Annotated in this window: 386 protein-coding genes and 4 pseudogenes (2 of these 390 only partly in view); 206 read left to right on the top strand and 184 right to left on the bottom strand. The window is 61.7% G+C overall.

Translation table 11 applies throughout. The features are described from left to right. Positions 1-65, top strand: the 3' portion of a protein-coding gene (locus QMK47_RS15450; RefSeq protein ID WP_320388655.1) for an aromatic ring-hydroxylating dioxygenase subunit alpha. The gene continues 1,021 nt to the left of window position 1, outside the view; only the last 65 of its 1,086 coding nucleotides appear in the window; its start codon lies off the left edge, out of view; the stop codon is at positions 63-65. After that, positions 62-1,012, top strand: a complete 951-nt coding sequence (locus QMK47_RS15455) for a PDR/VanB family oxidoreductase (RefSeq protein WP_320388656.1) — start codon at positions 62-64, stop codon at positions 1,010-1,012. Before QMK47_RS15450 ends, QMK47_RS15455 begins: the two co-directional genes overlap by 4 nt. Before the next feature lie 415 nt (positions 1,013-1,427). Here the strand turns inward: QMK47_RS15455 and QMK47_RS15460 are convergent, their stop codons facing one another. Both QMK47_RS15460 and QMK47_RS15465 read right to left on the bottom strand, forming a co-directional pair. Next, positions 1,428-2,141 carry a GntR family transcriptional regulator gene (locus tag QMK47_RS15460; protein ID WP_003202123.1) on the bottom strand — a complete coding sequence of 238 codons (714 nt, stop codon included), beginning with the start codon at positions 2,139-2,141 and terminating at the stop codon, positions 1,428-1,430. Between the two features lie 100 nt (positions 2,142-2,241). Beyond that, complete coding sequence (locus QMK47_RS15465; RefSeq protein WP_253475026.1) at positions 2,242-3,273, bottom strand: Ldh family oxidoreductase; 1,032 nt, start codon at positions 3,271-3,273, stop codon at positions 2,242-2,244. A 234-nt stretch (positions 3,274-3,507) separates the two neighbouring features. Here QMK47_RS15465 and QMK47_RS15470 point away from each other — a divergent pair, with 234 nt between their 5' ends. Together QMK47_RS15470 and QMK47_RS15475 are read left to right on the top strand one after the other, a co-directional pair. Further along, on the top strand, positions 3,508-8,340 hold the full coding sequence (locus tag QMK47_RS15470; protein ID WP_320388658.1) for a dermonecrotic toxin domain-containing protein: 4,833 nt from the start codon (positions 3,508-3,510) through the stop codon (positions 8,338-8,340). Between the two features lie 160 nt (positions 8,341-8,500). Continuing rightward, complete coding sequence (locus QMK47_RS15475; protein WP_320388660.1) at positions 8,501-9,502, top strand: FecR family protein; 1,002 nt, start codon at positions 8,501-8,503, stop codon at positions 9,500-9,502. Positions 9,503-9,845: 343 nt separating this feature from the next. Here QMK47_RS15475 and QMK47_RS15480 read toward each other — a convergent pair whose 3' ends face one another. Beyond that, positions 9,846-12,194: an acylase gene (locus tag QMK47_RS15480; protein WP_320388662.1), complete on the bottom strand. Its 2,349-nt coding sequence runs from the start codon at positions 12,192-12,194 to the stop codon at positions 9,846-9,848. Between the two features lie 295 nt (positions 12,195-12,489). On the opposite strand from QMK47_RS15480, the gene QMK47_RS15485 reads away from it, so the two are divergent. Then, positions 12,490-12,870, top strand: coding sequence for a fe2+ zn2+ uptake regulation protein (locus QMK47_RS15485; protein WP_253475038.1), 381 nt, complete (start codon positions 12,490-12,492; stop codon positions 12,868-12,870). Positions 12,871-12,879: 9 nt separating this feature from the next. On the opposite strand, the gene QMK47_RS15490 is transcribed toward QMK47_RS15485, so the two are convergent. Then, complete coding sequence (locus QMK47_RS15490; protein ID WP_003202135.1) at positions 12,880-13,068, bottom strand: hypothetical protein; 189 nt, start codon at positions 13,066-13,068, stop codon at positions 12,880-12,882. Positions 13,069-13,226: 158 nt separating this feature from the next. Here QMK47_RS15490 and QMK47_RS15495 point away from each other — a divergent pair. The 16 genes and pseudogenes from QMK47_RS15495 to QMK47_RS15570 all read left to right on the top strand — a co-directional run. After that, positions 13,227-13,430: pseudogene (locus QMK47_RS15495) on the top strand (methyl-accepting chemotaxis protein); the annotation flags it as partial. A gap of 608 nt (positions 13,431-14,038) precedes the next feature. Then, on the top strand, positions 14,039-14,485 hold the full coding sequence (locus tag QMK47_RS15500) for a DUF411 domain-containing protein (RefSeq protein ID WP_320388664.1): 447 nt from the start codon (positions 14,039-14,041) through the stop codon (positions 14,483-14,485). Then, complete coding sequence (locus tag QMK47_RS15505; protein ID WP_057450667.1) at positions 14,485-14,919, top strand: YqaA family protein; 435 nt, start codon at positions 14,485-14,487, stop codon at positions 14,917-14,919. Before QMK47_RS15500 ends, QMK47_RS15505 begins: the two co-directional genes overlap by 1 nt. An 85-nt stretch (positions 14,920-15,004) precedes the next feature. Then, positions 15,005-16,036 (top strand): alpha/beta fold hydrolase, encoded by a 1,032-nt coding sequence (locus tag QMK47_RS15510; RefSeq protein ID WP_258688121.1) that lies wholly within the window; start codon positions 15,005-15,007, stop codon positions 16,034-16,036. An 11-nt stretch (positions 16,037-16,047) separates the two neighbouring features. After that, entirely contained in the window at positions 16,048-17,010 is a 963-nt protein-coding gene (locus QMK47_RS15515) for a D-2-hydroxyacid dehydrogenase family protein (protein WP_320388666.1), read from the top strand. A 634-nt stretch (positions 17,011-17,644) separates the two neighbouring features. Beyond that, positions 17,645-19,216, top strand: a complete 1,572-nt coding sequence (gene glgA, locus QMK47_RS15520; RefSeq protein WP_214510334.1) for a glycogen synthase GlgA — start codon at positions 17,645-17,647, stop codon at positions 19,214-19,216. A gap of 7 nt (positions 19,217-19,223) precedes the next feature. After that, positions 19,224-21,026: a malto-oligosyltrehalose trehalohydrolase gene (treZ, locus tag QMK47_RS15525; RefSeq protein ID WP_320388668.1), complete on the top strand. Its 1,803-nt coding sequence runs from the start codon at positions 19,224-19,226 to the stop codon at positions 21,024-21,026. Then, positions 21,023-23,101, top strand: a complete 2,079-nt coding sequence (gene malQ, locus QMK47_RS15530; protein ID WP_223473300.1) for a 4-alpha-glucanotransferase — start codon at positions 21,023-21,025, stop codon at positions 23,099-23,101. Before treZ ends, malQ begins: the two co-directional genes overlap by 4 nt. Then, positions 23,098-25,884: a malto-oligosyltrehalose synthase gene (locus tag QMK47_RS15535; RefSeq protein ID WP_320388670.1), complete on the top strand. Its 2,787-nt coding sequence runs from the start codon at positions 23,098-23,100 to the stop codon at positions 25,882-25,884. Before malQ ends, QMK47_RS15535 begins: the two co-directional genes overlap by 4 nt. Positions 25,885-25,904: 20 nt before the next feature. Next, complete coding sequence (locus QMK47_RS15540; protein ID WP_320388672.1) at positions 25,905-26,249, top strand: DUF2934 domain-containing protein; 345 nt, start codon at positions 25,905-25,907, stop codon at positions 26,247-26,249. A 243-nt stretch (positions 26,250-26,492) separates the two neighbouring features. Further along, on the top strand, positions 26,493-28,652 hold the full coding sequence (gene glgX / locus QMK47_RS15545; protein WP_253475059.1) for a glycogen debranching protein GlgX: 2,160 nt from the start codon (positions 26,493-26,495) through the stop codon (positions 28,650-28,652). Positions 28,653-28,902: 250 nt separating this feature from the next. Continuing rightward, on the top strand, positions 28,903-29,667 hold the full coding sequence (locus QMK47_RS15550) for a PIG-L deacetylase family protein (protein ID WP_258688136.1): 765 nt from the start codon (positions 28,903-28,905) through the stop codon (positions 29,665-29,667). Positions 29,668-29,867: 200 nt separating this feature from the next. After that, complete coding sequence (locus QMK47_RS15555) at positions 29,868-30,668, top strand: endonuclease/exonuclease/phosphatase family protein (protein WP_253475065.1); 801 nt, start codon at positions 29,868-29,870, stop codon at positions 30,666-30,668. Positions 30,669-30,848: 180 nt separating this feature from the next. After that, a complete protein-coding gene (locus QMK47_RS15560; RefSeq protein ID WP_320388673.1) occupies positions 30,849-33,272 on the top strand; it encodes an autotransporter outer membrane beta-barrel domain-containing protein in 2,424 nt (807 codons plus the stop codon). Positions 33,273-33,566: 294 nt separating this feature from the next. Then, positions 33,567-34,484 carry an autotransporter outer membrane beta-barrel domain-containing protein gene (locus tag QMK47_RS15565; RefSeq protein ID WP_320388675.1) on the top strand — a complete coding sequence of 306 codons (918 nt, stop codon included), beginning with the start codon at positions 33,567-33,569 and terminating at the stop codon, positions 34,482-34,484. Between the two features lie 258 nt (positions 34,485-34,742). Next, on the top strand, positions 34,743-36,368 hold the full coding sequence (locus tag QMK47_RS15570; RefSeq protein ID WP_320388677.1) for an NADP-dependent glyceraldehyde-3-phosphate dehydrogenase: 1,626 nt from the start codon (positions 34,743-34,745) through the stop codon (positions 36,366-36,368). Positions 36,369-36,387: 19 nt separating this feature from the next. Here QMK47_RS15570 and QMK47_RS15575 read toward each other — a convergent pair whose 3' ends face one another. Next, on the bottom strand, positions 36,388-37,281 hold the full coding sequence (locus QMK47_RS15575) for a DMT family transporter (protein WP_320388679.1): 894 nt from the start codon (positions 37,279-37,281) through the stop codon (positions 36,388-36,390). Between the two features lie 133 nt (positions 37,282-37,414). Here QMK47_RS15575 and QMK47_RS15580 point away from each other — a divergent pair, with 133 nt between their 5' ends. Further along, positions 37,415-37,852 (top strand): Lrp/AsnC family transcriptional regulator, encoded by a 438-nt coding sequence (locus tag QMK47_RS15580; protein ID WP_018601377.1) that lies wholly within the window; start codon positions 37,415-37,417, stop codon positions 37,850-37,852. 160 nt (positions 37,853-38,012) lie between these two features. On the opposite strand, the gene QMK47_RS15585 is transcribed toward QMK47_RS15580, so the two are convergent. After that, positions 38,013-39,362, bottom strand: coding sequence for a hypothetical protein (locus QMK47_RS15585; protein WP_253475080.1), 1,350 nt, complete (start codon positions 39,360-39,362; stop codon positions 38,013-38,015). Positions 39,363-39,673: 311 nt separating this feature from the next. Further along, positions 39,674-42,160 (bottom strand): UvrD-helicase domain-containing protein, encoded by a 2,487-nt coding sequence (locus QMK47_RS15590; RefSeq protein WP_320388680.1) that lies wholly within the window; start codon positions 42,158-42,160, stop codon positions 39,674-39,676. A gap of 237 nt (positions 42,161-42,397) precedes the next feature. On the opposite strand from QMK47_RS15590, the gene QMK47_RS15595 reads away from it, so the two are divergent. Beyond that, positions 42,398-43,093 (top strand): pirin family protein, encoded by a 696-nt coding sequence (locus tag QMK47_RS15595; protein ID WP_320388681.1) that lies wholly within the window; start codon positions 42,398-42,400, stop codon positions 43,091-43,093. Between the two features lie 89 nt (positions 43,094-43,182). Here QMK47_RS15595 and pgm read toward each other — a convergent pair whose 3' ends face one another. The 4 genes from pgm to QMK47_RS15615 form a co-directional block, all read right to left on the bottom strand. Beyond that, entirely contained in the window at positions 43,183-44,829 is a 1,647-nt protein-coding gene (gene pgm, locus QMK47_RS15600) for a phosphoglucomutase (alpha-D-glucose-1,6-bisphosphate-dependent) (protein ID WP_258688146.1), read from the bottom strand. Between the two features lie 91 nt (positions 44,830-44,920). Beyond that, a complete protein-coding gene (locus QMK47_RS15605) occupies positions 44,921-46,318 on the bottom strand; it encodes a PLP-dependent aminotransferase family protein (RefSeq protein ID WP_320388683.1) in 1,398 nt (465 codons plus the stop codon). A gap of 96 nt (positions 46,319-46,414) precedes the next feature. Further along, positions 46,415-47,905 (bottom strand): hypothetical protein, encoded by a 1,491-nt coding sequence (locus QMK47_RS15610; protein WP_320388685.1) that lies wholly within the window; start codon positions 47,903-47,905, stop codon positions 46,415-46,417. A gap of 678 nt (positions 47,906-48,583) precedes the next feature. Continuing rightward, positions 48,584-49,609 carry a zinc-dependent alcohol dehydrogenase family protein gene (locus tag QMK47_RS15615; protein ID WP_003202189.1) on the bottom strand — a complete coding sequence of 342 codons (1,026 nt, stop codon included), beginning with the start codon at positions 49,607-49,609 and terminating at the stop codon, positions 48,584-48,586. A gap of 257 nt (positions 49,610-49,866) precedes the next feature. On the opposite strand from QMK47_RS15615, the gene QMK47_RS15620 reads away from it, so the two are divergent. The 3 genes and pseudogenes from QMK47_RS15620 to QMK47_RS15630 form a co-directional block, all read left to right on the top strand. Then, positions 49,867-50,781 (top strand): LysR family transcriptional regulator, encoded by a 915-nt coding sequence (locus QMK47_RS15620; protein ID WP_014338228.1) that lies wholly within the window; start codon positions 49,867-49,869, stop codon positions 50,779-50,781. An 89-nt stretch (positions 50,782-50,870) separates the two neighbouring features. Then, positions 50,871-51,028: pseudogene (locus QMK47_RS15625) on the top strand (NAD-dependent phenylacetaldehyde dehydrogenase); the annotation flags it as partial. A 30-nt stretch (positions 51,029-51,058) separates the two neighbouring features. Continuing rightward, a pseudogene (locus QMK47_RS15630) lies at positions 51,059-51,367 on the top strand (MerR family transcriptional regulator); the annotation flags it as partial. Between the two features lie 13 nt (positions 51,368-51,380). On the opposite strand, the gene QMK47_RS15635 reads toward QMK47_RS15630, so the two are convergent. Further along, a complete protein-coding gene (locus QMK47_RS15635; RefSeq protein ID WP_320388686.1) occupies positions 51,381-52,424 on the bottom strand; it encodes an NAD-dependent epimerase/dehydratase family protein in 1,044 nt (347 codons plus the stop codon). Positions 52,425-52,542: 118 nt separating this feature from the next. Between QMK47_RS15635 and QMK47_RS15640 the strand changes: the two are divergent. Beyond that, a pseudogene (locus tag QMK47_RS15640) lies at positions 52,543-52,728 on the top strand (GTP-binding protein); the annotation flags it as partial. 90 nt (positions 52,729-52,818) lie between these two features. On the opposite strand, the gene QMK47_RS15645 reads toward QMK47_RS15640, so the two are convergent. The 7 genes from QMK47_RS15645 to QMK47_RS15675 form a co-directional block, all read right to left on the bottom strand. After that, positions 52,819-53,523 (bottom strand): phosphoribosyltransferase, encoded by a 705-nt coding sequence (locus QMK47_RS15645; protein ID WP_253475095.1) that lies wholly within the window; start codon positions 53,521-53,523, stop codon positions 52,819-52,821. A gap of 56 nt (positions 53,524-53,579) precedes the next feature. After that, entirely contained in the window at positions 53,580-54,470 is an 891-nt protein-coding gene (locus QMK47_RS15650; protein WP_253475098.1) for a universal stress protein, read from the bottom strand. Between the two features lie 178 nt (positions 54,471-54,648). Then, on the bottom strand, positions 54,649-55,371 hold the full coding sequence (locus QMK47_RS15655; protein ID WP_253475101.1) for a haloacid dehalogenase type II: 723 nt from the start codon (positions 55,369-55,371) through the stop codon (positions 54,649-54,651). Between the two features lie 71 nt (positions 55,372-55,442). Next, positions 55,443-56,705 carry a DUF1173 family protein gene (locus QMK47_RS15660; protein WP_253475104.1) on the bottom strand — a complete coding sequence of 421 codons (1,263 nt, stop codon included), beginning with the start codon at positions 56,703-56,705 and terminating at the stop codon, positions 55,443-55,445. A gap of 149 nt (positions 56,706-56,854) precedes the next feature. Continuing rightward, positions 56,855-58,303, bottom strand: a complete 1,449-nt coding sequence (locus tag QMK47_RS15665; protein WP_258688152.1) for an APC family permease — start codon at positions 58,301-58,303, stop codon at positions 56,855-56,857. Between the two features lie 206 nt (positions 58,304-58,509). Beyond that, positions 58,510-59,250, bottom strand: coding sequence for an IclR family transcriptional regulator (locus tag QMK47_RS15670; protein ID WP_214510289.1), 741 nt, complete (start codon positions 59,248-59,250; stop codon positions 58,510-58,512). Between the two features lie 58 nt (positions 59,251-59,308). Then, a complete protein-coding gene (locus QMK47_RS15675; protein ID WP_258688156.1) occupies positions 59,309-60,277 on the bottom strand; it encodes a helix-turn-helix domain-containing protein in 969 nt (322 codons plus the stop codon). A 214-nt stretch (positions 60,278-60,491) separates the two neighbouring features. On the opposite strand from QMK47_RS15675, the gene QMK47_RS15680 reads away from it, so the two are divergent. The 3 genes from QMK47_RS15680 to QMK47_RS15690 all read left to right on the top strand — a co-directional run bounded on the left by QMK47_RS15680 (position 60,492) and on the right by QMK47_RS15690 (position 64,026). Further along, positions 60,492-61,865 carry an aspartate aminotransferase family protein gene (locus QMK47_RS15680; RefSeq protein ID WP_258688158.1) on the top strand — a complete coding sequence of 458 codons (1,374 nt, stop codon included), beginning with the start codon at positions 60,492-60,494 and terminating at the stop codon, positions 61,863-61,865. A 44-nt stretch (positions 61,866-61,909) separates the two neighbouring features. Then, entirely contained in the window at positions 61,910-63,364 is a 1,455-nt protein-coding gene (locus tag QMK47_RS15685) for an aldehyde dehydrogenase family protein (protein WP_320388687.1), read from the top strand. Positions 63,365-63,462: 98 nt separating this feature from the next. After that, the gene (locus QMK47_RS15690) at positions 63,463-64,026 is read left to right on the top strand and encodes a cytochrome b (RefSeq protein ID WP_223473256.1); all 564 of its coding nucleotides are present in this window, start codon (positions 63,463-63,465) and stop codon (positions 64,024-64,026) included. A gap of 92 nt (positions 64,027-64,118) precedes the next feature. Here the strand turns inward: QMK47_RS15690 and QMK47_RS15695 are convergent, their stop codons facing one another. From QMK47_RS15695 to QMK47_RS15745, 11 genes are all read right to left on the bottom strand, one after another. After that, the gene (locus QMK47_RS15695) at positions 64,119-64,526 is read right to left on the bottom strand and encodes a hypothetical protein (protein WP_320388688.1); all 408 of its coding nucleotides are present in this window, start codon (positions 64,524-64,526) and stop codon (positions 64,119-64,121) included. Further along, positions 64,523-65,509, bottom strand: coding sequence for an MDR family oxidoreductase (locus QMK47_RS15700; protein ID WP_253475124.1), 987 nt, complete (start codon positions 65,507-65,509; stop codon positions 64,523-64,525). Before QMK47_RS15700 ends, QMK47_RS15695 begins: the two co-directional genes overlap by 4 nt. A gap of 83 nt (positions 65,510-65,592) precedes the next feature. Continuing rightward, positions 65,593-66,426, bottom strand: a complete 834-nt coding sequence (locus QMK47_RS15705) for an oxidoreductase (protein ID WP_320390534.1) — start codon at positions 66,424-66,426, stop codon at positions 65,593-65,595. Between the two features lie 296 nt (positions 66,427-66,722). Then, on the bottom strand, positions 66,723-69,983 hold the full coding sequence (locus tag QMK47_RS15710; RefSeq protein WP_320388689.1) for a M10 family metallopeptidase C-terminal domain-containing protein: 3,261 nt from the start codon (positions 69,981-69,983) through the stop codon (positions 66,723-66,725). Positions 69,984-70,074: 91 nt separating this feature from the next. After that, positions 70,075-71,415 (bottom strand): TolC family protein, encoded by a 1,341-nt coding sequence (locus QMK47_RS15715; protein WP_320388691.1) that lies wholly within the window; start codon positions 71,413-71,415, stop codon positions 70,075-70,077. Position 71,416: 1 nt separating this feature from the next. Continuing rightward, the gene (locus QMK47_RS15720) at positions 71,417-72,739 is read right to left on the bottom strand and encodes an HlyD family type I secretion periplasmic adaptor subunit (protein ID WP_413817731.1); all 1,323 of its coding nucleotides are present in this window, start codon (positions 72,737-72,739) and stop codon (positions 71,417-71,419) included. A gap of 7 nt (positions 72,740-72,746) precedes the next feature. Next, positions 72,747-74,462, bottom strand: a complete 1,716-nt coding sequence (locus tag QMK47_RS15725) for a type I secretion system permease/ATPase (protein ID WP_253475129.1) — start codon at positions 74,460-74,462, stop codon at positions 72,747-72,749. Between the two features lie 632 nt (positions 74,463-75,094). Next, positions 75,095-75,235 (bottom strand): hypothetical protein, encoded by a 141-nt coding sequence (locus QMK47_RS15730; RefSeq protein ID WP_320390559.1) that lies wholly within the window; start codon positions 75,233-75,235, stop codon positions 75,095-75,097. Positions 75,236-75,401: 166 nt separating this feature from the next. Next, the gene (gene fabF, locus QMK47_RS15735; RefSeq protein WP_253475132.1) at positions 75,402-76,688 is read right to left on the bottom strand and encodes a beta-ketoacyl-ACP synthase II; all 1,287 of its coding nucleotides are present in this window, start codon (positions 76,686-76,688) and stop codon (positions 75,402-75,404) included. Between the two features lie 53 nt (positions 76,689-76,741). Continuing rightward, a complete protein-coding gene (locus QMK47_RS15740) occupies positions 76,742-79,822 on the bottom strand; it encodes an efflux RND transporter permease subunit (RefSeq protein ID WP_320388693.1) in 3,081 nt (1,026 codons plus the stop codon). Then, positions 79,819-80,928, bottom strand: a complete 1,110-nt coding sequence (locus QMK47_RS15745) for an efflux RND transporter periplasmic adaptor subunit (RefSeq protein WP_320388694.1) — start codon at positions 80,926-80,928, stop codon at positions 79,819-79,821. The genes QMK47_RS15740 and QMK47_RS15745 overlap by 4 nt, the downstream gene beginning before the upstream one ends. Positions 80,929-81,142: 214 nt before the next feature. Here QMK47_RS15745 and QMK47_RS15750 point away from each other — a divergent pair, with 214 nt between their 5' ends. Then, complete coding sequence (locus QMK47_RS15750; RefSeq protein ID WP_253475141.1) at positions 81,143-82,603, top strand: efflux transporter outer membrane subunit; 1,461 nt, start codon at positions 81,143-81,145, stop codon at positions 82,601-82,603. 63 nt (positions 82,604-82,666) lie between these two features. After that, positions 82,667-83,452 (top strand): SDR family oxidoreductase, encoded by a 786-nt coding sequence (locus QMK47_RS15755; protein WP_320388696.1) that lies wholly within the window; start codon positions 82,667-82,669, stop codon positions 83,450-83,452. A 67-nt stretch (positions 83,453-83,519) separates the two neighbouring features. Here QMK47_RS15755 and QMK47_RS15760 read toward each other — a convergent pair whose 3' ends face one another. From QMK47_RS15760 to QMK47_RS15775, 4 genes are all read right to left on the bottom strand, one after another. Beyond that, entirely contained in the window at positions 83,520-84,791 is a 1,272-nt protein-coding gene (locus tag QMK47_RS15760) for an OmpP1/FadL family transporter (RefSeq protein ID WP_320388698.1), read from the bottom strand. Between the two features lie 51 nt (positions 84,792-84,842). Then, positions 84,843-85,622, bottom strand: coding sequence for a thioesterase family protein (locus tag QMK47_RS15765; RefSeq protein ID WP_320388700.1), 780 nt, complete (start codon positions 85,620-85,622; stop codon positions 84,843-84,845). 170 nt (positions 85,623-85,792) lie between these two features. Continuing rightward, entirely contained in the window at positions 85,793-86,413 is a 621-nt protein-coding gene (locus QMK47_RS15770) for a TetR/AcrR family transcriptional regulator (RefSeq protein ID WP_003202289.1), read from the bottom strand. A 197-nt stretch (positions 86,414-86,610) separates the two neighbouring features. Beyond that, positions 86,611-87,489, bottom strand: a complete 879-nt coding sequence (locus QMK47_RS15775; protein WP_053180084.1) for an NAD(P)H-binding protein — start codon at positions 87,487-87,489, stop codon at positions 86,611-86,613. 118 nt (positions 87,490-87,607) lie between these two features. Here QMK47_RS15775 and QMK47_RS15780 point away from each other — a divergent pair, with 118 nt between their 5' ends. After that, positions 87,608-88,546: an AraC family transcriptional regulator gene (locus QMK47_RS15780; RefSeq protein WP_253475153.1), complete on the top strand. Its 939-nt coding sequence runs from the start codon at positions 87,608-87,610 to the stop codon at positions 88,544-88,546. A gap of 37 nt (positions 88,547-88,583) precedes the next feature. Here QMK47_RS15780 and QMK47_RS15785 read toward each other — a convergent pair whose 3' ends face one another. Continuing rightward, positions 88,584-89,009, bottom strand: a complete 426-nt coding sequence (locus QMK47_RS15785; protein ID WP_018601473.1) for a VOC family protein — start codon at positions 89,007-89,009, stop codon at positions 88,584-88,586. Positions 89,010-89,110: 101 nt separating this feature from the next. On the opposite strand from QMK47_RS15785, the gene QMK47_RS15790 reads away from it, so the two are divergent. After that, positions 89,111-89,998 (top strand): LysR substrate-binding domain-containing protein, encoded by an 888-nt coding sequence (locus tag QMK47_RS15790; protein WP_253475158.1) that lies wholly within the window; start codon positions 89,111-89,113, stop codon positions 89,996-89,998. A 34-nt stretch (positions 89,999-90,032) separates the two neighbouring features. On the opposite strand, the gene QMK47_RS15795 is transcribed toward QMK47_RS15790, so the two are convergent. Next, positions 90,033-91,970: a GGDEF domain-containing protein gene (locus QMK47_RS15795; RefSeq protein ID WP_258688190.1), complete on the bottom strand. Its 1,938-nt coding sequence runs from the start codon at positions 91,968-91,970 to the stop codon at positions 90,033-90,035. A gap of 447 nt (positions 91,971-92,417) precedes the next feature. Between QMK47_RS15795 and QMK47_RS15800 the strand changes: the two genes are divergently transcribed. From QMK47_RS15800 to QMK47_RS15830, 7 genes are all read left to right on the top strand, one after another. Further along, positions 92,418-93,182 (top strand): ABC transporter substrate-binding protein, encoded by a 765-nt coding sequence (locus QMK47_RS15800; protein ID WP_320388702.1) that lies wholly within the window; start codon positions 92,418-92,420, stop codon positions 93,180-93,182. Positions 93,183-93,663: 481 nt separating this feature from the next. Beyond that, positions 93,664-94,917 (top strand): multidrug efflux RND transporter periplasmic adaptor subunit MexE, encoded by a 1,254-nt coding sequence (gene mexE, locus QMK47_RS15805; protein ID WP_092142931.1) that lies wholly within the window; start codon positions 93,664-93,666, stop codon positions 94,915-94,917. Positions 94,918-94,932: 15 nt separating this feature from the next. After that, on the top strand, positions 94,933-98,112 hold the full coding sequence (locus tag QMK47_RS15810; RefSeq protein ID WP_320388703.1) for an efflux RND transporter permease subunit: 3,180 nt from the start codon (positions 94,933-94,935) through the stop codon (positions 98,110-98,112). Continuing rightward, complete coding sequence (locus tag QMK47_RS15815) at positions 98,109-99,530, top strand: efflux transporter outer membrane subunit (protein WP_003202299.1); 1,422 nt, start codon at positions 98,109-98,111, stop codon at positions 99,528-99,530. Before QMK47_RS15810 ends, QMK47_RS15815 begins: the two co-directional genes overlap by 4 nt. A 326-nt stretch (positions 99,531-99,856) precedes the next feature. Beyond that, complete coding sequence (locus QMK47_RS15820; RefSeq protein ID WP_214510263.1) at positions 99,857-100,915, top strand: tetratricopeptide repeat protein; 1,059 nt, start codon at positions 99,857-99,859, stop codon at positions 100,913-100,915. 246 nt (positions 100,916-101,161) lie between these two features. After that, positions 101,162-102,664 carry an ATPase domain-containing protein gene (locus tag QMK47_RS15825; RefSeq protein ID WP_024618349.1) on the top strand — a complete coding sequence of 501 codons (1,503 nt, stop codon included), beginning with the start codon at positions 101,162-101,164 and terminating at the stop codon, positions 102,662-102,664. Beyond that, positions 102,661-104,334: a response regulator gene (locus QMK47_RS15830; protein WP_258688195.1), complete on the top strand. Its 1,674-nt coding sequence runs from the start codon at positions 102,661-102,663 to the stop codon at positions 104,332-104,334. Before QMK47_RS15825 ends, QMK47_RS15830 begins: the two co-directional genes overlap by 4 nt. 165 nt (positions 104,335-104,499) lie before the next feature. On the opposite strand, the gene QMK47_RS15835 is transcribed toward QMK47_RS15830, so the two are convergent. The 5 genes from QMK47_RS15835 to QMK47_RS15855 are packed head-to-tail and all read right to left on the bottom strand — an operon-like array spanning position 104,500 to position 111,037. Then, the gene (locus tag QMK47_RS15835) at positions 104,500-104,877 is read right to left on the bottom strand and encodes a response regulator (RefSeq protein WP_014338183.1); all 378 of its coding nucleotides are present in this window, start codon (positions 104,875-104,877) and stop codon (positions 104,500-104,502) included. Continuing rightward, entirely contained in the window at positions 104,870-106,150 is a 1,281-nt protein-coding gene (locus QMK47_RS15840) for a hybrid sensor histidine kinase/response regulator (protein ID WP_320388704.1), read from the bottom strand. Before QMK47_RS15840 ends, QMK47_RS15835 begins: the two co-directional genes overlap by 8 nt. A gap of 5 nt (positions 106,151-106,155) precedes the next feature. Then, complete coding sequence (locus QMK47_RS15845) at positions 106,156-106,743, bottom strand: chemotaxis protein CheB (protein ID WP_253475176.1); 588 nt, start codon at positions 106,741-106,743, stop codon at positions 106,156-106,158. Continuing rightward, on the bottom strand, positions 106,740-107,555 hold the full coding sequence (locus QMK47_RS15850; RefSeq protein WP_253475179.1) for a CheR family methyltransferase: 816 nt from the start codon (positions 107,553-107,555) through the stop codon (positions 106,740-106,742). The genes QMK47_RS15845 and QMK47_RS15850 overlap by 4 nt, the downstream gene beginning before the upstream one ends. Next, positions 107,555-111,037 carry a response regulator gene (locus QMK47_RS15855; RefSeq protein WP_320388705.1) on the bottom strand — a complete coding sequence of 1,161 codons (3,483 nt, stop codon included), beginning with the start codon at positions 111,035-111,037 and terminating at the stop codon, positions 107,555-107,557. The genes QMK47_RS15850 and QMK47_RS15855 overlap by 1 nt, the downstream gene beginning before the upstream one ends. A gap of 258 nt (positions 111,038-111,295) precedes the next feature. Between QMK47_RS15855 and QMK47_RS15860 the strand changes: the two genes are divergently transcribed. The 10 genes from QMK47_RS15860 (at position 111,296) to QMK47_RS15905 (ending at position 122,889) form a co-directional block, all read left to right on the top strand. Further along, entirely contained in the window at positions 111,296-111,667 is a 372-nt protein-coding gene (locus QMK47_RS15860; protein WP_320388707.1) for a response regulator, read from the top strand. Between the two features lie 76 nt (positions 111,668-111,743). Next, a complete protein-coding gene (locus tag QMK47_RS15865; RefSeq protein ID WP_258688202.1) occupies positions 111,744-113,036 on the top strand; it encodes a glycosyltransferase in 1,293 nt (430 codons plus the stop codon). 70 nt (positions 113,037-113,106) lie between these two features. Further along, positions 113,107-114,012, top strand: a complete 906-nt coding sequence (locus QMK47_RS15870) for an AraC family transcriptional regulator (protein WP_253475190.1) — start codon at positions 113,107-113,109, stop codon at positions 114,010-114,012. A gap of 192 nt (positions 114,013-114,204) precedes the next feature. Continuing rightward, positions 114,205-115,515, top strand: a complete 1,311-nt coding sequence (locus QMK47_RS15875; RefSeq protein ID WP_253475193.1) for an ABC transporter substrate-binding protein — start codon at positions 114,205-114,207, stop codon at positions 115,513-115,515. A gap of 163 nt (positions 115,516-115,678) precedes the next feature. Beyond that, on the top strand, positions 115,679-116,611 hold the full coding sequence (locus tag QMK47_RS15880) for a sugar ABC transporter permease (RefSeq protein ID WP_320388709.1): 933 nt from the start codon (positions 115,679-115,681) through the stop codon (positions 116,609-116,611). Between the two features lie 10 nt (positions 116,612-116,621). Further along, positions 116,622-117,452 (top strand): carbohydrate ABC transporter permease, encoded by an 831-nt coding sequence (locus tag QMK47_RS15885; RefSeq protein ID WP_214510254.1) that lies wholly within the window; start codon positions 116,622-116,624, stop codon positions 117,450-117,452. Between the two features lie 138 nt (positions 117,453-117,590). Further along, on the top strand, positions 117,591-118,694 hold the full coding sequence (locus QMK47_RS15890) for an ABC transporter ATP-binding protein (RefSeq protein ID WP_258688206.1): 1,104 nt from the start codon (positions 117,591-117,593) through the stop codon (positions 118,692-118,694). 15 nt (positions 118,695-118,709) lie between these two features. Continuing rightward, entirely contained in the window at positions 118,710-120,191 is a 1,482-nt protein-coding gene (locus QMK47_RS15895; RefSeq protein WP_258688207.1) for a mannitol dehydrogenase family protein, read from the top strand. 259 nt (positions 120,192-120,450) lie between these two features. Then, complete coding sequence (gene xylB / locus QMK47_RS15900) at positions 120,451-121,938, top strand: xylulokinase (RefSeq protein WP_253475204.1); 1,488 nt, start codon at positions 120,451-120,453, stop codon at positions 121,936-121,938. A gap of 12 nt (positions 121,939-121,950) precedes the next feature. Continuing rightward, a complete protein-coding gene (locus QMK47_RS15905; RefSeq protein ID WP_253475207.1) occupies positions 121,951-122,889 on the top strand; it encodes a carbohydrate kinase family protein in 939 nt (312 codons plus the stop codon). A 98-nt stretch (positions 122,890-122,987) separates the two neighbouring features. Here the strand turns inward: QMK47_RS15905 and QMK47_RS15910 are convergent, their stop codons facing one another. From QMK47_RS15910 to QMK47_RS15925, 4 genes are all read right to left on the bottom strand, one after another. After that, complete coding sequence (locus QMK47_RS15910) at positions 122,988-123,269, bottom strand: DUF1652 domain-containing protein (protein WP_072346769.1); 282 nt, start codon at positions 123,267-123,269, stop codon at positions 122,988-122,990. A gap of 389 nt (positions 123,270-123,658) precedes the next feature. Beyond that, complete coding sequence (gene ilvA / locus QMK47_RS15915) at positions 123,659-124,666, bottom strand: threonine ammonia-lyase, biosynthetic (RefSeq protein WP_320388711.1); 1,008 nt, start codon at positions 124,664-124,666, stop codon at positions 123,659-123,661. 326 nt (positions 124,667-124,992) lie between these two features. Beyond that, complete coding sequence (locus tag QMK47_RS15920) at positions 124,993-126,141, bottom strand: PQQ-dependent sugar dehydrogenase (RefSeq protein WP_253475216.1); 1,149 nt, start codon at positions 126,139-126,141, stop codon at positions 124,993-124,995. A gap of 47 nt (positions 126,142-126,188) precedes the next feature. Continuing rightward, positions 126,189-126,530: a hypothetical protein gene (locus tag QMK47_RS15925; protein WP_258688214.1), complete on the bottom strand. Its 342-nt coding sequence runs from the start codon at positions 126,528-126,530 to the stop codon at positions 126,189-126,191. Between the two features lie 261 nt (positions 126,531-126,791). Between QMK47_RS15925 and QMK47_RS15930 the strand changes: the two genes are divergently transcribed. After that, complete coding sequence (locus tag QMK47_RS15930; protein WP_253475222.1) at positions 126,792-127,682, top strand: Ku protein; 891 nt, start codon at positions 126,792-126,794, stop codon at positions 127,680-127,682. 32 nt (positions 127,683-127,714) lie between these two features. Beyond that, complete coding sequence (gene ligD, locus QMK47_RS15935) at positions 127,715-129,682, top strand: DNA ligase D (RefSeq protein ID WP_320388713.1); 1,968 nt, start codon at positions 127,715-127,717, stop codon at positions 129,680-129,682. Between the two features lie 158 nt (positions 129,683-129,840). Here the strand turns inward: ligD and lpxO are convergent, their stop codons facing one another. Beyond that, the gene (gene lpxO / locus QMK47_RS15940; RefSeq protein WP_253475243.1) at positions 129,841-130,740 is read right to left on the bottom strand and encodes a lipid A hydroxylase LpxO; all 900 of its coding nucleotides are present in this window, start codon (positions 130,738-130,740) and stop codon (positions 129,841-129,843) included. A gap of 403 nt (positions 130,741-131,143) precedes the next feature. Between lpxO and QMK47_RS15945 the strand changes: the two genes are divergently transcribed. The 3 genes from QMK47_RS15945 (at position 131,144) to QMK47_RS15955 (ending at position 135,222) form a co-directional block, all read left to right on the top strand. Beyond that, positions 131,144-132,733, top strand: a complete 1,590-nt coding sequence (locus tag QMK47_RS15945; protein WP_003181279.1) for an ABC-F family ATPase — start codon at positions 131,144-131,146, stop codon at positions 132,731-132,733. Positions 132,734-133,458: 725 nt separating this feature from the next. Beyond that, positions 133,459-134,652, top strand: a complete 1,194-nt coding sequence (locus QMK47_RS15950; protein ID WP_253475246.1) for an MFS transporter — start codon at positions 133,459-133,461, stop codon at positions 134,650-134,652. 288 nt (positions 134,653-134,940) lie between these two features. Next, positions 134,941-135,222, top strand: coding sequence for a hypothetical protein (locus tag QMK47_RS15955; RefSeq protein WP_320388715.1), 282 nt, complete (start codon positions 134,941-134,943; stop codon positions 135,220-135,222). A 402-nt stretch (positions 135,223-135,624) separates the two neighbouring features. On the opposite strand, the gene QMK47_RS15960 is transcribed toward QMK47_RS15955, so the two are convergent. Both QMK47_RS15960 and QMK47_RS15965 read right to left on the bottom strand, forming a co-directional pair. Beyond that, positions 135,625-136,662 (bottom strand): alpha/beta hydrolase family protein, encoded by a 1,038-nt coding sequence (locus QMK47_RS15960; RefSeq protein ID WP_253478558.1) that lies wholly within the window; start codon positions 136,660-136,662, stop codon positions 135,625-135,627. A gap of 185 nt (positions 136,663-136,847) precedes the next feature. After that, positions 136,848-137,456, bottom strand: coding sequence for an FMN-dependent NADH-azoreductase (locus tag QMK47_RS15965; RefSeq protein ID WP_214510242.1), 609 nt, complete (start codon positions 137,454-137,456; stop codon positions 136,848-136,850). Between the two features lie 129 nt (positions 137,457-137,585). On the opposite strand from QMK47_RS15965, the gene QMK47_RS15970 reads away from it, so the two are divergent. Together QMK47_RS15970 and QMK47_RS15975 are read left to right on the top strand one after the other, a co-directional pair. Further along, the gene (locus QMK47_RS15970; RefSeq protein ID WP_253475249.1) at positions 137,586-138,494 is read left to right on the top strand and encodes a LysR substrate-binding domain-containing protein; all 909 of its coding nucleotides are present in this window, start codon (positions 137,586-137,588) and stop codon (positions 138,492-138,494) included. Beyond that, positions 138,491-138,841 carry an MmcQ/YjbR family DNA-binding protein gene (locus tag QMK47_RS15975; protein WP_013693486.1) on the top strand — a complete coding sequence of 117 codons (351 nt, stop codon included), beginning with the start codon at positions 138,491-138,493 and terminating at the stop codon, positions 138,839-138,841. The genes QMK47_RS15970 and QMK47_RS15975 overlap by 4 nt, the downstream gene beginning before the upstream one ends. Before the next feature lie 4 nt (positions 138,842-138,845). Here the strand turns inward: QMK47_RS15975 and QMK47_RS15980 are convergent, their stop codons facing one another. Both QMK47_RS15980 and QMK47_RS15985 read right to left on the bottom strand, forming a co-directional pair. After that, entirely contained in the window at positions 138,846-139,265 is a 420-nt protein-coding gene (locus QMK47_RS15980) for a DUF1294 domain-containing protein (RefSeq protein ID WP_253475252.1), read from the bottom strand. After that, positions 139,262-140,092: an undecaprenyl-diphosphate phosphatase gene (locus QMK47_RS15985; protein WP_214510239.1), complete on the bottom strand. Its 831-nt coding sequence runs from the start codon at positions 140,090-140,092 to the stop codon at positions 139,262-139,264. Before QMK47_RS15985 ends, QMK47_RS15980 begins: the two co-directional genes overlap by 4 nt. 273 nt (positions 140,093-140,365) lie before the next feature. On the opposite strand from QMK47_RS15985, the gene QMK47_RS15990 reads away from it, so the two are divergent. The 9 genes from QMK47_RS15990 to QMK47_RS16030 all read left to right on the top strand — a co-directional run bounded on the left by QMK47_RS15990 (position 140,366) and on the right by QMK47_RS16030 (position 148,715). Next, positions 140,366-142,000: a methyl-accepting chemotaxis protein gene (locus QMK47_RS15990; RefSeq protein ID WP_253475255.1), complete on the top strand. Its 1,635-nt coding sequence runs from the start codon at positions 140,366-140,368 to the stop codon at positions 141,998-142,000. A gap of 264 nt (positions 142,001-142,264) precedes the next feature. Next, entirely contained in the window at positions 142,265-142,828 is a 564-nt protein-coding gene (gene pnuC / locus QMK47_RS15995) for a nicotinamide riboside transporter PnuC (RefSeq protein ID WP_214510237.1), read from the top strand. Continuing rightward, the gene (locus QMK47_RS16000) at positions 142,825-143,349 is read left to right on the top strand and encodes an AAA family ATPase (RefSeq protein WP_253478561.1); all 525 of its coding nucleotides are present in this window, start codon (positions 142,825-142,827) and stop codon (positions 143,347-143,349) included. The genes pnuC and QMK47_RS16000 overlap by 4 nt, the downstream gene beginning before the upstream one ends. 322 nt (positions 143,350-143,671) lie before the next feature. Continuing rightward, positions 143,672-144,118: a hypothetical protein gene (locus tag QMK47_RS16005; protein ID WP_253475258.1), complete on the top strand. Its 447-nt coding sequence runs from the start codon at positions 143,672-143,674 to the stop codon at positions 144,116-144,118. A 1-nt stretch (position 144,119) separates the two neighbouring features. Beyond that, on the top strand, positions 144,120-144,698 hold the full coding sequence (locus QMK47_RS16010; protein ID WP_253475261.1) for an adhesin: 579 nt from the start codon (positions 144,120-144,122) through the stop codon (positions 144,696-144,698). Between the two features lie 59 nt (positions 144,699-144,757). Further along, positions 144,758-145,750, top strand: coding sequence for a heme utilization protein (locus tag QMK47_RS16015; protein ID WP_214510234.1), 993 nt, complete (start codon positions 144,758-144,760; stop codon positions 145,748-145,750). 138 nt (positions 145,751-145,888) lie between these two features. Further along, a complete protein-coding gene (locus tag QMK47_RS16020) occupies positions 145,889-146,569 on the top strand; it encodes a C39 family peptidase (protein WP_253475263.1) in 681 nt (226 codons plus the stop codon). Between the two features lie 59 nt (positions 146,570-146,628). Then, positions 146,629-147,375: a hypothetical protein gene (locus QMK47_RS16025; protein WP_320388717.1), complete on the top strand. Its 747-nt coding sequence runs from the start codon at positions 146,629-146,631 to the stop codon at positions 147,373-147,375. Positions 147,376-147,431: 56 nt separating this feature from the next. Then, positions 147,432-148,715: a hypothetical protein gene (locus tag QMK47_RS16030; protein ID WP_320388719.1), complete on the top strand. Its 1,284-nt coding sequence runs from the start codon at positions 147,432-147,434 to the stop codon at positions 148,713-148,715. 164 nt (positions 148,716-148,879) lie between these two features. Here QMK47_RS16030 and QMK47_RS16035 read toward each other — a convergent pair whose 3' ends face one another. After that, positions 148,880-150,205 carry a sigma-54 dependent transcriptional regulator gene (locus QMK47_RS16035; protein WP_214510230.1) on the bottom strand — a complete coding sequence of 442 codons (1,326 nt, stop codon included), beginning with the start codon at positions 150,203-150,205 and terminating at the stop codon, positions 148,880-148,882. Positions 150,206-150,546: 341 nt separating this feature from the next. Between QMK47_RS16035 and QMK47_RS16040 the strand changes: the two genes are divergently transcribed. The 3 genes from QMK47_RS16040 to nhaB all read left to right on the top strand — a co-directional run bounded on the left by QMK47_RS16040 (position 150,547) and on the right by nhaB (position 153,883). Continuing rightward, the gene (locus QMK47_RS16040) at positions 150,547-150,813 is read left to right on the top strand and encodes a hypothetical protein (RefSeq protein WP_214510229.1); all 267 of its coding nucleotides are present in this window, start codon (positions 150,547-150,549) and stop codon (positions 150,811-150,813) included. A gap of 183 nt (positions 150,814-150,996) precedes the next feature. Further along, complete coding sequence (locus QMK47_RS16045; protein ID WP_253475269.1) at positions 150,997-152,286, top strand: hypothetical protein; 1,290 nt, start codon at positions 150,997-150,999, stop codon at positions 152,284-152,286. A 94-nt stretch (positions 152,287-152,380) separates the two neighbouring features. Continuing rightward, positions 152,381-153,883 carry a sodium/proton antiporter NhaB gene (gene nhaB / locus QMK47_RS16050; RefSeq protein ID WP_253475289.1) on the top strand — a complete coding sequence of 501 codons (1,503 nt, stop codon included), beginning with the start codon at positions 152,381-152,383 and terminating at the stop codon, positions 153,881-153,883. Positions 153,884-154,078: 195 nt separating this feature from the next. Here the strand turns inward: nhaB and QMK47_RS16055 are convergent, their stop codons facing one another. The 3 genes from QMK47_RS16055 to gnd are packed head-to-tail and all read right to left on the bottom strand — an operon-like array spanning position 154,079 to position 157,418. After that, the gene (locus QMK47_RS16055; RefSeq protein WP_253475292.1) at positions 154,079-154,900 is read right to left on the bottom strand and encodes an HAD family hydrolase; all 822 of its coding nucleotides are present in this window, start codon (positions 154,898-154,900) and stop codon (positions 154,079-154,081) included. After that, positions 154,897-156,417, bottom strand: a complete 1,521-nt coding sequence (gene zwf, locus QMK47_RS16060; RefSeq protein WP_320388721.1) for a glucose-6-phosphate dehydrogenase — start codon at positions 156,415-156,417, stop codon at positions 154,897-154,899. Before zwf ends, QMK47_RS16055 begins: the two co-directional genes overlap by 4 nt. Next, positions 156,414-157,418: a phosphogluconate dehydrogenase (NAD(+)-dependent, decarboxylating) gene (gene gnd, locus QMK47_RS16065; RefSeq protein WP_258691246.1), complete on the bottom strand. Its 1,005-nt coding sequence runs from the start codon at positions 157,416-157,418 to the stop codon at positions 156,414-156,416. Before gnd ends, zwf begins: the two co-directional genes overlap by 4 nt. Before the next feature lie 250 nt (positions 157,419-157,668). Between gnd and QMK47_RS16070 the strand changes: the two genes are divergently transcribed. Together QMK47_RS16070 and QMK47_RS16075 are read left to right on the top strand one after the other, a co-directional pair. Then, positions 157,669-157,842, top strand: a complete 174-nt coding sequence (locus QMK47_RS16070; RefSeq protein ID WP_018601582.1) for a DUF6026 family protein — start codon at positions 157,669-157,671, stop codon at positions 157,840-157,842. Positions 157,843-158,209: 367 nt separating this feature from the next. Further along, a complete protein-coding gene (locus tag QMK47_RS16075) occupies positions 158,210-159,949 on the top strand; it encodes a phosphoethanolamine transferase CptA (RefSeq protein ID WP_253475298.1) in 1,740 nt (579 codons plus the stop codon). Positions 159,950-159,973: 24 nt separating this feature from the next. Here the strand turns inward: QMK47_RS16075 and QMK47_RS16080 are convergent, their stop codons facing one another. The 4 genes from QMK47_RS16080 to QMK47_RS16095 all read right to left on the bottom strand — a co-directional run bounded on the left by QMK47_RS16080 (position 159,974) and on the right by QMK47_RS16095 (position 162,998). Then, a complete protein-coding gene (locus QMK47_RS16080) occupies positions 159,974-160,468 on the bottom strand; it encodes a GNAT family N-acetyltransferase (RefSeq protein ID WP_253475301.1) in 495 nt (164 codons plus the stop codon). A gap of 57 nt (positions 160,469-160,525) precedes the next feature. Continuing rightward, a complete protein-coding gene (zapE, locus tag QMK47_RS16085; protein WP_253475304.1) occupies positions 160,526-161,647 on the bottom strand; it encodes a cell division protein ZapE in 1,122 nt (373 codons plus the stop codon). Between the two features lie 241 nt (positions 161,648-161,888). Beyond that, on the bottom strand, positions 161,889-162,230 hold the full coding sequence (locus tag QMK47_RS16090) for a nuclear transport factor 2 family protein (RefSeq protein WP_072348557.1): 342 nt from the start codon (positions 162,228-162,230) through the stop codon (positions 161,889-161,891). A gap of 51 nt (positions 162,231-162,281) precedes the next feature. Then, the gene (locus tag QMK47_RS16095; RefSeq protein ID WP_003202404.1) at positions 162,282-162,998 is read right to left on the bottom strand and encodes a helix-turn-helix transcriptional regulator; all 717 of its coding nucleotides are present in this window, start codon (positions 162,996-162,998) and stop codon (positions 162,282-162,284) included. A 315-nt stretch (positions 162,999-163,313) separates the two neighbouring features. On the opposite strand from QMK47_RS16095, the gene QMK47_RS16100 reads away from it, so the two are divergent. After that, a complete protein-coding gene (locus QMK47_RS16100) occupies positions 163,314-163,784 on the top strand; it encodes an LEA type 2 family protein (RefSeq protein WP_320388722.1) in 471 nt (156 codons plus the stop codon). On the opposite strand, the gene QMK47_RS16105 is transcribed toward QMK47_RS16100, so the two are convergent. Further along, on the bottom strand, positions 163,785-164,708 hold the full coding sequence (locus QMK47_RS16105) for a carbon-nitrogen hydrolase family protein (protein WP_258688229.1): 924 nt from the start codon (positions 164,706-164,708) through the stop codon (positions 163,785-163,787). 86 nt (positions 164,709-164,794) lie between these two features. Between QMK47_RS16105 and QMK47_RS16110 the strand changes: the two genes are divergently transcribed. Continuing rightward, positions 164,795-165,703 (top strand): LysR family transcriptional regulator, encoded by a 909-nt coding sequence (locus QMK47_RS16110; RefSeq protein WP_320388723.1) that lies wholly within the window; start codon positions 164,795-164,797, stop codon positions 165,701-165,703. Positions 165,704-165,706: 3 nt separating this feature from the next. Here QMK47_RS16110 and QMK47_RS16115 read toward each other — a convergent pair whose 3' ends face one another. Continuing rightward, complete coding sequence (locus tag QMK47_RS16115; RefSeq protein ID WP_003181187.1) at positions 165,707-165,961, bottom strand: hypothetical protein; 255 nt, start codon at positions 165,959-165,961, stop codon at positions 165,707-165,709. Positions 165,962-166,121: 160 nt separating this feature from the next. On the opposite strand from QMK47_RS16115, the gene QMK47_RS16120 reads away from it, so the two are divergent. Further along, positions 166,122-166,439, top strand: coding sequence for a DUF883 family protein (locus tag QMK47_RS16120; RefSeq protein WP_253475316.1), 318 nt, complete (start codon positions 166,122-166,124; stop codon positions 166,437-166,439). 182 nt (positions 166,440-166,621) lie between these two features. On the opposite strand, the gene QMK47_RS16125 is transcribed toward QMK47_RS16120, so the two are convergent. The 3 genes from QMK47_RS16125 to QMK47_RS16135 form a co-directional block, all read right to left on the bottom strand. Then, positions 166,622-168,499 carry a feruloyl-CoA synthase gene (locus QMK47_RS16125; RefSeq protein ID WP_320388724.1) on the bottom strand — a complete coding sequence of 626 codons (1,878 nt, stop codon included), beginning with the start codon at positions 168,497-168,499 and terminating at the stop codon, positions 166,622-166,624. Positions 168,500-168,640: 141 nt separating this feature from the next. Further along, positions 168,641-170,089 (bottom strand): aldehyde dehydrogenase, encoded by a 1,449-nt coding sequence (locus tag QMK47_RS16130; RefSeq protein WP_320388725.1) that lies wholly within the window; start codon positions 170,087-170,089, stop codon positions 168,641-168,643. A gap of 108 nt (positions 170,090-170,197) precedes the next feature. Beyond that, on the bottom strand, positions 170,198-171,028 hold the full coding sequence (locus QMK47_RS16135; RefSeq protein WP_018601605.1) for a p-hydroxycinnamoyl CoA hydratase/lyase: 831 nt from the start codon (positions 171,026-171,028) through the stop codon (positions 170,198-170,200). Between the two features lie 213 nt (positions 171,029-171,241). Here QMK47_RS16135 and QMK47_RS16140 point away from each other — a divergent pair, with 213 nt between their 5' ends. Then, complete coding sequence (locus QMK47_RS16140) at positions 171,242-171,727, top strand: MarR family winged helix-turn-helix transcriptional regulator (RefSeq protein WP_077506472.1); 486 nt, start codon at positions 171,242-171,244, stop codon at positions 171,725-171,727. 231 nt (positions 171,728-171,958) lie between these two features. Here the strand turns inward: QMK47_RS16140 and QMK47_RS16145 are convergent, their stop codons facing one another. Next, on the bottom strand, positions 171,959-173,266 hold the full coding sequence (locus QMK47_RS16145) for an OprD family porin (protein ID WP_258688236.1): 1,308 nt from the start codon (positions 173,264-173,266) through the stop codon (positions 171,959-171,961). Between the two features lie 313 nt (positions 173,267-173,579). Here QMK47_RS16145 and mhpT point away from each other — a divergent pair, with 313 nt between their 5' ends. Next, positions 173,580-174,803, top strand: a complete 1,224-nt coding sequence (gene mhpT / locus QMK47_RS16150) for a 3-(3-hydroxy-phenyl)propionate transporter MhpT (RefSeq protein WP_253475328.1) — start codon at positions 173,580-173,582, stop codon at positions 174,801-174,803. 450 nt (positions 174,804-175,253) lie between these two features. Here the strand turns inward: mhpT and QMK47_RS16155 are convergent, their stop codons facing one another. The 14 genes from QMK47_RS16155 to QMK47_RS16220 form a co-directional block, all read right to left on the bottom strand. Next, complete coding sequence (locus QMK47_RS16155; RefSeq protein ID WP_253470111.1) at positions 175,254-176,090, bottom strand: IS3 family transposase; 837 nt, start codon at positions 176,088-176,090, stop codon at positions 175,254-175,256. Continuing rightward, positions 176,087-176,392: a transposase gene (locus QMK47_RS16160; RefSeq protein WP_038858942.1), complete on the bottom strand. Its 306-nt coding sequence runs from the start codon at positions 176,390-176,392 to the stop codon at positions 176,087-176,089. Before QMK47_RS16160 ends, QMK47_RS16155 begins: the two co-directional genes overlap by 4 nt. A 379-nt stretch (positions 176,393-176,771) precedes the next feature. Then, the gene (locus tag QMK47_RS16165; protein WP_320388727.1) at positions 176,772-178,391 is read right to left on the bottom strand and encodes a methyl-accepting chemotaxis protein; all 1,620 of its coding nucleotides are present in this window, start codon (positions 178,389-178,391) and stop codon (positions 176,772-176,774) included. 111 nt (positions 178,392-178,502) lie between these two features. Then, positions 178,503-179,198: an anaerobic ribonucleoside-triphosphate reductase activating protein gene (locus QMK47_RS16170; RefSeq protein ID WP_250886109.1), complete on the bottom strand. Its 696-nt coding sequence runs from the start codon at positions 179,196-179,198 to the stop codon at positions 178,503-178,505. Then, entirely contained in the window at positions 179,195-179,356 is a 162-nt protein-coding gene (gene nrdD, locus QMK47_RS16175) for an anaerobic ribonucleoside-triphosphate reductase (protein ID WP_003202433.1), read from the bottom strand. Before nrdD ends, QMK47_RS16170 begins: the two co-directional genes overlap by 4 nt. A gap of 31 nt (positions 179,357-179,387) precedes the next feature. Then, positions 179,388-181,403, bottom strand: a complete 2,016-nt coding sequence (locus tag QMK47_RS16180; RefSeq protein ID WP_253475350.1) for a ribonucleoside triphosphate reductase — start codon at positions 181,401-181,403, stop codon at positions 179,388-179,390. A gap of 424 nt (positions 181,404-181,827) precedes the next feature. Further along, positions 181,828-182,820, bottom strand: coding sequence for a GTP 3',8-cyclase MoaA (gene moaA / locus QMK47_RS16185; protein WP_320388728.1), 993 nt, complete (start codon positions 182,818-182,820; stop codon positions 181,828-181,830). Positions 182,821-182,845: 25 nt separating this feature from the next. Further along, positions 182,846-183,814 (bottom strand): peptidylprolyl isomerase, encoded by a 969-nt coding sequence (locus QMK47_RS16190; protein ID WP_320388730.1) that lies wholly within the window; start codon positions 183,812-183,814, stop codon positions 182,846-182,848. A 10-nt stretch (positions 183,815-183,824) separates the two neighbouring features. Beyond that, positions 183,825-184,505 carry a respiratory nitrate reductase subunit gamma gene (gene narI / locus QMK47_RS16195; protein WP_063320860.1) on the bottom strand — a complete coding sequence of 227 codons (681 nt, stop codon included), beginning with the start codon at positions 184,503-184,505 and terminating at the stop codon, positions 183,825-183,827. After that, positions 184,498-185,253, bottom strand: a complete 756-nt coding sequence (gene narJ, locus QMK47_RS16200) for a nitrate reductase molybdenum cofactor assembly chaperone (protein WP_214510208.1) — start codon at positions 185,251-185,253, stop codon at positions 184,498-184,500. Before narJ ends, narI begins: the two co-directional genes overlap by 8 nt. Before the next feature lie 2 nt (positions 185,254-185,255). After that, positions 185,256-186,794: a nitrate reductase subunit beta gene (narH, locus tag QMK47_RS16205; RefSeq protein ID WP_018613428.1), complete on the bottom strand. Its 1,539-nt coding sequence runs from the start codon at positions 186,792-186,794 to the stop codon at positions 185,256-185,258. Position 186,795: 1 nt separating this feature from the next. Then, entirely contained in the window at positions 186,796-190,569 is a 3,774-nt protein-coding gene (locus tag QMK47_RS16210; RefSeq protein ID WP_175360675.1) for a nitrate reductase subunit alpha, read from the bottom strand. A 65-nt stretch (positions 190,570-190,634) separates the two neighbouring features. Next, positions 190,635-192,032, bottom strand: a complete 1,398-nt coding sequence (locus QMK47_RS16215) for a NarK family nitrate/nitrite MFS transporter (RefSeq protein ID WP_214510206.1) — start codon at positions 192,030-192,032, stop codon at positions 190,635-190,637. Continuing rightward, the gene (locus tag QMK47_RS16220; protein WP_408980867.1) at positions 192,010-193,311 is read right to left on the bottom strand and encodes a nitrate/nitrite transporter; all 1,302 of its coding nucleotides are present in this window, start codon (positions 193,309-193,311) and stop codon (positions 192,010-192,012) included. Before QMK47_RS16220 ends, QMK47_RS16215 begins: the two co-directional genes overlap by 23 nt. Positions 193,312-193,619: 308 nt before the next feature. Here QMK47_RS16220 and QMK47_RS16225 point away from each other — a divergent pair, with 308 nt between their 5' ends. The 3 genes from QMK47_RS16225 (at position 193,620) to QMK47_RS16235 (ending at position 196,997) form a co-directional block, all read left to right on the top strand. After that, positions 193,620-195,419, top strand: coding sequence for a HAMP domain-containing protein (locus QMK47_RS16225; protein ID WP_258688249.1), 1,800 nt, complete (start codon positions 193,620-193,622; stop codon positions 195,417-195,419). Continuing rightward, a complete protein-coding gene (narL, locus tag QMK47_RS16230) occupies positions 195,416-196,063 on the top strand; it encodes a two-component system response regulator NarL (protein ID WP_024616161.1) in 648 nt (215 codons plus the stop codon). Before QMK47_RS16225 ends, narL begins: the two co-directional genes overlap by 4 nt. 256 nt (positions 196,064-196,319) lie before the next feature. After that, positions 196,320-196,997 carry a Crp/Fnr family transcriptional regulator gene (locus tag QMK47_RS16235; protein ID WP_320388731.1) on the top strand — a complete coding sequence of 226 codons (678 nt, stop codon included), beginning with the start codon at positions 196,320-196,322 and terminating at the stop codon, positions 196,995-196,997. 687 nt (positions 196,998-197,684) lie between these two features. Here the strand turns inward: QMK47_RS16235 and QMK47_RS16245 are convergent. The 9 genes from QMK47_RS16245 to norR form a co-directional block, all read right to left on the bottom strand. Beyond that, the gene (locus tag QMK47_RS16245; RefSeq protein ID WP_253478735.1) at positions 197,685-197,870 is read right to left on the bottom strand and encodes a nucleoid-structuring protein H-NS; all 186 of its coding nucleotides are present in this window, start codon (positions 197,868-197,870) and stop codon (positions 197,685-197,687) included. 112 nt (positions 197,871-197,982) lie between these two features. Next, positions 197,983-198,348: a putative zinc-binding protein gene (locus QMK47_RS16250; protein WP_301300460.1), complete on the bottom strand. Its 366-nt coding sequence runs from the start codon at positions 198,346-198,348 to the stop codon at positions 197,983-197,985. Beyond that, positions 198,348-198,818 carry a ubiquinone anaerobic biosynthesis accessory factor UbiT gene (gene ubiT / locus QMK47_RS16255; RefSeq protein WP_003202468.1) on the bottom strand — a complete coding sequence of 157 codons (471 nt, stop codon included), beginning with the start codon at positions 198,816-198,818 and terminating at the stop codon, positions 198,348-198,350. The genes QMK47_RS16250 and ubiT overlap by 1 nt, the downstream gene beginning before the upstream one ends. Next, positions 198,812-199,702, bottom strand: a complete 891-nt coding sequence (locus tag QMK47_RS16260; protein WP_003202470.1) for a U32 family peptidase — start codon at positions 199,700-199,702, stop codon at positions 198,812-198,814. The genes ubiT and QMK47_RS16260 overlap by 7 nt, the downstream gene beginning before the upstream one ends. An 11-nt stretch (positions 199,703-199,713) precedes the next feature. Continuing rightward, positions 199,714-200,709, bottom strand: a complete 996-nt coding sequence (ubiU, locus tag QMK47_RS16265; RefSeq protein WP_253475376.1) for a ubiquinone anaerobic biosynthesis protein UbiU — start codon at positions 200,707-200,709, stop codon at positions 199,714-199,716. Positions 200,710-200,790: 81 nt separating this feature from the next. Next, the gene (glp, locus tag QMK47_RS16270) at positions 200,791-202,026 is read right to left on the bottom strand and encodes a gephyrin-like molybdotransferase Glp (protein WP_320388733.1); all 1,236 of its coding nucleotides are present in this window, start codon (positions 202,024-202,026) and stop codon (positions 200,791-200,793) included. Next, the gene (gene moaB / locus QMK47_RS16275; RefSeq protein ID WP_014339169.1) at positions 202,023-202,577 is read right to left on the bottom strand and encodes a molybdenum cofactor biosynthesis protein B; all 555 of its coding nucleotides are present in this window, start codon (positions 202,575-202,577) and stop codon (positions 202,023-202,025) included. The genes glp and moaB overlap by 4 nt, the downstream gene beginning before the upstream one ends. 243 nt (positions 202,578-202,820) lie before the next feature. Continuing rightward, a complete protein-coding gene (pdxH, locus tag QMK47_RS16280) occupies positions 202,821-203,468 on the bottom strand; it encodes a pyridoxamine 5'-phosphate oxidase (RefSeq protein ID WP_253475382.1) in 648 nt (215 codons plus the stop codon). A gap of 206 nt (positions 203,469-203,674) precedes the next feature. After that, on the bottom strand, positions 203,675-205,207 hold the full coding sequence (gene norR / locus QMK47_RS16285) for a nitric oxide reductase transcriptional regulator NorR (protein WP_253475385.1): 1,533 nt from the start codon (positions 205,205-205,207) through the stop codon (positions 203,675-203,677). Between the two features lie 159 nt (positions 205,208-205,366). Between norR and ytfE the strand changes: the two genes are divergently transcribed. Continuing rightward, entirely contained in the window at positions 205,367-206,041 is a 675-nt protein-coding gene (ytfE, locus tag QMK47_RS16290; protein WP_258688256.1) for an iron-sulfur cluster repair protein YtfE, read from the top strand. 165 nt (positions 206,042-206,206) lie between these two features. On the opposite strand, the gene QMK47_RS16295 is transcribed toward ytfE, so the two are convergent. Both QMK47_RS16295 and QMK47_RS16300 read right to left on the bottom strand, forming a co-directional pair. Continuing rightward, positions 206,207-206,644: a hypothetical protein gene (locus QMK47_RS16295; protein ID WP_253475388.1), complete on the bottom strand. Its 438-nt coding sequence runs from the start codon at positions 206,642-206,644 to the stop codon at positions 206,207-206,209. Positions 206,645-206,669: 25 nt separating this feature from the next. After that, positions 206,670-207,860 carry an NnrS family protein gene (locus tag QMK47_RS16300; protein ID WP_320388735.1) on the bottom strand — a complete coding sequence of 397 codons (1,191 nt, stop codon included), beginning with the start codon at positions 207,858-207,860 and terminating at the stop codon, positions 206,670-206,672. A 565-nt stretch (positions 207,861-208,425) separates the two neighbouring features. On the opposite strand from QMK47_RS16300, the gene QMK47_RS16305 reads away from it, so the two are divergent. Both QMK47_RS16305 and QMK47_RS16310 read left to right on the top strand, forming a co-directional pair. Next, positions 208,426-209,109 carry a Crp/Fnr family transcriptional regulator gene (locus tag QMK47_RS16305; protein WP_003202487.1) on the top strand — a complete coding sequence of 228 codons (684 nt, stop codon included), beginning with the start codon at positions 208,426-208,428 and terminating at the stop codon, positions 209,107-209,109. Beyond that, a complete protein-coding gene (locus QMK47_RS16310) occupies positions 209,106-209,306 on the top strand; it encodes a protein DnrP (RefSeq protein ID WP_214510192.1) in 201 nt (66 codons plus the stop codon). The genes QMK47_RS16305 and QMK47_RS16310 overlap by 4 nt, the downstream gene beginning before the upstream one ends. A 4-nt stretch (positions 209,307-209,310) precedes the next feature. Here QMK47_RS16310 and QMK47_RS16315 read toward each other — a convergent pair whose 3' ends face one another. The 6 genes from QMK47_RS16315 to QMK47_RS16340 all read right to left on the bottom strand — a co-directional run bounded on the left by QMK47_RS16315 (position 209,311) and on the right by QMK47_RS16340 (position 215,077). Further along, positions 209,311-211,149: a nitric oxide reductase activation protein NorD gene (locus tag QMK47_RS16315; protein WP_253475393.1), complete on the bottom strand. Its 1,839-nt coding sequence runs from the start codon at positions 211,147-211,149 to the stop codon at positions 209,311-209,313. Positions 211,150-211,327: 178 nt separating this feature from the next. Further along, a complete protein-coding gene (locus QMK47_RS16320) occupies positions 211,328-212,755 on the bottom strand; it encodes a cbb3-type cytochrome c oxidase subunit I (protein ID WP_214510190.1) in 1,428 nt (475 codons plus the stop codon). Between the two features lie 3 nt (positions 212,756-212,758). After that, positions 212,759-213,199, bottom strand: a complete 441-nt coding sequence (locus QMK47_RS16325) for a c-type cytochrome (protein WP_003202495.1) — start codon at positions 213,197-213,199, stop codon at positions 212,759-212,761. A gap of 317 nt (positions 213,200-213,516) precedes the next feature. Continuing rightward, the gene (locus tag QMK47_RS16330) at positions 213,517-213,762 is read right to left on the bottom strand and encodes a cytochrome C oxidase subunit IV family protein (RefSeq protein WP_320388737.1); all 246 of its coding nucleotides are present in this window, start codon (positions 213,760-213,762) and stop codon (positions 213,517-213,519) included. 12 nt (positions 213,763-213,774) lie between these two features. Next, the gene (locus QMK47_RS16335; protein ID WP_253475399.1) at positions 213,775-214,359 is read right to left on the bottom strand and encodes a cytochrome c oxidase subunit 3 family protein; all 585 of its coding nucleotides are present in this window, start codon (positions 214,357-214,359) and stop codon (positions 213,775-213,777) included. Beyond that, positions 214,343-215,077: a CbbQ/NirQ/NorQ/GpvN family protein gene (locus QMK47_RS16340; protein ID WP_371856181.1), complete on the bottom strand. Its 735-nt coding sequence runs from the start codon at positions 215,075-215,077 to the stop codon at positions 214,343-214,345. Before QMK47_RS16340 ends, QMK47_RS16335 begins: the two co-directional genes overlap by 17 nt. 267 nt (positions 215,078-215,344) lie before the next feature. Here QMK47_RS16340 and QMK47_RS16345 point away from each other — a divergent pair, with 267 nt between their 5' ends. The 11 genes from QMK47_RS16345 (at position 215,345) to QMK47_RS16395 (ending at position 224,636) form a co-directional block, all read left to right on the top strand. Continuing rightward, positions 215,345-217,024, top strand: coding sequence for a cytochrome D1 domain-containing protein (locus QMK47_RS16345; protein ID WP_253475406.1), 1,680 nt, complete (start codon positions 215,345-215,347; stop codon positions 217,022-217,024). Positions 217,025-217,048: 24 nt separating this feature from the next. Next, complete coding sequence (locus tag QMK47_RS16350) at positions 217,049-217,357, top strand: c-type cytochrome (protein ID WP_063320835.1); 309 nt, start codon at positions 217,049-217,051, stop codon at positions 217,355-217,357. 196 nt (positions 217,358-217,553) lie between these two features. Further along, entirely contained in the window at positions 217,554-217,883 is a 330-nt protein-coding gene (locus QMK47_RS16355; RefSeq protein WP_024616180.1) for a c-type cytochrome, read from the top strand. Further along, a complete protein-coding gene (locus QMK47_RS16360; protein ID WP_320388738.1) occupies positions 217,880-219,058 on the top strand; it encodes a cytochrome D1 domain-containing protein in 1,179 nt (392 codons plus the stop codon). Before QMK47_RS16355 ends, QMK47_RS16360 begins: the two co-directional genes overlap by 4 nt. Positions 219,059-219,060: 2 nt before the next feature. Beyond that, complete coding sequence (locus QMK47_RS16365) at positions 219,061-219,519, top strand: Lrp/AsnC family transcriptional regulator (RefSeq protein WP_003202511.1); 459 nt, start codon at positions 219,061-219,063, stop codon at positions 219,517-219,519. After that, positions 219,516-220,028, top strand: a complete 513-nt coding sequence (locus tag QMK47_RS16370; protein WP_003202513.1) for an Lrp/AsnC family transcriptional regulator — start codon at positions 219,516-219,518, stop codon at positions 220,026-220,028. The genes QMK47_RS16365 and QMK47_RS16370 overlap by 4 nt, the downstream gene beginning before the upstream one ends. Further along, complete coding sequence (locus QMK47_RS16375; RefSeq protein ID WP_214510184.1) at positions 220,021-220,464, top strand: Lrp/AsnC family transcriptional regulator; 444 nt, start codon at positions 220,021-220,023, stop codon at positions 220,462-220,464. The genes QMK47_RS16370 and QMK47_RS16375 overlap by 8 nt, the downstream gene beginning before the upstream one ends. Beyond that, positions 220,439-221,008 carry an Lrp/AsnC family transcriptional regulator gene (locus QMK47_RS16380; protein ID WP_320388739.1) on the top strand — a complete coding sequence of 190 codons (570 nt, stop codon included), beginning with the start codon at positions 220,439-220,441 and terminating at the stop codon, positions 221,006-221,008. Before QMK47_RS16375 ends, QMK47_RS16380 begins: the two co-directional genes overlap by 26 nt. A 73-nt stretch (positions 221,009-221,081) precedes the next feature. After that, the gene (nirJ, locus tag QMK47_RS16385; RefSeq protein WP_320388741.1) at positions 221,082-222,260 is read left to right on the top strand and encodes a heme d1 biosynthesis radical SAM protein NirJ; all 1,179 of its coding nucleotides are present in this window, start codon (positions 221,082-221,084) and stop codon (positions 222,258-222,260) included. Positions 222,261-222,300: 40 nt separating this feature from the next. Continuing rightward, complete coding sequence (gene cobA / locus QMK47_RS16390) at positions 222,301-223,143, top strand: uroporphyrinogen-III C-methyltransferase (RefSeq protein WP_253475422.1); 843 nt, start codon at positions 222,301-222,303, stop codon at positions 223,141-223,143. Then, positions 223,140-224,636 (top strand): cytochrome D1 domain-containing protein, encoded by a 1,497-nt coding sequence (locus QMK47_RS16395; RefSeq protein ID WP_320388743.1) that lies wholly within the window; start codon positions 223,140-223,142, stop codon positions 224,634-224,636. Before cobA ends, QMK47_RS16395 begins: the two co-directional genes overlap by 4 nt. 324 nt (positions 224,637-224,960) lie before the next feature. On the opposite strand, the gene QMK47_RS16400 is transcribed toward QMK47_RS16395, so the two are convergent. The 3 genes from QMK47_RS16400 to QMK47_RS16410 form a co-directional block, all read right to left on the bottom strand. Further along, positions 224,961-226,145 carry a porin gene (locus tag QMK47_RS16400; RefSeq protein WP_258688270.1) on the bottom strand — a complete coding sequence of 395 codons (1,185 nt, stop codon included), beginning with the start codon at positions 226,143-226,145 and terminating at the stop codon, positions 224,961-224,963. 368 nt (positions 226,146-226,513) lie between these two features. Further along, positions 226,514-227,788, bottom strand: coding sequence for a glucarate dehydratase family protein (locus tag QMK47_RS16405; RefSeq protein WP_320388744.1), 1,275 nt, complete (start codon positions 227,786-227,788; stop codon positions 226,514-226,516). After that, positions 227,785-229,182, bottom strand: a complete 1,398-nt coding sequence (locus QMK47_RS16410; protein WP_320388746.1) for an MFS transporter — start codon at positions 229,180-229,182, stop codon at positions 227,785-227,787. The genes QMK47_RS16405 and QMK47_RS16410 overlap by 4 nt, the downstream gene beginning before the upstream one ends. A 108-nt stretch (positions 229,183-229,290) precedes the next feature. Here QMK47_RS16410 and QMK47_RS16415 point away from each other — a divergent pair, with 108 nt between their 5' ends. After that, positions 229,291-230,187, top strand: coding sequence for a LysR substrate-binding domain-containing protein (locus QMK47_RS16415; protein WP_057452151.1), 897 nt, complete (start codon positions 229,291-229,293; stop codon positions 230,185-230,187). Between the two features lie 119 nt (positions 230,188-230,306). Here the strand turns inward: QMK47_RS16415 and QMK47_RS16420 are convergent, their stop codons facing one another. From QMK47_RS16420 to QMK47_RS16430, 3 genes are all read right to left on the bottom strand, one after another. Then, positions 230,307-230,669, bottom strand: coding sequence for a DUF6124 family protein (locus QMK47_RS16420; protein WP_258688272.1), 363 nt, complete (start codon positions 230,667-230,669; stop codon positions 230,307-230,309). Positions 230,670-231,307: 638 nt separating this feature from the next. Beyond that, positions 231,308-231,703, bottom strand: a complete 396-nt coding sequence (locus tag QMK47_RS16425) for a hypothetical protein (protein WP_320390535.1) — start codon at positions 231,701-231,703, stop codon at positions 231,308-231,310. An 83-nt stretch (positions 231,704-231,786) separates the two neighbouring features. Next, on the bottom strand, positions 231,787-232,689 hold the full coding sequence (locus QMK47_RS16430) for an ADP-ribosylglycohydrolase family protein (RefSeq protein ID WP_253475442.1): 903 nt from the start codon (positions 232,687-232,689) through the stop codon (positions 231,787-231,789). A 219-nt stretch (positions 232,690-232,908) separates the two neighbouring features. On the opposite strand from QMK47_RS16430, the gene QMK47_RS16435 reads away from it, so the two are divergent. After that, the gene (locus tag QMK47_RS16435) at positions 232,909-233,343 is read left to right on the top strand and encodes a nuclear transport factor 2 family protein (protein ID WP_053119603.1); all 435 of its coding nucleotides are present in this window, start codon (positions 232,909-232,911) and stop codon (positions 233,341-233,343) included. Between the two features lie 228 nt (positions 233,344-233,571). Here the strand turns inward: QMK47_RS16435 and QMK47_RS16440 are convergent, their stop codons facing one another. After that, complete coding sequence (locus QMK47_RS16440; RefSeq protein WP_320388748.1) at positions 233,572-234,495, bottom strand: LysR family transcriptional regulator; 924 nt, start codon at positions 234,493-234,495, stop codon at positions 233,572-233,574. 129 nt (positions 234,496-234,624) lie between these two features. On the opposite strand from QMK47_RS16440, the gene QMK47_RS16445 reads away from it, so the two are divergent. Together QMK47_RS16445 and QMK47_RS16450 are read left to right on the top strand one after the other, a co-directional pair. Beyond that, positions 234,625-234,831: a tautomerase family protein gene (locus tag QMK47_RS16445; protein ID WP_003202537.1), complete on the top strand. Its 207-nt coding sequence runs from the start codon at positions 234,625-234,627 to the stop codon at positions 234,829-234,831. Between the two features lie 398 nt (positions 234,832-235,229). Beyond that, positions 235,230-235,964 (top strand): SDR family NAD(P)-dependent oxidoreductase, encoded by a 735-nt coding sequence (locus tag QMK47_RS16450; protein WP_320388750.1) that lies wholly within the window; start codon positions 235,230-235,232, stop codon positions 235,962-235,964. Positions 235,965-236,017: 53 nt separating this feature from the next. Here QMK47_RS16450 and QMK47_RS16455 read toward each other — a convergent pair whose 3' ends face one another. Continuing rightward, the gene (locus QMK47_RS16455) at positions 236,018-238,162 is read right to left on the bottom strand and encodes a TonB-dependent siderophore receptor (RefSeq protein WP_320388752.1); all 2,145 of its coding nucleotides are present in this window, start codon (positions 238,160-238,162) and stop codon (positions 236,018-236,020) included. A 257-nt stretch (positions 238,163-238,419) separates the two neighbouring features. Beyond that, complete coding sequence (locus QMK47_RS16460; protein ID WP_320388754.1) at positions 238,420-239,811, bottom strand: PLP-dependent aminotransferase family protein; 1,392 nt, start codon at positions 239,809-239,811, stop codon at positions 238,420-238,422. 137 nt (positions 239,812-239,948) lie between these two features. On the opposite strand from QMK47_RS16460, the gene QMK47_RS16465 reads away from it, so the two are divergent. The 15 genes from QMK47_RS16465 to QMK47_RS16535 all read left to right on the top strand — a co-directional run bounded on the left by QMK47_RS16465 (position 239,949) and on the right by QMK47_RS16535 (position 254,922). Further along, positions 239,949-241,115, top strand: a complete 1,167-nt coding sequence (locus QMK47_RS16465) for an MFS transporter (protein ID WP_258688280.1) — start codon at positions 239,949-239,951, stop codon at positions 241,113-241,115. Positions 241,116-241,323: 208 nt separating this feature from the next. Next, positions 241,324-241,995, top strand: coding sequence for a GntR family transcriptional regulator (locus QMK47_RS16470; RefSeq protein WP_230148840.1), 672 nt, complete (start codon positions 241,324-241,326; stop codon positions 241,993-241,995). Positions 241,996-242,107: 112 nt separating this feature from the next. Further along, positions 242,108-243,040, top strand: a complete 933-nt coding sequence (locus tag QMK47_RS16475; RefSeq protein WP_320388756.1) for a 4-hydroxyproline epimerase — start codon at positions 242,108-242,110, stop codon at positions 243,038-243,040. Beyond that, a complete protein-coding gene (locus QMK47_RS16480) occupies positions 243,037-244,152 on the top strand; it encodes an FAD-binding oxidoreductase (protein WP_320388758.1) in 1,116 nt (371 codons plus the stop codon). Before QMK47_RS16475 ends, QMK47_RS16480 begins: the two co-directional genes overlap by 4 nt. Positions 244,153-244,379: 227 nt before the next feature. Further along, positions 244,380-244,616, top strand: a complete 237-nt coding sequence (locus QMK47_RS16485) for a 2Fe-2S iron-sulfur cluster-binding protein (protein ID WP_003202550.1) — start codon at positions 244,380-244,382, stop codon at positions 244,614-244,616. Then, positions 244,613-245,872 carry an FAD/NAD(P)-binding oxidoreductase gene (locus tag QMK47_RS16490; protein ID WP_320388760.1) on the top strand — a complete coding sequence of 420 codons (1,260 nt, stop codon included), beginning with the start codon at positions 244,613-244,615 and terminating at the stop codon, positions 245,870-245,872. Before QMK47_RS16485 ends, QMK47_RS16490 begins: the two co-directional genes overlap by 4 nt. A gap of 409 nt (positions 245,873-246,281) precedes the next feature. Continuing rightward, positions 246,282-247,031: an AraC family transcriptional regulator gene (locus QMK47_RS16495; RefSeq protein WP_320388761.1), complete on the top strand. Its 750-nt coding sequence runs from the start codon at positions 246,282-246,284 to the stop codon at positions 247,029-247,031. A gap of 234 nt (positions 247,032-247,265) precedes the next feature. Beyond that, positions 247,266-248,084 carry a transporter substrate-binding domain-containing protein gene (locus tag QMK47_RS16500; RefSeq protein WP_258688287.1) on the top strand — a complete coding sequence of 273 codons (819 nt, stop codon included), beginning with the start codon at positions 247,266-247,268 and terminating at the stop codon, positions 248,082-248,084. 10 nt (positions 248,085-248,094) lie between these two features. Continuing rightward, the gene (locus QMK47_RS16505; RefSeq protein ID WP_320388763.1) at positions 248,095-249,873 is read left to right on the top strand and encodes an aconitase family protein; all 1,779 of its coding nucleotides are present in this window, start codon (positions 248,095-248,097) and stop codon (positions 249,871-249,873) included. Further along, the gene (locus tag QMK47_RS16510) at positions 249,866-250,531 is read left to right on the top strand and encodes an amino acid ABC transporter permease (RefSeq protein ID WP_013693525.1); all 666 of its coding nucleotides are present in this window, start codon (positions 249,866-249,868) and stop codon (positions 250,529-250,531) included. The genes QMK47_RS16505 and QMK47_RS16510 overlap by 8 nt, the downstream gene beginning before the upstream one ends. A 12-nt stretch (positions 250,532-250,543) precedes the next feature. Continuing rightward, entirely contained in the window at positions 250,544-251,194 is a 651-nt protein-coding gene (locus tag QMK47_RS16515; RefSeq protein ID WP_320388764.1) for an amino acid ABC transporter permease, read from the top strand. Continuing rightward, a complete protein-coding gene (locus tag QMK47_RS16520) occupies positions 251,187-251,909 on the top strand; it encodes an amino acid ABC transporter ATP-binding protein (protein ID WP_253475488.1) in 723 nt (240 codons plus the stop codon). The genes QMK47_RS16515 and QMK47_RS16520 overlap by 8 nt, the downstream gene beginning before the upstream one ends. Before the next feature lie 120 nt (positions 251,910-252,029). Continuing rightward, positions 252,030-253,058, top strand: coding sequence for a trans-3-hydroxy-L-proline dehydratase (locus QMK47_RS16525; RefSeq protein ID WP_320388766.1), 1,029 nt, complete (start codon positions 252,030-252,032; stop codon positions 253,056-253,058). Positions 253,059-253,230: 172 nt separating this feature from the next. Next, on the top strand, positions 253,231-254,148 hold the full coding sequence (locus QMK47_RS16530; protein WP_253475494.1) for a dihydrodipicolinate synthase family protein: 918 nt from the start codon (positions 253,231-253,233) through the stop codon (positions 254,146-254,148). A gap of 219 nt (positions 254,149-254,367) precedes the next feature. Then, the gene (locus QMK47_RS16535) at positions 254,368-254,922 is read left to right on the top strand and encodes a DinB family protein (protein ID WP_320388768.1); all 555 of its coding nucleotides are present in this window, start codon (positions 254,368-254,370) and stop codon (positions 254,920-254,922) included. A gap of 73 nt (positions 254,923-254,995) precedes the next feature. Here QMK47_RS16535 and QMK47_RS16540 read toward each other — a convergent pair whose 3' ends face one another. From QMK47_RS16540 to QMK47_RS16560, 5 genes are all read right to left on the bottom strand, one after another. After that, positions 254,996-256,060 carry a 2,3-butanediol dehydrogenase gene (locus QMK47_RS16540; RefSeq protein WP_253478567.1) on the bottom strand — a complete coding sequence of 355 codons (1,065 nt, stop codon included), beginning with the start codon at positions 256,058-256,060 and terminating at the stop codon, positions 254,996-254,998. Between the two features lie 83 nt (positions 256,061-256,143). Continuing rightward, positions 256,144-257,256: an acetoin dehydrogenase dihydrolipoyllysine-residue acetyltransferase subunit gene (locus tag QMK47_RS16545; RefSeq protein ID WP_320388770.1), complete on the bottom strand. Its 1,113-nt coding sequence runs from the start codon at positions 257,254-257,256 to the stop codon at positions 256,144-256,146. Then, on the bottom strand, positions 257,256-258,272 hold the full coding sequence (locus QMK47_RS16550; RefSeq protein WP_014339122.1) for an alpha-ketoacid dehydrogenase subunit beta: 1,017 nt from the start codon (positions 258,270-258,272) through the stop codon (positions 257,256-257,258). The genes QMK47_RS16545 and QMK47_RS16550 overlap by 1 nt, the downstream gene beginning before the upstream one ends. A gap of 36 nt (positions 258,273-258,308) precedes the next feature. Then, a complete protein-coding gene (locus QMK47_RS16555; protein ID WP_003202577.1) occupies positions 258,309-259,286 on the bottom strand; it encodes a thiamine pyrophosphate-dependent dehydrogenase E1 component subunit alpha in 978 nt (325 codons plus the stop codon). 2 nt (positions 259,287-259,288) lie between these two features. Then, positions 259,289-260,362 carry an ATP-NAD kinase family protein gene (locus QMK47_RS16560; RefSeq protein ID WP_320388772.1) on the bottom strand — a complete coding sequence of 358 codons (1,074 nt, stop codon included), beginning with the start codon at positions 260,360-260,362 and terminating at the stop codon, positions 259,289-259,291. A 342-nt stretch (positions 260,363-260,704) separates the two neighbouring features. Between QMK47_RS16560 and QMK47_RS16565 the strand changes: the two genes are divergently transcribed. Next, positions 260,705-262,570 (top strand): sigma-54-dependent Fis family transcriptional regulator, encoded by a 1,866-nt coding sequence (locus QMK47_RS16565; RefSeq protein WP_320388774.1) that lies wholly within the window; start codon positions 260,705-260,707, stop codon positions 262,568-262,570. Positions 262,571-262,574: 4 nt separating this feature from the next. On the opposite strand, the gene QMK47_RS16570 is transcribed toward QMK47_RS16565, so the two are convergent. The 3 genes from QMK47_RS16570 to QMK47_RS16580 all read right to left on the bottom strand — a co-directional run bounded on the left by QMK47_RS16570 (position 262,575) and on the right by QMK47_RS16580 (position 265,006). After that, positions 262,575-262,904 (bottom strand): hypothetical protein, encoded by a 330-nt coding sequence (locus QMK47_RS16570; protein ID WP_253475509.1) that lies wholly within the window; start codon positions 262,902-262,904, stop codon positions 262,575-262,577. A gap of 382 nt (positions 262,905-263,286) precedes the next feature. Beyond that, positions 263,287-264,507, bottom strand: coding sequence for a cytochrome c biogenesis protein DipZ (locus tag QMK47_RS16575; protein WP_320388775.1), 1,221 nt, complete (start codon positions 264,505-264,507; stop codon positions 263,287-263,289). 235 nt (positions 264,508-264,742) lie between these two features. After that, positions 264,743-265,006, bottom strand: coding sequence for a DUF2790 domain-containing protein (locus QMK47_RS16580; protein ID WP_258688301.1), 264 nt, complete (start codon positions 265,004-265,006; stop codon positions 264,743-264,745). Between the two features lie 223 nt (positions 265,007-265,229). Between QMK47_RS16580 and QMK47_RS16585 the strand changes: the two genes are divergently transcribed. The 6 genes from QMK47_RS16585 (at position 265,230) to QMK47_RS16610 (ending at position 272,378) form a co-directional block, all read left to right on the top strand. After that, positions 265,230-265,970, top strand: a complete 741-nt coding sequence (locus QMK47_RS16585; protein ID WP_003202589.1) for a response regulator — start codon at positions 265,230-265,232, stop codon at positions 265,968-265,970. Next, the gene (locus tag QMK47_RS16590) at positions 265,967-267,277 is read left to right on the top strand and encodes an ATP-binding protein (RefSeq protein ID WP_320388776.1); all 1,311 of its coding nucleotides are present in this window, start codon (positions 265,967-265,969) and stop codon (positions 267,275-267,277) included. The genes QMK47_RS16585 and QMK47_RS16590 overlap by 4 nt, the downstream gene beginning before the upstream one ends. 234 nt (positions 267,278-267,511) lie before the next feature. Further along, positions 267,512-267,652: a hypothetical protein gene (locus tag QMK47_RS16595; protein WP_320390561.1), complete on the top strand. Its 141-nt coding sequence runs from the start codon at positions 267,512-267,514 to the stop codon at positions 267,650-267,652. A 398-nt stretch (positions 267,653-268,050) separates the two neighbouring features. Then, positions 268,051-268,692: a ferric reductase-like transmembrane domain-containing protein gene (locus QMK47_RS16600; protein WP_320388777.1), complete on the top strand. Its 642-nt coding sequence runs from the start codon at positions 268,051-268,053 to the stop codon at positions 268,690-268,692. A 318-nt stretch (positions 268,693-269,010) separates the two neighbouring features. Further along, the gene (locus tag QMK47_RS16605) at positions 269,011-269,691 is read left to right on the top strand and encodes a DUF2238 domain-containing protein (protein WP_320388779.1); all 681 of its coding nucleotides are present in this window, start codon (positions 269,011-269,013) and stop codon (positions 269,689-269,691) included. 113 nt (positions 269,692-269,804) lie between these two features. Continuing rightward, positions 269,805-272,378 carry an EAL domain-containing protein gene (locus QMK47_RS16610; protein WP_253475527.1) on the top strand — a complete coding sequence of 858 codons (2,574 nt, stop codon included), beginning with the start codon at positions 269,805-269,807 and terminating at the stop codon, positions 272,376-272,378. Between the two features lie 143 nt (positions 272,379-272,521). Here the strand turns inward: QMK47_RS16610 and QMK47_RS16615 are convergent, their stop codons facing one another. Next, entirely contained in the window at positions 272,522-272,962 is a 441-nt protein-coding gene (locus QMK47_RS16615) for a carboxymuconolactone decarboxylase family protein (RefSeq protein ID WP_253475529.1), read from the bottom strand. 194 nt (positions 272,963-273,156) lie between these two features. On the opposite strand from QMK47_RS16615, the gene QMK47_RS16620 reads away from it, so the two are divergent. The 3 genes from QMK47_RS16620 (at position 273,157) to QMK47_RS16630 (ending at position 275,656) form a co-directional block, all read left to right on the top strand. Then, the gene (locus QMK47_RS16620; protein ID WP_258688312.1) at positions 273,157-274,590 is read left to right on the top strand and encodes a PLP-dependent aminotransferase family protein; all 1,434 of its coding nucleotides are present in this window, start codon (positions 273,157-273,159) and stop codon (positions 274,588-274,590) included. A 121-nt stretch (positions 274,591-274,711) separates the two neighbouring features. Beyond that, positions 274,712-274,993, top strand: coding sequence for an antibiotic biosynthesis monooxygenase family protein (locus QMK47_RS16625; RefSeq protein ID WP_053179386.1), 282 nt, complete (start codon positions 274,712-274,714; stop codon positions 274,991-274,993). A 258-nt stretch (positions 274,994-275,251) separates the two neighbouring features. Then, positions 275,252-275,656: a cupin domain-containing protein gene (locus QMK47_RS16630; RefSeq protein WP_053179384.1), complete on the top strand. Its 405-nt coding sequence runs from the start codon at positions 275,252-275,254 to the stop codon at positions 275,654-275,656. Positions 275,657-275,731: 75 nt separating this feature from the next. Here the strand turns inward: QMK47_RS16630 and QMK47_RS16635 are convergent, their stop codons facing one another. The 3 genes from QMK47_RS16635 to QMK47_RS16645 form a co-directional block, all read right to left on the bottom strand. Continuing rightward, on the bottom strand, positions 275,732-276,568 hold the full coding sequence (locus tag QMK47_RS16635) for an IS3 family transposase (protein WP_253470111.1): 837 nt from the start codon (positions 276,566-276,568) through the stop codon (positions 275,732-275,734). Then, positions 276,565-276,870, bottom strand: coding sequence for a transposase (locus tag QMK47_RS16640; protein WP_038858942.1), 306 nt, complete (start codon positions 276,868-276,870; stop codon positions 276,565-276,567). Before QMK47_RS16640 ends, QMK47_RS16635 begins: the two co-directional genes overlap by 4 nt. Before the next feature lie 214 nt (positions 276,871-277,084). Continuing rightward, positions 277,085-281,953 carry an NAD-glutamate dehydrogenase gene (locus QMK47_RS16645; protein WP_253475538.1) on the bottom strand — a complete coding sequence of 1,623 codons (4,869 nt, stop codon included), beginning with the start codon at positions 281,951-281,953 and terminating at the stop codon, positions 277,085-277,087. A gap of 442 nt (positions 281,954-282,395) precedes the next feature. On the opposite strand from QMK47_RS16645, the gene QMK47_RS16650 reads away from it, so the two are divergent. Further along, a complete protein-coding gene (locus tag QMK47_RS16650) occupies positions 282,396-282,749 on the top strand; it encodes a hypothetical protein (RefSeq protein ID WP_320388781.1) in 354 nt (117 codons plus the stop codon). A 260-nt stretch (positions 282,750-283,009) separates the two neighbouring features. On the opposite strand, the gene QMK47_RS16655 is transcribed toward QMK47_RS16650, so the two are convergent. Next, positions 283,010-285,163 carry a WG repeat-containing protein gene (locus QMK47_RS16655; protein WP_320388783.1) on the bottom strand — a complete coding sequence of 718 codons (2,154 nt, stop codon included), beginning with the start codon at positions 285,161-285,163 and terminating at the stop codon, positions 283,010-283,012. A gap of 254 nt (positions 285,164-285,417) precedes the next feature. Between QMK47_RS16655 and QMK47_RS16660 the strand changes: the two genes are divergently transcribed. The 6 genes from QMK47_RS16660 (at position 285,418) to QMK47_RS16685 (ending at position 292,785) form a co-directional block, all read left to right on the top strand. Then, the gene (locus tag QMK47_RS16660; protein ID WP_320388785.1) at positions 285,418-286,443 is read left to right on the top strand and encodes a LacI family DNA-binding transcriptional regulator; all 1,026 of its coding nucleotides are present in this window, start codon (positions 285,418-285,420) and stop codon (positions 286,441-286,443) included. 152 nt (positions 286,444-286,595) lie between these two features. Then, the gene (locus tag QMK47_RS16665) at positions 286,596-287,378 is read left to right on the top strand and encodes a sugar phosphate isomerase/epimerase family protein (RefSeq protein ID WP_253475548.1); all 783 of its coding nucleotides are present in this window, start codon (positions 286,596-286,598) and stop codon (positions 287,376-287,378) included. After that, entirely contained in the window at positions 287,371-288,381 is a 1,011-nt protein-coding gene (locus tag QMK47_RS16670) for a sugar kinase (protein WP_320388786.1), read from the top strand. The genes QMK47_RS16665 and QMK47_RS16670 overlap by 8 nt, the downstream gene beginning before the upstream one ends. A 56-nt stretch (positions 288,382-288,437) precedes the next feature. Continuing rightward, positions 288,438-289,736, top strand: a complete 1,299-nt coding sequence (locus QMK47_RS16675) for an MFS transporter (RefSeq protein ID WP_258688319.1) — start codon at positions 288,438-288,440, stop codon at positions 289,734-289,736. Between the two features lie 15 nt (positions 289,737-289,751). Continuing rightward, positions 289,752-290,729 carry a D-glycerate dehydrogenase gene (locus tag QMK47_RS16680; protein ID WP_320388788.1) on the top strand — a complete coding sequence of 326 codons (978 nt, stop codon included), beginning with the start codon at positions 289,752-289,754 and terminating at the stop codon, positions 290,727-290,729. A gap of 340 nt (positions 290,730-291,069) precedes the next feature. Beyond that, positions 291,070-292,785, top strand: coding sequence for an ATP-binding cassette domain-containing protein (locus QMK47_RS16685; RefSeq protein WP_320388789.1), 1,716 nt, complete (start codon positions 291,070-291,072; stop codon positions 292,783-292,785). 296 nt (positions 292,786-293,081) lie between these two features. On the opposite strand, the gene QMK47_RS16690 is transcribed toward QMK47_RS16685, so the two are convergent. Then, entirely contained in the window at positions 293,082-293,450 is a 369-nt protein-coding gene (locus QMK47_RS16690) for a DUF6124 family protein (RefSeq protein WP_079305541.1), read from the bottom strand. Positions 293,451-294,034: 584 nt separating this feature from the next. Between QMK47_RS16690 and QMK47_RS16695 the strand changes: the two genes are divergently transcribed. From QMK47_RS16695 to QMK47_RS16735, 9 genes are all read left to right on the top strand, one after another. Further along, positions 294,035-294,994 (top strand): AAA family ATPase, encoded by a 960-nt coding sequence (locus tag QMK47_RS16695; RefSeq protein ID WP_003202654.1) that lies wholly within the window; start codon positions 294,035-294,037, stop codon positions 294,992-294,994. 9 nt (positions 294,995-295,003) lie between these two features. Next, entirely contained in the window at positions 295,004-295,948 is a 945-nt protein-coding gene (locus tag QMK47_RS16700; protein WP_258688325.1) for a DUF58 domain-containing protein, read from the top strand. Beyond that, positions 295,945-296,439: a DUF4381 domain-containing protein gene (locus QMK47_RS16705; protein ID WP_320388790.1), complete on the top strand. Its 495-nt coding sequence runs from the start codon at positions 295,945-295,947 to the stop codon at positions 296,437-296,439. Before QMK47_RS16700 ends, QMK47_RS16705 begins: the two co-directional genes overlap by 4 nt. Beyond that, positions 296,432-297,511: a vWA domain-containing protein gene (locus tag QMK47_RS16710; protein WP_258688328.1), complete on the top strand. Its 1,080-nt coding sequence runs from the start codon at positions 296,432-296,434 to the stop codon at positions 297,509-297,511. The genes QMK47_RS16705 and QMK47_RS16710 overlap by 8 nt, the downstream gene beginning before the upstream one ends. Further along, a complete protein-coding gene (locus QMK47_RS16715) occupies positions 297,508-299,244 on the top strand; it encodes a VWA domain-containing protein (RefSeq protein ID WP_320388791.1) in 1,737 nt (578 codons plus the stop codon). Before QMK47_RS16710 ends, QMK47_RS16715 begins: the two co-directional genes overlap by 4 nt. Further along, positions 299,241-300,878, top strand: a complete 1,638-nt coding sequence (locus tag QMK47_RS16720) for a BatD family protein (RefSeq protein ID WP_258688335.1) — start codon at positions 299,241-299,243, stop codon at positions 300,876-300,878. The genes QMK47_RS16715 and QMK47_RS16720 overlap by 4 nt, the downstream gene beginning before the upstream one ends. A gap of 287 nt (positions 300,879-301,165) precedes the next feature. After that, entirely contained in the window at positions 301,166-302,410 is a 1,245-nt protein-coding gene (locus QMK47_RS16725; RefSeq protein WP_320388792.1) for an exonuclease SbcCD subunit D C-terminal domain-containing protein, read from the top strand. After that, positions 302,407-306,048 (top strand): AAA family ATPase, encoded by a 3,642-nt coding sequence (locus QMK47_RS16730; RefSeq protein WP_320388794.1) that lies wholly within the window; start codon positions 302,407-302,409, stop codon positions 306,046-306,048. Before QMK47_RS16725 ends, QMK47_RS16730 begins: the two co-directional genes overlap by 4 nt. Further along, positions 306,045-306,647: a glutathione S-transferase gene (locus QMK47_RS16735; protein WP_320388795.1), complete on the top strand. Its 603-nt coding sequence runs from the start codon at positions 306,045-306,047 to the stop codon at positions 306,645-306,647. Before QMK47_RS16730 ends, QMK47_RS16735 begins: the two co-directional genes overlap by 4 nt. A 174-nt stretch (positions 306,648-306,821) precedes the next feature. Here QMK47_RS16735 and QMK47_RS16740 read toward each other — a convergent pair whose 3' ends face one another. The 7 genes from QMK47_RS16740 to QMK47_RS16770 form a co-directional block, all read right to left on the bottom strand. Beyond that, positions 306,822-306,947 (bottom strand): hypothetical protein, encoded by a 126-nt coding sequence (locus QMK47_RS16740; RefSeq protein WP_003180680.1) that lies wholly within the window; start codon positions 306,945-306,947, stop codon positions 306,822-306,824. 174 nt (positions 306,948-307,121) lie between these two features. Further along, positions 307,122-307,301 carry a hypothetical protein gene (locus tag QMK47_RS16745; protein ID WP_018611529.1) on the bottom strand — a complete coding sequence of 60 codons (180 nt, stop codon included), beginning with the start codon at positions 307,299-307,301 and terminating at the stop codon, positions 307,122-307,124. A gap of 156 nt (positions 307,302-307,457) precedes the next feature. Beyond that, the gene (locus tag QMK47_RS16750; protein ID WP_320388797.1) at positions 307,458-308,633 is read right to left on the bottom strand and encodes a lactonase family protein; all 1,176 of its coding nucleotides are present in this window, start codon (positions 308,631-308,633) and stop codon (positions 307,458-307,460) included. After that, on the bottom strand, positions 308,620-308,916 hold the full coding sequence (locus tag QMK47_RS16755; RefSeq protein WP_214512724.1) for a DUF5629 family protein: 297 nt from the start codon (positions 308,914-308,916) through the stop codon (positions 308,620-308,622). Before QMK47_RS16755 ends, QMK47_RS16750 begins: the two co-directional genes overlap by 14 nt. Before the next feature lie 238 nt (positions 308,917-309,154). Further along, positions 309,155-310,735 carry an aldehyde dehydrogenase (NADP(+)) gene (locus tag QMK47_RS16760; protein ID WP_320388799.1) on the bottom strand — a complete coding sequence of 527 codons (1,581 nt, stop codon included), beginning with the start codon at positions 310,733-310,735 and terminating at the stop codon, positions 309,155-309,157. Positions 310,736-310,747: 12 nt separating this feature from the next. Further along, positions 310,748-311,740 carry an AraD1 family protein gene (gene araD1 / locus QMK47_RS16765; protein ID WP_258688344.1) on the bottom strand — a complete coding sequence of 331 codons (993 nt, stop codon included), beginning with the start codon at positions 311,738-311,740 and terminating at the stop codon, positions 310,748-310,750. A gap of 150 nt (positions 311,741-311,890) precedes the next feature. Beyond that, positions 311,891-313,213, bottom strand: a complete 1,323-nt coding sequence (locus tag QMK47_RS16770) for an MFS transporter (protein ID WP_320388801.1) — start codon at positions 313,211-313,213, stop codon at positions 311,891-311,893. 193 nt (positions 313,214-313,406) lie between these two features. Between QMK47_RS16770 and QMK47_RS16775 the strand changes: the two genes are divergently transcribed. The 3 genes from QMK47_RS16775 to QMK47_RS16785 all read left to right on the top strand — a co-directional run bounded on the left by QMK47_RS16775 (position 313,407) and on the right by QMK47_RS16785 (position 321,010). After that, positions 313,407-315,143, top strand: a complete 1,737-nt coding sequence (locus tag QMK47_RS16775; RefSeq protein ID WP_024619882.1) for an IlvD/Edd family dehydratase — start codon at positions 313,407-313,409, stop codon at positions 315,141-315,143. Between the two features lie 239 nt (positions 315,144-315,382). Beyond that, on the top strand, positions 315,383-316,102 hold the full coding sequence (locus QMK47_RS16780; protein WP_003202686.1) for a FadR/GntR family transcriptional regulator: 720 nt from the start codon (positions 315,383-315,385) through the stop codon (positions 316,100-316,102). A 237-nt stretch (positions 316,103-316,339) separates the two neighbouring features. Beyond that, entirely contained in the window at positions 316,340-321,010 is a 4,671-nt protein-coding gene (locus tag QMK47_RS16785) for a dermonecrotic toxin domain-containing protein (protein WP_320388802.1), read from the top strand. A gap of 307 nt (positions 321,011-321,317) precedes the next feature. Here QMK47_RS16785 and QMK47_RS16790 read toward each other — a convergent pair whose 3' ends face one another. The 8 genes from QMK47_RS16790 to QMK47_RS16825 form a co-directional block, all read right to left on the bottom strand. After that, on the bottom strand, positions 321,318-323,693 hold the full coding sequence (locus tag QMK47_RS16790) for an efflux RND transporter permease subunit (RefSeq protein WP_214512729.1): 2,376 nt from the start codon (positions 323,691-323,693) through the stop codon (positions 321,318-321,320). Between the two features lie 43 nt (positions 323,694-323,736). Continuing rightward, positions 323,737-324,789 carry a WD40/YVTN/BNR-like repeat-containing protein gene (locus QMK47_RS16795; RefSeq protein WP_258688357.1) on the bottom strand — a complete coding sequence of 351 codons (1,053 nt, stop codon included), beginning with the start codon at positions 324,787-324,789 and terminating at the stop codon, positions 323,737-323,739. Between the two features lie 370 nt (positions 324,790-325,159). Further along, complete coding sequence (gene pepN / locus QMK47_RS16800) at positions 325,160-327,817, bottom strand: aminopeptidase N (protein WP_214512731.1); 2,658 nt, start codon at positions 327,815-327,817, stop codon at positions 325,160-325,162. A gap of 13 nt (positions 327,818-327,830) precedes the next feature. Next, positions 327,831-328,661, bottom strand: a complete 831-nt coding sequence (locus QMK47_RS16805; protein WP_320388804.1) for a DUF2797 domain-containing protein — start codon at positions 328,659-328,661, stop codon at positions 327,831-327,833. Then, complete coding sequence (locus QMK47_RS16810) at positions 328,658-328,918, bottom strand: YeaC family protein (protein WP_212800142.1); 261 nt, start codon at positions 328,916-328,918, stop codon at positions 328,658-328,660. Before QMK47_RS16810 ends, QMK47_RS16805 begins: the two co-directional genes overlap by 4 nt. Positions 328,919-328,963: 45 nt before the next feature. Further along, positions 328,964-329,836, bottom strand: a complete 873-nt coding sequence (locus QMK47_RS16815) for a rhomboid family intramembrane serine protease (RefSeq protein ID WP_320388806.1) — start codon at positions 329,834-329,836, stop codon at positions 328,964-328,966. Then, the gene (locus QMK47_RS16820) at positions 329,833-330,807 is read right to left on the bottom strand and encodes a metallophosphoesterase (RefSeq protein ID WP_172436021.1); all 975 of its coding nucleotides are present in this window, start codon (positions 330,805-330,807) and stop codon (positions 329,833-329,835) included. Before QMK47_RS16820 ends, QMK47_RS16815 begins: the two co-directional genes overlap by 4 nt. Further along, positions 330,804-331,694, bottom strand: a complete 891-nt coding sequence (locus tag QMK47_RS16825; protein WP_003202709.1) for an NAD(+) kinase — start codon at positions 331,692-331,694, stop codon at positions 330,804-330,806. Before QMK47_RS16825 ends, QMK47_RS16820 begins: the two co-directional genes overlap by 4 nt. A gap of 105 nt (positions 331,695-331,799) precedes the next feature. Between QMK47_RS16825 and QMK47_RS16830 the strand changes: the two genes are divergently transcribed. Next, positions 331,800-332,765 (top strand): DUF1853 family protein, encoded by a 966-nt coding sequence (locus tag QMK47_RS16830; RefSeq protein ID WP_253475621.1) that lies wholly within the window; start codon positions 331,800-331,802, stop codon positions 332,763-332,765. A gap of 104 nt (positions 332,766-332,869) precedes the next feature. Here QMK47_RS16830 and QMK47_RS16835 read toward each other — a convergent pair whose 3' ends face one another. The 3 genes from QMK47_RS16835 to QMK47_RS16845 all read right to left on the bottom strand — a co-directional run bounded on the left by QMK47_RS16835 (position 332,870) and on the right by QMK47_RS16845 (position 335,319). Continuing rightward, positions 332,870-334,153 carry an arsenic transporter gene (locus tag QMK47_RS16835; RefSeq protein ID WP_214512735.1) on the bottom strand — a complete coding sequence of 428 codons (1,284 nt, stop codon included), beginning with the start codon at positions 334,151-334,153 and terminating at the stop codon, positions 332,870-332,872. Positions 334,154-334,190: 37 nt separating this feature from the next. After that, positions 334,191-334,541: a metalloregulator ArsR/SmtB family transcription factor gene (locus tag QMK47_RS16840; protein WP_214512736.1), complete on the bottom strand. Its 351-nt coding sequence runs from the start codon at positions 334,539-334,541 to the stop codon at positions 334,191-334,193. 220 nt (positions 334,542-334,761) lie between these two features. Next, complete coding sequence (locus QMK47_RS16845; RefSeq protein WP_320388807.1) at positions 334,762-335,319, bottom strand: NAD(P)H-dependent oxidoreductase; 558 nt, start codon at positions 335,317-335,319, stop codon at positions 334,762-334,764. Positions 335,320-335,504: 185 nt separating this feature from the next. On the opposite strand from QMK47_RS16845, the gene QMK47_RS16850 reads away from it, so the two are divergent. Further along, a complete protein-coding gene (locus QMK47_RS16850; RefSeq protein WP_063320740.1) occupies positions 335,505-335,768 on the top strand; it encodes a hypothetical protein in 264 nt (87 codons plus the stop codon). 86 nt (positions 335,769-335,854) lie between these two features. Further along, complete coding sequence (locus tag QMK47_RS16855; RefSeq protein WP_253475630.1) at positions 335,855-336,748, top strand: LysR substrate-binding domain-containing protein; 894 nt, start codon at positions 335,855-335,857, stop codon at positions 336,746-336,748. On the opposite strand, the gene QMK47_RS16860 is transcribed toward QMK47_RS16855, so the two are convergent. The 4 genes from QMK47_RS16860 to QMK47_RS16875 all read right to left on the bottom strand — a co-directional run bounded on the left by QMK47_RS16860 (position 336,714) and on the right by QMK47_RS16875 (position 339,908). Further along, complete coding sequence (locus tag QMK47_RS16860) at positions 336,714-337,328, bottom strand: GNAT family N-acetyltransferase (RefSeq protein WP_092145943.1); 615 nt, start codon at positions 337,326-337,328, stop codon at positions 336,714-336,716. The two genes, QMK47_RS16855 and QMK47_RS16860, sit on opposite strands and share 35 nt — an antisense overlap. A 277-nt stretch (positions 337,329-337,605) precedes the next feature. Then, positions 337,606-338,367 carry a DNA polymerase III subunit epsilon gene (gene dnaQ / locus QMK47_RS16865; RefSeq protein WP_253475633.1) on the bottom strand — a complete coding sequence of 254 codons (762 nt, stop codon included), beginning with the start codon at positions 338,365-338,367 and terminating at the stop codon, positions 337,606-337,608. Between the two features lie 241 nt (positions 338,368-338,608). Beyond that, a complete protein-coding gene (rnhA, locus tag QMK47_RS16870) occupies positions 338,609-339,061 on the bottom strand; it encodes a ribonuclease HI (protein WP_003180633.1) in 453 nt (150 codons plus the stop codon). 88 nt (positions 339,062-339,149) lie between these two features. Next, complete coding sequence (locus QMK47_RS16875) at positions 339,150-339,908, bottom strand: class I SAM-dependent methyltransferase (RefSeq protein WP_214512740.1); 759 nt, start codon at positions 339,906-339,908, stop codon at positions 339,150-339,152. A gap of 65 nt (positions 339,909-339,973) precedes the next feature. Here QMK47_RS16875 and gloB point away from each other — a divergent pair, with 65 nt between their 5' ends. From gloB to fabI, 8 genes are all read left to right on the top strand, one after another. After that, entirely contained in the window at positions 339,974-340,741 is a 768-nt protein-coding gene (gloB, locus tag QMK47_RS16880) for a hydroxyacylglutathione hydrolase (protein ID WP_320388808.1), read from the top strand. A 99-nt stretch (positions 340,742-340,840) separates the two neighbouring features. Next, on the top strand, positions 340,841-342,292 hold the full coding sequence (locus QMK47_RS16885) for a transglycosylase SLT domain-containing protein (protein WP_214512742.1): 1,452 nt from the start codon (positions 340,841-340,843) through the stop codon (positions 342,290-342,292). A gap of 238 nt (positions 342,293-342,530) precedes the next feature. Beyond that, complete coding sequence (locus tag QMK47_RS16890) at positions 342,531-344,363, top strand: extracellular solute-binding protein (RefSeq protein ID WP_408980812.1); 1,833 nt, start codon at positions 342,531-342,533, stop codon at positions 344,361-344,363. Beyond that, a complete protein-coding gene (locus QMK47_RS16895) occupies positions 344,360-346,213 on the top strand; it encodes an extracellular solute-binding protein (RefSeq protein WP_253475636.1) in 1,854 nt (617 codons plus the stop codon). Before QMK47_RS16890 ends, QMK47_RS16895 begins: the two co-directional genes overlap by 4 nt. 4 nt (positions 346,214-346,217) lie before the next feature. Continuing rightward, positions 346,218-347,291, top strand: coding sequence for a microcin C ABC transporter permease YejB (locus tag QMK47_RS16900; RefSeq protein WP_092198160.1), 1,074 nt, complete (start codon positions 346,218-346,220; stop codon positions 347,289-347,291). 1 nt (position 347,292) lies between these two features. Next, positions 347,293-348,312 carry an ABC transporter permease gene (locus tag QMK47_RS16905; protein WP_046062782.1) on the top strand — a complete coding sequence of 340 codons (1,020 nt, stop codon included), beginning with the start codon at positions 347,293-347,295 and terminating at the stop codon, positions 348,310-348,312. A gap of 1 nt (position 348,313) precedes the next feature. After that, positions 348,314-349,924, top strand: coding sequence for an ABC transporter ATP-binding protein (locus QMK47_RS16910; RefSeq protein WP_320388809.1), 1,611 nt, complete (start codon positions 348,314-348,316; stop codon positions 349,922-349,924). Between the two features lie 19 nt (positions 349,925-349,943). Continuing rightward, positions 349,944-350,738, top strand: coding sequence for an enoyl-ACP reductase FabI (gene fabI / locus QMK47_RS16915; RefSeq protein WP_003202751.1), 795 nt, complete (start codon positions 349,944-349,946; stop codon positions 350,736-350,738). A gap of 325 nt (positions 350,739-351,063) precedes the next feature. On the opposite strand, the gene QMK47_RS16920 is transcribed toward fabI, so the two are convergent. Next, the gene (locus QMK47_RS16920; RefSeq protein ID WP_253475642.1) at positions 351,064-352,026 is read right to left on the bottom strand and encodes a sensor domain-containing diguanylate cyclase; all 963 of its coding nucleotides are present in this window, start codon (positions 352,024-352,026) and stop codon (positions 351,064-351,066) included. A gap of 138 nt (positions 352,027-352,164) precedes the next feature. Here QMK47_RS16920 and QMK47_RS16925 point away from each other — a divergent pair, with 138 nt between their 5' ends. Further along, the gene (locus tag QMK47_RS16925) at positions 352,165-352,989 is read left to right on the top strand and encodes a helix-turn-helix transcriptional regulator (protein WP_214512747.1); all 825 of its coding nucleotides are present in this window, start codon (positions 352,165-352,167) and stop codon (positions 352,987-352,989) included. An 85-nt stretch (positions 352,990-353,074) separates the two neighbouring features. Here the strand turns inward: QMK47_RS16925 and QMK47_RS16930 are convergent, their stop codons facing one another. Further along, complete coding sequence (locus QMK47_RS16930) at positions 353,075-353,662, bottom strand: LysE family translocator (protein WP_253475645.1); 588 nt, start codon at positions 353,660-353,662, stop codon at positions 353,075-353,077. A gap of 142 nt (positions 353,663-353,804) precedes the next feature. On the opposite strand from QMK47_RS16930, the gene QMK47_RS16935 reads away from it, so the two are divergent. Beyond that, on the top strand, positions 353,805-355,259 hold the full coding sequence (locus tag QMK47_RS16935) for a TrkH family potassium uptake protein (RefSeq protein ID WP_253475648.1): 1,455 nt from the start codon (positions 353,805-353,807) through the stop codon (positions 355,257-355,259). Between the two features lie 77 nt (positions 355,260-355,336). Here QMK47_RS16935 and QMK47_RS16940 read toward each other — a convergent pair whose 3' ends face one another. Next, a complete protein-coding gene (locus QMK47_RS16940) occupies positions 355,337-355,837 on the bottom strand; it encodes a hypothetical protein (protein WP_253475651.1) in 501 nt (166 codons plus the stop codon). 145 nt (positions 355,838-355,982) lie between these two features. On the opposite strand from QMK47_RS16940, the gene QMK47_RS16945 reads away from it, so the two are divergent. From QMK47_RS16945 to QMK47_RS16955, 3 genes are all read left to right on the top strand, one after another. Then, the gene (locus QMK47_RS16945) at positions 355,983-357,065 is read left to right on the top strand and encodes a trifunctional transcriptional activator/DNA repair protein Ada/methylated-DNA--[protein]-cysteine S-methyltransferase (protein WP_320388811.1); all 1,083 of its coding nucleotides are present in this window, start codon (positions 355,983-355,985) and stop codon (positions 357,063-357,065) included. 23 nt (positions 357,066-357,088) lie between these two features. After that, entirely contained in the window at positions 357,089-357,706 is a 618-nt protein-coding gene (locus tag QMK47_RS16950; RefSeq protein ID WP_214512750.1) for a DNA-3-methyladenine glycosylase family protein, read from the top strand. A gap of 175 nt (positions 357,707-357,881) precedes the next feature. Next, positions 357,882-358,370 carry a GFA family protein gene (locus tag QMK47_RS16955; RefSeq protein ID WP_253475661.1) on the top strand — a complete coding sequence of 163 codons (489 nt, stop codon included), beginning with the start codon at positions 357,882-357,884 and terminating at the stop codon, positions 358,368-358,370. 149 nt (positions 358,371-358,519) lie between these two features. Here QMK47_RS16955 and QMK47_RS16960 read toward each other — a convergent pair whose 3' ends face one another. Beyond that, the gene (locus tag QMK47_RS16960) at positions 358,520-359,125 is read right to left on the bottom strand and encodes a tRNA-(ms[2]io[6]A)-hydroxylase (RefSeq protein WP_320388813.1); all 606 of its coding nucleotides are present in this window, start codon (positions 359,123-359,125) and stop codon (positions 358,520-358,522) included. Between the two features lie 178 nt (positions 359,126-359,303). Between QMK47_RS16960 and QMK47_RS16965 the strand changes: the two genes are divergently transcribed. Beyond that, entirely contained in the window at positions 359,304-360,167 is an 864-nt protein-coding gene (locus tag QMK47_RS16965; protein ID WP_320388814.1) for a universal stress protein, read from the top strand. A 107-nt stretch (positions 360,168-360,274) separates the two neighbouring features. Here QMK47_RS16965 and QMK47_RS16970 read toward each other — a convergent pair whose 3' ends face one another. After that, positions 360,275-360,745: a DUF1289 domain-containing protein gene (locus tag QMK47_RS16970; RefSeq protein WP_214512754.1), complete on the bottom strand. Its 471-nt coding sequence runs from the start codon at positions 360,743-360,745 to the stop codon at positions 360,275-360,277. Positions 360,746-361,153: 408 nt separating this feature from the next. On the opposite strand from QMK47_RS16970, the gene acnB reads away from it, so the two are divergent. Next, positions 361,154-363,763, top strand: coding sequence for a bifunctional aconitate hydratase 2/2-methylisocitrate dehydratase (gene acnB, locus QMK47_RS16975; RefSeq protein WP_253478577.1), 2,610 nt, complete (start codon positions 361,154-361,156; stop codon positions 363,761-363,763). A gap of 628 nt (positions 363,764-364,391) precedes the next feature. Here acnB and QMK47_RS16980 read toward each other — a convergent pair. Together QMK47_RS16980 and QMK47_RS16985 are read right to left on the bottom strand one after the other, a co-directional pair. Next, positions 364,392-364,535 (bottom strand): hypothetical protein, encoded by a 144-nt coding sequence (locus QMK47_RS16980; protein ID WP_258691284.1) that lies wholly within the window; start codon positions 364,533-364,535, stop codon positions 364,392-364,394. Positions 364,536-364,710: 175 nt separating this feature from the next. Then, a complete protein-coding gene (locus QMK47_RS16985) occupies positions 364,711-365,991 on the bottom strand; it encodes a serine/threonine transporter (RefSeq protein WP_253475670.1) in 1,281 nt (426 codons plus the stop codon). An 896-nt stretch (positions 365,992-366,887) separates the two neighbouring features. Here QMK47_RS16985 and QMK47_RS16990 point away from each other — a divergent pair. Then, positions 366,888-367,841, top strand: a complete 954-nt coding sequence (locus QMK47_RS16990) for a 2-hydroxyacid dehydrogenase (RefSeq protein WP_253475673.1) — start codon at positions 366,888-366,890, stop codon at positions 367,839-367,841. Here the strand turns inward: QMK47_RS16990 and tssA are convergent. The 5 genes from tssA to QMK47_RS17015 all read right to left on the bottom strand — a co-directional run bounded on the left by tssA (position 367,838) and on the right by QMK47_RS17015 (position 375,363). Then, complete coding sequence (gene tssA / locus QMK47_RS16995) at positions 367,838-368,920, bottom strand: type VI secretion system protein TssA (protein WP_253475676.1); 1,083 nt, start codon at positions 368,918-368,920, stop codon at positions 367,838-367,840. The two genes, QMK47_RS16990 and tssA, sit on opposite strands and share 4 nt — an antisense overlap. Further along, positions 368,917-372,741 (bottom strand): type VI secretion system protein, encoded by a 3,825-nt coding sequence (locus QMK47_RS17000; protein ID WP_320388815.1) that lies wholly within the window; start codon positions 372,739-372,741, stop codon positions 368,917-368,919. Before QMK47_RS17000 ends, tssA begins: the two co-directional genes overlap by 4 nt. After that, on the bottom strand, positions 372,738-373,499 hold the full coding sequence (locus tag QMK47_RS17005; RefSeq protein WP_212800111.1) for a DotU family type IV/VI secretion system protein: 762 nt from the start codon (positions 373,497-373,499) through the stop codon (positions 372,738-372,740). The genes QMK47_RS17000 and QMK47_RS17005 overlap by 4 nt, the downstream gene beginning before the upstream one ends. Positions 373,500-373,517: 18 nt before the next feature. Continuing rightward, complete coding sequence (gene tssK / locus QMK47_RS17010; RefSeq protein WP_258688447.1) at positions 373,518-374,849, bottom strand: type VI secretion system baseplate subunit TssK; 1,332 nt, start codon at positions 374,847-374,849, stop codon at positions 373,518-373,520. A 64-nt stretch (positions 374,850-374,913) separates the two neighbouring features. Next, on the bottom strand, positions 374,914-375,363 hold the full coding sequence (locus tag QMK47_RS17015) for a hypothetical protein (protein ID WP_018605733.1): 450 nt from the start codon (positions 375,361-375,363) through the stop codon (positions 374,914-374,916). A gap of 224 nt (positions 375,364-375,587) precedes the next feature. On the opposite strand from QMK47_RS17015, the gene tssB reads away from it, so the two are divergent. From tssB to QMK47_RS17065, 10 genes are all read left to right on the top strand, one after another. Continuing rightward, complete coding sequence (tssB, locus tag QMK47_RS17020; RefSeq protein ID WP_018605731.1) at positions 375,588-376,148, top strand: type VI secretion system contractile sheath small subunit; 561 nt, start codon at positions 375,588-375,590, stop codon at positions 376,146-376,148. A 29-nt stretch (positions 376,149-376,177) separates the two neighbouring features. After that, positions 376,178-377,659: a type VI secretion system contractile sheath large subunit gene (gene tssC, locus QMK47_RS17025; protein ID WP_014337906.1), complete on the top strand. Its 1,482-nt coding sequence runs from the start codon at positions 376,178-376,180 to the stop codon at positions 377,657-377,659. 244 nt (positions 377,660-377,903) lie between these two features. Then, positions 377,904-378,401, top strand: a complete 498-nt coding sequence (locus tag QMK47_RS17030) for an Hcp family type VI secretion system effector (RefSeq protein ID WP_109756006.1) — start codon at positions 377,904-377,906, stop codon at positions 378,399-378,401. A 13-nt stretch (positions 378,402-378,414) separates the two neighbouring features. Further along, positions 378,415-378,858, top strand: a complete 444-nt coding sequence (gene tssE, locus QMK47_RS17035; protein WP_214512690.1) for a type VI secretion system baseplate subunit TssE — start codon at positions 378,415-378,417, stop codon at positions 378,856-378,858. Next, positions 378,842-380,632, top strand: a complete 1,791-nt coding sequence (tssF, locus tag QMK47_RS17040) for a type VI secretion system baseplate subunit TssF (protein WP_253475686.1) — start codon at positions 378,842-378,844, stop codon at positions 380,630-380,632. The genes tssE and tssF overlap by 17 nt, the downstream gene beginning before the upstream one ends. Next, positions 380,596-381,621 carry a type VI secretion system baseplate subunit TssG gene (tssG, locus tag QMK47_RS17045; protein ID WP_253475690.1) on the top strand — a complete coding sequence of 342 codons (1,026 nt, stop codon included), beginning with the start codon at positions 380,596-380,598 and terminating at the stop codon, positions 381,619-381,621. The genes tssF and tssG overlap by 37 nt, the downstream gene beginning before the upstream one ends. 1 nt (position 381,622) lies before the next feature. Continuing rightward, positions 381,623-384,166, top strand: coding sequence for a type VI secretion system ATPase TssH (tssH, locus tag QMK47_RS17050; protein WP_258688465.1), 2,544 nt, complete (start codon positions 381,623-381,625; stop codon positions 384,164-384,166). A 75-nt stretch (positions 384,167-384,241) separates the two neighbouring features. After that, positions 384,242-384,808: a hypothetical protein gene (locus tag QMK47_RS17055; RefSeq protein WP_253475697.1), complete on the top strand. Its 567-nt coding sequence runs from the start codon at positions 384,242-384,244 to the stop codon at positions 384,806-384,808. An 11-nt stretch (positions 384,809-384,819) separates the two neighbouring features. After that, the gene (gene tssI, locus QMK47_RS17060) at positions 384,820-386,829 is read left to right on the top strand and encodes a type VI secretion system tip protein VgrG (protein WP_320388816.1); all 2,010 of its coding nucleotides are present in this window, start codon (positions 384,820-384,822) and stop codon (positions 386,827-386,829) included. Positions 386,830-386,841: 12 nt separating this feature from the next. Then, positions 386,842-387,384 carry a toxin-antitoxin system YwqK family antitoxin gene (locus QMK47_RS17065; RefSeq protein ID WP_024617951.1) on the top strand — a complete coding sequence of 181 codons (543 nt, stop codon included), beginning with the start codon at positions 386,842-386,844 and terminating at the stop codon, positions 387,382-387,384. Between the two features lie 543 nt (positions 387,385-387,927). Here the strand turns inward: QMK47_RS17065 and QMK47_RS17070 are convergent. Then, positions 387,928-388,323, bottom strand: a complete 396-nt coding sequence (locus QMK47_RS17070) for a DUF4280 domain-containing protein (protein ID WP_003202818.1) — start codon at positions 388,321-388,323, stop codon at positions 387,928-387,930. 198 nt (positions 388,324-388,521) lie between these two features. Between QMK47_RS17070 and QMK47_RS17075 the strand changes: the two genes are divergently transcribed. The 3 genes from QMK47_RS17075 (at position 388,522) to QMK47_RS17085 (ending at position 391,718) form a co-directional block, all read left to right on the top strand. Beyond that, a complete protein-coding gene (locus QMK47_RS17075; RefSeq protein ID WP_320388817.1) occupies positions 388,522-389,589 on the top strand; it encodes a phosphotransferase family protein in 1,068 nt (355 codons plus the stop codon). 24 nt (positions 389,590-389,613) lie between these two features. Further along, positions 389,614-390,381: an SDR family oxidoreductase gene (locus QMK47_RS17080; RefSeq protein ID WP_003180553.1), complete on the top strand. Its 768-nt coding sequence runs from the start codon at positions 389,614-389,616 to the stop codon at positions 390,379-390,381. A gap of 221 nt (positions 390,382-390,602) precedes the next feature. Then, on the top strand, positions 390,603-391,718 hold the full coding sequence (locus QMK47_RS17085) for a Gfo/Idh/MocA family oxidoreductase (protein ID WP_320388819.1): 1,116 nt from the start codon (positions 390,603-390,605) through the stop codon (positions 391,716-391,718). 974 nt (positions 391,719-392,692) lie between these two features. On the opposite strand, the gene QMK47_RS17090 is transcribed toward QMK47_RS17085, so the two are convergent. Continuing rightward, on the bottom strand, positions 392,693-394,135 hold the full coding sequence (locus QMK47_RS17090) for an FAD/NAD(P)-binding protein (RefSeq protein ID WP_320388820.1): 1,443 nt from the start codon (positions 394,133-394,135) through the stop codon (positions 392,693-392,695). A 15-nt stretch (positions 394,136-394,150) separates the two neighbouring features. Beyond that, positions 394,151-394,714: a helix-turn-helix domain-containing protein gene (locus tag QMK47_RS17095; protein ID WP_253475714.1), complete on the bottom strand. Its 564-nt coding sequence runs from the start codon at positions 394,712-394,714 to the stop codon at positions 394,151-394,153. On the opposite strand from QMK47_RS17095, the gene QMK47_RS17100 reads away from it, so the two are divergent. From QMK47_RS17100 to QMK47_RS17130, 7 genes are all read left to right on the top strand, one after another. Further along, entirely contained in the window at positions 394,709-395,731 is a 1,023-nt protein-coding gene (locus QMK47_RS17100) for a DMT family transporter (protein ID WP_320388821.1), read from the top strand. The two genes, QMK47_RS17095 and QMK47_RS17100, sit on opposite strands and share 6 nt — an antisense overlap. Positions 395,732-396,012: 281 nt before the next feature. Continuing rightward, positions 396,013-398,937 carry a monovalent cation/H+ antiporter subunit A gene (locus QMK47_RS17105; RefSeq protein ID WP_320388823.1) on the top strand — a complete coding sequence of 975 codons (2,925 nt, stop codon included), beginning with the start codon at positions 396,013-396,015 and terminating at the stop codon, positions 398,935-398,937. After that, positions 398,937-399,281 (top strand): Na+/H+ antiporter subunit C, encoded by a 345-nt coding sequence (locus QMK47_RS17110; RefSeq protein ID WP_003202835.1) that lies wholly within the window; start codon positions 398,937-398,939, stop codon positions 399,279-399,281. The genes QMK47_RS17105 and QMK47_RS17110 overlap by 1 nt, the downstream gene beginning before the upstream one ends. Continuing rightward, positions 399,278-400,963, top strand: coding sequence for a monovalent cation/H+ antiporter subunit D (locus QMK47_RS17115; protein ID WP_320388825.1), 1,686 nt, complete (start codon positions 399,278-399,280; stop codon positions 400,961-400,963). The genes QMK47_RS17110 and QMK47_RS17115 overlap by 4 nt, the downstream gene beginning before the upstream one ends. After that, positions 400,960-401,448, top strand: coding sequence for a Na+/H+ antiporter subunit E (locus QMK47_RS17120; protein ID WP_063320694.1), 489 nt, complete (start codon positions 400,960-400,962; stop codon positions 401,446-401,448). The genes QMK47_RS17115 and QMK47_RS17120 overlap by 4 nt, the downstream gene beginning before the upstream one ends. Continuing rightward, positions 401,445-401,723 (top strand): K+/H+ antiporter subunit F, encoded by a 279-nt coding sequence (locus tag QMK47_RS17125; RefSeq protein ID WP_253475726.1) that lies wholly within the window; start codon positions 401,445-401,447, stop codon positions 401,721-401,723. The genes QMK47_RS17120 and QMK47_RS17125 overlap by 4 nt, the downstream gene beginning before the upstream one ends. Continuing rightward, positions 401,720-402,073 carry a Na+/H+ antiporter subunit G gene (locus QMK47_RS17130; protein ID WP_003202843.1) on the top strand — a complete coding sequence of 118 codons (354 nt, stop codon included), beginning with the start codon at positions 401,720-401,722 and terminating at the stop codon, positions 402,071-402,073. The genes QMK47_RS17125 and QMK47_RS17130 overlap by 4 nt, the downstream gene beginning before the upstream one ends. Before the next feature lie 253 nt (positions 402,074-402,326). On the opposite strand, the gene QMK47_RS17135 is transcribed toward QMK47_RS17130, so the two are convergent. The 3 genes from QMK47_RS17135 to QMK47_RS17145 all read right to left on the bottom strand — a co-directional run bounded on the left by QMK47_RS17135 (position 402,327) and on the right by QMK47_RS17145 (position 404,550). After that, positions 402,327-402,764: a DUF3995 domain-containing protein gene (locus tag QMK47_RS17135; RefSeq protein WP_253475729.1), complete on the bottom strand. Its 438-nt coding sequence runs from the start codon at positions 402,762-402,764 to the stop codon at positions 402,327-402,329. 138 nt (positions 402,765-402,902) lie between these two features. Further along, positions 402,903-403,913, bottom strand: a complete 1,011-nt coding sequence (locus tag QMK47_RS17140) for an ABC transporter substrate-binding protein (RefSeq protein WP_320388827.1) — start codon at positions 403,911-403,913, stop codon at positions 402,903-402,905. 187 nt (positions 403,914-404,100) lie between these two features. Further along, positions 404,101-404,550, bottom strand: a complete 450-nt coding sequence (locus tag QMK47_RS17145; protein ID WP_003202850.1) for a hypothetical protein — start codon at positions 404,548-404,550, stop codon at positions 404,101-404,103. A gap of 427 nt (positions 404,551-404,977) precedes the next feature. Here QMK47_RS17145 and QMK47_RS17150 point away from each other — a divergent pair, with 427 nt between their 5' ends. The 3 genes from QMK47_RS17150 to QMK47_RS17160 all read left to right on the top strand — a co-directional run bounded on the left by QMK47_RS17150 (position 404,978) and on the right by QMK47_RS17160 (position 405,900). Next, on the top strand, positions 404,978-405,214 hold the full coding sequence (locus QMK47_RS17150; protein ID WP_320388828.1) for a hypothetical protein: 237 nt from the start codon (positions 404,978-404,980) through the stop codon (positions 405,212-405,214). A 131-nt stretch (positions 405,215-405,345) separates the two neighbouring features. After that, positions 405,346-405,576: a hypothetical protein gene (locus QMK47_RS17155; RefSeq protein ID WP_024619514.1), complete on the top strand. Its 231-nt coding sequence runs from the start codon at positions 405,346-405,348 to the stop codon at positions 405,574-405,576. Between the two features lie 87 nt (positions 405,577-405,663). Continuing rightward, positions 405,664-405,900 carry a DUF2789 domain-containing protein gene (locus QMK47_RS17160; protein ID WP_258688488.1) on the top strand — a complete coding sequence of 79 codons (237 nt, stop codon included), beginning with the start codon at positions 405,664-405,666 and terminating at the stop codon, positions 405,898-405,900. Positions 405,901-406,044: 144 nt separating this feature from the next. Here QMK47_RS17160 and QMK47_RS17165 read toward each other — a convergent pair whose 3' ends face one another. The 14 genes from QMK47_RS17165 to QMK47_RS17230 all read right to left on the bottom strand — a co-directional run bounded on the left by QMK47_RS17165 (position 406,045) and on the right by QMK47_RS17230 (position 423,182). Beyond that, positions 406,045-407,712, bottom strand: a complete 1,668-nt coding sequence (locus QMK47_RS17165) for a methyl-accepting chemotaxis protein (RefSeq protein ID WP_408980813.1) — start codon at positions 407,710-407,712, stop codon at positions 406,045-406,047. Between the two features lie 115 nt (positions 407,713-407,827). Next, the gene (locus tag QMK47_RS17170) at positions 407,828-408,232 is read right to left on the bottom strand and encodes a TraR/DksA family transcriptional regulator (RefSeq protein ID WP_003180518.1); all 405 of its coding nucleotides are present in this window, start codon (positions 408,230-408,232) and stop codon (positions 407,828-407,830) included. Positions 408,233-408,559: 327 nt separating this feature from the next. Next, positions 408,560-409,582 (bottom strand): ABC transporter permease, encoded by a 1,023-nt coding sequence (locus QMK47_RS17175; protein ID WP_003202861.1) that lies wholly within the window; start codon positions 409,580-409,582, stop codon positions 408,560-408,562. A gap of 34 nt (positions 409,583-409,616) precedes the next feature. Further along, positions 409,617-411,170 (bottom strand): sugar ABC transporter ATP-binding protein, encoded by a 1,554-nt coding sequence (locus QMK47_RS17180; RefSeq protein WP_253475738.1) that lies wholly within the window; start codon positions 411,168-411,170, stop codon positions 409,617-409,619. A gap of 77 nt (positions 411,171-411,247) precedes the next feature. Next, positions 411,248-412,174 (bottom strand): sugar ABC transporter substrate-binding protein, encoded by a 927-nt coding sequence (locus QMK47_RS17185; RefSeq protein WP_214512667.1) that lies wholly within the window; start codon positions 412,172-412,174, stop codon positions 411,248-411,250. A gap of 51 nt (positions 412,175-412,225) precedes the next feature. Continuing rightward, the gene (locus tag QMK47_RS17190) at positions 412,226-412,378 is read right to left on the bottom strand and encodes a hypothetical protein (protein WP_200899357.1); all 153 of its coding nucleotides are present in this window, start codon (positions 412,376-412,378) and stop codon (positions 412,226-412,228) included. 142 nt (positions 412,379-412,520) lie between these two features. Beyond that, a complete protein-coding gene (locus QMK47_RS17195; RefSeq protein WP_320388830.1) occupies positions 412,521-413,573 on the bottom strand; it encodes a Gfo/Idh/MocA family oxidoreductase in 1,053 nt (350 codons plus the stop codon). Positions 413,574-413,869: 296 nt separating this feature from the next. Then, positions 413,870-414,880, bottom strand: a complete 1,011-nt coding sequence (locus tag QMK47_RS17200; RefSeq protein WP_320388832.1) for a Gfo/Idh/MocA family oxidoreductase — start codon at positions 414,878-414,880, stop codon at positions 413,870-413,872. Between the two features lie 31 nt (positions 414,881-414,911). Next, on the bottom strand, positions 414,912-416,843 hold the full coding sequence (gene iolD / locus QMK47_RS17205) for a 3D-(3,5/4)-trihydroxycyclohexane-1,2-dione acylhydrolase (decyclizing) (protein WP_320388834.1): 1,932 nt from the start codon (positions 416,841-416,843) through the stop codon (positions 414,912-414,914). 150 nt (positions 416,844-416,993) lie between these two features. Continuing rightward, positions 416,994-417,815: a TIM barrel protein gene (locus QMK47_RS17210; protein WP_320388836.1), complete on the bottom strand. Its 822-nt coding sequence runs from the start codon at positions 417,813-417,815 to the stop codon at positions 416,994-416,996. A 35-nt stretch (positions 417,816-417,850) separates the two neighbouring features. Further along, entirely contained in the window at positions 417,851-419,353 is a 1,503-nt protein-coding gene (locus QMK47_RS17215) for a CoA-acylating methylmalonate-semialdehyde dehydrogenase (RefSeq protein WP_013693593.1), read from the bottom strand. 30 nt (positions 419,354-419,383) lie between these two features. Continuing rightward, complete coding sequence (gene iolB, locus QMK47_RS17220; protein WP_253475751.1) at positions 419,384-420,193, bottom strand: 5-deoxy-glucuronate isomerase; 810 nt, start codon at positions 420,191-420,193, stop codon at positions 419,384-419,386. Beyond that, positions 420,190-421,083: a myo-inosose-2 dehydratase gene (iolE, locus tag QMK47_RS17225; protein ID WP_320388838.1), complete on the bottom strand. Its 894-nt coding sequence runs from the start codon at positions 421,081-421,083 to the stop codon at positions 420,190-420,192. The genes iolB and iolE overlap by 4 nt, the downstream gene beginning before the upstream one ends. Before the next feature lie 161 nt (positions 421,084-421,244). Further along, positions 421,245-423,182, bottom strand: a complete 1,938-nt coding sequence (locus QMK47_RS17230; RefSeq protein ID WP_320388840.1) for a bifunctional 5-dehydro-2-deoxygluconokinase/5-dehydro-2-deoxyphosphogluconate aldolase — start codon at positions 423,180-423,182, stop codon at positions 421,245-421,247. A 313-nt stretch (positions 423,183-423,495) separates the two neighbouring features. On the opposite strand from QMK47_RS17230, the gene QMK47_RS17235 reads away from it, so the two are divergent. After that, complete coding sequence (locus QMK47_RS17235) at positions 423,496-424,419, top strand: MurR/RpiR family transcriptional regulator (RefSeq protein WP_014337867.1); 924 nt, start codon at positions 423,496-423,498, stop codon at positions 424,417-424,419. Between the two features lie 30 nt (positions 424,420-424,449). Then, complete coding sequence (locus QMK47_RS17240; protein WP_320388841.1) at positions 424,450-425,061, top strand: glutathione S-transferase; 612 nt, start codon at positions 424,450-424,452, stop codon at positions 425,059-425,061. 191 nt (positions 425,062-425,252) lie between these two features. Here the strand turns inward: QMK47_RS17240 and hcnC are convergent, their stop codons facing one another. The 3 genes from hcnC to hcnA are packed head-to-tail and all read right to left on the bottom strand — an operon-like array spanning position 425,253 to position 428,237. Then, positions 425,253-426,512 carry a cyanide-forming glycine dehydrogenase subunit HcnC gene (hcnC, locus tag QMK47_RS17245; protein WP_258688505.1) on the bottom strand — a complete coding sequence of 420 codons (1,260 nt, stop codon included), beginning with the start codon at positions 426,510-426,512 and terminating at the stop codon, positions 425,253-425,255. Further along, positions 426,505-427,914: a cyanide-forming glycine dehydrogenase subunit HcnB gene (gene hcnB / locus QMK47_RS17250; protein ID WP_320388842.1), complete on the bottom strand. Its 1,410-nt coding sequence runs from the start codon at positions 427,912-427,914 to the stop codon at positions 426,505-426,507. The genes hcnC and hcnB overlap by 8 nt, the downstream gene beginning before the upstream one ends. Next, entirely contained in the window at positions 427,911-428,237 is a 327-nt protein-coding gene (hcnA, locus tag QMK47_RS17255; RefSeq protein ID WP_413817732.1) for a cyanide-forming glycine dehydrogenase subunit HcnA, read from the bottom strand. Before hcnA ends, hcnB begins: the two co-directional genes overlap by 4 nt. 276 nt (positions 428,238-428,513) lie before the next feature. Here hcnA and QMK47_RS17260 point away from each other — a divergent pair, with 276 nt between their 5' ends. Together QMK47_RS17260 and QMK47_RS17265 are read left to right on the top strand one after the other, a co-directional pair. Continuing rightward, entirely contained in the window at positions 428,514-429,197 is a 684-nt protein-coding gene (locus tag QMK47_RS17260) for a response regulator transcription factor (RefSeq protein WP_003202897.1), read from the top strand. Beyond that, positions 429,175-430,560: a sensor histidine kinase gene (locus QMK47_RS17265; RefSeq protein ID WP_214512658.1), complete on the top strand. Its 1,386-nt coding sequence runs from the start codon at positions 429,175-429,177 to the stop codon at positions 430,558-430,560. Before QMK47_RS17260 ends, QMK47_RS17265 begins: the two co-directional genes overlap by 23 nt. Positions 430,561-430,782: 222 nt before the next feature. On the opposite strand, the gene QMK47_RS17270 is transcribed toward QMK47_RS17265, so the two are convergent. Continuing rightward, entirely contained in the window at positions 430,783-431,031 is a 249-nt protein-coding gene (locus QMK47_RS17270) for a DUF1652 domain-containing protein (RefSeq protein ID WP_253475772.1), read from the bottom strand. A gap of 239 nt (positions 431,032-431,270) precedes the next feature. Continuing rightward, positions 431,271-432,755 carry a helix-turn-helix transcriptional regulator gene (locus tag QMK47_RS17275; RefSeq protein WP_214512656.1) on the bottom strand — a complete coding sequence of 495 codons (1,485 nt, stop codon included), beginning with the start codon at positions 432,753-432,755 and terminating at the stop codon, positions 431,271-431,273. Positions 432,756-433,028: 273 nt separating this feature from the next. Between QMK47_RS17275 and QMK47_RS17280 the strand changes: the two genes are divergently transcribed. Next, the gene (locus tag QMK47_RS17280; RefSeq protein ID WP_253475775.1) at positions 433,029-433,487 is read left to right on the top strand and encodes an REP-associated tyrosine transposase; all 459 of its coding nucleotides are present in this window, start codon (positions 433,029-433,031) and stop codon (positions 433,485-433,487) included. A gap of 182 nt (positions 433,488-433,669) precedes the next feature. Here the strand turns inward: QMK47_RS17280 and QMK47_RS17285 are convergent, their stop codons facing one another. Together QMK47_RS17285 and QMK47_RS17290 are read right to left on the bottom strand one after the other, a co-directional pair. Beyond that, the gene (locus tag QMK47_RS17285; RefSeq protein WP_320388843.1) at positions 433,670-434,953 is read right to left on the bottom strand and encodes a Zn-dependent hydrolase; all 1,284 of its coding nucleotides are present in this window, start codon (positions 434,951-434,953) and stop codon (positions 433,670-433,672) included. Positions 434,954-435,104: 151 nt separating this feature from the next. Continuing rightward, on the bottom strand, positions 435,105-436,583 hold the full coding sequence (locus tag QMK47_RS17290; protein WP_258688518.1) for an NCS1 family nucleobase:cation symporter-1: 1,479 nt from the start codon (positions 436,581-436,583) through the stop codon (positions 435,105-435,107). A gap of 613 nt (positions 436,584-437,196) precedes the next feature. On the opposite strand from QMK47_RS17290, the gene hydA reads away from it, so the two are divergent. The 4 genes from hydA (at position 437,197) to QMK47_RS17310 (ending at position 442,693) form a co-directional block, all read left to right on the top strand. Further along, the gene (gene hydA, locus QMK47_RS17295; RefSeq protein ID WP_320388845.1) at positions 437,197-438,636 is read left to right on the top strand and encodes a dihydropyrimidinase; all 1,440 of its coding nucleotides are present in this window, start codon (positions 437,197-437,199) and stop codon (positions 438,634-438,636) included. Positions 438,637-438,806: 170 nt separating this feature from the next. Beyond that, a complete protein-coding gene (locus tag QMK47_RS17300; RefSeq protein ID WP_320388846.1) occupies positions 438,807-440,174 on the top strand; it encodes an NAD(P)-dependent oxidoreductase in 1,368 nt (455 codons plus the stop codon). Beyond that, entirely contained in the window at positions 440,175-441,449 is a 1,275-nt protein-coding gene (gene preA / locus QMK47_RS17305) for an NAD-dependent dihydropyrimidine dehydrogenase subunit PreA (protein WP_214512652.1), read from the top strand. It abuts the gene before it with no gap. 221 nt (positions 441,450-441,670) lie between these two features. Continuing rightward, a complete protein-coding gene (locus QMK47_RS17310) occupies positions 441,671-442,693 on the top strand; it encodes an RHS repeat-associated core domain-containing protein (protein ID WP_320388848.1) in 1,023 nt (340 codons plus the stop codon). 49 nt (positions 442,694-442,742) lie between these two features. On the opposite strand, the gene QMK47_RS17315 is transcribed toward QMK47_RS17310, so the two are convergent. Together QMK47_RS17315 and QMK47_RS17320 are read right to left on the bottom strand one after the other, a co-directional pair. Next, positions 442,743-443,363: a TetR/AcrR family transcriptional regulator gene (locus QMK47_RS17315; RefSeq protein WP_003202912.1), complete on the bottom strand. Its 621-nt coding sequence runs from the start codon at positions 443,361-443,363 to the stop codon at positions 442,743-442,745. Positions 443,364-443,626: 263 nt separating this feature from the next. After that, complete coding sequence (locus QMK47_RS17320; RefSeq protein ID WP_320388849.1) at positions 443,627-443,971, bottom strand: DUF6124 family protein; 345 nt, start codon at positions 443,969-443,971, stop codon at positions 443,627-443,629. 906 nt (positions 443,972-444,877) lie between these two features. Between QMK47_RS17320 and QMK47_RS17325 the strand changes: the two genes are divergently transcribed. The 7 genes from QMK47_RS17325 (at position 444,878) to QMK47_RS17355 (ending at position 452,016) form a co-directional block, all read left to right on the top strand. Continuing rightward, the gene (locus tag QMK47_RS17325) at positions 444,878-446,065 is read left to right on the top strand and encodes an OprD family porin (protein WP_408980868.1); all 1,188 of its coding nucleotides are present in this window, start codon (positions 444,878-444,880) and stop codon (positions 446,063-446,065) included. A gap of 172 nt (positions 446,066-446,237) precedes the next feature. Next, entirely contained in the window at positions 446,238-447,059 is an 822-nt protein-coding gene (locus QMK47_RS17330; RefSeq protein ID WP_320388851.1) for an NAD(P)-dependent oxidoreductase, read from the top strand. Between the two features lie 42 nt (positions 447,060-447,101). Continuing rightward, a complete protein-coding gene (locus QMK47_RS17335) occupies positions 447,102-448,007 on the top strand; it encodes an SMP-30/gluconolactonase/LRE family protein (RefSeq protein WP_320388853.1) in 906 nt (301 codons plus the stop codon). 59 nt (positions 448,008-448,066) lie between these two features. Next, positions 448,067-449,035 (top strand): TRAP transporter substrate-binding protein, encoded by a 969-nt coding sequence (locus tag QMK47_RS17340; protein ID WP_214512647.1) that lies wholly within the window; start codon positions 448,067-448,069, stop codon positions 449,033-449,035. A 75-nt stretch (positions 449,036-449,110) separates the two neighbouring features. Beyond that, positions 449,111-449,638: a TRAP transporter small permease gene (locus tag QMK47_RS17345; RefSeq protein WP_320388855.1), complete on the top strand. Its 528-nt coding sequence runs from the start codon at positions 449,111-449,113 to the stop codon at positions 449,636-449,638. Beyond that, positions 449,638-450,918, top strand: coding sequence for a TRAP transporter large permease (locus QMK47_RS17350; RefSeq protein ID WP_018605859.1), 1,281 nt, complete (start codon positions 449,638-449,640; stop codon positions 450,916-450,918). Before QMK47_RS17345 ends, QMK47_RS17350 begins: the two co-directional genes overlap by 1 nt. Positions 450,919-451,146: 228 nt before the next feature. Next, a complete protein-coding gene (locus QMK47_RS17355) occupies positions 451,147-452,016 on the top strand; it encodes an aldose 1-epimerase (protein WP_253475841.1) in 870 nt (289 codons plus the stop codon). A 226-nt stretch (positions 452,017-452,242) separates the two neighbouring features. Here QMK47_RS17355 and bkdR read toward each other — a convergent pair whose 3' ends face one another. Next, entirely contained in the window at positions 452,243-452,731 is a 489-nt protein-coding gene (gene bkdR, locus QMK47_RS17360) for a Bkd operon transcriptional regulator BkdR (RefSeq protein WP_003202929.1), read from the bottom strand. A 192-nt stretch (positions 452,732-452,923) separates the two neighbouring features. On the opposite strand from bkdR, the gene QMK47_RS17365 reads away from it, so the two are divergent. From QMK47_RS17365 to QMK47_RS17385, 5 genes are all read left to right on the top strand, one after another. Next, complete coding sequence (locus QMK47_RS17365) at positions 452,924-454,159, top strand: 3-methyl-2-oxobutanoate dehydrogenase (2-methylpropanoyl-transferring) subunit alpha (RefSeq protein ID WP_212800058.1); 1,236 nt, start codon at positions 452,924-452,926, stop codon at positions 454,157-454,159. A 1-nt stretch (position 454,160) separates the two neighbouring features. Then, a complete protein-coding gene (locus tag QMK47_RS17370) occupies positions 454,161-455,219 on the top strand; it encodes an alpha-ketoacid dehydrogenase subunit beta (RefSeq protein WP_024619271.1) in 1,059 nt (352 codons plus the stop codon). Beyond that, on the top strand, positions 455,220-456,485 hold the full coding sequence (locus QMK47_RS17375; protein ID WP_258688534.1) for a dihydrolipoamide acetyltransferase family protein: 1,266 nt from the start codon (positions 455,220-455,222) through the stop codon (positions 456,483-456,485). Between the two features lie 18 nt (positions 456,486-456,503). Then, positions 456,504-457,886: a dihydrolipoyl dehydrogenase gene (lpdA, locus tag QMK47_RS17380; protein WP_320388857.1), complete on the top strand. Its 1,383-nt coding sequence runs from the start codon at positions 456,504-456,506 to the stop codon at positions 457,884-457,886. A 223-nt stretch (positions 457,887-458,109) separates the two neighbouring features. Beyond that, a complete protein-coding gene (locus QMK47_RS17385) occupies positions 458,110-459,129 on the top strand; it encodes a branched-chain amino acid aminotransferase (protein WP_014337840.1) in 1,020 nt (339 codons plus the stop codon). Between the two features lie 155 nt (positions 459,130-459,284). On the opposite strand, the gene QMK47_RS17390 is transcribed toward QMK47_RS17385, so the two are convergent. Further along, a complete protein-coding gene (locus tag QMK47_RS17390; RefSeq protein ID WP_253475847.1) occupies positions 459,285-460,214 on the bottom strand; it encodes a DMT family transporter in 930 nt (309 codons plus the stop codon). Between the two features lie 109 nt (positions 460,215-460,323). Here QMK47_RS17390 and QMK47_RS17395 point away from each other — a divergent pair, with 109 nt between their 5' ends. Further along, a complete protein-coding gene (locus tag QMK47_RS17395) occupies positions 460,324-461,115 on the top strand; it encodes an AraC family transcriptional regulator (protein WP_253475849.1) in 792 nt (263 codons plus the stop codon). A gap of 79 nt (positions 461,116-461,194) precedes the next feature. Here the strand turns inward: QMK47_RS17395 and QMK47_RS17400 are convergent, their stop codons facing one another. Beyond that, positions 461,195-461,373, bottom strand: the 3' portion of a protein-coding gene (locus QMK47_RS17400; RefSeq protein ID WP_320388858.1) for a metalloregulator ArsR/SmtB family transcription factor. The gene runs 577 nt beyond the window's last position; 179 of the gene's 756 nt are visible here — the last part of the coding sequence; the start codon falls outside the window, past its right edge; its stop codon occupies positions 461,195-461,197.

Consider the following 461,373-nt stretch of genomic DNA (forward strand, 5'->3'; position numbering starts at 1 on the left):
GGGAAGCACAGGCCGGGCTGATCGCCAGCAGCCATCAACCGCAACAGGTGGAGCAACGGTCATGATCGAAGTCCAGGTCGCGGCGCGACACAACGAAGCCCTCGATATCTGCAGCTACGAATTGATGCGTGTCGATGGTCAGCTGTTGCCGGCCTTCACCGCCGGCGCCCATATCGATGTGCACTTGCCTGGCGGGCTGATTCGCCAGTACTCGCTGTGCAACCATCCCGAGGAGCGGCACCGCTACCTCATCGGCGTGCTCAAGGATCCGGCGTCCCGCGGTGGTTCGAGCAGCCTGCATGAGCTGATCCAGCCAGGTATGCGCTTGCACATCAGCGAACCGCGCAACCTGTTCGCTCTCGCCCCGCAAGCCCGGCGCAGCCTGCTGTTTGCCGGAGGCATCGGCATTACGCCGATCCTGTGCATGGCCGAGCACCTGGCCCAGAGCGGCGCGGCGTTCGAGCTGCATTACTGCGCTCGCGCCCGAGACCGTGCAGCCTTTGTCGAGCGCCTGCGCCAGTCTCCTTATGCCGACCGGGTCTTCCTGCATTTCGATGAAGAACCTGAAACCCTGCTGGACGCCGCCAGGGTGCTGGCCGCGCCCAGTGACGACGGGCACCTCTACGTCTGCGGCCCTGGCGGGTTCATGCAACACATTCTCGACACCGCCAAGAGCCAGGGCTGGCAGGAAGCCTGCCTGCACCGCGAATACTTTGCCGCCGCCCCTACCGACACCCGTGCCGATGGCAGTTTTTCGGTCAAGCTGGCCCGCAGCGGCCAAGTGTTCGACGTGCCAGCGGACTGCAGTGTGGTGCAGGCGCTGGAGCGCCATGGCATCGAGATTCCGATCTCCTGCGAACAAGGTGTCTGCGGCACCTGCCTGACCCGTGTGCTGGAAGGTGTGCCTGAGCATCGGGACATGTTTCTGACCGAGGCTGAACAGGCCTGCAACGACCAGTTCACGCCGTGTTGTTCCAGGTCCAAGACACCGATCCTGGTACTCGACCTCTAACACAGGACATTGTGGGAGCGAGCCTGCTCGCGATGGCGTCAGCTCTGCAGTATTGATGGTGACTGACCCACCGCTTTCGCGAGCAAGCTCGCTCCCACAGGGGATTGGTGGTGAATAGAATTCCTATAATCGCCGGAAGACATTGTGGGAGCTAGCTTGCTCGCGATGGCGTCAGCTCAGCAGTATTGATGGTGACTGACCCACTGCTATCGCGAGCAAGCTCGCTCCCACAGGGGGATTGGTGGTGAATAGAATTCCTATAATTTCCGGAAGACATTGTGGGAGCGAGCCTGCTCGCGATGGCGTCAGCTCAGCAGCATTGATGGTGACTGAGACACCGCTATCGCGAGCAAGCTCGCTCCCACAGGGGATTGGTGGTGAATGACAATCCAGCTGTTATCTGCAACCGGGCGGGTTACTCCGAACGCAGAATCACCGTCATCCGCTCGTCAGCCAGCGTCGAGCCGAACACTTCGGCGTAGCGCAGGGTCGCGTTGGCATGCTCGCGCATGATTGCCTCGGCACGGCCGCTCTGGCGGTTGATCAGGGCGTCGAACACCGAATGGTGTTGCATATGGGCATAGTTGAAGCGGCGAAATTCGCCGGCCATGTTCTGGCGATCCACCGCCAGGGCGGTGACTGAGGCGAATGGCAGATGATCGTTGCGGGCCAGGGCATCGGCAATCGCCGGGTTGTGGCTGCCTTCGACGATCACTTGGTGAAAACGCATGTTGAGGTCGTGATAGACCTCCAGGTCGTCCTCGGTCACATAGCCCTTGGCGAACAGTTCATCGCCCTGCACCAGGCATTGCTCGAGTATCGCGCGGGCCTCTTCAGACAAACCGTGCTCGGCCGTCTGCCGTGCCGCCAGGCCTTCCAGCACGCCACGCACCTCCACCGCCCCGGCGATCTGCTCGGCACTGACCGAGCGCACCTGGAAACCTCGTCCGCCGAAGCGCACCAGCAACCCTTCCTGCTCCAGGGTGCGGAACGCCATGCGCACCGGCATGCGCGAAACGCCGAACAGCTCGGCCGTGGGGATTTCCATCAAGCGCTCGCCAGCGGCCAACTCGCCCGAGGCGATCATCTTGCGCAGCGCAACCAGCACCGTTTGGCCGGGCTTACTCATCCAGGCGATTCCACAGAAAAGAAGCCGTCATAGTAGAAGGCTTGGCGCAGCGTGTCACGGCAAGGCAGTGGCAGTCCGGCTGGCCGCCACTGCGGGTTGTTCAAATCCCCGCCAACTCGCGCAACTGCGCCAAGGTCTGTTCGTCCAAGCTAATCCCATGCTCATTGGATTTGCTGCGTTCACGATGGCGACGGTCTCCCGGCAAGCGCCGCAATCCGACGCCATGCATCTGCCTGACCAGTTCCTGGCTGCGCTCGGCAAAGTTTTGCCCGGTGGTCTTGCTCGGGTCGATCACGATCAACAACTGACCGGTCCACGGGGTCTTGGCACCCGGATGGTTGTGCCAGTCGAACTCGAAGGAAAAATTGCCGCCAGTCAGGGCTGCCGCCAGCAACTCGACCATCATCGACAGCGCCGAGCCCTTATGCCCGCCAAACGGCAAGAGCGCTCCACCTTCGAGAATCGCCTTGGGGTCGCGGGTCGGCTGGCCGAGGCTGTCCACGCCCATTCCTGGAGGCAACAACTCGCCCTTGCGTGCAGCAATCTGTACGTCGCCGTGGGCAATGGCGCTGGTGGCGAGGTCGAAGACAATCGGCTCACCGTCAGCCCGTGGTGCGGCGAAGGCAATGGGGTTGGTGCCGAACAACGGGCGGTCCGCGCCATGAGGCACCACACACGTCATGCTGTTGACCACACTCAACGCCACCAGGCCTTCATAGGCAAACGGCTCGACATCCGGCCAGAGGGCGGCAAAGTGATGGGAGTTGCGAATGGCCAGGATGGCGATACCGGCACTGCGGGCCTTCGCCACCAGCAATGGACGCGCTGCGGCCAGGGCGGGCTGGGCAAACCCGTTGCCGGCGTCCACCGCGACAAACCCTGAAGCGACGTCCTCGACCACTGGCACGGCCTTGCCGTCGACCCAACCGCTGTCGAGTGTCGAGACATAACCGGGAATGCGAAACACCCCGTGGCTGTGGGCGCCGTCACGCTCGGCCCCGGCGCAGTTTTCAGCCAGGCACCGAGCGACTTCGGTCGACGTGCCATGACGCAGGAAAATTTTCTCCAGCAAGCTCACCAGAGCATCGAAAGACAAGGTGCAAGAAGCGGCATGATCGGATGGCGCAGACATCTGAAGCTCCAGAATGATTGTTGGAGGTAGCAACAGCGTAAAGGGACCCGCCGGGTGATTAAACACCGTTTCAGGCGCGCACTGTCAATCCTTGTCCACGGCATCTGCCCGGCCTGGCAGGTCGAACACCAGCATGCGGTAACTATGTACCACCTTTGCTCATTTATCGTTGCCTAGTCTGGTGGCTTCCTCCACGTTCGCGCCGCTTTGAGGCGCCCTGATCGAGAAGCAACGATGCTCACTGAAACCACGCCACTTTTATTTCCCGAGGTATTGCACGCCCATCGCCTGGACGAATTAACCGCCACCCATGGCCTGACGCAGACAGACCTCGACTGGTTGCAGCACATCGCCCTGCCCGGCCACACACAGCGCGCAGCGCAGACACCCCCGATGTTCGCCGAAACCATTCTGTTGCAAGCCGATGAAAAACCGCCCATTGCACTGGCCGGCTGCTTTGTCCTCAGCACCTCGTCTAACAGCAGCGAAACCAGCACCCACCCGGTGTTCCTCTACACGCCAAGGGGTGGCATCGAAAAATTCGACGACCTGGCATCCGTCGAAGAAAAGATTGACCGGATGCGCCGGGACACTGCGCAACGCGACGACCTGTTTCGTCTCTTGTCGATTTCCCAACGCAGCGAACTGAACAGCACCACCGACATCAGGCAGACCCGGCAACTCATAGAGGAGGATGTTTTCAAGAACCAGCTCGAATCCATCGAGCACGCCCAGAGCCTCAATGCCTTGGCCATGGTGAAGGAACTGATCAAATTGCCCTCGTTAAGATCGATGCTTGACCAGGTATTGAACGAGGCGCTGCCGGACCTGGACCATCGACAGATCCGCGTGGCGTTCACCAAGGAGATTCACCCGCAAGATCCAAAGGCAATCCCGGTGACGGAAAGCATCCCACTGAGCGATGCAGTCCTGGACTACTTCCATCACCAGGGGTGGCGTGCCGGGCATGACATCGATCTGACTCATCCGGGTACGCCCGCATCGTCCTACAGTCCGCAGCAATGGGAAAACATCATAAAAGACATTGCCACAACACTGATTCCAACGCTGATCAGCTGCATCGATGCCTTCTGGGAGGGAAGAGCCGCCTCTTTCTATATGTCACGACGCAAACTTCTATCTCGCGTCATTCACGATGGGTTATGGGCGTCCATCCTGATCGAACGGGAGAAAGGACAACTGACGGATGAGCAGAGTCGTGAGCTGCTTCGGTTATTCCGTCCCTCTCGCCGAGACGAAACGCTGCTGTTCATCGAAACGATTCGACTCTGGGAATATGAACCGAACTACGTGGAGCTTTCCGGCTCCATGATGATCAGCGCCAAGGGGCATTATCTTTATACGCCCCTCGACGGCGTTCAAAAGATAACCAACTATTCGGGCTTCAAGGACAGGTTGTACGGTCAATCCGCAAGCACTGTAGAAAAAGAGAAAATCTATAGCCTCTTGAGCCTGGAAGAGCGTAACCGCTTCCAGCGCTTCGATGAGCCGCAGCTTTCGGGCAAGTCACTGGACTTACCGGTCGCCGAAACCCTGGCAAGCGCGATAATTGAAAAGCAGAAGAATAACTTCCATTACGCATTGGAGATGTCTCGCCAGGCCGATGTCGACATCCACTCGCTCATCGACAAGGCGCTGGATATACGCGCTTTCATCAGCAAGCGACTGTTGGCGCAGCCAACCGCCGGACATTGGGGAACGCGTCCCGCGTTCCATGGGGACCTGCGCCCATCCAATTTCATGGCTGATCAACTGGAAAAAAGGGGCAAGAGCTATACCGATGTGGAAGAGGCTTTCGACAGTCTCTTTCGTCAGTTACCAACGTCCCCCAACGTTTCGCTGCACAACGGGCTCAGGCCGCTACTGGCTGAGCTGACCAGTGTTTTTTCTTTGGGTATCCGCGCCGAGGCCGAACTCAGGGAGCTTGGTTCGAGTCTGCCGTCGATTGCAAATAATCTGATCAGAACAGTTTTCGTCTACGACCCAGACTACCCGGACCGCGCGCAACGCAAAACGGTCAGGGGCTTTCGGCCGGATGTCTATTCGTTGACGCTCGCCTGTGGCGATGAAGGCCGAACGGTCCTGCTGCCACTCGCCAATTGTTTTTTATTAACCGAGCGTGGGGGGCTAGATACTCCCCACTCAGGCATGGCGATCCTTTGGACACCTGCCGATGGCTTGCGGGCTTTTCCTTCCGTAGAGGTGACCACCCGGCAATTGAATCAAGATCTGCTCGACTCCCAAAGACGCTTTGCATTGCTTGAAAATTTACCGGTCACTCAACGCCTGCCCCATAGGCGCTACCAACTCCAGGCCTATGAATTGATCGACGACAACGTACTGATCAATCGGATGAGTTCGTTTATCAAATACTTTGAGGCCGAGTATGGCTATCTGAGCACATTAAAAACCGGTGATTGGCAACTGACCGGATCGGCATTGGTCAACAGTCTTCAGGCGCTCCTGAACAAAGGCGCCCCCACCAATCTGAAACGCGCTACCGCTATCGCTCAGGCAAATGAACGCCAACAGAAACTACCTGCCTGGCTTGGCACTGCGTCCCTTGAAGAAAAACGCCTGCACGTAGAAGTGCTTGAGCAATATAAAAACAGCGTGTCCGATGGCAAGGATTACCTGGACGGTATCGAGCCCCTGCGCACCTATGTGCATAAAACACTGCAAACGCTATTGGACGCGCGCTTTCCTCAGAAAAACCTGAACCCCGAAACGATCCAGATCACGCCCAACCTCGCGATCGTGGGACCGGCCAGCTCGCTGACCGATTTTGCGTTGAATCACATCGAGGTGACCGAAAAGGGTTTCAAGGTTTCGTCAACATCCACGCAGCCGTTGCCCGATGGTTTGAGCGAGACCGCCGTACGGCAAATGTTGTCGTCGCTGGATATCCCTACCACCTATAAAAACCATGTAACCCAAGCACTTTCCAACAGTATTGTGGATGTCCAGCCGAGAAAGCGGCGCTTTCGGCAACAGTTGCCATGGCAATTGTTGCAGTACGCTCACGCACGGTATCTCCAGCAACACCTTTCCCCTCCGGCATTCGATCTGTTCCGGCAAGTCATGGACATGCCGGACGCCATCGCTCGTCAAGCGGTCGAGGGCGTCAGCGCATTCTTCCGCCCTTTGGAGCTGATCAAAACCGAAGGCGGTGCTGCGATCAAAGCATTGGGGCTTTACCTGTTCAGTTCGGCTACCGATGCAACCAGCCCTCACGTCCTGTATTCGCCCTACCATGACGGCGAGCTGTTACAGGAGTTCAAGGATGAAGCGAGCATCGTCGCGGCATTCAATACGCCCGGCGCACTCCAGGATTTGTTGATTCGCCGGCTTCCCCAGGACCAACAAGCCACGTTCAAAAATCTCTTCGCAGCCACGCGCGGAAAACAATCGGAAATGACCCTCGGCTTCAGCCCCATCAATACAAATATTCTGCATACGCTGTATGACGACAACACAGCGTTGCTGGCAGATATGTTGACCGCGCAAAACCAGGACCATCGTCAGTCCGATTGGGCAACGGTGCTGCATCTGTTCAGCTCCGGGGTCAGGATGTTGGGAAGACAGTTACCGGCCAAACTGACTTTCCTGGAAACGCTCTGGGAGAGTTATCAGGACTTCAAGGGCTCGGCCGAAGCCTTGCAACAACATGACTGGAAAACAGGCCTGCACAATTTTATCGCAGGCGCCGCGGAGATGGTCTTGCTTGGCTTCTTGAACCGCGAGGATACATTCGGTCTTCTCGACCCTATCGGACCGGTTTCTGGAAGCGCTACACCCGCGACAAACTGGAAGGACATCGCGTGCACGGCTCCGATGCGCACCGACCTCCAGGTCTTCGAAGCCTCGGACGTCAGCCTCTCGAATCTTCAACTGAACCTGAGCGACGGGATCTATAAGGTCGCGGCGAATGGCAAGTCTTTTATCCCACTCGCTGGCAAGGTCTATCAAGTGGCAAAAGCCGGCCAGACCTGGCGAATCATTCACGAACACGGTGAAGGGCCTTTATTGAAAAAGTCCCCGGACGGCCGGACATGGGAAATCGACCCGCAACGCCAAACCATTCGATTCGGCAAGGCCGGGTCGAAGATGGCCATCACCTATAGCGACTTCAAGGCCAAAGGTTCGTTGAACATTGAGGCACGGGGCATGGCCGAGATACACAGGAAATATCCGTACCGGGCAAATGCGATCGTGCAGGCACTGGAGACCGCGAGGTTCTACTCATCCAACGCCCTTCACAACTTCGAGCAATTCAAGCGACAACCACTTGCGGGCTCTCGGCTGGATCATTTCCTGAGATCATTTTTTGGGGTCAACAGCGTCGACGCTCGTCTTATCAGCAAAATTGAGGCGGCGATTTCGCCGATATGCCAAGCATTGGCCAACCCCTCCTGGGCACAACAGAATGCGGACCGCATCATTGTCGGCAGCCTTAAACAGCTGGGAGATAGAGCCACAGCCTTTGTGCTCGAACCAGCAGCCGTCGGGAGAATTTATATCACCCAGTTTTTCTTCGACATGGGATTGGATTGGTATAGATCCGTTGTACCGGAATCCTTCAATGTCGACGCTCATGCCCAGGGAGCGACGTTCATCCATGAAGTCTCCCATCAGCTTTTCAATACAGTCGATATCATCTACCTGGATGCGGCACTGCCGTTCCTGGACTTGATTTCAACAGCCACTCATCTAGGAAGGGAGAAGTATGAAACGCAAAAAGGACTGCAACAGGATGGGCTTTCGTTGAGCACCCCGAAATCGAAATTATTTACGCAATGGGATGATAAAGACAATACGCACAAAAGCATGGAGCATGTATTTGGATACAGGGAGACGGCTCGGGAGGTCCTGAAAATAACCGGTGCCAAAAACATGAACGAAGCGCGTGACGCGTTCCTCGATCCGCTTTTGCCGGACAAGCGCATCGACGTCATACTTCGCAACGCAGACTCGCTCACACTCTTGATTTGTGAATTGGGACGCCAACTCGACCCCACTCCATCACAGCAAATTACCCTGCCGTAAAGGGTTTGGGTGGTTGATCTTTTTTTCACGCAATGTATGCGACGGTAGGCGACAACGAGTGCTTGAGTAAAAAAACAGGCTCATTGATGCGTAAACGCCATGACGGTTGTTCTCGGCAGCTCATGCCGAAGGTTAGAATGCGGCAAACCAGGAAGAGTCAATGACCGAACATCCCCTCTCGGAAGCCGAATACGACGCCATTACCGATGCCGCTGCCCATTGGTGCATGCGCTTGCATGCCGCCGATTGCACCGATGCCGAACGGCAGGCGTTCAAGCGATGGCACGATGCCGAACCCCTGCATGCTTTCGAATACGAAGCCATGCTGGAGATCTGGGCTGTTGCCGATCATCTGCCGCGTGTCGAGGCAACGCCGACTGCTCGAGTACGCCGCACCCGGTCGCGCTGGAGCCGGTTGGCGGTCGCCGCTGCGGTGTTAGTAGTGGGCATGCCCCTGGCCGCTTACACCGGCTGGAACCTGGGCTGGGTTGCCAATTCCTACCAGCGCTTCGAAGCGGGCGCCAGCGTACGTCATGTCACCCTGGGTGACGGCAGCCAGGTCGAACTCAACCTTGGCAGTGAGCTGGTATTTGCCAACTACAAAAACGAACGCCGGGTGACGCTGAAAAAGGGTGAGGCGTTTTTTGACGTCAGTCATGACAAACAGCACCCGTTTGTCGTTCGGGCCGGCCAAGGCCAGGTGCGTGTGACCGGAACACGCTTCAACGTATGGATGTACCAGGACCAGGTACGGATCACGCTACTGGAGGGCTCGGTGAGGGTAACCAGCAACCAGGCTCTCACCCGTGACGGCCTGCCGCTTTCCCCGGGCATGCAAGCCAGCTACAAGGCGGGCGACCAACAACCACAAGTTCGTGATACAGACGCCAATGACAGTTCGCTGGCGTGGCGCAACGGCAAGCTGGTGCTGGATAACCTTGCCCTGAGCGATGCACTGCCGCTGATCAACCGCTACCTTGACCGCCCCGTCATGCTGGCCGACAACAGCACCGGTGGCCTGCGTATCGGTGGTGTCTACAACATCAGCGAAGTACAGAACCTGGTGCCTTCACTGCCCAAAGTCCTGCCGGTCTACCTGACCCAGAACAAGGATGGCAACCCGGTCCTCAACTCCGTCGGGCAACGGCCGGCCACTAACTGAAAGCTTTTCTCTGTGGGAACAAAGCTTGCTCGCGATAGAAGTGGGTCAGCCTGCCTCGATGTTGAATGTAAAGCCGTCATCGCGAGCAAGCTTTGCTCCCACAGCTTGAATCGGTGCCAGCCCGCGATTTCCCGGCCAACAAAAAATCCCCTGTGGGAGCGAGCTTGCTCGCGATAGCGCCAGGTCAGCTTGCCTCGATGTTGAATGTGCCGCCGTCATCGCGAGCAGGCTCGCTCCCACAAATAAGATCGGTGCCAGCCTGCGGTTTCCCGGCCAACACAAATCCCCTGTGGGAGCGAGCTTGCTCGCGAAAGCGCCGGGTCAGCCGACTGCTCACCAGCAGCTATTGCGTCGCCACCCTGCCCGTCTCATCACGCTCGCGGATAATCAACGCCTGATAGTGCGGATCGGCTTTGATCTGCTGTTCGGTGAATGGCAGCACACTCCACTGCTTCTGCGAAAAGGCCTGGGTCTGGTCCGCCGAATAGGGCGATGCCGGGTCGCTGGAGAGGGAGAATGCCAGCAACCCCTGGGCCTGCGGACCTTTGCCGTCAAACGTCACCACTTGCAGATAACTGGTCCCGCTGACCACCTCCCGTTTGCCGTTCGCCCCGGGCACACTCTGGATCGCGTTGTAGATGCCCAGCTCCCCGGGACCGCCGTGAATCGGTGTCTGTCGGCCGCCGCTGCTGGCCACCTGGAGGTCTTGCCATTGGCTGTCCTTCGACAAGCCGGCGACCTTCACCGTCTCCACCGAAGCCAGCATGGCATCGCGCACGGCCTTGAGCACGGCTGGCCGCTCGATCGCCAGGCCACGCGGTGTGTGTTGCGGGTCTTTGGGGTCGAACGCGACGCGCCATGAATCAGGCACCGCCTGCAACCGGTCCATGATGTGCTGGAAATGCACGAACCCCAGTCCGCTCTTCAGGCCGGCCTTGCGATCCCAGGCCTTGAGGCTGGCACACGCCTCGACCAATGCCGAAGCGTCAGCCCCCAGGTCACCGGCGCACACGCCGAGCAGGTCCGGCATCACCTGGTCAGCCAGGTAAACCTGATCGTCCATGACCATGCGCTGCAAATCCTCAACCTTCACCGGCCCGCTCTTGGCCAATTGGCCGATCCGGTCCAGCGCAAAACGCGACCGCAGTCCCAGGGGCTGGCCTTGCTGGCTGATCAACGGGGAGTAACCGGACAGCGGCTGCGCAGGGTTGACCATCCAGGCCGAATCGTTGGAGTTCTGCACATAATCGCGGCGCAGCAACTGCGGAAGCCTGTCGGCGGCATAGGTGCCTTTTTGCACGGCTTTGGAATCGATGCCCCAGGCACACTCGCTGCGAGAGCCGTCCAGCACGATCAGTCGCAACCCGGCCCGAGGATCGCTGCACCGGGCCAGCTTCTCGGCGTTGACGTTCGGCACCACCGACACGTTCATGTAAAGGCTTTGCCCCTGGTCGTCCACCGCCAGGGTATTGACCCAGGGAATACCCTGGATCTTATGGACGGCGTCCTGCAGATCCTTGAGCGTGACCGCCTTGTTCATGGCGTACCACTGCGCCAGCACACGATCGTTTTCCAGGTTCGCGTCCCGCAGGCTGTAGGCGAACCGGTTATCCCAGTCCAGCCGGCCAGGCCATTGCACAATCGGGCCGAACTGCGAGCCATAGACCACTCGGGAAATCGTCTGCACCTGGCCGTCAGGTTGCTTGACGTCCACCGCAACCGTCTGCTGGTTCATCGGCACAGACTTGCCGTCGAGCAGATAGCGGGTCGGGTCCTTGGGGTCGAGTTGCAGGCGGTACAGGGTGAAATGCTTCGAGCTGTCGACGGTGTGGGTCCAGGCCAGGTGCTGGCTGAAACCGATGTTGATCATCGGCAGGCCTGGCAGCGCCGCGCCCATGACGTCCAGCTTGCCGGGAATGGTCAGGTGCATCTGGTAGAAACGCATGCCGCCCAGCCACGGAAAATGTGGGTTCGCCAGCAACATCCCGCGGCCGTTGAACGAGCGCTCGCTGCCGATGGCCAGTGCATTGCTGCCACGCTCCAGGGCAAAACGCTGCTGCCGGGTTGCGGCGGCCGCGAAACCGGTGACCGGGGTGCCCCCAAGCGCGGTCGCCTGGGGCGGTTGCGCGCCGGCCAGGGCCTCGGCGAACTGGCCGACGCCGCCTTCCACCAACAACCGACGGGTCAACTTGACCAGGTCCAGCGCCGTGATCGGCCGCGCCCACTCACTGGCGCATTGTTCGGGCAGGCCTTTGGCCTTGCGCTCGACCAGCGCACGGTTGTAACCCGCCACGTAGCCTTCGACCAGTTGTTGCACTTGAGGCGTCTGGGCCTGCCAGAAACCGGAAACTGCTTGCGGCGTGTTGAGCCAGCTGAAGAACAGATCGCTGACGCGGTTCTCCCGCTGCTCGACCGTGACCTGCTCCGGCCCAAAATAGCGCGAGCGTTGGGCGTTCACCGTGACAATCTCGTTTGCCAACAGGCACAGGTTGTCCTGGGCATAGGCATAGCCGATGCCATAACCCAGCCCGCGTTCATCCTGGGCCCGGATATGCGGTACGCCAAAACGGGTTCGACGGATTTCGGCACTGGCCTGCTGCCCATCGTCTTGCGCATTGACCACGGGGCTGAGCCCGAGGGCGATCCCCAGAAAAGCGCCTGCGAGGCCAATCCTCGATAACTGCCCGGACATTCTCACATTCACTCCTGATAAAACTTCAGAAACCAGGACGGCTACCGGTGCGACAGAAGACAAACACTCGACCCGCCTGGGAAATCACATGCCGCTTGCTGAACCGGAATGTGCCTACCTTGAAAACGAACCGGATGAAAAAAAATTAATGGCTGGCGGCCTTTTGAATGTGGGGGTTTGACGCAGCAAAGGCATTTTTTTCACATCATGGTCCTCATGATTGTGCGTCCTCGTTCGTCCTATTACAGGAGAGTATCCGTGACCTTTTCTGATCAGGCTGGTAAGGAGTTTTTGCATGCGTAACGCGCAACTGCCCATGGAGGGCAAGCCAAGGGCGACCGGCGTCTCGCTGAGCGCCCCCCACCGTGTATTCGACAGGCCGGCGGAGCGAGGCGGCAATGACCACATCAGGCGCTTGCTCAAGAGCTTCGGGCTCAGGACCAGCCTGATTCGCCTCAAAGTCATCGACGCGCTGCTCAAGGCCGCCCAGGAAAACCGCCCCTTGGGCGTGCGCGGGGTGCACAGCCAGTTGTTGGGGCTAGACATTCCATTGTCCTTTCTCAGCGTGCGCGAGGTGTTGAAGCGCTTGTGCAGCGAGGGCGTCGTTACTCTCAACCCGGATAAAAGCTACTGCCTGCACCCCCGTGCGATGGCCGTGCTTGAGGCCGAGGATTGAAGCCGGCGCTCAGGACTTGACCTTGCGCCGCATGACGCCGTTGATCACCACCACGATGACCGCCACGGCGATGGCGATGTATTGAAACAGCTGCTCGCTGATCATGCCCTTGCCTTGCATCCACGACAGCCCAAGCATGATTGCCAGGACGACGAGGACGATCAGAATCGAGTATTTCAAACGTTGTGAATGAGTCATTACCAATTTCCTGAATGTATCCGTTCTGTATCCGAAGGCTCGCCAAGCCCATACCCTATTGCGGGAATGGCGGGCTGCCAACGGGGTCCCATGGTACAGCCGAAGAAGCGTATTCGCGCAACCGCGGCGGTTAATCATGAGGAATTATGTATGTTTCGTCGTATCAGCCTATCAACAGCCTGAGCACCCAGATCGCCACCGCCGCCGAGCAACAGAGCGCGGTGACCGAGGAAATCAATCGCAGCATGGTGCAAATCCGTCACATGGTGGAGGAGCTGGTGGACGGCGACCTGGCCAGTGAGGCCAATACCCGGCAATTGCTGGAAGCGAATGCGATCATGGGGCGGTTCAAGGTGCGCTAGGGCGTCCCCATTCTCCTGTGGGAGCGAGCTTGCTCGCGATAGCGGCCTGACAGTTGGCCCGGGGGGTTGTTGACTGGGTACATATCCATTTCTGCGGTAACGGCGGCTTATGGTTCCGCTCTTACAGCGGCTCACTTTTGAGAAGCGCAAAAGTAAGCAAAACGCTTTTGCCCCACCACTTGGTGCCTCGCTTAGGCTCGGCATGCCCTCACTCCGGCATTGCTCCGTGGGCCGCCGCGAAGGGCCATCCATGGCCCAGCGCGGCTAACCCGGCATCCATGCCGGGTTGCCCACTCCACAATGCCTGCGTTCGGCCATCGTGGTTAACGGGGCGCCCCAGATCAAAAACAAAAGCGAGGCGGCCTGACAGCCGGCCTGGTTCTCCCGGTCGTACTCAGATCCCATTGTGGGAGCGAGCTTGCTCGCGATGGCGGGGTCAGCCTCGATGGATGTCGAATGGGCTGATGCCTTCGCGAGCAAGCTCGCCCACAAGACTTTATTCGCCCTTGCAACCTGACAATTCTGTAATCCCCGCCTCAGCCCCCCGTCAGCTCGCGCTCGCTACTCTGTTATCCTCCCTCCAAACCGTTCGACACGAGACCACCCCCATGGCCCATCCTCTGCACCTGCTCACCTTGAGCGCCCTGTTCATGACCACCCTGGCCCAGGCCGCCGAACCGGTCACCATCGATGTACACCGCGATGCCAATTGCGGCTGTTGCAAAAAGTGGATCTCGCATCTGCAAGCAAACGGCTTCAAGGTCAACGACCATGTCGAGGCCGACATGAGTTCGGTCAAGCAGCGCCTGGGCGTGGCGCCGAACCTGCGTTCCTGCCACACCGCCGAGATCAACGGCAAATTCGTCGAAGGCCATGTCCCGGCCGACCAGGTGCTGGCGCTGAGCAAGCGCGATGACTTGCTCGGTGTCGCCGCACCGGGCATGCCCATGGGCTCGCCTGGCATGGAAATGGATGGCATGAGCGATGCCTACCAAGTGATCGGCCTGAAGAAAGACGGGACCCAAACCGTAGTGGCGGATTACCCGGCCCACTGATGGGCGAAGCCTATATCGGCTTGTTCCTGGCGGCTTTCGGCGCGGCAACCTTGTTGCCGTTGCAATCGGAGGCGGTGTTGGTCGGCTTGTTGCTCAGCGAGCGCCATCTGGTCTGGCTGTTGCTGGCGGTTGCCACGCTCGGCAATGTCCTGGGCTCGCTGGTGAACTGGTGGCTGGGCACGCGGCTGGAGCATTTCAAGGATCGACGCTGGTTTCCGGTCAGCCCGGCCCACCTGGACAAGGCTCGCGTGCATTACCAACGCTTCGGTCACTGGTCACTGCTGCTCAGCTGGCTACCGATCATCGGTGATCCGTTGACCCTGGTGGCCGGGGTGATGGGCGAGCCGTGGCGGCGTTTCCTGCTGCTCGTGAGCCTTGCGAAGGGTTTGCGCTATGGCGTCCTGGCCCTGGCGACACTGGGCTGGATGGACTGAACGTTCGGGCTGTTCGGTTGCCTGTGGTTAATGTCGCCATAATCGGGTCGCGCCAGGATCGGCGGCGGCCACAAGGAGATTGACCATGCCCCGCACCACTGCGCGCTGGTTGCCCAGCCTGTGCCTCACCGCCGCCCTGCCCCTGTTCGCCCAGGCCGCCAACCCGCCCGAAGGCCCGGCCTACGGAGCGCTGTTGGAGGGCTTCGAATACCCCTACACCCTCAAGCACTTCGCCTTCCCGTCCCAGGGCCAGTCGTTGCAGATGGGCTATATGGACGTGCCGGCCCAAGGCAAGGTCAATGGCCGCACAGTGGTGCTGATGCACGGCAAGAATTTCTGCGCCGCCACCTGGGGCGATTCGATCAAGGTGCTCAGCGAAGCCGGATACCGGGTCATCGCGGCGGACCAAGTCGGTTTCTGCACATCAAGTAAACCCGAGCATTACCAGTACAGCTTCCAGCAACTGGCGAGCAACACCCAGGCCTTGCTCAAGGCCCTGGGCGTACAGAAGGCCGTCGTCCTTGGCCATTCCACCGGCGGTATGCTCGCCACCCGCTACGCCTTGCAGTTTCCCGACGAAGTCGAACGCCTGGCGATGGTCAACCCCATCGGCCTGGAAGACTGGAAAGCCTTGGGCGTACCCTATCGCACCGTGGACCAATGGTACGCGCGTGAGCTGAAAGTCACCGCCGAGGGGATTCGCAACTACGAGCGCACGACCTATTACGCAGGCCGCTGGAAACCTGAGTTCGAGCGCTGGGTAGACATGCTCGCCGGCCTGAACAAGGGCCCGGGTCATACGCAAGTAGCGTGGAACTCGGCGCTGATCTACGACATGATCTTCACCCAGCCGGTCTATTACGAGTTCAAGGACCTGACAGTACCCACCCTGCTGCTGATCGGCACCTCGGACACCACCGCCATCGGCAGCGACATCGCGCCGCCGGCGGTCAAGGCCAAGCTCGGCCACTACGAGGTATTGGGCAAGCAGGTCGCCCGGCTGATTCCCCGCTCGACCCTGGTGGAGTTCCCCAATCTGGGGCATGCCCCGCAGATGGAAGAGCCGGATCGGTTCCACAAGGCCCTGTTGGGCTGGCTGGACAAACCCATTCCCTGACGAGGTGTTCCATGGCGGTGCAAATAGCAGTCATAGACGATTGGCAAGATGTGGCACGTGGCGTGGTGGACTGGTCGGTGCTGGACAGCGTCGGCCAGGTGACGTTTCTCCATGACTATCCCGCTGACCGCGACACCCTCGCCGAGCGCTTGCAGCGCTTCGAAGTGATCTGCGTGATGCGTGAACGCACGGTGTTCGACGAAGGCCTGCTGCGCCGCCTGCCCAATCTCAAGCTGTTGCTCACTGGCGGCATGCGCAACGCCGCCCTGGACCTGAAGGCTGCCGCCGAGCTGGGTATCCAGGTGTGCGGCACCGACAGCTACAAGCACGCCACGCCCGAACTGACCTGGGCACTGATCATGGCCCTGACCCGCAACCTGGTGCAGGAAGCCAACGCCCTGCGCGCCGGCCTGTGGCAGCAAGGCTTGGGCGGCGACCTGCACGGCAAGACGCTGGCGATCCTCGGCCTGGGCAGCATCGGTACGCGGGTGGCGCAGTTCGGCCAGGTGTTTGGCATGCGGGTCATCGCCTGGAGCCAGAACCTCAGCGCCGAGCGCGCCGCCGAAGTGGGCGTGACCTACGTAAGCAAGCAGGCATTGTTCGAGCAGGCCGATATTCTTTCGATCCACCTGGTGCTCGGCGAACGCACCCGCGGCCTGGTGGATGCCCAGGCCCTGGCCTGGATGAAACCCGAGGCGCTGCTGGTCAACACCTCCCGCGGGCCGATCGTCGATGAACCCGCCCTGATCGACGCGCTCCAGCACCAGCGCCTGGCCGGCGCCGCCCTGGACGTATTCGCCCAGGAGCCCTTGCCCGCCGCCCATCCGTTCCGAACCCTGAATAACGTACTGGCCACACCGCATGTGGGCTACGTCAGCCGCCAGAATTACCAGCGGTTCTATTCCCTGATGATCGAAGACCTGCTGGCCTGGTCGGCGGGCCAGCCGATCCGGTTGCTGACGCCAGCAGGCTAAATCTAGAGCATCAACACACCACCCTTGTGGGAGCGAGCTTGCTCGCGATAGTGGCGGAGTCAGTTGCACGGTTTGTGACTGGCACACCGCTATCGCGAGCAAGCTCGCTCCCACAGGAGACATTGTGTTTTATTGGCCATTAAAACGCCTCTATGCCACCCGCCCTCCAATGGTGCATCGCGCCATTCCATCGCGCACGCCGATGAAACAACGCCGCTCCCCTTACACCCTTCTGGTTTCAGAAAACTGCACTTCGTCGGTGCGTATCCCCCTTCGTCATGTAAGAGATTGCCGACAAAAACCGTGATTGTCGGACAATGCGACGAACCGAGCCGCACCGCTCTACGTTCTGACCTAGACTGCCTAACCGGGGGGAAAACCAACCGGTCATCCAGACGAAAAAAAGTCGAAACTTTTCGCAACGGCGACAGGTCAGGTTAGAGGTAGGGCAACCGCGACTGGTGCAGTCCTTGCACTAGTCATTGCAACAGCTCCTTCAGCTGATTCGCTTCGCCGCATTGGGTAGCCGTTCGCTTTCCTTGCGTTGCGCTTGTGCGCCTGGCCGCAGGATTTGGCCAATGAAACAACAGCTCTGGCGCTTGCCGGAAACAGATCGAGAAAATGGGAGATATTTATGATCAGTGCTGCCTTGGAACCACAACAAGTCCGTTCGCAACTACCGCCCGCGGCTGAATCGCCAACGGCACCGGTGCTGGCCACCGGCGGCAAGGCACTGCTCCCCGTCGTTCGACAGAATCCCAACCGCAAGAAAGTATTGTTCGTCACTTCGGAAATTGCCGACCTGGTAAAGACCGGCGGCCTGGGCGATGTCTCCTCCGCACTGCCCCGGGCCATGGCCGGGCTGCATGATGTCCGGGTGCTGATCCCCGGTTATCCGCAAGTGATGAACAGCGGCAATCCGATCCACATCATCGGCGAACTGGGCGGCCACGCAGCACTGCCGCCCTGCAAGATCGGACGCATGGACATGGCCGACGGCCTGGTGATCTACGTCCTGATCTGCCCTGAGCTTTTTGCCCGCGAAGGCTCCCCCTACGGTGCCAACAACGGTCGCGACTGGCCCGACAACCACATTCGCTTCGCCCGCCTGGGCCTGGCCGCAGCCGACATTGCCGCCAACCTCGCGCAGATCCACTGGTGCCCGGACCTGGTCCACGCCCACGACTGGCCAGCCGGGCTGGCGCCGGCCTATATGCACTGGCGCGGGCAACGCACCCCGACCCTGTTTACCATTCACAACCTGGCCTACCAGGGCGTCGTCAGCCTGGCGTCCTGCCCGGAGCTGGGCATCCCCGAACACGCCCTGCAACAGGAAGGCATGGAGTTCTACGGCAAACTGTCGTTCCTCAAGGCCGGGATGGCCTACTCCAGCCATATCACCACCGTCAGCGCCACCTACGCCCAGGAGATCACCACCCCGGCGTTTGGCTGCGGGCTCGACGGCTTCCTAGCGGCCAAGACCCAACAAGGCTTGCTCAGCGGCATCCCCAACGGTATCGATGAAAGCTGGGATTCGGCCACCGACACCCACCTGTTCCGTCAGTTCGCCATGGGCGACTGGGACGGCAAGGCGGTCAACGCGTCCCATGTGCGCGAACTCTTTGGCCTCGACGACTCCACTGGCCCGCTGTTCGCCGTGGTTTCGCGCCTGGTCTACCAGAAAGGCCTGGACCTGACCGAAGCGGTCGCCGAGTTCATCGTCGAGTCCGGCGGCCAGATCGCCATCATTGGCCGTGGGGAACCGGAGGAAGAACAGGCCATGCGTGAACTGGCACTGCGCTTCCCCGGACGCATCGGCGTGCGTATCGGCTTCAACGAAACCGACGCGCGGCGGATGTTCGCCGGCAGCGACTTCCTGCTGATGCCTTCGCGCTACGAGCCCTGCGGCTTGAGCCAGATGTACGCCCAGCGCTTCGGCTCGCTGCCGGTGGCGCGCAATACCGGAGGGTTGGCGGACACCATCGAAGATGGCATCACCGGTTTCCTGTTCGATGAGTCCACCGTGGAAAGCTACAAACAGGCCTTGAGCCGCGCCTTCAAGGTCTTCGAGTTCCCCGACCTGCTCAACGCCATGCGCTGCCGGGCCATGTCGGCGCCGTTCAACTGGTGCCAGGCCGTGGAACCCTACGCCGAACTCTACGAACAGCTGGTGGCTAAGTCACTGGGAAAATCGGCCAGACAATGAGGTAACAATGACGTCAAGGACGCCTGAGACATGGACCCACGGGGCGGTCATGCTGGATGACGAGCACACCCGCTTCGCCCTCTGGGCCCCGGATGCATTTTTTGTCAGTGTCGAGCTCGACACTGGAGATTCAATACCGCTACTGCCCCAAGCCGACGGCTGGTTCATGATCCAGACCCGTTGCCCCGCCGGCACCCGCTACCGCTACAACATCGATGGCGAGCTGGAGGTGCCGGACCCGGCCTCGCGCGCCCAGGCCGGCGACATCGACCGCCACAGCGTGGTGGTCGACCCGCATGCCTACTCATGGCGACACACCCAATGGTCCGGCCGCCCCTGGCACGAAGCCGTAATCTACGAGTTGCACGTCGGCGCCCTGGGTGGTTTCGACGGCGTCGAACAGCATCTGGCACGCCTGGCCGGGCTGGGCATCACCGCCATCGAGCTGATGCCACTGGCGCAGTTCCCCGGTGATCGCAACTGGGGCTACGACGGCGTCCTGCCCTACGCCCCCCAGGCCTCCTACGGCACGCCCGAACAGCTCAAGCATCTGATCGACAGCGCCCACGGCCATGGGCTGTCCGTCATCCTGGATGTGGTCTACAACCACTTCGGCCCCGACGGCAACTACCTGCACCGTTATGCCAAGGGCTTCTTCCGTGAGGACAAGCACACGCCCTGGGGCGCGGCGATTGATTTCCGCCGCCGCGAAGTGCGGGATTTCTTCATCGACAACGCGCTCATGTGGCTGCTGGAGTACCGTTTCGACGGCCTGCGCCTGGACGCGGTACACGCCATTGAAGACCCGGACTTTCTCCAGGAGCTGGCGACCCGGGTGCGCGAGCAGGTGGACCCGATCCGGCATGTCTGGCTGACCGTGGAAAACGAACACAACCAGGCCCACCTGCTGGAGCATGTCTACGACGCCCAGTGGAACGACGACGGGCACAATGCCCTGCACGTGCTGCTGACCGGTGAGACCGACGCCTACTACGCCGACTATGCCGAGCAGCCAACCGAACAACTGGCACGTTGCCTGAGCCAGGGCTTCGTCTTCCAGGGCCATCTCAATCGCCATGGCGAAGCCCGGGGCGAGCCCAGCAGTCACCTGCCGCCGAGCGCGTTCGTGCTGTTCCTGCAGAACCATGACCAGATCGGCAACCGAGCCTTGGGCGAACGCCTGCATCAGCTCGCCGCCCCCCAGGCCCTGCAGGCGGCGACTGTCTTGTTGCTGTTATCACCGATGATCCCGCTGCTGTTCATGGGCGATGAGGTGGCGGCCGAACAACCGTTCCTGTTCTTTACCAGCCACCACGGCGAGCTGGCAGAGCTGGTGCGCGAAGGCCGACGCAACGAATTCAAGGCCTTCAGTGCCTTTGCCGATCCGCAGCAGCGCGAACGAATTCCCGACCCCAACGCCGCCAGCACCTTCGAGGCTTCACGCCCAAGCCTGGAGTCGCGAGGCCCGGAGCAGCAGGCCAACGAGGCGCTGTATCGGCAACTGCTGAAAATCCGCCGTGAAGAGATCGTCCCGCGCCTGCCCGGTGCCCAGGCCCTGGGCACCGATGTGCTGGGCCATGGCGCCATCAGCGCACGCTGGCGGTTGGGCGATGGCAGCGTGTTGCGCATCGACTTCAACCTGAGCGATCAGCCCGTCGAACACGATGCCCCGGAAGAGGCACGCATTCTTTTCGAACATCCGCAGCAGGTCATGGGTCTGTTGCAACAGGGCGCCCTTGCGCCCTACAGCGCGCTGGTCAGTCTGACGCAGGCGACAACCTTGCCCAACATCACTGGAGAGCGCCTATGAGCGATGCGCAACTGGAAATCCTCGCCAGCCGAGCGGGCCTGGCGGTGGATTGGATCGACGCCAATGGCCGGGCCCAGAAAGTCTCGCCGGCGGTCTTGCGTTCGGTCCTCACCGGCCTGGGCCATCCGGCCGGCAGCGCCCAGGAAATCGACGCCAGCCTGCTGCAATTGCAGGAAGCTCAACAGAACCATCAATTGCCACCGCTGATCACCGCCGACGTCGGGGTCAGCCTGGACTTGAGCCGCTACTTCGAGGCCGGAACGCCCTGCGAAATCAAACTCGAAGATGGCGCGACACTGAACCTGAACCTTGATGCCGATGCCAAGCTGCCGGGGATGGTCCCGGTGGGTTATCAGCACATCAGCATCCAGGACCAGCATTTCACCCTGGCCGTCGCGCCGGCCCGTTGCTACAGCGTGGCCGATGCGGTGGACGACCCGACGCCACGGGCCTGGGGCCTGAGCGCGCAACTGTATGCCCTGCGCCGCCCCGGTGACGGTGGCTTCGGTGACACCCAGGCCTTGGAGGAGCTGGCGCGGGTGGCCGGCGAGCGCGGCGCAGAGGCCGTTGCCATCAGCCCGATGCACGCGATGTTCAGCAGCGACACCGGGCGCTACAGCCCCTACTCACCGTCGAGCCGACTGTTCTTCAACAGCCTGTACGCCGCGCCGGGCACCATCCTCGGTGAACGCGCGCTGCGCACCGCCATCGACGCCACCGGCTTGACCAATCAGTTGCGCACCCTGGAAGAGCAGCCGCTGATCGACTGGCCGGTCGCCGCCCAGGCCAAGCAGAAAATCCTCCGCGCCCTGTACGACGGCTTCAGCCAGGGTGAGCATCCACTGCATGAGGACTTCAGCAGTTTCCGTCACACCAGCGGCGAAGCCCTGGAAAACCATTGCCGCTTCGAGGCCTTGCAGGCCGAACGCGCCGCCCGGGGTGAAAGCCTCGACTGGCGCCACTGGCCGGAAGAATGGCGCGATCCGCGCAGCCCCGCCCTGGCCCATTTCGCCGAGGAAAATGCCGATGAGATCGGCTTCTACGCTTTTTGCCAATGGCTGATTGCCCGCTGCCTGGAGCGCGCCCAGAGCGCAGCCCGATCCAGCGGCATGGGCATCGGCCTGATCGCCGACCTGGCGGTGGGTGCCGATGGCGGTGGCAGCCAGGCCTGGAGCCGGCAGGACGAACTGCTCGCCTCCCTGACCGTGGGCGCCCCGCCGGACATTCTCAACCGCTCCGGCCAAGGCTGGGGCATCTCGGCATTTTCCCCCGAAGGCCTGGTGCGCAACGGCTTTCGCGCCTTCATTGAAATGCTGCGGGCCAACTTCGCCCACGCCGGCGGCTTGCGCATCGATCATGTCATGGGCTTGCAACGGCTCTGGGTGATCCCTAACGACGCGCCCCCTTGCGATGGCGCCTACCTGTATTACCCGGTAGACGACCTGCTGCGCCTATTGGCGCTGGAATCCCATCGTCATCAGGCGATCGTGCTCGGCGAAGACCTCGGTACCGTGCCCGACGGCCTGCGGGACAAACTCATTGCCCGCTCGATCCTGGGCATGCGCGTGCTGTTGTTCGAACAGGACAACACCCACTTCAAGCCCATTCTCGACTGGCCGGACAATGCCCTGGCCACCACCAGCACCCATGATTTGCCAACGCTCAATGGCTGGTGGCACGGTCACGACATCGACTGGAACGCCCGGCTGGACCTGATCGATTCCCACACCGAAATGGACTGGCGCAAACACCGCGAGCGCGAACGCGAAGGCCTGCGTCACGTGCTGAACCAGGACCCGCAGAACTTTCGCGAAGAACACCGCGAGACCGACCAGGTGCTCGATGCCAGCGTGCGCTTCCTCGGTCACACCCGCGCGCCGCTGGTGTTGTTGCCGCTCGAAGACGCCCTGGGCATCGAGGAACAGGCCAACCTGCCGGGCACCATCGACACCCACCCCAATTGGCGCCGCCGCCTGGCCGGGCAAAGCCAGGCGTTACTGGATCACCCGGACGCTGCCCGGCGTCTGGAAATACTCGCCTGTGCCAGACTTCAGGCGAACGAGCGTGACCGATGAAACAGACGTTGATCCAACCCCTGCGGGCAACATTGCGCTTGCAGTTTCATAAAGGCTTCACCCTGGACGACGCCATCCCCCAGGTGCCGTACTTCGCTTCGCTGGGCATCAGCCACCTGTATGCCTCGCCGCTGCTCAAGGCCCGCGCCGGGTCCATGCACGGCTACGACGTCGTTGACCCTACCCTGGTCAACCCTGAACTGGGTGGCGAAGCTGCGCTCAAGCGCCTGGTCGCGACCTTGCGCGAGCATCGGATGGGCTTGATCCTCGACATCGTGTCCAATCACATGGCCGTCGGCGGCAACGACAACCCCTGGTGGCTGGACTTGCTGGAATGGGGCCGCCTGAGCCCCTACGGCGAGTTCTTCGACATCCAGTGGCACTCCCCCGACCCACTGATGGAAGGCCAATTGTTGCTGCCGTTCCTCGGCAGTGACTACGGCGTGGCGTTGCAGGAAGGCACCTTGCAACTGCACTTCGATGCCAGCCAAGGCAGCTTCTACGTCGAGCACTATGAGCACCGTTTCCCGATTTGTCCGATGCACTACGGCGAACTGCTCAAACCCACCGAAACCTTGCCCACCGAGCAAACCGAATCGCTCAAGGCCCTGGCCGAGCGCTTCACCACGCTGAATTACCAGACCGATGCCCACACCCTCGCCCGCCCGTTGCAAAAAGAGTTGCAGGAGCTGGCGGCTCAAGCAGGCATCCTCGCCGCCATCGAGGACAACCTGGGCGGCTACGACTCTACCGCCCCCGAAGGCTTCGAGCGCCTGCACCAACTGCTCGAGCGCCAGAGCTACCGGCTCGCCAGCTGGCGCACGGCGGCGGACGACATCAATTGGCGGCGCTTTTTCGATGTCAACGAACTGGGTGGGCTGCGGGTCGAGCGTCCGGCGGTCTTCGAGGCGACCCATGCCAAGATTTTCCAATTGATCGGCGAAGGCCTGGTGGACGGCCTGCGCATCGATCACATCGACGGCCTTGCCGACCCTCGCGGTTACTGCCGCAAATTGCGCAGACGGGTCGATTCGCTGTCGCCGACCCGACACCTGCCGATTTTCGTCGAGAAGATCCTTGGCGATGGCGAGACCTTGCGGCGGGACTGGAACATCGACGGCAGCACCGGTTACGAATTCATGAACCAGGTCTCGCTGCTCCAGCATGACCCGGCCGGCGCCGCCCCCCTCGCCGAATTCTGGAGCCGGCATAGCGAGCGGCCAGCGCACTTCATCGAAGAAGCCCGCCTGGCGCGCCAGCAGATCCTCAATGGCTCCCTGGCCGGAGACTTCGAAAGCGTCGCCCAGGCCCTGCTGCAAGTGGCCCGGGACGATGTGATGACCCGCGACCTGACCCTCGGCGCAATTCGACGAGCCTTGCAGGAACTGATCGTGCATTTCCCGGTGTATCGCACCTACATCACGCCTCTGGGGCGCTCGGCCGAAGACGAGGTGTTCTTCAACCAGGCCCTGGAAGGCGCCCGGCAAACCCTCAGCGAAGCCGACTGGCCGGTGCTCGATTGCCTGGCCGGCTGGCTCGGTGGGATGCCCTGGCGGCACCGTCCGCGCGGCAGCCAGCGTAAACGCCTGCGCCACGCCTGCGTGCGTTTCCAGCAACTGACCTCGCCGGCCGCCGCCAAAGCCGTGGAGGACACCGCGCTCTATCGCTCGGCGGTGCTGTTGTCACGCAATGACGTGGGCTATGACACCGAGCGCTTCAGCGCCCCGCCTCAGGTGTTCCACCACGCCGGCCTCGAGCGGCTCGAACATTTTCCCGACAACCTGATCACCACCGCCACCCACGACCACAAGCGCGGCGAAGACACCCGCGCCAGGCTGGCGGTGCTCAGCGAACGCGCCGATTGGTACAGCGCCTGCGTGGAGCAATGGCGCATTCTTTCGCCTTCGCTGCACAGTGACCCGGCGGCGCCCTCGGCCGGTGATGAACTGATTCTGTACCAGGCCTTGCTCGGCAGCTGGCCGCTGGACCTCGACCTCCAGGACCACAAGGCCCTGGCCGCATACAACGAGCGCCTGTGGCAATGGCAACGCAAGGCCCTACGGGAAGCCAAGCTGCAAAGCAGTTGGGCGGCGGTCAACGACGCTTATGAACAAGCCACCCAGATGTTCCTCGAACGGTTACTGCTGGGCGATGAGGGGTTGCCCTTGCGCAGCGCCATCGCCGAGGCGGTCCAGGCCATCGCCCCGGCGGGCGCCCTCAACAGTCTGGCGCAAACTTTGCTGCGCATGACCGTACCCGGCGTACCGGACCTGTACCAAGGCAACGAGTTCTGGGATTTCAGCCTGGTGGACCCGGATAACCGTCGCCCGGTGGATTTCCAGGCACGCCGCGAGGCGTTAGGGGCCGACAGCACGCCAGCCGCGTTGATACGCGATTGGCGTGACGGCCGAGTCAAACAGGCATTGATCGCCAGGACACTGGCCGTGCGAGCCGAGTATCCGCTGCTATGGCGCCAGGGTCGCTACCAGCCGCTGGAAGTGCTCGGCGAACAAGCCGAGCGAGTATTGGCCTTCATGCGTGAAGACTCGCAACAACGGGCGATCATTGTTGTACCTGTCCATGCGGCGCCGTTGCTGGAAAACAGTGCCGTGCCGCTGGTGGCTGCGTCGGATTGGGGCGATACCCGTGTGTCGTTACCGTTCGCCGCCGGGGATGAAAAACTGAAGGGACTTTTTTCAAGCGCAGCAGTCACACCCCAAGGGGAGCTGCTGATCAGCACCGCGCTGGGGAATTTCCCGGTCAATGTCTTTATCCAACCTTGAGTTGAATCAGGAGCACTGCGATGAGTACCGACGATAAACGCATTCGCGAATTCGCCTATCAGATCTGGGAGTCCGAGGGTAAGCCCGCCGGGCAGGAGAAACGCCACTGGGAGATGGCGCGCAAACTGGCCGAAGCCGAAGCGCTGGCGCCGAGCAAACCACCCAAGGCGGCGAGCAAATCAGCGGCCAGCAAAACCGATGGCGCCAAGCCTGCTGCCACCAAGAGCACCACGGCCAAGACCGCCGCAAAGAGCACGACCCCCAAGGCCAAACCGGCGGCCAAACCTTCTGCAGCGGTAGTGCCACCGGCCAACAAAGCAGCCGACAAGAAGCCCCGGGCACCGCGCAAGCCGCCGGCGGCTTGATTCATCCTATCGGTCTCCTCGTCAGGTGGGAGCAACGCCTGCTCGCGAAACAGGCGCCTCGATTTCTGCAGGCGCGCATCGCTTCATCGCGGGCAAGCCTTGCTCCCCTAGAGAAGCAACTTTGTCCCACATAGCGGGGCGGTGCGACGTTTCGCTAAATCCCCTCGCCACAAGTGAAGGGTGGAGCCACCCACCCCAAGTGAACCGTATCGCTGAATCTGTCTGTCTTTTGCAGGAGCAACTATGACCCGTCCAAAAAAAAACACGCCGCCGCCCGTGATCGAGGCTTCGCGGATTCGTGAAGGGCTGCCTTTTCCACTGGGTGCAACCTGGGATGGCCTCGGGGTCAATTTCGCGCTGTTTTCAGCCAATGCCACCAAGGTCGAACTGTGCATTTTCGACGATGCCGGCGAAGTCGAACTCGAACGCATCGAGCTGCCGGAGTACACCGACGAGATTTACCACGGTTATCTGCCGGATGCCCACCCGGGCATGATCTATGGCTACCGGGTCTACGGCCCATACGACCCGGCGAACGGCCACCGTTTCAACCCGAACAAGCTGCTGATCGACCCGTATGCCAAGCAATTGGTCGGCCAATTGAAGTGGTCCGAAGCCCTCTTCGGCTACACCATCGGCCATCCCGATGGCGACCTCAGTTTCGATGAGCGCGACAGCGCCCCGTTCGTCCCCAAGTGCAAAGTCATCGACCCTGCACACACCTGGGGCCACGACCATCGCGTCAGCGTCCCCTGGGACAAGACCATCCTGTATGAGACCCACGTGCGCGGCCTCACCATGCGTCACCCTTCGGTGCCCGAGAACCTGCGCGGTACGTTCGCCGGGCTGATGGTCGATGATGTGCTGGAGCATATCCGCAAGCTGGGTGTCTCTTCGGTGGAACTGCTGCCCATCCATGCCTTCGTCAATGACCAGCACCTGCTGCACAAAGGCATGACCAACTACTGGGGTTACAACAGCATCGCCTTCTTTGCCCCGGACCCACGCTACCTGGCCAGCGGCAAGATCGCCGAGTTCAAGGAAATGGTTGCCCACCTGCACGAGGCCAACCTGGAAGTCATCCTCGACGTGGTCTACAACCACACCGCCGAAGGCAACGAACAGGGCCCCACCCTGTCCATGCGCGGCATCGATAACGCTTCGTACTACCGGCTGATGCCCGACGACAAACGCTACTACATCAACGATTCCGGCACCGGTAATACCCTGGACCTGAGCCATCCTTGCGTTCTGCAAATGGTCACCGACTCCCTGCGCTATTGGGCCACGGAGATGCACGTCGATGGCTTCCGCTTCGACCTGGCGACCATTCTGGGCCGTTACCATGACGGCTTCGACGAGCGCCACAGCTTCCTCGTGGCCTGCCGCCAGGACCCGGTGCTGCGCCAGGTGAAAATGATCGCCGAGCCTTGGGACTGCGGCCCCGGGGGCTACCAGGTGGGACGCTTCCCGCCGGGCTGGGTCGAGTGGAACGACAAGTTCCGCGACACGGTGCGGGCCTTCTGGAAGGGCGACGACGGCCAGCTAGCCGATTTCGCCAGTCGAATGACGGCCTCGGGCGAGATGTTCAACCAGCGTGGCCGGCGTCCGTACGCCTCGGTGAACTTCGTCACCGCACATGACGGTTTCACCTTGCATGACCTGGTGTCGTACAACGACAAGCACAACGAGGCCAACGACGAGAACAACCAGGACGGCAGCAATAACAACCTGTCCTGGAACCATGGCGTCGAAGGGCCGACGGACGATCCAGAGATCAACGCGCTGCGTCATCGGCAGATGCGCAACTTCTTCGCCACCCTGCTACTGGCCCAAGGCACGCCGATGATCGTCGCCGGCGACGAATTTGCCCGTACCCAGCACGGCAATAACAACGCCTATTGCCAGGACAGCGAGATCGGCTGGGTCAATTGGAACCTGAGCGAGGATGGCGCGACGCTGCTCAAGTTCGTCAAGCGCCTGATCAAGTTGCGCCTGACCTATCCGATCCTGCGACGCGGACGGTTCCTGGTGGGTAACTACAACGAGGACATCGGCGTCAAGGACGTGACCTGGCTGGCCCCGGACGGCAGCGAAATGACCATTGAGCAATGGCAGGACAGCCATGGTCGCTGCCTCGGCATGCTGATGGACGGCCGCGCCCAGGAGACCGGCATTCGACGCAAAGCCGGCGATGCGACGCTGCTGCTGGTGGTCAACGCCCACCATGACATCGTCAACTTCCGCTTGCCGGAAGTCCCAGAGGGCAGTTTCTGGACCTGCATGGTCGACACCAACCAGCCGACCGTTCGTGGACAAGAGCGCTTCGATTTCGATTCCGAATACTCCGTCACCGGGCGCTCGCTGCTGCTGTTTGAGCTGCAACGCGAAGAAGAGGAATGAAGTACCGGTTGTAAACAGCCAGAGAAACCGCAAGGACGCGGTTTTTCGATGCGTACAGCCCAGTTTGAAGAAAAAAATGCAGTTCAGACACACATCTCGCAAGACGAATCGGCCGCCATGGTCAATACTTCACATGCGGTAGTCTCCAGGATTCGGAGCGCTGTGAATCGCAGCCATACCCACGCGGGCGTCATCGGACAGTAGGCCCGGTAGATGGCTGAAAGATTGAATACACACAAGGATGTCTCTCATGAAACCCGCCTCTCGCTTGCCCGGCCGGCAGCATCCGCAAATCTGGAACAGTGCTGCGCAACTGGCCGATATCCCGATTATCAGTACCCAGACGCTCATTCCCGCCGGCGCCCGCGCGGTCGTCCTCTCCCCGCATCCGGGCGATGAGATCGGCGCCTGTGGCGGATTGCTGCAGTTGCTGAACAACCTGGATCAACCCATGTTGCTGATCTCGGTCTCCGATGGAGCCCTGATCCATCCCGGTTCACCGTTGTGGACCGATGAGCGCCTGCGTACACACCGCCCTCACCCGCAGGAAAGCGTGGACGCCCTGCATCGTCTGGGCATAGCAGCCCATGGCCTGCAATGGGTGCGCGGCGGCTTCCCGGAAAAGGCCCTGGCCGAACACGAGGCCGAGCTCACCGAATTTATTGCACGTCACCTGCGCCCCGGTGACGTGGTGTTCAGCACCTGGCGCCAGGATGGCGACAGCGACCACGAGACCGTCGGGCGCGCCGGGGCCTTGGCCGCCGACAGGATCGGGGTGACATTCAACGAACTGCCGGTGTGGGCCTGGCACTGGCCGGTCCGCGAGCAAAACAAGATCCCCTGGCACCGGGCCCGCAAACTGCGCCTGGATGTCTGGACTACCGCCCGCAAGCGTCACGCCATGTACGCGTACGTCAGCCAACTCAACGGCGAACCGGCGAGCGGCATCGCCCCGCTGGTACCCCGGGTGATCCTGGATCGGATGGGTATGCCGTATGAGATTGTCTTCATCTGAACACGAGCCTGTGATGGCGCTGGTTCAGATACACCGCTTTCGCGAGCAAGCTCGCTCCCACAGGAGTTGTTGCATACCCCGCAAATCCAATGTGGGAGCGAGCTTGCTCGCGATAGCGATCGACAAGGACATGAAAAATCCGGAACTGCCGACGCCTTGGGTCAGTCGCATGAACAGGTGCGTCTGATTCAGGAGGGAACGTGACTCAAGATCCCGATTGGCGGGCCGTCGAACCAAGGCCATCGGAGCTGCCTGCGGCGGTTCATCGGTTGCGGATCCTGACGGTCAATACCCACAAGGGTTTCACCGCCCTCAACCGTCGCTTCATCCTGCCTGAATTGCGCGAAGCGGTGCGCAGTACCGGTGCCGACCTGGTGTTCCTGCAAGAGGTGCTGGGCGAACATGACCGACACGCATCACGCTACGACAACTGGCCCCGGACATCCCAGTACGAATTCCTCGCCGACAGCATGTGGAGCGACTTCGCCTATGGCCGCAATGCGGTCTACCCCGATGGCCACCATGGCAACGCCCTGCTCTCCAAATACCCGATCCGCCAGTTCCGCAATCTCGACGTGTCCATCACCGGCCCGGAGCGGCGCGGGTTGTTGCACTGTGTACTGGATGTGCCCGGGCACGCCGCTGTCCACGGGATCTGCGTGCACTTGAGTCTTCTGGAAAGCCATCGCCAATTACAGCTCAAACTGCTCTGCCAGCTGCTCGATTCACTGCCCGAGGACGAGCCGGTGATCATCGCCGGCGACTTCAACGACTGGCAGCTGCGTGGCAACCTCGCCCTCGCCCGCCGTGGCTATCTGCATGAAGCCTTCGAGCACCACCACGGTCGCCCCGCCAGGACCTATCCGGCCCGCTTCCCGCTGTTACGCCTGGACCGCATTTACCTGCGCAACGCCAGCAGCCACGCCCCGCAAATCCTGGGCAACAAACCCTGGACGCACCTGAGCGATCACCTGCCGCTTTCGGTGGAAGTGCATTTGTAGGGTAGGCCTCTGCAGCGCATTCTACGCGCGGACCTGTAAGTTCTGACAGTAGCGACGCTGGTTTTTCATTGCTAGGGTGCCATCCCATACAGCGAGCGTTGCCAGGCCCTGTGTGCCATCTGTTGTGCAACCGATGCTGAAACCGGTGTCCACGGGGATGCCGATGCAGAGGGATAGCACATGATTCGGCACGATAAAGGATTCAATCGGCTGTTCAACGCTGTGTGGATATCAGCCCCCTTCCTGTTACCCGTCCCGGCCGCCATGGCCGCTTGCACGCTGACGCCAACCGCAGGCGATGACGCTTATGTCTGCGACAGCGGCACCAGCCCCGGGCTGACGGACCTTTCGGGTAACAACAGCCTGACAATGCCCGCCAACGGCAGTGGCGTCATTAGCGGCGACGTCACATTCGGTACCGGCGTCGACCGCATCGTGATCAATGCCAACGGCGTGATTGACGGTGATGTCCAGCAAGGCTCCGGCGTGGACGCCTTCATCATGAATGGCGGCAGGATCCTGTCCCTGGCACAAGGTGACGGTCTCGATACGTTCCTGATGACCGGCGGCACCATCGTCGACGCGTTCGAAGACGGCGACGTTGCGAAGATGACCGGGGGCACTATCGGCCGGGTCGACATGAAACTCGATGACAACGTTTTCGATATGTCCGGTGGAAATATCATCGGCAACCTGGTGACCGGTTTCGGCCAGGACACCATCATCCTCTCCGCAGGCCGCATCGGCGGCAATGTCAGCGTCAGCGGCGGCAATGACAGCATTACCGTCAGCGGTGGCGAAATCATCGGCGAGGTCCGGGTCAGTGCCGGCGATGACCAGTTGCAGTGGAGCGGCGGCCTCATTCATTCGGCCATTTTGATGGGCGACGGCAACGACACGGCGCTGTTGAGCAACCTCGATGAAAGCCTGCTCGCCACCACGCCCAGCCTGAACGGAGGGTTGGGCCAGGACGTCCTGACCTTTGCAGGCAGCACCTCCAGCACTGGTGCCCGTTACCTCAATTGGGAAGCAATCAACCTCACTCGAGGCTCGCAACTGGACCTTGACGACACGCTGACCTTGGGTGACAGCGCCACCGGCACCGGGACGCTCAACATCGAAAGCGGCAGCACGTTGACGGCGACCCAAGGCGTCATCGCCCCTTTTACTGCCGGTCAGTTGGCGACACTCAACGACGCCGGCACGATAGACCTTACCCAGGGCAACACCCGCACCAACGACACCCTCACTGTCCAGGGCAACTACGTCGGTAACAACGGCCAGTTGCACCTGCAAACGGTACTCGGCGCCGACGACTCCCCCAGCGACAAGCTGGTGGTCAATGGCGGGACGCTTACCGGCAACACCGCCATCTTGGTCACGAACCTGGGCGGCACGGGCGCACAGACGGCTCAGGATGGCATCGAAGTGGTCCAGGCCCAAGGGGGCGCGGTCAGTGATAGCGGCGCCTTTTCGCTGGCACAATCGGTCTCCGCCGGGGCATTTGATTATCGCTTGTTCAAGGGCGGCGTAACCGGCAATAAAGACAACTGGTACCTGCGCTCCACCGTGGTCGCCGGACCGGTTCCAGCCCCCGTGCCAACGCTGCCGCCCTTGCCAACGGCGGTGCCCGGCGCGGCGCCTATCCCGTTGTATCGCCCGGAAGTGCCGACCTGGTCGGTATTGCCCCCGGCAGCGGCACAACTGACCCTGATGGCCCTGGGCACGTTCCATGACCGCCAGGGCGACCAGCGCCTGCTCACCGAAAACGGCGCGTTCGGCGCGGGCTGGGGCCGGGTCTATGGCAAGGACCTGGATCAAACCTGGGCCGGCACGGTGACGCCGCGGTTCGATGGATCGATCAAGGGTTTCCAGGTGGGCAATGACCTGTACAGCTCGCCGCTGGCCAATGGGCAGACCCAGCGCATCGGTTTCTTCGTCGGCCATACCGAATTGAACGGCAACGTCGATGGCTTCAACCTGGGTTTCAAAGGCCGACGCGCCGGCAAGATAGAACTCGACGGCGACAGCTACGGACTCTACTGGACGCTCACCGATCCCACTGGTGGCTACGTCGACGCCGTGGTGATGGGCACGCGACTGGACGGCGACAACCGCTCCGAGCGTGGGCTGAAAATCGACAATCGCGGGCACGCCCTGACCCTGTCGGCGGAAGCCGGTTACCCCTTCGCCGTGGCCACCGACTGGGTCCTGGAACCCCAGGTGCAGATCATCCACCAGAAAGTCTCCCTGGACACGCAAGACGACGGGGTCTCCAGGGTCGAGTTCGACTCCGACGGTGCCTGGACCGGCCGTCTCGGCGCCCGCCTGAAGGGCCGCTACCAGGTCAGCGGCATGCCCGTGGAACCGTACCTGCGCGCCAACCTCTGGCACACGTTTTCCGGCACCGATACGGTGACGTTCGACGACACTGAACGGGTCGAGACCCAACAGCGCGCGTCCACCGGCGACCTGGGCGTGGGTGTCATCGTGAGCCTGGCGCCCGCAGTCAGCATGTACGCCGCAGCGGACTACAGCAGCAATCTCGACAGCCATCAGCAACGCAGTGTGGCGGGTAATCTTGGCGTGCGGTTCAGCTGGTAGACAGGTTCCGCGACGATGATTTGACGCCTAAATATGCGTCTAAATAACCAATTGAAATCAGTGTTTTATTGACACTGATTTCATCTTGCCATTCATCGTTCATTTTCTTGACGCACTGCCATCGGTCTTCTTGACTACACCGTACTACCCCCGGAAATACAGTCAGGGGCAGGCCTCTGGAACCCGCCAAGACGGGCCGCCAGAGGCTTGCCTCAATCCATTCGGTCGCCCCTCATTCGGGGTAGGAGAGACGCCAAAAAGCGAGAAACGCATGCGATTGCAAGGCAGGCCCCCATGAAAACGTCCCTCCGGCCACAAGAGATCTCCAGCGCTACCTTCCACACCCTCTCCACTTCGTTGCTACTGCTCTCATCCATGGAGGTACAGGCCTGGCCTGCCGAGGAGGCAGCGCAGCCCTGGTATGGCGCAGCGCAGTCCAGCAACCGCAATACCGCAGCCATCGGCAGCGACCCCGTTTCCGGCAAGAGCCCTGCCCTGTTCACATTGCGAAACGACAGCGGCCATACCCAGCGCATGGGCCTGATCAGTGGACAAAACCAGATCATTTCTACGGGCAGCGGCCTGCTGGTGACGCCTGCGATGGCCGAACCGGGCAAAGATGCCCTGAACCTGAAAGGCTCGAGCCTCGGCGCCTATTGGAGCCTGACCGGCCCAGCTGGCTGGCACGTGGACCTGAGCGCCAGCGGCGGCCGGGTCAATGGCTACAGCCGCACCGAACAAGGCCAGCGCCAGGCCACCGAAGGCAATGCGGTGACGCTGTCGGTCGAAGGCGGCTTTGCGATTGGCATCGGGACCCACTGGGTCGTCGAACCCCAGGCCCAGCTGATCAACCAACGCATCACCCTCGATACACCGAATGCCGAGAGCGGCACCGGCAATGAACTGAGCAGCTGGAGCGGCCGCGTCGGGGCACGACTCAAAGGCAATTACCGAGTCAACAGTCTCGGCATGGAGCCCTATGTGCGAACCAACCTGTGGCACACCGTCCAGAACGCCGATACGTTGTCCCTGGATAAGGTCGACAAGATCAGCAGCAGCCGAAAATCCTCCACCGTCGAAGTCGGCCTGGGCCTGGTGGCCCGGGTTACACCGGCAGTAAGCCTGTATGTCAGCGCCGATTACAGCAGTGACATCGACGACAACGACCTAAACGGGATCATTACCAGCATGGGGGTGCGGATGCGCTGGTGAGTTATCGATATCCAATCGCCGATTGACCTGTAGGAGCTGTCGAGCGAAGCGAGGCTGCGATCTTTTGATCTTCGCTTGAGATTCAAGCGCCTGGGAAAAGATCGCAGCCTCGCTTCGCTCGACAGCTCCTACAACGTAGCCCGGCGCGAGCAATCTGCCGCCACTTAAAAAACACCTCCATTAAGGCGTATAACGCTAAAAGCGATTCATACCTGCAAGCCGTCTGCCCCTGGCTCATTTCATTGATGGAGTAACGACATGACCACCGCCCCCTTCCTCGCCAACCTTTTCCCCAGCGCCGCCGACATCCCGCAGGCCTACCGCCTCGAAGGCCGGATCGAACAGCGCGAATACCTGGTCGACGGCGTCCTGGAAACCTGGCAAGGGCCACTGGCCGTCGTCCGCAGCCCCGTTTACCTGGCGGGTGAGCTGGGCGATGAACAAGTGATTCTCGGCAGCACGCCGCTGCTGGATGCCGAGACCGCCCTCACCGCCCTGGACGCTGCCGTGCGGGCTTACGATCGCGGCCAGGGCCAGTGGCCCACGATGCGCGTCGCCGAGCGCATCCGCCATGTGGAAACCTTCCTGGCACGCATGCGCGAGCAACGCGAGGCCGTGGTCAAGTTGCTGATGTGGGAAATCGGCAAGAACCTCAAGGATTCCCAGAAGGAGTTCGACCGCACCTGCGACTACATCGTCGACACCATCAACGCCCTCAAGGAACTGGACCGCCGCTCCAGCCGCTTCGAGCTGGAACAGGACACCCTCGGGCAGATCCGCCGCGTGCCCCTGGGCGTGGCCTTGTGCATGGGCCCCTACAACTACCCGCTGAACGAAACCTTCACCACGCTGATCCCGGCCTTGATCATGGGCAACACCGTGGTGTTCAAGCCGGCCAAGCTCGGCGTCCTGCTGGTGCGGCCGTTGCTCGAAGCCTTCCGCGACAGCTTCCCGGCGGGCGTGATCAACGTAATCTACGGCAGCGGCCGCGAAACTGTCAGCGCGCTGATGGCCAGCGGCAAGATCGACATCTTCGCCTTTATCGGCACCAACAAAGCGGCCAGTGACCTGAAGAAGCTCCACCCGCGGCCACACCGCTTGCGTGCCGCCCTGGGGCTGGATGCGAAGAACCCCGGGCTGGTGCTGCCGGACGTCGACCTGGACAATGCGGTCAACGAGGCGCTGACCGGCTCGCTGTCATTCAACGGCCAGCGCTGCACGGCGCTGAAAATCCTGTTTGTCCATGAGGATGTGGCGCCGGCGTTCATCGAGAAGTTCAATGCCAGGCTCGCCACCCTGAAACCCGGCATGCCCTGGGAAGACGGTGTGGCGCTGACGCCGTTGCCCGAAGCGAGCAAGGTCGATTACTTGCATTCGCTGGTCGCCGATGCACTCGCCAAGGGTGCAGAAGTGAAGAATGCCCATGGCGGCGAATCGCGCAGCTCGTTTTTCTACCCTGCGGTGCTGTACCCGGTAAACACGGCAATGCGGGTCTACCATGAGGAACAGTTCGGTCCGGTCGTGCCCATCGTGCCGTACCGCGACCTCAATACCGTAATCGATTACGTACTGGAGTCCGACTTCGGCCAGCAACTCAGCATTTTCGGCACCAACCCGGCACAAGTCGGCAAACTGGTGGACACCTTCGCCAACCAGGTCGGACGCATCAACATCAACGCCCAGTGCCAACGTGGCCCGGACACGTTCCCGTTCAATGGCCGGAAGAATTCGGCCGAGGGCACCTTGTCGGTCCACGATGCGCTGCGCACCTTTTCCATTCGCACGCTGGTGGCGACCAAGTTCCAGGACAGCAACAAGGCGTTGATCAGCGACATTATCCGTGAGCGGGATTCCAACTTCCTGACCACGGACTACATCTTCTGATCCACGCCCGAACGTTGGACTACGACAGGGCTGGGCGCCGCGACTTGATGCCCCAGCCCTGTTGCATGCCGGCAGCCGCCAGCAGGATCGCCGCCACGCCCAACCATTGCAGCGGCTCCAGGCGATGGCCAAAGGCGAACCAGTCGACGAAGATCGCCGCGATCGGGTAGATGAACGACAGCGCACCGGTCAATGCAGTCGGCAAGCGTTGTATGGCGCCGTACAGCAACACGTACATCACGCCGGTGTGCACCATGCCCAGGGTCAGCAGGCTGGCCCAGGCTTCGGTTTGCTGCGGCAACGCCGAGAAGTTCGCCCAGGGCGCCAGCAGCAACACGCCAGTGCTGACCTGGATCAGCGCGATCAGATGAGGCGGCGTGCCGGTCAGGCGCTTGATGATCAACGCCGCGATGGCGTACAGCAACGCAGCCTCCAGCGCCAAGGCAATGCCCAGCAAATAGTCGCCGCCGCTCTGCCCTTGCTCACCATGGGCACTGACGATGGCCAGCATTCCGAGAAACGACACCGCTAGCCAGAACAGTTTCTGCGCGGTGATTTTTTCCCCCAGGAACAACGCCGCCAGCCCCACCAACATGAACGGCTGGACGTTGTACACCGCCGTGCCGATGGCAATCGAGGCGCGGGAATAAGAGGCAAACAACAGTACCCAGTTGCCGACGATCGCCACACCGCTGAGTACCGCCAGCAGGAACGTGGTACGGGTGAGAATGCCGGGGCGCAAAAAGCCGAAACCGGCGCAGATCAGCAGCAAGGTCGCGGCACCGAACACGCAGCGCCAGAACACCACATCCAGCACCGGCAGGCCGGAAACCAGCACGAACCAACCAATGGTTCCGGAGATCAGCATGGCGGCAGTCATTTCCAGCGAACCGCGGCGTAAGGTCTTGTCCATCTTCAGGCTCCTTCAGCAAGTGAGCACAGTATGCCGAGCGGACCGGGGTCTTCTCCATGGCTTGAAAAAGGCTAAACTGCGATTCGACCTTTTTTATCAAGGCAACTTCACACATTCGCCTAATGGAGTTGATATGACTGACGATATTGATCAGATCCTCATCAGTGCCCTGATGGAGGATTCCCGACGCTCCCTCAAGGCCCTGGCAAACCTCAGTGGCTTGTCCTCCCCCAGTGTCGCCGAGCGCCTTCGCCGGCTCGAGGAGCGTGGCGTGCTCAGGGGCTACACCGTCGAGGTGGACCCCAAGTGCTTTGGCTATCAACTCCAGGCCATCGTGCGTATCCGCCCGCTGCCGGGGCAGTTGCAGGAAGTGGAGCGGCAGATCCAGGCCATCGCGCAATTCACCGAATGCGACAAGGTGACCGGCGACGACTGCTTCATCGCCCGCCTGCACGTGCGCTCGATGGAACAGCTGGATACCTTGCTGGACAAACTCAATGTCCATGCCGAGACCAATACAGCCATCGTCAAGAAGACGCCCGTCAAGCGACGGTTGCCGCCGATGGCTTAGGCGTCTGCCTGGTTCGAGCGAACGCATTGCCCTGTGGGAGCGAGCTTGCTCGCGATGGCGGCGGGTCAGTCACCGCGAGGCTGGATGTGTCGGCCTCTTCGCGAGCAAGCTCGCTCCCACAGGAGGTCCGGCCTCGGCGCTTGTCCGAGGCCGGGGTACGCTACTTGACGTCTTCCAGTTCAGGGCTGCGCTGTACTTTGAACACCTCTTGTTCAGGCGCATTGCTCGCCTTCATCAGGTTAAGGGGCTGGACTTTGACGCAAGCATTCTTGCCGTCGGCATAGATTCCGCTGAGGTTGCATTTCCATTCATAGAAGTTCGCCAGGGCGCCGGACAATTGCAGGCTGTAGTCCGTGCTCCGGGTGCCCGGCGAAAACGGCTGTCCAGCCGGGATGTTCTGGAACCACTTCATCCATTCCTCGCCTCCCACCGGTGGCGGGTTGGCTTGGAAGGTCGGATTCATCGGCGCCAGTTGCTGGTATTCAGCGGTCATATGGCAACTCAGGCAGGAGGCCTGGGGGTTGTCCACGGGGCCGTTGAGGCGGCCGTTCCAGCCCAGGTGGGTCGGTGGCAGCTCCTTGGCGTTGGCATTGATCGCGGTCTGTTTCAGCGCCGGGTTGATCTTGGTTTCAGTCGGCGTCGGGTTGGTGAACGCGTTACCGTTCTCCTTCGGATCGTTCCCCCACATGATTCCCACTGGCACCAGGTTGTCCCAACCCGATTTACCGGTCATCGCACCGTTGTACTGAAAGGTGCCGAACAACCAGCCGGTGTCTTTGACGCGCGTGTCCCGGACGGCGATGTCCATCTGAATCAACGCGACTTTGGTGATGGCTCGCTTGGTTGAGTAGAAGTCCTTGGCGGTGTAGGCACTCCAAAGTACCGGATTGACGAGCGAGGGCACCGTATTGATATCGATGTCTGCGAACAACGCCTTGCACACCACCGTGCCATTGGGAAACCCCTTTGGTTGCGAGGTGTAGCTCGGGTCAGGGTTCTGTGGGTCCTTCCAAACCTGGCCGATGGTGTACGCCCCTATATCGTTATAGATGCCGACCGCATAGGTCTGGCCATTCCCGGTTTGGGTACTCGCCAACTGCTTGGGCTGGATCGGCGCCTCTTTGGTCAACCCGTGAATAGCTTCACGACCGTTGGGGCCATAGTGCTGCCAAGGCATGTGATACCACTGGCGAACCTTGTTTTTCTGCACGTTCCAGCCGACTTCCGTATTGCCCTCCAGGCAGTAGTTCTTCACCTCGTTCATATAAGTGCGCCAGCTTTCAAAATCATTGCTGAAATTGGCGGGCAACTGCTTGAAAAACGACGGCATCGAAGACGGGCCCGGCGCCACGGTGGGGTAGTCCTGACTGAGCCGGAAAAATGGGGAGGGATACGAACTCTTGGGAGGCGCGAAGCCGTAATCAGGGAACGTCCCGGCCTGGGCGCCGGCCATGGACAACGCGCCTGTCAGGGCCAGTAGTGCAGCGATCTTTCCTTGGGGATGGTTCATCGATATCTCCTTATAGGGAGACGCCTGCCGTCCCAGCGAAGGGTCGAGCGATGCGCAGGGCCTCCTTCTGTTATCAGGCGGTGGCACGATGCCAGACCTGCTCACGGTCCACGCTCAGCGATGTGACGCACCTCCTTGGCGCCCGCCAAGTGGGCACGGTCAGGCCTGGCTCTGGCAGCCGGGTGGGAACGTTATCGAGGGAGTGTGGCGAAGATTTCGCGCGGCGATCGACCGATCAACCGCATGCCGACCTTGGCAATGCAATCCCTTGCCTTAGGTGTAGATCATTTATCCAAAGGTGCCATCATGTTTCAGGCTTTTTGCCGGCCATTGGCCACACTCCGGCGATGATCAGCAAAAAAGGGCTTGTCCCCGGCAATACGATCCGAGGCCTTGGGCCCATTGGCCGCCTGGCCGTCCTGGCCATCGACGTACCAGTAACAGTGCTGCACCGCACGCGTGATACCCACATACGCCAGGCGCAGGATTTCGTCCTTTTGCGCCGAGTCGTAAGGTTCGGCATCACCATCCTGGCTTAGCCCGGCCATTCGATAGACCTGGTTCTTGTAGGGTGAACTGCTCAGGTGCTGGCAGTCGCCCAGCAGGAACACAGCATCGGCCTGGAGCCCCTTGGCACTGTGATAAGTCATTTGCCTGAGCCGCCGTGCCTCGTACGGCAAGCTAGAATCAACATTAACTGTTGAATGAATATACTTTTCTATCAATAACTTATCGCTGCTTTTTCGATACAACATCAAGATCGAATCGCCCTTGCGATAGTGCTCATCCAGTCGCCGCGCCAGCCCTTCGTCGTCTCGATCCAACACATTGACCGGGCTCAGCGAGCGAGACACGCCACTGGCCTTGGCCTTTTTACCTGGGATAGCCGCAGCGGCGCGAACAATATGCTCGGCCGCATCGATGATGTGTTGGTGGCTGCGGTAGTTGTCAGTGAGCATGACCCGGGTCGTCGTCGGCGACGGGAATTGCTTGTTGAATGCCATGAAATAGCTCGGTGAACTGCCGCGCCAGCCATAGATCGATTGCCAGTCGTCCCCAACACATAACAATGAAGAGCGCTGGGCCCCGCGCCCCACGTGCATCGCGGGACCACGGCTGCGTATTTCCCGAAGACTGGCGCGCAGCCAGGAGACGATCTGCGGTGACACGTCCTGGAATTCGTCGACCATCAGGTGCGAAAGCGGCCTGAGCAACGCATCCCCCAGCAACTTGAAATTTTCCGGCGAGTGCTCGCTGAACAGCGCAAACATGCGGTTGTAGGTCATGACCGGCGGCGATTGGTCGAGCAGATGGTCTTCGAATGCCCGCCAGTAGCGACTCAGCGCCTCGAAGAAATACCGATCGGGGTCATCCTGGGCAAAGGACATCCGACCCACGGCATCCGGGACGTCCAGGCCCAGGTTCTCGATAAAGCCTGCCGCCGCAACAAAACAGTCCAGCAAAGGCGCTGAGCCCAGCTCGCCCTTGACCTTGTAGTCAAACCCAGGCCCGGCGCTGGCATCGCCGGCCATTGACGCTAATACACGCTTGGATGCCTCATAACTTTCCAGCCATATCAGTGGCTTACGACAGAAAGCTTGAAACAGGGTTCGCTTTACCGCCCATTCCGCACGGATACTCAACTTGGCGCCCGGACGACTGAGCCGGGCATCTTCCCGTGGATCGAACCCCAGTATCACCCAGGCATCCAGGGAAGGCGCGTAGCCATGGCAGTGGAACGTCGAACCATTGATTTCGAACGTTTGTCGTTTCGGCTCGATACCCTTGATCGGCCAGGCACCGGCGCGAAACCAAAGGTCTTCGATGGCATCGCACAATTCTTCGTCGCGCTGGGCTGCCAGCTCGGTCACGGCGACGCGCTTCTGCACATCCGGGTGATCGCGCTCCAGCTCCTTGAGCTGCAGCGCGTGGCGGGACAACGGCAGGATCAGCTCACGGAAACGCCCGTCACGCTGGTAAAGGTTGTAATAGCAGGCGTTGAGTTGCTGGCGCTGGGCGTCGTTGATGCGCAAATCAAAGGGATTGCCCTGGGCATCATCGTCACCCGCTTCGGCGCGATGGCTCAGGGTCTCGAACGCGTGGAGCCGTTCGAACCCCGGCAGGCTGCGGACCATGGGCAAGATGCGCGAATGGAATGTCCGCACCAGGTCACGGGCTTCCTTGAGGCTGACGGTACGCCCCCACAGGGCAAACACTTCGATCAGTTTCTGGATGAAGTCCTTGCGCGACTCCCGGGTAAACGTCACCACGGTCATCGAGTCCAGTTCGAAACCCAGGTAATGGGACAACAGCACAATGCGCAACACCAGGGTGGTGGACTTGCCCGCCCCGGCCCCGGCGACCACCGAGGTCGAGGGCGTGTCGCTGAAAATCATCTTCCATTGCGCGGCGCTCGGTTGTGCATGCGCCGGTAGCAATCGGGCAACATCTGCCTTGATGCGTTTCTTCAACTCGGCGGTCAGCGGCAGGCGCCAGTCATCGAACAGCAAATCATCGACCTGCGGCGCCGGATGCTCCGTGCTGCGCGAATCACGGATCAACAGGACCTGACGACCCTCCTCAAGCCCTTCGGCCCGGCCTTCCTTGTAGCCATAGTCAAAACCGGCGGTATGACCGCTGCGGAAACCGTCGGCCTGGCCATGCAACCAGGAGGCACGATGTTGGGCGCGCAGGCGTGTCAGGCCATGGCCGAAGAACCGGGCGGCCAGGCGCTTGAACAGCGGCATCTGGGCCAGGGATAGAAGCTCGGGGGGAAGATCGGGAGTGTGTTGCGCCACGCTGGGGACTCCGGTGTTCATGAACCATGACGGCTATGGTGTCTGTATTTGCCGCCAGGTTCCACCCAAAAGCTTTTAAGTCCTGGGTTTAGGCGATGAAGTGAAAGTTGGCTCGCGGTTTTATATCTAAATAGACGATAGCTTTGACGCGTTTTTTACGCTTTTTATCGATGTTTTCATTGGCGAAAATAGCCCATCAACCATCGCTTTCGCTGCTCAGCGGAAAAGGACACGAACATGCTCGAACTCAGGCCCTTCGCCACCTTGGGCGCCGCCAACCACGGCTGGTTGGATGCCCACCACCATTTTTCGTTCGCCGGGTATTACGACCCACAGCGCATGAACTGGGGTAACTTGCGGGTCTGGAACGACGATGTCATCGCCCCTGGCAGCGGTTTTCCCCAACACCCGCACCGGGACATGGAAATCATCACCTATGTGCGCGAAGGCGCGATCAGCCATCAGGACAACCTGGGTAACAAGGGCCGCACTGAGGCCGGTGATGTACAGGTCATGAGCGCCGGCACCGGGATTGCCCATAGCGAATACAACCTGGAATCGACGGCCACCCGCATCTTCCAGATATGGATCATCCCCAACGAAGAAGGCCTGGCACCGTCATGGGGCGCCAAGCCGTTTCCCAAGGACTCGCGCGAAGGCTTCGTGACGTTGGCCAGCGGCAAGGCCGGCGATGACCAAAGCCTGCGCATTCGCGCCGACGCACGTCTGGTAGCGGCCAATCTCAAGGCGGGTGAAAGTGCGGAGTATCGACTGGACGCCGCACGTCGAGCGTATCTTGTGCCGGCCACAGGATTGATAGAAATCAATGGGTTGCGCGCACAAGCTCGAGACGGTGTTGCAATTGAAGATGAAGGGATATTGCGGGTAACCGCCATTGAAGACAGCGAAATCGTGCTCGTCGACCTGGCCTGAACCCTGCGACGCTAGCAGCACTGTGGCTCTTGTGGCTAGGGAGCTTGCTCCCTAGCCACAAGTTCACATCACTTGCACTTGCACTTGCATCACTTGCTGGTGATAGCCCCATCCACCAACGTTTGCGCCTCAGCCACCAATTGCTTGAGGTGCGCGTCGCCAATGAAGCTTTCGGCGTAGATCTTGTAGATATCCTCGGTCCCGGACGGGCGTGCCGCAAACCAGCCGTTTTCGGTCATGACCTTCAGGCCGCCAATGGCCTGGTCATTGCCCGGCGCATGACTGAGGATGTTCTGGATCTTCTCCCCGGCCAGTTCGGTGGAGGCCACTTGATCGGGCGACAGCTTGCTCAACAGCGCCTTCTGTTGCGGGCTGGCCTTGGCATCGACGCGTACCGAGAACGGTTCGCCCAGCTCGTCAGTCAACGCGCGGTAGGCCTGGCTCGGGTCGCGACCGGTGCGCGCCGTCATTTCAGCTGCCAACAGCGCCGGGATCAAGCCGTCCTTGTCGGTACTCCAGACGCCGCCGTCCTTGCGCAGGAACGAAGCACCGGCACTTTCTTCACCACCAAAGCCCAGGGAACCATCGAACAGGCCGTCGGCAAACCACTTGAAGCCCACCGGCACTTCATAAAGACGGCGACCCAGGCGCTTGGCCACACGATCGATCAGGCCACTGCTGACCACAGTCTTGCCAACGGCGGCATCGGCGCGCCATTGCGGGCGATTCTGGAACAGATAGTCGATGGAGACCGCCAGGTAGTTGTTCGGCGCCAACAGGCCACCGGACGGCGTCACGATGCCATGGCGGTCATGGTCCGGGTCGCAGGCAAAGGCCACGTCGAAACGCTCCTTCAGGCCAATCAACCCTTGCATCGCATGACTGGAGGACGGGTCCATGCGGATCTGCCCGTCCCAGTCGACGGTCATGAAACGGAAGGTGGAATCCACGTGGGTGTTCACCACTTCCAGGTCCAGGCGGTAATGCTCGGCAATGGCCGGCCAGTAGCGCACGCCTGCGCCGCCCAACGGATCGACGCCCAAATGCAGCCCAGCGGCGCGGATGGCATCGAAATCGATGACATTGACCAGGTCCGCCACGTAGGTGTTGACGTAGTCGTGACGGTGGGTGGTGTCGGCCTTCAGGGCTTGCTCGTAGCTGACGCGCTTGACGCCGGCGAGCTGGTTGGCCAGCAGTTCGTTGGCCTTGGCTTCGATCCATTTGGTGATGTGGGTATCGGCCGGGCCACCGTTGGTAGGGTTGTACTTGTAGCCGCCACTTTGCGGTGGGTTGTGGGACGGCGTGATGACGATACCGTCCGCCAGGCCCGAGGTGCGGCCACGGTTGTAGCAGAGAATGGCGTGGGAAATCGCCGGTGTCGGGGTGTATTCATCGCCCTCGGCGATCATCACGGTAACACCGTTGGCCGCGAATACTTCCAGCGCGCTGGCACCCGCCGGGGTCGACAGCGCGTGGGTGTCGATACCGACGAACAGTGGCCCGTTGATGCCCTGGGCTTCGCGATACAGGCAGATCGCCTGGCTGATGGCCAACACGTGCCACTCGTTGAAGCCCAGGTCGAAGGAGCTGCCACGGTGCCCGGAGGTGCCAAAGGCCACGCGCTGGGTCGCAACCGAGGCATCGGGTCGGCCGGTGTAGTAGGCCGTCACCAGTCGCGGGATATCGATCAACAACTCTGCCGGTGCCGGCTTGCCCGCAAATGGACTGACTGTCATGCAAAACCTCTGAGTGGAGTGGCTCGGTAAATGGAGTGCAGTTTACTGACAGTTCGACCATGGCGCGATGGGTTCGATCCATTGTCGCCGATTACGCTTGTTCGAGCCTCAAGGCGTCGGCCAGCGCGCAGAGCGCAGCGTCCATGTCCTGCGGCCCGTTCAGGGCATGGGTCAGGCGCATATGTTGTGCGTACAGACCCTGGAGACTGAACAACTCCCCCGGCGCGATGACGATTCGCTGGGCAAGCAGCCGATGGAAAACCCGTCGCAAGTCGACCCGTCGCGTCGACTGCATCCAGATCGTTGCGCCACCCTGGGGTTCTGCCCATTGCAGGCTGTCTCCCAGCCGTTCGCGCAGCAATTGTGTGGTCGAAACCGCACTTTCGCGCAGCAGGCGCCGCAACACCAGCAAATGCTGGTCAATCCGACCGTTGCTGTACAGCCGGGCAATGGCTTTCTGGCGAATCGGCGACAAGCGAAACGCACGCAACAGGAAATGTCGTTGCAGGTGCAGGGTCAACTGGCGCGACAGCACGTAACCATACGGCGCCTCTGGACCGATGGTTTTCTCGAACGTCGAATAGACGATCAGCCGGTCCGGATCGAGCAAGTCTCGAAAAGGCGTCATCCTTGCCTCGAACGCCAGCTCTGTATGGCTATCGTTCTCCAGCACCCAAGTCCCGTGCCGTTCCAGCAGATGCGCGATGGCCCGCCGGTTCTCTTCAGGAACCAACGTCCCCCTCGGCATGTTCAAGACCGACGACAGCACCACCAGGCTTACCGTTTCGTTCACCAGCAGTTGTTCCAGTTGCTCGACATTGAGCTCGCCGCCGGCCAACAGTGGCAGCTCGATGACGTTGACCTCCGCCGCCTGCAGCAGGCGCAACACCGCCCAGTCGCAGGGCGATTCGATCACCACGGTGCCCCCCCTGAGTGCCAGCACCGCGATAAGAATTTCCAGGACGCCCCGCAGGTCGGCGCCAATGTAGACGTCATCGGCATTCCAGCAACGGGCCGGCGAAGACGTGTAGCGGGCAGCCAGTGCGGTGCGAAGCTCCAGCTCGCCCCAGGGTTGCGAGGGAGTCTGCGAGGAGCGTGGGTACTGGCGCAGCAGTTCGCGCTCGAGCAGCAACAGCGGGCTGTCCAACGGCTGCATCGAGGCCGGTTCGTCCGCACTGAGCACCTGCATGCCGGGTCGTCGGGCATTGACGTACAGGGTCTCGAGTAAATCGTCACCGCCGTCCAGGGTGGCCATGCTGGGCACGGGCAGCGCGTAGTAACCGGACTTGGCGATCGAATAGACCCGCCCTTCCTTTTCCAGCAACGAATACGCGTACTGAATGGTCGATATCGACACGTTCAGACGCTCGGCCAGTTGCCGCAGCGACGGCAGGCGAACCCGCGCATCAACCTCCAGCTCGTTGATCAGCGTGGTCAGGTAGCGATAAACCGCCTGATAGGCGAAGTCTGTCTCCCGGCAATTTTTCATCGGCTCAGGCCAGGACAGCGGGTCGCAGCCGACCCAGTCGCAGCGCCGGGTACAAGGACTGGGGACGAGGTAGATGAGTCCGTCAAACCTCGTTCCTCAATGCCTTGCCGAGCGTTCGTGCAGCCCGTCTGCAGATGAACCGGCTTCTGCAGCGTCAACACCATCGGTGGCCTGCTGCGGATTGGCGCCCGTGGCGATTTCCGGTTGTTCCGGTAGTGAGACACTCGCCCGGTACAGCTTGCCAAGGATGTCGATGGGCAGGCCGCTGACATCGACCATCCACTGCGCAACCTGATCGACGACGGTCGCGCCCTGCATGGCCTTGTGCAGGTCCGGCATCGCCACCAGCATGCCGGGGTGGCAGCAACGCAGGAAATGCTCAAGGCCCGTGCCCTGCCCCACGAAGGGCGCGAATAGCATGCACACCAGTTGCGTTTCGTTGAGCCCCAGGATCTTTTGCGCTTCAAGGGCGGCGTAGGCGCGACGCTCGGGAATCGACGACGGTGAGCCGAACAGCGCCCGAGCCTGTTCGCAGGCGTGTTCCGGCAGTTGCTTGCGGTGCATGATCATGATCGCCCGCTGCGCGTAGTCCCCGTAGCCGGTTTCATAGCTGCGCCCGTGCAGGTAGCAGGCCTGCAGGCCGTGCAAATGAGCCGACAGCAGCGGGCTGATGTATTCGTTTTCGGGCGCCGATGGCACAAGCCCCTCGGTCTGCACCCGCAGGAACTCGTTGAAGAGCGGCCAGTTGGTTCCCTCCGAACGATCGACGATCAGGTCGTCGATGCCGACGTGGCCCACTCGCCGGCAGGCCTCGAAGTGACCCTCGGGCTTCCAGGCTTCGAGGCGCTCCGGCCCATAGAAATGCCGGTAGACATCACCGCCCAGGGTATCGAGGTGGGTAAAGAGGTTGTCGAAACCCCAGGCGTGCTCGGTCAGCAGGCCGATCTTGCGAGTCGCGCGGCGCAGGCCCGATATGAATTGTTTTTGCTGACGCGGTGTATCGCTGCTGACCAACGAGTCCACGCCTGACTCCCAGCGAGCCATGTGCCGATAGAACTCGGCCATCGCCAGGTAGCCGTCATCCCCAATCTCCAAGGGGCTGTCGACCGTACGAAGGTGTCCCAGGACCAGCAGGTCCGTGCGATTGGCTTCGTGCCCCGCCATCGACAGCGGCTGCCGGTGATTGAACGGCAACACCTCGCGGTTATCGGCCATCAGCAATTCGACCCGGGGATCATCGTAGACAAACAGCGCGCTGTAGCAGCGGTGGATGTTTTCCAGCGTCGCCTGGGTGGTTTCGCTCAGGCGTGGCGTGGCGACACGCAAGGTGAAGGTCACCGGATGCCGCCCCGCGATGCTCAGCTGTGCGGCCCGCAAGGCGGTTAGCACATAAAAACTTTCCCTGCTCCCGTTCTGGACCGTCAACACGCGATAATCGCCAATCCGCTCGATGCCTCCGGCGGCGACAATTAAACGCTGGATCAAAAGCTGCAACGCGGTACGTTCTGCCCGGGAATAAAAACCTGACAGTCGTTGCAGTATCTGTTGATACACGTGAGTCATTGCCTGCTCATGAATTGCACTCATAGCCATTTACCTGGAAATTCAACTATCGGCGTCGCACCCGCACCAACGTGACTGCGCGACGTGTTGGTCTAGATGGTTGTTCTAGCACTCAAAGAGTATTAGCAATACGCTCGAGCATTGCTTGCTGTAATTATTTGATACATATACTGAGAGTAGGCTCGCGCCCCACCGCACCTCCGCCGAAACCCGCGAAAACAGGGGGCCTAACCGACCGATCGGCACGTCCTAGGAGAATTCCGACAACGTCCCACAGACAATGAGTACGAAAAATAAAGAACTTGCCGAACTTTAATTGGCCCTCTACCCCGCCCTGTTTTCCCCAGGGTCGATAGATAGCTCCGCACCCATTAACGTTTATTGCCCCTTGAATGCATCTTGAAGGATGAAGACCTTCGAAAAAGTTATACCGCACCACGATTTCTTCCTTGATATTGAAATCAGCGTTCAATTATCAAGACTTAAACAATGATTAGAAGATACAGATTGAGAGCAAAAACCAGTTCAGATGTTGGCCGGCAGACCGTTTCAGTCTTGAGCGAACCGGGACAGGCCATTGAAGGCGCGAAAGGCGAGGTGCGAACGCAGCACCGCCAGGCAGGAGGTGCCGTAAGAAAGGATGGGGTGTCAGGACGAAGGCAGCGCAAGAGCCCGGGCGATGACTCTTGCGCAAGACAGGGTTCAGGCCGGGTCGACGACCTGAAGGGCAACGCGCTCACGGCAAGGGCATTCGCCCATGTAACGGTGAGCCTCGACAAACTCGGAGAACGGGAAGACCCGAGTCTTGAGTGGCAACAGCACACGGTCGGCGGTCAGTTGATTGATATCGCGCAGTGCTCGTTGCAAGGCCACCTGGTCCTGGAGAATGCCCAGTTCCGGTTTGCCGGTAAAATTGCCGATGCAGTGTACAAAGAACTGAATGTTCTTCTGGAACGCCGCGCAGGCTGGGAACGGCGTCTGGTTGCCGCCCTGCAAGCCATACAGCACCAGGCTGCCACGCGGCGCCAGCACGTCACCCAGCAGCGACATCTGCGGCCCGCCGAGGCCGTCGAAGACCACGTCGACGCCACGGTTGTCGGTGAGCTTGTTGATTTGCATCAGCAAGTCCTGCTCTTCGGTGACGATGACCTTCTCGGCGCCCAGCGACAACAGGTACTCGCGCTCGTCAGCCGTCTTGGTGGCCGCGATCACCCGCACACCCAGGGCCTTGCCCAGTTGTACAAAGGAAGGACCGGCGCAATGACTGGCATCGGTGACCAGGGCGAATTGCCCCGGCTTGACCCGCGCCAGGTCCATGTAGGCGAAATAGGCGATCAGCAGCGGCGTGTAATGCACGGCGGCTTCGATCGGGCTGAGCACGTCGGGATAACGGGTCAGTGCGGTGCGTGGCAGCACGATGACTTCACCGTACACCGGATAATCGTTCGGGCTCTCGGCCGGGAAACTGGCGACCTTGTCGCCCACGGCCAAGTCATCGACGCCGTCGCCGACGGCCGTTACCACGCCGGCCATTTCATGGCCCAGGCCCGAAGGCAGGCGCGCCTGGGACGAGGCCAGGTTCTGGCGCCACAAGGTGTCGTACCAACTGATGCCGATCGCTTCGACGCGGACCTGCACTTCTCCTGGCGCAGGAAGAGCCGCCGCATGCTCTTCGCATTTGAGCACCTCGGCACCACCAAACTTGTGAAAACGGATCGTGCGGGACATCGCAAACCTCGTCAAAGTAACCTCTAATGCCATGAACTCTATCCGGGCTTTGTACCCAAGACCATCAGTGGCTATTAATAGTCGACATGCCTGTCATTGATTCCGCAGTAAGAAAAACCAACCAATCCTGTGGGACTTAACCTAAGAAAACTCAATTAGCCGGTGCAGAGTACCAGCCTTTCCCCGTAAGATTCATGCCGGCCATTGTTCCCATATGGCCGCTCACGTCAAGCTTGCCGAATCTGCCAGGACCCCAGATGAATCGTAATGACCTGCGGCGTGTCGATCTGAACCTGTTGATCGTGTTCGAAACATTGATGCATGAACGCAGTGTGACTCGCGCGGCCGAGAAACTGTTCCTAGGCCAACCGGCCATCAGCGCCGCGCTGTCGCGCCTGCGCAGCCTGTTCGATGACCCGTTGTTCGTACGTACCGGCCGCAGCATGGAGCCTTCGGCCCGTGCGGTCGAAATCTTCGCCCTGCTCTCCCCGGCCCTGGATTCGATTTCCACGGCGGTCAGCCGCGCGGCGGAATTCGACCCGGCCACCAGCACCTCGGTGTTTCGCATTGGCCTGTCGGACGACGCCGAATTCGCCCTGCTGCCAATGCTGCTCAAGCGCCTTCGGGCCGAAGCGCCCGGCATCGTGCTGGTGGTGCGCCGGGTCAACTACATTCTGATGCCTGGTTTGCTGGCGTCCGGTGAAATCTCCATCGGTGTCAGCTACACCGACGACCTGCCGGCCAACGCCAAGCGCAAGGTCTTGCGGCGCAGCATGCCCAAAGTATTACGGGCTGACACCGCCCCAGGACGACTGACCCTGGACGAATTCTGCGCTCGCCCCCATGCCCTGGTGTCTTTCGCGGGTGACTTGAGCGGCTTCATCGATGAAGAGCTGGCGAAACTCGACCGCAAGCGCCACGTGGTGCTGGCCGTGCCGCAATTCAACGGCCTGAGCACCCTGCTGTCGGGCACCGACATCATCGCCACCGTGCCCGACTACACCGCCGACGCGCTGACCGCCGCCGGCGGCGTACGCGCCGAAGACCCGCCCATACCGGTGCGCAGCTTCGAACTGCACATGGCCTGGCGCGGCTCCCAGGACAATGACCCTGGGGAACGCTGGTTGCGGTCGCGGATTCAGATGTTTTTTGGCGACCCTGAGAGTCTTTAGGCGTCGTCGGGCAAGCGATTCAGTTGATCATTTTTGCCTTCCCACAAACCATGGAGCTCCATTCACTTCCAGTGGATTGCTCCACTGGGGGCAAAGCCCAGCGCATGGTGCCCGCCATCGAAGCCAGCACGATGCTGGACCCAGCGGTGCCTTTTGGCGGCAAAAATCCTCGTGGATAGGCCGGCGGTTCGGCAGCGCACTCATTGATGATTACTTCGAGCTGAAGTCGTTGATGATTGGCTACTGAGCCCAACCTCGACATTTAAGGAATCGACAGATGTTCATTGGACGACTCGCCGAACTGACCGGCTGCACTCCAAAAGCCATTCGACTGTACGAGCAAATGGGCCTGATCAACGAGCCGGAGCGTGAGGGGCGGTATCGTCTCTACAATGCTCATCACTTGGAAATCGTCCACCTGATCCGCAAAGCGCAGACTGCCGGGTTCAAGCTGGCCGAGATGCACCCGCTGATTGCCGCAAAAAACAAACTGAAGTCATTTCCCCTGGCGTTGGCCAACCAGGCCGTCGACGACAAGCGCCGCCAGGTCCAGGACAGGATCGCTGAACTGCAGGCGCTTGATCTTCACTTGATTGAACTCAAAAGCGAGATGAACTCAATGTTTGCGCCTCGCCCTGTGGAGGGTTTTCATAAGGTTGATGCGCTTGTCTGTACAGATAAGCAAACGCTTGCCTCAAAGCCACTTCAGGCGGCCGAGGGTTGAAACCCAATTCATGTTTCGCCTTGGTGATGTTGTATTCCTGCGCCACGTTGTGAAACAGGCGCACCTGGCTCAACAGTAGCTGGGCGGGCTTGCCGACTAATTGCGCCCAGCGCTCCTGGAGCCAGGCCACGCCCAGCAATAACCAGCGTGCCGCTGAGACAGGCTGGCGATAGCCGGGAGCTTGGGTGTTGGCGGCCTCGATCAAATCGCTGAGTGGCGACGAATGCTCATTGGCCAGGATATAGCGCTGCCCCGGCCGGCCCTTTTCGGCAGCGAGTATCATCCCGTGTGCCACATCGCGAACATCCACGAAGTTGAAGCGAAAACCCGGATCAAACGGCATCCGCCGCTGCCGAACCGATTGAAGAAATCCCATGGTATCGGTGAGGTGGCCAGCATTGGGGCCAACCATCGCCGAAGGCAATACCGACACCATGCTCAACCCCAGCGCCTCCGCGCACTGCCAAGCCACCTGCTCGGAGAGAATTTTCGATTTGTAGTAGGCGTTTTCGCTCTCCGTATTCCAGTGCGCCTCATCCAGCGCCGTACCATCATGGCCGACGGCGGCCACCGAACTGACGTAGACCACACGCTGCACACCCGCCCGTGAAGCTGCCTCCAGCACACGTCGCGTACCCTGGATATTCGGCTCGACAATCTCGGCCTGCGGGTTGCGAGCCCAGTGTTTGAACACGGCAGCCACTTGAAACAGCACCTGCACCCCCTCCAGCGCCTTGTCCAAGGCCGCACGGTCCAGCAACTCGGCATACACCAACTCGCAGTCCAGCCCGGCAAAGGGTGTGTGGTTACATATGTCACGAACCCCGGCTCGAACCCGATAGCCCTGACCGAGCAGCGCTCGCACCAAGGTATTGCCCAGATGGCCGTTGGCACCTGTCACCAGACATAAACCTTTCACAGGAACTCCTTGTTGGCAGCGCGCCAGAGTGGGCGCTGGAAAAAAGCATACGAGGTGTCCCATGGGGCAGAGTCAAGTACCCGTTTTAGATTTCAGCATCTAGACCTATTTATAGTGCGGGCGCCTGTTGCGCAGCAAAGGTAACCTCTGGCTCGCCAGCCGACACTTGGAAACCGGCCTGCTGGCACAAAGTGGCAGGCCGTTCCAATGGGACGATGTCGGGCGCTGGTGGAATTTCATCGAACAGTCGCAATGGCCGCGGGATGAATACAGGTTGCATGGCATCATGGCCAAGTGGGACAGCCAATTGGACGAGCGCCTGACGAGACGTCAATGCGGTTCAGATTAAGCCTGCAAGCCGACCGACCACCGCCACCTCCGCGCGTACTGAGGTTCAAGCGTCGGGACGCTCCGCCCTGCAACCACTCGCCGCTTCCCGCTGCCAGGCCTGGCACATGAGTTCAATGACTTCTGCGTCCGAAGTCTGGGCAAAATTCAAATACCAATAACCGATCGACATCATCCACTCGGGAATGAGCGGGCAAATCAATTCATTTACTTCGCTGCGCAACGCCTCGACCGTTTCCAGCGGAGCAACCGGCACCGCGACAACGATGCGCGCCGGGGACTGCGCGCGTACCGCATGGACCGCTGCCATCATGGAGGAACCGGTTGCCATACCGTCGTCAACCAGAATCACGACCTGGTCCTTGAGTTGCAACGGCGGGCGGTTTCCCCGATACACCTGTTCGCGTCGCGACAACTCCTGCGTTTCCCGAGCGACCACGGCCTCGAAACCGTCGCGATCGATCGGGTGCACCCGCAGCGCGTCGTCATTGAGGATTTGTATACCACCGCTGGCGATGGCGCCCATGGCAAACTCCGGGTGCCCCGGGATGCCGAGTTTGCGCACCAACATCAGGTCCAGGCGAACCTTCAGGGCCGCAGCGATTTCATAAGCCACCGGGACGCCACCACGGGGCAAGGCAAGGATGACAGCGTCAGGCCGGTTGGCGTATCTGAGCAAGGGCTCCACCAGTCGCCGACCGGCCTCGGCGCGGTTCGGCAAAGTGGTTTGCAATGAGGGGCTCTGGATCATGGGAACCTCCTGAGACAATCATGCCTGTCGCTTCGTCATGGGCGATTCTGGTCGCGTTAGATGGCCAGGACGCTGCAAGGCACCTGATACAGGGTATGTTCGGTCGTGCTACCCAAAAGCTTTTCCAGGCCATGGGACTGGACCCTGCCCATCACAATCACATCCATATGCTGCTCATCGGCGAACGCATTCAGCACCGCGACAGGGTGTCCTTCAATGAAATGACGTCGGTCAGCGGCCACGCCATGTCGGTCGGCGAGGTCGAAAAAGGATGTTGCATGTTCTTTGCGCAACTGCGCGCCCAGGTCCGAGAGTGTTAGCCCGCCGCCGCCCATATCGCCCATGTACACCATCGAAATGTCGCAGGCGTACAGCAGGTGCAGCTCGGCATCACATTGGATGGCGAGTCCGCGTGCCTGCTGGATGATCCGCTCATTGAGCTCGTTGTCCTGCGCCAGGGTATTGGAAGCGTCGACCGCTGCCACGACCTTGCGCGGCAAGGGAAGATCACCTTCACCCATCAGGTACACCGGAACCGAGCAGTGGCGCAGCAAACGCCAGTCCAGTGGAGTGAAAAAAGCCCGTTTGAACGCGGACTCATGCTGCACCTGCTTGATCAACAGGTCGGGTTGCATTTCGACGACGTGATCGAGGATGTCTTGCGGCATGTCATCGGCCCAGGCCACCTCCGTCGTCACCTCGATGCCTCTTTCACGCAGGTGATTTGCCTGGTCTTTGAGCCAATCATGATGGTCTTGCAGGTAGGCTTCGCGCGCCTGTTCCCGGTCGCCTTCTTCAAGCAGCGACAACAGTTTCCAGGAAGGGATCAAGGCCGCGATGTGCAAGCGCGCACCGCTGGCCTTGGCCAGGGCCGCGGCATGCTCCAGGGTTTGGGACTGGCGCAGGGCCGGGTTGATGATCAGCAATAACCGTTGATACTGGCTCATGATCGGACTCCATGGAACTTGCACGTTTCTCACGGCCTGCCACGGCGGGCCACTGTCGTGTTTGCCGCTGCAACGGGCACCTTCGTTGTAGGTTCACCATCCTCCGTCAGGGCAACCGTGACGTTGATATATATCAAGTACCATCGTCAGCCAGGCATTCAACGGCTCATGCGCTTGATCAGGTAGACATCACCTGAAGCTTGCGATCAAGGTCGATGAAACCATCGGCCTGCCAGTCCCAATCCTGGGCTTGGGCTGCATCGGGGGCAGGTGCTCCACCGTACTCCATGGGTCGGTCGATATAGGCCGTCATCAGGCCGCACTCCCTGGCGGCCGCAAGATCGCTGTGGTGACAGGCCACCAGGCAGAGTTCAGCGGGTTTGATGTCCAGAGCCCTGGCCGTGGACAGGTACGCCGCAGGGTCCGGTTTGTAGGTTTGCGCGAACTCCGCCCCCAGCAGCGCGTCCCACTGCAAACCGTTGTAGCGGTTCATGGCGATCATCAAGGCCACATTGGCATTGGACAAGGTCACCACCGCAAAGCGTCGACGCAACAGGGCCAGGCCCTCGGCCACATCAGGCCAAGGGTCCAGGCGACGCCAGGCATGGGCAAGCGTGTGCAATGCCTCGGGGGCAACCTGCTCGACTTCCAGGCCGTAAGTCGTCAACAACTGGACCAGCGTCTCGTAGTGCAACGTGTCCAGCACGACGAAGCCTCCATGCCCCTTGATGCACTCGCGCAGCGCTGGCGCATACAACCGGCGCCATTGCATTGCAAATTCTGCGGGGCTGACAGCGGGCAGGTAGGTCGATACGAATGGACTCGCCTCACGTGCGATGCCTGAATGCCAGTCAACCACGGTACCGAACACATCGAATGCCAACGCTCGTGGAAGCGTCATCGCAAGACTCCTCTGCTATTTACGACCCCTGGCGCGCCGGGCTGCGGTGCAAGACTTCCCCGCCGTAGCGACTACCTCGTCGCAGGCGGCAGAGCAGGACTGGTTGCCACGTCGCTGTTCTGATAAGCATCCCAAAACCACCACCCCAAGCGCTGTGAATACTTAGTCTGATAGTGGAGAACTTTGTCGGCCTTGCGTTGCAAATACTCCGGCGTGTTCATCCCAAACACTTCCATCGGAAACTCCTCATCCAGATCATTCAGCCAGAAGTCAGGGATCGTTTTGTCATCGCCATCGAAACGCAGCGGCTTTGAGAATTTACGCTTTTGCTCACGGAGCATCGCCTCGACCTTGCCCTCCAAACCGGAGTCCAGGGGAATCAACATGTCGCTCACGTGCATCAAGGCAACCTCGAGAACATCGCTATAACGATCGTTTTTTTGTCGAAGCTCCAAAAATGCGATGGCAATGATCTTGGCACCCTTTTTCCACGCACCAATCTCCCGGCCAAAGCTTTTTTGTGCATCCGGCCAAGTACGCCCGTTGAGGTACATCATGGGCATGCCTTTACTGTTCATCAGCGAAAGGGTTTGCATCTGATCTACGGGCTCACCCTCGATGTAAGGCATAAGTACACCGACGGTGACCAGCCTGTACTTGAGTCGACCTGCCTTTTTCACAATTGCAAAGTTTCGAGCTCCACACTTGGGCCCCTCTTGTGCTGGACACAAAAGAACGTTGTCCAGCGTCATTCGATGGGTCTTGATGTGTTCCGCCGTTTGCTTGAGCTTCCATTGAAGAATCGAGTCATCCCGCTTGCCTTCCATGTTGGGGTGCCAGGTATTTAGATCACTGCGCGTCCACAGCAGATCCAGCAATCCCCGGAGCTTCATTGCACGCTGTGTTCGCCCCGGTTTTCGGGGATTGAGTGGGAGGTCGACTTTGACTTTGACTTCGGCGTCATCGTTCTTCTTCCTGAGCTGGATCGCTTGAGAGAGACGAACAGTGACGTCATCCTCATCCCCCTCCACCACCACGCCCTCAACGTAGGATTGCAATCCCGTCCGATACTCGGCTTCGCTGAAAAAGCGACAATCCAAGGCATGCTCAGGGCCTGTGTTCGCATACCTAGCGAGAACGTACCGCTTCAGAACCTTGAGGTGTCGGATATTGAGGTGCTTTGAGCCGTTGCCTTTACATAAACACTTGGCCTGCTGGCCATGGGCACTTTTCAGCAACAGTTGCCATTGATCGGCACTCTCGGCAAGCGTCTGGTATGTTTTCGTGCACGGGTGTTTCGCACCCGGCACTTCCACGCTGTAAATCTCTGACATGTCGTCCCTTTCTTGTCGGCGTCGGATCCGCTGTGACGGTGAATAGTGAGGCAAAGCTTACGGAGTTGGCGAGAAGAAGCACAGCCAGCCCCATAAATCCTCGGTTTCGTTCACTCATGTCCAGCCGACCCGCTCTCCAGCACAGGCTCCTAAAGCTTATGACTCCCCAGCACCAAATACCGCTGCGGCGCTACTTTGCGCAGTCGTGCCGCGAGGAACACGCCAGCCAGCAGGGCTGCGGGAATGATGGCGCAGAGGCCGTATGACAAGGCCTTGCTCGCGCCCGTCAGCACATCGAAATGCACCACCGCGATAAACAGCACCGCCAATAGCGCAAGGCAAGAGAACCCCGGGAAAATCCGCCCACGCCAGATCCCCAGCTTGAGCTCGGGGTGGCGCTGGGCAAAGGCCCATACCGCCGCGGATGTGAGCGCCATCAGCAAAATCACGCAAAGCGTCGCCAGGTTGGACAGCCAGGCGAACAGTTGCAGGATCGGATCGGCATCCATCGCGGCGAAAATCAATACGACCACGGCGGAGATCAAGCTCTGCAACGCCGAGCCCATGTGCGGGCTCTGATGGACGCGATGGGTGGTCCCCAACCGGCTGGGCAGCAAGCCGTCACGCCCGATGGCGTAGAAATAACGGGCTGCGGCATTGTGGAACGCCAACAGCCCGGCGTAGATGCTGACCATGAACAGCACGCGGATGACTTGGGTCAGGTGCGGGCCGACAAAGTGATCGGACATGCCATAGATAAACGTCGTGGGGTCCTGCAAGGCCTGAAGCGTGGAGACGATTTTGTCCGCCCCTACGCCAATCACCATCGACCAGACCGACAGCGCGTAGAAACCACCGATCAGCAAGACCGAACAGTAGGTGGCAATCGGGATCGTACGTTGCGGGTTCTTGGCCTCTTCGCCGTAGATCGTGGTGGCCTCGAAGCCGATGAACGCGGCGAAACAGAACAGCAGGCCGATCGACGGGGTGCCGCTGAACACGTGGCGGCTCGCAAACGCGTCGAGATTGATGCCACTGTCGCCGCCGGTCCTGAGAATGGCGAAGTCCAGCAGCAGGATCGCCAGGTATTCGGCGATCACAATGACCGACAACACCCGCGCCGACAGATCGATCTTGCGATAGCCGAGAATCGCAACGCTGGCCATCGCCATCAGCGAATACGACCACCAAGGCCACACCAGGCCGAACACGCTTTCCATCGTGCCGCTGACCACCCCACCGAACATGCCATACAGGCCGACCTGGAGGATGTTGTAGGCAAACATCGCCAGCACCCCCGCCGCCCCACCGGCCAGGCCACCCAGGCCGCGCGAGGTGAACGCATAGAAACCGCCGGCGTTGGTGACGTGCCGGGACATGGTTGTGTAGCCGACCGAGAACGCCAGTAACACCAGCAGAGCCAGGATCAGCAACGCCGGCGTGCCGGCACCGTTGCCCAGCATGATGCCGATGGGGAAGCCACCGGCGATGACACTCAAGGGGCTCGCCGCCGAAACCACGAAGAAGATGATGAAGCCGACACCCAGGGCCCCACGCTTGAGCTCCGTGGAGCTGTTGACCGGGAGAGGTACACTCATGTTTTCTTGACCTTATTGTATGAGGCAGGCGTTGTAGGATCGATGCAGTCAACCGCTCACCGTCACCGGATAGCGTTATTGTTCTTGTCGCACGCTGGATTCGATCCTATGCCTCTCCCTGAACCTCCCACTATCCCAAATCGGTAACCAGAGACCTGTGCTCGGAAAAAACCGGACGGGTCATCATCCATCCCCACCCTACCCCCTCATTGCAAGGCGATACGTGCCGTCAGTTCCGATGCCGCGCCGGTAACCAGGTCGCACAGGTAGCCCGGTTGAAACGCCCGGAACCGTTCACTGCGCCCGACCAGGGTCATGCTCCCAAGGACGCGCTGTTTTTCGTCGAAGATCGGCGCCGCAACGCCACTGCGTCCCGGGTACAACTCGCTTTCGCTGATACAGTAGCCCTGCTTGCGGATAGCGAGCAGGCTCTTGGTGAACGGCTTCCACGCCAACCCCAGGTGCAACAATCCGGACGGGATCGCGTGAGCGTCATAGATGCGTCGGATCTGGCGCGGCAGCAGATACGCCAACACGACCCGCGAGGTCGCGCTGTGGAAAAGATCGATCGGCCGCCCCCTGTCGCCACCGACCGGGCCGACATCGGAACCCCGCTGGATAAGCACGTTGACCACTGAATCGCCATGCCACTCACTGACCAGCGCATCCAGGCCGGTATCGTCGACCAGTCTGTCGACCAGGTCCCGGCTGCACGCCAGCAACGGATCGTAGTTCGCCATCTGATGTTCCAGCGTGACGATTCGAGGGCCGAGTGCGTAGCCGCGTGGCAACCGCTTCAAGAAGCCCGCGTCGCCGAGTTCGCGCAGATAACGATAGGCGGTGGCAGGCGTGTAGCCGAGCTCCTGGCAAATGATGCCCACGTCGATGACCGGCTGCTCAGGGCGAAACAAGTCGAAGACCCGGAGCAGGCGGCGAAGGCTATTCATCGTTTCTACATCCTTGTGAAGTCAAGCCAGCCCGTTGCGCAATGCAGCAGGCAGATATTCAAGCAAGCGCGCAACCGCTGATGGCAGCGCGCGCGGTTTGAGACGGCAGTTCGGCGAACAGTTCCTGGTATTGCGCGGCAAAATGGCTGAGGTGATAGAACCCCCATTGGGCGGCGGCATCGCCGATCGAAAGACGCGACGCCTGGGTGGTCATCAAGGTCCGGCGTACACCGTTGAGCCGCACGGAGCGCAAGTAATTGAGCGGGGTCGTCTCGGCAACCGAGCGGAAGCTGTTCTGCACGGTACGTCGACTCACCTGGAGTCGCTGGCACAACTCGTCGACGCTGGGCACGTTGTTCAGCTCCGCAGTCGCCAGGCGATGGCATTTCTCGACAATGAAGCTGCGCGTGGAGCTTGGCGAACGCTGCTGCTTGTCGCAGGCCGGGTCGGTCATGAGTTGCAGCAACTCGTCGAGCATGGCCTGTTCCAATTCCAGTTCCCGGTCTTGCGCGTTGTCGAGCTCTGCGTTCGAGAGCGCCTGGGAGAATGCCGCCAGCATCCGACGTCGAGCGTCAGCGTAGCGTTGCGTGGGGAGCCTGATTACGGGTTGGCGTAGTAGCTGGCTGATTTCCTTGGCCGACGCGGTTTGCGCCAGCGCCTGTTCGAACAATTCACGTTCGAAGGTAATGGCCAGCAGTTCCATGCCCATTGGCATGTGGAACATGAACTCTTCGCCGCCATGAAGAAAGAACAGGCTGCTCTCGTCCACCTCCCGACCCTGCATCCGAATCGACCCCGGGACGGTGATCGGCACGGCAAAGCACATCTTGCCTCGGGGGGCCACGCCATGCTGCACCACGCGTTGGTTGATCTGCTCGCGGAATACGTGGCAACGCCCTGTCGACAACTGGATCAGCGAACTCTCAGCCGAACCGGCGGTTAACTGGTTGTAGTCCTGGTTCCACTCCTGGACGGTGGCGGCGTGGACATGGATGTCACGAAAATGGCTGATGTTCAGATTTTTCATGGTGATGCAGCCTCGGCCAATATTCTTGTTTTTAGAATGCCTCGTTGCGCGATATTCTCACAATAAGAGAATTATGCAAATTCTCTTTTGGTCATGTCAGTGCTCTGCTGCTGACGCTCGAGGCGGCCCGCCCAATGTGCCGATTCGGGCTACCGGCCAGGAATGAGCCACGAGGATGATCGGGACACTGAAACCGACATCCTGAGAGACCGTCATGAGTGAAGCCAAACTAGAATCCCTCCATTTCGCCGATGCCCCGCGGATTACCACCGCCATTCCTGGCCCAAGGACCACCGAGGCCCTGGCGCTGTCGGCGCGTACCGAGTCGATGGCTCGCGGCGGCGGACGCATGCCCGTGGCCATGGACCGGGCCTTCGGCGCGACCTTCAAGGACGCCGATGGCAACACCTACATCGACCTGTCCGCTGGCGTGGGCGTCAGCAGCGTAGGCCGCTGCCATCCGAAGGTGGTGCAGGCCATTCGCGAACAGTCCGAAGTGCTGATGCATGCCTTGGAAGTCAACAGCACCCGGCGCACCGAACTGGCCGCCAAGCTCTCCGAGATCGCGCCCGACGGCTTGCGCGGTGACTGCATCACCTTCTTCACGCAAAGCGGCAGCGATGCGCTGGAGGCGGCGATCAAGTTCGCCAAACGCGTCACCGGGCGGCACCAGATCATCGCCTTCCACGGCGGCTACCACGGCGTGTGGAACGCCTCCGGTGCGCTGACCACAGGCACGGCCTACCGCAAGGGCTACGGCGCCCAGATGGGCGGGGTCATTCATGCGCCCTACCCTTATGCCTACCGTTTCCCCTTCGACACCACGCACAAAAGCGCCGAGCAGATTGCCGGCGACTACGTGGATTACCTGCTGAACACCCCCTACACCGCCGCCGATGACGTGGCCGCCGTGATTGTGGAACCAGTGCAGGGCGAAGGCGGCTATGTACCTCCCTCACCCGAGTTCCTGCAGCTGTTGCGCAAGGCCTGCGACCGCAGCGGCGCGCTGCTGATCGTCGATGAAGTGCAGTCCGGCGCCGGGCGTACCGGCAAGATGTGGGCGGTCGAGCACTCAGGCGTGAAGCCCGACATGCTCACCTTCGGCAAGGGCATCGGCAGCGACTTGCCAATGGCGGGCCTGATCATGCGTTCGGACCTGGCAGCCGCGATTCCCGACGGATCGATGCCCAACACCTTCGCCGCCAACTCGTTGTCCGCGGCCGTGGCGCTGACCAACATCAGCATCCTTCAGGACCCGGAGCTCGATCTGCTCAACCGCGCTCATACGCTGGGGCTGGAAGCGCAGGAACGTATCCGTGGCTTCGACAGCCCATTGGTCGGTGAAGTCCGCGGTCGCGGCCTGATGATCGGGATCGAGCTGGTCGAAGACCCGGTCACCAAGGCGCCACTGGCACCGGAGAAGATCGGCCAACTCATGGGCTACCTGTTGAACCACGGGGTACTGATGATTCCCTGCGGTCGCTACAGCAACGTGATGCGCGTCATGCCCTCGCTGACGATCTCGCGTGCGCTGTTCTTCAAGGCACTGGACATCTTTGGCGACGCCCTGGCCTCCCTCAAGGGATGAGGTGTGCATACCCCGACTACCCCACATCACTTGAGGGACTGCAAATGACTCAACACTTGAACCACTTCATCGAAGGCGCTTCCTTCGAGGCCTCTGACGGGCGTCGCATGACACTCGTCGACCCCGTGACAGAACAGATCTACGGCAGCTCCGCGCGCGGCACGACCGAGGACGTGGACCGCGCCGTAGCGGCGGCACTCAGCCAACTTGAGGGTGGCGCCTGGAGCCAGCTCGACGGCGCCCAGCGTGGCCGGCTGTTGTCGACGCTGGCGGACCTGGTGGAGCGCGACACCGACGTGCTGGCTGACCTGGACGCCAATGCCATCGGTCGCTCACCGATCGAGCCGCGCCGGCTGGACGTACCCAACGCCATCGCCAACCTGCGCGCCGCCGCTGGCTGGGCCAACCAGCTGGAGGGCCGCACCATTCCCACCGGCGGCTACTTCGGCACCAAGACCCTCTCGTACACGATCCGCGAGCCGGTGGGCGTGGTCGGCGCCATCGTTCCCTGGAACTCGCCGCTGATGATCACGGTCTGGAAGCTCGCCGCTTTGCTGGCGGCCGGCTGTACCGTGGTCATCAAGCCTTCGGAAGAAACGCCACAGTCGGCCCTGCACCTGGCAGCGCTGGCTCAGGAAGCGGGCTTTCCGGACGGCGTGATCAACGTGGTCACCGGCTATGGCAACGAGGTGGGACGCGCCCTGTGCGAGCACCCGCACGTCGCCAAGATCAGCTTCACCGGCAGCCCCGAGGCCGGACGCGAAATCCAGCGCACCGCTGGCGTACTTTTCAAGCACGTGGCACTGGAGCTGGGCGGCAAGAGCCCACAGATTGTCTTCGACGACGCCTCGTTCGAGGACGCGCTGTTCGGCTGCTCGCTCGGCCTGTTCGCCAACCAGGGACAGATCTGCGCGGCCGGCTCGCGCATCCTGGTCCAACGCAACATCGCTGAGCGCTTCGCCGCAGCGCTTGCCGATGCCGCGCGAGCCGTCAAGGTCGGCGACCCTCGCCAACCCGACGTACAGATGGGACCGGTGGCCAAGAAGGCGCAATTGGATCGCGTCAACCGTTACATCCAACTGGGCATCGACCAAGGTGCCACCCTGTTGGCCGGCGGTGTATCGAGCCCTGAACAGGGCTGGTTTGTCCGGCCGACGATCTTCGCCAATGCCAGCAATGACATGGCGATCGCCCGGGACGAGATCTTCGGCCCCGTCGGCACGGTGATCACGTTCGACAGCGAGGACGAGGCGATCGCGTTGGCCAACGATTCCAACTATGGCCTGGCGGCCACGGTCTGGACAAGCGACCTGGTGCGAGCGCACCGCGTCGCCGCAGCAGTCAAGGCCGGTGCCGTAGGCATCAACTGCTGGAGCCCGCTGGACGCCAACCTGCCCTGGGGCGGCGTCAAGTCCAGTGGCGTTGGCCGTGAAGGCGGATTTAGCGGCGCGCTGGCCTATACCGAGGAGAAAGTCATCACCGTACTGCTACCCAACTGAGAACAAAAAACCGCACTGACCGGACCACCCCTGTGTCATAGAGGGTGGCCGTTCAAACGTGCATTTTCGATACCTTGATGATCGATGGAGAGACCGCGATGAATCCGGAAAATCAAACAATAATTGATCGGTATCCGACGTCCCTGCGTATGTTGCACTGGGTGCGCGCCGTGCTCATCGCCGGCCTCCTCTGGGCAGGCTGGCACATGACCGGGCTCGATGACGAAGTGGCGAGCAAATATGAGCTCTATTACCCGTGGCACAAATCCTTCGGGGTGTTGGCGTTCCTGCTGGCCCTGATTCAGCTCACTTTGCGCGTGCGCACCCCCAGGCTGCCGCAACCGCCGGAGACGCTGGCGCGCTACGAAAGAGTTTGCTCATGGCTTGCGCACCGCACCTTGTATGCACTGCTGGTGATCGTGCCACTGATGGGCTATTCGATGTCGAGCACCTACACGATGAGTGACGGGGTGTTCTTTTTTGGGGTGAACCTTCCCGAGCTGCTGAGCAAGAATGACGACTGGTTCGTTGTCTTCCAATGGCTGCATAAAGTGCTCGCCTACACCCTGCTCGGCCTGATCGTGGTGCATATTGCCGGCGCCCTCAAACACCGGCTCTTCGACCGGGACCCTCGAAGCGACGTCCTGCGCCGCATGCTGTAACGCTGACTTGACGAGGCATTGGCGCAAGGTACCAATGCCTTGCGGCGCTAAATGAACGTGATGAAAGAATTATCGGAGCGGTCCTCCGATGTTCACCGCTGAGCCTTGACCTTACCTTCAGCACCTACGACAAACAAGAAAGCCAGCGCCAGGGCAACTTCGACCAGCACCGCCGGCAAGATGCCCGACTCGACATTGCCCATGGCCCATTCGACCAGCCCCAGCAGCGCCAGCAGCGAGCACGTGGTGACAAAGCCCGCCACCACGGCGGTTCGTCCTGGCGACGGCGGTGCGTTGCCGGCCAACAACAACGCAACCCCAATGCCCGCGTAGAGCGGTGCCGCGCGCCGACCTACCAACCCCGTGACACCGCCATCGAAAACCACACCCCAGTTGGCCAGCAACGCGGCCGGCGCGAACAACCAGATGGCGGCCAAAACGAAAAACAACAGTGCCGAAAAGGTCGCCAGGTAGCGAAAAGCGCGGGAAGCGTTGTTCATGCGTTCACGTCCACGACAGTACGCCCGCGCACCTTGCCTTCCAGTACCCGAGCGGCAACGGCCGGCACCTCTGCCAAGCCAATCATCTGGGTGGTGCGGGTCAGCTTGCTCAAATCAAGGTCCTGGGCGAGCCGCGACCATGCTTGCAGGCGCACCGCTTGCGGAGCATTGACCGAATCGATACCGGCCAGGGTCACGTTGCGCAGAATGAAAGGCAGCACCGAGCCAGGCAGATCCGCGCCTTGGGCCAGGCCGAAGGCAGCGACAACGCCGCGATATTGGGTGTGTGCCAAGGCATTGGCCAGGGTGTGGCTGCCCACCGAATCAATGACGCCAGCCCAGCGTTCCTTGGCGATCGGTGCGCCCGGCTGCGACAAGGTGTTGCGGTCGATGACCTGCGTCGCCCCAAGGTCGCGCAGGTAGTCGCCTTCCTCTTGCCGTCCGGTCGAGGCGATCACTCGATAACCCAGGCCCGACAGCAGTGCGATAGCCACCGAGCCGGCGCCGCCGCTGGCACCAGTGACCAGGATATCGCCTCGATCAGGGGTCAGCCCGCCATGCTCCAATGCCAGGACGCTGAGCATCGCCGTGTAGCCTGCGGTGCCGATGGCCATGGCTGCCTGGGTCGAGAATACTTCCGGGATTTTTACCAGCCAGTCACCGCTCACCCGCGCCTTCTGCGCAAAGCCACCGTGGTGGGTCTGGCTCAGCCCCCAGCCGTTGACCAGCACCCGGTCGCCGGCGTCGAACCCCGGGTGGCTGGACGTCTCGACGATACCGGCGAAGTCGATGCCCGGAATCAGCGGAAACTGGCGAATGACCGGGGAGCGTCCGCTGAGGGCCATGGCATCCTTGTAGTTCACGGTCGAGAACTCGATCGCGACGGTAACGTCACCGGGCATCAGGTCCTCGTCCTTGAAGTCGATCAGATGGGTCGAGATCGCTTCGCCGGTTTTGGTCGTGAGCAGCGCCTTGAATGTCATGGTTTTAGTCCTGTTCGTACAAACGGATCGTCATCGCTGCCCTGTTGATGCAACAGATACGACAGCGGGTATGCCAGGCTGAGTCAGTGTGCCTGAGAAGGCCGCTTGGTTTCGAGCTGCAGCGCCCTGCGGATGCCCGTGTCCAGCAAGCGCGCCGGGGCAAAACTGCGTATGAACTGCAACTGGCCGGCCGCTTTGCCAGCGGTATAGCGCAACTTCGGACGCTCGGCACGCGCGACCTGGAGTACCACATCAGCCACCACGTCGGGGCCGTCGGCGGTCGCCATGGCCTGGTTCACCACTTTCGTCACTTTTATCCGAATGTCTTCATATACGTCGAGCTTGGCATCGGGTTGGAGGTTGTTGCTCTCGAATTGAGTCTTGGTGTAGCCGGGCTCGACGACGGTGACCCTGATGCCGTGGGTACGCAATTCGTGATCCAGCGCTTGCGAATAACCTTCCACCGCATGCTTGCTGGCTGAATAGAGGGCCGCGTAAGGAACAGGCACGACGCCGAGGATTGAGCCGATGTTGATGATGCGGCCAGCACCCTGGCGGCGCATGTGCGGCACCACCGCGCGCGTCGTGCGTACGATGCCAAGGAAGTTGGTATCGAAAAGAGCCTTGGCCTGCTCGACGGAACTCTCCTCCGCCGCTGCCGGCGCGATGCCGAATCCGGCATTGTTGACCAGCAGATCAATCCGCCCCTCCAACGCCAGCAACTCCTGGATGGCCGCTTCGACGCTGGCATCGTCAGTGACATCGAGCACCAACAGTGGAAAGCCCTGCTGTCCCGCCTGCCCGCCTCGTCGGCTGGTGCCGTAGACGCTGTAGCCTGCGGCCACGAGCTTGTGTGCAATGGCTTCCCCGATACCGGATGAAGCGCCGGTCACTAACGCTACGCGTTTGTTGATCATCATGAATGTCCTTCCGGTTATCGACGTTATCCGGTCAGAGATCGCAACTGTGGTCCTGGATCATCGACTGGCAACCTTATGATGATGATCATAATCGTAACGGTCAATGTTTTTGATGCTGATCGACATCAATAATGTCGACAGCAGGGTTGCTCCAGCACTTGAATGGATCAGTGCGCATGAAATCAACGAATTAATAAGGAGTTGACGAACTCGGGGCGAGGCCGCTTGTTCGCGCTTGAACGGAAACAGGTCCGGGCCCTGGATTGTTCCCCATAGGGCCCGAAACCGTTATATCAAGCGATCAGATCATTGGCAGTGAGGGTATTGACACCCACCAGCTGGATTTCAAAATCCGCCCCCAGGTCACCGTTGACGTTGCCGTACAGCACCTGATCGACGAAACGCAGTTGTCCTGCAGCCGTGAAGTCATTCGAATCGATGAAGCTGAACGAGTCGGTAAACGCAGTCAGGAGATTTGCATCCAGCTTCGACAGGTCCAGCTTGTCGCCCTGCAGGCTGTTGAAGTCGGAAATGGTGTCACTGGCAGAACCTAGGCCCAGCTCGGCCAGCGTGTTGAAAACAAAGCGGTCGCTTCCATCTCCGCCGGTGAGGCTATCGGTGCCCTGGCCGCCACTCAGAATGTCATTGCCCGCCCCGCCATCCAACACGTTACGCCCGGCGTTGCCGATCAGCACGTTGTCCAAGTCGTTACCGATCCCTATGAAGGCAGTGCCCGTCAGCGTGAGATTCTCCAGATTGGCCCCCAGGATCCAGCCAACCGAGGAACGCACGGTATCGATTTCACTGCCCAGGACGGTGGTTTCGCTGATGACATCACTGAGGTTATCGACCACGTAGGTGTCGTTGCCGGTACCGCCAATGAGGGTATCGATACCGCTGCCGCCGTCCAGTGTGTCGTTGCCTGCCCCACCACTCAGCACGTTGTTGCCGGTGTTGCCGATCAGCACGTTGTTCAGGGCGTTGCCGTTGCCATTGAGGTTGGCGCTGCCGATCAGCGTGAGGTTCTCCAGGTTGGCACCCAGATTCCAATTCAGTGAGGAGCGCACGGTATCGATTTCACCGGCCAGGGTACTGGTTTCGCTGATGACATCATTGAGGTTGTCGACCACGTAGGTGTCGTTGCCAGTGCCGCCACTCAAGGTATCGGCACCCGCGCCACCATCAAGGATATCGTTGCCCGCCCCGCCCAGAAGGTTGTTCACGGAGGCGTTGCCCGTCAGGCTGTTATTCAGCTCGTTGCCGCCCACCGTGAACGCCCCGGTGCCGCTCAGGACGACGTTTTCCACGTTGCGAAGATTGCTGAGGCCAAGGTTGACGACATTGCTGGACGAAGTCGCGACGTAAGTGACGATCAGGCCGTCATTGCCCTGATTGACTGTCTCTTGTACCAGGGCCAATTCATCAACCCGATCGAGCACATAGGTGTCATTCCCCGCGCCACCGATCAGTGTGTCCCGCCCGGCTCCACCGTTCAGCACGTTGTTGCCGGCGTTGCCGGTCAGCACATTGTTCAGGGCATTACCGGTGCCATTGAGGTGAGCGGAACCGGCCAGGATGAGATTTTCCAGGTTGGCGCCCAGGGCCCAGTTCACCGAAGAACGCACGGTGTCGATTTCGCTGGCCAGGATGGTGGTTTCGCTGACGATATCCTTGAGGTTGTCGACCATATAAGTATCGTTGCCGGTACCACCAACCAGGGTATCGATACCGCTACCGCCATCCAGTATGTCGCTGCCAGCTCCACCACTCAGCACATTGTTGCCGGCGTTGCCGATCAGCACGTTGCCCAAGGCGTTGCCAGTACCGTTGAGCAAGGCGGACCCGGTCAGGATGAGGGTTTCCAGATTCGCGCCCAAGGTCCAGGTCACCGAGGAGCGTACGGTATCGATTTCACCGCCCAGGGTGCTGGTTTCGCTGATGACATCACTGAGGTTGTCGACCACATAAGTGTCGTTGCCAGTACCGCCAACCAAGGTGTCGATACCGCTGCTGCCGTCCAGTGTGTCGTTGCCTGCTCCACCATTCAGTACGTTGTTGCCGGTGTTGCCAATCAGCACGTTGTTCAGGGCGTTGCCGCTGCCATTGAGGTGGACGCTGCCGGTCAGCGTAAGGTTCTCCAGATTGGCACCCAGGCTCCAATTCAGGGAGGCGCGCACCGTATCGATTTCGCCGGCCAGGGTACTGGTTTCGCTGACAATATCCTTGAGGTTGTCGACCACGTAGGTATCGTTGCCAATTCCGCCAGTCAAGGTATCGGCACCCGCACCACCATCAAGGGTATCGTTGCCTGCCCCACCCAGAAGGTTGTTCACGGAGGCGTTGCCCGTCAGGCTGTTATTCAGCTCGTTGCCGCCCACCGTGAACGCCCCGGTGCCGCTCAGGACGACGTTTTCCACGTTGCGAAGATTGCTGAGGCCAAGGTTGACGACATTGCTGGACGAACTCGCGACGTAAGTGACGATCAGGCCGTCATTGCCCTGATTGACTGTCTCTTGTACCAGGGCCAATTCATCAACCCGATCGAGCACATAGGTGTCATTCCCCGCGCCACCGATCATCGTATCCTTGCCGGCACGACCGTTCAGAAGGTTGGCCAATGCATTGCCGATCAATGTGTCGTCATTGGCCGAGCCGACCGCGTTTTCAATTTTGGCCCCGTAGGCGATCGCCAATCCTTCATTGAAGGCCGTCTGGGTGTCGAGTTTCAGAAACGTTTGGCCGATCTTGCTGAACTGGCCTTCATTCAGGTTGATGCGCACCGCTGCCAGCTGATTGCTTGCGTCGATCGTGTCATTGCCGCCTGCGTCCCAGATCGTCTCGAAAACCGATTGGCCGACAGCCCAACTGTAGGTGTTATTACCTGTCTGCCACTGGGTGTTTGCGCCATAGAGACTCTGGATGGCGGCAATATCCAACAACATGGGCGTGGTTGGCTCATAGGAGTAAGCGGTGTTGTAACTCATGATCGTGTAACGGACGTCGTCGAACTGGGCGGAAAGCACCGTGGCGTTCGACGAGCTTGGGGAAAATGGATGTTTCAGGCCCAGGGCGTGACCGATCTCATGCATGAACACCAGGTAGTCGTAGGTGCCCTTGGCGGGAGCCGGGTCGTTCGTGACTGGCCCCAGCCAGACATCACCGGCGCTGGGGGTATTGCCAGGAAAATAGCCCCAGGCAGCGGTGTCGTCGTCCATGTACAGGTAACCGCCGAATCGCAAGTCACCGACGTTGCTGGCCGTCTCGCTCACCTGTTGGAATTTGATGTTGGCAACCGAACTCCATGTGCCTAGCGCACTGACGATGCCATTCTTCTGCGCCGACGAGAGGACGTAACCGGCTTCATATTCATTTTCGCCGCTGTAGTCGCTGGCGAAATACGAACTCATGGTCATGAAGCTGTACGTCAGGGACGTGGTGAACGCTCCCGTGTTCGTATTTCCAGCCCAATAAGTGCCGTAAAGCAAGCTGTTGACCTGTGTGTTGCCGGTCAGCTTTGCGTACGAAATGGATGAGTAACCTAATGGACTGGGCATGTATGCTTCCTGTGGGCTAGCTGCGGACCTTCCAGAATGCGGCCGCTACATAGTGGGTATTTTGCATGAGAAACAAGGGCTTTGACATCACTTAGCCACTATTTTTTGAACCGGAATCCGACGACGATGGCGCAACCAGCCATTCATTAGCCTGGCGAATATCCCCATCTCCCAATCTTCCGCTCCAGCGATGCAGCACCAGCAAGCTGGTCACGAACTTGTATTGGGACTGATAGAAATCACGCCGTGCACGAAACTCGTCCTTGATACTGTCCAGCACATCGACTGCATTCTTGACGCCATAGCCGAAGGCTTTCTCCGTGGCGACCCGAGACTTTTCAGCCGATTCCAGCGCACGCCGTGTTGCCTTGATCCGGCTGAGTTCGGCCGTCATGCCGAGATAAGCGGTGCGGGTTTCCTTGATGACCTGGCGACGCAAGGCTTCCAGCTCCTGCTGGGCGGCTTCCTTGTCGCTTTCGGAGCTCGATACACGTGCGCGGGTGGAGCCCCCGCTGTAGAGCGGCATCTGCAAGTCCAGGGACGCGACGAGGTTGTCCGAGCGAGGCGTCACGGCGCCTTCATAGCCAATATCGCTGCGTTGCGCCGTCAAGTTCAGGCCCAGCCGAGGAAGATGCCCGGCCTTGTTTTCATCGATAGCCGCCTCGGCGGCGCGGACGCTGTGCTCGCGGGCGTGCAGCGCCGGGTTGCTGTCGAGTGCCGTCTGCACCCAGTAGTCCTGCGCTTGCGCCGGCAGGCTGAAGGCTGGATTGTCGCCGATGCGCTTGAACCGCTCGCTGACATCGCGCCCCACCAGTTCGGAAATCGCTTCACGACTGACCAGGACTTTGTTGCTGGCTTCGATTTCGTCAGCCTTGAGCGCATCCACTCGCGCCTCAAGGTCGAGTGCGTCGGTCACCATCGCCATCTGCCGCGCGTACAAGGCCTTGACTCGCTTGAGGTTACGTTCGGTCGCCTCCAGCTCGCTGCGCACCAGCGACAAGTCGTCCTCGGCCGCAAGAACAGCGAAGTAACGCTCGGACAGATCAATGCTGGCCTGCACCTGGGTATCGGTCGACTCGTAGCCACTCTGCCGGGTCAACTCGATGTACTTCTGGTAACTGCGCCAGACCTGCGGATCGTAGATCACCTGATTGAGCACCACGGCCATGCGCTTGCCGTTGTACTGGATACGGTTCAGGTCGTCGTCGCGCCGGCCGCGGTTGACACTGCCGCTGGCGTTGAGCTGTGGCAATAATTGACCAAAGGCCGCGCGCTCCTTGCCCTCGCCGCTTCGAACCAGGGCTTGTGCCCGCAGGACGCGCGGATCAGCACCCTGCGCTTCCTGATGCAATTGCCACAGGTCGACATAAGTATCGTCAGCGAGCGCTCCCAGTGACATGAAGGCCAGGCACATCGCAATCAGGAACCTCATCTCAGTCCTCGATCAACGAACGGGCGAACACATTGCTCGCCGGCTGTATCAAGTATTGCAACAGCGTTCGCGCGCCCGTGTTGACCAGCACTTCGACCGGCATTCCCGGCACCAGGGTCAGGTTGCCCAGCGTCTGACGCCCTTTGTCCGTCAGTGCCACGCGTGCCAGGTAATAAGCCGTGCCGGTGTCCTTGTTGATCAGGCGGTCGGCGGAAATCTGCACCAACCGTCCTTCGATGACGGGCGTGGTGCTGCTCTTGAACGCGCTGAAGCGAATGTCCGCCAGCTTGCCCAAGGCGATGCGGTCGATGTCCATCGGCGACACCTGCGCCTCGATGATCAGCTCTTCGTTGGCCGGAACGATGTCCAGCAGCGCAGTGCCTGGGCTGACCACGGCGCCGAGGGTATGGACCGTCATGCCCATGACCATTCCGGACTCGGGCGCGAGGATATCGGTACGTTGATCGCGGTCCTGCAGGGTGGCCAGTCGCTCGCGCAGTTCGTACACCTTGGTCCGTGCATCGCCCAACAGGCCGGCGACTTCGCTGGCGAAGGTCTTTTTCAACTGCAGTATCTTCAATCTCGCCTCGTCGATATGGACATGCGCTTGCGCAATCTCGGACTGGCTTTCAGCTATTTCGGTTTGCAGGCGAGAGAGGCTGCGCTCCTGCTCGCGCAGTCGCTGTTTGTCCACATAGCCTTCGGCAAGCAGTGCCCGCAAATCGACTATTTCTTCTTGATAGGAAGCCGCCAGCGCCTGCTTGCTGGCGATGATGGCCTTGAATCCGCGAATCTGTTCTTCGATTTGTCCGATGGTCTTCTCTTGCAAGCCGATTTCGCCCAGCAACGAGGTCCGTCGGGTCTGGAAGATCCGGGCTTCACTGTCGCGGGCCTCTTGCACTCGTGGGTCCGCGGGATCCAGGGCCGGCACCGCCAGAGGCTCGGGCAGTGCGTCACGCTCAGCCTCCAACCGGGCCTGCAATTGAAGCGCGGCAATCAACTGGCTGCGCGTCGTTTCCATTTCCGAACGGGCCTGGGTGTTGTCGAGCACCAGCAACACATCGCCGGTCTTGACCAGGTCACCGTCATGCACACGCAGTTCGCGCACGATGCCGCCCTCAAGGTGCTGCACCGTCTTGCGGTAGCTTTTGACCGTGACCACGCCGGGCGCGAGTGCCGAGCTGTCGAGCGGGGCCAACGCAGCCCAGCCACCGAACAGGCCAAAGGTGACCAGCAGCATGAGGTAGCCGACGCGTCTTACCGGCGTGTCATCGACAAGCAACGCGGTGGATGAGTGTTGACTGTTTTGCATGAAATCTCTCATCCGCTTCCTACAGTTGAATCGAGGCAGCCTGGCGGGCTGCGGGTGTTGCGTCGCGCAAACGGGCCAGGACCTGATCCCGCGGCCCGAACAGACTGAGTTCGCCATGATTGAGAACCAGCAATTTATCCACCTGCGCCAACACCCCGGGTCGATGGGTAATGACAAACACCGTGGCCCTGCTCTGCTTGAGCTTTTGCAGCGCCTCGGCGAGCATTTTTTCGCCGGCCTCATCCAGGTTGGAGTTTGGTTCATCGAGCACCACCAGGCGCGGCTCACCATACAAGGCGCGCGCCAGGCCGATACGTTGCCGCTGGCCGCCGGACAATCCACCACCATTGGCGCCGATCAAAGTGTCGTAGCCATCGGGCAGTTGCAGCACCAGCTCATGCACACCCGCCATGCGCGCGGCGGCGACCACGGCAGGTGCGTTCACCGGGCCGAAGCGGGAGATGTTCTGGCTGATCGTGCCTTCGAACAACTCGATGTCCTGGGGCAGATAACCGATGTACTGGCCCAACTCCTCCCGACGCCATTGGCTGATGTCCGCGCCGTCCAGGCGTACGGTGCCGGCCAGGCTAGGCCAGACGCCCAGCAGTGCCCTGGCCAGGGTCGACTTTCCAGCGCCGCTGGGACCAATGATGCCCACTACTTCGCCCGCGGCCACCTGAAAGCCCACGCCGCGAATAATCGGCTTACGAGCGTCCGGGGATCCGGCCGAAAGGCCCTCGACGCGAATCGCCCCTTCAGGTGCCGGTAGCGACATGCGCTCAGGTTCGGCGGCAATCTTGAGCAGCAATTCGTGCAGCCGGGCATATTGCGAACGGGCCCCCAGAAAGCCTTTCCACACGCCGATCAGCTGATCGATGGGCGCCAGCGCGCGCCCTAGCAAAATCGAGCCGGCAATCATCAGTCCGGACGAAATCTCGTGATTGATCGTCAGATAGGCGCCCAGGCCCAGCACCAGCGACTGCACGATCTGCCGGAACGTCCTGGACACCGAGGTCATGGTCGCGGCGCGGTCGCTGGCCAGGCTTTGCAGGGCGAGAATCTTATGGGTCCGCCCGCTCCAGTGCTGGCGCAGGCTGGCAAGCATGCCCATGGACTGCACCACTTCGGCATTGCGCAAGCTCTTGTTGGTGAAGGCGGTGGCGGCCATCTGTTCGCGGTTGGCAACTTGCAGCGGTGAGTGGGTAAGCTTTTCGTTGGCAAAGGCCAGCGCGCCCAGCAACACGGCACTCACGACCCCCATCCAGCCGTACCAGGAATGAAACATGAACATGACAGCCAGGTAGATCGGGATCCACGGCGCGTCAAAAAACGCAAACAGGCCGTTGCCGGTCAGGAACTGGCGCAAACCGTTCAGGTCGTTCAAAGGCTGGGCCGTGGCATTCATGCCGCTGGTATTGAGCGCCTGCTTGAAACTGGCGTCGAACAGACGCTGGCTCAGCAGCGTGTCCAGGCGAGTGCTTATCCGTACCATGATTCGCGAACGGACCCACTCCAAACCACCCATTGTGATCATCAACAGCAACATGATCAGCGTCAGCATCAACAGCGTCGACAGGCTCGCGCTTCCTACCGCGCGGTCATACACCTGCAGCATGTAGAACGAAGGAACCAGCATCAGCAAGTTGACGAAAAAACTGAAAAAACCAACGGACAGAAAACTACCTTTGCAGACGGCAAGGGCGCCTTCCAGCTCGGTCCTGTTGTGGGCTGACATGGTTCATTACCTGAGGTCCGATTCTGATCAAACCTGAAAAATCACAAGGGCACAGGTGCGTGAGCGCCTGGAATATCTTTCGACGGACACCACTGGAGCACCCGCGCAATCGGTTCTACCGCGCTGTATCGGCACGTTCGAGCGGTTCTTAAGGAACATTGGTGTAACGGGTATGGGCCATGCAATTACGTCGACGTTGGGTTGGGGAAGCCTGGTAGCGACTTGGCTTTTCCAGGCGGGCTGGTGAGTATATCCATTTCTGCGGTGTGGGCTGCAGCGGCTTACTTTTGAGATGCCGGAATGCCGGCCCAGGCACAAGCAAAAGCGAGGCGACCTTATAACCCGCCTGTTTTTTGATGATCGCGTTTCCCCTGTGGGAGGGGGCTTGCTCGCGAAAGCGGTGGTTCAGTTTGCAGTGATGTTGGATGTGCCGACGTCATCGCGAGCAAGCTCGCTCCCACAGTTTTTTGTGTCGTACTCAGACAGTGTGAACACCCGAAACCCCATGTGGGAGCGAGCTTGCTCGCGAAAGCGGTGGTTCAGTTTGCAGTGATGTTGGATGTGATGGCGTCATCGCGAGCAAGCTCGCTCCCACAGGAGAAACGCGGTCCCACCAAGAACCAGGTCGGCTATCAGGCCGCCTCGCTTTTGTTTTTGATCTCGGGCGCCCCGTTAACCACGCTGGCCGAACGCAGGCATTGCGCAGTGGGCACCTCGGCATGGATGCCGAGGTAGCCGCGCTGGGCCATGGATGGCCCTTCGCGGCGGCCCACGGAGCAATGCCTTCGTTCAGGCATGCCGAGCCTAAGCGAGGCACCGAGTGGTGGGGCAAAAGCGTTTTTGCTTACTTTTGGCGCTCTTCCAAAAGTGAGCCGCCGTAAGAGCGGAACCCTAAGCAGCCGTTACCGCAGCAACGGATATACACACGCCCCCTAAACCTCAGGCCCCCCAACGTCGAAACAACACGCTGGCATTAACCCCACCAAACCCAAACCCATTGGAAAGCGCATACGTAATCGGCATCTGCCTGGCCTCCAAGCCAACCAGGTCAAGCCCCGCAGCGGCCTCGTCAGGATGAACCAGGTTCAGGGTAGGCGGAACGATCTGGTCCCGAAGCGCCAACACCGTAAAAATAGCCTCAATGCCCCCGGCCGCGCCCAGCAGGTGCCCAGTAGCGGATTTGGTAGAGGTAATCGCAACACCGGAGCCCGTGCCGAACACCGAGCGAACGGCGGCCAGTTCCCCGCTATCGCCAACCTGGGTAGACGTCGCGTGGGCATTGATATGTTGCACGTCCGAGGGGCTGACAGCAGCCTGGCGCAGCGCCTGTTCCATCGCACGCCGAGCGCCGTTGCCGTCTTCCGGGCCCGCCGTCAGGTGGTAGGCATCGGCGCTGGTGCCATAACCCACCAGTTCCGCCAGGGGCTTGGCCCCGCGTGCCAGGGCATGTTCCAGCGATTCGATCACCAGCACGCCGGCGCCCTCGGCCATGACAAAGCCGTCGCGATCACGGTCGAAGGGACGCGAGGCCTCCTGCGGGCGCTCGGCAAATCCCGTGGACAGCGCGCGAGCCGCCGCGAAGCAGCCCAGGGTGACACGATCGATTGCCGCTTCGGTACCGCCGCACAAGGCGATATCCGCCTCACCGCTCCTGATCAGCCTGGCCGCATCGCCAATCGCCTGCACCCCAGCCGCGCAGGCCGTTACCGGCGCGCCAAGCGGCCCCTTGAAACCATGGCGGATGGAAACGTGCCCCGCCGCCATGTTGGCGAGAAAGGCCGGCGCCGTGAACGGTGACAAGCGACGTGGGCCGCGGGCGTCGGTGGTACGCACGGCATCGGCAATCGCGCCAAAGCCACCCACGCCCGACGAGATGATAGTGGCGGTCCGCTCCTGGTCAGCCGCTTCGGTCGGATGCCAGTTGGCCTGGGCCAGGGCTTCGTCGGCGGCTACCAGAGCGAACTCGATGAAGCGATCCATCTTCTTGCGATCCTTGACCGGGATGATGCGCTCCGGGTCGTAACCGGCGATGGCGTCCTCCTCCAACGATGGCACCTGGCCACCCACCGCCACGCCAGTTCCCTCGGTAATATCGCCAGACAGGATGCGAATGCCGGAGCGCCCGGCCAGCAGGCGCTGCCAGACTTCTTCGACACCACAACCCAACGGGCCCACAATGCCCACGCCGGTGACGACGATGCGTTTTTGACCTTGGGAAGTCATCATTGAAACCTCTTCATATCTCAGTCGATGTTCACTAAAAAGCACAAGTGCGCTGCTTAAGCCTGCACAGCTGTCTGAGCGTGCGCTGAAGGGTCAGGACGGATCCTGAACCAGATGGAATACATCGCCGGCAGGAACACCAGCGTCATGATGGTGCCAACGAACGTGCCGCCGATCAGCGTGTAGGCCAGCGTCCCCCAGAACACCGAATGCGTCAGCGGAATGAAGGCCAGAATCGCCGCCAGCGCCGTCAGCAGTACCGGGCGGGCCCGTTGAACCGTGGCTTCGATGACCGCGTGGAACGGGTCCAGCCCTTCCTGTTTGTTGTGATGGATCTGCCCGATCAGGATCAGTGTGTTGCGCATCAGGATGCCCGAGAGTGCGATCAGGCCGACCAAGGCGTTGATCCCGAACGGCTGCTGGAAAATCAGCAGGGTCGGCACCACCCCAATCAGGCCCAGCGGTGCGGTGAGGAACACCATGATCATTGCCGAGATCGAACGCACCTGCGCGATGATGATCAGCAGCGTCAGGGCCACCATGATCGGCACCAGCGGCACGATCGCCTTGCCGGCCTTGCCCGACTCCTCGATGGCGCCCGCCTGCTCGATCCGGTAGCCGCTCGGCAGCGTCTCGATGACCGGCTGCAGTGCCTTCATGATCGCGCTCGAAACGTCCGGTGGCTGCAAGCCTTCGGCAATGTCGCCGCGCACGGTAATGGTCGGGGTGCGATCACGACGACGAAGAATCGGATCCTCCATGCGCACATCCACTTCACCCACCTGGGACAACGGAATGCGCTGGCCCGCCGCGCCCACCAGGGTGAACCCTTCGATCCTGGCCGGATCGAGGCGAATGTCACCGGCAGCACGACCGACCACCTGCACCGAACGGATGCCCTCGCGAACCGCCGTGATCGGCACCCCCGCGAGCAGGAACTGCAATTGCTGCGCGACGGCATTTGACGTCAGGCCGACCGCCTGCAAACGATCCTGGTCCAGGGTGAAATGCAACGTCGGCGCCAGTGGTCCCCAGTCGGTATTGACGGTTCGCATCAGCGGGCTCGCCTGCATGACATCCTGGACCCGGCCCGCGATCTCGCGCAATTTCGACGGATCAGGCCCCATCACCCGGTAGGCAACCGGAAATGGCGAGTACGGACCGAACACCAGTTGCGTCACCCGGATCCGCGCTTCTGGGGCGAGCCCCTCGGCAGCCGCCTCACGGAGACGGAACTTGAGGATCTCGCGCGCTTCCTGGCTGTCGGTCAATACCACGATCTTGGCAAACGAAGGATCGGGCAGTTCCGGTGCCATCGCCAAATAGAAGCGTGGCGCGCCTTGGCCGATGTAGGCCGTGACGATTTTTGCCTCATCCTGTTTTTGCAACCAGGCCTCGACCTTGGCGGTGGCGGCGCTGGTCTGCTCGATAGAGGTTCCATAGGGCATCTGCACTTCGACCATCACCTCGGGACGATCTGAGGTCGGGAAGAACTGTTTCTTCACCAGCCCCATGCCGAGAATCGCCACGACAAATGTCGCGATCACGGTGCCGGCCACCCACCATTTGCGCGCGATGACGCGGGTCAGGACCTGGCGAAAACGATTGTAGTGGCGGGTGTTGTAGATGGCTGCGTGACCGCCCTCGACCGGCTTGATGTCCGGCAACAGCTTCACCCCCAAGTAAGGGGTGAAGGCCACCGCCACCACCCAGGAAGCGATCAGGGCAATGCCGACGATCCAGAACATGTTGCTGGTGTACTCACCGGCGGTCGACTGGGCGAAGCCGTTAGGCATGAATCCGATGGCTGTCACCAGCGTGCCGGACAGCATCGGCGCGGCCGTATGGCTCCAGGCATACGCGGAGGCCTTGATCCGGTCATAGCCCTCCTCCATCTTCACCACCATCATCTCGATAGCGATGATGGCGTCGTCCACCAACAGCCCAAGTGCCAGGATCAACGAGCCCAGGGTGATCCGGTCGAAGTTCTTTCCGGTGGCCGCCATCACCACAAACACTATCGCCAGTGTCAACGGTACGGCGGCTGCGACCACAACGCCTACACGCCAGCCCATGCTGAGAAAGCAAACGAGCATTACGACCAGCAGCGCGACAAAAAACTTGACCATGAACTCGCCGACGGCCGAGTCAATGTTCACGGCTTGATCGGTGACCTTGGTCAACGTCATGCCCAGCGGCATGCCTTCATTGATCCTGGCCGTCTCCGCGTCCAGGGCCTTGCCCAGGTCCAGGCCGTTCCAGCCCTCGCGCATCACGACGCCCAGCAACAGCGCTTCTTCGCCGTGATTGCGCACCAGGAAGGTGGCCGGATCTTCATAGCCACGCTCAACGGTCGCGACGTCCGAGAGCTTGAGCGTGCGACCTTGAATCGCCAGGGGCGTGTCACGGATTTTTGCCAATTTATCGAAGGCACCGTCTACCCGGAGCAAGACCTGTGGCCCGTTGGTTTCGATGGAACCGGCGGGCGTGAGTACGTTCTGGCTGTTCAGCGCGGCGAAAATGTCCTGGGGCGAAACGCCCAAAGTGGCCAGCCGGTCATGGGAGAAGGAGACAAAGATGCGTTCGGCCTGCTCGCCGATGATGTTGACCTTTTTCACACCCGCCACGTGCAACAGGCGTTGGCGCAACGCTTCAGCATCGCGCACCAGCAACCGTTGTGGCTCGCCTTTGGCTTTCAGGGCGAAAAGCGCGAACGTCACATCGGAAAACTCATCATTGATCATCGGCCCAATCACGCCCGCTGGCAACTTGAGTGCTTCGTCCTGGAGCTTTTTGCGCGCCTGGTAGAACTCCTCCTGCACTTGCGAAGGTGGCGTGCGATCGACCAGCGACACCATGGTGAAAGCCAGGCCAGGACGGGTGTAGGTTTCCGTGCGGTCGTACCACTTCAGCTCTTGCAGGCGCTTTTCAAGCGGTTCGGCGACCTGGTCCTGCATCTCCTGGGCGGTCGCGCCTGGCCATGCCGTGATGACGGTCAATTGCTTGACCGTAAACGGTGGGTCCTCGGCACGTCCCAGTTGGAAGAACGCCAAGGTGCCTGCGACGGCAATCAGAAAGATCAGGAACACGGTAATGGAGCGCTCGCGAACAGCGAGTGCCGACAGGTTGAGGCTCATGGACGGCCCCCGGCAACCTTCACGTCACCCGGTTGAGCCAGCCGCACTTGCTCACCTTCACGCAACAGGTGGGCGCCGAGCCCGACAATACGCTCGCCCACATTGAGCTTGCCGGCGACTCGCGCAGCGTCATCGCTCAAACTCAGGATTTGCACAGGTCGCCAGGTGACTTTCGCCGGTTCCCCGTCTATCACCCACACGCCGGTGCCGGTGCCCGGGTCAAAAACGGCAGCGATCGGCACTTGCAGCGCCTGCCGTTGCGCGCTGTCTTCGGCGATGCGAAGGGTGACGGTCGAACCCAGCGGCGCAGTGGCCAGTGCACCCTTCAGCACATACCGAGCCTCGAAGGTACGCGTCACGCGGTCAGCCGAATCCGAAAGCAGCCTCAGCTTCGCGGTGACCGCCCCCGTGGTGACGCCATAAAGCGTCGCCTGTGCGGTGGAGCCTGCGGCAGGCCGCAAGGTCTCGGGCAATTGCACAACGGCTTCACGCTGCCCTGCCCGCGCCAGTCGAACCACGGTTTGCCCGGGGCTGACGACTTGCCCAGGCTCGGCGAGCGTGTCCATCACCACGCCGTCGGCATCGGCGAGCAACATGGCATAACCAGACGCGTTCTGGGCAACGTCAGCCTGCGCTTGTGCGGCACTCAGTTGTGCCTTGGCAGTATCGGCAGCGGCTTTTATCTGGTCGTAGCCCGAGGCGGAAATAGCGCCTGCGGCGACCAGGTCGCGATAGCGTGCCTCGTCATCGGCGGTCTGCTTGGCCCGGGCCCGAGCGGCAGCGACTGCCTCTTGTTGGGCTCGCGCCTGCAGCCCCAGGTCGATGGGGTCGAGGCGCATCAACGGCTGCCCCCGTTTGACGACCTGTCCGCTATCGACCAGGCGCTCAAGCACCTTGCCCGCTACCCGAAAGCCCAGATCGCTCTGGACCCGAGCCGCCACGACGCCGGTAAAAGATCGCGAGAGATCAGACGAACCCTGGACTTCAGAGACCCGCACCAAGGGCGCAAGCGTGCGTGGATCTTTAGCGGTGGATGAGTCGCCACACGCCGTCAGGACGAGAGGCAACAAGCAAACGGCAAAGGTGACAGGTCGAAGCCGGAGCATAGGTTCCCTTTTGGTTTGGGCAGATAGGACAGGAGCCTCATTCTCAATCTAGTGACCATTACTGTCAATCGTCACAAGCCATCACATTGCATTGGTTGCAGCAATGCTTGCCGATTAACAGATCATATTGCCGCTGCGTCCTATGAGTGTTCATTGACAGATTGTGACCACAATATAATATGGTCACAAACCATCCATGGCTCCAGGAGTCTCAATGTCGCCCCTCCACCCCGCCGCTTTGCTGGTGAGCTTCAGCTTGATGACAGGTTGCACGGTCGGTCCGGACTACCAGCGTCCGGACGCTGCGCTGGCGCATCGTTACCTGGGCCAGGCGTCTGTCGAGCAGAGGTCCGCAGCGACATCGGCCAGCCTCGTCACGTGGTGGGAAGGCTTTGCTGACCCAGTGCTCAGCGACCTGATTGCCCAGGCACTTGAGCAGAACCTGGACCTGGCGCAGGCTTCGGCCCGTGTCACCCAGGCACGGGCAGGCCTGGGTGCTGCAAATGCCGCGTTATTGCCCTCTGGAAACATCAGCGGCCAGGCCGCCCGCTCATACCAATCCGTGGAAACACCCCTTGGCCAAGTGCTGAACTCGACGCCCGGATACGACCGGTACGGGAACGCTTACGAACTTAACGTGGGGGCCAGCTGGGAAATCGACCTCTTTGGCGGCCTGCGCCGTGGACGCGAGGCCGCATTGGCCCAATACCAAGCTAGCGAGGCAGGCGTCGCGGCGACACGACTGGTCGTTGCCGCGCAGACCGCCGATCTCTACATCACTGCCCGCGGGTTGCAGGCGCGGCTGGACATCGCCAATCGACAAGTCAAGACGCAGCAGGATCTGTTGGAGAAAGCCCAACTGCTCTACAGCAAGGGCCTTGCGGCCAGCTATCAGGTTCATCAGGTCGAGGGCGCCCTGTCACAGGTCCAGGCGACGGTGCCCGTGCTGCAGACCGGCCTGGACGCTGCCATGAATGCGTTGGATGTCATGCTTGGCACGTCGCCCGGCACCCATCGCACGCAACTGGCGAACGGACGAAGCATCCCTCTGGCGCCACAGATAACGACCATGGGCACCCCCGCTGACCTGCTGCGCCGCCGACCAGACCTGATCGTGGCCGAGCGCCGTCTTGCCGCCTCCAATGCGCGTATTGGCGAAGCCGTCGCTGAGTACTACCCGAAATTCTCCCTCAGTGCGTTGCTGGGCAGTGCCACAGCGGTTTCCGCGGGCAACCTGTTCACCGGCGACGCCAGCCAGGCGGTTGGCGCTCTGGGCCTGCGCTGGAGACTCTTCGACTTTGGCCGCATCAATGCGCAAATCGATCAGGCCAAGGGCCAGGAAGCCGAAGCACTGGCGGCTTACCGCCAGTCCGCATTGCGCGCCACCGAGGACGTCGAGAACGCCTTCTCCGCGCTGGTGAATCGAGAATCCCAGGCGAGCACCCTCACCCAGGGCGAAACCTCGCTGACGCAGGCCCGCCAATCGTCATTCATTGCCTATCAGAAAGGCACAGCCAGCCTGATCGATGTCCTGAATGCCGATGCGACGCTGCTGCAAGTCTCCGATGCACGGGCGCAAGCACGCACAGAATCGGCACGGGCGGCGGTGGCCGCATTCAGGGCGCTCGGTGGTGGCTGGCAGCCTCCTGAGGCCCAGCCGGTGGCGACTCGCTGAGTTGACCAAATCACCCAACGCTTGCAGCCCTTCTCCTTCAGCTCACAACCAGAGACCAACGACATGAAACCGAACGAACGCTCCTGGGTGCTCATCACTGGCGCCTCAAGCGGATTTGGCGAAGAGTTTGCCCGGCAATACGCAGCACAAGGGAAATCGCTCGTCCTGGTAGCGCGCAGGCTGGATAAGCTCGAAGCGTTATCCGCTCAGTTGCGCGAACGCTTCGCCATTGATGTGATCGTCGAGCAAGTAGACCTGTCGTCGATCCCCGCGGTCATCGAACTGCATAAGCGTCTGAGCGAGCGAAAAATAGTGGTCGATGTGCTCATCAACAATGCGGGACATGGACTGCAAGGGCCTTTTCTGGATCAGCCTCTGGATCGTTCCCTGGCCATGATTGATCTGGATATCGCCAGCCTGACGGCCCTGACTCACGTCTTCGCGGCAGACATGCGAGTCCGCAAGCGTGGACACATCCTGATGGTCGCCAGCCTGCTGTCTTTTCAAGGCGTGAAGAATTTTGCCGTTTACTCTGCCGCTAAAGCTTACGTGCTGCGCTTCTCTGATGCGTTGCATCGTGAACTCAAAAGCGACGGCGTCATCGTGACGGCACTTTGTCCAGGGATGTCGGATACAGGGTTTGCGCAAAGCGCCAGGCAAACGATTACGCCAGCCTTGAAAATGGTCATGATGCAGCCACAACCCGTGGTCCGCGCAGGCATTCGAGCACTGCAAGCCGGACGATTGAGTGTCGTGCCGGGCTTTGGCAACAAGGCAATGACCGTCCTGACCTGGGCCACGCCGCGTCGGTTTCACCAAGGTCTCATGGCACGCATCATGGGAGCCTGAAAGGATGGCGAAGCGCTCTGAAAGCCGGGAGTCAGCCTATACTCCCGGCCGGTAAAGCGGCACTCGATCAGAAGCGATAGCTAACGGAAGTACCCAGGCCGCTCGCACTGTTCCTGTACTTGGAGCTGTAGGCACCTCGGGCTGGCGAGGTTTCGTTGACCCGTACGCTCTCCTCCCACAGATAGGAATAAGCGACGTCGATCGTGACGTTGTCCACTGGCGTCCAGCCGGCGCCGAAACTGACGATTTTTCGGTCGCCAGTAGGAATCCGTGGCCCACGGTTGGTGTTGTTGGCGGGCGACTGGTCGACCGAGAAGCCTGCGCGTAACACCCACTGGCTGTTCAACTGATACGCCGTGCCAATGGCGTGAGCCCACGTGTCGTGCCAGTTCTGCTCTTCGGTAATGGTGCCCAGCGCACCGCTCAATAAAGGTGGCAAGCCCGTATTCTCGATGGTCAGCTCCTTGAAGCGACTCCAGCGTGTCCAGGTGCTGCCCGCGTACAGGGTCCAGTCGTTGTCGAGCTGGTGCGTCACCGAGAAGTCCACGGACTCCGGGGTGTCCACATCCAGTGAAGCATCATAGCTGCGCCCGCTAAGCCCTATCACACTGAAGATGCCGTTACTGACCTTGGTCTTGGCGTCCAGGTGGTAGCTGACCTTGGAATGGTAGGTCAAGCCCACACGGGTTCGATCCGTCGCCTGCACCAGCACTCCGGCATTGAAACCAAGGGCCGTATCGTCGCCGTTGCTTTTGAGTTTTCCATCATTGCGACCCGGACTCAGTGGGTTGGGCACTGTGCCGGTTATCTCGCCACTGATACGGTTGACCGTCGGACCGAACCCGATCGAAACCCTGTCATTGAAGGCATAGCTGATGGTGGGCTGGAACGTGAGCGTCGTGACCTCGCTTTTGTTGCCGTAATAGCGCCCGGCAAAGTCGCTGCCGTAATCGGTAATCAGGCCGAACGGCACATAGAAACCCACGCCGAACGCCCAATGTTCATCGATGGGCTTGACGTAGTAACCCATGGGTACGGTGGTCGTGGGCACGACGTCGCCGTCCTCCTGGCCGCCAAAGGTACTGCGGGTCTGGCTGATGTCATTCTTCGCGAAGAGCGTCGCCGCCCCCAGGCTCACCTGCTCTGATTTCAGACGAGACATGCCCGCGGGGTTGCCGAAGACGGTGCTCGCGTCCTCGGCCGAGGACGAGCGACCGGCAAACCCCGATCCCATCCCGCTGATGCTCTGTTCATTGAGGGCAAAACCGCTTGCAAGCGCATGAGAAGTGGCGAACGCAACGACGAGGCCCACGGGGGCCTTGAGTATTATTTTTTTCATTATTGGGACTCTGGATTGGAACTCTGGGGGCTGCAGCCTGGGTTGTTTGGACTAGGTAAAAATCGCCACCGTCTGGCGCGCCCAAAGCACGCGGCGGCCGCTTTCGTCCCATATTTCCATGTCCTGTAGCGAGTACCCTTCCAGTGCCTGCTGGCTGAAAGAGCTGACAAGAAACCATTCGCCGACAGCGGCTGGCTGCGGCAGGTCAATCATCCAGGACGCGGAGCTGATAGCGGCGGGTTCGGTGAAACAGGTCATGGCGGCCGGCGGCAAGCTGTCAGCCAGTGCAATCAGGGCAACGGCCGGGTCCACGCCCTGGGCATCCAGATGGCGTACCCACATCAATAATTCGGGACTTTCAGCACCGGACACCGGCAGCGAACCGCCCGCAGGACGCATCTCGAAGTTATAGGCGCAAGCCGGAGCAATCTTGCTGTCCAGCGCCAGGGTGGCGTAGTGGGACGGTCCCGCCACAAACGGCCGGCCCCAGGAGTCGTGCGCAATCCTGCTCGCCCGGGGCTGGGCGAACAGCAGGATCGTGCGCAACGCCAGGTCATCACCCGACAGACAGTCGACTGATACCGAGGTGACTGATCGCCCTTGGCGCAACACGCTTACATCGAACGTCTGGGCCTGTGTCACCGGGGCGATGAACGACACCTGGGCGGACTTGAACGCAGGGAAGTCCGCCGGACGTTCCCGCAAGACCGCCTGCAACGACAACGCCGCTGAAAGCCCGCCAAAGATGGTACGACCTTGCTGCCAGTTGGGCGGAGAAACAAAGGGGGCGTCTGGATCGAATTGCTGCAGCAGTTTGGCAAAGCTCGTCATACCGACGCCCCAGGCTAAGAGCAGATGCGTCATATTTATTCATGTGACCATTTGTGTCAATAGTCACGAACTGGATAAATAAAGGCGACCATCAGCCGCTGGAGCAAGAGGTGAATCGGATGGGTAAAGGCGTCGCCTGCGATGGCCTGGGTGCAATCTTCAGCCACAGCTCAAGGCATGAGGCTGCGCAAGATCAGGTTGCAGGTGAGCGTTGGGGCAACCTCGACGTAATCGAGGCTGTACTGCAGCAGCAAGGGATTGACGAAAGGCCGCAGCGCCAGATGGATCGCGTCTACGGTTTCGTCCAGTGGCGTCTTGCGTTCGAACTCGCCCAGTTCCCGTCCCTCGCGCACGATTTGCAACACGAAACTCTTGATCCGAGCGTTATAGACTTGCGAACTGGGCCATTGCTCCGACGCGGAAAACGCCGCAATGTCATAGAGCTTGCGATCATTGAAAAACAGATTTACGCCTGTGGTGATCAGGGCCTTGACCAGGCGGCGAAAACGCTCCGTCGCTGAAAGCCCGTCTTCGCTGATGGCCTGCTCCACCGCCGCGACGATTTCTGCCAGGCACTGGCTACAGATGGCCTCGCCAATCGCCTGCTTGGAGTCGAAGAACTTGTAGATGTAGGCCTTGGAGAACCCGATGGCCTTGGCCAGGTCGGACACCGTGGTCTTGCCATAGCCGTATTGACTGAAATGCTCGTTGGCCGCCGCGACAATCTGGTTTCGAATGTCGTGATCGGCGGGGCCGCGAGTGCTGGGCGAAGGTATTGAGGGCTGGTTCATGGGAGCAGCTTACGCATCCTGAGGAGGGTTGACAATCCGTGACCAAATTGTAATTTAGTCATAAACCGCTCAAGACTCATGAATGGCATTCGCATGTATTTGCCTATTTTCCCATCTAGCCTCTGGCCAGACCGATACCTATCGCTGAGAGCCTTATTTCGATATTGGAGAGGATGCAACGACAGAGGCCGAAACATTCAACGCAGTACCGCAGGCTTGAGCACCTCCTCGCACCACTGACGGAAATGAGTCGGCGTGGTCGATTGAGGCGTTCGCAATTGAGCCTTATCGAGTCCATTGTTCTTCGCGACCATCATATCCAGCACACCCTGCGCCATTGCGGGCGACATGCCAGCCCCCAGCAAGCCATCCTTGAAATCGTTGTAGGCCACTTGCTGGAAACGCACAGGTTTGCCCAGCACCTCGGAAATGATTTGCGCCATGTCATTGAACGACACGTCCTCAGGACCCAGTACGGGCACGTCGTCGTAACCGGTCCAGTCTCGGTCCATCAACAGCTTGGCAGCAACGGCGGCGATGTCGCGAGTGGCGCAGGTGGGCAGTTTCAGATCCCCTGACACTGGCGAGTAAAACACCCCCGCGTCTCTGATGGAGTCAACATGGCGCAGGATGTTGTCCATGAACGTCGGCATCGCCAGTGCACGATAATTTACCCCTGTGCTGGCGATGAGATCATCCATCGCCAGAGAGGCTGACACCAGGCCGGCATTACCTGCAACCCCGCGCCCCAGGCCGGAGACACCGACAACATGTCCGACAGCATGGCGCTTGATCGCGCGACAAGCCGCCTGGCTGAAGTCCAGGTAAGCCGCCTCGACACTGAGCGCACGAGGATCAGGGGGAACCAGCCAGAACACCGAGTCGGCGCCTCGAAAAGCACGATCGACAACCTCGTCATCGCTGTGAGAACCCGCAACGACTTCGACGCGCTCCAGGGTATGCGCGGGCAGCCGCGAAGGATCGCGGGCTATCACACGAACCGACGCACGTTCAGCGAGAAGCCGTTCAAGCACCTGGCTACCAATATTACTGGTTGGGGCGGTGACAACTATCATGATGCACTCCATTCGACAGGCCGTATCAACAGGCCTGAGTGCGCACACAGTAGTCGCGTGGATCGATACGATCTATGCTCCAGCGTCCCAAGTTTCTTTGCCATCGTCCGGAATGCCCATGGATCCGCTTTCAGACCTCCTCTCGCTCTTCAGGCCACACAGTTACTCCTCCGCGGGGTTGGACGCTGGCGGAGAATGGGCAATTCAGTTCAGCACCTTTGACGCCAACAAATTCAATGCCGTTATTTCCGGCCGGTGCTGGCTGGTCATGGACGGCATTCCCGAGCCTATAAGGCTGGAGACCGGCGATTGCTTCCTGATACCCGCAGGGGGACGACGGTTTCGCCTGGCTAGCGATCTCGCCTTGCCCACCGTCGATGCCAGCAACCTCTTTCCTGCGACTCGTGCCGACGGCATCGTGACCTACAACGGCGGTGGCGATTGTTTTCTTGCCGGCAGTCGTTTTACGTTAGCCGCCGAACATGCCCAGTTCCTCATGGGCCAGCTCCCGCCTATCGTGCACATTCGCAACAGCTCGGCGCAGGCCGATCTGCGCTGGTCACTGGAGCGGATGCGATACGAATTGCGCGAAAACCAACCGGGAGGTTCATTACTCGTCAAGCACCTGGCGCACATCATGCTGATTCAGGCCCTGCGAGCGCACCTCGCGCAAGGAGCAACAGAGCATGTCGGTTGGTTTTACGCCTTGGCCGATAGAACCATCGGGACCGCGATCGAAGCCATGCATAGTCAACCCTCCCATCGCTGGACGTTGCAGGCATTAGCCAAGCGCGCCGGACTATCGCGGTCCAGCTTTGCTCTCAGGTTCAAGGCGAAGGTCGGCACCTCACCCATGGAATACCTGGGACGTTGGCGAATGCTGCTGGCGGCGGACAAGTTGTTGAATGCCAACGACTCGATATCATCCATCGCCTTGTCACTCGGTTATGAGTCGGACAGCGCGTTCAGCACCGCTTTCAAACGCATCATGGGGTGTTCGCCCCGGCTCTACGCGGCACGAATGGCAAACCCCGCGCAGAATCAGCTGCTCCCTTGACATCAAAAGGCACAACACCATCGTGCCTTTGTTTTGATCATTTCGCGAAAAGCTGGCTCATATCCTTGAACGCCTTGAATTCCAGCGCATTACCGCAAGGATCGAACAGAAACATCGTGGCCTGCTCCCCCACCTGCCCTTTGAAACGTATGTAAGGCTCGATCACAAACTCGGTGCCAAAGGATTTCAGCCGCTCGGCCAGCGCCTCCCACTCCTGCCAACCCAGAATGATGCCGAAGTGAGGCACCGGCACGTCGTGCCCATCTACCGGGTTGCTGTGGACACTCTCTTGGGAAGCGGTCTTCGGCTGTTCATGAATAACCAACTGATGACCGTAGAAGTTGAAGTCGACCCAGTGGGCGCTGGAGCGGCCCTCTTGCAACCCAAACACCTCGCCATAAAAGGCCCGAGCGCCTGGAAGATCATAAACTGGGATTGCGAGATGGAAGGGAGAAAGGCTCATCATGGCTCCTGTTGCTTTTGTAAGGACCGGGCCATCGTAAGGCCGGGATAAAAACAAGAAAAACAATATATTTCTCTCAGTAACACAATTAATATTTGTGAATGATCAAAGAACTCAAGACCCTTATCGCCGTAGCACGGGAAGGTACTTTCGCTGCCGCAGGCAATAAAATCGGCCTCACCCAGGCGGCGGTCAGCGCGCAGATCCAGCGTCTGGAGGCCGAGCTTGGCTTCGAGATTTTCGACCGCAAGGGACGCTCGGCTCATCTCAATCGGATGGGCCATCAAATACTCTTGCAAGCCCAGGAATTGTTGCGCCTTTACGACAATCTTGGCGCGAGCCCTGCCGGGCTTGCCCCCAGCGTCCTGGTGAACATTGGCGCTATCGCTTCGGTGCAGCGCTCCTTCCTGCCAGACGCGCTCGCCAGGTTTCACCAGCAATGTCCGCAGTGCCGCACGCGGGTCCTTCCCGGCGTGTCGATGGAGTTGATCAACCTGGTGGATGCCGGCGAAATCGACATGGCCGCCATCATCCGCCCGCCTTTCTCGCTGCAAAGCGATCTGCGCTGGATGACGCTGGCGCTGGAGCCGTATCGACTGATCGTTCCGAGCGCGCTCCCCGGAGACGACTGGGCCGAACTGCTTGGCAGCCAACCCTTCATTCGTTATGACCGGGCGTCATTCGGCGGCCGGCAGGTGGACCGTTTCCTGCGCAAGATGCATTTCGCCTTGCATGAAGTCAGCGAGCTGGATGAACTGGAGGCCATCATCAAGCTGGTTGGAAACGGCGTCGGTGTGGCCCTGGTGCCGCAAACCGCGACCCACCGCAAATGGCCTGAGGGTGTACGTGCCCTCGACCTCGCGGAGCACACCTTCCACCGTGATGTCGGGCTCGTCCATCGAACTCGACCAAGCCTTGCCGAACCGGCGGAGATACTGGTGCAACTGATAGCGGCGCAAGCCCAGGCCGACGTTGGGCTCATCCCATAGTCCTGTCCGCAAAAGAACGCGTGGCGCACTTCCTTCAAACAATCTTCCTCACGAAGCTATCGGCCAATACCACCTGATTGCGGCCCCGCTCCTTGGCACTGTAAAGGGCTTGATCGGCCTGCTTGAGCAGTTCGTCTGCCGTCCCCTCCTTGATGAACGCCATCACTGCCAGGCCAATACTCACGGTCACCATGCCGAACGGTGACATTTCGTGGGGCAGTGCCAGGTCTTGCGTCGCTTGGCAAATGGCCTGGGCATGCTCCAAGGCCTTGTCGATCCCCGTGCTGGTGCTGGTGATGAGCACAAATTCCTCGCCGCCGTAACGCGCCAGCCGATCACCCGCCCGCTGGGCATGGGTCTTCAGTGCCTGGGCGACCCTGCGCAAGCAGTCGTCACCCGCCTGATGCCCGTAGTGGTCGTTATATTTCTTGAAATAGTCGACGTCGATCAGCATCAGTGACAGCACGGTGCCTGCACGCAAGCTGCGCCGCCATTCACTGTGCAGCACTTCATCGAAATAGCGACGATTGGCAATACCGGTCAAGCCGTCGGTGTTGCTCAGCTCATACAATTGTCGATTGGCTTTTTCGAGTTCGGCGGTGCGGCCCTGCACCTTGAGTTCCAGATGTTCATGGGCGTCCTGGACCCGCTCGACCATTTTGGCAAAGGCGCGGGCCAACTCACCGATTTCGTCAGAGGAGTGGGTTGGCAACTGCTGGGCACGCAGGCGCTCCTTGCTTATCCCAAGGAGTCGCGCCGCCTGGATCAAGCGGAACAGCGGCGCCGCCACCTGTTTTTGCAGAATGGAACGCAAGATGAAGATTTCCACCAACAGGGTCAGCAGCCCAAGAATAACCACGATCGCCAGGTTATCCAGCACCGCCGGGGTCATCAGCTTGCGCGGGTAATGGACAGCCAGCGCCCAAGGCGTATCGGCAATGAGGCCTATCGCGACGATGTCGTCTTGGGTCTGGACGATCCGCGCCTGGCCAGGCGCCAGCGCGGGAACGGCTTCGAGCAACGGGTAGTATTGAGCCATCTTGAGCGACTGGATGGATGCCTTGCCCTCGCTGCTCTTGACCTGTTCCATGACGCCCGGATGGTAGATCAGCGTGCCTTCATCATTGGCGATGAACAGTGTGCTATACGCACCGTGCATGGCGGGTTTGGCGGTACGTTTCATCAGCTCATCAAGCAGCACATCGACACACGCCAGGATACGGTGCTTGCCGGACCCATCGGCCACATCGGGCGTGGCGATGGTCGTCATCCAGGCATTGTTGGAGAAATCCCAATACATGCGGGTAAACAGTGTGTCGTTGCCGGGCGTGCCGAATCCGCGCTCATAGAACTCATAGGTTTCCAGCTTGAGGGCTTCGGGCCCCGAGTAGGTGAATACCTTGGCGATGTCGGCGTCCTGATAGATGGGGAAGCCTTTTTCGGGCACCACACCGTAGAAATTGAATAGACGGCCCTTGGTGCTGGAACCGTACTTGTGGGACAGGATGTAGGACAGGGCAAAACGCGCCTTGGTGTCGTCGTTGGGCGCGATGTCAGGCGCGTAGGTCGCAGACATCTCGGCAAAGCGGCGCCCGTCGGCCAACGGCTGGCCTTCGAACAGCTGAGGGCGCTGCGTATAGGAGCCGTCTTCGTGACGGTAGAATATCTGCTGGAAGTCGTTCACCAGCCTGGCTTGCATGCCAGGGCGAGACAGGATTTCCTTGAACTCATTGAGAAAGTTCTGTTGCAGATCCTTGATTTCACGAAACGGCAAGGCTTCGCGCTGCAAGGACTGCTCGGTAGACAACAGCAACTGCCCGGTCACCTCTCTTTCGATCGAGGTCGAGTTGACATAATAGGAAATCGCCCCCGCGCTCAACGACACCAAGCCAATGCGGAATATGGCAAGACGCAGTGCGCGCGTGGTGAGCGAGTTCTTACGGGATACGACCTCAGGGGATTCTTGCACCATCTATCAACTTCCTTTACTGACCCCGCACCGAAACCTGCGATCCCCCTTTTATGCATAGGGCGATGACGCTTGATCGGTAAAACTGGGTTACTGCCGAGGGCCAGAGATTTACCCCCTCTCAATATGTAACGGACCCGTTGCTCCGTTACTTGAGCGGTTTGTCGATAAATAAAGTGGGTGGACATTCCAATCATCCGCATGGGTGCTAACGGCCTTTGAATTAACCGCCTTGATCCGGTATCGACTCAAGGTTTTTATCGACGGGATGATCTATACCTTCAGAGACACGCGGTCAGGCCAATGCAACAGACTGACGTGTCCAGATAAACGACTGCGGCGAACCCGCGCGGGATGCGCCGCATCACATAAAATCGGCCAGCAGCACGCTGCTCCCGGCGCCGCCTCGTAGAATGACGCCCCCACTTTTCCATGCCTGAAGTATCGATCATGAGCCCGAGCAAACGCGTCTTGAATGCACCCACCAGAGCGCTATCCAGGCTTTGTCTGCTGTTACCGCTGTTGGTTGTCAGCAACGCACGCGGTGAACCCTTGGAGATAGAACTGCATATCCTCGACGCACCGCCGCTGACATTCGTCGACGACCCCAGGGGCCACGGAATCGTCGGCGATGTCGCCGTGGCAGCCATGACCAAGGCCGGGTACGCCGTGAAAATCCATGTGCTCCCCTGGGCCAGGGCACAAAAGCACGTCAGTGAAGAACACGACCACTTGATCACACCCCTCTCGCGCATCCCCACCCGCGAGGATCGCTTCACCTGGATCGCCTCGATCATGCCCATGGAGCGCGCTTTTTTCAGCCTTGAGCGGCGCGTGAGCAGCTTCGCCCAAGCGAAGGAAACCTACCGCAAGATCGGCGTCGGCCTGGGCAGCGCACAGGAAGATATCCTGCGCACCGAAGGGTTCAGCGATGAACAGATCTATCCGCTGGCCATTGGCGACAACCCCGCCCAAATGCTGTTGATGGGGCGTATCGATGCCTGGTTCAACGGCGTGCCGGAGAGTCTGTACATCTGGCCGAAGGTGTCCAAGCGCAAACTGCTCATGAGCAAGGTCGGCAGCAGCGCTGACCTTTACCTGGCCTGCTCGAAGCAATGCTCGCCAAAAATGGTCGAGGATTTGCGCGAAGCGGTTGAAGCGCTTCGCGCGGATGGGACAGTCAAGCGGGTCCATGATGTTTATTTGCCGGACTAGGCTTGAGCCAGGTCACCCGGCGACCATCAATAAATTTGATATAAAAGGAAACAAAGCCCGTACTTGAGCAATCCACCCACTCAAGACTTGCCGAAGCCAATGTGGGAGCGAGCTTGCTCGCGATAGCGGTATGACCGCCAATGAAGATGTTGAATGTGAGCCTGCTATCGCGAGCAAGCTCGCTCCCACAGGTTTTCTGCTGATCATTCCAGCCAACGCACCACCCCTGTGGCGAGGGAGCTTGCTCCCGCTGGGCTGCGTAGCGGCCCCTCTTTGTGAGCGCTTCGCGCTCAAGCGGGAGCAAGCTCCCTCGCCACGGCTTCCCTTGCTTTGTCCAAAGTGCCCCGCACTCCCGGACTAGAGGCCTTATCGATGGCTTATATCATTCTGAGTGATAGTTACCTTTGCTTCATTCGATTCGTTCCTCTGCCTTGCGCCACGCATCATCCGCCCATTCTCAATACATTGGCGGATGCTATCCATGGAACATTCACTTTCAAAACTGCGTTTTCCCCTCGCGCTGCTGGCGGTGCTGGTGATGAGCGCCTGCGGCAAGACTCCCGACACGGCAGCGTCCATGCCGCCGGCCAAAGTCAGTGTGGCCAAGGTATTGGAGCAACCTGTCAACGAATGGGATGAGTTCACCGGGCGCCTTGAAGCGCCGGAAACCGTCGAGATCCGCCCACGGGTTTCCGGGCAGATCGACGAAGTGGCCTTCACCGAAGGTGCGCTGGTCAAGAAAGGCGACCTGTTGTTCCAGATCGACCCACGCCCCTTCCAGGCTGAAGTACGTCGTCTCGAAGCCCAACTGGCCCAAGCCCGCGCTACCGCCACCCGCAGCGAGAACGAAGCCCAGCGTGGCGAACGCCTGCGCTTGAGCAATGCCATTTCCGCCGAGCTGGCCGACTCGCGCACCAGCGCCGCCCAGGAAGCCCGCGCTGCCGCTGCGGCCATCCAGGCACAATTGGACCTGGCCAAGCTGAACCTGAGCTTCACCCGGGTGACCTCGCCCATCAGCGGTCGCGTCAGCCGGGCGGCCATCACCGCCGGCAACCTGGTGACCGCCGACGTCACCCCGCTCACCAGCGTGGTCTCCACGGACAAGGTCTACGCCTACTTCGATGCCGACGAACGTGTCTTCCTCAAGTACACCCAACTTGCCCGCCAGGGCCAGCGCGGCCAGGCCACTCCGGTCTACATGGGCCTGTCCAACGAAGACGGCAACCCGCACCAGGGCCAGATGAACTTCGTTGACAACCAGGTCAACCCGCAGACCGGCACCATTCGTGGTCGCGCCGTGTTCGACAACAAGGACGGCGCCTACACCCCAGGCCTCTATGCCCGTCTGAAGCTGGTGGGCAGCGGCACTTACGCCGCCGTGCTGATCAACGACGAAGCCGTCGGCACCGACCTGGGCAAGAAATTCGTGCTGGTGATGGACGCCGAGAACAAGCCGGCCTATCGCGCCGTCGAACTGGGTCCGAAGATCGAAGGCCTGCGCATCGTGCGCAGCGGCCTGAGCAAGAACGACACCATCATCGTCAAAGGGCTGCAACGAGCTCGTCCAGGTGCACCGGTCACGCCTGAAACCGTGCCGATGGCCAGCGATGAAACCATCGCCGCCCTGGCACAACAACGTAAAGCGCTCGAAGCCAGCAACCTGCCCCAAGTCGCGCCATCCAAGGACGCGTCAGGGGCGGCAGGCAAATTGGCCGCTGCCACCCCACGCGGTTAAGGGACTGAATCCAAGATGAAATTTTCCCAGTTCTTCATTTCGCGGCCGATCTTCGCAGCAGTGCTTTCGCTGCTGATCCTGATCGCCGGCGCCATCTCGCTGTTCCAATTGCCGATCAGCGAATACCCGGAAGTCGTGCCGCCGACCGTGGTCGTGCGCGCCAACTTCCCGGGCGCCAACCCCAAGGTCATCGGCGAGACCGTGGCCGCGCCCCTGGAGCAAGCCATCACCGGCGTCGAGAACATGCTGTACATGTCCTCGCAATCCACCGCTGACGGCAAGATCACCCTGACCATCACCTTTGCCCTGGGCACCGACCTGGACAACGCCCAGGTGCAGGTGCAGAACCGCGTCACCCGGACCGAGCCCAAACTGCCGGAAGAAGTGACCCGGATCGGCATCACGGTGGACAAGGCATCGCCCGACCTGACCATGGTCGTGCACTTGACCTCGCCGGACAAACGCTACGACATGCTCTACCTGTCCAACTACGCCCTGCTCAACATCAAGGATGAGCTGGCGCGCCTGGGCGGCGTGGGTGATGTGCAGCTGTTCGGCATGGGTGACTACTCCCTGCGAGTCTGGCTGGATCCGAACAAGACCGCTTCGCGCAACCTGACCGCCACCGACGTGGTCACCGCGATCCGTGAACAGAACCGCCAGGTGGCTGCCGGCGCCCTGGGTGCACCGCCAGCGCCCAGTGCCCAGGCTTTTCAGCTCTCGATCAACACCCAGGGTCGCCTGGTGAATGAGGAAGAGTTCGAGAACATCATCATTCGTTCCGGCGCCAACGGCGAGATCACTCGCCTGAAAGACATCGCCCGGGTCGAACTGGGTTCCAGCCAATACGCCCTGCGTTCGCTACTGGACAACCAGCCGGCGGTGGCGATTCCGATCTTCCAGCGTCCGGGCTCCAACGCCATCCAGATCTCCAACGACGTCCGCGAGAAGATGGAAGAGCTGAAGAAGGGCTTCCCGGCCGGGATGGACTACAGCATCGTCTATGACCCGACGATCTTCGTCCGTGGCTCCATCGAGGCAGTGGTACATACCCTGTTCGAAGCACTGATTCTCGTGGTGCTGGTGGTGATCCTGTTCCTGCAGACCTGGCGCGCCTCGATCATTCCGTTGGTGGCGGTGCCGGTTTCGCTGATCGGTACATTCGCGGTAATGCACCTGTTTGGCTTCTCGTTGAATGCCCTCTCGCTGTTCGGCCTGGTACTGGCGATCGGTATCGTGGTGGACGACGCGATCGTGGTGGTGGAGAACGTCGAGCGAAACATCGAACTGGGGCTCACCCCGGTGGAGGCGACCAAGCGCGCCATGGGCGAAGTGACTGGCCCGATCATCGCAACCGCCCTGGTGCTGTGCGCGGTGTTCGTTCCGGCAGCGTTCATCAGTGGCTTGACCGGGCAGTTCTATAAGCAGTTCGCCCTGACCATTGCCATCTCCACGGTGATTTCGGCAGTCAATTCCCTGACCCTGTCGCCGGCCCTGGCTGCCGTATTGCTCAAGGGTCATGACGCGCCCAAGGACCGTTTCTCCAAGTTCCTCGACAAGCTCTTCGGCGGCTGGCTGTTCCGTCCGTTCAACCGCTTCTTCGAGCGCGCCAGCCACGGTTACGTGGGCACCGTCGCCCGAGTGATTCGTAGCAGCGGCATCGCCCTGGTGCTCTATGCGGGCCTGATGGTGTTGACCTTCTTCGGTTTCTCCACCACCCCGACCGGTTTCGTGCCCGGCCAGGACAAGCAATACCTGGTGGCCTTCGCCCAATTGCCGGACGCCGCGAGCCTGGACCGTACCGAAGACGTGATCAAGCGCATGTCGGACCTGGCCCTCAAGCAACCGGGCGTTGAAAGCGCCGTGGCCTTCCCAGGCCTGTCGATCAACGGTTTCACCAACAGCCCGAACGCCGGCATCGTGTTCGTGACCCTCAAGCCTTTCGACGAGCGCAAGGACCCGAGCATGTCGGCCGGTGCCATCGCCGGCGCCTTGAACGGCCAGTTCGCCGGGATCCAGGAAGCCTACATGGCGATCTTCCCGCCGCCGCCGGTACAGGGCCTGGGTACGATCGGTGGTTTCCGCCTGCAAATCGAAGACCGGGGCAACCTGGGCTACGACGAGCTGTACAAAGAAACCATGAACATCATCACCAAGAGCCATAGCGTGCCGGAACTGGCCGGGTTGTTCACCAGCTACACCGTGAACGTGCCCCAGGTCGATGCCGCCATCGACCGTGAAAAAGCCAAGACCCACGGCGTGGCCGTCAGCGACATCTTCGACACCCTGCAGATCTACCTGGGTTCGTTGTATGCCAACGACTTCAACCGCTTCGGCCGTACCTACCAGGTCAACGTCCAGGCCGAGCAGCAGTTCCGTCTCGAGTCAGACCAGATCGGCCAGCTCAAGGTGCGCAACAACCGTGGCGAGATGATCCCGCTGGCGACCTTCATCAAGGTCAGCGATACCTCGGGGCCAGACCGCGTGATGCACTACAACGGCTTCATCACCGCTGAAATCAACGGTGCCGCCGCCCCGGGCTACAGCTCCGGCCAGGCTGAAAAAGCCATCGAGAAACTGCTCAAGGACGAACTGCCCAACGGCATGACGTACGAGTGGACCGACCTGACGTACCAGCAGATCCTCTCGGGCAACACCGCGCTGTTCGTGTTCCCGCTCTGCGTACTGCTGGCGTTCCTGGTGCTCGCGGCACAGTACGAAAGCTGGAGCCTGCCATTGGCGGTGATCCTGATCGTACCGATGACCCTGCTGTCGGCCATTACCGGGGTGATTCTCTCCGGTGGCGACAACAACATCTTTACCCAGATCGGCTTGATCGTACTGGTGGGGCTTGCCTGCAAGAACGCGATCCTGATCGTCGAGTTCGCCAAGGATAAACAGCTCGAAGGCATGAAGCCGCTGGCGGCGGTCCTCGAAGCGTGCCGCCTGCGTCTGCGGCCGATCCTGATGACCTCCTTCGCCTTCATCATGGGTGTGGTGCCCCTGGTGTTCTCCAGCGGTGCTGGTGCGGAAATGCGCCATGCCATGGGTGTGGCGGTGTTCTCCGGGATGCTCGGCGTGACCTTCTTCGGCCTGCTGCTCACCCCTGTGTTCTATGTACTGATCCGCAACTTCGTCGAGCGCAGCGAGGCCCGCAAGGCGGCCCGGGCTTTGAAACTGGAGGCGCAACAATGAGTTTGAAAGCGTTTGTGCCGAGCTTGCTGGTATTGGCCTTGAGTGCCTGCGCCGTGGGCCCGGACTACAAGGCCCCGCAAACGGAGGCGGCGAATATCACCACCGCCACCGACGGCGCCGCCGGCCAGAAGAATTTCGACCGTGCCCGGTTCGAAGGCATCTGGTGGCAGCAGTTCGACGACCCGACCCTTAACGCGTTGGTGACCCGCTCCCTGGAAGGCAACCGCGAGTTGCGCGTAGCCTTCGCCCGTCTGCGGGCCGCCCGGGCGATTCGCGATGACGCCAGCAATGACGCCATGCCGACCATCACCAGCCGTGCCAGCAGCAACCTGGGCAAAGGCCAGATCCCGGGGCAAACCACCGACCGGGTCAATACCGAGCGTTACGACCTGGGCCTGGACATGGCCTGGGAGCTGGACTTGTTCGGACGCATCCAGCGCAACCTGGAAGCCACCGATGCCAATCAGCAGGCGATCGAAGCCGATCTCTATCAGTTGCAGGTGACCATGATCGCCGAACTGGTGGACGCCTACGGTCAATTGCGCGGTGCGCAACTGCGGGAAAAGATCGCCCTGGCGAACCTGAAGAACCAGCAGGATTCGCGCAAGATCACCGAAAGCCTGCGTGATGCCGGCGTCGGCGATCAGCTCGATGTGGTGCGGGCCGATGCCCGCTTGGCCTCGGTGGAAGCCAGCGTGCCGCAGCTGCAGGCCGAACAGGTGCGCCAACGCAATCGCATCGCCACATTGCTGGGCGAGCGTCCGGACAAGCTCAGCGTGGACCTGAGCCCGAAACAGTTGCCAGCCATCGCCAAGGCCCTGCCCATCGGCGACCCGGGTGAACTGCTGCAACGGCGCCCGGACATTCTCAGTGCCGAACGCCAACTGGCCGCTGCCACGGCGCGCATCGGCGTGGCCAAGGCCGACCTGTTCCCACGGGTCAGCCTGAGCGGTTTCCTCGGTTTCACCGCCGGACGTGGCTCGCAGATCGGCTCCTCGGCGGCCAACGCCTGGGCGTTGGGCCCGAGCATTACCTGGGCCGCTTTCGACCTGGGCAGCGTGCGGGCTCGCTTGCGCGGTGCCGACGCCGAGGCGGATGGCGCCCTGGCGACCTACGAGCAGCAAGTACTGCTGGCCCTGGAAGAATCGGAGAACGCCTTCAGTGATTACGGCAAGCGCCAACAACGGTTGATCTCGCTGATCCGCCAGAGTGAATCGAGCCGCGCCGCCGCCGACCTCGCCGAGATTCGCTACCGCGAAGGCACTGTGGATTTCCTCGTGCTGCTCGACGCCCAGCGCGAACGCCTGGCCGCCGAAGACACCCAGGCCCAGGCCGAAGTGGACCTGTACCGCGGCATCGTCGCGATCTACAAGGCCCTGGGCGGCGGCTGGAAACCGGAGACCGTTGCCAGCAACTGATCGCCTTCTCGACCGAGCTCCTTTGGTTGGCCGCAACCAGCCAAATTTTTGCCCCGCGTCTCATTTGGACGCGGGGCTTTTTTTCGGCTGGCGCTAACCTCCACCTCCTCCTGTAGGAGCGCCTGTGGGAGCAAAGCTTGCTCGCGATAGCGGCGGGTCAGTTACGTTGATGCTAAATGAGCCGCCCTCATCGCGGGCAAGCCTTGCTCCCACATTGACTCGGGCAAGCTTACCCTGGGCGCATGAGATGCTTCACAGGGTTTGACTCAAGCCCCCACCTGACCGAAGCTTGCGACATTTCACGCTTCTGGTAATGGATTCCCTGCATGCCCTCGCCTCGCCGCCGCTATCTGCTCCTCAGCCTCTGTGTCCTGTTGGTGATTGGTCTTGTCGCGGTATGGCTGCGCAGCACCACGCCGCAGATCCCCGAAGCGATCAAGCGAGGCTACAGTGAAGCCTTGGGAAGCGCCCGCAACGGGCAGCCAGGAGCGGCGCGGATGCTTTACCAGCAATTGGGGCGTCCGGACCTTTCGCCCAAGCGCCGCGTGTGGCTGCACGCCGAACTGCCCAACTACCCCAGCCCCCAAGCCCTGAAGCTGGCGGATGCGGACCTGCACAGCGAATCGCCGGACGTGCGTCGGGCCGCCATCGGCAGCGTTGTCGGGCTGGTACCGACAGGCCAGCGCAGCCTGTTGCTCGGCCCGCTCCTGGACGATGACGACCAGAACGTCCGGTTCGCCGCCGTGAACGCGCTGCTGGGTTTGTCGCCGGATGATCTCGGCCTGTATTTCGGGGCGATGCAGTTAGCCATCGACACCTGGGAACAGGTGCTCGAGGACGGTCCGAAAACCGCTGAGACCCACTACCAGCTCGCCCGACTGCACCTGCACAACGCCGAACTGAAGAAAGCCCAACTGGCCCTTGAACAGGCCTTGCGCCTGCAACCGGACAACCTGCCAGCGCTGGTCATGCAGATCGAGGTGCTGGACAAACAGGGCCAAAGCGAAGCCGCACGATTATTGCTCGCCCGACAGTTGCAAACCCAGCCAGCGTCGGCTTATCTGCAACATGCGCTGGGCATGTGGCTGCTGCAACACGGCCAGAACGAGTATGCGGTGCTCGGCTTGGCAAAAGCGGTGGAACTGGAGCCCGAGAACCGCCATTACCGCTATGACCTGGCGACCACCCTGCATGCCGAGCAGGAAGTGGAAGCGGCGCAGAAACAGCTGCAGGAAATCGTCCAGCGCTACCCCGCCGACCGCAAGGCTCGGGTGCTGCTGATCAACTATTGGAAGGAGACCGGCCAGTTGCAGAATGTTCAAATCCTGCTGGCGCAACTTGAACAGTTGAACCCCGACGACCCGGCGCTGCAACAGGGTCTGTAGGAGCTGCCGAAGGCTCGGGCCGCGTTCGGACGATCTTTTGATCTTAATCTTTCACTTGCGACTCAATTGTCCGGGACAAGATCGCAGCCTCGCTTCGCTCGACAGCTCCTACAAAGTTGTGCAATACACCGCGTTTTATCGACGTAAGCGGAACCGCCATCACCGCCAAAGGTCAAGTGTTCAGGCAGTTGAATTCAGGCGTTACCCCGCCTGCTGCCCACTTCCCTAGTCATGAGAGGGCTATTTTTGTCTACATCTAACGAGTTGATCAGTGCAAAAGCCGCCACCGGCATCGAAGGACTGGACGATGTCCTTTCCGGTGGTTTGTCCCGCGGCCATGTGTTCCTGCTTGAGGGGGAACCGGGGACTGGTAAGACCACGGTCGCGCTGCATTTTCTGTTGGCCGGCGCCAAGGCTGGCGAGCGCTCGTTGTACATCACGCTATCGGAAACCGAGCGTGAACTGCGTCAGGGCGCAACCTCCCACGGGTGGACGCTGGACGACAACATTCATATTTTCGAACTGACCCCGCCCGAAAGCCTGCTCAATGCCGAGCACCAGCAGAGCCTGCTGTACTCCTCGGACCTGGAGCTGGGCGAGGCGACCCGGCAGATCTTCGAAGTGGTCGAACGGGTCAAGCCGACCCGGGTGGTGCTCGACAGCCTGTCGGAGATTCGCCTGCTGGCGCAAAGCTCCTTGCGCTATCGTCGCCAGATCCTCGCGATCAAGCACTACTTCGTGCGTTACGACGCCACGGTCCTGTTGCTCGACGACCTGACCACCGAGTCCCTCGACAAGACGGTCCACAGTGTCGCCCACGGGGTGATTCGCCTGGAAGAACTGACCCCCAACTATGGCGCCGAACGGCGGCGTATCCGGGTGGTCAAGTATCGCGGGCAGAAATACCGCGGCGGTTACCATGACTTCACCATCATGGGCGACGGCGTACACGTCTTCCCACGCCTGGTGGCCGCCGAACACCGAGGCCAATACCTGCGCCAGCAACTCTCCAGCGGCATCGGCGAACTGGACGCGCTGCTGGGTGGCGGTATCGAGACCGGCTCCAGTACGTTGATCCTGGGCCCGGCGGGGACCGGCAAGTCGCTGATCTCGCTGATTTTTGCTGCAGCCGCCGTACATCGTGGCGAGAAGGCCGCGCTGTTCATCTTCGATGAAGAACTGGGCTTGCTGTTCGAACGCATGAAAAACATCGGCATCGACCTGCAGGCCCTGCAAGAGACCGGCAACCTGCTGATCGAACAAGTGGACGCCGCCGAGCTGTCCCCTGGCGAGTTCTCCCACCGCGTGCGCCGTTGTGTCGATGAGGGCGATATCAAGACCGTAGTCATCGACAGCATCAATGGCTATCAGGCGGCCATGCCGGAAGAGAACGCCCTGGTCCTGCACATGCATGAATTGTTGCTCTACCTCAACCGCAAGGGCGCGGCGACCTTCATGACTGTTGCACAGCACGGTCTGGTCGGCGACATGCAGGCGCCCGTGGACATTACTTACCTGGCTGACACGGTGATTCTTTTGCGTTATTTCGAAGCACTGGGCAAGGTGCGCCGGGCGATTTCCATCATCAAGAAACGCACCGGCAGCCATGAGTCGACCATCCGCGAATATCGCATCAGCGGCTTGGGCATGACCATCGGCGAGCCGCTCGAGGCGTTCCAAGGCGTCCTGCGAGGGGTGCCCACTTACATGGGCGAGAGCAACCCGCTGCTCGGGGATGAACACCGGTGACGCTGGCCGAGCCCCTGTCCGAGCGGGCGCTGATCCTCGCGCCGCTGGGACGGGACAGCCAGATCGCCTTGATGATCCTCAATGAAGCCGGTTTCGCCGGCCTCATTTGCCGTCATCTGGGCCATTTGTGCGAAGAATTGGAAAAAGGCGCCGGCCTGCTGGTGATTTCCTCGGAAGCCCTGGTGGGGCCCGATCTGGAAGCGCTGTTCCTGCACATCGAACAGCAGCCGGCCTGGTCTGACCTGCCCATTGTCTTGCTGACCCATCACGGCGGCCCGGAACAGAACCCGGCGGCGCGTATCGGTACGCAACTGGGCAACGTGACCTTCCTCGAGCGCCCTTTCCACCCAGTGACCCTGATCAGCCTGGTGACCACCGCCCTGCGCGGCCGTCGAAGGCAGTACGAAGCCCGCGACCGCCTGATCGACCTGAGCAACAGCGAACTGCGCCTGCAAACCACCCTTGAAACCCTCGAGCAGCAGGTGGAAGAACGCACCGCCCAGTTGCGCCATAACGAAGAAGCCCTGCGCCAGTCGCAGAAAATGGAAGCGGTCGGCCAACTCACCGGCGGTATCGCCCATGACTTCAACAATATGCTCACCGGGATCATCGGCAGCCTCGAACTGCTGCGTCGGCGCCTGGCCCGGGGCCGCACCGAGGACCTGGACAGCCTCATCGACCTGGGCGTGACCTCGGCCAACCGCGCCGCCGGCCTGACCCATCGCCTGCTGGCTTTTTCCCGTCGGCAATCACTGGACTCCAAGGCCGTCCAGATGAATACGCTGGTGCTGTCCATGGGCGAGTTGCTGCAACGCAGCCTCAACGAAAGCATCCGCCTGGACATGCAACTGGACGAGCAGCTCTGGGTCGCCGAAGCCGACCCCAACCAACTGGAGAGCGCCCTGCTCAACCTGGTCCTCAACGCCCGGGATGCCATGCCCAATGGCGGGAACCTGGTGGTAAAGACCTGCAACCAGCACCTGGACGCCGATTTTACCGACGCCTACACCAACCTGGCACCCGGCGACTATGTGGTGCTGAGCGTGCAGGACAGCGGTTGCGGCATGCCCGAAGCGATCATCGGTCGTGCGTTCGATCCGTTCTTCACCACCAAGCCAATCGGCCAGGGCACGGGGCTGGGCCTGTCGATGATCTATGGGTTCAGCAAGCAATCGCGCGGGCATGTGACCATCGACAGCGAAGTCGACAAAGGCACCACTGTGAACCTTTACCTGCCGCGCTTTCGCGGTGAGCAAATACACGAGCCCCAGGTCACCACCCCACACGCACCGTATGCGCAGGACGGTGAGACCGTGCTGATCGTCGAGGACGATCCAGCGGTGCGAGTGCTGGTGAGCGCGGTGTTGAGCGAACTGGGCTATGCCTTCGTGGAAGCGGCCGACGCCAACGGCGCAGTCCCAATCCTCCAGTCAGGCCAACGCATCGACCTGCTGATCAGCGACGTGGGCCTGCCCGGCATGAATGGCCGGCAACTGGCGGAAATCGGCCGGCAGATCCGTCCGGATTTGCGGGTATTGTTCATCACCGGCTACGCGGAACATGCAGCGGTACGCGGCGGTTTCCTGGACCCGGGGATGCAGATGATCACCAAGCCGTTCACGTTTGATTTGTTGACGGCCAAGGTGCGGGAGATGATCACGGTTCCTTGATTCAGTGAGAAGGTCCTTAACTCTGTGGGAAGATCCTTGATTCTGTGGGAGCAAAGCTTGCTCGCGATGAAGTCACCTCGGTTTCAGAAAGACCGAGCAGCCCTCATCGCGGGCAAGCCTTGCTCCCACAAAAGCCTTGCCCAATCCAAACAATACTTTTGAAACCTACGACAACATCGACTGCATGATGCTCTGCAGCTCATCCAGGTCGAACGGCTTGTCCAGGATCGGCGCCTTGCGGGTAATGGGGCTGTCAGTGTCGCGCACTTCCTGCGCGTAGCCACTGATGAAAATGACCTTCAGCTCTGGACGCAACTTGACCGCAGGCTCGGCGATCTGCACGCCGGAGATACCACCCGGCAGGCGGAAATCGGTAATCATCATGTCCAGATGAGGCTTGCTCGCCAGGATCTCGAACGCCTGGGCACCGTTTTCGGCCTGTAGCACCCGGTATCCCTCGCCCGACAGGTAGGCCGACAACACCATCAGGATCGATGGGTCATCCTCGACGATCAATACAACATCTTGCGCATCTTCACTCATGAGAAGCCTTTGTTCGATCAATAGCTGCTGATACGACCTTGGGGTCTCGCAGAGGTTGCGTCTGTTCGGCGGTTTTGTCCAAGACAGTTTTCTGCAAAGGCAGGCAAACACGAAACAAGGCCCCTTCATTGAGGCGACTGTTGACCGTGATTGTTCCGCCATGGGCCGCGACAATCTGCTCGGAAATGAACAGCCCCAGCCCGAGGCCAGCAGCGGCCGCCTTGGACGATACGCGCTCGAATTGCTGGAAGATACGTTTCTGGTTTTCCTCGCTGATACCGATGCCATGATCCTGGACCTCGATACAGGCGTGGTCGGGCGTCTTGTAGACGCGCACCTCGATCGGGCCCTTGCCACCGTAGCGCAACGCATTGGTCAACAAGTTCGAGATCACCTGCTCGATACGAAACTCATCCCAAAGCCCTTCCACCGAGGGTTCGGCCAGGCAGGTCAACGAGCATTCGGCGACGGCGATCTGCGGCTGGAAATTGCGCAGCAGGTTTTCCACCAATGCTGTCAGGTTGAAACGGGTTGGACGGATCGACAGTTTGCCGGTGCGAATCCGCGAGACATCCAGCATGTCCTCGATCAGCCGGATCAGGCTCTTGATCTGCCGCTCGTCGCGCTCGACCATCGCCCGCACCTTGCCCAGGCTGAAGGCTGCGGCGTTGTCCCGGGCCAGGTGCATCTTGCGCAGTTGTGTTTCGAGAATGAGGCCATTGAGGGGCGTGCGCACCTCGTGGGCGACGATGGACATGAAATCGTCACGCATGCGCACAGCCTGCTCCAGCTCGCCACGGGTGGCCTCCAGTTGCTGCAACAGAACCTCCTGCTCGCGGCGACTCTGCTCAAGGGCTACGACCTGCTCCTTCATGGCCTTTCGCTGACGGTACAACTCGACGAACACATTGACCTTGCTTTTGACCGCCTGGGTGTCCAGCGGCTTGTGCAGGAAGTCCACCGCACCGTTTTCATAACCGGTGAAGGCATAATTGCGTTCACGACCTGCGGCACTGACGAAAATGATCGGGATGCTGCGGGTCTTCTCCGTGCCGCGCATCAGCTCGGCCAGTTGGAAACCGTTCATCTCCGGCATCTGCACATCGATGATGGCCAGGGCAAAGTCGTGTTGCAGCAGCAGGGACAAAGCTTCGTCCGCCGACAGGGCCTTGAAGACCTCGCGGTCGCCCCCCTTGATCAACGCTTCCAGGGCCAACAGATTCTCAGGCAGATCATCGACGATCAGCAGTTTGGCTTGAATATCTCTTGGCATGTGGTTCATTCCAGCCCGGCCAGCAATTGGCCGATGCCTTGCAAAGTAAGGATATGGTCGGGCTCGTGCAGGGCCAGCGCCGCTTCGGGCATGGTCGAGACCTGGGCTTCATCGGGGTCCTGGACCACCGTGATCCCGCCCAGCGCCCTGACCTTCGCCAAGCCACAGGCGCCATCGTTGTTGGCGCCGGTCAGCACCACGGCCAGCAATTTCTGGCCATAGACATCGGCGGCCGATTCAAACAACACATCGATGGACGGCCGCGAATGATGCACCGGTTCCTCCAGGCTCAACGACAGGCTACGGTCAGCCTCGACCGACAAGTGATAGCCAGGCGTGGCGACATACAAGGTTCCCGGCACGATGTCTTGCTTGTCCCGGGCTTCCTCCACCGGCACCGCCAGACGATGTCCGAAGACACGGGCCAGCTGGCTTTCGCGCTCGTCCGGCAAATGCAATACCACCAGGATGGGCACGCCAAAGCCTTTGCGCAGGTGTCCGAAGACCCTGAGCAACGCTTCGACGCCACCGGCCGATGCACCGACGACAATGGCCTCGATGGGCGGGTTGGATCTGTCCTTCGTCTGGTTCATAACTTGCGATAGATCCGTTCCTGTTTGACCAACGGCTCGAATCGATGGCCGTAAGCCGAGAAATCCAACGTCTCCTTACTGCCCAATACCAGGAAACCACGGTGACAAAGGGACTCATGAAACAATCCAAACGCCCGATCCTGTAGTTTTTTATTGAAATATATCAATACATTACGACAGGAAATTAACTGAGTTTCTGAAAAGACACTGTCGGTCGCCAGGCTGTGATCGGCAAAGGTCACGTTCTCGCACAGGGTTTTGTCGAACATCGCATAATCGTAGGCGGCGGTATAGTAATCGGCAAACGAGCGCCGGCCTCCGGCGGCCTGGTAGTTCTGGGTATAGGTGCGCACGTTCTCCAGGGAAAAAATCCCCTGCTTGGCTTTTTCCAACGAGCGCGGGTTGATATCGGTGGCATAGATGAGCGTGCGGTCCAGCAGGCCTTCTTCGCGCAGCAGGATTGCCATGGAGTAGACCTCCTCCCCTGTGCTGCAACCGGCGATCCAGATCTTGATCGACGGATACGTCCTGAGCAGCGGCACGATTTCCTCGCGAATGGCCAGGAAATGCGAGGGATCGCGAAACATCTCGCTGACCGGGATTGTCAGCAGTTGCAGCAACTGCATGAACGCCCCCGGGTCATGCAGCACACGCTCTTGCAAGGCCGAAATGGTCTTGCACTCGAACTGGCTCAGCGCATGGTGGACCCGGCGCTTGATGGATGCACCGGAATAATCGCGAAAATCGTAGCTGTACTTGAGGTAGATCGCTTCGATCAACAAACGAAGTTCAATGTCAGTGTCACGTTCCACTAAATTCTTTCCATATTCGGCAACCACACGCGAATCAGCGAGAACAGACGATCCAGATCGATCGGTTTGGCCAGGTAGTCGTTGGAACCCGCCGCCAGGCAGCGTTCCTGATCATCCTTCATGGCCTTGGCCGTCACGGCAATAATGGGCAGCTTGCGCCAGCGCGGGTCCTTGCGGATCAGCGCGGTGGCTTCGAAACCGTCCATCTCCGGCATCATTACATCCATCAGCACCAGGTCGATGTCGTCGAATTCGTTCAGGCGATCGATCGCCTCGAAGCCGTTACGGCCAATGACAACGATCGCCCCCTTCGCCTCCAGGGCGCTGGTCAGGGCAAAGATGTTGCGCACATCGTCGTCCACCAGCAGCACCTTGCGGCCTTCAAACACCTTGTCGCGGCTGCGGGCGGTCTTGAGCATCCGCTGCCGTTCATGGGACAACCGGGATTCGACTTTGTGCAGAAAGAGTGTCACCTCGTCCAGCAGGCGCTCTGGCGAACGGGCGCCCTTGATGATGATCGAGCGCGAATACTTGCGCAGTTCGGCCTCTTCGTCGCGTGTCAGGTTGCGCCCGGTGTAGACGATCACCGGCGGGAAGGAACAGATGTCTTCGCTGGACATGCGCTTGAGCAGGTCGTTGCCGAGCATGTCCGGTAACTTGAGGTCGATGATCATGCAGTCGTAGACGTTGGTCCGCAGCAGGTCCAGGGCTTGCTGGGCCAGGCCAACGGCGGTGATCTCGATGTCATCGTCGCCGATCAGCCGGGTAATGCTGTCACGCTGCAGGTCATCGTCTTCCACCAGCAGCACCCGCTTGACCTTCTGGGTCAGCTTGGCCTCCAGGCGGGCGAACACATCCTTGAGTTCTTCGCGGGTGGTCGGCTTGACGGCATAGCCGATGGCGCCCATTTGCATGGCGGCTTCGACGCGGTCTTCGACGGAAATCACGTGCACCGGGATGTGCCGGGTGTCGGCCTGCTCCTTGAGCCGCTGCAACACCGTCAGCCCGGAATGGTCCGGCAGGCGCATGTCCAGCAGGATCGCGTCGGGGGCCAGTTGCGAAGCCAGGTCGAAGCCTTCATCGGCACCGTGGGCCACCAGGCACTGGTACCCGAGTTCATGGGCCAGGTCGAACAGGATCCGGGCGAACTTGGGCTCGTCCTCAATCACCAGGATGCACCGGGTGCCGAACGGCGCCTTGTCGCGGTCGTCGGCAAATCGGGCAATCGGTGTATCCACTTCAGCGATCAGCGGTGCCGGTGCGGCTTTGGGCGCAGCCGGCGCTGGCGCGGTGGCCGTGGGGGTGAATGTCATCGGTTCTATCGGCGAGTCCCCGGGCTCGACATAACGCTCAGGCATTACCAGCGTAAACACGCTGCCCTGCCCCGGCTCGCTGGAAACGCAGATCGAGCCGCCCAGCAACGTGGCCAGGTCCCGGGAAATCGACAAGCCCAGGCCGGTGCCACCGTAACGACGATTGGTCGTGCCATCGGCCTGGCGGAATGCTTCGAAGATGCTTTGCTGCTGATCGGCGGCGATGCCGATCCCGGAGTCGCGCACCATGAACGCGATGCCCGAGCCCGGCTGCCCGGCCACAGACAGGCATACAGAGCCCTGTTCGGTGAACTTCACGGCATTGGACAGCAGGTTCTTGATTACCTGCTCCAGGCGCTGGCGGTCGGTGTAGAGCATCGCCGGCGCATCGGGCAGCACCTGGACCTCGAAATCCAGGCCCTTGTCGGCCGCCAACGGCTCGAACATGTCCCGCAGGCCTTCCACCAGACGCTGCACGCTGGTGTTTTCCGGGCGCACTTCCAGCTTTCCGGCCTCGACCTTGGAGATGTCGAGAATATCGTTGATCAGGTTCAACAGGTCGTTGCCAGCGGAGTAGATCGACTCGGCAAACTTGACCTGTTCCTCGCTGAGGTTCTGCTGCGGGTTTTCCGCCAGCAGCTTGGACAGGATCAGCGAGCTGTTGAGCGGCGTACGCAGCTCGTGGGACATGTTGGCCAGGAACTCGGATTTGTACTTGCTCGAACGCTGCAGCTCTTCGGCGCGCTCCTGCAACTGGATCTGGGCCAGGTTCAGTTCGCTGTTCTTCTGGTCCATGGCGTCGCGCTGATCGGCCAATTGCTCGTTGGTCTGCTCCAGTTCCTGCTGCTGGGCTTCCAGGTGGGCCTGGGATTCCTTGAGAATGCGCGACTGCTCTTCCAATTCTTCATTGGCGGTCTTGAGCTCTTCCTGCTGCACTTGCAGTTCTTCGTTCAACTGCTGGGTTTCGGCCAGCACTTCCTGCAAGCGCTGGCGATAACGCGCGGCCTCGATGGAGGTGCCGATATTGCCGGAAATCAGCTCCAGCAGCTCAATGTCGCGCTCGGTCAATGGCCGCAGGAAGCCCAACTCGATGATACCGTTGATCCGGTCATCGTCACTGGTGGGCGCCACCAGCACGCTGTTGGGCAACCCTTGCCCCAAGCCGGAGCTGACTTTCAGGTAATCGTCCGGTACGTCATCCAACCGGATGAGACGCCCCTGTCGGACGGCTTGGCCAGCGATACCCTCACCGTCGACGATCACTTGCTGCTGCGCGTCATCCTCCCGGGACAAGCCATAGCTGGCGACGCGCTTGAGCACGCCATTTTCTTCCCGCACATAGAGCGCAGCGACCGCCACACCCAGGTACTTTGCACAGAACTGCAAGATGTTGCGGCCCAACAGGTTCAGGGACAACTGCCCCAGGACCTGCTCGGCCAACTGCGTCTGGCCATTGCGCAGCCAAGCCTGCTTCTCCAGGTGCAAGGCGCTGCGTTGCTGGACCTTCAGGCTGGCGCCGTAGCTCTCGGACAAGCTCAACAGATCCCGGCGGCCGACGTAGGCCAGCAACCCGCTGACTGCGGCGACGAACAGCAGGTACAGGCCAATGCTCCAGACGGTGGTGGTGCGCACGTCCTGGCTACGCGCCGCACGCAGTTGCTGCTCGGTATCGACGATTTCCTCGAAGGTTTGGCGGATCTCGTCCGTCAAGCGCTTGCCGCGCCCGGACCTCACCGCACTCCGGTAATCCCCGCTGCTGCGTTGCAGGTCGATCATGCCCTGGGCGTACGTGGACCATTCCGTCTGGAGCGCTTGTATCTTGTGCAGCCGGTCGGTCTGGACGGGGTTGTCGGCTGTCAATTCCAGCAGTGTATCCAACGCGACGGCGATTCGCGGCTTGGCCACTTCATAGGGCTCGAGAAAGTGCTCGTCACCGTTCAACAGGTAGCCACGCATGCCGGTTTCCAGGTCCACGCTCAGCTTGAGCGCCTCATTGGCATTATTGATCACCCGGTCGGTATGCCCGACCCACTGGATCACCGACAGCAGGTACGTGACAAGGATGATAAAAAACACCGCGCTGAGGGCGCCCATGCCCAGCGGCAGGCTGATATTGCGGCTCAGGAGCTTGCGAAAACTTTGCTCGTCGACCGAAGACGAAGGAGTCATGGAAAGGGCCTTGGTGGACAGTTGAAAACCATGGAGTTTGCCCGAAAAACGGCGCTTGGATCCACATTATCTGACGAGTCAAAGGCGCAACTCCCGCGACGATCTACCTTGTAGCAAGGAAGCGACTATCCTTGTCAGCTCTTGTACTATAGATCCTTTCTTGTACAACCTTGGGAACTTGTGCCGCCTCGGAGCTTACTCATGAAAGAGGCTTTTTTTCGAGTCTCCCTCCCGCTCCCTTCTTCGAGAATGTCTACTATGTCCACCCCTCCTCCTGCCACCCAGTCCACTATCCTGGTCGTCGAAGACGATGACATTGTGCGGATGTTGATCGTCGACGTGCTGGAGGAGCTGGAATACCTAGTGCTGGAGGCGGACGGTTGTGAACAGGCGCTGGCGTTTTTGCGCAACGACGCGCAGCCCATCGCACTGATGATGACCGACGTCGGCCTGCCTGTCATGGACGGGCGCGAATTGGCGAAACAGGCCCGAGCCGTGCGGCCACAGCTGCCTGTACTGTTTGCCAGTGGTTACGCCGAAAGTATCGATGTGCCAGAAGGCATGTCGGTGATCGGCAAGCCTTTCTCCATCGATCAGCTGCGAGACAAGGTCAAACGTATTCTTTCTTGAGCCGGATCGTATTCTTGGTCACTATCGGCGCCCCGCGCGCCGACAGCGCCTGATCCGCCTCGAGGAACCCCTGCTCATGCATCACCCCACCGCCACCAAGGTCCTGGTTATCGGCTATGTCTGGCCCGAGCCGCGCTCATCGGCTGCCAGCGGGCATGTCATGCAGATCCTCGACACCTTCCTCGGGCAAGGCTGGGATATCACCTTCAGCAGTCCGGCGGGCCCCGGCGAACAGCGCGCCGACCTGGTCGCGCTGGGTATCCGCGAAGTGCCGATCGAACTCAATAGCAGCAGCTTCGACGCCTTCATCAGCGAGCTGGCGCCGGACATCGTGCTGTTCGACCAATTCATGATGGAAGAACAGTTCGGCTGGCGGGTCGAGAAGCACTGCCCCGGCGCCCTGCGGGTGCTGGAGACGTCAGACTTGCAGAGCCTGCGCCACGCCCGGCACCAGCGCTTGAAGGACCGCCTGAAGCACGATGAGGCTGGCGAGGATTTCAGCGACCTCTTCGCCCCGGCCCTGGGCGAGGAGTTCCAGCGGATGGCCGACACCGACCTGGCCAAACGGGAAATCGCTGCACTGTACCGCTGTGACCTCAACCTGATGGTGTCCGAGGTTGAAATCGAACTGTTGGTGGAACATTTCAAGTTGCCCCGCAACCTGTTGCACTGGTGCCCGTTGATGCTGGACCTGCCCGGCGAACCGTCGGCGCCGTTCGAGGACCGGGCGCATTTCCTGAGCATCGGCAACTTTCGCCACGCACCGAACTGGGACGCCGTGCTCTGGATGAAAAACGCCATCTGGCCACTGATCCGCCAACAATTACCCGGCGCGCAGCTGCACCTGTACGGTGCCTACACCCCGCCCAAGGCCGCCGCGTTGCATAACCCGGCCCAGGGTTTTCACATCATGAACTGGGCGGAGGACGCCTTGCAGGTGATGTCGGCGGCACGTATCTGCCTGGCGCCGCTGCGTTTCGGCGCCGGCATCAAGGGCAAGCTGATCGATGCCATGCTCTGCGGCACACCCAACGTCACCACGCCAGTGGGAGCCGAAGCCATGCACGGCGACATGCCCTGGCCCGGCGCGATTGCCCAGAGCGCCGAAGGCATCGCCGACGCGGCAGTGCAGTTGTATCGCGACCAGGCGCGCTGGACCCAGGCCCAGGATGCTGGCCTCGCCCTGCTGGCGAGCCGCTACCGGCAACAGGTGCACGGCCCGGCGCTGATCGACAGCATCAACGCTTGCCGGGCGGACCTGGCGCAACGACGCCGGGACAACTTCACCGGCAGCATGCTGCGTCACCACCAGCACAAAAGCACCCAATACATGTCCCAGTGGATCGAAGAAAAAAACCGCAACGGTTAGACGTCAGAGTGGCAGCCGCCTGGCGAAGGGGGCATTATCCAACGGCGATAACAATAAAAGCGCCAGGCCCATGACCCGAACAGCCAGAATCACCGACCCCTCCTACGAGTTGATGGACGACCATAACGGGTTGTCCATCATCTACCGTCAGCACGGTTTTCCCTGCCCGCTGGTGCGCTGGCATTTCCACAAGGAATACGAGCTGCACTTGATCGTCGCCAGTTCCGGCAAAGTGTTCATCGGCGACTACATCGGCAACTTCTATCCCCAGTCGCTGTTCCTCACCGGCCCCAACCTGCCCCATAACTGGATCAGCCAGGTGGCCGAGGACGAAGTGGTGCACAAGCGCGACATGCTGGTGAACTTCACCGACGAGTTGTTCGAAAGCGGCCACCAGGTATTCGCCGAACTCAAGACGGTCGCACCGCTGCTCGAGCGTGCCCAATACGGCATCGAGTTCCGCTGCAAGCGCACTATCCGCCAGGCCATGACACTGATGCAGCGCATCGCCGATTCCCAAGGTATGAGCCGCCTGGGGCATTTTTTCATCCTGATGGAGCTGCTGGCCGCCACGGATGACTACCAACTGCTTTCCGGCGCGACCTCTGCGCAAGCGGCGGACGAACACAGTGTCGATCGTACCAACCGCGCGGTGGACTACATCTTTGCCCACTACGCCCGGGAACTGTCCCTGGAAGAAGTGGCCGAGCACCTGGGCATGAAACCCACCTATTTCAGCCGGGTGTTCAAACAGGCCACCGGTCGCTGCTTCATCGAATTCGTCAATCGCCTGCGCATCAGCAAATCCTGCGAGTTGCTGGCCGACGGTGATAAACCGGTGACGGACGTGTGCTTTGAATCGGGTTTCAACAACATTTCCAATTTCAACCGGCGTTTCCAGCAACTCAAGGGCATGACCCCATCCCACTACCGGCGGCTGGCGGTGCAGCGGTTGACCGAGCAGAACCTGGGCTGACCCCCTCCCCACAAATGATTCCCCCCTCAAGAATTTTCTGCAGTGCAAAAAAGTATCAGCACAAGTGCGACGGATGATTTGTCACGCCGTCCATTGAGGGCTGTAATCAGCGCACATTCTTCCCTTCATCCGGAAGACACAAAAACAATAACTGTCCTTCTGCAGCCTTCGGGCGCGGAAAAGGAGTGCGCGATGAAACCTTCGGTAAAAGCTCTGCTTGTCTCCACCTGCATGACCCTCAGCAGCGTCAGCTTTGGCGCCCAGACCCTCACTATTGCCACGGTCAACAACAGCGACATGATCCGCATGCAAAAGCTCTCGAAAACCTTCGAGGCCGAGCACCCGGACATCAAGCTCAACTGGGTGGTGCTCGAAGAAAACGTCCTGCGCCAGCGCCTGACCACCGACATCGCCACCCAGGGCGGACAGTTCGACGTGCTGACCATTGGCATGTACGAAGCTGCACTCTGGGGCGCCAAGGGCTGGCTGGAGCCAATGAAGGACCTGCCGGCCTCCTACGACCTGGACGACGTTTTCCCTTCCGTGCGCGATGGCTTGTCGGTCAAAGGCTCGCTGTACGCCCTGCCGTTCTATGCCGAAAGCTCGATCACCTATTACCGCACGGACCTGTTCAAGAACGCCGGGCTGACCATGCCCGAACACCCGACCTGGACCCAGATCGGTGAGTTCGCCGAAAAACTCACCGACAAATCCAAGGAACAATATGGCCTGTGCCTGCGGGGCAAGGCGGGTTGGGGCGAAAACATGGCGCTCATCACCACCCTGGCCAACGGTTATGGCGCGCGCTGGTTCGATGAGAAGTGGCAGCCGCAATTCAATGGGCCAGAGTGGAAAGACGCACTCAATTTCTATGTCGACAACATGAAGAAATCCGGCCCGCCGGGTGCCTCCAGCAACGGCTTCAACGAAAACCTGGCGCTGTTCAACAGCGGCAAATGCGCGATCTGGGTGGATGCCAGCGTCGCCGGTTCGTTCGTCACCGACAAGACCCAGAGCAAGGTGGCCGATCACGTTGGATTCACCTTCGCCCCCCACGAAAAAACCGACAAGGGCACTTCGTGGATGTACTCCTGGTCCCTGGCCATCCCGACCAGCTCCAAAGCCAAGGACGCGGCCACGGTCTTTACCACCTGGGCGACGTCCAAGGAATACAGCCAATTGGTCGCCAAGACCGACGGCATTGCCAACGTACCGCCAGGCACCCGCACCTCGACCTACAGCGACGAGTACATGAAGGCCGCGCCGTTTGCCAAGGTGACCCTGGAGTCGTTGAAAGTCGCCGACCCGAAAGCGCCAACCCTCAAGCCTGTGCCCTATATCGGCATCCAGTTGGTGACCATTCCCGAGTTCCAGGCCATTGGCACCCAGGTGGGCAAGTTCTTTTCCGGCGCGCTGACCGGCCAGCAGACCGTGGACCAGGCGTTGACCGCCGCGCAGTCCACCACCGAACGCGAGATGAAACGCGCTGGGTATCCCAAGTAGAGACCTGTAGACATTCATTTGTGGCGAGGGAGCTTGCTCCCGCTGGCGGGCGAAGCCCGCCCTGGCGATCAGAAGGATTGCCTATCGGCATGGGCCCGCTGCGCGGTCCAGCGGGAGCAAGCTCCCTCGCCACAGGGAATGCGTCGCATAAGAGTAAGCACTCATGAATAGCTCAACAACAACTGCCAAAGCCTCCATCGAGATTGCCCCGCCGGCACGCAAGATCCGCCTGGCGAACCCCGGTTGGTTCCTGGTCAGTCCTTCAGTGGCCTTGTTGCTGCTGTGGATGATCTTGCCGCTGGGCATGACCGTCTACTTCTCGCTGATCCGCTACAACCTGCTCTACCCCGGCGAAAACGAATTCGTCGGGCTGGAGAACTTCACCTACTTCCTGACCGACTCGGGTTTCATGCCCGGTGCCACCAACACCTTGTTGCTGGTGGGCAGCGTACTGCTGATCAGTATCGTGCTGGGGGTATTGATCAGCGCGCTGCTGGAGGCCAGTGAGTTTTTTGGTCGCGGCATCGTCCGTGTGCTGCTGATCTCGCCGTTCTTCATCATGCCCACCGTCGGCGCGCTGATCTGGAAGAACCTGATCTTCCACCCGGTCTCGGGCATCCTTGCCTCGGTGTGGAAACTGTTCGGCGCCCAGCCAGTGGACTGGCTCGCCCACTATCCGCTGCTGTCGATCATCATCATCGTGAGTTGGCAATGGCTGCCCTTCGCGATCCTGATCCTGATGACCGCCATGCAGTCGCTGGACCAGGAACAGAAAGAAGCCGCGCGCCTGGACGGTGCCGGCCCGATCGCGATTTTCTGGCACCTGACCTTGCCGCACCTGGCCCGCCCGATTGCCGTGGTGCTGATGATCGAGACGATCTTCCTGCTGTCGGTGTTCGCCGAGATCTTTACCACCACCAACGGTGGCCCCGGCTACGCCTCCACCAACCTTGCCTACCTGATCTACAACCAGGCACTGGTGCAGTTCGACGTCGGCATGGCTTCGGCCGGTGGCCTGATTGCCGTGGTCATTGCCAACATCGCCGCCATCATCCTGGTCCGGATGATCGGCAAAAACCTCACCGACAAGCACTGAGGCCGTCGCCATGACTCTTCAACAATCCCGTCGCCTGCAAAGCCTGCTGCTGGGCACGCTGGCCTGGGCCATCGCGATCCTGATCTTCTTCCCGATCTTCTGGATGGTGCTGACCAGCTTCAAGACCGAAATCGATGCGTTCGCCACGCCGCCGCAGTTCATCTTCGCGCCCACGCTGGAGAACTACCTGCACATCAATGAGCGCAGCAACTACTTCAGCTTTGCCTGGAATTCGGTGGTGATTTCCTTCAGCGCCACCGCCCTGTGCCTGCTGATTGCGGTGCCGGCGGCCTACTCCATGGCGTTCTATGAAACCCAGCGCACCAAAGGCACGTTGCTGTGGATGCTCTCCACCAAGATGCTGCCGCCAGTGGGCGTGCTGATGCCGATCTATCTGCTGGCCAAGCAATTTGGCCTGCTGGACACGCGTCTCGCGTTGATCGTCATCTACACGTTGATCAACCTGCCCATCGTGGTCTGGATGATTTACACCTACTTCAAGGACATTCCCCGCGACATCCTCGAGGCTGCACGCCTCGATGGTGCCACGCTGTGGCAGGAAATGGTCCGCGTGCTGCTGCCGATTGCCAAGGGCGGCCTGGCCTCCACTGTGCTGCTGTCACTGATCCTGTGCTGGAACGAGGCCTTCTGGTCGCTGAACCTCACCTCCTCCAAAGCCGCGCCACTGACGGCGTTGATTGCCTCCTATTCCAGCCCGGAAGGTTTGTTCTGGGCCAAATTGTCGGCCGTCTCGACCCTGGCCTGCGCGCCGATCCTGATTTTCGGCTGGATCAGCCAGAAACAGCTGGTGCGCGGTTTGTCCTTCGGCGCGGTGAAATGAACCGTCAAAAGATCGCAGGCTTCGCCAGCTCCTACACACAGCTCACAGCCCTCGCGATCCCTGTAGGAGCTGTCGAGTGCAACGAGGCTGCGATCTTTCCCAGCCAACTGAATAAATGACAAGTGGAGGCCCATCATCATGGCCAACCTGAAAATCAAGAATTTGCAAAAGGGTTTCGAAGGCTTCTCCATCATCAAGGGCATCGACCTTGAGGTGAACGACCGCGAGTTCGTGGTCTTCGTCGGCCCGTCGGGCTGTGGCAAGTCCACGCTGCTGCGGCTGATCGCCGGCCTTGAAGAAGTCAGCGACGGCACCATCGAACTGGATGGCCGGGACATTACCGAAGTCAGCCCGGCCAAGCGCGACCTGGCAATGGTGTTCCAGACCTACGCCTTGTACCCGCACATGAGCGTGCGCAAGAACATGTCCTTCGCCCTGGACCTGGCCGGCGTACCCAAAACCGAGGTCGAGAAGAAGGTCAACGAAGCGGCACGCATCCTTGAACTGGGGCCGATGCTCGAGCGCAAGCCCAAGCAACTGTCTGGCGGCCAGCGCCAGCGTGTAGCGATTGGCCGGGCCATCGTGCGTAACCCGAAAATCTTCCTGTTCGACGAGCCGCTGTCCAACCTCGACGCCGCCCTGCGAGTGCAGATGCGCCTGGAACTGGCACGCCTGCACAAAGAGTTGCAGGCGACCATGATCTACGTGACTCACGACCAGGTCGAAGCCATGACCCTGGCCGACAAGGTGGTGGTGCTCAATGGCGGACGCATCGAACAGGTCGGCTCACCGCTGGAGCTGTACCACCAGCCGGCCAACCTGTTTGTCGCCGGGTTCCTCGGCACGCCGAAAATGGGCTTTCTCAAAGGCAAGGTCACCGGCCTGGACAGCCAGGGCTGTGAAGTGCTGCTGGACGCCGGCACGCGTATCAGCCTGCCCTTGAGCGGTGCCAACCTGAGCGTCGGCGGCGCGGTGACCCTGGGGATTCGCCCGGAACACCTGAACCTGGCGCAACCGGGTGATTGCACGCTGCAAGTCACCGCCGACGTCAGCGAACGGCTGGGCAGCGACACCTTCTGTCACGTCGTCACGGCCTCCGGCGAAGCCTTGACCATGCGCGTTCGGGGCGACCTGGCGAGCCGTTTCGGCGAGCAACTGAGCCTGCACCTGGACGCTGAACACTGCCACTTATTCGATGCCGAGGGCGTTGCGGTGACCCGCGCGCTGCGCGCCGCCGCCTGATTGCCGAGACCTGCGATGAAACTCAACCGACAAAACCTGCACAACCTCAAGCCTGACGTCGCCCTGCCCGCCTACCCTTTGGGTGACATCCGCCAGGGCATCGCCCACATCGGCGTTGGCGGTTTCCACCGGGCTCACCAGGCCTACTACACCGATGCGCTGATGAATACCGGCGCCGACCTGGACTGGGCCATCTGCGGCGTGGGCCTGCGGGCCGAGGATCGCCGTGCCCGGGATGACCTGGCCGGCCAGGACTACCTGTTCACCCTGTACGAACTGGGTGACACCGATGACACCGAAGTCCGGGTGATCGGCGCGATCAATGACATGCTGCTGGCTGAAGATGGCGCCCAGGCGCTGATCGACAAACTGGCCGATCCGCAGATCCGCATCGTCTCGCTGACCATCACCGAAGGCGGCTATTGCATCGACGACAGCAATGGCGAGTTCATGGCCCACCTGCCGCAGATCCAGCACGACCTGGCCCATCCCGAGGAGCCGAAAACCGTCTTCGGCTTCCTCTGCGCCGCCCTGGCCAAGCGCCGCGCGGCCGGCACCCCGGCGTTCACCCTGATGTCCTGCGATAACCTGCCCCACAACGGCGCCGTGACCCGCAAGGCGTTGCTGGCTTTCGCCGCGCTGCGCGACGCGGAGCTGGGGCAGTGGATCGAGCGCAATGTCAGTTTCCCCAATGCCATGGTTGATCGCATCACGCCCATGACCAGCGTGGCCCATCGCTTGCAACTGCATGACGAACATGGCATCGACGACGCTTGGCCGGTGGTCTGCGAACCGTTCGTGCAATGGGTCCTGGAAGACAAGTTCGTCAACGGTCGCCCGGCCTGGGAAAAGGTCGGCGTGCAGTTCACCGATGACGTCACACCTTATGAAGAGATGAAAATCAAGCTGCTCAACGGCAGCCACCTGGCGTTGACCTACCTGGGCTTTCTCAAGGGTTATCGCTTCGTTCACGAAACCATGAACGACCCGCTGTTCGTGCGTTACATGCGCGCCTACATGGACCTCGACGTGACGCCGCAACTGGCGCCGGTGCCGGGCATCGACCTGACCGACTACAAGAACACCCTGGTGGCGCGTTTTTCCAACCAGGCGATTGCCGACCAGTTGGAACGGGTCTGTTCGGACGGCTCGTCGAAGTTTCCAAAATTCACTGTGCCGACCATTAACCGCTTGATCGCCGACGGTGGCGAAACCCGTCGCGCGGCGCTGGTGGTGGCCGCCTGGGCCGTGTACCTGAAGGGCGTGGACGAGAATGGCGTGACGTATTCAATCCCGGACCCACGGGCAGCGTTTTGCCAGGCACTGGTGGCTGACGATGCGCTGGTGACCCAGCGGGTGCTGGAGGTGGAAGAAATCTTTGGCACCGCCATTCCCCGCTCGCCGGAGTTCGTGGCAGCATTCCAATGGTGCTGCAACAGCTTGCGCGAGCACGGGGTAACGCGAACGCTTGAGCGGATACTGGCTGACTTGAACTAAGCTCGACGCGATCTGCTCTTGTGGCGAGGGAGCTTGCTCCGGCTGGGTTGCGTCCGTAGGAACTGTGTAGGAGCTGTCGAGTGCAACGAGGCTGCGATCTTTCCCCTGACACTTGAATCTCAAGCGAAAGATCAAAAGATCGCAGGCTTCGCCAGCTCCTACAGAGCCCAGCGGGAGCAAGCTCCCTCGCCACGGGCTGTGTGTTTTCTGACCGAGCGGCTATTACCTGCTGCTATTGATCTGACGACCAAGGATTTCCATGGCAAACCAACAACTGTTCCTGGGCATCGACTGCGGCACCCAAGGCACCAAGGCGCTGATCCTGGACGCGACCAGTGGCCAGGTCCTGGGCCAGGGTGCCGCAGCGCACGCCATGATCAGCGGCCCCAACGGTCGCCGTGAACAAGACACCCAGCAATGGCTCGATGCATTCACCCAGGCGACTCACCAAGCCTTGGCAGACGCTGGGGTCGATGGCCAGGCGATCCTCGGCATCGGCGTCTCCGGCCAGCAACACGGCCTGGTGTTGCTCGATGACCAAGGCCAGGTGCTGCGCCCGGCCAAACTGTGGTGCGACACCGAAACAACGCCGGAAAACGATCGGCTCCTGGCGCACCTGGGCGGTGAAGACGGCAGCCTCGAACGCCTCGGTGTGGTGATCGCGCCGGGCTACACGGTTTCCAAACTGCTCTGGACGCGGGAGCGGCATCCCCAGGTTTTCGAACGCATCGCCAGCGTCCTGCTGCCCCACGACTTCCTCAACTACTGGCTCACCGGCCGCCATTGCAGCGAATACGGCGACGCCTCGGGAACCGGCTATTTCAACGTACGCACCCGCCAATGGGACGTGCAACTGTTACAACACATTGACCCCAGCGCACGCTTGCAAGCGGCGCTGCCAGAACTGATCGAGGCCCATCAGCCGGTCGGACGCATCCTGCCGGCCATTGCTGCGCACCTGGGCATCAACCCCGAGGCGCTGGTGGCAAGTGGTGGCGGCGACAATATGATGGGCGCCATCGGCACCGGGAACATCCAGCCCGGTGTGATCACCATGAGCCTCGGGTCCTCCGGTACGGTCTACGCCTATGCCGCCGAACCTGCGGTCAGTCCGCAGCCGTCCGTGGCGACGTTCTGCTCCTCCAGCGGTGGCTGGCTGCCGCTGATCTGCACCATGAACCTGACCAACGCCACCGGGGCGATTCGCGAATTACTGGCGTTGGACATCGACACGTTCAACGCCCTGGTGGTCCAGGCTCCGATTGGCGCCGAGGGCGTGTGCATGCTGCCGTTCCTCAACGGCGAGCGTGTTCCCGCCCTGCCCCATGCCACCGGCAGCCTGCTGGGCCTGACCACCACCAACCTGACCAGGGCCAACCTGTGTCGCGCCGTGGTCGAAGGCACGACCTTCGGTTTGCGCTATGGCCTGGACTTGCTACGAGCCAACGGACTCCAGGCCCAGAGCATTCGCCTGATCGGCGGTGGTTCGAAGAGCGCGGAGTGGCGGCAGATCGTCGCCGACACCATGGACACCACGGTCATTTGCACCGAACAGAGCGAAGCCGCTGCCTTGGGCGCGGCGATTCAGGCAGCATGGTGTCACTCGGGGTCACAGACGGATTTGGCCGAGCTGTGCGAGCGCTGCGTCAAGCTCGACCCGACCAGCGAAACCCGGCCAATCGCCGCGCATGTCGCGGCGTCGCAACATGCTTATGAACGTTATCGACAACACGTCGCAACCCTTTGAGAGCGGGAAACTATGTATTTGGTGTGTGGTGAAGCGCTGTTTGATTTTTTCAGTGAGACCGAGGCGGATGGCCCGGCCTCACAAGTGAAGTACAAGGCCATTGCCGGTGGTTCACCGTTCAACGTGGCCGTGGGGCTGCGTCGCCTGGGTGTTGAGTCGGCGCTGTTTACCGGGTTGTCCACCGACTACTTGGGCCGACGCTTGCAGCAGGTGCTGCTCAATGAAGGTGTCAGCGCCCAATACCTGGTGGACTTCGACGCACCGACCACCCTGGCGATGGTTGCCGTAGGCGCCAATGGTTCGCCCCACTACAGTTTTCGCGGCGAAGGCTGTGCGGACCGACAACTGAGCCTGGCACATCTACCGGACCTGGGCCCCGAGGTGCGCGGCTTGCATTTCGGCTCGTTCTCGCTGGTGGTCCAGCCCATCGCCGACACGCTCCTGGCCCTGATGCAACGCGAAAGCGGCCGCCGCCTGATCAGCCTCGACCCGAATGTGCGACTCAACCCGCAGCCGGATATCGAGCTGTGGCGCTCACGGATTGCGACGCTGGTGCAATATGCCGACCTGATCAAGGTCAGTGACGAAGACCTGGACCTGCTCTACCCCGCAAAGGCGCCCGAAGCGATCATTGAAGGTTGGCTGGGGAACCGCTGCCAATTGGTCTTCCTGACCCGTGGCGGCCAGGGCGCTACGGTCTTCAGTCGCCAATATGGCTCATGGTCACTCCCGTCCTGTCCGGTGAAGATCGCCGACACCGTGGGTGCAGGCGACACCTTCCAGGCCGCGCTGATTGCGTGGTTGACTGAACAACAATTGGATTCGGTCGAGGGGTTGCATACCCTGACCCGGGAACAGATCAGCGCAATGCTTGAATTCGCCATTCGCGCCGCCGCCCTGACTTGTGGCAAAACCGGGCCAGACCTGCCATACAGGCAACAATTGAACTGAATGGCGCATCGCTGCTAAAAAATCGCAGCTAAAAAACTGGACGCCGGGTTCGGACATGACCGGACCCGAGCGTCAGCCTTACAAGGACAAGGCCGTTATCAGCGGCCAGTCATCCGCTGGTGTTGCTGATGAAAGTGATTGCCAGCGGCAGGGTTGTGGTCGAGCTCGGTACGCAGCTCGGCGATCAGGTCGTTGATGGCCCGGCAACCGGTGAGCTTATTGGCATCGATGTCGGTTTTGACCAACGCCACGCGATCGGTTGCGTGATCGTCGTAAATCTTGACCGTCATCTTGAGCTCAGGTGACAAGGTGCACTGCGAGCGCTTGGGCAACAAGCTGCTTTCAATGATGTTTCGCATTTCGAGGGCAGATAGAAACATGGCGACTCTCTCCTGTTGAGGCGGCCAACTTATGTTCACGCCGGCGGTATTTTCGTCCGTTTTCTTCCCTGCGGACTGGGACTACGAATACCGTGCCGTTCGTTCGTTCGTTCTTTTTAGCGTTTTCAGTCAACGAGTTCGCCGGGCGAACTCTGGAATCATCCCGCAAGAAGTATGCCTGCATTGAAGACCTTGCCGATTGATCTGAATCAAGCGCTTAGCTTCGTCCCGCGCCGCAGAGCTCGTGCAAAATGCAAGGAAACGCTACTTTTTCCATGCAAACTGCAATCGCTTTTATCCTGTTCGCAACCTAGAGTAGCCCCTAATACGAAGACGCAAGTGGGCATCCGTCGCCTGCTTCAAAAAAAGTGTGACGTAGCGTAAAAAACTCAAAACGCGCCCACCGCCGCACGCTCGGCCACGTGGCGCAAACTGTCGAAATTGATATTGGCACCGGAATCGATCGCCACCAGCGTCTGGCCTCGCGCGCCCGTGTCTGCCACGTACTGCTTGATGCCTGCCACCGCCAGTGCGCCCGACGGTTCGGTGATGGAGCGGGTATCGTCATAGATGTCCTTGATCGCGGCGCACAGTTGATCGTTGCTCACGGTCATCACCTCATCGACACAGAAACGGCAGATATCGAGGCCATGGGCGCCGATCCGCGCCACGGCCACGCCATCGGCGAAGGTTCCCACCTCTGGCAAGGTTACTCGCTCACCGGCGGCCAGCGCCGCCTGGAGACAGGCCGAGTGCTGCGACTCGACGCCGATGATGCGTACCTCCGGACGCAGGTACTTGACGTAGGCCGCGATCCCGGCGATCAGCCCACCGCCACCGACCGGGACAAAAATCGCATCCAGCTGGCCGGGGTGCTGGCGCAGGATTTCCATGGCGACGGTGCCCTGCCCGGCGATCACGTCCGGGTCATCGAAAGGCGAGACGAACTCCCGTCCGGTCTGCTCGGCCAGGTCCAGCGCGTGCGCCAGGGCAAACGGAAAGCTTTCCCCGTGCAGAATCGCTTCGGCGCCTCGGTTACGCACGCCCAGCACCTTCAATTGCACAGTGGTCACAGGCATGACGATGCTGGCCGAAATCCCCAATTCCCGTGCCGCCAGCGCAACACCCTGGGCATGATTGCCGGCAGACGCGGTGATGACGCCACGGGCACGCTGCTCCGGGGTCAGTTGCACGAGTTTGTTGTAGGCACCGCGGATCTTGAAGGAAAAGGTCGGTTGCAGGTCTTCGCGCTTGAGCAGGATCCGGTTACCCAAGGCCTCGGACAATGCGGGAGCCGCTTGCAGCGGCGTACGCACGGCCAGCTCATAGACCGGCGCGGCGAGAATCTTCTTAACATAGTGCTCGAGCAGGGCTTGCTCGGTACGGGTAACGGTCATGGCGATCTCCTGGTTCGGGCGGAGCCCAGGAGACAGAAAGAAAAAACCCGCCTCCAGGGCGGGTTGGGTGCAGCCGTCAGCTAACCCGCCAAATAAGGAATGGCGGTAATAATGCTTGGCTGGCTGCGCAGTACGGTTGAGTTCATGCCTGGAAATTAGCGGTGTGTTGGCGGCAAGTCAATTGCAAGTTGTAGGAGCTGGCGAAGCCTGCGATCTTTTGATCTTTCGCTTGAGATTCAATTTCTGGGGAAAGATCGCAGCCTCGTTGCACTCGACAGCTCCTACACAGCTCCTACATTCCTACATGGCACCTACATGGCGTTGCGTCATTTGAGTCCGACTTTATACAACGCCCCGTCATCCTCATCCGTCAGCACATACAGGTAACCGTCCGGCCCCTGGCGAACATCCCGGACTCGCGCCTTGAGCTCACCCAGCAAACGCTCCTCGTGGACGACCTTGTCTCCCTGCAATTGCAGGCGGATCAGTTCCCCGGGCACCAGCGCCCCGATGAACACGTTGCGCTGCCAGGCCTTGAAACGATCATGGTCGTAGAACGCCATGCCGCTGAGCCCCGGTGACACCTGCCAGACGTGGTGTGGGCCAACGGTACCCTCGACAGTCTTGCCCTGGGCTTCGGGAATCGGAGCGCCGGAGTAGTTGATGCCATGGGTCGCCAATGGCCAGCCGTAGTTCTTGCCGCGCTCGATGATGTTCATCTCATCACCGCCCTTGGGCCCGTGTTCGTTCTCCCACAACGTGCCATTCCAAGGGTTGAGGGCCGCCCCCTGGGGGTTGCGCATGCCATAGGACCATATCTCGGGACGGACGTTTTTCTGGCCGACGAAGGGGTTGTCGTCGGGCACTTTGCCGTCGGGGTAGATGCGCACGACCTTGCCTTGCAGCTTGTCCAGGTCCTGGGCGGTGGGCCGCTCGTTGTTTTCCCCCAAGGTAATGAACAGATAACCGTCGCGGTCGAAGACCAGGCGCGAGCCAAAGTGGTTGCCCGTGGACAACTTGGGCTGCTGACGGAAGATCACGTCGAAATTCTTCAGGCTCTTGAGGTCTTCGGACAATTGCCCGCGCCCCACGGCGGTGCCGGCCTTGCCGTCTGCGCCCGCCTCGGCATAAGACAGGTAGACGGTGCGGTCCTGCTTGAAGTCGGGCGACAGCACCACGTCCAGCAGACCGCCCTGGCCCTTGGCCCACACTTGTGGCACGCCACTCAAGGGTGTGGACAATTGACCGTCGGGGCTGACCACGCGCAGGTTGCCCGGTCGCTCCGTCACCAGCATGCCCTGCTGGCCAGGCAAGAATGCGACAGACCAAGGGTGCTCCAGCCCCTTGACCAGGGTGATCACCTCCAGGGTGCCCTCCTCGCTCTTGAATGATTGGGTCGGCGCGGCAGCAGCCAGCGTGGCAAAGGTCAGGACAGCGCTGGCGCAACAGGCGGCCAGGAGTGTTTTACGCAACATGCACAATTCCTTCTGTGGTGTGAAAAGAGAGCGACGGTCTCCAGAACCTAGCGGCTGCCATTTTGGCCGTTCCTGGGCGGCGTAGGAGACTCGATGGTGGGGCGCGGCGAACCCGATGGCTGGCCGGACCGGGGATAACCATTGCCGATGCCGCCGTTTTCCAGGGTCGGTGGGCGCGGTACCGGCACCGTCGGGTTGTCATGAATCGTCGGCACGTTGGGCCGGGTGCCCTGCATGCTGTTGGGATTGGCCCGCCGTGTCGGGCTGTTATAGGGATTGTTGTTGCCCGGCAGATTCTGGGCCAGGACCACGGGGCCTGTGCCCGGCGTGGCGGCTTGGGCGGCGGCGGTCAGCAATAGCGTCATGATGGCAACTATCAGCCTGTTCATTCGGACACCTCTTGAGTTCAGGCATATCGAAAGCACGCTACGCCGCAGGTTCGCCCTTGTTAAGCGAAATATCCCGGTGAAGATGTAACCAAGAGTCTCCGCCCCTTGTGGGAGCGAACTTGCTCGCGATAGCGGTGGGTCAGCTTGCATCAATAGCGCCTGTACCGTCGCCATCGCGAGCAAGCTCGCTCCCACAATGGAAACTTTTCCCAAGGCGCAAAGGTCACCAGAAAGACATCCACCGGCAAGGACAACACCACCATGGCACGGGCAATCTGGAAAGGCGCAATCAGTTTCGGACTGGTCCACATTCCTGTCGCGCTGGTGTCGGCCACCTCGTCCCAGGGCGTGGATTTTGACTGGCTGGACAAACGCAGCATGGACCCGGTGGGCTACAAACGGGTCAACAAGGCCACGGGCAAGGAAGTGACCAAGGACGACATCGTCAAGGGCGTCCAGTACCAGAAAGGCCAGTACGTACTGCTCAGCGAGGAAGAAATCCGTTCCGCCCACCCCAAGTCCACCCAGACCATCGATATCTTTGCCTTTGTCGACAGCGAGAAGATCCCCTTGCAGAACATCGACACGCCCTACTTTCTCGCCCCCGACAAACGCGGTGGCAAAGTCTATGCCCTGCTGCGCGAAACCCTGGTCAAGACCCACAAGGTCGCCCTGGCCCATGTCGTGCTGCATACCCGCCAGCACCTGGCGGCGCTCATGCCCCTGGAATCGGCGCTGGTACTGGTGATGCTGCGCTGGCCCGCGGAGGTGCGCGACCTTGACGTGCTGGAGCTGGGCGACGAGGTGACGAACCCAACCCTGGCCAAGGGCGAGCTGGAAATGGCCAAGCGTCTCGTGGAAGACATGAGCGCCGACTGGGAACCGCAAGAGTACCGGGACAGTTTCGAAGACAAAATCATGGAACTGGTAGAGAAAAAGGCCAATGAAGGCCGCCTCGAAGCGGTGGAGACCGACCCGGGCGAAGAACAACGCAAGACCGCCGATGTCATCGACCTTACCGAGTTGCTCAAGCGCAGCCTGGGCAGCAAGGGCAAGGTCAGCGACAAATCCGCCAGGAAGGCCCCTGCAAAACCCGCGAAAGCCGGCAAATCCGCTCCTGCCAAAAAAGCCACCAAGGCCTCCCGGGGGTAAACCCTGGCGTGCGCAATACAAGGGAATCTGTCATGGCCAATGCCGAGAGTGAATCTGCTCGTTTGCCCAACGCCAAGTCGGACGCCACCACAGCCCGAAAGGCGCCTCAAAACCGCCTGCCCGAGCGCCTGTCGCCGCAATTGGCCACGCCGGTGGAAGAACCGCCCACCGGCGAATGGCGCTATGAAGTCCAATTCCACGGATATCGGCTGCTGACCCGCATCGAACATGGCGAAGTCCGCTTGTTCAATCGCAATCACCAGGACTGGACCGAGCGGCTGAAGCTGCATGCCGACGCCCTGGCCGGGTTGAACCTGGGGGACAGTTGGCTCGACGGCGAACTGGTCCTGCTCGATGAGACCGGCCACTCCGATTTCGCGGCCCTGCGCCAGGCCTTCGACATCGGCCGCACCGTCGACATGGTGTATTTCCTGTTCGATGCGCCGTTCCTCAATGGTGTCGACCTGCGCCAGGCGCCGGTGGAGGAACGCCGTGCGGCCCTGAAAAACGCCCTTGGCAACAACGCCAGCAAGCGCCTGCGCTTTTCCGAGTCGTTTTCGGCCAGCCAGCACGACATGTTCGAAAGCGCTATCGCGCTCTCACTGGACAGCGTGGTCGGCAAGCGCCTGGGCAGCCCATATATGTCCCAGCGAAGCGCCGATTGGGTAAAACTCAAGTGCCGGTTGCGCCAAGCCTTCGTCATCGTCGGGTTCACCCGCCCCCAAGGCAGGCGCAGCGGTTTCGGCGCGCTGTTGCTGGCGGTCAACGGGCCGTCGGGGCTGGTGTACGCCGGTCGGGTCGGCACGGGATTCAGCCAGACGCAAATCAAACAATTACATGCGCAACTGTGTGCGCAGCAGCGCGAGACTTCGCCACTGGCGTTACCACTCAACGGTGTCCAGGGACGCGGCGTGCAATGGGTCGAGCCTGACCTGACCTGCGAGATCGAGTTCACTGAATGGACCCGCGCCAACCAGATGCGCCAGGCTATTTTCCTGGACTTGTCGAGCACTATGCCGGCCAACAAGGTGGTTCGCGAGCAACCCCTGCCGATAAAGCCCACGACACCAGAACCCAAGCGTCGCAGCAAAGCCCGCGCGGCCAAAGTCGACGGTGTGACGATCACCCACCCCGATCGGGTCATCGACAGTGTCAGCGGTGTGCAAAAGGCCGAGCTGGCGCAGTATTACCTGGACATCGCCCCGTGGATCCTGCCGCACCTCAAGCAGCGGCCGGTCGCGCTGCTGCGGGCACCGGACGGTATCGGCGAAGAGCAGTTCTTCCAAAAACACGCCGATCGCCTGGACATTCCCCATATCAAACAGCTGGATCCGCGACTGGACCCGGGCCATGCAGCGCTGATGGAGATCAGTGACATCCACGCCCTGGTCAGCGCGGCGCAGATGGGCACGGTGGAACTGCACACCTGGACCGCGACCCACGACCGGATCGAGACACCCGACCTGTTTGTCCTGGACCTGGATCCGGACCCGTCGCTGCCCTGGCGCGCCATGATCGAGGCGACCCACATGACCTTGGCGGTGCTCGACGCGTTGGGTTTGCAGGCTTTTCTCAAGACCAGCGGCGGCAAAGGCATGCACGTGATCGTGCCATTGGCGAGAAGTGAAGGCTGGGACACCACCAAGGCGTTCGCCAAGGCCATCTCGCAGTTCCTGACCCGACAAATGCCAGAGCGCATCACGGCCACCATGGGACCGAAGAACCGCGTCGGGAAAATATTCGTCGACTACCTGCGCAACGCCCGCGGCGCCAGCACGGTGGCCGCCTACTCAGTGCGCGCCAGGCCAGGCCTGCCGGTCTCGGTGCCAATCGCCCGGGCCGAATTGCAGACCCTGCGCAACGCCCAGCAATGGGACATCCATACCGCCCTGGAACGGGCCAAGGGCTTGGGCGCCGATCCTTGGGAAGGCTACAACCACCGTCAGCGGATCACCGCCAGGATGTGGGAACAGCTGGATGCGCAAAAGCCCACCGACTGAATGTAGGAGCGTAGGAGCGTAGGAGCGTAGGAGCTGTCGAGTGCAACGAGGCTGCGATCTTTCCACAACCCATTGAGTCCAGAGCGAAAGATCAAAAGATCAAAAGATCAAAAGATCAAAAGATCAAAAGATCAAAAGATCGCAGGCTTCGCCAGCTCCTACATCCAGATAAAGATCACCAGCAGGCCGCCAAAGAACGCCCATTTCTGCAGGTAATACAGCGCACGGTTACGTTTTTTCAGGGCCTTGCCCTGCAACCGTATCTTGTAGAGCCTGGAGAACGCCCGGTTCAAGGCGCCCGTCCTGTCGCCCGCGTCGTTGGGCGCACCGGCCGCTGCCATCACGGTGCGGCTGAACCAGCGGTTGAACGCGCTAGCCCAGCGAAACTTCATCGGCCGCTCCACGTCGCAGAACAGGATGATGCGATTATGGTCGGTGGTGTTCTGGGCGTAATGAATGAACGTTTCGTCGAATATCACTGCCTCGCCATCGCGCCAATGATAGGGCTCGCCATCGACATTGATGTAGCAACCAGCATCGTTGGGCGTTTCCAGGCCCAGGTGATACCGATAGGACCCGGCATATGGGTCGCGGTGCCGGACCAGCTTCGAGCCCGGCGGCAACTCGGCGAACATCGCCGCCTTGATCGAGCCGATGCTCTGTACCAGTTCGGTGGTGCGGGGGCACAGCTTCATGGCCGAAGGATGGCTGTCGCCGTACCACTTCAGGTAGAAACGCTTCCAACCGGTCTTGAAGAACGAGTTGAAGCCCACATCGTCATATTGATCGGAACGCTTGATCTGCCCTGCGTGCAGCAGGTTCTGGCCTTCGGCCCGGATCTCTTGCCAGTGGGCCTGCAACGGGCTCAGGTCCGGAAACTGCGCCGGGCTCAGGAACGGTCTGTTGGGCAGTTTCGAGCACAGGTAAAGCAGGCAATTGATCGGCGCGAGAAACGACGAATGATCGCTCAGCTGACGTCCGAACTTATGCCGCACGCGACCGCGCAGGTGAACGTAGCCAATGGAAAAGATGTAGAGCGCGACAATAATGAGTTTCACGAAAAACCGTCACAATTCTGGGGTGAACTGGATTGTTTACCCGGGCCAGCCAAGCGGCAAGGGAGATGGCATAGGGTGAGATGGCATTCTAGCCACAGTTTGTAACCGAAAGTTATCCTCCAACTGTGAAAAACTGTCTTGCCCGGGCAATACCCTATCGTTTATGCGGCCAGACCAGTACAATCGCCGCCACTATTACGCGCCCCCTTTGGCCGATATCGCAAACGCGGCTTCGGTGCACGTCTACCGGGCCAGGCGCTCCGTATGCTGCTGTCCTCTTATGCCGGATGGACCCTTGCGCTTGCGACCGCGACGCCTTTGCGCGGTCGGGACGTGCGCAAACAGGTACTGAACAGGTACTGCCGCACCCTTAGCTACTCTGAATGTTCCGCAGGATAAACCTTTGATCTCTACAGCTAACATCACGATGCAGTTCGGCGCCAAGCCACTGTTCGAAAACGTCTCTGTCAAATTCGGCGCGGGTAACCGCTACGGTCTGATTGGCGCCAACGGTTGCGGCAAGTCGACCTTCATGAAAATCCTCGGCGGCGACCTCGAGCCTTCCGGCGGCCAGGTCATGCTCGAGCCGAACGTGCGCCTGGGCAAACTGCGCCAGGACCAGTTCGCCTACGAAGAATTCACCGTGATCGACACCGTGATCATGGGTCACGAAGAGCTGTGGAAGGTCAAGGCCGAGCGCGATCGCATCTATTCGCTGCCGGAAATGACCGAAGAAGACGGCATGGCCGTGGCCGAGCTGGAAACCGAATTTGCCGAGATGGACGGCTACACCGCCGAATCCCGTGCCGGTGAACTGCTGTTGGGCCTGGGGATTGGCATCGAACAGCATTTCGGCCCGATGAGCGAAGTGTCGCCAGGCTGGAAGCTGCGTGTGTTGCTGGCCCAGGCACTGTTCTCCGACCCGGAAGTGCTGCTGCTCGACGAACCGACCAACCACCTGGATATCAACACCATCCGCTGGCTGGAAAACGTGCTGACCCAGCGTTCGAGCCTGATGATCATCATCTCCCACGACCGTCACTTCCTGAACAGCGTCTGCACCCACATGGCGGACCTGGACTATGGCGAGCTGCGCCTGTTCCCGGGCAACTACGACGAGTACATGACCGTGGCGACCCAGTCCCGCGAGCAACTGCTGTCGGACAACGCCAAGAAGAAAGCACAGATTTCCGAACTGCAATCGTTCGTCAGCCGTTTCTCGGCCAACGCCTCGAAAGCCAAGCAGGCCACCTCTCGCGCCAAGCAGATCGACAAGATCCAACTGGCCGAGGTCAAGCCATCGAGCCGCGTCAGCCCGTTCATTCGCTTCGAGCAGACCAAGAAACTGCACCGCCAGGCGGTCATTGTCGAGCGCATGGCCAAAGGGTTTGACGGCAAACCGCTGTTCAAGGACTTCAGCTTCACCGTCGAAGCCGGTGAACGCGTGGCGATCATTGGCCCGAACGGTATCGGCAAGACCACCTTGCTGCGCACCCTGGTCAATGAACTGGAACCCGATGCCGGTACCGTGAAATGGACCGACGCCGCGGAACTGGGCTACTACGCCCAGGACCATGCCCACGACTTCGAAGACGACGTCAACCTGTTCGACTGGATGGGTCAGTGGACCCAGGGCGGCGAACAACTGGTTCGTGGCACCTTGGGCCGCATGCTGTTCTCCAACGACGAGATCCTCAAGTCGGTCAAGGTCATTTCCGGTGGTGAGCAAGGCCGCATGCTGTTCGGCAAGCTGATCCTGCAAAAACCCAACGTGCTGGTGATGGACGAACCGACCAACCACTTGGACATGGAATCGATCGAAGCGTTGAACCTGGCGCTGGAAAACTACCCGGGCACGCTGATCTTCGTCAGCCATGACCGTGAGTTCGTTTCCTCCCTGGCCACCCGCATCATCGAGCTCAGCGCCGACGGCGTGGTCGACTTCAGCGGCACCTATGACGACTACCTGCGTAGCCAGGGTGTGGTGTTCTAAGGACAGCCCTTGGCTGTTCGCTGCAAAAGCAAAGCCCTGTCCACTGTGACAGGGCTTTTTGTATTCCAAGGGTAAAGACCTGTGGGAGCGAGCTTGCTCGCGATGGCGGCCTGACAGCCGACCAGGATTTTGTTGGCGGGGTACATATCCATTGCTGCGGTAACGGCGGCTTATTGTTCCGCTCTTACAGCGGGTCACTTTCGAAAAGCCCGGAAGCCGGCCCAGTCGAAAGTAACCAAAGCGCTCATGCCCCACCACTCGGCACCTCGCCCAGGCTCGGTGTGCCCTCACTCCGGCATTGCTCCGTGGGCCCGCCGCGAAGGGCCATCCATGGCCCAGCGCGGCTAACCCGGCATCCATGCCGGGGTGCCCACTCCACAATGCCTGCGTTCGGCCAGCGTGGTTAATGGGGCGCCGAGATCAACGTCCACCGCGAGGCGGCCTAACAGCCGACCTGGCTCTTGCAGTCGTACACCCATCAGCTCTGTTTGAGCTAGACCTGTGGGAGCAAAGCTTGCTCGCGAGACGGCCTTACAGCCGACCTGTTTCTCCCTGGTGAACCCAATCCCTTGTGGGAGCGAGCTTGCTCGCGAAGGGGCCGGTGCATACAACCTCAATTGAAACTGCACATCCGGGTCCCCAAGCACATTTAGTTAGCCTGCTTTCTTTTATCCCCTCCTCGCGCCATGATGAGGCTCTCTTACCGCTGCCCGCGAACGAGCCCTATGCCCACGCCCTCACCTGCCTCCAGCTCCCTGTCGATCACCCTGCAGATCGTCTCCATCGTTTTCTACACCTTCATCGCCTTTCTTTGCATCGGCCTGCCGATTGCCGTGTTGCCCGGGTATGTCCACGAACAGCTGGGCTTCAGCGCGGTGGTGGCCGGGTTGACCATCGGTTCACAGTACCTGGCGACCCTGCTCAGCCGCCCCATGGCCGGGCGGCTATCGGACAGCGTTGGCACCAAGCGGGCAATCGTCTACGGGCTGTCGGGAATTGTGCTCAGCGGCGTGCTGACGCTGCTCTCGACCTTGCTGCAAAGCTTCCCCCTGCCCAGCCTGTTGATCCTGATTGTTGGGCGCTTGCTGCTTGGCGTGGCCCAAGGGCTGATTGGCGTGGGCACCATCAGTTGGTGCATGGGCCAGGTGGGTGTGGAGCACACCGCCCGCTCGATTTCCTGGAACGGCATCGCCTCGTACGGAGCCATCGCCATCGGTGCCCCGCTGGGCGTGGTCATGGTCGATGAACTGGGGTTCGCCAGCCTGGGCCTCGCTTTGTCGCTGCTGGCCGGGGCGGCGCTGTTGATCATTCGCAACAAGCCGTCGGTGCCGGTCATTCGTGGCGAGCGCTTGCCTTTCTGGGCGGTGTTTGGGCGCATTGCGCCGTTCGGGGCGGGCCTGAGCCTGGCGTCGATCGGCTACGGCACGCTTACCACGTTTATCACGCTGTTCTATATCAGTCGCGGCTGGACCGGGGCGGCCTGGTGCCTGACAGTTTTCGGTGTCTGCTTCATCCTGGCGCGGTTGCTGTTCATTTCCAGCATCGCCCGTTTCGGCGGCTTCAACTCGGCCATTGCCTGCATGAGCATCGAAACCCTCGGGCTGGTATTGCTATGGCTGGCGCCGTCCACCGCGTTCGCCCTGGTCGGTGCCGGGCTGGCCGGTTTCGGGCTATCGTTGGTATACCCGGCGCTGGGGGTGGAGGCCATCAAGCAAGTGCCTAACACCAGCCGGGGGGCCGGCTTGAGCGCCTATGCGGTGTTCTTTGACCTGGCGCTGGCGATTGCCGGTCCGTTGATGGGGGCAGTGGCGTTGAACCTGGGCTATTCGTCGATCTTCTTCTGTGCTGCCTTGTTGTCCCTTACCGGGCTGGGTCTGACTCTGCTGCTGCGTCGCCGAGCCGTAAGCGCACCTTATTGATCGTAATACTGTTCACTGCCGTTTTTTTGTTTTGATTAGGCTCGGTATTTACTTGCTCTGGTGTGTATATCCGTTGCTGCGGTAACGGCTGCTTAGGGTTCCGCTCTTACAGCGGGTCACTTTTGGAAAAGCGCCAAAAGTAACCAAAAGCGCTTTGCCCCACCACTCGGCACCTCGCTTAGGCTCGGTGTGCCCTCACTCCGGCATTGCTCCGTGGGCCCGCCGCGAAGGGCCATCCATGGCCCTGCGCGGCTACCTCGGCATCCATGCCGAGGTGCCCACTACGCAATGCCTGCGTTCGGCCAGCGTGGTTTAACGGGGCGTCCAGATCAAGATCCAAAGCAAAGCAAAGCAAAGCAAAGCAAAGCAAAGCAAAGCAAAGCAAAGCAAAGCAAAGCAAAGCAAGAGCGCGACACGTCCAGCATCTATGTAGCTGAGCCACCGCCTTCGCGAGCAAGCTCGCTCCCACATTGGATCTTCATCAGATACAAAATCCATGTGCACCGCAAAACCTGTGGGAGCGAGCTTGCTCACGATGAGGCCGGTACATCCAACATCGCCGCAAACTGATACTTCGCCTTCGCGAGCAGGCTCGCTCCCACAGGAGAAACGCGGTCTCCATCAAGAGTCAGGTCGGCTGTTAGGCCGCCTCGCGGTTGACGTTGATCTCGGCGCCCCGTTAACCACGCTGGCTGAACGAAGGTATTGCGCAGTGGGCAACCCGGCATGGATGCCGGGTTAGCCGCGCTGGGCCATGGATGGCCCTTCGCGGCGGCCCACGGAGCAATGCCTTCGTTCAGGCATGCCGAGCCTAGGCGAGGCACCAAGTGGTGGGGCAGGAGCGTTTTGCTTACTTTTGACTGGGCCGGCTCCCGGGCTTTTCAAAAGTGAGCCGCTGTAAGAGCGGAACCATAAGCCGCCATTACCGCAGAAACGGATATACACACCATCCTTACGTAAAACCATGCCTCTCTATTGATCAGCCGTCCTCATCCCCGCCCGGGTCGGCTTGCCCAAAGCCTCGCCGAAGAAGCGGCTGGCCTCGGAGATCATGGTGCGGTGGATGTCCTTGCGGTCGACACCGTCAGCATCCGTGCAAAGCGCCGGCATCGCGGCGATCTGCTCGTCGGTGCACGGTGCCAGGAAAACAAAATGCCCCGCACCGGCCAGGGTCTTGAAGTCCGGTGCAGTGGGCAGCTTGCGGGCCAGCGCGGCGGCATTCTTGTCAAAGGCCACGAGTTTGTCGCCATCGCCGCTGTACAGCAGCACCGGCACATGGACATCAGCCAGGGTATGGCGGCCAAACTTCAGGCTCAACGGCGCCATCAACAACAATGCCCGGACCCTGGGGTCGGCCACCGGTTGCAGATCATCGCGGTCAGCAATCAGTTCGCCCTGGGTATTGCAGGCGTCACGGTCGTCCGGCCGCTCCACGCAGTAGCGGCGCAGACGATTGAGGTCCGGCGTCGCACCGGACAGGATCAGCGCGGTTTCGCCGCCGGCCGAATAGCCGATCACCCCGACCTGCCCGGCGTTGACGAACGGCGAGAGCATCGGGTCATTGAGCGTGGCGGTGATGGCTTCGGAAATCTGGATCGGCCGCCCGTACAGGTTGCTCAGGGTGCCAAGCCGGCTGTGATCCTGGGCGTTGTCGCCGGGATGAATCACCGCCACCACGACAAACCCCTTGCGCGCCAGGGAGGTGGCCAGGTCATGCAGGGCCAGCGGCGTACCGGTATTGCCATGGGACAGCATCAACAGCGGAAAGCGGCCGATGGCAATCTGGGCGTCTGGCGCGGCATCGATCTGGTAGCCACCCAGCAGGCTGGACTGTTCCCGGTCTGTGGACGGATAAAAGGCGATGGCGTGCATCGGCTGCTCATCCAGAGGATCGAGAAAACTCAGCTCATGGAAACCGGCGCTCCAATGCGGATGTGGCCCCGGTGCGGCCTGCACTGAACCGAGACTGGCAAACAAGCAAAGCAGCAGCGCTGCACCAAAACGCATCATCGAATCATCCACCTTCACCAGCGCACGGGAAGGCCCCGTCGCTCGCAGTCTTGGCCGTGCATAACCTGCGCCAGAAATCCAGGCGCCGAACGCAGTAAAACCCTGCATCCCGGCCATCCAATGACGACGAGAATACAGGGTTTTACGAAGGTTGCCCCAATAGCTTTGGTGCCTTTATGCGGGTTTTACGCGGCGGCGAACTGCTGGCCGATTTGCAACGCGGCTTCGCTCATGGCTTTGGTGCGCATGTCGTCACCGTAGGCCAGGCCTTCGGCACGGACAACTTCGATATCGGTGATGCCGAGGAAACCGAACACCAGCTTGAGATAGTCCTCGTGACCCACGCCGCTCGGTTGGCCGGCATGCAAACCACCCGAGGTGGAAACGATCACCAGTTTCTTGCCACCACACAGGCCTTCAGGACCGGCTTCGGTGTAGCGGAACGTCTGGCCGGCCACGGCAATGCGGTCGATCCAGGCCTTGAGCTGGGTCGGAATGCTGAAGTTGTACATCGGCGCGGCGATGACCACCGCATCAGCCGCCAGGAACTCAGCCATTGCCGACGCGCTGAGATCGGCTTCGTGCTTGAGGGCTGCGTCGCGCAATTCGGCGCTGGTGCCGGCGGCAACCAGCGTCTGGGCGGAAAAATGGCTGATGGCGTCAGCGGCCAGGTCGCGGTAAGTCACCGTGATGCCTGGCTCCGCGGCTTTCCAGGCTTCAACCACTTCACGGCTCAATTGGCGGGAAGCGGAGTTGTCGCCCAGGATGCTCGAATCGATGTGCAGCAGTTTCATGTCAGTGCTCTCCAAGTGAGGACCGCAACCGGGCGATCAATTGGCGACAATCCTATCGATGAAACCAATGATCGATAAGTCAGCACAAATGCGATAGTTTGTCCCACTGATAGGACAATCGAGCTCAACATGCAAGACCTCAATGACTTGTACTACTTCGCCAAAGTCGTCGAAGCCGGCGGTTTCGCGGCGGCCGGACGGTTGCTGGGCATTCCCAAGTCCCGATTGTCGCGGCGTATCGCCGAGCTGGAAGAACGCCTCGGCGCCCGGTTGCTCCAGCGCACCACCCGCCAATTGAAATTGACCGCGGTCGGCGAACGTTATCTGCGCCATTGCCAGGCCATGTTGCTGGAGGCCGAGATGGCCGACGAAGCGGTGGCGAGCATGTCCAGCGAACCCCGCGGCCGATTGCGGGTGTCGAGCCCGGTGGGCCTGGCCCACCAGTTCCTGCCGGTGATAATCGAAACCTTCCTGGTGAAATACCCTTTGGTGCAACTGGACATGACCCTGCTCAACCGGCGGGTGGACTTGATCGGCGAAGGTATCGACGTGGCGTTGCGCGTGCGCGATCTGGGGGACGAGGATCCCTTGCTGATGACCCGGCGCCTGCGCCAGGCGCGGCTGATGATGGTTGCCAGCCCGGCCTTGGTCGAAGGACGGCGGATCGAAACCCCGGATGATCTCAAACAGTTGCCGGTGCTGGGGGCATTGGAAGCCGATCGCCAGGTCCACCTGCGCCTGGTCAGCGCCGATGGGCAGCGTGTGGAACTGAGCCTGGAAGCCCGCCTGGGCATCGACGACTTCATTGTGCGCCGGGCCTGCACGCTCGCCGGCCTGGGCTTCACTTTATTGCCAAGCATGTATTGCGAGCAGGAATTGCAGGACGGCACACTGGTGGAACTCTTGCCTGGATGGTCATCGCCCGATGGCTGGCTCCAGGCGGTCTACCCGCATCGGCGCGGCATGCTGCCAGCGGTGCGTGCATGGATCGATCATTTGGTGGAAGCCTTCGAGGGCTGTGGAGATAGAACGATATGAGGTTGAGCGAAGAGGATGTCGCGCAGTTTTGCCTGGGCCTGCCCGGCGCCAGGGAGGACTACAAATGGGGCGGCGTACGCGTGTTTTCCATTGCCGGGAACAAGATGTTCGCCCTGCAGGGCCTGCGAGGCGACTCGCTGGCGTTCAAGGTCGACAAGGATCTGTTCCTGGGCCATTGCGACCGGCCAGGCATTCATCCCGCGCCTTACCTGGCGCGGGCCCAGTGGGTCATCATGCAAGTGCCCTACCCGCTGGGGGCCGAAGAGCTGCGTGGCCTGCTGCAACGCTCACACCAATTGGTGGTCAGCAAATTGCCCAAGCGCACGCAGGTGGGCTTGTTGCTCTAGCCATTCAGAACAGATAGCTGCCCAGGAACAACTGGTCGATCCAGAACACCTGGTGCAGCAGCACGATGAACCAGAACACGATCTGAAACGACACTTTGCGGGTCTTGTGGCGAAACAGCTGCTGGGCCAGCAAGGCTCCGGGCCAACCGCCGGCCAGCTCCACCGCATGCAGCACGTTCTCCGGGGTGCGCCAGGTGTCGGCGCGTGCCTTGCGCTTGTCGCTCCAGTACAGCAGGAACGCCACCACACTGACGACGCCATAAGCCACCATCGGCACCCACGACACCGCCCGCAGCCCGAACAGCAGCGAACCGAACAACGGCAAGGCACAGAGCAGCGCAAACACCATCAGTTTGAGTCGCAGGTGCTGCACGGTGCCTTCAGCATTGCGCCCGGCACGTTTGCGGCTGCCTGATTCGTTCATGGCTTGGCAGCGGTCCAGTCCACCCAGCCGAACTGCCAGGTTGCCAGGATCAACAGGCCGAAGGCGATTCGATACCAGGCGAACACGGCGTAGCTGTGGCTGGCGATGAATCGCAGCAGGCCCTTGACCGCAATCATGGCGAAAATGAACGCCGTGACGAAACCAATGGCGAACACCGGGAAATCCGCCGGGACGAACAATTCACGGTATTTGTAGCCCGAGTAGACTGCCGCGCCGACCATGGTCGGCATCGCCAGGAAGAACGAAAACTCGGTAGCGGTTTTACGCGACAGCCCGAACAGCAGGCCACCAATGATGGTCGCACCGGAACGGGAGGTGCCTGGGATCATCGCAATGCATTGAGCCAGGCCGACCTTCAGCGCGTCTTTCCAGGAGATCTCGTCCACTGTTTCAGCGTGCACCTGGTGCTGGCGCTTCTCGGCCCAGAGCATCACCAGACCGCCCACCACCAACGCGGTGGCCACCGTGATCGGGTTGAACAGGTAGTGGTGGATCCAGTCGGCAAACAGCACACCCAAGACCACAGCGGGCAGGAAGGCGATCAGCAGGTTGGCGGTAAAGCGGCGGGCGCTGGGTTGCGTCGGCAGGCCCAGCACCACGTCGAAGATCTTGCGCCGGAACTCCCAGACCACCGCCAGGATCGCGCCAAGCTGGATGATAATGTTGAACGCCATCGCGCGCTCGCCACCGAACTCAAGCAAGTCGGCGACAATGATCTGGTGCCCGGTGCTGGAAATCGGCAGAAATTCCGTCAAGCCTTCCACTACGCCAAGAATCAATGCCGAAAAGGCAGTCCACAAATCCATTCATCCCCCAAAAAAGACGCTGTTCGTGCAGGTCTTATCAATATTCAAGTGTCATGCAGGTGTCCCCGCAGCGGGTGCACGATAACCGCGACCTTTCAAAAAAAACCAATGAAAAATGAGAACCGGCTCAGGTTTTACGCTGTGGGGCCGAAATCCTATCAGACAAGCCCTGATAACGCTGCCGCGTTGTGACTCAGGTCAATTACCGATAGCGACCGGGCGCTACAGTGCCGGTCGTCGATACGACAAGAATAAAAACCGGAGTGACAGCGTATGAATAGCTTGCGCAGTGTGTCGATCAGCCGACGCTTGTGGCTCATCCTGGTCGTGGCCATCGTGATGTTGTTCACGCTCGGCGCCTTGATGCTTAATCAGATCCACAACGACCTCTACCAAGCCAAGGTGCAGAAAACCCAGCACGTGGTGCAGACCGCCAGCGGCGTGCTGACTTACTACCAAGGCCTGGAAGCTGCCGGCACCCTGACCCGTGACGCCGCGCAAAAGCAGGCCCTCAGCGCCGTGCGTGGCCTGCGCTATAACCAGAGTGACTATTTCTGGATCAATGACCTGACGCCGGTCATGATCATGCACCCGACCAACCCGAAACTTGAAGGCCAGAACCTCTCGGCCATCCGTGACCCGAACGGCTATGCGCTGTTCAACGAGATGGTTGCCATCGCCAAGTCCAAGGGCGCCGGCATGATCAACTACCTCTGGCCGAAACCGGGCGCCGAGGCCCCGGTGGGCAAGACCTCCTACGTCCAACTGTTCGAACCCTGGGGCTGGATCATCGGCTCAGGCGTGTACGTGGATGACGTCCAGGCCGAGTTCCAATCCCAGGTGATCAAGGCCTCGGTGGTCGGCCTGGTCATCACCCTGCTCATGGGCCTGCTGTTGACCCTGATCGTGCGCAGCATCGTCGGCCCGTTGCAGGAAACGGTCAACGCCATGGCCAACATCGCCAGCGGCGAGAGTGACCTGACCCGCACCCTCGACACCCACGGCCAGGACGAAGTGACCCAATTGGCGCGGCATTTCAACGCCTTTACCGCCAAGTTGCGGCACGTGGTGACCCAACTGCAAGCTTCGGCCAGCGCACTGGGGCAATCCTCCAGTGAATTGGGCAACGACGCCACCCAGGCCCAGGAACGCAGCCAGCAGCAGTCGCAACAAATGGAGCTGGTGGCGACCGCGATCAATGAAGTGACCTATGGCGTGCAGGACGTGGCCAAGAACGCCGAGCACGCGGCCAGTGAGATGCGCGACGCCGAATCCCAGGCCCAGCAAGGCCAGGTCAACATCGACGGCAGCTTGCAGCAGATCGACCGCCTGTCCCAGACCATCGACCAGGCGGTGGAAGTGATCCGCACCCTGGCGAGTGAAAGCACCCAGATTGGCAGCGTGCTGGAGGTGATTCGCTCCATTGCCGAGCAGACCAACCTGCTGGCCCTCAACGCCGCGATCGAAGCCGCCCGCGCCGGCGAACAAGGCCGGGGCTTTGCGGTGGTCGCCGATGAAGTGCGGCTGCTGGCCCAGCGTACCCAGAAGTCCACCGCAGAGATCCAGGCGATGATCGAGCGCCTGCAAACCCATTCCGAAGCCGCCGTGAAAGTCATCAGCGACAGCAGCCGTGCTTCGCAACTGACCATCGAACAGGCCGGCCTGGCCGGTGCCAGCCTCAACGCCATCGGCCAGGCCCTGCGCAATCTCAACAGCCTGAACGCCTCCATCGCCAGTGCGACGTTGCAACAGGCCCATGTGGTGGAAGACATCAACCAGAACGTCACCCAGGCCGCTGGCCTGTCCCACAGCACCGCCATGGCCGCCGAACAGTCCAGCCAGGCAAGCACCCGCCTCAAGGCGTTGAGTGAACAGTTGAACGGGTTGCTCACGCAGTTCCGGGTCTAAAGACCGGTAAATCACCCTGTGGGAGCGAGCTTGCTCGCGATGGCGGTCGCACAATCAGCATTGATGCAAGCTGACCCACCGCTATCGCGAGCAAGCTCGCTCCCACAGTGGTTCTGTGTTGGTCTCTGGATTGGTGTCCACCGCAATCCCTTGTGGGAGCGAGCCTGCTCGCGATAGCGGTAGCCCGTTCAACAATGGTATTGGAGCTCTCCACGCCATAGCGTTTACAATCGCCGCCCTCTTCTATTTCCCCAAGGAACCGCCATGTCCGGGCTTGAACTGTTTGCCGCAGCCCTCGGCGTGATCGCTGTCTGGTTGACCGTCAAGCAGAACCCCTGGTGCTGGCCGATCGGCCTGGTCATGGTGTTGCTGTACAGCTGGATTTTCTTCGAGGTGAAGTTGTACTCGGACATGCTGCTGCAGGTTGTCTACGCGGTGCTGCAACTCTACGGCTGGTGGCAATGGACCCGTGCCGGGCACAATCATGATGGACGCCAGGTCAGCAGTCTCGGTGGATCGTCGGTGCTGTTCGGCCTGGCTATCGGTGCGGCAGGCAGCCTGCTGTTGGGCGCCGCCATGGCCCACTGGACCGATGCCGCCCAGCCCTGGCTCGATGCCGCGCTCACCGGTTTCAGTCTCGTGGCCCAGTGGTGGATGGCGCAAAAACGCGTGCAATGCTGGCCGCTGTGGATTGCCCTGGACGTGATCTTCGTGGGCCTGTTCATCTACAAGGACTTGCACCTGACTGCCGCGCTCTATGCCCTGTTCACCCTGCTGGCCGTGCAAGGCTGGCGGGAATGGCGCGCCGACCCGGCCCTGCGCGCATGAAGGTGGTGGTGCTGACCGGCCCGGAATCCAGCGGCAAGAGTTGGCTGGCGGCGCAATTGCAGGAACACTTTGGTGGCGTGCGGGTGGATGAATACGTGCGCCATTTCATGGAGCAGACCCAACGCGATACCTGTCTGGCCGACATCACCGACATCGCCTCCGGCCAACTGGCCTGGGAAGATGAAGCGCGTGCCCACCGTCCGGCGCTGTTGATCCTCGACACGCACCTGCTGAGCAACATCCTCTGGAGCCAGACCCTGTTTGGCGACTGCCCGGGCTGGCTCGAGCCGGCCCTGCTGGCCCGCCATTATGACCTGCACCTGCTGCTGAGCCCCGAGCAGGTCGAATGGACCGGCGACGGCTTGCGTTGCCAACCCGGGCTGGCAGAACGGCTGGCATTTTTTGAGGCGATCGAGGCCTGGCTGAGCGAACATCAGCGACCGTTCCAGGTCATTGAGGGCGATTGGGCGCAACGCCAACAGCAAGTGTTCGCCGCCGTTACCCAGCTGCTTCACGCTTGATCGCAGGGTGATCTGTTCCATTCTTGAAACAACGCAGTCGCTCCAAACCCGGATCCAACGCCGCTTCACCAAATTGCCATCAAGACTGTCAAGCTTCTGAAACACCCGCCCAAAAGCCTGGATCCAGAGCCCTGGGACAGTAGGTGACCGGTTGGTCACCATGCACCTTGTCTCAGCGCTGAAACAACCCGTCCACCCAGCATGCCCTCAAAAAACACAACTCATTGAATTAAAAGGTATTTCAAAACTCGGCACGACACCTGCTCTGCCCCACTTCGCAACGCTGGACCAAGGCCAGCCCACCGAAGAAGGAATCGATGCCGTGGGGACTTTCGAGAGAAGTTTGACCTGTCTGCTGTTGATCAGCTGCGCCGCCAGCGCAACGCTCAGTCTGCCAGCACAGGCCGAGGGCAACGGCGTCATTGTGCTCAACCGTGACGTGCAGCCCATCGCAATTGGTCGCAACGGAGGCAAAGACCCCTACCCGACCACCGTCAATGCCAACCCCTCCGAACGCATCAACCAGGCAACCGCCAGCACCGAACTGAGCGATGGCGAATTCGCCAGCGTGGCCAGCGGCTCGTCGATCCGCAACACCGTCAACCCGAATACCGGCGTGCAAGGCCTGAACGTCGTGACCAACCCCAACGGCATGCCGGGCATGGGCGCCGGTCACGGTGGCGGCAGCGGCGGCGCGATCTCCGGCACCATCAACCGCTCGCTCAGTTCCGGCCTGGCCCCGCTGGGTCGGCTGGCGGGAGGCCAGTGAGATGAATCCAGCCCTCGTTCTCCTCGCCCTGTTAAGCCCTTGCCTGGCGCTCGCCGATCCGGCTGTGGCGGTGGTCAGTAGCGCCAACCTGCAGGATTCCGGCAGCCATTACACCGGCAACTTCAACGTCAACCAGGCCGCTGGCGACCAGATCCAGCAAACCAACACCCGGGCCATCGCCATTGGCAGCCACGCCCAGGCCAGCACCCGCGTGCAGCAACGCGTCGACACGCCGGCCGACCCTTCCATGAACGCCACCGCCCGTATCGGCGGTCACTCCTTCACCAACGGCAACGGTGTGCTGGGCGTCAACCAGTCCGCCGGGGCCAACAACCAGATGGCCAATGTCATGCGGGTGGGCATCAGTGCCCATCCGCAGAGCATTGATGACAGCGCCCTGTCTCAACAGAACGTGGCGTTGCTACCGAACTCAGGAGCAACTGGCGCCCCAACCGGCAGTCGCCAGGTCGTTACCAGCGACCAGGCCTTCACCGGCAGCCGAGGGGTAATCCAGGTGAACCAGAGCGCAGGGGTGGGAAACCGTATGGCGAACACCCTGAGCATCCGGGTTGCTGATTGACCCGGAGGCTACATAAGAAAGTACTGACACTTAACCAACGACACGCAAGGAGAAACACCATGAAACCTACAATGGCAATCAAACCATTGGTTTTCGCTCTCGCCGCGGTCATGACAATGGCTGCACAGGCTGGAGGAAACGACAACAATAATGGCCATGGCAATGGTCACGGTCACGGCAATGGCCATCAGCAAGGGCCGACGCTGGATCAATTGCTCTCCATCAGTGCCGGCGCTGGGGCTACGGTGCTGGATGAGCAGAACAGCGACGGCAACGTGGTGACCAACCAGGCCACCAGAAACACCGCTGAAGCCACTGACTCGCTCAATGGCAGCAACGGCAACATGGGCGCCAACATTGCCGGCGGCGACGGCAACCAGCAAGACAACGCCGCCGCCCTGGCCACCGCCGACGAAAGCTTCATCTTCGGCTCGGCTGTCGCCGCCTCCAGCGCCACGCAGGTCAATAACAACAACTACGTCAAGAACAACTCGACGCAAAACAACGCCTCGCTCACCAACGCAGGCAACAATGGCTCCGGCAACATCGGCATCAACGTGACCGCCGGGAACTTCAACCAACAGAAAAACAACCTGGCCATCGCCGTATCCGGGGGCCGTGTCGCACAGGCCTCTGCCGCGGCTGACCAGTCCTCCACCGGGCTTGTGGTCGACAACAAAGGCGTGCGGACCTACAAGACCGACACCCTCACCAGCACCTACAGCGCCTCCGGCACGTTCAAGGCCAAAGGTACCGGTACCGCCGAAGACAACGATCACGGCGGCTGGGACAACAAAGGCGGCGGCTATGGCGGCGGTCACGATGACGACAAGTTCAAGTTCTCCGCCGTGGGGACCTTCGAGCTGGCCGGCAGCAACACCCAGCAGGTGCTGACCCGCGACGGTTGGAAAAACCCTGTGATCAACAACGCCACCATGACCAACTCCATGAACGGCTTCTCCGGTAACGGCGGCGCCAACGTGTCGGCAGGCGTGGGCAACCAGCAGAGCAACTCGCTGTCCATCGCTGCCGGCTGCAAGGCTTGCATGTAAAAAAGTACCACTGTGGGAGCGAGCTTGCTCGCGATGGCATTGGATCAGTGACCTTTGTGTTGCCTGACACGCGGCTATCGCGAGCAAGCTCGCTCCCACAGGGGGCTTTTTCCTGGATGCCCACTAGGCGTATTGATCATGCGTGTCACTGCCGTTTCCCTGCTGCTCTGCCTGGCCTGCGTGGCCGAAGCAGCGCAGATGCCGGTCGCCGCCCTGCCTGGCGGCATGCTGGTCTACAAACCGGTGCAAAGCGTACGCGAACGCAAATTCAGCGACATTGTCGAGCAGAAAACCGATTTCAGTTGCGGCGCCGCCGCGCTGGCCACGGTGCTGCGCCAGGCTTATTGGCTGGATGTCGATGAAGAGCACGTCATCAAAGGCATGTTGGTCAATGCCGACCAGAATCTGGTTCGCACCCAAGGGTTTTCCATGCTGGACATGAAACGCTACGTGGAAGCCATCGGCATGCGTGCCCGAGGCTACCGGATACCGCCAGAGAAACTCGAAGCGGTGACGATCCCGGTGGTGGTCCTGATGGAGATACGCGGCTACAAGCACTTCGTGGTCTTGCAGCGGGCCGACAAGCAATGGGTCTACATCGGCGACCCGGTGCTGGGCCACAAGCGCTACGCCCATGATGAGTTCGTCAAAGGCTGGAACGGCATCGTCTTTGCGATCGTCGGCCCAGGCTATGACAAGACCAATGCGCTACGCAGCCCTCCGCAACCCCTGACAGCCCGTAACAAGCTAGACGGTTTCAACCCGGTCAGGGATGCGGAACTGATGGATTTCGGCTTCATCCAGAGCGACTTTTTTTAATCGCCGACCAACTGCCAACAATAAGTACAAAAAGGAGCAGGACGCTCCGGGAGCAGCACATGAAAACCTCACACTGGCTGTCGCTGGCCTGCCTGCTCGCGACTGCCTCGGGCTATGCCCATGCCGGCTTCAAACCCATCGAAGTCAAGGACCAGGAGCTTGCCGAGCTGCGCGGTCGTTATGTCATGCCCGGCCGAGTCATCAGTTTCGGCATCGTCATGAGCAGTACCTGGCGCAACGCCAGCGGCGACTTGATCGGCGCCTCCAGCGCCATGCAGATCCAGGCCGCCACCGTCAAACCCGAGTTCTATGTCTCCACCATCAAGCAGGCCGGCAACGGCAGCCCCCCCGAACAGGGCAGCGGCAACATTACCGGTGGCGCAGGCCTTGGCACGGGCCAGGGGGTGACCCAGAGCGTACGCGCCGCCGGCGACGGCAACACGGCCTACAACAACGTCAACATCAACGTAAAAGAGAGCAACCAGGCACCGGCGCTCGCGCCTTCCCAAGGCCAGTTGCTGACCAAGGGCCAGACCATCAGCGGCAGCAACGCCGCCGGCAGTGTCGCGGTCACCGCCACCGGCAGCGGCGTGCAAATGGCGATCCAGGCCAGCCACAACCAGGGCAGCACCCTGCAACAAGTGGCTCAAGGCGGTTTGCTGCAAAACACCCGCCTGCTGGGCAACAGCAACCTGGTCAACAACATGACGCAGCTCAATGTGGTGCTGAACAATAACGGCCCCAGCGCCGGGGCATTGGACTGCAACCTGACTCAGTTACGTGGTCTTCGAAACCTCGGATATTGATCTACATTGATCAACGTTGATCGCCGATCAATGGGCAAATAAGGACGGCATATTTCATGTATCGATCCGTATCGTTGCGCGCTGTGATGTGTTTAAGCACGTTGTTCCCGGCGGCCGTGTTGCACGCGGCCCCGGATGCGGACATCGAGGCCCTGAAACAGGAACTTCTTGAGCTCAAGCAACGATACGAGGTCCAGCAAAGGGCCCTGGCGGTGCTTGAACAGCGGGTTCGCCAGGTGGAGGATCAACCCGCCGCGCCACCGCCCAAGCGCCTGGCCAAATCCCCGGCCGACATGAAAGGCAACCAGACCGTGGCCGGCGGTACTGCGACAACGGCTGGCGGCAGCGGCTACGGGCAATCCCTGGCCGATGATTCCCAACCGGCCCAGAGCGTCTCCAACCTCTATGACGAGGCCAGCGGCTTCTTCGGCGGCGGCAAATTCAGTTTCGAGACCGGCGTGACCTATTCGCGCTACGACACGCGGCAACTGATCCTCAATGGTTTCCTGGCCCTGGATTCGATTTTCCTGGGCAACATCAACCTCGACCGGATCAAGGCCGACACCTGGACGCTGGACCTCACCGGCCGCTATAACTTCGACAACCGCTGGCAGTTCGACCTCAACGTCCCAGTGGTCTACCGCGAGTCCACCTATCAGTCAGGCGGCGCAAACAACGGCGCAGCCGGCGTCACCAGCGAAGAAACCGTGACCCGCGACCCCACCATCGGCGACGTCAACTTCGGCATCGCCTACAAGTTCATGGATGAGTCGATCGACTCCCCGGACGCGGTGGTCACCCTGCGAGTCAAGGCCCCCACCGGCAAGGACCCGTTCGGTATCAAGCTGCGCCAATCCCAGGCCAACACCAACCTGTTCGTGCCTGACGACCTGCCCACCGGCAACGGCGTATGGTCGATCACGCCCGGGCTTTCGCTGGTCAAGACCTTCGACCCGGCGGTGCTGTTCGGCACCCTCTCCTACACCCATAACTTCGAAGAATCGTTCGATGACATCAGTTCCACAGTCAACCAGAAGGTGCCGGGCAAGGTGCAGATCGGCGACAGCTTCCAACTCGGCGCGGGCATCGCCTTTGCCTTGAACGAGAAGATGAGCATGTCGTTCTCGGTCTCTGACCTGATCCAAAAGAAAAGCAAGCTCAAACAGGACGGCGGCGACTGGGAATCGGTGGTCTCCAGCGACGCCAACGCCGGCTATTTCAACATCGGCATGACCGTCGCCGCGTCCGACAACCTGACCATCGTGCCCAACCTGTCCATCGGGCTGACCGACGATGCGCCGGATTTCACCTTTAGCCTGAAATTCCCGTACTACTTCTGACCCCCCTTGGGATATGTGATGGACACATATCCCAAGGGCACTGCACAACCCCTGTGGGAGCGAGCTTGCTCGCGATAAGGCCCTTTCAGTCAGCATTGATACTGAATGAAAGACCGCCATCGCGAGCAAGCTCGCTCCCACAAAGGTGTTTGTGCAGGCTTGAGTCAGCGGATCTGATGCTTGTGCAGCAGGCGATAGAACGTCGGCCGGGACACGCCCAGCACCCTGGCAGCCACGCTCAGGTTGTCGCTGTGACGGTTGAGTACATCGCTCAGGGCCTGGCGTTCGGCGCGGGTCTTGTAGTCCTCCAGCGTACCCATCGGTGCCGCGACGCCCTGGTGGCTGGCCAGGCCGAGGTCCCGGGCTTCGATTTGTCGCCCTTCGGCCAACACCAGACCGCGACGGACGCGGTTGGCCAGTTCCCGCACATTGCCGGGCCAGTCATGCATACCCATCGCCACCAATGCATCGTCGCTGAAGCTGCGGGGACGGCGACCGGTTTCCTGGCTGTAGAAATGGGAAAAGTGGCTGGCCAGCATCGCCAGGTCACCATGGCGTTCACGCAAGGGCGCCATCGCCACTTGCAGCACGTTCAGGCGGTAGTAGAGATCCTCGCGAAAACGCTTTTGCTCGATGGCCGCCTCAAGGTCCACATGGGTGGCCGCCAAGACCCGCACATCGACCGCGATCGGCTGGCTGCCACCGACCCGCTCAATGTGTTTTTCCTGCAGGAACCGCAGCAGGTTGGCCTGTAGCTCCAACGGCAGGTCGCCGATTTCATCGAGAAACAACGTGCCACCGTGGGCCGCCTCGATCCGCCCGATCTTGCGTTGGTGAGCCCCGGTGAACGCGCCCTTCTCATGCCCGAACAACTCGGACTGGATCAGGTGCTCCGGGATCGCGCCGCAGTTGATGGCGATGAACGGCTTGTTGCGCCGGTGAGACTGACAATGCAGGGTGCGCGCCACCAGTTCCTTGCCGGTACCGCTCTCCCCCCGAATCAACACCGGCGACTCGGCGGGCGCCAACTTGCTCAACAATTTGCGCAGTTCGCGAATCGGCCTGCTGTCGCCCAGCAGTTCATGTTCGGGCTGATCGATGTGGATCGAACCCTGCCCCCGCAGGCGCGCCATGCCAAACGCCCGGCCGAGTGTCACCTGGACCCTGGACACGTCGAAGGGCAAGGTATGGAAATCGAAAAACCATTCGCAGACAAAATCACCGACGTTTTGCAGGCGCAACACTTCCTGGTTGAGCACGGCGATCCATTCGGTGCCGCTACGGCTGATCAACTCCTTGACCGCTTCCGGGCGCTCCAGATGAAAAGGCTGCAAGCGCAAAAGGCCGACGTCACACGTCCGATCGCTGGCGTGTTCGAGGGAGCAACTGTCCACATCCCAGCCAATGGTGCGCAGACCTGGCAACAGGCGATGACAGTCATCGCAGGGATCAACCACGAGCAGACGACGTGACGTACTGGCTTCGATCATGACTGATCCTTGGCGTCAAAATAAGGAAATATGATTAGAAACAGTCGTTTGGCAGACCTGCATGTAACAGTAGCAAGAAGTTGACGCACCCTTGTATCAATTGATTATCGAGATCGCTCCAAACTGGTTATAAGCAGGCGTTTCGTTAGTTATCTCAGGCCTGTTTGTTTCAGGGTGCTTTCAAACAAAAGCCCAAAAGCCTGGTCTGAAAGAAAATCGAAATTTATTTAAATAATGTGTGACCCGCCTGCGGGTTCGGGACATCAGTACAAGTAACCAGCCGCACGGTACGCCCAACCGACGGCACATCATTTGTTTGGGCACACTTAAGAGAAAACGCCATGAACGCCCCGCTCCGTATCAACGAAGCTCTTTTGATTGCCGACCGCGCATTCCGTCCTTTCCAATGCGTGGCCTGGGCTCCACAAGACGGTAACGGTGAACTTAGCCTGACCGTCATCGACCGCACCAACGCACATATTGGCCGCACTCAAATTCCAAGCAGCGCCTATACCGACCCGGTCCAACTGGCCGATCTGTTGAAACAGGCCCGGGCCGAACTGAGCCAGGAAGGCTACACATTGCAATCCTGGTCGATGCCTGAATAACCACCGATAAAGCCTGCTATCGATTGCAGGCTTGGCTCTGGGTTGTAAAGCCATCGTTATGGCACGAATCGCCGCCTTATCCGTAGAACATGACAGTTGTGCATTGTCACGTTCAGGGATTGAATGTTGCCCTCATGCAGTCGTCGCCCTTCCGGGCCGCTCGACACGCAAGGAGAGGCAGGCATGCTCGATCAGTTCGCGTTTGTGTCCCCCAGGGCCATGGCCCACGCCGGGCAACTTGACCCAGGCTTTGCCACCAACGGCAAAGCCTGGGTTCATTTCGAAGGCAGTACCTCGAGCCTGACCACCGGGCTGACCCTCGATCACGCCGGACAAATCCTGGTAGCAGCCAGGATCGAGACGGCCCACGGCAGTCGGTTCGGGCTGGCGCGACTCAACCACGACGGTGAGATCGACCCGGACTTCGGCACCCGCGGCTACGTGATCGGCGCGTTTGAACACGGTTTCGAAGCGACGGCGGGCAAGGTGATCGTGTTGCCCGATGGGCATATCCTGCTGTCCGGCCTGCACTACGAAAGCAACGACCACACCCTTCCCGCCCTGGCGCTGTTCGACCAGCAAGGCCGCGCCGTTGAAAGCTTCGGCAATGCCGGCCGGCACGTCATCAGGCTTTGCGGCAATCTCTCCCAAGGCCTGCGCGACCCCTGGCTACCGCCCGGCGTGCCGGGACTTGAGGCTTGCGACATGCAAGTGCAGGCCGATGGCCGGATCCTTGTGCTCGCCAACCACCACTATCAATTGTCCGATCATGTCGGCGTACTGATCCGGCTCTTGCCCGACGGGGCATTGGATACCTCGTTCAACGGTCGTGGTTTCGTGATGGTCCGGCGCTTGTTGAAAAATACCTGGCTCGGCTGCCTGCAGCTCCAGGCTGACGGCCATATTGTCGTCGGCGGCGCCATCGACTTGCCCCAGCATGGCTTGATTGCCCGTTATGACAGCAGCGGCAAACTCGATGACAGCTTCGGCGAAAACGGCTTCCTGTCCATCCTGGCCCAGGGGCACAGTGTGATGGTCAGCCAAATCGTTCAGGATGCGAGCGGTGATCTGCAGGTGTTCGGCAGCAGCCGTGATCCGATGCATAGCCTGTCCCTGAAAGTGCGCCCCGACGGCAAGCCGGACCGTCATTGCAACCAGGGTCAGTGCCAACTCATGGCGATCGGGCGCAATGCCAGTCAGTGGACCGCCGCCCAGCTTCAAGCGGACGGAAAACTGGTGACCGCCGGTGCCACGATCGGCGGTATCGAGGCCGATTTCGTACTTGCCCGACATCTGCCAGATGCCAGCCTCGACCCGGATTTCGGCCAGGGCAAAGGTTGGGTTCGTACTCGACTCGGCTACAGCCTGGACACCGCCACCACCCTGGCCATGCAGGCAGATGGAAGAATTCTGGTGGGCGGTTATTCGCTCCAGGGGCATTATCGAGCGGTGGTTGCGCGGTATTGGGCCTGAGTCGGATTTCGCGGGTGAACGGTATTTATTCTTACGCTTGATATTCCTCATTTCTTACGGCAAGTTGCGCGCTTCTAATTAAAAGGAGCAGCCGATGTCCGGTTCAATGGCTCAGGCTTTCGCGCACAATTTTCTGGGGCATTCCCCACGCTGGTACAAGGCGTGCATCATCACGTTCCTGATCCTCAATGCCGTAGTGCTATGGACCCTCGGCCCGGTCGTTGCCGGCTGGATGCTGGTGGTGGAGTTCATCTTCACCCTCGCCATGGCCCTTAAATGCTACCCGCTGATGCCTGGCGGCCTGTTGCTGGTCGAAGCCCTGGTGCTGGGCATGACCACGCCCAAGGCGCTGTACGATGAGCTGCTGCACAACTTCCCGGTCATCCTGCTGCTGATGTTCATGGTGGCCGGGATCTACTTCATGAAGGACCTGCTGCTGTTCCTGTTTTCGCGCCTGCTCCTGGGCGTGCGCTCCAAGGCGCTGCTGGCCTTGATGTTCTGCTTTCTCTCGGCGTTCCTGTCGGCCTTCCTCGATGCCTTGACCGTCACCGCGGTGATCATCAGCGCCGCGGTGGGCTTCTATGCGGTGTATCACCGTGTGGCGTCGGGCAACGATCCGCGCCAGGACAGCAACGTCGATGAAGACCACGATCTGCCGTCGAGTCATCATGAAGATCTCAATCAGTTTCGGGCGTTTCTACGCAGCCTACTCATGCATGGCGCCGTAGGCACCGCGCTGGGCGGCGTCTGCACCCTGGTAGGCGAACCGCAGAACCTGCTGATCGGCCATGAAATGGACTGGCATTTTGTCGATTTTTTCCTGAAAGTCGCGCCGGTGTCGCTGCCGGTGCTGGCGGCCGGGCTGGTGACCTGCGTAGCCCTGGAAAAGCTGCGCTGGTTCGGTTACGGCACGCTGCTACCGGACAACGTACGTGCCGTGCTGGCCGACTACGCCGAGCAGGACAATCGTGAACGCACCTCACGCCAACGCGCCGCCCTGATCGTCCAGGGTATTGCCGCGCTGATCCTGATCGTGGGCCTGGCCCTGCACATTGCCGAAGTCGGCCTGATCGGCCTGATGGTCATCGTATTGATTACCGCCTTCACCGGCATCACCGACGAGCACAGGCTTGGCAATGCGTTCAAGGACGCCATGCCGTTCACGTCGCTGTTGGTGGTGTTCTTTGCGGTGGTGGCGGTCATTCACGACCAGCAGTTGTTTACGCCGCTGATCCAGTGGGTGCTGGGCCTGCCCGCCGACCGGCAGCCCGGCATGCTGTTCATTGCCAATGGCCTGCTCTCGGCCATCAGCGACAACGTGTTCGTGGCAACCATCTACATTACCGAGGTGAAGCAGGCCTTCGTCTCCGGCCACATGAGCCGCGAACAGTTCGAGACCCTGGCGGTGGCCATCAACACCGGCACCAACCTGCCGAGCGTCGCCACACCCAACGGCCAGGCTGCATTCCTGTTCCTGCTGACCTCGGCGATCGCCCCGCTGATTCGCCTGTCCTATGGCCGGATGGTCTGGATGGCACTTCCCTACACCGTGGTGATGGGTGGCTTGGGCTGGTATGCGGTGACTTACTGGTTGTAGAAATATTGCTGAGCTGAAGGAAAACCTGTGGCGGGGGAGCTTGCTGCCGCTGGGGTGTAGGAGCTGGCGAAGCCTGCGATCTTTTGATCTTTCGCTTGAGACTCAAGTAGCAGGGGAAAGATCGCAGCCTCGCTTCGCTCGTCAGCTCCTACAGGCCCAGCGGGAGCAAGCTCCCTCGCCACAAAGGGCCAAAGCTTATCGCGGCAAGATGTAGCGTTCGATCGCCAGCGCTGCGCCGTCGTCGATAACGGTGGCGGTCACGACATCCGCTTGACGCCGGATCGCCTCCTCCGCCTGCCCCATGGCAATCGACAATCCCGCGCGGTGGAACATCGCCGGGTCGTTGCCACCGTCGCCCATGGCCGCTGTCTGCTCCAGCGGCACATCGAGGAAGGCCGCCAGGGTCGACAGCGCTTCTCCTTTGTTCGCCTTCATGGCCGTCACATCCAGGTAGATCGGTTGCGAGCGCGACACCTGGGCCTGGCCCTTGAGCAGCGGATGCAGCCGCGCCTCCAGCTCCACCAGCAGGTCGGTGTTGGCGCTGGTGGCGACGATCTTGTCAATCCGCTCCAGGTACGGCTCGAAACTCTCGACTTCTACCGGTGGGTAACCCAGGCCACGCGTCTCCACCGGCACCATCGGACCGTTGGCGTCGCGCACCAGCCAGTCGCCATCGGCAAATACCCAGACTTCGATGCCGGGCTGATCGGCGTACAGGGCCAGTGTGGCCAGCGCCGCCTCGGGTGGCAGGTAGTGGACGGCAAGAAAGCTGCCATCGGGATGAACCAGCGTGCCGCCATTGAACGCCGCCGTGGGCAGGTCGACACCCAGGGCCTCGATCTGCTGCAGCATGGCCCGCGGCGGTCGCCCGGTGGCGAGGCTGAACAGCACACCGGCTTCGCGCAATGAGCGAACCGCCTCGACGGTGCGCTGGTTGAGACTGTGATCAGGCAGCAGCAATGTGCCGTCCATGTCGCTGAGCAGGAAACGGATGGGGGGCTTCACCAGATCATTCATCCGAGGCCATGCCAGACGCGACTGTCGCGGGTAAGCAATTCATCGGCGGCCGCCGGGCCATCTTCACCGGCCTTGTAGGGCTGGAATGCCGCGTCCTGCTGCCAGGCATCGAGGAATGGCTGCACGGCGCGCCAGCCGTTTTCGATGTTGTCAGCGCGCTGGAACAGCGTCTGGTCACCGGTCAGGCAATCGTAGATCAGGGTTTCGTAACCCGTGGATGGCTGCATTTCGAAGAAATCCTTGTAGGCAAATCCCAATTCGATATTGGCCATGTCGAGTGCCGGCCCCGGCCGCTTGGCCAGCAGGTCGAACCACATGCCTTCATTGGGCTGGATCTGGATTCTCAGGTACGTAGGTTGCAGTTCGTCGACTTCGGTGTCGCGAAACTGCGCGTAAGGCGCGGGCTTGAAGCAGATGACGATCTCCGTGTCCCGCACGCTCATGCGCTTGCCGGTACGCAGGTAGAACGGCACGCCAACCCACCGCCAGTTGTCGATCATGACCTTGAGGGCGACGTAGGTCTCGGTGCTGCTGTCGGGCGCCACGTTGGCCTCCTGGCGATAACCGTTTACCGCCTTGCCGCCGACTTCACCGGCAGTGTACTGGCCGCGGACCGAGTTGGCCCGGGCCTGCTCCACCGACCAGGGCCGGATCGCCCCGACGACCTTGGCCTTTTCCCCACGCACGGCGTCAGCACCAAACGCCGCTGGCGGCTCCATGGCCACCATCGCCAGCAGTTGGAAAAGATGATTGGGCACCATGTCCCGCAGGGCGCCGGTGTGTTCATAAAAACTGCCGCGGGTTTCCACACCGACCGTTTCGGCGGCGGTGATTTGTACGTGGTCGATGTAGTGGTTGTTCCAAAATGCCTCGAACAGGCTGTTGGAGAAACGGCTGACCAGAATGTTCTGCACCGTTTCCTTGCCCAGGTAATGGTCGATGCGATAGATCTGTTTCTCGCTCATGACCTTGAGCAGGCAGGCGTTCAGCGCTTCGGCGGTATACAGGTCGGAGCCGAACGGCTTTTCGATCACCACCCGCCGGAAGGCGCCCTCCTGCTCCTGAAGCAGCCCGGCCGCACCGAGGCGGCTGACCACTTCACTGAAAAAGCGCGGCGCGGTCGCCAGGTAGAAAACCGCGTTGCCGGTGCCGCTGGCGGCGATTTTCGCCGCCAGCGCCTGGTAGGTGCTCTCATCGAGGAAATCACCCTGGACGTAGCTGATGCCCTTGGCCAGCTTGGCCCACAGCACGGGATCGAGCGCCCGGTCGGCGTCGCCGCCCTTGCTCGCCGCTTCGTTACGGATGAAGTCCTCGAGTTTCTTGGCAAAATCCACATCGCTGATGGCGTTGTGGTCAACCCCGATGATGCGCAGCCCATCGCCCAGCAGACCGTCGCGACTGAGGTGGTAAAGCGCCGGCATCAGCAGACGCTTGACCAGATCGCCATGGGCGCCGAACAGAAACAACGTGGTCGGCGGCGCGGGTTCTGCCTTGGATTTGCTGCCGATCGAGGTCATTTTTTCGGCGTCTCCACGTGACCGCCAAAGCCGAAGCGCATGGCCGAGAGCATTTTGTCACCGTACGTGCTTTGCTGGCGCGAGCGGAAACGGGCAAACAACGAACTGGACAGGACCGGAACCGGCACCGCTTGCTCGATGGCGGCCTCGATGGTCCAGCGCCCTTCACCGCTGTCGGCGACTTCGCCGGAAAAACCGTCCAGTTTCGGATCGCTGGCCAGCGCGTCGGCGGTCAAGTCCAGCAACCAGGACGACACCACGCTGCCGCGACGCCAGACTTCGGCGATATCGGCGACGTTCAGGTCGAAACGCTGCTCAGCCGGCAGGCTTTCGCTGGATTTGGTCTTGAGGATGTCAAAACCCTCGGCGAAGGCCTGCATCATTCCGTATTCGATGCCGTTGTGGATCATCTTCACGAAATGCCCCGAACCGGCCGGGCCCGCGTGGATGTAGCCACGTTCGGCGCGGTCATCGTCGGATTTGCGATCACGGGTGCGCGGGATGTCGCCCATGCCCGGCGCCAGGCTGTCGAACAGCGGGTCCAGGCGCTTCACCACGTCGGCATCGCCGCCAATCATCATGCAGTAACCGCGTTCCAGGCCCCAAACACCGCCGGAGGTGCCAACGTCGATGTAGCTCAGGCCCTTTTCCGACAGGGCCTGGGCGCGACGGATGTCGTCCTTGTAGTACGTGTTACCGCCGTCAATGATCACATCGCCCGGCTCCAATAGTTCGCTGAGGACGTTGATGGTGTCTTCGGTGGGTGCGCCGGCCGGCAGCATGACCCAGACCGCCCGTGGCTTTTCCAGGCCGGCGACCAGTGCCGAGAGGTCCGCGACGCCCATCGCGCCTTCCTGGTGCAGGTTTTCGACAAAAGCGGCATTGCGGTCATAGACGACGGTGGTGTGCCCATTGAGCATCAGGCGCCGCGCAATATTGCCGCCCATGCGGCCCAGTCCAATGATCCCGAGTTGCATGTGCTGATGCTCCCTACTACAAATAAAGGTAAGTCAAAGATTTAGCTCGTAAGACACGTGGAGGTTAGTCCAGAGCATTGCTGCATAGTTTCCGGGTAATTCGAGCGATCACAAGGGATAACGCTCAAGATCCGGCCGAAGCCACAGCGACCATGAAAAATAAAAAAGTTCCAATCACAAGCAAAAGAAATCAGAATCGGCGCCGATAGTAGAGGTGTCGACCAAATACTGGCGACATCTCTATAGTTGATGTACGCCATTTGCGAGGTGAGCAATGGGCCCTGTCGTTACCGCACGTCCTCCCCAAACCCTTTATGTGACCATTCGTCGCGATGAATTGCGCCTACTCAAGGAAGAACGCGATCTACTGCTTGATGAAGTGATGCAGCTGCGCATGCAGTTGCAACACGCACAACTGCCCCACCAGAGCCAGTCCCTGGCTCGGTAACCGCCCCAGAAGCACAGCGCCAGGAAGTGACACTGGCCAAACCGGTGTCATTTCCATGCGAGTCCGCCATGTGTGTTTGTGGCGAGGAGATTTGTCCCCGCTGGGCTGTGGGAGCAAAGCTTGCTCGCGAAACAGGCACCCCGGTCCCTGAAAGACTGCATCGCCTGCATCGCGGGCAAGCCTTGCTCCCACAAATAAATCCCTTACCCAAGGTGCGCTCGCACCCCGGTCACCGATTTATATCCGAAAAACTCACAAACTTTTCACAACCGGCTCGCAATACTCCCCGCCTTTAGGGTTGCTCGGCGTATGCCTGCGGTCACCAATCCGGTGCCGACAGCTTCGTCGACAAAGGCTGGAGCGCTTGATGAGTTTGTTCAAACGCAGCAAAACGACTGCGAAAGGTTTCGACTGGGCCGGGCTTGGCTGGCTGTTTCTGTTCTTCTGGTACTTCTCTGGCATCACCCAACTGCTCATTCTGTTGAGCGACACCTCCGGCTTCACCGGCTTTCGCCAAGCGTTCGTGATGAGCGCGGTGTGGCTGGCGCCCCTGCTGCTCTTCCCCGCCCGCACGCGCGTGCTCGCCGCCTTGATCGGCGTGGTGCTGTGGGCCTGCTCCATGGCTAGCCTGGGCTACTTCTTCATTTACCAGCAAGAATTTTCCCAGAGCGTCATCTTCATCATGTTCGAATCGAACGTGTCTGAAGCCGGCGAGTACCTGACACAGTATTTTGCCTGGTGGATGGTAGCGGCGTTCCTGGCCCACACCGCCGTCGGCTATTGGCTCTGGACCCGCCTGCGCCCGGTGTACCTGCCCCGGGGCCGGGCCATGGTCGCAGCAGTCGCCATTGTCCTGGCCGTGGTCGGTTATCCGCTGATCAAGCAGACCCAGCGTACCGGCAGCTTTGCCGGTGGCCTGGAGAAATTCGAAGATCGCATCGAGCCAGCCGTGCCATGGCAAATGCTCGTGGCCTATCGTCGCTACGGTGAACAGCTGGAGAACATGCAAGGCATGCTCCACAGCGCCAGCAAGATTCCACCCCTGAGCAACCTCAAGGATGCCACGGCAGAGCAGCCGGCCACCCTGGTGCTGGTGATCGGCGAATCCACCAACCGCCAGCGCATGAGCCTCTACGGTTACCCGCGGGAAACCACGCCTGAGCTGGACAAGCTCAAGGGCCAGCTGTCGGTGTTCGACAACGTCGTCACCCCGCGCCCCTACACCATCGAAGCCCTGCAGCAGGTGCTGACGTTCGCCGACGAGGAGAGTCCGGACCTGTACCTGAGCACGCCGTCGCTGGTGAGCATGATGAAACAGGCCGGCTACAAGACCTTCTGGATCACCAACCAGCAGACCATGACCAAGCGCAACACCATGCTCACGACCTTTTCCCAACAGGCCGACGAGCAGGTGTACCTGAACAACAACCGCAACCAGAATGCCGCGCAGTACGATGGTGATGTGATCGAGCCGTTCAACAAAGCCCTGGCCGACAGCGCCCCGCGCAAGCTGATCGTGGTGCATCTGCTCGGCACCCACATGAGCTACCAGTACCGGTATCCGCCGACCTTCAACAAGTTCACCGACCGCCAAGGCGTACCGGCGGGCCTGCGTGACGATCAGGTCCCGACCTACAACAGCTACGATAACGCGGTGCTGTACAACGACTTCGTCGTGTCCAGCCTGATCAAGGACTACGCCAAGACCGACCCCAACGGCTTCCTGCTGTACCTGTCGGACCACGGTGAAGACGTGTTCGACTCGCCAGGCCACGGCACACTGGGCCGTAACGAAGGCAAGCCGACCGCGCCGATGTACACCATCCCCTTCATGGCCTGGGCCTCGCCCAAGTGGCGCGAAAGCCATGACTGGAACTTTGCCGGCGACCTCTCGCGCCCCTACAGCAGCTCGCACCTGATTCACACCTGGGCAGACTTGGCAGGCTTGAGTTTTGATGAGCTGGACCACAGCAAGAGCCTGGTCAGCGCGGACTTCAAGGCGCGCCCGCTGTTGATTGGCGACCCCTATCAAACCCCACGCAAGGCCCTGATCGACTTCAGCCTGATGCAGCCCAAGGCACCGGCGGCCGCAGTCGTGCAGAAATAACCGAAACCCATCAGAAGCCCGCTTTTACAGGGGCTTGATCCAGAACTCCATAGGCCCGTGGGCCGGGTCGAACATGCCGGCGGCAAAGCCGAACTTGGCATAGCTGGCCTGGGCCACGGCATTGCCCTCGAGCACTTCCAGGGTAATCTTGCAGCAACCACGCTGGCGGGCGATGTCCTCGACCTTCTGCAGCATCCTCTGGCTCAGCCCGAGCCCACGAAAATCCTTCATCACCGCCACGTCGTGGATGTTCACCAGTGGCCGGCAGGCAAAGGTCGAAAAACCTTCGAAACAATTGACCAGCCCCGCCGGTTCGCCGTTGACGAAAGCCAGCACGCTGAAGGCATGGGGGCGCTTGGCCAGTTCCTCGGGCAGATGCAGCAGCACCTCTGCCGGCAATGGATGTCCTCCGCCCATCGGGTCCTGCGCATAGCCATTGAGCACATGACAGATCGCTTCGGCGTGAACCGGGTTGGTGTAGCTGGCTTGCAGTACAAGGATGCCCTTGGCTTCTTCCATGACCTTCCATCTCATTTCGTTAGTGCCGCTGGCTCGAAGCCGTCGGCGGGATACAGGTCAGGCTCGCTGACCAAAACGTTGCATTTGCATTTCCTGGAGGCGGCTGAGGGTACGGCGAAACGGGAATTGCAGATAGCCCTCGGTATACAACTCATCCATCGGCACCTGGGCCGAAAGGCACAACGGCACCTTGCGGTCATAACATTCGTCGACCAGGGCGATGAAGCGCCGTACGCCATCGTCATGGATCGACAACTGCGGCAATTCGCGATCACCGGCCTCGACCCGTTCGACACCGTCTTCGGTGCCACGGGCAATGCGCCCTTCGCGTTGTTCGGCGCTCAGGCACGGTACATCACTGAGCAGGATGACGCTGAAGCGGTCGCACAGCGCCATGAAATCCAACGCCGAGAACGGTTGCTCGCACAGATCGGAGTAACGGCTCCAGAGCACGCTGTCGCTGGCCTGGACCGGTTCAAGCAGGCGATGACCGACCTCGATCGGCGCACTGCTCGACGCTTGCCCGGTGGTCAACTGGTTGAAGACGTCACCCAGCGGATCCGGTTGCCCGGGATCGCGCAGCCAATAACGCTGCTGTAATTGGCCTGGGTGCTGGCGATGGTCTTGCCAGCCGTTCACCGGCACGACCTGCATATATCGATTGATCGCGGTGATGGTCGGCAGGAAACGCTCACGGTTGTGGCCGTTGGCATAGAGCTCCTCCGGCGGCAGGTTGGAGGTGCAGACCATTACCAAGCCCAGCTCGAACATCACCTGGAACAGGCGCCCGAGGATGATTGCATCGCCAATGTCGTTGACAAACAGTTCGTCGAAACACAGCACCCGAACTTCAGCGCTCAACTCCCGGGCCAGGGCCTGCAAAGGATCTGGCGTGCCTGTGAGCTGGAACGAACGCTGATGCACCCACGCCATGAAATGGTGGAAGTGTTGTCGACGGGCCGGCACCTTGAGGCTTTCATAAAAGCGGTCCATCAGCCAGGTCTTGCCACGTCCCACCGGACCCCAGAGATAGACGCCCTTGATCGACTTGCGACCTTCGTGCAACGCCTTGTGGCATTGCTCCAGTGTCATGATGGCCAGTTCCTGGGCCTCGTCCTGGACGAAGCCGTGGTGCTCGATGGCATGCTGCCAGGCACTCAAGGGGGAGTCGAAAGTCATACGGCCCGGGTCCGGAAAACGAAGGTGGGGAGTATGCCATGACAGGCGACTGCAGGAACTCTGCGTAGAACTGTTGCGTGGGGTTTATCTGTGGGAGCAAGTTTTTGTGGAAGCATGCCCTGTGGGAGCAAGGCTTGCCCGCGATGAACGATAACGCGGTTTGGCTGTTGGACCGCGGCGCGACTATCGCGGGCAAGCCTTGCTCCCACAGACCTTGCTCCCACAGACCTGGGTGCAGAACTTAGATTGAGATATCCAACCGGCTGATCTTGCCCTGCTCATCGAGCCGGAAGGTGTAGCGCAACTCCAGCGGGCTGCCGGGGAATGTCCCGGAGATCAGGTTTTGCACCAGCACCTTGCCAGTACGTTGCTGCACATTGAGGACTTCCACACGTGGCTGGAAGCGTCGGGCAGTGTCTTCCATCCATTGGGCGATGGCCTGGGTGCCAACACGGTGCTGGCCTTCATCGAACACGTTGGCATCCTCGGCGAAGAAACGCGTCACCGCCGAACTGTCACGGGCATTGGCGGCCGCAATGTAGCCGGCGATGGCCGGGGCCAGGGAAGAGACGGGATTGGACATGGTACGGCTCCTTGTTTTATCGATCTGGCACCATGCTAGAACAGCGTTGTGTCAGTTTTTGTCAGGAGTGAACCGCCCGGTTTCGTCCAGCTTCATCAGCGCAAACCAGTCGCGCAGCAAGTCGCTGCGTCGGCCCGGATAGCGCTCGCCCTGCTCGGTGGCAGAGGCAATCCGGTCGGTGCGAAAAGTCCGATAGGCGCCACGCAATTCGCACCAGGCCACCACCACCCGCGCCTCATTGAAAAAGCCCAGGGCCAGCGGCCAGATCAAGCGTTGGCTCGGGGTCTTGTTCACGTCGGCGTAATCGATGTGCAGCTTGGCCTGGGCGCGAATGGCCTGGCGGTACACGTTCAGTTCCACCGTGTTCTGCGGATAGCCATAGCCCGGTGGGCCGGGCAGTACCGTGGGGTTGCGCAAGGCGTCTCGCACATCGGGGGCCAGCACTGCAGCGACCTTCGCCAGGGCGTCGGCGGCTGCCTTGCCCAACACCTCGTCGGCGCGCTGATCGACGTAGCGCAAGCCCAGCACAATGGCCTCGATTTCATCGGCGGTAAACATCAGTGGCGGCAGGAACAGGCCGCTGCGCAAGACATAACCGATGCCCGCTTCGCCCTGGATCGGCGCACCAAGGGCGGTGAGTTCAGCGATGTCGCGGTACAAGGTGCGCTCGGAAACGTTCAGTTCGCCCGCCAATGTCGCAGCGGTGACCGGGCAACGCTTGCCCCGCAAGACTTGCAGCAAAGTGAGCAACCGAGAGGTACGCGACACGATGGACTATCCAGAAGAAAAAAGTTGACGCAGATTAGCAGAGGCTGGTGTCAGAAACTGTCAGGAGCCCTCCATCCACGTCGCATGAATCCATGCGGCATGAGCTTTTGTGGCGAGGGAGCTTGCTCCCGCTGGGCCGGTCCGACGCTTCGGGCGCAGCGGCCCCTAGCTTTTGCGGTTGCTGCGCAACCGAGCGGGAGCAAGCTCCCTCGCCACAAAGGCGCCCTCGTCAAAGGTTCGTTGGTTGCCGTGGGGCCCCTGTGGGGTATCGTGCTCAATCACCGCCGGTTTTTTTCATTCTTTGAGAGCTTGTCCATGCGCAGAATCCTCGGCTTGTCCCTTTTCCTGATCCTCCTCAGCCTGAGCGCCTGCGCCCTCTTCCCCCACCGTGATCCGCTGAACATCAACGTGGTCGGCATCGAACCCTTGCCCAACCAGGGCCTGGAGGTGCGTTTCGCCGTGAAACTGCGCGTGCAGAACCCCAACGAAACCGCCATCGACTACAACGGCGTGGCGCTGGACCTGGAGGTCAACGACCGTACGCTGGCAACGGGGGTCAGTGACCAGAGCGGTTCGATCCCGCGCTTTTCCGAGGCGATCCTCAGTGTCCCGGTGAGCATTTCGGCGTTTTCGGTGTTACGCCAGACCTTGGGCCTGAGCCAGACCCAAAGCCTGGACAACCTGCCCTATGTGCTCAAGGGCAAGCTCGCCGGCGGCGTATTCGGCACCCTACGCTTCGTCGACCGCGGAACCCTCGACCTGCCGGGCTCCGCCGCCAACTGGTGATCAGGCGGTGAAACGCACACCGGGCTTGACGCGCTCGTCCACCACCAACTCGAACACATCCGGCCTGGCGTAATGCCCCACCACGTCATAGTCGTAGCGCGCCCGCACCAGCTCATCGGTGTCGATTTCGGCAGTCAGTAGCCCAGCGCGGTCCTTCAGCGGCCCGGCGAGTACATCGCCCATGGGCCCGACAATCACGCTGCCTCCGGCAATCAGCGGCCGCTCGGCCGGCCAGTGCGCGACCTCGATACCCAGGGCCTGCGGCGAGGCCTGGACCTGGCAGGCACTGACCACAAAACAGCGACCTTCGTGGGCGATATGGCGCATGGTCACCTGCCACATCTCCCGCTCATCCACCGTTGGCGCACACCAGACGTCCACCCCTTTGGCGTACATCGCGGTGCGCAGCAGCGGCATCATGTTTTCCCAGCACACCGCCGCGCCGACCCGGCCGACCTGGCTGTCGATCACGGGCAAGGTCGACCCATCGCCCTTGCCCCAGATCAGCCGCTCGGTGCCGGTGGGCATCAACTTGCGGTGCCGGGCCACCAGGCCCGCCTCGGGTTCGAAATACAGCGCGGTGCAGTACAGGGTGCTGCAGACACGCTCGATGACGCCCAGCACCAGACTCGCCCCCGTACGCGCCGACAGCCCGGCCAGCGCTTCGGTTTCAACGCCGGGCACGTCAATGGCATTGGCAAAATAGCGGGCAAACGCCTCGCGCCCCTCCGGCAACCGGTAACCCAGTTGAGTCCCAAACGTTTCGCCCTTGGGATAGCCACCCAGCAGCGCTTCAGGCATCACCACCAGGCGCGCGCCAGCCTCGCGAATGGCCTCTTCGTAGGAAAGGATCTGTGCCAGGGTCTCGCCCTTGCCGCCAGGCAACGAACCGATCTGCAGGGCAGCCACAATGGATTTGGGCATGGTTTTTCAACTCCTTGATCATCAGGTGTTGCTGATTCTCAAGCAGCGGTCGATCATGAATAAAGCCCAGAATGCTGCTAAATGATATGAGCCTTATGAATATCGCCGACATCGACCTCAATCTGCTCAAGACCTTCGAAGCCTTGCATGACGAATCCAGCGCCAGCCGCGCCGCCGTGCGCCTGGGCGTGACCCAGTCGGCCATCAGCGCAGCGCTGCGCAGGCTTCGCGGTTTGTATGACGATCAATTATTCGTGCGCACGGGCCGGGGCCTCGCGCCAACGTTGCGGGCCAATCAACTGAAGCCGGTGATCAGTGAAGCACTGGATAAATGTCGCCAGAGCCTGGCGATGGTCGACCCGGATGCCAGCCATTACGAAGGCCGCTCGGTCATCGTCGGCCTGTCGGACGATTTCGAGATTGCCCATGGGCGACGCTTGATTGAAGAAGTGGCCCACCGCGCGCCGGGCCTGCGCTTGATTTTCCGCCAGACCCACAGCCAGATCGTCGGCCGAGCCCTGATGGAGCGCGACCTTGACCTGGCGATCACAGCGGGCGGGTTCGCCCAGCGGTTGCTCAGCCGCCAGGTGTTGGGCGAAGGCGATTACGCCTGCCTCCTGGACCCGGCGAGCCTGGCGCAAGGCCAACATTCCCTCAGCCTGGAGGCGTTCGTGGCCCGTGAACATCTGCTGGTGTCTTCAGGTGGTTTCATCGGCATCACCGACGAAGGGCTGGCCGGGCTTGGCCTGAGTCGACGAGTCTGTGCCTCGACCACCCACTTTGCCGCGTTGCCGTTCCTGCTCAAGGGCAGTCAGGCCGTGGCGACCATCCCGGCCCATGCCGCCCGGGCCATCGCCGACCTCAGCGGCCTGACCTTGCTGCCCTGCCCCCTGGCCTTGCCCCGCTACCCCATCGAACTGGGATGGCGAACCCACACGCAAATGGACCCAGTGGTGATCAAGGTTCGCGAGGGCATTACGGCAACATTCGCCTGAGGCTTACTTGTTGGCAGCCATCAGTCGATTGACTTCACTGCGCACCATGTTGGCGTACTCCGGCGGCGACATGCCGTCCAGTTCGGCACGCACCCACTCGGCCCACTTGCCCTTGCGTTTGGAGCGCTCGCCGAACAAGCGGGCAGCATCGCCCTTGGCTTTGCCCAGGTTGTTTTGCCACAGTTCAAAAAGTCGGGATTTTTCGTCTTCCAGCGCGGCGCGCTCGGCCAGGGGCTTGTCAGCCAGATTGAAGCTCATGGGAATTACCTGTTGCGTAAATAGGCGCCATCTTACACCTTGCAGGGAAACGTCTTAACCACGATTTGTGATGGGCTGCGCCGACAAGGCCAAACGTTGCAACTTTTGCACAAGCGCAGCACTCCATTGATCAATGCCATCATCAACAAGGAGCACTTCAATGGCCCGTAAAAGCACCGTGCAAGCGAATGGAGAGCAAATCAAGGATCAAGCCTTCAGCGAACTGAAGGCGTTGATCGAAGAATCGGAGAAGCTGCTCAAAAGCAGTGCCTCGCTGGTGGGTGAAGACGCTGACGACCTGCGCGGCCAGATCTCCCAGAAACTGCAACAAGCGCTTGATTCGGTCGCCAGCGCACGGGAGCGCACCCGCCCCATGGTCGACGCCACTGAGGTCTATATTGGCGGCCACCCCTGGCAGACCGTGGCGATTTCCGCCGGTTTCGGGCTGGTGGTGGGCTTGTTGTTGGGACGGCGTTAAGGAACAGCCTCCAGCCCCCAAGAGATTGTGTAAGTGGTTAAAACTGTGGGAGCGAGCTTGCTCACGATAGCGGTGGGTCAGGCAACATCAACGCTGCTGAACCACCGCCATCGCGAGCAAGCTCGCTCCCACAGGCGTTTTTGGATGAGCCTGCCATTTATGAACATCCACAAGGTCTTGCTTTAAGCCACTGCTCCCGCCCGCAGGATCGACGCATCCTCCCCGCGATACAGCGCCTCGACCTTCCCCGCCCGCCACTGCAACACCGCCCGTTGGTTGATCGAGCCCTTGTCAGTGATTTCACCGCGGTCGATGGAGGCTGGCTCATCGAGCAAGGCGATCCACTCCACGCGACTGGCGTTGCCGCTGGCTTCGCGGTTCAGGCGTTGCAGCCAGTCGGCGAACCATTGGCGCACCGCAGGGCTGGCAAGAACCCGGGCGTCACTGGCGTCCGCGCCCAGGCCTGACAAGCGCCGGCATTCAGCAAGCCGTGGGAACACCAGCGCCCCCAGGCACTCGCGATCCGGCGCGGTAATCACCAAGTCCTGGACGTAGGGCGTGCCCTCCAGCACCGCCCGGTTGCGCAACGGCCCGACGCTGACGAAGACACCGGAAGACAATTTGAAATCCTCGGCGATCCGCCCATCGAACATCAGCCCCAGTTGCGGATGGCTGGCATCGGCCAGCTTGATCGCATCCCCCGAACAGTAGAAACCGTCCTCGTCGAATACCTCGGCCGTTTGCTGCGGCGAACGCCAGTAGCCGGGCATGATGTGCGGCCCGCGAAAACGCCCTTCGAACTTGCCGTCCACCGGCACCAGGCGCACCTCGCAGCCAGGCGCTGGAAGGCCGATGTAGCCGGCCATGGACAACGGCCCGGTGGTAAAGGTGCAGGACGGCGCCGCCTCGGTCATGCCCAGGCCCGCCATCATGCGGATACGTTCGCCGCAATGCTGTTCGGCGACCTTGTCGAGTCGGTCCCAGGTGCTTTGGGACAAGCCCGCCGCCGCAAAGAAGAACAGACTGATGCGCTTGAAGAAACGCTCGCGCAACTCACCGTCCCGCTCCAGGGCGCTGACCAGTTCCTCCCAGCCCTTGGGCACGGTCAGGTAGGCGGTCGGTGAAATATCCTTGAGGTTGCGCAGGGTTTCGGCGAAGCCCTGGGCGGTGGGTTTGCCGTCGTCCAGGTAGAACGTGCCGCCGTTGTACAGCACGATGCCAACGTTGTGGCTGCCACCGAACGTGTGGTTCCACGGCAACCAGTCCACCAGCACCGGCGGCACCTCGCCGAACACCGGAAAGGTCTGCAGCAGCATCTGCTGATTGGCACAAAGCATACGCTGGGTGGTGATCACCGCTTTGGGCAGCTTGGTGGAGCCTGAGGTAAACAGGAACTTGGCAATGCTGTCCGGGCCGGTGGCAGCGAACGCCTGCTCGGCCTCGACACCGCCGGGTTGGGCCAGCAGGCTGGCGAAGCTTGTCCTGGGCCGGCCTGCCATCTCGCCACGCACCGTGATCAAGGGCACGTCCGCCGGCAATACGGCAGTGATTGCCCGCTCGAACGGTGCGGCTTCACTGACAAACACCAGCCCCGGCTGCAACAGATCGCAGACATGGCGCAGCTTGGCGAAATCCTGGGACAGCAATGAATAGGCCGGCGAAACCGGGCAATAGGGAATACCGGCGTACATCGCGCCGAGGGCCATTTGCAGGTGCTCGATGTCGTTGCCCGAGAGCAGCGCCAAGGGTTTCTCCGCCGACAAACCGTAACCGAGCAGGCTTTGGGCGATGGCCCGGACACTGTCGAGCATTTGCGCATAACTGACTCGACGCCAGTCACCGCCGGCTTCACGGGCCGCGATAAACGTCTGCTCTGGGCGCACCTTGGCCCAGTGCACCAGGCGCTCGAGCAATCGCGCCGGCAGCGGGGCCAGGGGCTCCAGGGAGCGCATGTGCAAGACGCCACGCTCTTCCCGGACTTCGACGGCAGGATGACCAATCGACACCTGGCGATACCGCCCGGCCTCGGGTCGGGAGGACGATCTGGACTCGGAACTCACGTACATTTCCTCCACCAAGGCACACTCGGGTCGCGATGCGAGCGGAGCGTGGCAGCACTAGGCTGCGGCCTTGTCATTGTTATTCTGGCCTGCATCCGGGCGATGGCCTTCAAGGCTCGATCGCCCACGATGCGACGGGTTTCAGATCGGGTAATGCCGGGGACCGTTCTGCAAGGTCACCCAACGCAGCTGGGTGAAATGCTCGATGGACGCCTTGCCGCCAAAGCTGCCGTAACCGCTGGACTTGACCCCGCCGAAGGGCATCTGCGCCTCATCATGCACGGTCGGCCCGTTGATGTGGCAAATGCCCGACTCGACCCGCTGGGCCAAGGCTAGAGCACGACTCGTGTCGCGACTGAAGATGGCAGCCGACAGGCCGAACTCGGAATCGTTGGCCAGGCGCAGCAGCTCTTCATCGCCGTCACCGCGCAGCAACACGGCCACCGGCCCGAAGGACTCTTCGCGGTACAGGCGCATCTGCGCAGTGACGCCGTCGAGCAAAGTCGGCTGCAGGATGCTGCCTTCCAACTGCCCACCCGTGACCAGCGTTGCACCTTTGGCCAGGGCATCGTCGATCAGCCCCTTGATGCGTTGGCCGGCACTGACGTCGACCAACGAGCCCAACACCGAATCAGCGGCCGTCGGATCACCGGCGCGCAGGGTGGCGATCTTCGCGGTCAAGCGGGCGACGAACTCATCCGCCACGCTGGCATCGACGATCAGTCGCTCGGTGGACATGCAGATCTGGCCCTGGTTGAAGTAGGCTCCGAAGGCCGCTGCTTGCACCGCAGCGTCCAGGTCGGCGTCGTCCAGCACCAGCAGCGGCGCCTTGCCACCCAGTTCCAGCAACGCGGGCTTGAGGTGGCGCGCCGACAGTTCGCCGACGATGCGCCCGACGTGGGTCGAACCGGTGAAATTGACCCGGCGCACCGCCGGGTTGGCAATCAATCGTTCGACAATGGCCGGCGCATCCGCGGGGGCGTTACAGATCACGTTGACCACACCGTCACCCAACCCTGCGTCCTGCAACACCTGGCCGATCAGCCGGTGCACCGCCGGGCTTATTTCAGAAGCCTTGAGCACTACGGTGTTACCGCAAGCCAGGGGCATGGCGATGGCGCGGGTGGCGAGAATCACCGGAGCGTTCCAGGGGGCGATGCCCAGCACCACGCCGCAAGGCTGACGCAGGGCCATGGCGAAACTGCCAGGCACGTCCGAAGGAATGATTTCGCCATTGATCTGGGTGGTCATGGAAGCGGCTTCGCGCAGCATGTTCGCCGCCAGGTGCACGTTGAAACCGTACCAATTGGCCATGGCACCGGTCTCGCCGGCAGCAGCGACGAATTCACTGCTGCGGGCCTGTAACTGCTCGGCCGCACGCAACAGCCGCGTCCGGCGTTCGTTAGGCGCCAACGCGGCCCAGGCGGGAAACGCCGCTTGGGCAGCAGCCACGGCGGCGTCGGCATCTTCCAGGGCGGCGGCGGCCACGCGAGACACCACCTCACCGGTCACCGGGTTGCAGCGTTCGAAGGTCCGGCCGTCACGGGCCGGGCACGACTGGCCGCCAATCAACAGGGGCACGTCCAGCATGGTGATTCCTCTTTATTGTCTTTATCGGGAATACATCGCAGCGGTGTAACAGTAGCGCCAGGGCGACGCAGCGAACAGCGGGATGCGGCCCGCCATTCGCCGGTCGATTCAGCGCTTGTAGGTTTGCAAGCCCGGTTTGATGCTCTTGTCGTCCAGGAACTGCTTCATGCCCTGCTCGCGGCCACCTTCGGTGTCGAGCAGGCGCGACTGGTCGAGCTTGGCGTACAGGTAATCCTCGTTCTGCTCCCAGGTCAGTTCGCGGCAGCGCTTGAAACCATGCTTGGCGGCCCGCAGCACCACCGGGTTCTTTTCCAGCAGGTTGCGCGCCAGCTCCACAGTCACTTCACGCAGTTGCGCCAGGGGTACGCTTTCGTTGACCAGGCCCATCTCGGCGGCTTTCTGCCCGCCGAAGGTCTTGCCGGTCATGATGTAGTACAGCGATTGGCGATGGCCCACGGTATCGGCCATGGCCTTGCTGACCAGGTTACCCGGCGGGATGCCCCAGTTGATTTCCGAGAGCCCGAAGGTGGCTTCATCGGCGCAGATCGCCAGGTCACACGCCACCAGCGGGCTGAAACCGCCACCAAAGCACCAGCCGTTGACCATGGCGATGGTTGGCTTGGCGTACATGCGCAGCAGCTTCCATTGCCATTGCGACGCTTCACGACGGATTTTTTCCTGGAGGATTTCCGGCCCGGCATCCACTTCGCGGAAATATTCCTTGAGGTCCATGCCAGCGGTCCAGGCATCACCGGCCCCGGTCAGCACCAATACGCCAGCGGCCGGATCCTGCTCCAGCGTCTCGAGCACGTCGATCATCTCGCGGTTGAGGGTCGGGCTCATGGCGTTGCGTTTTTCCGGGCGATTGAGGATGACCCAGGCGATGCCCTCCTCGATTTCGACCTTGACCGTTTTCCAGCGACCTTCGTAATTGCTCATGATGCGTGCTCTCTTGTTCTTGGCTGAAGATGATCAAAAACTAAACCGGAAAAATAGTTATGTCAATTAACTATTAATCGATTTATCTGTATTTTTCCGGGCCTGGATCGAAGGTTACAAATCTCGAATATGCGCGAGCCCATAGCCAGGGCGCCGCAACCCCGGCAAACTGGATAGCCTTGTTAACCACTCCCCTTGAGGAAGCTCACTTCGATGGCCAAGTCTTCCAAGCTTGCCGAACCCGCCGAGCCCCTGGCTGCCGGTACCGACGCGCAAGCGCCGTTGGACTCCGCGCTGGACGACCTGATCGGTTACGCCCTGCGTCGCGCCCAGTTGAAACTGTTCCAGAACCTGATTGGCCGGCTCGCCGTCCACGATCTGCGCCCTGCCCAGTTCTCGGCCCTGACAATCATCGACCAGAATCCCGGCCTGATGCAGGCCGACCTGGCCAAGGCCCTGACAATCGAGCCACCGCAAGTGGTGCCGCTGCTGAACAAGTTGGAAAGCCGCGCCCTGGCCGTGCGCGTGCGCTGCAAGCCGGATAAACGCTCCTACGGGATTTTCCTGAGCAAGACTGGCGAAACGTTGCTCAAGGAGCTCAAGCAAATCGCCGCGCAGAGCGACCTCGACTCCACGGCGACCCTTTCAGGGGCTGAGCGTGAGGAGTTGCTGCGGTTGTTGAAGAAGGTTTACCAGTAAAAGAACACCGCTCCCCTGTGGCGAGAGAGCTTGCTCCCGCTGGGTTGCGTCCGTAGGAGCTGTGTAGGAGCTGTCGAGTGAAACGAGGCTGCGATCTTTCCCCAGACACTTGAATCTCAAGCGAAAGATCAAAAGATCAAAAGATCAAAAGATCGCAGGCTTCGCCAGCTCCTACAGAGCCCAGCGGGAGCAATCTCTGGCCACAAAAGCACTGCATCACTCGTCAAGGCATCACCAGATCGGCACGCTGTACGTCACCAGGAACCGGGTCTGGTTCTCGTCGCGAAACGCCGCCGTCCCCGGGAAGTTGTTGCGATAGATCGATTTGCGCGCCAGCAGCCCGACGTTTTTCAGCGGGCCGCCCTGGATCACGTATCCCAGCTCCATCTGGAACTCACGCTCCTTGCGATCCTCGGCATTGAGGGCCGCCAGTTCGATGTGATCGCCACGCACATAACGCAGCCGACTCCGCAGGCCCGGCACGCCCACGGCGGCAAAGTCGTAGTCATGGATCGCTTGCCAGGTGCGTTCCTTGGCATTGAGGAAATCCGAGCTCATGGTCATTTCGCTCAAGCCCATCAGCTCGGTGCCGGACACATAAGGCGTGGCCGTATCGCCACTGGCATGCATGTAGCCCAGGCTCACGCGATGGCCACCCAGGCGATAGCCGACCAGCGCCGAGACATTGCGGTTATCCACTTTGCCAGCCTTGGCCGCGCCGTCTTCGTCGCTGAAAAAACTGCGCAGGTCGGTGGTCAGGACGCCGTCGCCCAAGGGCAGGTTGTGCAACAACGCCAGGGTGTTCTGTTGATACAAATCCGCCACTTCAGCGTGATAAGCCCGCAGGCTCAGGTCTTTGTTGACCTGGTAGTCGCCGCCCACATACGCCATATGGGAAGAAGTCGCCGCACCGTTGAAACGACGGTTGGGCGAGGCGATGCTCATCGGTTGGTAGTCGGTGGAGTCGCGCCGGGCGATGCGATCGATATAACCGGTGTTCAACGTCAAGCCGTCGATGTCCTTGGAACTGAGGGTCGTCCCGCGAAAGGTCTGCGGCAGCAGCCGCGATGGGCTGGCAAAGGCAAACGGCAGGAAGATCGACACATCGCCGGTCTTCACCGTGGTTTGCGCGAAACGCAGCTTGCCGGTCACGCCCAGGCGCGAATACTCATCCGCCGCGCGCTTGTCGCTGCTCGACACCGGCAACAGTTCGGTGCCGCTTCGGTCAGGCGACGAGTCGAGCTTGATGCCCAGCAATCCCCTCACGTCGAGGCCGAACCCGACCGTGCCTGGGGTAAACCCCGACTCGACGTTCATGAACACGCCTTGAGCCCACTCCCTGGCCGCGGTCTTGGCGCCGTCGTCCTTGTAGTCGCGGTCCATGTAGTAATTGCGCAGGGTCAGGGTACCGTGGCTGTCGTCGAAGAAGCCCTCCGCCCGCAAGGCGGGAGCCCCCAGGCTCAGCCCGAGACAGGCCAGCAGATGAACGAGCGATGAAACAGGGCGCGCCGTCAGGGCGGCCCGGGCAAGGTTTGGCATGTTCGATATCCACTTATTGTTGTTGTTTTGTTCGGCCCAGCCTTGGTGATGGGGGCCGTGGGAACCAAGAATGGAAACCGCACGGGTGCTTCGTCAATCAACACTGACCGATAATCGAACATTAATATCATTAACTAATTTACCGCCCGGCTTGAAAATCCGCACCAAGCCGCTGATTTTTATAATGATCTGGCCAGCTTACGACTCCTCCTTGGCAGCCTTCATTTTTTAGTTAGCTTTGTTAATCTTAAATGCAGCTGCCGGTTATCCTCCGAGCCGGTGTTCCCTCACAAAAACAATAAGAGGATTTGCCATGAACCAGCCGGCGCGTCGTGCGACGCTGACCATCGCCTTGTGTTTCATCGTCGCGTTGATCGAGGGTTTCGACCTGCAGTCAGCCGGTACCGCAGCCGCAGGGCTGCGACAGACATTTGCCCTCGACCCGAAAATGATGGGTTGGGTATTCAGCGCCGGGATCATCGGGCTGTTGCCAGGTGCGTTCTTCGGCGGCTGGATCGCTGATCGCATCGGTCGCAAGAAAATCCTCGTCACCGCTGTCTTGCTGTTCGGCGTGTTTTCCCTCAGCACCGCTTATGTCGAACACTTCTCCAGCCTCTTGCTCGTACGTTTCATGACCGGCCTGGGCTTGGGCGCCGCCCTGCCCAACCTCATTGCCCTGTGCGCCGAAGCCGTGGGCGAGCAGCGCCGGGGCACGGCCATCAGCGTGATGTATGCCGGCGTGCCGTTGGGTGGTGCGTTGGCGGCAGTGGTCGCCATGTTGTTTGGCGAGCACTGGCAGATGACGTTTTTCATCGGTGGATTGGCGCCCTTGCTGGTGGTCCCGCTGATGCTCCTGTGGCTCCCCGAATCCAGCGCCTTTCGCCAGGCGCAGGATGGCGGCTCATCGCGTGGCTCAACCGCTCAGGCGCTGTTCGGTGAAGGTCGCGGCGGTACCACTTTGGCGTTGTGGCTGAGTTATTTCTTCACCCTGACGGTGATGTACATGTTGCTCAACTGGCTGCCGTCGTTGCTGCTGGAACAGGGCTTCAGCAAACCCCAGGCCGGCCTGGTGCAGATGCTGTTCAACATCGGCGGAGCGCTTGGCTCGTTGCTCGGAGGCCTGTTGCTGGACCGTTGCAATGGCATCAAGGTGGTGCTGTTCGTCTATGCCGGGCTGCTGAGCGCCCTGGCCGGGGTCGGGTTGTCGGTCGGTATCGTGCCGATGGCCATTGCCGGGTTCGCCGCTGGGTTGTTTGTCATGGCTGCGCAATTGGTCCTCTATGCCTTGGCGCCGCCCTCCTACCCTACCGCCGTACGTGCGACGGGAGTGGGTGCAGCGGTGGCCATCGGACGCCTGGGGTCGGTGGCCGGGCCTCTGGCTGCCGGACAGATCCTGGCAGCTGGGGGTGGGACCACAGCCGTATTGCTGGCGACTTCGCCTGGGTTGGTGGTCGCGACTTTGGCAGTTCTCAGTGTGATTCGTCGTTCGGTCGGGCCGCGGTTGGGTGCTCCTGAGCCGGTCGCTGGGAACTCCTGACTTGGTGTGTATATCCGTTATTTGGGTAACGGCGGCTTAGGGTTCCGCCCTTACGGCGGCTCACTTTTGGAAGAGCGCCAAAAGTAAGCAAAAACGCTTTGCCCCACCACTCGGCACCTCGCCTAGGCTCGGTGTGCCCTCACTCCGGCATTGCTCCGTGGGCCGCCGCGAAGGGCCATCCATGGCCCAGCGCGGCTAACCCGGCATCCATGCCGGGTTGCCCACTGCGCAATGCCTGCGTTCGGCCATCGTGGTTAACGGGGCGCCGAGATCAACGTCCACCGCGAGGCGGCCTGACAGCCGACCTGGCTCTTGGTAGGACCGCGTTTCCCCTGTGGGAGCGAGCTTGCTCGCGATGACGCCAGCACAGCCAACATCACCACCAACTGCCCCTCCGCAATCGCGAGCAGGCTGAACTGGTCAAGTAAATCCGGACACCAGTTACGGTGTTTATGCTGCTTTTTGCTCCATGGCTATTGGCGATAGGTAGTCGTTGTAGCTGTGGAGCCTGGTGCGGTTGTAGTACATGAAGAAGCGCACCATATCGGTTTGTGCTTCCTCGCTCGTGCTGTAACCGTTGCGAGGGACCCATTCTGACTTCAGGGTGCCGAAAAAACGTTCTGTTGGAGCATTGTCCCAGCACTGCCCGCGATGACTCATGCTTTGCAAAATGCCATTGCGCATCAACTCTTCTTGAAACTTGCGGCTGGTGTACTGACAGCCCTGATCCGAATGAAACATCAATCCAGGTGGGCATGTTCGAAGCTCTATCGCCATGCGTAACGCCTTGCTGACCAGGTTGGCGTCATTGACCAGCGAAAATGCCCAACCAATGACCCGGCGAGCAAACAAGTCGATCACGATGGCCAGATGAACCCAGCGTTTACCCACCATCAAGCTTGTAACGTCGCCACACCAGACCTGATTGACCACGGTCGGCTTGAAATTACGCTTGAGCAGATTGGGTGCGACAAATGCTTCAACTCCTTTGGACCTGAATGGATGAGGCTGGCGTTGTTTACTGACAATGTTGGCTTCCCTCATCAGTGTTCTAACAAGGCTTCTGCCGACCGCTATGTTTTGGGCCTTCAGATGCTTGCTGATCGTTCTGGACCCCATGGCTTCCCGGCTTTCGCTGTGCAGTTCAACCACCTTCCCCTTGAGTTCTTCGCGCTCGATCTTAGGCCGCGAGAGCCGCTGTAGCCATTCGTAAAAGCTGCTGCGCTTCACATCGAAAACGCGACACAGGATGGCGGTCGGGAATGACTCTCTTAGCTCCGCGATCATCGAAAACGATCGGGATCCGACATCAAGAGAGCGGTAGCCTTTTTTAAGATTTCGGCTTCCATTTCCATGCGTTTGATCTTGGCTTTCAGATCCTGAATCTGCCGTTGATCCTCAGTAATGGCCTTGGTGCCTTGAACTGGCTGACCTTTTTGTTCCTTGCGAACCTGGTCCACCCACCGTCGTAACGCGGTAGCACTGATGTCCAGCGACGCGCAGACTTCCTGTACTGAACAGTTGTCATCAATCACCATGCTGGCCGCACGATGTTTGAACTCGCGGGAAAAGACTCTTCTTTCTTTCATGGAACCTCCAAATTGGCGAAATCATATCGCCCTTAAGAGGTGTCCGGAATTATTAGGCCAGTTCAGGCTCGCTCCCACAAGGTTTCGAGTGTTCACGACATCTGATGTCGACACAAAATCCTGTGGGAGCGAGCTTGCTCGCGATGACGTCGGCACTGCCAACATCACCACCAACTGACCTACCGCTATCGCGAGCAAGCTCGCTCCCACAAGGTTTCGAGTGTTCACGACATCTGGTGTCGACACAAAATCCTGTGGGAGCGAGCCTGCTCGCGATGACATCGGCACAGCCAACATCACCACAAGCTGACCCACCGCTATCGCGAGCCAGCTCGCTCCCACAAGGGGTTTTGGGGCTGAGGCTCTGACATTGATCGGCCTAGACCTTGAACCGCGCCACCGTCTCATGCAGTGACCCGGCCATCTGCGCCAGGTCCTGGCCCGCCGTATCGGTATGCCGCGCGCCCAGCATGACCTGTTCGGAGAGGTTGCGAATGCCCACCAGGTTACGATCCACCTCTCGCGCCACCAGTGCCTGCTGTTCCGTGGCGCTGGCGATCATCAGGTTGCGCTCGTTGATGTGCGAGATCGAATGGGCGATTTCATCCAGGGCATCGCCGGAGCGCTGGGCCACTAGCAGCGTGGCTTGCACCAGTTCGCTGTTGTTCTGCATGGAGCTCACCGCATGCCCGCTGTCCAGGCGGATATTACCGATCATGCCCTCGATTTCCCGAGTCGAATCCTGGGTCCGATGAGCCAACGCCCGGACTTCATCGGCCACCACTGCAAAACCACGCCCGGCATCACCGGCGCGGGCGGCTTCGATAGCGGCGTTCAGTGCCAGGAGATTGGTCTGCTCAGCAATGCTGCGGATCACATCCAGCACCGAGCTGATGTCCTGTACCCGCCCGGCCAATTGCTGGATTCGCCCGGAACTGTCCGTCACACCTTCGGCCAGCGCGGTAATGGAAGCCACCGTTTCCTGGACCTGTTCACGACCGCGCTGGGCCGTTTGCTCGGACACTCGCGAGGCTTCGCTGGTGCTCACCGCATTGCGCGCCACTTCATCCACCGCGGCGGTCATCTGGTTCACGGCCGCGGCAGCCTGTTCGATTTCATGCCCTTGCAACTGCAAGGTGCTGCTGGTCTGGCTGCTCACCGCGCTCAGTTCTTCGGAGGAACTGGCCACCCGATCCACCGAGGCCGCAATGTGCCGGACCATGCTGTTGAGGCTCTGCTGCATGTCGTGCATGTTGCTCATCACGCTGTCATTGGCGCCGACACCCACGGGCACGCGGATCGTCAGGTCGCCCTGGGCGATGAGGTTAAGCACCCGCGCCGCGTCATTGGGTTCACCACCCAGGGGACGGGTCACGCTGCGGGTCACCAGGACCGCCACGGTCGTCACCAGGGCCAGGCAAGCCAGCACCAACGCCAGCATGTTGCGCCGCGCATCGTTGTAACGTGCCTGGGCCAAGTGCTCACGTTCGACAAAGACCTTGCCCTGCATCGCCATCATTCCTTCGAGGCTTTTGTACACCTCAAGCTCCGCCGGAATCACGCCCTGCTTGAGCTGCGTCATCGCCTCGTCCGTCGCGCCCTGGCGGATCAACGCCTGCACCTGGACGAACGCCGCCACATAGGCCTCGCGACGCTTTTTCAACTCGGCATACGCGGCCTTGCCTTCAGGCTGATCGAACAGCGGCTCCAGCGTGGCGAAGGCCTGGGTAATCCGTTGTCGGGTGGCGTCGATGGATTGCTGGACTTGCACGTTGTTCTTGTCGATCAGCAAGTCTCGGGTGTTCCTGGCGTTGTCGCGCACACCCGTGGCGATCACCATGATCGGGTCGATCTTCGGCCAATCCTGCCGAACGATCTGCTCGGCCTGGTCGCGCAGCATCGCCAGGTCGTTCAAGGCGTAGAACGTCAAGGCGATCAAGGCCAGTGGCGCGATGGCAAAGCCGATCACGATGCGTTGGGCGGTGGTGAGTCTGGTCATATCAAATGCTCCCTGTTCAACTACCTGCCGGTTGGCAGCGCATTTGAAAACCTTAAAAAAGTGTGGTCCGGTCATCTCGGGCCGCTGTCGGTCGTTCATCTCGGCGCTCGCTCAACTGCGTAAGACGAACGAGGGAAACAGCTCGCGCATGGCGGCCCATAGTTCGGGCTGCAAAGCGTGTGCCGAGACGCTGGAAAGGTGGGGATCGAGCATCCGCGCAGTGCGCACCAGTTGCACGGCGAACCGCGTGACGCCGCGTTCGCTCAAGCGTCGGGCCAGGGTCAGCAACCGCTCGGGGTCGAACAGATGCCAGTGCACCGTCGTGCGACATTCATAATCCACGCCGCTGGCCAACAGGTGGTCGAGGCTGCGCCAGTTGGCGGCGCCGCTGCCCTCGACCCGGGTCACGTCCAGGGCATCCTCGGGCAAGGCCTTGACGTCGAAACCCACCCAGTCGGCAAGCCCGACCACTTTGGCGAAGGCCGCCGGCTTGATGCCGGCGCTGTGCAGGCCGATGCGAAAGCCCATCTGCCGCACTTGCTCCATGGCTGGCGCCAGGCCGTCCTGCAAGGTCGGTTCGCCGCCGCTGAAGACCACGGCGTCGAGCAAATCCTGACGACGTTGCAGGAACGCCAATACCCGGCACCAATCCACCTCCTCGCTGCCGCGCGGCGGGATCAGTTGCGGGTTGTGGCAATAACGACAACGCCAGGCACAGCCCTGGCAAAACAGCACACACGCCAGTTGGCCCGGATAATCGAGGGTGGTCAGGGGCACCATGCCCCCGACCCGTAGCACTCGACTCATGGACGCCCGGCCGCGCGTTCGGTGAAGTGCACCCGCTCGCGATGCTCGGACTGCTTGCCTGGGTTGAAGGCCGCCACCGGGCGGTGATAACCCATCACGCGGGTCCAGACTTCGCAACGTTGACGTTGTGCTTGGGGAAGGCTTTGCGATGCATTCATGGGTGAAGCTCCTTGCGGTCGATGGATCGGATCAGTGAACGCTGCCCTGGCGCTGTTGTTGCAGCAGCAAGGCCTCGTCGCATTTGGGGCAAAACTCGTGTTCGCCGGCCAGGTAGCCGTGCACCGGGCAGATGGAAAAGGTCGGCGTGATGGTCAGGTACGGCAGGCGGAAACGTCCCAGGGCCTTGCGCACCAGTTGCTTGCAAGCCTGTGTGGAGGAAATCTGCTCGGCCATGTACAGGTGCAACACGGTGCCGCCGGTGTATTTGCATTGCAGTTCGTCTTGCAGCTCCAGGGCTTCGAACGGATCTTCGGTGAAGCCCACCGGCAGTTGCGACGAGTTGGTGTAGTACGGGGCGACCGGGCTGCCGGCCTGCAAGATATCCGGATAGCGCTTGAGGTCTTCCTTGGCGAAGCGGTACGTGGTGCCCTCGGCGGGCGTGGCTTCGAGGTTGTAGAGGTGGCCGGTTTCTTCCTGGAACCGCAGCAGCGTGGCCCGCACGTGATCCAACAGTTTCAGGGCGAATTCCCGGCCTTGCTCGGTGTGCAGGCCTTGCTGGTCATCGGTGAAATTGCGCAGCATTTCGTGCAGGCCATTCACGCCGATGGTGGAGAAGTGATTGCGCAAGGTACCCAGGTAGCGCTTGGTGTAAGGGTACAAACCGGCATCCATGTGATGCTGGATGACCTTGCGCTTGACCTCCAGGCTCTCCATCGCCAGTTCCATCAGCGTATCGATGCGTTGCAGCAACGCGCTGGTGTCGCCCTTGTACAGGTAGCCCAGACGGGCGCAGTTGATGGTCACCACGCCCAGGGAACCGGTCTGCTCCGCCGAACCGAACAAGCCGCCGCCGCGCTTGAGCAACTCGCGCACGTCCAGCTGCAAGCGGCAGCACATCGACCGCACCTGATTGGGTTGCATGTCCGAGTTGAGGAAGTTCTGGAAATACGGCAGGCCGTAACGGGCGGTCATTTCGAACAGCCGGTCGGCGTTCTCGCTGTCCCACGGAAAGTCGTGGGTGATGTTGTAGGTCGGGATCGGGAAAGTGAACACCCGCCCTTTCGCATCGCCGGCCTGCATCACCTCGATGTAGGCGCGGTTGATCAGTTCCATTTCCGCTTGCAGGTCACCGTAGGCGAACGGCATCTCTTCGCCGCCAACGATCGGGATCTGTTCGCGCAAGTCCTGTGGGCAGACCCAGTCGAACGTCAGGTTGGTGAACGGGGTTTGCGTGCCCCAGCGCGACGGTACGTTGAGGTTGTAGATGAACTCCTGCAACGACTGGCGGACCTCGTCGTAGCTGAGCTGGTCCTTGCGCACATAGGGCGCCAGGTAAGTGTCGAACGAACTGAACGCCTGGGCGCCGGCCCATTCGTTCTGCAGGGTGCCGAGGAAGTTCACCATCTGTCCCAGGGCACTGCTCAGATGCTTGGGCGGCCCGGCCTCGACCCGCCCTGGCACGCCATTGAGGCCTTCGTGCAACAGGGTGCGCAAGGACCAGCCGGCACAGTAGCCAGCGAGCATGTCCAGGTCGTGGATATGCAGGTCAGCCTCGCGGTGCGCCTCGCCGATGGCCTGGCTGTAGACTTCATCGAGCCAGTAGTTGGCGGTGACCTTGCCCGAAACGTTGAGGATCAGCCCGCCGAGGGAATACCCCTGGTTGGCATTGGCCTGCACGCGCCAGTCTTCGCGGTCCAGGTATTCGTTCATCGACGTGGCGACTTCCACCAGCGTACGGCGATCCCGACGCAGGCGTCCGTGTTGCTCGCGATACACGATGTAGGCACGCATGGAGAGAAAGAAACCGGCGTCCATCAGTACCCGTTCGACACGGTCCTGGATCTGCTCGACGTTCAACCGCGTCTGCCCTTCCAACCGCGCCAACACTGCCTCCAGCAACGCCTCGGCCTCGGCTTCGGCGTATTCGCCGGTGGCCTTGCCGGCGGCGATCAGCGCCTGGCGGATCTTGTCCGCATCAAAGGCGACCACACTGCCATCGCGCTTGTGCAAGCGGTTACACCCTACTGAGATCAACGTGCTCTGCATTTTGGCTCCAGACACTACATATAGGCTTTTTGAGATCTTCAAACACAATATGCAGTGGAGAGTACGGACAAAAGGCAGGGTTGCAATTGATCGACATCAAGAATCGGGAGCGACCGGCATTCAGGCTCGAAAAGTCATTTTTTCAAGCGCCGCAGATCCCTTGTGGGAGCGAGCTTGCTCGCGATAGCGGTGGGTCAGTTAAGTTTGATGTTGACTGGGCCGCCGTCATCGCGAGCAAGCTCGCTCCCACACTGGTTTCCGGCTGACTGCAGGATTTAGACTCACCACAGCCCCCCTGTGGGAGCGAGCTTGCTCGCGATGAGGCCGGCACATTCAACGTCGAGGGTGCGGGCCAGAGTGCTTTGGGTCTGCTGCGCAGCCAAGCGGGAGCAAGCTCCCTCGCCACAGGACCCTGTGCGATCCCTCACCCCCCGCTCATGTTCATGAACCGCACAATCTGCACTTCCCCACCCGGGTTGAAGTCATGGCGCAGTGGCTTGCCACGCAACGCCTGGTGCACCGCCTGGATCACCGGTTGGTCTTCCAGCGGATAACGCCGCAGCAAGCCGCGCAAATCAAGGGAGTCTTCTTGCCCCAGGCACAACAGCAAACGCCCTTCGACGGTCATGCGCACGCGGTTGCAACTGGCGCAGAAGTTGTGGGTGTTGGGTGAAATGAAACCGATCCGAGTATCCGGATGACGCTCCAGGCGCACATAGCGCGCCGGCCCGCCGCTGCTCTCGGCACTGTCGAGCAGGCGATGATGGCGGGCGATCTCGGCCCGCACCTCATCGCTGGAACAGAACGACTCGCCCCGGGAACGCCCGACCTCTCCCAACGGCATCTCCTCGATAAAGCTGATGTCGATGCGTTGGTCGATGGCGTACTGCACCAGCGCCGGAACTTCATCGACATTGCGTCCCTTCATGACCACGCAGTTGAGCTTGATCCGCTCGAACCCGGCGACCTTCGCCGCTTCGATGCCGGCCAGCACCTGGTCCAGGTTGCCGTTGCGGGTGATCGCCCGAAAACGTTCGCCGTCCAGGCTGTCGAGGCTGATGTTCATGCGCTTGACCCCAGCCTCGACCAGCGGCTGGGCCAACCGCCCCAGCTGCGAGCCGTTGCTGGTCATCACCAGTTCCCGCAGGCCAGGCAATGCCGCGATCTCGCGACACAGCCCGACGATGCCCGGACGGATCAGCGGCTCGCCACCGGTCAGGCGGATTTTCTTCACCCCCAGGCCGACGAAAAGCCGCGCCAGGCGCTGCAACTCCTCCAAGGTCAAGACTTGCTGACGCGGCAGGAACGTCATGTTTTTCGCCATGCAATACACACAACGAAAATCACAACGATCGGTCACCGACATCCGCAAATAATCGATCTGGCGCCCAAATCCGTCCTGCAACACCGCGTTCATGAAGATCTCCCGATTGAGCCCGTGCTCACTGCACCAGCGGCGAGTCGGCACCCTGAAGGTGAATGCCGCGAATGTCCGCCGCACCGATCAGGGTTTGCAGGTACTGCACCAGCGCTTTTTGCCACACGCCCTGCTGCAACTGGATACGAATCGCCGTCTCCACTGCCTCATACGGCAATGGCTGGCCATCGATTCGCTGGTCGATGCTGATCACGTGCCAGCCATAGCGACTTTCCAGCGGTTTACCGGCCAGGCCCGCCGGCAGGGTGAACAACTGGCGCTCCAGTTCAGGCACGGTCTGGCCCTTGCTGATCTGCCCCAGCGAGCCGCCCTGCGCCTTGGAAGGACACGCCGAATGCGTCAGCGCCAACTCGGCAAAACTGCCCGGGAACTGGTCCAGCCGCTCCAGCAGCAGCTCGGCCTGGACATGGGCCAGGCTGCGCGCCTCGGCATCGTCCGGCGCACATTCGAGCAGGATGTGCCGCACCGCCAGCAACGGCGCACTGTGAAAGCGCGCCCGGTTGTTTTCGTAGTAACGCAGGCAGGTTGCCTCGTCGCACTGTGGCACCTGCACCTCGCGTTCGAGCAACAACCGCGTCGCCGCCTCCTCTTCGTTTTCGCCGGCACCGACCTGCAACGCCAGGCCCAGTTCGGCGATACGTTGCTGGAGCAATTCGCGAATCACCAGCGCCCGAGCGGCCTGGTAGACCGCCTCCTCACGGCTGTCAGCCGGGTGATATTGCAGCTCCTGGGCCATCGCCTGCGGGGTGATCGACACCCCGTTGACGCTGATGATCGGCCACTCCTGTTCACTGCTGGCAATCAACTGCGGCGCTTCATCTTCCGCCACCGGCCCGGCCTGGGCCGGCTCGAACTGCACCGCCCCCGCCGGTTCGGCATCGGCCACCGGCGCGATTACCGGTGCCGCTTTTGCCGAAGAACCACAGCCGCCGCTGCCGCCACTACTACCGCCACACCCGCATCCACTCGCCATGATCTTCTCCTCAAAACTTCTGCCGAACGATTTGATAACGACGCCCCAGGTACCAGACCGGCGCACTGACGATATGGACCAGACGAGTGAACGGGAACAGCACGAACAGGGTCAGGCCCAGCACCACGTGGAGCTTGTAGACCAGGCCCACCGGCGCTATCGAGGTAGCGGCTTCAACCGGACGCAACAGCACGGTGTTCTGGGCCCAGTCGGCCAGCATCACCATCACCGAGCCGTCCATATGGGCGGTCGACGCCACGATGGTCATCAGCCCAAGTACCAGTTGCACCAGCAGCACCACCAGCACGAGGATGTCCGAGGCATTGGAGGTGGCGCGAACCCGTGGGTCGGTCAGGCGACGGTTGAGCAGCATCACCAGGCCGATCAGGCCCAGTACGCCGAAGAAACCGCCGGAGACCATCGCCAGCAACTGCTTGTTCTCGGTGCTCAGCACGTGGTGGTAGATCGCCGAGGGTGTCAGCAGGCCGACGAAGTGGCCGGCCAACACGAACAGCACGCCGATGTGAAACAGGTTGCTGGCCACGCGCATGCCGCGCTTGTTCAGCATCTGGCTGGAACCGGCCTTCCAGGTGTACTGGGACAGATCAAAGCGTGCCCAACTGCCGAGCAGGCAAATCGCCAAGGCGACATAGGGGTAGACCCCGAACAACAACAGATCCCATTTAGACATTGCCCACCTCCCCGGCTGGCGCTGCGGCCAGCCCTTCATGCTGAAAATCCACCCAGTGCAGCGGCACCGCACTTTCGTCTCGCGCCTTGCCCGGCGCGCTGGGCAGTGAACTGCAACGGTCCTGCTGTTCGGCCTTCATGAAGTCCACCGCCTCTTCTTCCCAGATCTTGTCCAGGGCTTCGAGGGAGTCATCCCGTGGCTCGGCCTTCACTTGCTCACGCAACTCGGCCACGGCCACCTGAGGCTCGGCCCCGGCGATTTGCAGCAAGGCCCGGAAGCAACTGGCGTAGGCGCTTTCACGCTCGTCCAGGCGCGCCGCGAGCAAAGCCAGCAGGTGCGCTACATCGGCCAGGCCCTCGCGGGCCTCGATGTCTTCGCGGGTGGAAAGAAACTCCAGGTACAGCGGGATGTAGTCGGGCAGTTCCTTGACGCCGATGGCGAAACCGGCCTCTTCGTACTGGGCCATCATGTCGACCATGGCCTGGCCCCGGTCACGGGATTCGCCATGGACATGTTCGAACAGCAGCAGCGACAGCGAACGACCGCGGCCGAACAGCGCACCGTAGTGCTCCTGGCCATCCATCAGGTCCTTGCCGCAGATCACCTCCAGCAACTCGAACAACCCGGCGCGCTGGTTCGGACTGATTTCCCGCGTTTGGAGAATCGCTTGTTCCAGCTCATCCCGACCGGCCACCAGGGTCTCGGTCGGGTAGTCGAGCAGCAACGAAATCACCTTGAGAATGCGCATGCTCATTCCTCCCACAACTGCACGGTTTTGATCACGTCGCGGCGGTTGGCCTTCTTGCCACCGAACATGTTGGTGTCGGAGCTGCCACTGCAACCGCTGCCAAAGCTGAAACCGCAACCGGAGCGCTCGGCGAACGCGTCGCTCATGGCGTCTTCGCGGTGGGCGCTTGGCACGACGAAGCGGTCTTCGTAGTTGGCGATGGCCAGGTAGCGGTACATCTCTTCCACCTGGTTCACGCTCAAGCCGACGTCGGCGAGCACTTGCAGGTCCTGCACGCCGTCGACCTGCTCGGAACGTTTGTAGGCACGCATCGCCAACAAGCGTTTGAGCGCAAGCTTGACCGGTTTTTCATCGCCGGCGGTGAGCATGTTCGCCAGGTAGCGCAGCGGGATACGCAGGCTGTCGACGTCCGGGATCACCCCGTTCATGCCCACGGTGCCAGCCGTGGCGGCGTTCTGGATCGGCGACAGTGGCGGCACGTACCAGACCATTGGCAAGGTGCGGTATTCCGGGTGCAGCGGCAGTGCGAGTTTCCAGTCCACGGCCATTTTGTAGACCGGCGAGCGTTGCGCCGAATCGATCACCGACTGCGGCACGCCATCGGCCAGGGCCTGGCGAATCACCGCCGGGTCGTTCGGGTCGAGGAAGATCTCCAGTTGTTTCTCGTACAGGTCCTGCTCATTGGCGGTGCTTGCCACTTCGCTGATGCGATCGGCGTCATACAGCAGCACGCCGAGGTAACGGATGCGGCCAACGCAGGTTTCAGCGCAGACGGTCGGCATGCCGGCTTCGATGCGCGGGTAGCAGAAGATGCATTTTTCCGACTTACCGCTCTTCCAGTTGAAGTAGATCTTCTTGTACGGGCAGCCGCTGATGCACATGCGCCAGCCACGGCATTTCTCCTGGTCGATCAGGACGATGCCGTCCTCCTCGCGCTTGTAGATCGCACCGCTCGGGCACGACGCCGCGCACGTCGGGTTCAGGCAGTGCTCGCACAGGCGCGGCAGGTACATCATGAAGGTGTTTTCGTACTCGCCGTAGATGTCCGCCTGGATCTTGTCGAAGTTCTTGTCCTTGCGCCGCTTGGCAAACTCGGTACCAAGGATTTCCTCCCAGTTCGGGCCCCATTCGATTTTCTCCATGCGCTTGCCGGACACCACCGAGCGTGGTCGCGCGGTGGGCTGGTGCTCGCCCAGCGGTGCGGTGTGCAGGTGCTGGTAGTCGAAGTCGAACGGTTCGTAGTAATCGTCCAGGCTCGGCAGGTCCGGGTTGGCGAAGATGTTCGCCAGCACGCGGAACTTGCCGCCGATGCGCGGGTTGATCGAACCGTCAGCGTTGCGGATCCAGCCGCCCTTCCACTTGTCCTGGTTTTCCCACTCCTTGGGATAGCCGATGCCAGGCTTGGATTCGACGTTGTTGAACCAGGCGTATTCCATGCCTTCACGGCTGGTCCAGACGTTCTTGCAGGTAATCGAGCAGGTGTGGCAGCCGATGCATTTGTCCAGGTTCAGGACCATGCCGATTTGTGAGCGAATCTTCATCTCAGTTCTCCTCGATATCAGTCGGCAGTGGACGCGGCAAATCATCGCCACTGGAACCATCGAGCCAATCGACCTTGACCATCTTGCGCACCACGACGAATTCGTCGCGGTTGCAACCGACCGTGCCGTAATAGTTGAAGCCGTAGGCCTGTTGGGCGTAGCCGCCAATCATGTGGGTGGGCTTGAGCACCACGCGGGTCACCGAGTTGTGGTGGCCGCCACGGGTCTTGGTGGTTTCCGAACCCGGCACGTTCACGATCCGTTCCTGGGCGTGATACATCATCACCATGCCTTCCTTGACCCGTTGGCTGACCACCGCACGGGCGGTCAGCGCGCCATTGACGTTGAAGCATTCGATCCAGTCGTTGTCCTCGATACCGGCGCGCTTGGCGTCGATTTCCGAGAGCCAGACAATCGGTCCGCCACGGCTCAAGGTCAGCATCAGCAGGTTGTCGCTGTAGGTGCTGTGGATGCCCCACTTCTGGTGCGGGGTGATCCAGTTCAGGACGATCTCGGTCTCGCCATTGCTGCGCTTGCCCTTCACGCCGGCGATGGTGCGGGTGTTGACCGGTGGCCGATAGCTCATCAGCTGCTCGCCGAACGCCTGCATCCACGGGTGATCCTGGTAGAACTGCTGGCGACCGGTGATGGTGCGCCATGGGATCGACTCATGGACGTTGGTGTAGCCGGCGTTGTAGCTCACGTGATCGTCTTCCAGGCCAGACCAGGTCGGGCTGGAAATGATCTTGCGTGGCTGGGCCTGGATGTCACGGAAGCGAATCGCCTCGTGCTCCTTGGACACCGCCAGGTGGCTGTGGTCGATGCCGGTGAATTCCGACAGCGCTGCCCAGGCTTTCACCGCGACATGGCCGTTGGTTTCCGGCGCCAGGGACAGGATCACTTCGGCAGCGTCGATGGCGCTGTCGATTTTTGGCCGCCCTTGGCTGATACCCGCCTCGACTTCCTTGTGGTTCAGTTCGCCGAGGAATTTAACTTCAGTATCAGTGTTCCAGTTGATGCCCTTGCCGCCGTTGCCGAGTTTTTCCAGCATCGGGCCCAGGGAGGTGAACTGCTTGTAGATGTTCGGGTAGTCGCGTTCCACCACGTGCAGGTTCGGCGCGTTCTTGCCCGGGATCGGCGCCACACCGGCACTTTTCCAGTCGGTGCCGCCAAACGGTTGGGCCAACTCGCCGACGCTGTCGTGCATCAGCGGTACGGTGACCAGGTCTTTCTCGACACCCAGGTGGCCGACCGACATGGCGGAAAACGCCTTGGCGATGCCCTTGTAGATTTCCCAGTCCGAACGCGATTCCCAGGCCGGATCGATGGCGGCCGACAGTGGGTGAATGAACGGGTGCATGTCCGAGGTGTTCATGTCGTCTTTTTCGTACCAGGTGGCAGTCGGCAAGACGATGTCGGAATACACGCAGGTCGAGGACATGCGGAAGTCCAGGGTGGTCACCAGGTCGAGCTTGCCAATGGCGCCCTCGTCGACCCACTCGGCTTCAGTGGGCTTGCACTCGGTGCCATGGCCGATGTCTTCGTTCATCACGCCGTTCTTGGTGCCGAGCAGGTACTTGAGCATGTACTCGTGGCCCTTGCCCGAGGAGCCCAGCAGGTTGGAACGCCAGATGAACATGTTGCGCGGGAAGTTCACCGGGCTGTCCGGCTGCTCGCAGGCAAAACGCAGGGAACCGTCCTGCAACGACTTGACCACGTAGTCCTTGGGTTCCATGCCCGCGGCGGCGGCGTCGCGGCAGATGTGCAGCGGGTTGGTGTTGAGCTGCGGTGCACTCGGCAACCAGCCGGCCCGTTCGGCGCGGATGTTGTAGTCCAGGGCGTGCTCGGGGAATTGCGATTTGTCGGCCAGGGGCGAGAGCACATCGTGCATGCTCATCTTCTCGTGGCGCCATTGCGAACTGTGCCCGTAGAAGAAGCTGGTGCCGTTCATTTGCCGTGGCGGACGGTTCCAGTCCAGGCCAAAGGCCAGGGGCAGCCAGCCGCATTGCGGACGGAGTTTTTCCTGGCCGACATAGTGGGCCCAGCCGCCGCCGGTCTGGCCGACGCAACCGCAGAGCATGAGCATGTTGATCAGCCCGCGGTAGTTCATGTCCATGTGGTACCAGTGGTTCATCGCCGCACCGACGATGATCATCGAGCGTCCACGGGTCTTGTCGGCGTTGTCGGCAAACTCGCGGGCGATCTGGATCGCCTTCTCGCGGCTTACGCCAGTGATCTGCTCCTGCCAGGCCGGGGTGCCGGGCACCGAAGCGTCGTCATAGTCCTTGGCAACGTTGGCGCCGCCCAGGCCACGGTCGATCGCCAGGTTGGCCGCCGACAGGTCGAATACGGTGGCGACTTTCGCCACGCTGCCATCGGCCAGCACCACGCTGTGCACCGGCACCCGACGGAACTGCACCGCGTCACCGGCCACATGCTGGAAGTACTCCTGGGCTTCGCCGGCGAAGTACGGGAACGCCACCTCGGCGACGTCGCCGCCGATCAGGCTCAGCTTGAGGTCGATCTCACGCCCCTCGCCGCCTTCACGGGGCAGGATGTTCCACTTGCCCTTCTCACCCCAGCGATAGCCGATGGAGCCTTGGGGCGAAACCAGTTCGCCGGCGGCATCCATGGCGATGGTTTTCCATTCCGGGTTGTTGTCCTGGCCGAGGTTGTCGGTCAGGTCGCTGGCCCGCAGGAAACGGTCCGGCTGGTAACCCGCACCCGGCGCAGCGCCGAGCATCGGCTTGAGCATCACCAGTACCGGCAGGTCGGTGTAGCGCTTGGCGTATTCGGTGAAATAGGCGCTCGGCTTGTCCAGGTGGAATTCTTTGAAGATCACATGGTTGAAGGCCTGGGCCAACGCGGCGTCGGTGCCCTGCTTGGGGTTGAGCCACAGGTCGGTGAGCTTGGCGACTTCCGAATAGTCCGGGGTGATCGCCACGGTCTTGGTGCCCTTGTAGCGCACCTCGGTGAAGAAGTGGGCGTCAGGGGTACGGGTCTGCGGGACGTTGGAGCCCCAGGCAATGATGTAGTTGGAGTTGTACCAGTCGGCCGATTCCGGCACGTCGGTCTGCTCGCCCCAGACCATCGGCGAAGCTGGCGGCAAGTCGCAATACCAGTCGTAGAAGCTCAGGCACACGCCACCGATCAACGACAGGTAACGCGAGCCGGCGGCATAGCTGACCATCGACATGGCCGGGATCGGCGAGAAGCCCACCACCCGGTCCGGGCCGTGTTCCTTGACGGTATAGACGTTGGCGGCGGCGATGATCTCGTTGACTTCTTCCCAGTTGGAACGGATGAAGCCGCCCATGCCGCGCTTGCTTTTATAGGAGTCGGCCTTGGCCTTGTCCTCGACGATGCTGGCCCAGGCTTCCACCGGCGGCAGGGTCTGCCGGGCTTCGCGCCACAGCTTGAGCAATGGCTTGCGAATTTTCGGGTACTTGAGCCGGTTGGCGCTGTAGATGTACCAGCTGTAGCTCGCGCCGCGAGGGCAGCCGCGTGGTTCGTGGTTGGGCAGATCGTTGCGGGTACGCGGATAGTCGGTCTGCTGGGTTTCCCAGGTGATCAAGCCGTTCTTGACGTAGATTTTCCACGAGCACGAACCGGTGCAGTTCACCCCGTGGGTGGACCGCACGATCTTGTCGTACTGCCAGCGCGAACGATAGACGTTCTCCCAGTCCCGGGATTCCTTGCGGGTCTCGCCGTGACCATCGGAAAACTCGCCTTGCTTGCGGTTGAAAAACCGCAGTTGATCCAATAAATGACTCACAGTGTGTTCCTCTCAGGCTTGCTCCGCGGGGTCTGCGCCCCGCCCACGCAATAGTTGAATTCGTCTTAGCAGGGAGTCGCCGCGCCCTTGCGGGCGTACCACCACCAGGTCACCACGATGCAGCTCAGGTAGAAGCCGACGAACATGTAGAAGGCCATCTCCGGGCCGCCGGTCAGGGCCATCGAAGTGCCGAATGATTTGGGAATGAAGAAGGCTCCGAAGGCGCCCATGGCCGAGCTGAAACCCAGCACGGCGGCCGATTCCTTGCCGGCGTTCTTGAGCGCCAACTCGCGTTGTTCGGGCTTTTTGCCCAGGGCGGACTTCTCGTGCAGGGTGCGGAAGATCACCGGGATCATGCGGAAGGTCGAACCGTTGCCCACGCCAGTGGTGATGAACAGCAACATGAACATGCCCAGGAAGCCGTAGAAATTGCCGCCCTGGCCGTTCTGCGGCAGGAAGTGCAGGACCCCGAAGACCATCACGATCATCAACACGAAGTTCCACAAGGTGACCTTCGCGCCACCGAGCTTGTCCGCCAGCCAGCCGCCCAGCGGCCGTACCAGCGCGCCCACCAGTGGACCGAGGAAGGCGAATTTCAGGGCAATGACGTCCGGGAACGAGGTCTTGATCAGCAGTGGGAAGGCGGCGGAAAAACCGATGAACGAACCGAAGGTGGCCAGGTACAACCAGCACATCAGCCAGTTGTGCTTGCGCTTGAAGATCACCGCCTGTTCGCTGAACGAAGCGCGGGCGCTGGACAGGTCGTTCATGCCGAACCAGGCAATCAGGGTCACGGCGAGGATGAACGGTACCCAGATGAAGCCGGCGTTCTGCAACCACAGCGAGCTGCCGTCGGCCAACACCTGCGGCTGGCCGCCCATGAAGCCGAACACACCGAAGGAAATCACCAGCGGCACGCTGAACTGCATCACCGACACGCCCAGGTTACCCAGCCCGGCGTTCAGGCCCAGGGCGGTGCCCTGCTGGGACTTGGGGTAGAAGAAGCTGATGTTGGACATGCTCGAGGCGAAGTTGCCGCCGCCAAAACCGCAAAGCAATGCGATCAGCACGAACACGCTGTAGGGCGTGGCCGAATCCTGCACGGCGAAGCCCATCCACAAAGCCGGTATCAGCAACGACGCCGTGCTCAGCGCGGTCCAGCGGCGCCCGCCGAAGATCGGCACCATGAACGAGTAGAAGATGCGCAAGGTCGCGCCGGACAGCCCCGGCAATGCCGCCAGCCAGAACAACTGGTCGGTGCTGAAGCTGAAGCCGATGGCATTCAGGCGCACGATCACCGTGCTCCAGACCATCCACACCGCGAAGGCCAACAGCAGCGCCGGGATGGAAATCCACAGGTTGCGCCGGGCGGTCAGCTTGCCGCTACTGCCCCAGAAAGCAGGGTCTTCCGGGCGCCAGTCATGAATGACCGGGCCCTTTTCAGGCGTTTGCAGAACGGACATGTTCTTCTCCTTGGGCAATGCTGGAAAACGGGGATTGAGTGGCCGGCGGCTGTTTACCCAGCAGCGGGCGCTTGCGCATTTCGCTGAAGTACATCCAGGCCAGGGAGACCCAGACCACGCCGTACATCAACATGAAGCAGGACGAGCGCACGCCGGTGAGATCCACCAGGGCGCCGAACATGATCGGCAGCACGAACCCGCCCAGGCCGCCGGCCAGGCCGACGATGCCGGACACCGCGCCCATGTTTTTCGGGTAGTCGTTGGCGATGTACTTGAAGACCGAGGCCTTGCCGAACGCGAAGGCGATGCCCATCACGAACAGCAGCACGGTGAACAGCGTGGGGGTGAGACCGATGTGGAAATCGACGATGCCGTTGACGGTCTGCACTTGCAGCTGCGTCTGGGGATAGGAGAGCAGAAACAGGCAGATCCAACTGACCCACAACACCCACCAGGTCACGCTCTGAGCGCCCCAGCGGTCAGACATCCAGCCACCGACGGCCCGCAGCACGCCACCGGGCAAGGAGAAACACGCCGCCAGCAGCGCCGCGCTTTGCAGGCTGAAGCCGTATTCCTGCACGTAGTACTTGGTCATCCACAAGGCCAGGGCCACGTAGCCGCCGAAGACGATCGAGTAGTACTGGCAGTAGCGCCACACGGCCGGCTCTTTCAGGGTTTTCAATTGCTCGCGCAACGTCGCGCCGCCGGTGCCGCTGTGTTCCTTTTTCTCGGTGGTGAGAAACCAGAACAGCAGCGCGGTGATGAACAGGATGGCGCTGAACACTTTCGGCACCAGGTGCCAGGTGCCGAACGCGATCAGCGCCGGAGCGAGGAACTTGGTCACTGCCGCACCGGCGTTGCCGGCGCCGAAGACGCCCATGGCAAACCCCTGGTTCTGCTTGTCGAACCACTTGGCGACGTAAGCGATGCCCACCGAGAACGAGCCACCGGCCAGGCCGACGAACAGGCCCAGCACCAGGAACTGCCAGAAGGCCGTGGCGAGGGTGATCATGTACAGCGGCAATACGCAGACCAGCATCAGCAGGAAGAACACGATCCGTCCGCCAAAGCGGTCGGTCAGAAGCCCCAGGGGCAAGCGCACCAGCGAACCGGTCAACACCGGCGTGGCAGCCAGCAGGCCGAATTGGGTTTCATTGAGGGCCAGCATTTCCTTGATCGGAACGCCGAGCACGGCAAACATCATCCAGACCATGAAGCACACGGTGAAGGCCAGGGTACTCATCCCTAGTACCAGCCCTTGTTGCACTTGCGCTCGCATCACGATGCACTCCGTCAGTTCGATGAGCGCAGCCTAGTGATACGAACCCCGCGAAAACTTGACCTGGATCAACGTGCGTCGGGGCGGTCCAGGCCTATGCTTGGCCCGTCTACCTCCAAGGAGGTAGACCCGGATATTGATACAACCCTTTATTTATCAATATCTTGAACAAGTCTGCCGAAGCTTTTATGGAAATGGAGCGGCCGACAACTCTTTAGAGGTAGTGCGCCCAGGATTGGCTGCTACACCCCCAGGTCCAGGGCGCCCCCTATGCTCGGTTCACAGTTTTGCCCCGCAGGCCCGCGTCGATGATGCGTTGGCTGCGCAGTTCCCTGCCCGCTCGCGCCGGGCTGGCGGTGATCCTGATCGCCATCCTGGCCTTGGCCAGTTCCTTGAGTGCCGGGTTGATCGCCTGGTTCAGCCAGGGCGACGCTGCTGCCATCAACACCGCCGGCTCCGTGCGCATGGAGACCTACCACCTGAGCTGGAAACTGGCGGCGGGGGCCAACGACGACATCCCGGCGATCACCGCCAGCCTGCAACAACGCCTCGACAGCCCAGCCCTGCGCGCCGTGCTGGAAGATGGGCCGGAAACCTCCCTGCACAAGAGCTATCGCGACCTTGTGCAACGCTGGAACCAGACCTTGCGCCCGGCCATCGAGCGTGGTGACTCGGCGTTTTTCCAGGCCAATGCCAATGCCTTCGTCAACCAGTTGGACCGGTTCGTCACCCTGCTGCAACGCCAGAGCGAGCACAAGCAAGGCTGGCAGCAGGTGATCCAGGGCGCGGCGCTGTTCAGCACCATGATCATCCTGCTGATCGGCCTGTATGAATTGCAGTACGGCGTGGTCACGCCCTTGCAGGAGTTGGTGGACGCCACCCAGCGCTTTCGCCGTGGCGAATTCCAGGTGCGAGTCAATCACCAGTCCGAAGATGAACTGGGCCAGTTGGCGACCAGTTTCAACACCATGGCCGAGACCATCGAGCAATCGCACCGCACCCTGGAAAACCAGGTCCGGCAAAAGACCCTGAACCTGCAACAGGCCAACGCCGCCCTGGAGCTGCTGTACCAGAGCAGTCGCAGCCTGGCGACGCGCCAGGCCAATGCCGAAGGGCTGGACGAACTGATCCGGCGCTTCCAGCAGCGCCTGCCGGGCCTGCGCCTGACGCTGTGCCTGCAAGGGCAATTGCAGTCACCGGCCAGGCACTTGCTGGCGTTGCATGGCGCCGACAGCCGCCAGGTCTGCGCCAGCAGCGATTGCGCCAGCTGCCATAAACGCAACGCTGCACGCCCGCAAGCCTTCAGCATCAGCAACCAGGGCAACGAACTGGGTGAGCTCAAGGCCCATTTTGTCGACGGCCACGCCGCGCAGCCCTGGGAAACCGCATTGATCCAGGCCCTGGCCAACCTGATTGGTACGTCGCTGTCGCTCAAGCGCCAGCGCGAACAGGACCATCGTCTGCTGCTGCTCGATGAACGCACGATCATTGCCCGCGAGCTCCACGATTCCCTGGCCCAGGCCTTGTCGTACATGAAGCTGCAAGTCAGCCGCATGCAGACCCTGATGCGTCGGGGCGAACCGGTGCAGACCCTGGAGACCGTCACCGGTGAACTGCGTGAAGGGCTCAACAATGCTTATCGCCAGTTGCGCGAGTTGCTGACCACCTTCCGCTTGCAGATCCACGATGACGGCCTGGTCGAAGAGCTCAAGGACACCGCCGAGGAGTTCTCCAACCGAGGGGACTTCAAGGTGCATCTGTTCGTCGACACCCTGGCCTTCGAGCTGTCGGCCAGCGAGCAGATCCACATCCTGCAGATCACCCGCGAGGCCCTGTCCAACTGCCTGCGCCACGCCCATGCCGAAAACGCCTGGCTCGAACTGCGCCAGGAAGGCGAGACCGTGCAGCTGTCGATCGAAGACGATGGCCGCGGCTTCAGTGGCGAGGTGGACCAGCGCGAACACCATGGCCTGAACATCATGAACGAACGAGCCCGCAGCCTGCGCGGCCAACTGCAGATTCACTCCCGTACACCCCAGGGCACCCGCATCCAGGTGCATTTCCAACCGGAATTCCTGGGCCAACACACCGAAGGCCTCGCAACATGAACGCCCCCCTGCGCCACACCCTGCTACTGGTCGACGATCATCCGATGATGCGTCGCGGGATCCGCCAGATGCTTGAACTCGAAGACGATTTGCAGATCGTTGGCGAAGCCAGCCACGGCGAAGAAGCCCTGACCCTGATCGAACCGCTCAACCCCGACCTGGTGCTGCTGGACAACAACATGCCGCAGATGAACGGCATCGAGACCCTGCGCCGGCTGCGCGCCATGCACTACACCGGCAAGGTGCTGCTGTTCACCGTGTCCGATGCCGAGGACGACATCCGCGATGCCCTGCGCCTGGACGCCAACGGTTACCTGCTCAAGGACATGGAGCCGGAGCTGCTGATCCAGTACATCCGCGATGCCCTCAACGGCGCCCTGGTGATCAGCCCGGGCCTGACCCGCGTCATGGCCCAGGCGCTACGCTCGCCACCGCGCCAGGCCGATGTGGAACTGACCGAACGCGAACGCCAGGTCCTCAAGACCATCGCTGGCGGCTACAGCAACAAAGTCATCGGGCACAAGCTGGGCATCACCGAAGGCACGGTCAAGGTGCATGTGAAGAACCTGCTGCACAAGCTCGGCTTGCGCTCACGGGTCGAAGCCGCGGTGTGGGCGATGGAGCATTTGCGCGGGGCGGGCTAGTCCTGGTTGGGGGCCATGAATAAACACACAACCTGTGGCGAGGGAGCTTGCTCCCGCTGGGGCGCGCAGCGGCCCTGTTTTTTTGGGGGCTGCTGCGCAGCCCAGCGGGAGCAAGCTCCCTCGCCACAGGATCTGTGTTCTGCAGGCATTGATTTGACTGGCATGGCCGCTCCTCATCCCTCTTCCGAGGTAGGCCTGCCGAGGCATAGGCCGGCGGCGATTTGGGCTCTACCATGACGGCACGCGGAGGTACGCCATGCTGACCCACCCTTCCATCGTTTTACTGTTGCGTCGTCATCACCTGTTCAGCCAACTGCCGGAGCGGGTCTTTGAGGATGTCTGCAGCCTGGCTGTCCTCAAACGCCTGGAATGCAACAGCACGCTCATGCACCAGGGCGATCCGGCCAAGCGGTTTTTCTTGCTGGTCAGTGGTCAGATCAAGCTGTTCCGGGTGACCGGTGAGGGCCAGGAGAACCTGGTGGAAATCATCCAGCCCGGCCAGACCTTCGCCGAGGCCTTGCTGTTCAGCCAGGCCCGTTGCTATCCGGTCAGTGCGTCGGCGATCAAGGACAGCGTGCTGGTGAGTATCGAGGGCACCCATTACCGCAAGGCCCTGGAGGACCAGCCCAAGGTCTGCCTGGCGATCCTGGCGAGCATGAGCATCCATCTGCACCAACGCCTCAAGGACATCGACAACCTGACCTTGGCCAGCGCCAGCCGGCGGGTGATCAATTTCCTGCTGCAGGAACGCGATCCGCGGGATGGTCAGGTGGTTTTGCAGGTGTCGAAGCGGCTGGTGGCTTCCAAGTTGGGGATTCAGCCGGAGACGTTTTCGCGGATTCTGCATCGGTTGGTGGATGGGGGGTTGATTGCCATGGAGCGGCGTCAGATTCATATCTTGTCCGAGGATGGGTTGGAGGCTTATCAGCAGTAGGTTTCTTTGTGTGAATATCCGTTATTTAGGTAACGGCTGATTATGGTTCCGCTCTTACAGCGGGTCACTTTCGAAAAGCCCGGAAGCCGGCCCAGTCGAAAGTAACCAAAGCGCTTCTGCCCCACCACTCGGTGCCTCGCCTAGGCTCGGCATGCCCTCACTCCGGCATTGCTCCGTGGGCCCGCCGCGAAGGGCCATCCATGGCCCAGCGCGGCTACCTCGGCATCCATGCCGAGGTGCCCACTCCACAATGCCTGCGTTCGGCCAGCGTGGTTAACGGGGCGCCCGAGATCAACGTCCACCACGAGGCGGCCTTATAGCCGACCTGGTTCTTGGTGGGACCGTGTTTCTCCTGTGGGAGCGAGCTTGCTCGCGAAGGCGTCGGCACAGCCAACACCACCGCAAACTGACCCACCGCTATCGCGAGCAGGCTCGCTCCCACATGGGTTTTCGGGCGCTCAAAGCATCTGCATACGACACAAGAACCTGTGGGAGCGAGCTTGCTCGCGAAGGCGTTAACACAGCCAACATCACTGCAAACTGACCCACCTCTATCGCGAGCAAGCTCGCTCCCACAATTTGGATTGGGGACAGCCGAAGAAACAGGTCGGCTACTAGGCCGCCTCGCGAGCAAGCTTTGCTCCCACAGATCTGATGGGTGTACGACCAGGAGAACCAGGTCGGCTGTTAGGCCGCCTCGCGATGGACGTTGATCTCGGACGCCCCGTTAACCACGATGGCTGAACGCAGGTATTGCGCAGTGGGCATCCCGGCATGGATGCCGGGATAGCCGCGCTGGGCCATGGATGGCCCTTCGCGGCGGGCCCACGGAGCAATGCCGGAGTGAGGGCATGCCGAGCCTAGGCGAGGCACCGAGTGTTGGGGCAAAGCGCTTTTGGTTACTTTTGGCGCTCTTCCAAAAGTGACCCGCCGTAAGGGCGGAACCATAAGCCGCCACTACCGAAGAAATGGATATTCACCCAACCTAACCCACATCAATCAACCCCACTACCCGCGAAAACACCAACTCCATCTCAGGCTCACTACAGTCCACCCCAAACCGCTTGCGCAACCCCAGCTGGTTCAGAATCACATGCACATCCGCCACCAAATCGTGCTGCCGCAAGCACGCCTGAACACACTGCAATGGACAACCATCCAACGCAATGATCCGCCGCCCCGACCGCGCCTTGTCAACCAGCGGCGCCACATGCCCACCCACCCCGACAATACAAGACATCTCCGCCAAACCCGCACGGTCCAACCGCAGGGCGACGGTGTTGGCCAGTTGCGCCACGTTGGAACAACCGGAACACGAATACACCAGAGGCAATAAACTCGGGGCTTTCATCAGACCGTCGCCAACCCCTTGCCCGCCCGTTCCAGATTGCGCCAGAGCCAAGGCGGCAGGACGTCCGGATCAAGACTGTCGATCAAGTTCTTCAACGCCAGCCCCAACTCGGTATCCCCCTCGATCACCAACCGCCGACGAAAGAACAACGTATCCGGGTCTTCCTGCCGGCTGGCCAGCAACAGGAATTCGCGCCAGTTGCCGCTGATGGTGACCTGGGCCTCGGCCCGTTCGGCAATGCGCAATCCGTCCCGTGCCAAGGTCAGGTACCAGCACAGCTTCAGGTCGGGCACGCGCAGGCACAACCAGCGTCCACGCAGCACATCGAATCCGCCATCGCGCAGCGGCTCGGCCAGGCAGCGATTGAGCGCCTGCTGCAACGCCAGTCGCTGCACCACGAACGGCACCTTGCCCACCAGCGGCAGCAAGCGGTCGGCGCCTTTGAGCACCCACTTCTTCGGACTCAACACAGGCCCGCCTCCTCTACCTTCAACATGCCGGCATGGCCGTGCCAGTAACCATTGCAACCGTCCACGAACAGCGGCGGTGCCTCGCCCTGGCGAACTTTGTCGAAGGCCGTGACCACCTCGGCCATGCCTTGGGCACGCGGACTCAGGCGCAGCACATCGGCGCCGCAGGCCATCAACGCGTTGTAGTCGGCCAGCAGGTTCGTCACCTCGCCGGACATCGTCTGGATGCCGTTGAGGGTGAACAACTGTTGGCCTTCCTGACTGCTCAACGCCAGGCCGTCGGGGTAGTTGATGCAGCAGAACTGACAGTCGTCCTTGGGGCGGTTTTCGGCTCGGGCGGTAAAGCAGCGCGCCGAGTACGCCAAGGGCAGATGACCGTAGGCGAAGATCTCCACCTCGGGCACCTCGCGGTCCATGTCCCGCACCTGCTCCAACACATCGCCGATCAGCGCCGCCGAACACTCCACAGGCGGCACCCAACGGATCATGCCGCTGTCGAGCAATTGCCCCAGGGCGTGGCCGTTGTACAAGTTCAGCGCCGGTCCGCCGACGAAAGGCAGCTTGCGTTCGGCCATGAACTGCACCGCGCCCATGTCGTTGGCTTCCACCAACAACTGGCCGTTGTCACACAGGCGTCGCAGCGAGGACAGCTCCGAGGCTGCCTCGATCAGCGTCAGGCTCGACAACACAATCTGTGCCTGGCTGCACGCTTGCAGCTCGCGCGCCAACCCCAGCCACTGATCCAGGGAGAACGCCCGGCGTTTCGAACACACGGTTTCCCCCAGGTAAATCACGTCCAGCGGCAATGCCGACATCTCGGCATAGAAATTCCCCAGTTGCGCTTTGTCCCAGTAAAACAGGACCGGTCCCAGGCTGAGTTTCATCTGGCCTCCCCTCATTGCCATGATCGATGGTAGGCACCCAGGGTGGTCTGGCTGCCTTCGGACAAGCCAGCCAGCACCTGGCGCCATTCTTCCTGCACCCGGAACCGTTGCGGCGCGGCCTTATGGGCATCCAGTGCGGCGCGCCAGACCCGGGTCACTTGCTCAACGTAGGCCGGGCTGCGTTGGCGACCTTCGATCTTCACCGCTTCGACGCCGATGGCCGCCAGCTCCGGCAGCAGGTCGAGGGTGTCGAGGCTGGTGGGTTCTTCCAGCGCATGGAAGCGCTTGCCGCCGACCAGGAAGCGGCCTTTGCACAGGGTCGGATAACCGGCCGGTTCTTCGGGGGTGTAGCGGTCGATCAGCACCTCGCTCAGGCGTGCGCTGAGGCCTTGGGCATCCTCGCTCCAGCGCACCGCCTTGGCGGGCGAGCAGACGCCGCACAGGTTCGGCGATTCGCCGGTGATGTAGGAAGACAAGTGGCAACGGCCTTCAGCCATGATGCACAGGCTGCCGAAACCGAAAACTTCAATCGGCACCGGACTGCCCGCCGCCACCTGTCGCACCTGGGCCAGGGACAGTACCCGCGGCAGCACCGCGCGACGGATGTCATAGCGCTGCGCGTAGAACGCCAGGGCCGCGGCGTGTGTGGCCGAGCCTTGTACGGAAAGGTGCAGCGCCAACCGAGGATGGCGCTGGCTGGCATAGCTGAGCACGCCAGGGTCGGCGGCAATCAGGGCATCCACGCCGAAATCGGCGGCACGGTCCACCGCCCGTTGCCAGCGTTCCCAGCCCTTGGGCTGCGGGTAAGTATTGACCGCCACGTACAGCTTGCGTTGATGCTGACGGATATGTGCGACAGCCGCGTCGAACTGCTTGTCGTCCATGTTCAGCCCGGCAAAATGCCGGGCATTGGTGTCATCGCGAAAGCCGACATAGACGGCATCGGCGCCTTGGCGCACCGCCGCTTTGAGGGCAGGCAGATTCCCTGCCGGGCAAACCAGTTGCATGGGGCATCCTCATGAGAAAAACTCAAGCGCCGCCAGTCTAGCCAGCCCTCGGCCGGCGACCTTGACGACAATCAATTGCCGTCAATGCATCAGCTCGGCGAATGGCAGGTACAGCACCTTGTCGTGCTTGTGCAGTTGCGCCTCACACTCCACCACCGCCAGCCCATCGGCCCAGCAAGCGGCCGTCAGCATCGCCGAACTTTGCTGAGGGTGCAGTTCCACACACAGGTGGCCGCTGGCATCCGGAACCAACCTGGCCCGCAGGTACTGCCGGCGTCGGTTGCGCTTGAGCCAGTCGAACCCGGCTGGCACCTGCAACGGCACAGGTAACACGTCGCCCATGCCCTGGGCCCGGAACAGGAACGGACGCACGACGATCAGTGCGGTAATCAATGCCGCCGACGGGTTGCCCGGCAGCCCGATCCAAGGCTTGCCTTCCACATCGCCAAAGGCCAGGGGCTTGCCCGGCTGGATGGCGAGGCGCCAGAGGTCGATGCTGCCCAAGGCTTCGATGGCATGCTTGAGGTGGTCTTCTTCACCCACCGAGACACCGCCCGAGGTGATCAGCACATCGCATTCGGCGGCGGCCAGGCGCAACGCTTGTCGACTGGCCAATAGCTGGTCGGGCATCACCCCGAAGTCATGCACCTCGACACCCCAACCGCGCAACAGTGCGGCGAGGCTATGGCGATTGCTGTTGTAGATCTGTCCTGGCGCCAGTGGCTCGCCCGGCTCGCGCAGCTCATCGCCGCTGCTGAGCAAGCCCACTTGCAAGGGGCGATAAACGTCCACCTGGCCGACGCCGGCACCGGCGAGCAAACCCAACTCCTGGGCGCGCAAGCGCGTGCCGGCTTCAAGCAGCCGGTCTCCTCGACGCAATTCCTCGCCTTCCTTGCGAACATGGTCGCCGCCATTGACCGACGGCAACCAGACCCGCTCGCCATCGACGCGACAGCTTTCCTGCGGCACCACCGTGTCGGCCCCCGGTGGCAGCGGCGCGCCAGTAAAAATCCGCACGACGTGCCCGGCTTGCAACGGCTCGCCCGGTTCTTCACCCGCGGCGATCCGCCCACCCAACAGCAGGTAGCCGCCGTCACCCGGCAGGTCAGCGGCCCGCAGGGCATAGCCGTCCATCGCGCTGTTGTCCCAGGCTGGCAGGTTCATCGGGCACACAATGTCAATGGCCAGCACACGCGCCAGGGCCTGGTCCAGGCCAACCCGTTGCACGGGCGGTGGCGGCGGTGCCTGGTCGAGCAGATGACGGATCGCCTCATCCACCGGCATCAGCACGCCGCTGTCGCACACCCGACCGCTCACGAGCGTGTCTCGCAAGCAGTTGGGGCGATGCCGTCCTGGGGCTTGAGGTGCGGGGTGAAATTGCACGGGCCGGTGCGGCTGTCCAATTGCCCGGCCAGGATCTGCTCCCACCCGGTCCGGCACGCCCCCGGCGAACCCGGCAAGCAGCACACCAGCACCCCATTGCTCATGCCCGCCAAGGCGCGCGATTGCAGGGTGGACATGCCGATCTCCGCCAGCGACACCTGGCGGAACAGCTCGCCGAAACCGTCGACGTGTTTGTCCAGCAACGGCGCCACCGCTTGGGGGGTGTTGTCGCGCGGGGTGAACCCGGTGCCACCGGTCATCAACACCACCTGCACCTTGGGGTCGGCGATCCATTGGGAGACCTGGGCGCGGATCTGGTAGATATCGTCTTTCACCAACCCACGGTCGATGAGCACGTGTCCGGCCGTTTGCAACAGGTCCGCCAGGGTTTGGCCCGAGGTGTCGGTATCGAAGGTTCGGGTATCGCTGATGGTAAGGACCGCGATGTTCAGCGGTTGAAAGAGGCGTTGCGTCAGATGGGCCATGATCAGCCGTCCTGTCAGAAAAGATGGCCCAGCCTGAACCGCAATCGTTGCCGGGCCTATTCCTCGTTGGAGGTACCTCCCTTGGCACCCCATGCAAGAACGATCTGTCCCAGTAGGAGCTGACGAGCGAAGCGAGGCTGCGATCTTTCCCGGGCCACTTGAGTCTCAAGCGAAAGATCAAAAGATCAAAAGATCAAAAGATCGCAGCCTCGCTACGCTCGGCAGCTCCTACAAGGCATCCATTCAGGGTGCCAGGCGGCAACGCTGCCAGGCGCCATCCTGCAGGCGGTAGTCGAGACGATCGTGCAAACGGTCGGCGCGGCCCTGCCAGAACTCCATCCGTTCGGGCCGCAGGCAATAGCCTCCCCAATGGCCGGGGCGCCGCACGGGTTGATCGGCAAAGCGTTTTTCGGTTTGCGTCAGCAAGGTCTCCAGCGCGGCCCTGTCCTTCAGTGGTCGGCTTTGTGGCGACGCCCAGGCACCCAGGCGACTGGCGACGGAACGGGATTCGAAATAGGCATCCGACAGCGCCGGATCGAGTTTGTCGACCGGCCCTTCGATGCGTACTTGCCGCTCCAGCCCCGGCCAGAAAAACGTCATGGCCGCCCAGGGGTTGCCCGCCAGGTCCTGGCCCTTTGCGCTGTCGTAGTTGCCGAAAAACGAAAAGCCCTGGGCGTCGAAACCCTTGAGCAACAACACCCGGCAGTGAGGCCGGCCCTGCTCGTCCACCGTCGCCAAGGCCATGGCGTTGGCTTCCACCGGCGGGCTTTCGGTGTCGCGGGCCTGTTGCATCCAGAGCGCGAACAACGCCATGGGGTCGTCGGGGGCCTGGGCTTCATCCAGGCCATCGAGGGTGTACTGGCGGCGCATTTTGGCCAGGGAAAGGGGCATGAGGGTGATCTCCACGATGGATTTTGGCCAGTGTGGATTCTGTGGCGGTGGCGGGCCTTGATCGTTGTCAATGGCGGTTCTTGTGGTGGGTTGAAGGGCGCTATCGCGAGCAAGCTCGCTCCCACAGGGATCTTGTGAACACAGCAGATCACCTGTGGGAGCGAGCTTGCTCGCGATGAAGGCAACGCGGTCTAACAGATCAACGGCTACTTAAGCCCCAACCGCCGCGCCAGCTTATGCAGATTGCTCGGGTCAACCTCCAACAGCCGCGCCGCCCCCGCCCAGTTCTGCCCGCAGCGTTCCAGGGCCTTGAGGATCGCCTGTCGCTGGCAACCGTCGACGGCCTCGCTCAAGGGTTGCACGGGCGCCTCCAACGCTTGCAGAGCCTGCTCCGGCAGCGCCTGCGCCGATGCTGCGCTGGCGTTGACGTCAAGGTCCAGCACCTGGGGTTCCAGGGTCATGATCAGGCTGCGACTGGCGCCGCGGCTCAGCTGTTTCAACGCCGCGCGACTGATCACGTGCTCCAGCTCCCGCACATTGCCGGGCCAGCTGTACGCCAGCAGCGCCTGTTCAGCCGCCGGTGACAGGCGCAACCCACGCAAGCCCAGGCGCGTGCGGTTCAGTTCGAGAAAGTGCCCGGCCAGCATCAACACATCGTGGCCGCGCTCGCGCAGCGGTGGGATCGGTACCGGATAGACCGAGAGCCGGTGATACAGGTCGGCGCGAAACAGCCCTTCGCGAATGCTGTCGGGCAGGTGCCGGTTGGTGGCGGCGATGATCCGCACATCGACGTGCAGCGGCTTGTCCGCCCCCAGACGCTGGATCTCGCCGTTCTGCAGGGTCCGCAGCAACTTGGCCTGCACGCTCAACGGCAATTCACCAACCTCATCGAGAAACAGCGTGCCGCCATTGGCCGCATCGAAGCGCCCGGCGCGGTCGGTGGTCGCCCCGGAGAACGCGCCTTTGACGTGGCCGAACAACTCGCTTTCGGCCAGGGACTCGGGCAACGCCGCGCAGTTGACCTGCACCAACGGCTTGTGGCCGCGCCGGGACAGGCGATGCAGCCGCCGGGCGAACAGCTCCTTACCGACGCCGGTTTCGCCCAGCAACAGCACCGGCAGTTCGGAGTCCGCCAGCACATCCAGCTCGTTGAGCAACTGCTGCAATCCCTCGCTGCGCCCGAGGATCTCGCCCTCTTCGGCGGGTAGGCGCAGGTCGGTCTGGTCGCTGCGCGATGCTCGCAGACTACGGTTTTCCTGCTCAAGGCGAGTGACCCGCACCGCCGCCTCGATCTGCAACGTACAGCGCTTGAGCTCCTCGCGGGCACGGCTGTCGAAGGTGCCGGCGTGCAACGCATCCAGGGTGATCGCCCCCCAGAGCCGTCCTTCCACGTACAGGCTCACGCCCATGCAGTCATGCACCGGCAGTGGTTCGCCGACGTGGTTGTCGAGCAAGCCGTCATAAGGGTCCGGCAAACGGCTGTCCGGCTCGAACCAGGTGGGTTCGCGCGACGCCATGATCGCCGCCAGGCGCGGGTGCTGGGCAATCACGAAGCGCCGTCCCAGTGCCTCGTGGACCAGGCCCACCGTGGCCACGGGCCTGAGGCTGTCGTCGTCCAAACGCAGCAGCCCCACGGCGCCACTGTTGAAGTATTCGCGCAGGGTCTGCACCAGGCGCTGCAATCGCACCGCATTGGGCAGCTCGACGATCAGGTCGGCGGCCAGGCTTTCACGCAGCATGGTAGTGATGACCCTCCAGGGTTCGTTTGACCCTTCACAATCAGGGTGACAATCACCCTGGCAAAAATTTAATGCTTTGTTTTCAATCAGTTGAAACTGGCACGTCGACTGCAAAGTTCGCTCATCCGTCCCTGCCGGGATTCAACCCAAGGAAACATGATGAGCCTCGATTTGCTGGAACAAAGCCTCGGCCAACTGGCCTGCGACATTCCCGGTGCAACCCGTACCTTCCATCATTACAATCTCGACTTCTGCTGCGGCGGGCGAAAGTCCTTGCGTGAAGCGGCGCTGGGCAAAGGCCTGAACCCGCTGCTGATCGCCGACGCCCTGCGCACCCTGCAAGCCGCCGGGGAGCTGGGCCATGACTGGCGCGACGAGCCCCAGGCGACCTTGATTGCCCACATCCTGGAGCGCTACCACGCACGCCATCGCGAACAGCTGCCGGAACTGATCCGCCTGGCCCGGCGCGTCGAGCAGGTCCACGGTGCGCGCCCCAGTTGCCCGAACGGCCTGGCCGATCACCTGCAGGACATGTACCAGGAACTCGAAGGCCACATGCTCAAGGAAGAACAGGTGCTGTTCCCGATGCTGCAACAAGGCCTGGGCGAACGGGCCTCGGCGCCGATCCAGGTGCTGCGCTACGAACACGACCAGCACGGTGAAGCCCTGGAAACCATGCTCGCCCTGACCGACCAGATCACCCCGCCCTCCGACGCCTGCAACACCTGGCGCGCCCTGTATCGCGGGCTGGTGGAGTTTCGCGATGACCTGATGCAGCACATCCACCTGGAAAACAACGTGTTGTTCGTCAATGCGATGAAGCCAGTACGCTGACCCTCAAACATTGCCCATTACTCCTGTGTGACTCCTGTGGGAGCAAAGCTTGCTCGCGATGGCGTAGTGTCAGTCAATATCAATGTTGACTGATTCACCGCCGTCGCGAGCAAGCTTTGCTCCCACAGGCATTTGCAACTCTCATTTGCCGCCCTCATCCGCAGCTCAAAACTGCCAATAGAACATCGCCTTCGCCAACACCACGATCAGCACCATGTGCCCCAGGATACTGCGGCGCAACCAACAGGCGCGGCCGGGTGTCAGGCGACCGTTCTTGAGCCAGTACGCCAGCCACAAATAATGACCGATGATGCTCAGCGCCAGCAGGATCTTCAGGCTCAGCAGCAGGCCGAAGCTGTTGCTCAATGGCTGGCTCAATGCGCCGCGATGCTGCCAGGCCAGGGCCATGCCGGCGCCGTACAGCACCAGCACGACACCGTGCAGCACGTGCCGCGAGCGCTGGGCGATGGCCTGGTCGGCAGCGTCCCGGGTGCCTTGCGCCAGCGGCTGACGGGCGCTATGCCAGATGAAGACCTCGAAAAACAGCGTGCCAATGAAAGCGATGGCCGCCAACAGGTGGGTAACCAGCAAGACCCCGTACATTATCGATCCCCTCTACCCAACCGGCTCATCCCGGATGCCCATCCACCCGTGCCTTGAGCAGCATCGGCCCATAGCGCCAGGCGTATAGACCGAACGCCAGCGTCCAGCACAGCGCCGCCAGCCACAGCCCGGCCAACGGCAACAGCAGCACCAACAGCACGCGGCTCAGGCACGCCAGGTTCAGCAGGATGAACGCCAGGGTCATGCCCGCCGGCGGCTCGAGGGCGCGCCCGGTATGGCCCAGGCTGACACGGGCAACCATCGCCAGGATCAGCCCGGCCATGGCGCCGATGGTCAGGCCGTGCACCGCCAGGCTCGGGTTCACTGGCACGCCGAAGTGCCACAGCGCCATGCCCAGGCAAGCCACCGCCAGCCAGGCATAGGCCAGGTGCAACGACCACAGCAGCGGCACCCGCCACAAATCCCGATCATGCCAACGCACCAGTCGAATCCCGTGGCCCACCGCCAACGCGGCGAACAACAGGCCGACCCAGACGCTGGCCACCAGCGCCGGACCGAAGGCATACAACAACGCCACCAGCGCCGACCCTGCCAGCAACAGGCGATCAAGCCACGGCCAAGGGGCAACGCCCTCGACCCGTCCGAGGCCGCGCTGGGTAAAGAATGGAATCACGCGACCGCCGATCAACCCCATCATCGCCGCCACCAGCCACAGGCCGGTGAGCACGCTCTGGCGCTGCAAGCCCTCGTTGTGCTGCACCAGGCCGTATACGGACAACGCATCGGCGGCGGCCAACAGCAGCAATACCAGCACAATCGGGTAATTGCGCTTTTGCCGCACACGCCACAACATCACGCCCATCAACGCCGCGACCGCCAGGGCAAAACCCAGCTCCAGCAGCGTCAGTAACGGCCAGGGCGCATCGACCAACCAGGCCAGCCGCGCGCCCAACCACAACAACGCCAGGGTTGCCAGGCGCTTGCCGCTCAGGCCCGGGATTCCAGTCCAGGTTTGCACCGCCGTCAGCAGGAACCCGGCAATGATCGCCAGGCCGAAACCGAACAACAGTTCATGCCGATGCCAGGCCAACCAGCCGCCGGCCGGCTGCCAGGCCGACAAGCGCCCGGTGAACGCCGCGAGCCAAAGTGGAACGACCAACAGCGCCAATACACACCCGGCCAAAAAAAACGGCCGGAACGCCAAGCGCCACAACGGCAAAATGGCCATGGCCTTGCGACGGTCAAGCACTTGCATACATCACTCCTTTGCCTCGCTGAACCGCCAGCGAGGTACGACAAACCAGGGTTCGAATGATCGGCTATCGACGCCGGCCGGCCTTGTCTCAGATCAAGCCAGCGCATCGCCTCGAACAGGTACTTGCAAGGGGCTTGCCGAACTGGGTCTAACTGTCTGCGAAAACACCTCGGCCCCCTGTGGGAGCGAGCTTGCTCGCGATGGCGGTGGGTCAGGTGGCATTGATGTTGGGTGTGCTACCGTCATCGCGAGCAAGCTCGCTCCCACAAGGACTATAGCCACTAAGGGTATTTATGACCCTTTCATGGTTATTTTTACCCTTAAACGTCAGGGTCATTTGTACCCACCCCAACCTCAACACCCCAGGAATCAACCCCCGCAGGCATGGCCCGTCTCTTGCTCAGGCACGGCATCACCTTTCTTGTCGGGGTCATCCATGAAATCCGTCGTCCTGCCGCTTACCTGGTTCGTCTTGCTCTCCTGCGTCGTGGCGCTTGCCAGCGGCCTGTCCCTGAGCCTGGTCTGACCCCGATCACCTCTTTCGCCCTTACAAGGATTCCATGCCATGGTGCTCCACCGCGTCCATCACCAGATTCTGCGCAGCCATCACCTGTTCGAGCCGTTGAACGAAGAAGAGCTCAACGAATTGATGAGCAACAGCCAACTGCTGAACATCGACAGGGGCGATCCGCTGTTCCGCCAGGGAGAACCGGCGCAGGCGTTTTACTTCGTGATTTCCGGCGCCGTGAAAATCTACCGGCTGACCCCGGATGGCCAGGAAAAAGTCTTCGAGGTGATCGGCGAGCGCCAGACCTTCGCCGAAGCCATGATGCTGATGGACACCCCCAACTACGTCGCGTCCGCCGAAGCCGTCGGCCCGACCCAGGTCTACCGGCTGTCCAACGCCACCTACATGCGTCTGCTGCAAAGCAACAGCCGGCTGACCTTCGCCCTGCTCGGCAAGCTCTGTGTGCGCCTGCACCAACGGGTCAACGAGATTGAAACCCTGTCGCTGAAGAACGCCACTCACCGCGTGGTGCGCTACCTGCTGACGCAACTGGTGCGCCTGCAAACCGTGGACAGCCAGTTCGAATTGCCGATGGCCAAGCAGTTGATCGCCGGGCACTTGTCGATCCAGCCGGAAACCTTCTCGCGGATCATCCGCCGCCTGATCGATGAAAAAATCATCACCCAGGACGGTCGCCAGATCGCCATTCTCGATCGCCTGCGCCTGGAGCAATTCGAATGAGCGCGCAGCCCACTTGCCTGTATTGCCAACAAGCCAACCCGATACACGAAACCGAATGTCGCCAGTGCGGCATGCCCCTGCCAGTCGAGGCCGCAAAGGCCGGCGAGCGCCGGTTGCGGCGCTTCACCTGGTTCTGTGTCGGCTTGACGATCTTCTGCATCGTCATGTTCTTCTGGCTGCCCCGCAGCATCGCCTGAGCCCTCAATCCTGAGTCAACTGCCGATACAACTGCGGTAAACGCAGCGGCAGTTGCTCGGGCTGGCGAATCAAGGTGTAGCCGTTGGCCCCGAACATGTACGGCAGGTAATCCCCCGCTTCGCGATCGATGGTGATGCAGAACGGCGTCAGCCCTTGGCGCCGGGCTTCCAGCACTGCCTGGCGGGTGTCTTCTACACCGTAGCGTCCTTCGTAAAGATCCAGGTCATTGGGCTTGCCGTCACTGAGCAGCAACAACAATTTGCGCCGCCGCTTGCAGCCCGCTAACCGTTGCGTGGCCTGGCGAATCGCCGCGCCCATGCGCGTGTAGTAACCGGGCTTGAGCCCCTGGATGCGTCCGCGGGTGTGGTCGTCATAGCGCTGGTTGAACGCCTTGAGTTCATGCATGCGCACCTGCTGGCGGCGCAAGGAAGAGAACCCGTACAAGGCAAAATCGTCCCCCAGCACCGACAGGGTTTCGCCGAACAGCAACAGGCTGTCGCGGATCACGTCGATCACCCGGTGCTCGTCGTTGAGGTGGGCATCGGTGGACATCGACAGATCGGCCAGCAGCAGGCAGGCCAGGTCGCGGCGAGTCTGGCGCTGGTCCATGAACAGTCCGCGTTCGCTGCACTGCCCGTGCTGGCGCTCGACATGAAAGTCCAGCCAGGCTTGCAGATCCAGTTCCGAGCCTTGGGTTTGCTGGCGCAACCATTGGCGATCGTTGCGCAAGTGTTCGAACTGGCGACGCAAGCGCTGGGCCGAGCTTCGCAGGCGTGCGGGCAACGGCTGGGGCTGGCTATCGCGAGGGGTGAAGGTTTGCAGGCTGACGAAGTCGTCCTGCAGCCGTTGCTTGCGGTAATCCCATTCCGGCAACAGGATGCCTGCGCCCAACGGGATGTCATCCACATCGGCCGGCGGCAGGTCCAGGTGCAGTTTCAAACCACCGCCCTTGCGCAAGCGGGTGCGCGATAGGGTCAATTGATCCAAGTCCTCGGCGACGCGAGCGGCGTCCGGGTCTTCGCTGTCATCCGCCCAGCGATCCAGGTCCACGTGTTCGGTCCAGCTGAACAGGTTTTCCAGGCGCACGATCAGCAGCCCACCGTCACGGGTGGTGTCGTCGATTCGCTCGGCGCGCTTGCGCCCGCCCTGCTGTTCACCGGGCGGCGTCGCCAGGTATTGCTCGGACTCCTCAAGGTTGGCGGCCTGGGGATTGGCCAGGTGTTGGGGTGGGTATAGCCACAGCGGCAACGGCCAGGCCGCCCGCTCGCTGCGTGGAAAATGTTCGACACTGCCCGGTTCGCGCAAGGCTTGGCACAACGCCCGCTCCAGGGCGGCTTCGGCCGGGTTGAGCGTGGCCGGATCGGGGCGCAGGGACAGGTGCGCGTCCACCAGCCGCCGGTAGCGAGGGCGCAGCGCCGGATAGCGTTTCAACACCGCCAGGGTCCAGCGCTGATTGTCCCGCCCCCAGTGCTTCATCGGCCCCGACTGCGCGGCCAGCAACGCGAGCCAGCGATACAGCTCTTCGTTGAGCCCGACATCAGGGAACGTCGCCAGGCTCGCCGGCAGCCGCAGGTTATCGCCATCGCAACAGGCCAGGGGCACTTGCTTGCAGGTGCCGGCGATCTGCTGCAACAGGTTGCGCCGCAGCAACAGGTCACGGTCGCTGACCGCTTCCACCCCCAGGTGAGGCGCACCGCCGGTGGCGCGAAATAGCACCTGCAACGCGCGTTGCCGGGGGACCAGCTCGACCCGGGCCTCGGGAAAATCAGCACTGGCCCGGCGGGTGATGAAACGGTGCCAGACACTGCCGACCCATTCTTCCAGCTCCAGGGTGAATGCCATGGTTGTTCTCCTATCGACCCATTGCAGTGAAGAGACTGGCTCATACTGCTTTTGTGGCGAGGGAGCTTGCTCCCGCTTGGGTGCGAAGCGCCCATCAAAAAGGGTCTGCTGCGCAGCCCAGCGGGAGCAAGCTCCCTCGCCACAAAAGCTCCTTCGCCACAGTCTCAGTGGTGAGGATTTACGAAGGCACCACCGCCGCCGGTGCACGCAGGGCCGCACGGCCACGTTGACGGAAGCTGAACAGGTAGCAGAGCAACCCGGCCAGGAACCCGACGCCGCTGACCAGTCGCGCCCAGAACAGCGGCTTCAAATGATCCATCGTGGCCATGAATGGCAAGGCACTGCCATCCGTCATCCAGCGTTGCAACCACACCTGGACCACACCGGCTGCGGTGAGGAACAAGGTGATCATCACCATCGACAAGGTCATCAACCAGAAGCCCCAGATCTCCAGGCGCTGCGAGCGTTCGTCCGCTGCTTCACCCAACCCACGCAAGCGTGGCATGGCGTAGCTGATCAGCGTCATCACAATCATTGCGTAGGCGCCGTAGAAGGCCAGGTGCCCGTGGGCCGCGGTCAGTTGCGAACCGTGGGTGTAGTAGTTGACCGGTGCCAGGGTGTGCAGGAAACCCCAGACGCCCGCACCGAAGAACGCGGTGACCGTGGTGCCCTTGGCCCACAACGTGGCAGCGCGGTTCGGGTGTTGCCGACGACGGTTTTTCACCATGCTGAAGGCGAAGACCACCATGGCCAGGAACGGTAGCGGTTCCATCGCCGAGAAGATCGAGCCCACCCACAGCCAGACCTCGGGCGCACCGATCCAGAAGAAGTGGTGGCCGGTGCCGATGATCCCGGTGATCAACGCCATGGCGATAATCACGTAGAGCCATTTCTCGACCACTTCGCGGTCCACACCGGTGATCTTGATCAGGACGAAGGCAAGCATCGAACCCATGATCAGTTCCCAGACGCCTTCGACCCAAAGATGCACCACCCACCACCAGTAGAACTTGTCGCGGGCGAGGTTCGAGGGGTTGTAGAAGGAGAACAGGAAGAACACCGCCAGGCCGATCAGCCCAGTCATCATCACCATGCTGACCGTGGTCTTGCGACCTTTGAGCAGGGTCATGCCGATGTTGTAGAGGAACCCCAGGCACACCACCACGATGCCCATCTTGGTGATGGTCGGCTGCTCCAGGAACTCGCGGCCCATGGTCGGCAGCAAGTCGTTGCCGGTGAACTTCGCCAGCGTGGCATAAGGCACCGAGAGGTAGCCCAGGATCGTCGCCACACCCGCGGCGGCGAACACCCAGAACAGCACGATCGCCAGTTTCGGGCTGTGCAGTTCGCGGTCGGCCTCCTCCGGTATCAGGTAATACGCCGCGCCCATGAAGCCGAACAGCAGCCAGACGATCAGCAGGTTGGTGTGGACCATGCGGGCCACGTTGAAAGGGATCAGCGGGAACAGGAAGTCGCCGACCACGTATTGCAGGCCCATGATCAAACCGAACAACACCTGCCCCAGGAACAGCATCAGGGCAAACACGAAGTAGGGTTTGGCGACGGCCTGCGAGGCGAATTTCAGATGCGGATTAGCCATGCTCATCTCTCAGCCCTCCTTGTTTGGCGGCCAGCCATTGGTATTGATTTTCGAGCTCCACTTGAGGAACTCGGCGATGTCGTCGACCTCCTGCTCGCTCAGGTTGAACTGCGGCATGGCCCGACGACCCGGAACGTTCAGCGGCTGCATTTTCATCCAGGCCTGCAGGAACGGCTTGAAGGCTTCATCGCCACCGCGACGGTTGACCACGTTGCCCAGCTCCGGCGCAAAGTACGCGCCCTCGCCCAGCAGGGTATGGCAGCCGATGCAGTTGTTGCGCTCCCAGACGCCCTTGCCGCGTATCACCGATTCCGTCAATTGCGCCTGGTTGCTGCGTTCTGGAAAGGTCTGTTCCGTGTGGTAGGTCAGGGCCAGGAATATCAGGAAAAAGAAGATGCTTCCCCCGAAATAAATATTCCTGGCCATGCCTTTGGTGAAAGTATCTGACATGGTCACTTCCTCATTGCTTGGCGTGTTCATTCTAGGAAGCGAGGGGTCGGAAACCGCTTGATGGCGATCAAGAATCTCCGATGGTTTTGGTGGGTTGTTGCAACACTGCCAGAAAGGCAGGTGAGCTTTTGTGGCGAGGGAGCTTGCTCCCGCTGGCCTGTAGGAGCTGTCGAGCGCAGCGAGGCTGCGATTTTTTGATCTTTCGCTCCAGACCCCGTTTGCAGGGGAAAGATCGCAGCCTCGTTGCACTCGACAGCTCCTACAGCGCAGCCCAGCGGGAGCAAGCTCCCTCGCCACAGGGGGGGGAATGTCGGGCGTCAGAGCGTGAACGAGATCGCAATCGCCAGCAGCGCCGCCCAGCTCAACACCAACCGCCGCCACAATCGCGGCGCGTGGCGCAGTTCCATGAAGCCGTCGGCGATCAGCCAGGCCTTGGTCACCGCGACCACCAGGATGGCGATGGACACCAGCTCGGTAGTCGCGATCCGGCCCAGGGCAACGGTGCCGGTGCTCAACACGGCCAGCGTCATCCAGCAAGCAATCAAGACACGGGAAGTCGACATGAGCACCTCCGCTCAATCAAGGATGTAGACAACCGGGAACAGCAGCACCCAGACCAGATCGACCATGTGCCAATACAGCACGCCGGATTCCAGCCCACTGTTGCGCTGCGCCCCATAGCGACGTCGCCGACACCCTTCGGCCAGCCAGGCGAGGATCACCATGCCCAGCAACACATGGAGAAAATGAAACGCGGTGAGGATCCAGTACAAGGTGAAGAACGTGTTGTGCTCCATCCCCAGGCCGTTCGCCAACAGATGGGCGTACTCCGTGAGCTTGATCCCCACATAGCCGCAAGCAAGCAACAACGCCACACACAACAACAGTGCGGCTCGACGCGGCCGGTCCTGCCTGACTTGCTCCTGGGCCAGGGCCGCGAACAGGCCAGCGGTCAGCAGGCTGAGGGTCATCGCCAGGCCCGTGGAGCGGTCCAGCAATTGCCGGCCTTCGCTGAAAGTCTGCGGGTACAACGCCTGGGCGACGGTGAACGTCAGGATCAACAACGCGAACACCGACAACTCGGCGAGGATGAAAAACCACATCGCCAGGTCCCCGGGCAAGCGTCGGGGCACGGCAACGGTTTCAGCCAAAGTGGACATCGACCACATCCATCAGCGCGGCGACGGTCTGCGGGTCGTCACTCAATGGCTCGGCCAGGCACGCCAGGCAGGCTTGGCGCGGGTCCATGCCGGAGCCGATCATGCGCGCGGCGAAAATCAGCAAGCGCGTCGAGGCGACTTCCTCCAGGTCATGCTGATCGAGCCGGCGCAGCGCCTGCCCCAATCGCACCACCTGGGCCGCCAGGGCCAGATCGACCCCGGCCTCGCGGGCGACGATGCGCTCTTCATCGGCCACCGCCGGATAGCCAAAGCGCATCGCCACGAAACGCTGGCGAGTGCTGGGCTTCATGCCCTTGAGCAGGTTCTGGTAACCGGGGTTGTACGACACCACCAGCATGAAGGACGGCGGCGCCTGCAGTACTTCACCGGTGCGTTCCAGGTACAACTGCCGACGATCATCGGCCAGTGGGTGCAACACCACGGCCGTGTCCTGGCGCGCTTCGACCACCTCATCCAGATAACAGATGCCGCCCTCGCGCACCGCCCGGGTCAAGGGCCCGTCCTGCCACCAGGTGCCCTGGGCGCCGATCAGGTGACGCCCCACCAGGTCGGCCGCGCTCAAGTCGTCGTGGCAGGCCACGGTGTACAGCGGCAGCTTCAGGCGGTGGGCCATGTGCTGGACGAAGCGGGTCTTGCCGCAGCCGGTCGGGCCTTTGATCAGCACCGGCATGCCGTGATGCCAGGCCTGTTCGAACATCGCCTGCTCGTTGTCCTGGGGTTGATAAAAGGGTTCGTCGGGGTGCTGCAAAGTGTGGATAGCGTTCATGGCAAGGCCTGATCAGACAACACGATTGCAGGCAACGCTACGGTGCCCTGCGACAACCTGGCAAGGGCTGCGGCCGGCAAACTTGATCGCCGTCAAGCGGCTAACCACCGGCCTGGGCATAGCCTTGCACCGCACCAAGAACCTGCGCGCCGAACGTCAATTACAGCGCAGCGCGGGTCACGCCTGAGGAGAAATGGAATGCTGATCAGCCACAAAAAATCGTGGGCCCTGCGGGTCACGGCGCTGTGTACAGCGCTGGCCGCACCCCACGCCTTCGCCGACCAAACCGCTGCGCCGGAGCAACCCCGCGTAGTCAAGACCGAAGGCGCGCCCGACCTGAGCCAGGCCGACTTCGACACGGCCAAGGAAATCTACTTCCAACGCTGCGCCGGTTGCCACGGCGTGCTTCGCAAAGGCGCCACCGGCAAGCCGCTGACACCCGACATCACCCAATCGCGCGGCCAGGCCTACCTGGAGGCGCTGATCACCTACGGCTCGGCCGCTGGCATGCCGAACTGGGGCACGTCCAATGCCCTGACCAAAGACCAGATCACGGTGATGGCCAAGTTCATCCAGCACACCCCACCGACCCCACCGGAATGGGGCATGGCCGAAACCCGCAAAACCTGGAAGGTCCTGGTCAAGCCCGAGGACCGGCCAACCAAACAACTCAACAGCCTCAACCTGCAGAACCTGTTCTCGGTGACCCTGCGCGACGACGGCAAGATTGCCCTGATCGACGGCGACAGCAAGAAGATCGTCAAGCTGATCGACACCGGTTATGCGGTGCACATCTCGCGCATCTCGGCGTCGGGCCGCTACCTGCTGGTGATCGGCCGGGATGCCAAGATCGACATGATAGACCTGTGGCCGAAAGAGCCGACCAAGGTCGCGGAAATCAAGGTGGGCATCGAGGCCCGCTCGGTGGAAACCTCCAAGTTCAAGGGCTACGAGGACAAATACACCATTGCCGGCTCGTACTGGCCGCCGCAGTTCACCATCATGGACGGCGAGACCCTGGAGCCCAAGCAGATCGTCTCGACCCGCGGCATGACCGTTGACACCCAGCAGTACCATCCCGAGCCTCGGGTCGCGGCCATCATCGCCTCCCACGAATGGCCGGAGTTCATCGTCAACGTCAAGGAAACCGGCAAGGTGATGCTGGTCAATTACCAGGACATCAAGAACCTCACCATCACCAGCATCGACGCCGCGCCGTTCCTGCATGACGGCGGTTGGGACAGCAGCCATCGCTACTTCATGACGGCCGCCAACAACTCCAACAAGGTCGCGGTGATCGACTCCAAGGAACGCAAGCTCACCGCCCTGGTGGACGTTGGCAAGACCCCGCACCCGGGACGCGGCGCCAACTTCAACCACCCTCTCTACGGACCGGTCTGGGCCACCAGCCACTTGGGCGATGCCGGGGTTTCGCTGATCGGCACCGACCCGGTCAATCACCCGCAATACGCCTGGAAACAGGTTGGTTCGCTCCAGGGCCAGGGTGGCGGCTCGCTGTTCATCAAGACTCACCCCGCGTCCCGTCACCTGTATGTCGACACCACCCTCAGCCCTGACGCCAAGCTCAGCCAGTCGGTAGCGGTGTTCAACATCGACAAGCTCGACGCCGGCTACACCGTGCTGCCGATTGCCGAGTACGCCGGTATCAAGAAAGGCGCGCTGCGTGTGGTGCAACCGGAATACAACAAGGCCGGCGACGAGGTCTGGTTCTCGGTCTGGAGTGGCCAGGAAGACGAGTCGGCGCTGGTGGTGATCGACGACAAGACCCTCAAGGTCAAGAACGTGATCAAGGACAAACGCCTGATCACCCCGACCGGGAAATTCAACGTCTACAACACCCAACACGACATCTATTGAGCCCCATCAATAAGAGGAAAAACCATGAAGCCTATTCTGATTGCCTTGGCCTTGACTGCCGCCTACAGCCTGCCGGCGTTGGCCCAAGACGGCCCGACACTGTTCAAGAGCAAGCCCTGCGCGGCCTGCCACTCCATCGACACCAAGGTGGTTGGCCCGGCGCTCAAGGACGTCGCGGCAAAAAACGCCGGCGTCGCCGGGGCACAGGATTTACTCGCCAAGCACATCAAGGAAGGTACGCAAGGTAACTGGGGACCGATGCCGATGCCGGCCAACCCCGTGACGGAAGAGGAAGCCAAGATCCTGGCTGCGTGGGTCTTGACCCTTAAATAACGCTCAAGGAGCACATCCCTGTAGCGAGGAAATTCATGTGGCATGGGATTGATGTGGGAGCAAGGCTTGCCCGCGATGGGGGCGATGCGGTCTTTCAGAAATCAAGGCGGCTGTTTCGCGAGCAAGCTTTGCTCCCACATAAATCCCCTCACCACAGGGGCCGCGCCCAACTTTATTTCTTGATCAGGAGGACGTCATGGAACGACACAGCTCTGCAACCTTGATAACCACCCTCCTCTTTGTTTTCTCCTCCTGCGTGCTGGCCGCTCCCGACAGCCAGCGCCAGGCCCAACTGCAACACCTGTTGGACCAGGATTGTGGCGCCTGCCACGGCCTGTACATGACCGGCGGCCTCGGCCCACCCCTGACCCACGAAGCCCTGGCCGGAAAATCCCGCGACAGCCTCATCGCCACCGTCACCCTCGGACGGCCCGGCAGCGCCATGCCCGGTTGGGCACCGTTGCTTGCGCCCGACGACATTCGCTGGCTGGTGGACCGGCTCCTTCAAGGAAAACCCGCCTCATGATCCGTTCATTGCTCTCCTCCACCGCCATCGCCCTGCTGCTCTGCGGTTGCGCCCAGACATCGTTGCGCGGCACCGGCGATTTGGGCGTGGTGGTGGAGCGCGCCACCGGCAGCCTGCAAATCATTGAAAGCGACACCCGCACCGCCCTGGGCCGCGTCGAAGGCCTGGGCGACTTGTCCCACGCCTCGGTGGTGTTCTCCCGCGACCAACGCTACGCCTACGTGTTCGGGCGCGATGGTGGCCTGAGCAAAGTCGACCTGCTGCGCGCGCGCATCGAGCACCGGATCATCCAGGGCGGCAACAGCATCGGCGGTGCAATCAGCCAGGACGGCAAGCTGATCGCCGTCTCCAACTACGAACCTGGCGGCGTCAAGGTATTCGATGCCCAGACCCTGGAACAGGTCGCCGACATTCCCGCCACGTCGTTGCCCGGCGGACAAAAGCGCTCCCGGGTGGTCGGCTTGGTGGACGCGCCAGGGCAACGCTTCGTGTTCAGCCTGTTCGACACCGGCGAGATCTGGACCGCCGACTTCAGCCACGGCCTCAGCCCGCGCATCGAGCGTTTCACCGCCATCGGCCAGCAACCCTACGATGCTCTGATCACCCCGGACGGGCGTTATTACATGGCCGGGCTGTTCGGTGAAGACGGCATGGCCCAACTCGATCTCTGGCACCCGGAGCGCGGGGTGAAACGGGTACTGGGCCATTACGGGCGCGGCCAGGCGCGGCTCCCGGTGTACAAGATGCCGCATCTGGAAGGCTGGGCCCTGGCCGACCAGCAAGCCTTCGTACCTGCCGTCGGGCATCACCAGGTGTTGGTGATGAACGCCCAGGATTGGCAGCAGACCGACGCCATCGCCGTGGCCGGTCAACCGGTGTTCGTCACGGCGCGACCGGACGGCCGGCAGCTGTGGGTCAACTTCGCCTACCCGGACAACGACCGCGTCCAGGTCATCGACACCCAGACCCACGCCATCGTCGCCGACCTGAGGCCAGGCCCGGCGGTGCTGCACATGGAGTTCACCGCGCGGGGTGACCAGTTGTGGTTGTCCGCCCGGGACGGTGGCGAGGTACAGGTCTGGAACCCGTATCGGCTCGAGCGCCTGGGCAGCCTGCCGGCCCTCAGCCCGAGCGGCATTTTCTTCAGCAGTCGCGCACACAAGCCGGGGTACTGATCATGACCTCCAGCTCACTGGCCCGGCGCCTGATCGATCAATTCCAGCATGGCCTGCCGTTGTGCGCCGAGCCCTACCGGGCCATGGCCGAGACCTTGGGCTGCAGCGAAGCCCAGGTCATCGACTGCCTGCAACACCTGCAAGTGGCCGGGACCTTGTCACGGGTCGGCCCAGTGTTCGAACACACCCGGGCCGGGGCCAGCACCCTGGCCGCCCTGGCCGTGCCCGAAGAGCGCTTGCACCAGGTGGCGGCACGCGTCAGCCAATACCCGGAAGTCAATCACAACTATGCCCGCGAACATCGCTACAACCTGTGGTTCGTGCTGACCGGCCCCAACCGCGCCCACCTGGAAAACATCCTCCAGGAACTGGAGAACGACACCGGTCTCACGCCACTGGACCTGCCCATGCTGACCGCCTACCGCATCGACCTGGGCTTTGCCCTGGAGGCCACCCCATGAAAAACGCCCTGAGCGAACAACAGTCACTGGCACTGCGCCGTTTGCTGGAAACCGGCCTGCCCCTGACATCGCGTCCCTTCCAGGCCCTGGCCGAGCAGATCGAGGCCAGCGAGCAACAGGTGCTTGAACAGGTGCAGCATTGGCATGAACAGGGGCTGTTCCGCCGTGTCGGCCTGGTGGTCAACCATCGTGCCTTGGGCTTTGCCGCCAACGCCATGCTGGTGCTGGACGTGCCGGACGCCTTGGTCGATGAAGTCGGCCGACGCCTCGGGCAAACCCCGGGCATCAGCCTTTGCTACCAACGCCCCAGGCGCCTGCCCCAGTGGCAATACAACCTGTTCTGCATGATCCACGGTCGCCAGCGTGACCGTGTCGAGGCCCATGTCCAGGCGCTGCTGGAAGAACACCTGCTGGACGACCTGCCCCACCAGTTGCTGTTCAGCACGCACCTGTTCAAGCAATGCGGCGGACGTTTCGCCGCCCCGGCCGGAGCCCGTATCGATGGATGACCTCGACCGTCGCCTGATCAATCGCCTGCAACTGGGCCTGCCGCTGGTGCGTCACCCTTGGCAGGCCCTGGCCCAGGAACTGGACAGCAGCAGCACCGAATTGCTCGACCGCCTGCATGAGTTGCTCAACGACGGGGTACTCACCCGCTTCGGCCCGATGTTCGACATCGATCGCCTGGGCGGTGCGTTCACCCTGGCGGCGCTGGCAGTGCCCGAGCCGCGCTTCGAGACCATCGCCGAGCTGCTGGCGGACATGCCCGAGGTCGCCCACAACTACCGCCGCGAGCACACCTGGAACATGTGGTTCGTGCTCGCCTGCCCCAGCGAACAGGCGATCAACGACACCCTGCTGCACATCGAACACCTGACCGGCCTGGTGCCGCTGAACCTGCCCAAAGAGGAGACCTACCATGTCGGCCTGTATTTCCCCGTCTGAGTCTTTGTGGCAAGCGCCGCCACGGCCGGATGAAACGCCCTTGGCGCTGCGCCTGGTGGAACTGACCCAGGCCGGCCTGCCCTTGCTCGAAGACCCCTGGGCCTGGCTGGCCGAACAACTGGAACTGAGCGTGGAATCCACCCTCGACCTGCTCAAGCGCCTGCAGGCCGAGGGTGCGATCCGCCGCATTGCCGCCGTGCCCAATCACTATCGCCTGGGCTATCGCCACAACGGCATGACGGTCTGGGACGTGGCCGATGCCGATATCTCGCGTCTTGGCGCCCTGCTGGGAGCGCAGCCCTTCGTCAGCCACTGCTACCGGCGCCCGCGCCGGCCCGGCTGGCGCTACAACCTGTTCGCCATGGTCCATGGCCGCAGCCGCGAAGAAATCGACAGCTACCGCGAACACCTGCGCTACCTGCTGGGGGACGCCTGCGCCGCCGATGACATGCTGGTGAGCAGCCGCATCCTGAAAAAAACCGGCCTGCGCCTGACACCTGTGGGAGCAAAGCTTGCTCGCGAAACTGGCGCGTCGGTTTTATGAAGGACCGCACCGGCTTCATCACGGGCAAGCCTTGCTCCCACCAAGCCTTGCTCCCACAACGAAGGATCGCCTTATGTTGAGGATCAGCCATTACCTGCGAGCCCTGGCCGGGCATTGCCCCGCCCCACGTGTCGCGCCACCGGGCAGCAGCCGCCCGCCGGTGGTGATCTGGAACCTGCTCAGGCGCTGCAACCTGACCTGCAAGCACTGCTATGCAACGTCAGCCGACAGCGTGTTTCGCGATGAACTGGACACCCCGGCGGCGCTCCAGGTCATCGACGACCTGCACGATGCCGGCGTGCGCGTATTGATCCTGTCCGGCGGCGAACCGCTGCTGCGCGAGGATCTGTTTCAACTCAGCACTTATGCCCGCGATAAAGGTTTTTTCCTCGCCTTGTCCACCAACGGCACGCTGATCGACGCTTCCAATATCGAACAGATTGCAGCGGCCAACTTCGATTACGTGGGCATCAGCATCGATGGCCTGGAAGCGACCCACGATGAATTCCGTCAGCTCAAGGGCAGTTTCGCCAGCTCCATGGCGGCCATCCGGCTCTGCCGTGAACAAGGCATCCGGGTCGGATTGCGCACCACCCTCACCCAGCAAAACCATGCCCAGTTGCCGCGCTTGCTGGACTTGATGAATGAGTACGACGTACAGAAATTCTACCTGTCGCACCTCAACTACAGCGGCCGGGGCAAGCGCAGTCGCAAGCTCGATGCCCATCAGCAGATGAGCCGCGAGGCCATGACCCTGATCTTCGAGCGGGCCTGGCACGACATCGAACAAGGCCGCGACAGTGACTTCGTCAGCGGCAACAACGACGCTGACGCAATCCTGTTGCTGCAATGGGTATCCCGGCGCCTGCCTCAACACTACGCCGCACTGGAGCAGATGCTGCGGGCCTGGGGCGGCAACGCCTCGGGTAGCGGCATCGCCAACATCGACAATACCGGCGAGGTTCACCCCGACACGTACTGGTGGCAGCACTCGGTGGGCAATGTCCGCCAGACGCCATTCAAGACACTCTGGCTCGAGCGCCCCGATGCCCTGCTGCTGAAGCTGCGCGAACACCCACGGGCCGTGGGCGGTCGCTGCGGGCAATGCCGCTGGCTGGCGATCTGCAACGGCAATACCCGCACCCGGGCCTGGGCCGACGGCGACCTGTGGGGCCAGGACCCCGGCTGCCATCTCAGCGACGAAGAAATCGGCTTGCACGCGATCCCCAGCGTTGCGATGCCCTGCGCCTGATCTACCGACGGCGATCCTGATACCGAACCAAGGAAGTCCCATGCCTGCCTCCATCGTTTTGCCCGCTGCCCTGCAAGCATCCTTCAGACCGGGTGAAGTCGCCCTGGTCGGCGCCGGCCCCGGTGACCCGGGCCTGCTGACATTGCGCGCCTGGAGCCTGTTGATGCAGGCCGACGCGGTGGTCTACGACCGCTTGATCAGCGCGCAATTGCTCAGCCTGATCCCGCTGACCTGCGCCCGGCACTACGTCGGCAAGGCCGCCGGTTGCCACAGCCTGCCCCAGCCACAGATCAACGAACTGCTGGCCGAACTGGCCGACCAGGGACAGCGGGTGGTGCGACTCAAGGGCGGCGATCCGTTCATCTTCGGTCGCGGCGCCGAGGAGCTGGAGTATCTGCTGGCCCGCGGTATCGATTGCCAAATCGTGCCCGGCATCACCGCCGCGGCCGGTTGCAGCACCTATGCCGGCATTCCCCTGACCCATCGCGACCTGGTCAACTCCTGTCGCTTCATCACCGGTCATTTGCAACGCGAAGGCGACTTGAACCTGCCCTGGCAAAGCCTGGCGGATGACAGCCAGACCCTGGTGTTCTACATGGGCTTGTCGAACCTCGGCACCATCGCCGCACAACTGATCGCGGCGGGCCTGGCGGCTGATACGCCGGCGGCGCTGATCAGCAACGGCACGCGCCCCGACCAGCAGGTCCTGCGCGGCACCCTCCAGCAATTGCCGCAGATGGCGCTGGCCTGCGCCGAAGGCCTGCCGACCTTGACGGTGATCGGCAAAGTGGTCGGTTTGTTTGCCCATCAAGTATTGGAGCATCCGGCCCGCCTGCACCCGGCCCTACCGCTCCAGCCAAGTATCGCGAGGGTCGCCTCATGAGAATCGGCTGGCTTGCCCCATTGCTGTGGATCGGTGCTGTCCACGGCGCCACGGTGCCGGAACCGGACCTGGCGTTGGCCGAACAGAACTACCAGCAACACTGCCAGCAATGCCACGGGGTGAATCGCATCGGCGCCGCCGGGCCGGCGCTGTTGCCCCAGAGCCTGAGTCGGATCAAGCCCGACGAAATCCGCCAGGTGATCGAAAATGGCCGCCCGGCCAGCCAGATGGCGGCGTTCGGTGCGGTGCTGGCGCCTGCGCAGATCGATGGTTTGACCCACTATCTCCAGCGTCCGCCCGCGGTCGAACCGACCTGGAGCGAGGACGACACGCGCCGCAGCCATCGCCTGCTGGCGGATGTCGCCAGCCTGCCGGATAAACCCCAGCACCACGCCGACCCGCTGAACCTGTTCGTGGTGGTGGAAGCTGGCGATCATCACATCGATATCGTCGACGGCGATCGCTTCGAGGTCCTGGCGCGCTTCGCCTCACATTTCGCGGTACATGGCGGACCGAAGTTTTCGCCGGACGGACGCTTCGTCTATTTCGCCTCCCGGGACGGCTGGATCAGCCTGTATGACCTGCACAACCTCACGCTCATCGCCGAGGTGCGGGCCGGGCTCAATACCCGCAACCTGGCGGTGAGCAAGGACGGGCGCTGGGTGCTGGTGGGCAATACCCTGCCCGGCAACCTGGTGGTGCTGGATGCCCGCGACCTGTCATTGGTCAAGACTATTGCAACGGTGGGGCTGGACGGCCAGGCGTCGCGGGTCAGTGCGGTCTATACCGCGCCACCGCGCAACAGCTTCATCGTCGCCTTGAAAGATGTGAAAGAGGTCTGGGAACTGTCCACCGGCCCGAACCCGGACTTCGTGCCCCGGCGGATCGAGGCCGAGGATTATCTCGATGACTTTTCCTTCTCGCCTGATTACCGGCAATTGCTCGCCACCTCGCGCAAGGCCCAGGGCGGCCAGGTGATCGACCTCGACACGGGGCGGATCGTCACCGACATCGCGCTGCCAGGCATGCCGCACCTGGGCTCGGGGACCTATTGGAAACGCGATGGGCACTGGGTGTTCGCCACACCCAACATCAGCAAGGGGCTGATTTCGGTGATCGACTTCGACACCTGGAAAGTCATCAAGCAGATCCCTACCCTGGGGCCGGGTTTCTTCCTGCGCAGCCACGTCAATTCCCGCTACGCCTGGACCGATGTGTTCTTCGGCCCGGACAACGATGCCATCCACCTGATCGACAAACAGACCCTGGAAATCGCCCACACCCTGCGGCCCATGCCCGGCAAAACCGCCGCCCACGTCGAGTTCACGCGCGACGGCCGCTACCTGCTGCTGAGCATCTGGGACACCGATGGCGCGCTGATCGTCTACGACAGCAACACCCTCAAGGAAATCAAGCGCCTGCCCATGAACAAGCCTTCGGGCAAGTACAACGTCGGCAACAAGATCGAGTTCGCCGAGGGGACGTCACACTGAAAAAAAGGGGGCTGATGCGCAGCCCCAATAGCAATCAGCCCTCAGGGCCGCTTCGCACCCCAGCGGGAGCAAGCTCCCTCGCCACAAAAGCGATCGGACATCCTGTGGGAGCGAGCTTGCTCGCGATAGCGGTGAGTCAGTCAACATCCATGCCGACTGACTTGACCCCATCGCGAGCAAGCTCGCTCCCACAGGGTATGTGCGCAGCCAAGCCAGCTCATCGACCATGGGGTTGTCTATCCGTGGCGAGGGAGCTTGCTCCCGCTGGGCTGCGCAGCAGCCCCAAAAACCGACCTGACACACCTCAGTTGGAAGGAGTCACCCTTACCAGGTGAGTACCGCACCCACCGCAAAGGTATCGGTGTCTTCGTTCTGGGCGCTGGTGTCGTGGCCGTTGATTTCGAACTGGTTGTACTCGGCCACGAGCTTGAGGTTGTCGTTGATGTCATGGAACAGCGCGATGCCACGGGTTTCGTAATCGGCGCCACTGCCCACCACGCCGTTGCCGTCGTCATCGGTCTTGCCGTAGGACAACGCCAGGCGGTTCTTGCCCAGCTTGTAGGAGCCCTGCAACAGGTAGCCCTTGCTGTCGACATTGCGCAGGGTGGCTTCACCGGCGTTGTTGGTGAAGAACGGGTTGATGCCCTTGGCCTGGAACCCCGAGCCGGTCAGCGACAACCCGCCCATCTTCGCCTGCACGCCATACCCCAGGCCCTTGGAAGTGACCGATTCGACAGTGGAGTCGGTGTTGTCCGAGGTCTGGTAGCTGCCGTTAAGCCAGCTGTAGATCTTCGCACCGCCCAGGTCGAACTGGTAGGTGATCTCGCTCTCGGTGCGCGGGTTTTCCTGGTAGGCCTTGCCGGTGGCGCTGTTGTCGTTGGTGTCCACCGGGTCCATGATCCCCACCGCCACGCGCAAGCCCTCCATCACCGGCGTGCGGTAGGTGATCTGCGAGGTCGGGAACGGGTACGGATAACCGCTGCCGATGTTGCCGAACGAGACGCCACCGCCGTCCACCAAACCCAGGCTGTCACTGACCTGACCGTAACCGGCGAGTAACTCGTCCAGCAGGATGTTGGAGCGGGCAAACAGGCCGAAGTCCTTGCCGATCAGCACCTCGCCCCACTCCGGGTTCGCCACGGTGCCGTAGAACTGGCGCACGTCGATGGCGGTGTCGGTGCCATTGGTTTCACTGTCGTTGATGGTCACCCAGAACGAGGCCCGGGCACCGAGCTTGAGGTCATCGACCTGCTTGCCCATGTTGAAGCCCAGGTAGTTGGGCAAAAAGCCCATCTTGACCCGCGCCTGTCGACGGTCGTACTGCTCACCCGCGCGGTCGACGTCGCTGTTGACGTAAAAGGCGTTGATGTAGCCGTCGGTGGAAAAGGTGGTCTGGTCCTTGTCGTACAGCATGATTTCGGCGTTGGCCCAAGGCATCAGGCCCAGGCTCGAAACACCTGCGATGACCGCAGGCAAAAAACGTTGGCGGGTATTTTTATTGTTGTGCATGGCGCGCTCCGCAACAGGGGACGGGATGTCGGAGGCGATTATCGAAAGGCGCCCGGGCGCGTCATACGCTGCCTTGGAGGCAATTGGCGGATGCTTTGGCAGCGCCGACCCGGCGCGGCAGTTTGGGTGTAAGACGGCGAGGCTGGCGGGTGCGGTACTTTGGGTGTGGGCCGCAGGGCGGCCTGGGAGGATCAACCCATTGGGCAGTCATAGGGAGTTGGCTGGTTTGGGGCTGCTGCGCAGCCCAGCGGGAGCAAGCTCCCTCGCCACAGGGGTCGCACCCACACTCAAAATTGAAGTCAAATCCAGCTTTTGTGGCGAGGGAGCTTGCTCCCGCTGGCCTGCGCAGCAGGCCCCTCGCCTTCGGCTCAGAACCGCGGTTTGACGGTCTTCCAGTCCGGCCGGTAGCGCTGCATCTGCCGCACATCGTCGCGCTGGCGGATGCCGCAGCTGAGGAACTGCTCATGCAGCTTGCCCAGTTGATCCCGGTCCAGTTCCAAGCCCAGGCCCGGCGCGCGGGTGATCTTCACGCAGCCGTCGACAATTGGCAGCTTGCCGCCCTTGATCACTTCTTCATCCGGTTCCTGCCAGGGGTAATGGGTGTCGCAGGCGTAGTCCAGGTTCGGCACCGCTGCCGCCACGTGGGCCATGGCCATGAGGCTGATGCCCAGGTGCGAGTTCGAATGCATCGACACGCCCAGGCCAAAGGTGCTGCACATTTTCGCCAAGGCCTGGGTGTCGCGCAGGCCGCCCCAGTAATGGTGGTCGGCCAACACGATCTGCACGCTGTCCAGCGCCACGCTGCGGCGAAACTCATCGAAATCGGTGACCACCATATTGGTCGCCAGCGGCAACCCCGTACGCTTGTGCAGCTCGGCCATGCCCGCAAGTCCCGGCGTCGGGTCTTCGTAATACTGCAGGTCATCCCCCAGCAGTTCGGCCATGCGAATCGAGGTTTCCAGGGACCAGTTGCCATTGGGGTCGATGCGCAACGGGTAACCGGGAAACGCCCGTTTCAGCGCCTTGATGCAGGCGACTTCATGCTCCGGATCGAGGGCTCCGGCCTTGAGCTTGATGCTCTTGAAGCCATAGTCCTGGATCATCCGCCGGGCCTGGGCAACGATCTGTCGTTCGTCGAGCGCCTCGCCCCAACTGTCGGGCGGGTACGGCGAATCGATGTGCTGGGCGTACTTGAAAAACAGGTACGCGCTGAACGGAATCTCGTCGCGAATCGCGCCGCCCAGCAGGTCCACCAGCGGCACGTTCAGGTAATGGGCCTGCAAATCCAGGCAAGCCACTTCGAACGCCGAATAGGCATTGCTCACCGCCTTGCTCGCGTGGGAACCCGGTGCCAGTTCGGCACCGGCAACGCTGACCGGTTTCTGCGCGGCGACGGTCGCCTGGACGATGGCCCGCAACTGGTTGAGGTTGAACGGATCCAGGCCGATCAACTGGCTCTGCAACTGCTGCTGGATCGCCAAGGCCGGCGCATCGCCGTAGCTCTCGCCGAGGCCGATGTAACCGTTGTCGCTCTCGATCTCGATGATCGAGCGCAACGCGAACGGCTCATGGATGCCGCTGGCGTTGAGCAAAGGTGGATCGCGAAAAGCGATGGGGGTGACGGTGACGCGTTTGATCTTCATACAGCGGCTCCCGATGGGCCAGGTTTCAAGGCTTGAGGTGTTTGCGACTGATCGGCTTCAACAACGGTTTCGGGCCGACCGGAGCGTGAATTCGGGGTATCGCGCTTCGGTGCGGTGCGGGCAAAAAAGATCACCACGGCGGCGACAAGCGAAGTGGCGGCCAACCCATACAGCCCACCCTCGATGGAACCGGTGGTCTGCTCCAGGAAACCGAAGGCCGTCGGCGCGACAAAACCGCCGAGGTTACCGATGGAGTTGATCAAGGCGATCACCGCCGCCGCGATGTGGGCATCCAGGTAGCCTTGGGGAATCGGCCAGAACAACGCCGAGGCAGCCTTGAAACCAATGGCCGCGAAACAGATCGCCACGAAGGCAAAGATCGGCCCGCCCGTGGTGGACATGAACATGCCGAACGCAGCGACCACCAGCGTCACTGCGACCCAGGCCTGCTGGAATTTCCATTTGCCGGCCAGGGCGGCAAAGCCGTACATCGCGATGATGGAAATGATCCATGGAATGGAGTTGAGCAAACCGACCTGGAAGTCCCCCAGGTTGCCCATTTTCTTGATCATGCTCGGTAGCCAGAACGTGGCACCGTAGATGGTCAGGGCAATGGAAAAGTAGATGAAACAGAACAGCGCGATCTGCCGGTCGGCCAGCAATTTGAACATCGACGGTTTGATCACCTGGGCCGCTTCCCGGGCCCGTTGCTCTTCGGCGATGGCGGCGATCAATACGGCTTTCTCTTCAGCGCTCAGCCATTTCGCCTGGCTCGGATGCGACTGCAGCCAGAACCAGACAAACCCGCACAGCACGATGGAGGCGAAACCTTCGATCAGGAACATCCACTGCCAGCCATGCAGGCCCATCCCGCTGACGTTCAACAAGGCGCCGGACACCGGGCCGGAAATCACCGAGGCGATGGCCGAGCCGCTGAGGAAAATCGCCATCGCCTTGCCGCGCTCGTTGGCGGGTAGCCATTGGGTGAAGTAGTAGATGATGCCGGGAAAGAACCCCGCCTCCGCCGCGCCGAGGATGAAGCGCAGCACATAGAAACTGGTCTCGCCGCGCACAAAAGCCATGGCCATGGCCGCCGCGCCCCAGGTGAACATGATGCGCGTCAGCCAGGCCCGCGCGCCGTAGCGTTGCAAGAGCATGTTGGACGGCACTTCAAACAGCGCGTAGCCGACGAAGAACAGCCCGGCACCGAGCCCGTAGGCGGCGGCGCCGATGCCCAGGTCGGTTTCCAGGTGGCTGCGTACGAAGCCGATGTTTACCCGATCGATGTAGTTGACGATGAACATCACCACCACCAACGGCAAGACATGACGTTTGACCTTGGCCGCCGCGAGCGCCAGGGTGCTGTCATGGGTGGAGTCCGTTACGTTATTCAAGGGGTGCCTCCCGATCATTATTTTTGTGGGGAACGGGACGATGATGGACGCGGTGGATTGTTCCCGTCTAATCTAACTTGGCACTTGATTGATACCTGGATTGAATCAATGTTTGAACTGGCCCAGCTGCGCTGCTTCACCACCGTGGCGACCGAACTCAACTTTCGTCGTGCCGCCGAACGCCTGAACATGACCCAGCCACCGCTGAGCCGGCAGATCCAATTGCTGGAGCACCACCTGGGCGTCGAACTGTTCACCCGCAGCACCCGCAGCGTGGCGCTCACGGCCGCCGGCCGGGCGTTTTTCATCGAAGCGCAGAACCTGCTGGAACAGGCGCAACAAGCCGCCATCGCCGCCCGGCGCTTTGCCCAAGGTGACATCGGTTCGGTGACCATCAGCTTCGTCGGCAGCGCGGTGTACGAGTTCCTGCCCAAGGTGATTGCCGAGGCCCGGCTGAAACAGCCCCAGGTCAAAATCGTCCTGGCAGAGATGAACACCTACCAGCAGCACGAAGCGCTGCGCGCTCGGCGCATCGACCTGGGCATCGTTCGCTCGCCCCTGCTGGAGACCGGCTACGCCACCGAATGCCTGGTGCGCGAACCCTTCGTGCTGGCGGTGCCCGCCGGGCATCCGCTGGCCAGCGCCGAGACCGTGAGCGTGCAGGATCTGGACGCCCAACCGTTCCTCATGTACTCCCACGCCGCCTACCCGCCCTTCAACGAACTGCTCACCGGCATGCTGCGCTCGGCCCGGGTCGCGCCGCAATTCGTACAATGGCTGGGGTCGTCGCTGACGATCCTGGCGCTGGTCAACGCCGGCATGGGCCTGGCGCTGGTACCGCGTTGCGCCAGCAGCGTGGTGTTCAAGCAGGTGGTGTTTCGCGAGATCGACCTGGGTGAAGGGGTGCAAAGCGAATTGCACCTGGTGTGGCGCGAGGACAACGACAACCCGGCGTTCACCATGTTGCTGGAAGGGATTCGGGGGGCGGTTCGGGAAGGGTTGTGAAGGCGGAGCAGCAAGACCCATGCGGTTGGCAGTGCCTGACGGAACCCAACGTTCCACCGAGCTTCGTGGACCTAGGTTGTGAGGGCGCTCGCTGCGCCCCCCACAACACTACCTGGCGACTACCCAGGCTTGTAGTTATCCAGTACTCGATTGACCGCTAGCTCACCCAACATGATGACCCGTTGCAGCACCAGCATCGTTTGGCGTCTTGGGCCGTCCGTCAAATCGGTGAGGTCGCTGACCATCACGCTGGCGGATGCCAAGGATTCGCACGCCTCAACGAGTAACGTTTCGTCATCCACCGCTGCGTCGATGGTGAAGATCGTGCTGGGCTTGCGGGGCTGTATCTGCGTTTTCGTTGCCCCGGGGTTCAAGTAGTGCTTGAGCGCGCGGTCTGCCGCCTCTTTCAACTTTTCAGGGTCGAGAGAGTCGCCGTAGAGTACCGAGTCGATATCCGGGGGGTTGGGAGTAACCTTGAACATATAACTAATTCCCTCAGTTGGGGCCGCAACCGTTCTCGACTAAAAGAAGGGTGGCGGCTGTGCGCAGGTTAGTCGACCGGTGGAATTAGCAAGCCCGGCGCGCCCAAGGGCGCCCTGCGCACAACCACCATCAAGTGCAGGAATAGAATGACCTGACTGAATGGTACTTATGCACTTTACTAAAACCGTCCGGGCGACTAAACCCGACCACTGATGGGCAGTGGCAGGTAAACGATAGAGACCCGGGGCAAAGCGCACAAGCCAGCGGATTCTGACGCATGCGTAAGTAAGGACGCAAGGTCTCGTAGCCTTTGGGGCGTTATGTGGAATGTATTTAAACGTGTCGCGTTGGATATGTTTAGGGAAATTAAACATGGCGACTTTTCTTCGTTATTTCTTGGGGCTGTGTTGGTGTAAATACAGTGTCTTATGGGACGCTTTGGCCTCATCGATATTAAACGAGGCCATGCCGTAGATAATACGTTGGCGGATGCCTTGGGGAATATTCCTACAGTTGACCGGCTATAAATTGTTGCGGTATCAAATGGTAAAAAAATGCCAGTCAGCTTATCTGACTGGCATTGCCCTTTTTTTGGCTCAACTTTTGGTGCCCGGTACCTACTGGGTTAGCCGGTATCTTATTTGGACAAGAAGTAATCGGTGGTGCGCAGTTGAAGGCTATAGACCCAGATCCCGAAGACCAAAGCGTATTCCTTAAACATCGGCAGCGTGAGCAGATGGACAATAGAATCGCTCCCCATCCGGCTAACTGAGATCGTTACGCCTAACGCCAAGGCAAGAACGAAGCAAAGCGAGCTGCCCTTTTTCCTCGCGAAAAGCATCAATCCGCCTACGAACATCAGCAGCGCTACCGTGCAGATATTGAGAAACACCAAGATAGAAATGTCACCAAAACGGGCCTGTTCGAAACCTTCCTCTACTACCCAAATTCCAGCTTGGATCAAGACGATGAAGCAGTAAAAGACGGTCATGAAGACGGGGGCGGGACGAGTGTTGTACCAAGGTTGGGGCATAGTTGCTTCCATAGTGATGAGGCTCCTGGGGATTGCAGCCACGGGTTATAGGGCGATGGCTATGAATATACCTTGCCCGCGGCTCAGACCTGCAAGTGAAGCGCATCCGCCATGGCTTCAATCTCCTGTCGCATCCACAATTTCTGCAACCAATCGGAGGGAATAGCCTGCACGCCATAAAATGCCCCCGCCACCTGACCGACAATGGCAGCGGTGGTGTCAGCGTCGTCGCCCAGGTTCGTCGCGGCCAGCACCGCATCAGTGAAACTGTCCGTCTGATGAAAGCACCACAGCGCTGCTTCCAAGGAAGCCACCGAATAACCAGTGCCTGACACATCACTACGACCTTTTCCCTGATAGGCTCCTTGGGCGAGCGCTATCACTTTGGCCTCGGTCAGTTGCTCGGACGCCACACGCAACACATCCGCCTTTGAAGCGCCGGTCAATGCGTTGGCAATGACATCAGCCAACACCTGACAACACTCCACCGCCTCTGTTGCCCCATGGGTTGTGCGTGAACTCAGAGCCGCAAAGTCGCGAATGCGTTCGCGATCCGGATAAAAGAACAGCACGACCGGTGCCAAGCGCATCAGCGAGCCATTGCCAGCCGTATCAGCAGCGGTATCCCCCGCGAATGGGTCGCCATGGGACTGATAGCGTTCCAGTGCACCGCGAACGGTCATACCAATGTCAAAGCAATCACCCGTGGAACTCAGATAACCCCAATGCCACCAATTGAGGTAGCGGCCCATCTGGTCTGCCGCATCAAAACCACGCTTTTGCAACAGGCTCTCAGCCAGACACAAAGCCATCGATGTGTCATCGGTCCATTGGCCAGGCTTGAGACTGAAGGGGCCGCCACCGACCATGTCGGTCACAGGGGTAAAGGAATTCCGTGGCAGGAATTCAACAGTAGTGCCAACGGCGTCACCACACGCCAAGCCCAGTAAGCATCCGCGATAGCGGTCTGAAAGTGTCGGGGACATCCTGATTCCTTCTGTTCCGAATTCGTCCGCGCAGGAGCGGCGCACAACCAGCGAGATGATAGCGGCTGGGCATACCCAAGGAACCTGATCGCAATCTTTTTTATCAAAAACGCAACGTACATTCACTCGGCAGTTTCCCCATCCCGAAACAAGTTGTACGATGACAGACGAGCAAGCATCGCTCGCGTTCCTGATACCTACAACAACAAGGAAATCCCCATGAAAAAAGCGACATTGGTCATCAGCTTCTTGTGCCTGTTCAGCGGCTACGCGGCGGCCGCCGCTACATCGCCCGAGCAGGAGGTGGCCCAGGCGGTCGATCATTTGACCCAAGCCATGCTGCACAAAGACATCCCACAACTTCAGGCACTGGCCGCCGAGAACCTGACCTACGGGCACTCCAGCGGCAACATCCAGGACAAGAAGGCCTTCATCGCCGACATCGAAACGGGCAAGAGCGCGTTCAAGACCCTGGAAATGCAGAACCAGAAAATCACCTTGTCGGGTGATGTGGCGCTGGTGCGCAACCACTTCTCGGCCCAGGCGCTCAAGGGCACTGAGGTGGTGCCGACGGAAATCGAGAACTTCCAGATCTGGCAGAAACAGAAGAATGGCAAATGGCTGCTGATCGGTCGTCAGGCGTTTCGGTTCTGATAGCGGGTTGACCGGGTCCACGAGATATCTGTTTTTGATCGTTCCCACGCTCTGCGTGGGAATGCATCCCGTGACACTCTGCGTCACCTTCCAGAAGCGGAACGCGGAGCGTCCCTGGCGACATTCCCACGCAGGAGCGTGGGAACGATCGAAAAAGGGCCGCTACGCAGCCCAGCGGGAGCAAGCTCCCTCGCCACGGATTGCGCCCCTCACCCGTCGTTTTTCCCCTCAAATAACGGCCCACTGCTCCCGGTACTGCAGCAGGAAATCCACAAAAGCGCGCACCCGCTGCGGTACGTACCGGCCGTGGGGATACAGCAAGGTAAACGGCCGTGAGCGCCCCGCGAACGGCGCAAGCACCTCCACCAATTGCCCGTTGGCCAGCTCCTGTTCCACGATGAATTTGTAAGTCTGGAACAAGCCCGCGCCATGCTTGGCCAGTGTCACGCCGCCGAGCACATCGTCTGAACAACAGTAACCCCCTTCGCCGAACAACTCCTTTTCCTTGCCCTCGACATTGAACAACCAGGAAATCCGTCGTCCGCTGCTGGGCAGTTCGAACTGGATGCACTCGTGGTCGTCCAGGTCTTCAAGGACCTGCGGCGTGCCGGCCTTGCGCAGATAGTCCGGAGACGCGACTACCACCAGGTTTGCGTCTTCCAGCAGCCGGGCGATCATCGACGAGTCGGGTTGGGCCCGCACCCGGATGGCGAGGTCATAACCTTCGGCAACGAAATCGATGTTTCGATTGCTCAGGTGCAAGTCCACGCTGACTTGCGGGTACAGCGCCCGGAAGGCCGGCAGCAAGGGCAGGATGCGGTGATGACCGTAGGTGGTGGGCAGGCTGATGCGCAGTTGCCCGGACGGCACCGATTGCGCGCCCATCATTTCCTGTTGCGCCTCGACCAGTTGCGTCAACGCCTGCCGACATTGCTCGAAATAGGTCTTGCCGGCTTCGGTCAGGCGGATGCTGCGGGTAGTGCGCACGAAAAGCCGTGAGCCCAGGCGCTCTTCCAGGCGAAAGATCGAGCGGCTCACCGCCGCCGGGGTAACCCCTGCCAACTGCGCCGCTGCGGTGAAACTGCCCGCCTCCGCCGCCAGGCAGAACAGTTCTATGCTGCCCAACTGCAGGTCTTCGAAATGACGCTTCATGATTCATTACACCGCGTATCAACTGAAGTTTCCAAAGGCCTGTTTATCAGTCTGCAGCGTATAAATACAGTGGCCCCCTCAACGGCGCGGGAATCTTCCTGCGCATTTTCTCAGCAGCAGGAGTGCAACATGCCTTTCGTCAATGTGCGAATTACCCGAGACGGCGTCACCCGTGAACAGAAAGCCCAGGTGATTTCCGAAATCACCGAAACCCTCCAGCGCGTACTGGGCAAGGACCCGCATTTGACCCACATCGTGATCGAGGAAGTCGACACGGATAACTGGGGGTATGCGGGGATGACGACGACGCAGTATCGAAGTCTTCCGAAAGAATAGCGCTCTGCCCTTCCGAGCCCGGTCCAATTGACCGGGCTTTTTTCTGCCTGCCAACCGGACAGCCTGACAATCCTGTGGGAGCGAGCAAGCTCGCTCCCACAGGGGATTACTGGCGAACGTGGGTTTTGCGATCAGCACGGAATATTGTGGGAGCGAGCTTGCTCGCGATTGCAGTGTGTCAGTCACCATCAATACCGACTGACCTGACGCCATCGCGAGCAAGCTCGCTCCCACAGGGGGCCACAGGGGGTTATGTGTGGTTCCGGCCATTGATTACATGACGTATCAACTCAAGTACCAGCAGCCTTATTTATCAAACCCTGGCGCATCAATACCCTGAGCTCAACCACCGCCAACACAGGCGCACCGGTTCAACTCAATGTGATCAGGAGTCAATCATGAGTCTCAAAAAAACCGTCATCATCACCGGCGCTTCCAGCGGTATCGGCCTGGGTCTGGTCAAGGCGTTCCTGGGTCGGGGTTATAACGTGGTGGGCAATGCCCGCTCCCCGTCCGGCCTGGAGGCTGCTGCCGCCGACCTCGGCCACCCGGCCGGTTTCATCGGCGTGGCCGGCGACATCGCTGACCCGGCCACTTCAACCGCCCTCATCACTCAAGCCGTCGAGGCGTTTGACGCCGTTGACGGGCTGGTGAACAACGCCGGTTTCTTCCTGCCAAAACCCTTCGTCGAATACAGCCCACAAGACCTGGACGCGCTGCTGGACACCAACCTCAAGGGTCTGGTCTACGCCAGCCAGGCCGCTGCCGCGCATATGATCGGGCGCCAGCAAGGCTTCATCATCAACATTTCAGCCGCGGTGGCCCTGCAACCGAACATCCAGGTGCCGGCGGCGCTGCCGGTGTTGATCAAGGGCGGTGTCAACCAGATGACCCGCGCCCTGGCCCTGGAACTGTCGCCCCACAACATCAAGGTCAACGCGGTTGCACCCGGCATCATCGACACGCCGATGCACGACCCGGTTCACCGCGAATTCCTCGACAACCTGGCCCCCGCCGGTCGCGTGGGCACCGTCGAGGAAATTGCCGAGGCCGTGTTGTACCTGGCGGGCGCCGATTTCACGACGGGCGCGATACTGCCGGTGGACGGCGGGATGAGCACAGGCAAGTGGTAATAAAAGAAAAACCCCGAAGGCAGAACCTTCGGGGTTTTCATGAAGCGCGGAACTCAGAGCGTGTAGGAGATGCCGGCCTGCACGGTTCGCGGGGCGCCTGGGTAGGCATAGACGCCACCGAATGCACCTTCTTCGTAGTCGGCGTCGAACAGGTTCTTCAGGTCCAGGTTGAGGCGAATCCGCTCGTTGACCTTGTAGTAACCGAGCAGGTCCACGACGGTGTAGCTGTCCATGGTAAAGGTGCTGGCCGCGGTATTGCCGGCCCGCTCATCGACGTATTTGGCGCCTAAGCCCAGGCCGAGCCCCTTGAGGCCACCGTCCTGGAACTCGTAGACGTTCAACAGGCTGAAGGAGTTCTTGGGCACGTTGAGCAAGCGGGTGCCGGACGGGATATTGATGTCCTTGGTCACTTCGGCATCCACATACGCGTAGCCACCGATCACGCGCCATTCTGGCGTCAAATTGCCCGCCACGTTCAAGTCAAAGCCACGGCTGCGCACTTGCCCGGCAGCCACGTTGAAGGTGGAATCCAGCGGATCGGGCGTGAGGACGTTGCGCTTTTCAATCTGGTAGATCGCTGCGTCGACGCTCAACTGGCGATCCAGCGCTTCCCACTTGACGCCCATCTCGTAGGACTTGCCCTCTTCCGGCTTGAACCCCCCACCACCTTCGCGACTGGCACCGGTGTTGGGTTTGAACGAGCGTGCGGTATTGGCGTAGACCGCCACGGTGTCGGTCAGGTCGTAGATCACACCCAGGCGCGGAGTGACGGCGCTGTCGGTGACGTCCCAGTTCCGACTACCGGGCGGGTTCTGCGGGACGAAGCTCTCGTACTGATGCTCGAACCGCTCAAACCGCGCCCCTGCCAACACCTTCAGGCGCTCAGTCAACGCCACCTGATCCTGGACAAACACACCAAACGTCTTGAGGTTTTCCTGGTCATCGGTGGGCGTGCGGGTCAGTGCCGGGCGTGGCTGGCCATGCACCGGGTCGAAGATATCGATCGGGTAGGCACCGGCGGCGCCGGAGGAACGCTGAATGATTGACTGGTAGTCGTAGTCTTCATACTCGATCCCCGTCAACAACGTGTGCTCGAACCCTCCGGTGGAAAAATGCCCGGTGAGGTTGAGCTGGGTGTCGCGGTCGGTCCACTCCAGCTTGCGGTAGTTGAAGTTGCGACTCAGGGTACGCCCATCGGCGCCGATGCTGTTGCCCTCCACGGCATTGCCCTGCAAGGTGCCGTCGAGCCATTGGGTACCACCGGCCAGGGTCCAGTCGTCGTTGAGCATGTGCTCGAAACGCACCTGCAGCATGTTGTTGTCGTTGTGCAGCTTGCCGGCGTCTTTTTCGCCGAAGAACGTATCGCGCGACGCGGTGCCGCGCTGGCCGGCGTAATGGGTCAAGCCACGGTCCAGCGGCGCATTGTTGCGCATGAAATCGCCTTCGAAGGTCAGGCGCGTGGTGTCGTTGACCTGCCAGCTCACCACTGGCGCGATGCCGTAGCGCTCGGTCTCGACGTGGTCGCGGAACGTATCGCCGCCCTCGCCGATCACGTTCAGGCGATAAGCCAGGCGCCCTTCCTCGTCCAATGGACCGGACGCGTCCAACGTACCGCGACGCATCCCCTGGTCGCTGACCTGGCTGCCCAGGGTCACTGTGCGCTCGGCCAACGGCTGCTTGGACACCACGTTGAAGGTACCGCCCGGGTCGCCACGGCCATAAAGCATGGTGGCCGGGCCGCGCAGGACCTCCAGCCGCTCGATGGTGTTGGCGTCCGGCATGTTCGGGTAGCCACGGTTGATCGGGAAACCGTTGCGGTAGAACTCCCCGGTGGTGAAGCCGCGGACGGTGAAGGTGGTCAGGCCCTGACCGCCGAAGTTGTTGCCCCGGCCTACGCCGCCAGCGTAGTCGAGGGCGTCTTGCAGGCGCGTGGCGCCGAGGTCTTCGACCACGTCGCGAGACACCACGGAAATCGATTGCGGGGTTTCATGGATCGCCGTGTCGGTACGGGTGGCGCTGGCCGAACGGGTGGCGTGATAGCCCTTCACCGGGCCTTGTGCTGATTCATAGTCGGCGTTACCGACGATATCCGTGGCTTGCAACTCAAGGGAGGCCGGCTTGGCAGGGATTGGCTCTTCGGCCCAGGTGGGAATGGAATAAGCCTGGAGCACACACAGTGAAACGAGAATCCGACGCATCGATGCACAATCCTAATGGAAACAAGCCACCCACATCGGGAGGCTGACAAAAATGTGTCGCGAAAGATACAGTAACTCATTGTCGTTTGATATCTATTCCCATTAACACTGGCGTTTTTTGTGACCGGTCAGTCCGTCATCGCGAGCAAGCTCGCTCCCACAGGGGGCCCGGGGCCAACCACAAGGTTTGTACCCACTGAAGATCCAATGTGGGAGCGAGCTTGCTCGCGATGGCGCCAGAACAATCACCCCCGACCCTATTGACCCGCCGCAATCGACTCCTGCTCCACCCGCTGGAAGAACACCTGCGCACGATGATCCTGGGTATAAGCCACGTTCAACCGCAACCAATCGCACGCCTCGCCCTGGGGCAGGAACGTCGAGCCTTGGGACAGTTGGATTTGCAGCTCCCGGGCGATCTGCTGCACCCGTTGTGCCGCCAGCCACCGCGGCCTGGCCCAGACGAACAGGCCCCCCATTGGCTCGGCAAATACCTCCCAGTGGGCCGGGTCCAATTGGCGCAGCGTGCTCGCCATCTGCTTGTTCAGGCGCTGGCGCAAACGCTGGATCAGCTTGCGATAAGCACCGTTGGCCAGCAACGTCGCCACCACGTTTTCCGCCAGCAGCGAACAACCGATGCCGGTAATCATCTTGACTTCGGCCAGGCGCTGGATGATCTCGGGATGGGCGACCACATAACCGATGCGCAACGAACTGGACAGCGTCTTGGAAAAACTCGCCAGGTAGATCACCCGGTCCAGGGCATCCAGGGAGGCCAGGCGTGAGGTCGGACCGTTCTGGAAATCGGCGTAGATGTCGTCCTCGATGAGGCGAAAGTCATGGGCGGTTGCCAGTTGCAGCAGACGATAGGCCACGCTCGGCGCCAGGCTGGTACCGGTGGGGTTGTGGTACATGCTGTTGATGAAGAAATACGCGGGTTTATGCTCACCGAGAAGCTGTTCCAGGCGGGCGATGTCCGGGCCTTGCGCGGTTCTCGGCACCGCCACGGTCTTGACCCCATGCAGCTTCAGCAGATTGAACAGGTTGTAGTAGCCGGGGCTTTCCACCAGCACCAGGTCACCGGGTTTGAGCAAGGTTCGCACCAGCAGGTCGAGGCCCTGGCTGGCGCCTTGGGTGGTGATGATTTGCGCCGGGTCGACATGAATATCGATCAGGCCGAGGCGCTTTTGAAGGTGCAGGCGCAGATGAGGCGAGCCCAACGGGGTGCTGTAGTTGAACAACGCGTGGTTGTCGCTGCGCACCACTTGGCGGATCGCCTGGCCCAGGTCGGTGTCGTCGCGCCAGGCATCGGGCAGCCAGCCACACCCCAGCTTGAGCTGCGTCGATTCATTGTCGAACAACCGCCACCGCGCGTTATCCGTTTCGGGCTCCGGCTCCACAGGTCGGGCCAACTGCTGCGCGACAAAAAAACCCGCGCCATGTCGAGACTCCAGCACCCCACTGGCAACCAGTTGGTCATAGGCCTTGATCACGCTCGACAGGCTCAGGCTGTTCTCACGGGCCAGTTGGCGAATGGACGGCATGCGCGCGCCGGGGCGGATGCCATGGGCGTTGATCCAGCCCATGAGGTGCGTCACGAGTTGCCGGATCACGGGCTCGGCAACGTTGCGATCAATCTTCAGGTCCACGGCTGGCACTCTTGGCTAAGTGTTCTCGATTTTCGAGCGAACAGTTAAGCACAAATGGCCTGGGTCTGTTCCTTGTTTGCGCTGTGCCCGGCAGTGATAGTCCCCGGGACTTCATGCACACCCTTTAAGGAACACCCTTGAACCCACAGCATCGACATTCCTGGGGACTGGCTTTCGGCCTTTGCCTGATCACCCTCGCGGTCAACCTGCAGGCGCCGCTGTACACCACCTATGCGCAGTTGTCCGGCTACGGGGCCGGCGCCACGGCGGTGGCGTTTTCCGGTTATGTGCTGGGTGTGTTGCCGGTCCTGCTGGCGTTCGGCGGGCTGGCCGACCGGGTGGGACGCAAGCCGTTGATCCTGGTCGCGCTCGGGCTGTCGATGCTGGCGACGCTGGTGACACTGCTCTGGCCGAGCCTCGAGGCGCTGGGCGTGGCGCGCCTGATGATGGGGGTCGGCACAGGGCTGGCCTCGGCCACATCAACCGCCTATATGGCTGAGCTCATGGCAACCCGCGATCCCCGCTCGCCGGCCAACCGGGTCACCGCCAGCACTTCCCTGGGCTTTGGCCTGGGCGCGGCGTTGACCAGTCTGTTCCTGTTCGTCCATCACAGCGCCACGCCCGGCAGCTTCTGGTTGCAGCTGATGTTGGCTGCCATCGCGATCGTCGTGGTCTGGCGGTTACCGGACCCGGCGCTGAAAATCAAAGACGCACCGTTGCTGCGCCTGCCGTTGTTTCCCGCCGGCAGCCTGCCCTACAGTTTTTCCATGCTGTTGGCCTGGGCGACCTCGGGCCTGGTCATCGCCATATTGCCGTCAGTGCTGGCGACCCACGACTTGCAGCGTTGGTCTGGCCTGTCGACCTTCACGGTCATCAGTTGCGGCCTGCTCTTCCAGCCCTGGGTTCGGCGCATGCAACCGGCCAGGGCCACGGGCTTGGGCTTGTTGATCCTGCCTGCGAGCTACGCGTTGCTGGCCTGGGGCGCGAGCACCGGCTCCCTGCTCGCCGTGTTGCTGGGAGCCTTGGGGGGCAGCAGTGCCTGCTACGGTTTCCTGTACTTGGGTGGTTTGTCCGCCATCACGGCCATGGCCGGGGCGGAGAAAGCCCGGGTCAGCGCCGGGTTCTTCCTGTTCGCCTATGTCGGGTTCAGCATCCCGGTGGTGGTGACCGGGTTGCTGGCTGACGCTTTCGGCGCTGATGTGGCGTTGATCGTGTTCGGCCTGGCGCTGCTGGCCGGGGCGTCTGTTACCGGATGGCGCATCGTCCGGACGCAGGCTTATGTGACCCACCTGTCCCACGGCTGAACTGCCAGGTTGTTGGAACTGTGCAAGAACTGTGTAGGAGCTGTCGAGCGAAGCGAGGCTGCGATCTTTCCACTGCCCATTGAGTCGAGAGCGAAAGATCAGGATCAAAAGATCGCAGGCTTCGCCAGCTCCTACAAAACCTCTCCGGAACACCGCGCTCGGCAAAGTCGTATACCATATCCCCACCTAAGCCGAACGACCCGCCGCCGTGACTTTATCCAAGTTCAACCTGCCTGACCTGGGCAACACCCCTTCCACCTCGGAAATCATCACCCGCCACCTGCGCGATGCCATCGTGGCCGGGCATTTTGCCGAGGACGAGCCGATTCGCCAGGATGATATCGCCCGGCAGTTCAACGTCAGCAAGATCCCCGTGCGCGAAGCCCTCAAGCGTCTGGAGGCCGAGGGCCTGGTGATGTTCCAGCGCAATCGCGGGGCGATGGTGACGCGCATTTCCGAGGCGGAGCTGGCGCAGATGTTCGAGGTGCGGATGCTGCTGGAAGACAAAGTGCTGCGCCTGGCGATTCCCAACATGACCGAAGCCACCTTCGCCCGTGCCGAAAGCATCTGCCGGGAGTTCATCGGTGAAGACGACGTCGGCCGCTGGGCGGAACTGAACTGGCAACTGCATGCCTGCCTCTACGAACCGGCGCAACGGCCCTTCATGGTGGGCTTGATCCGCTCGGTCCACGACAAGCTGGAGCGCTACTTGCGCATGCAAATGAGCCTTTCGGCGGGCAAGGAGCGCGCCGATCACGAGCACCGGGAAATCATCAAGGCCTGCCGCGCCGGTGACGTCGAGCGCGCGGTGATGCTGCTGGACGAGCACATCGCCGGGGTCTGCGAGACCTTGTTCAAGTTCCTGCCTTCCAGCCATTGATGGGCCTGCACTGTGCCGATTTCGTCATCGGCGACAGGTAAAACCATCAAGCCGTCGCCCCCTGGCGCGGGCCACGCTTGCCGTCACTCATCTGAACGGACGTGGCCCTCCCATGAAACGCATCACCGTGATCGACTCCCATACCGGCGGCGAACCGACTCGACTGGTCACCGACGGTTTTCCTGACCTGGGCCAGGGCAGCATGGCCGAGCGCAAGCAACGCCTGGCCACGGAACACGACGCCTGGCGCACCGCCTGCGTGCTCGAACCGCGGGGAAGCGATGTGCTGGTGGGGGCGCTGCTTTGTGAGCCGGTGGACCCCAGCGCCTGTGCCGGCGTGATCTTTTTCAATAACAGCGGCTACCTGGGCATGTGCGGCCACGGCACTATCGGCCTGGTGGCGTCACTGGCCCACCTGGGCAGGATCGGCCCCGGCGTGCACAGCATCGAAACCCCGGTAGGCACGGTACAGGCAACCTTGCACGAAGACCGCTCGGTGAGCGTGCGCAACGTGCCGGCCTACCGTTATCGCAAGGCCCTGGCCCTGGAGGTGCCCGGCATCGGCCCGGTGGTGGGCGACGTGGCCTGGGGCGGCAATTGGTTTTTCCTGGTCGCCGAACATGGCCAACGCGTGGCCGGCGATAACCTCGACGCGTTGACCGCCTACACCTACGCCGTACAGCAAGCCTTGGAGCAGCAAGGTTTTCGCGGCGAGGACGGCGGCCTGATCGACCACATCGAACTGTTTGCCGACGACCCGCAAGCCGACAGCCGCAACTTCGTGCTCTGCCCGGGCAAGGCCTATGACCGCTCCCCGTGTGGCACCGGCACCAGCGCCAAACTGGCGTGCCTGGCGGCCGATGGAAAGCTGCAACCCGGGCAGATCTGGCGCCAGGCCAGTGTCATTGGCAGCGAGTTCGAGGGCTCCTACGAGCGCTCGGGCGAGCGCATCGTGCCGACCATTCGCGGTCGCGCCTACATCAGCGCCGAAACCACACTGATCATCGAAGCGGATGACCCGTTCGCCTGGGGCATTCGTCCGTGAGCGAGGGCCATGTCGCCGACGTGATCATCATTGGCGCGGGCATCATCGGTGCGGCCTGCGCCCAGGCGCTGGCCCGACGCAACGTCAACGTGTTGGTGCTGGACGCCGGTTGGCACGGCGCCACGGCGGCCGGCATGGGGCACCTGCTGGTGCTCGATGACAACCCGGCGGAACTGGCCCTCAGTCAATATTCCCTGCAACGCTGGCGCGAGCTGGCCCCCGCCCTGCCCGACGGCTGCGCCTGGCGCAACAACGGCACCTTGTGGCTGGCGGCCAATGCCGAAGAAATGGCGGTGGCCCATAGCAAATACCTGAACCTGCTGGCCCATGGCGAAGCCTGTGAACTGATCGGCCACGCCGCGCTGCATCAGCGTGAACCCGAGCTACGCCCAGGCCTGGAAGGTGGGTTGCTGATCAAGGGCGACGGCATCCTCTACGCCCCGGCGGCCGCTCGCTGGATGCTGGACGCGCCCAACATTCGTCAGCAACGGGCGCAGGTCAGCGAAGTCGACGGTCATCGCGTGCGCCTCGACGACGGTCGCTGGTTGAGCGCCGAAGCGGTGGTCCTCGCCAATGGCATCCAGGCCACTGAATTGTGCCCGGAACTGCCGATCGTGCCGAAGAAGGGCCACCTGCTGATCACCGACCGCTACCCCGCTACCGTCACCCACACCCTGGTGGAACTGGGCTACGTCACCAGCGCCCATAACGCCAGCGGACCGTCGGTGGCGTGCAATATCCAACCACGCCCGACCGGACAATTGTTCATCGGCGCCTCGCGGCAGTTCGGCACGCTTGACCCACAGGTGGAAGGCTGGATGCTGGCGAAGATGCTCAAGCGCGCCGTCGAATACCTGCCAGGATTGGCGCGTCTGAACGGCATCCGGGCCTGGACCGGTTTTCGCGCAGCAAGCCCCGACGGCTTGCCCCTGGTGGGCCAACATCCACAGCGCCAGGGGCTGTGGCTGGCGGTGGGTCACGAAGGCCTGGGCGTCACAACAGCGCCGGCAACGGCCGACCTGCTCGTCGCGCAACTGTTCGACGAAACCCCACCACTGGCCGCGCAGCCTTACCTGCCGCAGCGTTTCCTCGGAGAACCGGCCCATGCCTGAAGCCCGACGCCCTTCCCCTGTGGCGAGGGAGCAAGCTCGCGCTGGGCACCGTAGGAGCTGCCGAAGGCTGCGATCTTTTGATCTTTCGCTTGAGATTCGAGCTATCAGGGAAAAGATCGCAGCCTCGCTCCGCTCGGCAGCTCCTACAGGCCCGGCGGGAGCTTGCTCCCTCGCCACAGGTTCTGGGTGTGCCCAAGGCATCCGCTTAGCCAAGGAGGATTATCCCCATGCCTGACTTGTTTTTGGACGGCCGCCCACTCTCAGTCGCCAACGGCACCAGCGTCGCAGCGGCATTGGCGTTGGGCGCGGATGGTTGCAGTCGCACCTCGGTCAGCGGCCAGCGCCGTGCGCCGTTGTGCGGCATGGGTATCTGCCAGGAGTGCCGGGTGCTGATCGACGGTCGTCGACGCCTGGCCTGCCAGACCCTGTGCCACGACGGCATGCAGGTGCAGACCCGGCCATGAACGAAACCACCGACCTGCTGATCATCGGCGCCGGCCCCGCTGGCATGGCCGCCGCCCTCGCCGCCGCCGCCAGCAGCGGCGCGCGTATCGTGCTGCTGGACGACAACCCGCTGCCCGGTGGGCAGATCTGGCGCGACGGCCCCCAGGCCAACCTGCCCAGCGCCGCCCGACGCCTGCGCGAGCAACTGCACACCTGCGCCAACGTACGTTGCCATGCCGGCACCCGTGTGATCGCCTGCGCGGCGGATAAAACCTTGCTGGTGGAAGATGCCGAGCGCGGCTGGCAGATCAGCTATGAGCGCTTGATTCTCTGCACCGGTGCCCGCGAACGGCTGCTGCCGTTTCCCGGCTGGACACTGCCCGGCGTGACCGGTGCTGGCGGCTTGCAGGCGCTGATCAAGGGTGGCTTGCCGGTGCGCGGCGAACGGCTGGTCATCGCCGGCAGCGGCCCCTTGCTGCTGGCCAGCGCCGCCACGGCAAAGCATCAAGGTGCACAAGTGCTGCGCATCGCCGAGCAGGCCCGGCGCGGCGCCGTCGCCGGTTTCGCCGCACAACTGCCGCGCTGGCCGGGGAAGTTTTTCCAATCGTTCAGCCTGTTCGACCGGCACTACCGCACCGACACCCACGTGGTGGAAGCGCTCGGTCGGGAACGGCTGGAGGGCGTGCGCCTGCATCAGCAAGGCAAGACGATTGAATTGGCCTGCGACCGGCTCGCCTGTGGTTTCGGGCTCATTCCCAATACCCAATTAGGCCAGGCCCTGGGTTGCGCGGTTGAAGACCAGGCGCTTGCGGTTGACGCCTGGCAAGCGACCACTCGCCATGAACATTACGCTGCCGGTGAGTGCACCGGTTTTGGCGGCAGCGAACTGGCGCTGGTGGAAGGCGCCATCGCCGGCCATGCCGCCGTCGGCAATCGCGCAGCTGCCCAGCAGCTATGGCCGCGCCGCGCACGTTGGCAGGGTTTCGCCGGGGCATTGAACAAGGCCTTCGCCCTCGATCCACGGCTCAAGACCTTGGCCCGCAATGACACCCTGGTCTGCCGCTGCGAAGACGTACCGTACGGCGAACTGGTCGGCCACAAAAACTGGCGCGAAGCAAAACTGGCAAGCCGCTGCGGCATGGGCGCCTGCCAGGGCCGAGTGTGCGGCGCCGCCCTGGAACACCTGTTCGGCTGGACACCGCCCACACCCCGCCCACCTTTCAGCCCGGCGCGGATCGAAACCTTGCTGAACCTGGAAGAAACCCCACCCACCTGAACCCGACACACATCCCTCTCTGACCTGTACTCACCACAAATCCCCTGTGGGAGCTGAGCTTGCTCGCGATAGCGGTGGGTCAGTTGGTAAAGATGCTTCCTGTGCCGCCGTCATCGCGAGCAAGCTCGGCTCCCACAGGGGATTGTCATAACCCCCAGATCTGTGAACACACCGGAACCCTGTGGGAGCGAGCTTGCTCGCGATAGCGGTGGGTCAGTTGGTAGAGATGCTGCCTGTGCCGCCGTCATCGCGAGCAAGCTCGGCTCCCACAGGGGATTGCCATAACCCCCAGATCTATGAACACACCGGAACCCTGTGGGAGCGAGCTTGCTCGCGATAGCGGCGTGACAGCCAGCACATTTTCGACTGACACTGCGCCATCGCTCCCACAAAAAAGACGCCGCCGGCCATGTACCCCTCGCTCACTTCCCTAGCGCCCTGCGACCTCGATACCCTGCTGCGCAGCCTGCAGCCCATCGCCCCGCTGCTGGACACCCTCGCGGACGTGGTGTTTTTCATCAAGGACAAGCAAGCCCGCTACGCCTTCGTCAACCAGACCCTGGCCCGGCGCTGCGGTTTCAAACACAGCGGTGACCTGCTCGGCCTCACCGCCGACCAGGTGTTCCCCGAGCGCTTCGGCCCGCTGTACACCGAACAGGACCGCCGGGTGCTGGCCAGCGGGCGGGAGTTGGCCGACCAGCTCGAACTGCATTTGTATTACGGTAACCAGCCCGTCTGGTGCCTGACCCACAAGCTCGCCCTGCACGATCCAGACGGCCAGATCGTCGGCCTGGCCGGTATTTCCCGCGACCTGCAACTGCCGCAATCGAGCCATCCGGCGTTCCACAAACTGGCGGCGGTGGACGCCCATATCAAGCAGTACTTCGCCCGCCCCATCAGCCTTGCCGAGCTGACCGCCATTGCCGAATTGTCGGTGGCGCAACTGGAGCGGCACTGCAAACGCATCTTCCAACTCACGCCACGGCAGATGATTCACAAGGCGCGACTGGAAGAGGCCTCACGGCTGTTACTCGACAAAGACCTGCCGATCACCGAGATCGCCCTGCGCTGCGGTTACACCGACCACAGCGCCTTCAGCCGCCAGTTCCGGGCCCTGACCAGCCTGTCGCCCAGCCAATATCGCGAGAATCAGCGCTGATCCTTGTTCCCTGATGGGGCATCGGATCCTGTGGCTGCTCCCATCTGTAACACCCCGAATCCAACGTAGCACCCCGCGCTTATGTGTGCCGCCCGTCAGGAACGCCTCTAGGTCAGCCCTCCAGCACGATTACTGCGCCGCAAGCAGAAACAGGCACGCCGATTGCTTATCTAATATCGTATACGAAATCCTCAATACGATATCTCACCGCATTTATTCGACAGCGAGGCATTTATGAAAAACCCTGCATTGGCCGTAGCCCTCAGCATTGTCCTCACCCCGCTTTTCATCGCTTCCGCCCACGCCGACAAGCTCGATGACATCATCGGCTCCGGCAAGCTGCGTTGCGCCGTGACCCTGGACTTCCCCCCGATGGGCTTTCGCGACGAAAGCAACAAACCGGCGGGCTTCGACGTGGACTATTGCAACGATCTGGCGAAGGTCCTCGGTGTCGATGCCGAAGTGGTGGAAACCCCATTCTCCGACCGAATCCCCGCGCTGCTGTCCGGCCGCGCCGATGTCATCGTCGCCTCCACCTCCGACACCTTGGAGCGAGCCAAGACCGTGGGCCTGACCGTGCCCTACTTCGCCTTCCAGATGGTCGTGCTGACCCGCGACAACACCGGCATCAACAGCTACGCCGACCTCAAGGGCAAAGCCCTGGGCAACACCAGCAGCACCTACGAAGCCATCGCCCTGGAGAAGGACCAGAAGAGCTGGGGCAGCGGCAGCTTCCGCGCCTACCAGTCGCAGAACGACACCTTGCTGGCCGTCGCCCAGGGGCACATCGATGCCACCGTGGTGACCAACACCGTGGCCGCCGCGACCCTCAAATCGGGCAAGTACAAGGGCCTGAAGATCGCCGGTGACGCGCCCTACGTCATCGACTACGTGTCCCTCGGCGCCAAACGCAGCGAATACGGCCTGCTCAACTACCTCAACCTGTTCGTCAACCAGCAGGTACGCACGGGTCGCTACAAGGAACTGTTCGTCAAATGGGTCGGCACCGACATCCCGCCGGCCAACCTGACCGTTCCCCAGGTCTATTACTGAGGATCGGCGCATGCCAAGCACGCCTGTCCGTGTGAAAGGCCGCAGCCTGGTGGAGGGTGCCGCCCAGGGCGCCCTGCTGTTCGCCGAGGTGGGGCTGAGTTTCTGGGGCGGGGTCGATCCAGCCAGCGGCGAAGTCATCGACCGCCACCATCCCTTGAGTGGTCAGCGCTTGGCCGGGCGCGTGCTGGCGATCCCCAGCGGACGCGGTTCCTGCACCGGCAGCAGCGTCTTGATGGAGCTGATCAGCAACGGCCACGCGCCCGCGGCCCTGGTGCTCGCCGAAGCCGATGAAATCCTGACCCTGGGCGTGCTGGTGGCGCAGGTGATTTTCCAACGCTCGCTGCCAGTGGTGTGCGTGGGGCACGAGGCCTTCAATGGGCTGCGCGGCCAGGGTTTCGTGCGCCTGGAAGGCGACGTCCTGACACTGTCTGGCCGGCCCCCAAATGACGGTTGGCAAGGTTCTGACCCAGCGCCGCTGCCGCCCACGTCCTCAACCCTGGTGCTGAGCGAACAGGACCGGGCGTTGCTCGACGGCACCTACGGCAAGGCCGCCCAAGTGGCGATGCAAATCGTGCTGCGCATGGCCGAGATCCAGGGCGCCACGCAACTGCTGGACGTGACCCAGGCCCACATCGACGGCTGTATCTACACCGGCCCGGCCAGCCTGCGCTTTGCCGAACAACTGGTGCAGTGGGGGGCGAAGGTTCGCGTGCCCACCACCCTCAATTCTATTTCCGTGGACCAGCGTCGCTGGCGGGAACTGGGCGTCGATCCGGCCCTGGGCGAGCCGGCCAGTGCCCTGGGCGATGCCTACATGGCAATGGGCGCCCAACTGAGTTTCACCTGCGCGCCCTACCTGCTGGACACCGCGCCAAAGGCCGGCGAACAGATCGTCTGGGCCGAATCCAACGCAGTGGTCTACGCCAACAGCGTGCTGGGGGCGCGCACGCAGAAGTACCCGGACTTCCTCGATATCTGCATCGCCCTGTGCGGACGGGCACCGTTGACCGGCTGCCATCTCGACGACCCGCGCAAGGCCCGGCTGATCGTCGACGTGCCGGCGCTGGGTCACGTGGACGACAGTTTCTATCCACTGCTGGGCTATCACATCGGCAGCCTGGCGGGCCGGCGCATCCCGCTGATACGTGGGCTGGAACACGCCGCGCCCACCCTGGACGACCTCAAGGCCTTTGGTGCCGCGTTCGCCACCACCAGCGCCGCGCCGTTGTTCCACATCGCCGGGGTAACGCCGGAAGCCCTCGACCCGGCCGATGTCCTGGAGAAGGACGTCACCTTGCCGCAGGAAAGCGTCGATGCCGCCGGCCTGCTTGCCAGTTGGCGTGAGCTCAACAGCGCCCGGGACAACTGGGTGGACGTGGTGTCCCTGGGTAACCCGCATTTCTCCCTCAGCGAATTCGCCGCCCTGGCGACCTTGTGCGCGGGCCGGGTCAAGCATCCGTATGTGGTGCTGGCGATCACCTGCGGCCGGACAGTGCTGGAGCAGGCCCGCAAAGCCGGGTATCTGACCGCCATCGAGGCGTTCGGCGCGGTGCTGGTGACCGACACCTGCTGGTGCATGTTGGGCGAACCGGTGATTGCGCCCCACGCCACCACGCTGATGACCAACTCCGGTAAATACGCCCACTACGCACCGGGCCTGGTCCGGCGTGGGATGCACTTTGCCGCCCTCGCCGACTGCGTCGAGGCCGCCTGCACCGCCTCGACCCGCGGCCAGCCGCCGGCATGGCTGCAACCCACCGCCCGCACCGGGAGCCCGACTCATGTTTGACTACAGCTTCCAATGGCGCCCGGCCTTGCGCGCCCTGCCCGACATGCTCGCCGGGGCCTGGGTGACGTTCGAGACCGCCGCGCTGTCGATGATTTTCGGCGTGCTGATCGCCCTGGTACTGACGGTAATGCGCCAGGCCCCGAATCGCTTGCTGCGGGGCGTGGGCAATGGCTGGGTGTCCATCGCCCGCAACACGCCCTCGCTGTTCCAGATCTACATCCTCTACTTCGGCCTCGGCTCCCTCGGCCTGCACGTCAGTTCCTGGCTGGCCTTGCTGGCCGGGATCACCTTCAACAACGCCGGCTACCTGGCGGAAAACTTTCGCGGCGGCCTCAAGGCCGTGCCCAGTACGCAAATGCGCGCCGCCCGCTCCCTGGGGATGAGCGCCTTCCAGGCCTACCGGATGATCATCGTCCCGCAACTGTTGCGCATAGTCTTCTACCCGTTGACCAACCAGATGGTCTGGGCGGTGCTGATGACGTCCCTGGGCGTGGTCGTCGGCCTGAACAACGACCTCACCGGTGTCACCCAGGAATACAACGTCAAGACCTTCCGCACCTTCGAATACTTCGCCCTCGCGGCGGTGCTGTATTACCTGATCGCCAAGCTGATCGTCGGGCTGGCCCGGCTGTTGTCCTGGCGGTTGTTTCGTTATTGAGGAGGGTGGGTCATGTTTTCTACAAGCCTCAGCATCAACGACCTGCTGTATTTGCTCGAGGGGGCCTGGGTCACGCTGCAACTGACCGTCTGGTCGATCCTTTTGGGCACCCTGGCCGGGTTGCTGTTCGGTCTGTTGCGGGCGTTGTTGCCGCGGGCCAGCCTGCCGTTGGCCTGGTTGCTGGACGTGTTCCGCAGCGTGCCGTTGCTGATCCAGTTCGTGCTGTTCAACTCGCTCAAGAGCATCGCCGGCCTGAACCTCAGCGCCTTTGCCGTCGGTTGCATCGTCCTCGGCGTCTATGCCGCCGCTTACTTCACCGAGATCGTCCGCGGTGGCGTGCTGGCGGTGCCGTTGAGCACCCGTCGGGCCAGTCGGTCACTGGGCCTGAGCTACGTGCAGGACCTGCGGTTCATCGTCCTGCCGATCGCCACGCGGGTGGCCTTTCCCGGCTGGCTGAACCTGGTGCTGGGCGTGATGAAAGACACCGCCCTGGTGATGTGGATCGGCATCGTCGAATTGCTGCGGGCATCGCAAACCATCGTCACGCGCATTCAGGAACCCCTGCTGGTGCTGTGCATCGCGGGCCTCATTTACTACGTCATGAGCCTGGTGGTCGCCCGCCTCGGCGCACGCCTGGAAAGAAGGTGGCAGGAAAATGATTGAGATCGAAAACGTGCACAAATCCTTCGGTGACCTGGAAGTGGTCAAGGGTGTGAGCCTGACCGTGGACAAGGGCGAAGTGGTGTCGATCATCGGCGGTTCCGGCTCTGGCAAGTCGACCCTGCTGATGTGCATCAACGGCCTGGAGCCGATCCAGAAAGGCAGCATCCGCGTGGACGGCATCGAGGTCCATGACCGCGCCACCGACCTCAATCGCCTGCGGCAGAAGATCGGCATCGTGTTCCAGCAATGGAACGCCTTCCCCCACCTGACCGTCCTGGAAAACGTGATGCTCGCGCCGCGCAAGGTGCTGGGCAAAAGCAAGCAGGACGCCGAAGCCCTGGCGGTGCAGCAGCTTGAGCATGTGGGCCTGGGAGACAAGCTCAAGGCCTTTCCCGGCAAGCTTTCCGGCGGCCAGCAGCAGCGCATGGCCATCGCCCGGGCGCTGGCGATGTCGCCGGACTACATGCTCTTCGACGAAGCCACCTCGGCCCTCGACCCGCAACTGGTGGGTGAAGTGCTGGACACCATGCGCATGCTCGCCGAAGACGGCATGACCATGGTGCTGGTGACCCACGAGATCCGCTTCGCACGGGACGTGTCCGACCGCGTGGCGTTCTTTTGCAATGGCCGGGTCCATGAGATCGGGCCGCCGGACCAGGTGATTGGCAATCCGGTGCAGCCGCAGACGGCGGCTTTTCTCAAGTCGGTGAAATAGCCGATGGCCTCATCGCGAGCAAGCTCGCTCCCACAGGGCCTTATGTACACCACAGAGCTCTTTGTGGGAGCAAGGCTTGCCCGCGATGAGGCCCGACCAGACAACACAAGGATTTGATCCATGCGCTCATCCAGAATCATCCATGTAGTCAGTTGCCACGCCGAAGGCGAAGTCGGCGATGTGATCGTCGGCGGCGTCGCCCCTCCACCCGGCGCCACGGTGTGGGAACAGTCACGCTGGATCGCCCAGGACCAGACCCTGCGCAACTTCGTCCTCAACGAGCCCCGCGGCGGCGTGTTCCGCCACGTCAACCTGCTGGTGCCGGCCAAGGACCCGCGGGCGCAAATGGCCTGGATCATCATGGAACCGGCCGACACGCCGCCGATGTCCGGCTCCAACTCGTTGTGCGTCGCCACCGTGCTGCTGGACAGCGGCATCCTGCAAATGACCGAGCCCCAGACCCGCCTGGTGCTCGAAGCGCCGGGCGGCCTGATCGAAGCCGTGGCCGACTGCCTCGACGGCAAGGTACAACGGGTCGAGATCAAGAACGTGCCCTCCTTCGCCGACCGCCTCGATGCCTGGATCGAAGTCGAGGGCCTGGGCTCGTTGCAGGTGGACACCGCGTATGGCGGCGACAGCTTTGTCATCGTCGATGCCCAGCGCCTGGGCTTTGCCATCCGCCCTGACGAAGCCGCCGAACTGGTGGCCGTGGGCTTGAAGATCACCCGCGCCGCCAACGAGCAATTGGGCTTCGTGCACCCGCTGAATCCCGACTGGTCGCACATCTCGTTCTGCCAGATTGCCGCGCCCATCGTCCAGGAAAACGGCATCGCCACCGGCGCCAATGCCGTGGTGATCCAGCCCGGCAAGATCGACCGCTCGCCCACCGGCACCGGCTGCTCGGCACGCATGGCGGTGCTGCACGCCAAGGGTTTGATGCAGGTCGGCGAGGGTTTTATCGGCCGCTCGATCATCGGCTCCGAATTCCACTGCCGCATCGATTCACTGACCGACGTGGCCGGACGCCCGGCGATTTACCCGTGCATCGCCGGACGGGCGTGGATCACCGGGACCCATCAGCTGTTGCTCGACCCAGCCGATCCGTGGCCCGAGGGCTACCGGCTTTCGGATACCTGGCCGGGCGCATGACTTTCAGATTCACCCAAAACCCTTGTGGCGAGGGAGCTTGCTCCCGCTGGACTGCGAAGCAGTCCTGAAGACTGACAACTCGGTGTGTCAGTCAGATCCTGAGGGCCGCTTCGCGACCCAGCGGGAGCAAGCTCCCTCGCCACAAAAACACTATCAAAAACGGAGACAACCCATGAGCAAACGCATCAACTGGAGCGGCGTCTTCCCTGCCGTCACCACCCAATTCAACGATGACTTTTCCATCAATCTGGAAAAAACCCACCAAGTGATTTCCAACGTCATCCGTGATGGCGTTTCCGGCCTGGTGGTCTGCGGGTCGGTGGGGGAAAACACTTCCTTGAGCGCCGAGGAAAAGATCGCCGTGACCGAAGTCGCGGTAGACGCCTCCCGTGGCCGCGTGCCGGTGATCTGCGGGGTGGCCGAATTCACCAGCGTGCAAGCCGCCAAGGTTGCCAACGCAGTGCGCAAGGTCGGCGTCGACGGAGTGATGCTGATGCCGGCGCTGGTCTACGGTTCCAAGCCCTTCGAGACCGCCGAGCATTTCCGCTACGTGGCCCGCCACGCCGACGTGCCGCTGATGGTCTACAACAACCCGCCGATCTACAAGAATGACGTGACGCCGGACATCCTGATTTCCCTGGCCGATTGCGACAACGTGGTGTGTTTCAAGGACTCCTCCGGCGACACCCGGCGCTTCATCGACGTGCGCAACGAAGTCGGCGATCGCTTTGTGCTGTTTGCAGGCCTCGATGACGTGGTGCTGGAAAGCCTCGCCGTGGGGGCCGAAGGTTGGGTCTCGGGCATGTCCAACGTGTTCCCAAAAGAAGGCGAGACCATTTTCCGCCTGGCCCGCGCCGGACGCTTCGCCGAAGCAATGCCGATCTATGAATGGCTGATGCCGATCCTGCACCTGGACGCCCGCGCCGACCTGGTGCAATGCATCAAGCTGTGCGAAGCCATCGCCGGCCGCGGCAGCGCCCTCACCCGCCCACCGCGCCTGGCCCTGCCGGAAGCGGACCGGGTGTATGTGGAGCAGATCATGGCCAAGGCCATGGCCAATCGGCCGGTGTTGCCGGATGTGGGGCTTTGACCCAAGGGCATGGCGCTAACTGGCGGTGATGGTGCCGCCGCTATCGCGAGCAAGCTCGCTCCCACAGGGACCAAGGTGCAAGGAGGATTTGCAGCCCATACAAGATCCCTTGTGGGAGCGAGCTTGCTCGCGATAGCGGTCCGCCAGAGCCGGCTATGCTGGATGTGCCGTCCCCTTCGCGAGCAAGCTCGCTCCCACAAAGTCTTGACGAGGCTTCCCATGAATTATTTCCTGGCCCAGGCCCTGAACAACCGATGGGCCAACCACAGGCTGCTCAGCGCCTGCGCGCAGTTCAGCAAGGCCGAATACGAAGCGCCGCGCACGGGGTTCTTCCCGTCCATGCAAGCCACGCTTTGCCACATCCTGGAAGTTGACCGCTATTACCTCACCGCCCTGGAAGGCGACCGCGATGGGCAGATAAAAGACTTCTCCGAGACCCTGGCCTTTGCCCAACTGAAGCAAAGCCAAACCCAGACCGACCAGCGGCTGGTGGCGTTCTGCGAAACCCTGCGGGAAAAAGACCTTGCCCGCTGCGTGGAGCTGGTGCGTGTCGACGGTGTGGTGCGCGAGCGCATCGACCGGCTGCTGTTGCACCTGTTCGAGCATCAGATCCATCACCGCGGCCAGGTGCATTCGATGCTCAGTGGCACCGGCATCAAGCCACCGCAGCTCGATGAATTCTTCCTCGACTGCGACCGTACGTTTCGGCAAGAAGAAGAGCAGCAACTGCAACTCAACGAAAGGACCGTCTGGCAAGACCATCGGCCGGACTGAACGTCGCCCCTGGCCTCAAAAAAAATGCGATGGCCGCTGCCAGCCATCGCCAAATCGCCCACGTCAGGCGCTCTCAGATCCGTGCGGGAGACACGATGATTTTCACGTTGTGCTCCTTGTTATTGACCAATTCCTCGAAGCCCTGGCCGACAATCTGCTCCAGCTGGATGCGACCAGTGACCAGTGGGGAGATGTCCAGGCGTCCATCGGCGATGAAGGCAATCACATCGGCGAATTCACCGTTGTAGGCCAGCGCACCGAGTACCTGTTTTTCGGTTGAAACCAGTTCGAAGAAATTGAATTGGCTGGGTTCCTCGAAAATGCCCACCAACACACACTTGCCGGCCTTGCGGATCAGGTCGATGGCCAATTTGGCGGTGTGTTTGTTGCCGATGCATTCGAAACTGACATCGGCCCCCAGGCCACTGGTCAGACGGCGGACTTCGGCCAGGGCGTCGCATTCGTTCGGATCGATCACATGGTTGGCCCCGACTTCCAGGGCCTTGGCCTTGCGCGCGCCGGACATTTCCAGGGCAATCACCTGGGCCGCCCCGGCGGCCTTGGCGCACATGATGGTGCACAGGCCGATGGTCCCGGCACCGACCACCACCACGTTCTGGCCCAGCAGGCTGCCGGCCTTTTTCACCGCATGCATGCCCACCGCCAACGGCTCGATCAACGCGCCGGCCTCGGCCGGGAAATCGGCGGGCAGTTTGTAGAGCAGGTTGGCTGGCACATTGACCAGTTCGGCGAACGCACCGTTGTTCATCAGCCCGGTGAAGGCCAGGTTCTCGCAAATGTTGTAGAGCCCGTGGGTACAGTAATAGCAGGTGCCGCAGTGCTGGCAGGCGTCCGCCGCCACTGGTTCACCGACACTGAAGCCTTCGACACCGGCGCCCAGTTCGACGATCTCGCCGCAGAACTCATGGCCGAGGATGCACTGGCCCTTGATCCCGGTCAGCGGGTGCGGCGCGTCCACTGGAATGAACACCGGCCCGGCCACGTATTCATGCAGGTCGGAGCCGCAGATGCCGCACCATTGCACGCGGATCTGCACCCAACCGGCGGGCGGCGAAACCGGCAGTGGCACGTCTTCGACGCGAATGTCGTTGCGGCCATGCCAGACGGCGGCGCGCATGCTGCGGGTCGGCTTGATTGAAACGTTCATAACGTTGCCTCCAGAATTTGTAGGGACGACGACGCGTGTCGCCGCCCGCTTGATCAGTGCTGCTCGATGAAGCCGAGGATCAGCCGGTTGACCTGCTCGGCCGCTTCCATTTGCACCATGTGGCCCTGGCCGGACAGCACCTCGACCTGGGCACTCAGCCCCTCGCCATGGGCCGCCGGGATGATTGCGTCATCGCTGCCCCAGATCACCAGGGTCGCTACGTCGCCGGCCTGCACCACTTCGCGCAAATCCACCTGTTGGCGGCCGTCGGCGAACAGCGTCGCTGACAGTTGCTGCAGCGCCGCGTCCACGCCCTCCAGGCGCTTGTACTTGAGCATGTCGTCGAGCATTTGGCGGTTGACCAGTTCGGCATTGGAAAACAGTTGCACCAGTTGCGGCTTGAGGGCGTTGCGGTTGGCCGCTTCGACAAAACCTTGCAGGTAGCTGCCGTTGATCTCTGCGCCAAGCCCGGCGCTGCCGATCAAGGTCAGCGACCGGACTCGCTGCGGCATCAGGCGCGCGGCATTCAGTGACACCGCCCCACCCATGGAATGCCCCACCAGATGCACAGCGTTGATGTCCAGGTGATCGAGCAAGGCCAGCACCACGCCGCTCAGTTCGTCCAGGTCGCCGCGTTGCAGGGTTTTCGAAGATTCGCCGTGGCCCGGCAGATCCAGCGCAATGACCCGACGCCCAGCCGCCAACGCCTCATGGTTGAACAACCAGTTGTTCAGGTCGCCGCCGAAACCGTGCACCAGCAACAGCGGCGTGCCGCCCTCGCCCCGCTCGAAATAACGGATCACCCGGCCGTCCAACTCGACTTTCTGCGGTTTCGGCCCACTGTCTTCATCGGCTGCGTCACCGGGGACAAAGGTCGATAGGAACTGTTCGATGACCGCATCGATCTCGGCATCGCTGGCTTCGCCCTCGACCACGATGCCGAGCAAGGCGCCGACCGCCAGGGTTTCGTCCTGCCGGGCAATCTGCCGGCGCAAGATGCCGGAAAACGGCGCTTCGACGCTGCTGGAGATCTTGTCCGTCTCCACGTCCATCACTTCATCGCCCTTGGTGATGGCTTGGCCCTCCTCCTTGAGCCAGGCATCGACCCGGCCCTCGGTCATCGACAGGCCCCACTTGGGCATGGTCAGGGTAAAAATCTGGCTCATCAGCGCTTGCTCCACTCGATCACGTTGAGCACGGCTTGTTCGATCTTCGCCGCGTCAGGGATGTACAGGTCTTCCAGCGAGTCGGAGAACGGCACCGGGGTGTGCGGCGCGGTGACCATTTCAATCGGCGCCTTGAGCGCGCCAAAGGCTTTTTGAGCCACCAGCGCCGAAATATCGGTGGCCATGGAACAGCGTGGGTTGGCCTCGTCGATCACCACCAGGCGCCCGGTCTTCTCGACACTTTCCAGGATGCTGTCCTCGTCCAGCGGGCTGGTGGTGCGCAAGTCGATGACTTCGCAGTCGATGCCACGCCCGGCCAGGCTGCGCGCCGCGTCCATGGCGGTGTTGACGGTGCGCCCGTAGGACACGAGGGTCACGTCCTTGCCATCGCGCAGGAAGTTGGCCTCGCCAAAGGGAATGGTGTAGAGCTCTTCCGGCACCTCGCCCTGCATGCTGTAGAGCAACTTGTGCTCGCAGAAGATCACCGGGTCGTTGTCGCGGATCGCCTGGATCAGCAGGCCCTTGGCGTCGTAAGGCGACGATGGGCAGACCACTTTCAGCCCCGGAATGTGCGTCCACAACGATGTGAGCATCTGCGAATGCTGGGCGGCGGCGCGCAGGCCGGCGCCGACCATGGTGCGGATCACCAGGGGCGTGGAGGCCTTGCCGCCGAACATGTAGCGAAACTTCGCCGCCTGGTTGAGGATCTGGTCCAGGCAGCACCCGGCAAAGTCGACGAACATCAGTTCGCACACCGGGCGCACGCCGCAGGTGGCGGCCCCGACCGCCGCGCCGACGTAACCGATTTCCGACAGTGGCGTGTCCAGCACGCGTCCGGGGAACTGGTCGTAAAGCCCCTTGGTAACGCCGAGCACACCGCCCCAGGCGTCGTTTTCACCGGGTGCGCCGGCACCACCGGCCACGTCCTCACCCATGATGAAGACGCTGGAGTCGCGGCGCATTTCCTGGGCCAGGGCCTCGTTGATTGCCTGCTGATAGCTGATTTTTCTCGCCATGATGGGATTCTCTATTGTTGTTATTCAGGAGGGCGTTCAGGGATAGCTGACGTAGACGTCGGTCAGCAGGTCCGCCGCGGTGGGCTTGGGATCGGATTTGGCCTTGTTCACGGCGTTTTCAATCAGCATGTCCACTTCCTTGTCGATCTGGTCCAACTGCTCGACGGTGAGCAGTCCGGCTCGGGTGGTGCGCTCGCGGAACTGCATCAGGCAATCCTGGTTCTCGCGAAAATGCTTGACCTCGTCGGGCGCCCGATAGGTTTGGGCGTCGCCCTCGAAGTGGCCGTAGTAGCGGGTCAGCTTGACCTCGATCAGCGACGGCCCTTCCCCGGCACGGGCGCGCTCGACAGCGGCCCCGGCGGCCTCATGCACGGCAAAGAAGTCAAAGCCATCCACCGTCACCCCGGGCATGCCGAACCCGGCCGCACGGTCGGCGATGTGATCGCAGGCCACCGACCAATTGGAGGCGGTGGCTTCGGCGTAGCCATTGTTTTCGGCGATGAACAGGCACGGCAGGTTCCACACCGAGGCCATGTTCATGGCTTCGAACACCGCGCCCTCGTTGGAGCCGCCGTCGCCGAAAAACACCACGGCGACACTGTCGGTACCCTTGAGCCGGGCCGCCAAAGCCGCGCCGACCACCAACGGCGCGCCGGCACCGACAATGCCATTGGCGCCGAGCATGCCTTTCTCGAAATCGGCGATGTGCATCGAGCCGCCCTTGCCTTGGCAGACGCCGGTTTTCTTGCCATAGATCTCGGCCATCATCCCGTAGACATCCACGCCCTTGGCGATGCAATGGCCGTGACCACGGTGGTTGGACGCGATGCAATCGTCATCGCCCAGGTGGGCCATGACGCCGGCGGCCGAGGCTTCTTCGCCGGCATACAGGTGGACGAAACCGGGAATCTCGCCCGTGGCGAACTCCACGTGCAGGCGCTCTTCGAAGGCGCGGATGGTGCGCATCACCTGGTAGGCGTGCAGCAGTTGATCGTGGGTGAGCGGTGTCGACATTTTTATTCTCCTGGGGTGTCTTCTTGAAGATTCAGAGGGTGTTGCGGGTGTTCGCGGCCGATGGCCAGCAAACGGTGTTGCGCGGCGTAGGCCAGCACCGCGTTGACGTCGATGCTCAGCGGGCCGCCGGCATCGAGGGTGACCGTGGGTCGGTCCTGCGCGTTGAATTCGATTTCCCGCTCGCCATCCAGGGCCAGGGTGCCGCTGGAGAGCGACAGACCGTGGGCGATGCCCGGTTCCAGGGGCCCGGCAGCAAGCACGCCACAGCCTTGCAGCAGCCCTGGCGCGAGCGGCACCAGCAGCGCTTCGGGGGATTGCGGGTCCAGACGCATCCAGGCGCCACCCGGTGCCTGGCGCGACACCGGAAACCACAAGCCGCACAGCGCCGACAGGCCAATGGATTGCGGTTCGGCGAAGGTCACGAAGACTTCGGCCAGGTCCTGTGCCCGACTGATCGCCCGGGCGCCGACAAACCGCAGCGGCGACACGGCGACGTCCACCAGGGCGACTTCGCGCAAGCCACGTCCGGCATCACAGACCAACAAGCGCTTGTTGCGGCGCAAGCCGATCGAGTCCGGGATTCGGCCACTGGCGTACAACCCTCCGGCCAAGCCGGCACTGGTGGCCTCGCGCAGTTCGGGAAAGGCGTTGTTGGTGCCGGTGGACAGGGTCAGCAACGGGATATCCCCGACTTCGGCGGCCACTGCTTTATGGGTGCCGTCGCCACCAAGCACGGCGATCAGCGCCACCTCGCGCTCGGCCATCAGGCGTGCGGCCCGGCGGGTGTCTTCGACGGTCTGGCGCAGGGTCAGGTCGAGAAACTGCAGGGCCGGCCAGTGGCTGCTGCGGGCTTGGCGGCTGTGGCTGTTCTTCAGCACGGCGGCGGCCATGCCAATCATGTCGGTGGGCATCAACACCTGTTCGATGCCGGTGGCCCCGAAAGCGGCCAGCAGGCGCTGGATCACCGAGACCTTGTCAGTGCTGGAAAACAGCCCGGCATTGGCGGTCAGGCGCCGCACGTCACGGCCCGATGCGGGGTTGGCGATGATGCCCACGGCCAACGGCCGGCGACTCATGACACCACCGTGGAGGGGGCAGGCACACGGCCTGGGCAGGAAACCATAGACACCTCGTTGTTATTCTTGGATGACCCGTCGAGCGGGCTCCAGAGGTAGAGCAAGGGCGGTGCCAGTTGTGAAAAAAATCTGCTCAACGCCCGGGCCAGAGCGGCCCCCATGGGATTTTCGATGAAGCGAACCGAGCCCCGGTGAGACGCCCCATGTCAGCCTGCACGAGGTTGCGGCGAGACGCTGAGACGTGGCGTCTCACACCGCCCGCAGAACCCGTCGAGCTTGTCTGCACCCGGCGAACGGCGCTTAATGTGCGCACAACGATAAGAAGCTGAATCGGAGGCCCCTATGCTTTCCGCTCACTCCCGGGCGCACGTGGATTGCGTCAGCCGCGTGGTGAAAAACGCGAACCAATTGCCACAACTGCCCGTCCCGGACCTGATCCTCGACTCCTGGCGCCGGTCCATGGAGCAACATCACCTGGACCCCGGTTCGCTACAGGGCCCGCGCATCCTGTCCCAGGACGTGCTCAAGCAATGCCGTGAGCGCTCCGAGCTGTTCCTCAATATCGCCAGCGAAGAAGTGGCTCGCCTCCATGGCCGGGTCCGCGATGCCGACTACTGCGTGCTACTGACCGATGCCCAGGGCCAGACCATCGACTATCGGGTGGAAACCACGATCCGCAATGACTGCCGCAAGGCCGGGCTGTACCTGGGCACCTGTTGGTCGGAGGGCGAGGAAGGCACCTGCGGCGTGGCGGCGGTGCTCACGGCCAAGGCCCCGGTGACGGTGCACAAGCGCGACCATTTCCGGGCGGCGTTCATTGGCCTGACCTGCTCCGCCGCGCCGGTCTTCGACCCCCAGGGCGAATTGCTCGGGGTGCTGGACGTCTCGGCGGTGCGCTCGCCGGATGATCGGCGCTCGCAGCACCTGATCCGGCAAATGGTGGTGCAGAGCGCCCGGGAGATCGAACAGGCGTTTTTCATGAGCAGCGCCCAGGGTTACTGGGTGCTGCGGGCCCATCGCAACGCCGGCTACGTCGACAGCCAGCCGGACTTCCTGTTCGCCTGGGACGACGACGGTTGCCTGCAAGCCTTGAACCCGGCCGCCCGCCAGTACCTGCTGCAACATTACGGGCAGTTGCCGCAACACATCAGCCAGGTGTTCGACCAGCAGTTGCTGCACCGTGCCCGGGACGAAAGCCTCTGCTCGCTCGATCACGCCATGCACGGGCGCTTGAGCGCGCCACGCCAGCGGGCCAGTTCACGTTCGCGGGTGGCGATGACCCCGTTGGAAATCGATCCACGCCTGGCCGACAGCCTGCGCCTGGCGGTGCGGGTCAAGGATCGCAACCTGCCGGTGCTGATCCAGGGCGAAACCGGTTCCGGCAAGGAAGTGTTCGCCCGTCAGTTGCACCAGGCCAGCCAGCGCCGTGATCGCCCTTTCGTGGCGTTGAACTGCGCCGCTATTCCCGAAAGCCTGATCGAAAGCGAATTGTTCGGCTACGTCGCCGGCGCCTTCACCGGTGCCTCGACCAAAGGCATGCAGGGCCTGTTGCAACAGGCCGATGGCGGCACCTTGTTCCTGGATGAAATCGGCGACATGCCGCTGGCCTTGCAGACCCGCCTGCTACGCGTATTGGCCGAGGGTGAAGTGGCGCCACTGGGCGGGTCCCGCCGCAAGGCCGTGGACATCCAGGTGATCTGCGCCACCCACCGCGACCTGGAGACCCTGGTAGCCGCCGGCGAGTTTCGCGAGGATTTGTATTTCCGCCTGGGTGGCGCGCGCTTCCAGCTGCCACCGTTGCGCGAGCGCAGCGACCGGCTGGCGTTGATCAATCGAATTCTTGCCGAGGAGTCGGCGCTGTGCGGGGCAACCGTGCAATTGAGCGGCGCGGCCCTGGAATGCCTGCTCGGCTATCACTGGCCAGGCAATGTGCGCCAGTTGCGCCATGTGCTGCGCTACGCGTGCGCGGTGTGCGAAGCCAGCGTGGTCCAGCTCAGCCACCTGCCCGAGTCAATGCACCACACGGACGCCGCCGATCACGGGCCGGAACCGAGCGCCAGCCCGGAACGCCAGGCACTGCTCGATGCCTTGGTGCGCCATCGCTGGAAACCCACCGCCGCCGCCCGGGCCCTGGGCATTTCCCGGGCAACCCTGTATCGACGGGTAAACCTGCATGGCATCGAAATGCCGGGCCGCAGCCCGGCCTGAGGGCCTAGCGTCGCGCCAGTTCGTGACGGACACATTGTTCGTAGTAAGTCTGCTTGACCGCGACCGGCTTGAGGCGCGAAGCGCTGTTGTAGGTCTGCTCGGTAATGCCCAGGGCGGTCATGCGCATCCAGGGCCGGGGAAACTTGCGCACTTGCAGCTTCTTGCGCGCGCCGTACAGGCTGACGCCGGAAAGCTTCGACGCCTGCGCCCCTGCCGCGATATCCGCCCCCCAGCGGCACACCGACTGCTGGTTTTGCGTCAGCACCCTGGCCTGGGCCTCAAGCGAAACGGCGGCCAGGAGAAACGTCGCCACGACCCACATAGAAATACGCATAGGTTTGTCGCCCAACTTTCTGAAAGGAAAGAAGTTTGACCTTATGTAACTGAGCAAGGGGCCAGCATTTGCATGCCATTCTCGAATCCGCATGCAACCCTGTGGCGAGGGAGCTTACTCCCGCTGGGCTCTGTAGGAGCTGGCGAAGCCTGCGATCTTTTGATCTTTCGCTTGAGATTCAAGCGTCTTTGGAAAGATCGCAGCCTCGTTGCACTCGACAGCTCCTACACAGCTCCTACACAGCTCCTACAGACCCAGCGGGAGCAAGCTCCCTCGCCACGGGGACAGCTTGCCTTCGCCATCTGCCACATTCGTTCGCAAGTGGCGCGCCGCACTAGAAACAGGTTGATAATATACCTACAACATATTGAAATTAAACGATTTATCTATCAATTTTGCTAGCCTTCGCCTCCTGCAGCAGTTGCTGGATCACCTGCTCCTGCTCGCCATAGCGTCCTTCGCCAAAATGGCTGTAGCGCACCTGCCCCTTGGCATCGATGAAGTAATGAGCCGGCCAGTACTGATTGTTGAAGGCACGCCAGATCGCATACTGATTGTCGATCGCCACCGGGTAGTGGATGTCCAGCTTGCGCACCTGCTCGCGGACGTTGTCGATGATCTTCTCGTAGCCGTACTCCGGGGTGTGGACACCGATCACTACCAAGCCGTCCTTTTCATACTTCTTCGCCCAACCGTTCACATAGGGCAAGGTGTGCTGGCAGTTGATGCAGTCGTAGGTCCAGAAGTCCACCAGCACCACCTTGCCCTTGAGCGATTCGCTGCTCAGCGGCGGCGAGTTCAGCCATTGCACCGCGCCGTCCAGCGCAGGCATGGCGCCCTGGGATTCGAGGGCAGGCATGGAACTTGCGCCAGCCTTGCTCACCATATAGTCGATGGCCTTGGGCACGTTCTGCAGCAGGCTTTTTTCCAAGCTGGCCGATTGTTGGGAGGAAGTCGCCGCCAACAAGCGGTCATCCGCCCCGGTGCCAATCGCCACGGCCGCCAGCAATACCGCCACCCCCGTGCCCCGGCGCAGCCAGGTGGTGATCGGCAGCGAGAGTTTCAGGCGTCCGACCAGTCCGCGCCCGGCCAGGATCAGCGTCCCCAGGGACAAGGCACTGCCCAGGCCGTAGGCGAGTAACAGCAGGCTGGTTTGTGTGCTGGCGCCTTGCAGCATGGCCCCGGTCAGGATGACCCCGAGTATCGGTCCGGCGCACGGTGCCCAGAGCAGCCCGGTGGCGACCCCGATCAGCACTGAAGCCACAGGCCCGGCCATCCGCCCGGCGCCGGCGTCCAGGCGATTGCCCAGGCTGACCAGCGGCCGCGCCAACCAGGTGCCGACCCGACTGAAGATCAGCGACAAGGCAAACACCACCATCACCACCAAGGCGACTTGCCGGCCGACGCTGCTGGCACGCAGCACCCACTCGCTGCTGACCACCGCCAGGCTGGAGACCAGGGCAAACGTCAGCACCATGCCGCCGAGGGTCAGCAGCACCGAGCCACGGGAGCGATCGGCCCGGGCGAACAGAAACGGCACCACTGGAAGAATACAGGGGCTGAGGATCGTCAGGATCCCGCCGAGAAAAGCGATCAGAAGCATGGCAACACCTCAAAATAAAAAGCTGACATAGACCCTGTGGCGAGGGAGCTTGCTCCCGCTGGGCTTGTGTAGGAGCTGCCGAAGGCTGCGATCTTTTGATCTTTCGCTTGAGACTCAAGTGCCTGGGGAAAGATCGCAGCCTCGTTGCACTCGTCAGCTCCTACACAGCTCCTACACAGTTCCTACACAGTTCCTACGCCCCAGCGGGAGCAAGCTCGCTCGCCACAAAAGCAGGTCAGTTCTGGTTGCTGCAGTTGTCGGAAAACTTGCGATAGTCCAACGCCTGCTTGTGGCCTGCCGAATCCAGGTAGGTCATGTGGGCGTTGACCACGCCGCAGGTCGGCTCGGCGTCTTCGCTAAGGGACAGCACCTTCTGGACGTCCAGGTGGGTGCCGTAGGTGTAGGTTTGCGCCGGCACGTTGCTTTCGGCCCGGGCCGACAGCGTGCAAATGTTCAGTGCGGCGAAAAGGCAGGCGGCGTAGATGGCTTTGCTGTTCATGGCGATTCCTCGATTCAATGGGTTTATCTGCCGAGGCCTGTTGTGTCGCCTCGATGGGTGCCATTGAATGCCGCGCAGGTATCGCGCCTGTATCGAGCCAGGTGGCTTTTTGCATCGCTGTGTATCCGTCGCGCGCCAGATACACTGCAATACAAACCGCCGCGAGCCCGGCCGGCCGGCGCCTGTAGACTGCTCACAACGAAACGCCGAGGAGCTGGACACCATGGATCATGTCGATCATGTGTTGATAGTGGATGACGATCGCGAGATCAGAGAACTGGTTGGCAACTACCTGAAAAAGAACGGCCTGCGCACCACTGTCGTTGCCGATGGCCGGCAAATGCGCGCCTTCCTGGAAACCACCCCGGTGGACCTGATCGTGCTGGACATCATGATGCCCGGCGATGACGGCCTGGTGCTGTGCCGGGAGCTGCGTGCCGGCAAGCACAAGGCCACGCCGGTGCTGATGCTCACCGCGCGCAACGACGAAACCGATCGCATCATCGGCCTGGAAATGGGCGCCGACGATTACCTGGTCAAGCCCTTCGCCGCCCGTGAGCTGCTGGCCCGTATCAATGCCGTGCTGCGCCGCACCCGCATGCTGCCGCCCAACCTGGTGGTCACCGAAAGCGGTCGCCTGCTGGCGTTCGGGCGCTGGCGCCTGGACACCACCGCCCGCCACCTGCTGGACACCGACGGCACCATGGTTGCCTTGAGCGGCGCCGAATATCGTTTGTTGCGGGTATTCCTCGACCATCCGCAACGGGTGCTCAACCGCGACCAGTTGCTTAACCTGACCCAGGGCCGGGACGCCGACTTGTTCGATCGCTCCATCGATTTGCTGGTCAGCCGCCTGCGCCAGCGCCTGCTGGACGACGCGCGGGAGCCGGCCTACATCAAGACCGTGCGCAGCGAAGGCTATGTGTTCTCGCTGCCGGTGGAGATCCTCGAGGCCTCGGTATGAGCCTGTCGTTGCGCTGGCCGCGTACGCTAGCCTCGAGGCTATCGCTGATCTTCCTGATCGGCCTGATCCTGGCCCAGGGGCTGTCCTTCGGCGTCCAGTACTACGAGCGCTACCAAAGCGCCAAGTCGACCATGCTCGGCAACCTGGAAACCGACGTTTCGACCTCCGTCGCCATTCTCGACCGCCTGCCTGCCGCCGAGCGCCAGGCCTGGTTGCCGAAACTCGCCCGACGCAACTATGGCTATCTGCTCGACGAAGGCCAGGCCGGCCAACCGATGGATCTGGCCGACGCGCCGATCTCGGTCAGTTCGATCCAGGAAGCCATCGGCCAGGCCTATGGCCTGACCTTCAAACAGATTCCCGGGCCGAAAATGCACTATCAGGCGTACCTGCGCCTGGCGGACGGCAACCCGCTGACCATCGACGTACGCCCGGCGATGATGCCCCTCTCCCCCTGGCTGCCGATGGTGTTGCTGGGGCAGTTGGCGCTGTTGATCGGCTGCACCTGGCTGGCCGTGCGCCTCGCCGTCGGCCCATTGACCCGACTGGCCGAGGCGGTGGAAACCCTCGATCCTAACGCCCACAGCGTGCGCCTGGACGAGAAAGGCCCGACCGAAGTAGTGCATGCCGCCAAAGCGTTCAACGCAATGCAGGACCGCATCGCTGCCTATCTCAAGGAGCGCATGCAGTTGCTGGCGGCGATTTCCCACGACTTGCAGACCCCCATCACGCGCATGAAGCTGCGCGCTGAATTCATGGACGAGGGGATCGAGAAAGACAAGCTGTGGAGCGACTTGAGTGAAATGGAGCACCTGGTGCGTGAAGGCGTGGCCTATGCCCGCAGCATCCACGGCGCCACCGAGGCCAGTTGCCGGATCAGCCTGGATGCGTTCCTCGACAGCCTGGCGTTCGACTACCAGGACACGGGCAAGGACGTGCAATTGACCGGGAAAAACGCGGCGGTCATCGACACCCGTCCCCATGCCCTGCGGCGGGTGCTGGTCAACCTGGTGGACAACGCCCTGAAGTTCGGTGGCGCGGCGCAGATCCATGTGCAACTGGCCGACAGCGGGCAATTGGCGATCCAGGTACTGGACCGCGGCCCCGGGATCAACGAGCAGGAACTGGCCGAGGTGCTCAAGCCGTTTTACCGGGTGGAAAGCTCGCGCAACCGGGAAACCGGCGGCACCGGCCTGGGCTTGGCCATCGCCCAGCAACTGGCGATCGCCATGGGCGGCTCACTGACCCTGAGCAACCGCGACGGCGGCGGCTTGTGCGCCGAGTTGCGCCTGGCATTCGCAAGCTGACACAGCCTCTGTGGGAGCGAGCTTGCTCGCGATGGCGGCCTGACAGTTGGCCCGGGGGTTGTTGACTGGGTACATATCCATTTCTGCGGTAACGGCCACTTAGAGTTCCGCCCTGACGGCGGCTCACTTTTGAGAAGCCCGGGAGCCGGCCCAGTCAAAAGTAAGCAAAACGCTCTTGCCCCACCACTCGGTGCCTCGCCTAGGCTCGGCATGCCCGAACGAAGGCATTGCTCCGTGGGCCGCCGCGAAGGGCCATCCATGGCCCAGCGCGGCTATCCCGGCATCCATGCCGGGATACCCACTGCACAATGCCTGCGTTCGGCCAGCGTGGTTAACGGGGCGCCCGAGATCAACGTCCACCGCGAGGCGGCCTAGTAGCCGACCTGGCTCTCCCGGTCGTACACCCATCAGATCTGTTTGAGCAGGACCTGTGGGAGCAAAGCTTGCTCGCGAGGCGGCCTGACAGCCGGCCTACTCTCCAGCCGTACCCCAATCCAACTGTGGGAGCGAGCTTGCTCGCGATAGCGGTGTATATGCCAGCACCTGTTCAACTGACCTGACGCCATCGCGAGCAAGCTCGCTCCCACAAGGGTTGGGGGTTGGGGGTTGGATTTGGATGCGGGTTTGTATGCCAGTGTGTCGGCAGATAATCGGCATACACAAACTTGCACAGTCCTGCGTTGCGGACACACCCCGCTTACACCTGCTTGAAAGACTCCCCCGTGTTCCCGGCTGCTGTCACGACCGGGTTTCACCATCCAAGGAGCCTTTACATGCCTATCGCAACTGCATCCCCCTTTCGTTATCAGGGCTGGTCGCTGTTCAGCCTGCTCGCCGCCCTGGTGCTGTTGATGACCGGATTGATCCTGGTGCTCAACCCGGACCTGACCGAAGGCGTGCGCAGTGCCATTCGCGCCACGGCGCGCTCGTCTTTTATCTTGTTCCTGCTGGCCTTCACCGCCTCGGCATTCGCGGTGCTGGTGCCCTCGCCCCTGAGCCGGTCCCTGGTGCGCGAACGGCGCTTCATCGGGCTGGCCTTTGCGTTTTCCCATCTGGTCCATGCCGTGCTGATCTACAGCTACGGCCAGCTCAATCCCGAGTTCTGGCCCGGCCGCACCACCCTTGGCAACGTGCCCGGCACCGTGGGCTACGTGTTCATCCTGCTGCTCGCGCTGACCTCGTTCAAAAGCACCACCCGCCTGATCGGTTTCAAGGCCTGGAAGCGCCTGCATGTCACCGGCATGTGGGTGCTGGCGGCGATCTTTGCCTATTCCAATTTCAAACGAATCCCCATGAGCGCCTGGTATGTGCTGCCCTTCGGCCTGATCTGCGCCGCCACCGCCATCCGCCTGGTGGGCAAGCTGGCCCAGGCCACCCAGCGACGCCAACGGCCGCCACACGCGGCTGGTCTGTAGGAGCTGTCGAGCGAAGCGAGGCTGCGATCTTTTGATCTTTCGCTTGAGACTCAAGTGTCTGGGGAAAGATCGCAGCCTCGCTTCGCTCGACAGCTCCTACACAGCTCGTACATAGCGCCTGCGCCACAGCGCCTTGGCGTTGAAAAAAACGAAACCTTGGACGGCGTGCACTGGTCAAGTCCTGTATGAACGTCAACCGCTGCACGTCGCACCAAGCGACGGCGGCCTGAAACGAGGGACAGGCATGAGCATGACCGTCGATAGCTTGCGCGCCCTGCTGCCGGGCCAGTGCACGGATAAAGAGTGAGGCACGACGCGATGCCAACCGTTGAGCTGCATCGTCGCTATGAACGGTCCCTACTCCTGGCTTTCTGCGTGGTGTGGGGGTGGCTGGCCATTGCGCCGATAAAGCGCAGCGACTGGCTGGCGGAGAACCTGCTGGTCATCGCGTTATTGGTGGTCATGGTGACCGTTCATCGGCAATTCAGCTTTTCCCGACTGTCTGCCACGCTGTTGTTCGTCTTCCTTTGCATCCATGAAGTCGGCGCCCATTACACCTATGCCAAGGTGCCTTACAACCAGTGGTGGCAGGCCCTGACGGGGGGGCAGTCGCTTGATCAATTCATGGGTTTCCAGCGCAACCAGTTCGACCGACTGGTGCATTTCAGCTACGGCCTGCTGCTGGCCTATCCGCTACGCGAGGCCTTGCTACGGGTTGCGCCAGCAACGGGGTTCAGGGGTTATTTCCTGGCCTGGAGCCTGATTCTTGCGTCGTCGGCGATTTACGAAATCATCGAATGGCTGGGCGGCGCCTACATCGGGGGCGATACCGCCAAGGCCTTTGTCGGCGCCCAGCAGGACCCGTGGGATTCACAAAAAGACATGGCCCTGGCGGCGCTGGCCGCGTTCATGACCCTGCTGGCCGCCGCCGGGGTCAGTTACCTACGCCAGCGGGACTTCGCCCTCGAATGGACGTTGCGCTTCAAGGCCCGCACGTGACGCAAGCCCCCATATCCGCCAGTTCCTGTGTGATCACGACTAAGTAAATCAGCTCACCAGCCGATATAAGACAGGTGCGGGTGAAATCGCTTTTTGGCTGATGACTTATTTTTATGATTGAAATTGCTGGCAATGACTCAACTGTCCTTTCCCCGGGTTCGCCAACCCGAAGTTTCACCCGTCGCACTTTTCCGGCCATCATGCTCCTGCTGTTTGTCATGTCTGCACTGGCGATCGCCGTGCTGCTCAACATCACCGGCGCCCAGGACCGCCGTGCCCGCGAACAGAGCCTGTTTTTCGCCCAGCGGGCCGTCGAGGGGATCCGCAAAGGTATCGGACGGGACCTGAGCGATTATTCCAAGTGGAGCGACGCCTACCGGCACCTGCATGTCAGCGTCGACAAGGAATGGGCCTATGACCAGGAAAACGTCGGCAGCAGCGTGTATTCGCTCTATGGCTACCAGGCGGTGTTTGTCATTTCGCCGACCGGCCAGACCGTCTATTCGGTGATCGACGGCCAAATGAGTGAGGTCGATGCCGACACCTGGCTGACCGGCGACTTGCGAGCGCTGTTGAAAAAAGCCAACGCCGCGGAAAATCACGACGAAGTGGTCGTCGAGATGCTGCATCACGAGGACGCCCCTGCGTTTGTCGCTGCGTCCGTCATTACCATCGGCACGGACACCAGCGTGCCCGAAATCCCCGGCCCGCCCAGCGTGATGCTCTTCGTCAAGGCCCTTGATCCCGGAGCCCTGGAAAACCTGGCGCGGGACTTCGCCCTGCCCGATGCCCATATCGCCAGGACCCCGGGCCCAGCCGATACCGCCCAACTGCTGCTCGACAACCTGACCCTGGAAGCCTTGGCCTGGCGGCCGCAGACCCCGGGCCAGGATCTGCGCAAATTCCTCCTGCCGTTGCTGGCCGTGGCGTTACTGGTGCTTGGGGTTCTGGCCCTGGCCGTTCTGCGCCATGCCTTGGCCATGCTCCGCGCCCAGGAACGCCAGTACGCCAGCCTGCTGGCCCACCGCAAGGCGTTGGAGCGCAGTGAAGAACGTTTCCGCGACATTGCCGAAGTGTCCTCCGACTGGTTGTGGGAGGTCGATTCGACCGGCACCCTGACCTATCTGTCGGAACGCTTCGAACAAGTGACCGGCTTCAGTCCCACGGAGTGGCTGGGCAAACCTCTGCACCGGCTGCTTCACCCCCATGGTGGCTCGATCTCGATTGCCCAATGGCTGCTCGGCGGTGCCAACAGTCTCTCCTCGGCGCCGCTGCTGTGCGAGTACACCGCGCGCAACCAGCGCATCCGCACCTGCAAACTCTCGGTGCGGGCCATCGAAGCTGGCACCCTGGGTTTTCGCGGCACGGCCACTGACATCACCGACGAATTACGGGCACTGGCCCAGATCAAGCACCTGTCCCTGCATGATCCACTGACCGGGCTGGCCAACCGCAACCGCTTGTTCGATTGCCTGCGCGAACACCTGGGCCGAGCCGATCGTCCGCCCCTCGCGCTGCTGAACCTGGACATGGACCGTTTCAAGCCGGTCAACGACTCCCTCGGGCATGCCGTCGGCGATAAAGTGCTCAAGGAAGTGGCGCATATTCTCCAACAAAACGTGCGCGGCACCGATCTGGTGGCCCGCCTGGGCGGTGATGAGTTTGTCATTGTCATGCCCGACCCGGGCGATGCCGGCGATCTCGATCAACTCTGTGAACGGCTGATCGATTGCATGCAACGGCCCATGCACCTGGACGGCAATACCCTGTACCTGGGGGTGAGCATCGGCGTTGCCTGGGCGCAGCCCGGCGACGAACGTGCCGATGAACTGTTGCGCCACGCCGACATCGCCTTGTATGCGGCCAAGGCAGCCGGCCGCAACACCTGGCGCGTGTATGTGGAAGCCATGGGCAACCTGGCCCGCGACCGGCGGCAATACGAACAGCAACTGCGCGACGCCATGCAACGGGATCAATTGGAACTGCGCTACTTGCCTCGCTTCGACGTGAGCGCCGAGCAACTGCACGGTTTCGAAGCCCAGACCTTCTGGCACCACCCCGAGAAAGGTGAACTGGGTGGGGCCGACTTCATACCGGTGGCCGAAACCTCGGGCCAGCTTGAAGAGCTGGGCACCTGGATGCTGATCAACGTCTGTGAAGAGGCTGCCACCTGGCCGAGCGCCGTCAGTGTTTCCATCGCGGTTTCACCCCGGTGGTTCAACAGCAGCTTCCTGCTCAACCAAGTGCAAGAGGCCCTCGAAACGAGCGGCCTTGAGCCCCACCGGCTGACCCTGGAAGTGGCCGAAGGGGTCCTGCTGGCCGACCACAAGACCGTCGCTTGCACCCTCCATGCGCTCAAGGAACTCGGCGTGCGGATCAACATCGACAAGTTCGGCACCAGCATCGCCTCCCTGCGCGAGGTACTGGACCAGCCGTTCGATGGCATCCGCTTCGATCGCAACATCCTGACGCAGCTGGGTCTGGAGGATGACAAGGAAGGCGTCCTGGCGATGATCCGCTTGAGCCGCAGTGTAGGGCTGATGGTCACCGCCGAAGGCATCGAAAACGCCCGGCAATTCAGCCAACTGCGCAACGTGGCCTGCGACCATGTCCAAGGCCCCTACTTCGGCGCCGCCCTGGCCCGCTCGGAAATGGCCTCGTTCTTCACCACGCCCCGGTGGCTGTAACCCACCTCCCCACCGCTATCGCGAGCAAGCTCGCTCCCACCATAGGCCTGCGGTGCATGCAAAACTCATGAACACCTCAAGCCCCCCTGTGGGAGCGAGCTTGCTCGCGATAGCGGCCTGCCAGGCGCTAAACAACTAAAAATTCAGCCACCCGGACTCTGGCGAAAACTCACCGCTAGCCGGTTCCAGCTGTTGATGGTGCTGATCGCCAGGGTCAGGTCCACCAGTTCCTCCTCACTGAAGCAGGCCCGGGCCTGGGCATAGACGTCGTCCGGCACCTGGCTCTCAGCCAACAGCGTCACCGCCTCGGTCCAGGCCAGGGCAGCGCGTTCGCGGGCCGTGAAAAAACCGCTGTCGCGCCACACCGCCACCGCGTAGAGCCGTCGCTCGGTCTCGCCCTGGCGCCGTGCCTCCACCGAGTGCATGTCGGTGCAGAAGGCACAGCCATTGAGTTGTGAAGCGCGGATCTTGATCAGGTGCAGCAACGCCGCTTCGATACTCAGACGACTGGTCAGGGCTTCCAGGCCGATCATGGCTTTCATCGCCCCAGGCGATGCAGTGTAGTAATCCAGACGCGGGCTCATGGCGGGCTCCGTGGCATTCGAGACCTTCACGGTAGGCCCAGGGACCGGTCAATGACAGGTCCAATTCGGCGAAAAACCCGGAGGCAAGTCCAATGGGCGGGATTTTCCCCACGCAACTTCTATGCAGTCGCACAATGCGGGTAATCTTGCGCCTTTGACGCTGGCCGCCAACAATCGCCCAGGAGCTTGCGGGTATGGAACTTCATGTTGTCATCAACGGCCGCAAGGACCTGTCGAGCCAGTTGTATCAACAATTGCGCAGCGCCATCGAAAGCGGTCGCCTGGCGGCCGGCACGCAACTGCCGCCCAGCCGCCTGCTGGCCGAACAACTGGGGGTCTCGCGCAAGACCGTCTCCGACACCTACGCCCAACTGACCTACGAAAACTTCCTCACCGGTATCATCGGCAAAGGCACCTACGTCAACGCGCGGCCGGCCAGGATCGTACGCAAGCAGAGCCACCGCGAGCTGGCCGGTGCCGATGTCGTCGAGGCCTGGCGCACCATGCCCGACCTGATGCGCCATCCCACCCTCGAAGGGGCGTTGCGCTACGACTTCATCGGTGGCGCCACCGGCAAGGGCCAGTTTCCGCTGGACGACTGGCGGCGCTGCACGGCCCACGCTCTGCGCCAGATCGCCAGTGCCAAGGGCTTCTACAGCCAGCCCGAAGGCCTGCCGTCGCTGCGCAATGCCATTGCCCGGCACATCGCGTTTTCCCGCGGGGTCAATTGCCAGGATGAAGACGTGGTGGTGTGCAACGGCGCGCAGCAGGCCCTGGACCTGATCTCGCGGGTGTTGACCCGTCCCGGCAGCCTGGTGGCCATGGAAGACCCGGGCTATCCGCCGGCGCGGTTGCTGTTCGGCTCCCAGGGCGCCACGGTGGCCGGGGTGCCAGTGGACGAGCAAGGCATGCGGGTCGACCTGATCCCCGACGGCACGCGGTTGATTTATGTGACGCCCTCCCACCAGTTTCCCTTGGGCATGCCCATGAGCCAGGCTCGCCGCGAGGCCTTGCTGGTGCGGGCCTATGAGCTGGGGGCGATCATCATCGAAGACGACTACGACAGCGAATTCCGCTACGAAGGCCGGCCCGCCGATTCGTTGCAGAGCCTGGATGAGCGCGGGATCGTGGCGTACGTCGGCACCTTCTCCAAGACCCTGTTGCCGGAACTGCGGCTCGGCTATGCGATCCTGCCGCCAGCGATTCTTGAAGCGGTGATCCTGGCCAAGCGCCTCACCGACCAGCACACCTCCACCCTGCCCCAGTGGGCGCTGGCGAAGTTCATCGCCGAGGGCTGCCTGCTCAAGCACATCCGCCGCTGCCACACCCTGTATGCCGGTCGTCGCGAGCGAATCCTGGCGCGCATGGCCGGGGACTTGTCGCCCTGGTTCGAGGCCGTGCCCACCACCGCGGGCTTTCATATGGCGGTGTTGTGCAAGGTCCCCATGGACCTGGCGCTGGTGATCGAGCTGGCGAAGAAAGCCGAAGTCGGGCTCTACAGACTTGATGGCTTTTTCAACGAGGCCCCGGTGCGGCCGGGCCTGTTCTTTGGTTTCGGCGCGATCGAAACCCTGGACATCGACATCGCCCTGGACCGCTTGCGCGACATTCTGCAACAAGTGGCCTGAGGGATTGGACTGGGCATTTATCCGCCCATTGGCTGTTTGAGCCTTGCCCCGGCGGGCCTATCCTGCACGGGTGTCATTGATATTGAGCAACCCCCTGCGACTTGATTCAGGAGCCTGAACAATGTCTCGCCAAGTGATCAATACCGTACAGGTGCAAGCCGCCGCCGGTCGCTCGGAAGAACTGGGCCGGCAATTGCAGCAAATCGTCGAGACCCTGCGTGCCCAGCCGGGCTGCGATGCCTACCTGGTCGACCGTTGCCCGGAGGATGGCGACCGCTGGAGCGTCAGCGCCCGCTGGCAGTCGGAAGCGGCCATGCAAGCCCACTTCAACTGCCCGGAAGTGCAAGGCTTCATCAGCCTGATCGACAACCGCCTGGCCCGAAGCGTCGACTTCAACAGCTGACACCCCGCGGCTGTAGGAGCTGCCGAGTGCAACGAGGCTGCGATCTTGCCCAATCCAATTGAGTCTCAAGCGAAAGATCAAAAGATCGCAGCCTTCGGCAGCTCCTACAGAGGGTTACCTTTCAAACTGGATGGATCGCGGTATTGGTCTATCCACCTTCCGAAAGATTGGACGTTTGCTTGCCCCACCGTGGGGCTTAGGGTGAATCCATCGCCGCGACAGCGCGAAATCACTCGAAACCACACAGGCCATACCTTCATGAAAACACTCTGTCTGATCGCCGCCCTGAGCCTGCTGCCCATGACCCAGACCTACGCCCACGAAGCCGCGCCTTCGGAAAAGGTCACGGTGCTGCAGGAGCAATTGCTGAAAAACGTTCCAGGTAAAAAAACCATGATGCTGACCGTCAACTATGCACCCGGCCAAGCGTCCATTGCCCATAAGCATGAGGGCACAGCGATGGCCTACGTACTGGAAGGCGCCATCACTTCCCAGGTCAAGGGTGAGCCGGCGAAGACCTACAAGGCTGGAGAGTTCTGGTATGAAGCGGCGGGGTCCGAGCACCTGGTGTCGAAAAACGCCAGCGCGAGCCAGCCGGCGAAACTGCTGGTGTTCATGGTGATGGGTGAGGATGAGGCGGTTTTGATACCGCTGAAAAACTAACCGCCACGACATAGCTGTCCCCCTGTGGGAGCGAGCTTGAACTGGTCAAGTAAATCCGGACACCAGTTACGGTGTTTATGCTGCTTTTTGCTCCATGGCTATTGGCGATAGGTAGTCGTTGTAGCTGTGGAGCCTGGTGCGGTTGTAGTACATGAAGAAGCGCACCATATCGGTTTGTGCTTCCTCGCTCGTGCTGTAACCGTTGCGAGGGACCCATTCTGACTTCAGGGTGCCGAAAAAACGTTCTGTTGGAGCATTGTCCCAGCACTGCCCGCGATGACTCATGCTTTGCAAAATGCCATTGCGCATCAACTCTTCTTGAAACTTGCGGCTGGTGTACTGACAGCCCTGATCCGAATGAAACATCAATCCAGGTGGGCATGTTCGAAGCTCTATCGCCATGCGTAACGCCTTGCTGACCAGGTTGGCGTCATTGACCAGCGAAAATGCCCAACCAATGACCCGGCGAGCAAACAAGTCGATCACGATGGCCAGATGAACCCAGCGTTTACCCACCATCAAGCTTGTAACGTCGCCACACCAGACCTGATTGACCACGGTCGGCTTGAAATTACGCTTGAGCAGATTGGGTGCGACAAATGCTTCAACTCCTTTGGACCTGAATGGATGAGGCTGGCGTTGTTTACTGACAATGTTGGCTTCCCTCATCAGTGTTCTAACAAGGCTTCTGCCGACCGCTATGTTTTGGGCCTTCAGATGCTTGCTGATCGTTCTGGACCCCATGGCTTCCCGGCTTTCGCTGTGCAGTTCAACCACCTTCCCCTTGAGTTCTTCGCGCTCGATCTTAGGCCGCGAGAGCCGCTGTAGCCATTCGTAAAAGCTGCTGCGCTTCACATCGAAAACGCGACACAGGATGGCGGTCGGGAATGACTCTCTTAGCTCCGCGATCATCGAAAACGATCGGGATCCGACATCAAGAGAGCGGTAGCCTTTTTTAAGATTTCGGCTTCCATTTCCATGCGTTTGATCTTGGCTTTCAGATCCTGAATCTGCCGTTGATCCTCAGTAATGGCCTTGGTGCCTTGAACTGGCTGACCTTTTTGTTCCTTGCGAACCTGGTCCACCCACCGTCGTAACGCGGTAGCACTGATGTCCAGCGACGCGCAGACTTCCTGTACTGAACAGTTGTCATCAATCACCATGCTGGCCGCACGATGTTTGAACTCGCGGGAAAAGACTCTTCTTTCTTTCATGGAACCTCCAAATTGGCGAAATCATATCGCCCTTAAGAGGTGTCCGGAATTATTAGGCCAGTTCAGCTTGCTCGCGATAGCGGTGGGTCAGCGACATTGAACTTGACTGATACACCGCCATCGCGAGCAAGCTCGCTCCCACAGGGACTCACAACGAATCTAAAAAAAAAAGCCCCGCATCTCTCGATGCGGGGCTTTTTCATTCAACGCCGGATCAGTTGGCCGTAACGACCGCCTGACCGCTCATTGCCACGTCCAACAGCTCGCGGTTGGCGACCGCGTACATGGCGTAGTCGGTACCGCTGGCGGCACGGATGTCCACCAGCATGGCACGCCAGCGCTCGACCATTTCGTGGTGCTGCTCCAGCCACAGTGCCAGGCGAGTTTCCACGTCCTGGGCGCCATCGCCCTCTTGCAGGACCGAGATGGTGATCGCCCGCTGTTGCCAGTCGACATCATCACGGAACGCTTCACGGGCCAGTGCCTGCCAGTTGTTTTCCACCGGCAGTGCGCTGATCTGTTGCAGGTACCAGGTGATGTCCAGGGCGCTGCCCACGGCGAAGTAGGCCTTGGCCACATCGGCGGCGTTCTGACCGGTGACGTCGGCCGCCTCGATGATCGGCAACAAGGTGTACAGGTGCGTGGTGCCGGCAACCATGCGCGCCAGCAGTTCCGGCACACCGGCGGCCACGTAGGCCTGGTAGCGGGTCTGCCAGCCTTCGCGGGTCGGACCTTCCAGCAGTTCGTCGAGCTTGAGGCCCAACGCGGCCAGGTGCGGACCGAAGTGCGCGACGTCACGGGCAGCGTTCTGCTCGTTGCGGCGGCTGCGCAGGAACCAGCGCGTGGCGCGACGACCCAGGCGCATCAACTCGTCCATCAGCTCCAGTTGCACGTCGGCCGAGACCTGGTGGTCCAGGGCTTCGATCTGACGGAACCAGTGCGGGAGGTGGAAGATATCCCGAACGATGACATACGCACCCGCCACGTTCGCCGGGCTCATGCCCGTAGACTCCTTGAGCCGCTGAACGAAGGTGATGCCCATGTGGTTGACCAGGTCGTTGGCGATCTGGGTGCTGACGATCTCGCGCTTGAGGCGATGGCGACGCATGGCCTCGGAGAACTGGCTCACCAGCGTCGGCGGGAAAGCCGTCTCCATGTCACGGGTCAGGTAATCATCGTCCGGTACCAGGGAGTTGAGCAGCGCTTCCTTGAGGTCGATCTTGCTGTAGGAGATCAGCACCGACAGTTCGGCACGGGTCAGGCCATGGCCCGCCGCGACGCGCTCGTTGATCGCCTCTTCAGCCGGCAGGAACTCGATGGCACGATCCAGCTTGCCGCGGCCTTCCAGATCGTTCATCAGGCGCTTGTATTCGGCGATCCGCACGAAGGCACGACGCGCCGCCAGGGACAGGGCCTGGGTCTGCTTGTAGTTGTTGCCCAACACCAGGCTACCGACTTCGTCGGTCATGCTCGCCAGCAACTGGTTGCGTTGCTTGTCGGTCATGTCGCCGGCCTGCACCACTTCGTTGAGCAGGATCTTGATGTTCACTTCGTGGTCGGAGCAGTCCACGCCGCCCGCGTTGTCGATGAAGTCGGTGTTGGAACCGCCGCCATTGAGGCCGAACTCGACGCGACCCAGTTGGGTCATGCCCAGGTTACCGCCCTCGCCCACGACCTTGCAGCGCAGCTCGTTGCCGTTCACGCGCAGTGCATCGTTGGCCTTGTCGCCGACATCGGCGTGGCTTTCAGTGCTGGCCTTGACGTAGGTGCCGATACCGCCGTTCCACAACAGGTCCACCGGCGCCTTGAGCAAGGCATTGAGCAGCTCGGTCGGGGTCAGCTTGTCGGCCTTGATGTCGAAGCGTTCTTTCATCTGTGGCGAGATGGCGATGCTTTTCGCGCTGCGCGAGAAGATACCGCCGCCTTCGGACATGATGCTGGCGTCGTAGTCGCTCCAGGCCGAACGCGGCAGGTCGAACAGGCGCTGGCGCTCGGCAAAGCTGCTGGCCGGCTCCGGGTTCGGGTCGATGAAGATGTGCAGGTGGTTGAAGGCCGCGACCAGTTGCAGCTTGTCGGACATCAACAAGCCGTTGCCGAACACGTCGCCGGCCATGTCGCCGACGCCCACCACGGTGATGCTGTCTTCCTGGACATTGATGCCGCGCTCGCGGAAGTGGCGCTGCACGCCGACCCACGCGCCCTTGGCGGTGATGCCCATTTTCTTGTGGTCGTAGCCAGCCGAACCGCCGGAGGCGAACGCATCGCCCAGCCAGAAGCCATAGTCGATGGCGATGCCGTTGGCGATGTCGGAGAAGGTCGCGGTGCCCTTGTCCGCCGCCACCACCAGGTACGGGTCATCGTCGTCATGACGCACGACGTTGGCCGGTGGTACCAGCGCGCCGTCCTTCAGGTTGTCGGTGATGTCCAACAGGCCCGAGATGAAGATGCGGTAGCAGGCGATGCCCTCGGCCGCGATCTCGTCCCGGCTGCCGCCCAACGGCAGGCGACGTGGCAGGAAACCACCCTTGGCGCCCACCGGCACGATCACCGAGTTCTTCACTTGCTGGGCTTTTACCAGGCCCAGCACTTCGGTGCGGTAGTCTTCTTCACGGTCGGACCAGCGCAGGCCGCCGCGGGCAACGTTGCCGAAGCGCAGGTGCACGCCTTCGACCCGTGGCGAGTAGACGAAGATCTCGAACTTGGGTACCGGTTTCGGCAGTTCCGGGATCAGGTGCGGGTTGAACTTGAAGCTGAAGTAGGACTTGTTCTGGCCGTTGGCGTCGGTCTGGTAGAAGTTGGTCCGCAGAGTGGCCTTGATCAGGTCCAGGTAGCGACGCAGGATGCGGTCTTCGTTGAGCACCTGGACGTCGTCCAGGGCCGAGAGAATCGCTTGCTCCAGGCGCAGCTGCTTGTCTTCCAGGTCATCGCCAGTGAGTTTGCGCGCCAGGTAGAAGCGGGTCTTGAACAACCGGGTCAACTCGCGAGCGATATCGGTGTGGTTGTTCAGGGTGCTGGCGATGTAACCCAGGTCGAAGCCCAGGCGGATCTGCTTCAGGTAACGGGCATAGGCACGCAGCAGCGCCACGTCGCGCCATGGCAGGCCGGCGGTCAGCACCAGGCGGTTGAACGCATCGTTCTCGGCATCGCCACGCACGATGTGGACGAAGGCGTCCTGCAAGGTGTCGTTGAGCTGCTGGATGTCGAGGTCCAGGCCTTCGGCGGCAGTGAACGCGAAATCATGAATCCAGAACTCGCGGCCATTGGTGTGGCGCAGACGGTACGGGAACTCGCCCAGCACGCGCAGGCCGAGGTTTTCCAGGATCGGCAGCACGTCGGACAGCGCCAGCGGCGTATCGGCATGATACAGCTTGCAGTGCAGCTCACGCTGGCCGGAGACCTGGCCCAGCGGCTGGTAGAAGCTCATGACCAGCGGATTTTTTTCGTTCAGGCTCAGCAGGTGCTGCATGTCGACCACGGCCGAGTGCGCGGCAAAGCGCTCGCGGTAGCCGGCCGGGAAGCCTTTCGGGAAATCCGACAGCACGTTGGTGCCCTGGGCTTCGCCGAAGCTTTCGACGACCAGGCTGGCGTAGTCGTCCTTCCAGCTGCGGCAGGCCTGCACGACTTCTTTTTCCAGCAAGACCGGATCGATGTCGAGACGGTTCTTCGGGTCCACTCGCAGGATCAACTGCACGCGGGCCAACACGGATTCGGAGAAGAAGGTCCAGAACTCGCAGTCCGAGGCCTTCAGGCGATCCATCAGCACTTGCTGGATCTTCTGGCGCACTTCGGTGGAGTAGATGTCACGTGGCACGTAGGCCAGGCAGTAGCAGAAACGGCCATACGGGTCTTTGCGCAGGAACACGCGGATCTTGTTGCGCTCCTGGATCTGCACGATGGACATGACGGTGCTGAACAGCTCGTCCACCGGGGTCTGGAACAGGTCGTCGCGGGGCAGCACTTCGACCACCTGGGCCAGTTCCTTGCCCAGGTGCGCCTTGGCCTGGAAGCCCGAGCGACGCTCGATTTCCGCGACCTTGCGGCGGATGTACGGGATGACCCGCACGCTCTCGCCATACACCGAAGAGGTGTACAGGCCCATGAAGCGGCATTCCTTGATGACCTTGCCGTCGGCGTCGATTTCACGGATCGACACGTAGTCCGGGTAGGCCGGACGGTGTACGCGGCTCGGGTGCGCGGCCTTGGCGAACGACAGCGGCGTCGGTTCGCGCAGGTAATTGACGGCGTAGTCTTCGATGCGCAGGTCTTCGGCGGTCAGGCCGGCGCGCAGCAATTTGGTCAGGCCCAGGAACGAATCGGGGTTGTACTCGATGTGGCCACCATCGGCCTCATCGCGAACCACGAACTCTTCGTAGCCCAGGAAGGTGAAGTGGTTACCCACCAGCCATTCCAGGAAGCTCTTGATCTCACTCTTTTCATCAGCGTCGATGGCGTAGGCGCTGCTGTCCAGGCTGTCGAGGATTTCCTGGACCTTGGCTTTCATCGGTTCGAAGTCGGCCACGGCCACGCGCACTTCGCCTAGCACTTGCTCAAGTTCCTTGCTCAGGACGTTGAGTTCGGCGGCGTTGGCGCAGCGGTCGATCTCCAGGTACATCAACGACTCTTGCAGGATGCCGTCGCCCTGGGTGCCTTTTGGCAGGATTTCCAGCAACTCGCCCTTGCTGCCGCGACGCACGCTCAGCACGGTGGTTTGCAGGGTATGGATGCTGTAGCCGCGACGGTTCAGCTCGGTGCGGACCGAGTCCACCAGGAATGGCAGGTCGTGGTGCAGCACTTCCACTGCCGTGTGGGTCGACTGCCAGCCGTGGCGTTCGTAATCAGGGTTGTAGACGCGCACCTGCGGTTGCGTGTGGTCGAAGCGCTCAAGCAGGCGCCAAGCAGACAGGGTGCAGCCGGCAAGGTCGGACAACCGGCGCTGGGTAAGTTCATCGAGGGAAATAATGCCGAAGAATTGTTCAGCGAACAGCGCCACTTGTGGCAGTGCCTGTTCACTGATGTGCTGCGCCAGTGCCGCTTGCAGTTGTTGCTGGAAGTCGGCTTTGCTGGCTGCGGTGAAGAACGCCATCTGTGGTACTCCGCTTGGGCTTGTTATTGATTGAAGCGTCGCGTGCAACCCCTGCGGGGCTGTCGGCCATCCCGTTCCTGATTCTCGGGCAGAGGAAACAGGATGACAGGTGGATGAAGCTGGACAGGACCGGCAGGTCACATCCTTTTCCATGTAATTTCATGTCATGGACACCTGCAAAAACCACTCCAGGGTGGCCTTTGCAGGTGCACATCCGTTGCGCAGCTTAACGAGTGCGACAATGTGCCTGCTTGCAGCGCTGCGACATATTCGGTCATCGGCAAGCTAAACCGGCCCGAGTTCATCGAACAACCCTAGCAGCCCAGGCGCGAAACGGCACCTGGCAGTGTGAAATCGCAGCCCGATTGCGGTAATCCAGCGCAAAGTCCTCCAGGCTGGCAAAATCCACTTTTTTCGGCTCATCGAGCCAGGAGCCATCACCATGCAAATGACCACCACTCTGCTGATCGCCAACCCGTGCGACGACGAAGAAGACAACATGGCCATGCTCTGCTGCCACAGCGCCCAGGGCGAAATGTTCCTGATGACCCGCTACCCCGACGAAGACGAACTGGAAATCACCCTCGATGGCGAGCCTTCGACACTGGACGGCGTGAAAGTCACGCTCAGCCCTACCCGCTTGCTGATTGAAATTGCCCCGGCGGATGCCGATGCGCTCAATGGCGACGACGTGCTGGAGATCATCCACGACACCGATGCGGCGGACCTGGCGGAAGTGGAACTGACGTTGCAGAACATCCTCAAGGGGTCGGGGACCTATGTAAGCCAGCTCTGAGATCCGGACACGAACACGCTCCTGTGGCATCAGCCACCCCTGATCCAAAGGCACCCCGTGGCGAGGGAGCTTGCTCCCGCTCAACTGTAGGAGCTGCCGAGCGAAGCGAGGCTGCGATCTTTTGATCTTTCGCTTGAGACTCAAGTGACTGGGAAAAGATCGCAGCCTCGCTTCGCTCGACAGCTCCTACACAGTTCCTACACCGCTCCTACAGGCCAGCGGGAGCAAGCTCCCTCGCCACGGGTTCAGCGTAGTTGCCGCTATTGCTCTTTCTTCACGAGATTGCCGTCAGCGTCATAGGCCAGGTACGCGTCACTATCATTCGGGTCCCTCACGTAATAACGGGCCTCATTGCCGTTATCTGGCACCTTCAGGCTGGTGTAGGCACCCAGCTCCTTGATCAGTTTGTTGTTTTGACTGATCAGGACCAGCCCGGAACCGCCACCGGCCCGAATGGCTGCTGCGTACCGAGTCTGGAACGCGTTGAGCTGGCTGTACTCCAGCGGGACTCGTAAGGTGCCCGCCAGGTCGATGGCGCCATAGCTGCCATCGCGCCCGACCACCGCCATGCCGTTGGAAAACGGTTCCACCTCGTCATACGGTAACTTGATGGGCAACCGCGTCCCCTGGCGATTAATAAAAGCAAACTTCCTGCTTTTAGCGTCCTGCACCAACAGCGGTTGCTGCCCGACAAACCGGCCAATCACGTTGTCACCCTGCAGGTTGATCCGTTTACCGTCCAGGTCGAAAACATCCTGGCGACTCCGGTCGGCAGAGCTGGCGTAGAGCAAACCCTCGCTGTGCTCGATGCCTGAGAACTGCGCCGGCAGGATTTCCTTGCCGTCCAGGGTATAGGCGCCGTAGAGGCCTTCCATGACATCGGTTCGTTTGCCGAGACGGGCGATGAATACGTTGCCCGTCACGGTGGGGTTGACGAATTTCATCGGCAATACGAAACGATGCCCCTTGGCATCGTAAAGTCCATAAGGGCCGTTGGTTTCACGCTCCACCAACAGCAGGCCATTGCTCAACGCCTCGGCGATGTTTTCGAACGGCAGGTCCACGAGCTTGTTGCTGCCGGCAGGAAAATAGGCGAGCTGGCTGCGCAATGCCTGCCAGTCCGAGTCCGGGTCGCTGGACTTTTCCGGGGAAAACAACGTGTAGGTATCGGCCACCTGGCTATCTTGCACCTGCACCCAACGGGGCTTGATCAACCACTGGCCGGCCTGGTCGATGAAGCCGTAGCGCTCGGCTTTCCGGTCCAGAGCGATGTAATGCGCCTGCTCCGCCAGGACGTTGTCGACCTGGGTGAACTCAACGGTGTTGTCTTCCATCGGATCGAGCACATGAATGACGATGCGTTGCGGGGTGGCCTCGAATTGATAGTCGACCTCGGTGTTTTTCAACGGCCCCACCTGAGCGGTCAGCGCCTGGGTCAGGCGTTCCAACTGCTGTTGCACCGCCTGGCCGGTCTTGAGTTGCTTGAGATCGTCCTTGGTCTGCAGCAGCGCTTTGTAATAGTCATGCAACGCCGCGATATCGCTGTCGGAGGGAAACGCCCGGGAGTTATTGCCGTTGCTATAGAGCGCCTTGCCCGCGTCGTCCAGCCCCTGCACCACGAAGGTCGACATTTTCGGCGTACTCAAGCGCACAGAGGCGCTGCCATCACCCAGGGCAGTGAGCTGGAAGGATTGACCGTCGTCCAGGGTCACTTTCGGGTGATCCTTGTCCAGCACCACTTTCCTGAACGCCGGATAGCTGCGGTAAGCGACCGTCAGGCCGAGACTCGCCAGAGGTTTGTTGACCGCAAGTGCAAAGGCATCATGGGACGCGATCATGTCGTCGGACTCGACCTTGGGCGGCGCCTTGAGATCGGCGAAGAATTTTTCGCTGCCATCGCGAAACCGAAGGCGCTGGGGCATGTACTGCTCGGTCGCCGGCTCATCCGGCGTGGCGGCGCGCTTCCAGAGCGGATCGAGGCTGCTGGTGTCGAGCCTCACTTCGGAACCGTCGGCGAATAACCGCTGGGCAAAACGCAGGCCCTGGATCGACGCCAGTTCGGTTTTCAGTTGCGCGCTGGTGAACGGGACAAACAGCGGCTCGTACTGCAACGGCTGCTCGTCGGCGGGCCCGGTCGGCTCGACGGTCAGGCTCAGTTGCACATCACTGACCAACTCCAGGGACCTGAGGCTTTCACCGGCGTCCTGAATCAAATAATTGAGGCGTTTCTCCACCTCGGGCGGTGCCAGCGTGCCGATGTCTTCCATGCCCCCTTCGTTCAGTTGCTCGGCGGCGAAACCTTCATCGGCCGGCGCGCCGCTGTGGCGGAACAGGGTGTAGGACGCACAGCCCACCACCAACAAGGTCACACTCAGTATCGACAGCAATCTCACGCGAGGCTGGGAAAAGTTCATGGAGGCTTCGGTCGTCAAAGGGGTTGGGGAAGGCAGGCAGCTAACCACACGGCCTTGCGCGCCGCAAATCGCCTGGAGGGCCTGTTCTGTTACTTCGGCCTGCCGACCTGCCTTGAGCGTCGCCATTGTCCGGCTGAAGTGAACCACCGTCGGTCGTGCCTCTGACACGTCGCCCTTGACGTCCGATTGGGTTCTGGTGTTTCCTGAAACCGGTTTCAGAACCGCTAATAACTCCAATAAGCAGGTTTCAATCCGTGACTTCTTTCTCCGCCGCCCAGCGCAACCGCGTGACCATGCTTGACGTCGCCGAACGCGCCGGGGTCTCCAAGGCCAGTGTCTCGCGTTTCATCGGCGAGGACCGCGCCCTGCTCTCCGAGGCCATTGCCAAGCGTATCGAGCAAGCCATCAGCGAGCTGGGCTACCGGCCGAACCAGATGGCCCGCGGCCTCAAGCGCGGGCGCACACGCCTGATCGGCATGCTGGTGGCCGATATCCGCAACCCCTATTCGATCGCCGTGATGCATGGCGTGGAAACCGCCTGTCGTCGCCATGGCTACAGCCTGGTGGTGTGCAACACCGACCGTGATGACGAGCAGGAGCGCCAGCACCTGGCGCTGTTGCGCGCCTACAACATCGAAGGGTTGATCGTGAACACCCTGGGGCATCACCGCGACGAACTGTTTGAACTGCGCAGCGAAATGCCCCTGGTGCTGGTGGATCGCAAGGTCGATCGCCTCGACAGCGACCTGGTCGGGCTGGACAACCCAAAGGCCGTCGAGATGGCCCTCGATCACCTCGAACAACGGGGCTACCGCGATCTGTTGCTGGTGACCGAACCGTTCGATGGCACCAGTTCACGAATCGAACGGGTCGAGAGTTTCAAGGCTGGCATCATGCGACGCCCTGCCCTGACCGGCGCCGTGGTGGAAACCTGCGACCAATTGAGCGCGCGCATCAAGGCTTTCCTGGCCCAACCGGGGCAAGGCCCCAAGGCGCTGTTCTGTGCCAATGGCATTGCCGCGCTGGCCGCCACGACGGTGTTGCGCGAGCTCGGTTGTCACTTGTTCGACGACGTGGGCCTGATTGCCCTCGACGACCTGGATTGGTACCCCTTGGTGGGCAGCGGCATCACCGCCCTGGCCCAACCGACGGCGGAGATCGGCGCCAGTGCATTCGAATGTCTGCTCAAGCGTTTGCGCGGCGACAACGGGCCAGTGCGGACCCTCGATTTTGCGGCGCGGTTGATCGAGCGTGGGTCGACGCTTGGGGTTTCCCGGTGATCGGCCGGGCCCTATCGCGAGCAAGCTCGCTCCCACAGGGATTTCCAGCGCGACGCGGACCCCCTGTGGGAGCGAGCTTGCTCGCGATGAGGCCCTGAAGCACACCACTTTTTTTGCACAAAACTGAAACCGGTTTCAGAGGTATAAGAACAATGCACAACCCACCCGTCTCCATCAGTCTTTCCAGCTACGGCGCCGACCTGGTACGGCAACAAGGCCAAGGCAGTTTCATCGATCTGCTGGCAGCAGCCGGTGCCTCGCGCATCGAATGGCGCGAAGAATTGCTCACCACCGAACAGCCCGCCGAGCTGGCCGCTCGCGCTCGCGCCCAGGGACTGCAAAGTGTTTTCTCGTCGCCACTGGAGCTGTGGCTCGCCGGGCAGTCCAGGCCCAACCCGGCCCTGGCGCTGACCCTGCAACGGTCCGAGACGTTCGGCTCGGCATGGCTGAAAGTCTCCCTCGGGCATTTCACCGACTCCCATGATCTGTCGGCACTGGCGGATGTGCTCGGCGCAAGCCCGGTGCAGTTGCTGGTGGAAAACGACCAGACCTTGCAAGGCGGACGGATCGAACCGTTGCAACGTTTCTTCACCGCAGCAGAAGCGCACGCAATACCCGTCGGCATGACCTTCGACATCGGCAACTGGCAATGGCAGGACCAATCGGCCGCCGTCGCCGCCCGACAGCTCGGACGGTATGTGGCTTACGTGCATTGCAAGGCAGTGGCCCAGCGCGCCGACGGCAAACTGGTCGCCGTACCTCCGGCCCTGACCGACCTGCACCTGTGGGAGCAACTGCTCAAGCACATGCCCATCGGTGTAATGCGCGCCGCCGAATACCCACTACAAGGCGAAGACTTGCTGCAATTGACCACTGGACATGTCGCCACGCTGTCCCGTCTCGGACAATCGCGCCGGGAGCATGCCCATGCCTGAGTTCGATGTGTTGTCGTTCGGCGAAACCATGGCGATGCTGGTGGCTGACCAGCGCGGTGACCTGGCCTGCGTCGACCAGTTCCACAAGCGCATCGCCGGGGCCGACAGCAACGTGGCCATCGGCCTGTCACGGCTGGGCTTCAAGGTGGCGTGGCTGAGCCGGGTCGGCGCCGATTCCCTGGGACGCTTCGTCGTGCAGACCCTGGAAAACGAAGGGCTGGATTGTCGTCACGTGACGGTCGACCCAACGCACCCCACCGGCTTTCAGTTCAAGTCGCGTACCGACGATGGCAGCGACCCGCAAGTCGAGTATTTCCGTCGTGGCTCGGCGGCCAGTCATCTGTCGATCGATTCCATCGCGCCAGCGCTGCTTGAAGCCCGTCACTTGCACGCCACCGGCATCGTCCCGGCGTTGTCGGTCACGGCCCGCGAGATGTCCTTTGAACTGATGACCCGCATGCGCGAGGCCGGCCGCAGCCTGTCGTTCGACCCCAACCTGAGGCCGAGCCTGTGGACCAGCGAGTCGACGATGATTGCGCAAATCAATCGCCTCGCCGCCCTCGCCCACTGGGTCCTGCCGGGGCTCGGCGAAGGTCGCTTGCTGACCGGTTTCGACGACCCGGCCGACATCGCCGCGTTCTATCTGGACCAAGGCGCCGAAATCGTTGTGATCAAGCTCGGCGCGGACGGCGCCTATTACCGCACGCATCTGGACCAGGGCGTTATCCCTGGCGTGCCAGTCACCCAGGTGGTGGACACCGTGGGCGCCGGCGATGGCTTCGCCGTCGGTCTGATCAGTGCGTTGCTCGAAGGCCGCGCCATCAGCGAGGCCGTGCAGCGCGCCAACTGGATTGGCAGCCGCGCGGTGCAAAGCCGTGGGGACATGGAAGGGTTGCCGACCCGCCTTGAGTTATTGGCTGAATTTAGTGACGCCAATCGCGAGCAGGCTCGCTCCCACAGGTACAACGCAATCCCATGTGGGAGCGAGCCTGCTCGCGATTGAAACCACCACAAAACGCACCTGCTGCAACAAAAACAACAAGCTCAGGAGTCAACGACATGCAAGCGCTCAACCTCGCCACCCGCCGCTGGTGGTACATCATGCCCATTGTGTTCATCACCTACAGCCTGGCCTACCTGGACAGGGCCAACTATGGATTTGCCGCTGCCTCGGGCATGGCCAAGGATCTGATGATCACCCCGGGGCTGTCATCGCTGCTCGGCGCACTGTTTTTCCTCGGCTACTTTTTCTTCCAGGTACCGGGGGCGATCTACGCGCAAAAGCACAGCGTGAAGAAGCTGATCTTCGTCAGCCTGATCCTCTGGGGCTCGCTGGCCACCCTGACGGGCGTGGTCTCCAGTGCCTACTGGCTGATCGTGATCCGCTTCATGCTCGGGGTGGTCGAAGCCGCCGTGATGCCGGCGATGCTGGTGTACCTGTGCCACTGGTTCACCCGGGCCGAACGCTCGCGCGCCAATACCTTCCTGATCCTTGGCAACCCGGTGACCATGCTCTGGATGTCCGTGGTGTCGGGTTACCTGGTGCAACAGTTCGACTGGCGCTGGATGTTCATCATCGAAGGCCTGCCAGCGGTACTCTGGGCCTTTGTCTGGTGGCGCCTGGCCGATGATCGCCCGGCCCAGGCCAAGTGGCTCAGCGACCAGGAGAAGCACGATCTGGAAAGTGCCTTGGCGGCCGAACAAGTCGGCATCAAGGCAGTGAAGAACTACGCCGAGGCCTTTCGCTCGCCCAAGGTGATCATCCTGGCGCTGCAGTTTTTCTGCTGGAGCATCGGGGTCTACGGGTTTGTGTTGTGGTTGCCGTCGATACTCAAGGCCGGCCTGCAGATGAACATGGTCGAGGCCGGGTGGCTGTCGTCCTTGCCTTACCTGGCGGCGGTGATCGGCATGCTGGTGGTGTCCTGGGCGTCGGACAAGGCGCAGAAGCGCAAGCGTTTTGTCTGGCCGCCGCTGCTGATCGCCTCCGTCGCGTTCTACGCCTCCTACCTGCTGGGGGCCGAGCATTTCTGGTGGTCCTATGGCTTGCTGGTGGTCGCCGGCGCTTGCATGTATGCGCCGTACGGCCCGTTCTTTGCCATCGTTCCGGAAATCCTCCCGGCCAATGTCGCCGGCGGTGCCATGGCGTTGATCAACAGCATGGGCGCGCTGGGTTCGTTCGGCGGCTCGTACTTGGTGGGCTACCTCAACGGCACCACCGGCTCCCCCGGCATGTCCTTCCTGCTGATGAGCGGCGCGTTGCTGCTGTCGGTGGTACTGACCCTCGCCCTCAAGCCCGGCGCCAGCGACCGGGAAGCCTCCAATACCGCGACGCCACACCCGGCGCCCGCCCGTTCCTGAATCGAGACCCGCCCCATGAAAAAACACGTGGTGTTGTACAAAGCGCTGTCCCCGCAATTGATGGCCCGCCTGCAAGCCCAGGCCCAAGTCACGCTCATCGAGCGCCTCGATGCCCAGGGCCTGGCGCAACTGCGCGACGCCCTCCCCGCCGCCCACGGCCTGCTGGGGGCCAGCCTCAAGCTGGATGCGGCGCTGCTGGACCTGGCGCCGAACCTGCAAGCCATCGCCAGCGTCTCGGTGGGGGTCGACAACTACGACATCGATTACCTGACCGAACGCCAGATCCTGCTCAGCAATACCCCGGACGTGCTGACCGAAACCACCGCGGACACCGGTTTCGCCCTGATCCTGGCGACCGCTCGACGCGTGGTCGAACTGGCCAACCTGGTTCGCGCAGGCGGCTGGCAACAGAGCATCGGTCCCCGGCATTTCGGCACCGACGTCCATGGCAAGACCCTGGGCATCATCGGCATGGGGCGCATCGGCGAAGCCCTGGCCCAGCGCGGGCACTTCGGCTTCGGCATGCCGGTGCTCTACCACAGCCATTCGCCCAAGCCCGCGGTCGAGCAGCGTTTCGGCGCGCGCTATTGCAGCCTCGACACACTGTTGCAGCAGGCGGACTTCATTTGCCTGACCTTACCTTTGACCGCTGAGACCCAAGGACTGATCGGTGCACAAGCGTTCGCGCAGATGCGCCCCGAGAGCATCTTCATCAATATCTCCCGGGGAAAAGTGGTGGATGAAGCAGCACTGATCGACGCCCTGCGCAACAAGCAGATCCGAGGCGCGGGGCTGGATGTGTTCGAGCGCGAACCCTTGAGTGCGAATTCGCCGCTATTGCAGATGGACAACGTGGTCGCGACGCCGCACATGGGCTCGGCCACCTACGAGACACGGGAAGCGATGGCGCGTTGTGCCGTGGACAATTTGCTGATGGCATTGGCGGGGGAGCGGCCGGTGAATCTGGTGAATGCGAGGGCGTGGGTAGGCTGAGCAATCATCCGAGCACAGCAGCGCTTCTGTGACGAGGGAGCTTGCTCCCCTCGCCACGATGGGTTAGCCGAAAAAATACGGCCGACTTTCAGGGTGTGTGGACCGCCTTAAGTTAACCACCTACCAATCCTGCCCTAACAAATGTACATAAAAATCTGCGACAGACTTTCCTTCAGATACGTCTTACCGATTGTCAGGAAGCCCCCTACGTAAATGTCGGATGTTGCGCTCTAGCTCATCCAGAACTCTACTGCTATTCCTATAACCTAATACGCGCGCCCCTTCGGCACCGCTAACATTCAAGTTAATACCCAAAACGCAACTCCTCACGGACGCTCGCATGCTATCCATACAAACACTTATCAGAACCGCATGCGAAAAATATACGTCGCTTCTAATATTAACTGGCGCGACAATCATCGCACTCAAACTCATCACACTTGCCCCGCCACTGCTACTCGGAACCATCATCGACACCCTGCAAGACAACAGAAAGCCAGCATCCAGCACCCTGCTCGCACTGACGACAGGCCTGATTGTCGCGGGGTGCATTCATGCCATCATCACTCCTCTGCAGCTCCATGCGCTGTCCAAGCTGGTACAGAGCATTATCATGAACGCTTCCATTGAGTGGATCACCGAACTCATAGGTAAAGAGTTTTCGTTATTCAACTCTTGGAGAATCGGCCATTTCATCAAATCGGTCGAGCGCGGAATTACTGCGCACGAACAACTACTCACTTTCGTTGTTACCATTGCACTTCCCGTACTCTTGGAATTCATAGTTGTTGGGGTTGCTTTTATTTACATAGGTGGCGGTGAAATTTTCTTGAGCATGACGGCGTTCGGAATTATCTATCTGGCTGTCACCCATCAAATTATCAAATGGCGGAGAAAGCACATCGATGCAGTCAATGAACAGGAAGATGAGTTAAGTGCCCACCTCTACAACACCCTCAACGCGGGAAAAACCATAAAGCTGGAAAGTGCCATACCTACTGCCCTGCACCCGTTGAACGCGGCGTTCGGACGTTATGCCAACGCTGCGGTGACTACGGCATCATCTGGCGGCCTGCTGAGCACCGCCAAGATACTGTTCGTAAGCCTTTCCACTGGGGGATTGCTCTACTGGGGCGTCGTGGACCAACTTTCGGGTCATCCCAGTATCAGTGTCGGGCAGCTGGTTGCCATTTTTTCAATCGCGGGGAGTTATCTGCTCAGTATTTCAACCTTGACTGAAGGGTATCGTGTTCTTGATCAGTTCCTTGCAGACCAGCGTCAATTTGAGGGTCTGCTATCACTTCCGGATTTCGATCGCAGCAATCGGCTGGCCTGCGTTGATTTCCAGCGGCCCTCAGTTCTGGAACTCGGCCCCTGCGAAGTGGCAGGAACGGGACCGCTTCGCCTGTCGATCAAGCGCTCCCTGGCATTTGCTCAAGGGCAGTCAGTGGCCGTTACGGGCCCTAGCGGCGCAGGCAAAACCACTTTTCTGGAAGTCCTCGCCGGTCTTGATGCATTAAAGCGAGACCAACTGAGTATCGACTCGGTACCGGTCTCACTTTTGTCCGGTCAAGCTCACTTGGACGCCTTGAGATATTGCCCGCAACAACCGAGGTTTCTGGAAGGCTCTTTTGAGCAATCGGTTCTGTTCGGAGGCAGCGCATCGCCGATTTTGTCTAGAGCGATACGGCAATTGGAACTGGATGAGATCGTGACAACACGGCAGGTCAGCGAAAATGCATCGAATATCTCCGGAGGCGAAGCCAAACGTCTATCGCTGCTGCGCCTGATCAACAAGCCCGGAAAATTCAATATGTTCGACGAGCCAAGCGCATCCATCGAACCCAGGCTGACCACGCCCCTTTGGGACCTCTTATTCGACGTTTTTGCCGGACAGGGGTTGATATGTGTCACCCATGACGTTGACCACCTGCATCGGTTTGACCGGGTCATCGTGATGCATGACGGGGCAATCGTGGAGGATGGCCCGTGGCGGGATCTGATCGACAGGCCAGCAATCAGGCTGTTGGTGGATGAGATTCGGATGCAGAACTAGCGAAATATGGTGCTGGGTCTGCTGCCGTCATCGTCGGATCGCCGCCGGAGCAGGCTCGCTCCCAAGGTTTTGCGGTTTGCCCAGGATCTAAGGAATGACACAAGTCCCTTGTGGCGAGGGAGCTTGCTCCCGTTCGACTGTAGGAGCTGTCGAGCGAAGCGAGGCTGCGATCTTTTGATGTTTTAATCTTTCGCTTGAGACTCAAGTGGCTGGGGAAAGATCGCAGCCTCGTTGCACTCGACAGCTCCTACACAGCACCTACAACCCAGCGGGAGCAAGCTCCCTCGCCACGGGGGTTATGTCGGCTGACGGGTTTCGATGTTGTCCAGTGCACGGTTCGCCAACAGGCTGCCCAGCTCGATCAGTTGCTGAATGCCCAGGAGGAAATGCCGGCGTGAACCGTCCAGGTCGAAAGCCAGGTCATTGGCCATGGCATTGGCCGAAGCCAGGGTTTCGCTGAGGTAGGCAAGCAAGCTTTCGGTGTCGATGTCTTTGTTGACGGTGAAGAGTTGGCCGGGGGCAGGTTCTGCTTCGGGTTTGTCCGGTTTGGGGTTCAGGTAATGGTCGAGGACCCGGTCGGTGACTTCGTCGTGTTTTTGGGACTTGGTTTTTGGGCGCGGTGAGGACGAATCGGTGTTCGGTGGGTTGGGGGTTACTTTGAACATAGATGAAACTCCAGATTAGAAAATTGGAGCCATCTCTCTCGCTACCAAACGAAGGGAGGTGGCCATACGAAGGTTGGTAGACCGGTTACCTGGCAACCCGGCGCGTCCAAGGACGCCCTGCGCATGACCACCATAAAACAGAGGACGAAAAGCCCCCTATATCAGGCTGCACCTGCGCCAGAAAACCGGGCTACCAAACCCGATCGCTGATTCATCAGCGACCCGGAAACGATAGAACCTGCCTCCCAAGCGCACAAGCCGGCGAATTCTGGCGCAGTTGTAGGCAATGGCGCAAGACAACGTAGCCTGTTCCAGAGCACTCCTACGTCCGGATAAACACCCCTTCATTTTATGAGTGCTTCGCACTCAAGCGGGAGCAAGCTCCCTCGCCACGGGGTAAGTGCGCCTGTCCGAGTGGGATTCATGGCAAGCAAACCCAGCCCCCAATGTTTCCAAGCCGATCACAATTCACACGGCCGATCAAAATCCCGTTAGTCGCCACCCCCCGCCATGCATTAAAGTAACGCCCCCAGCCCCGGCGTTATCCGAACGCCTGGGGCCACCCTTTCCAGGAACAGTCACCGATGGAACATCGTGAAGCGCTGCTTGCGCTGCGAACCTTTCTTTCAACGCAGATTCTCGGCCAGGAAAAACTTATCGAGCGCCTGCTCATCGCCCTGCTTGCCGACGGCCACATGCTGGTGGAAGGCGCGCCGGGGCTGGCCAAGACCAAGGCCATCAAGGAACTGGCCGAAGGCGTCGAAGCGCAGTTCCATCGCATCCAGTTCACCCCCGACCTGCTGCCCGCCGACATCACCGGTACGGAAATCTACCGCCCGGAAACCGGCAGTTTCGTATTCCAGCAAGGGCCGATTTTCCATAACCTGGTGCTGGCGGACGAAATCAACCGCGCCCCAGCCAAGGTCCAGTCGGCCTTGCTCGAAGCCATGGCCGAGCGCCAGGTCAGCGTCGGGCGCAGCACCTATGAACTGTCGCCGCTGTTCCTGGTGATGGCCACGCAGAACCCGATCGAGCAGGAAGGCACCTACCCGCTGCCCGAAGCCCAGCTCGACCGGTTCCTGATGCACGTCAAGATCGGCTTTCCCGATGCCGCGGTGGAACGCCGCATCCTCCAGCAGGCCCGGGGGGAAGCGCTGAACGGCGAGACCAAGCCCGAACGCCGCGTGAGCCAGCAGGCGATCTTCTCCGCGCGCAAGGAAATCCTCGGGTTGTACATGGCCGACGCCGTGGAGGAATACTTGGTGCAACTGATCATGGCCACCCGCAACCCGGCCAAGTTCGATCCGGAAATGGCCGAATGGATCGCCTACGGCGCCAGCCCGCGGGGCTCCATCGCCCTGGACCGCTGCGCCCGTGCCCACGCCTGGCTGGCCGGACGCGACTTTGTCAGCCCGGAAGATATCCAGGCCGTGCTGTTCGACGTGCTGCGCCATCGCATCATCCTGTCGTTCGAAGCCGAGGCCGCTGGCATCGACCAGGACCGGGTCGTGCAGCGGATTCTCGACGTCGTCGCTGTCGCTTGAGCATGAGTCATGAATAACCCACTGGCGCCCGCACCGGGCATCCGCGTCAGTCTTTCGGAGCTGATCGAGATGCGCCATCGTGTGCGCGAGGTGCAGTTGTTCTCGACACCGGGACAGCGCAGTCCGCTGATCGGCCTGCACCACTCCAAGCTGCGCGGACGCGGGGTCGATTTCGACCAGGTGCGGGTCTATCAGGCCGGCGACGATGTGCGCACCATTGACTGGCGCGTCACCGCCCGGACCCAGGAGCCCCACACCAAACTGTTCCACGAAGAACGCGAGCGGCCGATCTTCATCATGATCGAGCAAAGCCACCGGCTGTTCTTCGGTTCGGGGCTGATGTTCAAGTCGGTGCTCGCCGCCCAGGCCGCCAGCCTCATCGGCTGGGCCGCGCTGGGGCACAACGACCGGGTCGGCGGCCTGGTGTTCGGCAATAACACCCATTACGAGGTCAAGCCGCGACGCAGCAAACAGAGCCTGTTGCAATTGCTCAACCGGCTGGTGCGGGTCAATCAGTCACTGCACACCGAGGCCGAGCCGGATCGCGACTCGTTCGGCATCGCCCTGCGCCGGGCCAGGGAAGTGCTACGGCCCGGCAGCCTGGTGATCGTGATTTGCGACGAGCGCGCGTTGTCCGACAGCGCCGAACAGCAGTTGAGCCTGCTGTCGCGCCATTGCGACCTGTTGCTGCTGCCGCTGTCGGACCCGCTGGATCACGCCCTGCCCGCCGCCGGCCTGCTGCGCTTCACCCAACGCGACTCACAGTTGGAGCTCGACACCTTGAACTTCGAACTGCGCCAGGCCTATCGCGCACAGGCCGAAGCACGCCAGGAGCGCTGGGAAATACTGGCGCAGAAGCTGCGGATCCTGATGATGCCTCTGAGCACCCAGGGCGACATGGTCGAGCAACTGCGCGAATACCTGAACCCCAAGCGGGCCGGGAAAAGTCGATGAGCAACCTGGATCAATTGCAGCCGCTGATAGCGCCGCCCCCTATCGGTTTCTGGCCTCCCGCGCCGGGCTGGTGGTTGCTGCTGGTTTTGATCCCCTTGCTGGGCCTGGGCCTGTGGCAGTTGCGCCGGTTCCTTCCCGCCAAGCGCACCGACGCCCGTGTCGAACAACCCCTGGACCCGGTGCGATTGGCCGCGCTGGCCGAACTCGCCCTGCTGCCCAAACCCTACGATGGGGCACCGGCCGGGGCCTGGCTGCAGCAGCTCAACGGGTTGCTCAAGCGCCTGTGTCGCAACCATTACCCCTACAGCCAGAGCCACACCCTCAACGGGCGCAAATGGCTGGCTTTCCTGGACAACCGCTGCCCGGCAGCCGGCCTGACCCGCTGGATGGTGCTGGTGGAAGGCGCCTACAAACCCGAATGCAAGCTCGATGACAAAGCCATCGCCGGCCTGACCCAGGCGGTCGAAATCTGGATTCGCAAACATGTTTGAGTTCGCCTGGCCGTGGGTATTCGCCCTGTTGCCGCTGCCTTGGCTGATGCGCCTGGTGCTGCCTGCGGCCGACAGCGGCGAGCCAGCGCTCAAGGTCAGTTTCCTCGGGGACCTGGAAGGCCTGGTGGGGCGACGAGCCCGGGCCAATCTGCCAACCTGGCGGCAACAGGCGCCCTTCATCCTGCTCTGGCTGCTGTTGCTGATCGCCGCGGCCCGGCCGCAGTGGTTGGGCGAGCCATTGCCCATTGCCGCCAGCGGCCGCGACCTGCTGGTGGCGGTGGATGTCTCGGGTTCCATGGACTTTCCCGACATGCAATGGAAAGACGAAGAGGTCAGTCGCCTTGCGCTGGTCCAGCACATGCTCGGGGACTTTCTCGAAGACCGCGAAGGTGACCGGGTCGGCCTGATCCTGTTCGGCAGCCAGGCCTATCTGCAGGCACCGCTGACCTTCGACCGCCGCACCGTGCGCCATTGGCTCGATGAGGCGCGTATTGGCATCGCCGGCAAGAATACGGCCATCGGCGACGCCATCGGCCTGGCTCTCAAGCGCCTGCGCCAGCGGCCGGCCCACAGCCGCGTGTTGATCCTGGTCACCGACGGCGCCAACAATGGCGGCGAAATCGACCCCCTCACCGCCGCGCGACTGGCCGCCGACGAAGGCGTGAAAATCTACCCGATCGGCATCGGTGCCGACCCGGAACAAAGCGGCACCACGGGTTTGCTCGGCGTCAACCCGAGCCTGGACCTGGACGAACCGACACTCAAGGAAATCGCCCAAGCCACCGGCGGCCAGTATTTTCGTGCCCAGGACGGCGCGCAATTACTGGCGATCAAGACCACCCTCGACCAGCTCGAACCGGTGACCCAGCAACCGACCCAGGCCCGTCCTGCCCTGGCGCTGTATCACTGGCCCCTGGCCGTTGCGCTGCTGTTGAGCATGTTGCTGGTGGCCCGGGCGCGCTGGCCGGACAATCCGTTGCAGCGCCTGTTCAACCAGCCGCTGTTCCAGCCGGCCCAACACACCGAGTGGCGCCAGCGGCTCAAGCGCCTGCGCTTGCGGAGGCGTCGATGATCGCCCTCTGGCCACACTGGCTACGCCCCTGGTTCGTGTTGCTGCTGCCTCTGCTGGGCTGGTTGCTCTGGCAACTGTGGCACCGGCAGAAACGCGTAGGTCGCTGGCAGATGATCCTGCCTCCCGCCTTTCATGCCGTGTTGCTCAGTGGCGGCAGTGGCCGTGAAAGCCGGCTGCCATGGATTGCCCTGGGCCTGGGTTGGCTGTTGATCGTGCTGGCGTTGCTGGGGCCGAGTTGGGCGCGGGTCGAACAGGCCAGCCAGAAACCCGCCGACCCGCTGGTGGTGGTGATGGAACTCACCCCGGAAATGCTCGCCACCGACGTCCCGCCCACGCGCCTGGAACAGGCCCGGCGCAAGGTACTGGACCTGTTGCAGAACCGCAGCGACGCCCAGACCGCGATCATCGTCTATGCCGGCAGCGCCCATACGCTGGTGCCGCTGTCCGACGACCTGTCCACCAGCGCCAACCTGCTCGAAGCCCTTGCGCCATCGATCATGCCGCAGAGCGGCCATCGTGCCGACCTGGCGGTCCGCAAGGCGCTGGCCTTGTTGGACCAGGGCGAACTGGGCCATGGCCGGATCCTGCTGATCGGTTCGACGCTGAACGAGCAGGAACGCCAAGGCATTCGCCAGGCCCTGGACGGTTCCGCCACGCAATGGCTGATGCTCGGCATTGGTACCCGCGAAGGCGCACCGGTGCCCCAGGAAGATGGCAGTTACCTCAAGGATGCGCAGGGTTCGATCCTGCTGCCACGCCTGGACAGCCCGGGCCTCAAGGCCTTTGCCAACAAGCTGGACGGCCGCTACCGGCCGGCGCGCCTGGACGACAGCGACCTGCGCGGCCTGGGCCTGTTGGACGGCCCTCGCCATCTGCGCAGCGACGGACAAACCTTGCGCCTGGACACCTGGGCCGACCAGGGCTATTGGCTACTCCTGCCCCTGTTGCTGCTGGCCGCCTGCGCCGGGCGGCGAGGCTGGCTGTTTTGCCTGCCGCTGCTGTTCGTGTTGCCGCAAACCGGCCACGCCTTCGAATTCCAGGACCTGTGGTTGCGGGCCGACCAACAGGGCCAGCACTTGCTCAAGCAGAAGCGTCCCGCCGAGGCAGCCACCCATTTTGAGGACAGCCAGTGGCAAGGCGTCGCCCTGTACGAAGCTGGCCAATACAGCGAAGCTGCCCAGCGCTTCGCCGAAGGCAACGACGCCCGCGCGCACTACAATCGTGGCAATGCCCTGGCCAGGAGCGGCGAACTGGAAGCCGCGCTGGATGCCTATGAGCAGGCCCTGGAGTTGCAACCCGACCTGCGCCCCGCCCAGACCAACAAGGCCCTGGTGGAAAGCTTGTTGAAAGAGCCGGCCCCCGTACCGGAAGAACCCAAGCCTGCCGAAAACAAGGAACCGGACCCCGCCGAGCAATCGCCGGATAGCGACTCACCCACCCAGTCTTCCGAACCGGGCCAGCCATCCGCCGAGGCAAGCGCGACAGCGGACGAGTCCCAGCCCCCGCGGACGGCACAACCGCCTACCGCCCAGGATGTACCAGGCAGCGAACTGCCCGATGAGCAGACCACCACCCCGCCGCTGCGTCCTGCCGCAGGTCAGCGCAATGAAGAAGAACAGCGCCAGGCACTGGAACAATGGCTGCGCCAGATCCCGGATAATCCAGGGGAGCTGCTCAGGCGTAAATTCTGGTATGAACAGCAAAGCCATCAGGCCCAGGAAAAAACCCAATGACCCGCTTCACCGCCTACTTCCTCGTGTTGCTGCTCTGGGCCTCTGGATCCCAGGCTGCACAGCTGACTGCCAGTGTGGACCGCAGCCGCCTGAACTCCGGGGAAACGGTGGAACTGACCCTGGAATCCAACGACGCCACCTTGTTCGGCAAACCGGACCTCGGCCCGCTCCAGGCCTTGTTCGATGTGCGCGGTACCCGTCAGGTCAACCAGTTGACGACCCTTGACGGTGAGAACCGCGCCACCACCCGCTGGATCGTGACCCTGTTGCCGCGCCAAAGCGGCACCGTGATCATTCCGCCGTTGCAACTGGGCGAAGTGACCAGCCAGCCGATTACCCTGCAAGTGATCGAAAGCGAGACCCGCAACGCCTCGGAGCCCCTGGCGGCGGTGTTCATCGAGGCCAGCCTCGACCAGACCGAAGTGTATGTTCAGGCCCAGGCGATCTTGACCCTGCGCATCTACCATTCGGTGTCGCTGTACGACGACAGCAGCCTCACGCCGCTGCACATCCCCGATGCCCGCACCGAGCAACTGGGCGAATCGCGCACCTATGAAAAAGTCATCAACGATGTCCGCCATGGCGTGATTGAACTGCGCTACGGCATCTACCCACAGCGCAGCGGCGAACTGACGATTCCGGCCCAGACATTCAGTGCCACCCTGGTCGAGCCGGTGGCCCAGGACGCCGTACCTTCGGGCCCCAAGCCCGGCCAGTTGAAGCGGGTAAGCTCTGCGCAACTGCTGCTAAGCGTCAAACCCAAGCCGGCCAGCTACCCGGCCGACGTACCCTGGCTGCCCGCACGCAGCCTGTCCTTGAGTGAAAGCTGGAGCCCGGAACCGACCCACAGCCAGGTCGGCGATTCCCTGACCCGCAGCCTGACCCTGGAAGCCGAAGGCCTGGCCAGCGCCCAGCTGCCACCGCTGCCGGCCACCGAGATCAATGGCTTGCGGCGTTACCCGGACCAACCGGTACTCAGCAGCCGCAACAGTGAGCGCGGGCTGGTGGGCAGCCGCGAAGACCGCGAGGCCCTGGTGCCCAACCGCAGCGGGACCATCGAGCTGCCACCGGTGGAAGTGGTCTGGTGGAACACCCTGGAAGACCACCTGGACCGCACCAGTCTCCCGGCGCGGACCCTGCAAGTGGCGAACAATCCAAGCCTGATGGTGGACACGCCGGCCGGCACGACGCAGATCGTGACAACGGTCGACAGCGAGACCCTGTGGTACTGGCAACTGAGCACCTTCCTCCTCGCCTGCACCACGCTGCTGGGCTTTGGCTTGTGGTGGCGCGCCCGCTGGCAACCGGCGATCCTGCGCTCGACCCAGACCGGACCGAGCCCACGCACCCTGCTGGATGATCTCAAACGTACCTGCCTGGCCAACGACCCCCACGCCACCCGCCAGGCCCTCGACGCCTGGGCCCGCCAGCAACCGGAAACCCTGGCCGACATGGCGGCGCGTTTCGTGCCGCTGTCCGACGCCCTGGACGGCCTCAACGGCGCGCTCTACAGCGAGACCGGCCAGCATTGGCAGGGTGAAGACCTGTGGCGGGCCATCCGTACCATCCCGCCCACCGAAGCGGGGTTGGGCTCGGCGGGTGATTCGGGGTTGCCGCCGCTTTACCCCAAATAACCCGGAGTTTTTTTGCTGTGTAGCCTTGCCAAACCTGTAGGAGCTGCCGAGTGCAACGAGGCTGCGATCTTTCCAGTGCCAATTGAGCCCGGAGCGAAAGATCAAGAGATCGCAGGCTTCGCCAGCTCCTACAGAACCCAGCAATCCCCTCGCCGCAGTTAAGTATCGACCCGCTCAGTAGATCCCATGAAGTTGAACAAGTCCTCCCCCCGGTTTCCCAGTAAACTCTCCCTCTTTTAGCCGCCCTTCTCTTCACCGCGGCCATCATCTGTTTTCTGGAGTTTGCCTTGCGTCTGTTTCACACCTCCGACTGGCACCTGGGGCAAAACCTGCACGGCCAGGAACGCGATTTCGAACACGCCTGCTTCCTCGACTGGCTACTGCGTCAACTGGCCCACGAAAAGCCTGACGTGCTGCTGATCGCCGGCGACATCTTCGACACCGTCAACCCGCCGGTCAAAGCCCAGGAGCGGCTGTACGATTTCATCGTCAGCGCCCATGAACAAAACGCCAACCTGACCATCGTGATGATCGCCGGCAACCACGACTCCGGCTCGCGTATCGAACTGCCTGCGCCGCTGATGCGACGCTTGCGCACCCATGCCCTGGGCCGGGTGCTGTGGCTGGACGACGGCCAATTGGACGTCGAGCGTCTGTTGTTGCCGTTGCCCGATGCCAAAGGCAAGGTCAAGGCGTGGTGCCTGGCCCTGCCGTTCCTGCGCCCCGCCGAAGTCACCGGAGCGCAACTGGGCGACGACTACCTGCGGGGCATCGGCCAGGTGCATGAGTGGCTGATCGCCGCGGCCAACAGCAAGCGCAAGAAAGGCCAGGCACTGATCGCCATCAGTCATGCGCACATGGCCGGCGGTTCGGTGTCCGAGGATTCCGAGCGCAGCCTGATCATCGGCAACGCCGAAGCCCTGCCCGCCAGCCTGTTCGGCCCGAGCATCAGCTACGTCGCCCTCGGCCATTTGCACAAGCCGCAGAAGGTCAACGGTGAAGAGCGTATCCGCTACAGCGGTTCGCCGATCCCGCTGTCATTTTCGGAGATCGGCTATCAGCATCAGATCCTCGACATCACCCTGGACGGCGAAACCCTGGTCAAGGTCGAGCCGCGCCTGATCCCACGCGCCGTCAACCTGCAACGCCTGGGCCCCGCGCCGCTGGCCGATCTCCTGGTGCAACTCAAGGACCTGCCCGACATCGACCTGTTGGCCGATGTCCAGCGCCAACCCTGGCTGGAAGTGCGCGTGCGCCTCGACGAACCGCAGCCGGACCTGCGTCACCAGGTGGAAACCGCACTGCAAGGCAAGGCCGTACGCCTGGTGCGGATCGGCGCCGAGTACGCCGGCAACGGTGGCGCCGGCAGTGCCGATGATGGCAGCGCACTGGTGGAGCTGGATCAACTCAGCCCGCAGGAGTTGTTCAGCCGCGCCTGGCAGGACACCTACGGCAACGAAGTGGACGAACAGACCCTCAAGGACTTTGCCGTGCTGTTGCAAGACGTGCAGATGGAGAGCGAGCAGCCATGAAGATCCTCGCGATCCGCCTCAAGAACCTGGCGTCCCTGGCCGGGCCGTTTGAAATCGATTTCACCGCCGAACCCTTGGCCAGCGCCGGCCTGTTCGCCATTACCGGCCCCACGGGCGCCGGCAAGAGCACGTTGCTCGACGCCCTGTGCCTGGCGCTGTTCGGTGCCGTGCCGCGCCTCAACAACACCGGACGCGACGCCAAGGTGCCGGACGTCGATGGCGACATTGCCACGGGCGACCCACGCACGCTGTTGCGCCGCGGCACCGGCGATGGCTTTGCCGAAGTGGATTTTCGCGGCATCGACGGGCGCCGCTATCGGGCCCGCTGGGAAGCCAATCGCGCCCGGGAAAAGGCCGGCGGCAAGTTGCAAGCCAGCCGCCAGAGCCTGCGGGACCTGGACAACGATCAACTGCTGGCGAGCCAGAAAGGCGAATACAAGACCCAGCTCGAAGCGGCCCTGGGCCTGAACTTCGAACAGTTCACCCGTGCCGTGCTGCTGGCCCAGAGCGAGTTCAGCGCGTTCCTCAAGGCCGATGACAACGATCGCAGCGAACTGTTGGAAAAACTCACCGACACTGCCCTGTATACCCGCCTCGGCCGCCGCGCCTTCGACAAGGCCAAGCAAGCCAAGGACAGCCACCGGCAGTTGCAGGACCAGGCCACCGGTGTCACGCCGCTGGCCCCCGAGGCCCGGGCCGAGCTGGACCAGCGTTTCAACGACGCCCAGCAATTACTCAAGGCCCAACAGGCGCAACTCAAGCAACTGGAGCAGCAGCACACCTGGCTGCGCGACCTGGGCCTATTGCAGGATGAACACGCCAGCGCCGCCCAACAGCTGCAACAGGCCCAGGCCGATTGGAACGCCCTGGCCGACGAGCGCCTGAAACTGGTCCGCCTGGAACAACTGGCGCCCCAACGCCATCAGTTCATCCGCCAGGCCGAACTGAGCCGACAGCTCGACCCCTTGGCCGCGCAGATCCAGCAGCTTACCCAGCAGCAGCTCAATCTCCATAACCAGCAGGCCGAACTGGAAAAAAGCCTGGGCGCCGCGCAACTGGCGCTGGCTGCGGCCCGGCAACACAGCAGCGACAGCGCGCCGTTGCTGCGCCAGGCCTTTGAAGAGCAAAGCACCCTGGCCCGCCTCGCCAGGGACGCCAGCCAGGGCGCCGAGCGTCAGGAACAGGCGCAACAGGCCTGCACCGAAGGCCAGCGCACCATCGACACCTTGCTCGAACAGCAAAGGCAGGTGGCAGAGCGCTTGCAGCGCATCGCCGGGGAGCTTGAGCAAAGCACGCACCTGGCCCCGCTGAGCGATGCCTGGAACGCCTATCGCGATCGCCTCCAACAACTGATGTTGATCGGCAATCGCCTGAACCAGGGCCAGGCCGAACTCGCCACACTGGAACAAAGCGCCACCCGCGCTGCCGAGGAACTGGCCAGCCGCCGGCAAGACCTCGAAGTGCTCTACAAGGAAGCCGGCGCCGAGCCGGAGGCAGTGGCCGAACAGATCCAGTTGCTCGGCACCCTGCTGCAAGACAACCGCAAGCAATTACGTGCTTTCGAAGACCTGACCCGGCTATGGGCCAGTCAGCAAGAGCTGGACAAACGTGGCGCCGAACTTGAACAACGCCAGCAACGAGCGTTGCAGGAACGTGACCGGCTGGTGCGCGAAGGCGGCGAAGCCAAGGCCGAACTGACCATTGCCGAACAGACCCTGACCGTTACCCGTGAACTGCTGGAGCGCCAGCGCCTGGCCCGCAGCGAAAGTGTCGAGCAACTGCGCGCACAGTTGCAGGATGAACAGCCCTGCCCCGTGTGTGGCAGTGTCGAGCATCCTTATCATCAGCCCGAAGCCCTGCTGGAAAACCTCGGGCGCTTCGATGAAACCGAAGAGGCCAACGCCCGCCAGGCCGTCGACCTGCTCAATGAAAAAGTCATCGACCTGCGGGCGCAATACAGCGGGGTCATCGCCCAGCTCAAGGAACTCAAACAGCAGCAGGAACAGCTCGCCAGCCAGCAACAGAGCCTGGCGCCCAGCCTTGAAGCCCACCCGTTGTCGGCGCAACTGCTGGCCCAGGATGCGAACAAGCGCGACGCCTGGCTGACCCAGCAGAACAGCCAACTGACCCTGCGCATCAGCCAGGACGAACAGCGGCAAACCGCCCTGCTGACCCTGCAGCAGGACGCCGCGCGCATGGCACAGCGACTGCGTGAAGCCGAGGCAGCCAGCCAACAGGCGTCACAGCACCTGGGCAACCAGCAGCAGGAACTGTCCCGCGACCGCCAGCGCCTGGACGAGGAACTGAGCCACTTCAGCACCCTGCTACCCGCTGACACCCTGCAGGCCTTGCGCAGCGAACCCGCCGCAACCTTCTTGCAACTGGACCAGCAGATCGCCCAGCGCCTGGAGCAATTGGAACAGCAGCGCGACGAGCTGGGCGAACAGCTCCAGCGCCAGCAAACCCTGGAGAAAGAGCAGGACCGCCAGCAGACCCGCCTCCAGCAACTGGAAGCGGCCCGCCTGCAATTCAGCGCCCTGAGCGAGCAACAACAGGCCTGCCAGGGGAAACTCACGCAACTGCTCGGCGAGCACACCAGCGCCGAACAGTGGCAGCAACAACTCGACCAGCGCCTGGAACAGACGCGGGATGCCGAGGCGACGGCCAATCAGCAGTTGCAGCAATTGCGCAACGACCTGGTGCAACTGGCCGCCGAACTCAAGGCCCGACAGGAACAGGCGCAATCCCTGGACCTCGAACGCCAGGCGCTGGCCGCCGGTATCGCGCAATGGCGAACCACCCATCCGGAACTGGACGATGCCGCCCTCGAGGCCCTGCTCGGCCTGGACGACCACCACGTCAGCCAGTTGCGCCAGCGTTTGCTCAATAGCGAAAAAGCCATCGAACAAGCCCGCGTCCTGCTCACCGAACGCGAGCAGCGTCTGCAAAACCATCAGACCCAACACAACGGCAACCTGGCGCCCGAGCAGCTCGCCCAAGCCCTCACCGAACTGCAAGGCCAATTCGCCGCCAGCGAACAGCACTGTGCCGAACTGCGCGCCGAACAGGCCGAGGACCAGCGCCGGCAGAACGCCAACCAGGCCCTGGCCCAGCAGATCGAACAGGCCTACGCCGAATACCAGCGCTGGGCACGCCTCGATGCCCTGATCGGTTCGGCCACTGGCGACCGCTTCCGCAAGCTGGCCCAGGCCTACAACCTCGACTTGCTGGTGCATCACGCCAATGCCCAACTGCGGCAACTGGTGCGCCGCTATAGGCTCAAGCGTGGCGGCAGCATGCTCGGACTGCTGGTGATGGACACGGAAATGGGCGATGAACTGCGCTCGGTGCATTCGTTGTCCGGCGGCGAAACCTTCCTGGTCTCCCTCGCCTTGGCATTGGGCCTGGCCTCGATGGCGTCCAGCACACTGAAGATTGAATCGCTGTTCATCGACGAAGGCTTCGGCAGCCTCGATCCCGAATCGCTGCAACTGGCGATGGACGCCCTCGACGGCTTGCAGGCCCAGGGCCGCAAGGTCGCGGTGATTTCCCACGTGCAGGAAATGCACGAGCGGATTCCGGTGCAGATCCAGGTGCGTCGCCAAGGCAACGGCTTGAGCACAGTGGAGGTGAAATGAGCCACGCCACGCTCTATTCCTTCCGCCGCTGTCCCTATGCGATGCGGGCGCGCATGGCCTTGCGCTACAGCGCGGTCGAGGTGGCGATTGTCGAAGTCAGCCTGAAGGCCAAGCCAGCCGAGATGCTCGCACTCTCCAGCAAAGGCACGGTGCCGGTGCTGCAGGTCGATGGCCAGGTGATCGATGAAAGCCTGGAGATCATGCACTGGGCCTTGGCCCAGCACGATCCGCAAGACTGGAGGCTACGGGACGACCCCGAAGGCCAGGCGCTGGCGGCGGCGTTGATCGAGGAAAACGACCAGGTGTTCAAGCTGCACTTGAATCGCTACAAATACCCCGAGCGCCATCCCGAGTACCCGAAGGAACATTACCGTAGCGAGGGTGAAAGCTTTCTGCGCAGGCTGGAGGCCTTGCTTGAAACCCGGGCGTTTCTGGCGGCGCATCACCCGAGCATGGCCGACGTGGCGGTGATGCCCTTCATACGGCAGTTCGCCCATGTCGACCGCGACTGGTTTGCCCAGGCGCCCTACCCTCGGCTACAGGACTGGTTGCAGAGGTTTCTGGATGGCGAGCTGTTCGTGGCGATCATGACCAAGTAACCATTTGCCCGGCGAGCGCCCTTTTGTAACCAAAGGCGCTTTTGTGGCGAGGGAGCTTGCTCCCGCTGGGCCGCGCAGCGGCCCCCTTTCTGCGATTGCTGCGCAATCGAGCGGGAGCAAGCTCCCTCGCCACAAAGGCAATCATGCCACCCCACTGTTGAGCGCACGACTCAATCAGTCACTCAACAAACTCAATAATCGCTCACGCGCCACTTCCAACTCGCCGGAATCCGGCTGGGCCGCGGAGACAATCGGGGTGGAATAGAGAAACAGCAGCATCACTGCCAGACGCATCGCCATGGTGTCGATCCTTATCGGCAAAGGAGTCAATTTGTCAGCGTCAAATTTAAACACATGGCCAAGTGATATTACAGCAGGATTTCTCTGGAAACGGCGAAGCCTGCGATCTTTTCTCTTGCACCTGAAGGTCAGTGAAGATGAAAAGATCGCAGGCTTCGGTCGTTGCGCGATATTTCAGTGTTGGGTCTTGTGGTCCAACGCCGCATAGAAGTTGGCGCTTTGTTGCAGGTATTTCTCGGTGTAGCTCTGGGTGCGATTTTTCTTGTCGCTGATCTCAATGCTGGCACTGGCGGGCAGCGCCACGGTGGCAGAGATGGCGGAAGCGGCGATCACGGAGAAGAGATTCAGATTCATGGCGGTAGACCTCGGATTCAGTTGGCTGACTTGCCCGGTTGGGCCGTGAAGCAAACTTACGCGCCGAGGCGTCCTGCGTTGAAATGCTTTGCATCACTTGCGAATATCAGTCTCGTTGATACAACCGCGCAGGCCCCGAAAAACGGGGCCTGCGGTCTATTGACGGACGATGAACTTCAAATCGCTGGGCGCATCCATCGGCATTTTCTGCACGGTTTTACCCAGCAGGCCGGTCTTCGGATCGCGCTCGAGCACCACGATCTGGTTGCTCTTCTGGTTGGCAATCAGCAGGAATTTCCCGCTCGGGTCGAGGCTGAATTCCCGTGGATGATCGCCTTCGACCGAGCGCCGCTGCAGCTCTTTGAGCGTGCCAGCGGCCGGGTCGATGGCGAACACCAGCACTTCGTTGGTGGTGCCACGGTTGCTGACGTAGAGGAACTTGCCATCCCGGGACGCGTGTAGCGCAGCCGCCGCCCTGCCCGGTTGTGGCTTGCCGGCGGCCAGGTCGACCAGTTGGCGCTGGGTCAATCGACCGTCCTGATAGTCGAACACCGCCACTTGCGCGCTCATTTCCATGGTCAGCCAGGCATGCTTGCCGTCAGCGCTGAACAGCAGGTGACGCGGGCCGCTGCCGGGTGGCAACTGCACGAAGGCTGGGTCGGCAGCGGTCAACGGCAGCTCTGGATTGGCCTTGGGGTCGTAGCGGTAGATGAACACCTTGTCCGCCCCCAGGTCGTTGGCGAACACGTACTTGCCATCGGGCGACGGCACTGCGGCGTGCACATGGGCCGACATCTGCCGCTCGGGGTTGACCTTGCTCGGCTGATGACTGCTCAACTGCACCACCGGTGCCAGCTTGCCATCGGCGCCCACCGGCAATACCGCCAGGGTGCCGCCCGGGTCTTCCACCACCGAGTAGTTACTGACCAGCAAATGCCGGCCATCACCGCTGAGGCTGGAATGGGTCGGCTCGTTGCCCAGGGACTGCACCTGATTGATCAGGCTCAGTTCATGGGTCTTCGGGTCAATGGCGTAGCTGCTGACCTTGCCCACCGGGTCTTTCTGGCCCGGCCCGTTTTCGTTGACCACGAACAGCCGGGTCATGTCCTTGGAAAGGGTCAGCCACGACGGGTTGTCTGTCTTGATCACTTGCAACGGGTTGGCATCGAGCTGGCCGGTACGACTGTCGAACTGCAACCGGTAGATGCCCTGGCTCTGCCCGGCGGTGTAGGAACCCACCAGCAGTTGATGGCGTTCATCGGTGCCTGCCTGGACGCCCATGGCGCCCAGGCTGCCAGCCATCAGCAACGGCCAGAGACTACGCATTTTCATCTTCGTCGTCCTCATCGTCGTGGCCGCTGGTAGCCTCCACGCACTCCAAGTGGTGGTCGCCCGAATCGCTGGTGATGATCCAGTGGTTCAGGGTTTTGTCGAATATCGCGGCCTGCATCTGCGCTGGCGTGAAGCGCCAGTGCTCGAGGGTGCGGCCGTTCATGCACTCGACGTGCAACTGGTCCTGCTCGTCGAGAGAAAAATCGAACGCGTGCAGCCCATCGATAATCAGCATGTCGCAGGATTCGAGGGCGTGCAGCAGGGTGTCGGTTACGGCAGTCATGGCGATCAGTCGTTCATTGGGAAAGTCGTCATGATAACCCAATGTGGGCGTGGGCCTTGGGCCATAAGGTTCGAAAGCGGTTTCGATGGGAAGATCGCCATCGCGAGCAAGCTCGCTCCCACAGTTGGATTTCCAGCGAACACAAATTTTGTATTCACCAAAGCCCCCCTGTGGGAGCGAGCTTGCTCGCGATGAGGCCAGCACATTCAACTTGAATATAACGGCCTCACCGCAACCCTCAGAGCGCCTCGCGCCCCGGCACGCCATCCACCAACCGCAGGATCCCCAGCGGGTTGGCGTTCTTCAGCGGCTCGGGCAACAGGTTGTCCGGGTAGTTCTGGAAGCACACCGGACGCAGGAAACGATCGATCGCAAGGGTGCCCACCGACGTACCACGGGCATCGGACGTCGCCGGGTAAGGCCCGCCGTGCACCATCGAATCACACACCTCCACCCCGGTCGGATAACCGTTGAGCAGGATGCGGCCGACCTTCTGCTCCAGCAGCGGCGTCAGTTCGCTGAACCGTTCGAAGTCCGCCGGCTCGCCGATCATCGTTGCCGTCAGTTGACCATGCAGGCCGTTCAACGCGGCAGTCAGTTGCGCCTGGTCCGCGACTTCGACAAACACCGTGGTCGGGCCGAACACTTCTTCCTGCAGCGCCTCGTCACCGTTGATCAGCAGGCTGGCGTCAGCCTTGAACAACTGCGGCTGGGCCTGGTTGCCCTGCTGCTCGCGCCCGGCCAAATGCTCGATGCCCGGGTGAGCCAGCAACTTCTGCAGGCCCTTGCCGTAGCTTTGCAGCGTGCCGGCGTTGAGCATGGTCTGGGGCGCCTGGTCGCCGATCAGCGCGGCTACCTGCTGGGTGAAGGCGGTGAACTGCGGCGAACGAATGCCGATCACCAGGCCAGGGTTGGTACAGAACTGACCGCAGCCCTGCACCACCGAGGCGGTCAGGTCACGCGCGACGCTCTCGGCGCGGGTCTCCAGCGCTTGCGGCAAGACGATTACCGGGTTGATGCTCGACATCTCGGCGAACACCGGGATCGGCTGCGGCCGTGCGGCGGCCATGTCGCACAGGGCGCGCCCGCCCTTGAGGGAGCCGGTGAAACCCACGGCCTGGATCGCCGGATGCTTGACCAGCCATTCGCCAACGCCACCACCGTAGATCATGTTGAACACACCCGCCGGCATCGAGGTCTTTTCAGCCGCGCGGATGATCGCATCGGCCACGTGCTCGGCGGTCGCCATGTGGCCACTGTGGGCCTTGAACACCACCGGGCAACCGGCCGCCAGGGCCGACGCCGTGTCGCCCCCGGCGGTGGAAAATGCCAGGGGGAAGTTACTGGCGCCAAACACCGCCACTGGCCCAAGGCCAATGCGGTATTGACGCAGGTCCGGACGGGGCAACGGCGTGCGCTCAGGCAACGCTCGGTCGATGCGCGCACCGTAGAAATCACCCCGGCGCAGGACCTTGGCAAACAGACGCATCTGGCCGCTGGTGCGACCGCGCTCGCCCTGGATCCGTGCCGCCGGCAACGCGGTTTCACGGCAGACCACGGCCACGAACGCATCGCCCAAGGCGTCCAGCTCATCGGCAATGGCCTCGAGGAACTCGGCCCGGCGCACCGCACTCAGGCTGCGGTAGGCAGGATAAGCCGCCGCGGCAGCCTTGGCGGCGGCGTCGACTTCTTCGGCCGTGGCCTGGACGAAGTCATGGGGCAAGGCTTCGCCGGTGCTGGCGTCGACGCTCTGCAGGCGAGTCTGGCCGGCTGCGCTGCGCGCCCCGCCGATGTAGTTGTGGCCAAGGATCTGGTTCATCGCAAGTCTCCTTTAAAGTGTGCCGATAGTACCCGGGTTGAACACCGCGTCCACCGGGGCAATGCCGTTGACCAGCGGCGCGCCGAATTCAGCCTGGCTGATTTCGAACACATCCCCCGGCTGCGTGCGGATGCCATCGGCGAAGGACAGGGTCGCGGTGCCGAAGAAGTGAACGTGGACATCCCCTGGGCGCAGGAACTGACTGTACTTGAAATGGTGGAATTCCAGGTTTTCGAGGCTGTGGCACATGTTCGCCTCGCCGCTGAGGAATTCGTTCTGCCACAGCACTTCGCCGTTGCGCAGGATACGACTGGTCCCGGACAGATGTTGAGGCAGCTCACCCACGCGAAGTTCCGGGCCAAAACTGCAACTGCGCAATTTCGAATGGGCCAGGTACAGGTAATTCTTGCGCTCCATCACATGGTCGGAAAACTCGTTGCCCACGGCAAAGCCCAGGCGATAAGGCTTGCCGTCGTGGCCGATGACGTACAGGCCGCTGATTTCCGGCTCTTCGCCAGCGTCTTCGGCAAAGGGCGGCAGCGGGAACGGATGGCCCGGGCGGACCACAATGCTGCCGTCGCCCTTGTAGAACCATTCCGGCTGCACACCAGCCTGCCCGGCCTGGGGCTTGCCGCCCTCCACGCCCCACTTGAAGATGCGCATGGTGTCGGTCATGGCCGCTTCGTCACCGGCCTGCTGGTGCATCTTGTCCCGGGCCGAGGCGCTGCCCAGGTGGGTCAGGCCGGTGCCGCTGACCAACAGGTGCGCCGGGTCCGGGTGGTCCAGCGGCGGCAGGATGCGCAGATCACCGAGCAACCGGGCGTAGTCATGGCTCGCCCCCAGGCCCAGGCTATTGACCTGTTGCTCAAGCTTCACGCCCGCTTCGATAGCCGCCAGCGCCAGGTCGCGCACGGTGCGAGCGCCCTGCACTTCGCGCACCTGATCGCCCTCGACTACACCGACGCGGCGTTCGCCGTTTGGCAATTCGAACTGAACTAAACGCATATCTTTCTCCTTGCAAACATAACTTAAATACAACGCCGGTCCCTTGTGGGAGCGAGCTTGCTCGCGATAGCGGCCTTACATTTACCCATGATGTCGACTGTCAGACCGCCATCGCGAGCAAGCTCGCTCCCACAGTTGATTGCAGTGACCTCAGGTACGCGTCGCCCCGCGGGCGCTGGCCGCGAACTGGTCCGCTGGCAGCACATGCTTGCGCTCCAGCAGGCGATAGACCACGCCGGTCAACACCAGGCCGAACACCATCACACACGACAGGAAATACAGCCCCGAGGCCAGGTTGCCGGTGTACTCCTTTAGCGCACCGATCACGAACGGGCCGATGTAGCCGCCCAGGTTGCCCACCGAGTTGATCAACGCAATGCCCGCCGCCGCACTGGCGCCGGCAAAGAAACGCCCCGGCAAGGTCCAGAACACCGCCGTGCAGGAAAACAGCGCGAACGCCACCAGGCACAGCGCCGCCAATTGCAACACCGGCACCGAAAACCAGGCGCTGAGGAACAGGCCGATGGCGCCCAGCACGTACAACACGGCCAGGTGACCGTAGCGGTCGTTCAAGCGGTCGGAGCTGCGGGGAATGATCAGCAAACCGATGATGCCGAAGATGTACGGCACCGACGACACGAAACCAGTCACCAGGTCGCTACCGCCAAACTGCTTGATCAGCGTCGGCAACCACAGGCCCAGGCCGTAGATGCTCAAGGTCACCGGCAGGTAGAACAGCGCCAGCAGCAAGACACGCTTGTCCTTGAGGGCATGCAGCGGATTGCCGTGGCGGGTCTGGCCGTATTCCTGCAGGTCTTTTTTCAATTCACCGGTCAGCCAGTCCTTCTCGGCCTGGTCCATCCATTTCACTTGTTGCGGGCCGTCCGGCAAGTAACGCAACACCGGCCAGGTCAACAGCACCGCCGGCAGGCCGATGACGATGAACAGCCACTGCCAGCCGTGCAGGCCAAGGATGCCGTCCATGCCCAGCAAGCCACCGGACACGGGGCCGGTGATCATCATCGCGATGGGCTGGGAAAGAATGAACAGGCCCAGGATCTTGCCGCGATGGCGCACCGGGAACCACTGAGTGATGTAGTACAGCACGCCCGGGAAGAACCCGGCTTCGGCCGCGCCCAGCAAAAAGCGCATCACATAGAAGCTATGCGGGCCTTGTACGAACGCCATGCCGATGGTGATGGCGCCCCAGGTGATCATGATCCGGGCGAACCAGCGCCGGGCACCGAAGCGTTCCAGCATCAGGTTGCTGGGGATCTCCAGCAGGAAATAACCGATGAAAAACAGCCCTGCACCCAGGCCGTAGGCGGCGTCGCCGATGCCCAGGTCGGCACCCATGTGCAGCTTGGCAAAGCCCACCGCAGAGCGGTCCACGTAGGCGATCAGGTACAGCAGGATCAGGAAGGGAATCAGTTTCAGCGTAATGCGACGAATAAGCCGCAATTCCTGGCTCATGGGACCGGTCTCCGATTGTTGTTGTTATGGAACCTCGGGGGATTTCTCTCGCGAATGACCGCCAGGACAATCCCTCCATTGAATCGGACTATATAGTAATACTATTTACCCAACAACACTTCCAAACCGCACAAATTGCGCTTATGTTACGCTTCAGCTAGAACAATATAGTCATACAATAAGAGAATCGATCATGTCTGATAAAAAACCCTCCCTGCGCTCGGCCCAATGGTTTGGCACCGCCGACAAGAACGGCTTCATGTACCGCAGCTGGATGAAAAATCAGGGCATCGCCGACCATCAGTTCCATGGCAAGCCGATCATCGGCATCTGCAACACCTGGTCGGAGCTGACGCCGTGCAACGCGCACTTCCGGCAGATCGCCGAACACGTCAAGCGCGGTGTGATCGAGGCCGGGGGCTTCCCGGTGGAATTCCCGGTGTTCTCCAACGGCGAATCGAACCTGCGCCCCACCGCCATGCTGACCCGCAACCTGGCGAGCATGGACGTGGAAGAGGCGATTCGCGGCAACCCGATTGACGGCGTGGTGCTGCTCACCGGTTGCGACAAGACCACCCCAGCCCTGCTGATGGGCGCCGCCAGTTGTGACGTACCGGCCATCGTCGTCACCGGCGGGCCGATGCTCAACGGTAAGCACAAAGGCCAGGACATTGGCTCCGGCACGGTGGTCTGGCAATTGAGCGAACAGGTCAAGGCCGGCACCATCACCATCGACGATTTCCTCGCGGCCGAGGGCGGCATGTCCCGCTCGGCCGGCACCTGCAACACCATGGGCACCGCCTCGACCATGGCCTGCATGGCAGAAGCCCTCGGTACGTCCCTGCCCCACAACGCGGCGATTCCAGCCGTGGACGCACGGCGTTATGTGCTGGCCCATATGTCCGGCATGCGCGCCGTGGAAATGGTCCGTGAAGACCTGAAACTGTCGAAGATCCTGACCAAGGAAGCTTTCGAAAACGCCATCCGCGTCAATGCGGCCATCGGCGGTTCGACCAACGCGGTGATCCACCTCAAGGCCATCGCCGGGCGCATTGGCGTGCAACTGGACCTGGACGACTGGACCCGCATCGGTCGCGGCATGCCGACCATCGTCGACCTGCAGCCATCCGGACGCTTCTTGATGGAAGAGTTCTACTACGCCGGCGGCCTGCCCGCCGTGCTGCGTCGCCTCGGCGAAGCCAACCTGATTCCCCATCCGAACGCCTTGACCGTCAACGGCAAGAGCCTCGGCGAGAACACCAAGGACGCACCGATCTACGGCCAGGACGAAGTCATCCGTACCCTGGACAACCCGATCCGCGCCGACGGCGGTATCTGTGTGCTGCGCGGTAACCTGGCGCCACTGGGCGCGGTACTCAAGCCGTCCGCCGCCACCGCCGAACTGATGCAGCATCGCGGTCGCGCGGTAGTGTTCGAGAACTTCGACGAGTACAAGGCACGGATCAACGACCCGGAACTGGACGTGGACGCCAACTCGATCCTGGTGATGAAAAACTGCGGGCCGAAGGGTTATCCAGGCATGGCCGAAGTCGGCAACATGGGCTTGCCCGCCAAGCTGTTGGCCCAGGGCGTGACGGACATGGTGCGGATTTCCGACGCACGCATGAGCGGCACCGCCTACGGCACGGTGGTGCTGCACGTGGCACCGGAAGCCGCCGCCGGCGGACCTCTGGCAGCGGTGAAGGAAGGCGACTGGATCGAACTCGATTGCGCCAGCGGCCGCCTGCATCTGGACATCCCGGACGCAGAACTCGCCGCGCGCCTGGCCGACCTGCCGCCACCGCAGAACCTGTTGGTGGGCGGTTATCGCCAGTTGTACATCGAGCACGTGCTGCAAGCGGACCAGGGCTGCGACTTCGACTTCCTGGTCGGCTGCCGCGGCGCCGAGGTGCCACGCCACTCCCACTGATCCCAAGTCTCCCCCTGTAGGTGAAAGCTTTTGTGGGAGCTGAGCTTGCTCGCGATAGCGGTGTAACAGACAACAGAGATGTTGACTGGAAGGGCCTCATCGCGAGCAAGCTCAGCGCCCACAAAAGCTCACTCCCACAATGGGTCTGTATCTAAATCAAAAATCGCACTAGCGACCCGCCATCGCCGCGCCTGCTATCATGCGCAGCACTCCCCTCGCACAGGATCGCGCCGCGCCCCATGGATTACCGTAAACCTTCCGACCGCAAAAGCATGCACGCGCGCATCGTCCAGGAACTGGGCATGCAGATCGTTTCCGGGCGCTTCAAGCCGGACGACAAACTGCCCGCTGAAGCCTTGTTGTGCGAAGAGTACGCGGTCAGCCGTCCGGTGCTGCGTGAAGCCACGCGGGTGCTGGTCGCCAAGGGTCTTGTGTATTCGCGACCGCGCGTGGGCACGGTGGTCAAGGCCCGGCGGGAGTGGCACATGCTCGATCCGGATGTGCTGCATTGGCTGATGCAGAGCAGCCCGCAGAATGAGTTCTTCAACCTGCTGACCAGCGTGCGCAGCATCATCGAGCCGGCCGCCGCCGCCCTCGCCGCACAGTTCGCCAACGAGGACGACATCGCGTCCATCCGCGAGGCCTACCAGCGCATGGAAGCGGCACCGACCCCCGAGGCCGTGCTGCAACCGGACCTGGACTTCCACAGCCGCATCGCCGACGCTACCCACAACGACCTGCTCGCCAACCTCTGCAACATGTTGTCGGTGGCCATCGCCGAGGCGCTCAAGCATTCCAACCAGCGGCCCAACCTGCATGAACTGGCGATGCCGCGCCACAAGGCGATCCTCACCGCCATCGAGAACCGCGACGCCCTCGGCGCCCGCCATGCCACGCTGGTGCAACTTGACGATGCCCGCAGCGCGCTGAATGTGGTGCTGGGCAACGATCCCGCCTGACATCCCCTGTAGGAGCTGCCGAGTGCAACGAGGCTGCGATCTTTCCCCAGGCACTTGAGTCCCAAGCGAAAGATCAAGATCAAGATCAAGATCAAAAGATCGCAGCCTTCGGCAGCTCCTACCCACACCCCGCACGCGTACGGGTGGTATCTATATACCGCCCGCAGAGGAAGGAAATCCCGACACTTGACTCTCGCCGTCATCCCGACGGCCATGAGTTCAGGAAAAGGACTTCTTATGACCTCGCCCACACCGGCCGACACCTCCTCTGCGCTTGCACAAAACGTCAGCCAGCAATTCGCCAGCCGCCCGACCTTCGAGCAGGTCGCGCAACAAATGCTTGAACAAGCCATCACGGCAAAATACCCCTCGCTGACCATCGACCTCTCCAAGACCCAATTGGCAACGCCGAATGCAGCCGCCCGCGCCTGGAACTTCCAACCCTTCATGCCCCTCGTGCTCGACTACCTGGCCCTCGACACACCCATGGATTTCAGTTCACGGGGTCATCTTGACTGTTATCTTTCCGACTCGGTCCCACACCGCCTCTGGTCAGGCGATGAAAAGTTGGACATGCAGGTCATCAAAAAGCTGTTGCTTGAACTGCCCTGGACCCTACCGATCGGGCTGGAGGATGCGCTGACCCGCTATTGGAACACCGACATCAGCACCCACGCCCAAACCGACACCCATACCAGCCGCTGGCAATGGCTCAGCGACACCCTCAAAAACCTGCTGCATATCCGTGGGCTGCAACAGCCAGGCCTCACGGAACCAGCACGCGAGACCCTGGACCAGATCGTCCGTTGGCCGGACCGTGAGCAACGCTTCAGCCGCAATACGCCCGCCGTCTACGCCTACAGCCTGGAAAGCACCCTCACCCAGGGCACCTCCAGCACCGTACTGCCCAGCAACGAGATCCTCCTGCTTCATTACACACGCTACGGGCTCATCATTCTGCTTTGCAGCCCCGGCAGCGCCGTGCAGTCCTTCGCTTCGATGGACGCCTTCAATCGCCATTGGGGCGAACGGATCGCCAGCCGCTACATTGTCGACACCGTCACCTGCCAACGCTACGAGATCGGCGGCAATGCCTTCGACACCCAGGCCGCCCTGATATTGGAGCAGCAATTGGCCGACCTGAAGGCGGTGCAATTGCCCTCCCGAATTGGCCTGCAAGACCTCAAGACGCTCTACAACGAGTTAAGCGACCCGGCCCGCTATCTGCGCGACGCGCCACGCCTCACGCCTGAAACATCAACACGACTCGAGCCGCTACTGCCCGAATGGTTGAAACAGGCGTCCCTGGCCGATCAAACAAGGTTCCAGCGCTACAGCCTGGCGCTGGCCAGTGCCAAGAAACGCGATCAAGGACGAACCTCTCTCAGTGATCTCAAGACTTTTACGGCTGACGCTTTACTCACGCTGATGAGCAAAACCAATGACAGCAGCCCGGCCAAGGCTCCCCCCAGCCAGTTCCAACCCGACGATGTGACGCTGGTTTTCACCGTCTCCGCGGGGTATCCGGGGACCGTAGGCATCAGTGAGAAAAGAACGATGAGCCTGACTCGACTGGCCATCGACAACCTCGTCGCACGGCCCAGCGGACACCTGAAGCTCAGTCATCGCCTGGGCCTGGCATTGCCCGCATGGCTGACGCCAGACTTTATTAGTCGTAAAGGCGGCTTGATCGAACAGGTAGACATCGGTGCGGCCTACCCTCGCTACCTGCAAGAGGAACTGTTGAGCGACACGCCTCAAGCGCAGGAATATCAGCGGATGTTTGCCGAACAGATCCTGGCGCAGCTACCGCTGGAAGCGCTACAAAACATGCTGAATAACGAAAACGGCATGACCCGCCAAGGGTTGCGCCTGATCGAGGCGGTCCTGCAGCCCGACGCCGATGATCGACAAATCGACGGTCGTGAGGTAGTCATCCGACACCTGGCCTTCCTACGCAAGCCCGAGGCCCGGCCCGACGTCGTCGGCAACATGTTCATTGTCGAAATGCAGGACGTCAAAACCGGCCCGCACCTTTTGTATCGCCCTTTGTATGCGCCCGCGCTGCTGGAGTTTCCGACACGCCAGGCCCTGTTGCAGGCCGTCGTCACTGCCGGGGACCTGCAAAACAGCATCCTGACCTGGATGCCCGATGCCGCGCGCCAGGTGTATGCCAATGGTGGCTTCCTGGAGCCGCACATCGTGCATTTTATCCAGGGCGACGAATTCAGCGCCCCTGAAAAACCCGCTCCGGCCACACTCGCCATCGACGGTGTCAGCGACGAACTGCTGCAATACCTGCACAACGGCGAACTGCTGCAGTACCTCTATGGCTGCAACGCCCGAGCCTTGATCGCCCAGGCCGACCGCAACTCGGTCTCCAACAGCGAAAGCCGCTGGGCGGTATTTCTTGAGGGCGGCAGCCTGTTGTTCAATACGCTGTTGTTTCCCTTGTTGCGTGGCCCGGCCATGGCCAGCGTCTGGCTGTGGAGCCTGATGGCCAGCGCCAGCCAGGATATCCCGGCGCTGATCAGTGAAGATCCGACGACGCGGGAACTGGCCGCCGTCGACTTGCTGGTCAACCTGGCCATGCTGGTGAGCCAGTTTCCCTCCGTCCGTGCGCCTGCTCGCGCCTCCTTGCCGGTAGCAGTCGAGCACCAGGCAATGCGTGCTCCCGCACCGCGCATGGTTGCCCAGCGGTGGCCCGCGCCAGACTTACCGAGCATTCTGGAGGGCTCCGTGGCCTTGCCAGGCGAACAATCCAGCAGCTCGCTGGACTTCAGTTTCAGCAGCCCTCGCCGCCACCTGACGCAGGAACAACGTACCCGCATACGGCGCATGCAGGTGACGCGTCCAACTGCTTTGCCTGAGCCGATTGGAAATGGTCCTTTCAAAGGCCTGTACGTGATTGGCAACAAATGGCACGCGTTGATGCAGGACGGCCTGTATCGAGTCAACCCGGACCCGGACGGCACCACGATTGTCGACCCGCTCGACCCGACACAGACCGGGCCTGCGCTGCAATCTGACCTGGACGGCAACTGGTCCCTGGATCTGCGCTTGCGCCTGCGTGGAGGTGCACCGCCCAAGCGCCTGGCTGACCAGCGTCGCCTCAATGTCCAGAAAGCTGTCGAGCTGACCGCTGAAATAAACGATTACCTCGCCCGGGAAAACGAACAGCAACGATCCCTGGAGATTGCCCAACAAGTGATGACCCGGCTCGAGGAAGGAAGCGCCTTTACCGAGGAGCAGCGCGCACCCAAACGAAAGGTGTTTTATGACCTGCTCAACGAGCAGACCGACATCTATTTGAAACTGCTGGACAGCGTGCCCGAGCGCGCAAGGCTGGGCATTGGCTTGCCTTCTGCAAGCGTCCGCGGGCTGATGGAGAATGTCGTCAACAATGCCCGCAAGGCCTTCCTGATGGTAGAAATAGATCAACGGGCCCTCAATACCGCTCACCCGCAGTTTTTCGGAACGTTTGTGGAAGAAGACGTGGTTCGCGACATGCCGGGCTACGTGGTGTTCCTCGAAGCCATGAACGACATCAATGATCGCGCCATCCATTGGCTGCAACTCAAGGATGAGTACCTGGAGAAGCTATTGAACCTGGATTCGGTGGGGGCCCAAGCGTTCGACCGCCTGACCCGCGGCCGTCCGCAGAATGAAAGGAATGTCATAGGCACCAAGGCCCTGCAGTTGGCCGCCCTGCCGATACTGGCCATCAAAAACCCGGAAACCGACTTGCCCGATAGCCTGTATCGCATCGTCAAGCCATTGGCCGAGCAAGTACGTTCCCACGCTGACCTGCAACTGTACGACCTGAGCGCCTCTGAGCAGCTTGAGGTACTGACCAGCCTGACCGAGCATTATGGCGAAGCCCTCGACGCCTTGCAGGGCATGAAAACCCTTTATGCCGACGATATCAACGACGTCTATTTCGAGAAGCTGACCACGCTGCTTGACAGCCTGTACCAGGATGCGTCCGGCAAACTGGCGGCAGAAGTCAAACCCGAACCGACACCGCGCAAGCGCGCGCCCAAACGTCCCAAAGCACCTTCCGGAAGCCCACAGAAAAAGGTGATCAAGACCCGAAAAAGTGGCGTTCTGATTGGTGACCTGAAACCTGCCGGCACCTCCTTGCCGATTGAAGTCGTCGAGTTGCGCTCCCAAGTCGACGATCAGGTGCTGGCCACCTATTCGCGTCACGACGACGTCTGGGACGTTGTCGACGTACACCGACCGGCTCGAGCCCCCAGGACCCGATCGGTCAACGCGATCAAGGGCGATGCGCGAACACTGCTGGAGGAGTTGGAAAAACGTCTTCGCCGCGCTGAAAGCTATAAAAAGCGTTGCCGTCATCCTCAGGAAATCGAAGAGATCATGAACAATGAGGCCAGTCGCTTCCGCGCGATCTCGGAAGAACTCGACAGGGCCTTCTCAGCATCACAAACACCACGCACGCCGGCCGATCAAGCGCTGGGCAGGCAGTTGACCGAGGCCATTTCCAGACTGACGTCCAGGGGCAGCGCCCTGCGTGTCGAATTGAGCCTGCACCTGCCGCCCACCGACGGCAACCTCCAGTACCTGTTCGAAAAGAACCTGATACAAGTCGCGCGACTGAGTGAGCGCAAAGCGTTGAAAGGAGCCCGCAAGGACTTCCTCCAGGAATATGCCATCAACAACCGTGACGGCTTCCCCCTCTGGTACGCGCATTTTCACTACGAAAAAATCGATACGCCGAAAGCCAACTACAGCGTCGCCCACCTGAAAACCAAGGCACAACGCCGGGAAGACTATCACTCGCTGCTCGCCAAGGCGGATAGCCCCTACGCGGTGGTGAATGTGCATCGAGGGAACATCGGCAAGCTCATGGCGCAGAGCAAGTTCTTGCCGTTGGCGCCCTGATGACAACGCAAGCGTAAGGGTTGTGATGCCGCTCACCCAAGGCGGGGTCATTCATTGTGGCGAGGGAGCATGCTCCCGCTCGGTTGCGCAGCGACCGCCCAAGGGGCCTGCTTCGCAGTCCAGCGGGAGCAAGCTCCCTCGCCACAGAGGCTGTGTTTGGACTGGAATGATCAGAGTCTGAGCGGCAAAAAAAACCTGTGGGAGCGAGCTTGCTCGCGATCGCGCACTGACATTCAACACCTTCATTGACTGTCACACCGCTATCGCGAGCAAGCTCGCTCCCACATTGGGCAGGTTCTACCGTCGATCAATGAGCAAACAACGAATTGCCCTTCTGCCCCGCCAGTTTCTCAGGCTTGATCAGGAACCGCGCCAGCGCCGGCAGCAGCCACAACGCGCCGAACATGTTCCACAGCAACATGAACGTCAGCATCAACCCCATGTCCGCCTGGAACTTGATGGCCGAGAAGATCCAGGTGCACACACCGATCGCCAGGCACAAACCGGTGAACAGCACCGCCTTGCCGGTGGATTTCAGTGTCTGGTAGTAAGCCTCCTGCAACGGCAACCCGGCCCGCAGGAAACTTTCCAGGCGACTGTAGATGTAGATACCGTAGTCCACGCCGATGCCCACGCCCAGTGCCACCACCGGCAAGGTCGCGACCTTCACGCCAATGCCCATGAATGCCATCAGGGCGTTGCCCAGCACCGAGGTCAGCACCAGCGGCAGCACGATGCACAACGTCGCCGCCCAGGAACGGAAGGTGATCATGCACATGGTCGCCACGCAGATGTACACCAGGATCAGGATGGTCAGTTCCGACGCCTTGATCACTTCGTTGGTGGCCGCTTCGATGCCCGCGTTACCGGCGGCAAGGATGAACTCCAGGCCGTCGCGGTTGTTTTCCTTGGCGAAGTCCTGCACCGCCTTCACCGCGCGGTCCAACGTCTCGGCCTTGTGGTCGTTGAGGAACACCAGCACCGGCGCCAGGGAGCAACTGTTGTTGTACAGGCCATCGGCCCGGGCAATGGAGTTGTTCAGCACGTCAGGGTTGCGCGACAGGGTCTCCCATTTCAGGTTCCCCTCGTTCATGCCCTTGATCATTTGCTTGGACACGGTCACCAGGGAAATCGCCGACTGCACGCCCTCGGTGTTCTGCATCTTCCACATCAGCTCATCGATCGGGGCCATGGCCTCATAGCGCGAGCAGCCTTCGGCCTTGGTCTTGACCATCACCACCAGTACATCGGAGCTGGTGGAGTAATTGCTGATGATGAAGTTGTTGTCCTGGTTGTAGCGCGAGTCCGGACGCAGTTCCGGCGCCCCCTGGTCCAGGTCGCCGATCTTCAGGTTCTGGCTGTACCAGAGGCCACCGCCAAAAGCGATCACCGCCAGGGCAATGGACACCGGCGCGACCTTGGCGCTGGCGAAGTTCGACAGCATGCGCCAGAACGGATGTTCGCGGGTCGCGTCCTTCTTGCTGCGTTCGACCGCACGCTTGCTGATGCCGGCGTAGGAGATCGCCACCGGCAGCAGGATCAGGTTGGTGAACACGATCACCGCCACGCCGATGGAGGCGCCAATGGCCAGTTCGCGGATCACGCCGATGTCGATGATCAGCAAGGTGATGAAGCCCACGGCGTCCGCCAGGATCGCGATCATCCCCGGCAGGAACAACTGCCGGAAGGTGCGCCGCGCCGCTGTCAGGGCGTTGTCCGCCTCGCTGGACTGCAAGGCGATGCCGTTGATTTTCTGCACCCCATGGGAAATGCCGATGGCGAAGATCAGGAACGGCACCAGCATCGAGTACGGATCCAGGCCGAAACCAGCCGCATGCATCAGTCCCAGTTGCCAGACCACGGCCACCAGGGTGGTGGTCAACACCGCAACGGTGCTGCGCATGCAGTTGGTGAACCAGTACAGCAGGATCAGGGTGATGACGAAGGCCACGCCGAAGAACAGCACCACCATGACCAGGCCGTCGATCAGGTCGCCGACTTTCTTGGCGAAACCGACGATATGGATCTGCACGTTGGGGTTCTGGGCTTCGAATTTGTTGCGAATCTTGTCTTCAAGCTCGTGGGAAAATTTCCGGTAGTCGAGGGCGAGCAATTTGCCCTGGTCCTGCGGGTCGGGATAGGACTCCAGCAGCGGGATGTCGATGATGCTCGATTTGAAATCGTTGGCCACCAGGCGCCCGACCTGGCCGGACTTGAGCACGTTGTTGCGCAGCAGGTCGAGGCTGTCGGCCGAACCGTTATAGCTCTGGGGAATCACCTCACCGCCGGCGAAGCCCTCCTCCGTTACTTCGGTCCAGCGCACGCTTGGGCTCCACAACGACTTGAGCCCGGAACGGTCGACGCCGGAAATGTAGAAGACCTCGTCGTGGATCTGGCGCAGGGTCTCCATGTATTCCTTGGAGAAGATGTCGCCGTTGGTGGCTTCCACGGAAATGCGCACCGTGTTGCCCAGGTTCGCCAGGTCGTTGCGGTGCTCGAGCATCTTCTGGATGAAGGGGTGCTCGAGGGGGATCATTTTTTCGAAACTGGTGGACGGCCGGATCAGCGTGGCCTGCCAGAACAGGAAAATGCTGACCAGCAGGCAAATGATGATCACTGCCGGGCGGTTGTTGAAAATCAGGCGCTCGAGGAACGTCGCCTTGTCTTGGTGATGACTGCTCATGGGGTCCGCCTTCTTGTTTTTGTGCCCGTCTTGCAGGCGTGACTCATTTGCTCAGTTCGGCGCCGGTGGACGTGGTGGCACGAACGCCGCCTTGCCCCGCCAGGATCAGGTTGCCGTTGCCTGCCGCCGTGACGGCTGCCACGGAAATTCGGTCCGGGCGGTTGAACACGCTGAAGGTCTCGCCGTCGTCGGTACTGCGCACGACGCTGCCGCCGTTGCCGACAATCACGATGGAGCCGTCCGCCAGCAGCGTAGCGCCTGACAGGCCGAACTCCAGGGCTCCGCGCGCGGCCTTGAGCTCGACCTGATCCCAAGTGCCGCCGAAGTCAGTGGAACGATAAAGGTTGCCGCGCAAGCCATAGGCCAGCAGCGTCGAAGGCTGGGCGGTGCCGATGACCCCGAACAGCGAGCCTTCATAAGGGCCTTCGACCTTTTCCCAGGTCTGGCCCCAGTCGGCGGAGCGGAACATGCTGCCAGCCTCGCCGACTATGAACAGCCCGGCATCTTTCACGGCGGCTATCGCATTGAGGTGGAACTGGTCTTCGTTTTCGAGGCGGTCGCTGGCGTCTTCCCAGTGCTTGCCGCCGTCGGTGGTTTCCAGCAGTGCGCCGTAGGCGCCCACGGCGAAACCGTTGCTGGCATCCTTGAACCAGACGTCCAGCAAGGGTGCTTCGCGGGTAAGGTCTTCGAATTGCTTGGTCCAGGTGCTGCCACCGTCATTGCTGGCGAGGATCTGCGCGTCGTGCCCCACGGCCCAGCCGTGTTTGTCATCGACGAAAAATACCGCCGTGAGCAGTTGACGAGTCGGCACCTTGGCCTGGGTCCAGGACGAGCCCTGGTCGTCCGAATAGACAATGTGCCCCCGATCACCGACCGCCACCAGGCGCTGGCCGGCGTGGACCACATCGAGCATCAGGGTTTTGCTGGCCTTGGCCGACTCGACGGAATAGATGACATCGGACGTCGACGCCGCAACAGCCATCACCGGTGCCGACAACAGCGCAGAGCCCAGCAGCGAGAGCGCCGAAGCCAGCAACGCAACTCTGCGCAGCATCGGCGGCCGGCTGCGGCCCGCAGCCATGACAGGCTCATTCATAGACCTTTCCCCCATTATTATTGTTATGGCTTGGTACGTTGCCAGTCCTGGAGCATAGCCCTGAAAGCTGCAATCTAGAGCCACTTCGCAAGCTGACCTATCCTATCGGGCTTTCGAAAGGTCTGACAATCGACGCCACGTTATCTTTTGTTAACCAGGGGGGGTGGCGCTGGGGGTGAATGGCGGGGTATTCGGTGGGGTGATAGCAAGGGGCTAGGCGGTGACGGGGCTGACGCTATCGCGAGCAAGCTCGCTCCCACAGTAGATCTTCAGCGAACACCTATTCTGTGATCAGCCTGGATCCCCTGTGGGAGCGAGCTTGCTCGCGATGAAGGCACCGCGGTCCGCCAGGCGGACCGCGGCATCAAGGTCATGCCAGGCTCTTGCTCACCACCTCGAACACATCGGCGGAAAGCGCGCCGGATGCCAGGATGCGCTCCAGCTCGGCTTTCATCAGCGCCTGGCGGGCGCTGTCGTATTTGCGCCAGCGAGTCAGCGGAGCCAGTTGCCGGGAGGCGATCTGCGGGTTGAAGCCATTGAGCTGGATGACCAGGTCCGCCAGGAAGCGATAACCCGAACCGTCGGCGGCGTGGAAGTTGATCAGGTTCTGCCCGGCAAACGCTCCCACCAGCGCCCGCACCTTGTTCGGGTTCTTGATATTGAACGCCGGGTGCTCCATCAATGCCTTGACCCGCGCCAGGCCACCCGGCAACGGGCTGCCGGCCTGGACGCTGAACCATTGGTCCATGACCAGTGGGTTGCCCTTGAAGTTTTCCGCAAACACTTCCAGGGCCTTGGCCTTCTCGGCTTCGAATGGCGAGTTGACCAGCACCGCCAGCGCGGTCAGGCGCTCGGTCATGTTGTCGGCGGTGTCGAACTGTTCCAGGGTCGCGCTCAGAACCTCAGGCTTGCCGGTGAGCATCAGGTACGACAGCGCGATGTTTTGCAACGCGCGACGGGCGAAATGCTCGGCCTCGGCCACGTAAGGGGTTTTCTTCGACAGGTCGCGGTTGGCTGCGTAACGCAGCCACAGGGCTTCAAACAGGTTCTCGGCCAACTGCTGACGGGCGAAGTCACGGGCGGCATGGATCGCCTCGACGTCAGCCACTTCGCTGATTTCCGTCAGGTAGGCTTCGCTTGGCAGCGAGAGCATTTCGGCGACCATGGCCTGGTCCAGGGACTCGTCCGACAGCACGCTGCGCAGCGCACTGACCAGGCGCGGATCCAGCGTCAGGCTGGCACCCTGCTGATGCTGGGCAATCAGCTCCTGCAACACCTGCACCGACAACTGCTGGCCGGCATCCCAGCGGTTGAAGCCGTCGCTGTCGTGCTGCATGAGGAACATCAACTGGTCGCGGTTGTACGGGAAGCTCAGCTTCACCGGCGCCGAGAAACCACGCAGCAACGAAGGCAGCGGCTGTTCAGCGACATCGACGAAAGTGAAGGTTTGCTCGGCTTCGGTCACCGAGATCACTCGGGACGTGCCGTCTGCCGCCGCTTCTGCGGCCAGGCGCAGAGGGATTTCAGCACCCTTGCTGTCCAGCAGGCCCAGCTCCACGGGAATCACGAACGGCAGCTTTTCCTGCTTGTCCGGGGTCGGCGGGCAACTCTGGCTGAAGGTCAGGCTGTAGGTCTTGGCGGCGGCGTCGTAAGACTCGCTCACCGCCAGCCGTGGTGTACCGGCCTGGCTGTACCAGCGCTTGAACTGGGCCAGGTCGACGCCGTTGGCATCTTCCATGGCCTTGATGAAGTCGTCGCAGGTCACGGCCTGGCCGTCATGGCGTTCGAAGTACAGGTCACTGCCCTTGCGGAAACCTTCAGGCCCCAGCAGGGTGTGGATCATGCCAACCACTTCCGAGCCCTTTTCGTACACGGTCAGGGTGTAGAAGTTGGAGATCTCGATAAAACTGTCCGGACGCACCGGGTGGGCCATGGGGCCGGCGTCTTCGGCGAACTGGTGGGTGCGCAGGTACGCCACGTCCTGGATGCGCTTGACCGTGGCGGAGTTCATGTCGGCCGAGAACCCGGCGTCGCGGAACACCGTGAAACCTTCCTTGAGCGACAGTTGGAACCAGTCGCGGCAGGTCACGCGGTTGCCCGACCAGTTATGGAAGTATTCGTGGGCCACGATCGCCTCGACCCGCTGGTGCGCGGCATCGGTGGCGGTTTCGGCGCGGGCCAGCACGGCGCTGGAGTTGAAGATATTGAGGCCCTTGTTCTCCATGGCGCCCATGTTGAAATCGTTGACCGCGACAATCATGAAGATGTCCAGGTCGTACTCGCGCCCGTATACCTCTTCGTCCCAGCGCATCGACTTCTTCAGGCTGGTCATGGCGTGCTGGCATTTGTCGATGTTTTCCGGCTCGACATAGATGCGCAGCGCTACGGTGCGCTCGCTCAGGGTGGTGAAGGTGTCTTCGACGCACCACAGGTCACCGGCCACCAGGGCAAACAGGTAGGCCGGCTTCTTGAACGGGTCTTCCCAGGTCGCCCAGTGCCGGCCGTCTTCGCCGGGGCCGCTGGCAATCGGGTTGCCGTTGGACAGCAGCACCGGATAGCTGTGCTGCTCGGCCACCACGGTGGTGGTGAACTTGCTCATCACATCCGGGCGGTCGAGGTAATAGGTGATCTTGCGGAAACCCTCGGCCTCGCACTGGGTGCAGAACATGCTGCCGGACTTGTACAAACCTTCCAGGGCGGTGTTGGTTTCCGGGTGGATCCGGACGGTGGTGTCGACCGTGAAGGCCTGGGCCTTGGGGTGCACGGTCAGGTGGCTGTCGTCCAATTGATAGTCGCCCTGCCCCAGGTCGGCGTCGTCGAGCTTGAGCGAGAGCAGTTCCAGGTGCTGGCCATCGAGCACCAGCGGCGGCAGCCCGGCACCGCGCTCGGGGTTGCGGCGCATCACCAGTTGCGCATGGACCAGGCTGTGGTCCTCGAACAACTCGAAGGTCAGGTGTGTCTCATCGATCAGGTACTCGGGCGCCTGATAGTCCTTCAGGTAAATCATCTTCGGTTGTTCGGTGCGCATGGGTCGAATCCTTCTACTGATGCACGGCGAGCTGGTAGGCCGTGTATTTACGAATATTGATCACGCCGGTGTCAAAAATCAGGTACTGGCCCTTGATTCCCAGCAGCGTGCCTTCGGCAATCGGGTTCTTGTCCAGGTTGAAGCTGACGATCTTGGCCGGGTATTGCTCCACCGGATAACGGATCTCGATGGGTCCGACGTCCGCTATGGTCTGGATCGCTTGCAGGCCGAATCGTTCCTGCAAGCCCTGCAATCCCTGGGCGCAGCTTTCGAACAGCGCGTCACGGATCGCCGGCAGGTCCACCGCCACGGCGTCGCCCTTGAGCAAGGCGCGCCAGTTGGTCTTGTCCGCCACCTGGCTGCGGAACAGGTCTTCGACAAACCCCGACTGCTGACGGGTGGCGACCCGCACGATCGGCAGCGCCTGGCTCGCCCCCTGGTCCAGCCAGCGGGTCGGCAATTGCGTGGCGCGGGTGATGCCGACCTTCACGCCCGAGGAATTGGCCAGGTAGACCACATGATCGGTCATGCAGAACTGCTCGCCCCAAGCCGGGTCGCGGCAGGTGCCCGCCTCGTAATGGCAACGCTCGGGGCTCATGATGCACAGGTCGCACTGGGCCAGCTTGGTCATGCACGGGTAGCAATAACCCTGGCTGAAGCTGGTCTTGGTCCGGCGTCCACAGTGGGTGCAGTGGATCGCACCGAGGTACTCCAGGCGCACCGTGCTGCCGATCAACGGGTTGACCGGCACCTCGACTTCGCCCAGGCGAAAGGCGTATTGAACGGTCGGCCCGTCAAGGCGCGCCGACATCTTGCTGATTGCACCGCGGCCAATCTCGATCAATGGATGGCGTCCGACTTGAACAGGATATTCGGCACTTCGGTGGACTTCGAATGGCATTCCTGCGCGCCCATGTAGCCAGTACGCTCGTCTTCGGGCAGGTTCTGGATTTCCCAGGCGATCATCGCCTGCAGCGACAGCTCGCGCTGCTCGGCGGTGAGCTTGTTGCCATCGGCCCATTTACCGATTTCCACCGCCAGTTTCAGGCTCCGGTAGATGTCGGGGGTGATGTTCTGGATCATTTCGTTGAAGGAAGACATGGGTTCTCCGCGCAATTGCGCATTCTCAAAAGGCACAGGTGCCGGTCAAAGGGCCATTTTACGGCGAGCGAACAGCCCACCCAACAACCCCGTGAAGCAGCCGACGAGCAGCCCGCCGACGTGAGCCGCATTGGCGATTTCACCGAAACCGATCAGCGAAACCAGCCCGGACAGGCACAGCAGCAACCACACCAGCATCATCACCAGCACCCCACGGGGCAAGTGATAGGCCGGGTTCGGTGCAAGCAGTTGGTAGATCCAGCAATGGCCCAGCAAGCCGTACAACACCCCCGACAAGCCACCGAACAGCGTCGGGCCGCTGAAAAAGTACTGGGCAAAATTGGAGACGAGGCTGAACAGCAGCGTCAGCCCCAACAAGTTGATGCCACCCTGGCGCGCTTCGATCCGCCGTCCCAGTTCCCAGTACCACATGCCATTCATGGCGATGTGCAGGAAGCCAAAGTGAATCAGCATCGGCGTTACCAGGCGCCACCACTGCCCCGCCGCCAGGCTATCGGCCAACGGTGTGAACTGGATGTAGTCGCCAACGACGCGGAACTCGAGGAAGGTCAGCCAGCGCAGGGTCTCAAGATTCTCCCCCAGCAGGGTGACCGCGCTGACGATCAGGCTCAGCAACAACACCACGGCCGTCACTGGACTGCGCGTCAGTTGCTGGACGAACCCCGCTCGCCGGGAAGTGCCACCCGTGTCTGGCAGTTCCAACTGCTGATCGGGATCGCCGGCGGGAAAACGTGCGTACAACGAACGCACGTCCTCGCTGATTTCATCCGGCACCCAGAGCACCTGCTCGCCCGCCTCTTCGCTGACACGATGGGGTACCTGCATGCGTTGCAGCAGCTTGACGAAACCGCTCAGGTCCACTGCCAGGGGCAGGCGCAAAACCGCGACGACGCTCATTGCACCACCTCCGGCCGCTCGACATCGACCCAGACAAACTTGTGCGGATCCAGGCGGGTTTCCTGGTCGAGGCGATAGGCGACCAACTTGCCGTAGAGCACCGCACTGTAATCCAGGCAGGCCAGGTTCGGGCGAATGGGCGCGGGCTTGCCGCTGCGCCAATAGTGGCCGACGAACAGCAACGGTTCATGGACGCCATAGCGCAGCAGGTTGTTCTTTTCATCCGGCGACAGCGGTGTGCGGGCCACCGGTTCCGGCAACGCGTCGGGCTGGAACACGATGTCGCCGTAGGTCTGCGGGTTGTCTTCCCAGAACTTGGTGCGGAAAAACGAACGGGTCAGGCCATCGCCACCCGTCAGTGTCAGGCCATGGGGCAGGCGCATGTCGGTGCCACGCAGCAAACGATCGAACACTGTGCAGGCAAAGCTGCCCGGTTGCGCCGAGGCCTGGAGGAAATGTTCGTCGACACAACCGTCCGGGAACAGGCCGCGCAGCGGTTCGATCAGGCCCGCATCCCAACAGGCATGCACCACCCGGAACCGGCCGGCGTCGACAAACAGCGGCAGTTCGTAGAACCATTTGAGAAAGTCATGCCAGTCGCCGGGATGCTGCTCGAACTGGGTCAGGGTCTCGTTGAGCAGGCGGGCATGGCGTGGCGTGTGTTCGCGCACGTAGCGCTGGCCGCTGCCCGGCAATGCCGGTGTGCTCCAACCCAGGGCGTTGAACTCGTGGTTGCCCATGATGCACAGCGCCTGGCCGGCCACGACCATGTCATGGACGATGTGCAGCGCCTCGCGAATCCGCGGGCCACGGTCGATGATGTCCCCCAGGAACACAGCCATGCGCGACGGATGCCGCCAGACCCCGCCCTGCTTGTGGTAACCGAGTCGGTCCAGCAGGTGTTCCAGGGTCAGGGCGCATCCGTGCACGTCACCGATCAAATCGTAACTGCGCGCAGGATCGAGCATCAGTCGCCTCCACCCCCCAACCGACTGCCCCAGCCGAGCTTGGTCCGGCAGACTTCGTAGTAATTGTGATCCAGCGGATGGATCAGGCGCAGCTTCTGCGCTTTTTTGCTGACGGTGATGGTGTCACCCGGCGCGCAGGTGAAATGGTTCTGCCCGTCACAGGACACTTGCGGGTAGATCTGCATATCCTTGGACACGACGATTTTCAGCTCACTGTTGCCATCGACCACGATGGGTCGCCCAGACAAGGTATGGGGGTACATGGGCACAATCACAATAGCGTCGAGCTTGGGGTGCATGATCGGGCCGCCGGCCGACAGCGCATAGGCCGTGGAACCGGTGGGAGTGGCGACGATCAGGCCGTCGGCCTTCTGGCTGCAGACGAACTGGCCGTCGATGTACAGCTCGAATTCGATCATGCGCGTGGATTTGCCGGGGTGCAGCACCACGTCATTGAGGGCATCGCCCTGGCCGATGGCTTCGGCGTGACGACGGACCTCGGCTTGCAGCAGGAAGCGGTTTTCCACCAGGTAGTGGCCGTCCAACACCTCGGCGACCTTGGTTTCCAGCTCGTCAGGGCGGATATCGGTGAGGAACCCCAGGCTGCCCCGGTTGATTCCCAGCACCGGGATGTTGTGCCGCGCCAGGGCCCGGGCGGCCCCCAGCAGGCTGCCGTCGCCGCCGACCACGATGACCATGTCGCAGACCTCGCCCAGCATCTTGCGCGACGACGTCTGCAGGCCATGGCCCGGCAAGACTTCGGCGATGGTATCTTCGAGGATCACATGCAGGTGTCGCTCCAGGAGGAAACGTTTGAGACGGCGAACGGTGTCCAACACCTGCGAACTGCCCAGGCGACCGATGATGCCGATATTGCGAAATTGCTCCATGAGGCTCCTGCGAGGGTCTGCGGCGGGCGAAAACCACGATTATGGGCGAAAGCGCTCCATAGACAAAATCCTTTAAGCCTTCGTCGCAGCAGCTATGCTCGCAAAATGATCCTGTTCCCTGAATTGCTGGACTTGCCCCGCCGCCTTCGCCACCCAGAAGTGCGCGACCTCGCGTGGGCGATCATCGCCCCGCCGATGCTCATCGACACGCCCTGGCCCCAGCGCCACCCCTTGGCCGGCAGTGACTGGGTGCAGGCGCCGGATCAGCTGGAGCACTGGCTGCGACAATTGGACCGCGACAGCTACCCGCTGCTGCACTGCCTGTCCCTGGGACGGACGCGACGCCTGGGGCTGTATTACGAAAGGCTGTGGCAGTTTGCCGTGCAGCACGCTCCAGGCATCGAACTGATTGCCGCAAACCTGCCGATCCGCCACGAAGGCCATACCCTGGGCGAACTGGACCTGCTGCTGCGCGATCGTGACGGCATCCATCATCTGGAGTTGGCGATCAAGTTGTACCTCGGCCCGCAACAAGGCACCGGACTGGACGCCGCGCAATGGCTGGGCCCGGGTTGCCATGACCGGCTCGACCGCAAGCTGGCCCATCTGCGCGAACACCAATTGCCGATCTCGGCCCGCCCGGAAAGCCGTGAGGCCCTGGCGGCATTGGGCATTGAGCCGACCGGCCTCGAGGTATTCCGCTCCGAGCTCTGGCTCGGCGGGTACCTGCTCTACCCCTGGCCGGGCCACGCCGACCCGCCGACCGGTGCGCACCCGCGGCATTTGCGGGGCAGTTGGCTGCATCAGCGGGATTGGCCTGCATTCAGCGCCCAGCGCCCACCTGGGCGCTGGCAACCCCTGCCCCGCGCCGCCTGGTTGGCCCCGGCCCATTATCCGGCGGAGCAGACCTGGAGCACTGCGCAACTGGACGCCTGGCGACTGGACCTCGACCCGATGGCGCCGGCGCAACTGATGGTGCGCCTGACTGAAAATGCCGAGGGGGAGTGGGAAGAAGCTGAGCGGCTATTCCTGGTGGCCGATCTTTGGCCGGATGTGCCGGGTAATGGCTGAGCCTTGTGCTGCCTGCCGGGCCTCATCGCGAGCAAGCTCGCTCCCACACATTGGAATGCACTCTCCTGTGGGAGCGAGCTTGCTCGCGAAGGGGCCGCTACGGTTTAGAGTGACAACCGCACCGCCAGCGCCGCCAATGTCACCAGCAACACCGGCACCGTCAGCACGATCCCGACCTTGAAGTAGTACCCCCAGCCGATCTGGATGTTCTTGCGCTCCAGCACATGCAACCACAGCAAAGTCGCCAGGCTGCCGATCGGGGTGATTTTCGGGCCCAGGTCGCTGCCGATGACGTTGGCGTAGATCATCGCCTCCTTCACCACCCCGGTGGCCTGACTGGCATCGATGGACAAGGCGCCGACCAGCACCGTCGGCAAATTGTTCATGGCCGACGAGAGCAACGCCGTCAGCACGCCGGTGCCCATGGCCGCACCCCACACGCCATATTCGGCGAAGCCGTCAAGCCAATGGGCCAGGTAGCCGGTCAACCCGGCATTGCGCAGGCCATAGACCACCAGGTACATGCCGAGGGAGAAGATCACGATCTGCCAGGGCGCTTCCTTCATCGCCTTGCGGGTGGAAATCTTGTGGCCGCGGGCCGCGACGGCCAGCAGCAACGCAGCGCAGACCGCCGAGATCGCGCTGATGGGAATCCCCAGCGGCTCCAGCGCAAAGCAGCCCAGCAGCAGGATCACCAACACTACCCAGCCGGCATAAAACGTTGCCTTGTCGTGGATCGCCGTTGCCGGATCGTCCAGTTGATCGGGGTCGTAGTCACCCGGGATGTCGCGACGAAAGAACCACATCAGTATCGCCAGGCTGGCCGCCACGCTGACCAGGTTCACCGGCACCATGACGGCCGCATAGCGGTTGAAGCCAATGCCGAAGAAGTCCGCCGAGACGATGTTCACCAGGTTCGACACCACCAGCGGCAGGCTCGCGCTGTCGGCAATGAAACCGGCGCCCATCACGAATGCCAGGGTCGCCGCCGGGGAAAACCGCAACGCCAGCAGCATCGAAATCACGATGGGCGTCAGGATCAACGCCGCCCCGTCGTTGGCAAACAGGGCCGACACCAGCGCCCCCAGCAGCACCATGAACGCAAACAGCTTGCGCCCGCTGCCCTTTCCCCAACGGGCCACGTGCAAGGCCGCCCAGGCGAAGAAGCCGGCCTCGTCCAGCAGCAGGCTGATGATGATCAGCGCGACAAACGTACCGGTGGCGTTCCAGATAATCTGCCAGACCAGCGCAATGTCGCCGACCTGCACCACCCCGCTCAACAACGCCAGCAGCGCGCCGAGCGTCGCGCTCCAGCCGACGCCAAGCCCCTTGGGCTGCCAGATCACCAACGTAATGGTCAGCAGGAAAATCAATGACGCGATCAGCATGCGCAACAGCCTTGGAAGGAGGATTGAAAAGAGAAAATCAGCAGCAACGCGCCACCGGACGATCAGCCATGGCACCCAAACGCTCGACATCCGCCATCAGCCACGCCGTATTGGCCGCCAACGCCTGCTCCAGCAAAGTGCTGACCCAGGCCGGCAACTGCGGATGCAGACGGTAGTAAACCCATTGCCCCTGGCGCCGGTCGCTGAGCAGGCCGGCGTTACGCAACTGCGCCAGGTGCCGGGAAATCTTCGGCTGACTCAGGCTCAGGGCGGCGGTGAGCTCACAGACACACAACTCACCTTCACGGGCCACCAACAGCGCAATGCGCGTACGAGTGTCATCGGCCAACGCCTTGAAGACATCGACGGGGTTGTGGGAATCAGACATGGCTAAGGACCGCCTGGAAGTGCGAAGGGGCGAATATATGGAAATTCGAATATCCAGTAAAGCGGGGATTGAATTGCCGCTGTGGATGCGGTCTTAGATGCACTTGTGGCGAGGGAGCTTGCTCCCGCTCGGTTGCGCAGCGACCGCCCCGGGGGCCTGCTTCGCAGTCCAGCGGGAGCAAGCTCCCTCGCCACAGGTGTTTACCTGAAATATGGGAGTATCAAACCTTCTTGTGTTGCTCGACCCACTTGCCATAGGCATTGATGAACGTCTGCAGGAACGGCCGTACCGAGTCCGACAGGTTGCCCGCCTCGTCAAACGCCGTCCCGGCACCGCTCAGGTAGGCTTCCGGCTGCTGCATGCAGGGAACGTCAAGGAATACCAGCGACTGGCGCAAATGATGGTTGGCACCAAAACCACCGATGGCGCCCGGCGAAGCACTGATCACCGCGCCCGGCTTGCCACTCAGGCAACTCTGGCCGTAGGGACGCGAGCCGACGTCGATGGCATTTTTCAGCGGCGCCGGTACCGAGCGGTTGTACTCAGGCGTAACGAACAACAAGGCGTCGGCCGCGCCCACCTGCTGGCGGAAAGTGCTGTAGGCTGGCGGAGGGGAAACATCGATGTCTTCGTTGTAGAGCGGCAACTCGCCGATCTCGACGATGTTCAGTTTGAGATTGGCTGGCGCCAGGTCAGCCAGTGCCAGCGCGACCTTGCGGTTGATCGATGCCTTGCGCAGGCTGCCCACCAAAACGGCCACTGTGTAGACATTACTCATGAGAGGCTTCTCGACTGTCGGCTCAAAGGAGCCTGTAGTTATAGATGATCGGGCTGACAATTGGACCAGTGGAGCGACGAAAACCTGTCGGCTGGACTATTTTTTTCATGTAGGAAAACTTACCGCGCTTGACCAGGGTCTACAGAACCGCAAATCGAGTGATTTATTTCCAGAGGTTCTAAGCAATGGCAGCAGTACTTGTCGGACAATTTCATGCGCGGGACGCCGAAGGTCGCGTCTATTCAGTGCATGAGTTTCAGGAATCGACCCCGTCGCCCGACGGAAACGGCAAGGAGCCTGTCACCACCTATAAGTTGGCTATCGGTGATCGAGTCAACAAACTCGAAGACGGCAAATTTATTCTGGTGCAATCTCAAATCGAATTGACGCGCGAACCGGAAACGCCACTGCAGGCTCAAACACCCACTGAAACGCAAATAGCTTCATAACCGGCAGTTATGAGCAGAAGTCATGCCCGGACTTGGGTTAGGATTCAGCCACTCAATGGCTCACCCGCCGAACATGGACTTCTTGCATGCGTTTACGCCACATCGAAGTGATCCAGGCGCTGCTGCAGACCGGTCACCTCGGCACGGCGGCCGAATGGCTGCAACTGCCGGTGGTGGAGGTCGAGGCAATCCTGCGCGATGCCGAGGCCCAATTGGGCTTCATGCTCTTTGCCAGCGTGCGTGGGCGCCTGCAGGCCACCCGGGAAACCCTTGAACTGCGCGACGGCATCACGCGGCTGTACGACACCCTCGAACCGGTACAGCGCCTGGCCAGCAGCCTGAAACACTATCAGGCGCCACCCTTGCGCATTATCTGCACCCCGCCGCTGGCCCAGCAGTTGTTGCCCCAGAGCATCGCCGCCTTGCGTCGCCGCCATCCGGATGCGCCCTGCACCCTGCTCAGCCAACCGACCCGCGACATCGTCCACAGCCTGCTGTTGCGTGAAAGCGACCTGGGCCTGAGCTTGCACGACCCCGAACACCCCGACATCCATTGCCAGATGATCGCCCAGGGCAAACTGCAATTGCTGGCACCTCACGGCTGGCTGCAACCACGACAGAAATACATTTCGCTCCAGGACCTGGCAGGCCAGCCGTTGGTAGGCCTGGATGGCCATGACCCGCTGAGCCCGGCGTTCGAGCATAAACTGGCGGCGCTGCGGCCGGCGCCGATGATCCAGATCCGCGTCCAGACCCATCAGATGATGCGCGCGATGGTCGAGGCCGGCGAAGGCCTTGCCATCGTCGACCCGTTCACTGCCTCGGGTGCCAAGGGCAGTGGCCTGGACGTCTGCCCGCTATCGCCGGCCATTGCGATTGGTCTCTATGCCCTGAGCCTGAACGGCACGCCGCCCTCGCCCGCCGTCCAATCGCTGCTGGAACGGGTTACGGAACAAGCCGAGGCGTTGCTGAGCCACTGATCGACATGCCCAGCGGATCGTCGAACAGCCGGTACCAGAACAACGCCACTTCGGCGGTATGCCGGTCAATGCCGCGATAGCGCAGGTGATCGATACCGCCGAGCACGTAGCCGCAACGCTCATAGAGCCGACACGCACCCAGATTGTTGTTCTGGGTCTCGAGCATGATGCCCGGCAGTTTTTTCTTGCGGCTCCAGAACTGGGCGACATCGAGCAATGCCTTGGCCACCCCGTGGCGACGGGCCGGGGCATGCACCGCCAACTCGTCGATGTGGGCGTAGCCGTTCCAGTTGGTACTGACCACCAGATGCCCCACGGGCTGGTCGTCGAGATAAGCCATGAAAATCTCGCTGTCCGGGGCATTGCGGAAGCTGCTGAATTCCTCGGGATCGATGCCATAGCACTTGCGATAGGGAACAATGGGCGTCACCGGCCATTGGCTGACGGGCCGACCGATCTGCGCCGTCGCGTAGTCGCTGACTTCGAAGCTGAAGTCACTGCCCCAGATATAAGCGGCAAAGCCGTCATCGACGACGCGCACCGACAACCCGGGGTGTTTGGGATTCATGACCGGTTGCATACTGGGGAAGGTCCTCATTCCTTGAGACAACCAACGGCGTGGTGCCATCCATTGCCCTTGCCTTTCAAATCTTCACACATCAAGCGGGATCCGTAGCCTGCCCGTTACCTCAGGGTAGAAGGTCGTGGCGATTGTGGCGAGAAATGAACGATGGATAACCTTGTGGGAGCGAGCTTGCTCGCGATGACGGCGGCACATTCAGCATTGATGCAGGCTGGACTACCCTCATCGTCGGAACGCCGCCCGGAGCAAGCTGGCTCCCACAGGAAGGGTTTCATCAGTGCGAGGCGGCCTGCGACTCGGCCAACTGCGTCCACAATGCCGGAGCGCCTGCAGACTTGGCGATGGCTTCCAGACGCGCGGCATGTTCGGCCAGGTCGTTTTCGCTGGCGCGGATAATCCGCGAGGGCTGGCGGTCAGCGGGCAAACGCCGGATTTCCGTGGCCTGGTTGCCAGAGCCTTCACCGGTACCGTTGCCGTCCGAGGCGTTACCGGCCAGGGACAGGCTGGTCTGGCCGCCGGTCATGGTCAGGTAGACGTCGGCCAGGATCTCGGAGTCGAGCAAGGCGCCGTGCAGTTCACGACCGGAGTTGTCGACGCCATAGCGCTTGCACAAGGCGTCGAGGCTGTTGCGCTGCCCAGGGTGACGTTCCCGGGCCATCATCAGGGTATCGAGGATGGTGCAATGCTGGGTAATGTCAGCCCGGTCGCGCTGGCCCATCAGGGCGAATTCGTTGTTGATGAACCCGACGTCGAACGCCGCGTTGTGGATGATCAACTGCGCGCCCTGGATGAATTCGAAGAACTCATCGGCCACTTCGGCGAAACGCGGCTTGCCCACCAGGAATTCGTTGGTGATGCCGTGCACGCCGATGGCGCCTTCGTCACTTTCGCGATCCGGTTGAAGGTAAACGTGGAAATGGCGACCGGTCAGGCGCCGGCCGATCAGCTCGACACAACCGATTTCAATAATCCGGTGACCATCGGTCACCGGCATGCCGGTGGTTTCGGTATCCAGTACTACAGATCTGTTGGCCATCAGTGTTCAGCTCTCAGCGGGCAGTCTTGCAAAAGCGCGGATGTTAACACGCCCTTGTCGCAAGGGGATTTACCTGGGACCCAGGCTCTTGGAAGCAAGTGATGAACGAGAGCAAACACTGTGGGAGCAAAGCTTGCTCGCGATGAAGATCATGCGGTCTTTCAGGAAAACCAGGGCGCCTGTATCGCGAGCAAGCTTTGCTCCCACACAAGCGCCCTCGCCACAGGGACGCATCCGAGAATCAAGCCTGCTTGTAGCCCCGCACCTCATCGACCCCACGATTGGCCAACTGGTCGGCCCGTTCGTTGCCGTGGTGGCCGATGTGGCCGCGCACCCATTTCCAGGTGACGTTGTGGCGGTTGACCTGTTCATCCAGCAGCTTCCAGAGGTCGGCGTTTTTTACCGGTTCCTTCGCCGCCGTCTTCCAGCCGCGTTTCTTCCAGTTCGCCATCCACTCGTTGATGCCTTTCATCACGTACTGCGAGTCGGTCACCAACAACACATCGCAGGACCGCTTGAGCTCTTCCAGGCCTCGGATGGCGCCCATCAGCTCCATGCGATTGTTGGTGGTATTGGCTTCGCCGCCCCAAAGTTCCTTCTCCACGCCCTTGCACACCAGCAACGCGCCCCAGCCGCCTGGACCGGGGTTGCCCTTGCAGGCGCCATCAGTGAAGAGTTCTACGCTATCGCTCATGCCAATCTATCCAGAAAAAATGCAAAGGCCCGCCGATCGGGCCCGACAACACCCGCAGCCCAATGCTGGCAAGAACCATCGAAAAAGGTTACGGCTCGATGTGGCGACGATTGACCTTGGCCATTGGCAAGGGAATCAACTTGCCCATCGGCTCGCGTCGCACCTGGCGCACCGGGCGCAGCCCGACCGCGATCTTGCGTGCCACCAACAGGTAGAAACCGCCACCGGACAGCTGCCAGTCACCGGCCTTGCGCTCCCAGCCAGCCAGGCGCGCCTGCCACTTGGGCGACGCAAGCGGCGGACGATAGCACCCGAAGCGGCGTTTCTCCAGCGCAAAGCCCAGCAGGTTCAGCCAGTCGCCGACCCTCGACGCCGAGATGCAGCGGGCCTGGCGCAAGGCGTCGTGGGCAAACACATGACGCAAGCCCCAGGCGCTCCAGGGGTTGATGCCGATGATCAACAGGTGCCCACCGGGGCGCACGCTGCTGGCGGCTTCACGCAACAGACCGTGGGGCGACAGGCAGAAATCCAGGCCGTGCTGCATGACCACCACGTCGGCGGCATGTTCGCTCAATGGCCAAGCCTGCTCCTCGCAGACGATTTCCACCCCGGGCAACGGCGCCCCCAGGCGCACGTTGCGCTGGACTTGCGGCGCCGACGGCGGCGTTTGCGCCGAAGGGCCGTAGTGCACCAGATAGCCGCCGAAGAACCGGCCCAACTCGTCTTCGAGCATGCGCCGTTCTTCTTCCAGCAAAAATTGCCCGACAGGGCCGGACAGCCATTCACGGGCGGCGCTGATCAACGCCAGCCAGTCAGGATCAGCCTGAGCGAACGCTTCATCGGTCATTGCATTCTCCAACGCGTCAGGAAGTTCTAAGATGCGCCTTTGTTTTCCGCTTGGCGAATTCCACGATGATACAGATCAGTGCCCTGCCCGCATTCACCGATAACTACATCTGGTTGTTACAGGACCACGCCACCCAGCGCTGCGCCGTGGTCGACCCAGGTGACGCCGCTCCGGTGCAGGCCTGGCTCGAGGCCCATCCGGGCTGGGTCCTGAGCGACATCCTGATCACCCACCATCACCATGATCATGTCGGCGGCGTCCAGGCGCTGAAGAATGCGACGAACGCCACCGTTTACGGCCCGGCCAGCGAAAACATCCCGGCGCGCGACCAGGCCCTGCATGACAACGACAAGGTCAGCGTGCTCGGCTGGGACTTCGATGTCTACGCCGTGCCCGGCCATACCCTGGGGCACATTGCCTACTACCACCATGGCCTGCTGTTCTGTGGCGACACCCTGTTCGCCGCCGGTTGCGGCCGGCTCTTCGAAGGCACCCCTGCGCAAATGCACCATTCGCTCAGTCGCCTCGCCGCCCTGCCTGAAGATACGCTGGTCTACTGCACCCATGAATATACCCTCGGCAACATGAAGTTCGCGGCCGCCGTGGAGCCCGGCAATCCGGACGTCGCCGCCCGCCTGGAAAAAGTCGGCCGGCAACGCAGCGAAGGCATCATGACGCTGCCCTCGACCCTGGCCCTGGAAAAACTCACCAATCCGTTCCTGCGCACGACTGAAACATCCGTTAAACAAAAAGCAGACGAACGGAACGGCCAGCGAAACCAGACGCCGAGTGAGGTTTTTGCGGCCTTGAGGGCTTGGAAAGATACGTTCTAAGGCAGCTATCGATTGATACAAAAATTCTGAAAGGTTGACCTGTTGGGGTGCGCTTCCTAGAATCGGCCGACATTTTTGCCCGGAACTTACTTCCAGCCAATGTCGTCATCTATACGCAGGTCCGTCCAGTCAGACACATTGACCCGCTTGGCTCAAGCCATCGCGGTGGCTGTGTCCGCCACATTGGCGGGCTGCCAGAGCACGAGCCAGCTGCCGCAGACCGACGCGGCGCACACACCGAATATCGCCGCTCGCGCCAAACAGAAGCCGGTATGGCTCACTGAGAAACCCAGCCCTCAAGTACCCCAGGACGTCTGGGAGCGCATGCGCCAGGGCTTCCAGCTGCAGGAAACGGCCGGCGTCAACCCGCGTATCGAGCAACAGCGCCTGTGGTTCGCCAGCAACCCTTCCGTCATGGAAAGCGCCGGTGAGCGCGGCAGCCTGTACATCCACTACATCGTCGAACGCCTCGAAGAGCGCAACATGCCGCTGGAGCTGGCGTTGCTGCCGGTTATCGAGAGTGCCTACAACCCCATGGCCTATTCCCGGGCCAACGCAGTGGGCCTGTGGCAGTTCATCCCGTCCACGGGGCGTTACTTCAACCTGCGCCAGACCCGCTTCTATGATGGGCGTCGCGACATCACCGCCTCCACCACGGCCGCCCTGGACTACCTGACGCGCCTGCACGACATGTTCAACGGCGACTGGTTGCTGGCGCTGGCGGCCTACAACGCCGGCGAGGGTACGGTCAGCCGCGCCATCGAGCGCAACGAGAAGCTTGGCCTGCCCACCGACTACTGGAACCTGCCGCTGCCCAGCGAGACCCAGGCCTATGTGCCGAAGTTGCTGGCGCTGTCCCAGGTGGTGCTCTCGCCCGATGCCTATGGCGTGAACCTCAACCCGATCGCCAACGAACCCTATTTCCAGGTCGTCGAGATCAACCAGCGCATGGACCTGTCCAAGGTCGCGGCGGTGGCCAACATCGACGAAGACGAGCTGTTCCAGCTCAACCCGGCCTTCAAGCAACGCACCACCATCGACGGCCCCCAGCACCTGCTGGTGCCCACGTCCAAGGCCCAGTTGCTGACCGCCAGCCTGTCGACCATGCGTCCTGAAGAGTTGATCAGCCAGCGCTCGCTCAAGCCGGTTTTTGAATCGGCCGACGACAGCGACGACGTGGAAGGCGCCTCGCGCACCTACCGTGTCAAGCGCGGCGAAAACCTCGCCCAAATCGCCAAGGCCAACAACGTCCAGACCAAAGACCTGCAACGCTGGAACAAACTCAGCGGCAACAAGCTCAAGGTCGGCCAGACCCTGGTGATGCAGGACGCCAAGGCCAGCAAGGCCACTGGCAAGCGCATCAGCACCGTGGTGGCCGCCAACAGCAAGGACCAGAAGAAGCAGACCCAATACAAAGTCAAGCAAGGTGATTCGCTGTACGTCGTCGCCAAGCGCTTCAACGTGGAAATGCAGCACCTCAAGCGCTGGAACCCGCGGATGGGCAAGGCGCTCAAGCCTGGGCAGATGCTGACGGTCTATTCCCCGCACTGAGATGACCGGGGAGCTTTGTGTGGTGAGGGACTCATCTGTGGGAGCAAGGCTTGCCCGCGATGGCCGCACCGCGGTTTAACAGTTGAACCGCGATATCGTTCATCGCGGGCAAGCCTTGCTCCCACAGGTATCCGCTTAGCTGACTGGCACCCCCTCTAAACCCCACCTTTTTCCTGCCGATACAAGCTGTTACTGTACAGGCCATAAAAGCCCAAGCCGCCTGGATCGGATCTCAGACTTGATACGTCCCCTCCTCTTGCTCCTGATCAGCCTGGCCTTGAGCTCTCCCGCCAGCGCAGCCATCAGCGAAAGCCATGGCTATGCGCAGTTCGGCACGCTCAAGTACCCGGCCAGATTCACCCACTTCGACTGGGTCAACCCGCAAGCGCCCAAGGGTGGTGTCTTGCGAGTCATGGCATTCGGCACCTTCGATACGCTCAACCCCTACACGTTCAAGGGCAGCAGCCCGGTTTCCACGCCCAATTTCCTGCAATACGGCATCAATGAGCTGAACGAACCACTGATGGTCGGCACAGGCCAGTACGCACCGTCCGGTGATGAACCGACGTCGAGCTATGGCCTGATCGCCCAGTCGGTGGAATACAGCGAAGACCGCAGCTGGGTGGTGTTCAACCTGCGCCCCGAAGCGCGCTTTCATGATGGCGTGCCTATCACCGCCTATGACGTGGCGTTCTCCTACAGGACGCTGCTCAAGGAAGGCCATCCGCAATACCGCACCAACCTGCAGGAGGTGCTGCGGGTCGACATTCTCAATCCGCTGAGAATCCGCTTTGTCTTCAAGCGCGCGGGCAATCCGCTGCTGATCCTGCGCCTGGGGGAACTGCCGGTGTTGCCCCAGCATTACTGGAAAGACCGCGATTTCAAGGCGACGACCTTCGAACCGCCCCTGGGCAGCGGGCCGTATCGCATCACCAAAGTGCAACCAGGCCGCCAGCTGGTGTTCGAACGGGTCAAGGATTACTGGGGCAAGGACCTGCCGGTCAATCGCGGCAAGTACAACTACGACCGCATGGACGTGGAGTTCTATCGTGACAGCGAAGTTGCCTTCGAAGCCTTCAAGGCTGGCGAGTTCGATATCTACATCGAACACCAGGCCAAGAACTGGGCCAATGGCTATGACTTTCCGGCGATCAAGCGTGGCGACATAATCAAGGCGCAGATTCCCCACCAGATCCCGACCCAGACCCAAGGCCTGTTCATGAACACCCGGCGCGGCACGTTTGCCGAGGTCAAGGTACGTGAAGCCCTGGGGCTGATGTTCGATTTCGAGTGGACCAACCGCACCCTGTTCAGTGGCGCCTACAAGCGCACCCTCAGTTATTACCCCAACAGCGAGTTTTCCGCCACCGGCCTGCCGGTGGGCCATGAATGGCTGCTGCTCAAGCCGTACCGGGAACAATTGCCGCCCAAACTGCTCACCGACCCCTTCAGCTTGCCCAAGACCGACGGTCGCGGCATTCCCCGGGAAACCCTGCGCAAAGCCTTGGGGTTATTGAAGGAAGCCGGTTGGAGCCTCAACGGCCAACGCCTGCTGAACGCCGATAGCCAGCCCCTGAGCTTCGAAATCCTGCTGGTGAACCCGAACCTGGAGCGCATCCTGCAACCCTACGTCGAGAACCTCGCCAGCATCGGCATCCAGGCCCGGCTGCGCACGGTGGACCGTGCCCAGTACAAGCAGCGCCTGGACCAGTTCGACTTCGACATGATCCTGCTGACCTTGAACCAGACCCTCAGCCCGGGCCTCGAGCAATGGCAGTACTTCCACTCCAGCCAGGTCGGGGTCAAGGGCAGCAAGAACTACTCCGGCATCGCCAACCCAGTGGTCGACCATCTGCTGGAAAAGCTGCTCGCCGCCCAGACCCGCGACGAACAGGTCGCCGCCGGCAAGGCCCTGGATCGCGTGCTGCTGTGGCAGCACTACTGCATTCCCAACTGGTATCTCAATTATCATCGCCTGGCGTACCGCAACCGGTTCGCCTTCGTCACCACGCCGCCCTACACCCTGGGCCTGAGCGCATGGTGGCTGAAATCTTCGGAGAAAGATCAATGAAGCCTTTACGCGCCCTGCTCCTGCAGGCCAGCAGCCTGTTATTCGCCGGGCTGGCCTGTGCCGCGCCGCAGCATGCCGTGACCTTGTACAACGAGCCGCCGAAGTACCCGGCCAACTTCAAGCATTTCGACTACGTCAACCCGGACGCGCCCAAAGGCGGAGTCTTCCGCCAAGGCGGTTTTGGGGGCTTCGACAGCCTCAACCCGTTCATCAGCAAGGGCGTGCCGGCCGATGACATCGGCCTGATCTACGACACCCTGGCCAAGCAGGGCCTGGACGAACCGTTCACCGAATATGGCCTGATCGCCGAAAAAATCGAGAAAGCCCCGGACAATGGCTGGGTGCGTTTCTACCTGCGTCCCGAAGCCCGCTTCAACGACGGTCACCCGGTACGCGCAGAGGATGTGGTCTTCAGCTTCCAGACCCTGACCAAGGACGGCGCGCCGATGTTTCGCGGCTATTACAACGACGTCGCCGACGTCATCGCCGAAGACCCGCTCAAGGTTTTGTTCAAATTCAAGCACACCAATAATCGTGAACTGCCGTTGATCCTCGGCCAACTGCCAGTGTTGCCAAAACACTGGTGGGCCGAGCGCGACTTCAGCAAGGGCAACCTGGAGATCCCGCTGGGCAGCGGCCCCTACAAAGTCGCTGAAGTGAAGGCCGGACGTTCGATCCGCTATGAGCGGGTGAAGGACTACTGGGGCAAGGACCTGCCGGTCAATCGCGGCTTCTATAATTTCGACGTACTGGCTACCGACTACTACCGCGACAACACCGTCGCGGTCGAGGCCTTGAAAGCCGGGCAGTTCGATTTCTGGCTGGAAATGACCGCCAAGAACTGGGCCAACGCCTACAACATCCCGGCCGTGACCGAAGGCCGGTTGATCAAGGAACAGATCCCCAACGGCAACCCCACCGGCATGCAAGGCTTTGTCTACAACCTGCGCCGGCCGATCTTCCAGGACGTACGGGTGCGCAAGGCCTTGAGCCTGCTGCTGGACTTCGAGTGGACCAACAAGCAGCTGTTCAACGGTGCCTACGCCCGCACCCGCAGCTATTTCGAGAATTCGGAAATGGCCGCCACCGGCCTGCCCGGCGAAGACGAGTTGAAGATCCTCGAGCCCCTGCGCGGCAAGATTCCCGAACAGGTCTTCACCGACGCCTTCCAGCCGTCGATGTGCGACGGCAGCGGCATGATCCGCGACCAGCAGCGCAAGGCCTACCAATTGCTGCAAGAGGCCGGCTGGCGCATCGTCGACGACAAGATGGTCGACGCACAGGGCAAACCGGTGGTGCTGGAGTTCCTGCTGGCCCAGACCGAGTTCGAGCGGATACTGCTGCCGTTCAAGCGTAACCTGAGCGACCTGGGCATCGAACTGATCATCCGTCGGGTCGACGTCTCCCAATTCGTCAACCGCGTACGCTCCCGGGACTTTGACCTGGTGGTGGGCAGCTTCCCGCAATCCAGCTCACCGGGTAATGAACAGCGCGAGTTCTGGATGTCGGCCGCCGCCGACAAACCCGGTAGCCGCAACACCATGGGCCTCAAGGACCCGGCCGTGGACCAGTTGGTGGAACAGCTGATCAACGCCGATTCGCGCAAGAGCCTGGTGGCCCATGCCCGGGCGCTGGACCGGGTTTTGCAGTGGGGCTACTACGTGATCCCGAACTGGCACATCAAGACCTGGCGCGTGGCCTACTGGAACCACATCGGCCATCCGAAAATCACGCCGACCTATGACATCGGCACCACCACCTGGTGGGTCAAGCCAGAGGTCAAGCCGGCCGATGAAGTAGAGAAGCAGGTCATCGAGCAGCAAATCGCCGCCCCTGCGAGCGTGGAGTAACGAAATGCTGGCTTATATTTTTCGGCGACTGCTGCTGATCATCCCGACCCTGTTCGGCATTCTGCTGATCAACTTCGTCATCATCCAGGCCGCACCCGGCGGGCCGGTGGAACAGATGATCGCCAAGCTCGAGGGTTTCGAGGGCGCCACCAGCCGCATTGCCGGCGGCGGTGCCGAAGTGTCCGTGGCAGGCTCCTCCTACCGCGGCGCGCAGGGCCTGGACCCGGGGCTGGTCAAGGAAATCGAGCGTATGTACGGCTTCGACAAGTCGGCGCCCGAACGCCTGTGGATCATGATCAAGAACTACGCCCACCTGGACTTCGGCGACAGTTTCTTCCGCGACGCCAAGGTTATCGACCTGATCAAGGAAAAGATGCCGGTGTCCATCTCCCTCGGGTTGTGGAGCACGCTGATCATGTACCTGGTGTCGATCCCGCTGGGGATCGCCAAGGCCACGCGGCACGGCAGCCATTTCGACGTCTGGACCAGCTCGGCCATCATCGTCGGCTACGCGATCCCGTCATTCCTGTTCGCCATCCTGCTGATCGTGGTGTTTGCCGGCGGCAGCTATTTCGACTGGTTCCCCTTGCGTGGGCTGACCTCCAACAACTTCGACGAATTGAGCATGGGCGGCAAGATCCTCGATTACTTCTGGCACCTGGCCTTGCCCGTGACCGCCCTGGTGATCGGCAACTTCGCCACCATGACCCTGCTGACCAAGAACAGCTTCCTCGACGAAATCAACAAGCAATACGTGGTCACCGCCAAGGCCAAGGGCCTGACCCGCCATCGGGTGCTCTACGGCCATGTATTCCGCAACGCCATGCTGCTGGTGATCGCCGGTTTCCCTTCGGCATTCATCGGGATTTTCTTTACCGGCTCCCTGCTGGTGGAAGTGATCTTCTCCCTCGACGGCCTGGGCCTGATGAGTTTCGAAGCGGCGATCAACCGCGACTATCCGGTGGTGTTCGGCACCCTGTTCATCTTCACCTTGCTGGGGCTGGTGGTGAAGCTGATCGGCGATTTGACCTACACCTTTGTCGATCCGCGCATCGACTTCGAAAGCCGGGAGCATTGAGATGAACCTGTCCCCTCTCAATCGCCGTCGCTTCGAGTTGTTCAAGGCCAACAAGCGAGGCTGGTGGTCGCTGTGGCTGTTCCTGATCCTGTTCGGGCTGAGCCTGGGCGCCGAGTTGATCGCCAACGACAAGCCGCTGGTGGTGCATTACGACGACGGCTGGTACTTCCCGGCCCTCAAGCGCTACCCGGAAACCACGTTCGGCGGCGAGTTCCCGCTGGAAGCCAACTACAAGAGCCCCTACATCCGCGAACTGCTGGCGGCCAAGGACGCATGGGTGCTGTGGGCACCGATTCCGTTCAGCTACCAGAGCATCAACTACGACCTGAAGGTCCCGGCCCCGGCGCCGCCCTCTTCCGTGAACTGGCTGGGCACTGACGACCAGGGTCGCGATGTCCTGGCCCGGGTCATCTATGGCTTCCGCATCTCGGTACTGTTTGCCCTGACGCTGACCGTGCTCAGCTCGATCATCGGCGTGATCGCCGGCGCCCTGCAGGGCTTCTATGGCGGCTGGGTGGACCTGGCCGGCCAACGCTTCCTGGAAATCTGGTCCGGGTTGCCGGTGCTGTACCTGCTGATCATCCTGGCCAGTTTCGTCCAGCCCAATTTCTGGTGGCTGCTGGGCATCATGTTGCTGTTTTCCTGGATGAGCCTGGTGGATGTGGTCCGTGCCGAATTCCTGCGCGGGCGCAACCTGGAATACGTGCGCGCCGCCCGGGCGCTGGGCATGCAGAACGGCGCGATCATGTTCCGCCATATCCTGCCCAACGCCATGGTCTCGACCATGACGTTCATGCCGTTCATCCTCACCGGCGCCATCGGCACCCTCACCGCCCTGGATTTCCTCGGCTTTGGCCTGCCGCCCGGCGCGCCGTCCCTGGGTGAGCTGGTGGCCCAGGGCAAATCCAACCTCCAGGCGCCGTGGCTGGGCATCAGCGCGTTCGCCGTGCTGGCCCTGATGTTGAGCCTGTTGGTGTTCATCGGCGAGTCCGCTCGCGATGCCTTCGATCCGAGGAAGTGAAATGAACCAGGACAACCTGATCGAAGTGCGTGACCTGGCAGTAGAGTTCATTGTCGGCGAACGCCGCCAGCGCGTGGTGGAGGGGGTCAGCTTCGATATCAAGCGCGGCGAAACCCTGGCCCTGGTGGGTGAAAGCGGCTCGGGCAAATCGGTCACCGCCCATTCGATCCTGCGGTTGCTGCCCTACCCGCTGGCCCATCACCCCACCGGGACCATCCAGTACGCCGGCCAGAATTTGCTGGGTTTGAAGGAAAAAACCATCCGTCATATCCGCGGCAACCGGATCGCGATGATCTTCCAGGAACCGATGACGTCCCTCAACCCGCTGCACTCCATTGAAAAACAGATCAATGAAGTGCTCGGCATCCACAAGGGCCTGAGCGGCAAGGTCGCGACCCGCAGGACCCTTGAGTTGCTGGAGCTGGTCGGCATTCCCGAGCCCCACAAGCGCCTCAAGGCCCTGCCCCACGAGCTGTCCGGCGGCCAGCGCCAGCGGGTGATGATCGCCATGGCCTTGGCCAACGAGCCGGAACTGCTGATCGCCGACGAGCCGACCACCGCGCTGGACGTCACCGTCCAGCTGAAAATCCTCCAATTGCTCAAGGAATTGCAGGCACGATTGGGCATGTCGCTGCTGCTGATCAGCCACGATTTGAACCTGGTGCGAAGAATTGCGCATCGCGTATGTGTCATGCAGCGCGGTTGCATCGTCGAACAGGCATCGTGCGAAGAGTTGTTCCGCGCACCGCAGCATCCGTACACTCGGGAACTGCTGGGCGCTGAACCCAGCGGCACCCCGGCGAGCAACGTCGTCGGCCCGCCGCTGTTGCAGGTCGAGGACCTGAAAGTCTGGTTCCCGATCAAGAAAGGCCTGTTCAAACGCACGGTAGACTACATCAAGGCCGTGGACGGTATCCGCTTCAGCCTGCCCCAGGGCCAGACCCTGGGCATCGTCGGCGAAAGCGGTTCCGGCAAATCCACCCTGGGGCTGGCAATCCTGCGGTTGATCGGCAGCCAGGGCGAGATCCGCTTCGAAGGCAAGCAGCTGGACAGCCTGACGCAGCAACAAGTCCGGCCGCTACGCCGGGAGATGCAAGTGGTGTTTCAGGACCCGTTTGGCAGCCTGAGCCCACGGATGTGTGTGAGCCAGATCGTCGGCGAAGGCCTGCGGATCCACAAGATCGGCACCGAAGCCGAACAGGAACAAGCGATAATCGCGGCATTGAAGGAGGTAGGCCTGGACCCGGAAACCCGGAACCGCTACCCCCATGAATTTTCCGGAGGGCAACGGCAGCGTATCGCCATTGCCCGGGCCCTGGTGCTCAAGCCGGCGTTGATTCTGTTGGATGAACCGACGTCGGCCCTGGACCGTACCGTGCAACGCCAAGTGGTGGAGCTGTTGCGGTCGTTGCAAACCAAGTACAACCTGACGTACCTGTTTATCAGCCATGACCTGGCTGTCGTCAAAGCGCTGAGCCACCAGTTGATGGTGGTCAAGCATGGCCAAGTGGTCGAACAAGGTGATGCCCGCAGCATATTCGCCGCGCCGCAGCACCCCTATACACAGCAGTTGCTGGAGGCCGCCTTCCTGGCCCCAACAACTGCCGAATAACCTGAAAGAGGAGCAACACATGGGTTTTCTCGCCGGTAAGCGCGTACTGATCGTCGGTGTCGCCAGCAAGCTGTCCATCGCATCCGGCATCGCCGCCGCCATGCATCGCGAGGGCGCTGAGCTTGCCTTCACTTATCAGAACGACAAGCTCAAGGGTCGTGTCGAAGAGTTCGCACAAGGCTGGGGTTCGAGCCCTGAGCTGTGCTTCCCGTGCGACGTGGCCAGCGATGAAGAAATCGCCAAGGTCTTCGAAGAACTGAGCAAGAAGTGGGACGGCCTGGACTGCATCGTGCACTCCGTGGGCTTCGCCCCGGGTGACCAACTGGACGGCGACTTCACCGAAGCCACCACCCGTGAAGGTTTCCGCATTGCCCACGACATCAGCGCCTACAGCTTCGTGGCCCTGGCCAAGGCCGGTCGCGAAATGATGAAAGGCCGCAACGGCAGCCTGCTGACCCTGTCGTACCTGGGCGCCGAGCGCACCATGCCGAACTACAACGTCATGGGCATGGCCAAGGCTTCCCTGGAAGCTGGCGTACGCTACCTGGCCGGCTCCCTGGGCCCGGACGGCACCCGCGTCAACTGCGTCTCGGCTGGTCCGATCCGCACCCTCGCTGCTTCCGGCATCAAGAACTTCCGCAAGATGCTGGCCGCCAACGAAGCGCAAACCCCGCTGCGTCGCAACGTCACCATCGAAGAAGTCGGCAACGCCGGCGCCTTCCTGTGCTCGGACCTGGCGTCGGGCATCAGCGGTGAAATCATGTACGTGGACGGCGGCTTCAACACCACCGCCATGGGCAACATCGAAGAGTAATCTTCACGTTGCAGCAAAAACGCCGCTTGCCCTGGAAAGGCCAAGCGGCGTTTTTTTTATGCTCTCACTACAAATCCCTTGTGGGAGCGAGCTTGCTCGCGAAAGCGGTGGGTCTGCTGGCATTGATATTGACTGTGCCTACGCCTTCGCGAGCAAGCTCGCTCCCACATTGATTGTGCTGAGCCTCGGTTTTTCGACCAACATAGATCCCCTGTGGGAGCGAGCTTGCTCGCGAAAGCGGTGGGTCTGCTGGCATTGATATTGACTGTGCCTACGCCTTCGCGAGCAAGCTCGCTCCCACATTGGATCTGGGGGTTGGCTTGTACTAGCTGCGTAACGCCTGTTTCTGCGTGTACATCGCCGCATCCGCGTCCGCCAGTAGCGTGTCGATCGACTGATGACGCTGGGGGTCGTACTCGATCTGGCCGACACTGAAACGAATGTCATAGCCACGCTGCAACATCGCATTGCGCTCATCGAGGATTTCCTTGAGCCGCGCCATGATTGCCGCTATCTCGACATGGGAAGAACCGGTGAGCAACGCCACGAATTCGTCGCCGCCGAGGCGGCCGATCACATCACTTTCGCGAAAAGCGATACGCAGCACATCGGCGAAGGTTTTCAGCGCGTTGTCGCCCTCGGCGTGCCCATAACGGTCGTTGATCGGCTTGAAGTCATTGAGATCGAAGAACAGCAGCGTCGCCGGTCGCGACAAACGATCACACACATTCAAGGCATGCTGGGCCAACGTCCTGAAGCCACGTCGATTGGATAACAGCGTGAGCTCGTCCATGCTCGCCATCTGCACCGCGACCATTTCCTGTTCGGCCATGCGGGCCAAGTCGCGCAGCAATTCGCGCTCTTCGTCATTGAGCTTGCGCGGCCGGGTGTCGAGCAGGCACAACGTGCCAAGCTTGCTGCCGTCCTCCAACCCCAGCGGATGTCCCGCATAGAAGCGAATGCCAGGCTTGTCCGTGACCAGTGGGTTGTCGTGGAAGCGTTCGTCCTGTTCCGCGTCGCAGATCTCCAGGATCTGATCCTGCAAAATCGCATGCCCACAGAAGGAAATCTCCCGCGGGGTTTCGCTGGCGTCCAGGCCGGCGCTGGACTTGAACCATTGCCGGTTGGCGTCCACCAGGGACACCAGCGCGATGGGCACGTCAAACAGGCGTCGGGCAAGACGGGTCAGGCGGTCAAACCGCTCTTCGGGTGCGGTATCCAGCAGCTTGAGCGAGTGCAGATTCTTGAGGCGATCGGCTTCGTCGTCCGGTTTGCGTGGCGCAAGCATCGGAAACTCCATTGGCAGGACTTCATGAAGTCTAGCCCAGGACCCCAACCCTTCAAACCGAACGGGCTAAATCCGACGGGCATTTGCCGGTCAGGACTAATACACTGCCACTCAGGTTCAAGACGAGGACGCTGACCGATGAAGCACGCCCCCCATGACGACGCCCCACGCTTCTGGCGCGACGCGGCCCTGCCCTTCATCGAAGCCCGGGCCATCGGCGATGGGCGCAAGGTCTGCTATTCGCGCCATTCCCATGACCACTTTTCCATCGGTGCGATCACCGCTGGGCGCAGCACCTACCTTCACGAACGATCGAAATTCCAGGTGGAAAGTGGCACGGTGGTGCTGATGAACCCGGGCGACGTCCACGCGTGCAACCCGATCGACGATCAGCCGTGGTCCTACGTGATGCTGTACGTCGACACCCAGTGGCTCAGGGACTTGCAGCGCCGTATCGGCTTTGACGAAAGCCTGGATTTCCAGGGCTTCGCCACCACGCACAGCCGCGACGTGGAACTGTTTACCGCGCTGGAAAAACTGTATGGGCAATTGGTAGACGAGCAACTCGACGCTGGCGACAAGCACGCCGCCGCCGAGGCGTTTTTCATTGACCTGCAACAACGGCTCAACCCTGCCGGTCGCCCGGATCGTGGCAGCCATCCGGGCCTGATGCGTGCGGCGCAGTTTATCCACGACCATTGCAGTGAAGCCTTGAAGCTCGAAGACATCTGCACCGCCGCGCAACTGTCGCCGTCCTACCTGAGCCGAGCCTTCAAGCGCCATTACGGGATGACGCCCCACGCCTTCCTGGTCAACCGCCGAATCCAGTTTGCCCGGCGCCAATTGCGCGAAGGCAAGCTGATCGCCGACGTAGCGCTGGACAGCGGGTTTGCCGACCAGGCGCATTTCCAGCGTGCCTTCAAGCAACACCTGGCGGCCACGCCCGGGCAATATCGAGGCTGATACCGCACCACCACATTGTTTGAACCGGGGGCCCTCGCCACAACAGCTCTTCCTTCTCAAAAACCAGGGTTGCCGCCACTTCAGCTCAAGGCAACAGCAGATACACCGCACTGGCCACCAACAACACCGCCATCGTCCGATTGAACAGGCGCATGGTCGCCGGATTACCCAGCCAGGTGCGCAGGAAACTCCCGGCGTAGGCCCAGCAGCCCACCGAGACGTAGCAGATCACCAGGTAGATCGCCGCAAACTGCCACACCAGCCGCGCCTCACCATCGGCCACGAATGCCCCCATTCCGGCCACGCAGGCCAGCCACGCCTTGGGGTTGAGCCATTGCATCAACGCGCCATAGAACATCGAAGGCGCCCGCCCCTCGTCCTCGCCACCCAGGTGCCCGCTGTCCATCGCCAGTTTCCAGGCCATGAACAACAGAAACCCCACGCCGCCCAGTTGCACCACCCGTGTGAGGCCAGGCCAGCGCTGCAACACTTCATGCAACCCCAGCCCCATCAGCACCAGCAGCAAGACGAACCCCAGGGTTGCACCGCCCACATGGCGCAACGTCGCACGAAACCCGTACCGCGCCCCGGAGCTGAGGGCGACGATATTGACCGGGCCAGGTGTAATGGAGGCGACCAGGGCAAACGCCGCCATGGAAAGAATCAAACTCATCGCATACCTTCTTCTTATCTGTGAGGTGGCGATCAAGGTAAATTGCCAATCGCGAGCGGTATTGAACAAAACTGCCCAAGGGGCTACCCATCAGCCCACCACAAAAACAATACTGTGCGGCTTATTCATCCAGGCGTGTTCTATGTCCATTGCGGTAGTGCGGTTTATTGGCTTCATCCTCGGTATTTTCCTGATCACCCTGGCTGCCAGCATGGCAATCCCGCTTGTGACGCTGGTGATGTACGAGCGCAACGATGACCTCTCGGCGTTTTTGTGGTCGAGCCTGATCACCTTCGTCTGCGGCATCGCGCTGGTGGCGCGTGGTCGGCCAGCAAACACCCAGATGCGCCCGCGGGACATGTACCTGCTGACCACCGCCAGTTGGGTCATCGTCTGCAGCTTCGCCGCCCTGCCCATGGTACTGATCCACCACATCAGCTACACCGATGCCTTTTTCGAGACCATGTCGGGCATCACCACCACCGGCTCGACCATCCTGACCGGCCTGGACACTGCCTCCCCCGGCCTGTTGATCTGGCGCTCGATGTTGCACTGGCTCGGCGGGATCGGCTTCATCGGCATGGCAGTGGCGATCCTGCCATTGCTGCGGGTCGGCGGCATGCGGCTGTTCCAGACCGAGTCGTCGGACTGGTCAGAGAAAGTCACGCCGCGCTCCCATGTCGCGGCGAACTACATCCTGTGGATCTATGTCGGCTTGACCGCTCTCGCCACCCTGGCCTTGTGGCTGGCCGGCATGACGCCCTTCGAAGCGATCAACCACGCGATGTCGTTGATTTCCACGGGTGGCTTTTCCACATCGGATGCTTCCCTGGGGCATTGGCCCCAACCGGCCATTCACTGGGTGTCGGTGGTCGTCATGATGGCAGGTTCGCTGCCCTTCACCTTGTATGTCGCTACCTTGCGCGGCCACAAACGTGCATTGCTCAAGGACCAGCAAGTCAGGGGATTCGTCGGTTTCCTGGTCATCACCTGGCTCATCGTGGGGACCTGGCTGAGCCTGAACAGCGACTACAGCTGGTGGGATTCGGTCCGTATCGTGGCCGTCAACGTGACGTCGGTGGTCACCACCACGGGCGTGGCGCTGGGCGACTACACCCTATGGGGCAGCTTTGCCTTGCTGCTGTTCTTCTATTTGACGTTCGTTGGCGGTTGCTCGGGATCGACGGCCGGTGGGCTGAAGATCTTCCGCTTCCAGGTAGCCGGCGAGTTGCTGATGGGCAGCCTGAAACAACTGATCCATCCCCGGGCGGTGATCCAGAAAAAATACAACAATCACCCCATCGACGAAGAGATCGTCCGCTCGCTGCTGACCTTTTCGTTCTTCTTCACCATCACCATTGGCGCTATCGCCCTGGGGCTGGCGCTGATCGGCCTGGACTGGACCACCGCCCTGACCGGCGCGGCCACCGCCGTGTGCAACGTGGGCCCCGGGCTGGGCACGATCATCGGGCCAGCCGGCAACTTCTCGACCTTGCCGGATGCGGCGAAGTGGCTGCTGACCATAGGCATGCTGCTGGGTCGGCTGGAAATCCTGACGGTGCTGGTGTTGTTCACACCCGTGTTCTGGAAGTATTGAACGCGTCGGGTCAGGCAAGACAGACAAACAAAAAAGCCGCGACGCCATGCACAGGCGCCGCGGCTTTTTTCAAGCGATCAGCGGTCGTTCTTGATCGAAGAGCTGGTCGCGTTGGTCAGGCCCTTGGTGTTGTGGGTACCTGGTGTAGCGGTGGAAATCGCCGATGCCTTGGTCAGGCCACGGGTATCACGGTCCTTGGCGATGCTCGAGGTCAGCGAAGCCTTGCTGGTGCGGTCGGTGCGAGTGGTACCCGTGTGCTTGCCGCTCAGGCCATGATCGCGGGTGCGAGTACCGGTGTGGTCGCTGGCCAATCCTTTGCCAAGGCCGCTGGAATCACCAGACTTGTCATGGCCCTGCCCACCACCGGTGCCGCCACCAATGCCACCACCGTGGCCACCGCCATTGCCACCACCATTACCGCCGCCGTTTCCTCCACCATTGCCACCACCACCTCCATTGCCACCGCCTGCGGCATAGCTCGAACCGATAGGCGACAACTCAGCAGGCAGCAAAGCCGAGGCACCGAACGCCAAGGCGCAGACAGCAACGGCGATGAGAGATTTCTTATGCTTGGACATGATGTCTCCGAAAGACAAAAACAACGGTTGAACCTTTAAGACTCGCAGGTTCAATTTTTGTTCGTGACCGTCCGACCAAGTGAACGGAAATTCACTGTCGATTTTTCGGTGGAGTCGTTCCGGGCACGGTTCTATGCTCTGCCCCATGAACCGACAAGACTCGCTGCTCCCGCCCCACGCCGAGATGGTCCGCGCCATGCTCGAACGAGACACCGCCTACGAGGGGGTGTTCTTCACTGCGGTCAAGACCACCGGCATTTTCTGTCGCCCCGGTTGCACCGCGCGCAAGCCGAAACCGGAGAACGTGGAGTTCTTCGCCCATGCCGACGAAGCCATGTCCGCCGGTTACCGGGCCTGCCTGCGCTGCAAGCCCCTGGACGCCGCCGCCATCGCGCCAGACTGGATCCAGGCCCTGCTCAAAGCCGTGGACGCCGAACCCGACCTGCGCTGGACCGATGCCCTGCTGCTGGAACAAGGTATCGAGCCGCTGAAATTGCGCCGCTGGTTCAAGCAACATTTCGGCATGACCTTTCACGCCTATCTGCGCACCCGCCGCCTGGGCATTGCCTTGGGCGGCATCAAGGACGGCAGCTCCATCGACAATGCCGCATTCGACTCCGGTTATGAGTCATTGAGCGGTTTTCGTGACGCCTTCGTGAAATCCTTCCACATCACACCGGGGCGCGCGGCCCTCAGCGAACCTTTGCTGTTCACCCGCCTGACCACACCGTTGGGGCCCATGCTGGCCATGGCCGAACGACGAGGCCTGGTGCTGCTGGAGTTCCTCGACCGTCCGGCCCTGACCAAGGAGCTGGAAGAGCTGCAGCAACGCTACGGCTACACGGTTGCGCCCGGGCACAACGCTCATTTACAACAGATCGAAACCGAACTGGCCGACTATTTCGCCGGCAAGCTCACGACATTCAACGTCCCGCTGCACATGCCCGGCAGCGCCTTCGCCGTACGGGTCTGGGCTGAACTGCAAAAGATTCCCTACGGCGAAACCCGCAGCTACGGCGGCATCGCCACGGCGCTGGGCAGCCCTGGCGCCAGCCGCGCCGTAGGCCTGGCCAACGGGCAGAATCGCTTGGCCATCGTCATTCCCTGCCACCGAGTGATCGGTGCAGATGGCTCGTTGACCGGCTATGGTGGCGGCCAGCCGCGCAAGGCATTTCTGCTACGGCTGGAGAAAGCCGCGGTGCAGGTTTCGCTGCCCCTGGCGTTTTGAGCGCCCCGGAGAACAAATACCCGATGCCTGTGCCCTACCACGACGCCAGCGCCTTGCTGGCAAGCCTCGACGAAGACTGGCGACGTCACGTCGAGGCGACCGGCCCGTGCCTGTTGCAACCCAAGCCGGCCCGCGATCCCTATGAAGCCTTGGTGCGGGCGATTGCCTACCAGCAACTGCACGCCAAGGCAGGCGATGCAATCCTCGGTCGGCTGCTGGCGTTGTTCCCGGCGCAAACCTTCCCCAATCCCGGGCAGATCCTGGCGACAGACGTTGCGCAGTTGCGCGGCTGTGGGTTTTCCGCCAGCAAGGTCGCGACGATCCAGGGCATCGCCCAAGCGGCCCTGGACGGAGTGGTGCCGGATTACGCCACGGCGCGGGCGATGGAGGATGAAACGTTGATCGAACGCCTGGTCAGCCTGCGTGGCGTCGGGCGTTGGACCGTGGAGATGTTGCTGATCTACAGCCTGGAGCGACCAGACATCCTGCCAGCCGATGATTTTGGCGTACGCGAAGGTTATCGGCGGCTCAAGGGGTTGGAGCAACAGCCGAGCCGCAAGCAGATGGTTGAGATCGGCCTGGCCTGGAGCCCTTATCGGACGGTGGCGGCGTGGTATTTGTGGCGGGTGCCCGGCCGCTAGACCGTGTCATCGTTCATCGCGAGCGAGCTCCCACATTGGACTCCGGGAAACCACATATCCCCTGTGGGAGCGAGCTCGCTCGCGATGACGTCCGCACATCAAACATAAATTCAACTGCCTAGAAATACTAACCGTCTAGTCTGTCATGAACATTCCAATCCCATTGGAGGTTCCCATGCAACTCGAAGGATCCTGCCACTGCGGCGCGGTGTCATTCACCCTCGACAGTGCTCACCCCTACCCTTATCAGCGCTGCTACTGCTCGATCTGCCGCAAGACCCAGGGCGGCGGCGGTTTTGCGATCAACCTGGGGGGCGATGCCCAGAGCCTGAAGGTGCGCGGTCGCAAGCACATCTCGATCTACCACGCACGACTCAAGGACGAAGGCGATAAACGCGCCCACCGCAGCAGTGCCGAACGGCATTTCTGTTCCTTGTGCGGTTCGGGGCTATGGCTGTTCAGCCCCGAATGGCCGGAGCTGATTCACCCCTTTGCCTCGGCCATCGACACACCGCTGCCGGTACCGCCGGAGCACACCCACCTGATGCTGGGTTCCAGGGCGCCGTGGGTGGAAGTCGAGGCGCATCCGGGCGACCAGCAGTTCGAGGTTTATCCCGAGGAGTCGATTGCTCAGTGGCATGAACGCCTGGGGCTGAGCGTTTGAGAGGCAGCGCTGCATAAGGCCTCATCGCGAGCAAGCTCGCTCCCATAGGGGATTTCCTGTGTTCACATTATTTGTGCTCACTGAAGATCAAATGTGGGAGCGAGCTTGCTCCGGGCGGCGTTCCGACGATGGCGTCAGGACAAACAGCGCTATACCGCAGGCACACCACTGTGGAACCGAAACTCCACATCCGGCGACTCGATCAGCTCCCGCTCGGCCTCACGGACCCTGTCGATCACCTGGGCAATGTCCTTGGCGTCACCGTACTGGTAAGCCAGTTTCAGGTAGCCCTGGAAATGCCGGGCTTCGCTTTTCAGCAAACCGAAATAGAACTTGCCCAGTTCTTCATCCAGATGCGGCACCAAGGCCTCGAAACGCTCGCAACTGCGGGCCTCGATGAAGGCGCCAACCACCAGGGTGTCCACCAGCTTGACCGGTTCGTGGCTGCGAACCACCTTGCGCAGCCCCGAGGCATAACGCCCGGCTGAAAGCTGGCGCAAACCGATCTTGCGCTTTTTCATCAAGCGCATGACCTGCTCGTGATGCACCAGCTCTTCCCGGGCCAGGCGCGACATCAGATTGATCAGGTCGACGTGGGAATGGTATTTGGCGATCAGGCTCAGGGCGGTGCTGGCCGCCTTGAACTCGCAGTTCTTGTGGTCGATCAGCAACGTTTCCTGGTCAGCCAACGCGGCCTGGACCCAGGCATCGGGGGTGCGGCAACCAAGGAATTCGTGAATTTCGGGAAGATTCATGGGGCTCACGGGAAAAGGTAGTCGAGCGAAGGGCGCCGATTATACCGGCCTGCCCCCAGACCACCAGCCACCGCCGTTGATATGCATCAAGTCAAAGACTCACCCACAGCAACTAGACTGCCCCACAACAACTATAGTTGAGCAACGCCAGCCTTTTCATTGCAGGAGAACGCCGATCATGCAAGCCATTCGCAGCATCCTGGTGGTTATTGAGCCCGAACATTCGGAAAGCCTGGCGCTCAAGCGCGCCAAACTGATCGCCGGAGTGACCCAGGCCCACCTGCACCTGCTGGTGTGCGACAAAAAGCATGACCATGCCGGCCTGCTCAGCGTGCTCAAGGCCGCCCTGCTGGCCGACGGCTACAGCGTCACCACCGAGCAGGCCTGGAACGAAAGCCTCCACGACACCATCATCGACGTGCAGCAGGCGGAAGGCTGCGGGCTGGTGATCAAGCAGCACTTCCCCGACAGCCCGCTGAAAAAAGCCCTGCTGACCCCGGCGGACTGGAAGCTGCTACGTCACTGCCCAACCCCGGTGTTGCTGGTGAAAACCGCCGGCTCCTGGAAAGACAAGGTGATCCTGGCGGCCGTCGACGTTGGCAATGCCGACGGCGAGCATCGCCACCTGCACTCCACCATCATCGATCATGGCTATGACATCGCCCTCCTCGCCAAGGCGCACCTGCATGTGATCAGCGCCCACCCCTCGCCGATGCTCTCGTCCGCCGACCCGACGTTCCAGCTCAAGGAAACCATCGAAGCCCGTTACCGCGAACAATGCCGGGCGTTCCAGGCCGAATTCGACATCGATGAGCAGCACCTGCATATCGAAGAAGGCCCGGCGGACGTCTTGATTCCGTACATGGCGCACAAGCTACAGGCGGCGGTGACGGTGATCGGCACCGTGGCCCGCTCGGGGTTGTCCGGGGTGCTGATCGGCAACACCGCCGAGGCTGTGCTCGATACGCTGGAAAGCGATGTGCTGGTGCTCAAGCCGCAGGAGGTCGAGGACCATCTGGTGGAGTTGGCGGTCAAGGATTGAGGTTTTTGTTGTCTTTAAGATCGCCATCGCGAGCAAGCTCGCTCCCACAGGGGTGTGGACTCCCGAGTCCAGTGTGGGAGCGAGCTTGCTCGCGATGCCTTTAAGGCTCAGCCGCCGAACGCATCCTTCAGGAACCCCGGCGCGATATAACGCTGGTAATGGGCTTCGGACAGAAGGAAAAACTCCCGATCAATGGCATCGCGCAGATCCGGCAGTTCCCAGTCGCGAAACTCCGGCATCAGCACCATGCCGTAGGCTTCCAGGTTGTTGATCACCCGTGCGCCGCGGGCAATCAGTTGATAGGCCCAGCAATATTCCGACTGGTGCGGCACAAAGCGGATCTTGCGCGACTCCAGTTGCTGGCGCAGCAATACCGGGTCGAAAACCTCCAGCTTGGCCACCATCACCTGCACCAATAGCTGCTCGAGCCGCATCCACACCGCGCGCTTTTCGTCCTCGTTGTAGCCGTTCCAGTGAATCACTTCATGGTGGAACCGCTTGCAGCCACGGCACACCAGGTCACCGTAGACAGTGGAGCAAAGGCCGACACAGGGGGTCTTGATGAGCTGGTTGGGCATAAGGAAACGCACACGCAAAAGCAGGACAGGCCGGCATGTTAGCCCTTTGTCTAAGATTGATCACCCCTCAAACTTCCAGGCCCAACTTACCTTTAATTTTTTTTTCCCGTAGAATCAGCCAGCCTTTTAAGGCGCCAATGTCCGTTAGAAGCTGTTTTCAAAGCGTCACGAGCACAGTCGTTCCTTCAGAGCGGTGTTGGCGAAGGGTCTTTCCAGCGGGGAAAGCCCAACGCCAACCCTCATCAGCTCCCCGTTCTGCAGGCGTAAAACTTTGAAAGCAGCTTCTGTGAGGAACGTGCGGAAACTCTGGCCTGGCGGCTCAAAAAGCCGCCGACGCGCATGAGTACCGTGGGTTCCTGGATGAGCGTCCCGGACACCCATTTGGGACCACTGATGAGGGTAATAACTGTGCTTGAAGCCTACCGCAAACATATCGAAGAGCGCGCAGCCCTGGGTATCGTTCCCCAGCCGCTTAACGCCGAACAAACCGCAGGCCTGATCGAGCTGCTGAAAAATCCTCCGGCTGGCGAAGAAGCTTTCCTCGTTGACCTGATCACCAATCGCGTTCCGCCTGGAGTCGACGAGGCTGCCTACGTCAAGGCCGGTTTCCTGTCCGCCCTGGCCAAGGGCCAGGCCCAATCCCCTCTGCTGGACAACAAGCGTGCCGTTGAACTGCTCGGCACCATGCAGGGCGGCTATAACATCGTGACCCTGGTGGAGCTGCTGGACGACGCCGAGCTGGCGCCGGTAGCCGCCGAAGAACTCAAGCACACCCTGCTGATGTTCGATGCCTTCCACGACGTGGCTGAAAAAGCCAAGAACGGCAACGTTCACGCCAAGGCCGTGCTGCAATCCTGGGCTGACGGCGAGTGGTTCAAGAAGCGCCCGGTGCTGGCCGACAAGATCAGCCTGCGTGTGTTCAAGGTCACCGGCGAAACCAACACCGACGACCTGTCCCCTGCTCCAGACGCCTGGTCGCGTCCTGACATCCCGCTGCACGCCCTGGCCATGCTGAAAATGGCCCGTGACGGCATCGTTCCGGACGAGCAAGGCAAGACCGGCCCGATGAAGCAGATCGAAGAAATGCGCGGCCAAGGCTTCCCGATCGCCTACGTCGGTGACGTGGTCGGTACCGGTTCCTCGCGTAAATCGGCGACCAACTCGGTGCTGTGGTTCTTCGGCGACGACATTCCTTATGTGCCGAACAAGCGCGCTGGCGGTTTCTGCTTCGGCAGCAAAATCGCTCCGATCTTCTACAACACCATGGAAGATGCCGGCGCACTGCCAATCGAGTTCGACGTTTCGAACATGAACATGGGCGACGTGATCGACCTGTACCCGCATGCCGGCAAAGTCTGCAAGCACGGTACCGACGAAGTCATCACCACCTTCGAAATGAAGACCCCTGTGCTGTTGGACGAAGTCCGTGCCGGCGGTCGTATTCCGCTGATCATTGGCCGTGGCCTGACCGAGAAGGCTCGCGCCGAGCTGGGCCTGCCAGCGTTCGACCTGTTCAAGAAGCCTGAAGCCCCCGCTGAAAGCACCAAGGGTTTCACCCTGGCGCAGAAGATGGTCGGCAAGGCTTGCGGTCTGGCAGAAGGCCAAGGCGTACGTCCTGGTACCTACTGCGAACCGAAAATGACCACCGTGGGTTCCCAGGACACCACCGGTCCAATGACCCGTGACGAACTGAAAGACCTGGCGTGCCTGGGCTTCTCGGCTGACCTGGTGATGCAGTCCTTCTGCCACACCGCGGCCTATCCAAAGCCGATCGACGTCACCACCCACCACACCCTGCCTGACTTCATCATGACCCGCGGCGGCGTTTCCCTGCGTCCGGGCGACGGCATCATCCACTCGTGGCTGAACCGCATGCTGCTGCCAGACACCGTGGGCACCGGTGGCGACTCGCACACCCGTTTCCCGATGGGCATCTCGTTCCCAGCCGGTTCCGGCCTGGTCGCGTTCGCCGCAGCCACCGGCGTCATGCCGCTGGACATGCCGGAATCGATCCTGGTGCGCTTCAAGGGCAAAATGAAACCTGGCATCACCCTGCGTGACCTGGTTCATGCCATTCCGTACTTCGCCATCCAGAACGGTCTGTTGACCGTCGAGAAGAAAGGCAAGAAAAACGCCTTCTCCGGCCGCATCCTGGAAATCGAAGGCCTGGAAGGCTTGACCCTGGAACAGGCTTTCGAACTGTCCGACGCCTCGGCCGAGCGTTCGGCTGCCGGTTGCACCATCAAGCTGTCGAAAGAGTCGATCACCGAGTACCTGCAATCCAACGTCACCCTGCTGCGCTGGATGATCGGCGAAGGCTACGGTGATGCACGTACCCTGGAACGTCGCGCCCAAGCGATGGAAGCCTGGATCGCCAACCCGCAACTGATGGAAGCCGATGCCGACGCCGAATACGCCGAAGTCATCGAAATCGACTTGGCCGACATCAGCGAGCCTGTGCTCTGCGCGCCGAACGATCCGGACGACGCCCGTCTGCTGTCCAGCGTTGCTGGCGAGAAGATCGACGAAGTGTTCATCGGTTCGTGCATGACCAACATTGGTCACTTCCGCGCTGCCGGCAAGCTGCTGGAGCAGGTCAAGGGCCAGCTGCCAACCCGCCTGTGGCTGTCGCCGCCGACCAAGATGGACGCTCACCAGCTCACCGAAGAAGGCTACTACGGCATCTACGGCAAGGCCGGTGCACGGATGGAAATGCCAGGCTGCTCGCTGTGCATGGGTAACCAGGCACGCGTCGAGCCAAACGCCACCGTGGTGTCGACTTCGACCCGTAACTTCCCGAACCGTCTGGGTGACGGCGCGAACGTCTACCTGGCTTCGGCCGAACTGGCGTCCGTTGCGTCCATCCTGGGTCGCTTGCCGACCGTCGAGGAGTACATGGAATACGCCGGCAAGATCGACAGCATGGCAGCGGACGTGTACCGCTACCTGAGCTTCGACCAGATCGCCGAGTTCCGTGAAGCGGCTGCAAACGCCAACATCCCGGTCGTTCAAGCCTAAAGCTTAAAACGCCCGACTGAAAACGCCGCCCTTCTTGCTAGGGGCGGCGTTTTTTTTTGCCTGTCTATTTCGGGGAATGCCTTTTTGTTGGGGACATATCCGTTGCTGCGGTAACGGCGGCTTAGGGTTCCGCTCTTACAGCGGGTCACTTTTGGAAGAGCGCCAAAGTAACCAAAAGCGCTTTGCCCCACCACTCGGCACCTCGCCTAGGCTCGGTGTGCCCTCACTCCGGCATTGCTCCGTGGGCCGCCGCGAAGGGCCATCCATGGCCCAGCGCGGCTACCTCGGCATCCATGCCGAGGTGCCCACTGCGCAATGCCTGCGTTCGGCCAGCGTGGTTTAACGGGGCGTCGAGATCAAGATCAAGATCCAAAGCAAGAGCAAGAGCAAGAGCAAGAGCGGGATACATGCCAGCATCTATGTGGCTGAGCCTCCGCTATCGCGAGCAAGCTCGCTCCCACAGGGGATCTTCAGCAAACACAAAACCCATATACACCGCAAAACCTGTGGGAGCGAGCTTGCTCGCGATGAGGCCGGCACATCCAACATCACCGTAAACTGACACACCGCCTTCGCGAGCAAGCCCGCTCCCACAGGAAAAACACGGTCCCACAAAGAACCAGGTCGGCTATAAGGCCGCCTCGGCGTGGACGTTGATCTCGGGCGCCCCGTTAACCACGCTGGCCGAACGCAGGCATTGTGGAGTGGGCATCCCGGCATGGATGCCGGGATAGCCGCGCTGGGCCATGGATGGCCCTTCGCGGCGGCCCACGGAGCAATGCCGGAGTGAGGGCACACCGAGCCTAGGCGAGGTGCCAAGTGGTGGGGCAGAAGCGCTTTGGTTACTTTCGCGCTTTTCGAAAGTGACCCGCCGTCAGGGCGGAACCCTAAGCCGCCGTTACCGCAGAAACGGATATACACACCAACCTCGCCCCCCCAATAAAGGCCTAAGCCAAGAGGGAATAAACCAAAGCCGTAATCGCCACCAAACCCACCAACGTAACGAAGACATTCGAAGCCTGGCCGCGATAACGGGCCATGGCCGGGACTTTGCGAATGGCATACATCGGCATCAGGAACAGGATCGCTGCGATAACCGGCCCCCCCAAGGTTTCGATCATGCCCAGGATGCTCGGGTTGAGGGTAGCGACGATCCAGCACACCACCAGCATGAACGCCGCGGTGAGGCGGTCCAGGGTCTTGGGCGCCGGGCGGCGGCCGCTCTTGACGATCAAGCCCTTGAGGCCTTCGCTGGCGCCGATGTAGTGCCCCAGGAACGACTTGGAGATGGCGACAAACGCAATCAACGGCGCGGCAAAGGCGATGGTCGGGTTGCTGAAGTGGTTGGCCAGGTACGACAGGATCGACAGGTTCTGCGCCTTGGCTTCGGCCAGTTGCGCCGGGGTCAGGGTCAGCACGCAGCTGAACACGAAGAACAGCACCATCACCACCATCAGCACATGGGCGCGCGACAGGATCTGCGAACTGCGCTCCTCGGCGTTGCCGCCGTAGCGGCGTTTCTGGTCCACCGCAAAGGCCGAGATGATCGGTGAATGGTTGAACGAGAATACCATCACCGGGATCGCCAGCCACAAGGTATGCAGCAGCGCCGAAGCCTCAGGCGGCGTGGACGCCGTGGTCAGGATGCCGCCGCTCCAGTGGGGAATCAGGAACACCGCCAGGAACAGCAGCGCAACGATGAACGGGTAGACCATCAGGCTCATGGCCTTGACGATCGCCTGCTCGCCACAGCGGACCACCGCCAGCAGGCCCAGGATCAGCACCAGGGACAGCACAGCCCGAGGAGGCGGCTGGATATGCAACTGATGCTCCAGGAAACTGCCCACCGTGTTGGTCAACGCCACGCTGTAGATCAGCAGGATCGGGAAAATGGCAAAGAAGTACAGCAGCGTGATCAGCGCACCGGCCTTGAGGCCGAAATGTTCTTCCACCACCTCGGTGATGTCCGCGCCGTCGCGACCGGATAACACGAAACGGGTCAGGCCCCGGTGGGCATAGAACGTCATGGGGAACGCCAGCACCGCCAGGATCAGCAACGGCCAGAAGCCGCCCAGGCCCGCATTGATGGGTAAAAACAGAGTACCTGCACCGATGGCGGTGCCAAACAGGCCCAGCATCCACGTGGTGTCCTGGCGACTCCACTGGCTGAGGGTGGCTGGGACTGTCGTTTCAAAGCGCTCTTCGACGCTATTGGCCTGATCATTCATCCGGGCGGATCTCCGTATTCCGGTCACATGCACCCGGCCAGGACGAGTCGGAAAAGCCCGACAGGCAGCGCCCTGGCCGAAACAGGGGCGCGATTGTCCGGGATTCGCGAGCAGAAGCAAAGGCTTAGCTGAGGAGCGGTTATGCGTATCAGATCGCCGCCATAGAATTATCCCTGCATTCCCTGTGGGAGCTTGCTCGCGATAGCGGAGGGTCAGCTTGCATCAGCGCTGAATGTACCGCCGCCTTCGCGAGCAAGCTTTGCTTCCACAGGTCCTGATCAAACAGATCTGATGGGTGTACGACCGGGAGAGCCAGGCCGGCTATAAAGCCGCCTCGCGAGCAAGCTTTGCTCCCACAGGTCCTGCTCAAACAGATCTGATGGGTGTACGACCGGGAGAACCAGGTCGGCTATAAAGCCGCCTCGCGAGCAAGCTTTGCTCCCACAGGTCCTGATCAAACAGATCTGATGGGTGTACGACCGGGAGAGCCAGGCCGGCTACTAGGCCGCCTCGGCGTGGACGTTGATCTCGGGCGCCCCGTTAACCACGATGGCCGAACGCAGGCATTGTGGAGTGGGCAACCCGGCATGGATGCCGGGTTAGCCGCGCTGGGCCATGGATGGCCCTTCGCGGCGGCCCACGGAGCAATGCCGGAGTGAGGGCATGCCGAGCCTAGGCGAGGCACCAAGTGGTGGGGCAAAAGCGTTTTGCTTACTTTTGCGCTTTTCAAAAGTGAGCCGCCGTCAGGGCGGAACCCTAAGCGGCCGTTACCGCAGAAATGGATATGTACTCACTACTACGACCGAAATGCACATAAAAAGCCAAGCCCCCCTGCCCCCGGCTCCTACAATCAGGTTGAATACTTGAAATCGCCCCAGCGCCCACAGGAGCCCAGCATGACCGCAACCGTTCTGGTACTGGTTGAAACCGTCAATGAATGCCTGCCTATTCTCGAGAAGCAGGGTTACCACCTGGAATTGGCGCCCACGCCTGCCGAACGCAAGACGGCGATTTTCGAACACGGTGAACGCTTCAGCGCAGTGCTGACCCGCGGCCCCCTGGGCCTGACGGAGGAAGAGATCGCCGCCCTGCCCAACCTGAAAATCATCTGCGTGATCGGTGCCGGTTACGAACAAGTAGACCTGCAGGCCGCACGCCATCGGGGCATCGTGGTCACTAACGGCGCCGGGGTCAACGCGTCGTCGGTGGCTGACCATGCCATGGCGCTGTTGCTGGCGTTGGTGCGCGACATACCCCACTCCGATGCCGCCCTGCGACGGGGCGAATGGCCAAGGGTTTCGCGCCCCTCTCTGGCGGGTAAGCGGCTGGGCGTGTTGGGCCTTGGCGCGGTGGGCATGGCGATCGCCAAACGGGCCGCCCTGGGCTTTGACATGAGTATCAGCTATCACAATCGCCGGGTGCGCAACGACGTGCCCTACACCTTCTGCGCCACTCCCACGGAACTGGCGCGGGTCTCGGACTTCCTGATCGTCGCCACGCCAGGCGGCCTGGATACCCGGCAATTGATCAACAAGCAGACCCTCGATGCGCTCGGCCCAAAAGGCTTTCTGGTGAACGTCGCCAGGGCCAGCGTGGTTGCCACCGCCGATCTGATCAGCGCCCTGGAGCACCGGCGAATAGCCGGAGCGGCCCTGGATGTGTTCGATCACGAGCCCGAGGTGCCGCAGGCGCTGAAGAACCTGCCCAACGTCGTCCTCACCCCCCACGTGGCCGGCCTGTCGCCGGAAGCGACCCGCGCCATGGTAGAGCTGGTGGGCCAGAACCTGACCGCGTTCTTTTCCGGCAAACCGGTGTTGACACCAGTACCGTGGCCCGACGAGGAGCGTTAGAGAACGCCCAATAACGTCCACAAGCGCCGGGATTCGGCATCGGCACTGATCAGTTCACCCAACAGCTCGCTCAACGGCTTGTTGCCCCACTCCACGCCGCGTCGGATCAGGTAGGGCACCGGGCTGTGGGGTTCGGTACGAGCCAGGTAACCGGCGATGACCAGTAACTGCCGATAGGCCTCTTCACGATTGGCCGGTTCCTGGAAGACCTGGGCAGGTGCCGCCTGCGGCTGGGACGTCGACGTCGTGGACGCCGGGGACGTTTGCACCGGCGCGACGGTGGGTTGCTGTGGGTGCATCGCGATGAACTCCTCTACCAGTGTCAGCAAGGCCTGCATCACGTCCTGCAGGGATTTGTAGCCCGGGGCCAGGTTGCCCAGGTAAGCGTCGCTCCAGGCTTCGAGCCGTTGCAGGTGTTGCAGGCTCAACATCAGGCTGCCTTGGCGATGCAACCAGAACGACAAGGGTGTGTTGCGAATCAGTTCGCCGAGTTTCTTTTGATCGTTGCGCGCCGCTTCGGCCGAGGCCTTGGCGTTCTTGCTGTCGTTGACCAACACTTGCTGGCGCTGCAAGCGTTGCCAGTCGTCCAGGCAGAAAGCGGCGAAGGCCTGTTCCCGGCCGTCGAACAACGGCACCCGCGTGAGCAGCACTTCGCTGTAGCGACGGGCCAACCACTCCAGGGGGATCACCCGCCAAGACTGGTCGCCTTCCTCGGCCTGGGGGTGCAACTGCTCCGGATAGCGCTCACACAGTCCCGCCACCAGCGCCAGGCTACCCGGCAATCCCTCCAGCCCGGCCATATGCAGCCAGGCCTCCCCCAGCCAGGCGCTGATCATCAGGTCCTTGCTGCGCTCCAGCAGCAACGTGGTCGCGAGCCGTTCCAGGTCCGGCCACAGGGCGCGCTTGATCGAAGACTGCCACACACCGGTGGGCAGGCTGGTATCGTCCTCCCGGCGCAATTCGCGCAACTGGTCATATTCCGGTTCGTAGCGCAGGTCCGGGCCGCAGGGCGATTCGGCGCTGATCGGCTCGAGCAACTGGCTGACCAGCTCAGGCAAAGGCGATATCGGCAAGCTCACAGGCCCTCCTCACGGGTGGCGATGGCGGGGCTCGATGCGCTCGCCATGAAAGGTGAACGGGGTGCCCGCGTCGGTAGCGGCGGGATCGACAACGGCAGCTTGGAGCCCTGGCTCATCAACGACAGGCGCACGAACATCAGTGTCTGCTCCGCCGTGCGGGCCTGGGTCTGGGCAATGACCGGCAGTTGCAGGGCCAGGGGGAAATCGGTGTAGTCGACATTCGGCTGGCGCTGACTCGCCACCTGCGAGCGCATCAGGCGCAGCAATGACCAAGGCCCCTGGTACTCCCAGCCGGCCTCCAGGTCGCGCACCACCAGGTTCGGTTGCAGCGGGTCGTTGGCCGGACGCTGATAACCGTTGCGGGCCCAGCGCAAGGTCAGGCGCACGGGCTGGCCGACCATCCAGCGCAGGTTCTGCTGGCCGCCGCCGGGGTAGCTGATCTGTTGGTTGCCGGCGTCCAGGCTCCAGGCGATCACCTGGTCGGCGCCACGCTCTTCATCGCGATCGGTGCGCCAGCGCACGTCCATTTCCACCCCCAGGATGCCACTCTTGTCCCGTACGAACAGCGGCCCGAGCCAAGTACCGGCCTGTTTCAAACGGTTGAGGAAATCCTCGGCCGCCAGCCGCTCTGGCGTCTGGCTCAACGTCAGCCCGGCCTGGGCCAGGGGCAGGCGTGTGTCGATCAGTTCCAGCAAATGCTGGACCCGCGCCGGGTCGGCATCGCTGGCCCGCACATCCTGAGAAAACGGGAAGCGCCCGGCAAGGTACTGATTGAAATAGTTGGCGACGTCATTCCAGGCGGTCGCGGCCTGGTTCTGTTGCAGGTACAGGCACCGTTGCAGGGCGCCCTGCTGCAACGCGACCGTGCGCAGGGCCAGGTCACCGCGACCACCAGGCAGGCTGGAGGTCTGCAAGATCTGCGCGCAGGAGGTGGTGTCCATGGCGATAAAGTCCCGGCTGACCAATTGTTCCAGTTGGGCCGCCGAGCTGGCCGGGTTCTGATTCTTGTACTTGAGCAGCTCATCGTTGAGGGCCATGAAACGTGCCACCTGGTCGTGCTCCAGGGCCGACAGGTTGTCCTGCTGGACGATCAACCATTCCAGCGCGGGCATTCGCTGCTCGGCGATCTGCAACATCGCGCCGAATTGCTGGGCCAGGTTCAGCTTCAGGTCTTGTGGATCGCTGGCACCGTAGAGTTGCAAGCCGAAGTTTTTCGAACCGTCCCAACGCTGGACATCGGCCCGCTGGCTGAACAGCGGCTGGGCATCGATTTCGTCCAGGCCACTCTTGAGCTGCGCCAATGCCCGGCGATTGAGCAGACGTTGGAAACGCATCGCCAGGTCGCCACGGTGCACGTCCATGAAGGCTTTTTGCAGCGCAACGGCCTGGGTCGTTTGCACATTGAAGCCCATGCCGGGCAGCGCCTCGTCGCTTTCATCCAGGCTCAACCACATGGCCCGGGCCGCGGCGCCTTCAGCGGCCTGCATCAGCGCGTCACGGTAATCCGGCGGAATGCGCGGCATTTCTTCATTGGCATAGCTCTTGTAGCTGGCGAAGTAGTTCAGCGCGACGCTGAAATCATCGCTGCCATCGCCCTGGCCCATCGAATCGGGGTTGTTGCCCGACGGATCCTTCTGCATGGCCAGCGCCACGAAATCACGCTTGAACAGCGCCTGCACCGCACCATCCAGCGCCGTGACATGGTCTTGCAGGACCAACAGGCCACTGCCCTGTTGCACCAGCAGATTGTCCCGGGAGCCGGTCTGGACGATCCACTGGTCACGAAAGCTCTGCTGCAACTTCGCCGCCTGGCTCTCCAGGTCCTGCTCGATATCCGGCCCCAGCAAAGTGCTGTGGCTGACCTTGTCCAGCATCTGGCTGTAACCGGGCACCAGGTCCTGGCCCTTGCCCCGCCCCCAGGCCGAGTTGGTCAGGCTGACCAGCGTCTGCAAATCGTCGATCAGCGCCATCAGGTCTTCGAGTTCGCTCAACGAATTGCCACTGCCGGCCTCCAGCCGTTGCAGGTGCAGCTTGAGGTACCCGGCCTGGCGCACGAAGTTGTCCGCCAGGAAGTAATGGTCCAGCCAGCGCTGCATCAGGCCGGTGAAGTTATCGGAGATCACCGGGCGCGCGGCGTTCAGGTCCAGCCCTTTCAAATCGCTGTTCTGGGCATCGAACAGCACCCGGTTATAGAACCGTGGCCGGCTCAAGGTGCCGGTATTGAGCCCCAGGGACAAGGCGGTGTTGCTCAGTTGCACCAGTTCGTCCAGCGGTGCCTTGGGATCGTTCACCACCTGGCTGAACATCTGGTTGTGCTGTTCAAGGCGTACCGCCAGGTCCACCAGCGCCTTGGCCTTCACGTAGCTCTGCCATTGCGCCGGGTCTTCGTTCTCCACATTGCCCCGCCGCTCGGTGTTGCGGATGGATTTGAGCTGCTCCAGGTCTGAATTGAGCAGGTCCCGCAGAGGCAATATCCAATGGCGCCGAGCAGTCAGGCGCAACCCATTCTCCAGCTGCGTGTCCACGCAAGAGAACCACGAAGTGGGAAAGACCACCGAGACAAAGCGCCAGCGCGGGGCCTTTTCCAACATGTTCCAGTAGTTCTGCACGTTGTGCCGGGTCGGTTCCAACTGCGGTTCGTCAGGGTCGACCACAAGGTGGTTCTTATGGGTGCTGAGGATCAAGCGCGACAGCCCTTCGGCTTCTTCCACCGAATCGTGCCAGACCCAGACCATGCCACCCAACCAGACCAGCCCCACCACCAACGCCACCGCTCCGACCAGCCGATGCCCGCGCTGGCGCAGGCGCAACAGCCGCGGCACAGGTTGGGCCAAACCACCCTCAGCCACCAGCCGTCGTGACCACAACTGCCGGGCGAACACGCTTTGCCGCTGGACACTGTCGGCGGCGGTCAAACCATCACCGCTGACAGCCGGCGCCTGGCTGGCAGTGAAATACACCCCGCGACAACGCGGCGCTTCGCCCTGGGCATTGCCCTGGAACACCGGCTCCAGCAGGATCTGCAAGGCCCGTCGCAAGCCTTCGAAGCGCTCCGGCAACCCATAAAGATCGCTGCCCAATTGCCCCGACAGCGCACCGATCTCGATGATCGACTGCGACAGCGCCGCGTTGACCTGATCCAAGGCCTGGTCACTCCACTGCGACTGCCAGGCCGCATCCGGCAAATAGGGCGAGGACCAGCCCAGCATCGATTCACGCGCCTCGGCGGGCAGCGCGCTGACCAGTTCCTGGACCCCGGGCAGCTCTTCCATCCCGGTGATCACCACGTACACCGGCAGGCTGAGGCCGAACCGTTGCAACAAGTCGATAAAGCACCGCCGGACCTTGAGGCTCAGCTCGGTGGTGTGTTCGATGTCGTCGAGGGTGCTGAACGGCACCGTCCAGATCACCGCATCCAATGGTCGCTTGCTGCGCAAGCGCAACATCAGCCCCAACAGGCGCCACCAATTACCCCGTTGCCGGTTCATGCCTTCATCGGGCAGGAACAACGCCTGGGGCACCACCAGCACCGAGCCCTCGGCATCGGAAAACCAGCGCCCGAACCAGGCGGCCTTGTCGGTCGGTTGCAAGCGCCATTGGGCGCACAGTTGGGCGCCGTCGCTTTCGTTGCCGAGCATCATCAGCCAAGGCATCTGATAGCGGTCCCGGGTGCCCTGCTCCTGTTCCATGCGGCGCACCGCCCCATAGAAACTGCGGATCGCCGCCCCGCCCTGGGTCCGCAGCCACCAGATCAGGGCCGCGATCAACAGCACCACGACGATGGCGAGCACCACCAGGGCAACGATGCTCAGGGTGCTCATGAGTCCTGCTCCTGAACCACCGATTCATTCAGTTGCAGCACCGGCTCGAGCTCCAAACGAATGTCACGCCAGAACACCTGCCCCAAGCCGGTCAGCAACAACACCATCGCCAGGATCGCCAGCCCCAGGCGAAAGCCGTCCGGCAGCGATTGCTGCACCGGCATGCGCACTGGCGGCGTCGCCGAAGACAGCGCCAGGCGCTGGCTGACATCGACATAATCGGGTTCGTGCTGCCAGGCAAACGTGAACAACGCCAGGCGCCATTTCTCATGCTGGACCTGGCCCGGCTCACCACGCAATCGCCCCTGGAACCCGAGGATCAGGCATTGCAGGTAGACATTCGCCAGGTCCCGGGTGCCGGGCATCTGCTCGTCCAGCAGTTTCTTGATCGCCGCCGGCAAACGCTCGCCAGCCTGGCGACTGGCATACATGCGTGATTCGAGGGGGTGCTGCTGCCAGGCCAGTTGTCCGGGCCAGGGGCTGAACAGCAAGGTTTCGTCCACCAGCGCCACGAAGGCATAGACCAGCGACTTGACCTGCTCGGTCGCGGCATCGCCGACGGTGGCGAAGGCCACCCGCCACAGACGCTGGGCGCTGCGCCCGGAAAACTCCACCACCCGATTGACCAATACCGCAGGGTCGCTGTCCTTGGGCAAGTCTTGCCATTCCTGGGACCACTTCAGCCAGGCCTGGCGAAAAGCGCTGCTCAGCGGCGCCTCATGCAGACTCCGAACCGCCCCGCCACTTCCATCAGGCATACGACTCCCCTTTTGCGATCAGGCACTTTCACTGGCTTGCGCCACGAACAACACCACTTGCCACGGGCTGCTGGCCTGGGCCGATGCCGGCGCCACGATGTGCAGCGGCAATTGCGCGTCGAACCATTGCCCGCTGGCGGCCACCACAAACAAACGGGTGTCGTCGCCCACGCTGTAGGCCACCTGTTCGTTGCGGCTCATGGCCTGGTGGGGCAGACCGCTCATGCGTTGTCGGCTGAGCAGCGGGATGTGCCGCGCCGACGCAATGATCGCCCCGCGCAACCACTCGCCCGCCGCCTGCTCGCTGGCGCCGTTGGGCATGCGCAGGCCGATCACCAGGCGTTGGTCCGGTTGGTCGTCAGGCAACTGGATCGAAAAGACCTGCTCGTTGCGCTCGAAAGCCAGGCTGCGATAGCCGGCACGAATCAGCTCCAGGGTGGTTTCCAGCCAGTCGAGCAACGGCTCGTAGCCGCGCTGCAATTCGAGGAAATCCAGCGGTGCGAAGGCCGGGACGCCCGCCAGCGGATCGAGGGCCGACCAGCTCCCGGCCAGCCCCAGCAGCAAACCGTAGAGCGCCTGGGGCGTTGCCACCCGGGTGTTCAGCGCGCCTTCGACTTCCGGCAAGCGCGCCCACAAGGCGGTCAATTGCCGGCGGATCTCCATGGCATCGTCCTGGTTGCCGGCCGCCTGGGCCTGGCGCAAGCGACCAGCGAGAAACATGCACTTTTCCCGGGCCCGGGCGCATACCCCGGCGACCCGTCGACCGAGGGCCGACTCCGGCAACAGGATCGGCGTCGGTGGGGTGTAGGGCACGCGCCAGAAGCCACCGCCCTCCTTGCGGATGCGCAACAGCGGCAGGCAGATCGAATCGGCCTTGCTCAGTTGCGTGCACAGCCTCGGGTTGGGTCGCCAGACGGTGATCGACTCGGGAAATGCACCGCTGGTGAGGTCTGGCAACGCCTCGCCGACCACCGATTGCAGGCGCCCCTTGAGCGGCACCAATTGCCCGGCGCGCCACAGCGGGCTGACGGCCAGGTACACAGTCACGGTGGCATCGTCGGTCTTGTCGATCGCCTCTCCGATGTCCAGCTCCAGGGTCGGCCCGACACCAGCCTGCAGGTTGACCGGCAGGCCGTCCGGCAAGGTGCCCTGCAATTGCAGCAGCCGCACCTGGCCGGCGCTGAGGGCCGAAGGATCGACTTCCAACTGGCTGACACCCCAGAACCAAGGGTTGCAGGCCCCGGCAAAATACGCAGCCAGGGCCTCGGCACGCAGCCCTTGCAATTGAAAATGCTGGGGCAGCAATTGCATGCCCTCATGCCAGCACACCGCGTCAGGTAACAGACTCATACGACTCCCTTCGACATCCCAATGTCGCCGCGCATGGCGGCCCGCGGTCACTCAAGGCTGGCTGTCATCGAGCCCCATCATTCACGAGGGTCATCTCGCGACTGTCGAACTTCAGCCAGGCCTGGCGCTGATCGTCCAACCGAAGCCGGTGGGCTCCGGGAGTGTTATAGCTGGCGAAGACCAAAAGTCCAGCGGCGCGCCGGCCCTCCAACGGGAAGGGTTGGCGGTCGATGAATTGCCCCGGAACCAGCTCCAGCCCCCACACCGACATGAGTTGACGATAGTCGCGCTGGAACTGTTCGCGCTCGGCGAACCATTGGCTGGCGGTGATGCCCGACAGCTGCTTGAGCAGGTCCGGGTCGTTCACCGCGATGAAGTCCACGGCGATCGGCGTGTCGTCATTGGCCCGGGGCGCGACGTCCAGGGTCAGGCTGTCCAGGTCGACGCTGGGGGCAAAAAGCGAGCAACCGGTGAGCGCCAGGCTCAAAAAAAATCCGAAAAAAAACCCACGCAAAATGAATCTTCCTTTTCTCTGCGGTCAAAAATTGTTTTTGCTTGCTTTTTTATAGACCTGTTCTAGCGTCTTGGGTAGTTCGACCCACACGGTCGAATGCGCCAGGTTCGTCAAGGGAATGACAGGTTTTCTGCCGTCCATTTGCAACCTGTGGATCAGCAAGGGATTGCGATGAGCGGGACTCCCGATGCATTGCGCCCGCACATGCATCGGAGTCGGCCGCCATGGCAGAAAGTACCCAGCACAAGCTCGACAGAGTCCGCCCTCCCCGCGTCCAGATCACCTATGACGTGGAAATCGGCAACGCCATCGAGAAAAAAGAATTGCCACTGGTTGTCGGCATTCTGGCCGACCTCTCGGGCAAACCACTGGACCCGCTGCCCAAGCTCAATGAGCGGCGTTTTACCGAAATCGATCGGGATAATTTCAACGAGGTGCTCGCCTCCATCTCCCCCCGCGCCACGCTCCAGGTGAACAACACCCTCAGCGGCGACGACAGCAAGCTCAACATCGAACTCAACTTCCGTCACATCGACGACTTCGATCCGGTCAAGGTCGTGGAGCAGGTCACGCCGCTGCGCCGGTTGTTCGAAGCACGCCAACGCCTGCGGGACCTGTTGACCAAACTCGATGGCAACGACGACCTGGACAAGCTGCTGCGCGACGTGATCGCCAACACCGAAGGCCTGCAGGAAATCAAGTCGGCGCGCCCCCAGGACGTACCGCCAGAGCTGCCGACCGTGGCCGCCAACGATGACCCTGCCCCGGCCGAACCACAGGCCTGATCGCGCGCATCATTAAGGGAGATAACACCATGCCTGCTTCATCCAGCGCTCAAACCAGCGAGAGCACGACCCAGACCCTGTCCCTGCTGGACAAGATCATCGCCGAAGGCCGCATGGCCCACGACGACAGCCAGCAAGACTACGCCCGCGACATGCTGGCCGAATTCGCCACCCAGGTCCTCGACGAAGGCATGGCCATCGACAAGGACACCGTGGCGATGATCAACGACCGCATCAGCCAGATCGACCAGTTGATCAGCGCCCAGCTCAACGAAGTGCTGCACCACCCGGACCTGCAGAAACTCGAAGCCTCCTGGCGCGGCCTGCACCTGCTGGTGCAGAACACCGAGACCAGCACCCGGCTCAAATTGCGCCTGCTCAACGTCACCCAGAAAGAACTGCAGAACGATCTGGAAAAAGCCGTCGAATTCGACCAGAGCGCGCTGTTCAAGAAAATCTACGAGGAAGAATACGGCACCTTCGGCGGGCACCCGTTCAGCCTGCTGGTGGGTGACTACACCTTTGGCCGGCATCCGCAGGACATCGGCCTGCTGGAAAAACTCTCGAACGTCGCCGCCGCCGCGCACGCCCCGTTCATTGCCGCCGCCAGCCCGCGGTTGTTCGACATGACCAGCTTCACCGAACTGGCGATCCCCAGGGACCTGTCGAAGATTTTCGAGAGCCAGGAGCTGATCAAGTGGCGCGCCTTCCGTGAAAGCGAAGACTCGCGCTACGTATCCCTGGTGCTGCCGCACTTCCTGCTGCGCCTGCCATACGGCCCGGACACGCTGCCGGTGGAAGGCATCAACTACGTCGAAGACGTCAACGGCACCGACCACAGCAAATACCTGTGGGGCAACGCCGCCTGGACCCTGGCGCAACGCATCACCGAAGCCTTCGCCAAATATGGCTGGTGCGCAGCCATTCGCGGAGCCGAGGGCGGTGGCGCGGTCGAAGGCCTGCCGGCCCATACGTTCCGCACCAGTTCCGGGGATCTGTCGCTCAAATGCCCGACCGAAGTGGCGATCACCGACCGTCGTGAAAAAGAACTCAACGACCTGGGCTTCATCTCCCTGTGCCACAAGAAAAACAGCGACGTGGCGGTGTTCTTCGGCGGCCAGACCACCAACAAGGCCAAGCTCTACAACACCAACGAGGCCAACGCCAACGCGCGGATCTCGGCGATGTTGCCGTACGTGCTCGCGGCCTCGCGCTTCGCCCATTACCTGAAGGTGATCATGCGTGACAAGGTCGGCAGTTTCATGACCCGGGACAACGTGCAGACCTACCTCAACAACTGGATCGCCGACTACGTGCTGATCAACGACAACGCGCCGCAAGAAATCAAGGCGCAGTACCCGTTGCGCGAAGCGCGAGTGGACGTGACGGAAGTGGCCGGCAAGCCAGGCGCCTACAAGGCCACGGTGTTCCTGCGGCCGCACTTCCAACTGGAGGAGCTGACCGCCTCGATCCGCCTGGTGGCGACCCTGCCGCCGCCGGTAGCTGCCTGACCACCCTTGGCAAGGGAGCAAGCTCTCACTGGGCTGCGTGTAGGAGCTGCCGAAGGCTGCGATCTTTTGATCTTGATCTTTCGCTCTCGACTCAATGGGTAGGGGAAAGATCGCAGCCTCGTTGCACTCGACAGCTCCTACACAGCTCCTACAGCGCAGTCCGCCGGGAGCAAGTTTCATCGCCACAGGTTAATTCATCGGTATCGGGCACTACCTCATTCGTCTTCTTCAGGAGTTCCACACAATGGATGCAATCATTCTCGACCTCGGCGGCGACATCAAGGGCGACAGCCTGCTGGAGGGTTTCACGGACAAGATCGAGGTCATGTCCTACAGCCACAACGTGGCGATGCAGGTCACCAACGACGTCAGCAACTCGGAGCGAACCTCTGGCCGGCCCCACATCGGCGAATTCACCCTGACTAAATTCATCGACAGCTCCACCCCCTCGCTCAACGAATATTGCTGCGCCGGCAAACCGATCCCGCAAGCCGTCATCACCATCGGCCGCAACGCCGCCGAGGGCAGCGGCAAACTCATGCCGTTCATCATCTACACCCTGACCAACGTCGTGCTGTCCAACGTCAGTGTCAGCGGCGGCACCGGCGGCAAACCGGTAGAAACCCTGTCGCTGAACTTCACCAAGATCAAATGGGAGCTCACCGCGCAGAAAGACGACGGCACCAAGGAAGGCACGGCGGGCACGACCTGGGACCTGGCCGCCAACAAAATGACCAAGTAAGGAAACCGCACCCATGGCTGGCTTCGGGCTGCGCCCGCCCCTGTTCGAACGCCTGGCCAGCCCGGCGAACGATACCGGGCGGGCGTTCGACCGGCAGGCGTTGCAAGACTCGGTGCATGCCGAACTGTCGCGCCTGTTCAATACCCGACGCGGCCCACGGGCGCTGACCGAACCGCCGAGCATCCTGGACTACGGCATCGCCGACTGGACCGCGCTGCAACAGCAGCGCAGCGATGACCGCCGCCAACTGACCCGGGAAATCCGCCAGGCCATCACCTGCTTCGAACCTCGCCTGCGCCTGGGCGAGGTCGAGGTCTGCCCGGTGCCGGGCCATCCGCAGCAACTGTGCATACGGCTGCTGGGCGAGCTGCGCGGCGACCTGCATGCCTGGCCCGTGGCCTTTGTCATCGAGCACGCCGGCGACGGCCTTGAGGTACGACATGAGCGACTCGATTGACCCGCAACTGTTGGACTATTACCAACGCGAACTGACCTGGTTGCGGCATGCCGGGAGCCTGTTCGCCGAGCGTTACCCCAAGGTCGCCCGGCGCCTGGAGTTGTCCCCCGGCGAATGCCCCGATCCGCATGTCGAGCGCCTGCTGGAAGGTTTCGCACTGTTGGCTGCACGCTTGCAACGCCGACTGGACGACGACTACGCCGAATTCAGCGACGCCCTGCTCGAACAGCTTTACCCGTTGGCCATGCGGCCCTTGCCGTCGTGCGCCATCGTGCAGTTCGAACCCGACCCCAGCAAAGGCAACTTGAACGAGGGCTACCCGCTGCCCCGCGATACACCGTTGTTCGTCACCACGGACAAAGGCCAGAGCATTCATTTTCGGACCACCGCCGCCGTGCATTTGTGGCCGGTGGAAATCAGCGAGGCATTGCTGCTGGGCAGCGACGAAACCCAGGCGTTGACCGGAGTGGTCCGGGCCCGCTCGGCCTTGCGCCTGGAGCTGCGATGCCTGGGCGAAAGCCAGTGGTCGACGCTGGGAATCGACTCGCTGCGGGTACACCTGGCAGCGTCACCGATCATCAACGCCGGGCTGTACGATTTGCTGGGCGCGCACGCCATCGAGGTCCTGGCCGGCGCGCCGGGCAGCGCGCCGGAGTCGCTGACAGGCTTGCCACAGATCGTCGGCTTCGCCAGTGACCAGGTCTTGCTGCCGGATGAAGACGGCGTGCACCCCGGCATGCGTCTGCTGGCCGAGTACTTTGCCTTCCCGGATAAATTCGGCTTCTTCGACCTGCCACTGGCCGGTGCCACCAGCGACGGCCCGTCGTTGTACCTGTACATCGTTTTCGACCGCCCTCCCACCAGCCGCCTGCCGCTCCAGGCCAGCGACATCGCCCTGGGCTGCACGCCGGTGATCAACCTGTTTCCCAGGACTTCCGAGCCGCTGCGCCCGGATGGCACCCGCAGCGAGTACCGGTTGGTGGCCGACAGTCATCGGGAAAACAGCGTCGAGATCCACAGCATCCGTGGCATGCGCGCCATGTCCAGCCAGGGCGTGCGCAAAGTGCCGGCCTATTACGGCAGCCAGCATGGCAGCGACCAAACCTGTTATTGGCATGCACGACGGGTCAGTGGCATGAGCCCGAACCGATTGGGCACCGACTTGATGGTCAGCCTGGTGGACACCCAGTTCGACCCGCTGGCCGAAACCCGCGACTACAGCCTCACCGCCGAACTGCTGTGCACCAACCGCCACCTGGCCCAGAGCCTGCCGGCCGGCACCCCGCTGGGTTTCGAGCGCCCGGGGCCGGTGGCCTGGGCGCGCCTGCGCAACCCACCCAGCCCGCAAAGCCTGCCGCGCCTGGATGGCGAATCGCGCTGGCGGCTGGTGTCGCAATTGACCCTCAACCATTTGTCGCTGGTCGAAGGTCCCCAGGCATTGGACGCACTGCGCGAGATTCTCCAATTGCACAACCTGCGGGACGAGGCCAGCGCCCATCGCCAGATCGAAGGGGTATCGGGGCTGAGTTGCGACCGGGTCATCGCCCATGTCGGCGAAGACGCCTGGCGCGGCTGGCGCAACGGCCTGGAGGTGCGCCTGCAACTGGATCCGCAACACTTCGTCGGTAGCAGCGCCGTGCTGTTCTCCGGGGTGCTGGCGCAATTCTTTTCCCTTTATGCCACCGCCAATCGTTTCGTGCGCACCGTGCTGGTCCAGTCCGACAAGGAGGTGAAGACATGGCTACCCCAAGCCGGCAAACCCCTGGTGCTCTGAACCTGAGCCAGCGCCTGCGGCGCGACCCGCAACGCTTCGAATGGCTCCAGGCCTTGCTGTTGCTCGAACGTGAACATCCCCAGGCCGAGCCCCTGGGCAGCGGCACCGCGCCGCACGCCGAAGCCTTGCGTCTGCGCGGGCCCTTGACGCCGCTGTTCGCCGCCAGTGAAGTCGAGAGCCTGGGCCAGGAACCCGGCCTGCCGCCCACCCTGACCACGCCGATCTTCGGCCTCGGCGGCCCCGACGGCCCGTTGCCCTACGCCTACCAGGAATGGCTGCAACAACGGGCACGGGCGAAGGATCATGCCCCGGCGGAATTCCTCGACCTGTTCCAGCATCGCCTGCTCAGCCTGCTTTACAAGGTGATGCGCAAACATCGCATCGCCTTGGGTTTCACTGCCCCGGGATCGTCCGCCGTACACGCCCAACTGCGGGCGTTGACCGGCCTGCTGCCCAAGGCCTTGCAGGAGCGCCAGGCCGCCCCCGACTCGGCGGTACTGGCCTGCACCGCGCTGTACGCCGATGGCCGGCGTTCCCTGGACGGGTTCGCGGCGATTGTCCGTGAACAGTTCGGGCTGCCCGTGGAGCTGTCGGCCTACGAAGGTGGCTGGCGTGAAATCCCGCCGGCCAGCCGCAGCCGCTTGCAACCGGGCGGGCGCAACCTGTGCCTGGGCCGCAACGCGGTGGCCGGCACCCACGTCTGGGACGAACATGCCGGCGTGCGCCTGACCCTCGGCCCGCTGACCACGGGCCAGGCCAGCGGACTGCTGCCCAACGGCGAAGCCCATCCGCTACTCGCCAGTCTCTACGCCCTGTACTTCGGCCCCGACCTGGATTGCACCCTGGTGTTGCTGATCCGCGGCGCCGGCCCGCTGCAACTGGACCGCCAGGCAGCGCCACGGCTGAACTGGAACGGTGGCCTGCAACGCCAGCCAACCCTCGCCGTGCAACGGATCGAAACCCGCCTTCGTCAGCCGGAGATAGCCTGAAATGGAACTGGCCAGCCTGATCGGACGCCTCAACCCGGACAACCGCCGCGCCCTGGAGCGGGCCGCGCAACGTTGCATGCAGCGCAGCCATCATTACGTGGAAATCGAACACCTGCTGTTAGAGTTGCTCGACATCGAAGGCGGCGACTTTGCCTGCCTGCTGCCACGATTCGGTCTGGAGCGTGACGCGGTGGCGGCGCAAACCAACAAGGCCCTGGACCTGTTCAAATCCGGCAGCACCCGCACGCCCGCCCTGTCGGCGCAAACCATCGGCCTGTTGGAAGACGCCGTGGTCCAGGCCAGCGTGCTGGGCCTGGACAGCATCCGCTCCGGGCTGTTGCTGCTGGCACTGCTGGACCGTGATGAGCGCCGCAGCCTGCTGCTCAACAGCGCCTCGTCGTTGCTGCGCATTCCCCGCGACGCCCTGCGCACCCACCTATTGGAATGGACCGAAAGCTCCCGTGAGCATGTCGCTGGCGTGCGCCCGGCCAAACCCGGCGAGCCTCCCCAGAAACAGGACCCGGTGCTGGACCAGTACACCCAGGACCTGACCGCCGACGCCCGGGCCGGGCGCATCGACCCCATCGTCGGCCGCGACGGCGAGATCCGCCAGTGCATCGACATCCTGCTCCGGCGCCGGCAGAACAACCCGATCCTGGTGGGCGCACCAGGCGTCGGCAAGACTGCGGTGGTGGAAGGCCTGGCCCTGCGTATCGCCGCCGGGGATGTGCCGCCGTCGCTGCAGGAAGTCACCCTGCGTGTCCTCGACCTGGGCCTGTTGCAGGCCGGTGCCGGTGTCAAAGGTGAATTCGAACAGCGCCTCAAAGGCGTGATCGACGCGGTACGCAGTGCCGAAAAGCCGATCATCCTGTTCATCGACGAAGCCCATACGCTGATCGGCGCCGGCGGTGCGGAAGGCGGCAGCGACGCGGCCAACCTGCTCAAGCCCGCCTTGGCCCGGGGCGAACTGCGCACCCTGGCCGCCACCACCTGGCTGGAATACAAAAAATATTTCGAGAAAGACCCGGCCCTGGCCCGCCGCTTCCAACTGGTGCAGGTCGAAGAACCGGACGAACTTACCGCCGTGGAAATGCTCCGCGGCGTGGCGAGCAAACTGGAACAGCACCACGGCGTGCAGGTGCTGGACGCGGCCATCCACGAGGCGGTGAAGCTGTCCCACCGCTACATCTCCGGACGACAGTTGCCGGACAAAGCCATCAGCGTGCTCGACACCGCCTGCGCCCGGGTCGCCCTCGGCCAGCACGACGTGCCGCCACCGCTGGAAAGCCTGCGCCATCGGCAGAACAGCCTCAAGGACGAGGTCGAACGCCTGCGCCGGGAACAAGCGACCGGGCTCGATCACCGTGAACGCATCACCCTGCTCGAAGGCGAATCGACCAGCAACGTGCAAGCCATCCGCGAACTGGAAACCCGCTGGGGCGAAGAGCGCGAAGCCGTGCGCGAACTGCTCGACACCCGGCGCGAACTGCTTGCCCTGAGCGAACGCGCCGACAGTGAAAAAGCCGACACCGAGATCGATAACCGCATCGACCACCTGGCCGCCGAACTGCTGCGCCTGGAGGCGGGCCTGGATGCCATTCGCCAGGACGATCCGCTGGTGCCCGAACAGGTGGATAGCAAGACCGTCGCCGCCGTGATTGCTGGCTGGACCGGCATCCCGGTGGGCAAGATGCTCGCCGACGAAGCCCACGCCGTGCGCACCCTCGGCCAGCGCATGGGCCAGCGGGTCATGGGCCAGAGCACCGCGTTGAACACTATCGCCCAACGCCTGCAAGCCTACCGCGCCGGCCTCACCGACCCACAGAAACCGGTCGGCGTGTTCCTGCTGGTGGGCCCCACCGGCGTGGGCAAGACCGAAACCGCCTATGCCCTGGCCGACGCCTTGTACGGCGGTGAACGCAACCTGATCAGCATCAACCTTTCGGAGTACCAGGAAGCCCACACCGTCAGCCAACTCAAAGGCGCCCCGCCCGGCTACGTTGGCTACGGCAGCGGCGGTGTGCTCACCGAAGCGGTACGGCGCAAACCCTATTCGGTGGTGCTGCTGGATGAAATCGAAAAGGCCCACCCGGATGTGCTCGAAGCCTTCTACAACGTCTTCGACAAAGGCCTGATGGAAGACGGCACCGGCCTGGTGGTGGACTTCAAGAACACCGTGATGCTCGCCACCAGCAACGTCGGCGCCGAACTGCTTTTGGACACGCCAGTGGCACAACTGGGCAGCGATGCCTTCAACGAAGCCTTGCACAAAGTGCTGCTGCAAGCGTTCCGCCCAGCGTTTTTGGCGCGCATGACGGTGGTGGCGTACCGGCCGCTGGATGAAGCGACGCTGGAAGGGATCGTGCTGGCGAAGCTGGAAAAATTGCGCGGACGCTACAAGGCCGCGACCGGCAAGCAGTTCGAGTTCGATGCGGGAATAGTCAAGGCCGTGTTGGCCAAGTGCAGCGCGGCGGGCGCGAGGGATGTCGAGAATGTGTTGATGACGCAGGTGACGGGGAAATTGGCGGAGTGGGTGTTGGAATGACTTGCCCTGGGCTTCAGGTGGTGAAGTGCCGTTTTTCACCTTGTATTTATTCATGACCAATGGAAGGACGTTGCCATGCTGAAGGCAAGACTTGAACTGGAAAAACGCCATCTTCGCCCCACCTTTGCCAATACCCACGCGGGCATCGTCAACTTTGACCTGAGCCTTGATGTCGATCGAGACTTGCTGGCGCTGGTCGACGGCAACGCCCATCGTGCCTACTACCTGCCGTGGGATATGGATTCGGGACTCTATGTAGACCTGCCCACGACCCCGACGGGCAACGACCCTCTGCTGTTCCTCACCGCCAACCTGACGGGCTGCTGTGTAGGAATCCAGAACTTCGGCGGGTTCATCAGGGTTCGACACTACAACCTGTTCACCACGGGCAATCAGAATCCGGTCTTCTCCCAGGATGACCTTTTCCGCTACGGCACCAACGTTTCCTGGCTGCTGCCGTCGGATAAATACAATGTTCCCGCCATCCAAAGGGCAGTCCCGTATACCCATGGAGGGCCTTGGGCCGAAGCCGTCCTGTGGGGCGAGTATGTCGCCACCTACTGGCCATTCACGTCGAAGTGGCACTTCTACTACCAGAATGGAAACGCCAACAAAGTTATCCATGAATTGAACTATCAGTAGCAGGCCATTCAATGCCCCGCTCCACCGACAGCAACACCACCCTCTCCCTCACCGCCACCTCGGTGTCGGCGCTGTATCCTGAATCGCTGTCCGGAGAAGAAAGCCTCAATGCACTGGGCTCGCACATTCTCAACGCAATCAACGACGGCGCCTCGTTGACACTCACCAGCGCCGTCGCCAGCCATGTCACCACGACGCTGCACAAGGACGCCTTGCTGCGCCCGCTGGATTGGCTGGTGGCCGAAATCCGCCAACTGCCGGCCGACGCCACCGCCGAGCGCTATCAACTTTTGCTCCGGCCGTGGCTCTGGTGGCTGAGCCTGGCCAGCAACAACCGCGTGTTCCAGAACCTTGCCACCTCGGACATCGTCACCACGATTTTCAAGGCCCATGGTTTCACCGACTTCCAGCTCAAGCTCACCGGTAGCTACACCCCGCGCGAGTACTGCGTGCAGTACGGCGAAACCGACCTGGCCTTCATCTCGCGCCTGCTGGAAGAAGACGGAATTTTCTGGTTCTTCAGCCATGAAGACGGCAAGCACACGCTGGTACTGGCCGACAGCAACGACGCCTTCGCACCGATTCCCAACGGGCCAACGGTAAACTATCTCGGGCAAAAAATGGGCGAGCGAGAGCTGCACGGCATCCGTTCAGGGCAGGTGTGCCTGCAAGCGGTGGCCGGGGTTTACCAGGCCACCGACTATGAATTCACCACGCCAACGACATCGCTCTACAGCCAGGCCGAAGCTGTGGCCGGGCCGAGCTCGGTGTACGAACACCCGGGCGGCTATACCGCCAAGGCCCAGGGCGATGCGCTGACCAAACAGCGGGTGGACGGCTTGCGCAGCCAGGAGAAACGCTTCGTCGGTGAAAGCGACTGCCGCTGGCTGGTGCCAGGGTATTGGTTCACCCTCGCCGGCCATGACGACACGACACTGAATATCGATTGGGTCGTGACGTCGGTCAGCCATGAAGCCAGCCACGACAGCTATCGCAACCGCTTCGAAGCGATCCCCAAGGCCACGGCTTACCGACCGGCCCGCGTCACGCCAAAACCGCGCATGCACACCCAGACGGCAGTGGTGGTGGGCAAGGCCGGCGAAGAAATCTGGACCGATGAATACGGCCGGATCAAATTGCAGTTCCCCTGGGACCGCACCGGCAAGAACGACGAGACCTCATCCTGCTGGGTCCGCGTGGTCTTGCCGTGGAGCGGCAAGGGCTTTGGCATGCAGTTCGTGCCGCGCATCGGCCAGGAAGTCATCGTGACCTTCATCGACGGCGACCCGGATCGGCCCTTGGTCACCGGTTGCGTCTACAACGGCGACAATGCCCTGCCCTACGCGCTGCCGGCGAACCAGACCCAGTCCGGGATCAAGACCAATTCGTCCAAGGGCGGCGGTGGTTTCAACGAGTTGCGTTTCGAAGACAAGAAGGACGCCGAAGAAGTGTTTCTCCAGGCCCAGAAAGACTTCAACATCAACGTGCTCAACGACACCACCGCCACCGTCGGTCACGACGAGACCCTCACGGTGCAGAACGCCCGCACCCGCACGGTAAAGGATGGCGACGAGACCGTGACCCTGGAGAAAGGCAAGCGCAGCGTGACCATCCAGACTGGCAGCGACAGCCTCGATGTGAAGGACACCCGCACCGTCACCGTGGGTTCGGACCAGAGCCACAGCACCGGCGGCAACTACGATCATAAGGTCACCGGCAATTACAGCCTGACGGTGGACGGCAACCTGACCATCAAAGTCAGCGGCACCCTGACCCTGCAAAGCGGCGGCAGCTTCGCGATCAAGAGCGGCGCCGACCTGGCCGCCCAGGCCAGCACGTCCATCAGCCAGAAAGCCGGCACGGCCCTGAGCAACCAGGCCGGTACCTCGCTGGAAAACAAGGCCGGCACCACCCTGACCAACGACGCCGGCATCAGCCTGGTGAACAAGGCGGCGGCCGAACAGACCGTGGATGGCGGCGGCATGCTGACCATCAAGGGCGGCCTGGTGAAGGTCAACTGACAGGAGCCACCGATGGCCTCGAAAAAACTCGACCTGGAGCGTGGTGACAGCCAACTGAGCGGGCAACTGGTCGACGGCCAGCTCGACGGCCCGCTGCAAATCGAAGAAGCCCAACGCCCGCAAGCAAAGCTCAACTACAGCCAAGGTGAACTGCAAGGCACCAGCACCCTGTATCACCCCAATGGCAAGGTCTCGGCGGTATTGCCGTTCGTGAAAGGCAAACTGCAAGGTGTGGCGAGCTTCTATGCGGCCGAAGGCGGGTTGCAACGCCAGGCCACGTACCGCCGCGGGTTGCTGCACGGTGAGGCGAACAACTACTTCCCCGACGGGCAACTGGCCGAAGCCGAGGTCTATCGCGACGGCGTGCGCGACGGCCGCTATCGCCGCCTGCACCCCAACGGCAACCCGGCGGTCGAAGCCCGCTACCTCAACGGCCAACTACTGGAACCAGCCCAGGCCTACGCCGAAGACGGCCGGCCACTGGACGCCGAAGGCAAACCGATCTCCCGGGTGCGCTGGTGGTTCAGGCGCTGGAATGATCCAGCGCAGGCATAACGATTGTCTTGCCTCTCCCCCTGTGGGAGCGAGCTTGCTCGCGATGACGCCAACACATCCAACATCACCCCCCACTGACCCACCGCTATCGCGAGCAAGCTCGCTCCCACAGGGATTGATGGCGGACCTGGATTTCGCGCTCACCCCGGCACCAGTGTGGGAGCGAGCTTGCTCGCGATGACGCCGGCACATCCAACATCACCACCCACTGACCCACCGCTATCGCGAGCAGGCTCGCTCCCAAAGGGATTGATGGTGGACCTGGATTTCGCGCTCACCCCGGAACCAGTGTGGGAGCGAGCTTGCTCGCGATGACGCCAACACATCCAACATCACCACCCACTGACCCACCGCTATCGCGAGCAGGCTCGCTCCCACAGGGATTGATGGCGGACCTGGATTTCGCGCTCACCCCGGAACCAGTGTGGGAGCGAGCTTGCTCGCGATGACGCCAACACATCCAACATCACCACCCACTGACCCACCGCTATCGCGAGCAAGCTCGCTCCCACAGGGTCTGTGCAATGCCTGCAAGATTGCCGATCAGGGGATGAGCATCTGCACCTGCCCTGGCACGACGATCTTGATCACCCCGGCCCAGGTACACATCAAGGTGCTGTTGGCATCGATGGCCGGCATGTTGCCCAGCAACAGGGTCGGGGCGCCGCCGGGGATCCATGGGGCCGCGGTGGCCGGGATGCAGGGCATGGGGGTCAGCACGCCGAGTGCCGCCGCGGTGGCGGCGGCCACGGTCGGGTTCGCCAGGCTCATGCACATGCCAAACGTGGTGATGTTCACCAGCGGGATGTGATCCATGATATTCGCCGCCGGCATCCCGCCGGTCAGCAGGCGATTGACCGGCAGCACATTGAGCACCGCCGGGGCTGCGCCGAAGCTGCATTGCAAGGTCGCGGTGCCACAGACTTGCGGGCATCCCATCGCGGTTGCTCCTTTGAAAGCGACAGACTCCAAAACCTTAGCTCGCCCCTACCCGACGCGCACGCCGCCATGCATCAAGCCCGCTGATTATCCTGCAACACGCTAACCTATAAGACCCTGGCGTGCTTGTGACGCCTCCCGCGCGCCATTAGATTAGCCAATGATCGATGGCCTCCAAAATAAGCAGAAGGGATAAGCATGGCGTTTACTGATCAGTCCACCCGCGTGCGCGACGGTGAAGAACTCGATGCCAACCTGATCGACCCGTACCTCAAGGCCCACATTCCCGGCCTGACCGGCGTGCCGCAGATCAGCCAGTTTCCCGGTGGCGCGTCGAACCTGACCTACCTGCTGGAATACCCCGAGCAGGAATTCGTCCTGCGCCGTCCACCGTTCGGCCACAAGGCCAAGTCCGCCCACGACATGGGCCGTGAGTTCCGCATCCTCAATCAATTGCGCGAAGGTTTCCCGTACTGCCCCAAAGCCTACGTGCACTGCACCGACGAGTCGGTGATGGGCGCCGAGTTCTATGTGATGGAACGGGTCAAGGGCATCATCCTGCGCTCCGACCTGCCGCCGGAACTGGGTTTCGACGCCGCCCACACCGAAGCGCTGTGCAAGAGCTTCATCGACCGGCTCGTCGAGCTGCACCGTGTCGACTACAACGCTTGCGGCCTGGCCGACCTGGGCAAGCCCGAAGGCTACGTGGCCCGGCAGATCCGCGGCTGGAGCGACCGCTACGAAAAAGCCCTGACGCCCGATGCGCCGAAGTGGGAAGCGGTCAAGGCCTGGCTCAACGACAAGATGCCGGCCGACCACCCCACTTCGAGCATCGTCCACAACGACTACCGCTTCGACAACGTGATCCTCGACCCAGAGAACCCGATGCAGATCATCGGCGTACTGGACTGGGAACTGACCACGATCGGTGATCCGTTGATGGATCTGGGCAACAGCCTCGCCTACTGGATCGAAGCCGCAGACCCGGCCCCCGTCCAACTGATGCGCCGCCAGCCAAGCCATGCCCCCGGCATGCTGACCCGCCGCGAGTTCGTCGATTACTACGCCGAGCGCGCCGGGATCCGCATCGACAACTTCGACTTCTATTACACCTACGGGCTGTTCCGCCTGGCCGGCATCGTCCAGCAGATCTACTACCGCTTCTTCCACGGCCAGACCCAGGACAAACGCTTCGCGCAGTTCGTTCAGATGAACACACTGCTGGAGCAGATGAGCCTGCAGGTCATCAGCAAATCCACGCTCTGAGCGCACCTATAACAAGGAAACAGCATGTCCAAGACCCAGTTGTTCGACCTCGACGGTAAAATCGCCTTCGTTTCCGGCGCCAGCCGCGGCATCGGCGAGGCCATCGCCAAACTGCTGGCCCAGCAAGGCGCCCATGTGATCGTTTCCAGCCGCAAGCTCGACGGTTGCCAGCACGTGGCCGACGCCATCATCGCCGCTGGCGGCAAGGCCACCGCCATCGCCTGCCACATCGGTGAAATGGAGCAGATCAGCCAGGTATTCGCCGGTATCCGCGAACAGTTCGGGCGCCTGGACATCCTGGTCAACAACGCCGCCACCAACCCGCAATTCTGCAATGTCCTGGACACCGACCTGGGTGCGTTCCAGAAAACCGTGGATGTGAACATCCGCGGCTACTTCTTCATGTCGGTGGAAGCCGGCAAGCTGATGCGCGAGAACGGCGGCGGCAGCATCATCAACGTGGCGTCGATCAACGGCATCTCGCCGGGGATCTTCCAGGGCATCTACTCGGTGACCAAGGCTGCGGTGATCAACATGACCAAAGTCTTCGCCAAGGAATGCGCGCAATTCGGCATCCGCTGCAACGCCCTGCTGCCAGGCCTGACCGACACCAAGTTCGCCTCGGCACTGGTCAAGAACGACGCCATCCTGAAGACCGCCCTGGCGCAGATCCCGCTCAAGCGCGTGGCCGACCCGAGCGAAATGGCCGGCGCGGTGTTGTACCTGGCCAGCGATGCGTCGAGCTACACCACGGGTGTGGCGTTGAATGTGGATGGTGGGTTCCTGTCCTGACAGTGAGCCCTGTGAGAGACCCTGTGGGAGCGAGCTTGCTCGCGATAGCGGCGGGTCAGCCAGTACCAGTGCGACTGATGCAGCGCTATCGCGAGCAAGCTCGCTCCCACAGGGGATCTTCAGTGCTCGCATAATGAATATTTATTCCAATATTTGCAATTAGCGAATATTTATTCCATAAATAGCCCTCCTGAAAATAACAATTCAAAGGGCTCTTTCTCATGCGTGAACTCGGCATCGGTCTGATTGGCACCGGCTTCATGGGCCGTGCCCATGCCTTGGCGTTCCACAATGCCAAGGCGGTGTTCGACCTCCCCCTGAACCTGAAACTGGCGGCCCTGGCCGACGCCGATCCGCAGCGTGCCCGGCAATGCGCCCACAGCTGGGGGTTCGAGACGGCCCACAGCGACTGGCAACAACTGATCGACGACCCGAAGGTCAACCTGATCGCCATCACCACACCCAACCACCTGCACTTCCCCATGGCCATGGCGGCCATGGCGGCGGGTAAGCCGGTCTATTGTGAAAAACCCCTGGCGGTGTCCCTGGAGCAGGCCGAGCAGATGCGCCAGGCGGCCAAGGCGGCCGGGGTGGTGACGCGAGTCGGCTACAACTATCAACACAACCCGATTATTCAACGGGCGCGGGACATGATCCAGCGCGGCGAACTGGGACAGATCATCAGTTTCCAGGGCGAATTCAGCGAAGACTTCATGGCCGACCCCGCCTCGCCGTGGTCATGGCGCTGCGAAGCGGCCCACGCCGGCGGCGCACTGGCGGATCTGGGCAGCCACTTGCTGGCCATGGCCCGGCACTTGTTGGGCGATGTCGAAGCGGTGTGCGCCGACAGCCAGACTGTGCACCACCAACGCCCCGCCAGCGCGGGCAATGCCGAACAACGTGCCATTGCGGTGGATGACCAGGTCCACGCCCTGCTGCGCTTCACCAACGGCGCCCGGGGCACGGTGAGCAGCAGTTGGCTCAAGCACGGCTACAAGAACCACCTGAGCTTCGAGATCAGCGGCACCCTCGGCACCCTGGCGTTCGATCAGGAACGGCTCAACGAACTGCGCCTGTGTCGCGTCGGCCAGGCGGGTTTCCAACGCCTGCTGGCCGGTCCGGATTTGCCCGGTTATGCCGCGTTCAGCCCGGCCGCCGGTCACCAGTTGGGGTACAACGAATTGAAGACCCTGGAAGTGCACGAACTGGTGATGACGCTTGCCGGCGAAGGCGGCAGCGGGACCGACTTCGAAGAGGCCTGGGAAGTGGAGCGGCTGGCGGCGGCGATTCGTGTGGCGGCGCGGGAGGAGCGTTGGGTGAAGGTCAGCAAGCAATAACTTGCTGAGCAAACCGCTCATGTGAACGGCTCTTGTGGCGAGGGAGCCCCCGCCGCGTCTTCGACGCTGCGCTGTCGCGCAGCAAACAATTATTCGGCCTAAGATAGGAGGTGCGCGCAGGACAGAGGCCGTAGTTATCACTGGCGTGTTCGCACCCGAGAGGGAGAGTGGTCCGCACGGTATCGGCGTGGAGTCGTTGTTGGCACAGCACGCTGTGACCACGTATAGGAGAGTGAACCCTTTCGCCACCGTGTGGCCTGCGCCTTGGAATCTATTTAGAAGATCAGATACCTGAGTTTTTGAATAGGAGCTTGCGCACGAAGTCAGTCTGACAGTTGGCCAGGATTATGGCCGAGTACATATCCATCGCTGCGGTAACGGCCACTTAGGGTTCCGCCCTGACGGCGGCTCACTTTTGAGAAGCGCAAAAGTAAGCAAAACGCTTTTGCCCCACCACTCGGCACCTCGCCTAGGCTCGGTGTGCCCTCACTCCGGCATTGCTCCGTGGGCCGCCGCGAAGGGCCATCCATGGCCCAGCGCGGCTAACCCGGCATCCATGCCGGGTTGCCCACTACGCAATGCCTGCGTTCGGCCATCGTGGTTAACGGGGCGCCGAGATCAACGTCCGTCGCGAGGCGGCCTTATAGCCGACCTGGCTCTTCCGGTCGTACTCCGGTCCAATTGTGGGAGCGAGCTTGCTCGCGAAGGCGGTCTGATAGTTGGTCATAGATTCTGGACAACCACATTTTCCGTGAAAATTGAATCTTCTCGCTACCGTGCAGCCTTGACCCGGAACTTGTTATAGAAAATCAAGTGCTTGCGTTTTGTTTGATAGGAGCTTGCTCCCGCTGGGTTGCGCAGCAACCCCAGAGAGGCTGAATGCAATCAATCCGACACACCGGGGGAATGGTTTTGGGGCTACTTCGTAGCCCAGCGGGAGCAAGCTTCCTCGCCACAGAGGGACCGTGTTCAACCTAGAGTAAGGCTTGCAGTTCAACCAACCGCCCCGCCAACGCCTTGGCCTGACTCGCCACATCAGTCACCGCCGTGCTTTCCCACCACATCCCCCGCAACGGCGGGCCCATGGCGAACAGCCGGCTGGCGGGCTCGCCTCGGGCGTCCAGCACCGCGCCATCGACACGCGCGGCGATGCCCAGAGCCAGCGGCCCGGGCTGGATCAGCCTCCGGGCCAACAGCTGTTGCGGCAACGGTCGCGCAACCCGGCGCCAGTCATATTCGATGCCACTGGAGTTGATCAGCGCCGCGCCCTGCACCACCGTCAGCCCGGTCTCGCCCCGGCGGCGGATGCTAATACCCAGCGTGCCCTCGGCAGAGGACGCCAGCCCCTTGAACGATGCCGCCTGAATCCGCAACCGCCCTTCCCCATGCAAACGCGCCACCAGCTCCGCGCTCAGCGGTGGCGAACGATGGTGATGGCTCTCCCACCATGGCCGTACATGGCGGACGAACTGCCGGCGTTGCACATCGCTGGCCTGGTTCCACAACCGCCCGATGTGCGCGCGCACCGTGTCCAACGGAGCCTGCCAATCGACACCCTGGGCCTGGGCCTGACGGCATTGCTCGCGCAGGGCTCGCATCAACTGGCGTGGCGACCGCAGGCTGTGATCGTCGGCGAGGAAATCCACCCAGGCGGGTGGCTGGCGGCGCACATGGGGCAACAAACCATGGCGGGAAAACACTTCGATCGGGCCACGGTGCCCGGCCTGCTCCAGGGACACGACGGCATCGACCATGGTCAGTCCCGAGCCGATGATCAGCACCGTGGACTGCGGATCAAGCTGGCGCATCGCAGCCACATCCCAGGGGTCCAGGGCCGCGGCATTCAAGCCGCTGGATTCGGTTTGCGGGGTTCGCGCCGCCGGGAACATGCCGGTGGCCAGTACCGCGAAACGGCCGCGCAAGACCTGGCCGTCATCCAGCTTCAGCATTACGGCATCGTCGGCAACCCGCAGGTCGACGGCCTCCCCGCGCACGTGCTCGGCGGTCGAACCGTTTTGCGCGCCTATCTCGCGAGCCTCGGCCAGCCGTTGTTGCACATAGAGGCCAAACATTCCCCGGGGCGGGAACAACTCGCTGATCGGCACGTGCTGCTGATCCGACTCGGGCCAGCCGCCGGCTTCGATGAACGCGGTGAGCCATTGGGTCAGGTCATCGGCGTTGTCCGGGGCGACGCTCATCCGCGCCGCATTGCCGTTCAACGTGTGGCCCAGCTCCACGGCACTGTAGGCCTCGCCCCGGCCCAGTTCACTGCGCGGCTCGACAATCAACACCTCGCGCCGGCCCGGCAGGCGCAGCAACTGCGCGGCCAGCATGGCACCGCTCAGGCCGCCACCGATGATCAGGATATCGGCCTCCCGGGTGATGCCCTGCTCATGTCGCTCCAGCGCTGTGCCCATACCGCTCTCCAGGAATCAAATCACCACGTTGCGTACGAATCTCGCCGCCACCGGGCCATCGTTGCGATAGGCATGGGGCTGGTTGCTGGCGAACATGAAAAACTCACCGGCGCCAATCCGGCGCTCCTCGCTGCCCAACAGCAGGGTCAGGCAGCCTTCGAAGACATAGAGCTGCTCGCTCCAACCCTCGGCATCGGGCTCTGAAGGGTAATACTCGCCGGGCTCCAGGCGCCACTCCCAGAGTTCTACCTCGCGGCTGGCGGTGGCCTTGGCGAGCAACACGGCCTTGCTGCCAGCGATGGTGCCGGCCCAGGCCAGTTCGTTGATGCGACTCGAATCGCGGGCGTCGGGGGCCTGGATCAAGTCGCTGAAGGCCACGTCGAGGGCTTCGGCGACCCGGTCCAGGGTGGTCAGGCTGACGTTCTTTTCGCCCGCCTCGATGGCCACCAGCATCCGCCGGCTGACCCCCGACAACTCGGCCAACGCCGTCTGGCTGAGCTCGGCGGCATGCCGCAGACGACGGACATTCTGGCTGACGTGTTGCAGGACGGAGGCCCGCTGGCCGGATTCTTTGTGCACTATATTGCTCACATGGCAGGGTTGCGCATTATACTGCCCAACTTCGGGCGCATTGTGCGTCCGCCTCAAGTGGCGCGCAAGGTCATGGCATCGGTGAACTCCCCGCAAGCTTCCTCCCGTTTCTCAAGGTTCAGCAAGGCCGAATGCGTGCTGGTGCTGATTACCATGATCTGGGGTGGGACTTTCCTGCTGGTGCAACACGCCATGACGGTCAGTGGACCGATGTTTTTCGTCGGCCTGCGCTTTGCCGCCGCGGCCGGGTTTGTCGCGCTGTTCTCCTGGCGGCATCTGCGGGACCTGACCCTCTTCGAGCTCAAGGCCGGGTGCTTCATCGGTGTGGCGATCATGCTCGGCTACGGCCTGCAGACCGTCGGCCTGCAAACCATCCCCAGTAGCCAGTCGGCGTTCATCACCGCGCTTTACGTGCCATTCGTGCCCTTGCTGCAATGGCTGGTGCTGGGCCGTCGGCCTGGTTTGATGCCCAGCCTCGGCATCATGCTGGCGTTCACCGGGCTGATGCTGGTGTCGGGCCCGGCCGGGGCCTCGCTGAACTTCAGCCCCGGTGAAATCGCCACGTTGATCAGCGCCATCGCAATCGCCGCCGAGATCATCCTGATCAGCGCCTATGCCGGCCAGGTCGATGTGCGCCGGGTGACCGTGGTGCAACTGGCCAGCACCGCGGTGCTGGCCTTCCTGATGGTGGTGCCGACCCAGGAAAAGATCCCGGATTTTTCCATGTTGCTGCTGGTCAGCGCCGTGGGCCTGGGCGCCGCCAGCGCAGCGATCCAGGTGGCGATGAACTGGGCACAGAAAAGCGTCTCGCCGACCCGCGCCACGCTGATCTATGCCGGTGAGCCGGTGTGGGCCGGCATTGCCGGGCGCCTGGCGGGCGAACGGCTGCCGGCGATTGCCTTGTTCGGCGCGGCGCTGATCGTGGCAGCGGTGATTGTCAGTGAGCTGAAGACTCGGAGCAAAGGGGTTGTCGAGGTGGATGAGGGGCTTGAGCGCGAGCAGTGAGGCCGGTGATTGAACCTGTGTAGGAGCTGTCGAGTGCAACGAGGCTGCGATCTTTCCCCAGACACTTGAGTCTCAAGCGAAAAATCAAAGATCAACAGATCGCAGCCTTCGGCAGCTCCTACACAAGCCCAGCGGGAGCAAGCTCCCTCGCCACGGGTGATGTGTAGGGCGCAAAGTAAGAAAACTCCCCCTACCTTGTAGGATTCTGCGACACCCTCGCGGTTGGTGATCGGGAATACGCCACGTATGATCCCTCACAACCTCCCGCCGAATAGAAGCCTATGTCACTGATAGTTCTATTGCTTTTGCCCTTCATCGGCAGCTGTGTCGCGGCGCTGCTGCCGCATAACGCCCGTAACGCCGAATCACTGCTGGCCGGCCTCGTCGCCCTGGCCGGCACGGTTCAGGTGGCCTTGCTGTACCCGCAGATCGCCGACGGCGGCGTGATCCGCGAGCACTACACCTGGTTGCCCAGCCTGGGCCTGGATTTCGTATTACGCCTGGACGGCTTCGCCTGGCTGTTTTCGTTGCTGGTGCTGGGCATCGGCACGCTGGTGTCGCTGTACGCCCGCTACTACATGTCGCCGGACGATCCGGTGCCGCGTTTCTTCGCATTTTTCCTGGCGTTCATGGGCGCCATGCTCGGGCTGGTGATCTCCGGCAACCTGATCCAGATGGTGTTTTTCTGGGAACTGACCAGCCTGTTCTCGTTCCTGCTGATCGGTTACTGGCACCACCGCGCCGACGCTCGACGCGGTGCCTACATGGCGTTGATGGTGACTGGGGCCGGCGGGCTTTGCCTGTTGGCCGGGGTAATGCTGCTCGGCCATGTGGTGGGCAGCTATGAGCTGGACAAGGTCCTGGCCGCCGGTGACCTGATCCGTGCCCATGCCCTCTACCCCATTCTGTTGTCGCTGATCCTGATCGGCGCCTTGAGCAAAAGCGCCCAGTTTCCATTCCACTTCTGGCTGCCCCATGCCATGGCCGCCCCCACGCCGGTGTCGGCGTATCTGCACTCGGCCACCATGGTCAAGGCCGGGGTGTTCCTGCTGGCGCGGTTATGGCCGTCGCTGTCGGGCAGCGAAGAGTGGTTCTACATCGTCGGCGGCGCGGGGGCTTGTACGTTGCTGCTGGGCGCCTACTGCGCGATGTTCCAGAACGACCTCAAGGGCCTGCTGGCCTACTCCACCATCAGCCACCTCGGGCTGATCACCCTGCTGCTGGGCCTGAACAGTCCACTGGCGGCCGTGGCGGCGGTATTTCATATCCTCAACCACGCCACCTTCAAGGCGTCGCTGTTCATGGCCGCCGGGATCATCGACCACGAAAGCGGCACCCGCGACATTCGCAAGCTCAGCGGCCTGGTGCGGCTGATTCCGTTCACCGCGACCCTGGCCATGGTCGCCAGCGCGGCGATGGCTGGGGTGCCGTTGCTCAATGGTTTCCTGTCCAAGGAAATGTTCTTCGCCGAGACCGTGTTCATTTCCGCCACGGCCTGGGTCGAACTGGCGCTGCCGATCATCGCCACCATCGCCGGGACCTTCAGCGTCGCCTACTCCTTGCGGTTCACCGTGGATGTGTTCTTCGGCCCCAGCGCCACCGACCTGCCCCATACCCCTCACGAACCACCGCGCTGGATGCGCGCACCGGTGGAACTGCTGGTGTTCACCTGCCTGGTGGTGGGGATTTTCCCCGCCCAAGTGGTCGGCTCGTTGCTGGCTGCCGCCGCGTTGCCGGTGGTGGGCGGGACGCTGCCGCAGTACAGCCTGGCGATCTGGCACGGCCTGAACGCACCGATGATCATGAGCCTGGTGGCCATGTCCGGCGGCATCGTCCTGTACCTGCTGCTGCGCAATCAGCTCCGGCAAGGGCACATCAAGCACCCGCCGTTCATTGGCCGGCTCAGTGGCAAGCGCTTGTTCGAGCGCTGCCTGGTGCTGATGATGCGCCAGGGTCGGCGGTTGGAGCGCAAGATCAGTACCCGGCGCCTGCAAGCCCAACTTTTTTTCCTGGTGCTGGCGGCGGTATTGGCCGGGCTGATCCCGATGCTGCACAGCACGCTGGTCTGGGGCGACCGGCCGAAGATCCCCGGTTCCATCGTCTTCGTCACCCTGTGGCTGCTGGCGATCGCCTGTGCCCTGGGCGCGGCCTGGCAGGCCAAGTACCACCGGCTCGCGGCCCTGACCATGGTCAGCGTCTGCGGCCTGATGACCTGCGTGACCTTCGTCTGGTTCTCCGCTCCCGACCTGGCCTTGACGCAACTGGTGGTGGAAGTGGTTACCACCGTGCTGATCCTGCTGGGCCTGCGCTGGCTGCCACGGCGGATCGAGGACGTCTCGCCGCTGCCCAACAGCGAGCGGCGCGCGCGCATCCGACGCCTGCGGGACTTGCTGCTGTCCGGCGCCGTCGGCGGCGGCATGGCGCTGTTGTCCTATGCGATGCTCACGCGCCAGACGCCCAACGACATTTCTTCGTTCTACTTGAGCCGTGCCCTGCCCGAAGGCGGCGGCAGCAATGTGGTGAACGTGATGCTGGTGGACTTCCGCGGCTTCGACACTCTCGGGGAAATCACCGTGCTGGTGGCGGTGGCCCTGGCGGTGTTCGCCCTCCTGCGGCGTTTCCGCCCACCGAAGGAAAGCATGCAGTTGCCAGCACAACAGCGCCTGCTGGCGCCGGACGTGGTCACCGACCTGGTCAACCCGCGCCATGCCAGCGATACCGCATTGGGCTTCATGATGGTGCCGTCGGTGCTGGTGCGCCTGCTGCTGCCGATCGCCCTGGTGGTGTCGTTCTACCTGTTCATGCGCGGCCACAATCAACCCGGTGGCGGCTTCGTGGCCGGTTTGGTGATGTCGGTGGCGTTCATCCTGCAATACATGGTGGCCGGCACCCAGTGGGTCGAGGCGCAAATGAGCCTGCGACCGCTGCGCTGGATGGGCACCGGGCTGTTGTTCGCCACCGCCACCGGCCTGGGGGCGATGGCCGTGGGTTATCCGTTCCTGACCACCCACACCTGGCATTTCGAATTACCGCTGCTGGGTGATCTCCATGTGGCCAGCGCGCTGTTTTTCGACATCGGCGTGTACGCCGTGGTGGTCGGTTCCACCCTGCTGATCCTCACCGCCCTGGCTCACCAGTCGGTGCGGGCCCATAAGCCGGGCCTGCAAGCCAAACCCGTCGCCCCCGTCAAAGGAGCCACCGCCTGATGGAAGAAGTCATCGCAATCGCAATCGGCGTACTCGCCGCCTCCGGTGTCTGGCTGGTGTTGCGGCCACGGACCTTCCAGGTGGTCATGGGCCTGTGCCTGCTGTCCTACGGCGTCAACCTGTTCATCTTCAGCATGGGCAGCCTGTTCATCGGCAAGGAGCCGATCATCAAGGATGGCGTGCCCCAGGACCTGCTGCACTACACCGACCCGCTGCCCCAGGCGCTGGTGCTGACGGCCATCGTGATCAGCTTCGCCATGACCGCGCTGTTCCTGGTGGTGCTGCTGGCGTCCCGGGGCCTGACCGGCACCGACCATGTGGACGGTCGGGAGCCCAAGGAATGATGTTGACGCCTCATCTGATCGCCGCGCCCATCCTGCTGCCGCTGCTGACCGCCGCGTTGATGCTGATGCTGGGCGAGAAACACCGCCCGCTCAAGGCACGGATCAATCTGCTTTCCAGCCTGCTGGGCCTGGGCATCGCCGTGCTGTTGCTGTACTGGACCCAGGACCAGGCCCTGCCCGCGTCCATTGGCGTGTACCTGCCGGGCAACTGGCAGGCGCCGTTCGGCATTGTGCTGGTGGTCGATCGCCTGTCGGCGCTGATGCTGGTACTGACCGGCATCATCGGCGTCAGCGCCCTGCTCTTCGCCATGGCCCGCTGGGACCGCGCCGGGGCGAGTTTCCATGCGCTGTTCCAGATCCAGTTGATGGGCCTTTACGGCGCCTTCCTGACGGCGGACCTGTTCAACCTGTTCGTGTTCTTCGAAGTGCTGCTGGCGGCCTCCTACGGCTTGATGCTGCACGGTTCGGGCCGGGCGCGGGTGTCGTCGGGCCTGCATTACATCTCCATCAATCTGCTGGCCTCGTCGTTGTTCCTGATCGGCGCAGCGCTGATCTATGGCGTCACCGGCACGTTGAACATGGCCGACCTGGCCCTGAAAATCCCGCTGGTGCCAGAGGCCGACCGCGGCTTGCTGCACGCCGGGGCAGGCATCCTTGCGGTGGCGTTCCTGGCCAAGGCCGGCATGTGGCCGCTGAACTTCTGGCTGGTGCCGGCCTACAGTGCCGCCAGCGCACCGGTGGCGGCGCTGTTTGCGATCATGACCAAGGTTGGCGTCTACACGATCCTGCGCCTGTGGACGTTGCTGTTCTCAGGCCAGGCCGGCGCCTCGGCGTATTTCGGCGCCGACTGGCTGGTCTATGGCGGCATGGCGACCATCGTCTGCGCCGCCATCGCCATTCTCGCGGCCCAACGCCTGGAGCGCATGGCGAGCCTGAGCATCCTGGTTTCGGCCGGGATCCTGTTGTCGGCCATTGGCTTCGCCCAACCCAACCTGGTGGGCGCTGCGCTGTTTTACCTGGTGAGCTCGACCCTGGCGCTTTGCGCGCTGTTCTTACTGGCCGAGCTGATCGAACGTTCGCGCTCGGCCAATGAACTGGCCTTGGACGACGACTTCGACACCTTGCCGCGACCGCTGGAGTCCTTGCAACCGCCCAAGGGCATCAACCTCGACGACGAGCAGAAAGCCGTGGTCGGGCAAGTGATTCCCTGGACCATGGCCTTCCTTGGCTTGAGCTTTATCTTCTGTGCGCTGTTGATTATCGGCATGCCGCCGCTGTCGGGGTTCATCGGCAAGCTGAGCCTGCTCAGCGCCCTGCTCAATCCCCAGGGGCTCGGCGCCAGCGCCGGGGCACCGCTGTCGAACCAGGCGTGGGGCTTGTTGGCGTTGCTGATCCTCTCGGGGCAGGCCTCGCTGATTGCCTTTTCACGCCTGGGCATCCAACGTTTCTGGACGCCCCAGGAACGCCCGTCACCGCTGCTGCGACCGTTCGAATGCCTGCCGATCATAGTGCTGCTGGGCCTGGGCATCGCCCTGACTTTCAAGGCCGAGCCGTTGCTGCGCTACACCCAATCCGCTGCCGATGCGCTGAACAACCCGGAACATTATGTGATGTCGGTGCTCGCCACCCGCGCCGTGCCCACCCCAGAGACCCGCGCCGCGTTGCAGGAGGTGCAGCCATGAAACGCCTGTTTCCCGCCCCGTGGTTGTCCCTGGCGTTGTGGTTGCTGTGGCTGGTGCTGAACGTGTCCGTCAGCGCCGGCCATCTGCTGCTCGGCGCTGCACTAGGTTTCCTGGCCCCGTTGATGATGCGCCCATTGCGCCCACGGCCCATCCGTATCCGCCGGCCGTGGGTGGTGTTGCGCTTGTTCCTGCTGGTGGGTCGTGATGTGCTGGTGTCCAACGTGGCGGTGGCCTGGGGTGTGCTGAACGCCGGGCGCCGTCCGCCCCGCTCGCGGTTCATCAAGGTGCCGCTGGACCTGCACGACGCCAACGGCCTGGCCGCGCTGTCGATGATCACCACGGTGATTCCGGGGACGGTCTGGTCGGAACTGGCCCTGGACCGCAGCATCCTGTTGATGCATGTGTTCGACCTGGAGGACGAGGCGTCATTCATCGCGCATTTCAAGGCCACCTACGAGCGCCCGTTGATGGAGATTTTCCAATGAGCCCCTTGCTGTCCAATGCGATCCTGTCGAGCCTGTTCCTGTTCACCCTGGCGATGGTGTTGACCCTGTGGCGGCTGTTCAAGGGCCCGTCGGCGCAGGACCGGGTATTGGCCCTGGACTATCTGTACATCGTGGCGATGCTGATGATGCTGGTGCTGGGCATTCGTTATGCCAGTGATACCTATTTCGAGGCGGCCCTGCTGATCGCCCTGTTCGGCTTTGTCGGCTCGTTTGCCCTGGCCAAGTTCCTGTTGCGTGGCGAGGTGATCGAATGACCGGCGAACTGTCGATGTGGGTTGAAATCCCGGTGGCGATCCTGCTGGTGCTCGGCAGCCTCTTTGCCCTGGCCGGAGCGATCGGCCTGGTGCGGCTGAAGGATTATTTCCAGCGCATGCACCCTCCGGCCCTGGCATCCACACTGGGCGCCTGGTGCGTGGCACTGGCTTCGATCGTGTATTTTTCGGCGCTCAAGTCCGGGCCGGTGTTGCATGCCTGGCTGATCCCGATCCTGCTGTCCATCACCGTCCCGGTAACCACCCTGCTGCTGGCCCGGGCGGCGTTGTTCCGCAAGCGCATGGCTGGGGATGATGTGCCGGCGGAAGTGAGCAGTCGCCGAAACGACTGACCGATATCTCGAGCCGGTACAGCTTGTGTGGCGAGGGAGCTTGCTCCCGCTGGGCTTGTGTAGGAGCTGCCGAAGGCTGCGATCTTTTGATCTTTTGATCTTTTGATCTTTTGATCTTTCACTTGAGACTCAAGTGTCTGGGGGAAAGATCGCAGCCTCGTTGCACTCGACAGCTCCTACACAGCTCCTACACAACTCTTACACCTCAGCGGGAGCAAGTTCCCTCGCCACAACGGCGTTCGCCGTTAGAGGCTCAGGCCCACGCCACCGCCAGCAACCCGGCCCCAAGCACCACGCACAACGGCGAATAGACCCAGGTGTCGAGCCTGGCGAATGTCGAGTCCTTGACCTCCTTGAAGAAACCCACCAGCTCCGACTCGCCAATGGCCCGGGCGAACATCAGCAAGGCAATCGCGCTGATCAGCCACTGCAACGCCCGATGAGTGACCGGCTGCGCCAGCAGGCCGACCCGCAGGCACACCAGCAGCGCCACCATCAGCAGCGCCAGGGCCACCAGCAAGGTCAGCCAGCCCGAGGGATCGAACGCCGGTCGCAGCGCCTCCCCCTGCTTCACCGGCACCTGGGGCACCACTGCCTTGGTCGCCCACCGCCCACCCAGGGCCCAATACATATGAATCAAGCTGATGGTCGCAAACACTGCGACCAGCGACCGAGCCAATAAAAGCGTCATTCGCCAGCCTCCTGAAAAAGGTTGAACAATCATCCTAGCTCGAATTTGGCATTTCGCTGGACGGGCGTAGGTTGCCAGGTTCCAGTGAATGACTCATTGCCCAGGATCAAGAGTTCAACCTGCTGGCACGTTGGCGCCCTACAGGCCAGCTGACACCTTGTCCGCCACCTCCTTGGGCAGCCAGGCCTGCCAGACCTGTGGATGCGCCTTGAGGAACGCCTCGGCGGCTTCACGAGGTGGGATGCGCTTCTCGCTCATGTCGGCCAGGGCCTTGTTCAACGGTTCGATGGGCAAATCGACCTTGCTGAAGAACTCGGCAATCTCCGGGTATTGCTTCTGGAACGGCGCGGACACGCCAATCGACAGTTTCGAGGCCAGTGAGCGGGTCGGCTTCGGGTTGGGGTTATCGGCGTCGGTCAGGGTTTTCCAGGCCTCGGCATCGAACGGCGGCTCCTGCAACTGCACCAGCTTGAAGCGCCCGAGCAGCGGCGTGGGCGACCAGTAATAAAACAGGATCGGCTTGCCCCGGCGGATCGTCGAACTGATTTCCGCATCCAGCGCCGCCCCCGAACCGCTGCGAAAATTCACGTAGCTGTCAGACAGGCCATACGCCTTGAGCTTCTGTTTGTTGACCACCTCGGAAGTCCAGCCAATGGGGCTGTTGAGGAAGCGGCCCTTGTCAGGGCTCTCCGGATCCTTGAACACATGCTTGTAGCGCGCCAGGTCCTCGACACTGCGCAGGTCCGGCGCCAGGGGCTTGATGCCCTTGGCCGGGTCGCCCTTGATGACGTACTCGGGCACCCACCAACCTTCCGTCGCGCCTTTGACCGTATCACCCAAGGCGACCACCTTGCCTTCGGCCTCGGCCTTGACCCACACCGGACTGCGGCCGGCCCATTCCTCGCCGATCACCTGGATGTCGTTATTGGCCAGGGCGGTTTCCAGGGTAATGGTGGTGCCCGGCAATGTGTCGGTCTGCAACCCATAGCCTTTTTCGACGATGATCCGCAGGATATCGGTGATCAGGCTGCCGCTTTCCCAGTTCAAGTCGGCAAAGTGGATCGGCGCTGTGGCGGCCGACGTCGGAAGGGGTGAAACCAACACCGCGAAGGTGGCCCAGGCAGCCAGCCACTGTCGAACTCGTTTCATGCTTTGCACCTCATGCCAGATACAGCAATAGCTGAACGGCCCTGCGTAACCGAACGCAAGCCCTGAATAGTTCAGTCAATTGACTGTAGCCGAGGTTCCAGCGAGATCTTGCGAAACGGTCAGCGGTTTGGGCGCACAGCCCCCCCGCAAGCCCGATGCCTACGCGTTTTTCAGCGGTCTGAAGCGGTCACTCGCTGGCCTTGAAGGTCACCAGTTCGCCCTTGCGCCACTTGGCGGCCTTGGCGGTGACCGCTTTCAGGGTCTTGGTCAAGCCTTCTTGCAGTTGTTCGTTGGCCGCAAACACGGTCACCACGCTGTGGCCTTCCTTGAACAGGATTGCCTGACCACCGGGGGTCGTGACGAAGGCGTAATCGCCAAGCCCATAGACCGTCAGCTTGATTTCGCGAAAGCGGATTTCAAACTTGCCACCTTCGCGGCTGGGCAGCACCGCTGCGCGAAAATGATCACCGACCTTGAGTTCGAGCCTGGGCTTGTCATCGACCACCAGGGCCGACTCAGTGTCGATTTCGGCGACATAAATACCTTCGGCGGTCTGCTCGGTGATGTAGACGAAACGTGACTGGAAGAGTTTGACCAGTTTTGCCCGCAGGTCACCAAGTACGAATAACGCATGCATGTCGAGATTACTTACTGCCAAGGAAACATCCCCATCTTTGAAAAAGGCCCGCCCTCCGGAAAGGACGGACCACGAGAACCCGTGCCGACTGTAGTGTCGTAATGGACCTGTAACTGAAATTCGAAGTGAACGGCGCGCCCTGTCCCGGGCCGAGAGCAGACTAAAGGTTGCCGCTCTCGCCGTCTTTCCCGGGGGGGCGCCAGAGGCTGAAGGAAAAAGCCACTCTGAGCATCGGAAAAGATGGGACTACTAACTTTAGGGAAATTTCTCACTTAAAAAAGCATTTTTCTGACATCGAGCCCAAAAAAAATTGCTTTAGATAGGCGCAGCCGTCCACACGACACTGCCGATTCTAGAGCAGCCGAAGGCGTGGAGACTACTCGAAATACCCGGCAATTCGTCGGTAAACCATAGAAAAGGAATTCACATGGCCACTTTCACAACCCTGCTCCACCCCTTCCCACCTAGCATCGTTGATACAGCCGACAGCTTTGACGGCGTCGATTGCCTGCCTATTTCGTTGATACAACCGCGTTATCGGGTCGTTTTGGCCGGCAAGTGTTTTTTTCACATTGAGGAAACATCGACCGGACGTGTAAGAGGATTCCGAACCGATCATAACGAAGCCTGCTACCTGGCCAGGCGTCTCGAACGCAGCGCCTGAACTCATCTATGCCCGTCCATGACTTAACTCAGCCGTCGACGGGCAACTGCTGCCATACTGCCCGCCCAGCGCAGCCGTCGCCCATCGACGGATCGCGCACCCATAGTATGACTTCGAGGAGAAGGCGCGACGTGACGGAATTTGATATCGGCGAATTTTTTATCCGGGGCGAAGCCAGAGAAGTCGAAGGCGAGTTCCAGGCCGTCATCGTTATGCGCGCCAAGCCACCCTTGACCACCGTCAGTTGCCACCAGGTGGAGAAGGATCGTTGGTTCAAGACTGCGGAGATCGCGGCCGAGGCTGCCAGGGAAGCGGCCAAGGCGTTGAAGGTCGCCGTGGATGAAGGGGCCTTGAAAGCCTGAGCCCGATCGAACTCCTGATGAGCGCTTGCCTCAGATAAAGGGAAGCACCGAGGCGCCACGACGGCGCCCCGCCCAAAGGAGACTCCCATGGAACAACCTTCCCACGAACTCAAGACCCTGTTCGACCAACTGGGCCTGCCCTCCGACGGCAAGGCCATTGACGACTTCATCATCGCCCACCCGCTGGCTCCGGAAATCAAGCTGGTGGAGGCCGACTTCTGGTCGACCCAGCAAAAAGACCTGCTCCGGGAATGGCTGCTCGCCGACGGCGAAGAGGCGGTGCTGGTGGATCAGCTGAACGTGCGTCTGCACGATGGCAAGTAGCGGCAAGTCCCATTGGCGAGTGCACCACCGCTTTTGTGGCTATTGGGATTTACCTGTGGGAGCAAAGCTTGCTCGCGATGAAGACGACGCGGTTTTCCAGGGAACCGAGGCGCCTGCATCGCGAGCAAGCTTTGCTCCCACAGCCTAGCGCGGCTTCTCGGGTTTGTAGCCCAGGCGCAAGCCACCCCAGTGACGCCCCTTGAGCATGATCGGTACGGAAAGATCGTGCATCAACTCACCCGTGTCGCGGGTGTAGGTCTGGAGCAGCACGGGCTGCTGGTGGCTGCCGCAGCGGATCCCGGTGCGGTCGGAGAATTTGCGCTTGGTGCGGTTATTCAGCGTGTCTACCTGGGGATCGCCGGTCAGCGGCTGGCTGAAGACCTTGTTATGGGTCGGCACGTAGCCCTGCTGGGTGCAGGCAATCGCAAACACCAGGCCCTCATGCCGGGCAAGCAAGGGCTCTTGGATCGTCGGCAGTACCTGGTCGGTGTAGCGGTCGAAACGGGTCTGGAATTTGGCTGGCTGGGTATTGGGGATCGGCTGGTAGTTACGGTCGAACAGGTCCTCCAGGCTGACACGGCCCTGGTCGATATCGGCTTCGAACTGTGCAGCGATCTGGCTCGCCCCCTCCCGCGCCAGGTCGTAGACCCGTTGGTGATAATCGTCGAGGCCCACCTCGGCCAGGCGCTCGCTGATGGTTTCGGCCTGGCCTTCCATTTGCACCGCCGCCTCGGCCAGGCGCTGGGTCTGCTGGTCGCTGATGGACAGGTCGCCGCGCATCTGCTCGATGGCGTGGAACAGGCTGTCGAGTTGTTCGCGGTTGGTGTCGGTGCCTTCGGCGATGGCGCTGACCTGGGTTTCGACGCCGGCGGCGAGCCGAGCGATGTTTTCCAGATGCTGGCCGGTGTGCTCGACCTGCTGCACGCCGATGTCCAGGTCAGCGGCCAGTTGACGGATCTGCTCCACCACCTGGGCGGTGCGCTGCTGGATGTCGGCCACCATCACCCCGACCTCGCCGGTCGCCGCAGCCGTGCGCCCGGCCAGGCCTCGGACTTCATCGGCCACCACCGCGAACCCACGGCCATGCTCACCGGCCCGCGCCGCCTCGATGGCCGCGTTCAGGGCCAGCAGGTTGGTCTGGCTGGCGATCGACTGGATCACCAGGCTGACCCGCTGGATTTCATCGCTGCGCACACTCAAGGCCTCGATCAACTCACGGCTGTCATTTGCGCGCTGGCTGAGCTGGTGCATGCGGCTGATGGACTCCACCAGCTCGCTGCGCCCGGCCAGGCTGCTGCGATGGGCCTCGCTGGCGGCGCTCAGGGCTTGCTGGCTGAGTTGCGAAGTGGCTTGCTCGGTGGCGATCATCGATTCGGCATTGCTGACGATCTGCGCCGCCGCGTCGAGTTGGGACTGGACCTTGCCGGCCAGTTGCTTGACCGAATAGGCGACACCGGCCGCTGACAGCGCGTTATGGCTGGTGGTGTAGGACAGGTCGCGGGTCAGCTCGGCCAGTGTGTCGGTCGCGGGTGCGGGCGCCGCCGTCACGCGCGAACGCAGGCGCGGCAACCAGACGATGAGCATGACCAGCGGCAGGCCCAGGTACAGCGACCAGCCGCCCAGGGCCATGCCGCACAACAGCAAGGCCAGGGCGAGGCTCTGCAAAGTCGGCGTCAGCCAGCGCGCCGTGCTTTTTGTCTCAGGTACCGAGGCCGGCACTGCACCTGTCAGCGTTCCGTCTGTCGCCATGTTCGTCACCCACACTCTCGTTGTTATGACCGCATTAAACGCCACTACAGAGCCATTATCCATGGTCCATTAGTCGTGTTCTTGCAGCAGATCAACGGGAGTAGACGAACGAGCACGGGCGAAAGCAAAAGATCGCGGCCTTCGTCAAAAGGTCGCGATCTTTTTTGGAAAACGCGAATCAGGCCTGACGCTGGTGCTTGTCGATCTGTTCGTGACGTTCCTGGGCTTCGATGCAGTACTTGGTGGTCGGGCTGATCAGCAGGCGCTTGAGGCCAATAGCCTCGCCGCTGTCGTCGCACCAGCCGAAGCTGTCGTCGTTGATACGGTCCAGGGCCTGCTCCAACTGAGGCAGCATGCGCTGGTCGCGATCAATGGCGTTGACCAGCCAGGTACGCTCTTCTTCTACGGAAGCAGCGTCCGCCGGGTCAGCCGGGGTGTCCAGGCTCTCAATGGCGATTCGGTTCTGTTCGATGCGCTCGTGGGTTTCGACCTTCATGTTCTGCAACAGCTTGGTGAAGAAAGCCAGCTGCTCGGCATTCATGTAGTCATCCGCCGGCATGGCCAGCAACTTTTCCTTTGTCATTGATATCTCTATAAAAAAACGTGCATTAAGGCGAATTATGGAGCGTCCCGCAGCGCAGCTGCCACGCTCATCAGGAAGGCGCCGTCTATTCCAAGCGCCACCCGGCACTCAATTTAAGAGGGGCGGCAGTCTAAGGCCGAGTCGAGGCCTCAGCAACTGAAAACATAGGGAAAATGTCCGACAACCCCTTCAAATGTTCTCTGACAGGCTTTTGGCAGTCATCGGAGTGCGTTTATAACAAGAAATTCGGTGCAATAGCTGTATTAAGAAGACAAATGGCAACGCCACGCGGGTCAGGCGTGGCGCTTTGTCGCAACTTCCCGGGTATCAGCGCTTGAGTTTGCGCTTGTTGCGGTACTGGTCGATGACCACCGCCACCACGATGATCAGCCCCTTGATGATGTCCTGGATGTAGGCATCGACCCCGACGAAGGTGAAACCGCTGGCCATCACCCCAAGGATCAGCGCCCCGATCACGGTGCCGGTGATGCGCCCCACCCCGCCCGCCAGGCTGGTGCCGCCGATCACGGCCGCGGCAATCGCGTCCAGTTCATAGGACATGCCCATGCCCGCCTGCCCGGTCGCCGCCCGCGCCGAGGCCACCACGCCGGCCAACCCGGCCAGCAACCCGGCAATGCTGTAGACGATCACCAGGTGGCGCTTGACGTTGATGCCCGAGGTACGCGCCGCCTGCATGTTGCCGCCGATGGCATAGGTGTACTTGCCATACTTGGTGTAGCGCAGGGCGATGTGGAAGATCACTGCTACCACCAGGAAGATGATCACCGGCATCGCGCCATGCCCAATGGCGGTATAGGAATCGGACAGCATGCTCACCGGTTGGCCTTCGGTGTAGTAGCGCGCCAGGCCACGGGCCGAGACCATCATGCCGAGGGTGGCAATGAACGGCGGAATACCGGTAACGGCGATGATGCTGCCGTTGATCGCCCCGGCCAGTAGCCCTACGCCAAGCCCCGCCACCACCGGTATCCATACCGGCAAGTCCGTCAAGGAGGGAAACACCGCCCGGGCGAAGTCAGAAGTCTGGGCCAGGCTGGCGGCGATCATGGCCGACAGCGCCAGCACCGAGCCGGACGACAGGTCGATACCGGTGGTGATGATCACCTGGGTCACGCCGATGGCCAGCAGGCCGATGATCGACACTTGCAGGATCATCAGCACCAGGCGCTGGGAGTTCATCAGGAAACTCTGGTCGCGCATGATCCAGCCGAACATTTCGAACACCAGGCCGATGCCGATCAGCACCAGGAAGATACTCAGCTCCGTCGGCAGTCGCCGGCGCGCCCTGGCCGGTGCGGCCGCGGGTTTGTTTTCCAGTATCGCGTTCATAACCATTCACCTTTTTTATCTGGACTGACGGGCATCAGGACAGGCCTGAAGCCAATTGCATGACTCGTTCCTGGGTCGCTTCGCTGCGGTCGAGGGTGCCCATCAGGTCGCCTTCGTGCATCACCATGACCCGGTCGCTCATGCCCAGTACTTCCGGCAGCTCCGAGGAAATCATGATCACCGCCATGCCTTCGCTGGCGAGGTAGGAAATCAGTCGGTAGATCTCGGCCTTGGCACCGACATCGATGCCACGGGTCGGCTCGTCGAGGATCAGGATGCGCGGGTTGGTCATCAGCCAGCGGGCCAGCAGCGCTTTCTGCTGGTTGCCGCCAGACAACGTGTCGATGCACTGCTCCAGCGACGGGGTCTTGACCCGCAGCTTCTTGCACATGTCCTCACACAAGGCGCGCAGGGCTTTCTGCTGGATGAAGCCGTTGCCCACATAATGAGGCAGCACGGCCATCTCCATGTTTTCCAGCACCGACAGGCACGGGAACAGGCCACTGAGCTTGCGGTCCTCGGTCAACAGCGCGAAGCCTTTCTCGATGGCCATGTGCGGGTCGCTGATGCGCACCGGTTGGCCGTCCAGCAGGATTTCGCCGCCGGTACTCGGGGTCACGCCGAAAATCGCCTCGGCCACGTTGGTCCGGCCCGAGCCCATCAACCCGGCGATGCCCAGGATCTCCCCGGCATGCAGGTCGAAGGACACGCCTTTGAAGATGCCGTCCAGGCTCAGGTCGCGCACCGACAGCACCAAATCGCCGATGGGCTGCTCGCGCACCGGGAACAACTGGCTCAGTTCGCGCCCGACCATCATCGAAATCAGGCTGTCGCCGTCCATGCTGTCGGCCCGTTGCAGGCCGATGTAGGCACCGTCGCGAAACACCGCCACTTCATCGGCGATGGCAAACACCTCGTTCATTTTGTGGGTGATGTAGATGATGCCCTTACCTTGGGACTTGAGGTCGGCAATGATCGAGAACAGGTGGGCGACTTCGGTCTCGGTAATGGCCGAGGTCGGCTCGTCCATGATCAGGATGTCGGAGTCGTAGGACACGGCCTTGGCAATCTCTACCATCTGCCGCTCGGCGATGCTCAGGTTGCCGACCTGCTCCTCGGGGTCGAGCTTGATGCGCAGGCGCTCCAGCAGGCGGGCGGTGCAGCGATGCATCTCGCCATGGTCGACCATGTGCAGGCCATTGAGCTGCTCGCGACCGATCCAGATGTTTTCGGCGATGCTCATGTGGGGCATCAGGTTCAGTTCCTGATGGATCATCGCGATGCCGGCCTGCAAGGCCGCCAGCGGCGTGTCGAACGTCACCGGCTTGCCGCGCAGGCGCAGTTCGCCAGCGTCCGGCTGGTAGATACCGGCGATGATTTTCATCAAGGTGGATTTGCCCGCGCCATTCTCGCCCATCAGGGCCAGCACGGAACCGGGGCGTACCCGCAGTTGTACATCGGACAGGGCCACCACGCCGGGAAAGCCTTTGCTGACATTGACGACTTCCAGCAGATACGGTTCATCAGGTAATACGTCCGGCCGGAAAGTCATCGCCGGGGCGCTCGAAGCAGTCGCTGAAGCGAACATGATCAGGTACTCCCTCGGCAAGGTCGGCGTTGCAACCTTGCCTGTTTATTGTTGTGGTGGGACCGGTGCGTCAAACGTCACTTGAACTGATCGACGTTTTCCGGCGTGATCAGGCGATACGGCACCCAGACGGACTGTTCGACTGGTTGTTTCTTGACCATTTTCACCGCCGTATCGATCGAGCCGTCGGCCTGGCCCTTGGCGTCCTGGAACACCGAGACGGCCATCTCGCCCTTCTTGATCGCGTTCAAGCCGTCCGGCGTGCCATCGACCCCGGCAATCAATACGCTGCCCTTCTTGGTGCCCGCTTGCTTGAGGGCCATGGCGGCGCCGATGGCCATCTCGTCGTTGTTGGACACCACGGCCTGGAACTCGCGGCCCTGGGTCAGCCAGTCGTTGACCAGGGTCATGCCCTTGTCCCGGGACCAGGTACCGGTCTGTTCCTGCTCGATCTTGATGTTGGGGTATTTGGCCAGCACCTCTTTGACGCCCTTGGTGCGGTTGGCGGTGGAGTTGTTGGCCAGGTCGCCCAGCAGGATCACGATGTCGCCCTTGCCGCCCATCTTGTCGGCCAGGTATTGCATCTGCATGCGGCCGGCTTCCAGGTCATCGGAGGCCACGGTAACCACGCCTTCTGGCAACTTCGGATCGTCCGGGCGGCGGTTGACGTACACCAGTGGGATACCGGCGGCCACGGCGGCCTTGGTGATGCGCTGGGTCGCGGCGGTGTCCACCGGGTTGACGATGAGCGCATCGACCTTCTGGCTGATGAAGCTTTCCACCTGGCTCAGTTGCTTGACCACGTCACTGCGCGCGTCTTCGAACTGCAGGGTGACGCCGTCCGGCAGGGACTTGGCTTTCTTGTCCATGGATTCGCGCAGGTAAGTCAACCAGGTGTCATCGAACTGGGACATGCTGACGCCGATCTTCAGGTCCGCCAGGGCAGCGCCGCTGGTGAGCATCAACGACAGGGCCAGCGAGGCGATACGGGTCTTGGTCTTCATGAACGGTCTTTCTCCACTTTTTTGTTGGTTTTATGGATAAGGCGTGACGGATCAGGAACGGGGCAAGCGCACGATGGGCGCGCCGGGCATGCAACACACCATGGCGCCGTTACGCTGGATACACAGGGATTCGAACAGGGGAAGGACTGCGGACAGGCGCAGCAGATGTAACAAGTGAAACGCAGAGCGGCTGAAGGTTTTCATCGACGGTACCTCGCTGTGTTTCTTGTTTTTGTTTCGTCTGGCATCCGTTCAAGGCTGGCTTGGCGGGAGACAGACAGGATTGTCGGTAACCTGGAATTGACTTTATTGGAAAATATTTTCCATATCAACTCATTTTAGAATTTTATTCGTCTTTTATTCCATGACCGACAGGCGTGGACAACCGCACCACTTCGCCCTGCTCGGCACTCTGCCTGGCAGCATCAAGGATGCGCGTGGTCGCCAGTGCATCACGGGCTGCCACCGGCAGCGGGCCAGCGCCCTGCAACGCGGTTTGCAGGTGTTGGTAGAACGCCAGCCAGCAGCCACGCTCCGAGGTCACCCGCTCGCGCTCGGTGCCGTGTTCGAACCAGCCCCAGCGCCGATGCTCTTCAGCGCCCCAGCGTTCGCCCTCGGTCGCCGGGCTCAACCCGGCCAGCGCCTGGGCCTCTTGTCCGTCCAAGCCTTCTACGGTGTAGCAGCCCTGGGTGCCGTTGACCCGAAAGCGCGGGCGCGCTGCGTTCTGCACACAGTTGCCGCTCAAGTGGGAAATCACGCCGCTGGCATGGGTCAAGGACATGAAGAAGCCGTTGTCGAACACCTGGTCGGGCTGGCGGTAGTCCAGCTCGGCATAGACTCGCGCCACCGGCCCGAACAGTTGCAGCGCCTGGTCCACCAGGTGGCTGCCCAAATCGCGCAGGAACCCGCCACCGCTGCCTTTGCCGACCGAGGTCGGCGAATAGCGCTCGACGCTGGATTCAAAACGAATGACCTGCCCCAGGGCGCCGGAGGCCAGCAGTTTGCGCAGGGTCAGGAAATCCGAATCCCAGCGGCGGTTCTGGTACACGCTCAGTGGCACGTTGCGGCGTTCGGCGGCCAGCACCAGCGCCTCGGCCTGGGCGGCGTCAGGGGCGAACGGTTTGTCGCTGACCACCGCCACGCCGAGTTCGATGGCTTGCAGCACAATGGCCGGGCGACCCTCCAAAGGCGTGGACACCACCACCGCATCGACGCCGGCCGCCACCAATTGTTCGAGGGAGTCAAAGGCTTGGACGTGCGGATAATCACTCGCCAGTTGCTGGCGCCGTTCAGCGGACCGGGTCACCACGCCGACGAACGTAGCCCCGGGCAGGCTGCTGATCAGCGGCGCGTGAAAGAACCGCCCACCCTTGCCGTAGCCCACTAGTCCGATTCGCATGAAAGCTCCTTGTTGGTCACTGAATGAATGCAATCCCTGTGGGAGCTGAGCTTGCTCGCGATGACGGCGGCGCATTCAGCATCAATGCAAGCTGATCCACCGCCATCGCGAGCAAGCTCAGCTCCCACAGTTTGTTCTCGGGTAACTGCGGGAACTCTGCTCACAACAGATCCCCTGTGGGAGCGAGCCTGCTCGCGATGGCGTCAGGCCTGCCAGCATCAATATCGCCTGACCCAACGCTATCGCGAGCAGGCTCGCTCCCACAATTTGACCGCATCCCCAAAGGAGAAATGTGGTTAGCCGTAGAAACGCGGGCGCTCGGGCAGGTCGACCTTGACGATCTGCCCACTCTGCTGCGCTGCCACACAGGCATCCGCCGCCACCGCTGCGGCAAAACCATCCCAGGCCGACGGCCCGCTCACCTGCCCGGCGCGGACGCCGTCGATGAAGGCCTGCAGTTCAACGTCATAAGCTGCAATGAAACGGTCCTTCCAGTCCATCAGGATCGCATTCGACAGTTTGGCGCCGCTGCGCAGTTGCACCTGGGACGGTTCCGGGAGCTTGGCGATGCCGGCCTCCCCCACCACTTCGCACTGGATGTCGTAGCCGTACTGGCAATTGACGAACACCTCGACATCGATGCGCGTGCCCCGGGCGGTTTCCAGCAGGACGATCTGCGGGTCGCGCAAATGGGCCAGGGCCTTGCTGGTCTTGCGCGGGAACACCACCTGCACCGACACGTAGTCATCGGCCAGCAGCCAGCGCAACACATCCAGCTCATGGATCAAGGTGTCGGTGATCGCCATGTCGGTCTTGTAGTTTTCGCCCACGCTCGGGTTGCGGTGGGCACAGTGCAGCATCAGCGGTTCGCCAATCTGTCCGCTGTCGATCACCGCTTTCAGTGCCCGATAACCTTCATCGTACGGACGCATGAAACCGACCTGCACCAGGCGCTTGCCGTGGGCGATTTCAGCCTCGACGATCTTGCGACAGCCTTCGGCCGTGACGGCCAGGGGCTTTTCACAGAACACCGGTTTGCCCGCCGCAATCGCCGCCAGCACGAACTCTTCGTGGCTCGGGCCCCAGGAGGTGACGAGGATCGCCTCCACGTCCGGCGCCTTGATCAATGCATGACCGTCGGGGTAGACCTCGGCGGTCAGCTTGAGATCGGCAACGACCTTGGCCGCTTGTTGCAAGTTGATGTCGGTCACCGCCACCACCTGGCTGTTGAGCAAGGTCTGGCTGCAACGACGGATATGGTCCTGGCCGATGGCCCCGGTGCCGATGACGCCCAGCTTCAAAGACATGTAGAGAACTCCTTTCGTAGTGTTGGGGCAATCAGTATTGACGGGCCTTGGCCAGTCGTTCGTTGAGGGTCTTGGCGACCGCATCGGTGCGGGCGCTGGTGGACACCTGCGCCACGCCGACCCGCCACCACGACAGGTATTTGTGGATCATGGTCTTGGGCAAAACCTTGATGTCGATCAGCGTCGAGACGCTCTGGCGCCGCGCATCGGCCAGGGCCGCGTGCAGTTCGTCGAGGGTCTTGACCTTATAGGTCCTGCAACCGTAGGCGGCGGCGCTCATGGCGAAGTCCACCGGCACAAAACCGCCGTCGAGCTTGCCGGTGTCCGGGTTGCGGAAGCGGAACTCGGTGCCGAAGCTGTCCATGCCGTGTTCCATTTGCAGGTTGTTGATGCAACCGAAAGTCATGTTGTCCAGCAGCACCACATTGATCTTGCGGCGCTCCTGGATCGAGGTCGCCAGCTCCGAGTGCAGCATCATGTAGGACCCGTCGCCCACCAGGGCGTAGACCTCTTTGTCGGGCTCGGCGAGCTTCACCCCCAGCGCCGCATTCACCTCGTAGCCCATGCACGAATAACCGTACTCGACGTGATAGGTGTTCACGCCCTTGCTGCGCCAACTGCGCTGCAAGTCGCCGGGCAGGCTGCCAGCGGCGGCGACGATGATGGCGTCATCCGCCAGGGTCTGGTTGAGGGTGCCGAGCACGCGGCTCTGGGTCAGGCAGGAACCGGTGAGTTCGATGAATTCGCGAAACACCGCCGGGTCCATGTGGTCGTTGATTTCCGGGACAAAATCCTCGGTCTGGAAATCCGCCTGATAGATCCGATCCACTTCCGCGTCGAGCTGGGCCTTGGCATCGGCGATCTGCCCGCCCCATTCGGCGCGATAGTCGCCCATCGCGGCGGACAGTGCCTCCAGGCCGGAACGAGCGTCGGCCAGCAGTTGCACGCCATCGAGCTTCAACGCATCGCACGGGCTGATGTTGAGATTGAGGAACTGCACATCCGGATGCTGGAACAGCCATTTCGATGCCGTGGTGAAATCGCTGTAGCGGGTGCCAATGCCGATGATCAGGTCGGCTTTCTTGGCCAGCAGGTTTGCCGCCAGGCAACCGGTTTCACCGACACCGCCGACGTTCAGCGGGTGACTGGACACCACCGCACTCTTGCCCGCCTGGGTCTCGGCGAACGGAATGTCGAAGCGTTCGGCAAAGGCCTGCAACGCGGCGTTGGCGCCGGCGTAGCGCACGCCGCCGCCACAGATGATCAACGGCTGGCGCTTGCCCTTGAGCAGCGCCAGGGCATCGCCGAGCATCGCCTCGGTGGCCGGGCGACGGTCAATGCGGTGCACGCGTTTTTGCAGGAAGTAATCCGGGTAATCGTAGGCTTCGGCCTGGACGTCCTGGGGCAAGGCCAGCGTCACCGCGCCGGTTTCGGCCGGGTCGGTCAGCACCCGCATGGCATGGATCGCGGCGGTCATCAGTTGCTCGGGGCGGTTGATGCGATCCCAGTATTTGCTCACGGCCTTGAAGGCATCGTTGGTGCTGATGCTCAGGTCATGGAACTGCTCGATCTGCTGCAGCACCGGGTCCGGCTGGCGACTGGCGTAGACATCGCCGGGCAGCAACAGCAAGGGGATACGGTTCGCCGTCGCGGTGGCGGCGGCAGTCAGCATGTTCGCCGCACCGGGGCCGACCGACGAGCTGCAGGCGTAGATCTTGCGCCGCAGATGCTGCTTGGCAAAACCGATGGCGGCGTGGGCCATGCCTTGCTCGTTACGGCCCTGATGGACCACCAGGTCGCCGCTGTCCTGCTCCAGCGCCTGGCCCAGGCCCAGCACGTTGCCGTGGCCAAAAATGGTAAACACCCCGGCGACGAACTTGCTCTGGACGCCATCGACTTCGATGTACTGGTTATCGAGGAATTTCACCAGGGCCTGGGCCATGGTCAGTCGTGTTGTGGTCATGCTTGCACCTTTTCAAACGCAACTCGGTCAAGTGTGGGAGCGAGCTTGCTCGCGATAGCGGTGTGTCAGGCAGCTTAGATGTTGAGTGTGCCGCCGTCATCGCGAGCAAGCTCGCTCCCACAGGGGGTCTCCAGCGTTCAGGGAGTCGGGTCAGGCCTGGCAGCTTTGCAAGTGGTTCATGCTCGCCCCCAACGCCTGGCGGATGTCGGCCAGGTCATGGACGCTCTCGGCGAACGGTTCGAAGGACAGATAGCCCTCGTAGCCGCCGGCCCGCAGCGCCTCGATCTGCACGGCATTGCCGAGGATGTCAGCCGCGCCCACCAGCACCCGGTGGCCGTCACGGATCGTCGCCAGCGGCGCCTGGGCATCCTCGACACCAGAGATGTGCACCAGCCCGGTCAGCTCAGGGAAGAATTCCTGTTCACCGGCCAAATGATGGTGAAAGGTGTCGTGCACCAGGCGGAACACATCCAGCCCACCAATGCTCTTGATCGCTTCCACCGCCGTGCGCTTGCGACGCAACGAGCACTCTTCGAAACCCAGGGGCTCGATGAACCCGTAGATGCCAAAGGCGCGCAGGATCGGCGCCAGTTCACTGAGGGCCGTACGCAGCCCCGCCGCGCGTTCAGCCTCGCTGCGCGTGTCGGCGCGATCATTGAGCGGGCACATCACCAGGCCCTCGGCGCCGCATTCGCGGGCGTAGTCGGCCAACCGCACGGCCTGGGCGCGGCGCTCTTCGTTCCACACGTCAAAGGGGTACAGGGCGTTGATCGACAGCACCTTGATGCCGCGCGCCTCGCACAACTCGCGCACCCGGGCCGGCGGCATGCCGTCTTCGATCTCGACGCCCTTCAGATCGTTGCGGATCTCGATGGCGTCGGTTTTCAACGCCAGGGCCAGGTCGATGAAAGCGGGCAGTGACAGGCGTGGCGCAACCATTCGGTTCAAGGCAAAACGCAGGGGCTTGTTCATTGTTGTTCTCCCTCCGGCAGTCATTCAAAAAAGAGTTATTGAGCAGTCGGCATGCTGAATTCAGGACCCTTGGCGATGCTGTCGGGCCAGCGCTGCATCACGCTTTTGTAGCGGCTGTAGAAGCGCAGGCCTTCTTCACCGTAGGCATGGTGATCGCCGAACAACGAACGCTTCCAGCCGCCAAAGGAATGCCAGGCCATGGGCACCGGAATCGGCACGTTGATGCCGACCATGCCGACCTTGATACTGCGGGCGAATGCCCGGGCAATGCCGCCGTCACGGGTGAAGCACGACACGCCGTTGCCGAACTCATGGGCGTTGATCAGCGCCACCGCCGTGGCGAAATCCGGTACGCGAACGATCCCCAGCACCGGGCCGAAGATTTCCTGCTGGTAGATGCTCATCTCGGCGGTGACCTGGTCGAACAGCGTCGCGCCGACAAAGAAGCCCTGCTCGGCCCCGGGCACCTTGAAACCACGGCCATCGACGATCAGGCGCGCGCCCTCGGCCACGCCGGCGTCGATGAAACCTTCGACCTTGGCCTTGTGCTCGGCGGTGACCAGCGGCCCCATGTCGGTGCCGGGCTGCTGGCCGTTACCGATCTTCAGTTGGTCGATGCGCGGCAACAGCTTGGCAATCAATTCATCGCCCACATCACCCACCGCCACGGCAATGGAAATCGCCATGCAGCGCTCGCCGGCCGAGCCGTAGGCGGCGCCGATCAAGGCATCCGCCGCCTGGTCGAGGTCGGCGTCAGGCATGACGATCATGTGGTTCTTGGCCCCACCCAGGGCCTGCACACGTTTGCCGTGTGCCGTGCCCTGCTGGTGGATGTACTCGGCAATCGGCGTGGAGCCGACAAAGGAAATCGCTTCGATGTCCGGGTGCTGCAACAGCGCATCCACCGCCACCTTGTCGCCCTGGACCACGTTGAACACACCGTCCGGCAAGCCGGCTTCGGTCAGCAACCGGGCCATCAGCAGGCTGGCGGACGGATCGCGCTCCGAAGGCTTGAGGATGAAGCAGTTACCGGCGACCAGCGCCAGGGGAATCATCCACAACGGCACCATCACCGGGAAGTTGAACGGCGTGACCCCGGCGCAAACGCCCAGCGGTTGGCGCAGGTTCCAGTTGTCGATGCCGCCGCCGATGTTGTCGCTGAAATCGGTCTTGAGCAGGTTTGGCGCACCGCAGGCGTATTCGACGATCTCGATACCGCGGGTGACTTCGCCGTGGGCATCGGACAGTACCTTGCCGTGTTCGCGGCTGATGATTTGCGCCAGTTCGTCGTGGTGCCGGTCCAGCAGTTCCTTGAACTTGAACATCACCCGCGAACGACGCAATGACGACTGCTCGGACCAGGCCGGGAACGCCGCCAGCGCCGAGGCCACGGCCGCGTCGACGGTGCCCGGCTCGGCCAGGGCCACCCGGGCCTGCACCGCACCGGTGGCCGGGTTGAAGACATTGCTGAACCGCGTGCTATCGCGGTCCTGCACGTGGCCGTTGAGGTAATGGCCTACTACCGGGGCGTCACTCATTGTTCTTGTTCTCCGTGGGAATGTTGGAAATCAGAGGTCCAGCAGCCAGCTGTGCTGCGGATCGTTATGGAACTGCCAGACCCGCTTCGGGCCGGCCATGACGTTCAAGTAATACGACTCGTACCCGTAGGGCACGCTGACCGGGTGGTAACCCTTGGGCACCACCACCAGGTCGCTGTTTTCCACGGCCATGGCCTGGTCAATGCTGCGGTCGTCGGTGTAGACCCGCTGGAACACGAAGCCTTGGGACGGGTTGACCTGGTGGTAATAGGTTTCTTCCAGGAAGCTCTGGTGCGGCAGGTCGTCGGTGTCGTGCTTGTGCGGCGGGTAGCTCGAGGAGTGCCCCGACGGCGTGCGCACTTCCACCACTAGCAGCGAATGGGCCGGTTCGCTGTCGGGCAGGATGTCGCAGACATAACGGGTGTTGGCGCCCTTGCCGCGCACACTGCGCTTCATGCTGTCCGGACGGATCAGCCGTGGGCCATAACCGTTCTGCGCAGACCCCGGCGCGGCGCACACGGCAATCTGTACATCGCTCAACGCGGTGACCTGGGCCTGACTGCCCGGCGGCAGGTAAGCGGCATAAGGCGACTTGTCCTCGAACACCGACTGGCGATCACCGAGGTTGTCCCAATCGAAGGCCCCCTGCCCCGGCGCTTCGCCCTTGAGGCTGATGCGGCCGCTGAGCAGCACCAGGCACAATTCCTTGTCACCGGCGGCCACCGGCAGGGTTTCGCCCAGGCTCAGGCGGTAGGCGGCGAACCCGACGTATTCCAGCTCACCTGCCGGCAACTGGACCATGGTTCGACCGCTGGAATGGCTCTTGATCAACAGGCTCATGACGGACTCCTTTCTTGCAGCAAGGCACGCAGCGTGTCGTAGCCCTTCTTGGCGTAGGCATAACTCGGTGCTACGGCAGGGTCCTGCTCGGCTTCCACCACCAGCCAGCCTTGGTAATCGGCGGCCAGCAGGACGTCGAGCAACGCGGCGAAGTCGATGTCGCCGTCACCCGGCACGGTGAAGGTGCCGTTGATGATGCAGTCGGGGAAGCTCCAGAGATTATTGCGCGCCAGTTGCACCACCGGTTTGCGCACGTCCTTGAAGTGCACATGGCAGACCCGCTTGATGTGTTTGCGCAGCACCTGCAACGGTTCGCCACCGCCCATATAGCAGTGGCCCGAGTCGAACAGCAGGCCCACTTCGCTGCCGGTCAGGGCCATCAACTTGTCGATGTCCGACGGCGACTCGACGTAGGCGCCCATGTGGTGGTGATAGGCCAGGCGCACGCCCCGGGACAAGGTGAAGCGCGCCAGTTCGGTGAGTTTGTCGGCGTAGGCTTGCCAGGCTTCATCCGTATGGAAACGCGGGCGCTCGATCAGTGAAATGCGTTGGCCTTGAATGGAGTCGGCGACTTCACCATAGACCAGCACCTTGGCGCCGTTCTGTGCCAGCAGCTCGACGTGGCTGGCGATGGCGTCGATCTCCTCGGCCGCCGAACGCCGGGCCAGGCGGCTGGAATACCAGCCGGAGACCAGCGCCAGGTCATAAGGACGCAGCACATCGCCGACGCCCTTGGCGTCCTTGGGGAATTTGCCGTTGAGTTCAAAACCTTCATAGCCGATTTCCTTGCCCTCGCTCAGCGCCGTGCTCAACGGCGTCTCGCCGCCCAACGACGGCAAGTCATCGTTGCTCCAGGAAATCGGGTTGATGCCAATTCGAATAGCGGGCATGGCTGCACCTTTTATTGTTTTTCACAAATCAGTAAGAACGACGCTGAACACTTGTGGGAGCGAGCTTGCTCGCGATAACGGTGTACCAGTCAATATTGATGCTGGCTGACCGGACGCCATCGCGAGCAAGCTCGCTCCCACATTAAAACCCACCCCCCCTATCAAGCACGGGCACTGCGCCACGCCTCGATCAACTCCACAAACCTGCCCTGCACCTGCCGGATCAGCGTTTCATCATCGATTTCCCCGGCCAGCCAGGCCCGGCTCGGTTCCTGGAAGATCGTGCGGCCCACGGCGAAACCGCGGCAGGCGGTGCTCTGGCTGGCCTGGCGGAAGCCTTCGGCCAGGGTGGCGGCCGGGGCGTTGAGGCCCAGCAGGACCACGCCACGGCAATACGGGTCGCGTTGCTGGATCAGCTCATCAAGCTGCTTCCATTCATCCGCGCTCTGGGCTTCGATCTTCCACCACGCCGGAAAAATACCCAGGTTGTAGAGGCGCTTGAGGGCGCGATAGAGCACGTCCGGGTGGGGTGACGGATGATCCTTGGGCGGAATGACTTCCAGCAGCAATTCATGGCCGCTGACCTGGGAAGCCTTGTACAGCCCCATCAATTGCGCTTCCTGCTCCAGGCGCAGCAGCGGTTCGTCATCAGGGTGAAATTGCACCAGGCACTTGATGATCTGTTCCTGCGGCCAGGCGATCAGGTTGCTGCCAATGGAGCGTCCATGCTCGAACGCCAGCGGCCGCGAATTCTGTACTTCCACCGGCCGCGCTACCCACCAGCCGCGACCGGTGGCAGCGTTCAGCGAGTCCTGGCCGAAGCGTTGGTCGGCCAGCAGACCGACGTCGGCCTCGACGCCTTGGCGCTGCAGATCGGCTTCGACCCGCTCCACCGCCTGGATGAACAGTTGCTTGAGGTCACCAATGCAGCTCAGGTCGCGGCCGCCCTTCTGGGCCAGCTCCACCAGTTGCCAGCGATGGTCGAACGCAAAGATGAACAGTTGCTTCCAGGTCTTGCGCGGCACGCTGACCTGGTGCAGCCGTTGCAGCACGGCATCCTGATCCGGCCGGGTAATCGGCACCGGGCTCTTGAATAAATAGTCGAGCTCGGCCCGGGTCGGCATCGCCGGGGCACAGGCATGGCGCGACACCACCAGGCCGCCGCAGGCATTGGCCAACTGACAGCAACGCTCATCGCTGGCGTCCTCCAGCCAACCGGCAAGGAACCCCGACATGAATGCATCACCGGCGCCCAGTACATTCAAGACTTCGACCCGGACACCAGGGTAAAGGGCGCCGTCTTCAAGGCGGGCAGGAATGGCGCCATGAATCACCGTGCAACCTTGCGGGCCAAGCTTGACCACCAGGGTCGCCGCCGTCAGCGAGCGCACGGTGCGCAGCGCGGTCAGCAGGTCTTCGCTGCCGCCAGCGATGAGGAATTCTTCTTCGGTGCCAACGATGAGATCGAAACGCGGCAGGATGCCTTGCACATGCTGGCTGACCTTCTGGTCGGCCACAAAACGGGTTTCCCCATCGGCCTTGCCCGCCAGGCCCCAGAGCACCGGCCGATAATCGATGTCCAACACGCATTTGACGTTGTGCTTCTCAGCGTAACCCAGCGCCTGGGTACTGGCCTTGTAGACGCCATCGGTAGAGAAATGCGTGCCGGTGATCAGCAGCGCCTTGCTGGAGGCAATGAAGGCTTCGTCGATGTCTTCGGCGCGCAACGCCATGTCGGCGCAATTTTCCCGGTAGAACACCAGGGGAAAGGTTTCCCGGTCCTTGATCCCCAGCAGGACCATGGCCGTCAGGCGTTCGGGATCGACCTTGATGCCACTGACGTCGCAGCCCTCACGTGCCAGGGACTCCACCAGGAAGCGGCCCATGTGGTCGTCCCCTACCCGGCTCAGCATCGCCGACCGGAGCCCCAGGCGTGCCGTGCCGAAAGCGATGTTGGCCGACGAACCGCCCAGGTACTTGGCGAAGCTTGCGACATCTTCCAGGCGCGCGCCGACTTGCTGCGCGTAAAGGTCGACGCCCAGGCGTCCCAGGCAGATCACATCCAATTGACGCCCACTGGCAAAACGAGTCTGGCCCATGCTGGCTCCTGTTATTTTTATCAGCCTGCGCTTGTCGCCAAAACCGACGCCAGCGCTGTTGGTGAATGCAGACTAAAACGAGCAGAGCGCAATAATCAATAATTATTCTATAAATTTTTTACGTGGAATATTTTTTCCAATACGCTATGAGCAAAGCGAGCCAGGCGCAGTGCATCGTTTCAGCAGATGCCGCAACATTTGTCCGCCCATGATTTTCCCTGCGCCTACGCTGTAGACTGCGACCAGCCAACCTATTGTCGAGGGCCGGCCTTTTTTCGGGCCGCCCTATAAGAACAAGCCAGAAGGATTTTCTATGACCCGCCCCGATGATCTGCCGGCGCCGTCCGAGAGCGCGTCCGAACCCGCCCTCTCGAGCCCACCGATCAATGCCGAGCGCCTGCTTCAACTGATCACCGATGAATACGAAAGCCTGCCGCGCCAGCTCAAACGCATTGCCAGCTACATGAGCCAGCAGAGCGACCGGATCATGGTCGACCGCATCAGCGACATCGCCCGGGAATGCGAAGTGCACCCCTCGGCCATCGTCAGGTTTTCCCAGCGTTTCGGTTTCAGCGGGTTCAGCGAAATGCAGGCGTTGTTCCGCGAGGCCTACACCCACAAGACCACCCCGGTGCAGAACTACCAGCAGCGCATCCGCAGCATGATCGCCAACAAGTCGCAGAAAGCCAGCGGCGGCGACCTGGCCCGTGAATGCGTCAACGCGACCCTGTCGGGCATCGAGCGCCTGGGGTTGGAGCTGGACGACCAAGCGTTCGAAAAGGCCGTGGACCTGGTGGTCAACGCCGACAACATCTACGTGGTAGGTGTGCGCCGCTCGTTCGCGGTGGCCGATTACCTGGTCTACAACCTGCAACACACCAATAAACGCATTCACCTGGTGTCCGGCCTGGGCGGCAGTTACCGCGAGCAGATGCGCAGCGTGCGCGCCAACGACCTGGTCATCGCCATCAGCTTCACGCCCTATGGCAAGGAAACCCAGCACTGCCTGCGCATTGCCCAGCACCATCAGGCCAAGACCCTGATCATCACCGACAGCAACCTGTCGCCCCTGGCCAAACGGGCCAACGCGGTGTTGCTGGTCAACGAAGGCAGTTCGTTCGCCTTCCGTTCGCTGAGTGCCACGCTGTGCCTGTGCCAGGCGTTGTTCATCGCCGTGGCTTACCGACTGGAACTCAAGGTCGATGAAATCCATGAACAGGTCGGGTTCGAGGATTAACGCCCGCAGAGAATTACTCAAGGAGAAGTCATGAAACTGGTCGGCATGCTGGACTCACCCTATGTAAGACGCGTCGCCATTTCCGCCAAGTGCCTGGGGGTTACCCTGGAGCACGAGTCCGTTTCGGTGTTCAGGCATTTCGAACAGTTCCAGCGCATCAACCCGGTGGTCAAGGCCCCGACCCTGGTGCTGGACGATGGCACGGTGCTGATGGACTCCACGTTGATCATCGATTACCTGGAGGCCTTGGCCGCGCCGGGGAAAAGCTTGATGCCGGCCGACCTTGGGCAGCGGGTGCGCTCACTGCGCCTGATTGGATTGGCCTTGGCGGCCTGTGAGAAGTCGGTGCAGATCTACTACGAACGCAACCTGCGGCCAACGGAGATCCAGCACGCGCCTTGGGTTGAACGCGTAGAAGGCCAACTGGCGGCGGCTTATGGAATGCTGGAGCAGGAACTGGAGAAACAGCCGTTGAGCACTGATGGCAAACTCGACCAGGCCGGCATCACCGTGGCAGTGGCCTGGAGCTTCACCAACCTGGTGGTGCCGGACCAGGTGCAAGGCAAGGCTTTTCCGTTGATCAGCGCGTTCACCGCCTATGCCGAAGGGTTGGAGGCGTTTGTCAGTACGCCGATGGAATAACTGGATGTGAACAAAAAAGCCTGGGGGTAACCAGAGTACCTGTGGGAGCAAAGCTTGCTCGCGATAGCGCTGGATCATCCAGCAACAATGTTGACTGGTAGACCGCTATCGCGAGCAAGCTTTGCTCCCACAGGCTCGCACACAGTTTGTTTTCGGGTGACTGCGAGATTTTTGTTCCTCACCGAGTTTCTTCAGGCCAGTTCCATTTCCTGGGGCTTCACTGTCGGCGCCACCTCGAAGCGATCTTCCAGGAACGGGGTGATGTCCAGCGGCAATGGCTCGTTGTTCACCAGCTTGTCCAGCAGCACCCCGGTGATGGCCGAGGTCAGGATGCCGGTGCGGAAATGCCCGCAGGCGTTGAGATAACCCTCCACCCCGCGCATCGGCCCCAGGATCGGCAATTCATCAGGAGACCCCGGGCGCAGGCCGGCCCAGGTTCGTTTCAGGTTGATGTCGACCAACTGCGGGATACACCGCACCGCGCCTTGCACCAACCCTTCGATCTCGGGATAGGTCGTGGTCACGTCGAAGCCTTTGTCTTCGGTGGTGCTGCCAATGAGGATCTCACCGTTGTCTTTCTGCGCCACGTAGCAGTCGCTGGTGGTCAGGCAGCCGTTGAGGATTTTCGGCATGCGCTCGGTCAGCAGGATCTGCCCCTTGACCGGCTTGACCGGAATCCGCACACCAGTAGCCTGCTCACTCAGGTCCGCCGCCCAGGCACCGGCCGCGTTGATCAGGGTCCGGCAGTTGAACGTCCCCGCCTCGGCGGTTTTCACCCCTGTCACCCGCGTGCCGCTGCGCAGCACCTCGGTCACGCTGGTGTTGAAGAACAGGTCGACGCCGTTCTGCCGGGCGCCTTCGGTGTAGGCATCGGCCAGGCGGAACGGACTGACCTGGTGATCGCAGAGAAACTCCAGCGCACCCAAGGCTTCATGGCTGACACTCGGCTCCGCCTCACGCAGGGCAGCCTGGTCCAGCCAGCGCACCTGGTCCGCCAGGTGAGGAATGCAGGCGACGATGTGCTCGGCGTACAAACGGTCTTCGTCGTCGTAGATCACGAACTTGAGCCCGGTTTCCTCGAACTTGAAATCCATGCCATGGTTGTCGATCAACTCGCGGTGCAACTGCGGATACATCGCGTTGGACTGCAAGGCGAAATCAAAGAACGACTGGGGCAGGATGTGCGGCGTGCTGGCGTCCACCGCCACCGCGGCGCCCTGGGTCTGGCGCTTGCGGTTGGCCGACATCATGCGGAAGAAAATCACCCCGCAGCCCAGGCCCACCGACTCGCCAATGGCCCACAGGCCACCTGCCGACGCACGGGTCGCGTTGCCGGGGCGCTTGGCGTCGATCAGGGCGACTTTCAGGTGTTTGCGCTTGGACAGTTGATAGGCGCACGAGGCGCCGATCACACCGCCACCGGCAATGACCACGTCATAATTCTTAATCATGGGAAACGGCCTCCATGCCGACGTTCTGGAACGCTGAAAAGGGAATCGGATCGATGGGAAAACGCGGTCGCAGCCAGCCCACGTCGGCACGCCCGGTGGCCTCGCGCAAGCGGTCGCTGCAATAGCCGACGCACATCCGCCCCTGGCAATCGCCCATGCTCACGCGGGTGCGCATCTTCAGGCTGGCCATGTCTTGCACGCCTTGCTCCAGCGCCCGGTCGATGTCGGCGCGGGTGGCGTGCTCGCAGCGGCAGATCACCGTATCGGCGGCCGGCAATGCGGTTTGCCCGGCGCCACGCTGGGTGTAGCGATCCACAGCGGCGCGAAAGCGAATGATCCGCTCCAGTTGCGCCTGGTAGCGTTCGCGACGCGCCAGGGCCGTGGACGGATCCAGCACGTTGCGTTGCATCAGGATCGACAGCGCCGCGATGCGTCCACTCAGCATGGCCGCTTCACCGCCGCGAATCCCGCCCATGTCGCCGGCCAGGTGAATGTGCGCTTCGCTGCTTTGTTGCCAGGCATCGGACACGGCCCGCAAATAGCCGTCGTCACTGAAACCGTGCTCCAGGCCCATCTGCTGGCTCAATTGAGTCCGCGGGATAAACCCGTAGCCGACCGCCAGCGTCTGCGCCGGCACCTGTTCCGCGCGTTTGAGGTCGGGTTCCCAGGTCGTGGAATAAGGCGCTACGGTAACGACGCTCAACTCACCCTCGCCGTCAGCCTGCACCACGCCCCAGCCATAGCGCACGGGAATGCGTTTGAGCTTGAGGTAGGCCAGCATGCTCAGGCCGTCGAGGAACAGTTGCGGCTTGTTCAGCAACGCCAGGCTTTCCTTGGCGATCCGGCCGAACGCACAGGCTTCGAAGACACCCGCCACCGCCACGCCCGAAGCGTGCAGCTGGCAGGCCACCAGTGGCAACAACGGACCGGTGCCCGCGATCACCACCGGGCTCGGCGGCTTGACCACACCGCTCTTGATCTGCAATTGCAGGCCGCCGAGCATCATCACGCCCGGCAGGGTCCAGCCAGGAAACGGCACGCTGCGTTCGTGACAACCGGCCGCCAGGACCAGATGGGAATAAGCGACCTCGCCCAGGCGCTCGTCGGCATCCAGCAGCATCAGCGCCCGAAAGCCTTCGGCACCGATGACCCGGCTGCTCAATCGCACGTCGATCAGCCCGGCGTGTTGCTGGAATTCACCGTGGAGTTTCTCCAGGGCTTCGCTGTAGCGCGGGCCCAGGTAATCCAGGCGCACGCCATCGCGCAACGGTCCGCGATACACCACGCCACCCAGGCGCGGCGCTTCTTCGAGCAAGGTGCAGCGCACGCCGTGGGAGGCCAGTTCAATGGCCGCGGCCATGCCCGCCGGCCCACCGCCGACAATCACCGGATCGAGGTTCATGGCGCCTCCGTTTCGGTGATGCGGTTGACCCGGGTTTCGATCTGCATGCCAGGGCGCACCAGGGTCTGGCAGGCGCGGCGCTTGTGGCGACCGTCGATCCTGACCAGGCAGCATTGGCACACGCCCATGCCGCAGTACGCGCCGCTGATCTGGTCGTGATCGTTGCGGGCCACCTGACGTTGCCCCAGGGACTGGATGACGGTGAGGACGGTTTCACCGTGGGCAGCGCTGACAGCCTGCCCGTCCAGGCGCACCGTCATGTCGGCCTCTGCCAGCGGCTGGATATCGAATTTTCGGCGTAGAAGGTCTGAAGGTTGCATCATACTGCTCTTCCTTGAAGATTCTGTGGGGGCTCGGCTCCTTGCGGCACACCATCACCGGTTCGCATCAGTACCCGGCAGCAGCAGTGCGCCAAAGCAGGGCAACGGACGCCACATGATAGTGCGCAGGGAATTTATGTTAGGGATTATTTGTGACCAAGTGTTGATCCAGGCCAGCGAATCGGCTCGTCGGCTCATGAACTTTTTTTCAGAAAGCCGACAGGTATTCTTTGGCAGAATGCTGCGCAATAGCACCAACTTCCCAACACGGTACCGCCCATGAACCGCATCCTGACCATCGAAGACGACGCCGTGACCGCCCGTGAAATCGTCGCCGAGCTGACCCGCAACGGCCTGGACGTCGATTGGGTCGACAACGGCCGCGAAGGCCTGGAGCGGGCGGTAAGCGGCGACTACGACCTGATCACCCTCGACCGCATGCTGCCCGAGCTCGACGGCCTGGTGATCGTCACCACGCTGCGCACCATGGGCGTAGCCACGCCGATCCTGATGATCAGCGCCCTCTCCGACGTGGACGAGCGGGTCCGTGGCTTGCGGGCCGGCGGCGATGATTACCTGACCAAACCGTTCGCCACCGACGAAATGGCCGCCCGGGTCGAAGTGCTGCTGCGGCGCAACAATGGCGCCCGCGAGCCGGAAACCGTGCTGCGGGTAGCCGACCTGGAGCTGAACCTGATCAGCCGCGAAGCCAGCCGCAACGGGCAACTGCTCAGCCTGCTGCCCACTGAATACAAACTGCTCGAATTCCTGATGCGCAACAGCGGGCAGATCCTCTCGCGCATGATGATTTTCGAGGAAGTCTGGGGCTATCACTTCGACCCAGGCACCAATCTGATCGATGTCCACATCGGCCGCCTGCGCAAGAAAATCGACCCGCCGGGCCTGGAACCGCTGATTCGCACGGTACGGGGTTCCGGCTATGTCATTGCTGAACCCTGCTAAAGGCTGGCGCTCCTCCAGCAGCCGCCTGCTGGCGCTGTACAGTTCGCTGTTCGTGATCTGGAGCGCGATCCTGATGGGGGTCATGTATTACGAAGTGTTTGGCTACCTCGACAGCCTGGCCAAGCACTCCCTGATGCAGCGCCAGCACCTGTTCGCCCGGATCCATGGCGATCAACTGGAAGATGCGCTCATGGCCAGCCTGACGCTGGACGAGCGCGGCGTTGACGCCTACGGGTTGTTCGATCCGCAACTGCGCCACTTGAGCGGACCGATCGTGCGGATCCCGGCGGACCTGCCGTTGGATGGCAAGATCCACATGCTCGGCGGTTGCGTCGATTCCGACGACCCCAGCGTGCCTTCCGACAGTTGTGACGCGGTGGCGAGCCGGACCCAGGACGGCCGCTGGCTGGTCCTGGCGCGGGACAATGGCTCGTTGTTCGCCGTGACCCGCATCATCTTGCACGCACTGTTCTGGGGTGTATCGCTGACGATCCTGCCGGGTATCGCCGGCTGGCATCTGCTGCGCCGGCGACCGTTGCAGCGGATTCGCAAACTGCAGGCCAGTGCCGAAGCCATCGTTGCCGGCGACCTGACCCATCGGCTGCCGCTGTCGAGCCGGCGCGACGAACTGGACATGCTGGCGGCGATCGTCAATGCCATGCTCGAGCGCATCGAACGCCTGATGAATGAGGTCAAGGGCGTGTGCGATAACATCGCCCATGACCTGCGCACCCCCTTGACGCGTCTGCGCGCCCAACTTTATCGCATCCAGCAGCAAGCGCCGGACGGCTCGCCCGAGGCCTTGCAAATGGATCAGGTGATCGCCGAGACCGACACCCTGATGGCGCGGTTTCGGGGGTTGTTGCGGATCTCCGAGCTGGAAGACCAGCAGCGGCGCTCGGGTTTCGTGCGCCTTGACCCGTTGCAGTTATTGCAGGAGCTGCATGATTTTTACCTGCCGCTGGCCGAGGAAGGCGAGCTGACCTTCATCCTCGAGGTGCCTGATGCCCTGCCCCTACTCAACGGCGACCGGGCATTATTGTTCGAGGCCGTGTCGAACCTGCTGAGCAACTCCATCAAGTTCACCCCGCCGGGAGGCACAGTGATCCTGCGTGGGGTCGATCAGGGCGACAGCACCCGCATCGAAGTGCTCGATTCGGGCCCGGGTATCCCCGAGGCGGAGCGCAAGGCCGTGTTCCGCCGCTTCTACCGTGCCGAGGGCAGCAGCCAGCACGGCGGATTCGGCCTGGGCCTGTCGATCGTCGCGGCGATCGTCAATCTGCATGGGTTCACGCTGGAGGTGGGCAGCAGCGAACACGGCGGCGCGCGCCTGGTGCTCGATTGCCGGGGGACGTTGTTGTAGCCATAGGACTTGCTCCCAAAAGGCCCTGTAGAAGCCATGTAGGAGCTGTGTAGGAGCTGTGTAGGAGCTGTGTAGGAGCTGTCGAGTGCAACGAGGCTGCGATCTTGCCCCAGACAATTGAGTCGAGAGCGAAAGATCAAGATCAAGATCAAGATCAAGATCAAGATCAAAAGATCGCAGGCTTCGCCAGCTCCTACAGTGGGTGAGGTGCCTGGTCTTTATTTATGCCGGGTCACTGCGATGCAGCGGGATGTTTTCCAGCTCATAGCGCAGCTCGTCGATCAGCTTTGCGATGCTCTCTTCCGAGCGGACGCTGTCGACACTCATGCCGCTCACCACCAGGTCCACCTCACCGCTTTCACGGTGATACAAACGCACGGTGAGGGTGCCGTCGCCATTGAGGCTGCATTCGCAGGCCAGCGGCGTAAAGCTTTCTTCGAGACGGGCGCGCAAAGGGGCCAGATGGGTCATGCGATGCACCTCAGCCCCGGGGGCGCAAATGAACGGTGGACAGCGCCGACCTCCTGGTCCACCTAGGCATCCTGTCGCGCTCATACTGGTTTCGTTCGCTGCACATTGTGGCGTATTCCTTGACTGTTTCGTGGGGACGCGACATCACAGACGATGTCGCACACTGACAGCCTAAGGAACCGACCCCCCATGCAAAACCCGAATTTGCACCAGCATGCCCGGTGCATTTGCACTGGCTATCATGGTGCCTTCATTCGCCATTCGTTCGCGAACAAACCCCGCTCCCGCGCCCAGACAATCGCCTCGCTGCGGCTATGGACATCCAGTTTCGAATACAGCGTCGCCACGTGATTGCGCACGGTGTTGGGCGCCAGCTTCAGGCGCGCGGCGATTTCCTTGTCTGCCAGGCCTTCGCAAATCAGCCCCAGCACGTCACGCTCCCGGGCCGTCAGCTCAGTGAATGACACACTGGGCACCTGGGCGTTGATGCTCTTCACGTTAGCCAATTTTTCAATCAGGGTCCGACTGAACCAGGACGCGTCCTTCATCACCTCTTCGATAGCCGCCACCAGCTCCAGCTCCGAGCGTTTGCGCTCGGTGATGTTCATCAGCACCAGCAGATAGCAAGGCTTGTCCTGAATAAGCACCGTATCGGCGGCGACCTCACAGTCGATGAGTTCGCCGCCCTTCTTGTGTACCTTGACGTCGATACTCGAGACAGCGGCGGCCTTTTCCAGCCGCGCAAACAGCGCGGCGCTGGCGTCCTTGTCGAGGAAGCCGATCTCCTCCACGGTTTTGCCCAACAGCTCTTCGCTGGCGTAACCGGTGGTATGGAGAAACGCCTCGTTGATTTCCAACAACTGCTGTTCGGCGCTGCACACCAGGGTGGGTACGGGCGACAGGCGGAACGACTTGGCAAAGCGCTCCTCGCTCTGGCGCAGCGCCGTTTCTGCCTTGCGTCGCGGCTCCATGTCCATGAAGGAAAACAGCATGCAGTCTTCGTCGTGCAGGTCCAGCGGCTGGCCGGCGACGATCACCTGCTTGATGGTGCCGTCGGGCAATTTCAACTCGGCCTGCATTTGCGGAATGGTCGCGCCCTGCCCCAGGCGTTCGATGGCCAGGTCGCGCCTTTCGGCGGCTTCAAGCACGTCAAGCTCATACACCGAACGCCCGATCACCTGCTCGCGACTGTAGCCGGTCATCTCCAGGAACCCCGGATTGACCTTGATGTAACGCAGGTCACTGAGGCGACAGATCACCGCCGGTGCCGGGTTGGCCCCGAAGGTTTTCTCGAAACGCTGCTCGGCGCTGGCCCATTCGGTGGCATCGCTGAGGATCAGCACGAGCAGTTCCGGTTCGCCGTTGCGGTCGGCCAGCACCATGCTGCGGATCCGATGCACCCAGGTCCGATCCGGGTCGGCCTGGGGCGTGACTTCCACCAGCACATCACTGAACTCATCGCCACGGGCAACCCGGGCGATGGGGTAGTTGTCGTCGCTCAGCGGGTGGTTGTTGCGATAACGCAGATTGAAACGCCGGGCGTATTGCCTCGCCGTGGTGCCCAGCTCACTGAGGTCCTTGACCCCATGCATCGCCAAGGCCGCCGCGTTGGCCCAGGCAATGGTCTGGTCGACCTCGATCAACATCACCCCGTCGGACAGTCCGGCAATGATCTGCAGCAATTGACGACGGTTGGTATCGGTGGTCGGGACTTGCTGATTCATTGGGTCTCCATGTGGTCGGAAGCACATGGAGATTACGACCACCCGCAGAGACGACACGTTCCCCATGTGTAGGAGCTGTCGAGTGCAACGAGGCTGCGATCTTTCCATAAACAATTGAGTCGAGAGCGAAAGATCAAGATCAAAAGATCGCAGGCTTCGCCAGCTCCTACAGAAACCTGCGCACGCTGAAATATTGCGCAATTGCTTTTTCAATCGCCCTTCGTCGCAACGACTAATTTTCGATGATCTACATATTTTTTTGGAGATCACGCAATGCCCAACGCAGCACATGGATGTCGTTTGCGTATAGGTCGAGTAAGTGAGCCCGACCGAATCTATCTATTGACCGCCGTTGTGTACCAGCGCCAGCCTATTTTTAGCGATTGGCGACTGGGCCGGCTGCTCGTCGATCAGTTGCGAAGCGCCGAAGAAGTCTCAATGGCGACCTCCCTCGCCTGGGTAGTGATGCCGGATCACGTACATTGGCTGGCACAATTGCATAGTGGCAATCTGGCCGAGCTGATGAGCCGCATCAAATCCCGCAGCAGCCGAGACGTCAATCTTGCCCGTTGCCAGCAAGGCCGATTATGGCAGCGAGGCTATTATGATCGGGCGCTACGCAAGGATGAGGATCTGAAAGACGCCGCGCGGTACATCATCACCAATCCCCTGCGCGCCGGATTAGTGAGGCGTGTTGGTGACTACCCTCTGTGGGATGCCATTTGGGTTTGAAAAGCAAAAAGATCGCAGGCCTTGCACGTTCCCTGTAGGAGCTGTCGAGTGCAACGAGGCTGCGATCTTGTCCCATACAATTGAGTCGAGAGCGAAAGATCAAGATCAAAAGATCGCAGGCTTCGCCAGCTCCTACATAGGCGTTCCCCTGTGGGAGCTACGATCTTCTAGCCTTCTAGCCTTCAAGCCGCCATGCGCCCCTCGGCAATCGCCTGTGAGGCGGCCAGCATCGCTCGCAGCAGCACCGCGCAACCGGCGGCGAGGTCGTCCGGGGCGGCGTTTTCGATTTCGTTGTGGCTGATGCCCCCTTCGCAGGGCACGAAGATCATCCCGGCCGGGCCCAGTTCGGCGAGGAAAATCGCGTCATGGCCGGCACCGCTGACGATGTCCAGGTGGGATAGGCCCAGCCCCTGGGCAGCGCCGCGTACGGCGTCGACGCAGCCCTTGTCGAAATACAGCGGCGGGAAGTCGGCCGTAGGTTTCAAATCGAAGGTCAGGCCGTGTTGCCGGCAGGTGTCTTCGATCACCTGCTTGACCTCGGCGATCATCGAATCCAGCCACGCCGGTTCCAGGTGACGAAAGTCCAGGGTCATGCGCACTTCGCCGGGGATGACATTGCGCGATCCCGGATAGGCTTGCAGGCAACCGACCGTGCCGCAGGCATGGGGTTGATGACCGAGGGCGGCACGGTTGACGGCGCCGACGATGATCGAGGCGCCCACCAGGGCGTCCTTGCGCAGGTGCATCGGGGTCGGGCCGGCGTGGGCTTCGACGCCGCGCAACGTCAAGTCGAACCACTTCTGCCCCAGCGCGCCCATCACCACGCCGATGGTCTTGCCTTCGTCTTCGAGGATCGGCCCCTGTTCGATGTGCGCCTCGAAATACGCCCCCACCGGGTGCCCGCTGACCTGGCGCGGGCCGGCATAGCCGATGGCATTGAGCGCCTGGCCCACGGTGATGCCTTCGGCGTCGACCTTGGCGAGGGTTTCTTCAAGGGTGAATTTTTCCGCGAACACGCCGGAGCCCATCATGCACGGGGCGAAACGCGAGCCCTCTTCGTTGGTCCACACCACCACTTCCAACGGTGCTTCGGTTTCGATGTTCAGGTCATTGAGGGTGCGCAGCACCTCCAGCCCGGAGAGCACGCCAAAGCAGCCGTCGAACTTGCCACCGGTGGGCTGGGTGTCGATGTGGCTGCCGGTCATCACTGGCGGCAGGTTCGGATTGCGCCCCGGGCGACGGGCGAAGATATTGCCCACCGCATCGATGCTGACGGTGCAGCCCGCCGCCTGGGACCATTGCACGAACAGGTCGCGGGCCTGGCGGTCAAGGTCGGTCAGGGCCAGCCGGCACACCCCACCCTTGACCGTGGCACCGAGTTGGGCCAGGTCCATGAGCGATTGCCACAGGCGATCGCGGTTGATGTGCTGATGGGTGGATTGCAGAACGTCGATGGCTGCGTTCATGGGGATCTCCATTTTTTCAGGCATTGTTTGGGTGTGTTCGAGGCCGCTATCGCGAGCAAGCTCGCTCCCACAGGGGATCTGCTGTGCATACAGGTTTTGCATCCACCCAAATCCAGTGTGGGAGCGAGCTTGCTCGCGATGAGGCCCTCCTTCACACCGCTGTTTTGGCAACGGACGGGCTTGCTCGCATACTGCACAACCCGTAATAAATCACCCCGCCCAGCGCCGAGCCGGTGAACCAGCCGTAGCTGTAGAACCAGCTGAACGCATCGCTGCCCAGGGACAGCAGCGTCAGCACCACCGGCACGCCAAAGGCGATGAAGCCGTTCCAGTTCCACGCAGGGTAAACGTCGTCGCGGTACAACCCGGCCAGGTCCAGTTGCTGTTTCTTGATCAGGAAATAGTCCACCACCATGATTCCGGCAATCGGCCCCAACAGGCTCGAATAACCCAGCAGCCAATTGGAATAGACCGACTCCAGGCTAACCTCGGACACGATCAGGCCGAGTTTCTTCAGCAGCTCGTGGGCCATCAGCGCCAGCCCCACCAGCCCGGTGAGCATCACCGCCTTGGTGCGGCCGATCAGTTTCGGCGCCAGATTCTGGAAGTCGTTGGTGGGCGAGACGATGTTGGCGGCGGTGTTGGTCGAGAGCGTGGCGACAATGATCAGCACCATCGCCAGGGCCACCCACACTGGGCTCTGGATGTGCCCGATCAAGGTCACCGGGTCGGAGACGGTCACCCCCACCAGTTTTTCCGAGGCAGCGGTCATGACCACGCCGAGGGAGGCGAACAGGAACATGGTCAATGGCAGGCCGATGATTTGCCCCACGATCTGGTCTTTCTGACTCCTGGCGTAACGGCTGAAGTCAGGAATGTTCAACGACAGCGTGGCCCAGAAACCGACCATGGCCGTCAGACCGGCAAGGAAGTAGCTGGTCACCCCGGCGCCTTCGGGACGCTTGGCCGGGACCGCCATCAGCTCAGTCAACGAGACATTGGGCAACGCCCATAGCAACAGCCCCGCCCCCACCAGCACCAGCAGTGGCGCAGACAAGGTTTCCAGCCACTTGATCGACTCGGCACCGCGCAGCACCACCCACAGGTTGATGACCCAGAACACCATGAAGCCGATCACTTCGCCGGTGCCACCCAGGCTCTTCCAGCCTTCGAACACCGAGCCGAGAAACAGGTGGATCGCCAGCCCGCCGAACATGGTCTGGATCCCGAACCAGCCACAGGCCACCAGGGCGCGAATCAGGCACGGCACGTTGGAACCAATCACGCCGAAGGATGAGCGCAACAGCACCGGAAACGGAATGCCGTACTTGGTCCCGGCAAAGGCATTCAGGGTCAGGGGGATCAGCACGATGATGTTGGCAAACAGAATCGCCAGCAGCGCCTCGCCCACCGTCAAGCCGAAATAGGCGGTGAGCACGCCGCCGAGGGTGTAGGTCGGCACGCAGATCGCCATGCCGACCCACAATGCGGTGATGTGCCATTTGTTCCAGGTTCGCTCATGCACCTTGGTCGGCGCGATGTCGTGGTTATAACGGGGGCTGTCGAGGACGTCGCTGCCGGCTTCAAGCTCGAACAACCCGTCGCGCTCAGTCACTGTTGATCTGGTCATGTCCGCTCCACTGTTTTCATTATTTTTGCTCATCGACTGGCGATGGCCGGAGTACTTGCACGCGTGCTACCGACCACTGCGCCAGACCACGACGGCACTCAATAACCGTGCCGAATAACGCGCCGAGCTGACCAGATGATCGATATAACCTTCTCAAACATTTGATATTTAAAGATTTAAAGCCAATTAACCGCCCTGCTTCACTTCGTGCTCATCAACTTGAGGCTAGATGAGCTGTACGTCCTGTCGAGTTCGAGATTCAAAGTGGTGCACCCCGAATCAAGGCGAGGTGTCTGGACCGCACTTCAAGCGCTTTCAAGCCGCTGATTTACCATGACAAATCTCGCTCAAATAATGATCCTGTCAAGTGCGTCAAAATGGTGAGCACGCTCACCATTTTGGTGATTTCTAAAATTAATCCTTTAATTTCAATTAGTTAATAATCGTATAAGCTAATAAAAAATAATCTTGCTCATTTCAACAACTCCAGCTAGCGTCTAATCCTGACAGTCGTGACAAGAATGAAAATCTGCACGACGTCGTCACTTAATAACCGTGATCGATAAAACATAAAGAACCGGCAACAGTCGGTCATGCCTGCGAGGAACTCGGAATGTCTCTGTTGATCCGTGGTGCCACCGTTATTACCCATGATGAAAGTTATCGCGCCGATGTGTTGTGTGCCGACGGTGTGATCAAGGCCATTGGTGAAAACCTGGATGTTCCGGCCGGCGTCGAAGTGCTCGATGGCAGCGGCCAATACCTGATGCCCGGCGGCATCGACCCCCATACGCACATGCAGTTGCCGTTCATGGGCACGGTCGCCAGTGAAGACTTCTTCAGCGGCACGGCGGCAGGCCTCGCCGGCGGCACCACCTCGATCATCGACTTCGTGATTCCCAACCCCCAGCAGTCGCTGATGGAAGCCTTTCATCAATGGCGTGGCTGGGCCGAGAAAAGCGCCAGCGACTACGGTTTTCACGTGGCAATCACCTGGTGGAGCGAGCAGGTCCGCGAGGAAATGGCCGAGCTGGTCAACCATCACGGCGTGAACAGCTTCAAGCATTTCATGGCCTATAAGAACGCAATCATGGCCGCCGACGACACCTTGGTGGCGAGCTTCGAGCGTTGCCTGGAACTGGGCGCGGTGCCCACCGTGCACGCCGAGAACGGCGAACTGGTCTACCACCTGCAACGCAAGTTGCTGGCCCAGGGCATCACCGGGCCCGAAGCCCATCCGTTGTCGCGTCCTTCGCAAGTGGAAGGCGAAGCCGCGAGCCGCGCCATCCGCATCGCCGAAACCTTGGGTACACCGCTGTACCTGGTGCACGTGTCCACCAAGGAAGCACTGGACGAAATCACCTACGCCCGCAGCAAGGGCCAACCGGTCTACGGTGAAGTACTGGCCGGCCACTTGCTGCTGGACGACAGCGTCTATCGCGACCCGGACTGGCAGACCGCCGCCGGCTACGTGATGAGCCCGCCCTTCCGCCCGCGCGGACACCAAGAGGCGCTCTGGCACGGCTTGCAGTCCGGCAACCTGCACACCACCGCCACCGACCACTGCTGCTTCTGCGCCGAACAGAAAGCCGCCGGCCGTGACGACTTCAGCAAGATCCCCAACGGCACCGCCGGTATCGAAGATCGCATGGCCGTGCTCTGGGACGAAGGGGTCAACAGCGGCAAATTGTCGATGCAGGACTTCGTCGCCCTCACCTCCACCAACACCGCGAAGATCTTCAACCTCTACCCACGCAAGGGAGCGATCCGCGTCGGCGCCGATGCCGACCTGGTGCTTTGGGACCCGCAAGGCAGTCGCACGATTTCCGCCAAGACCCACCATCAGCAAGTGGACTTCAACATCTTCGAAGGCAAGACCGTGCGCGGCGTGCCCAGCCATACCATCAGCCAGGGCCGGCTGGTCTGGGCCGATGGCGACTTGCGCGCCGAACGCAGCGCGGGGCGTTATATCGAACGGCCGGCGTATCCGGCGGTGTTCGATTTGCTGAGCAAGCGGGCTGAACTACAGCGTCCGATTGCTGTGAAGCGCTGAACCCAGGCCTTCGGCCTATCGCGAGCAAGCTCGCTCCCACAGGGATCTGCGGTGCACATAGATTCAGCACCCAGTGTGGGAGCGAGCTTGCTCGCGATGAGGCCAGCCCAGACACCGAAAAAACCACTGCCCACCAGAGGCAGCACCTCAAACACCGTGAGGCCCACTCCATGATCCAGCCCTTGAGTCACCTCCCCCATTCCCAGGAAGACCCGGCCACCCTCGCCGCTCGCTTCAGCGACCTGGCGCCGCCACTCAACGCGCGCCAGGCCCACCTGGAAGCGTCCCGGTGCCTGTACTGCTACGACGCGCCGTGTGTGAACGCCTGTCCAAGCGAAATCGACATTCCTTCGTTCATCCGCAACATCCATCAGGACAACGTCCAAGGCGCGGCGCAGAAGATTCTTTCGGCCAACATCCTCGGCGGCAGTTGCGCCCGGGTCTGCCCCACCGAGGTCCTGTGCCAGCAAGCCTGCGTGCGCAACAACGCCCATGAATGCGCGCCCGTGTTGATCGGCTCGTTGCAGCGCTACGCCGTGGACAACGCCCACTTCAGCGAACACCCGTTCCAGCGTGCCGCCGCCACCGGTAAGCGCATCGCCGTCGTCGGGGCCGGGCCGGCGGGGTTGTCGTGTGCACACCGCAGTGCGATGCACGGCCATGACGTGGTGATTTTCGAAGCCCGCGACAAAGCCGGCGGCCTCAACGAATACGGAATCGCCAAGTACAAACTGGTGGACGACTACGCCCAACGTGAACTGGACTTCCTGCTGGGCATCGGCGGTATCGAAATCCGCCATGGCCAGAAACTCGGCGACAACCTGAGCCTGAACGACCTGCACCAGCAATTCGACGCGGTGTTCCTCGGCCTCGGCCTGGCCGCCAGCAAACAACTGGGCCTGAGTGACGAACAAGCGCCAGGGCTGCTGGCCGCCACCGAATACATCCGCGAATTGCGCCAGGCCGACGACTTGAGCCAGTTGCCCCTGGCCGACCGCTGCATCGTGCTCGGTGCCGGCAACACCGCCATCGACATGGCCGTGCAAATGGCTCGCCTCGGCGCCCGGGACGTCAACCTGGTCTACCGGCGCGGCCTTGAAGACATGGGCGCGACCTTGCACGAGCAAGACATCGCCAAGGCCAATCAGGTACGCCTGCTGACCTGGGCCCAACCGCAACAGGTGTTGCTCGACGACACGGGAAATGTGCGCGGCATGCGCTTCTCTCGCACGCATCTGGAGAACGGCCGGCTGGTCATCGGCACCGACACCTTCGACCTGCCCGCCGACGCCATTTTCAAAGCCATCGGCCAAGCCTTCGACGACAACGCGCTGGTGGACCCACTGGCCCGGGAGCTCAAGCGCCAGGACGGGAGGATCTTGGTGGACGAACACCTGCGCACCAGCATTCCCGGTGTCTACGCCGGCGGCGACTGCACCAGCCTGGACCAGGACCTCACCGTGCAGGCCGTGCAGCACGGCAAGCTCGCCGCCGAGGCGATCAACGCTCAACTGATGCTCAACGTGGAGGCTGCGTAAATGGCCGATCTATCGATTGTCTTCGCCGGCATCAAAGCGCCCAATCCGTTCTGGCTGGCTTCCGCGCCACCCACCGACAAGGCCTACAACGTCGTGCGTGCCTTCGAGGCCGGTTGGGGTGGCGTGGTCTGGAAAACCCTCGGTGAGGACCCAGCCGCGGTGAACGTGTCCTCGCGTTATTCGGCCCACTACGGTGCCAATCGCGAGATATTGGGCATCAACAACATCGAGCTGATCACCGACCGCTCGCTGGAGATCAACCTGCGGGAAATCACCCAGGTGAAAAAGGACTGGCCGGACCGGGCGCTGATCGTGTCGCTGATGGTGCCCTGCGTTGAAGAGTCCTGGAAGAACATCCTGCCGTTGGTGGAAGCCACCGGCGCCGACGGCATCGAGCTGAACTTTGGTTGCCCCCACGGCATGCCGGAACGGGGCATGGGCGCGGCGGTCGGCCAGGTGCCGGAGTACGTCGAGCAGGTGACCCGCTGGTGCAAGACCTATTGCTCGCTGCCGGTAATCGTCAAACTCACGCCGAACATCACCGACATCCGCGTCGCCGCCCGCGCGGCCCATCGCGGCGGTGCGGATGCGGTGTCGTTGATCAACACCATCAACTCCATCACCAGCGTCGACCTGGACCGCATGGTCGCCCTGCCCAGCGTCGGCAGCCAGAGCACCCATGGCGGTTACTGCGGCTCGGCGGTCAAGCCGATCGCGCTGAACATGGTCGCCGAAATCGCCCGCGACCCGCAGACCCAAGGCCTGCCGATCTGCGGCATCGGCGGCATCGGCAGTTGGCGCGACGCCGCGGAGTTCATCGCCCTGGGCAGCGGCGCGGTGCAGGTCTGCACGGCGGCGATGCTGCATGGTTTTCGCATCGTCGAAGAGATGAAGGACGGCCTGTCGCGCTGGATGGACGATCACGGGCATGCCAACCTCCAGGCGTTTTCCGGTCGCGCGGTGGGCAACACCACTGACTGGAAGTACCTGGACATCAACTACCAGGTCATCGCCAAGATCGATCAGCAGGCCTGCATCGGCTGCGGCCGCTGCCACATCGCCTGCGAAGACACCTCACACCAGGCCATCGCCAGCCTCAAGCAGGCTGACGGCACGCACAAATATGAAGTGATCGATGAAGAGTGCGTGGGCTGCAACCTGTGCCAGATCACCTGCCCGGTGCAGGACTGCATCGAGATGGTGACGGTGGACACCGGCAAGCCGTTTCTGGATTGGAATCATGATCCGCGTAATCCCTATCATGTCACTGTCTGAGGGTTAGGGTGCCTGAACTGGCGCCATCGCGAGCAAGCTCGCTCCCACAGTGGATTTGTGTTCACCACCGATCCCCTGTGGGAGCGAGCTTGCTCGCGATGAGGCCATCAGCCCCAACACCAATCTCAAGGCTCCCCCTGGACTAACAGTTCTGCTAGTAGACACCCCCCAAAAAATCCCCGAGCCTTAAACAGCCGAACCCATCCACTAGAGCCCAGCCCATGTCGACGTCAACGATGAAGATACTGTGCCGCTACCAATACGACCCCCTGGACCGCCTGACAGGCTTGAAGCCTGCGGAGCATCTGGACACACAGCGCTTCTACCAGAACGACGAGTTGGTCAACGAGATCGAAGGCCAGGTGGAACTCACCATCCTTCGCCATGAAGCCCAGCCCCTGGCGCAACGCTTGCACATCGCCAATGTCACCGAGACGACGCTGTTGGCAACGGACCAGCAGCGGTCGGTTTTGCAAACACTGGCCGGTACTGATACCCAGCCGATGGCATATACCGCCTATGGTCATCGGTCTACGGAAAGTGGCTTGAGCAGCTTGCTGGGGTTCAATGGCGAGCGCCCCGATCCGGTAACGGGGCATTATTTATTGGGACAGGGTAATCGGGCGTTTAATCCGGTGTTGATGCGGTTTAATAACCCAGATGAATTGAGTCCTTTTGGGGACGGGGGGATTAATGCGTATGCATATTGTGGGGGGGATCCGATTAATCGGTATGATCCGAGCGGGAATGGTTCTATCTATATAATCAAACCATGGAACTTCGTAAAAAATCTAAATGGGTTAAATCTTTCATCAAGAACAATTGCACGAACTGATAGACCAATTGGGTTAAATTTTTCATCGACTGCCTTAGGTAAAAAACGCAGCGTGGCGGCAGGATTACCGCCAGAGCCAGAGATATGGAACAACGCGCCTCATACCTACAAAAAAAAAGCAACCTTAAAGCTACTCCGAGATCGCACCTACGAAAGAAACCTAAGGCAAGATGCGAGAAAATGGGATAGCTATGTGAAAAAAAACCCTCAAACCTCCATAGAAGCCGATATTGAAAGGCTAGATATATACAATAAAGCTTTACGCAACTTAGAAAACGCTAAAAATTTTTCGGTGGCCGAAAAATCGGCGTTGAATGCCAGGGTCTACAAAACAAGAATGATAGCCAAGCGCAGTGCTTGGAAAAACCTAAAAAGGTTGAAGACGGAGACTCAACGAGTTCGTAAATAACCGACCTAGTAAATCCACTTACGCTGCGGAGCATCAACCTGATAGCGGGCTACGGCTCCAACCCAATCCCCCGCAAAATCACACTGGTCACCGTCTGCACCGCCCGTTCGAACTGCATGTCCGACAGCGGCTGGTGGTCGTTGAGGATATTGATCTGGTGGTCGAAGTCGGCGTAATGCTGGGTCGAGGCCCAGATCATGTAGAGCAGGCTTGAAGGCTCCACCGGCAGGATGCGTTTGTCCTCAACCCACTGGCGGATTTTCGCTTCCTTCATCTTGGCCCAGTCATAGAGGCTGGCGTCCAGCGCCTGGCCCAGCGTCGGGGCGCCGTGGATGATTTCGTTGGCCCAGACCTTCGAGCCGTAGGGCCGGCTGCGGGAGTGGTTCATCTTGGCGCGGATGTAGCTGCTGAGCACCACCCGCGGGTCGTCGAACATTTCGAAGCACAAGGCGTCCTGCTTCCAGACCTCCAGCAGGTCGAACAGCACGGCGCTGTACAGCTCGCTCTTGGTGCTGAAGTAGTAATGCAGGTTGGAACGAGGCAATTGCACTTCGGCGGCGATGTCGGCCATGGCGGTGCTGCCGAAACCTTTCTCGGCAAAGACCTTCTCGGCGGCCAACAGGATTTTCTCGACGTTACTGCGACGAATCTCGATCTTGTGATTGCCCATGAGGGCTCCCTGGCAACAGCGTTGAGCAAGACTAGCATTCACCCAACTTTGAAAACACTGGGGATCCCTGTGGGAAGGCTTTTGTGACGAGGGAGCTTGCTCCCGCTCGGTTCTGTAGGAGCTGTCGAGTGCAACGAGGCTGCGATCTTGTCCCAGACAATTGAGTCGCAAGCGAAAGATCAAGATCAAAAGATCGCAGGCTTCGCCAGCTCCTACAGAACCGAGCGGGAGCAAGCTCCCTCGACACAAAAGCGGGTTTTGCGCTATGTCGGCTGGCGTGCTTCGACGTTGTCCAGCGCACGATTTGCCAGCATTGCGCTCAGTTCGATCAGTTGCTGGATGCCCAGGGCAATGTGGCGCCTGGGACCTTCCAGGTCGAAAGCCAAGTCACTGACCATGGCGTTGGCCGAGGCCAGGTTTTCGCTGAGGTTGGCGAGCAGGGTTTCGGTGTCGACGCCTTTGACGACGGTGAACAGTTGGCCGGGATCGGCCTCGAGTTTGCTGGGTTTGGGCTTGAGGTAGGAATCGAGGATGCGGTCGGCGGCTTTGTCGAACGCTTTTGAGCTGGATGGATCTGTATCCGGTGGGTTGGGTGTTGGTTTGAACATAGATGAAGCTCCGATGCTGTAGATGGGAGCCAACACCCTCTCGCTACCAAACGAATTAGGGTGGCGGCCATACGAAGGTTGGTAGACCGGGCATCGGAGCCGGCGCCTCCGAAGAGGCCCTGCGCATGGCCACCAAAAAGCAAAGTGCATGATTGCACTTGCAAGCGATGACGCTATGCACCGACACCAGGGCTACCAAACCCGATCGCTGATTCAATCAGCGACCCGGAAACGATAAAGCCCTGGCCCCAAGGCGCACAAGCCGGCGGATTCTGGCGCAGTTGTAGGCAACGGCGCAAGACAACGTAGCCCGATCCCGAACGATCCTACATCTGGATAAACACAGGCCTGTTTGGACTGGAAATAGGGTTAACAACACACCCCTGTGGCGAGGGAGCTTGCTCCCGCTGGGTGGCGAAGCCGCCCCAAGATTTTGTGCTGAAATACAGAACCTGGGCCTGCTTCGCAGTCCAGCGGGAGCAAGCTCCCTCGCCACAAGAGCCCGCTTAAGCCTTCTGATCGGGGACATTCGACTAATGTCTTAGACCAGTCATCGCACAACCAAGCACCCTCCCCGCTATTCTCAAGCCCCGAATGTGCCCGGCGCCACGGCCTGCGATCTTGACCTGGATGGGTGACGACCATTGAAATGCCTCATTTTGAAGCACTCCCGAGTTGGATAATTCCGATAATGGCCAGTTGACAACGAGGAGCCGCTTCCAAATAATCCCCTCATGTTGTACGACGACGTATGACAAATAAAAACAACAAAAAAAAGTAGGGAGCGCCATAGTGAGCACACGTGTCCGTTTTTCACCCGACAACCGTCCAAACCGCCGTACCCTTCTCAACACCAGCCCCGCCCTGATTCTGCTCGGTTGCAGCAGCCTTGCGGCGTTTCTGCCCATGACCGCCAGCGCCGAAGGCTTCGTCGATGACGCCAAGGCCACGCTGACCCTGCGCAACGCCTATTTCAACCGTAACTTCACCAACCCGAACGCCGCCCAAGGTAAGGCCGAGGAATGGACCCAGAACTTCATCCTCGACGCCAAGTCCGGTTTCACTCAGGGTGTGGTCGGTTTCGGCGTGGACGTGCTGGGCCTGTACTCGGTCAAGCTCGACGGCGGTCGTGGTACGGCCGGTACGCAACTGCTGCCGGTGCACGATGACGGTCGTCCGGCCGATGACTTCGGTCGCCTGGGCGTCGCCCTCAAGGCCAAGGTATCGAAGACCGAACTGAAAGTCGGTGAGTGGATGCCGGTGCTGCCGATCCTGCGTTCCGACGACGGCCGCTCCCTGCCGCAGACCTTCCGCGGTGGCCAGGTCACTTCCACTGAAATCAACGGCCTGAGCCTCTACGGCGGCCAGTTCCGTGGCAACAGCCCGCGCAACGACGCGAGCATGGAAGACATGTCGATGAACGGCCGCGGCGCGTTCACCTCCGACCGTTTCAACTTTGGCGGCGGTGAATACGCCTTCAACGAAAAACGCACCCAGGTCGGCGTCTGGTACGCGGAACTGTCCGACATCTACCAGCAGCAATATTTCAACCTGACCCACAGCCAGCCCATCGGCGACTGGACCCTGGGCGCCAACCTCGGCTACTTCACCGGCAAGGAAAACGGCAGTGCGTTGGCCGGCGACCTGGACAACAAGACCGCGTTCGCCATGCTCTCGGCCAAATACGGTGGCAACACCTTCTACGTCGGCCTGCAGAAAGTCGGTGGCGACGATGCCTGGATGCGCGTCAACGGCACCAGCGGCGGCACCCTGGCCAACGACAGTTACAACTCCAGCTATGACAACGCCAAGGAAAAATCCTGGCAGTTGCGCCACGACTTCAACTTCGCCGCCGTCGGCGTGCCGGGCCTGACCCTGATGAACCGCTACATCAGCGGTGACAACGTGCACACCGCCACCGTTGACGACGGCAAGGAGTGGGGCCGCGAAACCGAGCTGGCCTACACCGTGCAAAGCGGCGCGCTGAAGAGCCTCAACGTGAAATGGCGTAACGCATCGATTCGTCGGGACTACAGCACCAACGAATTCGACGAGAACCGCATTTTCATCAGCTACCCGCTTTCGCTTCTGTAACACCAGGCTCCATTGCCATGAGCGCATCCCATGGCAACCTGCGGCAGGGACGCCGGTTTAGAGCGGTTCGTCGATCAAACGTTGACAAGGTAACGGAAGGATAAGGATATTCTTCTCGGTCGTACGACAACTTATAACAACTGTACCTCTCATAGTTTGCTCAGGTAACGCCATGACCACGACACAGATTCGCCACCCCCTCAATCGCCTCCTATTGACCGGTGCCGCCGGCGGCCTTGGCAAAGTCTTGCGCGAGCGCCTCAAGCCTTTCGCCCGCCACATTCGCCTGTCGGACATCGCCAACATGGCCCCGGCCATCGACGAAAGCGAAGAAGTGGTGCCGTGCGACCTGTCGGACAAGCAGGCCGTGCATCAACTGGTCGAAGGCGTCGACGCCATCCTGCACTTCGGCGGTGTCTCGGTGGAGCGTCCATTCGAAGAAATCCTCGGCGCCAACATCAGCGGCGTGTTCCACATCTATGAAGCCGCCCGCAAACACGGCGTCAAGCGGGTGATCTTCGCCAGCTCCAACCACGTCATCGGTTTCTACAAGCAGGACGAGGCCCTCGACGCCCTCTCCCCTCGCCGCCCGGATGGCTACTACGGCCTGTCCAAGTCCTACGGCGAAGACGTCGCCAGTTTCTACTTCGATCGCTACGGCATCGAGACCGTGAGCATCCGCATCGGCTCGTCGTTCCCCGAACCGCAGAACCGCCGGATGATGAGCACCTGGCTGAGCTTCGACGACCTCACCCAACTGATCGAATGTTCGCTCTACACCCCGAAAGTCGGCCACACCGTGGTCTACGGCGTGTCCGCCAACCGCGACGTCTGGTGGGACAACAGCCAGGCCGCACACCTTGGCTATCGGCCCAAGGACACCTCGGAAATCTTCCGCGCCAAGGTCGAAGCGCAGCCGATGCCGGCCGCCGATGACCCTGCCATGATTTACCAGGGTGGCGCCTTTGTGGCGGCTGGCCCATTCGACGACTGATTCGCTGTTTTTCATGGGATACGCACGGACAAAGGACTCACCATGCAAGCCGAATTGATTGTCGACGCACGTAACGCCGTCGGGGAAAGCCCGGTATGGGTTCCCGAGGAAAACGCCCTGTATTGGGTGAACATTCCCAACGGTGGCCTGCAATGCTGGAACGCCAGCAGCGGAAAGATCCAGGGCTGGGAAGCCCCCGAAATGCTCGCCTGCATTGCCCGTCACCAGGACGGTGGCTGGGTAGCCGGCATGGAAAGCGGTTTCTTTCGCCTGCACCCCAATGATGACGGCAGCCTGGACAGCGAACTGTGCGCAAGCGTCGAACACAGCCGCACCGACATGCGCCTCAACGATGGCCGTTGTGACCGCCAGGGTCGCTTCTGGGCCGGCAGCATGGTGCTGAACATGGGTGCCAACGCAGACGTAGGCCGGATGTATCGCTACGAGGCAGGCCAGCGCAGCCCGGTCGCGGCGCAACTGAGCGGTTTCATCGTGCCCAACGGCCTGGGCTTCAGCCCGGACGGACGCACGATGTACCTCTCCGATTCACACCCGCTGGTGCAGCAGATCTGGGCTTTCGACTACGACACCGACAGCGGCACACCGTCCAACCGACGACTGTTCGTCGACATGATGCCGTTGGCCGGTCGCCCGGATGGCGCCGCGGTGGATGCCGACGGTTGCTATTGGATCTGCGCCAACGATGCCGGGCTGATTCACCGTTTCACCCCGGACGGACGCCTCGACCGTTCACTGCAAGTGCCCGTGAAGAAACCGACCATGTGCGCCTTTGGCGGCAGTCGCCTGGACACCCTCTTCGTCACCTCGATCCGCCCCGGTGACGACAACGACCCGCAGTCCCTGGCCGGTGGCGTGTTCGCCCTCAACCCCGGCGTCAAGGGCCTGGCTGAACCTGCTTTCGGAGGACGGGAGCACTCCGCGAACTGATCTGTTTCACCGCTTCACTGGATGAGCCATAAAAAAAACAACAAGACTGGAGATTGACCATGAATTTCAAACGTACGCTTCTGATCGCAGCCCTCCCCCTGGCCTTCCTGGCCCAGGCGGCGCAAGCCCTCGACATCAAGATCGCCGACATCCACCCCAAGGGCTACCCAACCGTGGTCGCCGAGGAATCCATGGGTAAGACCCTCGAAAAAGAGAGCAACGGCGAACTGAAGTTCAAGTATTTCCCGGGCGGCGTACTGGGCTCCGAAAAAGAAGTGATCGAGCAGATGCAAGCCGGCGCGATCCAGATGTCCCGGGTCAGCCTGGGTATCGTCGGTCCTGTCGTACCGGATGTGAACGTCTTCAACATGCCGTTCATCTTCCGCGACCAGGCTCACATGCGCGCGGTTATCGACGGTGACGTCGGCGATGCGATCCTCGACCGGATCACCAACTCGGAATTCGGCCTGGTCGCCCTGGCCTGGATGGACGGCGGTACGCGCAACCTCTACACCAAGAAACCAGTGCGCAAGCTCGAAGATCTGAAGGGCATGAAAATCCGCGTCCAAGGCAACCCGATGTTCATCGAGATGATGAATGCCATGGGCGCCAACGGCATCGCCATGGACACCGGTGAAATCTTCAGCGCCTTGCAGACCGGCGTGATCGACGGCGCGGAAAACAACCCGCCGACCCTGCTCGAACACAACCACTACCAGAACGCCAAGTACTACAGCCTGACCGGTCACCTGATCCTGCCAGAGCCGATCGTGATGTCGAAAATCACTTGGGAAAAACTGACCCCGGCGCAACAGGACATGGTCAAGAAAGCCGCCAAGGCTGCCCAGGCCGAAGAGCGCGAGCTGTGGGACAAGAAGTCCACCGCCAGTGAAGAAAAACTCAAGGCCGCGGGTGTGGAATTCATCACTGTCGACAAGAAACCCTTCTACGACGCCACCGCCCCCGTGCGGGCCAAGTACGGCGCGCCCTATGCCGACCTGATCAAGCGTATCGAAGCCGTTCAATAAGACCTCTCGTTCTGTACTCATGAAAAGGCCCGGCGCGCCTGCTGCCCAAGGCACGCCCGGTTACGGTGGAACCCGATGAAGAATTTGCTGCTGCGTATCAACGATAAAATCTACATGACGTGCATCTGGGTGGCCGGCCTATCTGTCCTGGCAGTTGCCCTGATGATTCCCTGGGGTGTATTTGCCCGCTACGTGCTGGGCTCAGGCTCCAGCTGGCCCGAGCCCACCGCCATCCTGCTGATGATCGTATTTACCTTCATCGGTGCCGCTGCCAGCTACCGCTCCGGCTCGCACATGGCCGTGGACATGGTCACCAGCCGCCTGCCCCGGCACTGGCAAACCTTGGCTTCGGTCGTCACCCAGCTCTTGATGGCGGCGGTGTGCATCTTCATGACCATCTGGGGCACCAAGCTGTGCATGACCACCTGGAATCAATTCATGAGCGCCATCCCCACCCTGCGCGTCGGCATCACCTACATGCCGATCCCGGTCGGTGGTTTCCTGACCCTGATTTTTGTCCTGGAAAAACTCTTGCTGGGTGATCAAAGCCAGCGCCGGGTCGTGCAGTTCGACCTGGTCGAAGAAAACGAAGGTGCCGCTTAATGGACGCGCTGATTCTGCTGGGCAGTTTTTTGTTGTTGATCCTGATCGGCATGCCGGTCGCCTACGCGTTGGGCGCTGCCGCCCTGATCGGGGCGTGGTGGATCGATATTCCGTTCCAGGCCATGATGATCCAGGTCACGGGCGGGGTGAACAAGTTCTCGTTGCTGGCCATTCCGTTCTTCGTCCTGGCCGGTGCGATCATGGCCGAAGGCGGCATGTCCCGTCGACTGGTGGCCTTCGCCAGCGTGCTGGTAGGCTTCGTGCGCGGTGGCCTGTCCTTGGTCAACCTGGTGGCTTCGAGTTTCTTTGGCGCGATCTCCGGTTCCTCGGTGGCCGATACGGCCTCGGTCGGCTCGGTGCTGATCCCGGAAATGACGCGCCAAGGCTATCCGCGTGATTACGCCACGGCCGTCACCGTCAGTGGTTCGGTACAAGCGCTGCTGACCCCGCCAAGCCACAACGCGGTGCTGTATTCGCTCGCCGCTGGCGGCACCGTCTCCATCGGTTCGCTGTTCATGGCCGGCATCGTCCCCGGCATCATGATGAACCTCTGCCTGATGGCGCTGTGCCTGGTCTTCGCGAAAAAACGCAATTACCCCAAGGGCGAAGTGATTCCGCTCAAGCAAGCGCTGAAGATCTGCCGGGAAGCCATGTGGGGCATGATGACCTTGTTCATCATCCTTGGCGGCATTCTCTCGGGTGTTTTCACCGCCACCGAATCGGCCGCCATTGCCGTGGTGTGGGCGTTCTTCGTGACCATGTGCATCTATCGGGACTACAAGTGGAGCGAGTTGCCGAAACTGATGCACCGTACGGTACGCACCATCTCCATCGTGATGATCCTGATCGGCTTCGCCGCCAGCTTCGGCTACATCATGACGCTGATGGAGATCCCGGCGAAGATCACCACCGCGTTCCTGACCCTGTCGGACAACCGCTACGTGATCCTGATGTGCATCAACGTGATGTTGCTGCTGTTGGGCACCGTGATGGACATGGCGCCGCTGATCCTGATCCTGACGCCGATCCTGATGCCGGTGATCGTCGGCATCGGCGTGGACCCGGTGCAGTTCGGCATGATCATGCTGGTGAACCTGGGTATCGGGTTGATCACGCCACCGGTGGGCGCGGTGTTGTTCGTCGGTTCCGCCATCGGCAAGGTCAGCATCGAAAGCACCGTCAAGGCGCTGCTGCCGTTCTACGCCATGCTGTTCGTGGTGCTGATGCTCGTGACCTACATTCCCGCCATTTCGCTGTGGTTGCCGCATCTGGTGTTGTAACCCCAAAAGCGCGCAAGCCTCCTTGTGGCGAGGGAGCTTGCTCCCGCTGGACTGCGGTAGGAGCTGTCGAGTGCAACGAGGCTGCGATCTTTCCCCAGCCACTTGAATCTCAAGTGAAAGATCAAAAGATCGCAGCCTCGCTTCGCTCGACAGCTCCTACAGTACAGCCGAGCGGGAGCAAGCTCCCTCGCCACAAAAGCTTTTTCCCACTCGATAGACGCGACCACCATGACGCAGCCTCTTCTCCATCTCGAAGACGAACTCACCCGCCTCACCCTCGCCCCGCACCTGGGCGCCAGCCTCGTTGACTGGACCCTGCGCGGCAGCGGTGCGCCCTTGTTGCGCCCGCCTGCTGCGCAAGCCGTGGAAAACGGCCTGCCGGGCAAACTCGGCTGCTTCCCGTTGATCCCGTGGTCGAACCGGATCGCCCAGGGCGGTTTCGACTGCCCCGGCGGCTGGCTGGCCCTGGAGGCCAACAGCCCCAACGATCCGTTCCCGATCCATGGCAGCGCCTGGCAACAACCGTGGCAAGTGGTCGAGCAGAGTACCCAGGAAGCCTTGTTGCAACTCGACAGCCAACACCCGTTCGCCTATTGCGCCAGCCTGCGGATCCGCTTGAGCGGCGGTCAGTTGCAAATCGCCATGCACGTCACTCACATAGCCGAACAAGCCGCCTGGCACGGGCTGGGCTTGCACCCGTATTTTCCGCGCACCGCCAGTACTCGCCTGCAAACCCGCGCCAGCGAAGCCTGGCTGTGCGATGCCTCGAAACTGCCAACGGAACTGAGGGACATCCCCGCAGAGTGGGATTTCCAGCACGCCCGGTTACTGCCAGACACGCTAGTCGACAACGGCTTCGGTGGTTGGGACGGGCACTGTCTGATCCAGCAACCGGACCTGGGTTATGAGCTGGAATGCCGAGCCAGCGGCAGCGAGTACTTTCTGCTGTACTGCCCCGTGGGCCTGGATTTCTTCTGCATCGAACCGGTCAGCCATCCGGTCAACGCCCATCACCTGCCGGGGAGGCCAGGGTTGCGCCTGCTGGAGCAAGGGCAGTCGGTGGCGCTGGGGTTTTCGATGCAGTGTCGGTTGCTCTAAGGCCCACTTCCCTGTGGGAGCAAGGCTTGCCCGCGATGAAGTGGACGCGGTCTCCTGGGAAACCGAGGCGCCTGCATCGCGAGCAAGCTTTGCTCCCACAGAGTTTTTGGATTGCCAATAAATCCGCGGCCAAACACAGGTCCACTGTGGGAGCAAAGCTTGCTCGCGATAACGGTGGGTCTGCTGGCATCAATGTTGAAGTGCCGACGCCTTCGCGAGCAGGGGGTCAGGTGCCCAGGGTCAACCCATTGGCCGGCAACGGCAGTGCGGTCTTGTAGCGCACTTGCTTGAGGGCAAAGCTGGAGCGGATGTTCGCGACGCCCGGGACCTTGGTCAAGAAGTCCATCATGAACCGCTCCAGCGACTGGATAGTCGGCACCAGCACGCGGATCAGGTAATCCGGATCGCCGGCCATCAGGTAGCACTCCATCACCTCCGGTCGGTCGGAGATTGCCTCCTCGAAGTGCTGCAACGCCTCTTCCACCTGTTTCTCCAAACTCACATGGATGAACACGTTGACGTGCAACCCCAGCAGGTCGGCGTCCAGCAGCGTGACCTGCTCGCGGATCACCCCCAGCTCCTCCATGGCCCGGACACGGTTGAAGCACGGCGTCGGCGACAGGTTGACCGAACGGGCGAGATCGGCGTTGGTGATGCGGGCGTTTTCCTGAAGGCTGTTCAGAATGCCGATGTCGGTGCGATCCAATTTACGCATGAGACAAATAATCCTGTTTTTTATCGTTGTGCAGATTTTTTATCTGCAAATGATCTGAACAGCAAGCCAACAGAGAAAAATATTCTTCTTCGTCGAGCCTATGATTGTTGTAGGACAATTTCCCGTACCCGGGGAAATTCGTCAGCTAGCGCGCCCACTACAAGAAATTCACAAGATCGAGCGTAGAAAGCCATGAACCCAGCGTATGAACCGCTACGCCTGCACGTTCCCGAACCCTCGGGCCGTCCCGGCTGCAAGACCGACTTTTCCTACCTGCATCTGTCCGATGCCGGCACGGTGCGCAAACCACCCATCGACGTCGAACCCGCCGACACCGCCGACCTGGCTCGCAGCCTGATCCGCGTACTCGACGACCAGGGCAATGCCTTGGGCGACTGGGCTGCGGACATTCCCGTCGAGATCCTGCGCAAGGGCATGCGTGCCATGCTCAAGACGCGCATCTACGACAACCGCATGGTGGTCGCCCAGCGGCAGAAAAAGATGTCGTTCTACATGCAAAGCCTTGGCGAAGAAGCCATCGGCAGCGCCCAGGCCCTGGCGTTGAACATCGACGACATGTGCTTCCCCACCTACCGCCAGCAAAGCATCCTGATGGCCCGCGAAGTGCCGCTGGTGGACCTGATCTGCCAACTGCTGTCCAACGAGCGCGATCCGCTCAAGGGCCGACAGTTGCCGATCATGTACTCGGTCAAGGACGCGGGTTTCTTCACCATTTCCGGCAACCTCGCCACGCAGTTCGTCCAGGGCGTGGGCTGGGGCATGGCCTCGGCGATCAAGGGCGATACCAAGATCGCCTCGGCCTGGATCGGTGACGGCGCCACCGCCGAATCGGACTTCCACACCGCCCTCACCTTCGCCCACGTCTACCGGGCACCGGTGATCCTCAACGTGGTCAACAACCAGTGGGCGATCTCCACCTTCCAGGCCATTGCCGGCGGTGAAGCCACGACCTTCGCCGGACGCGGCGTCGGTTGCGGCATTGCCTCCCTGCGCGTGGATGGCAACGATTTCATGGCGGTCTACGCCGCCTCGCGCTGGGCCGCCGAACGCGCCCGCCGCAACCTCGGCCCGGCGCTGATCGAATGGGTCACCTACCGCGCCGGCCCGCACTCCACTTCGGACGACCCTTCGAAGTACCGCCCCGCCGACGACTGGAGCCACTTCCCGCTGGGCGATCCGATTGCGCGCCTCAAGCAGCACATGGTGAAGATCGGCCAGTGGTCCGAAGAGGAACATGCGGCAGTCACCGCCGAACTCGAAGCCGAAGTGATCGCCGCGCAGAAGGAGGCCGAGCAGTACGGCACCCTCGCCGGCGGGCAGATTCCAAGCGCCGCGACCATGTTCGAAGACGTCTACAAAGAAATGCCGGAGCACTTGAAGCGCCAGCGTCAGCAGTTGGGGATCTGACATGAACGATCACAACAACAATATTGCGTTGGACACCGCCATGACCACTACCACCATGACCATGATCCAGGCCCTGCGCTCGGCCATGGACGTGATGCTCGAACGCGACGACAACGTCGTGGTGTTCGGCCAGGACGTGGGTTACTTCGGCGGCGTGTTCCGCTGCACCGAAGGCCTGCAGAACAAGTACGGCACCTCGCGAGTGTTCGACGCACCGATTTCCGAAAGCGGCATCGTCGGCGTGGCGGTGGGCATGGGCGCCTACGGCCTGCGCCCGGTGGCCGAGATTCAGTTCGCCGATTACGTCTACCCTGCGTCGGACCAGATCATCTCCGAAGCAGCACGCCTGCGCTATCGCTCGGCCGGCGAGTTCACCGCGCCGATGACCCTGCGCATGCCCTGCGGCGGAGGCATCTATGGCGGCCAGACCCACAGCCAGAGCATCGAAGCGATGTTCACCCAGGTCTGCGGCCTGCGCACCGTCATGCCGTCCAACCCCTACGACGCCAAGGGCCTGCTGATCGCCTCCATCGAAAACGATGACCCGGTGATCTTCCTCGAGCCCAAGCGCCTGTATAACGGCCCGTTCGACGGCCACCACGACCGCCCGGTAACGCCGTGGTCGAAACACCCCTCGGCGCAAGTGCCGGACGGCTACTACACGGTGCCGCTGGACGTCGCCGCCATTACCCGTCCGGGCAAGGACGTGACTGTTCTCACCTACGGCACCACGGTCTACGTCTCCCAAGTGGCTGCCGAAGAGAGCGGTATCGACGCCGAAGTCATCGACCTGCGCAGCCTGTGGCCGCTGGACCTTGAGACCATCGTCAAATCCGTGAAGAAAACCGGCCGCTGTGTGGTGGTTCACGAAGCCACCCGCACCTGCGGTTTCGGCGCCGAACTGGTGGCGTTGGTGCAAGAACACTGCTTCCACCACCTGGAAGCGCCCATCGAGCGTGTCACCGGTTGGGACACCCCCTACCCGCACGCGCAGGAGTGGGCGTATTTCCCAGGGCCGTCCCGTGTGGGCGCGGCGTTGAAACGGGTCATGGAGGTCTGAATGGGCACGCACGTTATCAAGATGCCGGACATCGGCGAAGGCATCGCGGAAGTTGAACTGTCGGTGTGGCACGTCAAGGTTGGCGACATGGTGGTCGAAGACCAGGTGCTGGCCGATGTCATGACCGACAAGGCCATGGTGGATATCCCCTCTCCGGTGCATGGCCGGGTCATCGCCCTGGGTGGCGAGCCCGGCGAAGTCATGGCGGTGGGCAGCGAACTGATCCGCATTGAAGTCGAAGGTGCGGGTAACCTGAAAGAATCGGCCCAACAAGCGCCAGCGCCGGCTGCGCAAGCACCGAAGCCGGCACTCGTGGCGACACCTGAACCGGTGCTGGAAAAAACCGCCGCGCCCCGCTGCGCCCCGCAAGCGCCTGTGGCCCGCGACCCCGACGAGCGTCCACTGGCGTCGCCGGCCGTGCGCAAACACGCGCTGGACCTGGGCATTCAATTGCGCCTGGTCCAAGGCAGCGGCCCCGCCGGGCGGGTCCTGCACGAAGACCTCGATGCTTATCTGGCCCAGGGTCCGTCGACCCAGGCCAAGGGCGGTTCGGGTTATGCCGAGCGCCACGACGAGCAGCAGATCCCGGTGATCGGCATGCGTCGCAAGATCGCCCAGCGCATGCAGGAAGCGACCCAGCGCGCCGCCCATTTCAGCTACGTCGAAGAAATCGACGTCACCGCCCTGGAAGAGCTGCGGGTTCACTTGAATGAAAAACACGGCGCCAGTCGCGGCAAGCTGACCTTGCTGCCGTTCCTGGTCCGCGCGTTGGTCGTGGCCCTGCGCGATTTCCCGCAGATGAACGCCCGCTACGACGACGAAGCCCAGGTCATTCACCGCTCAGGTGCGGTGCATGTGGGCGTCGCCACCCAGAGCGATGTTGGCCTGATGGTGCCGGTGGTGCGTCACGCCGAAGCCCGTAGCCTGTGGGACAGCGCGACGGAAATCTCCCGCTTGGCCACGGCGGCCCGCACGGGCAAGGCCAGTCGCGATGAGCTGTCCGGTTCGACCATCACCCTGACCAGCCTCGGTGCGCTCGGCGGCATCGTCAGCACGCCGGTGCTGAACCTGCCGGAAGTGGCGATTGTCGGCGTGAACAAAATCGTCGAGCGGCCCGTGGTGATCAAGGGCCAGATCGTGATCCGCAAAATGATGAACCTCTCCAGCTCCTTCGATCACCGGGTGGTCGACGGCATGGACGCGGCGCAATTCATCCAGGCCCTGCGTGGCCTGCTCGAACAACCCGCCACCTTGTTTGTGGACTAATCATCAATGGAGCAGGCGATGCAAACTTTGAACACGACGCTGCTGATTATCGGCGGCGGCCCCGGCGGTTATGTGGCGGCGATCCGCGCCGGGCAACTGGGCATCTCGACCATCCTGGTGGAAGGCCAGGCGTTGGGTGGGACCTGCCTGAATATCGGCTGTATCCCGTCCAAGGCGTTGATCCATGTGGCCGAGCAGTTCCACCAGACCCGGCACCACAGCCAGGCTTCGGCCTTGGGCATCACGGTGGCGGCGCCGAGCCTGGACATCGGCAAGAGCGTGGAATGGAAGGACGGCATCGTCGATCGCCTGACCACCGGCGTCGCGGCGCTGTTGAAAAAGCACAAGGTCCAGGTCATTCACGGCTGGGCCAAGGTGATCGATGGCAAGACGGTCGAGGTCGGTGACACCCGCATCCAGTGCGAACACCTGCTGCTGGCCACTGGTTCGAAAAGCGTCAACCTGCCGATGCTACCGATTGGCGGGCCAATCATTTCTTCCACCGAAGCCCTCGCCCCCACCTCGGTGCCCAAGCACCTGGTGGTGGTCGGCGGTGGCTATATCGGCCTGGAACTGGGCATTGCCTACCGCAAGCTCGGCGCCGAGGTCAGCGTGGTCGAGGCCCAGGAACGGATCCTGCCAGCCTATGACGGCGAGCTGACCCAGCCTGTGCACGAGGCGCTCAAGCAGTTGGGCGTGAAGCTTTACCTCAAGCACAGCGTCGAAGGTTTCGATGCCCAGGCCAGCACCTTGCAAGTGCGTGATCCCAATGGCGAGACGCTGAACCTGGACACCGACCGGGTGCTGGTGGCCGTTGGGCGCAAACCCAACACCCAGGGCTGGAACCTCGAAGCGCTGGGCTTGGCGATGAACGGTTCGGCGCTGAAAATCGACAGCCGTTGCCAGACCAGCATGCGCAACGTCTGGGCCATCGGCGACCTGAGCGGTGAACCGATGCTCGCCCACCGGGCCATGGCCCAGGGTGAAATGGTCGCCGAGCTGATCGCCGGCCAGCATCGCGAGTTCAACCCAACGGCCATCGCCGCGGTGTGCTTCACCGACCCGGAACTGGTGGTCGTCGGCAAGACGCCGGACGAAGCCAAGGCGGCCGGGCTCGATTGCATGGTGTCGAGCTTCCCGTTTGCCGCCAACGGTCGGGCCATGACCCTGGAATCGAAAAGCGGTTTCGTCCGGGTCGTGGCGCGCCGGGACAACCACCTGATCGTTGGCTGGCAAGCGGTTGGCGTGGGCGTGTCGGAACTGTCCACCGCGTTCGGCCAATCCCTGGAAATGGGCGCGCGCCTGGAGGACATCGCTGGCACCATCCACGCCCACCCGACGCTGGGCGAGGCCGTGCAGGAAGCGGCGTTGCGGGCGTTGGGGCATGCGTTGCATCTGTAACGCATCAGGATCGTTCCCACGCTCCGCGTGGGAATGCAGCCAGGGACGCTCCGCGTCCCAAAGCCGAACGCGGAGCGTCCGTTGAAGTATTCCCACGCGGAGCGTGGGAACAATCATCGAGTGAGGCTGCGAAACAGCCCCGGAATGAAGTATTGTTGTTCCCATCCAAAAAACGTCAGAAGCCTTGAACCGTTTCGACGGTTGTCAAGAAATAGAGGGTGTCATGGGTAACGAGAGCATCAATTGGGACAAACTGGGCTTTGACTACATCAAGACCGACAAGCGCTACCTGTCGCACTGGCGCGATGGTGCCTGGGACGCGGGCACCCTGACCGAAGACAACGTGCTGCACATCAGCGAGGGCTCCACCGCCCTGCACTACGGTCAGCAGTGCTTCGAAGGCTTGAAGGCCTATCGCTGCAAGGACGGCTCCATCAACCTGTTCCGCCCGGACCAGAACGCCGCCCGCATGCAGCGCAGCTGCGCCCGCCTGCTGATGCCGCACGTCGACACCGAGCAGTTCGTCGAGGCCTGCAAGCAAGTGGTCCGCGCCAACGAGCGCTTCATCCCGCCTTACGGCACCGGCGGCGCGCTGTACCTGCGCCCGTTCGTGATCGGCGTGGGTGACAACATCGGCGTGCGCACCGCACCCGAGTTCATCTTCTCGATTTTCTGCATCCCGGTCGGCGCCTACTTCAAGGGCGGCCTGACCCCGCACAACTTCCTGATCTCCAGCTTCGACCGCGCCGCCCCACAAGGCACCGGCGCGGCCAAGGTCGGTGGCAACTACGCCGCCAGCCTGATGCCCGGTTCCCAGGCCAAAAAAGCCAGTTTCGCCGACTGCATCTACCTGGATCCGATGACCCACTCGAAAATCGAGGAAGTCGGCTCGGCCAACTTCTTCGGCATCACCCACGACAACAAATTCGTCACCCCGAAATCCCCTTCGGTCCTGCCGGGCATTACTCGCCTGTCGCTGATCGAACTGGCCAAATCGCGCCTGGGCCTGGAAGTGATCGAAGGCGACGTGTTCATCGACAAACTGTCGGACTTCAAGGAAGCCGGCGCCTGCGGTACCGCTGCGGTGATCACCCCGATTGGCGGCATCAGCTACAAGGACAAGCTGCACGTGTTCCACAGCGAAACCGAAGTCGGCCCGATCACCCAGAAGCTCTACAAAGAGCTGACCGGCGTGCAGACCGGTGACGTGGAAGCGCCAGCGGGTTGGATCGTCAAGGTTTGATCCAAACCCCTGTGTAGGAGCTGTCGAGTGCAACGAGGCTGCGATCTTTCCCCAGACACTTGAGTCTCAAGCGAAAGATCAAAAGATCGCAGGCTTCGCCAGCTCCTACAGACCCCAGCGGGAGCAAGCTCCCTCGTCACATGGATCTGTCCCCACTACCCCCGACGCAAAACCGGCCATCGCCCCCAACGCTGGCGAAACCATCCGTAACCGCTGACCAGCAAGATCCCGCCCAGCACCAGAACCGCGCCAACGATGAAGTTCGGCTCCAGCGGTTCATCCAGCAACCAGACGCCAAAACCGATGCCAAACAGCGGCGTCATGAACGACAACACCCCCAGTTGCGAAGCGAGGTAGTGGCGCAGCAGGGAGAACCAGATCAGGAAGCTGGCGAAGGACACCAGCAACACCTGGAACGCCAGGCTGGCAATGAGTTGTGGCGTGGGGTTGATCGTCGTTTGCCCCAGCGCTATCGACATTCCGATCAGCAGCACCCCGGCGCCAACCAATTGGTAAAGCAGCGTCTGGCTGGCCGGCAGATTCGTCAACCGCGAACAGCGTACCGTCACCGTGGTTGCGCCCCACAGCGCACCCGCCAGCAAGCCCATGCCGTCACCGAGCAACGAACTGCCGTTCGCCGCGCCCGAGCCCCCGCTGAAAGCCACCACGATCCCGCCAAAGGCAACGGCGATGCCCAGCCATTGCGCCGGCTTGAGGCGTTCGCTCGGCAGTTTCCAGTGCAAGCCGAGGGCGGCGAACATTGGTGCGGTATAGAGGAAAATCACCATGTGCGATGCCGTCGTATGCCGCAGGCCTTCGCCCACCATCACGAACTCCAAGGCAAACAACAACCCCACCAGCATGCCCGGGCGCCAACTGCCATCGGCCAGGGACAGGCGTTCACCGCGCACCAGCACCAACAACCAGACCAGTACCGCAGCGATGGCCGAGCGCACGCCCAGTTGCAGCATCGGCGCCATATCGGCGGCGCCGGCCTTGATCGCGACTTGCTGGAAACCCCAAATGGCACAGAGGCCGGTCATCAGGGCGCAGACCTGGCCATCCAGGGCACGGCGGGTGGTCATGGGAACGGTCCTTGGGCAGAAAGAGATGAAAGGATTGTCTGCCTGACACCTTTGCTGGATATAGTGATTACCCGACAAGCCATCCCGGTAATCCGCCATTGCGGTCGATATGCAGCCTCCAGCCCAACATCTGAAGATTCCTCCGTTCGAAGCGGCCCTGCCCTCGCCGATTTTCTTTCGCAGCGCCTGCATGCCGGCCCATGCCACTTACCCCCGGCACCGGCATGCCTGGGGTGAGTTCGTCTACTCCTACAGTGGCGTGATGGAAATCGAGATCGCCCAGCACCATTACCTGGCGCCACCGCAGTACGGCATCTGGCTGCCGCCGGACATGGAACACGTTGGCTTCAATCGGCATGAGGCCTGCCATTGTTCGTTGTACCTGGCCGCCGAACTGTGCGACGCGTTGCCGGCCGTACCCTGCGCGCTGACCTTGAGCCCGCTGATCCGCGCCCTGCTGGAAGAGTTGCGCAGCGATCCACCGAGCCAACCGCAGACGCCCGAGCAGCAACGTTTGCTGCAGGTGTTGGTGGACAAGCTGGCGCAGGCACCCCATGTCGGCAGCTACCTGCCCTCCTCGGATGATCCACTGCTGGGCCCCGTGCTGCGAGCCTTGGAGGCGAACCCCAGCGACCCGCGTTCCTTGCCACAACTGGCCCGCGCTGCCAACACCACCGAGCGCACGCTGATGCGCCGGGCCCAGCGGGACCTGGGCATGTCATTGGTGGAATGGCGCCAGCGCCTGAAAGTCATCGAGGCCCTGGCCCTGCTCGAACGTGGCCAGAGCGTGGAAACCATCGGCCTGGACCTGGGCTACAGCAGCGCCTCGGCGTTCATCAGCATGTTCCGCAAAATGATGGGCACTACGCCGGATGAGTATCGGCGCCGGCATATGGCTTGATGATGTGGGTGATGCTGAAACTGCTATCGCGAGCAAGCTCGCTCCCACAGGGGATCTTGGGTGTGCATGGGTCTTGGGGTCAGCGCAGGCCCACTGTGGGAGCGAGCTTGCTCGCGATGACGGCGGTGGGTTTGACATCGATTTCGGCACTCACGCCAAACCGCCCCACCATCTCCCGACGACCACTGGCCGTTACCCCCAGCGCCCGGCTGTCCAGGTCCTGGATCACCCATTTGCGCTTGATCGCCACTTGCAGCA

It is taken from the genome of Pseudomonas sp. P9_35, from assembly GCF_034008205.1.
Taxonomy (GTDB): domain Bacteria; phylum Pseudomonadota; class Gammaproteobacteria; order Pseudomonadales; family Pseudomonadaceae; genus Aquipseudomonas; species Aquipseudomonas kilonensis.

What these genes read in the sequence shown, in the direction of transcription:
- QMK47_RS15970 (WP_253475249.1), top strand. Translation starts at nt 137,586, where the DNA reads ATGCAAGACCTCAATGACTTGTACTACTTCGCCAAAGTCGTCGAAGCC.
- QMK47_RS15645 (WP_253475095.1), bottom strand. Translation starts at nt 53,523, where the DNA reads ATGATCCAGAGCCCCTCATTGCAAACCACTTTGCCGAACCGCGCCGAG.
- QMK47_RS17065 (WP_024617951.1), top strand. Translation starts at nt 386,842, where the DNA reads ATGGCCTCGAAAAAACTCGACCTGGAGCGTGGTGACAGCCAACTGAGC.
- QMK47_RS16045 (WP_253475269.1), top strand. Translation starts at nt 150,997, where the DNA reads ATGCTCGATCAGTTCGCGTTTGTGTCCCCCAGGGCCATGGCCCACGCC.
- QMK47_RS16320 (WP_214510190.1), bottom strand. Translation starts at nt 212,755, where the DNA reads ATGAGCATGGCTAATCCGCATCTGAAATTCGCCTCGCAGGCCGTCGCC.
- QMK47_RS15865 (WP_258688202.1), top strand. Translation starts at nt 111,744, where the DNA reads ATGCATCACCCCACCGCCACCAAGGTCCTGGTTATCGGCTATGTCTGG.
- QMK47_RS16905 (WP_046062782.1), top strand. Translation starts at nt 347,293, where the DNA reads ATGAACCTGTCCCCTCTCAATCGCCGTCGCTTCGAGTTGTTCAAGGCC.
- QMK47_RS16015 (WP_214510234.1), top strand. Translation starts at nt 144,758, where the DNA reads ATGAAACCTACAATGGCAATCAAACCATTGGTTTTCGCTCTCGCCGCG.
- QMK47_RS16510 (WP_013693525.1), top strand. Translation starts at nt 249,866, where the DNA reads ATGTTTGACTACAGCTTCCAATGGCGCCCGGCCTTGCGCGCCCTGCCC.
- QMK47_RS16130 (WP_320388725.1), bottom strand. Translation starts at nt 170,089, where the DNA reads ATGCTGGACGTGCCCCTGTTGATTGGCGGCCAGTCGTGCCCGGCCCGT.
- QMK47_RS16420 (WP_258688272.1), bottom strand. Translation starts at nt 230,669, where the DNA reads ATGTTCAAGGTTACTCCCAACCCCCCGGATATCGACTCGGTACTCTAC.
- QMK47_RS16370 (WP_003202513.1), top strand. Translation starts at nt 219,516, where the DNA reads ATGAAAAACGCCCTGAGCGAACAACAGTCACTGGCACTGCGCCGTTTG.
- QMK47_RS15800 (WP_320388702.1), top strand. Translation starts at nt 92,418, where the DNA reads ATGAGCCCGAGCAAACGCGTCTTGAATGCACCCACCAGAGCGCTATCC.
- QMK47_RS17210 (WP_320388836.1), bottom strand. Translation starts at nt 417,815, where the DNA reads ATGAACAAGCCCCTGCGTTTTGCCTTGAACCGAATGGTTGCGCCACGC.
- QMK47_RS17300 (WP_320388846.1), top strand. Translation starts at nt 438,807, where the DNA reads ATGATCCAGCCCTTGAGTCACCTCCCCCATTCCCAGGAAGACCCGGCC.
- QMK47_RS16345 (WP_253475406.1), top strand. Translation starts at nt 215,345, where the DNA reads ATGCTGATCAGCCACAAAAAATCGTGGGCCCTGCGGGTCACGGCGCTG.
- QMK47_RS17345 (WP_320388855.1), top strand. Translation starts at nt 449,111, where the DNA reads ATGAAGAATTTGCTGCTGCGTATCAACGATAAAATCTACATGACGTGC.
- ubiU (WP_253475376.1), bottom strand. Translation starts at nt 200,709, where the DNA reads ATGCAACTGGTTTGCCCGGCAGGGAATCTGCCTGCCCTCAAAGCGGCG.
- QMK47_RS16850 (WP_063320740.1), top strand. Translation starts at nt 335,505, where the DNA reads ATGGCAGCAGTACTTGTCGGACAATTTCATGCGCGGGACGCCGAAGGT.
- QMK47_RS16295 (WP_253475388.1), bottom strand. Translation starts at nt 206,644, where the DNA reads ATGTACGGGGTCTTGCTGGTTACCCACCTGTTGGCGGCCATCGCTTTC.
- QMK47_RS17355 (WP_253475841.1), top strand. Translation starts at nt 451,147, where the DNA reads ATGACGCAGCCTCTTCTCCATCTCGAAGACGAACTCACCCGCCTCACC.
- QMK47_RS16970 (WP_214512754.1), bottom strand. Translation starts at nt 360,745, where the DNA reads ATGCCCAACCAGCTCATCAAGACCCCCTGTGTCGGCCTTTGCTCCACT.
- tssK (WP_258688447.1), bottom strand. Translation starts at nt 374,849, where the DNA reads ATGAGTCTGTTACCTGACGCGGTGTGCTGGCATGAGGGCATGCAATTG.
- QMK47_RS16330 (WP_320388737.1), bottom strand. Translation starts at nt 213,762, where the DNA reads ATGTCGACTTCCCGTGTCTTGATTGCTTGCTGGATGACGCTGGCCGTG.
- QMK47_RS16950 (WP_214512750.1), top strand. Translation starts at nt 357,089, where the DNA reads ATGCCTGTGCCCTACCACGACGCCAGCGCCTTGCTGGCAAGCCTCGAC.
- QMK47_RS16395 (WP_320388743.1), top strand. Translation starts at nt 223,140, where the DNA reads ATGAGAATCGGCTGGCTTGCCCCATTGCTGTGGATCGGTGCTGTCCAC.
- QMK47_RS16560 (WP_320388772.1), bottom strand. Translation starts at nt 260,362, where the DNA reads ATGAGTCGCCGGCCGTTGGCCGTGGGCATCATCGCCAACCCCGCATCG.
- QMK47_RS17230 (WP_320388840.1), bottom strand. Translation starts at nt 423,182, where the DNA reads ATGGGCCAGACTCGTTTTGCCAGTGGGCGTCAATTGGATGTGATCTGC.
- QMK47_RS15615 (WP_003202189.1), bottom strand. Translation starts at nt 49,609, where the DNA reads ATGTCCCGCACGATCCGTTTTCACAAGTTTGGTGGTGCCGAGGTGCTC.
- tssH (WP_258688465.1), top strand. Translation starts at nt 381,623, where the DNA reads ATGGAACTGGCCAGCCTGATCGGACGCCTCAACCCGGACAACCGCCGC.
- QMK47_RS16425 (WP_320390535.1), bottom strand. Translation starts at nt 231,703, where the DNA reads ATGCCCCAACCTTGGTACAACACTCGTCCCGCCCCCGTCTTCATGACC.
- zwf (WP_320388721.1), bottom strand. Translation starts at nt 156,417, where the DNA reads ATGACCTCGATCGGCAGCAAATCCAAGGCAGAACCCGCGCCGCCGACC.
- QMK47_RS16545 (WP_320388770.1), bottom strand. Translation starts at nt 257,256, where the DNA reads ATGAGCCAGATTTTTACCCTGACCATGCCCAAGTGGGGCCTGTCGATG.
- zapE (WP_253475304.1), bottom strand. Translation starts at nt 161,647, where the DNA reads ATGACTTTCGACTCCCCCTTGAGTGCCTGGCAGCATGCCATCGAGCAC.
- QMK47_RS16740 (WP_003180680.1), bottom strand. Translation starts at nt 306,947, where the DNA reads ATGGCGATGCGTCTGGCAGTGATGCTGCTGTTTCTCTATTCCACCCCG.
- QMK47_RS17135 (WP_253475729.1), bottom strand. Translation starts at nt 402,764, where the DNA reads ATGACGCTTTTATTGGCTCGGTCGCTGGTCGCAGTGTTTGCGACCATC.
- pnuC (WP_214510237.1), top strand. Translation starts at nt 142,265, where the DNA reads ATGTCCGGGCTTGAACTGTTTGCCGCAGCCCTCGGCGTGATCGCTGTC.
- QMK47_RS15535 (WP_320388670.1), top strand. Translation starts at nt 23,098, where the DNA reads ATGAAACAGACGTTGATCCAACCCCTGCGGGCAACATTGCGCTTGCAG.
- QMK47_RS16990 (WP_253475673.1), top strand. Translation starts at nt 366,888, where the DNA reads ATGACCGCAACCGTTCTGGTACTGGTTGAAACCGTCAATGAATGCCTG.
- QMK47_RS16715 (WP_320388791.1), top strand. Translation starts at nt 297,508, where the DNA reads ATGATCGCCCTCTGGCCACACTGGCTACGCCCCTGGTTCGTGTTGCTG.
- dnaQ (WP_253475633.1), bottom strand. Translation starts at nt 338,367, where the DNA reads ATGGCCAACAGATCTGTAGTACTGGATACCGAAACCACCGGCATGCCG.
- QMK47_RS17005 (WP_212800111.1), bottom strand. Translation starts at nt 373,499, where the DNA reads ATGCCTGATGGAAGTGGCGGGGCGGTTCGGAGTCTGCATGAGGCGCCG.
- QMK47_RS15765 (WP_320388700.1), bottom strand. Translation starts at nt 85,622, where the DNA reads ATGACGAGCTTTGCCAAACTGCTGCAGCAATTCGATCCAGACGCCCCC.
- QMK47_RS16720 (WP_258688335.1), top strand. Translation starts at nt 299,241, where the DNA reads ATGACCCGCTTCACCGCCTACTTCCTCGTGTTGCTGCTCTGGGCCTCT.
- QMK47_RS16790 (WP_214512729.1), bottom strand. Translation starts at nt 323,693, where the DNA reads ATGAGCAGTCATCACCAAGACAAGGCGACGTTCCTCGAGCGCCTGATT.
- QMK47_RS15725 (WP_253475129.1), bottom strand. Translation starts at nt 74,462, where the DNA reads ATGTCAGCCCACAACAGGACCGAGCTGGAAGGCGCCCTTGCCGTCTGC.
- ligD (WP_320388713.1), top strand. Translation starts at nt 127,715, where the DNA reads ATGGCCAATGCCGAGAGTGAATCTGCTCGTTTGCCCAACGCCAAGTCG.
- QMK47_RS15775 (WP_053180084.1), bottom strand. Translation starts at nt 87,489, where the DNA reads ATGATAGTTGTCACCGCCCCAACCAGTAATATTGGTAGCCAGGTGCTT.
- QMK47_RS16140 (WP_077506472.1), top strand. Translation starts at nt 171,242, where the DNA reads ATGGCCAAGTCTTCCAAGCTTGCCGAACCCGCCGAGCCCCTGGCTGCC.
- QMK47_RS15695 (WP_320388688.1), bottom strand. Translation starts at nt 64,526, where the DNA reads ATGAACAACGCTTCCCGCGCTTTTCGCTACCTGGCGACCTTTTCGGCA.
- QMK47_RS15655 (WP_253475101.1), bottom strand. Translation starts at nt 55,371, where the DNA reads ATGACGCTTCCACGAGCGTTGGCATTCGATGTGTTCGGTACCGTGGTT.
- QMK47_RS15575 (WP_320388679.1), bottom strand. Translation starts at nt 37,281, where the DNA reads ATGGACAAGACCTTACGCCGCGGTTCGCTGGAAATGACTGCCGCCATG.
- hcnC (WP_258688505.1), bottom strand. Translation starts at nt 426,512, where the DNA reads ATGATTAAGAATTATGACGTGGTCATTGCCGGTGGCGGTGTGATCGGC.
- QMK47_RS15710 (WP_320388689.1), bottom strand. Translation starts at nt 69,983, where the DNA reads ATGCCCAGTCCATTAGGTTACTCATCCATTTCGTACGCAAAGCTGACC.
- QMK47_RS17190 (WP_200899357.1), bottom strand. Translation starts at nt 412,378, where the DNA reads ATGAAAACCTTCAGCCGCTCTGCGTTTCACTTGTTACATCTGCTGCGC.
- pdxH (WP_253475382.1), bottom strand. Translation starts at nt 203,468, where the DNA reads ATGCCCCTTTCCCTGGCCAAAATGCGCCGCCAGTACACCCTCGATGGC.
- QMK47_RS17200 (WP_320388832.1), bottom strand. Translation starts at nt 414,880, where the DNA reads ATGTCTTTGAAGCTGGGCGTCATCGGCACCGGGGCCATCGGCCAGGAC.
- malQ (WP_223473300.1), top strand. Translation starts at nt 21,023, where the DNA reads ATGAGCGATGCGCAACTGGAAATCCTCGCCAGCCGAGCGGGCCTGGCG.
- QMK47_RS17110 (WP_003202835.1), top strand. Translation starts at nt 398,937, where the DNA reads ATGGAAGAAGTCATCGCAATCGCAATCGGCGTACTCGCCGCCTCCGGT.
- QMK47_RS17145 (WP_003202850.1), bottom strand. Translation starts at nt 404,550, where the DNA reads ATGCATGCGTTATTCGTACTTGGTGACCTGCGGGCAAAACTGGTCAAA.
- QMK47_RS15480 (WP_320388662.1), bottom strand. Translation starts at nt 12,194, where the DNA reads ATGTCCGGGCAGTTATCGAGGATTGGCCTCGCAGGCGCTTTTCTGGGG.
- QMK47_RS16490 (WP_320388760.1), top strand. Translation starts at nt 244,613, where the DNA reads ATGAACGAAACCACCGACCTGCTGATCATCGGCGCCGGCCCCGCTGGC.
- xylB (WP_253475204.1), top strand. Translation starts at nt 120,451, where the DNA reads ATGGCAAACCAACAACTGTTCCTGGGCATCGACTGCGGCACCCAAGGC.
- nirJ (WP_320388741.1), top strand. Translation starts at nt 221,082, where the DNA reads ATGTTGAGGATCAGCCATTACCTGCGAGCCCTGGCCGGGCATTGCCCC.
- QMK47_RS15930 (WP_253475222.1), top strand. Translation starts at nt 126,792, where the DNA reads ATGGCACGGGCAATCTGGAAAGGCGCAATCAGTTTCGGACTGGTCCAC.
- QMK47_RS16220 (WP_408980867.1), bottom strand. Translation starts at nt 193,311, where the DNA reads ATGCGAGCGCAAGTGCAACAAGGGCTGGTACTAGGGATGAGTACCCTG.
- QMK47_RS16310 (WP_214510192.1), top strand. Translation starts at nt 209,106, where the DNA reads ATGAGCGCGCAGCCCACTTGCCTGTATTGCCAACAAGCCAACCCGATA.
- QMK47_RS15485 (WP_253475038.1), top strand. Translation starts at nt 12,490, where the DNA reads ATGCGTAACGCGCAACTGCCCATGGAGGGCAAGCCAAGGGCGACCGGC.
- QMK47_RS16815 (WP_320388806.1), bottom strand. Translation starts at nt 329,836, where the DNA reads ATGAGCGTCGTCGCGGTTTTGCGCCTGCCCCTGGCAGTGGACCTGAGC.
- QMK47_RS16745 (WP_018611529.1), bottom strand. Translation starts at nt 307,301, where the DNA reads ATGAATCTGAATCTCTTCTCCGTGATCGCCGCTTCCGCCATCTCTGCC.
- QMK47_RS16780 (WP_003202686.1), top strand. Translation starts at nt 315,383, where the DNA reads ATGGATTACCGTAAACCTTCCGACCGCAAAAGCATGCACGCGCGCATC.
- moaA (WP_320388728.1), bottom strand. Translation starts at nt 182,820, where the DNA reads ATGAACGCGGTGTTGCAGGACGGATTTGGGCGCCAGATCGATTATTTG.
- QMK47_RS16500 (WP_258688287.1), top strand. Translation starts at nt 247,266, where the DNA reads ATGAAAAACCCTGCATTGGCCGTAGCCCTCAGCATTGTCCTCACCCCG.
- QMK47_RS16955 (WP_253475661.1), top strand. Translation starts at nt 357,882, where the DNA reads ATGCAACTCGAAGGATCCTGCCACTGCGGCGCGGTGTCATTCACCCTC.
- QMK47_RS15595 (WP_320388681.1), top strand. Translation starts at nt 42,398, where the DNA reads ATGCTCGAACTCAGGCCCTTCGCCACCTTGGGCGCCGCCAACCACGGC.
- QMK47_RS16335 (WP_253475399.1), bottom strand. Translation starts at nt 214,359, where the DNA reads ATGTCCACTTTGGCTGAAACCGTTGCCGTGCCCCGACGCTTGCCCGGG.
- QMK47_RS16695 (WP_003202654.1), top strand. Translation starts at nt 294,035, where the DNA reads ATGGAACATCGTGAAGCGCTGCTTGCGCTGCGAACCTTTCTTTCAACG.
- QMK47_RS15790 (WP_253475158.1), top strand. Translation starts at nt 89,111, where the DNA reads ATGATCAAAGAACTCAAGACCCTTATCGCCGTAGCACGGGAAGGTACT.
- QMK47_RS16250 (WP_301300460.1), bottom strand. Translation starts at nt 198,348, where the DNA reads ATGAAAGCCCCGAGTTTATTGCCTCTGGTGTATTCGTGTTCCGGTTGT.
- QMK47_RS17340 (WP_214512647.1), top strand. Translation starts at nt 448,067, where the DNA reads ATGAATTTCAAACGTACGCTTCTGATCGCAGCCCTCCCCCTGGCCTTC.
- QMK47_RS15770 (WP_003202289.1), bottom strand. Translation starts at nt 86,413, where the DNA reads ATGAACCAGCCCTCAATACCTTCGCCCAGCACTCGCGGCCCCGCCGAT.
- QMK47_RS15505 (WP_057450667.1), top strand. Translation starts at nt 14,485, where the DNA reads ATGGGCGAAGCCTATATCGGCTTGTTCCTGGCGGCTTTCGGCGCGGCA.
- QMK47_RS15540 (WP_320388672.1), top strand. Translation starts at nt 25,905, where the DNA reads ATGAGTACCGACGATAAACGCATTCGCGAATTCGCCTATCAGATCTGG.
- ilvA (WP_320388711.1), bottom strand. Translation starts at nt 124,666, where the DNA reads ATGACCGTTACCCGTACCGAGCAAGCCCTGCTCGAGCACTATGTTAAG.
- hcnB (WP_320388842.1), bottom strand. Translation starts at nt 427,914, where the DNA reads ATGAACCTCGATCCGGTGATTGTCGGCGGTGGGCCGGCGGGCATGGCC.
- QMK47_RS16760 (WP_320388799.1), bottom strand. Translation starts at nt 310,735, where the DNA reads ATGAACCAGATCCTTGGCCACAACTACATCGGCGGGGCGCGCAGCGCA.
- QMK47_RS16445 (WP_003202537.1), top strand. Translation starts at nt 234,625, where the DNA reads ATGCCTTTCGTCAATGTGCGAATTACCCGAGACGGCGTCACCCGTGAA.
- QMK47_RS15755 (WP_320388696.1), top strand. Translation starts at nt 82,667, where the DNA reads ATGAAACCGAACGAACGCTCCTGGGTGCTCATCACTGGCGCCTCAAGC.
- QMK47_RS17350 (WP_018605859.1), top strand. Translation starts at nt 449,638, where the DNA reads ATGGACGCGCTGATTCTGCTGGGCAGTTTTTTGTTGTTGATCCTGATC.
- QMK47_RS17365 (WP_212800058.1), top strand. Translation starts at nt 452,924, where the DNA reads ATGAACCCAGCGTATGAACCGCTACGCCTGCACGTTCCCGAACCCTCG.
- QMK47_RS17395 (WP_253475849.1), top strand. Translation starts at nt 460,324, where the DNA reads ATGCAGCCTCCAGCCCAACATCTGAAGATTCCTCCGTTCGAAGCGGCC.
- QMK47_RS16325 (WP_003202495.1), bottom strand. Translation starts at nt 213,199, where the DNA reads ATGTCAGATACTTTCACCAAAGGCATGGCCAGGAATATTTATTTCGGG.
- QMK47_RS17325 (WP_408980868.1), top strand. Translation starts at nt 444,878, where the DNA reads ATGACCGCCAGCGCCGAAGGCTTCGTCGATGACGCCAAGGCCACGCTG.
- QMK47_RS17070 (WP_003202818.1), bottom strand. Translation starts at nt 388,323, where the DNA reads ATGGGATGCCCGCAAGTCTGTGGCACCGCGACCTTGCAATGCAGCTTC.
- glgA (WP_214510334.1), top strand. Translation starts at nt 17,645, where the DNA reads ATGATCAGTGCTGCCTTGGAACCACAACAAGTCCGTTCGCAACTACCG.
- cobA (WP_253475422.1), top strand. Translation starts at nt 222,301, where the DNA reads ATGCCTGCCTCCATCGTTTTGCCCGCTGCCCTGCAAGCATCCTTCAGA.
- QMK47_RS16505 (WP_320388763.1), top strand. Translation starts at nt 248,095, where the DNA reads ATGCCAAGCACGCCTGTCCGTGTGAAAGGCCGCAGCCTGGTGGAGGGT.
- QMK47_RS16455 (WP_320388752.1), bottom strand. Translation starts at nt 238,162, where the DNA reads ATGCGTCGGATTCTCGTTTCACTGTGTGTGCTCCAGGCTTATTCCATT.
- QMK47_RS16115 (WP_003181187.1), bottom strand. Translation starts at nt 165,961, where the DNA reads ATGAGCTTCAATCTGGCTGACAAGCCCCTGGCCGAGCGCGCCGCGCTG.
- narJ (WP_214510208.1), bottom strand. Translation starts at nt 185,253, where the DNA reads ATGCGCATTCTCAAGGTGATTTCGTTGCTGCTCGACTACCCGACCGAG.
- hydA (WP_320388845.1), top strand. Translation starts at nt 437,197, where the DNA reads ATGTCTCTGTTGATCCGTGGTGCCACCGTTATTACCCATGATGAAAGT.
- QMK47_RS17185 (WP_214512667.1), bottom strand. Translation starts at nt 412,174, where the DNA reads ATGAAGACCAAGACCCGTATCGCCTCGCTGGCCCTGTCGTTGATGCTC.
- araD1 (WP_258688344.1), bottom strand. Translation starts at nt 311,740, where the DNA reads ATGCGTTTAGTTCAGTTCGAATTGCCAAACGGCGAACGCCGCGTCGGT.
- glgX (WP_253475059.1), top strand. Translation starts at nt 26,493, where the DNA reads ATGACCCGTCCAAAAAAAAACACGCCGCCGCCCGTGATCGAGGCTTCG.
- QMK47_RS16960 (WP_320388813.1), bottom strand. Translation starts at nt 359,125, where the DNA reads ATGAATCTTCCCGAAATTCACGAATTCCTTGGTTGCCGCACCCCCGAT.
- QMK47_RS17000 (WP_320388815.1), bottom strand. Translation starts at nt 372,741, where the DNA reads ATGAGCACCCTGAGCATCGTTGCCCTGGTGGTGCTCGCCATCGTCGTG.
- QMK47_RS16855 (WP_253475630.1), top strand. Translation starts at nt 335,855, where the DNA reads ATGCGTTTACGCCACATCGAAGTGATCCAGGCGCTGCTGCAGACCGGT.
- QMK47_RS15455 (WP_320388656.1), top strand. Translation starts at nt 62, where the DNA reads ATGATCGAAGTCCAGGTCGCGGCGCGACACAACGAAGCCCTCGATATC.
- QMK47_RS15905 (WP_253475207.1), top strand. Translation starts at nt 121,951, where the DNA reads ATGTATTTGGTGTGTGGTGAAGCGCTGTTTGATTTTTTCAGTGAGACC.
- QMK47_RS15515 (WP_320388666.1), top strand. Translation starts at nt 16,048, where the DNA reads ATGGCGGTGCAAATAGCAGTCATAGACGATTGGCAAGATGTGGCACGT.
- QMK47_RS16415 (WP_057452151.1), top strand. Translation starts at nt 229,291, where the DNA reads ATGTTTGAACTGGCCCAGCTGCGCTGCTTCACCACCGTGGCGACCGAA.
- QMK47_RS17235 (WP_014337867.1), top strand. Translation starts at nt 423,496, where the DNA reads ATGACCCGCCCCGATGATCTGCCGGCGCCGTCCGAGAGCGCGTCCGAA.
- QMK47_RS16845 (WP_320388807.1), bottom strand. Translation starts at nt 335,319, where the DNA reads ATGAGTAATGTCTACACAGTGGCCGTTTTGGTGGGCAGCCTGCGCAAG.
- QMK47_RS17280 (WP_253475775.1), top strand. Translation starts at nt 433,029, where the DNA reads ATGCCCAACGCAGCACATGGATGTCGTTTGCGTATAGGTCGAGTAAGT.
- QMK47_RS15920 (WP_253475216.1), bottom strand. Translation starts at nt 126,141, where the DNA reads ATGTTGCGTAAAACACTCCTGGCCGCCTGTTGCGCCAGCGCTGTCCTG.
- QMK47_RS16630 (WP_053179384.1), top strand. Translation starts at nt 275,252, where the DNA reads ATGAAAACACTCTGTCTGATCGCCGCCCTGAGCCTGCTGCCCATGACC.
- QMK47_RS16100 (WP_320388722.1), top strand. Translation starts at nt 163,314, where the DNA reads ATGCGCAGAATCCTCGGCTTGTCCCTTTTCCTGATCCTCCTCAGCCTG.
- pgm (WP_258688146.1), bottom strand. Translation starts at nt 44,829, where the DNA reads ATGACAGTCAGTCCATTTGCGGGCAAGCCGGCACCGGCAGAGTTGTTG.
- QMK47_RS15565 (WP_320388675.1), top strand. Translation starts at nt 33,567, where the DNA reads ATGAAAACGTCCCTCCGGCCACAAGAGATCTCCAGCGCTACCTTCCAC.
- QMK47_RS16620 (WP_258688312.1), top strand. Translation starts at nt 273,157, where the DNA reads ATGGAACTTCATGTTGTCATCAACGGCCGCAAGGACCTGTCGAGCCAG.
- QMK47_RS15795 (WP_258688190.1), bottom strand. Translation starts at nt 91,970, where the DNA reads ATGGTGCAAGAATCCCCTGAGGTCGTATCCCGTAAGAACTCGCTCACC.
- QMK47_RS16665 (WP_253475548.1), top strand. Translation starts at nt 286,596, where the DNA reads ATGCACAACCCACCCGTCTCCATCAGTCTTTCCAGCTACGGCGCCGAC.
- QMK47_RS16730 (WP_320388794.1), top strand. Translation starts at nt 302,407, where the DNA reads ATGAAGATCCTCGCGATCCGCCTCAAGAACCTGGCGTCCCTGGCCGGG.
- tssC (WP_014337906.1), top strand. Translation starts at nt 376,178, where the DNA reads ATGCCTGCTTCATCCAGCGCTCAAACCAGCGAGAGCACGACCCAGACC.
- norR (WP_253475385.1), bottom strand. Translation starts at nt 205,207, where the DNA reads ATGCTGCGTGAAAGCCTGGCCGCCGACCTGATCGTCGAGCTGCCCAAT.
- QMK47_RS17285 (WP_320388843.1), bottom strand. Translation starts at nt 434,953, where the DNA reads ATGAACGCAGCCATCGACGTTCTGCAATCCACCCATCAGCACATCAAC.
- QMK47_RS15715 (WP_320388691.1), bottom strand. Translation starts at nt 71,415, where the DNA reads ATGAGGTTCCTGATTGCGATGTGCCTGGCCTTCATGTCACTGGGAGCG.
- QMK47_RS16935 (WP_253475648.1), top strand. Translation starts at nt 353,805, where the DNA reads ATGTCCATTGCGGTAGTGCGGTTTATTGGCTTCATCCTCGGTATTTTC.
- QMK47_RS17180 (WP_253475738.1), bottom strand. Translation starts at nt 411,170, where the DNA reads ATGTTCGCTTCAGCGACTGCTTCGAGCGCCCCGGCGATGACTTTCCGG.
- QMK47_RS16010 (WP_253475261.1), top strand. Translation starts at nt 144,120, where the DNA reads ATGAATCCAGCCCTCGTTCTCCTCGCCCTGTTAAGCCCTTGCCTGGCG.
- QMK47_RS16860 (WP_092145943.1), bottom strand. Translation starts at nt 337,328, where the DNA reads ATGCAACCGGTCATGAATCCCAAACACCCCGGGTTGTCGGTGCGCGTC.
- QMK47_RS15660 (WP_253475104.1), bottom strand. Translation starts at nt 56,705, where the DNA reads ATGTCAGAGATTTACAGCGTGGAAGTGCCGGGTGCGAAACACCCGTGC.
- nrdD (WP_003202433.1), bottom strand. Translation starts at nt 179,356, where the DNA reads ATGAATGCATCGCAAAGCCTTCCCCAAGCACAACGTCAACGTTGCGAA.
- QMK47_RS16945 (WP_320388811.1), top strand. Translation starts at nt 355,983, where the DNA reads ATGAACCGACAAGACTCGCTGCTCCCGCCCCACGCCGAGATGGTCCGC.
- QMK47_RS16400 (WP_258688270.1), bottom strand. Translation starts at nt 226,145, where the DNA reads ATGCACAACAATAAAAATACCCGCCAACGTTTTTTGCCTGCGGTCATC.
- QMK47_RS16940 (WP_253475651.1), bottom strand. Translation starts at nt 355,837, where the DNA reads ATGTCCAAGCATAAGAAATCTCTCATCGCCGTTGCTGTCTGCGCCTTG.
- QMK47_RS16840 (WP_214512736.1), bottom strand. Translation starts at nt 334,541, where the DNA reads ATGTCTGATTCCCACAACCCCGTCGATGTCTTCAAGGCGTTGGCCGAT.
- QMK47_RS15780 (WP_253475153.1), top strand. Translation starts at nt 87,608, where the DNA reads ATGGATCCGCTTTCAGACCTCCTCTCGCTCTTCAGGCCACACAGTTAC.
- QMK47_RS15745 (WP_320388694.1), bottom strand. Translation starts at nt 80,928, where the DNA reads ATGCTCCGGCTTCGACCTGTCACCTTTGCCGTTTGCTTGTTGCCTCTC.
- QMK47_RS16355 (WP_024616180.1), top strand. Translation starts at nt 217,554, where the DNA reads ATGGAACGACACAGCTCTGCAACCTTGATAACCACCCTCCTCTTTGTT.
- QMK47_RS17390 (WP_253475847.1), bottom strand. Translation starts at nt 460,214, where the DNA reads ATGACCACCCGCCGTGCCCTGGATGGCCAGGTCTGCGCCCTGATGACC.
- QMK47_RS16645 (WP_253475538.1), bottom strand. Translation starts at nt 281,953, where the DNA reads ATGGCGTTCTTCACCGCAGCCAGCAAAGCCGACTTCCAGCAACAACTG.
- QMK47_RS16810 (WP_212800142.1), bottom strand. Translation starts at nt 328,918, where the DNA reads ATGTCTTCCTTCAACGAAATGATCCAGAACATCACCCCCGACATCTAC.
- QMK47_RS16625 (WP_053179386.1), top strand. Translation starts at nt 274,712, where the DNA reads ATGTCTCGCCAAGTGATCAATACCGTACAGGTGCAAGCCGCCGCCGGT.
- moaB (WP_014339169.1), bottom strand. Translation starts at nt 202,577, where the DNA reads ATGGCCCATCTGACGCAACGCCTCTTTCAACCGCTGAACATCGCGGTC.
- QMK47_RS16565 (WP_320388774.1), top strand. Translation starts at nt 260,705, where the DNA reads ATGCTTTCCGCTCACTCCCGGGCGCACGTGGATTGCGTCAGCCGCGTG.
- QMK47_RS15650 (WP_253475098.1), bottom strand. Translation starts at nt 54,470, where the DNA reads ATGAGCCAGTATCAACGGTTATTGCTGATCATCAACCCGGCCCTGCGC.
- QMK47_RS16530 (WP_253475494.1), top strand. Translation starts at nt 253,231, where the DNA reads ATGAGCAAACGCATCAACTGGAGCGGCGTCTTCCCTGCCGTCACCACC.
- narL (WP_024616161.1), top strand. Translation starts at nt 195,416, where the DNA reads ATGAACGCCCCCCTGCGCCACACCCTGCTACTGGTCGACGATCATCCG.
- QMK47_RS15785 (WP_018601473.1), bottom strand. Translation starts at nt 89,009, where the DNA reads ATGAGCCTTTCTCCCTTCCATCTCGCAATCCCAGTTTATGATCTTCCA.
- QMK47_RS17330 (WP_320388851.1), top strand. Translation starts at nt 446,238, where the DNA reads ATGACCACGACACAGATTCGCCACCCCCTCAATCGCCTCCTATTGACC.
- QMK47_RS17105 (WP_320388823.1), top strand. Translation starts at nt 396,013, where the DNA reads ATGTCACTGATAGTTCTATTGCTTTTGCCCTTCATCGGCAGCTGTGTC.
- QMK47_RS15870 (WP_253475190.1), top strand. Translation starts at nt 113,107, where the DNA reads ATGACCCGAACAGCCAGAATCACCGACCCCTCCTACGAGTTGATGGAC.
- QMK47_RS16540 (WP_253478567.1), bottom strand. Translation starts at nt 256,060, where the DNA reads ATGCGCGCCGCCGTCTGGCATGGCCGCAACGACATTCGCGTCGAAGAC.
- QMK47_RS15760 (WP_320388698.1), bottom strand. Translation starts at nt 84,791, where the DNA reads ATGAAAAAAATAATACTCAAGGCCCCCGTGGGCCTCGTCGTTGCGTTC.
- hcnA (WP_413817732.1), bottom strand. Translation starts at nt 428,237, where the DNA reads ATGATGCAACCTTCAGACCTTCTACGCCGAAAATTCGATATCCAGCCG.
- QMK47_RS17160 (WP_258688488.1), top strand. Translation starts at nt 405,664, where the DNA reads ATGGAACAACCTTCCCACGAACTCAAGACCCTGTTCGACCAACTGGGC.
- QMK47_RS15910 (WP_072346769.1), bottom strand. Translation starts at nt 123,269, where the DNA reads ATGTTTCTATCTGCCCTCGAAATGCGAAACATCATTGAAAGCAGCTTG.
- QMK47_RS16215 (WP_214510206.1), bottom strand. Translation starts at nt 192,032, where the DNA reads ATGTCCGTTCTGCAAACGCCTGAAAAGGGCCCGGTCATTCATGACTGG.
- QMK47_RS15490 (WP_003202135.1), bottom strand. Translation starts at nt 13,068, where the DNA reads ATGACTCATTCACAACGTTTGAAATACTCGATTCTGATCGTCCTCGTC.
- lpdA (WP_320388857.1), top strand. Translation starts at nt 456,504, where the DNA reads ATGCAAACTTTGAACACGACGCTGCTGATTATCGGCGGCGGCCCCGGC.
- QMK47_RS16690 (WP_079305541.1), bottom strand. Translation starts at nt 293,450, where the DNA reads ATGTTCAAAGTAACCCCCAACCCACCGAACACCGATTCGTCCTCACCG.
- tssE (WP_214512690.1), top strand. Translation starts at nt 378,415, where the DNA reads ATGGCTGGCTTCGGGCTGCGCCCGCCCCTGTTCGAACGCCTGGCCAGC.
- QMK47_RS16825 (WP_003202709.1), bottom strand. Translation starts at nt 331,694, where the DNA reads ATGGAGCAATTTCGCAATATCGGCATCATCGGTCGCCTGGGCAGTTCG.
- QMK47_RS16680 (WP_320388788.1), top strand. Translation starts at nt 289,752, where the DNA reads ATGAAAAAACACGTGGTGTTGTACAAAGCGCTGTCCCCGCAATTGATG.
- QMK47_RS16830 (WP_253475621.1), top strand. Translation starts at nt 331,800, where the DNA reads ATGATCCTGTTCCCTGAATTGCTGGACTTGCCCCGCCGCCTTCGCCAC.
- QMK47_RS16000 (WP_253478561.1), top strand. Translation starts at nt 142,825, where the DNA reads ATGAAGGTGGTGGTGCTGACCGGCCCGGAATCCAGCGGCAAGAGTTGG.
- QMK47_RS17195 (WP_320388830.1), bottom strand. Translation starts at nt 413,573, where the DNA reads ATGCGAATCGGACTAGTGGGCTACGGCAAGGGTGGGCGGTTCTTTCAC.
- QMK47_RS15855 (WP_320388705.1), bottom strand. Translation starts at nt 111,037, where the DNA reads ATGACTCCTTCGTCTTCGGTCGACGAGCAAAGTTTTCGCAAGCTCCTG.
- tssI (WP_320388816.1), top strand. Translation starts at nt 384,820, where the DNA reads ATGCCCCGCTCCACCGACAGCAACACCACCCTCTCCCTCACCGCCACC.
- QMK47_RS15580 (WP_018601377.1), top strand. Translation starts at nt 37,415, where the DNA reads ATGACTGACGATATTGATCAGATCCTCATCAGTGCCCTGATGGAGGAT.
- QMK47_RS17085 (WP_320388819.1), top strand. Translation starts at nt 390,603, where the DNA reads ATGCGTGAACTCGGCATCGGTCTGATTGGCACCGGCTTCATGGGCCGT.
- rnhA (WP_003180633.1), bottom strand. Translation starts at nt 339,061, where the DNA reads ATGAGCGATAGCGTAGAACTCTTCACTGATGGCGCCTGCAAGGGCAAC.
- QMK47_RS16650 (WP_320388781.1), top strand. Translation starts at nt 282,396, where the DNA reads ATGCAAATGACCACCACTCTGCTGATCGCCAACCCGTGCGACGACGAA.
- QMK47_RS17140 (WP_320388827.1), bottom strand. Translation starts at nt 403,913, where the DNA reads ATGAAACGAGTTCGACAGTGGCTGGCTGCCTGGGCCACCTTCGCGGTG.
- QMK47_RS15860 (WP_320388707.1), top strand. Translation starts at nt 111,296, where the DNA reads ATGTCCACCCCTCCTCCTGCCACCCAGTCCACTATCCTGGTCGTCGAA.
- QMK47_RS16670 (WP_320388786.1), top strand. Translation starts at nt 287,371, where the DNA reads ATGCCTGAGTTCGATGTGTTGTCGTTCGGCGAAACCATGGCGATGCTG.
- QMK47_RS16180 (WP_253475350.1), bottom strand. Translation starts at nt 181,403, where the DNA reads ATGCAGAGCACGTTGATCTCAGTAGGGTGTAACCGCTTGCACAAGCGC.
- QMK47_RS17315 (WP_003202912.1), bottom strand. Translation starts at nt 443,363, where the DNA reads ATGGGCAATCACAAGATCGAGATTCGTCGCAGTAACGTCGAGAAAATC.
- QMK47_RS16055 (WP_253475292.1), bottom strand. Translation starts at nt 154,900, where the DNA reads ATGAATGATCTGGTGAAGCCCCCCATCCGTTTCCTGCTCAGCGACATG.
- QMK47_RS16875 (WP_214512740.1), bottom strand. Translation starts at nt 339,908, where the DNA reads ATGACCGATGAAGCGTTCGCTCAGGCTGATCCTGACTGGCTGGCGTTG.
- QMK47_RS17120 (WP_063320694.1), top strand. Translation starts at nt 400,960, where the DNA reads ATGAAACGCCTGTTTCCCGCCCCGTGGTTGTCCCTGGCGTTGTGGTTG.
- QMK47_RS17270 (WP_253475772.1), bottom strand. Translation starts at nt 431,031, where the DNA reads ATGACCCATCTGGCCCCTTTGCGCGCCCGTCTCGAAGAAAGCTTTACG.
- QMK47_RS16610 (WP_253475527.1), top strand. Translation starts at nt 269,805, where the DNA reads ATGATTGAAATTGCTGGCAATGACTCAACTGTCCTTTCCCCGGGTTCG.
- QMK47_RS16590 (WP_320388776.1), top strand. Translation starts at nt 265,967, where the DNA reads ATGAGCCTGTCGTTGCGCTGGCCGCGTACGCTAGCCTCGAGGCTATCG.
- QMK47_RS17370 (WP_024619271.1), top strand. Translation starts at nt 454,161, where the DNA reads ATGAACGATCACAACAACAATATTGCGTTGGACACCGCCATGACCACT.
- QMK47_RS16785 (WP_320388802.1), top strand. Translation starts at nt 316,340, where the DNA reads ATGACCTCGCCCACACCGGCCGACACCTCCTCTGCGCTTGCACAAAAC.
- QMK47_RS16885 (WP_214512742.1), top strand. Translation starts at nt 340,841, where the DNA reads ATGTCGTCATCTATACGCAGGTCCGTCCAGTCAGACACATTGACCCGC.
- QMK47_RS16705 (WP_320388790.1), top strand. Translation starts at nt 295,945, where the DNA reads ATGAGCAACCTGGATCAATTGCAGCCGCTGATAGCGCCGCCCCCTATC.
- QMK47_RS17320 (WP_320388849.1), bottom strand. Translation starts at nt 443,971, where the DNA reads ATGTTCAAACCAACACCCAACCCACCGGATACAGATCCATCCAGCTCA.
- QMK47_RS17260 (WP_003202897.1), top strand. Translation starts at nt 428,514, where the DNA reads ATGAACCGCATCCTGACCATCGAAGACGACGCCGTGACCGCCCGTGAA.
- QMK47_RS16735 (WP_320388795.1), top strand. Translation starts at nt 306,045, where the DNA reads ATGAGCCACGCCACGCTCTATTCCTTCCGCCGCTGTCCCTATGCGATG.
- QMK47_RS16965 (WP_320388814.1), top strand. Translation starts at nt 359,304, where the DNA reads ATGCAAGCCATTCGCAGCATCCTGGTGGTTATTGAGCCCGAACATTCG.
- QMK47_RS16900 (WP_092198160.1), top strand. Translation starts at nt 346,218, where the DNA reads ATGCTGGCTTATATTTTTCGGCGACTGCTGCTGATCATCCCGACCCTG.
- QMK47_RS16910 (WP_320388809.1), top strand. Translation starts at nt 348,314, where the DNA reads ATGAACCAGGACAACCTGATCGAAGTGCGTGACCTGGCAGTAGAGTTC.
- QMK47_RS16710 (WP_258688328.1), top strand. Translation starts at nt 296,432, where the DNA reads ATGTTTGAGTTCGCCTGGCCGTGGGTATTCGCCCTGTTGCCGCTGCCT.
- pepN (WP_214512731.1), bottom strand. Translation starts at nt 327,817, where the DNA reads ATGCGCACCGAACAACCGAAGATGATTTACCTGAAGGACTATCAGGCG.
- QMK47_RS17240 (WP_320388841.1), top strand. Translation starts at nt 424,450, where the DNA reads ATGAAACTGGTCGGCATGCTGGACTCACCCTATGTAAGACGCGTCGCC.
- QMK47_RS15895 (WP_258688207.1), top strand. Translation starts at nt 118,710, where the DNA reads ATGAAACTCAACCGACAAAACCTGCACAACCTCAAGCCTGACGTCGCC.
- QMK47_RS17175 (WP_003202861.1), bottom strand. Translation starts at nt 409,582, where the DNA reads ATGAACGCGATACTGGAAAACAAACCCGCGGCCGCACCGGCCAGGGCG.
- QMK47_RS16615 (WP_253475529.1), bottom strand. Translation starts at nt 272,962, where the DNA reads ATGAGCCCGCGTCTGGATTACTACACTGCATCGCCTGGGGCGATGAAA.
- QMK47_RS15815 (WP_003202299.1), top strand. Translation starts at nt 98,109, where the DNA reads ATGAGTTTGAAAGCGTTTGTGCCGAGCTTGCTGGTATTGGCCTTGAGT.
- QMK47_RS15705 (WP_320390534.1), bottom strand. Translation starts at nt 66,426, where the DNA reads ATGATCAACAAACGCGTAGCGTTAGTGACCGGCGCTTCATCCGGTATC.
- QMK47_RS17335 (WP_320388853.1), top strand. Translation starts at nt 447,102, where the DNA reads ATGCAAGCCGAATTGATTGTCGACGCACGTAACGCCGTCGGGGAAAGC.
- narH (WP_018613428.1), bottom strand. Translation starts at nt 186,794, where the DNA reads ATGAAGATTCGCTCACAAATCGGCATGGTCCTGAACCTGGACAAATGC.
- tssG (WP_253475690.1), top strand. Translation starts at nt 380,596, where the DNA reads ATGGCTACCCCAAGCCGGCAAACCCCTGGTGCTCTGAACCTGAGCCAG.
- QMK47_RS15890 (WP_258688206.1), top strand. Translation starts at nt 117,591, where the DNA reads ATGGCCAACCTGAAAATCAAGAATTTGCAAAAGGGTTTCGAAGGCTTC.
- tssF (WP_253475686.1), top strand. Translation starts at nt 378,842, where the DNA reads ATGAGCGACTCGATTGACCCGCAACTGTTGGACTATTACCAACGCGAA.
- QMK47_RS17385 (WP_014337840.1), top strand. Translation starts at nt 458,110, where the DNA reads ATGGGTAACGAGAGCATCAATTGGGACAAACTGGGCTTTGACTACATC.
- QMK47_RS16685 (WP_320388789.1), top strand. Translation starts at nt 291,070, where the DNA reads ATGCTATCCATACAAACACTTATCAGAACCGCATGCGAAAAATATACG.
- QMK47_RS16375 (WP_214510184.1), top strand. Translation starts at nt 220,021, where the DNA reads ATGGATGACCTCGACCGTCGCCTGATCAATCGCCTGCAACTGGGCCTG.
- QMK47_RS16405 (WP_320388744.1), bottom strand. Translation starts at nt 227,788, where the DNA reads ATGAAGATCAAACGCGTCACCGTCACCCCCATCGCTTTTCGCGATCCA.
- QMK47_RS16775 (WP_024619882.1), top strand. Translation starts at nt 313,407, where the DNA reads ATGTCTGATAAAAAACCCTCCCTGCGCTCGGCCCAATGGTTTGGCACC.
- QMK47_RS16930 (WP_253475645.1), bottom strand. Translation starts at nt 353,662, where the DNA reads ATGAGTTTGATTCTTTCCATGGCGGCGTTTGCCCTGGTCGCCTCCATT.
- QMK47_RS15700 (WP_253475124.1), bottom strand. Translation starts at nt 65,509, where the DNA reads ATGACATTCAAGGCGCTGCTCACGACCAAAACCGGCGAAGCGATCTCG.
- QMK47_RS15810 (WP_320388703.1), top strand. Translation starts at nt 94,933, where the DNA reads ATGAAATTTTCCCAGTTCTTCATTTCGCGGCCGATCTTCGCAGCAGTG.
- QMK47_RS16430 (WP_253475442.1), bottom strand. Translation starts at nt 232,689, where the DNA reads ATGTCCCCGACACTTTCAGACCGCTATCGCGGATGCTTACTGGGCTTG.
- QMK47_RS15925 (WP_258688214.1), bottom strand. Translation starts at nt 126,530, where the DNA reads ATGAACAGGCTGATAGTTGCCATCATGACGCTATTGCTGACCGCCGCC.
- QMK47_RS17080 (WP_003180553.1), top strand. Translation starts at nt 389,614, where the DNA reads ATGTCCAAGACCCAGTTGTTCGACCTCGACGGTAAAATCGCCTTCGTT.
- QMK47_RS16550 (WP_014339122.1), bottom strand. Translation starts at nt 258,272, where the DNA reads ATGGCGAGAAAAATCAGCTATCAGCAGGCAATCAACGAGGCCCTGGCC.
- QMK47_RS15560 (WP_320388673.1), top strand. Translation starts at nt 30,849, where the DNA reads ATGATTCGGCACGATAAAGGATTCAATCGGCTGTTCAACGCTGTGTGG.
- QMK47_RS16340 (WP_371856181.1), bottom strand. Translation starts at nt 215,077, where the DNA reads ATGTTCGAACAGGCCTGGCATCACGGCATGCCGGTGCTGATCAAAGGC.
- QMK47_RS15980 (WP_253475252.1), bottom strand. Translation starts at nt 139,265, where the DNA reads ATGAACGAATCAGGCAGCCGCAAACGTGCCGGGCGCAATGCTGAAGGC.
- iolE (WP_320388838.1), bottom strand. Translation starts at nt 421,083, where the DNA reads ATGCCCGCTATTCGAATTGGCATCAACCCGATTTCCTGGAGCAACGAT.
- QMK47_RS15845 (WP_253475176.1), bottom strand. Translation starts at nt 106,743, where the DNA reads ATGAACCAGACGAAGGACAGATCCAACCCGCCCATCGAGGCCATTGTC.
- QMK47_RS16035 (WP_214510230.1), bottom strand. Translation starts at nt 150,205, where the DNA reads ATGATCGAAGCCAGTACGTCACGTCGTCTGCTCGTGGTTGATCCCTGC.
- QMK47_RS15965 (WP_214510242.1), bottom strand. Translation starts at nt 137,456, where the DNA reads ATGAAACTGCTGCACATCGATTCGAGCATCCTGGGCGACAACTCCGCT.
- QMK47_RS16040 (WP_214510229.1), top strand. Translation starts at nt 150,547, where the DNA reads ATGAACGCCCCGCTCCGTATCAACGAAGCTCTTTTGATTGCCGACCGC.
- QMK47_RS17075 (WP_320388817.1), top strand. Translation starts at nt 388,522, where the DNA reads ATGGCGTTTACTGATCAGTCCACCCGCGTGCGCGACGGTGAAGAACTC.
- QMK47_RS15720 (WP_413817731.1), bottom strand. Translation starts at nt 72,739, where the DNA reads ATGAGAGATTTCATGCAAAACAGTCAACACTCATCCACCGCGTTGCTT.
- fabF (WP_253475132.1), bottom strand. Translation starts at nt 76,688, where the DNA reads ATGATGACTTCCCAAGGTCAAAAACGCATCGTCGTCACCGGCGTGGGC.
- iolD (WP_320388834.1), bottom strand. Translation starts at nt 416,843, where the DNA reads ATGACCACAACACGACTGACCATGGCCCAGGCCCTGGTGAAATTCCTC.
- QMK47_RS17130 (WP_003202843.1), top strand. Translation starts at nt 401,720, where the DNA reads ATGACCGGCGAACTGTCGATGTGGGTTGAAATCCCGGTGGCGATCCTG.
- QMK47_RS17275 (WP_214512656.1), bottom strand. Translation starts at nt 432,755, where the DNA reads ATGAATCAGCAAGTCCCGACCACCGATACCAACCGTCGTCAATTGCTG.
- QMK47_RS16075 (WP_253475298.1), top strand. Translation starts at nt 158,210, where the DNA reads ATGAGTTTGTTCAAACGCAGCAAAACGACTGCGAAAGGTTTCGACTGG.
- QMK47_RS16605 (WP_320388779.1), top strand. Translation starts at nt 269,011, where the DNA reads ATGCCAACCGTTGAGCTGCATCGTCGCTATGAACGGTCCCTACTCCTG.
- QMK47_RS15470 (WP_320388658.1), top strand. Translation starts at nt 3,508, where the DNA reads ATGCTCACTGAAACCACGCCACTTTTATTTCCCGAGGTATTGCACGCC.
- QMK47_RS17375 (WP_258688534.1), top strand. Translation starts at nt 455,220, where the DNA reads ATGGGCACGCACGTTATCAAGATGCCGGACATCGGCGAAGGCATCGCG.
- QMK47_RS17090 (WP_320388820.1), bottom strand. Translation starts at nt 394,135, where the DNA reads ATGGGCACAGCGCTGGAGCGACATGAGCAGGGCATCACCCGGGAGGCC.
- QMK47_RS16585 (WP_003202589.1), top strand. Translation starts at nt 265,230, where the DNA reads ATGGATCATGTCGATCATGTGTTGATAGTGGATGACGATCGCGAGATC.
- QMK47_RS16260 (WP_003202470.1), bottom strand. Translation starts at nt 199,702, where the DNA reads ATGAAACTCAGCCTGGGACCGGTCCTGTTTTACTGGGACAAAGCGCAA.
- QMK47_RS16070 (WP_018601582.1), top strand. Translation starts at nt 157,669, where the DNA reads ATGGGCCCTGTCGTTACCGCACGTCCTCCCCAAACCCTTTATGTGACC.
- QMK47_RS15740 (WP_320388693.1), bottom strand. Translation starts at nt 79,822, where the DNA reads ATGAGCCTCAACCTGTCGGCACTCGCTGTTCGCGAGCGCTCCATTACC.
- QMK47_RS16700 (WP_258688325.1), top strand. Translation starts at nt 295,004, where the DNA reads ATGAATAACCCACTGGCGCCCGCACCGGGCATCCGCGTCAGTCTTTCG.
- QMK47_RS16795 (WP_258688357.1), bottom strand. Translation starts at nt 324,789, where the DNA reads ATGAATGAGCCTGTCATGGCTGCGGGCCGCAGCCGGCCGCCGATGCTG.
- QMK47_RS15610 (WP_320388685.1), bottom strand. Translation starts at nt 47,905, where the DNA reads ATGAGTGCAATTCATGAGCAGGCAATGACTCACGTGTATCAACAGATA.
- QMK47_RS17055 (WP_253475697.1), top strand. Translation starts at nt 384,242, where the DNA reads ATGCTGAAGGCAAGACTTGAACTGGAAAAACGCCATCTTCGCCCCACC.
- QMK47_RS16120 (WP_253475316.1), top strand. Translation starts at nt 166,122, where the DNA reads ATGGCCCGTAAAAGCACCGTGCAAGCGAATGGAGAGCAAATCAAGGAT.
- QMK47_RS15885 (WP_214510254.1), top strand. Translation starts at nt 116,622, where the DNA reads ATGACTCTTCAACAATCCCGTCGCCTGCAAAGCCTGCTGCTGGGCACG.
- QMK47_RS16535 (WP_320388768.1), top strand. Translation starts at nt 254,368, where the DNA reads ATGAATTATTTCCTGGCCCAGGCCCTGAACAACCGATGGGCCAACCAC.
- QMK47_RS15620 (WP_014338228.1), top strand. Translation starts at nt 49,867, where the DNA reads ATGAATCGTAATGACCTGCGGCGTGTCGATCTGAACCTGTTGATCGTG.
- QMK47_RS15840 (WP_320388704.1), bottom strand. Translation starts at nt 106,150, where the DNA reads ATGCCAAGAGATATTCAAGCCAAACTGCTGATCGTCGATGATCTGCCT.
- QMK47_RS16305 (WP_003202487.1), top strand. Translation starts at nt 208,426, where the DNA reads ATGGTGCTCCACCGCGTCCATCACCAGATTCTGCGCAGCCATCACCTG.
- QMK47_RS16835 (WP_214512735.1), bottom strand. Translation starts at nt 334,153, where the DNA reads ATGCTGATCGCGTCATTGATTTTCCTGCTGACCATTACGTTGGTGATC.
- QMK47_RS15510 (WP_258688121.1), top strand. Translation starts at nt 15,005, where the DNA reads ATGCCCCGCACCACTGCGCGCTGGTTGCCCAGCCTGTGCCTCACCGCC.
- QMK47_RS16300 (WP_320388735.1), bottom strand. Translation starts at nt 207,860, where the DNA reads ATGCAAGTGCTTGACCGTCGCAAGGCCATGGCCATTTTGCCGTTGTGG.
- QMK47_RS16350 (WP_063320835.1), top strand. Translation starts at nt 217,049, where the DNA reads ATGAAGCCTATTCTGATTGCCTTGGCCTTGACTGCCGCCTACAGCCTG.
- narI (WP_063320860.1), bottom strand. Translation starts at nt 184,505, where the DNA reads ATGTCTAAATGGGATCTGTTGTTGTTCGGGGTCTACCCCTATGTCGCC.
- mhpT (WP_253475328.1), top strand. Translation starts at nt 173,580, where the DNA reads ATGAACCAGCCGGCGCGTCGTGCGACGCTGACCATCGCCTTGTGTTTC.
- QMK47_RS15475 (WP_320388660.1), top strand. Translation starts at nt 8,501, where the DNA reads ATGACCGAACATCCCCTCTCGGAAGCCGAATACGACGCCATTACCGAT.
- QMK47_RS17310 (WP_320388848.1), top strand. Translation starts at nt 441,671, where the DNA reads ATGTCGACGTCAACGATGAAGATACTGTGCCGCTACCAATACGACCCC.
- QMK47_RS16495 (WP_320388761.1), top strand. Translation starts at nt 246,282, where the DNA reads ATGTACCCCTCGCTCACTTCCCTAGCGCCCTGCGACCTCGATACCCTG.
- QMK47_RS16110 (WP_320388723.1), top strand. Translation starts at nt 164,795, where the DNA reads ATGAGCCTTATGAATATCGCCGACATCGACCTCAATCTGCTCAAGACC.
- QMK47_RS16515 (WP_320388764.1), top strand. Translation starts at nt 250,544, where the DNA reads ATGTTTTCTACAAGCCTCAGCATCAACGACCTGCTGTATTTGCTCGAG.
- QMK47_RS16235 (WP_320388731.1), top strand. Translation starts at nt 196,320, where the DNA reads ATGCTGACCCACCCTTCCATCGTTTTACTGTTGCGTCGTCATCACCTG.
- mexE (WP_092142931.1), top strand. Translation starts at nt 93,664, where the DNA reads ATGGAACATTCACTTTCAAAACTGCGTTTTCCCCTCGCGCTGCTGGCG.
- QMK47_RS17290 (WP_258688518.1), bottom strand. Translation starts at nt 436,583, where the DNA reads ATGACCAGATCAACAGTGACTGAGCGCGACGGGTTGTTCGAGCTTGAA.
- gloB (WP_320388808.1), top strand. Translation starts at nt 339,974, where the DNA reads ATGATACAGATCAGTGCCCTGCCCGCATTCACCGATAACTACATCTGG.
- QMK47_RS16675 (WP_258688319.1), top strand. Translation starts at nt 288,438, where the DNA reads ATGCAAGCGCTCAACCTCGCCACCCGCCGCTGGTGGTACATCATGCCC.
- QMK47_RS16225 (WP_258688249.1), top strand. Translation starts at nt 193,620, where the DNA reads ATGATGCGTTGGCTGCGCAGTTCCCTGCCCGCTCGCGCCGGGCTGGCG.
- QMK47_RS16090 (WP_072348557.1), bottom strand. Translation starts at nt 162,230, where the DNA reads ATGTCCAATCCCGTCTCTTCCCTGGCCCCGGCCATCGCCGGCTACATT.
- QMK47_RS17165 (WP_408980813.1), bottom strand. Translation starts at nt 407,712, where the DNA reads ATGGATAATGGCTCTGTAGTGGCGTTTAATGCGGTCATAACAACGAGA.
- QMK47_RS16365 (WP_003202511.1), top strand. Translation starts at nt 219,061, where the DNA reads ATGACCTCCAGCTCACTGGCCCGGCGCCTGATCGATCAATTCCAGCAT.
- QMK47_RS16520 (WP_253475488.1), top strand. Translation starts at nt 251,187, where the DNA reads ATGATTGAGATCGAAAACGTGCACAAATCCTTCGGTGACCTGGAAGTG.
- QMK47_RS17115 (WP_320388825.1), top strand. Translation starts at nt 399,278, where the DNA reads ATGATGTTGACGCCTCATCTGATCGCCGCGCCCATCCTGCTGCCGCTG.
- QMK47_RS16380 (WP_320388739.1), top strand. Translation starts at nt 220,439, where the DNA reads ATGTCGGCCTGTATTTCCCCGTCTGAGTCTTTGTGGCAAGCGCCGCCA.
- QMK47_RS16525 (WP_320388766.1), top strand. Translation starts at nt 252,030, where the DNA reads ATGCGCTCATCCAGAATCATCCATGTAGTCAGTTGCCACGCCGAAGGC.
- QMK47_RS15570 (WP_320388677.1), top strand. Translation starts at nt 34,743, where the DNA reads ATGACCACCGCCCCCTTCCTCGCCAACCTTTTCCCCAGCGCCGCCGAC.
- QMK47_RS16080 (WP_253475301.1), bottom strand. Translation starts at nt 160,468, where the DNA reads ATGGAAGAAGCCAAGGGCATCCTTGTACTGCAAGCCAGCTACACCAAC.
- QMK47_RS16145 (WP_258688236.1), bottom strand. Translation starts at nt 173,266, where the DNA reads ATGCCAAACCTTGCCCGGGCCGCCCTGACGGCGCGCCCTGTTTCATCG.
- QMK47_RS16570 (WP_253475509.1), bottom strand. Translation starts at nt 262,904, where the DNA reads ATGCGTATTTCTATGTGGGTCGTGGCGACGTTTCTCCTGGCCGCCGTT.
- QMK47_RS17030 (WP_109756006.1), top strand. Translation starts at nt 377,904, where the DNA reads ATGGATGCAATCATTCTCGACCTCGGCGGCGACATCAAGGGCGACAGC.
- QMK47_RS16160 (WP_038858942.1), bottom strand. Translation starts at nt 176,392, where the DNA reads ATGAAAGAAAGAAGAGTCTTTTCCCGCGAGTTCAAACATCGTGCGGCC.
- QMK47_RS17170 (WP_003180518.1), bottom strand. Translation starts at nt 408,232, where the DNA reads ATGACAAAGGAAAAGTTGCTGGCCATGCCGGCGGATGACTACATGAAT.
- QMK47_RS15675 (WP_258688156.1), bottom strand. Translation starts at nt 60,277, where the DNA reads ATGAAAAATCTGAACATCAGCCATTTTCGTGACATCCATGTCCACGCC.
- fabI (WP_003202751.1), top strand. Translation starts at nt 349,944, where the DNA reads ATGGGTTTTCTCGCCGGTAAGCGCGTACTGATCGTCGGTGTCGCCAGC.
- ytfE (WP_258688256.1), top strand. Translation starts at nt 205,367, where the DNA reads ATGAGCCTCGATTTGCTGGAACAAAGCCTCGGCCAACTGGCCTGCGAC.
- QMK47_RS15955 (WP_320388715.1), top strand. Translation starts at nt 134,941, where the DNA reads ATGCCTGCGTTCGGCCAGCGTGGTTTAACGGGGCGTCCAGATCAAGAT.
- QMK47_RS15975 (WP_013693486.1), top strand. Translation starts at nt 138,491, where the DNA reads ATGAGGTTGAGCGAAGAGGATGTCGCGCAGTTTTGCCTGGGCCTGCCC.
- QMK47_RS15585 (WP_253475080.1), bottom strand. Translation starts at nt 39,362, where the DNA reads ATGAACCATCCCCAAGGAAAGATCGCTGCACTACTGGCCCTGACAGGC.
- QMK47_RS15880 (WP_320388709.1), top strand. Translation starts at nt 115,679, where the DNA reads ATGAATAGCTCAACAACAACTGCCAAAGCCTCCATCGAGATTGCCCCG.
- QMK47_RS16580 (WP_258688301.1), bottom strand. Translation starts at nt 265,006, where the DNA reads ATGAACAGCAAAGCCATCTACGCCGCCTGCCTTTTCGCCGCACTGAAC.
- QMK47_RS15670 (WP_214510289.1), bottom strand. Translation starts at nt 59,250, where the DNA reads ATGAATAGCCTTCGCCGCCTGCTCCGGGTCTTCGACTTGTTTCGCCCT.
- QMK47_RS15750 (WP_253475141.1), top strand. Translation starts at nt 81,143, where the DNA reads ATGTCGCCCCTCCACCCCGCCGCTTTGCTGGTGAGCTTCAGCTTGATG.
- QMK47_RS15990 (WP_253475255.1), top strand. Translation starts at nt 140,366, where the DNA reads ATGAATAGCTTGCGCAGTGTGTCGATCAGCCGACGCTTGTGGCTCATC.
- QMK47_RS16485 (WP_003202550.1), top strand. Translation starts at nt 244,380, where the DNA reads ATGCCTGACTTGTTTTTGGACGGCCGCCCACTCTCAGTCGCCAACGGC.
- QMK47_RS15605 (WP_320388683.1), bottom strand. Translation starts at nt 46,318, where the DNA reads ATGAAAAATTGCCGGGAGACAGACTTCGCCTATCAGGCGGTTTATCGC.
- treZ (WP_320388668.1), top strand. Translation starts at nt 19,224, where the DNA reads ATGACGTCAAGGACGCCTGAGACATGGACCCACGGGGCGGTCATGCTG.
- QMK47_RS15960 (WP_253478558.1), bottom strand. Translation starts at nt 136,662, where the DNA reads ATGATGCGTTTTGGTGCAGCGCTGCTGCTTTGCTTGTTTGCCAGTCTC.
- QMK47_RS16655 (WP_320388783.1), bottom strand. Translation starts at nt 285,163, where the DNA reads ATGAACTTTTCCCAGCCTCGCGTGAGATTGCTGTCGATACTGAGTGTG.
- QMK47_RS16575 (WP_320388775.1), bottom strand. Translation starts at nt 264,507, where the DNA reads ATGCTTCTGATCGCTTTTCTCGGCGGGATCCTGACGATCCTCAGCCCC.
- QMK47_RS16640 (WP_038858942.1), bottom strand. Translation starts at nt 276,870, where the DNA reads ATGAAAGAAAGAAGAGTCTTTTCCCGCGAGTTCAAACATCGTGCGGCC.
- QMK47_RS15465 (WP_253475026.1), bottom strand. Translation starts at nt 3,273, where the DNA reads ATGTCTGCGCCATCCGATCATGCCGCTTCTTGCACCTTGTCTTTCGAT.
- QMK47_RS16985 (WP_253475670.1), bottom strand. Translation starts at nt 365,991, where the DNA reads ATGAATGATCAGGCCAATAGCGTCGAAGAGCGCTTTGAAACGACAGTC.
- QMK47_RS16155 (WP_253470111.1), bottom strand. Translation starts at nt 176,090, where the DNA reads ATGATCGCGGAGCTAAGAGAGTCATTCCCGACCGCCATCCTGTGTCGC.
- QMK47_RS15690 (WP_223473256.1), top strand. Translation starts at nt 63,463, where the DNA reads ATGAATCCGGAAAATCAAACAATAATTGATCGGTATCCGACGTCCCTG.
- QMK47_RS17265 (WP_214512658.1), top strand. Translation starts at nt 429,175, where the DNA reads ATGTCATTGCTGAACCCTGCTAAAGGCTGGCGCTCCTCCAGCAGCCGC.
- QMK47_RS16030 (WP_320388719.1), top strand. Translation starts at nt 147,432, where the DNA reads ATGTATCGATCCGTATCGTTGCGCGCTGTGATGTGTTTAAGCACGTTG.
- QMK47_RS16755 (WP_214512724.1), bottom strand. Translation starts at nt 308,916, where the DNA reads ATGACTGCCGTAACCGACACCCTGCTGCACGCCCTCGAATCCTGCGAC.
- QMK47_RS15820 (WP_214510263.1), top strand. Translation starts at nt 99,857, where the DNA reads ATGCCCTCGCCTCGCCGCCGCTATCTGCTCCTCAGCCTCTGTGTCCTG.
- QMK47_RS15835 (WP_014338183.1), bottom strand. Translation starts at nt 104,877, where the DNA reads ATGAGTGAAGATGCGCAAGATGTTGTATTGATCGTCGAGGATGACCCA.
- QMK47_RS15985 (WP_214510239.1), bottom strand. Translation starts at nt 140,092, where the DNA reads ATGGATTTGTGGACTGCCTTTTCGGCATTGATTCTTGGCGTAGTGGAA.
- QMK47_RS15460 (WP_003202123.1), bottom strand. Translation starts at nt 2,141, where the DNA reads ATGAGTAAGCCCGGCCAAACGGTGCTGGTTGCGCTGCGCAAGATGATC.
- QMK47_RS15500 (WP_320388664.1), top strand. Translation starts at nt 14,039, where the DNA reads ATGGCCCATCCTCTGCACCTGCTCACCTTGAGCGCCCTGTTCATGACC.
- QMK47_RS16190 (WP_320388730.1), bottom strand. Translation starts at nt 183,814, where the DNA reads ATGGCGAGTGGATGCGGGTGTGGCGGTAGTAGTGGCGGCAGCGGCGGC.
- tssB (WP_018605731.1), top strand. Translation starts at nt 375,588, where the DNA reads ATGGCAGAAAGTACCCAGCACAAGCTCGACAGAGTCCGCCCTCCCCGC.
- QMK47_RS16135 (WP_018601605.1), bottom strand. Translation starts at nt 171,028, where the DNA reads ATGAGCAATTACGAAGGTCGCTGGAAAACGGTCAAGGTCGAAATCGAG.
- QMK47_RS17150 (WP_320388828.1), top strand. Translation starts at nt 404,978, where the DNA reads ATGGCCACTTTCACAACCCTGCTCCACCCCTTCCCACCTAGCATCGTT.
- QMK47_RS15875 (WP_253475193.1), top strand. Translation starts at nt 114,205, where the DNA reads ATGAAACCTTCGGTAAAAGCTCTGCTTGTCTCCACCTGCATGACCCTC.
- QMK47_RS16770 (WP_320388801.1), bottom strand. Translation starts at nt 313,213, where the DNA reads ATGAGCCAGGAATTGCGGCTTATTCGTCGCATTACGCTGAAACTGATT.
- QMK47_RS16920 (WP_253475642.1), bottom strand. Translation starts at nt 352,026, where the DNA reads ATGCTTGCGCCACGCAAACCGGACGACGAAGCCGATCGCCTCAAGAAT.
- QMK47_RS15550 (WP_258688136.1), top strand. Translation starts at nt 28,903, where the DNA reads ATGAAACCCGCCTCTCGCTTGCCCGGCCGGCAGCATCCGCAAATCTGG.
- QMK47_RS16105 (WP_258688229.1), bottom strand. Translation starts at nt 164,708, where the DNA reads ATGCCCAAATCCATTGTGGCTGCCCTGCAGATCGGTTCGTTGCCTGGC.
- QMK47_RS16475 (WP_320388756.1), top strand. Translation starts at nt 242,108, where the DNA reads ATGAAACGCATCACCGTGATCGACTCCCATACCGGCGGCGAACCGACT.
- iolB (WP_253475751.1), bottom strand. Translation starts at nt 420,193, where the DNA reads ATGAGCCTGTTGATCAAGAGCCATTCCAGCGGTCGAACCATGGTCCAG.
- QMK47_RS16025 (WP_320388717.1), top strand. Translation starts at nt 146,629, where the DNA reads ATGAAAACCTCACACTGGCTGTCGCTGGCCTGCCTGCTCGCGACTGCC.
- QMK47_RS16315 (WP_253475393.1), bottom strand. Translation starts at nt 211,149, where the DNA reads ATGGCATTCACCCTGGAGCTGGAAGAATGGGTCGGCAGTGTCTGGCAC.
- QMK47_RS16165 (WP_320388727.1), bottom strand. Translation starts at nt 178,391, where the DNA reads ATGACCAGACTCACCACCGCCCAACGCATCGTGATCGGCTTTGCCATC.
- QMK47_RS16360 (WP_320388738.1), top strand. Translation starts at nt 217,880, where the DNA reads ATGATCCGTTCATTGCTCTCCTCCACCGCCATCGCCCTGCTGCTCTGC.
- QMK47_RS15680 (WP_258688158.1), top strand. Translation starts at nt 60,492, where the DNA reads ATGAGTGAAGCCAAACTAGAATCCCTCCATTTCGCCGATGCCCCGCGG.
- QMK47_RS17215 (WP_013693593.1), bottom strand. Translation starts at nt 419,353, where the DNA reads ATGAGTGACGCCCCGGTAGTAGGCCATTACCTCAACGGCCACGTGCAG.
- QMK47_RS16170 (WP_250886109.1), bottom strand. Translation starts at nt 179,198, where the DNA reads ATGAGTCGAGTGCTACGGGTCGGGGGCATGGTGCCCCTGACCACCCTC.
- bkdR (WP_003202929.1), bottom strand. Translation starts at nt 452,731, where the DNA reads ATGCGTAAATTGGATCGCACCGACATCGGCATTCTGAACAGCCTTCAG.
- QMK47_RS15685 (WP_320388687.1), top strand. Translation starts at nt 61,910, where the DNA reads ATGACTCAACACTTGAACCACTTCATCGAAGGCGCTTCCTTCGAGGCC.
- nhaB (WP_253475289.1), top strand. Translation starts at nt 152,381, where the DNA reads ATGTCCGGTTCAATGGCTCAGGCTTTCGCGCACAATTTTCTGGGGCAT.
- QMK47_RS16555 (WP_003202577.1), bottom strand. Translation starts at nt 259,286, where the DNA reads ATGTCGACACCGCTCACCCACGATCAACTGCTGCACGCCTACCAGGTG.
- QMK47_RS16635 (WP_253470111.1), bottom strand. Translation starts at nt 276,568, where the DNA reads ATGATCGCGGAGCTAAGAGAGTCATTCCCGACCGCCATCCTGTGTCGC.
- QMK47_RS16600 (WP_320388777.1), top strand. Translation starts at nt 268,051, where the DNA reads ATGCCTATCGCAACTGCATCCCCCTTTCGTTATCAGGGCTGGTCGCTG.
- QMK47_RS16020 (WP_253475263.1), top strand. Translation starts at nt 145,889, where the DNA reads ATGCGTGTCACTGCCGTTTCCCTGCTGCTCTGCCTGGCCTGCGTGGCC.
- QMK47_RS16450 (WP_320388750.1), top strand. Translation starts at nt 235,230, where the DNA reads ATGAGTCTCAAAAAAACCGTCATCATCACCGGCGCTTCCAGCGGTATC.
- QMK47_RS16925 (WP_214512747.1), top strand. Translation starts at nt 352,165, where the DNA reads ATGAAGCACGCCCCCCATGACGACGCCCCACGCTTCTGGCGCGACGCG.
- preA (WP_214512652.1), top strand. Translation starts at nt 440,175, where the DNA reads ATGGCCGATCTATCGATTGTCTTCGCCGGCATCAAAGCGCCCAATCCG.
- QMK47_RS16750 (WP_320388797.1), bottom strand. Translation starts at nt 308,633, where the DNA reads ATGAAAATGCGTAGTCTCTGGCCGTTGCTGATGGCTGGCAGCCTGGGC.
- QMK47_RS16895 (WP_253475636.1), top strand. Translation starts at nt 344,360, where the DNA reads ATGAAGCCTTTACGCGCCCTGCTCCTGCAGGCCAGCAGCCTGTTATTC.
- QMK47_RS15665 (WP_258688152.1), bottom strand. Translation starts at nt 58,303, where the DNA reads ATGAGTGTACCTCTCCCGGTCAACAGCTCCACGGAGCTCAAGCGTGGG.
- QMK47_RS17125 (WP_253475726.1), top strand. Translation starts at nt 401,445, where the DNA reads ATGAGCCCCTTGCTGTCCAATGCGATCCTGTCGAGCCTGTTCCTGTTC.
- QMK47_RS16435 (WP_053119603.1), top strand. Translation starts at nt 232,909, where the DNA reads ATGAAAAAAGCGACATTGGTCATCAGCTTCTTGTGCCTGTTCAGCGGC.
- QMK47_RS16440 (WP_320388748.1), bottom strand. Translation starts at nt 234,495, where the DNA reads ATGAAGCGTCATTTCGAAGACCTGCAGTTGGGCAGCATAGAACTGTTC.
- QMK47_RS15950 (WP_253475246.1), top strand. Translation starts at nt 133,459, where the DNA reads ATGCCCACGCCCTCACCTGCCTCCAGCTCCCTGTCGATCACCCTGCAG.